Origin of the sequence: Brevundimonas sp. 1080 (genome assembly GCF_040545985.1) — a bacterium.
Taxonomy (GTDB): Bacteria; Pseudomonadota; Alphaproteobacteria; order Caulobacterales; family Caulobacteraceae; genus Brevundimonas.
Map to the genome: position 1 here is coordinate 285064 of NZ_JBEPMW010000002.1, position 452380 is coordinate 737443.

Below are 452380 nucleotides of genomic sequence, written 5' to 3' on the forward strand. Positions count from 1 at the left end.
GGCGGCGCCCTCGGCCGGGGTGACGACGATGCCGCTGGCCGTGCGTTCGAACGCGGCCTGCTGGATGGCCCCGGCGGAGGCGCCGTTCATCAGCCCCTGCCCTGCGCAGGCGGCCAAAGGGGCGGTCATCAGGGCGGCCAGGAACAGGCGGCGGGCGAGGGTCGGGATCATGGCGGGCGCTCGCGTTACTCTTGCAGGGTTCAGTAGGTGGCCGTGACGACGCGCAGCAGCTGCGGTCGATCGGTGGAGAAGTTCAGGCCGTAATCGACCTGGTCGCCGTTCCAGATGCGTTCGAACACCCATTTGCCAGCGTCGTCGAAATGGCCTTCCTCGACGCGCAGGACCATGCGGCGCTTGCCGTCGGTCGAAGGCTTGGCGGCGAAGTCGATGCGGATGCGGTGACCGGCCAGGATGAATTGACCCGGCTCGATCTCGGCGATCGCGATGGCCCCGTTCGGCTGGGCCGAGGCGGCGGGCACGTCATTGGGATCGATAGGCTGGCTGCTCGGTCCGAACTGCCAGCGCTGATAGCCAGTTGTGGCGGTCCAATCGCCCAGGTCGATGACCTCGGGCTTGCGGTCGTCGGGTTCGGCTGCGCCCCAGACCTTGCCCTCGAAGGCCAGACGCGCCCAGGTGCGCTGCCACGGTCCGATCAGACGATAAAGGTCGCGGAACGGCTCCAGCGTCTTCTCGGTGATCTCCTTGGCGCCCAACGGATAATTGGAATAGCCGGTGTAATCGATGCCGAAGGGCGAAAAGCCGATGCCGCCCCGACCCAGCGTCTCCATCAGATAGCGGGCGTACTGGGTGTCGCTGCCGGTCTCGGCGACGAACAGGGCGTTGTCGGGCCGGGCATAGCGATCCAGATGGGCTTCGTATTCGCCCGACTTGCGCGTGTAGATGTCGGGCGACAGGAAATCGATGAACGGGGCCGCCGCCTTCCAGATCTCGATCACGTTCCATGTCGGACCGCCGGACGCATAGGTGGCGGGATCCTGATCGTTCGTCGGGTCGCGCAGGGCGGCGTTGACGTACATCGGCAGCGGGTATTCCGCCTTGCCAGCGGCGGCGACCTGTCCGACGTAACGACCGATGGACCAGGCGTGGAAGAACTCGTCCGCATCCTTGCCGAAGACGGCGGACCATGTGCCCGGCGCCTTGCCGGTGCGGTTCAGCAGGGCTTGGGGAACCAGGCCGTCGAAGGCGGCGCGGGCGGCGGGGGAATAGTCGCGCACGGGGCCGTAGGTGCCGACCTCGTTCTCGGGCTGGACCATGATGACGGTGCGTTCGCGCTCATCGACTTGACGAATGTGGCGCATCAGGGCGGCGAAGGCGCGAGAGTCGGCAGCCAAGGTCTCGGCGCCATAGGGCGACAGGGCGTAGCTTTCCTTGCCGCTCTTCTCGATCAAATGGGGGAAACGCTCGGGGTTCAACTTGACCCAGGCGGGGGCATAGGCCGGGGCAGTGTTCTTCCAGGTGGCGAACCACAGGAAGACGACGCGCATATCATTGGCGCGGGCCTGCTCGATGGCGTGATCGACGAAGGAAAAGTCGAAACGCCCCTCCTCCGGCTCGATCTGCTCCCAGCCGAGCGGGATCTGGACCGTATTGGCGCCGATGTAACGGAGCGCGGGCCAGGCCTGGGCCAGGGGCGCCGGATAGTTGGACGAGTTGTTGACCTGTCCGCCCAAGATGATGAAGGGCGCGCCGTCGACCATCAGGGCGTGACGGCCGTTCTGTTCCACAAGCTGCGGAATGGGCGACTGGGCGAGAACCGACGAAGCTGTGGCGGCGACCAGGGTCGCGGCCGAAAAGGCTACGGCGAGTCTGCGTGTGAAATAGCCCATCGCCGCCTCCCAACGTCGACAAGAAAAAGATCGAGGCGCCGACGACCGCCGGCGCCCCGTTGGCCAAGCCCGATCAGAAGGCGGCGCGCAGCACCACCGCGATCCGGCGATCAGTATCGACCCAGTTGTAAGGCGGTTTGCGGGTCTCGCTGCCCACCTTCAGGACCGTCCGCTCGTTCAGGATATTGGTCGACTGGACGCCGATCTTGATGTCCTTGGTCAGGTTATAGAAGATCGAACCATCCAGCTGGCCGTAATCGCTGGCCCATACCGGCGCATTCACGTTCGCAGCCGAGGTCGTCAGCAGATATTCCTCGCGCCAGTTGTAAGCCAAGCGCGCCGAGATGCCGTATTTCTCATAGAGGATGGCGGCGTTGTAGCTGGTGCGGGACATGCCTTCGAGCGGCAGAGTGCTGTCCGAGGCGGCGCCGTTCTGGGTCGTGTCCAGGATGTTCTGGCTGGTGTTCTTGCCGCCGTCCGAGCTGATGTAGGTGAAGTTGCCCTGGAAGCCGAGGCCGCTGAAGGCGCCCGGCAGGAAGTCGAAGAACTGCGAATAGGCCAGCTCGAACCCGTCCACCGTGCCCTCGGCGCCGTTGGTGTAGCGCGTGATCAGGAAGTCGTAGGTGACGCCGCCGTTGGTGATCGACTGCGTTTCCGTGCCGGTGAAGATGTAGTCCTTGATGTCCTTGTGGAAGGCCGCGAACGTCAGGCTTCCAGTGGGCGCGAAATACCACTCCAGGCTGGCGTCGTAGTTGGTCGCCGTGATCGGACGCAGCGCCGGATTGCCGCCCACGCCGGTGAAGGGCGTGGTCGGGTTCAGGGTGTAGCCGTCGGGCTGGAAGTTGATCGACAGGTTGGTGAACGGCTGGAGCTGATACATCTCGGGCCGCACCATGGCGCGCGAGATCGCAAAACGGGCCTGCAGAGTGTCGCTGAGGAACCCACGCAGGTTCAGGCTGGGCAGCCAGTTGGTGTAGCTGCTTTCGACCGGCTGCCCGTCCAGGGATCCGCCGTTCACGAACTGAACCGCCTGATTGAAGGCCGCGCAGTTGGCGCCGGGCGCGTTGGCCGGCGGACAGGCGCCCTGGATGGACGGCAGGGTGGTCACCGTGTTGGAGGTGGTCTTGGTGTCCACCGCGCGCAGGCCGATGTTGCCGTCGAAGGCGCGGCCGAAGAAGCCGGTGTCATTGCCGAAGCGGGCGTAGACGTAGGCGGCCTGCGTCTTCTCGGTCAGCTCCGTGATGCCGCCGTTGCCGCCGCCAAGACGGTAGCTTTCGTAGTCGTCGCTGAGCGGAGTCCAGCCCCAGCCGGAACTTTCGGTGTTGCGCAAGATGTCGTAGGCGTAGGCGGTGCCCTGGTTCAGCAGGCCTTCGGAGGGGAACCACGCTACGCCGGGCACCGGCGCGTTGCCCCGGAAGAAGTTGTCGAAACGATAGAGGGTCGACGAGTTGGGCAGGCGCGGATCCTGCGTGCCGCCCGGATAGCCCGTGTCGTCCAGATAGACGACCGCGCCGCCGCCGTTGCCCCAGTACTGATTGGACAACAGGCCCCAATTATAGCCGGTCTGGCGGTTGGTGTAGTTCTTCTCGGTGCCGCGAACGCCGAAGGCGACGGACTTGAAGAAGGACGAGTTCTCGTCGAAGTCGTAACGGGCGTCCAGGCGACCCGCCAGTTCGTCGGCTTCGTTGTCTTCGATGTGATCCATGGCCGCCGCCCACCAGTAGGCGGACTTGTCTTCCGGCGTGCCGCCGGTGGAGGTCACGGTCGGCAGATCGCCGTCGATGGTGATCGACAGGTCCGGACGGTTCTGAAGCTGAGTGAAGGCCGTCATCGAATAGATTTCGGCCGAGGACTTCACATATTGCAGATCGCCCGAGAACGACCAGGCGCCGCCAGGCGTGTACTGGAAGTTCAGCGCGACATCGCTGGTCTTCTTGGTGTCGTCGCCGACGCGGGTGTCGGTGTTCCAGGTCGCGGCCGGAATATTGCCGCTCAGGAAGACGTTCTGGTCGTCATACCGATAGCTGGAGTTGGGCGAGACGATGCTGTCGGTGCCCAGCGCATATTCGACATTGTAGGCGTCGGCCTGCGAAGCCAGACCCTGCAGGGTGAACAGCCACTGATCGTTCGGGCGCCATTGGGCGGCCAGTGCGACGGCGGTGCGCTTCTGCTCCCAGTCGATCGTGCGCCAGCCCAGATATTTGGGCACGAACACAGTCTCGCCAGCCGTTCCCGAACCATCGGCGCTGGCGTTGCCGGCGTTGAGCGTCACGGGATCATAGCGGTCGACCGAGATCGAATCCGTGCGGTTGCCGACGTTGGACACGCTGACGTTGGCCAGCAGGCCGATCTCGCCGATGCCGGTTTGCCAACGATCGGTCGCCAGGATGCTGCCCGACCAGAAACCACGCTCGGACAGATCGCCATAGTTGTAGTCGGCGTTGATCGCCAACAGCGGGTCGCTGTTGTCAAAGGGCACGCGCGTCCGCAGATTGGTCGTGCCGGCGATGCCGCCCTCGATCATGTTCGCCGCGACGTTCTTGTAGACGTCCACGCCGGCGAGCAGGTCCGCCGACACGTCCTCGAAGCTGAGCCCGCGACCGTTCGAGGCCGAGAAGATGTCGCGGCCATTGGTCTCTGAACGCACCCAAGACAGGCCGCGGATGAAGACGCCGCCGCCCTCTGCCGCCAGACGGGCCGGGTCGCGTGCGGCGTTCGTGCGCTGAAGGGTGACGCCTGGAATACGCTGCAAAGCCTCCGACACTGAGCGGTCCGGTAGAGCGCCGATATCCACGGCGGTCACCGAATCGACGATGACCTCTGAGTTCTTCTTGATGGCCTGGGCCGAGCGGAGCTGGGCGCGGATGCCGGTGACCACGACCTCATCGACCGTCGTCGCATCATCCGACTGGGCCGGGGCCTGTTGGGCCAACACGGCGGTCGGCAGTGTCGCCGCGACCGTAAGCAAGGATGCTCCGCAAAGCAGAGCGACGCGACGAACGTGATTTTGACGAGACATCGGTCTCAGAACCTTCCTGCTGGTCGCGCCCGTCGCTTATTGACGACGTAGGGCGACATCCCTCCCGACGTGAACTCACCCACCCTTCGATGGCATGATCACCTTTCAAGGATGCACAAGTTTTCATGAGCTGAAAAGCATTTTCTGTTAGCGCTACCACAATAGCGCCGCGACGATCCTCGGCTATTAGATGCCGACACAGGATCCGCGCCAAGCGGGCGACGGGGAAGAAGCATGAGCGACCAGCCAGAACCGGTGCGCCACATCGCCATCGTGGGCGGCGGCACGGCTGGCTGGATGGCCGCCGCCGCGCTGGGGCGAGCCTTCACGCGCGCCCACGGCCTGGCTTTGACGGTCACCCTGATCGAATCGGAATCGATCGGCACCGTCGGCGTGGGCGAGGCCACGATTCCGCCCATCCGCCAGTTCGTCCAGATGATCGGTCTGTCGGAAGAGGACTTCATCCGATCGACCGCTGCGACGGCCAAACTGGGCATCGCCTTCAAGGACTGGACCGCGCCGGGTTCGGAATATTTCCACGGCTTCGGCGACTATGGCCCGACCGTCGCGGGACAGGCCTGGCGGCAATATCTGTTTCGCCTGAAGGCCGCCGGTCGGATCGACACCCTGGATCCCTGGTCCATGCCGACCGCCATGGCCCGCGCCGGCAAGTTCGCCCCGCCGGTCGAGGACAGCCGTTCGGTGCTGTCCCACTATTCATACGCCTATCAGTTCGACGCCGGCCTGTTTGCACGGCGGCTGAGAACGCTCGCGGAGGCGCAGGGCGTCGTTCGGCGCGAAGGGCGGATCACGGGTGTGGATCGTAACGGCGAGACCGGCCTGGTGCGGGCTGTGGCGCTGGAAGACGGCGGCGAGGTCGAGGCGGATCTGTTCATCGACTGCTCGGGTTTCCGAGGCCTGTTGATCGAACAGACGATGCGGGCGGGATACGAGGAGTGGACGCACTGGCTGCCGTGCGATCGCGCCGTCGCCGTGCCGTGCAGTTCCGCTCTGGCCCCCGAGCCCATCACCACGGCGCGTGCGCGAGAGGCCGGCTGGCAATGGCGCATTCCGCTGCAGCACCGGGTCGGCAACGGCTATGTCTATTCCAGCGATCATGTGGACGATCAGACGGCACTGGACGACCTGCTGGGTCAGATCGAATCGGAACCGTTGGCTGAGCCCAATCGGTTGAGGTTCGTCACCGGGCGGCGACGCGAGGCCTGGAAGGGCAATGTGGTGTCGCTGGGTCTGGCGTCCGGCTTCGTCGAACCGCTGGAGTCCACCAGCATCAACCTGATCCAGACCGGCATCGGGCGGTTGCTAGAGATGTTCCCCGACCGCCGTTTCGATCCGGCCCTGATCCGCGAATACAATCGACGCTCGGCCCAGGAGTTCGAGCGCATCCGCGACTTCATCATCCTGCACTATCATCTGGCCGGTCGCGCCGGCGCGATGTGGGACCGATGCCGCGAAACGGCGCCGCCCGATACGCTGATGGAAAAGATCGAACTGTTCCACGCGCGCGGGGAGGTCGGCCTGCTGGAGGACGAATCTTTCCGCGAAGACAGTTGGGCTGCGGTGTTCACCGGCCTGGGCACTTGGCCCAAACAGCCGTCTCCGCTGGTCTGTCTCGACGATCTGGAAACCGTGGATCGACAGGCGCAGCAGTTCGCGCAACTGATCGCACGGGCGGCGGCCGCCCTGCCCGACCATTCCACCACCTTCACCGGTTACGCACGATGATCCCTGCCCCACTGAAGCGTATTCTGATCGTCGGGGGCGGCACGGCCGGCTGGATGGCCGCCGCCGCACTAGCGCACGTCACGCGCGGCACGGTGAAGGTCGAGTTGGTCGAGTCCGAGGTTATCGGCACAGTCGGCGTCGGCGAGGCCACCATTCCGCCGATCCTGCTGTTCAACCAGTTGCTGGGCATCGACGAGAACGAATTCGTCCGCGCCACCCAAGCCACCTACAAGCTGGGTATTCAGTTCAACGACTGGTTCCAGAAGGGCCGGAGCTATTTCCATCCGTTCGGAACCTATGGCACGCGCATCGACGCCGCCTCCTTCCACCAATATTGGCTAAGGCTGAACAAGGCGGGGCTGGACGACGACCTGGACGCCTATTCCGTTACGACGATGGCGGCGCGCATGGGCCGGTTCACCCGGCCTGACACCGACCCGCGCGGCGCCGGCTCGCAGATGACCTACGCCTTCCATTTCGACGCCGGCCTGTACGCCAGGTTCCTCCGCCAACGCGCCGAGTCGCAAGGCGTCGTGCGTCATGAGGGCAAGATCGCCGACGTGCGCCTGCGCGACGGCGACGGCTTTATCCAGTCGGTGCGGTTGGACGACGGCCGCGAGCTGGAGGCGGACTTCTTCATCGACTGTTCTGGCTTCCGCGGCCTGCTGATCGAAGGGGCGCTGAAGACGGGCTACGAGGATTGGACCCACTGGCTGCCAGCGGATCGTGCTGTGGCCATGCCCTGCACCCGGGTCGGCGATCCGACGCCCTATACCCAATCGACGGCCCTTGAGGCGGGATGGCGCTGGCGCATTCCGCTGCAGCACCGCACCGGCAACGGCTATGTCTATTGCAGCCCCTTCATCTCGGACGACGAGGCTCAAGCCAAGCTGCGCGCCTCCCTGGACGGCGAGGCGATGGCGGAACCCAACTTCCTGCGGTTCACGACCGGTCGCCGAAAGAAGACCTGGAACAAGAACTGTCTGGCTTTGGGCCTGGCGTCGGGCTTCCTGGAACCGCTGGAATCGACCTCCATCCATCTGGTGCAGTCGGGCATATCCAAGTTGCTGCTGCACTTCCCCGACACCGGCTTCGCCCAGGCCGATATCGACAACTACAACCGCATGATGCGGCTGGAGACCGAGCGCATCCGCGACTTCATCATCTTGCACTATCACGCCACGGCGCGCGACGACTCGCCTCTGTGGCGCCACGTGCGGACCATGCCGATTCCCGAGACGCTGAAGCAGAAGATGGATCAGTTCCGCAGCCGGGGCCGCATCTTCCGCTATGAGGACGAGCTGTTTCAGGAGACGAGCTGGATCGCCGTGCTGCTCGGCCAGGGCGTCATCCCCGAGCGACACGATCCGATCACGGAGACCATTCCTCTGGAGCAGGTCCAGCAATGGTTGCAGAAGATGAAGGCGATGATCCAGCAGGGCGTCGCGCGGATGCCGACCCACGAGGCCTTCATCGCCGCCAACTGCAAGGCGACGCCGCCGAAATAAGGCGGCGACGCCTAGAGCGAAATCCTGAAGCCTGATTACGGCATCAGCGGAATCGCGAAGCGATCCCACCTCAGCCGATCATGCTCTAGGGCCGTCAATGATTGTCGCGCGGCAGGCCGATCGTATCGACGATGCGGTGGTATTTGACGGCGGGTTCCAGCACGGCGCCGGTTTCAAGCTCGCCGACCACGTCGCGCTGCATCTCCTGCCACGGCGTTTGCGACGCGGGGTATTTGTAGCCGCCCGCCGCCTCGAACGCCTGACGACGCTGGGCCAGTTCCTCGTCCGAAATCAGGATGTCGGCGCGGCCGGTGTTCAGGTCGATGCGGACCCGGTCGCCGGTCTTCAGCAGGGCGATGTTTCCGCCCGCCGCCGCTTCCGGAGAGGCATTCAGGATCGAGGGCGAGCCGGAGGTGCCGGACTGACGCCCGTCGCCGATACAGGCCAGGGCGCTGACGCCCTTCTTGATCAGGTAGGCAGGGGGCCGCATGTTCACGACCTCGGCCGCGCCCGGATAGCCGATGGGGCCGGCGCCGCGCATGAACAGCAGGGTCTGTTCGGTGATGCCCAGGCTCTCGTCGTCAATGCGGTGGTGATAATCCTCGGGCCCGTCGAACACGACGGCCGGGCCTTCAAAGGCGTTCAGATCATCGGGGTTGGACAGGTAGCGCTCGCGGAACTCAGGCGAGATCACGCTCAGCTTCATGATGGCCGAGTTGAACAGGTTGCCGGTGAAGACGACGAAGCCAGCGTCGGTCTTCATCGGGGCGTCGAAGGTCTTGATGACGTCGGGCAGCACGATCTCGGCGCCCTTGCAGTTCTCGCCGATGGACTTGCCGGTGACGGTCAGGGCGTCCTCGTTGATCAGCCCTTGTTTCATCAGTTCGGAGACGACGGCGGGCACGCCGCCGGCATGGAAATAGTCCTCGCCCAGATAGTCGCCAGCGGGCTGGAGGTTGACCAGCAGCGGCACATGGAGGCCTTCGGTCTGCCAGTCCTGCAGCGGCACGTCGACGTGGGCGTGGCGAGCCAAAGCCGTCAGGTGGATCGGGGCGTTGGTCGAGCCGCCGATGGCCGAGTTGACGACGATGGCGTTGTGGAAGGCTTCCTTGGTCAGGATGTCCGACGGCTTCAGATCCTCGCGCACCATCTCGACGATGCGCAGGCCCGTCTCGTAGGCGACCTGGGCGCGCTCGCGGTACGGCGCCGGGATGGCGGCCGAGCCGGGCAGCGACATGCCCAGCGCCTCGGCCAGGGAGTTCATGGTCGTGGCCGTGCCCATGGTGTTGCAATAGCCGACCGACGGCGCCGAGGAGGCCACCAGTTCGATGAAGCCGTCGTAGTCGATCTCGCCGGCCGCCATCATCTGACGCGCCTTCCAGATGATGGTGCCCGATCCGGTGCGCTCGCCCTTGTGCCAGCCGTTCAGCATGGGGCCGACCGACAGGGCGATGGCGGGAATGTCCACGGTGGCGGCGGCCATTAGACAGGCGGGCGTGGTCTTGTCGCAGCCGATGGTCAAGACGACGCCGTCCAGCGGATAGCCGTACAGGCTCTCGACCAGACCCAGATAGGCCAGGTTGCGGTCCAGGCCCGCCGTCGGCCGCTTGCCGGTTTCCTGGATCGGATGGACGGGGAACTCCATGGCGATGCCGCCCGCCTCGCGGATGCCTTCGCGGACGCGCTCGGCCAGGACCAGGTGGTGGCGATTACAGGGCGACAGGTCCGAGCCGGTCTGGGCGATGCCGATGATCGGCTTGTTCGACTGAAGCTCTTTGCGCGTCAGGCCGTAGTTCAGATAGCGCTCCAGATAGAGGGCCGTCATGTCCGGGTTTTCCGGATTATCGAACCAGGCCCGGCTGCGGAGCGGCTTTGCGGTCTTGGAAGTGTCGGTCATTTCAGGTCCAGCCGCCATCGACGACATAGTGTTGATTGGTGATCGCCCCCGCCTCGTCCGAACACATGAAGACGACGACGCGGGCGATGTCGTCCGGCACGAGCCGGCGCTTGAGGCACTGGTTGGCGTAGATGTCTTTTTCGGTTTCCGGCGTGACCCAGAGCTCGAGTTGCCGCTCGGTCATGATCCAGCCGGGCGCGACGGCGTTCACCCGAACGCCGAACTGGCCGAAGTCGCGGGCCAGCGAACGGGTCAGGCCGATCACCGCCGACTTGCAGGCCGTATAGGCGGCCATGCCGCCTTGGCCGATCACCCAGGAGGTCGACCCCAGATTGACGATGGCGCCCTTGCCCGTCGCCTGCATGTCCGGCAGCACGGCCTGTGCGGCGAAGAACTGGTGCTTCAGGTTCACGGCCATGCGGCCGTCCCAATAGTCCTCTGTCACGTCCAGCGTGGCGTGACGCTCGTCGTGGGCGGCGTTGTTGACCAGGATGTCGATGGGGCCGAAGGCGTCACGCACCATGCCGATGGCGGCCTTTAGCGCAGGAATGTCGATCAGGTCGCAGGCGACTAACAACGCCTCCTGCCCCAGGTCGGCCTGTAGCTTGGCCCCGCGTTCGGCGTCGATATCCAGAAAGCCAACCCGTGCGCCCTGGGCGTGGAAGGCGCGAACGATGCTCTCGCCGATGCCGCCGGCGCCGCCGGTGACGACGACGGTCTTGCCCTTCAGGTCGGAGTAGATGGCGGCCATGAATGCAGCCCTCCCCAGGGCGGAGGACCTTCTGTGCGGCCCAAGACCTTTTCACAAATGAAACTTGTTGCCGTCAACAAAAAATAGATAGCGGTAGCATCAAGCTTGGGAAACGGCGCCCATCTGATCCGAAATCACCTCTGCGGCCCGCACCAGCAGCGCCGCGGCCTCGTCCTTGGTGCAGATCATCGGGGTCTGTTCTATGAAAGGCGTAATCAAGGTGGCGATCACGCCGTCCGCCCCCATGATGGGCGCCACCAGATCGGTGACGCCTTTCACGAAGTCGCTGGCCCGCTCCACATAGGCGCCTTGGGTCATCGCTTCCGAGCGGGCGGCGAACTCGTTCACCGCTTTTGCTCCGAACAGGCCGACCAATGTCTCGTTGAGGTGCGCCCGCGCCCGTTCATTGGCCCGCGAATAGAACATCAAGCCCGAGGTGGCGTGCAGGATGCTGCGCCGGTAGCCGATCCGCACCGAATAGCCGAGGTCGCCGGGGCTCTCGATCCGGGCGATGACCACGATCTGATCGCCGGACGGCACAACAAGGTGGCAGGACTGCATCGTCGCCGACGCCAGATCGCGCATGGCCGGCATGGCGACATCGACCAGCGACTTGATCGGCGCCTGGGTCATGCCCAGCGTGAACAGACGGTTGGTCAGACGATAGCCGCCCGAGGACTGTTCGATATAGCCGCGGAACTCCAGCACCTGAATCATACGGAACAGTTCGCTGACGGAACGTCCCAATGTGACGGACATCTGCGATGGCGTCATCGGCTCGCCTTGTGCCGACAGCAGTTCAAGAACGTCGAGGCCCTTCTCCAAGGCGGGCGCGCGATATTTGCGATCGTCGGCGGCGTCTTGGTCTGTCATGGCGTTCCTGTCGCTTGAGCCCGTCGTTGCCCCCGCAGCCACCACGGTGGGCGGGCGCCAAGGGCGATCGATGCATTATTGCAGGTAAAATAAGCAAGCGTATATAAAAATTCGTTGCGGCTGGCCGGGGGCTAACCTAGGCTTCGACCTAAGTCCGAACACGGGCGCATCGGGGGAATGTATTATGTCGCTCGCGGGTATCGATCTGGCGATTCTGGCGATCTACGCCATCTTCATCTTCGGCCTGGCCCAGTGGGTCTCGCGCAGCAAGGCGGGCGAGCAAAAGACCTCCACCGACTATTTCATGGCGTCCAGGAGCCTGCCCTGGTGGGCCATCGGCGCCTCCCTGATCGCGGCCAACATCTCGGCTGAACAGATCATCGGCATGAGCGGCTCGGGCTATGTGATCGGCCTGGGCATCGCCTCCTATGAATGGATGGCTGCGCTGACCCTGCTGATCGTGGGCAAGTTCTTCCTGCCGATCTTCCTGCGCAACGAGATCGTGACCATGCCGCAGTTCCTGCAGCAGCGGTACGGGCCGACGATCCGCAACGTGATGGCCGTCTTCTGGCTGCTGCTCTACGTCTTCGTGAACGTGACCTCGATCCTGTGGCTGGGCGCGATCGCCGTCCACACCGTCACCGGCTTCAACCAGGACTACGCCATCGTCGCCATCGGCGTCTTCGCCCTGGCCTATCAGCTGTGGGGCGGGCTGAAGGCCGTGGCCCTGACCGACATCGTGCAGGTGGCCCTGCTGGTCTGCGGCGGCCTGATCATCGGCTTCATCGCCCTTTCGACCATCGGCGGCGCGGGCGGCGCGGTCGCCGGCTTCCACACCCTGCTGACCGAGTTCCCGGACAAGTTCGACATGATCCTGTCCAAGGATAATCCGCACTATCAGGAGTTGCCGGGCATCGCCGTGCTGCTGGGCGGGCTGTGGGTCATGAACATCAGCTACTGGGGCTTCAACCAGTATATCATCCAGCGCGCCCTGGCCGCCAAATCGCTGCCGGAAGCGCAGAAGGGCATCGCCTTCGCGGCCTATCTGAAGCTGCTGATGCCGGTGATCGTGGTGCTGCCGGGCATGGCCGCCCTGATCCTGGCCCCGAACCTGTCGGCGCCGGACCAGGCCTATCCGACGATGATGAACCTGCTGCCGGTCGGCCTGAAGGGTCTGGTGTTCGCCGCCCTGATCGCCGCCATCATCGCCTCCCTGGCGTCCAAGGTGAACTCGATCTCGACCATCTTCACCCTGGATCTCTATGCCAAGATCCGGAAGGACACGCCCGAGCATCAGCTGGTCACGGTCGGCCGCATCGCCGCCGTCGTCGCCGTGATCATCGGCATCCTGACCGCCCGTCCGCTGCTGGGCGGCTTCGATCAGGCGTTCCAGTTCATCCAGGAGTTCACCGGCTTCTTCACCCCCGGCATCGTGGTCATCTTCATGCTGGGCCTGTTCTGGAAGCGCGCGTCCGAAGCGGGCGCCCTGACCGCCGCCATCGGCTCGGTCCTGCTGTCGGCCGTCTTCTGGTGGCTGCAGGAGACCGGTCAGTTCATCTTCCCCTTCATGAACCGGGTCGGCGTTGTCTTCGTCGTCTCGCTGATCGCGGCGGTGATCGTGTCTCTGCTGGTTCCGGCCAAGCCCGACGCCATGAAGATCAAGCTGGACAAGATCAGCTACAAGACCTCGCTGGGCTTCAACCTGGCCGGGGTCGGCGTGATCGCCTTCCTGATCCTGGTCTATACGATCTGGTGGTGAGGTGAGTTCAGCGGCCGAACTGATCGGGGTCGATTGGGGCACCAGCAATCTGCGCGTCATGCGGATCGCCGAGGGCGGCGCGGTGCTGGACAGCCGTTCCGACCCGCGCGGCGCCGGCGGCCTTGCGCCCGGCCAGTTTCGCGACGTGCTGAACGCGGTCGCGGGCGACTGGCTGAACGACGGCTTGCCGGTGCTGGTCAGCGGCATGGCCGGGGCGCGGGGGCGGTGGCGTGAAATGGCCTATCTGCCCTGCCCCGCCGGTGTCGCGGACCTGGCCAGCGCCGTCGCCAGCCCTGACGATGCGCCCCACGTCTCCATCGTGCCCGGCGTCGCCGTGTTCGAGGACAGCCGTCTTGAGGACGTGATCCGCGGCGAGGAGACTCAGGTCTTCGGCCTGGACGCGCCCGACGACGCCGTCATCGTCGGCCCCGGCACCCACAGCAAATGGATCCGCACCGCTGGCGGTCGCATCACGGATTTCCGAACCTTCATGACCGGCGAACTGTTCGCCGCCATCCGCAAGGGCACGATCCTGGGCGCCGTGATGGGCGATCCCGGCGTGGACAACGACGCCTTCGCGGCCGGGGTGGAGCGTTCCCTGCGCGATCCCGCCGTCACCGCCGCCCTGTTCTCTGTGCGGGTCGAGGGCTTGGCCGGACGTCTTTCAGCGGCGTCCTCGGCCGACTATCTGTCGGGTCTGCTGATCGGCGCCGAGGTCGCAGCACAGGCCGACGCCAACCATCGCCCTGTCGTCCTGATCGGCGCAGAGGCCCTGAGCCGCCGCTATGCCGCCGCCCTGGCGCAGGGCGGTTTCCGAGACGTCCAGATTGCGGACGGCGCCGCCGCCACGGCCAGAGGTCTGTGGCGCATTCACGAGGCCGCACACCAATGATGCCTGTTTCCATCGAAAGCCTGGACGCCCTGCCGCTGATCGCCATCCTGCGCGGGCTGAAACCGGACGAGGCGGTCGAGGTCGGCGAGGCCATCGTCGCCGCCGGTTTCCGCTGCCTGGAAGTGCCGCTGAACTCACCCGAGCCGCTGGAGAGCATCCGCCGTCTACGTCAGGCGCTGGACGGCCGCGCCCTGGTCGGCGCCGGCACGGTGCTGAACGTCGCAGCGGCGCGAGAGGTCGCACAGGCCGGCGGCCAACTGATCATCTCGCCCAACACCAATGTCGAAGTGATCGCCGAGACCAAGACCCTGGGCCTGTTGTCCTTGCCCGGCTTCTTCACCCCTTCCGAAGCGTTCGCCGCCCTGGACGCCGGCGCCGACGCGCTGAAGCTCTTCCCCGCCGAGATCGCCGGACCCAAGGGCCTGAAAGCCGTCCGCGCCGTCCTGCCCGCCGAAACCCGCATCTATCCCGTCGGCGGCGTCGATCCCGACAGCATGTCCGGCTGGCGGAACGCCGGCGCCTCCGGCTTCGGCATCGGCTCGGCCGTTTTTCAGCCAGGGCAGTCAGCTGAACAGGTCGCCCGTCAGGCGGCCGGATTTGTAGTGCAGTGGTGCGATTTGCAATCCACGTCGTGCTGACTAATCGGTCCAGCTATCGAGCATAACCTTCATAAATCAGTTTCAAGTTGAGAAATCAGTTATAGATTTCAGTGTCTTGAAGCGCCACATTCATTCTCCCCATCCCGAATGACGCACTTGCCGAAGCGCCAAGGACTTTACTGACCGATCGTGATAAGCTCCACCTTGTGTTCAAAGCGCTGTCGGAAATGGTCCGTCGATTTGCCTTCGTTTGCACCCTGTTGCTGACGGTCGCCTTCGCCATGCCAGCGTTTGAAAGCCATGCCTGCGCGGCGGAAGGCTCAGGCGGCGTCCAGGTGGTCGAGACGGTTGGCGGCGCTGATGGTCAATGTCCCGACTGCGGCCCGGCGTGCGCCAACGGCTGCTGTCATGCGCCCCATTCCGCCATGTCCAGTGACCTGGCGACGCCGCGTTTCATCGCGGTCTTCGGCCAGCCTCAGGCGTGGAGCGACAGCGTCGCTTGCCCGCTCGGGCGGCCTGACGGTCCCGAGCGCCCGCCAAGATCCTGATCCTCGGCTGGACCTGTCGTCCGGCCCTTCCTGAGCCCTGCGCGTGGCGGAGACGTCGCGCGTCCTGAACTCTGGGCCCGGCCGTGCGCCGGGCGAGGATCGATCATGATTTCGAAGACATACTGGCTGATGACCGGCACCGCCGTGGTCATCGCATTAGGCGCGGGCTTCGGCGCCGCGCGCATTCTGGACCGACCGCCAACTGAGGCCGAACACGCCGAGGCAGGCCACGCCGAAGACGAACCCAGCGAAGCGGCCTTCGTCGCCCTGACGCCGCAGGAGGCCGCGCAAGTCGGGGTGTCAGTCGTCGCCGTACAACGCGGCGGCGGCGCCGAACTGAAACTGCCGGGCCGCGTCGCCTTTGCGCCCGGCGCCGAGGCTGCGGTCGATGCGCCGTTGGGCGGCGCCGTGGTGCGCGTCCACGTCGGCCTGGGCGATCGCGTGGCGGCCGGTTCGCCGCTGATCACCGTGCGCAGTCCGGACGGCGCCGCCTCAAGGGCGGACGCCGACGCGGCGGGCGCGACGGTCCTGGTCGCGCGCGCCGCCGAACAGCGCGATCGCACCCTGTTCGAACAGGGCTGGGTGTCGCAGGCGCGTCTGGACGTCACCGCCGCAGAGACCCGTCGTGCGGAGGCGCAACACCGCGCCGCCCGCGCTCGTGTCGGCGCATTCGGCGCGCCCGGAGCGGACGGCCTGACGGTGGTGCGCAGCCCCATCGCGGGCGTCGTCACCCGTCTGAGCGCGTCGCCCGGTCAGGTGCTGCACGAGGAGGCCTTGCAGGTCGCCGCCGTCGCCGATCCCGGCCGTGTCGAACTGGTGTTCGAGGCGCCGCCCGCCGCCGCTGCGGTCCTGAAGGTCGGCGATAGGCTGGAAAGCACGGTCGCCGGATCGCGCGTCATGTCCGGCGTCGTCGTCGCCATCGTCCCGGCCAATGCGAACGGGGTTGTCGTGGTTCGCGCCCGTCCTGCTGGCGAGACGCCCCCGGCGGGATCGGTCGTCTCCGCCCGCGTCTCGGCCGGCGCGGGCTCAGAAACGCCTGTCGTGCCGATCGACGCGGTGCAGACCATAGAGGGCGCGCCGTCCGTCTTCGTTCAGGAGGACGGCGGGTTCCGTGCACGCCCGGTCGTAACCGGACGAACCTCGGACGGCCGGATCGAGATCGTGTCCGGCCTGACCGGGACCGAGCGTATCGCGGGCGTCGGCGCCTTCCTGCTCAAGGCCGAACTGGCCAAGGGCGAAGCCGAGCACGGACATTGATCATGCTGAACCGGATCATCGACGCCTCCGTGCGTTTCCGCTGGCTGGTCGTGGGACTGGCCGTCGTCTTGGCCATACTGGGCGGGCGCGAACTGCTGCATCTGCCCATCGACGCCGTGCCCGACATCACCAATCGCCAGGTGCAAATCACGACGGTGGCGCCGGCGCTAGGACCCGAAGAGGTCGAACGCCAGGTCACCTTCCCGCTGGAGACGGCGCTGGCGGGGCTGCCGGGCCTGACCGAGACCCGCTCCCTGTCGCGCCATGGCTTCTCGCAGATCACCGCCGTCTTCACTGACGCGACCGACATCTATTTCGCCCGCAATCTGGTCAACGAACGACTGCAGGCCGCGCGTGAGGATTTGCCAGAGGGGCTTTCTCCCTCGATGGGTCCGGTCGTGACCGGCCTGGGCGAAGTCTACATCTGGACGCTGAAACTGACCGGCCCTGCGGCGCGAACGGGCGCGGTCTATGTCACGCCCGAGGGCGAACGCCTCGTCACCGACCAGGAAAAGGCCACCTATCTGCGCACGGTTCAGGACTGGCTGGTCGCGCCCCAGCTGAAGACCGTGCCCGGCGTCGCCGGCGTCGATGTGCTGGGCGGCTATGTGAAGGAATATGCCGTCCATCCCGATCCCAGCCGACTGGCCGCCTATGGCGTCGGCCTGGTGCAACTGGTCGAGGCGCTGGAGCACGCCAACCGCATCGCCGGGGCCGGATACGTCAATCGTGCGGGCGAGGCCTATATCGTACGCGCCGACGCTCGGCTGAAGAGCCTGAACGACCTCGCCCAGACGCCGATCCTGAACCGGGGCGGCCAGGTGATCCGAGTGTCCGACGTGGCCACGGTCGAGATCGGCCGCGCGCCCCGTTTGGGATCCGCCAGCGCCGACGGCCGCGAGACGGTGGTCGGCACGGCCCTGATGCTTCAGGGGGAGAACTCGCGAGAGGTGGCGCACCGCGTCGGCGAACGGCTGAAGGCCATTGCGCCCAGCCTGCCGCCCGGCGTTGTCCTCAAGCCCGAACTGGACCGTACCGAACTGGTCGAGGCGACCATCCGCACGGTGGAGCACAATCTGTTGCTCGGCGCCCTGCTGGTCGTCGCCGTGCTGTTCTTCGCCCTGGGCAACGTTCGGGCGGCGATCATCACCGCCCTGGTGATTCCGCTGAGCTTCCTGTTCGCCGCCTCGGCGATGAACCGTTTCGGGATCAGCGCCAATCTGCTCAGCCTGGGCGCGCTGGATTTCGGCCTGATCGTCGACGGCGCCGTGGTGGTGATCGAGAACACCCTGCGCCGCCTGAGCCTGAAGCGGACGGAGACGGGTCGGCCTCTGAAGACCGCCGAACGGCTGTCGGTCGCCGCCGCCTCAGCGCGCGAAATGGCCCGGCCGGCGGCCTTCGGCCAGGCGATTATCCTGCTGGTCTATGCGCCCTTGCTGATGTTCGAAGGGGTGGAAGGCAAGATGTTCGGCCCGATGGCCGCCACCGTCATGCTGGCGCTCGCCGCCGCCTTCATCCTCAGCTTCACCTTCGTGCCCGCCATGGCCGCCCTGTTGGTGCGCGAGCCCAGGGCGGATCATGAGGAGACGCGGCTGACCCGCGCGGCCAAGGCGCATTACCAGCCGCTTCTTGCACACGCCATCGCCCGACCACGGCGCGTCCTGGCCGGCGCGGGTGTCGCCTTGCTGGCCGGCGTCCTCGCCTTCCTGACATTGGGGCGCGAGTTCGTGCCGCAACTGGATGAGGGCGATGTGCTGGTCCAGGCGCTGCGCGTGCCCTCGACCTCGCTGGAACAGAGCCAGGCGATGCAGTTTCAGGTCGAGCGCGCGCTGAAGGCTATGCCCCAGGTCGATCGGGTCTTCACCCGCACCGGCACAGCAGAAGTCGCATCTGACCCCATGCCGCCATCGATCTCGGACACCTTCGTTATCCTGAAAGATCGCAAAGACTGGCCCGATCCGCGACTGCCGAAAGTCGATCTGGTGGCGGATATGGAGACGCGGCTCTCCACCCTGCTGGGCAACAATTACGAGTTCACCCAGCCCATCGAGATGCGGTTCAACGAACTGATCGCGGGTGTGCGTTCGGACGTGGCGGTCATGGTCTATGGCGACGACTTCGCCGCGATGGAGCGCACGGCCCAGCAGGTCGCGGGCGTCCTGAACGGCATCCAGGGCGCGGCGGACGTGCGGGTCGAGCAGGTTTCGGGCCAACCGACCATCACCGCCAGCGTGGATCGCACGGTGGCGGCGGCGCAGGGGATCCATGCCTCTGACGCGGCGGACGCCCTGGCCATCGCTTTCGCCGGCCGTTCGGCCGGTCAGGTCAACGAGGGCGACCGGCGCTTCGATGTGGTCGTGCGGCTGGACGACGCCCTGCGCGCCGATCCGGCGGTCATGGAGCAGTTGCCGGTCATGCCCGAGAACGCCCAGTCCAGGGCGCCGACCGTGCCTCTGTCTTCTGTCGCACGTTTCGACGTCGGCGAAGGACCGAACCAGATCAGCCGCGCCGACGGCAAGCGCCGAATGATCGTCCAGGCCAATGTCCGCGGACGCGACCTGGGCGGCTTCGTCGCGGAGGCGCAAGGCAAGGTCGCCGAACAGGTCCAGCCGCCCCCATCCGGCTGGATCGACTGGGGCGGTCAGTTCGAGAACCTGCAACGCGCGTCGGCCCGTCTGGCGCTGATCGTGCCGATCGTCTTCCTGACCATCGGCCTGCTACTGGTGATGGCCTTGCGATCATGGAAGGACGCGGCCCTGGTGTTCGCAGGCGTGCCGCTGGCCCTGGTGGGCGGCGCCTTGGCGCTGGCGCTGCGCGGGATGCCGCTGTCGATCAGCGCGGCCGTCGGCTTCATCGCCGTCTCGGGCGTGGCGACGCTGAACGGCCTGGTGCTGATGCAGGCTATCCGCCAACGCCTGACCGAGGGCGACCCGCCGGCCACGGCGGCGCTCTACGGCGCCGTCAGCCGCCTGCGCGCCGTCCTGACCACGGCCCTCGTCGCTGTCCTCGGCTTCGTGCCCATGGCGTTCGCCTCAGGCGCCGGCGCCGAGGTGCAAAAACCCCTGGCCACAGTCGTCATCGGCGGCCTGACCACCGCGACAGTCCTCACCCTGATCGTCCTGCCGGTGCTCGCGGCATGTCGCAAAGCGGATGCGGTTCCCGACTGATCCGCCCCGATTGAGCAAGGCCTGCGTGACGCCGATAGCCACCAAAGCTCACGCAGGCTGCGCATTATCGCGTTTGAGGAAGGTCTCGCCTATATAGCGCCTCTCCCTGATCGAGCGCCCATGTCACCCGTCACTGTTTGATGCCTTCCACCAGATCGATAAATCAAGCGCGCACGCTCTCCATCGCCCCGATGATGGATCGGGCAGGTTCTTAATATCTTTCAAATATTTATATCACTTTGTGTGCAAATTTTGCACACGCAAATGCTGTTTTTTATCTTGGCCAAGTCTATCTTGTACCGTCGGCAACCTTGCGAACCGCATACTTGGCGCGGGACTATCGGATCCCGTCGCTCCAGCATCTCTCGTTCTGCGCAAATCGACCCATAATATGGGGCACTCGTGGGTCTTGAGGCGCCAACCGTTTGGACAGCGGAGGTCGGAAAGCATCGTCCTCACGCACCAAAGGCGGTCGGGGCTTCATAAGCCGCTGGATCTTGCCTCCCACCGTCCGCACTCCACGCCCGTGAAAGTGAGGACCAGGACGTCACCGGGAACCAAACGCATCAATCGTAGCTGAGCCTGTCCGCACGCCTGGTCATCATTGATGGCTCGCAGGATCTCCTGATTGATCGTACGGCCGTCGCGAACCGTAGAAAGGGTGTATCTAGGAATCAGGACCCGTGAAACTTGGCGCGTCGCCATCGGCCACAGCTAATCGGTGATCGTCAGCAATCTCCGCTATGAAACTTCGGATCAAGCCGTTGTAATAGTGTTCCCGCTCGAGAAAGCCCATGTGATTGACGCCGCCGACTCTGGCTAGGGATCCTGTTGACGATGGATCTACGAGGGTCTCGCTGGCCTCAATCTTGGTCACCAGGTCCAGCTCTCCACCTAGGACCAGAATGGGACACGTAATGGCCGCAGTGGAGCCGGAAGCATCCCAGTCAAACATTGCCAGATTGCCCTTGGCGAGAACCGCCTGCGAGTTTCGCGTCCCAAGCAGCGTCGTATGCTCAAGCTGACTACGTGTCACACTCCGGCCGAACTGTAGACGGTTGGCTAGATGCGCAGTTCCGTTGAGGTAGGACTGCCAAGCGCTGAGCCAAGCCAAGGGCGCGAACAGCACCGTTAACTTGAACACCGGCTCAATGAGGGGGCGGCGTAGCGCCATCATCAATGGGGCGAACACCATGGTGCGCAAGGGGTTCGTATAGGTCGTGTTCAGCAGCACGACACCGGCTACACGCGTTTGGACAAGCGCGGGATAATCGCGGACAAGGGTTTGGATCGTCATCCCGCCGATACTGTGCCCGATCAGGATAGCGGGGCGAGGCGCCTCCGCTTTGATCAGATGCGCCAAGTCGGCTGCGAAGTTCGCAACGGCGATGTCGCCGGCCGGCGGCTGCTTGGATTTGCCGAGGCCCGGCAAATCCCAAGTCACGAGGCGATGAGGAATCAGATCGCGTTCGGCGCGGAGCCGACGTATCAGATAATGCCAGATCGTGCTGTCGAGCCCCCAGCCGTGGGTAACGATGATAACCGGCCCGTCCGCGCCGCCCTCGCTTTCGACATAGAGCGACGCGCCTGTTGAACTGCTCGTCAACACGCCTTCGCCCCGGTGCGGTCGCGTGGGCTCGCTGTCGGCTCTCGCGAAGAAAAGTAGAACCAATGGGCGTCCGGCCAGACTCCAGGAACCCAAGCCTACGGCAAGCCACAAACGCCAGTTCTCGCGCACGTGCAAAGGGACGCCCGAGTGGTCGAATTGAACTTCACCTCGCCACCACGTCCAGATGAGGTAGGCGACAAGCGCAAGGACAAAGGCTCCAAGGAGCGAAAACAACGCTCGCATGAGTGGGATTAAAGGCATGAAACGTCCTGACAGCGCGGTCGTTGCGCCACAGGCCAAATGTCGCCCTGCCCCCCCCGTTCCCAATGTCGGATTAAGAACAGAAGGCGGCTTTAATCATTTACTCAACGACATGGCTCAAGTTGTCGCTCACGCTGCGCCAAAGGGTGGCCGTCTCGGCGGAGAAGAGCGCTGCCGGTATTTCTTACCGTGCCACGAATTGTCGAAGCATAGCTATTACGGCATCTCGCTCCGGCACCTTCAACTGCGACCACAGTCTCAACATGGCGCGTTCAGATGGTGAGTGGCCGGCTGGATCGGGATCGTCGTAAAGGTCGGATACGCTGCAATCTAGAGCAGTGGCGACCTGTAAGAGCTTGGAAGCAGCGACACGATTTGCTCCTCGCTCATATTTCTGAACCTGTTGAAACGTGACGCCGATGGCCGCTCCAAGCTCTGCCTGAGTGAGGCCAATAGCTAGGCGGCGGTCGCGCATTGTTTTGCCGATTTGGATATCGACTGGGGAGCTGCTGTTGCGAGACATGGGTCATGCATATGGCGATTCCGGCCTGGACGTCGCTCCATTCCCCCCAAAACTCCACCAAGTTTGGTCGCTGCGTTCCCCTTTCGGTGCGGTCGCACAATCGGCGGTGTAATCTAAGGCTGGACTTTTGGGCTCAACGGAGTTGAATACTTTCCCTATGGGAAGCTTATTGGATCGCCTTAAGGCGGGTTCAACCGCCTACACCGTAGAGCCGACCGGTGACGGCGGCTTCGTTCTTGTCCGTGACGAGAAGCATGCGGAGGAATTTACCGCACTCGTTCGCGATCTTCTCAACCGCCCAACCACCGAGTTTGTGCTTTTGCCGACGACTGACGGCCATGCAGGCTACGAACGGGCAGTGATCCTTCCGCTGTGACCTCGTCTTGAATTCTGGCCGGCGCAACATCGGCCGTCGCTGATCAGATTTCAGCATGATATTTTCATTCTGTCGCGGTATCGAGTAGCGCGCCTCGCATTTCAGGTTAATGACCTTTGGTTGCTGGCGGATTGTAAGCTTACTTAAGGCCGACAACGGTCAGGTCGACCAATCACCAGAGTAAACTAGCGAATGATCGACGTTGATGACCTGATAGCGAGCCGCGGGCTCGCGTAGGATATGAAACGCCTCGCATGAAAGTTTGGCGTTTCGACTTCTCGGGCTTTTGAGGAACTTGAACTCGACGTCATACCCGATAAACGACTTCACACGCCTTCTCCCTGACCTCAGATCTTGACGACCTCGGCTTCACTGTTGCGCCCGACTGGCAACCATGAGTATTCCTACTCAACACTGTTCGGCTGAGCTGAGCCTGGTCCTACCGTCCCCCGTTTCCCGTTGGCGACGCTATTTCCATATCCATCATGGAGAAAGGGCCCCGCCGATGTTCAAATTTGCAGTCAAAGAGTTCGAAACCGAGTCACCCACCACGGCCCCGGACCTGAGTGTCTGGCTAAGGCCCTCTTTTCCTTTGGCGCAGATCTGCACCCATTCCCCGTACGAGCGCGGAGGTTATCATCCGGCGATCAGCCAAACAGCTGCGCATTTGCATATCGAGTTTTCCCTGCCTTTGAGAAGCATAGCATTCACACGCAATGGCCGCCCTTGTCGGGACCGCTAAACAGTCTCCCGACGGTCTACAGTCAACACCAGCTTGCGGCGGCGAAGCTCGGCGGCTGTCGACGCTTTGCACCCATTGAGACAAAGCGCTTGCGGATTGTCGGTCGCGGCCTATGTCGGATCGAGGGTCTCGGGTTCGCCAAGCTGTTCCAAGACCGCTGTCGCGGTTAGATGGCAACGCCTTCGTGGACCAGTGTTGCGAACAGGGCGGTGAGACCAAGTCCATCATCGGCCTGGAGAAGCGTTTCAACCTTCGGTGTGGCACGCGCAAGATCTATGCTTGCCATGGACCATCGCGGCACCAAACGGCCCTCCGCGCTTGCCCTTAATAGAACCTTCAACTGGGAATGACGTGTGTCAGCCTGGATTGTCCGGAGCAGTCCATCAATAGCCGGCGGAGGCCCCTCCAAAAGCTGGATGTAGCTGGAGCCAGAGAAGCCAAGGGCGCCCGTGATCTTCAGGCGCGTATTTTTTCGAACCGACACATGGAAGATCTTCGCGAGCGCGATCTCGGGCGGCAAGCCCTCGGCGTGGCTGCGGTATATGAGGCGCTCGATCAAGCTTTTCCCCTGTCGCGGACAGTTCCTCGCCCATCGACCCCGAGCGCTTGTGTCGGCAGGTCGTCGATGAAGCTCGCAAGCTGAGCAAGTGTGAATGGCTTTGCCAAACGCGGTAACGCGGCTCGGCCTAATACTGGCGATGGACCGACATTAGAGTAGCCTGACGCCACCGCCACGCTGGTTGCGGGTCGCAATTCTTTGACCTGTTCAGCGAGTCGGCTGCCGGAAAGCCCGGGCATTACTTCGTCCGTCAGCACGAGGTCGATGTCGGGGTGGCGCTCGAAGATAACAAGCGCCTCATCGCCCGAGTTCGCCACTAGGACGTCGTGTCCAAGCTCATCCAACATCGCGACCGTATTGGTCAGAACGAGGGGGTCGTCATCGACAGCAAGGACAAGAAGGCGCTCACCGTTACCCTCAAAGGAGGCGTCTATATTTTCGATCCTGGCTACATCTCCACTGGCGACCGGCAGCCACAACTCGATGCTGGTGCCCTGCCCTACTTCAGTTTCGATCTCGAGCCACCCGCCGGACTGGCCGGCGAGCCCTTGAACCATCGAGAGGCCGAGCCCCGTTCCCTTGCCCACGCCCTTCGTGGTGAAGAAGGGCTCAATCGCCTTGGCGGCTGTTTCAGGGGGCATTCCCGTTCCATTGTCGCTTACGCGAAGTCTGACGAAACGACCCGCGCGGCGCTGACCTTCGTCCTTCTCCACCGTCACCTGGTCGGCAGCGATCGTGATCTTCCCGCCCGATGGAAGCGCGTCGCGGGCATTGACGACGAGGTTGAGCAAAGCCGTTTCGAGCTGGTGCGGATCAGTCTGCGCTTGGAGCGCCACGTCGGCAAAACGCATCCGCACGTCGATGTTTGGACCAATAGAGCGCCTAATGAATTCGCCCATGCCTTTCACCAGCAGGGGAACGTCCACCGGTTCAAGCTTCAGATCCTGCTTGCGAGCGAACGCAAGCATCCTTTGCGTCAAGATGGCGCCGCGCTCCGCGCCCTGAATGGCGTTCTCCAACAAAGGCGTTGTGCGAGGGTCATAGGGCAGTCGCTTGCGTAGGAGATCAAGGCTCCCAGTGATGGCCGCGAGAAGGTTGTTGAAGTCGTGCGCCACCCCACCCGTTAGTTGGCCGATGGCCTCAAGTTTTTGCGACTGATAAAGCGCTTCGCGCGTCGCCTCCAACTCACGCTGGGCCTCCGCTCGCTCAGTGATGTCCCGGGTGATTTTGGCGAAGCCTATTATATGTCCGTCGTCACCGGTAATGGGGTGAATAATGACGTGAGCCCAGAACCGCGTCCCATTCTTGCGAAGCCGCCAACCTTCCATTTCAAAGCGCCCCGTCTCGCGAGCCACACGAAGAGCCGTTGCGGGGGCGCCCGCCGCCGCCTCTTCATCCGTATAGAAGCGAGAGAAGTGGTTGCCGATAATCTCTTCAGGCGCGTAGCCCTTGATGCGTTGAGCGCCAGCATTCCAGCTGATCACCGTGCCGTCCGGATCGAGCATGTAGATGGCGTAGTCGGTCACGCCCTCTACGAGAATGCGGAACTGTTCCTCGCTTTGCCGCAATGCCCGTTCCGCCTCGCGGCGTTCCGTCAGATCTCGGGTAATCTTCGCAAAGCCGATTAGCTCTCCATCTCGCCTGATGGGGTCAATGATGACATGAGCCCAGAAGCGTTCTCCATCCTTGCGAAGTCGCCAACCTTCGGCTTCGAACCGACCCGCTTCGGCTGCCACGGCTAGTGCATGTTCGGGTCGGCCAAGTCTGCGATCATCAGGGGTGTAGAATTGAGAGAAATGTGTTCCAAGAACCTCATCGGTTGCATACCCTTTGAAGCGTTCTGCACCTGGATTCCAGCTTGTCACGTGGCCGCCCGGGTCGAGCATGTAGATCGCATAATCCGTGATTGACTCAATCAGCAAGCGGTATCGGCTGTCGGAGTTGCCCTTTACGGTAGTCAATGCATTTACCCCTATTCCCCGATAGGCCAACGGGATCACGGACGAGTTGGTTCCTCTTCGACGCCATGTCGCGAAATGCTGGACCCCCGTCTAGCGTGGCAAATGTCGAGTCCTCCCCCCGATATCTCAGGTTCGGATCCTCCGCATTTCTAAATCGAAAGCCGATGTCCGCTTTTCTGGCCGGAGCGCATGGCACAAAAGCGACCCGTTGCGGGCGCTCAGCGGAGCCGCCTTGCGAAGGAAGGCAAGGCGGCACACTGTTGCGACGACCAAGAGGCAGCCGCGAGCTCTAGGGTTCCGCAGCGCCAAGTCGCTCCGTGATTGGTTGGCCGAGGACCATGAGGGTTCCGAGAAAAGCGACCCGTGACCATGAGGGCAAACGTGCGGATGGTTTCGGAAGCGGCCGAGCCAGGGCCAAACGCCTAAGCGGAGCGTGTCGCAGAAACTTTGGAGACGAAGGGCGGGCACGGGCTCCGTTGAGATGTAGTGAGGGTGTCTGCTCAGTTTGCGAGGCCCGTGCGAATACGCAGGTCGATCACGCTGAGGCGTACGGCGTGGGCCTGCGACGAGAGCCGCCGTGGCTAAGTCTGGATATCGCCAGAACCGAAGCCGTCCACGTCCACAGCAATCCTTGCAGACCCGCCAAGCATAGCCGGACAGCAATACGCTGCTCTGACCTGATCGATCGCCTGCTCGTCGCGGTCGCCAACGACGTTCCTGCATCCCTGCTGAACCCGAGACAAACTGGCGTGTTGAACCCTTATGACTAAGCAAGATGCCATCGCCTGCCGGCGCGCCTTGAGAGAAGTCCGCGAGATCGCTGCTGTTGCACTTCTGGATGGTGCCCAAACCTCCATCCAGGAAGCGCTTCAAACGATCGCCGCCATCGCAGGTTGGGCGACCGAGGAGACCGACTTCACGCCCCCAGATTGCGGGGAGGTGCTCCGATGCGTGGACGCGATGATCGGGCGTGAGGACATTGAGACCATGGACGATCGTACGGCGATAACCCTGTTTCGGAACGTTATGACCCTCCTTCAGAAAAACCGCGTCTCAACAGATCCGGCGCCCCCGCCGTGACCTCTCCTTGGCCTTCCCATCTGTGGCTTGTCCGCCATGGACAAAGCGCCGGCAACGTCGCTCGCGATCGGGCCCACGCGGCCGGGCTTGGAGAGATCGATCTCGACATCAGAGACGTCGATGTGCCGCTGAGCGATCTGGGGCACGCGCAATCCAAGGCTTTGGGTCAATGGTTCACGACCCTGCCCGACGATGAGCGCCCTACGGTCGTTCTCACCTCGACCTATCTGCGGGCCCGGCAGACCGCGACCGCAATCGTCGAGGCCGGCGGTTTGGGCAAGACCGACCTTGGCTTCTGTGTCGATGAACGACTGCGCGAACGGGAGTTCGGAATCCTCGATCGGTTGACGACGCAGGGCATTGAAGCTCGGCATCCGGAACAGGCCGAAGCGCGCCGCCGTTTGGGGAAGTTCTACCACCGGCCGCCGGGGGGAGAAAGTTGGTGCGATGTCATTCTCCGCCTGCGGGCGGCCCTGGACACTCTCAGTCTGCATCATCGAGACCAACGCGTCCTAATCGTCGGTCATCAAGTCGTGGTCCTCTGCCTCCGTTATCTGCTGGAGGGTCTGACCGAAACCGAGATCCTCGCGATAGACGCTGAGGGCGATGTCGCCAACTGCGGGGTGACGACCTACGTCCGTAACGGGGAGGGCGGCCTCACGCTCGACCTCTACAACTTCGTCGCTCCGTTGGAAGTCCAAGGGGCGCCGGTGACCTCCGCCCCGGACGCTAAGGTCGCTGCACGATGACGACCCGCCTCGACGCCGCCGCCCTGTCCCGCCACCCCCTGCCCCGGCTTGCCACCGACGGCGACAAGGAGGACCGCGGCATCGTGCTCATCGTCGGCGGAGAGGCCGTGATGGCGGGCGCGGCGATCCTCGCGGGGGTCGCCGCGCTGAAAGTAGGCGCCGGCAAGCTGCAGATTCGGGCCGATCGGGCCTCGGCGGCGGCGGTCGCCGTGGCCGTGCCGGAGGCTCGCATCGTCATCGCGCCCGCGATGACCGCCTCTCCTCTCGTTGACCACGCCGCTGCCTCGTCAGCCCTCGTGCTCGGACCGGGCATGGAAACCGGGCGGGCGCAGCGGCGTCTGGCGTCCAGAGTGTTGCATGCCGCCACCGGTGTGACGGCGGTGATCGACGCGGGGGCCCTGCCGCTTTCGAACGAAGCCAGCGCCTTCGCCGGCGTAGCAGGGGGTCGAACCGTCCTGACGCCTCACGCCGGAGAGATGGCCGCGATCCTTAATCGAGACAAGAACGTCATTCGCGCCGACCCGCTTGGGGCGGCCCGGGAGGCTGCAACGATGTTCCAGTCCGTGGTCGTCATGAAAGGCGCGACAACTTTCGTGGTGTCCCCCGACGGCACGGCTTGGCGTCATGACGGAGGCGTCGTCGGCCTCGGCACCTCGGGCTCAGGCGATGTCCTGGCCGGCGCGATCGGAGGCTTCCTCGCGCGGGGCGCGCCTCCCGTAGACGCGGCCCTTTGGGGCGTCCTCGTTCACGCTTCGGCCGGGGCGGACCTCGCCGCCGCCGGCGCTCCGCTAGGGTTCCTGGCGCGAGAGTTGCCGGACCGGCTCCCATTCATCCTCGCTCGGCTGGGCGCGATTTCCGAAGCCTCCGTCTGACCATGAACTCCGCCCTCGCGACGTTGTGGGCGCGTCCGGCGCCAGAGGTCGCCGCCAGGCTTATCGGGGCGGGCTTGCTGGTCGACGGCGTCGGCGGGATCATTGTGGAGACCGAAGCCTACGCCGCGCACGATCCCGCCTCACACAGCTTTCGAGGCTTGACGCCGCGCAACGCTCCGATGTTCGGACCGATCGGCCGCGCCTACGTTTATCGAATCTACGGCCGACATTGGTGTCTCAACATCGTCTGTGACGCCGCCACACCGGGCAGCGCCGTTCTCATCCGAGCTCTTGAACCCGTTTGGAACGCGGAAGTCATGGGCGAACGTCGGGGGAAGGTCCGGACACGTGATCTTTGCGCTGGTCCTGGCCGCTTGTGTCAGGCGCTCGGCGTAACGGGAGACCTCAACCATCGGCCGATGCCCGCCGCGCCTTTTGCGATTGAGCTTAGGGAGCCTGAGCCGGTCGTTGCAGGCCCTCGCATCGGCATCCGACAGGGCGTTGAGACGCCGTGGCGGTTCGCCCGAGCCGGCTCGCCCTCTCTCAGTCGCCCGCTTGTCGGCGTCGTCGCTTGATCCGACACCGCGGCTGCACTCTACGTGTCACACGGTATCGGTTCATCAGCCCCCCCAAAATCGCGGGGGCGGCGCGAAAATCCCACGTCCTTCAACCGGAGCTGTAGGAACGAACGCGCTCGGCGGCGGCTTTTGGTGGGCGACCTGAAAGGAATGCACCATGATGAAAGCCGCTCTCGCCGTCTCAGCAACCGCTGTCTTGTTGACAGCCTGCGGAAACAACGACCGAAATGAAGCCCCCGTAGAAGGCCCGGCCGTCTCTACCGCCGAAGCGCCGATGAACCCCGCAGTCGATACGCAAGAAACCTCTGAAAGGGCTGCTCTGACGCCCGGCGCCAATTCCTTCACCGAAGGCCAGGCCAAGGCGGCCATCGAGAAACAGGGCTATGTCGTCTCTGGTCCTTTGACCCAGGATGATCAGGGGATCTGGAAGGGCCAGGCCGCTCGTAGCGGCGGCGAACCCACTACGGTCTCGGTCGACTATAAGGGCGTCGTGACGCCCAACTGATCGCCCGCTGAACTTCACCTTCTTTCCAACATTTCAAGGAGCCAACCATGGCGACCGTCACTCGTCTGTTCGACAGCCACACTGAAGCCCTTGACGCCGTTTCGAAACTTGAAGCATCGGGCGTCGATCACGACAAGATCAGCATTGTTTCCAACAACGCCGACAATTGGCACGCCGCATCCGGCGACCACAAAGCCGGCCCCCTCGGCGACCGTAACGGCGACGGCGAGAACGATGTCGCGGACGGCGCCGGCAAGGGCGCGGCGACGGGCGGATTGCTCGGTGCCGGCGCAGGCGTCCTCGCCGGTCTCGGTATGCTGGCCATCCCGGGCCTTGGCCCAGTGGTCGCCGCTGGATGGCTGGCCTCGACGGCGGTCGGCGCGGCGGTCGGCGCCGCAGCGGGGGGCGCAACGGGCGGCCTGCTCGGCGCATTGAAAGAGGCGGGACACAGCGACGAAGAGGCGAACGTCTATTCCGAAGGCGTCCGTCGCGGCGGAACGCTAGTCAGCGTCAAGGCCGACGGCGACGAACGCGAACGCCTGCAGTCTATCTTGGACGACAGCCGCGGTTACGACGCCGTCACCCGGGGCGAGGCTTACAGACAATCGGGGTGGTCCGGATTTGACGCGGAAGCCAAACCCTATACTCACGAGCAAATCGTGGAAGAACGCGCCCGCTATCGTTGATATGGGCGGATAGATCAGGGCCCGGCGTCATCGACGTCGGGCCTTCTTATTATTACGCTCTCCTGCATGAGTCCCGGTGGGTCGGCCTTTTGGCGCTGGGATTTCCTCGCGCGAGTCCGTTCTGGCAGACGACGCTCAGCATGCCTCCGCGCAGATAATAGCGACGCCCGCCGGTTCGTCACACTTTACCGAGCCGTTTTATCGCGGCGCCGAGCGCCCGCTCTCCCTCGCAATAGTCGTCCCAGGCGGTGAGATTTCGAACCACGCGGGGTACGGTACGCACCGTATATTTCATCGGATCCAGCCCTTTTTTCACTTGGGACCAACTAAGCGGCATGGAGACAGGTGCCCCTGGGCGGCCGCGGGGCGAAAGCGGGGCCACGGCGGTGGCCATGCGGTCATTCCGGAGATAGTCGAGGAAAATCCGGCCTGCGCGGTCCTTTTTGGCCATGGTGATCAGGAACCGGCGAGGATCATCGCGGGCCATGGCTTTGCAGACGTCTCGCGCGAAGGCTTTGGCTGTCGGCCAGTCGATTCCCTTGGCTTTTACCGGCGTAACGACATGTAGACCCTTGCCGCCGGTCGTCTTGCAGAAGCTGACGAGACCGAGATTTGTCAAGCGATCGCGGACCTCCTTGGCACTGCGAATGACTTCCTCAAAGGAAACGTCTGGCGCCGGGTCAAGGTCGAAGACGAGTCGTCCTGGCTGTTCGGGGGCGAAGGGCTCACTGTTCCACGGATGAAGCTCTAGCGCTCCGGTCTGGCCCGCGGCGACCAAAGCCTCCACCCGATCGAACTGAAGGTAGGGCTTACGATCGCCCCAGACCGTGACCTCCGAAATCACAGACGACTGGCCCTTGCCGGAATGGCGTTGAAAGAATCTCTGATCTCCATGGATCCCGTCGGGCATGCGGATCATCGAACAGGGGCGACCCTTCACATGACCCAGCATCCACTCGCCGATCGCCTCATAGTATTGGGCGAGATCCATCTTGGTCACCGGGCGATCGTCGGCAGCGTCTGGCCATAGCGGCTTGTCGGCATGGGATATGGTGATCCCCATGACCACGGATGACCCTTTGGGCCGCACGGTGCGGGTCTGGACCGCGCCGTTGGGTTCGGCCTCGGCGAGAAGGGTTTCGGGTCGCTCGGCTGCGGGGGGGATGGCCGGGACCTCGGCCTCGACTTCCGCCGCCGGCTTGTCTTCCCGCAGACCTTTGAACGCCGCCTGCCGGATCGCGCCCTCGCCGGTGAAGCCCGCGTATTCGATCTCCGCGACCAGTTCGGGTTTCACCCAATGGACGCCCGCGGCCCTTTTCGGAGCACCTTGCCCGGTGAACGGGCTCTTCCCAGTTTCAAGCGCCTGAAGCTTAGGCATGATGCGGGCGACTTTCTCCCGCCCAAACCCGGTCCCGATCCGACCGACGTGCATCAGGGTGCCGTCCCGGTACACGCCTGCGATGAGAGACCGGAAAGCGTCGCCTGTCGTGGTCCAGCCTGCGATGACCACCTCGTGGCCCTGACGGCATTTGGACTTGGTCCAGGTGTCGCTGCGCCCTGAGCGGTACGGGGCGTCCAAGCGTTTTGATACAATGCCTTCCAAGTCCATGCGGCAGGCTGACAGGAGCACCGCGTCGCCGGCCGTTACGAAATGATCGACGTAGCGAAGATTGGCGGGCGCATCGCTGAGAGCTTCCTCAAGCCGGGCCTTGCGCGCAGAAAGCGGCAGAGACCGCAGGTCCTGCCGTTTTTCGAACAGCAGGTCGAAGACGAAGAAGACTAAGTCCTTCGTCCTCGCCTCGGAAATGGCCGTCTGCAGCGCTGCGAAATCCGGAGCCCCGGTAGCATTCAGGGCGACGACTTCTCCGTCGTATATCCCGTCCTTGAGGGTCGTTCCGGCAGCGACGATCTCGGGGAATTTGGCCGACCAGTCGAGCCCTTTGCGGGTCAGTAGGGTCGCTTTGCCGCCGGCGGTGCGGAGCTGCATCCGATAGCCGTCGAACTTGATCTCGTGAGCCCAGGTCTCGCCCCTGGGCGGCTTCTCGGAGGACTTGGTCAGTTGCGGCTCAACAAAGGTCGGCAGGGCCGAAACGGATGGGGCCTTAGCGCTTGTTCGCAACGCTTTTTCCTTGGCGGAGGACGTCGTCCCTTTCGTTGATGTCCTCGGAGCGGCGCTGTCCCGCTCGCGGCTGCTCTGCCAGACGGCGGCGGCGTCGGGCCCGATCGTCGTCATGAAGGGGCTCACTTTCCGGCGCTTGCCCTCGGCGATCTCGGTCATCGTGCGCTTTGACGCGACTGACCGGTCGGCGTCGCTCGGGCCGCCGACATCGCCTTCCACCGCCCCTTCGTCCCGATGTTTGATCAGCATCCACCCCGGCTTGGACTTCGAGACCTTGTCCGCTTTGAACCGAACCAGAACCCACGATCCGTGCAGCCGGTCGCCCTCCATGACGAACTTGAGTTCGCCCTTGGCCAAGGCCGCGCCGATATTCTCGAACCCTTTTTCGGGCGCCCAGTAACCGCGGTCCCACACCATGACGGTGCCGCCCCCGTACTGGCCCTGAGGGATGGTCCCTTCGAAATCGCCGTACTCGAGCGGATGGTCTTCAACTTCCATGGCCAGACGACGGTTCTTCGGGTCGAGCGACGGTCCTTTAGGCACAGCCCAGGAGCGGAAGGTCCCGTCATACTCGAGACGCAGGTCAAAATGCAGATGACTGGCCGCGTGCTTTTGGACCACGAACCGCAGGGCCTTTGAGGGCAGAACCCGGGCGGCCTCGCCCAAGGGTTCGGTCGTCTGAGAAAAGTCGCGCATTCGCTGATAAGCCGCGAGTTTTGAAGGCGCCATGGCGGAGGTCCTATACGTCCTCTTGGCTGAACGAACACAATCCCCACATGATCCCTGGATGTTGGACCCGATGAATCCTTTTCTCGGCACAGGCGTTTGATCGGCAGGAGAGCGCCATGACCCCTCACGCCACCCGAAACTTTCGTGTCCATGCCCGCCATGTCGACGCCCATCACGCGCGGATGGTGAAAGAGGCGTCATTCGAGGCGGCGGCGGTCGCCTATGTCGAGGATTTCCATCCTCCTATCGACGACGGTTCGGACTTCAGCGTGATCGTGCGCGATATCGCCTCGGGCGACGAACACTGTTTTAGGATCGACCTGGAGACCGGAGACACCGCGCCCTGCGGCTAGGGAGCCATTCGCCGCGCAGAGTCGTTGTGGTTCTAAACGCTCTGCAATGTGTCAAAGGAACCGGTCATGGCGTCCCGTCCGAGCTGGCAAGGACATCTGAGATTGTCGCTCGTCACGTGCCCGGTGTCGCTCTACACAGCGACCAGTTCAGGCGGCGACGTCCACTTCAACCTCATCAATCCGAAGACGAACAACCGGATCAAGATGATCACCACGGATCCGGACACCGGGCCGATCGAGCGGTCGGAACTGGTCAAGGGCTATGAGGTCTCCAAGGGCGAATACGTTCTTCTGACGGACGAGGAGATCAAGTCCGTCAGGCTCGAGAGCACCAAGACGATCGACATCGAGCGGTTCGTACCCGGAGACGACATAGACCGTTTGTATTGGGACAATCCCTACTACCTCGCGCCCGACGGAAAGATGGCCCAGGAGGCTTTCGGGGTCATACGAACCGCCATGGAACGCTCCGGCCAGATCGCCCTCGCGCGGGTGGTGATTTCGACGCGCGAACGGATTCTGGCGCTCGAACCCCGGGGCAAGGGCATTCTAGCCTACACCATTCGTACGGACGCCGAGGTTCGAAAGGCGGATGCGATTTTCGCCGGCATCAGCGACGCCGAAGCCGATCCCGACATGATCTCCATCGCTCAGCGCATCATCGAGCAACGCGAAGGACCGTTTGACCCCAGCCTGTTTGTCGACCGATACGAAGAGGCGCTTAAAGCTCTGATCGAGGAGAAGCAGAATGGCCACAAGCCGGCCAAGGTCTCCGAGCCGGAAGACACTAATGTAATCGATCTCATGTCGGCGCTCCGCGCGAGCCTCGGGTCCAAGACCAAACCCGCAGCCAAAAACACAAAGGCCAGCACCAAGTCCGCCGGCAAGACAGCAGTAAGGCCGAAGACGAAGAAGAGCGCCTAGTCCTCCCGGCCATCTTCACTAGCCGGCATGCCGAACGGGCCCGCGCCCTATCCATTTCGATCGTGACGCATGGCCTGGAGATGCTTGCTCTGGCCACACTTACGTATCGCTAGGGACCATCCCTGCCTATTGACTGGGAAGGGATGGCCCTTGGAAGCGGTCAGAGCTTGGCTTGAAGGGCGGTCTATGCTGCCGAAGCGCCCTGAGCTTCGGCGTTGGCGGCGGCGTCGGCCAGCGCCGTCAGGCTCTCATCGGTCACGGACTCCTGCTGCAACGTCTCATCGAGCAGCGCCGCCGCTTCTTCATAGCCGAGCAGCGTCGCCCAGCGCTTGAGGGTGCCGTATCGGGTGATCTCATAGTGTTCGACCGCCTGGGCGGCCGCGATCAGACCGGCGTCTAGCGCCGCGGTCCCGGCGTATTCTTCAAGGATCTCGTCGCCTTCGGCGAGGATGCCTTCGATCGCGTCGCAGGTTTTGCCCATGGCGCGCTTGCCGATGATCTCGAAGACTTGCTCAAGGCGCTCGATCTGGCCTTCGGTCTCCTCACGGTGTTTTTCAAAGGCGGCCTTCAGATCTGCGGAGTTTGCGCCCCGCGCCATCTTGGGCAACGACTTCACGATCTTGCGCTCGGCGTAATAAATGTCCTTGAGCGTATCGTAGAACAGGTTGTCGAGGGTTTTCTCAGCCATCCGGGCTCTCCGCGTTAAAGGTGAACCTGTAGAAAACCTGCATCGCAACAGCGTTCCTATGTTCGCTATTGAACACCTTTATCCCGGCCCCTGACCATCGCCTCGCACAATCCGGCCGACCTGCGCCTGTCGGCGCGCCTCGCGCTCAGTCTTCAAATCAAGTTGGCGGGCCGCCTCCGGCGACAAAGGCGTCGACGGTGTCTCCTGCGGGGATACTTCGTTGGACGGGGTGCTGGACGGGGTTCGGGGGCGGGCCATGGCAATCTCCTCAGAGGACAAAAAGATTTTCGCTCTCGACCGTTCCCGTCAGCGCACCGGCGTCAATTCGGCGCGGTCCGCCCCGTGATGAGCGACGAGGCGCATCGGACGCCCCCTCACCCAGACCCGTCCGATCTCGATCGCGGTCCACCCCTCCGGTAAGACGATCGGACGGCGGGGCCAGGTCAGGGGATCATCGTCGTCTATGACGACCCCCGTCAGTCCAAGCATTAGGCCCAGCAGCATTCCTCCCAGATTGGCGAAGAAGGGCCCCGCCTTGACCCGGCTGTCGGGATGATCAGGGCGGTACTCCAGGCATTGACGGAAGCGAGCCTGGTCGTATTGGGCGTACCCTTCTTCAAACAGCTTCAGGGCCAGGCGGCGGTCGCCCGCCATCGCGGCCCAGGTCGTGTAGAAGGCCGGGAACATCGGCGCCCCGACGTACTCGGCCCAGTGCTGTAGATAGAATTCCAAGGTATTGCGCCGCCCCCGCTCCGGAGCGGGGTGATCGTACGGGAACAGCCCTGCGAGCGGCGACGGCGTCGCTCCCTTCGGCTCGGACACCCGAAAATCATCATGGGCGGCGATCACCCCGTCGGCTCGGACCGGAAGATAGAGGTTTTCAGCGGTCTTCGCCCATTCCGGCGGAGCCGCTCGTCCCGTCTGCTCAGCCGCCCGGACCGCGCGCCACAGGACCTGTTTGGCCGCCATGATCGTGAAGGCGTCATTGTCAGGCGGCTCTGGAACCTCGGCTGGCCCCGTGGCGCGCAGGATTTCCAGTCCGCGCTTCGTCCGCGTTGTGCGGCTGACAATCCAATCCGCGACACCCGACAGCACCGGCCAGGCCTCTTCTCTCAGAAAAGCCTCGTCGCCGGTGACGTCGGCGTAAAGTCCAAAAGCGCGCGCGGTATGCAAGGAGCCATGGTCCTCGTGGGCGGCGCCGTCGCCGCCTCCGGGCGAGGCCTCCTGCCCGGATAGCGGCGCCGCCTCCCATGGGAACTGCACCCCGTCGCGCCCCGATAGCCGAGCGATGGATCGCGCCGCGCGCAGTCCGCGGGTTCGAAAGTCCAGGATCGCGCGCGCCGCGTCCGGCTGAAAGAACAGCAGCGGGGGGACGCAGAAGGCGTCGATGTCCCACATGACATGGCCAAAGTAGTAGTTGTAGTCATGCCAGGTCGCCAGACCGAAGATCGAGGTCGCGGAGGGAGACGCCTTGTGCGTTGAGCAGTTCAGGTAAAAGACTGCGGCGTCGATCATGGCCTGGTGTTCCTGTGTCGCCCCATGCACGAGGATCCGGCCCTTCCAGATCTCATCCCAGGCCTCGCGATTGCGTTGGCGCAAGGTTTCGAATCCGCTGGCGTGGGCGCGGGCCACGCGACGGACGGCCTCCTCGTCAGGCCGGTCGTGAAGAACCGAGGGCAGGATGGCGGCCAGCTGGCGCAGCCGCACCCGGCGTCCGGAACGCGCTCGCAGCTTATATTCACTGCGCAACGGTCCAGAGATGTCCCAGGATTTCACGGTCCGTTTCGCCGACCCGCCTGCCAAGTCCGTGGCGAGCGCAAGACCGCAGGTGCTGAGACCCCCGTCCGATTCCCACAGGAAGGAACCGTCACAAACCGGCTCGGGCTCCCCAGGGGTGTCGGTTCTGCGACGGACCATCCGTCCTCTTAATCCGCCTGTCTCGACCACGGCACGCAAGGCGATCTCACAGGGCTTATCGACGCTGACGCTGACCTCTTGCATTACGACAGAGGGCGCCGATCGACTGGCGAAGGTCAGGATCTCGACGTCAGCGATAATGCCCCCCGCTTCGAACCGAAAAGCGCTCGTCAACTCCCCGCTGGCGAAGTCGTAGGCTTGGACTAGGTTTGATACCGCGGACGGTTGGTCGCTGAGCCAAATGCTATTGAGAGCGATATCGCCGGCTAAGGGGTACGGGGCAGGCGCAGCGGCCTCGATCCGGCGTTCCGGATGCTCGCCCGCAAAACCGCTGACAATCATCATGCCGGCTTGGAGCGGCTGCTCACGCACGCGCAGGCCGATGACTCCGTTGCCGACATAGGCCGGCAAATCGCCATTGCGTGGGCCTCGTGCTTCAGGCGGATTGATCGGGCCCGTTGGGCTGTAAGCGGTGACCTTAGACATGAATGGGGCGGTCCGCGCGGATGTGTGCTTGGCTTTCACAGCGATCGTCGGTCCCCTCTCTTGCGCAGATAAGACCTCCGTCCTTTTCCTTCCCGACGTGATGTGGCAATGCGCCCAGCTTGGCGTCAGTGCGGTCGTCATTCTCCGAGGCGGCGGCCGAAACGATGGAGCGGAAAAAGGCCAAGCTCAACGCGAGCCAGAGCTGCTGGGAAATTTTAGCCTGCTCGTTTTTGGACGTGTCTTCGCCCCTCGTTTTAGCGGCCCGAACTCGGCATGAGTTTGTCCCAGGCTCATCAAGGACGGCCAAACCGACAAATGGCGACCGTCCGCCCAATGGGCGAGAGAAGATGCCCATTGTAGCGCAGGTGTAGGCGTTTCGCTTCACAACAAACCCTCTACGTCTCTGCCACTAACGCGAAAGGACGCGCCGAGTTTTCTTGATTCGTTTCCGAGCATTGAAACTCGGTCCTGTTCGTTGGGCTGCGAGCAAAGCGGGATGACCGACACCAATAAGCCTGGCCCATCCGAGAACACTTCCAACGACAAGCGTCACGGCGGCGCCCGAGACCCTGATCAGGAAGCAACCGACCAGCTCGGTAAAGCGCGCGGCAGCCCAGCCAGAGGTGGCGAAGACGCAGCCGGCGCCGGGAGCTCAAGCGGTTTCGGGAGGCGCTTGAACCCGCGGCTTTACAGGATCTCGCTCGGCCAGTTGGGCGACGGCGAGCGACAAGTTCATGTGCTTCTGAAACCGACGTTAGGCCGGAGACGCAGCAGTATCCTGAATGACGGCCTAAAAGACCATCTTGTCGCTCAAGGAGATTGGGGACAATGGCCCCATTGTCGTCGACACGCCCCCTGCGAAGTCTCAGGCGGCCGAGTTCGCGCCGGTGAAAGCTAGGGACGGCGGCGGCCCGGCACCGCTGAGGCTGCCGGGCGTTCGGCCGCAACAGCACAGTCATCTAGCTTCGCCCACGGTATCGGCCATCACCGCACCCCTCAGTCCGAGACGCCGAGGCGTACCCGTCGTGGTGTCCTTTGCAGTCTGATGCTCGATCTCGGCGTTCAGTTCGGCGCCCATCAAGAACACGATGCTCGACAACCAAGTCCAAGTCATAAAGCCAATCGTTGCGCCTAGAGTCCCGTATGTCTCGTCGTAGTTTCCAAACCGCGACACGTAAAAGGTGAAGGTCCCTGACATGGCTAGCCAGGCAACGGCGGCTAATATGCTGCCCCACGTCACCCATCGCCACCGGACACGGCTACGGCTTGAACCGAACCGATACAGAAGCGTCATGCCGACCACAACGCCGCTAAAGAGTACACTCCAGTATAAGATCGTCCAGAGGATTTGCATGATCGGGTTCGCCGCGCCGGTCCATCTGGCGCCGACGGCTGCAAGGCCGATCGCCGCCATCGCGAAAAGGATAAGCCCGACGGTGAAGGCGAGAGGGGTCAGGTCTTGGCAATGAAACCCCGCCTTTCCTCCTCTTCATAGGCGATATTCAAGCCGGTGACGATCGCCTTCATTGCTTTGTTGGCGCTCCACAGTGCGGTCAAGAGGCCGACTACGAAGGCGAGGGAAAGGCCTTCCTCGCCTGCAGCCGCGACCTTGACCATCTGACTTCCGATGAGATCAATGGCCGCAGCCGGCAGCACTGCGCTTAAAGCTTCGATATGGATTAAGGCGTCACCGACGTCGGCGACGAGGCCGTAAAGCGCAGCCAAGGCTGTGACGCCTGGAAACAGCGCGAGCAGGGCGTAGAAAGTGCATCCGGCGGCGATCAGCGGAACTTGGTCTTCGTTGAACTCCTGGTAGGTCCGGCTCAAGATATCTTTCCAGCCCCGGACAGGGATAAGGCTCGGCCGTTCGGCTTGACGTCCCCTACCGGTTTCGCCAGCCCTGGCCTCATTCGTCTCGGCGACCTTAGGCTTTTGGGATACCTCCCCCGGCAGTCGCTTAGGCTGCTCTGCCGCACGAGCGATAACAGGCATCCGCCTAATAATCTCGGCCGCTACAGCGCCCGCCATGAAGCTTAGGCTTAACGATTGAATACCGCGTCGCCGCCTGCGCCGATTGTCCATTGCTAGTTAATGGGACCATCGTCTGGACGTTCCGCTGATCTTAACCCCGCACTCCTCTTTCCTACAGACCGGCAGACCGGCAGACCGGCAGACCAACAACGCCTCCTAACCCTCGCTTTAGTCTACCCTTCCGCGGCCAGATCTGAGGTCAGGAAGACAGCTGAAGCTTCAGCGTTTCGAACGCGGGGAGATCCGACCGATGTCGTCGCTTCCCCTAGGCAGTCCGCTACTAGTCGCCAACCGTTGACGTGAACTGCTGCCTTCAACCGGTCGGAACGCCCATCTGGGGAGCTTCGACGTTCGCGCGTTCCAGTCGACGCACGGTCTCGGCCATTTTTCGGCGCATCAGCGCTGGCCGGCGCCACGGCCTCAAACTGTCGGCCGCTGATATCGGGTCGCCGAGATGGTGGGATGCGATGAAGGCCGCTACAGCGCCCAAAGGTTTGGCCCGGAGCGGCCTGAGACGGTCAAAACCCCTTTCCGCCAGGGCATCAATCCCGGATATCAAACTCCTTGATGTGGCGTCTTGGACCTCCGTCACAGTGCAACCAAGCCAATGGGCGATCAGCCGGCTTCGAAACACAGCGACGCAAGTGCTCGAACTCGTGTCGGTTGAGGGGCGCGTATCAAAGGACACGTCACATTCGGTGTCGAAACCTTCGGACCGATTGTTCATATTGCTCGACCCGAGCCGGACGAACCGATCATCAACTATGGCGAGCTTGGCGTGGACGATGATCGTTTGTCCGTCTTTCGTCACCGGACTGTAGGCCCGAAATCGTCCGTACCGATCAGCGTCTTCCAGTCGTTTCAGAAACACGGACCGGGTCTTATCCATCGTCATTTGATCGAACCAGCTCGGGGAATGCTGCGTCGATACGAGGATGACTTCGGGCCCATCATGCTCATCAAGGCGCTGAGCCAAGGCCGCGGCCACAATAGGCGAAGTGAAATACTGGTTCTCGAAATAAAGCCGCTTCCGCGCCGCCGCTATGGCGGCGAGCATCGCGGCTTCTCCTTCGCGGCGTTCAGGCAAATCCTTCCACGGCGCCTGCGTACGGGAAATCCCCACAGCGATGTTTTGGAAATCCGGCTCCACATCATCGGGCCAGACATCGTCTAGCGGGGCCTCGCCCATAGGGAGTTCGTCACCCGTGGCGCGTAACCATCGCTCCCGAAAAAGCGCCCCAAGCGCCGCGGCTGCCGGACCATCCATCATCGCCATCACTTCATGACGGCAGTCATAGCAAGGCGAGCCCTTAGGCGATTTTGCCCGACGCGGATCGGGATGCAGATGTTCCGGACTGTCCCATCGATCAGGCCCAATATCGCAACTGCCGCAGAAGGCCACGGCGTCATCGATGACGATGAGCTTCTGATGATGGGACGCACCTAAGGGAAGAGAACCATCCAACAGGAAGCTGACACGGGTTTTTGCGAAGAATCGACGGCTGCGCAAAGGAAAAAAACGCTGAGTGGCGGCGACTGGAAGAGCGGCCTGCCAGCAGAGGATGCGGATGTCGAGTTCAGGGCGCGCCTCCGCCAGCGCATTGAGAAAGGGACCGATCCGCAACGGTCCATGCTCCCCGATCGCATCATGGTCGATGACGGTGTCAGGATCGAACGCCCAGTTCAGAAAGTAAATCGAACGCGTCGCGTTCTCCATGGCAGCTTTCGCCGCCGCGAGATAGGGCTCCATATCGACGAGCAATGCGACGCGTGGCACAGCATCCACACGCCAACACGTCGTTCCAGCCTCGAGCATCGGTCACCTCATGTCGTTCTGGAAATCGCCGGGACGGCCGTTGAGGCCACCGCCGTGTCCGGCGAAATTACCGCAGGCCTTTTCCCGACGCCAGCGTCTCTCTGTATCGATCAGTCCGGCCTAGCGATCTGCTGACGACGCGTTGATCGCACTCACGAAACATCGCTATCGCCAACACACCGCAATCATCCCTACGTGTACGATTCGTCGCGACGGTCTTGGCACAACTAACCCAGGCACGAGCGTCTTGAGCCGCCCTCATTTGTTGTACGGCAGCGCTTGGGACGCCCGCCGCCCCACCCCCATCTTCATCTGTCTAACGATCGGAGACCGGTATTTAAAATGGGTGGTGATTGGACTCGGGACGGAGCCGTGCTGGATCAGATTAAAGACACCATTTTGGACGGTGTCCTAGCCGCGAGATCACGCATGCCCATCGGTGAAGGTACGGAAGATTGTGTGGAATGTGGCGACCCAATCCGGTCGTGACGGTTGCGTGGCGACCCCCGGCATCAACCGGCGCGGGAGACCGCTAGAATGATTGCACGAAATGTTCCTAGGCGAATTCCCTCGGTGCTGAAGGCGAACGCGGGCGCGTGCACTAATGGCGATCTCCTATGTCGCCAGCGCTCAAACCTCGCAGATCGGAACATGACAAGACTTTGCGGGTTGTAAAGTTGGGTCGTTCCCAGCTGACCTGTCGGTGATACTGGGCCGTCATCCTCGAGGATGGCGGCCATCACTTGTTCCGAAGCCCTGCGATAGTGTGATCGCCGATAAACGGATTAGCTCGAGACTTGAGCCTGGGATGGCATGTCCACATCCACATTGGAGCAAGACTCTGGCTCGGTGGACCGCCTTTGGGAGCCGCACGAACTGGCGGATTCGGCGGAACAAGAAGGAGCGCATTGGGAACTCTTCTTCGAGACCGTTTGGGACGGCAGGTTTCTATGCTGCACGACTTAAGTCGCCGCCCCTTCAGGGTGACGGATTTGGCCTCCTTATCTCTTTGTGCTGAGTACCGATCGATTGGGTCCCCTTCAACAGACTAGATCAGCTTGTCTGTTGGCCGGCCGCAGTGTGATTGGCTTATCTGTGACAAACTTAAGATCCGGGGCGGCGTTCATTGTTTGCGGTTCCGTCCCTTCGATATATCGTTCAGGTTCGCAGAGTTGTCTCTGTGTTGAGCAGCGACGCAACGGCGTTGATGATCTGGGCCGCAACAAACGGCTTCTCAATGAGAATGCTATCGGGGACGCCCTGAGCGCGCCAGTCATGGCTGCTATCGCCGGTCACATAAACCACCGGCAAACTCGGGTTCATTTCGCGAGCAGACCGGGCGACATCCCAGCCCGTAGCTTCTTCGCCTAGATTCACGTCAGTCACGAGAGCGCGGCACCCTCCGCCGAACTCGGCAAAAAGGTCATTGGCTTCTGCGGCTGAAGATGCCGATTTGTGGGCGAACCCACCATCCTCGAGCGCTTGTTCAATCGTAAGCATGACAAGCGGGTCGTCATCGACGACGAACACACACACAGCGTCTGGCAACTAAATCTCCCGGGCAGGACGGACCGCATAATCCGATTTTACGTGCTGTGTTCCCCGCCAGATCATCAGCCACATCCTGTGCGCCAAACACGACACTAACGTGCAGTCGGCAGGGGGGTAAGCTCGTCACAGCGGGAGGACATGGGCCCGCTCATAATGTCCATTATGAACGCTCCTGATCGGCGTCGCGAAAACTACAAAGGGCGGGTCGGGACACTCGAGAGCCTCACGCACCATCAAAGAAAAATCATCAATCCGGCCAGGCTTTGCCATGATACTGAACCCCACATCCGCCTCTTTCACTTCGTGAATTTCAGACGCTGAGCTCAAGCGGGCCAATAAGTCAGTCATTCAATCTTTCCTCGCTGGAACTGCTGATCACTCTCCGGCAAATCTGGCCTATAGCTCCAAATTAGCAAACCCGACCTAGCATAGTCGCCTTAGCGACCGCCGTCCGTGAGAACGGCGGCCGTTTCGCTCGGTCGTGGTGCTAGTTCATCGCGTCAAGCAAGGTTTGGGCGCGGTCACGGTGCATCGTGACGGGTGCAATCAGCTCGCGAGCCAGACTGGCTAGGCCGGGCGCTTCAGCATTGTCGGAAAAACCATTCAGTAGTGTCAGGGTTTCGTTGTGAGCAGCGACTTGCTGATTGAGATAGATCTTGTCGAAATCATCAGGCGTCGCCGCATTCAGATTATCGACCAAGCCTTTCCGACGCTCGTCAAGCGCAGTCGGGATCGCAAGATCCGGCTCAGCAGCCACGGCTGCGGTCTGTAGCTTCTGGCCGGCGTCCGTATGGTCCTTGCTAATCATTGCGGCAAGCGCCTTGACGTCAGGATTCTTGGCTTTGGCCGCCGCTACTTTAGCTGCTTCCAACTCATACATGTTGCCGATGGCCAAGTTGGTGACGAAGCCGTCGACCGTATTGGCACCCATGGTCATCGCTGAGGTCTGGCCAACGATGCCCGATGTGGCGTCCTGAGTGGCGTTAACGGCTTCGCTTGTGTTCTGATCCGCGCTGTCGCCGCCCTGATTACAGGCTGCGAGAACAGCCATCGAAGCGACGCTGGCTATGGCGAGATATTTCATAGAATGAGTGTCCCTATAAACTCCGGGGAAACCCATTGAAGGCACGTCAGTTCCAACAAGAACCCGTCACGCTCGCCCACCTGCTTTGGAATCCGCCGCCAACGAAAGCGCCCTATTTCTGCAAGGCTGGGTTCAGCATCATCGCATATTGGGAACTATCGGCCACACCGGTTGATTTTTGGTGTCGGAGCCGGTCTTGAAGTGGGGCGGCCCGGCAAATGAGCCACCTTGTGGGAGGGACGGTCTATCCCTCTCCTGGGTTCGGCTGTCCGTCGCTAAAAACGATATCGGCGAAAACCTTCATTCTACACTGGGGTCGAGCGGGGGGGGGGCCGATCGGGCAAGTGCTGGCGTCCTGATCGGTCGTGAGATAGGTCGACAGGTTTCAAGATCTGATGGAGACGTCTGTAATGGCGCGCGGCACCGTTAAATTCTTCAATTCCGCGAAGGGGTTCGGTTTCATCTCGCCGGAGAATGGGGGACAGGACGTCTTTGTCCATGTTTCGGCCGTGCAACAGAGTGGCCTTGTCGGTATCGATGAAGGCGACCAGATAGCATACGAGCTCGAACAGGATCGCCGATCTGGCAAATCATTCGCGGTCGATCTCGTCATGATCAGCAAAGGCGCCGGCTCGGTCCGCGCGCCTATTCCGCGTCGTTTCGACAACGCCCCGCGTGACCGACGCGACGGCGGCGATCACATGGGCTCCGGAGACGGCGTGGTGAAGTGGTTCAACCCAATCAAAGGTTTTGGCTTTATCGCTCCAAGCAACGGCGGTCCCGATGTCTTCGTCCACGCCTCGACGGTTGAGCGCGCCGGTTTGTCCGGTCTGAACGACGGACAGGCGGTCATCTACGATCTGGAAAAGTCGCGCGCTGGCAAGGCGTCCGCCATTAACCTGCGAGTCCTCTGACCAGTAGGAAGCGCGGATCCGGATCGCACTGTTCAGCCGGATCCAACCCTCCTGCTAGGTCTTTGTCGGGAGACCGCGAGTTCAATTTCGAGTTTCGTCAGGCTTCCCGCCTCGTAGGTTGTCTGGAAATCGCAGCGGCCAACAGCGTGTCTTCCTGCGCTATCGACGACAGACGATTTGCGAATATCCGCCCCGTAGTTCTACCGCGACATGCGCACCAAACGAGTTAGATTTTGGTGGGCGAGCGGGGCGAGCGTCAAAGAACGAAGCTTGGCATTTTGGTCCTCCTTCACATTGTTGGAGAACTGAGAGCGAACGTCAGACTGGAAAAACGACTTCACACGTCAACCCGCTCTGATTCCAGCTCTTAGTGACCTCGGCTTTCAGTTGTTCAGCAAGGCTGGCGATCAAAAGCGTGCCGAAGCCTTCGCGTTGCGGCTGAGCCAAGCCTGCTCCTCCCGTCTCCCGCCAGATCAAATGGACCTGACCACCCCCGAGCGTCCAAGTCACCGAGACCCTTCCGGCGGGGTGGCTGCATGCGCCGTATTTGTTAGCGTTTGTGGCAAGCTCGTGGACCAGCATGCTTAGAGGCTGCACCTGGGTTGGAGCCAAATAAACGGGCGGCCCTTCATAGCTGATCTGCTCCCTCGGGCACATCGCCGTAAGTTCGTCCTGAACGACGTCCCGCAGACAGCCGTCTTCCCAATGCCGGTTGGCGAGCGAGGTATGGGCGCGAGCAATCGCACTGATGCGGCCGGAGAGGACAGTTTTGTAGACTTGAAGGTCGTCGGCCTTGGTGAGCCGCACCAACGATTGCACCACTGCCATGACGTTGCGTGCGCGGTGATCAACCTCGCGCATGAGGAGTTCACGTGCTTCCTCCACCTTCTTTTCATCGGTGATGTCGCGCACCTCGATGATCGTGCCGACCACCTTAGCTTCTTCATCATGGACAGGACTGGCGGTGAAGGCGACGGGGTAGAAACGACCAGATTTGTGAACGAAGACCTCCTCGCCCTGAGTATTGGCGTTCTCAGGAAAGGCCCGGTCGATGGCGCATTCGTGCAGCGGGAACGGTGATCCGTCTGGGCGCGTGTGATGAATAACGTCATGCAGAGGACGACCCAGCACTTCGGCTAGCGTAAATCCAGTCAGCCGTTCGGCGGCTAAATTCATGTAGATGCAGTGCTGCATCTCGTTCATCAGAAAAATCGACACGCTGGCATTGTCCAGCACCGCGCTCAGGCGCCGTTGCGTGTCCCGCAGTCGAACTTCGGTCGACTCCCGCCGGACAATCTCGGCCTTGGCGCGCTCGTAAAGCTGAGCGTTATCTATTCCTACCGCCGCATGTTGCGATATGCCCGCAGCGACCCGCTCGTGCCAATCGCTAAAGCGGCCAGGCTCGCCGTGCCCAAAGAACAATCCTCCGATCACGTCCCCGGACCGAGACTTCACCGGAACCGCAAGATAGCTCCGCACCGACAGGTGGCCCGAAGGCATTCCATAGTGGGGCGCCCATTGGCCGTATCGCGGATCAGCTGTGATGTCGTCTGATCGAACAACACTAGTGCCCTTGAACGTCGGCTCGAAGACTGGTGTGGCGCGTGGGTGGGGGTAACTGGAAAACGCGCTGCGCTCGGCACCCGAAAGAGAGTACAGGTTCAACGCCTCACCATCCTCGCCGATGACGTTGTAAAAGAACGCACCAAACTGTGCGCCTGTCAGTTCCACCGCGATATCGACTACGGTCTGCACGAGGGCGTCGAGTTCAAGGTTGGCCGCGATCAGCCCAGCGGTTTGGTTGATTGCACGAACGGCGCGAAGCTCATCGGAACTTGAGTCGGCATCTAAGAGAGAGATAACGCTAGACATCTAAAGTCGACCGCCCGTGATGGCACAGCGCACATGCCGAAGGTGGAGATCTTAGTCACCCGACATCACAAGAGAAGCTTAATTCTCGGAGCTTGGGCACCGATCGGTTGCCGCCTCAATTCAACACGCACTCAAGCGAGCGTGTCCATGCACCACACTACGCCCGCTCGCCGTAGGCTCGTGGGGGGTGGTAAGGACGATCACTCCAACGTGACATTCCCGAATGAGGCGGCGTTGCTTGCAGTCACAACCTGATTGCGCCGGGTTGAGCAACGTTTAGCATTCCCTAAACCAGACGATGCTCCATCCGGTGCAAGGAATGTACCGCCCTAGACATGTAGCGCATTCGCTAAACGCGTTGATGCATGGCCATGGGGCAAGTTAGCGTTGCGGCCACACCAGTGTTCGATGTGCCCCATGCTGGAGTAAGCCGAAGGTCCGCTTTCGTCGCGTCAAGCACCGCGAAGCGGACGAGATCGACATATCTGGCGTAGTCTCTGCAAGGTCGAGCAAAGGAAACCGCCAGCGTCCCATATCAGGCCGATTGCATCATGAGTCTTCAGTCAAGCGCCCATCCCCTTTTGCCGCCAAATCACTCTGGATCATGCGAGGCCACGCCCCATGAAGTCAAAACCTTTGAGGATCGGGAGCTGGAGGATTTGATCTTCAGTTGGCGGCGGGTGGCGGATCCGAAGCTGCGCCGGATCGCCCTTGATCTCGTGCGTTCGATGGCGTCATAGCCGTGCCGGTTCTACGAGAGGCAGGACCCAGCAACTGGAACTCTCTTAATGACGTGCACCACTGGGCGTGCTTCAGACATCGCTTCGGCCAAGGTTATCTTGCCCTCTTCGTTGAGGATGAACCAAGTTGCGGCTACCTCGGCGACATCGCTCGCTGACAACATGCGATTGTCTGTCGACTGAGATGTTCGACATTGACGACACCGCTGATCCGTACTTTGACCCATGGATCGGTGCCGACCTTACTTCTATGTTGAGAGCGCGCGCCGAGAAACTAACTGTCTTGTAGGCACTGAAGGGCCGACCCTCACCCAGGTCGTTCGGCTTGAGATGCGGTTCCGTTAAGCAAGTCTTCGCCAATGGCTTTAAGCCCCCTAGCCCTTCATGCAAAAACTCCGCGGCCCCAATACCAACTGATAAAAGCGCATAGGCAAGGAGGCGGTTAGTTCGAAAGGTTGTGTCTGCGCTGTAGGACGCCCGTTTAGCATTCCGTCCGCATCGTCGTCTGGGCGATAAAATTACCCGTACTCTGCGGCGTAGATTGTGCTTTTACGACAAGTTAATCGGAACGCCTTTGTCACGCGATATGCACTAATTGGCTGGACCGTAACTCATACCAAGCAGAACGAAAGGCCGCCGGCCTCGCAGGGACGGCGGTAGGGTTCAGGTAACAGATGAAGCGATTTCGCGATCGGCCCACCTCCACAACCGCGTAACGTCGTGCAGGTTTCGGAAGAACTGAAACCATGGCGCCACGGAAGGCCCCCATCAATTCTCAGGCCGGCATCTGCCTGAAGTGCCGCGCGCGTTTGACCAGACGGCAGGTCGTTCAGTCATCGTGGTGACTATCGACGATGCGTTAGGACCAACCGCACCTTCGTTGACGACACTGAATCTGAAGACGCCTTTGACATGGAGGCGATCGCGTCGCTGCCCGATTGAACTATCATAGACCTGTCGCGGCGCGGTCTGCTCGAGTGACCAGTTCTAGACACGGGAACAGGGCGACGGGCGCGTGTGTTTTTCTTCGATCAATAGGAGAGAAAGCATGACGGACGACAAATCCAAACGGGGCGGCGCGGATCGCCAGCGCATCAGCCTGACCGAAGATTATGAGGTCCGAGACTGGGCGGCCAAGTTCAACGTGAGCGAAGAACGTCTTCGCAAAGCGGTCGAGAAGGTCGGCAGTCAGGCGGATGCAGTCGAACAGGAGCTGCGGGGCTGATGAAAACCGATCAGGAAGCCGAGGCCGCTCTGCCGCCGGGGGTGGCGAAGGGTCTTCGTCTGGACACGACCCCAGCAGACCAGCAGCTGCAGGCGGGAGGTATCGGTCCCGGCGGGCAGGTCGGCCCGGACCCGGCGACTCGGCGACTTCAGGAAGGTCGAACTTACGCTACGGAGGAGACGGCCGGTCACGAGGGGCCAATATCAGACTTGCCGGGCGCAGCAAGTCCGACCCGCCCGTATGAGGACGGCAGCGCTGCTGCGGCTGCGACAACGGCATCCCCGAAGAAGGAGAGCACGTGATGGAAACCTTCCCTTGGGGGTTTGTCATCATTGGCGGACCAATTATTCTTCTCTGTGTCATGGCTTATGGCTACTTACGTGGCGCGAAGCGCGAACGAGAGATTGATCCCCACACCCCAGGCGATGACCCTTCGAAAGGGATGGAGTAGGCTCGACGACGACGGCGCGGATGTCTCCACACCGGGCCCGGCCTGCCAAGATCCGGCCGAACGCTACCTCTCCGCCAGCGCTTCACCACACCATGGATATGGCGAAGGCCGATGCTCGACAGTCGGCAATCTGGTGCGGGAGACGTTTTTTGGACCGTGCGCTATAATCGGATGCACGAGCCCGTCCTGGCATCGGATCGATAGAGTATGCCGTCTTCCAATAAGCTGGTCTTCGACGAAGAAGGCCATAGGCTGCGCCTAAGGGCGTGGGCGGCGCGGCTGTAGACGGCGTCCAGAGCGGTGCGCTCACACCTAAAAGACCAAGGGGACGGAACGGCCGAAAACCGACCCGGCGCCCAATCCCTAGTCGGCCTTTTTGCGACGGGTCTCCCAGCCTTTTTTGGCTGCTGCGGAGCGGTCCGCCGGGGACCTAGACGCGGAGGCCGCGCCGCCCTTTTTTCCACCCTTATGCGCAGCGGGATGTCCGGTCTTCTTGCCCCGGCCCGATCCGGACTTCTTGCCCCCGCCATCATCCTTGTTGACCGTCGCCCAAGCTCTGCGTTCGGCTTCTTTCTCGGATACGCCGCGTTCCTCGTAACCTTCGGCGATGTGGTCGGCTTTTCGTTCTTGCTTATCCGTATAGGCGGACTTGTCTCCACGAGGCATGGCGTTTCTCCTTTCAGAGTAGAAAGAGCAGATCATGCGTAGAGTTCCTCGCGCCGAAAAGGTTTGTGTACCTTGTCTCCACGTCAGGGCCGCCTTACGGTCTGATCAGGGATGGCCTTTCGTGCCGCCGTTGCTGGATGAGATGGTATGGCGACCGAGTAGCCAAGGCGTCAGCGATCGAAACCCGCGCAAGCATGCGCGAGGATGAGGGGCTGACATAATGACGCTTTGCCGCTAGAGCGCCGCCGTCGCAGTTCGTGCTGGAACAGCGTCACGCGGTCTCGTCGGTGAGACAACCGAGAAGGTATCTGGGGCGAAACGCGATCCCGTCGAAACCCTCCGCATCGGCTTGGCTCGGCAACCGCGATCTTCTGCGGCGCGGTATGTGGGGCGCCAATGCGTCAGAATCGGCCAGGCGCAGCCGACCGCGCTGACGGATAGACCGACCGGCGACAGATCGGAGTCTCCCGATCGAACCGTGGCCAGACCATCGCCCTCTCGCTGCGGACTATGGCGCAGTTGATCTCGACGACTTGCGGCGCAGCAGATGGCGGATCCGGTCGTAGCTGCGGCCGGTTGACGCGCAGGAGAGGGTCTGACCTTCGGCCAGCCGTTGCAGCTCGCGCGTGGCGGCAGCGGCCCTCGCATCCGGACACGGATGGCCAGGCGAGTAGGTTTCGTCGTTCTCGCGGGCGGCGACGGCGTGTAGATGAATGCGGGCGCCATCTTTGCAGCGCAGGGTGTCGCCGCCTATGATGCGAGCGACGATACAGGAAAACCGCAGCGCTTCGAGCTCCGCCGACTGATCGAGTATCGACCGCCCCCTCCCCCGGCAACTGCGCCGCCGGTGGCGCCAGACGCTCGACGCGCGGCCAGTTCAGCACCACCAGGAGGGTGAACAGCGCCACGACGACGATCAAGAGCCAGAACGGGATACGGCGTCAGAAACGGCGCAACGGCGAGGTCTGTAGCGCGGAAGGCGGCAAGACGCACGGACCGACGCTAGTCGGCGGCCGGTTTACATAGCTTCTCCTAACCGGCGTGTAGCTCCTAACCATAGATAGATGTCTGGCGTTCAACTCTCCCTATTCGCGGCCATAGACCGGTCCTACGCAGGCGAGGGTCGTGCAGGGTTCAGCGACTGCGGCGAAGCGACGAGATCAGGCCAGCGATGGCGCTGATCAAGGTTGCGAGGGCGAGGACTAGGTCGGGCGTTATGGACATGGGCGATCTCCTTTGCCGTGAGTATCGGCCTGCCGCGGACCACCGCCGGGAGATCGCTTTATCTAGACGTCAAAGCCGGTCGTAAGCTCAACTCCCGCCTGAACTTGCAAATCGGATAATATGCGCGAGGAAGAGAACGAACACTTTTCTTCAGTAACCCTTCCATCGAATGGCGCTTAGGCGCAAAGCACCCTTTCCTCGCCTGGGATGGCGGGTCCGCAAAGCGCCGACAGCGACATTCTCAATGTGCCGATGACGTGACATTCGGAAGCCCTGAAAAACGTCTGAAGGCCGGTGCTAGGCGCAAGTCTGTTCTCGAGACTGTGGGAATGCTAGTTCCACGTCGAATAAGGTCTAACAGCAGACATCAGTAGGGGCGGCAGCCGTGGTGGAAGCGAGCGCCAACGAGAGTTTGGCCGCCAAATCGTTCTGATCAAAGGGTTTTCGGACTATTCGAACTTCAGTCGTAGCAGCCAAGGCTTCAAGATCAGCATAGCCCGTCGCAAAAAGGATCGGGAAGCCTGGTCTTCGGGTTGTCATCTCTCTAGCGACCTCTCCGCCATTCATACCCGGCATGGCGAAATCCAGCACGACGGCTTGGATGCCCGGGTGCTGATCAAAAAGATCCAATGCCGCGCCGCCGCTACCGGCCTCGATGACACGATAGCCCAGATCAACAAGGAAACCGGACGTCACGGCCCTGACTGCGTCGTCGTCATCGACGACCAGAATGGTCGTGTCAGGGCGCGGCGTGAGGTTGATGGGAGCGACAGGGAGGGTCTCAGTCTGCGGATTGGCGGCTGCGCGGGGCAGAAAGATCCTGATTGTCGTGCCGTTCCCGATCGTTGTCTCGATGGTGACGCCGCCACCGGATTGCTTCGCCAAACCGTACACTTGGCTCAGCCCCAGGCCGGACCCCTTACCCACCGCCTTCGTTGTGAAGAACGGCTCGAACACCCTCGCGAGCACCTCGTCGGACATGCCTGAACCATCGTCCGCCACCGACACCATCACGTAGTCTCCGGCAGGAGGCTCTTCGGGGGTCAAGGGCGTGCGCGCGACAACGTTCGCGGTCTGGATTTTAAGCGTTCCGCCGACATTCATTGCGTCGCGCGCGTTTATAGCAAGATTGAGGATGACCATTTCGATCTGGGTAGGATCAATCATGGCCGGCCACAGGTCGTCTGCGAGCTCTGGCTCTAAGATACGGACGGTCCCGCCGATGGTGCTTTGGAGAAGGTCCTTCATGCTGCAAACGGTCTCATTGAGGTCGATCGGTCGCGGCTCAAGTTTCTGCCGGCGCGAGAAAGCCAGCATCTGGGCGGTCAACTGCGCGCCTCTGCGAGAGGCTTCAGCGATCATGGACAACCGCCTCGTAAGGGTTGGATCTTCAGTCCGTTTCTGGATCTGCTCGACGTTGCCGATGATTACCGTCAGCAGATTGTTGAAGTCGTGGGCCACCCCAGAGGTTAGCTGCCCCACAGCCTCAAGGCGTTGAGCCTGGCGCAGGGCATGTTCGGCTTTTTCACGTTCGGTGATTTGATCGGCGAGTTGTCGGTTGGCGGCTTCGAGTTCGCTGGTTCGCTCCAGGACGCGACGTTCCAACAGCGCTTCGCCACGCCTGATCTCATCAATACGCTCACGCGCCTCATACTGGCGGCTTCGGCCGCGCAGGGCGGTGCGGACCGCGCTGACAAGGGTGGTGGGATGGAAGGGTCGCTCCAAAAAACCCACATTGCCGAGCATCTGCGAAAGCCGTTGGGCCAGCGGGTTGCGCTCGACGCTGCCGCCGCGCTGGGTCAGAATCAGGAAGGGAAAGTCCGACCATGACGGTTGCCTTTCGATCCATTTCGAAAGCCCGCTGAGGTCGGCCGAGCGCAGGACGTCCTCAACGACGATCGCCAAGCCGGCGCCTTCATCCATGCGAGCTAAGAGATCGTCGATATCGCGGCAGAGAAGCGCCGGACACCCCGCCTCTGAGAGGATCGCGAGAGCGATCGCTCCGTCGCGCCCCGATGGGGTCAGCACCAAAGAGCGGCGTGAAATGCTGCCTCCGTCACTCACGCGGAGGGATCGCCCATCAGGCCGGCGCCAGGCCCCACGAAGTTGGGCACACCGCGTAATACACCCTGGAACTCGTTCAGCGGCGCCCCGAGCGTGAGCCCGTTGGAGCCGATATTGAACTCGCGGATCGTCGTCTCGTGCTGACCAGCTCGCTTCTTGATGACCGAGACGGCTCGTCGAACTTCTCCCCTTGCCTCGAAGTACCGAAGCAGGATGACCGTGTCCGCCAGATAGGTGACATCGATCGGAGCCTTCATCTCGCCCACCAGGCCGTGTTGGGCGACCGTCAAATAGGTCGAGGCGCCCTGTCGGTTGAGGTACTGGAGCAGTTCGTGGATGTGGAGCACCAAGAACTGCTCCTGCGGCATGGCGGCTTGGTATCCATTCAAGCTGTCGATCACGACAGTCTGGATGTTTCGGGACGATACACACTCTCGAACGCGCGACGCGAACTCCCCAGGTGAAAGTTCGGCAGCGTCGACCTGTTCGATGATGAGGTCGCCGTTCGTCTCCATCGACTTCAGATCGATGCCCAGCTTGGCCATGCGGTCGTAGAGGAGACCAAGCTCTTCATCGAAAACGAATAGCGCGGCCTTCTCGCCGCGCTTCACCGCCGCCACGGCGAAGTTGATTGTGAAAAGCGATTTGCCCGTGCCGGCGGGTCCCAGGATTAGGGCGCTGGAGCCGCGCTCGACGCCCCCGCCTAACAGGGCGTCGAGTTCTGTCACGCCGCTCGACATCAGGTCGCGGGGGAAGGCGGAGTGGTGTTCGGATGCGACGATCCGAGGATAGACCTCCAGGCCGCCGGTCTTGATCGTGAAATCATGGTAGCCGCCCCGGAAGCGACGGCCTCGGTATTTGATCACCCGGACCCGGCGTCGTTCCGCGCCGTATTCTGGCGCCAGCTCTTGCAGCTGAATCACGCCGTGGGCCACGCTGTGCACCGTCTTGTCGTTGATATCGGTCGTCAAATCGTCGAGCAGTAGGACGGTCGCCCCATGCTTGGCGAAATAATGCTTCAACGCCAGAACCTGGCGTCGATACCGGAGCGAGCTCTGAGCTAAGAGGCGGATCTCCGATAAGCTGTCGATCACCACGCGGCGGGGATGATTCCGCTCGACAGACTCGAAGATCATCCGCGTCGTCTCGCCCAGTTCCAGGTCCGACGAGTAGAGCAGGCTCTGCTGTTGCTGTTCGTCCAAAAGACTCTCAGGCGGAACGAGCTCGAAGATATCGACGCCTTGAAGCGACCAGTTGTGATTTCGAGCTGTGCCACGCAGCTCTTCCTCGGTCTCGGAGAGGGTGATGTAGAGACCCCGTTCGCCGAGCCGCGCGCCTTCGAGCAGGAACCGCATCGCGGAGGTGGTCTTGCCAGTCCCTGGTGCGCCCTCCAGAAGATACACACGCTGGCGCTCCAGCCCGCCCGCCAAGATATCGTCTAACCCTGGAATGCCGAACGCGGCGTCACGGTGCTGCGTATCTCTTGTCGCCACGTTATGTCCCCAACTGCTAGTCCAGACTACAACGCCGTTCCGCGCAGGTGGTTACATCAGACTGCCCATGAGCGCTACGGTCAGCAAATACCCGCTGTCGCCGTGCTCACGTAACGCAAAGAATGCGCCCCGGAGGGCGTCCCCCTCACAAAAATATCGCCGGGCTAAAAGGTCGCTAGGTCCGATTTGCGCGCGCTTCAGACATTCATCACGTGTACTTCGAGAAAGGCAGGCTCGTGACCCAACAGCCGGATAGCCAACATTTCAAACGTCTCACATGGGTCGGAAGCGGACATAGACAATGGCTGTCGCGGCCATGGCCAACTCTGACTCTTAGCTGACCTCCCCCTTGCCTGAAGGGACTACACCAACCGAAACCTGGTCAGCGTCCTTCTGATTCTACGCGGTGGCTAAGAAAACTCGCGCCAAGTCATAAGATAAGGGTGATAAATCGTTTTAGGCTCCTGTTAGAGCCGCCTTCAACGCATCCTCGGTGATAGGCTTCTTGAGAGTGGCGCGAGCGCCCAGACCCGAAGCCATCTCCAAAATAGGGCCCGGTCCAAGCCGGCCGCCGCCCGTGATAGCCACCACCCGCATTCGGTCCCGGAGATGGCGGGTTTCTAGGATGAAGTCCAGGCCGTCGCGATCGGGCATCAAGATATCAATGACGACCGCGTCGGGCTCCCATGTCCGCACGATTTCCAGACCTTTATCGACCGAACCGGCGGTCATGACCTGGTAATCCATGCGCTTCAGAATGTCCTCCAGATGGCCCAGCATCAGAGGATCATCCTCGATGACGCATACTTTCATGGTCAACCTTCAGATTTATCTTCCTTTGCAGTTTAACCGATGACCCCAGTCGCACGTCAACCTGAGAAACGGCGATATCAACTGGTGGTCTCCCTCGTAGCCGCCATTTTCGGCGTCTTGCTGGTCTTAACCGGGGTTGAGCTGAGGCGGGAATTCGCCAGCGCCGGTGCGCTGCGGGCCGCGGTGGAGCGGTCCTACAACACCCGCCTCCAGATCCAGTCGGTGTTCTCGCTGATGCAGGACGCGGAAACCGGTCAGCGAGGATATATCATCACCGGGAACCCTCGCTTTCTTGAGCCGTACGACCACGCACTAGATCGACTCGACAGCCAAATGACCGCGCTGGGCAACCTCTATCTGGGTAATGCTGAGCAGACCGGGAACGCCCGGAACCTGTCGCGCCAGATCGCCCGCAAGCGGGAAATCATGCAGCGGACGATCAGCTTGCGGCAGGTCGGTGACGCCGCGGCCGCTTCGGCGTTGGTGTCTAGCGGCGAAGGTAAGGCCGCCATGGACGAGATCCGCCGGTTGGTGGACCTCATGACCCAGCAAGAGGCTAACCACCTGGCCCAGCTGTCCGACAAGGCGCGGTTTCGCACGGCGCGAACCGAAATCCTGGTTGTCGCTCTGTTTTTGGCGCTGGTTCTGACGGCGGCGGGCACAGCCTTTCTTGTCTGGCGCTATCTGGCCACGCGTGGCGTACTGCTGGAACGGCTGCAGGCGGCCGCGGCGCGGCATGCCGCCACATTAGACAGCGCCTTCGACGCCATCATCACCCTGAACCCCAGTGGCAGCATCGAGACACTTAATCCGGCGGCCGAACGGATGTTCGGCTGGCGCGCGGAGGAACTGATCCGGCGCGATGTGAGCCTCCTGATCGATCTGGCGAACAACGGCGAGGGCTCTTTTTTGGACCGTTTGGGCGCCAGTCAGGGGGCTCTGGCTGCCGGGCTGTTGCGGGAGCTGAACGGCAAACGGCGGGACGGCGAGACTTTCGCAGCCGACGTAGCGCTCGGGGCCATGGACCTGCCCACCGGACGCCATGTGGTGGCGGTGGTCCGAGACATCACCGAGCGGCGGCGGGTGGCCGAGATGAAGGACGCCTTCGTCTCGACGGTCAGTCACGAGCTTCGGACGCCGCTAACCTCGATCGCGGGGTCGCTCGGCCTGCTGGTCGCCGGGGCCGGCGGCGAGTTGCCGGACAAAGCTGCGCGTTTGATCGGCATCGCCCATTCTAACAGCCAGCGATTGGTTCGCCTGATCAACGATATCCTCGATGTCGAGAAGCTGGCGTCGGGCAAGCTCGTCATGGCTATGTCGTCTCTGGACCTGCGGGAGATCGCCGCGCGGTCGATCGAGGGCGTTCGGGGCTATGCGGACCAGCTTGGCGTCATATTGACTTTGGCACAGGGTGATGCGGCCCCTGTGCGAGGTGACGCGGACCGATTGATCCAAGTTGTCACCAATCTGCTGTCCAACGCCGCGAAATTCTCGCCGGCCGGCGGGGAGGTCGCGGTGACCGTCAATCCCGAGGCCCGGATCGCGCGCCTCAGCGTCATCGACCACGGTCCAGGCATTCCAGATGCGTTTCGCGCCCGCATCTTCAGCAAGTTCGCGCAGGCGGACTCGACCGACACCCGTGCCAAGGGTGGGACGGGGTTAGGCCTGGCCATCGCCCGCGAGATCGCTGAACTCCACGGCGGACGTCTGTGGTTCGAATCCGCGGAGGGAGATGGGGCCACCTTCCATCTCGACCTGCCACTCGATCTGCCTGACTTGGCTGTTGGCCGGGGTGTGGGGCGAATCCTGATCTGCGAGGACGATCCGGACGCCGCCCGCGTGCTCGCTGAGATGGTCGCGCAGGAGGGTTACGATGCCGACGTCGCCGCGACCGCCCGTGAGGCTCTCACCATGGCCAGAGCCGGACGCTATGCTCTGGGGCTCGTCGATCTTCATCTGCCGGATGCGGACGGCGTAAGCCTGATCCGGGCGCTGAAGGCTGACGAGGACACACGGGCTATGCCGGTGATCGTGGTGTCCGGCGATGTCGCCCGCGGCAGGGTCAGAGGGCGCTCGCTTGAGGTTGCGGACTGGATGGAGAAGCCGGTCGATCTGTCGCGTCTACGTCTGGCGGTGCAAGCGCTTGCTCGGGCCGACACCAAGCCGTTCGTCCTGCATGTGGACGATGATCGCGACATTCTGGAGGTGACCCGACAGGCGCTAAGCTCCGTGGAGCTGCGGGGGGTTGAGAGCCTCGCCGAAGCCCGCGACGCCCTGCGGGACCGCCGTCCGGATCTGGTCATTCTTGATCTGGGGCTGCCCGACGGGCATGGTTTGGATCTGTTGCCGGAACTAACGGATGAGGATGGACGGACGATTCCGGTAGTCATCTATTCGGCGCAGGATGCAGACCACCAGGCGGCGCCGGCGGTTCAGGCGGTGTTGACCAAGTCGCGCATGTCCCTAACCCAGCTAGCCAGAACTGTTCGTCGGATGACCCGTAGTTCAAGAGGCCGCCCATGAGTAATGCTCTGACCGTTCTTCATGTCGATGACGAAGACGACATCCGTGAGGTGGCGGCGTTCTCGCTGGAGTTGGACCCAGGCATCAGCCTGACCTCCGCAGCCTCGGGAGAGGCGGCGCTCTCAATCCTGGATAGCGGTCTACGTCCCGACGTCATCTTGCTCGACGTGATGATGCCGCACCTCGACGGACCCGGCACGTTGGCGCGTCTTCGGGAGCGGCCCCAACATGAGCGGACTCCCGTTATTTTTATGACCGCGCGGGCGCAGTCGGGCGAGGTCAATCATTACCGAGCACTCGGCGCGCTCGATGTCATCATCAAGCCGTTTGATCCGATGACCCTGGCCGGAGATGTGCGCGCGATTCTCGCGACTCCGCGATGACTGACGTTCTCGCGACCCTACGGGCGCGTTTTTTGGAGCGTTGCGAAGACGACGTAGCACGGCTTCAAGATCTGCTGGCGCAGGATGATCTGGGCGCTGAGCTGATGCGCGGTCTAGTTCACAGCCTGTCGGGCGCGGCGGGAACATTCGGCTTCCCAGAGATCAGTCTGGCGGCCGGAGCGGTGGACGACGTTTTCGCCGTCGGCGGGACCCCGTCACACGACGAGGTCGATCGCCTGATCCGAACTATGGAGGCGGCGCTCGTCAGACCGGAGAACTGAAGCCCCGTCGCGTCATCGTTCCCCAAGACTGGCTGCGGCGCAAATACTGCCAAACGCCGCGCAGGCGCCACAAGTTGTTCAGCTGTCGGTAGCCGAAGTTCTCAAGGACCGCGATCCCGGTTAGCAACAGAAGATCCCGGGCGCGTGGAAACCGACGCAACTCGGACTCCTCAAGCGCCAGCGCACCGACTGAAATCACTACGCCAAAGGTGAAACTGACCGAAAGGAAGGCGAGCAGGTACTCAACCGACAGAAGGCCCAACATCCAGAAAGCCGGGATCAGAATGTAGCCTAGCATCTCGACGATCGGGCCCAGAACATCCACGAGAAAAATGTAGCCGAAGCCGACTGGCCCTAAACGTCCATACCGGGGCCGGAACATTACGTCCCAATGGCGTTCGAATGTTTCCAGCGCGCCCCGGTGCCAGCGGGCGCGTTGACGGCCCAGAACCCTCAGGTCCTCCGGCGCCTCGGTCCAGCAGACCGGTTCGGGAACAAAGGCTATTCGGTACGGGCGTCCCTGATTACGCATCAGCCGATGCAGCTTGACCACCAGTTCCATGTCTTCGCCGACCGTCCCGTGAGTGTAGCCCCCCGCCTCGATCACGCGCGCGCGCCGGAACAGGCCGAAGGCCCCGGAGATAATGGTCAAGGTGTTGATCCGGCTCCAAGCAAGCCGGGCCATCAGAAACGCGCGCAGGTATTCCACCGTCTGTAATAGGGCCAGCAGATTGCGGGGCGGGCGCACCTCCAAAACCCGTCCGTCACGAATGACGCAGCCGTTCGCGATTCGGACCGTGCCGCCCACGGCGACCGTACGCTCTGGATCCTCAACAAACGGTTGGACCGCACGAAGCAGAGCGTCAGGCTCAAGCAAGGAATCGGCATCCATCGAGCAGAAGATGGGTGCCCGAGATACGTTGATCCCTGCGTTCAGGGCGTCCGCCTTGCCGCCGTTCTCCTTGTCTACCACGATTAGACGAGGCTGATGGGTCGCCGCATAGACGCCCCGGATTGGCTGATGGTCCAGCGCGTAGTCATGGTGCCGCTCAACGCGCTTCAGCTCGTAAGCCTCGATCAGCACCTGTAGGGTGGCGTCCTTCGACCCGTCGTTGATGACGATCACCTCAAAAGTGGGATAGCGAAGCGACAGAAGGGAGCGCACGCTTTGCACGATCGTCATGGCTTCGTTGTAAGCCGGCGCCAGCAGGGCGATCGGGGGCGAGGCTTCCGCGTAGCGGCGCCACAGCACTGCCGGTTGGGGGATCGGGGGGCGAGCCGCCAGAGCGCGAGCCGCCAGCAACAACTGGAGCAGGTAGATCAGGTTTTGGGCGACCCCTGTCCCTATGACGAACAAGGCGATGGAGCGGGCGAAACCGACCATGAAGACGGCCAGGTCGTGGGTCATGCCACCCCCTCCAAAAGACCACGCTCCGCCAGAACCAGAGAAGCGGCGCGGCGCATCAAATCTTGATCGGCGCCCGCCGCTATCCGCAGGCTGGCGATCCCCTTATCACCGAGCATGGCTAGGGCTTCGCCGGCGCGAAACCGCACCCACCAGGCGGGATCGGTGAGGGCTTGCACCAGCAGGGGCACGGCCTCGATTAGGCCGATGCGTCCCAGGGCCTCGCAGGCGGCGGACCGCACTTCCCAGATTTCGTCCCTCATCGCGGTCATAATCGCCGCCGCGGCCGCCGGATGGCCGAGGACGCCGAGCGCGCGAAGAGAGGCGACCCGAACTTCGAGCTCCGGCATCGCCGCGCTCTGCATTAAGGGTTCGACAGCACGGTAGTCGCCAGCGGCGCCTAGAGCGTCCGCCAGAACGGCGCGGGTCACCGCCGGTGCGGTCGATAGCATGAAGGCGTCCACCGCCTCGGCCGGCGAGGCTTCGGCGGCGCGTCGGATGACCGGTTCGTACAGCAGCGAATCCTGCAGCCCCCGTGTGGCGACGTCGCCCAGCAGAGCATTGAGAGGCGGCGCCGCGTCGAGATCAAGTAGTGAGATCAGGATGGCGACCCTCAGATCGTCGTCGCGCGAGCGAAGAAGGACATTATGCAGAACGTCCACCGTCGCCGGATCTGGAAAAGCGGAGAGCGCCTCAGCTGACGCGATTCGGCCGGCCTTGCTGCCACGATCCAGACGCGCCCGCAGCCGGTCGGGGACGCCCATTCCGGCCAGGACCTTGATCAGTCTCTCTCGCTCTGCGCCCCGGATAAGGCCCACCACGTCCAACACGGCCTCGGCCATCAATCGGGCGCGACGCCGATAGGGCTTCAGGCGCATCAGGGCCTCAAGGTCGCCGGCGAGGATGTCTAGGAACGCGGCGCGTACGCGGGTCTGATCCGCGGCGCGACGGGCGTCGCTACGTTCCCGTAACAACCGCGCGATAATCAGGCCGAACATCCACGCGACCGCCGCCAACCCCATGATGAGCGAGCTTTCCCACAGGAGACCCAGCAGGCTCACCAGAAACGCCAGCCCAGCCCGAGACTGATCGCCTCGCGGTCGTACGCCCCTCGGTCCTCTTTTAAGGCGCCGAAACGCAGACTGGTCTGATCCGTCAGATCGACTTCGGCGCCTAAGCTGACGGCGCTAACGTCGACGGTAACGCCTTCGCTGGTCTCGGGTGCGTCGGCGGTATCCAGACGCAGCCGAACCCGATCGGTGGCCGCCCACTGGATGCTGACGGCATAGCCGTCCCGCCGCTGATCCGTCTCATCCCAGACATTGATCCAGCGCGCAGCGAGCCGCAGGCGACCGCGAACCAGCTCCGCCGCCAACCCCGGTTGCAGGCTTTGCACCGTTCCACTTGCATAACGCGCAGTAGAGACATCTAGCGTCGCACTGACCCCGCCGGGCAGGGGGACGTCAGCGCCGGCTCGCATTGAGGCCTCGGGGCGGTAGTCCGCATTTACCGCCGCGCCCATGGCCACGTAGACGCCGCTGGCGCCAATCTGATGGTCTAATCGACCCTCCAGGAAGACGTCGTCCTGCCCGAAGCGTTCGGTCCATTCGGCGACAGCGCCGAAACTCCAGCGGTCGTTTATTCTGCGCACCGCGCCAAGGCGGGCTTCGCTCCAGTCCGGAAGGCCCGCGCCGAGGCGGCTACGAGAGACGTCGAAATCGACCCGCCACTCGGCCGGCAGCCCGAGCGCCTGCCTCAGCGCTTGAACATCAGGACGGTCCGGCGCGGCGGCCAGCGCCCATCCCGCCTCAAACCGTGCCTGCTCGCGATTCCCCCGGCGCTGCGCAGCTCTGGCCAACCCGATGCGGGCATCGACATAATCGGGCGAGGCGTCCAGCACCGTGCGGAAATCCGATTCAGCCTCGATAGGCCGGTTCAACGCAAGCAGCGCGAGACCGCGGTTTAGGCGGGCGTCGACATCCCCCGGACGGGCCTGCAGGACGCGGTCCAGCTTCTCGATCGCCTCTTCGTTCCGTCCTGCAAGACGGTCCGCGACCGCCGCTTCATACAGCGCGGTCGGGTCAATGCGGACTTCAACCGGGACGTCTTGAACGATCATGTCCCTGCTCCGTCTGCGGCGTCGCCAAAAGCCGTCGGATACGCTGAACCAGCTCTTCCGGAATGAAGGGTTTGGCCAGATAGTCGGCAGCGCCTAGTTGCAGGCCCCCAACCACATCCTGTTCACGCTTTAGCGCGGTCAGCATGATCACGGGAATATTGCGCGTACCCGCGCCGGCCTTGAGCCTCCGCAGCACCTCGAACCCGTCCATCACCGGCATCATGGCGTCCAGAACAACCAGGTCAGGCGCATGATCCTTGACCATGCCCAGAACCTCGCCTCCATGCTCGGACGCAAAAATCTGGTGATCCTCCGCCGCCAGCTTGTGCTGCAACAAGGACCGCAACAACGGATCGTCGTCGGCAATCAGGATGCGCGCCATCACTCACTCCACAAACTGGCCCGCCCAAACCCGGCGGCATGATGCGTCGAGTATATGAATCAAGTCCTAGGGAAAGAGGCGAGAATGCCGCTTATCCCCACGCAAGGCTTTCCTAAATTGTGCGCGCCATCTTATCTTTAAGTCGAGACACGGATTCTCACCGTCTCCGTGCCTGGCCGGCACGAGAGTTGGATCACTTTCACTGCACGCCTGAGCCGAGTTTTGTTTGATGGCCCTGCGCAACCTTGGCGCGCCGTCGGCGCGGTTCCAACGCGTGAGGCGTGCATAGCGGAGGTCGGTGGCTTAAACTTTTGACCAGAAAGGTCGCGGATCGGGCGCGGAGACGAAGACCGTCGAGCTTGACAGAAGGGTTCTCGCGTTTCCGAGTGATGGCCCCTCCTCAGTGCTGTTGAAGCCTACAGTCCCGACAAGGTGCGCTGCCGGGCGGTCCTGTGGTCGCCCTCCCCGATCTCATCCCCGCTCGGCGGCGCAGGCGTTCAGAGCCAAGGTACGATCTCTGTGCCACTGCATAGACATCGCCCAGCTGGGCGTGTTGACCAGTGCGCTCAGCAGCGGTCGGAAAGCTGGAGCGGACGCTCGGCGTCAGGCTGTTCAACCGGACGACGCGGAGTGTCTCCCTGACCGAGGCGGGCCAGCAGTTCGTCGCCCAAGTCGCGCCTGCCCTGCACGAGATCCATGAGGCCATGACCGTCGCGCGATCCCTCCAGGCCACCCCGTCCGGCAGACTGCGCATCAACGCGTTTCCTACAGCGGCGCGGGAGATTTTCTCCGCCCTCGTCCTGCAATTCGTGCGCGAGCCCCCCAAGGCCAAATCGATGTCGTTACCGAGGGCCGGATGGTGGACGTCGTCGCGGGCGGATTCGATTTCGACGTCCGCAGCGCCGACCGCGTCCCAGTCGACATGATCGACGTGCCGCTCGGGCGTGCGCGACGCAACGTGGTCGTGGGTTCACCGACCTATCTGGAAGCGCACGAAACGCCGATGGTCCCGGAGGAGTTGTTGAACCACGCCTGTCTTCGCGTCCGCCTACCCAATGGCGCCATCTATCGCTGGCCGTTCGAGAAGGATGGGCAATCGGTCATATCGACGTCGAAGGCAGCCTTATCTTCGACGAAGCCGGCCTCGCAAGTACCGCCGCCCTCGCGAGGGAAACCGACGTGCGCGAAGACATCAAGGCGGGCCGGCTGGTCCGCGTGTTGGAAGACTGGACCCCCGACCTGTCGCCCCTGAGCCTCTGCTACCCAGTCGCCGGAACCCGACGACGGCGTTCAAGGCTTTCATCGACTTTGCGCGACGACATGGAGAGGCCGGCGCAGGCTCGGGGCGAGCTAGAGGCTGAGGTGCGCCAGGAGCACACATCCGTCCGTGCCAGCAATGCTACATTCAGGCGAGGCATCTCCCTCATGCTATGTTCCGGTAAGCTGCCGGACGTCCAACGCTTCACACCGCTGCGCGACATGCGCGCGAAGATGGTCTGCAAGCGATGCGGCAACCGCCGACCGCAGATCGTGATCCGGAGACACCATGGAAGCGGGGGCCAGCTGACGGAGTTGTGGCAATGACCGCCGGCGAACCAGACCTGACGCTGGAAGAGATCGACGCCCTGATCGACGCGTCGCCCGCGTCTAGAATCCTGATCGTCGTTCACTGGACCTAGTTCATAGTCCAGGCGGCTGGCCAGCACTCGAAGACGCGTAACATCGGCGGGCGGAACTCTCGCGGCCTCGACGTGTGGATCAGCGATCGGACGCGGATCGGATCGCAGAGCGAGGCCGAGTTCCCTGCCGACTGCTGACGCGGCCGAAGCTCTATGAGGCCGAGACAGTCCCGATCGTGGGCAGAAGCGCCGTCGCAAGAGCCGTAATGGCGTAATAGAACATGTAGATGCCGAGACTGACTGCGAAGACGCCTTGGCGCTTGGTGTGGGCCGCGAGGCCAACGAGCAGCAGGTACAGCGCCACGCCGATGCCCTGATCGATGATGTGGAAATGCTTGCCCGCGTCGCGAAGATTCCCAGCCGTGGTAAGGACGTAAGACATCAACGTTGCTGCGATCATCAGGACCAAGACGATGCGCCTATTGGACCAGAAGTGGTCGTCGAGGTTCGCCCCGTCCACAATCTGGTGCGGGAAAATCAGCGAGCACGCGACGAAATAGGTCAGCGCAACGGCCAGGCTGGCGACCAGTAAGCCATAGGTAACTGGCAGGGTCTGCATTGAGTCCCAGGCGTTTGACCAGAAGCTGACGATGTCGAGGCAAACGAAGAGCGCCAGCATGGGGGTTAGCCAGCCCATGCGCACTTGTGCGCGATGCTGGATTGAGGTCGCCAAGCCGGTTGCGATGACTGCCACCGACAGTCCTAAGACCAGCCCGTAAAAGCTGAAGAAAAACTCGAACGTTCCCACGCCGCCCCCCGTGATGCATTTGGGGCTCGTGTAGCTGAGGCGGATCCGGAGGCACAATCCGCGATCCGATACCGAGCCTAGAGAATGCAGACCGGCAAAGCGGCGGACAGCCTCAACCCGGGAGAGGAAAGAGGCCGTCCGCCGCACGGGGTGGCGCATGTCACCGGGCCACCACCCTCGCAGGCCAGCTCCGTTCACCCAACCTAAAACTCTTCACGGCGTTCCAGTGTCCGGGATATGACATATCACGTCTGGAAGCTTAATAAGCTTGCAGGCCAAACTGATTGAGAAAGGCGTCTGTAGACACGAAGAGCTTGGGAGGCCCTGGTGCACGATCTTCTGGCTATCATGCTTGACCGCTTAGAGGGTGCGTCCGCCGACGACCGAGGCGCCTTCGCCACGTTCATCGGGGAAACGCGCGTGGTCTCTGCTGGGCGAGTGCTCGTCGAGGAGGGCAGTAGGCCCCAAATCAGCATGATTTTGCTGGAGGGATTTGTGGGTCGTGTCTCGATCCTCAGTGAGGGCAGTCGGCAGATCAGCGGCCTTCACGTCCCGGCGGACTTCGTTGATCTTCACAGCCTGCTTCTCAAGAAGATGGACCATAGCCTGGTCGCTCTAACCGACGTCGCTGTCGCTGCGGTGTCTCACGCGGATCTGCGACGGGTTTGCGAGAGGTGTCCCCCTCTTATGCGCGCGCTGTGGCGGGAGACGGTCGTCGATGGCGCTATTCACCGTGAATGGCTCTCGGCGCTGGGAAGAAGACTAGCTGCGGAACGCTTGGCTCTCTTGTTCTGCGAACTCTATGTGCGCCTCAATGCGGTTGGCCTGGCTGCCAATTATCGATTTGATCTGCCGCTGACACAATCCGATGTTGCAGACATGGTCGGCATCACCCCGGTTCACGTGAACAGGTCCTTGAAGGCGCTTCGTCAGCAAGGGTTGGTGGAGTGGAGGGGGGGCGCGTCCATTATTCATGACTGGCGCAATCTCGCGCGCTTCGCGCAGTTCGACCCGACCTACCTTGAAGCGAGACTGACGACGGAGTGGGTCTAGCCGTCTAGGATCGGCGGCGGTTTTCAAGAACCGACCGTGCCATCTTCGTCGGCAAGAGAACAGTCGGTTGCAACTAGCTTCAGACGAAACAGCTTCAAGCCTGTCCCATCGCATACCGTCATTTCAACGGCGTGACTTTTCCAAAACTGAGGGCCATCGTCGCTCAACAGTTCGCCAAGGGTCCGTACGGCTTCAATTTTTGCGTCTCGTACCGACGCTAGGTCTGACGACCAAGTCATCGATGAGATGCCGGCGTCGCTGGTGAACACGAACTTCATCCCTGCTCTACGGCGTGTTGAGCACGTTGTTCCGCTATATGCGCCGATTACGCCGCTGTGACGCAAACCAAGCAACGAAAGGCCGCCGCCCCCGAAAGGACGGCGGCGAAGTCGCGCAACACATGAAACCGGTATCGCAAACGGTCTCAGAGCGGAAATCACCGAACAGCGGTTCTGGTTCCGCTCAAATCTCTCGGTTGCATGGCTTGGGTGGTGGCCCGGTGCCCTTCCTAAGGGGTGGGGATTTACCGAGCCACAGTGTTCCTACGGAGGGGAACGCGGTCCTCTAAGCGGAAGATGACGCGATGGCCCGTTAATTGGAGTTCACGCTGCGAGCGACCGCGCAGACGACAAAAGCCCCCCTTCCGAGGAGAGCGGGCCTCCCATTAGGCGGCGATCGGCATCGCGGGAGCTGGAACGAGGGCGAGGGCCGACGAGATGTTGAGAATGGTTCCTCGGTTCGCGATGATGAGATCCATGAGCGCGGCAGTCGTCCTCACGACGCCGGAGAGGTTTTTGTCGATTTCTCGTGTCAGATCAACAAGGTCATGCGTTGGGTCGGAGAGGTTCCGCCCAAGCATGACCCCCGCACTGTTCACCAGTACATTCAGCCTTGGAAACTCGGCCTTCATCTGCGCGGCCAGGGCGGCGACCTGGATAGGGTCGCTTACATAGCTCTGGACTGTATGGAGCTTCGGAAGCCGCTTTCGCGCCTCATCCAGCCTCCTGCCTGCGCCCAGTGACGATCACAACGGCGCCAAGATCGAGAAAGCGCCTCGCAAACGCGAGACCGATCCCGTTGGACCCGCCGGTGATCAGCACAGTTCGGCCGTTGAATTTCATGAGATTTTCCTTGTCTGAAAGATCTAAGCGCAGGCTCGGTCGCTGCCGTGAATTCTCACGCGCCTGAAGACTTCGGTGAAACGGGCGACCCTCGTCCCGGCCGTGCTTGCGCAGCGCCCTCCAAGTCGTCAATCCGCGCCTCAAGCGCCTTAACGCTGTCCCGGAGGTCATCCATTTCGGTGCGGTGCAAAGCCTCATCGGCTTGCGCCACCCCCCTCCAAAGGCGCAGCCAGAAGGCCGAACCCCGGCCCTGGGTCTTGGATCGAGACCGCAAAGGTCAGCCCTCCGCCAGTAAGGGCTTGCGCCCTGCGGACGGAGTCTTCGTGCGTCGCACGAAGAACAGGACGTAACCCCCGGCCTGAGCGCCAACCTCTTGACGGTCCGGTTGCGGTCGTTGGAGCAGGTAGGACTGACGCAACGCATCTACCTGCCCCCGCCAGCCGCCCGGACGGCGTACAGACTTGGACCAGCCGGGAACCGCTTGCGCGCAGTCCTTTCCGCCTTGGAAGACTGGTGTTCAGTCGAAGCCCAAGGTGAGAAACGGCGGGAGCCGTTTGGTCGATCTTCATGAGAAAAGGCAGCAAACCATGAGATATTTCGAGGACGTGGTCGTCGGCGAAACCGCCAGTTTCGGCCGCTATGAGGTCGCGCGAGACGAAGTCATCGCCTTCGCCAAACTCTATGACCCTCAACCCTTCCATCTCTCCGATGAGGTTGCCGCCAAGACGCCGTTCAAGCGTTTGGCGGCTAGCGGATGGCATACGTGCGCAATGACCATGGCCATGATTGTCAAACACAAGACCGACCGGCAGGAAGCGCTGCTTGGCTCACCGGGTATAGACACCCTTCGCTGGGTCGCACCGGTTTACCCTGGCGACGTCCTGCGTTGCGAGTCCATCGTCACCGAAGCGCGTCGCTCGGAAAGTCGCCCGACAATGGGCCTGACGAAGACTGCACTGACCGTGCTGAACCAGGATAACGCAGCGGTCATGACCTTCATCGCCAATATGATGATCAGGACACAACCTGACGCACCGCTTCGGTCGCAGGATGTCGGGGCCGAGTTTCTCGCTGCTGGCGATAAAACTGGCTAGACGCGCGCGTTGCTGGTTTCGTCGGTCACCTTCAGGGCCGAATCCGGCTGATGCTGAATACGGTCGCGTTCGATGAGTTGGCTGCAGACGTTATCGCGTCTCGACCGATGGGCGTCGGATTTTGAAACCGGAGTTTGTGCGACTGAGACGGTGCGGCGCTCCCTATTCCACGACAATTGACGCAGAAGAAGCTAAGCCTTTCGGGTTGCGGCTCATGCCCGAACCGTGACAGGCGGCCCGGTCGGGCGAGGACATCTTGGCCGGGCCGCTAGGCCACTGAGGGGAAAGCTATGACGGATTGGACGCTTGAGCGCCGCGCCATGGGCGCTGAGCAGTTGATGACAGCGAAAATCACGGAGTTTGCTGCGCATTTGACCGCCGGCGATCGGTCGGCTGCCGAGAAAGCGCGCACCGAAGCGCTCGCATCGCTCGAAGCGCATCTCGATTTGACAGACCAGTTGATCAGTCAAACCTTCGCTTGATTAGCGTTCTGGTCTTACTGCTTCGGATCGCAGCGTGTCCGCCGCAACGATTTTTCAAATAGAGCTGGACGGTGAGAATTGCGCCTGTTCGGGGCCGAAGACGCCTTTGCCGTGCAGGCCTCCCACGGCTCGAACCACACTGCCGGGCTCGGTCGAGCGCCAATCCCGCGATCCTTTACGGCAAAAAGGACGCCGCCCCATGGCTGAGGCGGCGTCAAGTGCGGGTGGGAGGAAGCGCCCGCTTAGAAGGTGTAGCGGAGTCCAACGACGAACTGCCGCCCCGTGTGGGTGTAGGCGTTCAAGCGGTTGTCGGTATCCACGTACAGATCGGCATATTCGTCAGTCAGGTTCAGACCCTCAAGGCTGACCCTGACCTGATCGGTGATGTTGTAGGACACCTGCGCATCGACATTGGTCGTAGCGTTGGTGCCGAGCACATCGTTGAAGTCGCTGCCGGGTACGCCGGTCAGATACTGATCGCGATAGGCGACCGACACACGCGCGCTGAACTTCTCGTTTTCATAGTAGACGGTCGCATTATAGGCGTTCTTGGACAGTCCGGTCAGGGTCGCATCAAGCGTGCCGGCGCCCGGCGTCGTCGCCGTCAGATATTCGATCTGCGAGTCGACATAGGTGTAGTTCGCCAGGAAGCCGAAGTCCGACCAGAAGCCCGGCAGGAAGCTCAACGATTGCTGCCAGTTGATCTCGAAGCCCTTCAGTTCACCGCCAGGCGAATTCACGGGCTGAGTAACGGCGAACACCATATCGGGGGTCGCGACCGTGCCGTCGAGCAGCGAGTTCGGCAGACCGAGCGTGCTGTACACGGCCTCACGACGCAGCGTTTGAACGAAGGTGTCGATATCCTTGTAGAAGACGCCCATGGCCAGAATCGACCCGGCTTGCGGATACCACTCCAACGACAGGTCCAGATTCTTGGACTTTGTCGGATCGAGGAAGGGGTTGCCCGAGGAATAGGACCGGTTGGCGCCTTGCACCGATACCGAGCCGCCCGGCGACAGGCTGCCGATGCCCGGACGGGCAATTGTCTCGGCGGCGCTGACGCGCGCAATGAGATTGTCGCGCAACTCGACCGACAGGTTCGCTGAGGGCAGCCACATGTCATAGCTGTTGTCGACGGTGACATAGGACACGCCCCCGCTGACGATGGCGTTGCCGCTCGACTGCAGATCAGTCTGGAACCAACGGTAGCCAACATCGCCGCGCCAGGGCAGGCCGAACGCATTGAAGTTGAAGTCGAGTTGGGCGTAGGCGCCCGTGGTTTCTTCCTTGATTGCAGCGGTGGTGCCGGTGTTCTCACGAAGCGCCCAGATGCCGGTGTTGCTGTAGATGTCGTACTGCGCGATGAACTTGTCGAGGTCAGGCGCCAACCAGCTCCTGACCGCCGTGTCGGGCAGCCCCAAACCTTGGTCGAAGTTGAAGGTGCGCGACAGCGCAGCGATCGCAGCGCCAGACGCGATGGCCGGTACATTGGACGTGCTGGTCCGCTGACGAGCGCCCGTCGAATAATCGAACCGCTTGTAGTCCGCGCCCATCTTCAGGGTCAGGTTGTCGTTGATGTCGTATTCGCCCGTCAGCTTGTAGGTGGTGAAGGCGTTGTCGACCCACTCCGGCGTCAGCCGCACTTCCGACGTCCCGTTGACCATCGACCATGCGTTGGGATCGGTAGCGTCGAATCCAAGTCCCATGACCATCATCCGCGGACGGAAATCGTACGAGAAGTTGTTGGAGTTCAAGCGCTCGAACGTCACCGTCGTCGCGATGGGATCCTCATAGGTCGATTCCGATCGGCCGACCGTTCCCTTGACGCGGAAACGATCGCTGAACTCGTGGTCGATGACGGCCGTGACCTGTTTGAACTCGGTGTTCAACTGGTTCAGGCTGGATTGGGTGCGCAGATCAACCCGGTCGATGTTGGCCTGGATCAGATTGTTGCCGTCAAGAATGCCTGTCCGAATGATCGATTCGGGCTTCCCCGTGCCGGGCCGGCTCAGCCCCAGAGCCTGGATTTGCGACTCGGCGCGTTCGCCCTCGAACTTGGAATACAGCGCCTCAACGGTGATCAGCGTCGACTCGATCGGGCGGAACTGCACGGCTGCTGACAGACCCAGGCGTTTCGACGAGGTGTCATAGCTGGCGTAGGCCGGAATGCGCGGCGCGTAGATGCCGCGTTCGGCATCAGGGCCATAGCTGGTGACGACATAGTTGAGTTGGCCGGGCAGGTTTCCGGTCACCAGACCTGGGACGGTCGAGGCCGAGTTCCAGCCTCCGTTGGAACCCCCAAAGGTCCAGCGTGTGATGTTGGCGCCTTCTTCGATCAGATGCCGTTCGTCGTAGGACGCCGAAAGCAGCACGCCCAGTTTCCCGTCCAGAAACCGGTCGCTGGCCAGGAAGGAAAGACCCGGCGTGACGTCGCCGGCCAGTTCGTTATAGCTGCCTTGCGCCGACAGCACGACGCGTCGTCCCGGGCTATCGAACGGCTTGGAGGCGTTCAGATCGACCGTGGCGCCCAGCGACCCTTCGTCGACTTCGGCCGAGGCCGTCTTGCGCACGATCAGATTAGAAAACAGGTCAGACGAGAAGATATTGAAGTCGAAGCCACGACCGCGATTCGTCCCCCCCGAGTTGGACGTGCCCGATGAGGTGGCGATGGCTTCCATGCCGTTGACTCGGACACGCGTGTAGTCCGACCCCAGGCCGCGAACCGATATCTGACGGCCTTCGCCCGAACGACGGGTGATCGCTACGCCGGGGATGCGCTGAAGCGATTCCGCCAGGTTCAAGTCGGGAAAGTCGGCGATGTCTTCGGCCGAGATGGCGTCGACGATGCCGTTCTCGTTCTTCTTGATGTTGAGCGCATTCGCCAGCGAGGCCCGGAAGCCGGTGACGACGATTTCGTCGACATCGGTCGCGCCGTCGGTCTGACCGGCGGACGTCGAGGCGTCCTGCGCAGCGGCCGCGCCGGCGCCGAGCATCATCGATACGGCCAGGGCGGACACGCCGACCTTAAGCGCAAATTGGAATCCATGCGTCGAGCGCATCATCTTGGTCTCCTCCCCTTGCCCACGTTTCGCGGGTCTCTCGTTGGGTGGCGTCCGGGTGGCCCGTTCCGCCGGCGGCCGACCTTCGCCGGTTCGCTTCAAGCCGACATTGGATCGGTCGATCGATACAGGCCAATCCGAAGAAGGCATGAACCGATGCAAAAACTGAACCGATGTCCGAAAACGGATCAATACCGCTTATGGATCGATCCATAGGGTTTTTGGCTTAGACGCCCGGTGTCATCCTACCTATCGTCACATCCAATGCGCTCAAAAGAAGTGCGCCCATAGGGATGAGGCGGCCCGCGGCGAGTGCGACCCCGGTCTGGTCTCCACAGATCGAGGAAAGGCGTCCGCAGTGACCGTCCAGGAAGTTCCCTCCACCCCGCCGACAGGCCGCCGGACGCGCGTCCGGTTTATGATCCTGCTGCTGATCTTTCTGCTGACGACGATCAACTATGCGGACCGTTCCACCTTCTCCATCGCCGGCGATGCGGCGTCCGAGGACTTGGGACTCAATCCGGTGCAAATGGGCTACATCCTGTCCGCCTTCGCCTGGGCCTATGTGCTGGGTCAAATCCCCGGCGGCGCGCTGCTCGACCGGTTCGGCACAAAACTGATCTACACCCTGGCCATCGCCCTGTGGTCGTTGTTCACCCTGTTCCAGGGCTTCTCCGGCTTCCTGGCCGGAAGCCTGATCTTCATCGGCCTGTTCGCCATGCGCTTCATGGTCGGTCTGGCCGAGAGCCCCTCCTTCCCCGGCAACGCCCGACTGGTCGCCGCCTGGTTCCCCGGCAACGAGCGCGGCACCGCCTCGGCCATCTTCAACTCGGCCCAGTATTTCTCGCTGGTCGTCTTCGCCCCCTTCATGGGCTGGCTGGTTCACAGCTTCGACTGGCACTCGGTCTTCTTCGTCATGGGCGGGCTGGGGATCGTCGCAGCCGTCGTCTTCTGGAATCTGGTCCACAGCCCGGATCGCCATCCCAACGTCAATCAGGCCGAACTCGACTACATCGCGGCCGGCGGGGGTTTGGTGAACATGGAGAATAAGGCCGTGACCAAGTCGGCGGGCTTCACCTGGAACAATGTCAAACAGGTGTTGGGCAGCCGGATGTTGTTGGGTGTCTTCATCGGCCAGTACGGCATCAACGTCCTGACCTATTTCTTCGTCACCTGGTTCCCGATCTATCTGGTCAAGGAGCGCGGCCTGAACATCCTTGAGGCCGGATTCGCCGCCGCCGCTCCGGCCCTGTTCGGCTTCGTCGGCGGGGTTCTGGGCGGGGTCATCTCCGACGCTCTGCTGAAGAAGACCGGCTCGCTGACCATCGCGCGCAAGACCCCGCTGCTGATCGGCATGGTGCTGTCGGCCCTGATCATCGCCTGCGCCTATATCGACAACTCGGGCCTGATCGTGGTCGTGATGGCGGTGGCCTTCTTCGGCAAGGGGATCGCTTCTCTGGGCTGGGCCGTGGTGTCCGACACCTCGCCACGTGAGTTCGTCGGCGTCACCGGCGGCATCTTCAACACCTTCGGCAATACGGCCGGCATCGTGACGCCCATCGTCATCGGCTACATCGTCGCCGCGACCGGATCGTTCGACGGGGCCCTGTGGTTTGTCGGCCTGCACTGCTTGCTGGTCATCGCCGCCTATTTCCTGATCACCGGCAAGATCGAACGCCTGACCTTGAAGGCGAAAGAGGCCAAGGCCTGATGCGCGCGACCCGCAGAAGCATTTTAGCCGGGGCTTCGCTGGCGGCGCTGGGCCTCGGGCTGGAACCCGCCTCGGCCTTCTCTGCGCCCGTCGAGATCGCCTCGCCGATGCCCCCGCCGACCTGGGCACTGATGCAGCGCGAACTGATCCAGGCCCAGGCCGAGGCTTGCGCGGTCTTCTACGCCCGATATTTCGACGAGCGGGGATACTTCCTGCATTTCGAACGCTGGGGCGCCAACGATGGTCCCGACGACACGATCGAAAACGTCAACGATTGGCCGCTGCTGCACGCCATCGGTGGGCCGGACATCGTAAAGACGATGTATACCCAGGCCTGGGAAGGTCACCTGCGCCAATTCACGGCGGCCAAGACCACCGACGTCGCTATCGCCCGCGGCGGGATGTTCTACAAGGAGTTCAACGTCCAACTCGATTGGCAGCATCATGCCGAAGAGATGACGCTGTTCAACGTCCAAGGCCTGTCAGATCCAAACGATCCGCGCCTGAACGCCCGCGCCCGCCGTTTCGCTGGCCTCTATATGGGCGACGATCCGACCGCTCCGAACTATGACCCCGAACACAAGGTGATCCGCAGCCTGATGAACGGCTCGCGCGGGCCGATGCTGCGCAAGGCGACCGCCCTGGACTGGGCTGGCGACCCGTTCGACACCACGGGTTTCGTCATGGAGCACGGTGAGGACACCTACGAAGAGACGCTGCAGCACTATGAGGAATACACCGACGTCGTCGGCGACCATCCGCTGAACCTGTTCTCGACCACTCTGGCCCTGAACGCCTTCATGCTGGGGCACGAGTCCAAATATCGTGACTGGCTGCTGACCTATGTCGATGCTTGGGCGGAGCGGGCGAAGGCCAACGACGACCTCCTGCCGTCCAACGTCGGACTAGACGGGGTGATCGGCTCGGCCGCCGACGGCATGTGGTGGGGCGGGACCTACGGCTGGGGCTTCAGTCCGATCAATCCCGTCAATGGCGAGCGCGAAAACCGCAACCGGGTGCCGCGCACCGCGATCGGCTTCTTCAACGCCTATCTACTGACCGGCGACGACAAATACCTCCAGACCTGGCGCGCCCAGGCGGACCGGATCAACGCCCAAAAACGCACGGTCGACGGCAAGGTCCATACGCCGACCATGTACGGCGCCGACGGTTGGTACGGCTGGCAGGACGGCCTGCACCAGGCTAACACCCACGACATCTGGTGGTTCTCGATGACCGAGGCCGACCGTCGTCGCGCGCCGGACCATCCCTGGATCGCGTACTTAGAAGGCCGCGACGCCGCCTGGCCTGAAAAGGCGCTGGCCGCCGACCGGGCCAAGGTCGCCGAACGCGCCAAGGCCCAGCGTGAAGATGCGACCACACCCGATACGCGTCTGGCCGACGCCGTGATGGACCAGAACCCAGCCGCCGTCACCGCCCTGATGCAACAGACGATGGGCGCGCTACACATCGCCCGCCCTACTTGGTCGCCGACCAGCGCCAACGCCGGCGGCTCGCCGCTTTACGCCCGTCTGCGCTATTTCGACGCCGACGCCCGCCGCGCCGGCCTGCCCGAGGACACTGCGGCCCTGATCGACAAGATGACCGCAACTGAGACCGCCGTCACCCTGGTCAACCTCAGCCCGACCCAGGCGCGCACCGTCGTCGTCCAGGGCGGCGGATATGGCGAGCACCAGATCCGCTCAGTCGCGGTCGGCGATGCGCGGCGCGAGGTGAACGACGCGACCTTCACCCTCCGCTTGGCGCCGGGGTCCGGTGCGAGGCTGGTTCTGGCGATGGATCGATACGTCAATACGCCGACGCTGAAATTCCCTTGGGATCGGTGAGCGCTGGGCCCATGTCCATGAAGTTCGCGGCCGCCCTCGCCCTGTCCTTGATGGCGACGCCCGGCCTGGCGCAGGCCGACGCCCTGCGCTGGGTCGCCGCCTATGCCTATGCGCCGTCGAACGATGCGGGACCGCGCGGCCCGGCGTCTGCGCCCAACCCCAATGATCCGCGTGGGCCGCTGGGACCGACGCAGGTCGAGACCGTCACCCTGACCCAGACGGCGCTCCTTACCGTCTCGGGCGACCGCATCCGGTTGCGCCTGTCCAACACCTATGGAGACCAGCCCATCGTGGTCGGCGCCGTCACGGTCAGCCATGACGGCCAGACAATCGCCGCGAGCTTCGACGGCGCGACCGGCGTCACCCTGGCGCCCGGCGCCGCCTGGCTGTCCGATCCCGTCGCACTGCCAGTCTCGGCCCTCGACAGGGTTGCCGTCGCCATCGCCTATCCGCAGCCGACGACCCTGCCGACCCACCGTATTCGCCAGACGATGCGCGGCGCCGACGAGGTCGAGAGCGCGCCCCTTCGCCTCGGCGCCCTTCTGTCCGGCATCGAGGTCGAGACCAGCCACCCACCCGGCGTCATCGTCGCCTTTGGGGATTCGATTACCGAGGGCACGGGCAGCCTGCCCTCAGGCCCCGGCGGCTGGCCCGAGCGGTTGGCGGCGCGCCTGGTCGAGGCCAAACGACCCTGGGCCGTCGTCAACGCGGGCATAGGCGGCAATCGCCTGCTAAACCAAGGCTCAGGTCCGTCCGGGCTGGAACGCCTGGACGCGGACGCCCTGGTCGCCTCGGGCGGGCGATGCCTGATCCTGCTCGAAGGCATCAACGACATCGGCCGTCCCGCGCGCCCGGCCTACGCCCATCAGGCGATCACAGCCGAAGACCTGATCGTCGGCTATCGCCAAGTCATCGCCCGCGCCCATGCCGCCGGGTTCAAGGTCGTGCTGGCCACCATCCTGCCGTTCGAAGGCGCGAACTATTTCACGGCCGACGGCGAAGCGATCCGGCAGTCGGTCAACGCCTGGCTGCGCGCCCAGATCGAGACGGACCGCATCGTCGATTTCGACGCCGTCCTGCGTGATCCGTCCACGCCGTCGAAACTGCTGCCCGCCTATCACAGCGGCGACTGGCTGCACCCGTCAGACGCCGGTTACCAGGTCATGGCCGACGCCGTGCCCTTGGACGCTTGCGACTGACGGTCGTGCGACATCCGAGCCGCGTCTAGCCTCATCCCACGCAACCGGTTGCCCTCTATGTCCCCTGTTTCAGGAACGGCGCAGTCTGGAACAGGCGGCGTTCGTCGGCGCGGGGGTCGTTCTCGATCCGGCTGTCGACGTCAAAGATCATCGTCGCCCGCTCCGGCAAGGTGTACCGCCCCCAGGCTGGGATGGCGGCGTTGTTCGGATCGCCCGTCCGCGCGAAGGCGATGAAGGTCTCGCTCATCGCCGCCGCCACCTTGCGGGACTCGACGCCCATGCCCGTCTTCGATCCCGGCTTGTCGCAGTTGTCGAACGCCAGGGCGATGTCGAAGCTGTGGAAGGCGCCCAGGCGCGGCTCGATCGGCGAGCCGAAATTCAGCTGATACATCCACGTCGGGCCGTTCAGTTTCGCCCGTTCCTCGGCCTGGATCAGATGCCCCGGCCGCGACCGACCGCACGTCGCCGCCGCAAAGAAAAGGTCGCTGGGCGACATCTGCGGGAAACGCTGTCGATACCAGTCGACCACATATTGCGCATTCATATCGACCACGAACTCGGGCGCCAGCTTGGCCGCCACCGTGTCCCAGGTCAGGTGGAAGTTCCGCTCGTCTCCCGCCGTAAAGGCCCGCGCCTCGTCATGGGTGTTGCCGATGATCACCGGGATATGGCCGCTCTCGCGCGGGGCGTCGGGGACGAATGGATGACGCGGCAGGGTGTGGTGATCCATCACCGAATGGAAATAGATGCCGCCCTTCTCGATCGGATCGGCCATCTGCAGCGCCTCAACCAGCCGCCCGACCGGCAAGGTCGCCAGTTCGCCCGCCCGATCCGCCGTCAGACCCAGATGATCCAGCACCGCCCGCATCCGCAGCTCCGCGTGCTGCGGTCCCATCGCCGTCACGTGCTGGCCGCTCATGGTGATCAGCCGGTGATACAGGCCCGCCGCACGCGGCATGGCCATCAGCGTCACCAGCTTGCCGCCGCCGCCCGACTGGCCGAACACCGTCACATTGGCAGGATCGCCGCCGAAGGTCGCGATATTGTCCCGCACCCATTCCAGCGCCAGGATCAGGTCCAGATTGCCGATGCTGCCCGAGGCGGCAAAGGCCCCGCCCAAGATCTGGCCCAGACCGTTGTAGCCGAAGATGTTGAGCCGGTGGTTCAGCGTCACCACCACCACATCGCCGCGTCGACATAGTGCGACGCCGTCGTACAGCGGACTGGAGCCCGAGCCGTTGGCGTGCGCCCCGCCGTGGACATAGACCATCACCGGCCGCGCCCCCCTATCCGCCAGAGCCGGCGTCCAGACGTTCAGGAACAGACAGTCCTCGTTCTGATCCGCCTCGTCGCTCTTCTGCGGGGATGCATGACCATAGGCGGTCGCCTCGGCGACGCCCTCCCAGGGGTGTGGAGCCAAAGCAGGCTGGAACCGTCGCGCAGACGTGTCCGCCCCGTATCGCACGCCCTTAAAGACCTTGATCCCTTGATCGACGTAGCCCCTCACCCGCCCATGCCGTGTCGTCGCGACCGGGGCCGAGCTGTCGGCCCGCACCCCGCCCGCCAGGGCCGTCAGCGCCAACCCGCCCGCCAGGGCGCAGACCGTCCGTCGCGAGGCCTCATTCATGGCGTAGTCTCCGTCAGGCAGCGGCCTCGACCTGGGCCTCGATCAGGGCCAGGAAGGGTTTCAGGCTGGGATTGTCGTTGTCGCGTCGCCAAGCGACGAAAAGCTCGACAGGCTGAGCTGGGGTGATGTTCAGCGGCCGGAACTCCACCCCTTCGAAATGCAGCCGGGTCGCCGCCTCGGGCACCACCGCCGCCCCGATCCGCGCATGGACCAGAGCCAGGATCGAATGAATCTGGCTCATATGCTGCACAAACTGCGGGGCCACGCCCGACTCGTCGAGGAGGCCGCTCAACATGCCGTAGAAATAGCCGGCGCCTTCGGGCGCATACATGACCATCGGCAAGCCGTCGAAGTCCGATAGCTCGATCACAGACTTGGCCAGACGCGGGTCGCCGGTCGGTAGGGCCGCCAGCAGCGGTTCGGTCATGACCCTCAGCTTGTCGAACTCCGGTCGGTTCAGCGGCGGCCGGATCAGGCCGAGGTCGATCCTCCCGGTCAGCAGAGCCTCGATCTGTTCGCCCGTCACCATCTCGCGCAGCGCAAGGTCGACGTTGGGCAGTTTGGTGCGCCCCAACTCCACCATTCTGGGCAGGAAGCTGTATCCCGACGCAGCCGTGAAGCCGATCGCCACCCGCCCGGCGTCGCCGCTAGCGATCCGCCGCGTCGCCAGAGCCGCCGTCTCGGCCAGCCGCAGAATACGTCGCGCCTCGATTAGGAAGGTCCGCCCCGCCGGCGTCAGCCGCACCGAACGGCTGGTGCGGTCCAGCAGGACCACGCCTAATATCCGCTCTAGCAACTGCACCTGCCGGCTCAGCGGCGGCTGGGTCATATTCAAGCGCGTCGCCGCGCGGCCGAAGTGCAGTTCCTCGGCCACGGCGACGAAACACCGGAGCTGGCTCAGTTCGAACATGATCAGGCCTCCCTCGAACCGACGACCCTAGTCGCTTCGATCCGAGGGCGACAGGCCACGGCTTAGCCGTTCGCCGCCAGCTTTATTGGTGCGGGCTGGACGCGAGCGATCAACGCCTTCAGCTCCTCGAACTCGGCGGGGTTCAGGTCGGTCAGCGGCGTGCGGACCGGACCGGCGCTGCGGCCAATGGCGGTCATGCCCGCCTTGACGATGGAGACGGCGTAGCCCTTTCCCTTGTTGCGCAGGGCTACATAGGGCAGCACGAAGTCGCGCAGACCCGCCATGATAGTGGCGTGGTCGCGTTCGCGCACCGCCTTGTAGAAGCTGAGCGCGAAGTCCGGGACGAAGTTGAATACGGCGGACGAATAGGTGGTGACGCCCATCTCAAGATAGGCGGGCGCGAAGGTTTCGGCCGTCGGAAGGCCGCCGACGTAGGTCAGACGGTCGCCCATCCGGGCATAGACCTGCATCATCAGCTCGATGTCGCCCACGCCGTCCTTGAACCCAACCAGGTTGGGATTGCGGTCGCACAGCCGGGCCAGCGTGTCGGCGTTCAGCACTGCGTTGTCGCGGTTATAGACGATGACGCCCAGGCTGGTGGCCTTGCACACCGCCTCGACATGCGCCGCCAGGCCTTCCTGGCCGGGGAACATCAGATAGGGCGGCAGCAGCAGGATGCCGTCTGCGCCGGCCGCCTCTGCCGATTTCGCCATCTCGACCGCGATGGCCGTTCCATAGCCCGCGCCGGCGACGACCGGAGTCTTGCCGGCGGTTTCCGCCACCGCCGCCTTGACCACGCTCTCGACCTCGCCCGGCGTCAGCGAGAAGAACTCGCCCGTGCCGCCGGCGGCGAACAGGCCCGCCAGATCGTGCTGCAGCATCCAACCGCAATGCTCGCGATATCCGGCTTCGTCGAAACGCCCCTGGGCGTCGAAATGCGTCACCGGGAAGGACAGCAGGCCGCCGCCGATCGTGCCAGCCATTTCGGCCGGAGTCATTCTGGACATCGATATTCCTGTCGTCTCACGGCGCTGGCCGCCCCTGCGGCGTTTTGTCTGCTCGCCTTGATCTAACGGTAGCCAGCCCCCTGCTCGGGGTCTAAGCCAAAGCCGCTATCGACCGATGCGGCATTTGTCTGGATCGGCTGTATCGTCCCGCCAAATGGGATCGATGCAATCAGCGCACCGATCCATGCCCGATCAGCAATTCTTGTCGTGAGCCGAACTTCCTAACTCCGTCGTATCATCGCAGGACACACCCCATGACCGACACGCTTGAACTTTCGCACTGGATTGGCGGCGAGAAGGTCGCGGGCGCGTTTGCGGGCGAGAGCCTGAACCCGTCGGACACGCGCGATGTCGTGGCCCGCACGCCCAAGGGCGGCGCCGCCGAGGTGGATCAGGCCGTCGCCGCCGCCCGCGCCGCCTTCCCCGGCTGGTCCGACGCCTCGCCGGAAGTCCGTTTCGACGTGCTGGACAAGGCCGGATCGCTGATCATGGAACGGGCCGCCGTGATCGGTCGCCTGCTGTCTCGCGAAGAGGGCAAGACCCTGCCCGAGGGCATCGGCGAGACGATGCGCGCCGCCCGCATCCTGAAATATTTCGCCGGCGAGGCCCTGCGTGTCCACGGCCAGAACCTGGCCTCGACCCGTCCGGGTGTCGAGATTCAGACCTATCGCCAGGCCGTCGGCGTCTTCGGCCTGATCACGCCGTGGAACTTCCCCATCGCCATTCCGGCCTGGAAGATCGCCCCGGCCATCGCCTTCGGCAACACGGTCGTCATCAAGCCCGCCGGCCCGACCCCGGCGACGGCCGAGGCCCTGATCGCCATCCTGCATGAGGCCGGCCTGCCCAAGGGCGTGGTCAATATGGTCATCGGCGACGGCGACGTCGGCCGCGCCATCGTCGCCCACCCGGGCATCGACGGCATTTCCTTCACCGGCTCCCAGGCCGTGGGCGTGGGCGTCGCCGAAGGCGCGGTGAAGCGTCAGGCGCGCGTTCAGCTGGAGATGGGCGGCAAGAACCCGCTGATCGTTCTGGACGACGCCGATCTGGACCGGGCGGTGAACATCGCCCTGGACGGCAGCTTCTTCGCCACCGGCCAGCGCTGCACCGCCTCCAGCCGCCTGATCGTTCAGGACGGCATCCACGACCGCTTCGTCGCCGCCCTGGCCGAGAAGGTCGCCGCACTGCGCGTCGGCCACGCCCTGGATTCCAATACCCAGATGGGCCCGGCCGTGACCGAGGCTCAGCGCGAGGTCTCCTACAAATACATCGACATCGCCCGCGAGGCCGGCGGCCGCATCGTCACCGGCGGCGAGCGTCTGACCTTCGACGCCCCGGGCTGGTACGTCCAGCCGACCCTGATCGCCGAAACCGCCGCCGACGCCCGCATCAACAACGAAGAGGTCTTCGGCCCCGTCGCCTCGACCATCCGCGTCGCCAGCTATGAAGAGGCGCTCGCCGTCGCCAACGGCGTCGAGTTCGGCCTGTCGGCCGGCATCGTCACCCAGTCGTTGAAACACGCCCGCGACTTCCAGAGGAACGCCAGGGCCGGCATGACCATGGTCAATCTCGCCACCGCCGGCGTCGACTATCATGTGCCCTTCGGCGGCTCCAAGAAGTCCTCCTACGGTTCGCGCGAACAGGGCTTCGCAGCCGTGGAGTTCTACACCCAGATCAAGACCTCCTACTCGGCGGGCTAAGGCGCTGGCACCCGACTACAAGAGCCATGCTCAACGCAAGACTTAATGATCGGCGAGCACGGATCCCACGGATGGCTCTCCCACCCCGATAATGGGTCATGGTTTCGCTCTCCCGCAGTGGCGACTTTAGCCTCGCCACTCGCAACCGAGCCGCCGCAGCACGGCGGGGTTTAGGGTTTGCGCTTACCCGTCGCCTTCACGGCGCCGGTGTTTGGTTTCGCCCCCAGACCATTCGCCTTTGCGTGGGCCGATCTCACCGCCGAATAGGCCGGAGCCACGATCGGATAGTCGTCGGGCAAGCCAAACGCCTCTCGATAGCTGGCGGGCGTGTACCCTCTGGTGCTCAGGTGCCGCTTCAGCGCCCTGTAGGTCTTGCCGTCCAAGAAGGAGATGATGCCGTCCGGCGTCACTGACTTGCGGATCGCGACGCGGTTCGGTTTCTCGCGAGCAACATCCGGCTTCTCCTCGTGCCTTCGAACCGTGAGCTGAACGAGCGCGGCGTGAGGGGCGCCAATAAGCTGCGGGACCTCAGCCGGGTCAATCTTGGTGTTGGCGAGATAGGCGACGACGATGTCGACCATCAAACGACACCAAGCCGGCCGCATCGGCATTGCTGGACAGGGTGTCAGTCACCGAAGGCTCCTTGGTCGAACAAGGCGTGGCATTTACGACGGAGCAGAGCAACCGTCATCACGGCCAACGTCGCGTCATCGAACAGGTTTGCAGCGCCGTGGCGGTGCAGCAGTTGTTCGAACGCCATAGCGAGACCTCGACTGCTCAGTCTTCGGGAGCATCGTCTCAAACCATGTCGCGTCATCGACGCATGCGGACCTTCCCAAGAGCCGCTTCAGAAAGAGCCGAAGAGGCTGTCTGTGTCGTTCACGCAAGCAGGCCACGCACCACCGTAACGATCCGTCGTCATCGACCGCTTCAGGGGGGCGACCTGCTTCCCTTCCCTGTCCTTGCGGCCAACCAGCCTTTCAGTGCGAGGCTCTATGTTCGCGCCACCGGCGAACTCCAGACGACCAGCGTCAGGTTCCATAGCCGGGTCAAGAATACCTCCCCTAACGCGTGACGCACGATCTGCGACCGGCTTTGGCTTGATCTGTCCCGACGCCGCCGGGCCTGGGCAACCGTGCGGGGCATCGCCTCTTCCCCGGCCTTCGGCCTCCTCGCGGGGACAAGACGCTCGTCCCTGCCGGTCCTGCGCTGCGCTTCGGGGCCTCCTTAAGCTCGGCCTGCTGGCTCTTCGGGCGTCGGTTCGACGATCGCCACGCGGTCGCGATCAGCGCGACCCGCAGCAAGGAGAGACTATCATGGCCACGATTGGAACCTTCACTCAGGCGAATGGCGCTTATGCGGGCACGATTAAGACGCTGTCCCTGAATGTGCGCTCCGCCGCCTTCCGTCCGAATACGGACAAGTCGGATGACAAGACCCCCGACTACCGCATCTTCTCTGGCGCCATCGAGTTCGGCGCCGCCTGGAAGCGAACGAGCCAGCAGAACCGCGAATATCTGTCGGTGAAGCTCGACGATCCCAGTTTCCCCGCCCCGATCTACGCCTCGCTCGTCGAAGTCGAGGACGGCAGCCACAGCCTGGTCTGGTCGCGCAGCTGATCCGAACGGGCGGCGCCCGGCGCCGCCCGCCTCTCTTCAACCCCAACAAGACGGAGCCCGCCCATGTCGCGCCCGAACCCTTCCGCTAATCCCGATCTCCACGCTGAGATCACCGCACAGATCATTCAATGCCTTGAAACCGGCGCCCGCCCTTGGATGCGGCCCTGGAATTCCGGTCCCGCCGTCCGGCCTATTCGCTTCGACAGCACGCCCTATCACGGCGTCAATGTCCTGTTGCTTTGGCTGCAGGCTCAGCACAGAGGGTACAGCCACCCGGTCTGGATGACCTTTCGTCAAGCGCTGGTTCTGGGCGGCGCCGTCAGGCGTGGAGAGACCGGAACCCGGATTGTGTTCGCCAAGCCGCGCGATCGGAAAACAGAACCGACCAACAGCATCGACCCCGAATCCTCAGAACCCGACACGGGTCCCAGGCGCATCCTGCGGTGCTACAGCGTCTTCAACCTGGACCAGATCGACGGTCTTGACGACCGCTACACGGGTCTTGGTGACACCGCCCAGCGGAGCTGGGCGTCAGTTTCCGGATCACGCATCGCGGTCTTTGCGACTGCAGCCGGCGCACGGATTCAGCACGGCGGCGACGCCGCCTGTTTTGAACCCGGGCGCGATCTGATCCGAATGCCGCCTCTGAACGCTTTCGATGATCCTCAGGATCATGACGCGGTCCTAGCGCACGAGTTGGTCCACTGGACCGGCCACGCCACGCGATTAGGTCGCGATCTGGACGGCCGTTTCGGGTCACCCGAATACGCTCGTGAAGAACTGATCGCCGAACTGGGCGCAGCCTTCCTTTGCGCAGACCTCGCCATCACCGACCGGCCCAGAGACGATCACGCCGCCTATATCGCGGCTTGGCTAGGAGCGCTCAAGGACGACAAGCGGCTAATTTTCAAGGCCGCCAGCCAAGCTGAAAAGGCCGTCGCCTTCTTGCACGGCCGCCGGTCCCCCTGAAATCAATACTCTCGCGCCGCGATGACCGGCGGGCATCGAATGATGCCCGCCGTCCCACTGCCCGAGGCGCCGTTGACCAGCGATCCTGCGATCCTTCGATCGGCGCAGCGCGTCGATCTCCGATCTGACGAGGGACCGCGCCATGACCGATACCGAAACCCCGTTGCCGCCGCGCTTTCTGCGGACCCCGGAGGCGGCCCGCCACCTGGGCTTGTCGGGCCGCACTCTGGAAAAGCATCGCTGCTACGGAACAGGTCCCGTCTATCGCAAGATCGGCGGGCGCGTGGTTTACGCCCTCAGCGACCTCAACGCCTGGGCCGACCGAGCCGCCCGCACCTCTACCGACCCCGCCGTCTCGCGCGCCGTATGGCCTGCGCGACGGCTAGGCGATGGGAGCCGGGGCGTATGACGACGCCCGTTCCGCCGCTTAAAACCGCTCCCCGGGCGGTCCACGATCCAGAGCGCCTGACATGGGTCGAGGTTCGCGACCATCATACGACCATCGGCCGGCTCGTCTCCCAAGAGTGGAGCGTGCCGTTCGGGGCGCCGATCGACCAGCGCATCCTGACCCGGCGCCACCGTCTCCTCGGCTTCGGTCCCGGCGCTGTCTTCGCCTATCTGCGGCGGGTCGAGACGACGTCCGTTAGTGTCGCGGGCCGCCTCGATATTCTTCAGGTCGCCCCGGCGCGCGACCGAATCGCCGTGCCCGGCGTCATCCCGGGCGCTGCGCCCCTGCTGCGCGCGGCGACCTGGAATCTTGCCCGCTCCGTGCTGGCACGCTTCTCCGCGCTTGAAGCCCTTGGCTTTCCGCTGCACGACATCGAGCCCGATTATTGGCGGCGACTGAGTGCGGCGCTCGTCGAAGGCCGATCGCCGCCCCCCTACGACCGAATGCGCCACATTGCCTGGCTGGCGCAACGTGCGGCCCAGTCATGAACCGGCGACGACTGATTGCAGCGACGGTTGGCGGGCTCATTCTGATCGCCGCCTCGACGGCGGACCACCGACCGCACTTTGTATGGAACGCCAGCGCGAGCGCGCCGATCGGCCTCTACGCGGCGGTCGCAGCAGGGGCGCCGTCCGTCGGTCAGCAACTTCTCTATGCGCCGCCCCGATCCCACGCCGAGCTCTTCGCCGCCCGGCGCTATGTGCCGATCGGGGTTCCGCTGCTGAAGACGGTCGCGGCAGTCGCGCCTTCGGAAGTCTGCCGACGTGGACCGACCGTAAGCGTGGACGGCGTCATCGTCGCCGACGCCCAAACGAAAGACCGGCGCGGGCGAGCGCTGCCGATGTGGTCCGGGTGTCGTCGCCTGGGTTCAGACGAGGTCTTCCTCCTCTCGCCCGAGCACGCCGACGCCCTGGACGGCCGTTATTTCGGGCCCGTATCGCGCCGCCGGATCCTCGCCGAGGTTAGGCCGCTCTGGATACCGGAGCAGTCCAGATGAGGACTGTGGCGCTTACATTTGCGCTGGGGTTAGCGGTGACGTCGCTTTCCATTGGCGCCTCGCCGGCGTCGTCAGCGGCCAGCCCAGGCGGGCGAGGCATCGCAGCGGAGCGCCGATTTGCAGACGAAATCGAGCGCGCCGCGCACCGTTTCAAAGTGGATCCTGCGTGGATCCGCGCCGTGATCGAACGTGAAAGCGCCTATGATCCACGTGCCCTATCTCACGCCGGCGCCCAAGGTTTGATGCAGGTGATGCCCGAAACCTATGCGGCCCTGGCGCGCCGTCATGGGCTCGGCTCCGATCCGTTCCAGCCGGCCGACAACATCATGGCCGGCGCCGCCTATCTGCGCGACATGTACGATCTGTTCGGCGAACCTGGCTTATTCGCCGCCTATAACGCCGGCCCGGGGCGCTACCGGGACCATCTCGAAACCGGCCGTCCTCTGCCTCGGGAGACCGTCGACTATGTCGTCCGCGTCCTCGCTTCACTCGCGCGAGACGGGGCGGCGACGCCGAGCCTCGGACTTGATGATCGACTTTCGGCGCGCCGTGAGATCGTCTTGGCCGTCGATCGCCCGGCGCGAGATCAGCTCTTCGTCGATCGCGCCCAGGCCAGGATCGTCCTGGGTCCCCGCGCCTCCATCTCTTCATCGGTGGATCGCCGATGAACGGTTCAACGGCCGTTTTCAACCGCCGCATCGCCTTCCGAGGGCCGACTAGCGACGAACCGATCTGGGGCGTGGTCGCGAACAGACGGCGGGCGAGACGCAGGGTCCCTTGGGAGATCAGAAAGAATGGGAAGCAAGATAAAAGCCGCAAGGTGCCGGCGGGTGCGGGAGAGGATTTATCGCCCGACTTCAAACACTTGAGAAAAGGCGTCGCTCGATCGCCCACCTTGCGGACTGACCTAACCCGCGGGTTTATCTCGAGAAAACGCACCTTATTGGGTGCGCCATGACACGCGACGACGAGGTCGTACCGAAGCCCGGGCGCATCCGGGATCAGGCCGTCGCTCACGTGCCGACCGCGCTTTCGCAGATTAAGGCGGCCACCCTGCGCGCCGGCGGCAAGCCGGGTGGATCGCGGGGATCGTCCGGGTCCCGTCTCAGCACCTTCGGGCGAGGCCGCCTTGCCGCCGTCCAGGCTGGGCGCCAAGCCGCGCGTCGGACCGTTCTGGTCAAGGCCAGAGTAGTGCGTATGGTCTCGGGTCGCGCCAGCCTAGCCGATCACCTCAAATACCTCGCGCGCGACGGCACCGATCGAGACGGTTCGCCCGGTCAACTGTTCGATGCGGACGACGAGGCGGTGAACCGAAAGGCCTTCGCCGATCGCGCCGCAGACGATCGCCACCATTTCCGGTTCATTGTCTCGCCCGAAGACGCCGACCAGATGCAAGATCTGCGCGGCTTCACCCGCACCCTCGCCGAAACTATGGAGGAAGATCTCGGCACGCGGCTCGACTGGGTTGCGGTCGGGCACTGGAACACCGCCCATCCCCATGTGCATCTGATCGTCCGCGGCGTGGACGAAACCGGCGCCGATCTCGTCATCGCGAAAGACTATATCGCCCAAGGCCTGCGCAGCCGCGCCGAGGGCCTCGTCGCGCGTGAACTTGGTCCACGCACAGAGCGCGAGATCGCCCAGGGCCTGATCCGCGACGCGGGCGCCGACCGCTGGACCCGGCTCGACCGGCTCCTCGGCGCCGAAGCGCGTCGCAACGACGGACTGATTGATCTCCGCCCGAGCGCGCGCGCTCGGGCGCCCTCGCCCGTTCGACTGGCCCGCCTGCGCAAACTTGAGGCCATGGGCCTGGCCGAACCTGAGGGCGTCGGCCGTTGGCGGCTGTCGCCCCAGGCCGAGCCGACCCTCAAAGCTCTGGCTCGCCAGGGTGACATCATCGCGCGCATGCATGACGCCATGCGCGCTTCAGGAAAGCCCTTCGCGCCGGACGGCTGGGCCGATGACGACACGGCCGGGCCCGTCATCGGTCGGGTCGCGGCGCGCGGCCTGGACGACGAGCTGACTGGCACGGGCTATGTGCTGATCGAAGGCACAGACGGCCGGCTGCACCACCGGACCCTCGCCGAGGTCGCCCAGGCCGATCCGAGGATCGGCGCGATCGTCGAGGCCGCCCCCTCGGACAATCCGCGCTTGCGCCATCCCCATCTGCGCATTCGCAGCGATCTGACGCTGGTGGATCAGATCACCGCCGAGGGCGCGACCTGGCTCGACCGTCTTCGAGTCGATCCAAACCGCCCCGCCCTCAGCCCCGGATTTGGAGCCGAGGTCGCGGCCGCCTTCGCCGAACGAGGCGACCAACTCGTCGCCCAAGGCCTCGCCGAACGGACACCCGAGGGGATCAAGCCCAAACCCCGGCTCCTGGCGACCCTGACCGCTCGGGAGCTCGACGCAGCAGCCGCTCGGGTGGCGTCGGAGACTGGCCTCGTTCGCCGGCCGGACGCGGGCCTCAATGCGGGAGACGTCTATCGACGACGTCTGAACCTGGCCTCGGGCCGGTTCGCCCTCATCGACGACGGCAGGGGGTTCAGCCTCGTGCCCTGGCGGCCGGCGATGGAGCGGTATCTCGGTCAGGTCCTGCCGTCAGGCCTCGGTCAATCCGGCCCCGGCGGCCCACCCGCACCGGGTCGCCGGCGCGGCCCCTCCCTCTGAACGAACACAGGAGCCGACATGTCCGCCGGTCGTATCCTCTGGGGCCAGATTGGCCTCGTCCTCGCTCTGGTTCTGGCCGGTGTTATCGCGGCCGGTCAGTGGACCGCTTGGCGGCTCGGCTATCAGGCGGCGCTCGGCCAGCCTTTGCTCATCCTGGGCGATCACCCGCTCTATCCACCATTCGCCTTCTTCCGGTGGTGGTTCGTCTATGACGCCTATGCCCCGGCCGTCTTTCTCGAAGGCGCCGTCCTCATCGTCACGTCAGTCGCCATGGCCATCGGCTGTGCCTTCGCCCTGGCGGTTTGGCGATCACGCGAAGCGCAACACGCAACCACCTATGGTACGGCGCGATGGGCGAACGAAACGGACGCCCAGGCCGCCGGTCTGTTGGGCGAAGACGGCGTGGTGCTTGGACGCTTCGCCGACCGCTATCTGCGCCACGACGGACCCGAACACATCCTGTGTTTTGCGCCGACCCGTTCGGGCAAGGGCGTGGGGCTGGTGGTCCCCAGTCTGCTCACCTGGCCGGGCTCGGTCCTAGTCCACGACATCAAGGGCGAGAACTGGACCTTGACCGCCGGTTGGCGCGCCCGGTTCGGGCGGGTAGTCAAGTTCGACCCAACCGACCCCTCGAGCCCCGCCTATAACCCCCTGATGGAAGTGCGGCTCGGCGATCAAGAGGTCCGAGACGTCCAAAACATCGCCGACATACTGGTCGATCCCGAGGGCGCGCTCGAGCGACGCAATCATTGGGAGAAGACTAGTCACGCCCTTCTGGTCGGCGCCATCCTCCACGTCCTCTACAGCGAGCCCGACAAGACGCTTGCCGGTGTCGCGAGATTCCTGTCGGATCCGCGCCGGCCCATCGAGACGACGCTCAAGCTGATGATGACCGGCGCTCACAAGGACGGCGCGCCCCATCCCGTCGTCGCCGCCGCCGCTCGGGAGCTCCTCAACAAAAGCGAGAATGAACGCTCCGGCGTCCTGTCCACCGCCATGAGTTTCCTCGGCCTCTACCGGGATCCCATCGTGGACCGCGCGACGCGCCGGTGCGACTGGCGCATTGCAGATCTGGTCGACGCGACCCAACCTTTAAGCCTGTATCTGGTCGTTCCTCCCTCGGACATCAGCCGCACCAAGCCTCTGATCCGTCTCCTGCTCAATCAGGTCGGACGCCGGCTCACCGAGGACCTTCAGGCACGGCAAGGACGACGCCGCCTTTTGATGATGCTGGACGAGTTCCCAGCGCTCGGTCGGCTCGACTTCTTCGAAAGCGCCCTAGCCTTCATGGCGGGTTACGGCATCAAGGCCTTCCTGATCGCCCAGTCGCTGAACCAGATCGAAAAGGCTTATGGCGTCTCCAACGCCCTGCTCGACAACTGCCATGTGCGCGTCGCCTTCGCCGCCAACGACGAGCGGACCGCCAAACGGATCTCCGACACCCTCGGAACGGCGACGGAACTGAGGGCCATGCGCAACTATGCAGGCCATCGCCTCTCGCCCTGGCTCGGCCATCTGATGGTCTCGCGCCAGGAAACCGCCCGCCCCCTTCTGACTCCAGGCGAGGTCATGCAGTTGCTCGCCGACCAAGCCCTCGTCCTGGTCTCGGGGTGCGCGCCCATTCGCGCGACCAAGGTGCGCTATTATCTCGATCGTGCACTCAAAAGCAGGATCCTGCCCCCGCCTGAGCGCCCCGAGACAAACTCCACGGACCAGGCGCGCGATGGAGCCCTTGGAAACGTCGCGTCCGCCGCTGACGGCGGCTCCGCGACCCCGAACGAAACCGACGCCTGTGCCGACGCGGCGGCGGAGGGGGGGCCTCGTCAGGAGCCCGCGCTGGATCTGGCCGAGCCTGCCGCGCCGCAGCCCGCGCCGCCTGCGATGGGCGACGGCGACGAGGATCCGGCGCAGGCGCCGGATCTGCTCGATCCGCGTCGCATCGCTCGCCATGCGGCGCTCGACCCCGACGACGGCATTCCCCTCTAGGACAAGCCATGCGCAAACCCTTCCTTACCGTCTATCTCAACCCGGCCCTGCTCAAGGCGCTGGAGGCCTATGCCAAGGCGCGCGCGGTGCCGAAGTCCACCGTGGCCGAGGCTGCGATCGCCAGCTTCCTAACGCCGGACGCCGCGGAACAGCAGCAAGCCGCTTTGAGCCGACGGCTTGATCGGCTGGATCGTCGCGCGGATCGGCTAGACCGTGATCTCGGTATCGCCGTCGAGATGCTCGCCCTGTTCATCCGGTTCTGGCTGACCGCCACCCCATCCTTGCCTGAGGCGGTGCAGGCTGCGGCGCGCGCCAAGGGCCGAGAACGCTACGCGGGTTTTATCGAAGCCCTGGGCCGCCGATTGGCGGACGGACGGACCTTCGCCAAGGAGGTGTTTGGCGAGACGATGGCCCCCGACCGGACGGCCGCCCCTTCGCCTCGGCCTGGGCCGGACTGAATGCAAGGCCTTTCCGCTTCGCGCGATGATCTGGTGAAAGGCGCCGCGCTCCTGAACCTTCGGGATCTAAGCGCAACGACAGCGCTGGGGGCTCCGCGGGCGATCGAGTTCGCCGCAGCGCTGCGGGCGCGCCAACGGCGGACACTCGATCGTTCCGCGCGTTGATTCAGACCAGGACCAGACCTGGCGCTAGATCGGGTTGGTTCGGCGCGCCCAGCATTATGGCGCCCGGTCGGTCGTCGAGTTCGGCGTCAATCAAGGGCGCACGGGCCGAGGCGGAAATGTCCTCAACCCAGAGAGAAATGCATCAAATGCAGATTAGGACGGCTTTTGACGATACCCCAAGGGTTGGAGTCGGACGTCAGTCTACCCGCCGCGCCAGAGGATAGGCGATGATCAAGACCAAGTCGTCCTCCCCGACCTGCGCGATGCCGACGTTGCCGCCATCATAGAGATAGGCCGTGTCGCCAGCTTTCATACGCGTCGTAACGCCATCCGTGGTCACATCCCCCTCCCCGCTGACGACATGATAAACCTCGTCATGTGCGATGAGGTGCAGGCCGATTGAAGATCCTGGATGCATGACGCGCTTTCTGAACTCCATTGATCGGTTCGGAACCCCGCCTGAAATTCGGTAGGCCGTGCTCATGCCTGTGCCGTTATGCGGCGGCGTCTGGCGCACCATCGTATCGGCCTCGTGGATAACCCTACCGACCCCAGCTGGAGGCGAGGCAGGCGCGGGATGCGACTCCTCCAGCGATGCGGACAGAATCATCACGGCGACTGTGAAGCTAAGCATGGCATGTCTCCCGGTGTCAGAGTCCGGATCAACTCACGAACAGCGGTCTGTTTCAACCAAGTTGCATCGCGACCGACCGACGCGGTCTGCGCCAGATTTTCGGCGCTTCCGCTCATCGTCGGAGGCTCCCAGGCTGGCGTGATCTCGGCGAAGGCTTCTTTGCGAACCGTGGCCCGGCCGCGCGAGGACCGGGCTGCAGCGGCGATTTCCGTCAACGTTAGATCAGGTCCAACGCCGATCGTCGCGGGCGGCGACCGAAATCCGCAAGTCTTTCTACCCCGTGGCCCTACACCCGCAACGCGACTGTTGCAGCGACGGGAATTTCGCTCCTCTTAGTCGCCCGTCCGAGATCGCATCCGTGATCTTTCCACGACGGAGCCCGCGCCATGATCGCCGACCGAAGCCTGCGAATGCTGCAGACCGCGCTCGGCGTCGCCATTGGCGCCTTGCTGAATGAGGACGACGTGGTTGAGGTGATGCTCAACCCCGACGGCCGGATCTGGACTGATCGCCTCGGTGTCGGTTTGGTCGATAGCGGCCATCGGCTTTCCGCGGCGGACGGCGAACGGCTGATCCGACTGGTCGCTCACCACGTCGGCGAGCGCGTCGACGCCGAGCGCCCTCGGATTTCAGCCGAGCTTCCCGGCGGCCAGAGGTTTGAGGGCCTGATCGCTCCGATCGTGACGGCGCCGACCTTCGCCATCCGCAAACCCGCGGTCGCCGTCTTCCGTCTAGACGCCTATGTCGCCACCGACGTCATGACCCAGGCTCAGGCCGACCATCTTCGTCTCGCGGTCGCCAACCGCAAGAACATCCTGGTCGTGGGCGGCACCTCGACCGGCAAAACCACTCTGGTCAACGCCCTGCTCGCCGAAATCGCCGAAACCGGCGACCGGGTGGTGTTGATCGAGGATACGCGCGAGCTTCAGTGCGCCGCCCCTAATCTCGTCGCCCTGCGCGCAAGGGATGGGGCCGCCAGTCTATCGGAACTCGTGCGCTCTGCTCTGCGCCTGCGCCCCGACCGGATCCCGATCGGCGAAGTGCGCGGCGGCGAGGCGCTTGATCTGATCAAGGCTTGGGGCACTGGCCATCCCGGCGGCGTCGGCACGCTTCACGCCGGCTCCGCCGCCGGCGCCCTCGCCCGCCTTGAACAGCTGATCCAGGAGGCGGTTGTCTCCGCGCCCCGCGCGCTGATTGCCGAGACGATCGACCTGATCGCCGTCCTCGCCGGACGCGGCGGCGCCCGTCGGCTGGTGGAACTCGCCGTCGTCGACGGCCTGTCATCCGCTGGCGGCTATCGCCTGTCCCACCTCGAATCCTGACTCCAAGACAAGGAACCCCCCATGGACCGCCAGTCCCGCTGCATCGCCCTTGCCATCCCCCTGGCCCTGATCCTGACCGCCGCTTCGCCGGCGCTTGCGGGCGGGTCCTCCATGCCCTGGGAAGCGCCGCTGCAGTCCATCTTGGAGTCGATCGAAGGCCCAGTCGCCAAAATCATCGCCGTGATGATCATCATCGTCACCGGTCTGACCCTGGCCTTCGGCGACACCTCGGGCGGCGCGCGCCGCATGATCCAGATCGTCTTCGGCCTGTCGATCGCCTTCGCCGCAAGCTCCTTCTTCCTGAGCTTCTTCTCGTTCGGCGGCGGAGCTCTGGTCTGATGGCCGAGACCCTGCCCGACGACTACACGGCGCCGCTGCACCGCGCCCTCACCGAACCGATCCTGCTCGCAGGGGCGCCGCGCGCCATCGCGATCGTCAATGGCACCTTGGCCGCCGCCTTGGGTCTGGGCTTACGGCTTTGGCTCGCCGGCCTAGCCGTCTGGCTCGTGGGGCATGGCCTAGCGGTCTGGGCCGCCCGACGCGATCCAGACTTCGTCGAAGTGGGCCGACGCCACCTTCGCCTCCCCACCTATCTGGACGCCTAGGATGCTGGCGCTACGCGAATACGCCAGACGCCCGAAGCGGCTCGCGGACTTCCTGCCGTGGGCCGCGCTCGTCGCGCCGGGGGTCGTTCTGAACAAGGACGGCTCTCTCCAGCGCTCCGCACGGTTTCGGGGTCCGGACCTGGATTCGGCTATGCCAAGCGAACTGGTTGCAGCCTCCGCCCGGCTCAACACCGCGCTTCGCCGCCTCGGCTCGGGCTGGGCGCTTTTTGTCGAAGCTCGGCGCGTCCCCACCAACGAATATCCTGATAGTGTCTTTCCCGATCCCGTTTCGGCCTTGGTCGACGCCGAGCGTCGCGCCGACTTCCTTGCCGAAGGCGCCCATTATGAGTGCCTTTATGTCCTGACCTTCGCCTGGATGCCGCCGGCGGAGGAAGCCCGTCAGTTTGAACAATGGCTCTATGCCGATCGGCCTGGAGGAGCCGCGGCCGGGAGCGAACATCTGGCCCTGTTCATCGACCGCACCGATCGTCTGCTGGCCCAGATCGAAGCGGCCTTCCCCGACATCGGCTGGCTGGACGATACGCAAACTCTGACCTTCCTCCACGGTGCCGTATCCCCGAAGCGTCAGACGGTGAAGCCGCCCGAGACGCCAATGCATCTGGACGGGCTGCTGGCCGACAGCGCCTTCGCCGGCGGCCTAGCTCCTCGTCTGAGTGAGGCGCATCTGAGGGTTCTGACCGTCACCGGCTTCCCCACCGCGACCTGGCCGGGGCTCCTCGACGAACTCAACCGTCTGGCCTTTCCCTACCGCTGGACCACGCGCGCGCTCTGCCTCGACAAGACCGACGCCGCAAAGATGCTCGGCCGTATCCGCCGACAGTGGTTCGCCAAGCGCAAGTCGATGGCGGCCCTGATCAAGGAGGTGATGACCAACGAGGCCTCCGCCCTGATGGACAGCGACGCCGGCAACAAGGCGATGGATGCGGACGATGCCCTTCAGGACCTCGGCGCAGACGGGGTCGGCTACGCCATCGTCACCGCCACCGTCGTGGTCTGGCATGCAGATCCGACTATTGCTGACGCCCGGCTTCGCGAAGCAGAAAAACTGATCCAAGCGCGGGATTTCACCTGCACGGTGGAGACCCTCAACGCTGTTGATGCGTGGCTCGGCGGCCTGCCCGGCCATCTCTACGCCAATGTCCGCTCCGCACCGATCTCGACGCTGAACCTGGCCCATATGATGCCGATGTCGGCGGTCTGGGCCGGACCGGACCGCGCCGCTCACCTCGACGGGCCGCCCCTCTTCTACGCCCGCACCGAAGGCTCGACGCCGTTCCGCTTCACCACCCATGTCGGCGATGTCGGCCATGCCCTGGTGGTGGGACCGACCGGGGCAGGCAAGAGCGTGCTCCTCGCCCTCATGGCCCTGTCGTTCCGGCGGTATTCCGCCGCCCAGGTCTTCGCCTTCGATTTCGGCGGATCCATCCGTGCCGCCGCCCTGGCGATGGGCGGCGACGTCCACGATCTCGGCGCGGCCCTGACCCAAGACCAGGATGGACTGTGCCTGCAGCCGCTTGAAGGGATCGACGAGCCGGGCGAGCGGAATTGGGCGGTCGCCTGGCTTGCAGATCTGGTCCGCCGCGAGGGGCTAGCGGTCACCCCCGATCTCAAGGACCGGATATGGAGCGCGCTCGAAAGCCTCGCCGGTGCGCCCGCCAGTCAACGCACCCTGACGGGCTTCACCGCACTCGTTCAGTCCCAGGAGGTCAAACAGGCTCTAGCCCCCTATACCCTGGCCGGACCGTTCGGACGGCTGCTCGACGGCGAGTTCGAACACCTCGGCGTCGGCGCTGTGCAGGTCTTTGAGACCGAAGGCCTGGCCGGATCGGCTGCAGCGCCGGCGGTTCTCGCCCATCTCTTCCACCGCATCGAGGCGCGGCTCGACGGAAGACCGACCCTGATCATCGTCGACGAGGGCTGGCTCGCCCTAGAGGACGCCAGCTTCGGAGCCCAGTTGCGCGAATGGCTCAAGACCCTTCGCAAGAAGAATGCTTCCGTCGTCTTCGCCACTCAGTCCCTGGCCGACATCGCCTCGAGCGCCTTGGCGCCCGTCCTAATCGAAAGCTGCCCGACCCGGGTCTTTCTTCCAAACGCCCGGGCGCGCGAACCCCAAATCCAGACGATCTACCGCCAGTTCGGTCTGAGCGATCGCCAGATCGACATCCTGGCCCAGGCGACGCCCAAGCGCGACTATTACGCCCAATCACGCATCGGCGACCGTCTGTTCGAACTGGGCCTAGGTCCCGTCGCCCTCGCCTTCTGCGCCGCCTCATCAAGTGAGGACCAGGCGACCATCGCCCGCCTTCTGGCCGAACACGGACAAACCGGTTTCGCGGCCGCCTGGCTGCGCGAGCGCGGCCTGCCCTGGGCGGCGGATCTCCTGCCCGGCCTCACCCCGTCCCCCTTCACCTCGTCCATGGAGCCTTATTCATGAGCCTGCACCTGTCCCCTGCCTTCGCCGCCGCCGCCGTTGTCTCGGCCTCTGTTCTGATGGCCGCCCCACAGGCCGCCATCGCCCAGGTCGCGGTCCATGATCCCGCCAACTATGCGCAAAACCTGCTCCAGGCCGCGCGGGCCTTGCAGTCCGTCAACAATCAGATCCAGTCGCTGCAGAACGAGGCCCTCGCCCTGGCCAACCAAGCCCGCGACCTCACCAGTCTCCCCGTCTCCTCGCTCGCGACCCTTCAGGCTCAGATGGAGCGAACCCGTCAGTTGATGCGCGAGGCGGAGGGCCTGGCCTATGATGTCGCCGACATCGAGAACGCCTTCGAAGCCCGCTATCGTACCGCTGATCTGTCGATCAGCGACCAGGCCCTGATCAATCGCGCCGAGACGCGTTGGCAGGCATCGGTTTCCGGCCTGGAAGACGCCTTGAAGGTGCAGGCTGTCGTGGTCGAGGGGTTCGATCAGACCCAGATCGAGCGGGATCGTCTGGTCGCCGCAAGCCAGGGCGCGGTCGGCGCCCTGCAGGTCACCCAAGCCGGCAACCAGTTGCTGGCGCTTCAGGCCGGACAGCTTGCCGACCTCTCCGCCCTGATCGCGGCGCAGGGGCGCGCTCAGGCTCTGGAGGCGGCGGACAGGGCCGCCGTCCGCGCCGACGCCCGCGCCCGTTTCAATCGCTTCATGGGAAGCGCCGCACCCGCTCCTGAGAACCGGCAGTGATCCGGGCCAACCCCATGGGCGCGGCAACAATCGTGATTGCCGCTGCAGCCGTCGGCGCCGCCCTGCTGGCGGCGATGAATGGCGCCAAACTGACCCAGACGCCCGACTCTCGTCCTCCCCCCTCGGCGGCGCGCGCGGACCTTGCGCGCTGCCGGGCGCTGGGTCCGGATGGCTCAGCCGATCCGTATTGCCAGGCGACATGGGCCGCTCAACGCGAGCGTTTCTTCGGCACGACTGCCGTTCATGCGCCAGCGAAGAGGCCCGGGGAGACAGGGCGATGAGCGGTATGGGCGTGATCGATCGCTTCTTCGAGGTCTTTGATCGCTACATTGATTCCGGCTTCGGCCTGCTAAGCGGTGAAGTCGCCTTTCTCGCCTCGACCCTGGTGGTGATCGACGTCACCTTGGCCGCCCTGTTCTGGGCCTGGGGTCAGGGCGACGATGTCCTGGCGCGTCTTGCCAAGAAGACCCTGTTTGTCGGCTTCTTCGCCTTCCTGATCGGCAATTTCCAACGGCTCGCGGACATTGTTTTCGCCAGTTTCTCAGGTTTGGGGCTGAAGGCCTCCGGGTCGGGGCTGTCGAACTCGGACTTCATGCGCCCTGGTCGCCTGGCCCAGATCGGCGTCGACGCCGGCAAACCCCTCCTGGAAGCGGCGGCGGAACTGTCCGGCTTTCCGGGTCTGTTCGAAAATTTCGTCCAGGTCATCGTCTTGATGGTCGCCTTCCTGGTCGTGGTGATCGCCTTTTTCGTCCTGGCGGTCCAAGTCTTCGTCACCTTGATCGAGTTCAAGTTGACCACCCTGGCCGGCTTCGTCCTCGTGCCCTTCGGCCTTTTCGGCAAGACTGCTTTCCTGGCGGAACGGGTCCTGGGAAACGTCATCGCCTCAGGGGTCAAAGTTCTGGTTCTGGCGGTGATCGTCGGCATCGGCTCAACCCTGTTCGACAGTTTCACCCGCGCGTTCGTCGACGTCGCTCCCACCTTGGAGGATGTGCTCGCCACCGCCTTGGCGGCCTTGACCCTCATGGGTCTGAGCATCTTCGGCCCCGGCATCGCCACCGGTCTCGTTTCCGGCGCGCCGCAGCTTGGAGCAGGATCGGCAGTTGGCGCCGGACTCGCCGTGGGTGGTCTCGCCATGGCCGGCGCCGCGGGCGTGCGTATGGCGGCGGCAGGCGGATCCACCCTAGCCGGTCGCGCTGGGGCGGGCGCGGGCGCATCGCGCGCAGGCGCTGGCGCCGGCGGCGCCTCGCGACATATGTCCGGCGGGCCTGGCGGGGGGTCCGCAAACGGAGGCCCTTCCGGCGGGCCAGCCTCGGCCAGACCAAGCGGCTCCGCAGGTGGGGCGTTAAGCGCCGCACGCTCGCCTGGCCGCAAAACGCCCCCCTTCCGTTCGGCTGCGGGATCCGATTCGACCCAGACGGCCAACCATGGCGGCGACACCGATTCCAGTCTGCGAACGGGGTCGCCGTCAGCGACTTCAGCGTCTCAGCCCGGGCCGTCAGGTCCGCAGGCGCCGCCCGACATTGCCTCAATCTCAAGTCCATCGTCGTCGGGTTCGCCAAGCCGAGCCGCATCAAGCCTGGCTACGGCTGATAAGGCGGATGCGGCCGTCCTATCTCCGCCCCCTCGAGCCGCCATGACTGAGCCCGCTTGGGCCAAGGCCATGGCCCAGCGTCAGGCCGTCAGCCGCGGCCTCTCCACCGCAATCCACGCCGTTCGCGCAGGCGACCGCAGCGGCGGCGGCGCGTCCGTCTCCCTCTCGGAGGATCGTTGATGATCCCGTTCAAACGGGCCTCGGCCCACTATGGCGAAACCCCCAGTCCGGTCACGCCCTATCAGCGCGCCGCTCAAGCCTGGGACGATCGCATCGGCTCGGCCAGGGTCCAGGCCCGAAACTGGCGCCTCATCGCTCTCTTGTCGGTGGCGACCACAGCCGGCTTGGCCGGCGCGCTTGTCGTCCAGTCTGCGCGAGGCACGATCACACCCTGGATCGTCGAGGTCAATGAACGGGGCGACGCTGTCGCCGTCGGCCCTGCGATCACGGGCGCCCGGCCTGACGATGCGCAGATCGCCTGGCACCTGGGTCGGTTTATAGAACAGGTTCGCGGCGTATCCGCAGATCCCGTGATCGTGCGCGAGAACTGGTTGCGGGCCTATGACTACGCGACCGACGCCGGAGCCCAGGCCCTGTCGGACCATGCGCGTCGCAATGATCCCTTCGCCGAGATCGGCCGCATTCAGGTCAGCGTCGAAATCTCCAGCGTAATCCGCGCCTCGCCCTCATCCTTCAGGGTCGCTTGGGTCGAGCGGCGTTTCGTCGACGGCCAACTCTCAGACACGAGCCGCTGGAGCGCCATTCTCACCGTGGCCGTCCAGACGCCCCGGACGGCTGACGCGCTGAGACGCAACCCGCTGGGCGTCTACGTCCAGGCTCTCAACTGGTCCAAGGAGCTTTCCTGATGTCTTGCGTTCATTCGACGGCCTTGGTCGCCGTTCTCATCGTCGGCGGCTGCACCACAGCGCCCAACGCTCCCCTGTCACCAGCGGTGCTTGTCGCCCACCCGGAGATTGGAGCGGCGCTTCAAGTGGAGGCTTCGCCACTGTCGGCGCCGGAGGTCGCCGTCGCCACCGGTCCCGCTATCACACCAATCATTTCGGGACCTCAAGACGATCGCCCGCCCGAAACGCGCATCCGCGAGGCGAATCAGGCCGCTCGGATACAGCCCGATAGCGCTGACTATGACGCCGCAGCCCAGGTCTACGTCTATTCGCCGAACAGACTCTACCAAGTCTACGCCGCGCCGGAACGGATCACCGACATCGCCCTCGAGCCTGGCGAGACCTTGTCGGGCGAGGGCGCGATCGCCGCAGGCGACACCGCGCGCTGGATCATTGGAGAAGCGGTCAGCGGATCCGGAGACCAGGCGCGCACCCACGTGCTTATCAAACCGACACGCGCCGATCTCGCCACCAATCTGGTGCTTCATACGGACCAACGGACCTATCTGATCGAACTGCAGGCCCGACCGGACGTCTATATGGCCTCGGTTACCTGGCGCTATCCTCAAGACGAGGCCTTGGGGCTGCAACGCGTCGCCCAGGCTGCGGCAAACCGTCAGACAGAACCGCGGATCGACGTCGACAGGCTCAACTTCACCTATGTGTTGTCCGGAGATCGCGTTCCCTGGCGTCCGACGCGTGTGTTCGACGACGGAACGCGCGTCTTCATCGAGTTCGATCCGGAACTCGATCGCGCGACCCTCCCACCGCTTTTTCTGAAGCGCGCCGAAACGTCGGATCCCGTCCTGGCGAACTATCGCGTCCTGGGCCGGCGCATTGTCGTTGATCGGTTGTTTGACACAGCGGAGTTGCGGCTCGTCGAAGGCCGTCAACAGCGTGTCGTCCGTATTGAGCGGCGAGGCGCGGCACGATGACCGACGCTCACCGGAAGATGCAGACTGCGGACGAGGTCGCTCACGCCATGCGGCTACGGCCCTCGCCCCCCAAGGTCATGCGCCTGTCGCGCAAGGCGCTGATGATCGGCGGGGGCATGTTGTCCGTTCTCGGCGGAGGCCTGCTGATCCTGGCGCTGCGACAGAGTGAATCCGGTCATTCGGTCGCGCCTGAGCTCTACCGACCGGCCGAAACGGCGCCCGAACAGGTACGCATGCTTCCCGACACCTATAGCGGTCCGCGGCTTGGCCCTCCCCTGCCCGGCGATCTCGGCCGTGCGATGCTGCAGAACCAGCGCCAAGATGAGGCCAACATCGCAACCGACCCGCAGGCCAGCCTAGCCGCCGCAACCCCGTCTTCGCCGAATCCGGCCGAAACGGCGCGTCTCCAAGCTTTGGCGCGTGATCTTCAAATGCAGGAGGCGGCCGTCACGAGCGCGCTTTTTGTCGGCGTGAGCAACTCGGCAGCCGCCCCGGCGACAGCTGGACCGGCGATGGCTGATACGCCCCCCTTATCGCCACCGATGCCGGTGCAGGCCGGCGCGGCCGCAACGCTTTGGCCAGGGACGGTGATCTCCGCAGGCCTGATCACCGGCCTCAGATCCGATCTTCCCGGCGCCGCCTTGGGCCAGGTGTTGGAAGACGTTCTGGATAGTCGCACCGGTGAGACCGTCGTCATTCCCCGCGGCGCTCGGCTCATCGGCGCCTATGACGCACAGGTGGGCCAAGGGCAGTCGCGCCTCAAGGTCGTCTGGAACAGCCTAATCCTTCCGGACGGGCGCCGCGTGCGCCTTGGCGACGTAGCCGCCAGCGATGCTCACGGCTACGCCGGCCTGCAGGATGGCGTCGACGACCGATGGAGAGAACGCTGGCGCGCCGCAGGCCTGACGACCCTTCTCTCCGTAAGCGCGGCTGCGACCGACGGTGGGGACGACGACCGCCTGGTGCGTTCGCTGAGGGAGGGCGTCGGATCGGGGGTGGATCAGATCGGGCGCAACATCCTGGCCCAAAGCCTGTCCCTGCCACCCCGGCTGACGGTTCGCCCCGGCCACCTCTTCTCGATAATCTTGACCGAACCGCTCTCGATAGAGGCGGCAGGAGACTGAAATGAGCACGTTGAAGCTGGCGGGCCTCCAGGACGATACGCCCGTGAAACTGACTTTAGAGCTACCGGCTGAGATCCACCGCGACCTTGTTCTCTACGCTGAACTTCTCGCGTCCGCCGACGGTGCAAACCTGGCTCCTCAGCAATTGGTCGGCCCGATGCTGAGCCGTTTCATGGCGACGGATCGTTCGTTCGCCGCCCAAAAGGCGCGTTTCCAGACGCGGCGCACGACATGAAACTCCCAAAAGCCGCTCTGTGACGTTCTCCATCTGCGGCCTGGCCGCCCTCAAACCGGCGAGGTCACGGCTGGAGGACGCCGGGAAGCGCTGACGAAGCGGCGCAGCGCGGGATTGTCGTTCCGAGCGCACCAGGCGGCGGCGACCGCCAACGGGCTATCCGGAGCCAGAGCCAAGGGTCGAATGACCAGATCCGGATCGGGCCGTAGGCTTTTTAGCGAGCCTGCCGCCAGCACGGTCACGCCGAGACCCATCCGCGCCTGGTCAAGCAAGACGGCCGCCCCGGCCTCCTGCATCACGATCCGAAAGTCCGGATAGGCGTCGGACAGGCTGAAGGTCGTGCGTCCGATATCACCTGCGCTTATGAGCAACCGTTCGCCGCGGAGATGCTCGGGCGCGATGATGTCGAGCGACGCCAAGCGATGGTGCTGCGGAACGGCGATGAACAGGCGTTCCCGCCATAGGATCGAGATGTCCAGGCCTGTGACCGTCATGCCGCCGGGAAGCACGGCGATGTCCAGACGTTGGTCCGCGACCGCCTGGAGGTGATCTTCCGCCCGTCCCTCCACCATCTCGATCTGGACGCGCGGATGCGCCGCATGAAACCGCGCGATCAAATGGTAGAGCGTTTCACCAAGAAGCGAGAAGGTCAGGCCGATCCGCAGACGGCCGAGCCTGCCGGCGCCGGCCAATTGGGCATCGGCCACCGCCACTCCAAGGCTGTCCAGCAGAGCTTCGACGCGTCGGAGGAAGCGTCTTCCCGCATTTGTGGGGGAAACCCCTCTCGTGCTCCGATGAAACAGCGACACGCCCAGATCCTCCTCAAGTCGACGAATACGACGGCTGATCGCCGACTGCTCCACGCCCAGCGCAGCCGCCGCGGGACGGAAGCCGCCAGACCGCGCGACCGCCATCGACCAACGCAGCGAGATGAGATCGATGTGCACAGGATCCGGAGACATCGCTTTTAGCTTGGATCAAGCGGCGGCTGGTCCGCTTCGAAGGCGATAGCGATCGACGCTGCGATGCGATCATGATGGTAGCCCCGGATGAGATCGCCCAACAGGTCGATCCGATCTTCCGCCAGGCTTTGTGTCATCGCCGAAAAGGCGCGCGCCGGCTCGCCAACAACCTGACGCTCGGCCATCCGCAGTCGCATCAGATGGAAAGCGACACGGTGGTAGGCCTCTGCAAGAGCAAGATCGCCGCCTCGACCGACAATCCAATCAAAGAGCTCTTCGGGACAAGACAAGGCCGCCTGTGGAGTCCATTGGCCCACGAAACGTTGCAGGCTCAGTTGCAGGCAGTCGTTTCGGAAACGGTAGCGATCCCGAACAACACCGGCCTCGATCCTTGACGCGCGATACCCGCCGGCAGGCACATGTTCGACAAGACCCGCGCCGCTCAACCAGGCGAGCGCTTCCCGTATTGGGGTCGTCGACAACTTCAGACGCCGGGCTTCATCCAAGATCACGACGGGTGCGCCGCCCGCGTAAACGCCAGACGTCAGCCGCCCCCGCAAATCTTCAAGCGCTGTCGAGAAGGGATCGCGATCACGCACCATCGGAGCCTCGAATCACCGTCGTTCGGCGACTATCCGTGTGCTGAGGGATCAGGACAGCCCTTGGCGTTTCAGAGGAGCTTTTAAGCCCGGTCTTGTGCGCGCTGACGCGCAGGTTTTGTTCGCCAGACCGACTTTCAGCGCCAGCGCCTGTTGCGAATAGTTCCTAAAAATCGCAACTGGACGTTGATCACCCATCCTCACGCTTGGACGACACGACCGCTAAGGAGACAGAGGGATGCCGAGGACCGCGCCTGACCCGTTGCGTGACGGACGCCTTCTGTCTCAGGCGATCAAAGCCATCCGCCGTCTCAAGCGGTTGAGCGCTCGCGAGACCGCGGAGCGCATGCATATGGGATTGCGGACCTATCAGCATTTCGAAGCGGGACGGAACAAGCCCAACCTCGAATATATCCATCGCTTCTGCGAGGTGACCGGCAGCGACGCCTTCGCTCTCCTCGGCGCCCTGATGATCGGCTCGCCTCATTTCGCTCGTCGCACAGCCGACAATAAGTTGATGACCATCTTGATGATCGGCCTGCAGAACTATGACGCCGTCATGGGCGACCGGATCCTGGATCAGGATCCGCGCACCCTGATCACCGCCGTCGAAGCGATGTTCGAACGTCTGATCCAAGATGCAGACGCCCGCGACGCTGAGGCCAAGCTCTGGCTCGCGGACGGGGTCAGTTCCCTCAAATCACGCCGCCCGAAACCGGGCCGGTGAATATAGTTCGGATATAGCTTCATTTGCGTGTCGTGGGCGGTCTCACTGACGTCGCCACATCCCGTGGCGTGAAAGGAGACCACAATGACCACCTTCTTCAAACTCGTCGTCCTGGGCAGCGCCAAGACCCTGACCCACGGCGGCCCCTTCGGCCCGGATATCGAGCCGAACCTGCAACCGACCCGCGCTGTCGGTTGAGCGTCAGGGGCGGCCCTATGGCCGCCCCTGCGTCTCAATATATTCCGGATATAGCTTCACTCCAGATCGCGTTCGCCGTCTCCTCCGATCGCCGCTTCCGGCAATCCCAGCAAGGAGATCCCATTATGAAACCCTTCAGCATCCTGGTTCTCGGCGCCGCCCGTCGCCTGACGGAAGGCTTCCCGGGCGAGCAGATCGAACTGAACATGCAGCCGGCCCATTCGGTCGGCTGACACCCAGGCGACCGTCCCAAAGGCGGTCGCCTGACGGGTTTCTCTCATGCACGCCTTTCTGCCGTCTAACGTCCATTTCGCCTGGATCGGCGACGATATCGTCGCCCTGGATGTGCAGCGCGACGCCTATCTGTGTCTGGTCGGGGCGGCCTCAGCCATCACCGACGAAGGCGGGGGGCGGATCGGTCTCGCAGGGCCCGACGTCCTGACGCTCTTGGCGACGGCCGGATTGGCGCAGGCGGAACCGGACCCATGTTTGCGACCGACGGCGATGGCGCCGCGAGCCGCCATCTCCCCCTTTGATGTTCCCTCAAGCCCGGTCGGCCTTGGCTTTCTCATCAGCGCGCTCATATCCAGCCGGCACTATCATGGGCGTGGGTTTTCGGAACTGATCGCTCGCGCGCGCCGGATCAAAAGGCAGTCGCCGAGGCCAACGACGCTCGATCTGCAAGCCTGCGTCTCAGCCTACCGATCAGGACTGCCTTTGACGCCGCGACAAGGCGTCTGCCTGCACCGAAGCTTCATGCTGCTGCACTATCTGAAAGAGCAAGCTATCTCTGCGGACTGGGTTTTCGGCGTCCGCACCTGGCCTTTCGCCGCCCATTGTTGGCTGCAGATCGGGGATGTTGTCGTCGGCGACGACCTGCACCGCGTGTCGCGATACACGCCCATCCTCATCGTCTGATGATACCCTATACCCTTATCGCCTCTCGATCCGGTCGCGGCCCAAGCGATGTCGTCGGTCGCTTTGAGGCCGCCGTCGACGCGCAAGGGTGGCGGCGGGAAGCGCTCAGTCCGAGGGTCACCTTGGCGGTCGGACCTGGGCCATCGCTCGACGTTCAATCCCTTGGGTCTTGGCGACTGATGGGCGACGTGTTCCGGCGTGGACCCGCTTGGTCGCGAGAGATCGATACGCCGGAGACTCTGATCGACCAGGTCTGGGGTCGCTATGTGGCGATCCGCCTTGATGAGGACGGCGGTCTCGCCGCAGTTCTGCGAGATCCGTCCGGCGCTCTGGACGCTCTAATTCTTCGAAACGAGGAGTATTGGGTCGTGACGTCAGACCTGCCCGATTGGTTGTTGACGGCGCTGCGGCCTCAACTCCACATCCTCGAAGCTCCGGTCGCGTGCGTCCTGCAGGACCCGACCCGCGCCTGGGATGCCAGCCTGCTCAGCGGCGTCGACAGCCTAACGGCTGGGGCCATAGTGACCTTTGAGGATTCGCCGATCGAGAGACAGGTTTGGCGACCCTCGGCCTTCGTCGACAAAGCTTCCGATCTGTCGGTCGAGGCGGCGGTCGGTCGACTGCGGGACGTGGTCGATGACGTCGTTAAGGCGCTTGCGAGCCGACCGGGTGTGGTCGCCGCCGAATTGTCGGGGGGATTGGACTCCAGCATCGTCGCGACGAGCTTGAAACGCTCAGATTGCGCGGTGAAGCATTGGCTCCACAGTTACGGGGCAGCCCCTGAATCCGATGAACGGTCCTTCGCCATCCCCCTGGCGAGGCAGCTTGGTGTCGATCTTGAGTTTCTGGAACGGCCAGATAGCCGCTTCTCGCTACAGGATTTGGAAGGCCTTTCCCGCAGCGTTCGCCCCGGCTTCAACGCCATGGATCCGACCAACGACGGCATCGCCGCCACTAGGCTGAAGGCGCTCAACATCGACGCCGTGCTCACGGGGAAGGGTGGAGACGCCGTCTTCTTTCAAGCGTTCGGCCAGGAGGTCTATGCCGACCTTCGGCGAAACCGCGGCGTTCGGGCCTGGTGGTCATCCACACTGCCGTCCGTGGCGCGCTGGGAGGGACGCTCGATCTGGTCGGTCATGGCGGGAGACGCCGCGCGGTCCGAAGACCCCGCCGTGGGCTTCCTGACCAAAGACCGCGCGAGCCTCCCGCCCCATCCCTGGCTGGAGGCGAGTGAGGGGATGGGTCCCGCGAAGCGCTTGCAAATCGTCGGCCTGCTCGACGGCATCGGCTTCAGCGCGCGGTCCCTCCAGACCGACGTCGCCGATATCCGCCATCCGCTGCTAAGCCAGCCGGTCATGGAGACCTGTCTCGCCATTCCCGCGGACCGGCTGACGTTGGGCCGCGATCGCGGGCTGGCTCGGCTCGCCTTCGCCGATCGCCTGACGCCGCAAATCGCAGCGCGCCGATCCAAAGGAGACCTGACCGCCTACTACGGTCGCTTGATCGCCCGCAGCCTCGATACGCTCCGGCCTTGGTTGCTAGACGGCGAGTTGGCCTCGCGTGGCCTGATTGATCGCGAACGGACCGAGCCGGTTTTGTCGGCCGACCATTTGATCTGGCGGGGCGGCTATCGTGACATCATGGTCGCGGCGGCGATGGAGAGTTGGCTCCGCAACTGGCGGGCGCGTCTGGAGGCTGCGGCGCGGACGTCCCATTGACCAGATAACAGTCAAGCCAAAGCTCGATCTCACGATAGACATCGATCATGTTCGCCGGACTGTAGTTCCAGTGACCTTCGCCCCAATATGTGACGAGGCGCGCGGGCTTGCCTTGCCGATGCAGGGACGAGAATATCAACTCCCCAGACGACATGGGCACGACATCGCGGTCCGAGGCGATGATCAGCAGAGGGTCAGCGATCCGATCTGCACGGTTGAGCACATTGGCTGCCGCATAGGTCTGCACCTTCGCCCACGGCGGTCCGCCCAGACCCCCTTGGCTCGTTTCAGCCCAGCCGGCCCGGTAAAGAAGATAGAGATTGTCCGACAGAGCCGATCGCTCGGTGGCTTGAAACTCGCCCCAGGCGACCGCCAGATCCGACGGCCCGGCCCAGGACATATAGGCCCTGTGCCGCCGTGTCGCGGATGCGATCATCATGGCCGAATAGCCGCCGAAGCTATGGCCAATGACGGCTGAACGGCCGATCGGCAGCCCCGGCACGGCCGCCCCAGCGGCATCCAGCGCGAGATCGACATTGCGCGCAAACGCTTCGGCGCGGCCCGCAGCAGGGGCGTCCGGCATGGCCGCCCAAAGGACGGCATAGCCGGTCGATGCCAGAACCTGTGGATTGAGCCCCGCCAGGAAAACGCCAGGATCATAGATCCAGCTCGTCGCGCGCGAGTCTGGATAGACCGCCACCACCACGCCCTTGATGGCCGAGATCGGGCGGTTCGGCGGCAGAAAGAGACGGCTCGAAGCGGGCTGGCCTCTTCGATCCTGATGCGGCACGTCCACGACCTGAGCGAAGGCGAGATCGGCGAAGTCGGCGTTGGCGACCGCGAGATCGACCACGCCGTCTCCGGTCTCGCGCACCAGATGGGTGACTCCTTGAGCGCGCCGCTCAACGATCGCAGCGGCGGCCGTGCCGTCCACCCACCAGACCGCGCCGGATTGGGGCTCGGAAACGCGACGGGCGCCTGCCTTACCGACGATCCAGGCGGCGCCGCCTTCATCAAAGACGGGCGCCCAGTCGCGTCGCGGATAGCGGTTCAGTTGCTGCCGCTGCGGCGCATAGACGTCCGGCGCGATGCGCGATTGCAGCCTCATATCCAGCGGCGTCAGGCGATGAGGATCCTGGCCCGCACGAACTCTCCAGACGGCGCCGTCGGCCACGGTCAGCAGATGATCGGATGCGACTGCGGAGAGGTTGGGACTGGGCTGGATTAGACCGGCGGTGAGAACAACCGCACAGCTCCCGACAGCGTACCAGTCGCGTCTGGCTTCACCCGGCAAGCTCGCGAAGATGACCGGCGTGTCGCCCATCCAAGTCGCGCGGATTGCTGTCGTGAGATCGAAGGGACGAATGCCGATCGGATCCAGCTTGCCCTGCAGCAGAGGCGTTTTCCTGCCGCCCTCGACGTCCCAGCGCCAAAGATCGCCACCCTTCCAATCGTCTCCATCGCGGCGAGCCCAGACCAGAAGCCGATCATGGTCCGGCGCCCAGTCCAGCAGATTGGCGGCCACATCCCGATCCTGGCCGAACGTCCGCACCTTGCCGGTGTCTGTTGAGATCACCTTCAATCGACTGCGCCAGGTCGCCGCCAACTGGACGAGCGGCTCCGCAGACGCGATCCCCTCCCCGCGTTCGAGCACGGCGACATATCGACCGGACGCGGAGGGGGCCGCGTCCAAAATTGGGCCCCGCGTCAGGGTTTGACTGTCTCCGGTCGCTGCGTCGAAAAGGATGAGATCAACGATCGGCCGTGGATCATCGGGCGTGGCCACGCCGTCGGCGGTTTCCAAAGCAGTGGCTGACAGCCGTCCGGCGTCGCGCGCCGCCCACCGCTGCCGCGTGTCGTCGCGCGCATAGCCGTCATGTCGCATCGACCAGGCCGAAGGTCGGCCTGGCCGCACAGGCAGGAGAAGCCGATCGCCCGTCATCCAGGTCGTTCTCACGCCCTCAAACGACAGTTCTGGGCTAAGGCCTGTCCAGCGCAAACGATCAGCTGCGATGTCGTAGACGCCCGCTTCCCACCTTCCGGCGTTGAAGCCGAAGACCGACAGATATCGACCGCTGGGCGACCAGTCGCCCAGCACTTGGCCAGGCGGCTGGTCTCCCTGCAAGACGCGGGGCGGTCCCTCGCTCATGAGGGAGAGATGCACCCGGCCCGTTGTCCAGTTTGCTCGAGGTCCAAGATCAAACCGGGAGGACTGATCCCAAGGCCCGAATGTCTCATAGGCGACGGTTAGACCGTCGGGCGACACGGCGGCGCGCCCCACGTCTTCCATGTGAGCGAGATCTTCGACAGTGAAGGCGCGGTGCTGCGCGAGCGCGGGGAAGGCGCAGAACACCAGCGCCGCCATGAGGCAGCGACCGATCTGACTGATCATAAGAGGTTACCAGCGTTTGATCAGCTGGAGCGCCACGACCCGGCCCAGGACGTCGGCCTGAGCGGGATCGAAACCGAAGCCCGACGAGAAGTCGTAGAAGGGCGGATCAGCGTCAAACAGATTACGGACCGACACGGTCGCCGTCAGTCCTTCACCCCAGCCTGTCGCGGGCGTCCAGGCCAGACGGGCGTCCACCGTGTTCCAACTCTCGATGCGCCGACCGTTACGATCGCGGTAGTCGGAGACATGGTTTAAATAGGCGCCGGCCGACCAGCTCTCCTTGGACCAATCCACGCCCATCTTGGCGCGCAGATCGGTTGGGTAACCGACAAGACCCACCAGGTCTTCGCGGGGCGCCGCCGGTGTCGTCTGGTTCAGATAGTCGAGAAGGTAGGCGGCGGATGCCGACAATCGGAAGGCCTGGTCGCGCCAAGCCAGCGGATAAGAGGCTTCGAGGTCGAACCCACGCACCTGGACCGAGGCCGCATTGACCCACCGCGCGTCGAGCACCAGCCGATAGGATTCGGGCGGGAACAGCGTGCCGAGCGAAAAACCGGGCGCGGAGATATAGGCTTGGATGAGGGCCCGATCGGCGGCGTTATTCGCCGGGTCAACCATACTGACAAAGGGAGCCAGCGCCGGATCGGTCAGCACATTGGCTAGACCCTCACGCGCAGGCTGGGCGATCCGGTCCGAGAACTCGGTGTCGAAATAGTTGGCGCTCAAACGCAAACCGCTCGCCGGGCGATAGTCGAAGCCGATCGTATAGGTGTCGGCGGTTTCCGGCTCGAGGTCAGGGTTGCCGCCAGAGAGATAGATGGACAGAAGGCGTGTTCCGGTTGGGGTCGGCACCAATGTCGCCCCTACCGAGGTGCGGCTGTAGATCTGCGGCAGGGCCGGCGCACGGAACGAGGTCCCGTAGCTGGCGCGCAGCGTCAGGGCGTCGCTCGGCGCATAGACGAGGCCGATCTTGGGATTGGTGGTCGATCCGAAGTCGTCATACTCTTCATACCGACCGGCGACCGACAGTTCGAGCCGCTGGACGCCCGGCCGGGCGTTGGCCTCTCCGACGAGCGGGATACGCGCCTCTCCGAAGACAGCGCTCACATCACGGGATTGCTCGCCGGGCGCACTTTCACGCGGTGCGGCGCCAGAGGTGAAACTGCTTGAGCGGGTGTTGAACGCTTCGCGCCGGACCTGGGCGCCGAGGGCCAGTCGGATTTCGCCGCCAGGCAGCGTCGCGACCGGCCCTTCCAGCAGAAGGTTGGCCGAGGTCGCGCGGCTGCGATCGAGGCTGTTGATGAAGCCGGAGGTGACGAAAGCCAGGACCTCCGGCGTATTGATCCCGCCTGCGGCGAACGGATTAAAATAGCCGTCGCGGCTGGCGACATAAGTCGTTGTTGGATTGTCAGCGACATTGCCCAAGGCCTCGTCCAACCGCCCGGAATGGATCTGACCTGGCAGGCGGTTCTCTCCCCGCTCCTCCGAATAGGACACATAGGCGTCGGCTGACCAACCGTTCCCAAGGTCATAGTCGCCGCCAAGGTTGACGCCGAGACTGCGCGATGTGCCGGCGTAGCGGCTGGCGCCCAGATCATCAAAGAAGGAATAGGCAAGCGTATGCGCCGTTCGACCATTCGGCGAGACGAAGAAGGGATTGGCCGACGTCACCTGGAAAACGGTCGAGGCCGGGGTCGTGGCGAAGGCGTAGTCCCGCGTGCTGAACCGCAGGTCCGCCGATAGCGACAGACGGTCGCCGACGGTTTGCGCAGCCCGTACGTAGACGCTGTGTCGCTCTTGACTTGGCGAGAGATCGACGCCCCGGGAGACGCTGTCCAGATTGGGGCGTCCGACCGCGAAATCCGCCGGCGTCTGCACACGGCCGCTCGCGTTGGGGCGCAGACCATAGGAGGCGACATAGGCGCCGAGCGCGGCGTTATAGTCGACGACATTGCCCGGCGCCGCGAAGATGGAGCGCCAGTCCGAACCGCCGAAAGGCCGCAGATCGCCATCGCGCGTATAGGCTCGGTCAAGAGAACTCAGCGGTTGGAGATGCTGATACTCATAGGCCGCCAGGATCGATCCGCTCGACCAGGTCTTGCCGATCAGATGCGAAGCCATCAGGTCCTCCGCCCCGCCCTTCGCCCCAGAGGCGCGCACCCGGCTTTCCTGGCCGTCGAACCAACGGCGTATGATGATATTGACCACTCCCGCGACAGCGTCCGAGCCGTATAGGGCAGACGCCCCGTCCAATAGGACATCGACCCGTTCGACCGCTGCGGATGGCAGGGCCGACAGATCCGCGAACTCGCCGCGATAGCCGGTGCCAGCCATGCGCCGGCCATTGATGAGGACGAGCGTCGAATCTGGACCGAGGCCGCGCAGATTGACGCCGGTCGCGACGCTGGAGTTGGACCCGGCGTTGTCCGCGCCTGCAAGCGAAGCCGTTGGCGTGCCAGAGCCGGCGTAGTTCTGCGGCAGGTCGGTCAGCACCTCGGCCACCGTCGCCCGCCCGCTGCGATCCAGCTCGTCGCGCCCCAGCACCCGCACAGGCGACGCCAGTTCTCCAGACACCTTCAACAGGCTGCCGGTGACGATGATGTCGTCGAGGGCGGCTGGGGCGGTCAGGACTTCAGCGGTCTGGCTCCCTGCCCCCTCGGCGCGGCGAAGGGTGATGACGCCAGGCCGCGTCTGCCGCCACGTCAAGCCGCTGCTCACAAGCAGCCGATCTAGCGCCTGGGTCACGGTCATCCGACCAGCGACACCGCCCGTTCGGCGCGCAGTGACGAGGTCGGTGGTGAACAGGATCTGGTGATCGGATTGAGCCGCCAACTGCCCAAGCGCCGCTTCGAGCGAACCGGCGGGAATGCTGAACACACGCTCGGTCTCAGCAGACGCCGGCGCGGCCATGGCGGCCATACAGGCGGCGATGGCGACGGCGCCGAACCCGTGGCGGATGGTGTAACTCATGAAGTCCTCCCCGACGACGCAGCATTGCGTCGGAGTAAGGACGGGTCAGACCCCCCGAGACCCTGGCAGCCGTCAGAGATTTTTTGTCCGGCGCGGGACAAGTTTGATCGCGCCTCCCGGCTGAGCCACGGCCTCCAGATCAAAAACATCCGATGCTGCAGAGACAAACGCGGCGCGATCCCCCGCCTGAAAAACGCCGCTGATCGGCGTCTCTGCGGCGTGCGGGGCGTCGATTTCGATCTTGGCCGTCAGATAACGATTCACTTCGGTCACCGCGACCTGGAGCGGGGTGTTTGAGAAGGTCAGCCGACCTTCCGCCCAGCTTGTTGCGACAGCGGCGTCGATCGGCTGAGTCCTTGCCCCCTGCCCGCTCGTCCGCGCCGACTGGTCCGGCAGCAGAATCTGATCCGACCCGCCCAGCGCCTCGACCCTTACCTTGCCCTCGACCAACACGACCCGCGCGTTTGCGCCGTCTAGGCGCACATCGAACACGGTCCCAAGCGCCGTCACCGTCATGGCGTCCGCGTGAACGCGGAACGGCCGGGTCGCATCGTGAGCGACTTCGAATAAAGCCTGGCCTTCAAGCAGCTCGATCTGGCGTTCAGAGCCAGACAGTCTGACGCGGATGCGGCTATTCGTATCGAGCTTGACGCTGGAGCCGTCGGCCAGAGCGATCGATCGTTGCTCTCCCACCTCAGTGGCGTAGATCGTAGCGGCGTTGAGCCTCCAATATAGGCCGGCGCCCAACCCGGCGATCAAGACGGCGACCACGCCGGTGAGAATCAGTCGGCCAGAGCCGGCCGTGCGCGACTTGGGCTGGCCTGCGGCCGATAGCATAGCGTCGATCTCGGGGTCGCCCTTAAGGCGAGCGAACCGATCCCAGTTTCGCTCCTGGCGGCGGTAAGCCGCGGCATTCTCCGGCGCCTTGCGCCATTCGAAGAAGTCATGCAGCGCCTCGGTCGATACAGAGGTGGCGCTGAGACGCACGAACCACTCCGCAGCCTCGCGGTCAGCGGGGGTCGCTGGTGTTTCACTCGCGCTCATCGCGGGCCCCTCCGATCAGCGGCGCAGTTGATCGTCGCAGTGTTTGAGGGCGCGCGCCATCCTCCACTCGACGGTTTTGACCGCAACTCCCAGTCGCGCAGCGATCTGGGCGTGAGTCAAACCCCCGAAGCGAGAAAGCAAGAAAACCTCGCGGTCTTTTTCGGGGATGGAGCGGATAATCTCCTTCAGAAGAAGGGTTTCATGAGGGCTGTCGAAGGCGTCGGCCGAGGGTGGCGCGTAGTGTTGATGCTTCTGGCGGACAGCGTCGCGCGCGATGCCGTCCAGTGCCAAGTTGGAGGCGATGCGCAGCAGGAGGGATTTGGGCGATCTGATACCGCGAACTTGGTAGGGCGCGATGCGGAGATAGGCTTCTTGGACTAGGTCCTCTGCCTTCTCGGCACCGAAGCGAAGCCGCAGACGGCCGCGGAGCCATTCGCTATACCGTCGATAGAGAGCAGCTAATGCTGCTTCTTCTGCTACCGATTTGTCAAAACTGGGCACCATTCGAAACACCCCACGACACGCTCAGGGGTCATTTTGACACGTTTGGGGGACAGCTAAAAGAGTCCTCTCGCGATCATTAGGCTGAATGAGCCTCACCGATCTAATGGGCAGAAATATTTGCCGGATCAGAAACGACCTCAATCTATCGCAAGAGGAAGTTGCGTTCGCGGCAGGCATGAAGCGCAGCTATCTCAGCGGAATTGAGCTCGGGCGAAGAAAGCCCAGCGTCAATGCGCTCGAAAGGTTAGCTATCGCACTTAAGGTCGATCCTCGCGATCTTCTAGCGCCCGATATTAGGTCAAAATGACACGGCTGGTGGACAGCATTGGGAGTGGCCTGGCGGTCTGTTGTCGCCATGGATTTGGTGGTGCGACTAGGCAGGAATGTTCGCGCCCTGCGAACTGCTTCCGGCATTTCGCAGGAAGAACTCGCATTCCGAGCCAACATGAAGAGAAGCTATTTGAGTGATCTCGAGAGAGGGACGCGGAACCCCTCGGTCCGCGCGCTAGGTCGGCTGGCAGACGCCTTAGCTGTCTCTCCCGGAAGCCTTCTTGATTAGCTGAAACCCGATGACAAAGCGGGCGAGGCGTGAGGTGCCGTCATTCCCTGATGTTGCAGAAGCGCCAGTTGCGGACTCTGGCTCGCCTCCAACAACCGGACCTTCGATGAACGGGAGCGGCATAGGGGCGAACCGCCCAGCATGTTCACCAACATGGCTTTGACTGCGGCGCAGGCCAGCTCTCCTGCCCGCCCGACGGAGCGGCTTTGCAGATCGAGGCATCCTATCAAACGCGGCACCGCGCTTTGCGTATCGCCGCCCAAGCCGAGTGGGCGCAGGTCATTGCGCCAGCGGGTTCTGTTCTGATGCAATTCAGCCCGCGCTCTCGTCAACACCATCGTTGACGAGAGCGCGGGGCCGTGGCAACTCTTCGTCAGGGAGAGCCTCATGGTTGAAGACGTTTGCATCGACATCCTCGTGATCGGAGCCGGCCTGGCCGGGCTGCGGGCGTTGCACACCTTCCGGGCTCAAGGGTTTTCGGTGCAAGTGCTGGAAGCCTCGGACGAAGTCGGCGGCGTCTGGAACTTCAACCGCTATCCCGGAGCGCGCTGCGACGTCGAGAGCTTCGACTATTCCTACCGCTTCTCCGAAGCGCTGGAGCAGGAATGGCGCTGGAGCGAGCGATACGCGAAGCAGCCGGAAATCCTGCGCTACATCCACCATGTCGCCGACCGTTTTGATCTGCGCCGCGACATCAGCCTGAACACACGCGTGCGGCGCGCTGTGTTTGACCCGGCGAGCAGCCGCTGGCGAATCGAGGCGGAAGACGGCCGCGGCTGGTCGGCCCAACGCCTTGTCGTGGCCGTCGGCCAGCTGTCGGCGCCGAAGGCCACGACCTATCCGGGACAGGACGCCTTCGCCGGCCAAGTCCTGTACAGCGCGCGCTGGCCGCGCGAGCCCGTGGCCTTGGATGGCAAGCGCGTGGGGATCATCGGCACGGGGTCGTCAGGCGTGCAGATGACGCCGATCATCGCGGCCCAGGCCAAGCATCTGACAGTGTTCCAGCGGACGGCGAACTATTCGATCCCCGCCGCCAACGCTCCTGTTTCGGACGAGGAGGATGCGGCGGTGAAGGCGAATTACCGGGCCCGCCGCGAGGCGGCGCGAAACTCGCCCAGCGGTCTGGGGTTCGCCCCCGATCCGCGATCTGCCGCCGAGGTCGACCCCGAAGAGCGGGAGCGCGCGTTCGAGGCCGCCTGGAACCGGCTGGGATTCGGCTTCGCCCTGACCTTCAAGGACATTTTGCTGAACCAGGCCGCCAACGACATCGCCTCGGCCTTCGTTCAGCGCAAGATCGGCGAACAGATCGAGGATCCGGCGCTGCGCGACAAGTTGGTGCCCAAGGGCTTTCCCTTCGGAACGCGCCGTCCCTCGGTCGACGGAGGGTACTTCGCCACCTTCAATCGATCCAATGTGTCTTTGGTTGATATCAGCGAGACGCCGATCGAGCGCTTTACCCCGACCGGTCTTCGCACCACGGCCGAGGAGGTGCCGCTCGACGTGGTCATCTACGCCACCGGTTTCGATGTGTTCACCGGATCGATCCTGAAAATGGAGATCGAGGGCCGCGACGGTCAGACGCTGAAGGACGCCTGGGTCGGCGGTCCGGTCAGCTACCTGGGCATCGGCGTCCACGGCTTCCCCAACCTGTTTTTCATCGGTGGTCCCGGCAGCCCGTCGCTGCTTAGCAATGTCATCCTGTCCAGCGAGGAACAGATCGACTGGCTCGCGGCCCTGTTCGATACCGCGCGACAACACGGTGTCGCAGAGATCGAAGCGACCAACGCCGCCCAGTCCGACTGGGTGGATCACGTCAACGCCCGCGCTCGAGAAACGCTCTACATGAAGACGCCCTCCTACTACGTCGGGGCCGAGATGCCGGGCAAACCGAGGGTGTTCATGCCCTATTCCGGAGGCGTCCGGGGCTATCGTCGCATCCTCGAAAAGGCGGCGGCCAACGGCTATGACGGATTTGACCTCCGGGTCGGAGAGGCGCTGCGTGCAGCCTTCTGACGGCTCGCTGGATCCCGATCTCGCGCGGTGGCTCGAGGACCCGCGGGTGGCGCTGCGAGTCCCCGCAGATCTTGCGATCTTCCGGAACGGCGCGAACGGATACCTGTCCCGAGCGCCAAAACCGGAGATCCGGACGGTTGAAGACCATCAGATCGCCGGCCCCGGCGGGCGTCTCTCCCTGCGGCTCTACCGGCCGACGGGAGACGCGGACACCGCCATCGTGGTCTTCCTGCACGGAGGCGCCTTCGTCTTCGGCGACCTGGACACCCACGACGCCCTCTGTCGGCGCGTGGCCCGGCGCAGCGGCCTGACCGTCGTCGCGGTCGACTACCGCCTGGCCCCCGAGTCCCCCTGCCCCGCCGCCATTGACGACGCGTTCGCGGCCGTCGTTTGGGTCCGGTCCCGCTTCCCCGACCGCCCCGTGGCGCTGGCCGGCGACAGCGCTGGAGGCTGGCTGGCCATCACAGTCGCCGCTCGTCTCGCGGGTCTCGAACAGCCCGTGAAGGCCTTGGGTCTTCTCTATCCGGCGGTCGACCCGCGTTGCTCCAGCGGCTCCCAGAAAGCGTTCGGGCGCGGCCATATGCTGACGCGCGACTTCATGGCCTGGGCCTGGCGCGCATTTGCGACCGAGGGCATGCCCGATCTTACGAAAGCCGATCTGTCCGGTCTGCCGCCAAGCGTGGTGATCACTGCCGGGTTTGACCCTCTGCGGGACGAAGGCTACGCCTTGATCGATCGGGCGCGCGCGGCGGGCGTTCACGTCGTCGCCCACCATTATCCGGACATGATCCATGGGTTCGCGGGTCTGCCCCAAGGCAGCCGACGCAGCGACGAGGCGCTTGATCGTCTGTCGGAGGGGCTAGTCTCAGCCCTGATCGAAGGGGTGCTCAGAGGCGGCTGAAATCCGCCCCGCGTCGGGCGACGAAGGCCGCAATCCCCTCCTGCCCCTCCGGTCCGGCGATGGCTTTGGCGATGTCTCGGGCCTCGCGTTCCAGCTGCGTTTCTAGCCCGTTGGACAAGGACTGGTGCAGCAGCGCCCGCGTGTGCGCAAAGGCCTGTCGCGGTCCCTCTGCGAGCGACCTGGCCAGGGCCAGGGCTTCGTCCTTCAAGGTCGCGTCATCGACCACGGCGGAGATGAGGCCGATCCGCTCGGCTTCGTCCGCGTCGATGCGCTCGCCTGTCAGCGCCAATCGCTGCGCCTGGCGAAGTCCGACCAGGCGCGGCAGAAGCCAGGTCGCGCCGCCGTCCGGCGTCAAGCCGATCGCGCCATAGGCCATGGCGAACTTCGCCGACCTGGCCGCCAGGGCGACATCGCCAAGGATGGCCAATCCGAAACCGGCTCCGGCCGCTGCCCCGTTGATCGCGGTCACCAGGGGCTTGTCCATGCGGCCCAGCCGCGCGATCGCCGTATGCAAGGACGCCGTGAGGGTCTCCACGAGCGCAGACGCTGCGGCGCCCGCTGCGGCGAAGGCTTTGACGTCGCCCCCGACGCAGAACGCGCGTCCCTGTCCCGTCAGCAATAGCGCCCGCACCGCATCATCCGCCGCGCAGGCTAGAACGGCGCGGCGGAGGCTGTCCGCCATATCCAGATCGATGGCGTTGCCGCTTTCGGGACGCGAGAGGGTCAGGACCGCAACGCGACCCAGAACCTCCACGTGAACGGCTTCGGTCATCGCTTCAGGACGATGGACGCGCCATTGGCCCCCAAGCCCAGGACGGCCGACATCGCGATGCGGGCACCTTCGACCTGGCGCTCGCCGGCCCGGCCCTGCAGCTGCCACGCCAGCTCGCAAACCTGCATCAAGGCCTGGGCCGTCGTCGCCTCGCCGAACGACAGGAAGCCCCCGCTGGGATTGACCGGCAGGCTCCCTCCCAGGCTCATATCGCCAGACAGCAATCGCGCATCGGCCTCCCCCGGTTCGAAGAAGCCGAACAGTTCGGGCCAGGCCAAAATGTGCCAGGCGGTGTTGTCGGCGATCTCGACCAGGTCGATGTCGCCGGCGCCGATCCCCGACCGTTCCCACGCCTTGTGGACGGCCGAGACGACCTCGCTGGTGTGCGCCACGCCAGGGCGCGGGGTCGAACCGACAGTGGGGATGCGCGCGGCGGGGTCGCCGAACCGGCCGGTGGCGATGGCGCTGGCGGCGACCTGGATCATCGGTCCTCCTGTGCGGCGTGCCTGATCCTCCGACCCCAGGATGACTGCGGCTGCGCCGTCACTGACCGCGCAGATTTCAAGCAGGTGCAAGGGGTCGCTGACCATGGGCGAACTCAGGACGTCATCGACGGTCGACGGCGTCCGGAACCGGGCGTAGGGGTTCAGGGCCCCATGGCGGCGCATGACGACCGCGGCGGCGGCATAGGTTTCAGGGGTTGTGCCGTGATCGTGCATACGGCGACGGGCTTCCATCGCCCAATAGGCGGGATTCGTGCCCCCCATGGTTTTCCAGCGCAGGAAGTCATGATCCGCTGGATCGTCCGCAGAGCCGGGCGGACGCGGGATGAACCCCTTTGGCATCCGTTCCGCCCCCATGGCCGCTACGGCGTCGTATTGGCCGCTGGCGATCAGCATATGGGCGGTGTGGAATGCGACGCCCCCTGCGGCGCAGGCGCCGCCGACATTGATGCAAGCCAGACCGTGCTCGGAGACGGCCTGCGTCAATTCATTGGCGTGCAGTCCCCACCCCATTCCGCCCTCGAACCGCGAACTGGCGGCGACCAACCCCTGCAGATCTCGCCACGCCAGCGACGCCTCGCCGAGCGCCGCTTTCAGGGCATGAATGGCCAGTTCGACCTGGCTCGTCTCCGGCCATTTGCCCCAGGGGTGAGCGCCGACGCCCAACACATAGACCGGCCTCACGCGACGGCTCCGTCGTCGACGACGAAACCATGGGTGACAACTGCGCTCCCGGCGCCGTCGTTCATCACCAGGGTCGAAAGACGAAGCGGCATGCCGATCTGAATATTCTCCTGCGGCGCAGCGACCACGCCCATGATCCGCAGGCCGTCCTCGACATCCACCAGCCCCAGCGCATAGGGCCGCCAGGGCTCCATCGGAAACAGCGCGGGCGGCCTGTAGCGTTGGATCGTAAAGCTGTAGAGGCGTCCGCGTCCGGCAATTCGCGTCGGGACGACATGTTTGCCGTCGCACGCGGGGTTCCGGCAGCTTGCCACGCGCGGATAGTACAGCGTCGCGCAATCAGTGCAGCGGGAGCCCAGCAAAGCCGGCAGGGCCTGGTCCAGCGCCAAGGCCTCGGCGACGACAGCGGTGATGGCGGGGTCCGTCATGAGCAGCCGGTCACAGCGAGAGGATGTCACGGGTTTCACGGAAGTAGAGGAGACCGCTGCTGACGTCGGTGACCTCGACCGCGTGGCGCACATAACGCCGCCCCCGTTTCTCGAACTTCTCAATCGCCCGGGTCGTAATCCGGACGGTGGCGCCGACCGGGATGGGCTCCAGGATCTCGGAGTCATGATAGGTGTGGATCGAGCCGATCGAGAACGGCCGCGTGGCGTCGAATTGAACCGACAGCACGAAGTGCGAGACCAGCAAGGGCGGAACGATGGCGCCGCCGAAAGGCGATTGACCCTCGATGTGCCAGCTGTTCATTCGCCAGCCCTCGTACCAGGGATTGAAGTCTTCGACGCCGTCCAGATAGAGGATCACCAGCTCGGCCGAGAGGTGAAGATCGCGCGACAGTTCATCTCCGATCTCGACCATATCCCAATAGGGTCGCGCTTCCGACGCCAGGCCGTCGATGAACGCGCGGGTCTGTCGCGCCTGAAGGGGGCTCATAGGCTTGAGCGCATCGGTGGCCGGGCGGTGAGATGGGTTTTGGGGCGTCATGGCTTCATTCCCTTGCACGAGGCGCGATCAGACGCCGACATCGACTTCGACCCAGCCGGCCGTCTTCTTCTCGCCCGCTTCGTTCTCGGCCCAGACATCGACGATGAAGCGGAAGCCGCCGCCCTTGGGCTGCTTCTCGCGCACGATGCCGTGGGTTGAGATGATCTCGTCGGCGAAGGTTGAGGCGACATATTTGAGGACGACGCGCGAGCCCCGGAAGAAGGCCGCTCCGAAATGATTGACGCACATTTCGGCGATGTAGGCCGATGACATCTCACCCGTCTGGATCGGGGCCTTGAGACCCGTTTCTGCGGCGTAGACCGGGTCCCAATGGTTCGGGTTGAAACGACCCCAAAGACGCGAACCCATCAACTGGATCGCGGCCTTCTTGCGCAGGCTCTGCAGTTGATAGCCGACCGGCGTGGTCGGCGAAATCTCCAGATCCTGCGGTAGCGATGCCCCAGCGCCATCCATGGCTTACTCCTAGTCCCATCTCCACGACAGGCACGGCCGTCGCGGGGGCGACGGTCGCAATACGCGACCGTCTGCAGCCCCTTGACCTCACTATCAACGCGGTCGTTGATTTCTGTCAACACTGGTATTGACAGATCGTCGGCCAGCGGTCTTCCTGAGTGGGTCGCAAGGTCTCGCATAAGACGAGCGGATGGCGGCAGGGATTGGAAAGTCAGGGGAGAGCCATGGCTGTATCTACGAAATCGCTGCTGATGGCGGGTAGCGCCGCAGCCTTGCTGCTGGTCGCGTCGAGACCGGCGTTTGCGCAATCAGCCGAAACAGAAGGCGCCGCGGCGCAGACCGAGGCGACGGCAGTCGACGACATCGTCGTTACCGCCCGACGCCGCTCAGAAACGCTGATCAGCGTTCCCGTTGTCGTAAACGTGGTGACGGCCGAAACGCTGGAGCGGAACCGCGCGGACGACCTGTCTCGCATCGGCGAGCTGACGCCCACTGTCGTGGTCGGCGCCTATAAGTCCAACGGCGGCGGATCAATCGCCATTCGCGGCATCAGCTCCCCGGCCAATCAGACCGGCTTTGAACAGGCCGTGTCGGTCGCGATCGACGGCGTCCAGACCAGTGACGGCCGGATCACTCAGATGGGATTCTTCGACCTCCAGCAGGTCGAGGTCTTGAAAGGACCCCAAGCGCTGTTCTTCGGAAAGAACAGTCCGGCAGGCGTCATCTCCATCAAATCCGCCGACCCGACCGACCAGTTCGAGGCGGGCTTGCGCGCCGGTTACGAATTCGACGGCGACGAGACCACGATCGACGGCTACGTCTCCGGCCCTCTGGCGGCGGGCCTCAACGCCCGTCTAGCGCTCCGCTATCGCAACCTTGACGGCTGGCTGACCAACACTGCCCAGCCGATTGCAAATCCGTTCTACACCGCCGCGTCAGGAGCTCCGGCCGGCGCCGCGACGCTGCCGGGCGTCTCGGACAGCCGTCCCGGCGACGAGGAGTTTCTCGGCCGCTTGACCCTCACGGCTGAGATCGCTCCGACCATCACCGGCCGACTAAAACTGTTCATGGGCCACAATGAGGATGCGGGGCCCGGCGTCGCCACCCAGAACATCGGATCCTGCACCGGCGGCTCTAATCCGAGGGTGTATGGCATCGCCGACCCCTTTGCGGACTGCGTTGCGGACAATCGCACGACCAGCGGCGACCTTCCCGATTCGATCGCGCGCACCATGCGGGGGTATCGCGGCGACAACAAAGCCTACGGCGAGCTGGACGTCTTTACCGGCGTTGTGGACTTCGACTGGGCCTTGACCGACGCGCTGAACCTGTCGTCGACGACCGGCTATAACTCGACGCAATACGAGTTCCTGTCGGGCCTGGACCAGACGACCTATTCGCAGCTCGCCTTCTACAATCGACAGACCAACCAAGAGATCAGCCAGGAGTTCCGGCTGACCAGCGACTATGCCGGACCTCTGAACTTCATGCTGGGGGCGTTCTTCCAGGTCACCGATCTGTTCACGACGAACGACACCAAGCTGCGCGACAGCAACTATCAGGCCGCGTCCGGCCGGTTCTCGACCTATGAGGACTATGCCAAGCAGAGTGGCGAGACCCAGTCGGTCTTCGGCCAGCTGGTCTATGATCTGACGGACAAGATCGAGATCGCGGGCGGGGTGCGGTGGACCCGAGAGCAGAAGGACTTCGCCAAGCGCAACCTCTACGGCATCGGCACCTTCGCCACCCAGAACACGACCTATGCGGGCTCCTCGACCATCGGTGAAATCCAAGGCCGTTTCGAGGACGAGAACATCTCGCCGGAGGCGACGATTACCTGGCGTCCGGACAGCAACCACACCTTCTTCCTCGCCTACAAGACGGGCTACAAATCCGGAGGGTTCGGGCTGACCAGCCCGTTCCAAACGACGACCGTGATCGGCGACATCGACTTCAGTCCGGAGTCGGCCAGCGGCTTCGAGGCCGGAGCCAAGGGACTCTTCGCCGATGGGCGCATCCGGGCCAATGTCGCGGCCTTCGCCTACAGGTTCGAAGACCTTCAGGTGAACACCTACGATCCGTCGCGCATCGCCTACACGATCAACAACGCCGGGGAGGTTCAACAGCGCGGGGTCGAGGCCGACGGAACATGGCAGGCGACGGACGGCCTGCAACTGCGGGGCGCGATCGCCTATGTCGATGCGCAGTTCAAGGACTTCGTGGGCCAGTGCTATTCCTACGCCTTCCCGACCGGGACGGTTCGGGCGACAGCCGTGGCGCCGGCGAACTGTTCGTTCGTCAATGCGACGGCCCTTACGCTGCAGCAGGACTTCGAAGGCCGAGCGCCTGCGCGCGCACCGCAGTGGTCGGGCAGCGCCGGCTTCACCTATGAGACCCAGATTGCGGGCTTCGGCGTGGCGGTGACCGGCGACGGCTTCTACAGCGACAGCTACTACGCCTCGGAGACCATGGCCCCGGCGACGCTCCAGGAGGCCTTCTGGCGCTACAATGCCGGTATCACCGTGACCTCGCCGGACGGCCGCTATTCGGCCCAACTGATCGGCCGCAACCTGTCCGACGAGAACTATATTCTTTACGCGGCGGACCGAACGGGCGGGAACAGCGTGCCCGGCGCAATCGGGGAGCAGCGCGGCGTTGTCGCGCGGGGCCGCGAGGTGGCCTTGCAGTTCTCGGCCAAGTTCTGATGGCGGACACCGCCCAGGCCGCCGGATCGAAGGATCCGGCGGCGTCCTCTTCGAGGATTCCGCCTGCGTCCGGCTACGCCTGGTATACGGTCGCCGTTCTGACCGTTTGCTACACCCTGTCCTTCATCGACCGACAAATCCTCAGCCTGCTCGTCGGCCCGATCAAGGCCGAGTTCGCAGTGTCGGACACCCAGATCGGCCTACTGGGCGGATTGGCCTTCTCCTTATTCTATACGATCGTCAGCTTGCCGGCGGGACGCCTGGTCGACCGGCTGAACCGCCGCAACATCATCGCCGCTGGGGTATTCTTCTGGAGCCTGATGACCGCAGCCTGTTCCGTGGCCATGGGCTATCCGGGGCTGTTCCTCGCCCGCATGGGCGTGGGTGTCGGCGAAGCGACCCTGGCGCCTGCCGCCGTCTCCATGATCTCCGACACCTTCCCAAACGAAAAACTGGGCGCCGCGATGAGTCTGTATGGCGTCGGCATCTATCTGGGGTCCGGGTTGGCTCTTCTGGTCGGCGGGCTTGTGGTCCAACTGGTCACCCAGACCGCGACCCTGACGCTGCCGGTCTTCGGCGAGGTCGCCTCCTGGCGCGCCACCTTTTTGGTCACCGGCATCCCCGGCCTATTGGTCGCCCTTTGGGTCCTAACCCTGCGCGAGCCGGCCCGTCGCAAGACCCTTGTGGCCGCCGACGGCGCGGTCGCGCGTCTCACGGTTCGCGAGACCGTCGCGGAAATCGCAAAGCGCCGCGTTGCGGTGGCCTCGATCGCCCTGGGCCTGATGTTCCAGGCCGTCGCCCTCTACGCCTTCATGCTGTGGTCGCCAGGCGTGCTGCAACGGTCCTTCGACTGGACGCCGCAGCAGACCGGCCTGGTCATGGGCTTGGTCGTACTCCTGGGCGGAAGCTTCGGTATGCTCATGGGCGGACGCCTCAGCGACAGCGGCCTGGTGGCCGGTCGTCGCGACGCCGCGCTCCGCATCGCAACCTTCAGCTCCATCCTTGGCGCCCTCGCCTTCGCTGTCTTGATCTGGGCCCAGGGCGCTTCGGACGCCGCCACGGTCGGGGTCTTCGCGGTCGGGGTCGTCCTTCTCGCTATGCCGGCAGGCAGCTGCTACGCAGCCTCGCAGATGGTCTTGCCTAACCAGGTTCGCGGTCAGGCCCTGGCGCTGATCCTGTTCGTCGCCAACCTGGGCGGGTTGACCATGGGTCCCCTCTTGCCCGGACTGCTCAATGACTACGTCTTTCAGTCCGAGACGGCCCTAGGGCTCTCACTGGGCATAACCCTGTCGGCTTCGACGCTGCTGGCCGCCCTCGCCTTTGCCTGGGGCCGGCGCGACTATCGCAAACACCATGAGCTGCTGAACCCCTGACCCTGGCTTTAGAGCGTCCAAGAACCCGATCATGGCTGCCAGCTTGCCCCCTCTCTCCGTCGCCGAACGTCAGGCCGCCACGGCGCAGGCCTTCGATCCGTGGCGACCGCGCACCCTGTACGACATGCTCGTCCATGCGGCGGAGCGGCATCCCGATCGTCCCTATCTGATCACCGACGCTCAGACCTGGTCCTACCGTCAGATGGCCGACTGGGCCGCGTCGGTCGCCGGCGGTCTGGTCGCCGCCGGGGTTCGGCCGGGCGACCATGTCGCCCTGGTCATGGCCAACTATCCCGCCTTCGCCGCCCTCAAGTTCGCAATCGCAGCCGTCGGCGCCGTCGCCGTCCCGGTGAATATCCTGAATCGCCGGGACGAACTGGCCTATGTGTTGCGTCAGTCTCGCGCCATCATGGTGGTTGCCATGGATCGCTTCCGCGACCTCGACTACCTCGGCATGCTGGATGAGATCGCGCCCGGGTGGGAGACCCGTGGGGGCGGCGCGGCCCTGCCCGATCTGCGCACGGTCGTCGTCTTCAAAGCCGAGGGCGACGGGCGCGCCGGAGCGACCACGTTCGGCGCCCTCGAGGGCGACGCCGGCGCGTTGCCCCGGGTCGACCCGACCGCCCCTGCAGACATCATCTACACCTCGGGAACGACCGGCGCGCCCAAGGGCGTTGTCCTGACCCACGACATGCTGCTGCGCGCCGCCTTCGGCAGCGCTTATGCCCGGGCCTTCGAGGACGGGCGCCGCATCCACTTCAGCCTGCCGATGAACCACGTCTACGGCTATGTGGAAGGGCTTCTGGCGGTGCTGTTCGCAGGCGGCGCGATCGTTCCTGATTTGAAATTCGATCCGCGCGCGACGCTGCGGGCGGTCGAGCGTCACAACGTCACCGATCTTCTGCTGATCCCAACGATGACCCTGGCCGTGCTCGACGCCCTCGTTGACACGCCGGTCGATACAACATCTCTGAGGGGCATGCTCTCGTCCGGGGGCCGCACGCCGCCGGGATTGTGGGATCGTATTCTTGCGACCTTCCACGGCATCGAGATCACGACCGGCTACGGCATGAGCGAATGTACGGCCTCCACGACCGTGACACGGCCGGACGACCCGACCGACCGGCTCCGTACGACCAATGGCCGCCTGCGCGACGTCGGGCCGGCGGGCGATCCGGCCATCGGACATCGCCTTGTCGATTACCGTGTCGTCGATCCGCAGACAGGTGCGGTTCTGGCGCCCGGCGACGTCGGGGAGCTGATGGCCAAGGGTCCCGGCGTAACCGCCGGCTATTATGATAAGCCCGAAGCCACGGACGAGGCGTTCGATGCCGACGGCTGGCTGCACACCGGCGATCTGGGCCGCATCGATGCTGAGGGCTATCTGAGCCTGGTTGGACGCGTGAAGGAAAGCTATCGCTGCGGCGGTGAGCAGGTCACGCCCTCTGAAATCGAAGACGTGCTCATGATCCATCCGTCGGTGCTTCAGGCCCATGTCGCGCCGGTGCCGGATGACCGGATGGGCGAGATCGGCGTAGCCTTCGTCGTCGTCCGCCCCGGGCATGCGCTGGACCCTCAGGCGCTGATCGACTGGTGCGCGGCGCGTCTGGCGCGCTTCAAGGTTCCCCGCCACATCCTGCCCATCGACGCGGCGGACGTCCCGCTTACGGCTTCGGGGCGACCTCGCAAATTTCTCCTTTCGCGCATGGCGATCGAACGTCTGGACCTGTCATGACCCAACCGGCACGCGTCGCCCTAGTCACCGGAGCCGCGCGCGGGATCGGCGCCGCGATCGCCGAACGGCTGGCCGCGGACGGTTGTGATATCGCGGTGATGGATCTGGACCCGGTGGCGTGCGCGGACACTGTTGCGCGTATCGAGGCGCTGGGGCGTCGGGCCGTCGCCGTGGCCGTCGACGTCGCCGACGAGGCTTCTGTCCAGACCGCCGTCATCGCGGCCGAAGCCGCGCTGGGGCCGCCCTCCGTGCTCGTCAACAATGCGGGGGTCCTGCGTGAGAAAACCCTGCCCAAGATGACGCTCAACGATTGGCAGGTGGTCCAGGACGTGAACCTGAGAGGGGCCTTTCTGATGTGCCGCGCGGTTCAACCGGCGATGCGTCGCCTTGGACATGGCCGCATCGTCAACCTAGCCAGCATCGCTGCGCTGGGCGCCTATGGGCAGGCCAACTACGCCGCGGCCAAGGCGGGGCTGATCGGCCTGACCAAGACCCTGGCCCTGGAGATGGGCAAGTCGGGCATCACCGCCAATGTCGTCGCGCCAGGCTTCGTCGTGACCCCGATGACCGCCGCCGTCGCCGAGCGGCTCGGCGTGACCTTCGAGGCGATGATCGCAGATGTCGTACGCGATATCCCAGCGGGCCGTCCGGGTCAGCCCGAGGACATCGCCAACGCCGTCGCCTTCTTCGCCGACGCCCGATCGGGCTTCATATCGGGTCAGGTTCTGTTCGTGGCCGGCGGACCGCGCGGCTGATTGAGTCTCTTGGTCTTTGGCCGCTCGCTCGCTAATCAGGTGCCAGAATGAGCCCCACCAGCGACAAGACCAGCGGCATCGGCAAACGGCGCAAGGCGGCGAAGGAAGAGAGTTCCGGCGCCTACAGACGACGTCGGCGCGAAATCGCGGAGGCGGCCGTCCGTGTGTTCGACCGTTTGGGCCTACAAGGCGCCAGCATCAGCGCAGTCGCGACCGAACTCGGCATCGACCGAGCCTCGGTCTATTACTATATCTCATCCAAGGAGGAGCTGTTCGACGAGGTCCTGCGCGCCGTGGCCGAACGCAACTCCCAGATCGCCACCGACATCGCCGCCAGCGCCCTGCCCGCTCCCGAGAAGCTGGGGAACCTGATCGTGTCGATCATGGAATCCTACGGGGAGCACTATCCGCTCCTCTTCATCTACATCCGCGAGAACCTCGGTCGTGTGTCCGACGCCCGTTCGAAATGGTCTTCGGACATGCGGCAGGTCAACCGGGTCATCGAGAACGCCTTCATTTCGATCATTGAGGAAGGTTATGCCGACGGCACGCTGCGCGACGTCGGGCCATCGCGCGTCGTGGCCTATGGCATGCTGGGGGTCGTGGGCTGGACCCATCGTTGGTTCCGTCCTGACACTTCGCCTCAGAGCGCGCGCGAGATCGGCGAAACTTACGCCAATATGATGATTTCCGGCATGCGATCCTGATCCCCTGCAGGCCTTCGGAAAGTCGTGACGCAAGTATCGAAAGCGTTCACCCCATCTGGCGGTCATTTCATAGTCTCGTGGTTCGCCAGGCTTCATCGCTATGACGCTAAAAGTGACCTTCAACGCGTTTGGAATGTACCGAAAGCGAGCAGTGACCCTGCATTGGTGGTTTCAGCAGCGTCCCCGGAGATGTCGGCATTGCGCCAGAGGCGGTCATCCACTGAGGCCAGAAACACGACACTCAGCCATTTGGTCGAAGCGTGGAAAAGTCCCGCTGTTTCACGGCCTGCATGAACTGCTCGTGCGTCAGAACGCACAAAGCGAACTCGCCCTTTTTGAATGGGCCGCCCAGCCGCAGCGAAACAGATTCGCTCGCGAGATAAAAAACGTGGCCTTGGTAGTCGAAGAAGACGTGCGCTTTGGCGCGTTTCCATTTTTCAATGAACTGCTTACTCCTGCCCATCCATCGCATGACCCCATAGGTGTGGCCCTCCAGCACGACGGGCCTCGAGCCGAAATCTAGCGAGAACCCGAAGCTGTAGCCGTTGAAGTTGGCCTCGCTGTGAATGTGCACGAGCCAAAACATTCGATGTGCTTGCTGGTAAAAGTTCTCCCTCGATCTCTGTTCGTCTGCCGAAATCGACGAGTGCTGAAGTTCTAATACCGTCGCTTGAGGCGTGCCCGCCCCACAAAGAACATCAGCGCGATGGCGCTCACCTGTTAGGGCGTCCACGAGCCCGATCTCACGACACTCTAGATCGAACTGCTCCTTCCATCCGAGGTGCCAAGGGCCTTCCGGCTCACTCCAAGAGTCGCAATCGCCCGCCTTGTGTCGCCAGTGACGGACATTTTCGACTGGCACGACGGATGTCAGCAGGCCGCCGCAGTCTCGGCAGGTCGTTCGCTCACCCTTCGACAAGGGCGGCCGGCTCACACCATCAACCCAAGCGTAGAGCATCACGCCTCGCACCCGGGCTCGGGTCATATAGCCGCTGTCGATGAGAGCACTTCATCACGCAGCCAATTTCTCCAGGCCTTGGAAGTGCGCGGGCGCCACCGCAGCGATCATGTCGAGGAGATGCTTCACGTTCTTCTGGCTCTCCGCGACAATTGCCGGGTCGATCCCCTTTCCTGTGCGATGGGATTGATCGTTGGTAAATTTGTAGATTGCCGTCTTCTTGTTTTCGTCGAAGTCTATTTCTTCGAGTTGCTCATACGGCGAGCCGTTTGATGGAGCATGGAATTCCAAGAAAGTTTCTAGCACTTTCCGGGCCACGTTGGGGATGTGGTAGCAAGCCGCGACCGTTCCATCGGATTTGAACGTGTAGAGCGTCTTGAAAAGGAAATGGTACTCCGTCGGGTGATCGACGAGAGTTTGATCCATTGCTCTTATCACAGCAGCTCGCTCGTCCTGCGTTTCGGAACAAACGATCATGTAGAAGCTGGATAGCTTCTTCATTTTGTTTTTGTTCATCCAGTTCAAAAGCAGTTTCAGGAACTCGAAATTGTGAGTCAGGAGAAAGACCTGCTTAGCGTCCTTGACTGCATTCTTGAGGTTGGCGAACGCCTGATAGATTGCGGATGAGTCCAGGCTGGAAATCGGATCGTCGATGACGACGATGCCCTCGTTGAGATCGAACTCGTGATCGCCGAGCTGGACGATAAAGTAGAGGAACGCGATCGCGGTCTTCTCACCCTCACTCAATCGCTTCGCTGGCTTTGTGCGACGCAACACGCGGTAGCCTTCGTCAACGGACTCAAAGGCGAGATCGGTTCTACCAAGGAAGCTCGTGAGCCGTTCAGTCATCTCTTGGCCGCCCGCGTGTGCGTTCGTGACCTTTGCCCGCTTCTCTTTGATCGAAGCTGCCAGCGCTTCCATGCCGCGCTGGTCTTCCAAATCTGCCGCGCCGTCTGTGAGCTTCGCTATTTCCTGCTTTTGGGCTTCGATCTGACGATCGAACTCCTCGACCTGTTCAACAATCTCAGCGAGGTAGTGCCTCGCGAGGACAGTGCGCGCCGCCTCCTTGGCCTTGTCGAACTGCGCCGTCTTTTCGTTGTGCCGTGTGATTATCCCCGCGATGGCAGTGACGGTTTCACTCAAGGCTGCGCCGTACGTTTCGACGGGCTTGCTGTAGGAAACTGATCGCTGCGTCTGCTTTTCATCCAACTCGCTGTTCAACTGGTTGATGGCGGCCAAGCTCTGAGCCTTTGCCTCATCGAAGTCTGCGCAAGCGTGCTCGAAATCAGGCCACAACTCGGAATAGAGACCATGCTTGCCGGGCTGTGTGGCGCTCTCAAGCGCGGACTTGAGCGCTTCACCTCGACGTCTGGCTGCGTCGATTTCTGATTTGAGTTCTTGATCGGCAGCCCCGAAATGCTCTGCAAGATCGGTGAGGCGCTGAGGCGGAATAGTCTGCTCGCAAAACTCGCAAGTTCCAGATTCATGCGCTTGGTGAAGCTGAAAGCCCTCCTCAACCCATCGCGAAATGTCTGGATTTTCGGTCAGGCGAGACAGCGCTCCCGCCTGCGCTGTCTTTAATGTGAGGCGTGACACTTCATCGGCGTACGCTTCAAGGGCCTGCCGGAAATCTGTCGGCTCACTGCCAGGTTGGGCATTAGAAACACAAACTTCAAACCCAGCGAGCTGCTCTGCCTGCTCCTGCTGAAGCGTGACACGGTGAACTTTGAGTTCTTCCTCTGAATAGGTCTGGAGAGGCCGTAGATTGACGAAGTCCTTTTCCGCATCCGGCTTTCGATAGCCTCGCAGGGTTGCGCCACTGGTCGCTTCACCGATTGTCTTGGCCACTGCTGAGAAGGTTTTGCCCCTATCACTCGCCAGCTTTTCGCTGGCTTTGGCAGCCTTCTCGATGGCGACCTCGCGCGCTGTGAAAGTGGCTTGTTCGACCAGAACCTCGGCGGCCAAGGCTTTGTTGTCTGCACCCACAATCAGAATGTGCCGGATCGGTCCCTCAAAACGCCCGATGTTGGCTTCCACATAATCGGCGTTGAAAACCCTAAGCTTCCTCTGGCACTTCTGGCCTTGGGTAAGATTGCCGGTCTCGGTCACAGCGTTGAATTGCAACGCCGGATAATCGGCGTGAGCTCCATCGTTCATCGCTGAGAACAAGCGTGAGAGCGTGGTCTTCCCCGACCCGTTCTCGCCGTAGATCAGATTAAAGCGGTTGAAATCCTTAAGGTCGCTGGCTGCTGTGAAGTCGCCGAACACGCCAAGGTTTTTGATTTTCTTGATCGAGGTGAGCATCAGTCGGCGCGCCTTTTCGTCTTCCATCCCTCCAGAAGCCAGGGCTGGCCGTTATCGACATCGATCTCCATCGAAACCTCGCCGTACTCACCCGGCGGGCCGAAGGCCAAAGCGAGCCGATATTTCAGCTCGTAGGGCTCATCCTTAGGTGCCTCGGTGAAGCGCTCCGGCAACCGGCGAAGCTGGTGGATGTAATACAGCCAGACGTCGTTGCCTTTGAGCATGACCAGAAGCTGTCGCAGTTTTCGGCGCGTCGCTATTTCATCTGCTGGATCAGCTACGGCAAGCCAGTCTCTCTTTGTCCAAGTCAGAGGAGAAAGCAGTCGAGTGAGCTCTTCGACATAGGAGCTTGTCTCGTCCGTGAGAGCGGTGCCGATAAATACGGTGAGGTCGTCAGAACGTTTTGCGTCCTCGAATAGCTGGCCTTCATCCATCGTGGCATATGCGAAGTCGCGTTCGAACCTCGGGATAAGACGGTCCTTCCCAAGGTCCAGGAGAACATCGGAGACTTCTATGGATGCAGGCGGAACCAACCTCGGCGCGTCGATTGCGTACGCAATGTCCTCACGACTGACGCCAAGGTACTCCGCGATCCGCTCTAACAATTGAATCGAAATAGCGGCGTTGTCGTTTTCGATCGACCTCAACGAACGTTCGGCTATGCCGATGGCGTGCGACATTCCTTTTTGGAGCGAGCCTTTCTCAAGCTGCTCCCTTAGCTCTTTTACCAACTTGCCGTTTGGCGTGATCTTCTTCATGCTGAACCCTCGTCCTTCATGCGCAAAATGGCACGTGCAAGGGCGATACGGTCGGCACGCGACCGGCAAATAAACGGCAAGCAAATGCTCACTGGTTGCAGGTGGCTTCTCACCAGACCACAACGCTTAGTCGCATCTGCTCTCAATCGGCCACGCATTGGCTCCCCTACCGCGGGGCGCTATCCCGGCGCTATCTCTCTCCGCTCAAGCTTCAGCTTAAACCAGTGCGTGTATGATTGGTAGCGCCAACCATCGCCCGTGACACCACTGCTTTTCAGCCGGGTCTGTGGATAGGAATACGGTCCCCCAGCCTTTTCCGCCCAGTTACCCAGTGCGGGTCGTGGGCCACGAACTGCGAGCGCGAGGCATCTATGCCGGTATATCCTTTGCGAACGCGGCGGCCGAAACTGTATTCGTGCTCAAGGCGGAGCTTGCGAGCCTGCAAGGGCCAAATCCGCGCTTTCAGCTCGAGACCTGCGCAGTGCCGAAAGGCGGACATTCCGAACCGCCGCAATGAGTCAGAAGCGGACGTTGACGCTGACGTCCACTGCAATTTCCGCTTCTGACTCTCAGCGGACCTTTGGCAGGTCCGCTCTCCGGCGCGCAAGTCCGAGTCCTACCCGCGAAGCGCGACCTGACTCTTAGCTTCAGATCGTAATGTCCGCTTTGGGCGCGGAGAGTCCGCTACGGCCGCGGCTCAAGCGCTAACCGATCTACATATTGTGACACTAAGAACGTGACCCACAGCATCTTGAAAATCTGGTAGGCTTTACCAGATTTCGAGCGGTGCCATATTTAGGCGGGGTCAGAGTGCCGAACCACGATCCGTCCTTGTTTGCCAGGAACTCAGGCCTCGGGAGCTTGAGCGGTAACCGCCTGCTCGGCGTCGGTGGCTTCAGCGCGGTGAACGGGCTGCTAGGCGGCCTCGAGTCCAGTGCCTTCCCGCCGCCTGCGCCTGAGCCGTCCTTGGCTGCGATCCTCGCCGCTCTTGCGCCGGCGCCGCCGCCTATCAACCACGCCGACCGTTATCTGCGCGCCATCCTGCAGCGCGAGGCGGTAGACACCTCACCGTCGTCGCCGCTGCGCTTGGTCCAGAAGACCCTGTGGCCCATCATCTGGGCATGGGCCAATGGCCATCTCCTCAGCGTGACGCCCAGCGGCTCCTTCGCCAAGGGCACCGCCAACCGGAGCGGGACGGACATCGACCTCTTCATCTCCGTCTCACCGGACATCGGCGAGACCTTGCGCCAAGTATACGACAAGCTCGAGCGCGCCCTGCAGAACGCCGGCTATGTCACGCGTCGCCAGAACGTCTCGATCAACATCACCGTCGGCGGCCAGTCGGTGGACCTCGTACCAGCCAAACGCCAGAACCTCTTCATGGAGGATCACAGCCTCTACCGCCGCAAGGCCGACAGCTGGACCAAGACCAACGTCGCCACCCACGCGCAGCTCGTCTCGACTTCAGGGCGGACGGAAGAAATCCGCATCCTGAAGCTATGGCGCGACCAGCTTGGGCTGGACTGGTCCTCCTTCTATCTGGAGCTGACCGTACTGCGCGCGCTGAGCTATGGCTCGGCCTATGGCGACCTCGCCGCGAACGTCTCCAGGGTGTTCGACTTCTTGCGCGACAATTTCGTCGACGCGCGCATCGTCGATCCCGCCAACACCAACAACCTAGTTTCCGACGACCTGACCCAGGCGGGGAAGCAGCGCGTCAGCACCGCTGGCGGCCGTGCGCGGGCGATCCAGTATTGGCGCGATATAGTCAGATGACGGACTGGTCGCTGCCGACCCTCTTCGAAGGAGTGCATGAAAAGGTGCACGCCGAACTCGATCTGGCGCGCCGTGCACTTGCGCATCCCACGACCAAGGGCGACGCCAGCGAGGACGTCTGGCTCCACCTTCTAAATACCTACCTGCCGCGCCGATACCGGGCTGCGAAGGCCCATGTCGTCGACAGCAACAACGCCTTCAGCCTGCAGCTCGACGTCGTGATCTATGACGAACTCTACACCCCGCCGGTCTTCGCTATGGGCGCGGTCAAGGTGATCCCGGCTGAGAGCGTCTATGCCGTATTCGAAGCCAAGCAGACGGCCAATGCGGCTAACCTCCGTCAGGCTCACGAGAAGGCCGCCAGCGTCCGCAAGCTGCACCGCACGAGCGCGCCGATCGTCAACGGCGGCGTGGTGACGCCCGGCCGAAAGCCCCAACCGATCCTGGCCGGCGTTCTAACCCTAGAAAGCAACTGGACCCCGGCGTTCGGCAGTCCTTTGCGGAAAGCGCTGCTTGCGGTCGACGCCGACAGCCAGCTTGATATGGGCTGCTTCGCCGCCGCCGTCTTTTTCGTGCGTGACGGCGACACAATCAGCGCCAATGAACAGAGAAAGGCGGCCACGGCGTTTCTCTTTGAACTCATCGCTCGCCTGCAAGCGCTCGGCACGGTGCCGGCGCTCGATGCCCGCGCCTATGCGCGCTGGCTGGCCTGATCGCACCTGGCTGAGCCGAGTTTGCCGATCGGAGATGTCTTCGCACCCTGGCCCTACGAGGAGCGGTCGGCTGGCATGTCCGGTCCCGCCGCGTGCCTGCCGCGCCGGATTCGGCGGCGGCGTGGAACTTCGGTTTGTTGGCGGCGAGCCAATGGCTGCATCTGGCGCTAAGCAGCCATGCTCGCAGCGACCCTATGCAAACTTTCCGGACGCAAGTGCGTATAGCGTCGGAGCATTTTCCAGTCCCTGTGGCCCGTAATGAGCGCGACTTGCGGGATCTGAAAGCCCGCCTCGAAAAGACGGCTGGTCCCCTCATGACGCAAGTCGTGGAAGTGCAGATCGACTATGCCTAAATTTCTGCACGCACGGCTGAACGCTGTTCCAGCCGATCGGTGGTTGAACGGGAAGATGCGCATGTCGGAGTTAACCCGCGCCGGGCGCTGTTCCTCAATAATCGCGACTGGATCGAACCCCGAGATCGAAAGCAGAGGAATGCGCTGATCATTCCCCGACTTCTCACGCGGGTCCTTGCGGTCGCGTATGGTGAGCATCTTTGTCCGGACTGCAAAGTCGTCCCAAACCACTCGGAAGATTTCCTCCTGGCGCATGGCTGTGGCGATCGCGAACCGGATTACCGCCGCCATTGGAATGATTTGGCGCGGGTTCGCCTCAAAGTGCGCGATCAGACGCTCAATCTCTTCGTCTGTCGGGCGGCGGTCGCGTTCGACGCCTTTTCCGACCAGTCCAAGCCGCTTAAGAGCTATCCGCGCTAGATTAACCGCCTCTACTGGGACGGAGAGCCCATGCACCGCGGCGGCGTGAGTGAGCACAAGCTTTATAGCGCCGATGTCGATGCTGAGCGTCATGGGGCCGGCTCCCCCGGCTGCGCGCTTGCGGCCGAAGTCGATGAACAGCTGTCGGTCGAGTTCGCCTATCTTTTTCTTACCCAAGCTGGATTTGAGTGATCTCAACGTCGCCGCCTTAGACCGGCGAGGTGCTTTGCCGACGGATTTCATGTCGTCGATGTGCAGATCGACAAGCTCTCCGAACGTTCGGAGACCGGCGGCGCGCGATGGCGACGGGGTCTCACCCCGGTCGATTTTAGCCTCCGCCGCAGTTGCCCAACGCCGCGCGTCATCGCGCTTAAGGAAGGTCTCGCTGACGTAGCGGCCCTTCCTCCTGACCTGGACCCGCCATGAGCCTGACGAGAGTTTCGAGTACGTCGCCATTTCGTGTGCGCTCTGTGTGCACTGAGCTGTCGAAAAATCAGAAAAAACGTCGCGCGACGTCGTGCTAAAGAGTGCACACGCTGCGTCCGTGTGCACTGATATTGCTAGAATAATGTTGAAAAATCAAGAGCGTAGGCTATCCGTAGCCCCCATGATGGACTGGACCGATCGGCATTGCCGGGCGTTTCACAGGGCGTTGACGAGCCGGGCCTTGCTCTACACCGAGATGGTGACGGCGCCGGCGGTGTTGCATGGGGATCGCGAGCGGTTGCTGGGGTTCGATGCGCTGGAGCATCCGGTGGCCTTGCAGCTGGGCGGGTCGGATCCGGCGCAGTTGGCCGAGGCCGCCAAGGTCGGCGAGGCGTTCGGCTATGACGAGATCAATCTGAACGTCGGCTGCCCGTCGGACCGGGTGCAGTCGGGTCGGTTCGGCGCCTGCCTGATGCGCGAGCCGGAGTTGGTGGCCGACTGTATGGCGGCGATCAAGGAGGCCGTCAGCGTGCCCGCCACCGTCAAATGCCGCATCGGCGTGGACGATCAGGATCCGGTCGTCAGCCTGTTCGCCACGGTGGACGCCTGCGCCGCCGTCGGGATCGAGGTCTTCGTCGTCCATGCGCGCAAGGCCTGGCTGAAGGGTCTGTCGCCCAAGGAGAACCGCGACGTGCCGCCGCTGGACTATGATCTGGTGCGCCGGCTGAAGCGCGAGCGGCCGCATCTGAGCATCTCGATCAATGGCGGCATCGCCTCGATGGATGCGGCCGAGGCGCATCTGGCCGAGATCGACGGGGTCAAGCTGGACGGGGTCATGCTGGGCCGCGCCGCCTATCACGAGCCGGCCATTCTGGGTCAGGCGGATCGTCGCCTGTATGGCGAGCCGGTCGAGGACACCGACGCCTTCGCCGCGCTGGCGCGCTATCGCCCCTATATGGCGGCGCGTCTGGCCGAAGGCGTGGCCCTGCCTGCCATGGCGCGGCATATGCTGGGCCTGATGCACGGCCGGCCGGGCGCGCGGGCGTTCCGTCGCATTTTGACGGTGGAGGCGATCAAGCCCGGCGCGGGCCTTGAGGTGCTGGACCGCGCGGCGGAGGCCGTGCGCGAGGCTGAGGCGAGGCGCGACACGGCGCCCGGCGACTGGGCGGCGTAACCCAATCTTCAGAGCCGGCCGGCAAGGTTAAGAGAACCCTGCCGTTTCGGACCTGCACGCCATGAAGACCCTGCTGATCGCCGCCGTCATCGCGACCGCCCTGCCCGCCACCTCGGCCCTGGCGCAGGCTGACGGCCGGTTCGCCCTCGGCGCCCAGGTCGGCACGCCGGGCGCGGGCCTTCAGGCCCAGTTCGCGCTGAGCCCGGTGGTGGTGCTGCGCGGCGGCTATGACATGCTGAAATGGGATCGGGACCAGACCTACAAGGGCATCGATTACGACGCCAAGATCGACTTCAAGTCGCCGGGCGCCTTTGTCGATCTGCATCCGTTCCGCAACGGCTTTCTGATCTCGGGCGGGGCCTATTTCGGTGATCGCAGGGTCGATCTGGACGCCACGCCCACCGGCAACGTCAACGTCGGCGGCGCGACCTTCACCCCGGCCCAGGTCGGGACGTTGACCGGCCGCATCGACCTGGAGAGCACCGCGCCGTTCGTCGGCCTGGGTTATGACAACACCTTCACGCGCGGCGGCAGGCTGGGCTTCCGCCTTCTTGCCGGCGCGGCCTTTGGCGATGCGCCGCAAGTGAATCTGGACGCCCGCGGCGGGACCTTGTCGAACGATCCCACCTTCCGTGCGCGTCTGGATCAAGAAGAGCGTGAAATCCAGGCCGAGGCCGATGATTACAAGGTCCTGCCGGTGATTCAGGCAGGCTTAAACTTCAAGTTCTGACGCCCGAGGGCGTCGTTGCCGAGCGCGAAGGCTGGGGATAAATAGGTTATGGAAAACAAGGCATTAACCTAGAAACAAATCGTAACAGACAGCGCCAAGGCGGGTTTCGCCACTTTCTCGCCACAGGTTAACGCGACAAGGCCAGCGCCGGCGGCGTTGGGAGCCGGTGTCTCCTGAGCGAAACTCATGATCGGCGCCTCCGCTGCTATCGCCATGCTTTGGGCTGCCGTATCGTCTGTGACGAGCGGGCCTGTCCCCTACAATGACGTCGTAGCGGCGGATCAAGTCAGGACTGAAACCCCTGCCGCCATCGTCGGTTCCGATGAAGTCGAGACCGCCCTGAACGCCGAACAGGCCGAGCTGATGGCCTCCGATCCCGACTGGCGCGCGTCGGCGCGCCTCTATCACGCAGGCGGCGGCGGCGCGACGGGCAACGATTCGCTGGGTTGCCGTCCAATCGCCATGCGCACCGTCGCGGTCGATCCCCGCGTGATCCCGCGCCGCACCAAGCTGTTCATCCGCGAAACGGTCGGCATGCGCCTGGCCGACGGTTCGATTCACGACGGCTACTGGTACGCCTCCGACACCGGCGGCGCGATCAAGGGCCAAAAGATCGACCTCTATACCGGCACAGGTCGCGGCTCGATGAACCAGGCGCAGCGCCTGAACATGCGCACCCTGACCATCGTGGACGCCGGCGATTTCGACGGCTGCCCCCCGGCTTGGACCACCGCTTCCAACTGATCCGGCCGATCATGAAAAACGCCGGCTGACCGCGACGGTCAGCCGGCGTTTTCGTGTTTGAAGCCTTGCGCCGATCAGTCCAGCTCGGACACTTCCAGCGTCGACTGCACCATCGAGCCGTTATAGGTGCCAACCCAGATGTCGTAGCGGCCGCTCTGCGGATTGGTGATCGTCACCTTCGGATCGACGCCGCCCGCGCCGTCGTCGTCGCAGTAGAAGCGGCCGTTTGGCGTATTGATCAGCAGGGTCGTGTCTTCCGATGCGCGAACGCGGAAGGTCAGATCGGCGTCGCCCGGCTCGAAGAAGATCTGGATGTCGGGGGCCGAGCTGACCGAACCCTCGCAGCCCGCCTTGGCGGCCGAGGCGGGCGAGGAGCCGCCGGCCAGGATCGACTTGGTCCAGGGGTCGGGCGTGAAGCCGCCGCGCAGATTGGCCGTGCCGTAGTTGGGCTCAAGATCGATGTTGGGCGCCGCGCCCGCCGTCGTGTCGGCGCCGCCCAGTTCGCTGATCTGCAGCGTCGACTGGACCATGTTGTCGTTATAGGTGCCCAGCCAGATGTCGTAGCGACCGCTCTCGGGATTGGAGATGGTCACCATCGGGTCCAGGTCGCCGCCGCTGTCGTCGTCGCAGTACCAGCGGCCGCCGGGGCTGTTGACCAGCAGCGTCGTGTCCTCGCTGGCGACCGCCTTGATGGTCAGGTCCAGATCGCCGGCTTCGAAGTTCAGTTGCAGATCGGGCGCGGCGCTGACCTTGCCCTCGCAGCCCGACTGCGCCGCCGAGGCGGCGATCGAACCGCCCGCCAGGATGGACTTGGTCCAGGGATCGGGCGTGAAGCCGGTCTCCAGCCGCACCGAGCCGTAGTTGGGGTCCAGGGTGAAGTCGGGCTTGGCCCCGCTCTTCTGCGCCAGGCTGACGCCAGGGGCGAGCAGCACGGACGCAGCGGCGATGACGGCGATGGATTTCATGATGCTCCCTCCAGCAGCGGCGCAACGCCGCAGGGGGAGACTATTCCGTTTCGCCGAACCGTGCAGCTTGAAATGCGGTCTTTCAGAAGCGGCGCTTGCCCGTCACTGTCTCGAAGAACAGGCGAAAGTCGCCCATCAGGCTCCACAGCGGATATTTGAACGTCGCGGGCCGGTTTTTTTCGAAGAAGAAATGCCCGACCCAGGCGAAGCCGTAGCCCAGCAGCGGCATGGCCAGCAGCCACCAGGCGTTCCGCGTCGCCACGAAGGCGACGAAGGCCGAGATCACCAGAAAGGTGCCGACGACGTGGATGCGCCGACACGTCCGGTTGGAATGCTCATGGATGTAATAGGGATAGAAGGCCTCGAACGAGGCGTAACGGCCCTCGGGTGCGGACGGCGTGCTCATGGGCGGAGGGTGCGCCTCCGCCCATGATCAGGCAAGTGGTCGCAGATCAGCCCTTGGGCTTGCCCTTGAACCCGTCCTTCTTGAAGCCGGGCTTGGCCTTAAAGGGCTTCTTTGCATAGGGCTTGTCGCCCGAGGCGTTCGAGCGCGGGTTGGCGCCGCCGTCAGCCCCCGACTTGCCGGAATGGGGCGCCCAGGGCTTCTTCTTGAACGGCGGGCGGGCGTCGCCCTCTCCGCCATCGGCGCGCTTGTAGGGGGTCTTCTTGAAGGGGCGGTCGCCATCCTCGCGCGGCTTGCCGGCGAAGCGGCTGGCCTTCATCGAGCCGGGCGTCGGGGCTTCCGACGGCGTGATCTTCACCTCGTCCTTGGAGGCGGCGACGGCTTCGCGGAAAGCCTTCTCGTGGGTTTTGGCGACCTCGAACCGCGTCTCTTCGGGGAAGGTGCGGATGGCGCCGATCTGAGGCTTGGAAATGCCGCCGATGCGGCAGATCAGCGGGATCAGCCATTTGGGGTCGGCGTTCTTGTTGCGGCCCACGTCCAGACGGAACCAGACCACATCATCAGCGCCCAGGCGGTCGCCCGGCCAGGGTTGAGCCGCCGTACCGTCGTCGTTGCGAACGGTGCGTTCGCGCTTGGCCGGACCGCGGTCCGAACCCGGATCGGACAGTTCTTCCGGCGCCGGTTGTTCCTTGCGCAGCAGACGCACCAGGGCGGCGGCGATCTCGTCGGGCGTGCGCTCGGCGATCATCCGCTTTGCGACGACCATGTCCTCGTCGGAGACGTCAGCCTCGAAGAACTCGGGCGACAGCAGACGGCCTTCGTCGGCCTTGCGGATTTCATCGAAGGTCGGGGCGCCGGTCCAGACGGCGTCGACGCCGGCCTCGTCCATCAGCCGCTCAGCCTTGCGACGGCGCGAGTGCGGGACCAGCATGACCGAGATGCCCTTCTTGCCCGCCCGGCCCGTCCGGCCCGAACGGTGCAGCAGGCCGGCGCGGTTCATCGGCAGTTCGGCGTGGATGACCAGACCCAGGTCCGGCAGGTCCAGACCGCGCGCGGCGACGTCGGTGGCGACGCAGACGCGGGCGCGGCCGTCACGCAGCGACTGAAGCGCATCGGTGCGCTCGCGCTGACCCATTTCACCCGACAGGCTGACGGTCGAGAAGCCGCGTTCCAGCAGGGACGATTGCAGGTGACGCACGCTGTCGCGCGTCGAGCAGAAGACCATGGCGCGCGGCGCCTCGAACCAGCGCAGGGTGTTGACCACCGCGTGCTCGATCTCGTTTGGCGCAATGCGATAGGCGCGGTATTCGATGTCGGCGTGCTGGCGCGTCTTGTCGGTCGCGTCGATGCGGACCGCGTCCTTCTGATAGCGTTTGGCCAAAGTGGCGATCTCGCGCGCGATGGTCGCCGAGAACAGCAGGGTCCGGCGTTCGGCCGGCGCCTGGTCCAGGATGTGCTCCAGGTCTTCGCGGAAGCCCATGTCCAGCATCTCGTCGGCCTCATCGAGGACGGCGACCTTCAGCTCGGACAGATCCAGGTTGCCCCGGTCGATATGGTCCTTCAGGCGGCCGGGCGTGCCGACGACGATGTGGACGCCGAAGCTGAGCGCGCGGGCTTCACGGCGCGCATCCATGCCGCCGACGCAGGTGGCGATCTTGGCGCCGGCGTCAGCGTACAGCCATTGCAGCTCGGCCGCGACCTGCATGGCCAGTTCCCGCGTGGGCGCGATGGCCAGACACAGGGGCGCGCCGCCGGGGCCGAAGATCGGCTTGTCGCCGAGCAGGGTCGGCGCAGCGGCCAGACCAAAGGCCACGGTCTTGCCCGAACCCGTCTGGGCCGAGACCAGCAGGTCGCGATCCGCATGCTCCGCCTCCAGCACGGCGGCCTGAACCGGAGTGGGTTCGGCATAGCCCTTGTTGATCAGGGCGCGGTCGAGCGCGGGATGGACGGCGGGAAAGGGCATAGGAAACCTGGGACAACGGACAAGGGCGGTCGCCGAAACGACCGCGCCCGGCCGAGGTCAGACCTCAGGCCGGGCGAGTGATGGCGCTCTATACATCAATAAGGGCGCAAGCGGGGCGGAAAACGCCGTTCACCCTGTTCCTTCAGGCGACGTTGACCTGAAAGACGCAGTCTGGCGATCGAACCCACCGCGTCCGGAGCTTCGCCATGCAAGCGCATTCTATCGCCGCCGCCGGAATGACGACCGCGCAGAACCGGTTCGACAACAGCGCGCGCCGCACCGCCACCGCGCCGTTGGACAATCTCGCCGACGAAACTGTGGAGCGGATCCAGGCCAAGACCGCCTTCAGCGCCAACGCCGCCGTTCTGCGCACCGCCGACGACATGACCGGCACGCTGCTGGACATTCTGTCCTGAAGCCTCAGACCGGCGCCTTCTCCGGCAGGTTGAAGAAGCCCGCAAAGCGGTCGAACACGGCACGGTCGCCGGTCAGGGTCATCAGGCCGTCGGCCTCGAAGGCGCCGGGCGGGACCTTGCCGTAAACGCAGGCCGCGACCAGCGGGGGTTGGGTCGTCAGGACGACATCGGCGGCGTCCGTGGCGCCGCGGCGGGTCGTGATCGCCCCTTTTTCGATCTGGACGACAAAAGGTTCGTCGCCGAAGACGAAGCCGACGGACATCGCCGCGTCCCCGGCCAGGGCCGGGTCGAACATCGTCTCGAACGACTGCATGATCGACACCGCGCTGATCGGCAGGGTCGGGTCGTGGCGAGGCGAGCGCGCCGCCCAGCCGCCCAACACCATGAAGACCGGCTTGATCTCGTATCCCCAGGGCGTCAGCTCATAGACCTGAACCGAGGCGGGCGGCGGCAGTTTGCGGCGGGTCACGATGCCGGAAGCCTCCAGCCCCTCCAGCCGCTGGGTCAGCACGTTCGCGGAAATGCCGTGCAGATCCTTTCGCAGATCACCGAACCGACGCGGGCCCATCATCAGTTCGCGGATCACCAGCAAGGCCCAGCGCTCGCCGATCAGGTCCAGCCCGTGCGCGGCGCCGCAGGCGTCGTGATATCGACGACCAGCCCTATCGGTTATCTTTTCTAACTTCATGGTTGACTATCGTAATCATCGGAGTCAGGTTTCGCAAATAACAAGGAGAGGAAACGCCGTGGCTCAGCTGATTTTCATCAACCTGCCGGTCGCCGACCTGCCCCGATCGATCGCCTTCTATGAGGCCGTCGGCGCGACCAGGAACCCCATGTTCAGCGACGACACGGCCGCCTGTATGGTGGTGTCGGACGTGATCCACGTCATGCTGCTGACCCACGACAAATGGCGCACCTTCACCGACCGGGCGATCCCCGACGCCCACGCCTCGGCCCAGGTTCTGCTGTGCCTGTCACGCGACAGCCGCGAGGCGGTCGACGCCGTTGTGGCCCAGGCAGGCGCCGCCGGCGGCAAGAGCGATCCCAATGCGACCCAGGACTACGGCTTCATGTACGGGCGCAGCTATGCCGATCCGGACGGCCATATCTGGGAAGTCATGTGGATGGACCCGGCCGCCGTCGCCGCCGGTCCCGAATCCTTCGCCTCCAACGCCATGGTGTCGTGATGGCTGACATTCGCGAACTGAGCATCAGCCGTCTGATCAAGGCCTCGCCGGAAACGGTGTGGAAGATCTACACCGAGCGCACCGGCGAGTGGTTCTGCCCCCGCCCCTGGACCACGCCGGTCGTGGATTGGGACCTGCGCGTCGGCGGGCGGGCCAATGTCGAAATGGCCTCGCCCGAAGGCGAGCGGCATGCCTATTCCGGCGTGTTTCTGGAGGTGGTTCCGGGCCGCAAACTGGTCTCGACCGGCGCCTTCACCGAGGGCTGGGTTCCGCAGGCCGGCGACATGAACTTCGTGCGCATCGACACCTTCGAGCCCGAGGCCGGCGGAACCCGCTACACCGCCACGGCCCGGCACTGGGACGAAAAGGCCGCCGAGACCCACAAGGCCATGGGCTTCGAACAGGGCTGGGGCGCGGTCGCCGATCAACTGGCGGCGTTGGCGGAAGGAGATGCGGCATGACCGACAAGATCATTCCCTGCCTGTGGTTCGACGGCGACGCGGAGGCTGCGACCGCCTTCTATGTCAGCCTGCTGCCCGACAGCCGCATCACCGCCGTCAACCGCTCGCCGGTCGATACGCCCTCCGGCCCTGAAGGATCGGTGCTGACCGTGCAGTTCGTGCTGGCGGGTCGTCAGTATCTGGCGCTGAACGGCGGACCGAACTTTCGCTTCACCGAGGCCGTCTCCTTCATGGTGATGACCGAGGATCAGACCGAGACGGACCGGCTGTGGGACGCCCTGCTCGCCGACGGCGGCAGCGAGAACGCCTGCGGCTGGCTGAAGGACCGCTGGGGCCTGTCATGGCAGATCACGCCTCGCCGCCTGATGGAACTGACCACAGATCCGAACCCCGCGCGGGCCAAGGCCGCCATGCAGGCCATGATGGGCATGATCAAGATCGACATCGCGGCGCTGGACCGCGCTGTCGCCGACGTTTGAACCCTGAAAGAGGAGACGACCGATGACCTATGTGACCGGCTTTTTGACCCCCGTGAAAACCGAGGACAAGGCGCGCTACGTCAAGTCCGCCGAGGCCTCCTGGCCCCTGTTTCAGAAATACGGCGCCCTGTCCCAGGTCGAGACCTGGGGCGAGGACGTGCCGGACGGCAAACTAACCAGCTTTCCCATGGCGGTGAAGCTGCAAGAGGGCGAGGTCGTCGTCTTCTCCTGGGTGACCTGGCCCGACCGCGCCACCGCCGACGCCTGTTTCGGCAAGATGCAGGACGACCCCGACTTTGCGAATATGGACATGCCCTTCGACGGCAAGCGCATGATGTGGGGCGGTTTCAGCGTCGCCTTCGAAGGTAAGGCCTGATGCCCAGGCGGCGGCCCTGTTCGAACGCAAATCGCCCTGACGCATTGTCAGGGATCGAGGAGAACCGACATGGCCGCCCGCCCTACCTGGCAAGGACATCTGAAGCTGTCGCTGGTCACCTGTCCGGTGGCCCTCTACACGGCGACGACCAGCACGAACGACGTGCGGTTTCACCTGATCAATCCCGACACCAACAATCGCATCCGCATGGTGCCGACCGACCCGGACGCCGGGCCGGTCGAGCGCAGCGATCTGGTGCGCGGCTATGAGGTGTCCAAGGACGAATACGTCCTGTTCGACGACGCCGACTTCGACAAGGTGAAGCTGGAGAGCACCAAGACCATCTCGATCGACAAGTTCGTCGACGAGGATGACATCGACCGGCTGTACTGGGACGATCCATTCTTCGTGGTGCCCGAGAAAGGCGCGGGCGTCGAGGCCTTCGCCGTCATCCGCGACGCCATGAAGAAGCAGGGCAAGGTGGCGCTGGGTCGGCTGGTCTTGCGGGGCAAGGAGCGCCAGCTGGCGCTGGAGGTCCGGGGCAAGGGTCTGATCGCCTACACCCTGCGCGCCCATGACGAGGTGCGCGATTCCGACGAATACTTCGACGACATTCCGACAGTGAAGGCCGATCCCGACATGGTCGAGATCGCCGCGCGCATCATCGGCCAGAAGGAGGCGGACTTCGATCCGTCAGACTTTAAGGACGGCTACGACGACGCCCTGCGCGCCATGATCAAGGCCAAGTCCAAGGGCGGCAAGGGCGTGGTCGATGTCGCCGAACCCGACGACACCAATGTCATCGACCTGATGGCCGCGTTGCGGAACAGCCTGAAAGGCTCGGCGACCGGGACGAAGAAGCCAGCCGCCAAGAAGGCCCCGGCAAAGAAGGCGGCGCCCAAGAAAGCTGCGGCAAAGAAGAAGACAGCGGCCTAGACGCCCATCTTTTTCAGCGCCGATTTCAAACTGACCGCTGAGGCGCGGAATTCGGCCCAGGGATCGGGCTTCTTCAGCAAGGCCGCATAGGTCCAAAGATTGAATGCGGCGGGGTCCAGCCCGGCCTTCACCTGCCGCCACGACAGCGGGAAGGCGATCCCCGCGCCCGGCCGTGCACGCGGCGACCAGGGCGCGACCGCCGTCGCCATTCGCCCGTTGCGCAGATAGTCGATGAATATCTTTCCGCCCCGCGCCTTCTTGGCCAGGGTGGTTGTGAACCGGTCCGGTGCCTCGGCGCGGATGGCCTCGGCCACCGCCTTGGCGAAGGCCTTGTTCTGGTCCCAGGTCACGCGCGAGCGGGCGTCGGTCTTGATCGGCACCACGACGTGCAGCCCCTTGCCCCCGGTCGTCTTGACGAAGGCGGCCAGACCCAGCGCCTCGATCTTCGCCTTCACGACCTTGGACGCGGCGATGACGTCGCCGAAACCCAGCCCCTCGTCCGGATCCAGATCGAAGGTGATCTGATCGGGGATTTCCGGCTGGCCGGGCGCGCAGCCCCAGGGGTGCAGTTCCAGCCCGCCCGATTGGGCGATGGCGACCAGGCCGCCGACATCGACGGCGGCGACGTAAGGGGTGCGGGCCTTGACGTCGATCAGCTTCAGCCGCGGGTTCGCCCCCCCCATGGCGTGACGCTGGAAGAAGGTCTCGCCGCCAATCCCCTCGGGCGCCCGGATGATCGAGGTCGGCCGGTCCGCCACATGGGGCAGGATCCGCTCGGCGGCCGCCTCGTAGTAGCGCGCCAGGTCGGCCTTGGTGATCGCCGGTCGGTCGCCCACGGCGGGCCACAGCACCTTGTCGGGGCTGGAGAGGGTCACGCCCGCCACGACCACCTTGCCGGGCTTTCGGGCTGGTCGCACCGTCGTCGTGGTCTTCTTCGCGTCGCCCATGTCCGTGGGCGGCTGCGGCGGCTCGGTGACCTCTGCGGCCGTCTTGTCTTCGCGCAACCCCTTGAACGCCGCCTGCCGCAGCGATCCGGATTCGGTATAGCCGCCATGCTCGACCTCGGCGACCAGCACCGGCTTGACCCAATGGATGTCCTTGGCCGCCTTTGGCGCGCCCGCCCCGGTGAAGGGAGACTTCTGCGCCGCCACGCCCTTCAGCGCCGGAACAAGGGCCTTCGTCACCGCCTCGCCATAACCAGTTCCGACCCGGCCCAGATAGCGAAGACCGCCCTTTTCCCTAACCCCGACCAGCAGAGAGCGGAACCGCGTGCCGCCCTCGGACGACCAGCCGCCGATCACCACTTCGTCGCGCCCCCGGCATTTGGACTTCAGCCAGGTCGATGACCGCCCGGCGTGATAGGGCGCGTCCAGCTTCTTGGAGATCACGCCTTCCAGATCCATGCGACAGGCGCTCTCCAGCACCGCCTGGCCGGTCGAGGCGAAATGCTCGACGTAGCGCAGCCGCCCTGCGGCCGCCTTTCCGATCCTGTCCACATAGGCCTGCAGCCGCGCCTTGCGATGCGACAGCGGCAGTTTACGCAGATCCTCCGCCCCCTCGAACAACAGATCGAAGGCGAAATAGACCAGGTCTTCCGTCTTCTCGTCCGAGATGGCCGCCTGCAACGCTCCGAAGTCCGGCATGTGTTCGTCGTCCAGCGCGCACAACTCGCCGTCGATCACGGCGTCGGGCCAGGTCGCCGCGTCCGTCGCCAGATCCGAGAACTTGTCGCTCCAGTCCAGACCCTTGCGCGTCCGCAAGACCGCCCGACCGCCGCCCACGCCGATCTGGATGCGATAGCCGTCGAACTTGATCTCGTGCGCCCAGCCCGTCCCGCCCGGCGGATGGTCAGTCACCTTGCACAGCTGGATCGGCACGAAGGCCGGCGGCTTCTTGGCCTTTAGCGCCGCCTTAGACGGCTTTGGCTTGGCCGGGCCTTTACGCCCCGTCGGCTTGGACGCCGTCCACTCCTTCGTCCCATCCGCGATCTCGGCCAGCGACCGGCCGGTCGTCACCGAGGCGTCGATTTCGGCGAGCGCATCGCCCTCTCCCGCCACGGCGAAGTCGTCCTTCTCTTTCAGCAGCAGCCAGTTGTTGCGTTTAGAGGGTTTGCCCCGATCGCTCTTCAACCGGATCAGCGCCCATTTGCCCTTCAGCCGCTCGCCGTGCAGGATCATCTTGATCTGACCCTTGGCCCAGGCCGCCTCCAGGTCCGGCTCCTGCGGCTCCCAGGTCCCGACATCCCACATCTGCACCGTTCCGGCGCCGTAGTTGCCGTCGGGGATCGCGCCCTCGAACGACCCGTAATTCAGCGGATGATCCTCGACCTCGACCGCCAGCCGCTTGACCGCCGTGTCGCGCGACGGCGCCTTGGTCACGGCCCAGGACTTCAGCACCCCGTCCGCCTCGATGCGGAAATCGTAATGTAGCCGCGTCGCCGCATGGCGCTGGATCAGATAGCGGAAGCCGCCCTTCGCACGCTTGCCCTTCGCGCCCTTCGGCTCAGGCGTTTCGCCGAACCGGCGCTTGGCCTGATAGGTCTTCAGTTCACCGCGCATAGGGGCGTAATCCGCCCCGCGCCAAAGCGTTGCCTCAGCGACAGAAGCGCGTGTCGGTCGCCTCGAGGTGCAGGTGGTCGTAGTGAACGGCGTTGTAGTCGGGGCTCAGGGTCGTGCCGAAGATGCGGCAGGCGTCGTCGCGGATGCGGCGCAGGAAGCGCGCTTCGGGCGTGTCGCCGCTCCAGTCCCTGGTCACGGTGATGCGCCGCCCGTCCCTCAGCCGCACACCGGCGAAGTCAAGCGCCGCCGCCTGGGAATGGGCGCTGATGCGGTTCGAGCCCACGCCGTTGTTCACGTTGCGACAGGCGTAGGCCCCCATGTGGTCGATCTGCACGACGTCCGAGCCCAGGATCTCTCGCGCCGCCGGCTCCAGCGACTGACGACGCCAGATGCTCAGCGCCAGCGCCGTCTGGCAGGTCATCTCCACATCGCCCGGCGACATGCGCGCCACGGTGCCCAGGTCGGCGCCCAGCACCCCGCCTTGATGCAGGCCGCAGGTCGCGGTGTTCTGACGATCCGGCACGGGACTGAAGCGCACGCGCGCGGCGTTCAACTCGGCCAGACAACGGCCCAGATCGCTACCTTCGCGCACGACCAGGGCCTGGGTCCCGCCGTCGATCATCCGATCCACCAGCCCCCCGACCAGCGGCGCCTCGGTGCGTGACGGATAGGGCGATGGCGGCCGCAATGGCTCGGGCGGCCGCCGCACGCAGCCGCTGAGGATCAGCAGGACGCCGAGGCCGATGAGAATAGGAGAGACGCGCGACACGGAGAGCATGGTCGCGACGCTTAGCTGATTCCCGCGGCCGCCGTGGTCACGAGGCGGAGAGCCGCCTATCGACGCTCTTCGGACGCGCCCTTGGCCCGGCACCGATCCGAACAGAACCGCACCTGATCCCAATCCCGCGCCCACTTCTTGCGCCAGGCGAACGGCAGGCCGCAGGCGGCGCAGAGCTTTTGCGGCAGATCGGACTTGGCGGGCGCCGTGCCGAGATTGACGTGCTTTCGGGCCATATCGCCTGCCAGGAAAAAGGGCGGCCCGTCGGGGCCGCCCTTGATCGTATCAGCTGTCCAGGAAGGACCGCAATTTGCGCGACCGCGACGGGTGCTTCAGCTTGCGCAGCGCCTTCGCCTCGATCTGACGGATGCGTTCGCGGGTCACAGAGAACTGCTGGCCGACTTCTTCCAGCGTGTGGTCGGTGTTCATGCCGATGCCGAAGCGCATCCGGAGCACCCGCTCTTCACGTGGCGTCAGCGACGCCAGAACGCGGGTGGTGGTCTCACGCAGGTTCGACTGGATGGCGGCGTCGATCGGCAGGACGGCGTTCTTGTCCTCGATGAAGTCGCCCAGGTGGCTGTCTTCCTCGTCACCGATCGGGGTTTCCAGCGAGATCGGCTCCTTGGCGATCTTCAGGACCTTGCGCACCTTCTCCAGCGGCATGGCCAGCTTTTCGGCCAGCTCTTCCGGCGTCGGTTCGCGGCCGATCTCGTGCAGCATCTGGCGGCTGGTGCGGACGATCTTGTTGATCGTCTCGATCATGTGCACCGGGATGCGGATGGTGCGCGCCTGGTCGGCGATCGAGCGGGTGATCGCCTGACGGATCCACCAGGTGGCGTAGGTCGAGAACTTGTAGCCGCGGCGGTACTCGAACTTATCGACCGCCTTCATCAGGCCGATGTTGCCCTCCTGGATCAGATCCAGGAACTGCAGGCCGCGGTTGGTGTATTTCTTGGCGATGGAAATCACGAGGCGCAGGTTGGCCTCAACCATTTCCTTCTTGGCCTGACGCGCTTCGCGTTCGCCCTTCTGCACCGTCTGGACGATGCGGCGATAGTCGTCGATCGGCAGACCGGCTTCCAGCGCCACGGCGGCGACGTCGGAACGGATGGTCGCGATCTGGCTGGCTTCGTTCTCGCTGAACTTTGTCCAGCGCACGCCCTGATCCTTGATCCGGTCGGTCCAGGTGGGGTCGAGTTCCGAGCCGAAATAGGCCTTGAGGAACTCGGGCCGCGAAATGCCGTAGCTGTCGGCGAGACGCAGCAGACGGCCCTCCAGACCGATCAGGCGCTTGTTGATCGCATAGAGCTGCTCGACCAGCGCCTCGATGCGATTGTTGTTCAGCTTCATGGTCTTCAGACGGTCCGAGATGGACGTCGTCAGCGCCTGATAGGCTTTTTCATCCTTGGCGCTCAGCACCTCACCCTTCAGGCGGGTCTGAACCAGCTTGTCCTGCAGGGCGCGGAAGGCGCCGAAGTCGGCGGCGATCGCGTTCAGGACGTCCATCACCCCGTCGCGCAGCTCGGCTTCCAGCGCCGAGATCGACATGCCGCCGCCGTCGTCGAAGTCGTCGTCGTCGTCGTCGTCGGACTCAGGCTTGTCTTCGGCGGCTGGCTTGTCCTCGGCCTCTTCTTCCTCTTCGCCTTCAGGCTGGGCGGCGCCCGGCAGGGACGAGGGGTTCAGAACGCCATAGGTGGCGTCCAGGTCGATGACCTCGCGCAGCAGGATGCGGTTGTTTTCCAGCTCGTCGCGCCAGACCATGATGGCCTCGAAGGTCAGGGCGCTTTCGCACAGACCCGAGATCATGGCGTCGCGGCCGGCCTCGATCCGCTTGGCGATGGCGATTTCGCCCTCGCGGCTCAGCAGTTCGACCGAACCCATCTCGCGCAGGTACATGCGCACGGGGTCGTCGGTGCGGTCATAGGCCGACTTGGCGGGCGTTTCGGCCACGGCGGTGCCGGCGGCGGCAGCGACGTCGGTGGACTGCTGCTCCTGCGCGTCCTCCTCGGCCTCCACGACGTTGACGCCCATTTCGGACAGCATCGCCAGGGTGTCTTCAATGGCGTCGGGCGTGACTTCTTCGGACGGCAGGACCTTGTTCAGCTCCTCCATCGTCACATAGCCGCGCGCCTTGGCTTGCTTGATGAACTTCTTGACGCCGGCGTCCGTCAGATCGAGCAGGGGCCCATCGGTCGAAACCTCGGTGTCCTGCGTCTCGGTCTGTGCGTTCATAGTCAGTCTGTCTCCAGCCGAGAGGGTGATCAGTCCGCCCCGGCGAAAAATACAATGCTTGGCGTGCCGTAAGGTTACGTGCCCGCGCTGTCTTCCCAAATCGTCCCGGCTTTGATCGCACGGCGAAGCGCATCCCGCTCGGCCTTCAGCCGGCGGAAAGCCTCATCCTGCCCAGGCACATCACGTGCATGGGCCAAGGCGTCCTCCAACGCGGCGACCCGCGTCGAAGCGTCGAACGCCTGCGACCATCGGACCCTTGCCTCGGCGAGGGGCGCATTTGCGGCCAGGAATGGCGCGCCGGACTTTGCCGCCGCCTTCTCGACCTCGCGCACTAAGGCATCATGACCCGATTGCGCCAGATGGCGTCGCAGGGCGGCGGAGTCAAGGCTATGTCCCGACAGACGCAGGCGAACCAGCTCCTGCGCCAGTCCATCCAGCCCCTTGTCGCCGAATCCGTGGGCGGCGATCTCTTCCAGATGGTCGTCCATCCGTTCGGGGTCGTCGATGGCGCCATGGGCCAGGGCGGCCGGCACCGGCTCGATGGCGCGAAACAGCGACTGCATCGCCTGGGCGCCCTCGGCCGTCTGGCCCAGTTTGGGCGGCAGGCCGAAACCGCGTTTGCCCTGCCCCGGCGTCCAGGGCGCGCGTTGAGGGCTGCGCGGGAACAGGGCGTCGAAACGGTCGAACAGGTCGCGGCGGTATTGTTCGGCCAGATCCTTGTCCTGGATGGCTGAGGCGGTGTTCCTCAGCCGCGCCTTGAAGCCGGCCTTGCGTTCCGGCGTGTCCAGCGGCTCCAGATCCTGTTCGCGGCGGAACAGCACCTCGGCGAACCCATGGGTTTCGGCCAGGGCCTGGCGCAGCGCGGGCGCGCCTTTGTCGCGCAGGATGTCGTCGGGATCCTGACCGGCCCCCAGCAGCGCGAACCGGAATGAGCGCCCTGGCTTCAGCAGCGGCAGCGAGCGTTCGATGGCGCGATAGGCGGCGCGCAGTCCCGCCGCATCGCCGTCGAAGCACAGGATCGGCTCGTGCGACACGCGCCACAGCCGTTCCATCTGCTCCTCGGTCAGGGCCGTGCCCATCGGCGCCACGGCCGGCAGGCCCGCGCGCTGGCAGGCGATGACGTCCATATAGCCTTCAACCACGATGATGGCCTGGTCGTTCTTGGATTCCGCCCCCAGGATGCGCCGCGCTTCGGGCAGGCCGTAGAGAGTCGCGCCCTTATGAAAAAGCGGGCTTTCCGGACCGTTCAGATATTTGGCGCGGTCGTCGGGGTTCATGGCCCGGCCGCCGAAGCTGACGATCCGGCCGCGCGCATCCAGGATCGGGAACATCAGCCGGTCGCGGAAGCGATCATAGGGCTGGCCGCCGCTTTCGGGCGAGATCAGGAGCCCAGCCTCGACCAGTTCGGCGGGCTTGGCGCCGCGCTGGACCAACGCCTGCTTCAGCCCCTCGCGATCGTTGGGCGCATAGCCCAGCCCGAACCGCTCCCACTGATCCTCGGGCAGGCCGCGCTTGTCCAGATATTCCCGCGCCGCCTTGCCCGGCGTGCGGCGCAGATTGGCGGCGAACCATTTCTGGGCCAGGTCCATCCAGTCCGACAGGCCCGCCCGCTTCTGCTCGCGCTCGGCCTCCTTGGGGTCTTCGGCGGGAAGCTGCATCCCCGCCTCGCCCGCCAGACGCTGCACCGCCTCGACGAAACTCAGCCGCTCGGTTTCCTGCAGGAAGGAGATGATGTCGCCATGCTTGCCGGACGAAAAGTCGTGGAAGAAGCCCTTGTCGTCGTTGACGAAGAAGGACGGCGACTTCTCCTTCGAGAACGGTGACAGCCCAACATATTCGCGGCCCTGACGTTTCAGCTTCACCGTCCGCCCGATCACGTCGGACGGCCGAAGGCGGGCCTTCAGTTCATCGATGAATCTCTCGTCGAAACGCACCCGCGATCCTTAAGCCCTGCGGCCCTCACAAGCGAATCGAATGAACGCAAACCCTTCTTGACTCGACAAGTTTGTATTTTAAAGTAGTCACGTTGCAGGAGAGCCAAGAATGACCCATTCTACTTCATCAAGGGACGAGGCCGACCTGGCCTATCTCAAACGATTGGCGGTCGCGGGAAGCGGACAGCCCGCACCCTTCCTGCTTTTGATCGCCGTGTTCGGAGGTGCGTACGGCTTTGCATTGCTGGCCATTCTGACGGCCTTCACGATCGAAGGACTGCCGCAACCCGGAGTACCCGTGACAGGACCGATCTCAACTTTCGTGGGATTTTGGGGGATTATCGGTTCGCACCTGGTCTTTTTCGGCGCCGTCGCCTGGACGATCTGGAGAACCCTGGGTCCAAACCGCGTTCGCCTCAGCCGATCCGCCACAGCGACATGGTCCGCCAGCTTCATCGCGTTGGTCGCCACCGTCGTCGTTTTCCATCTGGTCACGCGAAACGAAGCCGCGCCGCGTGCGACGAAGATCGCCCAGGTCATCTGGCCAGTCGTGTTGATCCTGTGGGGCGCAGCGTGGTGGACCACCGCCATCGCCAGCGACCGGAGATGGCTCATCGCCATTGCGATCGGAAGCTTTGGTTCTGCCGCTGCCTTGGCGTGGGTCGGCCCGGCGTCTTTGGCCGCCCTGGTTGTCATGTGCGCCAGTCTGATACTTCTGGCCTTCGCTCCGGCAGTGATCCTGATGCGCGAGACGCGCAGGTGACGGGCGAGCCCACGGTCGATCCCGCCTTTTCCCATCGCTTGCGAACAGGAGTGATGGCCTATCTCTCGACCGCCGAAGCCGCCGACTTCACAGAGATCGCCCTCGCCTTGGCCGTCCCGAACAACAGCCTGTCTAGTCATCTGAGCCGACTGGAAGCTGCCGGTTACATTGAAATGCGCCGTGGCTTTCTGGGTCGCAAGCCGCGCACTCGCGTCGTCCTGACCGTCACTGGACGGGCGGCATGGGAAAGATATCTGGGCGCGCTTGGGTGAAGGACGATCAGGCGGCTCGTCCGGGCATCCCCCGATATCCGAACGAACCGCCGCATCGCAGAAGGCGCAAACCGCAGCGTCCCCCAACGCCTTGGCTAACGAAGTCCTAACGCCTCGCGGACCGGCATCTGAAGTCAGGACCGGCGTTCTGTCGAGAGGCGGGCGAGCTTGCCCTAGCGAATAGAGGCGAGACTGTGTCCTTTTCGTCGCGCGTCGTTCGCCTTACGGGCGACCAAAGGGGACGACCTTGTTGGCGGCGTCATGCCCGATATCGGCGCTTCCCAGGAAGGGTATGCCCGAACGCAGGCACCAGTATCGAACGATTTCCTCCGGAGTCTGACCGAAATCGGGATCGTTTGGCGTGACGTCCGAGACCCGTCCCAGGCGAATCCCGGCCACGCGACGGATGCTGGCCTGGCTGGTCAAGTGAAACATCATTCGGTCGATCCGGTAGGCGGCCTCGGACACCTCCTCCAGCATCAGGACGTGGTCGGACAGATCGGGCTCCAGCGGCGTGCCGGTCAGTTCGTTCAGGATGGTCAGGTTGAAGGCGACAGCCGGGCGAGGATCGATCGCCAGCGACGGCTCGATCCAGACGGTGCGTCCGGTGGTCAGCCAGGACAGGGCGCCGCGCGCGGTCGCGTCGTCGCGCACCGAATCCGAAGCCATCGGTCCGTGCGCCAGATGCTGGAACCCGGCCTTGTACATTCCGGCCAACAGGCTGCCGGCGTCGGAATAGCCCATGTAGCGCTTCTTGCGGGCGACGGCGTCCAGGCGCGGGATCACCGCATCGGCGATGCGACAGGAGCCGTAGCCGCCGCGCGCGAACCAGATGGCGTCGATGCGGGGATCGTTGGCGAACTCCACGAAGGCGTCCGAGCGCGCCCGGTCATCGCCGGCGAAATGACCGTGTTTCAGGAAACAGGCGGGGTGGAAGACGACGGCGACATCGCGGTCGGGATGGTTCTGCGCCATCCAGGCCTCGACCGCCTCGGCGCGCTCTTTGGAGAAGCGCGAACTGGCGCAGACGACGCCGATCTTGAAGCTATTAGTGGTCACGTCCGTCTTCTTCGTCGTTTTTGCGATCCCCCACTGGCGGACCGGCCCGATCCCCTGTTCTAAGGGGGCATGAACCAAGACGCCTCCTATTTCTTCTGCGGCATCGGCGGGTCGGGCATGCTGCCCCTGGCCATGATCGTCCAGGCGCGCGGCGCCGTGATCGAAGGATCGGACCGGGCGCTGGACCAAGGCCGCACGCCCGAGAAGTTCGACTGGCTGCGCGCCCACGGCGTGACCCTGCACCCCCAGGACGGATCGGGCGTGACCCGCGCGGCGCAGACCGTCATCGCCACCGGCGCCATCGAGGAGACGGTGCCCGACATCGGCGCGGCCAGGCGCGCGGGCGCGACCATCAAGACTCGGCCCGAACTGCTCAGCGAACTCTTTAACGTCGCCCCGACCTCGGTCGGGGTCGCGGGCACCAGCGGCAAGTCCACCATCACCGGCATGATCGCCTGGATCCTGCATCAGACGGGCCGCGAGCCGACCGTCATGAACGGGGCGGTGATGAAGAACTTCGCCGACGCCGACCATCCGTTCGCCAGCGCCCTGATCGGCGGGCCGGACCTGTTCGTGTCGGAGGTGGACGAAAGCGACGGCTCCATCGCCCGCTACGACGCGACGGTGGCGGTGGTGTCCAACATCTCGCTGGACCACAAGTCGATGGAGGAACTGCGCGACCTGTTTGGGGGCTTCACCGCGCGGGCGACGACGGCCGTGCTGAACCTGGACAACCCCGAGACGGCGGCCCTGGCCCAGACGCTCCCGGCCGGCAAGGCGATCACCTTCGGCCTGGGCGAAGAGAAGGCCGACCTGTCCGCCCATGATCTTCAGCCGCTGCCGACGGGCATGCGGTTCCGGCTGATCGAGGGCTGGAGCGAACACGACGTGGTCCTGAACGTGCCCGGCGCCCACAATGTCGCCAACGCCCTGGCCGCGCTGGGCGCAACTCGGGCGCTCGGCGTGCCGACGGCCGAGGCGGTCAAGGCGCTGGAGACCTTCGCCGGCATCCGTCGCCGGATGGAAGTCGTCGGGACGGCCGGCGACATCACCGTAATCGACGACTTCGCTCATAACCCGGACAAGATCGCGGCTACGCTGAAGACCCTGCACGCCTTCGACGGCCGGTTGCTGATCCTGTTTCAGCCGCATGGGTTCGGCCCGCTGAAGCTGATGAAGTCGGAGTTCATCGACGGCTTCGCCGGCCTGATGCGCGAGGACGACGTGCTTCTGATGCCAGAGCCGGTCTATTACGGCGGCACCACCGACCGCAGCGTGGGATCCGAAGACATCGCCTCCGGCGTCCGCGCCGCCGGCCGTCAGGCCGAGGCGCTGGCGACGCGCGCCGACTGCGGCGACCGGATCGTCGAGATCGCCAAGCCGGGCGACCGGATCATCGTCATGGGCGCGCGCGACGACACGCTTTCGAGCTTCGCGGCGGAACTGTTGGGGCGACTGGAAAAAAATCGTTGAGAAATTTCGTAGTGTTGCAATCCGAATGCGTCTTTATCTTCAAACACAATGAATGACTTCGTCGCCTATACGTCTCGCAGTAGGATAGTCAGCCTGGTTGCCAGGGGACTGATTTTTGTCACTCTCAGTCTCTGGTTGATTGGCGTTTTCGGTACTCCGCCCGACTCTAGGCGATACTCCCCTGTACTTACGCCATTCATAGGATGGGGCGGGCTGCTATTTTCGGTAACGGCGACGGCGCTTTGGCTCCGGAATTTTTTTGAGCGCCGCGAGATGGTTCGTATCGGTCCTGCGGGAATAATGGTCCGCTGGTGGTCAGCGGACACAATACCTTGGAACGAGATCACGGAGATCGCGCCGCTTGAGATCAACGGCGTCAAATCAATCAGCTTGAAGCTGAGAGATAGAGAACAATATCCGCCGCGCGGGCTGGGGGCCCTCCTGGCAAGAGGAGATCGATTGGTAACGGGCGGGGATGTGACGATTTCTTTATCCGCCACCGACCGTCGACAGTTCGAGGCGCTTGTCGCTATCGATCAGTTCAAACCAACTGTGGACCAGTCATCCTGCGCGGGTATTCACGACGAGCAAAGGCCTCAATAGACATCCCGCCTATATCGCCCGTTTTCCAGCATCGTCAGCATCACGTCCGCGCCTAGCGTATTTTCCAACGCGGCATGCACGCCTTGCGACATCCCTTCCAGGCTGCCGCAGACATAGATCGCCGCCCCGCGTTCGACCCAATCGCGCAGGTCGTCAGCCGCTGCCGCGACCAGATCCTGCACATACCGCCCGTCGCCCGCGTCGCGCGAAAACGACCGGTCCAGTCGCCGCAGAACGCCCGACGCCAGCCAGCCCTGTAGCTCGGCGTCGAAGAAGGCGTCGTGCGCCTGGGTGCGTTCACCGAACAGCAGCCAGGCCCCGCCCGTGTCGGTGCGCGCCTTCAGGTGCGCGCGCAGCCCGGCGATGCCCGTGCCGTTGCCGATCAGGATCATCGGCGTCTCGTCCGCCGGGCCGTGGAAGCTGCGGTTCGTGCGCAGCCGCATCCCGATCTCGCCGCCGAGCGACAGGTCTTGCGTCAGCCAGCCCGAGGCCAGGCCCGGCGCGCCGTCAGGATGGCGCATCAGTCGGATCAGGAACTCGACCCGGCCGTCCGACGGCAGGGAGGCGATGGAATATTCGCGCGAACCCGGCGTGACGCCATCACGCTCAGGCAGGCCGACCTCGGCGATGTCGCCGGCCGACCAGTCGGGCGACGCGCCCACAGCCTCGAACGCCAGATGATAGGCCTCGCCGCCGGGACTGCCCGGATTGACCAGGGTGCGTTCGACCAGCCGCCAGGGGTCATAGGCGGGCGGAGTCCAATCGGGGGCCGTCACGCTGCCAGTGATCTGGTTCAATTGATGCTGCCAGTGGCGGAGGGCGCCGGCCTCGCCGTTGTCGACCTGGACCATGTCGAACAGGGGCTCGGCGCTGGCGCGTCGCAGCCAGCCATCCACCGCATGGCCGAAGCCGCAAAACTGATCGTAGCTGCGGTCGCCCAACGCCAGCAGACCGAAGCGCAGTTCCGACAGGTCCGTCGCCTCGCCCATGACTTGGCGCACGAACCGAGCCGCGCTGTCGGGCGGATCCCCCTCGCCCGTCGTGGAGACGATCAGCAGCGCCCGGTCCGCCGCCTTCAGGGTCTGAACGTCCAAATCGGCGAAAGACAGCACCCGCGCGCCCACGCCCCCGTCGCTCAGGGCGCGGGCCGTCATCCAGGCCAGTTCTTCGGCAAAGCCGGTCTGGCTGGCAAAGGCGATCAGCACCGGCTGGCCCTCGCCTGCGCCCGCCAGAGCATCAGACCGCGCGCGCGCCGCCGCCTTGGCCTTGCGTTCGCGCCAGACAATGACGGCGATCAGGGCCAGCCAAAGCGCCAAGGCCCCGACCGCCCACAGCCAGCGCTGCGGATCGGCTGTCACCCCGGACGATCTCCGTCGTCGTCGAGCAGAGCGGCGAAGGCCGGCGACATCCGCTCGACCGGCCCGCGCTCGGTGCGTTCGACGAAATGGGCCATCAGGCCCACGGCCTCGGCGTAGTCCGGTCCGTCGAATGGTCCCATAACGGTCAGGGCCGTGGCGTAGGCGTCGGCCATCATGGCTGAGGGGTGCAGGACGGTGACCGAACTCAGGTTATTGCTGACCGGCCGACCGGTCGATCCGTCGATGGTGTGGGGATAAAGGCGCCCCTCATGGCGGAACGCGCGGCGGTAGTCGCCGCTGGTCGCGACGGCGAGGTCGAACAGGGCCGCCACGGTGTGGGGCGCTGGCGAACCCTCGACCCGCTCGATCTCGACCCACCACGGCTGGGCGTCCGGCTTGACGCCGCGCCCTTTCAACTCGCCCCCGATCTCGATCAGGTGCGATGTCGCGCCCATGGCCATCAGCCGGTCGGACACGCGATCCACCGCATGACCCTTGGCGATGCCGGAGAAGTCCAGCCTCATCCCGCCCATCTGCATCACCGCGCGCGCATCGCCGTTCAGCCGCAGCTTCTGCCAACCCGACACGGCCGCAGCCGCCGCGATCTCGTCTTCCGACGGGACGGGCAGCAAGGCCGAACGTGGTCCGGGCGGGCCGAAGCCCCACAGATCGACCAAGGCGCCCAGGGTCGGATCGACCGCGCCGTTGGTCTCGTCGCCCAGGGTCATCGCCGCATCCAGCAGATCCCAGAACGGCTGGGACACCGCCCAGACGCCGGCGGGCGCGGTATTGAAGCGGCTGATTTCGCTGGACGGCTCCCACGGGCTGAACAGACCGACGACGGTCGCCAGTTCCTCTTCGATCGCAGACCGGATCTCCGCCTCGCCCACGCCTGGCAGGGCGATGACGCGCGCGCTCCAGGTCGTGCCCATGGTCTGACCGCCCAGCGAACGGATCAGGTCGCTGGGCGGACGGGGCGGCGCGCCTTCGATCGCGGGCACGAGGACGCGGTTGTCGGCGCGGTCGCCCAGAGGGGCGGCGTCGCCAATCTTGACCGTGGGCGGGGCGGCGCGGGAACCGCGCGAGGGGGGGATGTCGGACATGGCCCTTCGCTTAGGGCAGGACTTCCATCGCCGCCACATAGCTGGCGTTGGAACCCAGCGTTTCGCCCTGGCCCTCGGTGCGGACCGAGGCGTTCAGCCAATACATGCCCGCTTCCGGCCAGGTGATGGTGAAGGCGCCCTCGGCGTTGGTCTTGAGCGTCGATTCTTCGGGGTTGTCGCGATAGCGCAGACCGCCGCGCGCCACAGTGACGTCGATGTCCGCCGCCGGCTGACCGTTGTTCAGCAGTTTGAAGGTGGCGGGTTCGCCCACCACCAGGTCGTTCGGGTGGGTGACGGGAACCAGCTCAAGCCCCTCGCCGGTCGTCTTGAAGACGGTGTCGGTCGGATTGTTCAGGGTGACGAAGGTCTCGATGCGGCTGGCGGTACGGGTCGCCTGAACATTGGTCGCGCCCTCGGGCAGGCCCGCCGGGTAGTCCGAAGCCGCGCCGCGCCAGCGCTTCTGTTCACCGTTCAGGGTGTAGCTGGCCATGACGCCGTTCATGACGTTGGCGATCTTATAGGTGCCGTTCTGGGTCAGATGGGCGTCGAAGGTCGAGCGATAACGGCCCTGCATGGCGTTCTCGGGCTGGACCGCCGAGCCGTCCGGCGCGGTGATGGTCAGGCCGGTCAGGCGCATGGCGGCGTGATCGGGGTTGAACACCTGGTTCGACATGCCCGCGTCGAACCCGACCCAGGCGTCCGTGCCCGACAGGGTCGTGGCGGTGGGCGCCAGCCAGGCGCGGTGGGCCTGGGCGGCCATGGGGGCGGCCAGCGCTGCGGCCAGCGTCAGCAGGGCGATCGTCTTCTTCATTGTCATGATCCTCAGCGAGAGACGGCGACGCGCACGGCGCCCAGTTCGGTGGAGCCGGTTCCGGCGCCGGTGTTGGCCGCGCCCCAGCGGAAGGGCACGCGAACGACTTCGCGTCCGCCCAGTTCGCGGGCCGCCTCGACGACGATGTTGTACTGGCCGGGCTGAAGGTTGCGCAGACGGGCGGCGGGTACGGTGACGGTCTGGCGGCCCGGCGCGCGCGTGGCGCCGGATACGCCGTCGGCTGGCAGGCTCATGGCGCGGCCGCCCTTGCGCCACCAGGTGCGCAGATCCTTCAGCCAGTCCTTGCCGTCGCCCTCGTTATTCCGGGTCTGCTGATACCAGATGGCCAGGGTGCGTTCGGCCGACTGGTCCGGCTTTTCGATCCACACCGCGACATAGGGGCGATGATACGAGGCGGTGTTCAGACGCGGAATCTCGACCGACACCGTCAGGTCGGCGGCCATGGCGGGCGCAGCGGCGGCCGCGAGGCCGACGGTGGTGATGACGACGGGAAGAAGGCGCATCGAAAAACTCGTCAGTGAATGAAGATCAGGGCGATGACGACAGGGATCAGCAGGCCCAGCGCCGCCAGCGGCCAGGTCGAGGGCCGACCCTTGGCGTGCAGGAACATCAGGCCCAGGCCCGTGACGGCGAAGATGACGCAGGCCGCCGCGAAGACGTCGATGAACCAGAACCAGACCACCCCGGCGTTGCGGCCCTTGTGCAGGTCGTTGAGGTAGGCGATCCAGCCGCGCGTCGTCTTCTCGTGCAGGGTCTCGCCGGTCGAACGGTCGATGGTGACCCAGCCGTCGCCGCCAGGCATGGCCAGGGCGACATAGACTTCTTCCGCCGTCGTCTCGCTCGGCTTGCCGGCGATCTCGACCTTGAGCGCCTGGGACGCCCAGCGCGCGACAGCGTCGGGGACAGGATCGGTCGTCTCCTGCGGGAAGCTCGCCAGCCGCTGCAACAGGGGCGTCGGCAAGGTCGCGGTCTGTTCTACCGTCACCGGATCGCCGGGGATCGAGGCCGCATGGTTCAGGGTGATGCCGGTGACCGCGAACAGGATCATGCCGACCAGGCTGACCGCCGCCGAAATCCAGTGCCAGCTGTGAAGCTGCTTCAGCCAGAACGACCGTGCGCCGTTCAGCGCCGCCTTGGGTTTGGAGCCCTTGGCTGCGGTTTCGGCCTGACGCTGTGTGGCGAGTTCGGTCACGGGCTCGCTGTGCCATTGTTGCGAACGGGTTGCAATAGCATTTAGCGGCGCTGTGGTGAGGCGGGCGTCAGACCTCGGTCCAGCGCCGCAGCAGATTGTGATAGACGCCGGTCAGTTCGATCACCGCCTGATCCTTCGGTCCCCTCTCGGTCGCCACGCGCTGGGTGGCGATGTCCAGACGGAACAGGGTCTCGCGATCGGCGTCATCGCGGATCAGGCTCTGCATCCACATGAAGGACGACACCCGCGCGCCGCGCGTCACGGGCGTGACCCGGTGCAGGCTCTTGGAGGGATAGAGGACCAGATCGCCAGCCGGCAGCTTGATCGCCTGCGACCCGTACATCTCCTCGATGATCAGTTCGCCGCCGTCGTAGTCCTCGGGCTCGGACAGAAAAAGGGTCGCCGACAGGTCGCTGCGAATGCGCATCGCCCCGCCGGTGCGGGACTGGCGGATGGCGTTGTCGACGTGCAGGCCGAACTCACCCCCGCCTTCGTAGCGGTTGAACAAGGGCGGAAAGATCGTGTGCGGCAGGGCCGCCGCCACAAACATCGGATTGGCGTTCAGCGCCTGGACGACAAGGGCGGAGACCTCCTTCGCCACGTCCGACTCTTCGGGCAGTTGCAGGTTTTTCTTCGCCGTCGCCGATTGATGGCCCGAGGTGGCGTTGCCGTCCGCCCACGGCCCGGCGTCCAGCCGCGCCCGCAGAGCCTTGACCTCGGCCTTGGAGAAGACTTCCGGAATCTGCAGCAGCACGGGCGTTCTCGCTGAAAGACAAAACGGCCCCGCGGGGATCGCGGGACCGTCAGACTAGGCCGGGGAAACGGCCGTTAGAAGCGCAGGTTCAAGGCCAGGATGGCCTGGCGACCTGCGGCCACATCGGCGTGGTGAACGCCGTTGGTGCGCATGATGTATTCCTCGTCCGTCGCATTCTTGACGTTCAGCTGAAGTGTCGCGCGATCCGTCAGATCATAGGCGGCGAAGGCGTCCACGCGAGTCCATTCGGGCGCATAGATGCGGTTGTTCCCGCCGCCCGCGCCGCCCTGATTCCCGCCCAGAGATTTGGACGTGTAGTAGACGCCGCCGCCGACCGTCAGCCGTGGCAGGACGCGATAGGTGGTGAAGAGGCTGGCGCTGTGCTTGGGCGTATTGGCCAGCGGCAGGCCTTGCAGCGGATTGACGGTTGCGACTGGCGGCGTGCCCGACACGATCACGGCCGCCTTGGTCAGTTCGGAGTCCATGTAGGTGTAGCCGCCGAACACGGTCCACTTCGGCGTGATGCTGCCTGACACGCCCAGCTCGAAGCCGTTGACCTCCACCTCGCCTTCCTGACGGAAGATGTTGGGCTCGACCAGGATCAGGGCGTTCTTGCGGGTCAGGTGGAAGGCGGCCGCCGACAGGGCGAGACGGTCGTTCAAGACATTGGCCTTGGCGCCGATCTCGAAGCTTTCGGTGTCTTCCGGATCCAGAACGGTGTTGGCGACGCCATCAACCGTGCCCGTGCCGCCAGAGGCGTTCTGGTCGCCCGCCGAAATGGTCGGCGGCGTCGAGGAGGTGGACCAGGACGCATAGACGCTGCTGTTCTGGGTCGGCTTGAACACCAGACCGACCTGATAGTTGGTGAACTCCCAGGTCTGTTCCGGAACGGCCGTATAGCCCGTCGTCGTCCAGACCCCGGCTGACTGGGTCGCCGCCGCGTTCACGCCCTTGACCGAATACTGGTCCCAGCGAACGCCCAGGTTCAGGATCAGTCGCTCGGTCAGGGTGATGCTGTCGTTGGCATAGACGCCGATGGCCTCGGTCGTGTTCGAACTGGTCGGGCCGCGATTGATCACGCCGGTCCAGGCGTCGTCGGGATTGGGGTTGTAGACCGAGGTGCAGTCTCCCGCGCCCAGCGACCCGGCGGCGGTCGGATACGACCCGCTGACGGTCGTCAGACCGGTCGGACAGGCCGAGCCCGAGGTGGTGTAGGTGGAATAGGAGGCGTTCCTGTTGTGCTCGCGCGACAGCTCCACGCCGACGTCATAGCTGTGCTTGATCGAACCGGTGGCGAACTGGCCGAAGACGTCCGTCACATTGGCCAGTGTGGTGACCGGGTTCCAGCGGGTCTTGGTGCCCCGCTTCATCCAGTAGGTCCCGTCCGCCGCGCGTCCGACATAGCCGCCGTCGCCGGGGTTGGTGACGATGTAGTCGTTCAGCGTCTGCGAATAGCGGCTGACGTTGCGGATCGTGGCGAAATCGTTGAGGCGATGCTCGGCCTTGAAGGTGAAGGTATCCACCTCATTGGTCAGGTAGTCGCGCGCCTTCAGCCCATAAAAGCTGTCATAGGGCACATCCAGAACGCCGCTGTCGGTCGTGCGTGACTGAATCTTGGTGAACAACGGAATGCCGTAGTCGGGCATCTGGTCGCTCGTCAGGTGGTAGTAGCTGAAGACCATTGACGACGGCGTGCCCAGACCGGCGCCCAGGCTGATGGCCGCACCCCATTTGTCGTAGTCCACGGCGTCGCGGCCAGGCACGTCGCCCTGGGCGCCCATCAGGTTGATGCGCAGGGCGGCGGTCTCGCCCAGCGGCAGGTTCGCATCGACCGTGCCGCGCAGATAGCCGTCGGTGCCCGCGCCCGCGCTGACATTGGTGAAGGCGTTCAGCTTGGGCGATTTGGAGGCCAGATTGATGCTGCCGCCGCCCGAGCCGCGTCCCGAATAGACGGCGTCCGGCCCCTTGATGACCTCGACCTGTTCGAGGTTGAAGACCTCGCGCTGCTGGCCGCCCGTGTCACGGATGCCGTCTACGAAGATGTTGTTGCCCGACGACTGACCCCGGATGAAGGGACGATCGGCCAGCGGCTGACCGCCCTCGCCTGCCCCGAAAGTAATGCCGGGGGAGTTGGACAGCAGGTCCTGCAAGGACGAGGCCGAGGTCTGTTCGATGATGGCCTGGGGTATGACCGTCACGGCGCGCGGTGTATCCAACAGGGGCGCGACGAACTCGGGGCTGACGGGGGCCGGCTTCTTGAACTGACCGTTGACGTCAATCGTGCCCAGATTGGCGGGCTGGGACTGGTCGGCCGTGACGACCACGCCGTCCTCGGTGGTCACGTCAGCGGCGATGGCGGGGGCGGCGACCAGCATGCCGGCGGCGCTGGAGGCGAACAGAAGCGAGCGGAGCGCGGCGGCGCGGGATTCGGACATAGTCTTGCGACCTTTTGGTCTGATTTTGCGATGCGCTCGCAATAACCAGCTCCACAGGAAGGCACAAGACAATTGCGAACAAATCGCAATCTTAATTAGCCAACGGCGCTGATGCTCCTCTGAGGTGCCGACGTGTCGATATCCAACCAGGTCGGATCGGGCATGGCGCGGTGGGCGGCGGCCAGGGCTTCGGACCAGCGCCGACCCAGGTCGCGGAAATAGGGATCATCCGCCTCGATGCGACGCGCCGTGCCCGTCAGCTGGTCGCGCGGCATGACAATGAGGTCCAGCGGCGGGCCGACAGCGATGTTCGAGCGGATGGTCGAATCGAACGAGATCAGCCCCAGCTTCACCGCCTCGGACAGGGAGGTGGAGCTGTGCAGGGCGCGATCCAGAATGGGTTTGCCGTATTTCAGCTCGCCGATCTGCAGATAGGGCGTATCGGGCCCGCACTCGATGAAGTTGCCCTGCCCGTAGATCAGATACAGCCCCATCTTGCCGCCGGCGATCTGACCGCCCAGCAGCATGGAGGCGGTGACGTTCAGCCCGTCGGCGGTCGGCGTCGGCGGCGTATTGATGCTGGCGCGCACGCTGGCCATCGCATGACCGAGAAGCTGGGCGGCGCGGAAAAGGGTCGGGGCGGTCTGGAGCGTTTCAAGCTCGGTGGAGTCCGGCAGTTTGACCCCGGCTGCGACCATGGCCAGCGCCGTCTGAGTGACCGACAGATTGCCCGCCGTCGCGACCGCCAGTATGCGCTCGCCCGGCGACTTGTAGATGTGCAGTTTGCGATAGGACGAGATGTTGTCCACGCCCGCATTGGTGCGCGTGTCGGCGATCATCGCCAACCCGTCGTCCACCAGCATGCCTACGCAATAGGTCACTTCGCTCTATTCGCTCCCCGCGTTGCGAATCCCCAGACGCTAACAGATTCGCGCGTCATGCCTATCGGGGCCATCCACTGGATTGCAGTTGTTGCTGGCTCTGTTGCACCGGCCGCACATTCAGGGCGACGGTCAGCTGCTCCTGGCCGCCGCCATAGCTCGTGCCCCGGATCGGGGTGGCGCCGCGCGCGTCCAGGCCGACCGCGACCCGAACATAGTGTTCAGTGGGGCAGATGCCGTTGGCCGGATCGAACCCGACCCAGCCCAGATTCTCGACCCAGGCCTCGGCCCAGGCGTGGGCGGCGTCCTGATCGTGGCGTCCGTCCTGACGGCTGAGGTGGCCCGAAACATAGCGAGCCGGCACGCCCAGCAGGCGCGCGGCCGAGATGAAGATCTGCGAATGGTCCTGACAGACGCCGCGCTTCTGGGCAAAGGCCTCGGCGGCGGTGTGGGAGGCGGAGGTCGAGCCGACCTCGAACGCCACCGTGTCCTTCAGCGCGCCCATCAACTGATGCATCCGGCCCAGCGTCGCGCCCTCAGGAATGGAGCGGGCGAAATCGACGATACCGGCGTCGGCCTTGGTCATCGGGGTGTCGCGCAGATAGACGATGGGCGACAGGCGTTCGGCCTGCCCTTTCACGACGCCGCCCGTCTCGACGGTCGAGACCTCGCCGGTGACGCGGATGGTCAGGGCGTCGGTCGGCCGCTCGGTGTAGAGGCTGTGAACGATGTTGCCGAACGCGTCCTCGCTGCGCCGCAGCCGGGCGTCCACATCGGTTTCGATCCGCCAGTCGCGGACCTGCTGGCTCTCACACGACTTGGGCGTCAGGCGCAGCATCTGGACGATGAACCGCGCGGGCCGGGCGTAGGCGTAGCGGGTGGAATGATCGATCCGGATCCGCATGGTCAGACCAGATACTGTTCGTGGACGGCCGCGGCCAGGGCGTTGTTCTCGTTCAGGAAGCCCTGAATGTATTCGTGCAGGCCGGACTGGAAGATGTCCTCGATCTTGGCCTCGTTAAACTGGCTGAGGCGATTGGAGGCCAGCCGTTGCGCGGGGCCGCGCCGACCGTAGTCGGTCGCCAGCTTCTCCAGATAGCTCACGATCATGCCCTGGCAGGATGCGAGCGAGCGCGGCATCTGGCGGTTCAGCACCAGCAGGTCCGCCACCAACCACGGCCGCACGCTCTCGCGGTAGACCCAGCGATAGGCGGTCAATGCCGAAACCTCGCGCAGCAGGGTCGTCCACTGGAAATAGTCCAGTTGCCCGCCCACCCGTTCGCCGGGCGGCAGCAGCAGGTGATATTTCACGTCAAGCAGACGCGCGGTGTTGTCGGCCCGCTCGATCGCCATGCCCAGTCGCAGGAACCAGTAGGCGTCGTTCCTCAACATCGTCCGCGACGACGCGCCCTCCACCGCCAGGGACGTCGATTTCACGAAGTCGAGGAAGTTGGTGAAGTCGTCGCGCTTGGTCGGTTCGCCCAACTCGTTCAGACCGTTCCAAGCGCCGTTGATCGCCTCCCATAGTTCGATGGTCAGGGCGGTGCGCACCGAACGCGCATTGGTCCGCGCCTTGGTGATGCAGGCCTTGATCGAGGTCGGATTGTCGAAGCCGAAGGCCAGATATTCCCGCACGGACTTTTCCGACACGGTCCGGCCGGTCGCGTCGAAGCCGGCCTTGACCCCCGACGAGGCGATGGCCCCGGCCCAGGCGGTGACGGCGGCCTGATCTTTCGCCGGCAGGGCGGCGAGACGGATCGCCGCCTCCAGAATTCGGGCGAGAAAGTCCGCCCGCTCCATATAGCGGCCGGTCCAGTAGAGGCTGTCTGCAGTGCGTGAAAGCATCAGTTGTCCAGCACCCAGGTGTCCTTGGTTCCGCCGCCCTGGCTGGAGTTCACCACCAGCGACCCTTCCTTCAAAGCCACCCGCGTCAGGCCGCCGGGCGCGACGCGCACCCCGGCCGGACTGGAAAGGACGAACGGCCTGAGATCGACGTGGCGGGGCGACAGGGCGCCGCCGTTCAGCGTCGGGGCCGTCGACAGGCTCAGCGTCGGCTGGGCGATGAAGTCGTCGGGATCGGCGATCAGCTTGGCGCGAAAATCCTCGATCTCGGCCTTGGTCGAGGTCGGCCCGACCAGCATGCCGTAGCCACCCGATCCGCCGACTTCCTTGACCACCAGTTCCGGCAGCTTATCCAGCACTTCCTTCAGGGCGTCCGGCTCGCGACAGCGCCAAGTCGGCACGTTTTGCAGGATCGCATCCTCGCCCGTGAAGAAGCGGATGATCTCGGGCATGTAGGTATAGACGGCCTTGTCGTCGGCCACGCCCGTCCCGACCGCATTGGCCAGGGTCACGCGCCCGGCGAAATAGGCCGACATCAGCCCCGGCACCCCGATGGTGGAGTTGGGCATGAAGGTCAGGGGATCGAGGAAGTCGTCATCGATGCGGCGATAGATGACATCGACGCGCTTGGGGCCCTCGGTCGTGCGCATGAAGACCGTGTCGTCATTGACGAACAGGTCCGTGCCCTGGACCAGCTCCACCCCCAGCTTGTCGGCCAGGAAGCTGTGCTCATAGTAGGCCGAGTTGAAGGGGCCGGGCGTCAGCACGACGATGGTCGGGTCCGCCCCCGCCCCTGCCGGCGCGGACGCCTGCAACGAGCGCAACAGCATGTCGGTGTAGATCTCGACGGGCCGCACGGCGTGTTCCGCGAACAGGTCGGGGAACAGCCGCATCATCATCTCGCGGTTCTCCAGCATATAGGAGACGCCCGACGGCGTGCGGCAGTTGTCTTCCAGAACGTAGAAGCCGTCCTCGCCCGTGCGCACCAGATCGACGCCCGAGATATGGCACCAGACGTCGCCCGGCGGACGACGCCCCTGCATCTCCGGCCGATAGTGCGGATTGGTCAGGATCAGATCGGCCGGGACGATGCCTGCCTTGATGCAGTCCTGCGGGCCATAAATGTCTTTCAGAAAGGCGTTGATGGCGGTGACCCGCTGCTTCAGCCCCTTTTCCAGGCCGCCCCACTCGTCCGCGCCGATGATGCGCGGCACGACATCGAAGGGGATCAGCCGCTCGTTGGACTCCTCGTCGCCATAGACGGCGAAGGTCACGCCCATGCGGCGGAAGAACAGCTCCGCCTGGCGCGAGCGCGCTTGCAGCAGATCGGCTGGCGCGTTTTCCAGCCACGCCGCCAGCGTCTTGTAGCTGTCGCGGATCGCACCCGATCCGCCGCCGTTCATTTCGTCGAAAGCTCTCGTCATCCGCCCCCGCCGCGTTGAAGTCGCAGCTTGAACGGTCACGAACGTAAAGCGCAACAGTTTTGTTGCACTGCGGCGACGCCTTATCCGACGGCCACCGCCTTCATCGACACCGCCGGATCGGCCAGCTTGTCCACGTCCACAGGCGTCGCCTTGGCGATCAACTGTTTGCCGGCCATGAACTCGGGCGGAGCGTTGACGGCCTCGACGCAGACGATGCGATCGCCGTTCAGATGAAAGACCGCAAAGCCCGACGCCGTCGGGTCGCCGCGCACGACCTGTCGGTCGGCGTCGAACGGCAGTCCGGCGATCTGAAGCTTGACGTCATATTGATCGGACCAGAACCACGGCACTTCGGGCGTCGGCCCGGCCCGTCCGACGATGGCGGCCGCCGCCTGTTTGGCCTGCTCCAGCGCATTTGGCACGCTTTCCAGCCGGTGATGCACGCCCCCGTGGACCGGGATCGGCCGCCGCGTCATGTCGCCCACGGCGAAGATGGCCAGATCGCTGGTCCGCGCCTCGCCGTTCACCACCACGCCGTCGTCGCAGTTCAGGCCGGCCGACCGCGCCAGGGCGTCGCAAGCCAATGCGCCGACCCCCACCAACACCGCATCCGCCGACACCACCGATCCGTCGGCCAGGCTCACGCCGTCGCGGGCCACAGCGACCACCTCCGCGTCGGTCAGGATTTCGACGCCGTGCGCCCGGTGCTGCGCCGTGAAGAAGGCCGACAGGGTTTCGGACGCCACCCGCGCCAGCACGCGCGGCGCCCGCTCGATCACCACCGCCTCGGCGCCCAGGGCCCGCGCCGACGCCGCCGCCTCCAGCCCTACATAGCCGCCGCCGACGACCGCCAGACGCTTGCCGGGCCCGAGGACCGCCTTCAGTCGCTCGGCGTCCTTCATCGTGCGGAGTTCCAGCAGATCGGGATGGTCCCCGCCCGGAACCGGCAGCTTGCGCGCCGTCGATCCGGTCGCCAGCACAAGAATGTCGTAGGTCTCGGACGACCCGTCGTGGAAGGCTACCGTCTTCGCTGCGGGGTCCACCGCCACGGCGACCATCGAGGGTCGGAAGTCGATGTTCTGCTCGGCGTAGAAACTCAGAGGCCGCAGCAGCAGCGCCTCCAGATCCGCCTCTCCCTTCAGCCAAGCCTTGGACAAGGGCGGCCGCTGATACGGAGGCGCATCCTCCTCGCCCGCCAGCATGATGGGGCCTTCATGCCCATACTGCCGCAGGAACGCCGCGACGGAGCCGCCAGCGTGTCCCGCGCCGATGATGAGAACCTTGGTCATGGGCGGACAGATAGAGCGGTGCGCGGCCGGGTGTAAGTCGTGATTGGTGAATCGTGAGCCGTGACTGAACCTCGACCCAATCACGAGTCACCAGTCACGACTCACGCCGCACCTCTTGACCGTTCCACCGTTACAGCATAGTGGAACGCGCATGACGACCCCGCCCGCCTGTGACGACCTGCATGACGCCCTGCTGTCGATGAAGACGCGCGCCGAGATCGACGCCTTTCTGGCCGATCTTTGCACGCCTGCGGAACTGCGCGCCTTCTCCGAGCGCTGGCAGGTCGCACGCCTGCTCGACGCCGGCGGCAAATCCTATCGCGAGATCGCCGCAGAGGCCCATGCCAGCCCCACCACCGTCGTCCGCGTCGCCCGCTATCTGAAAGACATGCCGCATCAGGGCTATCGCCTCGCTCTGGACCGCCTGAAGAACAAGAACTGAGTATCCGAACATGAGCACCGTGCAGGGCCGGCTTCGCATCGCCGTCCAGAAATCCGGCCGTCTGGCCGATCGCAGCCTCGACCTGATCCGCGACGCGGGCCTAAAATGGGTCAAGGGTCACAACGACCTGCTATACCGGGTCGAGAACTATCCGATCGACCTGCTGCGCGTCCGCGACGACGACATTCCCACCTTCGTGGCGGACGGTGTCTGCGACCTCGGCATCGTCGGCGAGAACGTGCTGGAGGAAGGCCGCAACGGCGGGCCGAACGCCTCGATCGTCATGCCGCTGGGATTCGGTCGCTGCACGCTCAAGATCGCCACGCCTCCGACGCTTGCCTATGACGGTCCGGCCTCGCTGGACGGGCTGCGCATCGCCACCTCCTATCCTAAAATCCTGCGCCGCTTCCTCGACGAACGCGGGGTCAAGGCCGACATCGTCGTGATGCGCGGGGCCGTCGAGGTCGCCCCCCGGCTGAAACTGGCCGCCGCCATCTGCGACCTGGTCTCGACCGGCGCGACGCTGGAGGCCAACGGCCTGGGCGCCAAGGATACGGTTCTGGAAAGCCAGGCGGTGCTGATTCAGTCGCCCGTCGCGCCCGAGCCCGCCTTGCAGCAGCTGTTGGACAGCGTCATCGAGCGGATGGCGGGCGTGGTGTCCTCGCAAGGCGCCAAATACGTCATGCTGAACGCCCCGCGCTCGGCGCTGGACGAGATCACCGCCATCCTGCCCGGCGCCGGCTCGCCGACCGTCATGCCCCTGATGGGTCGGGACGACGCTGTCGCCGTCCACGCCGTCTGCCAAGAAGCCGTCTTCTGGGAGACCTTGGAGAAGCTGAAGGCCGCCGGCGCCTCGGCCATCCTGGTCCTGCCGATCGAGAAGATGATGTGATGAAACGCATCGACTGGTCTTCCCTCGACGCGGCCGACAAGACGGCCGCCCTCGCCCGCCCGGCCCAACGCACCGCCGGCGACGTGACCGAGGTCGTGCGCACCATCTTGGACGACGTGCGCCAGCGAAGCGGCGAGGCCGTGACCGACTGGTGCCTGAAGCTGGACAAGGCCCCGCCCCGTCGCATCGCCATCACGCCCGAGACCATCGCCGAAGCACGCAACGCCCTGCCGCCCGGCGACGTGCGCGCCCTGCGCATGGCGGCCGACAATGTGCGCGTCTTCCATCAGGCGACCCGGCCCGAGGACACTCCCTTTATCGAGACGACGCCCGGCGTACGGTCCAAACTGGCCTGGCGTCCCATCGCCTCGGCCGGCCTCTATATTCCCGGCGGCACCGCGCCGCTGTTTTCTTCGCTGCTGATGCTGGCCATTCCAGCCGGCGTCGCGGGCGTGGGCCAGCGCGTCGCCGTCACGCCGCCGAACAAGGAGGGCGGCATCCACCCCGCCATGATCCTGGCCGCCGCAGAGGCGGAGTTGGACGCCATCTGGTTGATGGGCGGGGCCCAGGCCATCGCCGCCCTGACCTTCGGCGTCGAACTGGAGGACGGTGTCATCCCCGCCTGCGACAAGCTGTTCGGACCCGGCAACGCCTATGTAGCCGAGGCCAAGAAGCAGGCCTCCGCCCTGCCAGGCGGTCCCGCCGTCGACATGCCGGCCGGCCCGTCGGAGTTGATGGTCATCGTCGATCGCGACGCCGCGCCCGAGATCGCCGCCGCCGACCTGCTCAGCCAGGCCGAACACGATGCGGATGCGCAGGTTCTGCTGGTCTCCACCAGCCGCGCCACCATCGACTACATCCTGAGCGAGGTCGAGGTGCAGGTCGCAACTCTGCCTCGCGAAGCCATCGCTCGCGCCTCTCTGAACGAGGCCCGCGCCATCCTGGTCCGCGACCTCGACGCGGCCGCAGAAGTCGCCAACCTCTATGGTCCCGAACACCTGGCGATCCAGATCGACGATCCCGAGCCGCTGGTCGATTCGATCAACGCCGCCGGGGCCGTCTTCGTCGGCCGCTTCGCGGCCGAGACGCTGGGGGACTACGCCGCCGGTCCCAGCCACGTCCTGCCGACCGACGGCGGCGCCCGCACCCTGGGCGGCGTCACCACCGCCAGCTTCATGACCACCATGTCGGTCCAGCTGGTGTCCGAGGCCGGCGCCCGTCAGCTGGCGCCCATCGCCGCCCGTCTGGCCCGGATGGAGGGCCTAGAAGCCCACGCCCGCGCCGCCGATCTGAGGGCAGAAGGATGACCCTGCCCGCTCCCTATCCGCCACTGGTCTCCGGCGGCGAAGGTCTGGATCGCTATCCCGACGACGCCTCCGCCCTCGCTGCTCGCATGGCCGCCGTCTATGGCGTCCCTGCCGAACAGGTGCTGCCGGTGCGCGGCCTGACTCACGGGCTGGAGTTGGCCTATCGCCTCGCCGCTCGCGACGGGGGATCGGTCCAGGCCCCGAAGGCCGAACCCTATGACAGTCTCGCCACCATCTATCCGGCCAAGGGCGAAACGGCCCCAGAGAAAAGTATCGCCGTCATCCGCGCCCTGGGCTCGCCCGAAGCCGTCGGCGAAATGGCCGCCCGCGTCGCCCCCGCCCTGCTGGTGGTGGACGAGGGACTGATCGAGTTCTCCGACAGCGCCTCGGCCGTGATGGTCGTCGCCGATCAGCCGAACCTGGTCGTGCTGCGCAGCCTGTCCCTGGCCTATGGATTGGCCGGAGCCCGCGTCGGCGCGGCGATCGCCCAAGCCCAGACCCTGGTGCGTCTGGCGTCGGTGCTGGAACCCTATGCCCTGCCCGAACCGCTGGTGCGGCTGGCGATGCAGGCGCTCGATCCGTCGCGGATGATCGAGACCGCCGAACGGATCGCCTCGGTCCGGCGCGAGCGCGAACGGGTCGTGCGCGAACTGGGTCGCCAGATGCCGGTCGAACCGGGCGTCGGTCCCATCATCATGGCCCGCCCCGAAGAGCCTGCCGCCGCCCTGGCTGGTCTGAAGGCCTACGGCGTCGAGGCCGATCTGTCCGGCGAGCGTCTGCGCCTGCCGATCTCGATCAAGTCCGAGGTCAACGACCGGCTACTCGCCGCCTTCGGCCTCACGCCTGCCAAGCGCCGCCCCGCCCGCGTTGGTCAGGCCGTGCGCGACACCAAGGAAACCCGCATCGTCTGTGCCGTCGATCTGGATGCGCCCGGTCCGGTGAAGATCGAGACCGGCGTCGGCTTCTTCGATCACATGTTGGAGCAGATCGCGGCCCACGGCGGCTTCTCCCTGCGTCTGCAATGCGAAGGCGACCTGCACACCGATCCGCACCACACGATCGAGGACAGCGCCATCGCTCTTGGCCAGGCGTTGAAACAGGCGTTGGGCGAGCGCAAGGGCATCGCCCGCTACGGCTTCGTCCTGCCGATGGACGAGGCCAATGCGACGGTCTCCATCGACCTGTCCGGCCGCCCCTATCCGCTGTTCGAGGGAGCATTCGAGACGCCCTTCATCGGCGACTACCGCACCGACCTGACCGCCCACGTCTTCCGGTCGCTGGCCGAGGCCATGGGCGCGGCCGTCCACATCAAGGTCACGGGCCAGGACGACCACCACAAGACCGAAGCCGTCTATAAGGCGTTCGGCCGCGCCTTGCGCCAGGCCATACGCGTCGAGGGCGACGCCGTGCCGTCCACCAAAGGTGTTCTGTGACCGAGGTCGCCGTCATCGCCTACGGCGCCGGCAATGTCGCCTCGGTCCAGTTCGCGCTGGAGCGGCTGGGCGCGATCGTGCGCCTCACCGATGATCCCGCCGTCATCGCCGAGGCTGAACGGGTGATCCTGCCTGGCGTAGGCGCGGCCGGGTACGCCATGAAGCGCCTGTCGGACCTGGGTCTGATCGCGCCGATCCGCGCCTTCCCGCGCCCCCTGCTGGGTGTCTGTCTGGGTCAGCAACTGCTGTTCGGATCGAGCGACGAGGGCGACGGCGTCGATCTGCTGGGTCTCATTCCCGGCGCGGTGACCCGGCTGAAGCCTGCGGGCGATCTGCCGGTGCCGCACATGGGCTGGAGCCGGTTGACGCGCGACCGCAACGACCCCTTGCTGGAGGGCGTCGCCGACGGCGCCTATGCCTATTTCGTCCACGGCTTCGTCTGTCCCGACGGACCGGCGACCCTGGCGCGCGCCGACTATGGCGGCGTCGTTCCGGCTGTGGTTCGATCCGCCAACCGCTGGGGCTGCCAGTTCCACCCCGAACGCTCGGCCGAGGCCGGGGCGACCATCCTCAAGAACTTCCTGGGCCTGTCATGCTGATCTACCCCGCCATCGACCTGAAGGACGGCGTCTGCGTGCGCCTGATGCACGGCGACTTCGCCCAGGTGACGCATTACGACCAGCAGCCGGCCGCCCGCCTGACGACCTTTGCGGCCGAGGGCGCGGAGTGGATCCACATCGTCGACCTGGACGGCGCCGAGGCGGGCGAGGCGCGTCAGCACGCCCTGATCGGCGAACTGACCCAGGCCATCGACGTCAAGGTTCAGTCGGGCGGCGGCGTGCGCAGCGCCGACGATTTGAAAAAGCTGCTGGACGCCGGCGTGTCGCGCGTCGTCGTAGGCTCCTTGGCGGTGACCCAACCTGAGACGGTGGCCAACTGGCTGGAAACCTTCGGCGTCGAGCGCATCACCCTGGCCCTGGACGTCAAGATCGAGGACGGCGTGCCGGTCCCGGCGCTCAAGGGCTGGACCCAGTCCTCGGGCATGACGCTTTGGGAGGCGCTGGATCGGTATCCCAAGGGGACGGCCAAACACCTGCTGGTGACCGATGTCGGTCGCGACGGCGCCCTGACCGGGCCGAACCTGGATCTGCTGGCCGAAATCCGCAGCCGTCGGCCGGATTTGGTGTTGCAGGCCTCAGGCGGCGTTTCCTCGCTGGACGACATCGCTGCGGTCAAGGCGCTGGGCTGTCACGGGGCCATCGTCGGACGCGCGCTCTACGAGAACTGCTTCACCCTGCCCGAGGCGATCGCGGCGGCCAAACGCTCGTGACGGCGCGGCGGATCATTCCCTGCCTGGACGTGAAGGACGGCCGGGTGGTCAAGGGCGTAAAGTTTGTCGGTCACACCGACATGGGCGATGCGGCCGAGCTGGCCGCCCGCTATCGCGATGCGGGCGCCGACGAACTCGTTTTCTACGACATCACCGCCAGTCCCGAGGGGCGGACGCTGGACTACGGTTGGATCAAGGACATCGCCCGACTGCTGGACATTCCGTTCTGCGTCGCCGGCGGCATTCGCAGCGTGGATCAGGCGGCGCGCTGTCTGGACCACGGAGCGGACAAGGTCTCGATCAACTCCCCGGCCTTGGAACGGCCCGAACTGGTCGCGGACATGGCGGCGCGGCTGGGCAGCCAATGCGTCGTCGTCGGCGTCGATAGCCGGTTCGAAGACGGCGATTGGGTGGTCCACAAATATACCGGCGACCCCGATGCACGCCGTCATGCCGGCAAACGCACCTTGGACTGGTTGGACGAGGCGCAGAGCCTGGGCGCCGGAGAGATCGTGCTGAACTGCATCGATCAGGACGGCGTTCGGCGCGGCTATGACATCGAGCAACTGTCCGCCGCGCGGGCACGTCTGACCATTCCCCTGATCGCCTCGGGCGGCGCCGGCGCGGCCGAGCATTTCAAGGCTGTGTTCGAGCAGGCCGACGTCTCCGGCGCCCTGGCCGCCAGCGTCTTCCACACCGGCGCCATCGCCATTCCGGACCTGAAACAATACCTGGCCGACGAAGGCCTGGAGATGAGACTGTGATCGACCCGAACACCATCGACTTTGCCAAGGGCGCCGGATTGGTCCCCGTCGTGGTGCAGGACGCCGCCACGCTGCAGGTCCTGACCCTGGCCTATATGGATCGCGCTGCGCTGGACGAGACGATCGCATCCGGCGAGGCCACCTTCTTCTCGCGCTCGCGCGGGGGGCGTTGGAGGAAGGGCGAGACCTCGGGCGACCGGCTTTACGTCGTCTCCATCACGGCCGACTGCGACGCCGACGCCATCGTGCTGGGCGTCAGGCCGGTCGGAAACGCCTGCCACCTGAACCGGACGAGCTGTTTCGGCGAGGCCGACGCGCCGGGCTTGGGTCGGATCGCCCGGCTGGAGCGAACCATCGCCGAACGGGCCGCGGCCGACCCGTCCGAAAGCTGGACCGCCCGACTGATTGCACAGGGGCCCAAACGCATCGCCCAGAAGGTTGGTGAGGAGGGCGTGGAGACCGCTCTGGCCGGCGTCGCCGGCCCGGACGAGGAACTCGCCAGCGAGGCTGCGGATTTGATCTACCACCTGCTCGTTCTTCTCCATGCCCGTAACATGGTGTTTCAGGACGTGCTGGACGTGTTGGCCTCGCGAGCGGAAGCGGCCAAAGACAGCGGCTAGACCGTAAAGGCGTGCGTCCCGACAAATGGGATCATCGAGGGACAAGACATGGCGGCTCTCATTCTGTTTGGCGGCGGCGGCGATCTGGCGATGCGCATGCTTCTGCCGTCGCTCTATTTCCTCGAACACGACGGCCTGCTGCCTGAAGGGCTGAAGATCATCGGCGCCGCGCGTTCCGAAGAGAGCGCCGACGACTATATCGCCAAGGTGCACGAGGCGGTGAAGGCGCGCGCCGAGGCGGACAAGGTCTGGGACGAAGCCAGCTGGTCGCGGATGAAGGCGCGCCTGGACTATCTGGCGGTCGACGCCACCTCGCCCGAAAGCCTCAAGCCGCTGAAGGACAAGGTCGGCGACGGCGAGGTCACCTCCTTCCTGGCCGTATCCCCCTCGCTCTATGCCCGCATTGTCACGGCGATGAAGGCGGCGGGTCTGGCCGAAAAGAACTGCCGCATCGTACTGGAAAAGCCGGTTGGGCGCGACCTGAAGTCCTTCCTCGAAATCGACGACGCCGTGGCCCACGCTTTCAGCGAGAACCAGGTCTTCCGCATCGACCACTATCTGGGCAAGGAGACAGTCCAGAACCTGATCGCTCTGCGGTTCGGCAACACGATCTTCGAACCGTTGTGGAACAACCTGTCCATCGACCACGTGCAGATCACGATCGGCGAGACGGTGGGGGTCGGCGATCGCTGGCCCTACTATGATGAATACGGCGCCCTGCGCGACATGCTGCAGAACCACATGTTGCAGCTGCTGTGTCTGGTGGCGATGGAGCCGCCGAGCGACCTGGACCCCGACTCGGTGCGCAACGAGAAGGTCAAGGTGCTGCGGTCACTGCGGCCCGTCACGGTGGACGAGGTCGAGCGCGTGACCGTGCGGGGTCAGTATGTGGCGGGCGTCTCGGAGGGCAAGCCGGCCAAGGGCTATGACGAGGAGCGCGGCCAGCCGTCGGACACCGAAACCTTCGTCGCCGTTCGCGCCGACATCGACAACTGGCGCTGGGCCGGCGTGCCCTTCTTCATGCGGACCGGAAAGCGCCTGCCCGAGAAGCGCACCGAGATCGTCATCCAGTTCAAGCCAGTACCGCACTCGATCTTCGACCGCGACGACCGGGGCGAGGTTCAGGCCAACCGGATGATCATCGAGTTGCAGCCCGAGGAAGACATCTCTCTGACGGTGATGAACAAGCGACCCGGCCTGGATCAGCGCATGCAGTTGCAGCCGATCAAGATGAGCCTGTCGTGGGGTGTAGACGGCAAGTCCGCCGCCCCGCCGCGCCGCCGCATCGCCTATGAGCGCCTGCTGCTAGACGCGATGGCCGGAGATTCGACCCTGTTCGTGCGCCGCGACGAGGCCGAGCAGGCCTGGAAATGGGTGGACGAAGTGTCCGAGGCCTGGGCCGAATCCGGCTTGAAGCCCGACGACTACGTCGCCGGAACCTGGGGCCCCGACAGCGCCGACATGCTGATGATGCGGACCGGCCGCGACTGGAATACGACCGATGTCTGAGACCCCCGCCATCGAAACCTTTGCCTCCGTCGAGACCTGGGCCGAAGCCATCGCGGCGCGTCTGGCCGAAACGCTTGGCGCAGCCGTCCGCGATCACGGCCAGGCCCTGTTCGCCGGTCCCGGCGGTTCGACGCCCGCGCCCGTCTATCGCCGCCTGGCGGCGACCGATCTGAACTGGTCCAAAATCGCCGTGACCCTGGTGGACGAGCGTTATGTGCCCGAGACTTCGCCGGAATCGAACGCCCGGCTGATCCGCGACGTGCTGCTTCAGGACAAGGCGGCGACGGCCCGCTTCATCCCGCTCTATACGCCCGAGGTCACCGTGGACCGCGCGGCCATCGTGGCGGCCAAGGCCTTGGCCGATGTGGGCGGGCGGTTCGATGCGGTGCTGCTGGGCATGGGCGAGGATGGCCATATCTGCTCCATGTTCCCCGAAAGCCCGACGCTGAAGACCCTGCTGACGCCGACGCTGAAGCCGACCGTCCTGGGGGTGCCGCATGGGCGTGATGGCATGGCACCGACGCTCGAACGGCTGTCGATCAACCTGCCCTATCTGATGTCTGCGGGCCGGGTGATCCTGGGTCTGAAAGGCGCCGCCAAGCGTCGCGTCTTCGAAGAACAGGCTCAGGGCGATCCCAAGACCCAGCCTATCGCCGCCCTGATCGCCGCCGGCGTTCCCCTTGAAGTTCTGTGGACGGAGGAAGGCTGAAATGGCGCTTCATCCCACCGTGGCGGCCGTCACCGCCCGCATCGTCAAGAAAAGCCGCGAGACCCGCGCCGACTACATCCGTCGCATGGACGCCGCGCGCGACAGCGGCGCCGGACGCGCCAAGCTGAGCTGCGCCAACTGGGCCCACGCCTTCGCGGGCCAGACGATCGCCGACAAGCTGACCGCAATGGATGGGTCCAAGCCCAACCTGGGCATCGTCACCGCCTATAATGATATGCTGTCGGCTCACCAGCCGTTCGAACGCTTTCCCGACGTGGTGCGCAAGGCCGTGCGCGAGGTCGGCGCCACGGCCCAGGTCGCCGGCGGCACCCCCGCCATGTGCGATGGCGTCACCCAGGGTCGTCCCGGCATGGAGCTGTCGCTGTTCAGCCGCGACCTGATCGCCATGTCGGCGGGCATCGCCCTGACGCATGACGCCTTCGACGCCGGTCTGATGCTGGGCGTGTGCGACAAGATCGTACCGGGCCTGTTCATGGGCGCCTTGGCCTTCGGCCATCTGCCGGTCGTCTTCGCCCCAGCCGGTCCGATGCCGTCGGGCATTCCGAACGCGGAAAAGGCTCGCGTCCGGGCCGAATATGCGCAGAACAAGGTCGATCGTCAGACCCTGCTGGAAAGCGAGATCGGCAGCTATCACTCGCCCGGCACCTGCACCTTCTACGGCACCGCCAACTCCAACCAGATGATGATGGAGCTGGGCGGACTGCACATGCCCTCCACCGCCTTCGTCCATCCCGACACCGGCCTGCGCGACGCCCTGACGGCGGCGGCGGCGAAACGGGCGGTGGAACTGGCGCGCAGCGGCGAGTGCCGCATGGCCGACGTCATCGACGAGAAGTCCATCGTCAACATGATCGTGGCCTTGCTGGCCACCGGCGGCTCGACCAATCACGCCATCCACCTGGTCGCGATGGCGCGGGCGGCGGGCGTGCTGATCGACTGGACCGACATGGACGAGCTGTCGTCTGTCACGCCGCTGTTGGCGCGGGTCTATCCGAACGGCTCGGCCGACGTGAACGCCTTCCAGGCCGCCGGCGGCGTCGCCTTCATCGCGCGTGAACTGGCGATGGCGGGCAATATCCATACCGACGTGACGACCATCATGGGTCAAGGCATCCAGGCCTATTTCCAGGAACCGTCGATGGTGGACGGCGAACTCGTCTGGCGCGACGGCGTCCAGGAAAGTCTTGATCTCGATATCCTGCGCCCGGCGTCCAATCCCTTCGACAAGGAGGGGGGGTTGCGTCTGGTTCAGGGTGACCTGGGTCGTGCGGTCATCAAGATCTCCGCCGTCAAACCCGAGAACCGCATCGTCGAGGCGCCTGCCGCCGTGTTCGAAACCCAGGAAGATGCGCTCCAGGCCTTCCGGGACGGCAAGCTGTTCCGCGACGTCGTCGTGGTCCTACGCTTCCAGGGACCCAAGGCGAACGGCATGCCCGAACTGCACAGCCTGTCGCCGGCCCTGTCCGTCATTCAGGACAAGGGGTTCAAGGTCGCCTTCGTCACCGACGGCCGTATGTCGGGCGCCAGCGGCAAGACGCCGGCCGCCATCCACGTCTCGCCTGAAGCACTGGCCGGCGGTCCGCTGGCCCATGTTCAGGATGGCGACGTCATCCGCCTGGACGCCGAGGCCGGGGTTCTGACCACCGTCGGCGTTTCCGACCTGACCGCCCGTCCGCTGGCCGCCCGGTCCGCCGCCAACGCCGAGGGTTCGTCCTGGGGCTATGGCCGTGAATTGTTCGGCGCCTTCCGCCATGTGGTCACGACGGCCGAACAGGGGGCGACGGTCTGTTTCGCGCTGCCGACCGGTTCGCGCGGCAACGACGACACCCCGCCCAATCCCAACTTCGTCGATCGGACTGTGGACGCCTGATCCACCGAACCGAGCGCAGGAAACGCCCCAATGAATGACAAGACCCTTCTCGTCGGCGATGTCGGCGGCACGAACGCCCGCTTCGCCGTGGCCCGAATGGTGGACGGCAAGCCCGTGCTGGACCACCACGAGAGCTTCCCGGCCGAGACCTATCCGACCTTCCTCGAAGGCGTCGCCGCCTTCATCGAGGGCTGCGAGGTCAAGCCGACGGGCGGCGTGATCGCGGTGGCCGGTCCGGTCACGGACGGCGCCATCGACCTGACCAACTCGCCCTGGCAGGTGTCGGAGGCGGAGCTTCAGACCCTGGGCCTGAAGCCCGTCAAGCTGATCAACGACTTCGAGGCCCTGGCCTGGGGCGCGCCCATCGTGCCGGAAGACCAGTTGGAAAGTCTGGGCGGCCCGGTCGACGGCGATCCGCACTGCACCGTCGCGGTGCTCGGCCCCGGCACCGGTTTTGGGGTTTCGGCCCTGGTGCGCGATGCAGCCGGCAAGGAAATGGCCATGCCGTCCGAGGGCGGGCACGCCTGCTTCCCCCCCGGCGATCCGGTCGAGGACGAAATCCTGCGCATCCTGCGTCGCCGCTATGACCGGGTGTCGATCGAGCGTCTGATCTGCGGGCCGGGGCTGCTGAACATGCACCGTGCCTTGGCCGAGATCGACGGGCGCGAGACCCATATCGACGATCCGGCTCAGATCACCGCAACGGCGCTTGCCGATCCGAACAGCCCATGCGGCGCGACCCTGGCCCGCTTCTGCGCCATCCTGGGCGCGGTCGCCGGCGACATCGCCCTGACCACCGGCGCGCGCGGCGGCGTCTATATCGCCGGCGGCATTGTTCCGCGCATCCTGCCCTTCATCAAGGCCAGTCCCTTCCGCCAGCGGTTCGAGCGCAAGGGCCGGTTCAAGGAGTATATGCAGGACATTCCGACCAAGGTGATCATGCACAAACACGCCGCCCTGCTCGGCGCCGCGCGGGTCGCCTTCGCCCAATCGGAGGGCTGACGCGGCGAGCGATCACGAAAATCTCACGGCGGCGTGAACCGAACCGTCACCGTAGCGTTTGAGAATTTCCACCTAGGAGAGGAACCTCAAATGAAAAAGTTCGCCATCGCCGCCGCTTCGGTCTTCATGCTGGCCGGCGTCGCCGCCTGCGGTGAAAGCGCCGCCGACAAGGCCGCTGAAAAGCAAGCCGACGCCATCGAAGCGACGGGTGAAGCCCGCGCTGACCAACTGGAATCGCAAGCCGCGACCGCTCCGACCGCTGCTCAGGCCGACGCCCTGAACGCCCAGGCTGACCAGGTCGAGAAGAACGCCGACCGCAAGGCCGACATGGTCGAGCAGCAAGCCGGCAACGCTGATGGCGGCGCTACGACGGCCAACACGCCTTCGACCCACTAAGGCCTGGCGACCCGCTAAATCCGTTTACGGATGGATCAGCCCCCGTCGTTCGCGACGGGGGCTTTTTCACGCCTACGACCTCAGTCGATGCACAGGGTCGGGCCGGCCTTGCCGTCCTCGACCGTCGTATTGCAGCCGAAACGGTCGCTGGTCGCCTGGCAGACGCCGGTCGCCGCCGTCCCCGGAGCCACGCCGCTGTTGCCCTCGATGCGGCAGTCGCCCTGGCACTGATCGCCGTCGGTGCAGCGCTTGCCGGCGTCGGCATAGCTGATGACGCACTGCCAGGATTGCATCCGCCCGACCTGTTTCATCGTGCCGCCGCGCGTGGCGCAGGACACGGCGTCGGCGCTCTGCATCGGTGCATCCGACGCCGCTCCCGTGGTCTGGGGCGAGCAGGCGGCGGCCAGAAGCGCGACGGCGGCGATGAGGGAAATGCGGATCATGAGATCTGTCCTTTGGTGAAGCCTGACCAGACATCGTCGTAGTCGAGCTGCATGTGCGGTGATTCCGACGCCCATTTCGTGACGCGGATCGGCATGCGCGTCTCGAACATGAAGGCCAGGGTGTTTTCGATCTTGTGGGGCTTGAGTTCGGCCTTGATCGCGCCGTCATAGCTGGCCTGATCGGGGCCGTGGCCGCTCATGCGGTTGTGCAGCGATGCGCCGCCTGGCGCGAATCCGCCCGCCTTGGCGTCATAGGCGCCTGTCACCAAACCCATGAACTCGCTCATCACGTTGCGATGGAACCACGGCGGGCGGAAGGTGTCCTCGGCCACCATCCAGCGCGGCGGGAAGATGACGAAGTCGATATTGGCCGTGCCCGGCGTCTCGGACGGGCTGGTCAGGACCGTGAAGATCGACGGATCAGGGTGGTCGTAGCTGACGGTGTTGATCGTGTTGAACCGCGCCGTGTCGTAGCGGCAGGGCGCCAGGTTGCCGTGCCAGGCGACGACGTCCAGCGGGCTGTGATCGAAGGTCGTGGCCCACAGGCGGCCGCCGTATTTCTGAACGCATTCGGTCGGGCGATCCACGTCCTCATAGGCCGCAACCGGCGTCTCGAAGTCGCGCGGATTGGCCAGGCCGTTCGAGCCGATGGGTCCGAGATCCGGCAGGCGGAACGGGCTGCCGTAGTTCTCGCAGACATAGCCGCGCACCGGCCCGTCCACCTCGACACGGAACCGCACGCCACGCGGGATCAGGACGATGTGACCGGGCCGGGCCTCGATCACGCCGAACTCGGTGACGAAGCGATGGTCGCCTTCCTGTGGCATGATCAGCAGTTCGCCGTCGGCGTCATAGAAGACTCGGTCGGCCATCGATCGGTTGGCGACATACAGGTGAATGCCCGCCCCGGCCCCGCCGTCCGGTTCGCCGTTGCCGCCATAGGTCGTCAGCCCCTCGACCCAGTCGGTCGCGGCCTGCGGCATCGGCAGCGGGTCCCAGCGCATCCGGTTGGGGTTGGGCGGCGTCTCGTCGAACGGACCGGAGCGAACCCGCCCCTGATCGAAGGGCGCGTAAGGCCCATGCTGGGCCGACGGACGCAGGCGATACAGCCAGCTGCGCCGGTTCTCGGCGCGCGGCGCCGTGAAGGCGGTGCCGGACAGCTGTTCGGCATATAGGCCCATCGGCGTATTCTGCGGCGAGTTGCGGCCCACCGGCAGGGCGCCGGGCGCGGCCTCGGTCGCGAAATGATTGCCGAAACCGGTCATGTAGGCGGGCGCGTTGGATCGCGTCATGTCGTGTCTCCCTATGTCCCTCGTTTAGCCGTCCCCGGCGCCAGCGTCACCCTTTGCCCGTCAGGCAACAGCTTGGCGGTTGGCGCGTTGCTGTGGCCTCGCGGAGGGATTTCCATGACCTATCTGACCCGGGCGGTGTTCGCCTTCGCCAGCCTGCTGCTGTTGCTGGCGGCCATGGCCCTGATCGGGTTCGGGGTGAAGGATGCGCTGCACGGCATCGGCTCGCCCGACAAGTCCGGCGCCGACGCGGTTCTGGACGTGCTGGGCTATGTCATCGTCGCCATCGCCGTCTTCGACGTGGCCAAATACATCTTCGAGGACGAGGTTCGGCGCGGCAACGAAAAGCGCAGCGCCGCCGAGGCCCGGCGCAGCCTGACCAAGTTCCTGTCGACCATTGTCATCGCCCTGTTCCTTGAGGCGCTGGTTGTGGTGTTCAAGACGGCGCGCGAGGACGTGGCGCAGCTGCTCTATCCCACCGCCCTTCTGATCGCCTCGGTGCTGGTGCTGGTGGGCCTGGGCGTCTTCCAGCGCCTGTCGGCCACGGTCGAGGAAAAGGTCGGCGACGACGACGAGGCCGAGGACCGCAAGGACAAGGTCAGGCGAAAGGCCGCGCCCTAGCCTTTGCTCGGCAGGAAGGGCGAGAAGGTGATGACGGTGAAGGTGTCGCGCACGTGCGGCCGCGTCTGGACCTGTTTCGTCACGAAGGTGCCGATGTCGGCGTCGCGCGGCAGGTTGAACTTGGCCAGCAGGTCGTGCTGACCCGAGGTGGAATAGACCTCCGAGACGTTCTCGACATTGTCGACGATGTCGGCCGCCACGTCGTTGGCGTAGCCCAGCTCGCATTTGATGAAGACGAAGATGGCGGTCATCATGGCGGATCAGTCCTCTGGTTCGAGGGCGCTTCTAGCGGACGAAGACGTGACGAGTAAGCCGCAAGACACAGACGCCGTGCTGGAGGCGCAATACAACAACCGCGCCCTGGTGCCCGACCATCCCGCCGTGATGGCGCGCTGGAAGGCGGGATCGGAGACCGCACGCGCCGCCCATCCGCCCCAGGTCCTGGAATACGGCCCAGGCGAGCGCGAGCGGATCGACTGGTTCGACGCCGGGGACGGCGCGCCGGTCGTGGTCTTCCTGCACGGCGGATACTGGCAGGCGCTGGACGCGGGCTGGTTCAGCTTCGTGGCTCCGCCCCTGCTGGCCCACGGCGTCAGCGTCGCCATCCCCACCTATGATCTGGCGCCGAGCGTGCGGCTGGGCCGGATCGTCGATCAGGCGCGGGCGGCGGTCGACCTGATCCGCGACCGCACCGGCGCCGCGCCCGTCGTCAGCGGCCATTCGGCGGGCGGGCATATGGCGGCCTGCCTGCTGGCGGACGGGCGGGCTTCGGCGGCGGTCGCCATCTCGGGCGTGTTCGATCTGGAGCCGCTGATCCCCACGTCGCTCAACGTCGCTTTGGACCTGAACACGACCGAAGCCCGGTCACTGTCGCCGATTCGCTGGCCGGCGGCCGCCGGCGCGGTTCTGGACTGCATCGTCGGCGGGGCAGAGAGCGAGGCCTTCGTGGATCAAAGCCGCGCCATGGCCGCGCGCTGGGGCGACGCCGGAGCCGAGACGCGGTTCGAGGCCCTGCCCGGCCTGAACCATTTCACGGTTCTGGATCCGCTGTTCGATACCGACAGCACCCTGGTCCGGCGGCTGGCCGACCTGGCCCATCGACGCTGAGCGACAATCAGACCCTCCGGCGAAAAATGGAGTCTAATTCGTCTAATTCGTATGAAATCCCCCGCTCCCCTCCCTAACAGATGGGCTTGAGCGGCGAGGCTTCAAGAGGGGCGGTCGGCGCGCCAGATGAAGACGAAGTTGCGGTGTTCGGCCCAGGTCTGACCCTCCACATGGTCGCCCGCAAGGCAGGCCGCCGTGTGATAGGGGCCTGCGCCGTCGGTCGTTCGGAACGAGACGCACAGCCGGCCGTGCTGGCGCTTCCATCGGCCCGCCTCGATCCGGCTGTTGTAGAAGTCGCCCGTCACGACGCCATCGGGCTGGAGCGTCAGGTTCATGGGCTGGTGGTAGGGCTGGGCCGGATCGGTCGCCAGATCGACGGACCAGGCACCGTCCATGTCGGCGGCGGGCGGCGGATCCTGAACGGTCAGAAGGGCGACGACGGCGAGGGCGGCGAACATCCTGCTTCTCCAACAGGCGATTGACCGAACAACGGTCCGCCTTTCGCCACATGCCGTCAAGAGAACGTCCGCGCTAACGCGGTTTGACTTGACCTCGCGTTCGCGACAGCGGAGGTCGGACGCGAACCTATCGCAGAGGAACCCGTCCATGGCCCATGATCGCGTCAGCGTGCTTCAGGCGCTTCAGACCCAGGGCGTGTGCCCGGTCTTCTATCACCCCGATGCCGAGGTCAGCCTGAACGTCATTCGCGCCTGCGCGCGTGGTGGGGCGCCGGTGGTCGAGTTCACCAATCGCGGCGACTTCGCCTGCGACCTGTTCGGCGAGATCAATCGCGAACTGATCAAGACCGACCCCAACGTCGTCCTGGGCATCGGTTCGGTCGTCGATGCGGGGACGGCCTCGCTTTATCTGAACCGGGGCGCCCGGTTCGTGGTCAGCCCCTGCCTGATCCCCGACGTGGCCAAGGTCTGCAATCGGCGCATGGTCGCCTATTTCCCCGGCTGCGGGTCGGTGACCGATATCGGCGAGGCGCACGAGCTGGGCTGCGACATCGTCAAACTGTTCCCCGGCTCGTCGGTCGGCGGACCGGACTTCGTCAAGGCGGTCAAGGGTCCGATGCCCTGGGTCAAGATCATGCCTACGGGCGGCGTCGATCCGGACGAGGCGTCGATCGCCAAATGGTTCGGCGCGGGCATCGTCGCGGCGGGTATGGGCTCCAAACTGGTGACCGATGACGCCGTGAAGTCGGGCGACTGGGCCGCCATCGAGGCGTCGGTGCGCTCGGCGGTGAACGCCGTCGCCGCGTTCCGCGCGTCCAAGAAGGGCTGAGCGCTCAAGCGCCGTCAGCGTGGCGCGCGGTCGTCCGGCTGACGGTGATCCGGCCCGTGGGCTGCGGCGCGACGGGCGGCGCCCTTACGCTGAAGGATCGGGGCCAGGGCCTTGCGCTCCTCGGGCGTCAGCGTCGCCAGCACCGCGACCGCACCGTTTTCCAGGCGCGTGCGGCCCCGCATCTCGGTGGCTCTGGACTGTTCCAGCAGGCTTTCGACCCGGGTCGCGTCCAGGGTCGGCTGACCGGCGATGTCGATGGCTTCTCGTCGGGCGGCGCGGGCCGCCTCGAAATCAGGACGCGCCGCCAGGGCCGATTCTCGCAGCGCGGTGCGCACGCGCTGGCGTACGGCCGGATCCAGATCGGCCAGCACCTCGGCCAGCGGTCCCTCGCGCCCCGGGCGGCGTTGGTCCTCTATCCGGCGTTCGATCCGGTCGCGATTGACGACATAGGTGACCCCGCCCGCCACGGCGAACAAGTTCAGGGCCACCGAGACGGCCAGGGCGATCTTCAGGCTCTTGGACGTCATCCCAACAGTTCCGTGTCATCCACGCCCGTCAGCGAGGATTGGTAAAGCACCGCATCGGCGCGCGCGTCGGCGGTCAGATGGGTGGTCAGGCCCACGCCGGCGACCACGCCCGCACAGGCCGCGGCGGCCCAACCGGCGCCGAGGTACCAGATCGCCTTACCCAGACGGCTTTTCGCCCGGGGCGCAGCCGCAAGGATGCGCGCGGTCAGGGCGGCGGACGGGACAGGTCTGGGCGCGACGTCGAGCAGAGCGTCCAGCGCGGCCGCCTGATCCAGCACCGCCTTCAGCGACGGATCGGCGGCGATCAGGCTTTCGGCGAAGGCGCGCTCGGACGCGGGCCACCGACGCAGGTCGGCGCCATAGGCGTCCGCCAGTTCGTGCAACCGTTCCGCCTTCATCGTCCGTCTCCTCTAATCGACCCCGGACCGATGTCCGAAAGGGCCAGACGCAATGCGCGACGACCGCGCGACAACAAACTCTCCAGCGCCTCGACGCTGATCTCCATCAGGGCCGCTGCATCGATATTCGACAGCTCCTGATAATGGCACAGGACGATGGCCTCGCGCTGTCGGTCCGGCAGACGTTTCAGGGCCGCCGTGACCCGCACGCCCGTCTCGGCCGCCAGCAGACCGCGATCCGGCGCCGGGCCTTCGTCGGGACGCTCCGGCGGCGTGTCGGTCGGAATTTCGCGCCGACGCCTCAGCCGATCGTAACAGAGGTTCAGCGCGACCCGGTGCAGCCAGGTGTCGAACCGGGCCTTGCCGGGCGTCCATTTGGGCGCCTGACGCCAAGCCTTGAGCATCGTCTCCTGGGCCACGTCCTCGGCCTCGACCGCATCGCCCAGCATACGCTGGGCCAGCGACAGGATGCGCGGCAGCTTGCGCGAGACGAGCGTCTGCGCCGCCGCCGGGTCGCCCTGCCCCACGCGCCGCACCAGATCCTCGTCGGGGTCGACGATCGCGACCAAACCTGCCTCTTCCGCTGCTGACGAAAGGGACCGGTGCGTTCACGACGGCCGACCCCGACACCGTCTTACTCCGAAGCCGGGACGGGGGAAGCGGGTTGTTGCGCCGGACGCTGAGCCTGGCGGGCCGCGCGGCGTTCCTGCCGTTGCTCACGCTGCGCGGACATGGCCGCCCGGCGCTCGTCGGCGGAGATCACGCCGTCGCGGTTGGCGTCCATCTTGTCGAACCGCTCGCCCAGCTTGGCCGAGGCTTCGGCGATCACCACTGGCCCGCGTTCGCGGCCTTGTCCGCGCATGGCGTGATGTGCGCCGCCGCGACGGCCCTCACGATGACCGGCGCGTTCGGCGCGCGGACCGCGATCCGGGCGTGCGGCATGGCCGGCGTCGAACTCGGCCCGGCTGATGGAGCCGTCGCCGTTCGCATCCAGCTTGGCGAAGCGGTCGCCCGCGCGTTCGGCGCGACGGGCCTGCATGGCGGCGGCGCGCTCTTCGGGGCTGACCACGCCGTCGCCGTTCGTATCGAGCGCGGTCAGACGCGCGATGCGCGCATCGACGAACTCGGCGCGGGTGATCTGGCGGTTCGGATCCGCGCGCGCATGATGCGGCGCAGGGGCGCCGGCGGCGGGGGCAGGCGGAACCTGAGCGGTCGCGGCGCCGGCGGCGGCGGCCAGAGCGATGACGCCCAAGCCGGTCAGAAAGGTGTTTCTCATCTCGATCATCTCCACGGGCGCGTCTGGCGCCCCTTGACATTGCCCTGTCAGGAGATTGAACGCGGCGTTGCGGATTCTCCGTCGCGGCCCTCTTTTTCCAGTCTGGCTGGCACCGCCCGCTCGAAGGCCTTTCGCGCCCGCGCGCGCAAGTCGGTCAACTCGGTCTTCAGCGTGTCGAAGTCCGGCGCGCCGGCGGCCTCGGCCAGGCGCAGCTGGAAGACGCCGGGCTCGCCCTCCGGATCGACCCGCCCCTCGAAGGCGGCGGCCAGAAGATGAGCCAGACGCTGCTGCACGCGCCAGGCCTCGGCCAGGACCGGGTCGTCGTGCAGGGCCTCAAGCGTCGACAGGGTCAACGGCTCGCCGATGGCGGCGGCCTGAAGCTGGCGGAACTGGGCGGCGAACTCGGCGTCTACCTGCCCGCCCGGCGACAGCTTCAGATCCCAGAAGCCGTGCGGGCGACGCTCGCGATCCATCAGGGCGCGCATCTTTCGGATGTCGGCGGCGACATCGACGCCGGGACGCGGGCGACGCAGGGCGGACTCGATGGCGGCAGAAACCTGGGCGCCGAACTTGGGATCGCTGGCCCAGACCACGCGGGCGCGGGTCAGAACCATGAACTCCCAGGTCTCCGCCTCCTTGGCGTAATAGGCGTCAAACGCCTTCAGCCGCACCGACACCGGCCCCTTGGAGCCGGTGGGGCGCAGGCGCATGTCCACCTCATACAGGCCGCCTTCCGCCGTATGCGCCGACAGGGCCGCGATCAGCCGCTGGGTGAAGCGGGCGTAGAAGACGTCGGCGGTCCAGCCCTTGATCTCGGAGGTCGCCTCGGGCGGCGCCTCGTACAGGGTCATCAGATCGAGATCAGATCCGGCCGTCATCTCGCGCGATCCGGCCTTGCCCAAGGCGACCACCGCCACCGCACCGGGGAAGGCGCCGCCCAGCCGTTCGGTCTCGGCCAGGGCGGCGGGCGACAGGGTGCGCATGGCGGCGTCGGCCAGGGCGGCGTAGGCGCGGCCCGCCGCCTCTGCCCCCGCCCGACCGGTCAGGGCGTGGATGCCGATGCGGAACATCTGCTCGCGATGCAGGCGGCGCACGGCGTTCATGGCCCCCTCGAAATCCTCGGTCTCGCCAGCCTCGCGCAGCATCTGTTCGGTTAGGCCGGTCTCTTCGGACAGATCGACCAGGAAGCGGGCGTCCAGCACACCGTCCAGCGCCGCCGGTTGCCGGCCGAGGGTCCGGGCGAGACGCGGTGCGAAGGCCATGACGCCCAGCACCATCTCGAACAGTTTGGGCTGGTTCAGGAACAGGGCCTGAACCTGCACACCCGCCGCCAGCCCAGAGAAGAAGACCGCGAAACGGCGGAACGCCTCGTCGGGCGCACCCGATCGGGCCAGGGCCTCCAGCAGGCGCGGCGCCAGGCGGGTGAACAGTTCACGGCCCCGCGCCGTGCGCGTCGCCGGGATCCGGCCGTGGTGCCAGCTGCGGATTGTGTCGGCGACCGACGGCGCCTCGGAAAAGCCCATGCGACGTAGGGTTTCCAAAGTCTCGGGATCGTTCTCGACCCCGGTGAAGACCAGGCTGCCGTAGCTGGAGTCCAGATCTTCGCCGCCCTCGAACAGTTCACCATAGCGGGCGTTGACCCGCGCCAGCAGGGCCTCGACCCGGGCGTCGAAGGCGGTCAGATCGTTCGAACCGGCCAGGGCGGCGACGGCGGCGCGGCGCTCGTCATCCTCGGGCAGGCGATGGGTCTGCTCGTCGTCTAGCATCTGCACGCGGTGCTCCAGCCCGCGCAGCTCGACATAGGCGGCGGACAGTTCCTCGCAGACCGCCTGGGGCACATGGCGCGCGTCGGCCAGAGCCTTCAACGCCTCCAGCGTGCGCTGTTTGCGCAAAGCCGGATCGCGGCCGCCCAAGATCAGCTGCTGGGTCTGGGCGTAGAATTCGATCTCGCGGATGCCGCCGCGACCCAGTTTCAGATTGGCCCCGGCGGCTTGCAGTCCCTCGCCCGTCTTGTGGACGTGGATCTGTTTCTTGATCGACTGGATGTCGAGCACGGCCGCGTAATCCAGGCTGCGGCGCCAGATGAAGGGGATCATGGCCTTCAGGAACCGGCCCGCCGCGCGCATGTCGCCCAGGACCGGCCGCGCCTTAATGAAGGCCGCCCGCTCCCAGTTCTGGCCGACGCTCTCATAGTAGGCCAGGGCCATCGGCCCGGCGACGACCGGCGGAGTCGAGGACGGGTCCGGCCGCAGCCGCAGATCGACGCGGAAAACATAGCCGTCGCCCGTCCGCTCGGTCAGCAGGGTGGCGATCCCCTTGCCGACGCGATTGGCGAAGTCCTGCATCTCCTCGCCCTCGCGCAGCGCAAGGCCCATCAGGCGCGGCTCGAAGAAGAGGGAGATGTCGATGTCGGACGAATAGTTCAGTTCGTTGGCGCCATGTTTGCCCATGGCCAGGCCGAACAGGCCCGGAATGGGGCCGCGCGGATCGCCGGGCGGCGAGATCAACCGGCCGCGCGCCCTCTGTTCGGCGGCGACCGCGCGCAGGGCGGCGCGGCATGAGGCATCGGCGAACCGGGACAGGGCGTCGGTGACCTGCTCCAGATCCCACACCCCGCCCAGATCGGCCAAGGCGGTCAGCAGGTGCAGGTCGGCCTTCAGCACCCGCAGCGGGGCGCGCACCGCGTCCGGTTCGGCGTCCAGCGCGTCCGTGTCGCGAATGATCCGCTCCAGCGCTTCGACTGGGTCGGCTTCCAGCAGGCTTCGCAGATGGGCGGGGCGACGCCGCATCAGACCGGCGAGATAGGGCGAGGCGCCGGCGACGGGGGCCAGGGCGGGCCAGGCGGCGTCCAGAGCATCGCGCCAGCCGTCGGCGTCGGCGGCTTCGGTCAGGGTTTCGTGCAGGCGGTCGGCGGCGGCGATGTTTGTGACCGGACCGGCGGGCGTGAGGCTGTAGGCCAGCGGGATCGAGGTTTTTGAATGGGCCATCACATCATCCGCTCATCCCGGTCGAGGCCGGCGGCAGCACCAGCGCCACCCGCAACCCCGGTCCGAAGTCGCCATAGGCGCCGGGGCCTTCGTCCAGCACGACCCGTCCGCCGTGGGCCTCGGCGACGGCGGTGACCAACGAAAGCCCCAGGCCCGAGCCGGGTTCGGTGCGGCTGTTGTCCAGGCGCACGAACCGCTGGACCACCCGCTCTCGGTCCTCTTCCGGCACGCCCGGTCCGGTGTCGGTGACCGAATATTCGATCTCGCCAGACGAGCGCCGTCGCGCGCGCAGCTTCACCGCCCCGCCGGCCGGGGTGTATTTGATGGCGTTGTCGATGAGGTTGGCCAGGGCCTGGGCCAAAAAGGGCTGGTTGCCCTCGATCATCAGCCCGTTCTCGACCTCGGACGAGAAGTCGATGTCCTTGTCCTCGGCCGCCGGTTCGTAAAGCTCGGCCATGTCGGCGGCGAGGTCGGCTGCGTCCATGACCTTGGGATCCGGCGCCCCGCCCGCCTGCAGCCGCGCGATGGCCAGGACGGTGTTGAACGTCTTCAGCAGATGGTCCGCCTCGTCCAGGGCGATGCCCAGGGCGTCCACCCCGTCGATCTTGCCGGCTTCGGCGTCGATCAGGGCCACCTCCAGCTTGGCCCGCATCCGCGTCAGGGGCGAGCGCAGGTCGTGGGCGATGGCGTCGCCGGCGTGGCGGATCGAGGACATGGACGCCTCCAGCCGATCCAGCATGGTGTTCAGCCCCTGGCCCAGTTCGTCCAGTTCGTCGCCGGTGTGGCGCACGGGCGCACGGACCTTGAGGTCGCCGTCCTGCACCGACTGCACCACGCGGTTCAGCCCGGCCATGGCGTTTTCGACCCGCCGGCTGATGTAGAGACCGCCCGCCAGGCCCAGCAGCATGACCAGGGCCATGGCGCCCCACAGGGCCTGGGTCAGGCGCGCCAGATAGGCCTCGATGTCGCCGATGTCCTGACCGACGAACAAATGTTCGCCGCCGGCCAGGGTGGTGATCACCCCGATGGAGCGACGCCGCTCGACCTTACCCTGGGCGTCCGTGTCGGTCAGGCGGAAGGTCTCCCAGTCGCTGGCGCCGGCCGGCAGGCTGAGGTCGATGTCGATCGGGGATTCGGTGATGTTGCCGGTGATCGTCTTTCCGGCCTTGTCAGTCAGCAGATACAGATACGGGCCGCCCCGGATGGAGCGTTCGACCAAGGCCTGGTTCAGGGCGTCGATGCCGCGCGTGCGGTGGATCGCCGTCAGGGCGCCCAGCTCGATCTCCACATCCGCCTTGGCCCGACCTTGGGCCTCCGAAGCCGAGGCGAAATAGACATAGGCCAGGATCGCCCCCGCCGCCGCCACGAACAGCGCCAGGAACAGCAGCGTCAGCCGGAACGGCGTGCGGCGAAGGAGGGAGGGAAGACGCATGGGGTTTTAGTGACGAGAGGCGAGTGACGAGTGGCGAGCAAGCCGACGCAAAACGTTGCGTAGCGCCGTATGCAGCCAAGTTCGCCCCGCTTGTCTCACCCTCTCGCCACTCGCCGCTCACTACTCGCCACTAGACTCACGCCTCCAACCGATACCCCGCCCCGCGCACGGTCTGCAGCATGGCGCGGTCGAAGCCCTTGTCGATCTTGGAGCGCAGGCGGCTGATGTGGACGTCGATGACGTTGGTCTGGGGGTCGAAATGGTATTCCCAGACCTTTTCCAGCAGCATGGTGCGGGTCACCGACTGGCCGGCGTGGCGCATCAGGAACTCGAGCAACTGGAACTCGCGCGGCTGAAGATCGATCTCTGTCGTGCCGCGATGCACCGTGCGGCCGATCAGGTTCATTTCCAGGTCGCCGACTTTGAGCACGGTCTGGACGCCGCCGGTCTCGCGACGACGCGCCAACGCCTCGACCCGCGCGATCAGTTCGGCGAAGGCGTAGGGCTTGACCAGATAGTCATCGGCGCCGGCCTTCAGGCCCGTGACGCGGTCCTCAACCTCGCCCAGGGCCGATAAGAACAGGACCGGCGTCTGATCGCCGCCCTTGCGCACCGTCTCGACCATGCCGACGCCGTCCAGACGCGGCATCATCCGGTCCACCACATAGACGTCGTAGCCGCCCTTTTGCGACTCCAGCAGGCCAAAGGCGCCGTCCACGGCGTGGGTGACCTCATGTCCGGCTTCGGACAGGCCCCGCACCATGGCGGTCGCCGCCTCGGCATCGTCCTCGACCACCAAAATCCGCATTGAAACCCCTCCCGGAATCAAAATCGCCGCCGATGGTAGCGCATCGGCGGCGATTGACGAGTTAAGGCTTGGTCAGAATGCCGATCATTCGCCGGCGGCGAACTTTAACGGCACCGGGCTGGTGCCCTGAGGCGTGCGCACGAACAGCAGGATGCTGGGGCGACCCGCCTGTTTGGCCGCCGCCACCGCCGCGCGCAGATCGGCGGCGGACGTGATGTTGCGATCATTGGCGCGAGTGATGACGAAGCCCGGCTGGAAGCCGAGGCGCGCCGCAGCCGAACCCTGTTCGACGTTGGTGATCACGGCGCCGTTGACGCTGGCCGGCAGGCTGAACCGCGAACGCGCGGCCGGCGTGATCGCGGTGACGGCGAGTCCTTCGATCGTGTCGCCCTGACCAGGCTGGCTCTGCCCCGGATTGGCGCTTCCGCCCTCTTCCGACGCAGCGAGCTCCTCTTCCGAAGGACGGGTGCCTGAGCGCACGTTCAAGGTCTGGCGACGACCGTCGCGGATCACTTCCAGGCGAATGGTGTCGCCCGGCTTGGCCGCGCCGACCCGACGGGTAGCTTCCTGGCTGTTCGCCACCGCCTGGCCGTTCACGCCGACCAGCAGGTCGCCGACCTGAACGCCGGCGCGCGAGGCCGGGCCGTCCTCGGTCACGCTTTCGATCAGAGCGCCCTTGAAATCCTTGGGCTGGCCCAAGGCTTCCCAACCGTCGGGGCTGAGGGTGCGAAGACCCAGGCCCACATAGCCGCGCTCGATCGACTGACCGCGCATCAGGCGTTCGGTGATGGTCTTGGCGGTGTCCGCCGGAATGGCGAAGCCGATGCCGACCGAGCCGCCCGTGGGCGAATAGATGGCCGAGTTCACGCCGATGACGCGGCCGTGGATGTCGAACGTCGGGCCGCCCGAGTTGCCCCGGTTGATGGCGGCGTCGATCTGGATGTAGTCGTTGTAGCCCGACGGATCGATGTCGCGGGCCTTGGCCGAGACGATGCCCGCCGTGGCGGTGCCGCCCAGGCCGAAGGGATTGCCGATGGCGATGACCCAGTCGCCCACGCGCGGCTCGGCCGTCTCTTCAAAGCTGACATATTTGAAGTCGTTGCCCTCGACCTTGATCACCGCCAGGTCGGTGCCGGGATCGCGGCCGATCAGGCGGGCCGGCAGCTCGCGACCGTCCGACATCTTGACCTTGATCTCGGTCGCGTCGGCGACGACGTGGTTGTTGGTGACGATGAAGCCGTCCTGCGAGATGAAGAAGCCTGAACCGGCGCCCTGGGTCGTCTGCGGCTCGTCATTGCCCTGACCGCCACGGCCTTGCGGCGGCACGAACTGGAAAGGCAGGCCGGGGATCTGGAAGGCGCCGCCCTGGGGCTGGTCCACCTTGACCGTCACGTCGATCTGAACGACGGCGGGCGAGACCTGGTCGAAGATGGTCGCGAAGCTGCTCGGCGCGCCCGGCGGAGGCGTGAAGGCGTCGCCGTTGGCCGGGACAGGGGTGATCCGGTTCACCGCCTGCGGTTCCGCGTGCGCGCCGGGCCAGTTGATGACGCCGCCGGCGGTCGCCGCCGCCGCCAGGGTCAGGCCGGCCGCGGCCCCGAGAATGAACTCCTTGCGCTTCAGCATCGTGGTCCTTGCGATCCTCTTGTCCAGCGCCAGACGGGCGCCGGTTTCGCGATTGATATAGGCCGAACCGGCTTTGCGCCAATCCCGACCGCCGATCGTTGATCTCGACTAGCGCCCGTCGTGAGGCGAGGTTGCGTCAGGATCGCGGCGAAGCTTCTCATTTCGTAGAACTTCGTCCAGCCGGCGTTCCTCTTCGGGCGTCAGGGGAACGGCCTCAACCGGACGACGACGTGCGCGCAGGGCCAGAACGGCGGCGGCCAGCAGCAACAGACCGAACGGGCCGAACCACAGCAGCCAGGTCCCTGCCCGAACCGGCGGGGTGAACAGCACATAGTCGCCGAAGCGCCGCACCAGATCGTCGCGCACGGCCTGGTCCGAGGCCCCGGCCACGATCTCCTCGCGGATCAGGCGGCGCATGTCGCCGGCGACGCCCGCCGGGCTGTCGGCGATGGCCTCGTGCTGGCAGACGACGCAGCGCACATCCTTGAACAGGGCCTGGGCCCGGGCCTCCTGGGTCGCATCGGCCAAGGGGCGGTCGGGTGCGGCGGGCGGTTCAGCCGCCGTCAGCATCAGCGCCACGAGCGGCGCGGCCAGCAGGATCGCCAAGCGCCTCATGCGGTTTTGCGTCGGCGCGCGCCGATCCCGAGCCTGAGCCGACGATCCATCAGTGACAGCACCCCGCCCAGCGCCATGATCATCGGCCCCAGGAAGATCAGTCGCGCCCAGGGGTTCCAGTACAGACGCACGACCCAGGCCGGCTGTTCGGGACTGCCCGCGCGTTCGCCGATCACGACATAGACGTCGTCCAGGCCTCGGAAATCGAGCCCGACCTCGGTGGTGGTCTGGCCGCCGGCGGGGAAGAAGCGGCGCTCGGCCGTGACGGTACTGGCGCGGCCCTGATCGTTCGTCGCGCGCACGGTCAGTCGGCCCTGCTCGGCCAGATAGTTCGGCCCCTCGACGACGCGCACGTCGTCAAGCGTGACGGTCCAGGGGCCGGCGGACACGCTCTGGCCCAGCGAGACGGCGCGGGCGGCCTCGGCCTTGAAACCGGTCTCGACCACCGCCCCCAGGATGAAGACGCCCAGCCCCAAATGCGCCAGGGTCATGCCCCAGGCGCCCAGCGGCAGCCCTTTCAGTCGGCGCAGCGTCTCGGCCATCGAGGCGCGGAACAGGCGGGCGCGTTCGGCGACTTCCGACAGCGATCCCAGGATCAGCCACAGACCCAGGCCGATTCCGGCGGCGGCGAAGGCCTTCCTCGGCTCCCACAAGGCATAGGCCGCCAGGGCGCCGACGATCGCCACACCCGCCGCGACGGCCAGGCGCTGCATCGCGCCGGGCAGGTCGCCCCGCTTCCAGGCCAGCAGCGGCCCGGCCGGCAGGATCAGGAAGGCGACCATCATCAGCGGGGTGAAGGTGGCGGCGAAATAGGGCGGGCCCACCGAAATGGTCGCGCCGGACGCCGCTTCCAGGATCAGCGGATAGAGGGTGCCCAGCAGGACGGTCGCGGCCGCCGCCGTCAGAAACAGGTTGTTCAGCACCAGCGCGCCCTCGCGGCTGACCGGGGCGAACAGGCCCCCGCCCTTCAGCTGCGGCGCCCGCCAGGCGAACAGGGCGAAGGCGGCGCCGGCTGTGACGCCGAGAATGGCCAGCAGCATCAGCCCGCGCTGGGGATCGACGGCGAAGGCGTGGACAGATGTCAGCACGCCCGAGCGCACCAGGAAGGCGCCCAGCATGGAGAAGGTGAAAGCCAGCAGGGCCAGAAACACCGTCCAGCCCGCTAGCGCCCCGCGTCGCTCGGTCACGACCGCGCTATGCAACAGGGCCGCGCCCGCAAGCCAGGGCATGAAGGAGGCGTTCTCGACCGGGTCCCAGAACCACCAGCCGCCCCAGCCCAGCTCATAGTAGGCCCAGAACGAGCCCAGAGTGATGCCGACGGTTAGGAAGGCCCAGCTGGCCAGCGCCCAGGGTCGGACCCAGCGCCCCCAGGCGGGCCAGAAGGCGGTCTGCGCCCGTCCCTCGATCAGCGCCGCGACGGCCAGGGAAAAGCAGACCGAAAACCCGACGTAGCCGGCGTAGAGCAGCGGCGGATGCACGGCCAGGGCCGGGTCCTGCAACAGCGGGTTCAGCGACGCGCCCTGGAACGGCGCGGGGTCCAGACGGGTGAAGGGGCTGGAGGTGAAGACGGCGAAGGCCAGGAACAGCGAGCCCAGCGCGCCCTGTACCGCCACGGCCGAGGCCTTCAGCCCGAACGGCAGGCCGCGCGCCCGCGCCAGCGCCCCGCCGAAGACGGTCAGCACCAGACACCACAACAGAAGCGACCCCTCGTGGCTGCCCCAGGCGCCGGCGACCTTGTAGAGCATCGGCTTGTCGGTGTGGCTGTTGGCCGCGACGTTGGAGACCGAAAAGTCCGACACGACGAAGGCGTAGATCAGGGCTGCGAAACTGAGCGCGACCGCCGCCGCCGCCGCCAAAGCCGCGCCCTGGGCGGCCCCGGCCAAGACCGGGCTGCGCCGCGCGCGTCCGGCCGCCGAAAGCCCGGTTTGCAGGATCGACAGCGCCAGCGCCAGCGCCAGGGCGAAGGCCCCAAGCTCGGCGATCATAAGCGCGTCGGCGCGCTATCGGCCTGCGGCCTACTTGAGCGCGTTTCGGAGCCGTCCGGCCGCCACTCGCCTTTTTCCTTCAGACGGTCGGCGACCTCGCGCGGCATATAGTTCTCGTCATGCTTGGCCAGGACCTGGCTGGCGTGGAAGGTGCGGTCGGCGCCGAAGGCCCCTTGCGCCACGATCCCCTGCCCTTCGCGGAACAGGTCGGGCAGGTCGCCGTGATAGACGACGCGGGTCGTGGCGGCATTGTCGGTGACGACGAAGGCGACCACGCCGTCGCCGGTCTTTTGCACGCTGCCGGCCTCGACCAGACCGCCCAGGCGGATGTTGCGGCCCTCCGGCGCCTTGTCGGCGGTAGCCTCGGACGGCGAATAGAAGAAGGTCACGCTGTCCTGCATCGCCCACAGCGACAGGCCGACCGCCAGCGCCAGGATCGGCGCCACGGCGGCGACGACCCACAGGCGGCGACGCGCCTTCGGCGATTTGGGCAGCCAGCTCATGCGACGGACATTCCGGATTCCAAGGACGGACCGGCGGCATATACCGCCGTCGTCGCGCAGGACCAACGCGTCATTGCGCGCCGCCCTTCGGCAGTCGGCGTTCCAGATCCAGACGGCGCGGATCGGCCGGGTCGAGCGCGGCGATCAGGGGCGTCCACAGGGTGCGGGCCTCGGCGGCGTCACCGCGCCGCAACGCCGCTTCCCCCAGGAAGAAGCGCGCGCCGAGCTGATCAGGGTCGAGTTTCATGGCCTCGCGGAAGGCGGCCTCGGCGTCGCCGCCGATCTGGTTGTCGTTGGCGACGACAAGGCTTTCGCCCAGTCGCGCCCAGGCCTGGGCGTCGCGAGGGTCCAGGGCGATCAGGCGGCGAAAGGCGGAGGCGGCGCCCAGCGGATCGCCGGCGGCAAACCGGGCCGCGCCCAGCATGGCCAGCGCCTGCCGATCCTGGGGCCGTTCCTGAACGACCCGCGCGGTCACCGCTGCCAGTTGCGCTGGCTCCAGCCGATCCAGATTGGCGGCCCAATCGTCGACGCGCCGCTCATAGGCCTGATCCGGCAGGCCGGGCGAGCCGGTGAAGACATAGAGGCCCAGCGCGCCCGCGACCGTCACGCCGATCCCGCCCAGCACCCAGAACCGATCTCGGGCGCCGGCCACCGGGGTCGTGGTCGCCGAAACGGCGAGAAGCCGCCGCCCCGCCTCGGCGCGCGCCCCCGCATAGGCCGCCTCGTCCAGCAGGCCGCGTGCCTTCAACCGATCCAGTTCCTCGATCTCGCGCGAGCCGGCCTGGGTTTCGGCTCCAGCCGCCGGATCGGCGCCGCGCCGCGCGCCGGTCAGCACCAGCAGGGCGGCCAGGGCCGCCGCCAGTCCCGTCATTATCCAGAACACGATCATCTTCGCCGTCTAACCCATCCGCGAACGTCCGGCGAGGCGTCGTTTCAGCCCAGCCGCGCCATTTCCGCTGAGGCTGCGCGTCGCCTGACCGCGCGCGCCGCCTCCAGCGCCTCGATCACGGTCAGGAACCGCGCCGCGACCCCGATCAGGCGCAGCACATGGTCCGGATCTTCGGCCTCGCCGTCCGACAGACTGTTCAGCGCCTCGTCGGACCAGGTGGAGAGATAGTCGGTCAGGTCGGCCTTCAATCCCGAGCGATCGGCTTCGCAGCCGAAGGTGACGGCCGCGCCACGCAGGGCCGCCACCGCCGCCAGCAGGGCTGCCGCCGCCTCGATCGGTTCGCCCTCGGCCGGCGCCTCCAGCCAGGGCGACATACGCGTCATGCGGCCGGTGATGACTTGACGCTTCATCGGCAGGGCCGCGTGGACGGCGCTGGTGGCGGACTTCATCAGGCCGGAAAGCTGGCCCGACACCTGCACCCGCGCCATCCGCGCCGCCTTGCCCCAGCTGGAATCGGGCCGCACCTGCAGGCTGAGGTCCATCTCGGCCAGCACGCCGGCGCACCAGTTGACGTCGTCCACCACGCCCAGCATCGCGGTCTCGCCCAGCGACGATCGGACCACGCCAGCGATCTTCTGCACCCGCGCCTGAACGGAGGTGAGCAGCCGCTCGACGAAGACGCCCATCTCGGAATGGCTGAGGGTGATTTCACGGTCGGCGAGGCGGCTGGTCCGGGTCACGACCCGCAGCATCCGCTCGGCGTCCGCCACATGGGCGAACAGGATGTCGATCATGCGCCGCCCGCCGTCCGGCGACATCGCCAGACAGTCCTGGATCAGCAGCCTCAGCCCCGCCAACTGGTTGTCGTCTGGGCGTTCCAGCCAGACGGGCAGGCGCGGCAGGGCGCTGCGGGCCAGAGGCGTCAGGTCGAAACAGCCGGCCAGTTCGACCGGAGTGGATGGCGGCTGGTCGTCGGCGGGGCGCTGAAACTCCGGCCAGACGTCGCGCGGCCGGTCGCGCAGTACGGCGGCCGCCTTTGCGCACAGCCGATCGGCGGCCAGGGTCCATTCGCCGTCCACGGCCACGGCGCCGTCAAGCAGGGGCAGGAAATTCTCCTCGCCCTGCACCGCCTCGCGCCAGACCCGTTTCAGAACCGGAGGCGGAAAGGTCAAGGCCGGCACGCCGTCGGCGCGCGGCTGAAACAGCGGCAGCAGTGGGGCGAAGGCCGTGCCGCGACGGGCGCGATCGCGCGCCTCTGCGGCGACGATGTTCGCCAATTCGGCCGCCTTGTCGCCCTTCAGCGCCGCCACAGCCGCGCCCAGCATCCCCAGCGAAGCGTCGGGACAGGCCTCGACGATCGCCGTCAGAGCGGCGTGGTGGGCGGCGGACAGGGACGGCACGAAAGCTCCTGCCAAAACTCAACTCAGGCCGGCACCGTGCGACAATCGGGTTAACAACGACTTGGCGTCCATTGAGCGGCGCCGCCACTTGAGTCAGGCGTCAGGCACGCCATATTGCCGCCACACCCGGCCCGCGCCGCCGCGCGCGCCGGAAAGGAAAGCCCATGCCCGTAATCGAGATCGACGGCCTGACCAAGACCTACAAGTCGGAGCATCAGGCGCTGAAGCGCATCGACCTGACGATCGACAAGGGCGAGATTTTCGCCCTGCTGGGACCGAACGGCGCGGGCAAGACCACGCTGATCTCCATCGTCTGCGGCATCGTCACGCCCACGACCGGGACCGTGGTCGCCGACGGCCACGACATCCAATCCGATTTCCGCGCCGCCCGCACCAAGATCGGTCTGGTGCCGCAGGAGCTGACCACCGACGCCTTCGAGACAGTGCTGGCCACCGTCACCTTCAGTCGGGGCCTGTTCGGCAAGGCGCCGAACCCCGCCTTCATCGAGGGCGTGCTGAAGGACCTTTCGCTGTGGGACAAGCGTGACGCCAAGATCATGACCCTGTCGGGCGGGATGAAGCGGCGGGTGATGATCGCCAAGGCCCTGAGCCACGAACCCGACATCCTTTTCCTGGACGAGCCGACCGCCGGGGTCGATGTCGAGCTGCGCCGCGACATGTGGGCCATGGTCAGAAAGCTGCGCGAGCGCGGCGTCACCATCATCCTGACGACCCACTACATCGAGGAGGCCGAGGAAATGGCCGACCGGGTGGGCGTGATCCTGAAGGGCGAACTGATCCTAGTCGAGGAAAAGTCGGCCCTGATGAAGAAGCTGGGCAAGAAGACCCTGACGCTGAACCTGATCGAGCCGTTGGCGGCCCTGCCCGCCGACCTGTCCGACTGGGACCTGACGCTGAAGAACGAGGGCGGCGAGCTGGAGTACAGTTTCGACGCCAACGCCGACGACACCGGCGTGCCCTCGCTGATCCGCCGGCTTGAGGCGCTGAACATCGGCTTCAAGGACTTGAACACCCGCCAGAGCTCGCTGGAAGACATCTTCGTCAGCCTGGTCCACCAGAACGGAGCCGCGGCATGACCTTCAACGGATACGGCGTCTGGGCCATCTATCGCTTCGAGATGGCGCGGGCGCTGCGCACCCTATGGCAGAGCGTGGTCACGCCCGTCATCACCACGGCCCTGTATTTCGTTGTCTTCGGCGGCGCGATCGGCAGCCGGATGCAGCAGGTGGACGGCGTGCCCTACGGCGCCTTCATCGTGCCGGGGCTGATCATGCTCAGCCTGTTCACCCAATCGATCTTCAACGCCTCGTTCGGCATCTACTTCCCCAAGTTCACGGGGACGATCTACGAAATCCTGTCGGCGCCGGTGTCGTCGCTGGAGATCGTGCTGGCCTATGTCGGCGCGGCGGCGACCAAGTCGGCGGTGCTGGGCCTGATCATTCTGGCGACGGCGGCCTTCTTCGTGCCGCTGCAGATCCTGCATCCGGTCTGGATGATGGCCTTCTTGATCCTGATTTCAGTGACCTTCAGCCTGTTCGGCTTCATCATCGGGGTCTGGGCCAATGGGTTCGAGCAGCTTCAGATGATCCCGATGCTGGTCGTGACGCCCCTGACCTTCCTGGGCGGCGCCTTCTATTCCATCGACATGCTGCCGGACGGCTGGCGCACCGTGACCCTGTTCAACCCTGTGGTCTATCTGATCTCGGGCTTCCGCTGGGCCTTCTATGGTCAGGGGGATGTGGCCATCGGCGTCAGCGTCGCCGCCACCCTGGGCTTTTTCGCCGTCTGCCTGGGCATTGTCATGTGGATGTTCAAGACCGGCTACCGGCTCAAGAACTGATCCGTCACGAAACGGGCCAGATCGCCAGCGATTGAGAAGACCATGTCCGACGACCAGAAGACCCCGCCCCAGCCTTTCGCCCGTAAGCCGGTGACCTGGGGGCGTATGCCCGCGACGACCTTCCACGTCGGACCGGTGCCGGTCGCGCCCAATCCGCTGGACCGCATTCCCAATCCGCCGCCGCGCAAGCCCACGCCGCAACAACAGCAGGCCTCGATCCACACCCAGAGCCTGGCCTCCGGCGTCGCGCCGGCCAAGGGTCAGACGACGCCCGCCAATCCCGCGCCGCGTCCCGCGCCTCGTCCGCAGGGGGCAAGCATCCTGGGCGGTTCGCTGATCCCGACGGCGCGCCCGGCCCAGGCCCAGCCTCAACTCCAAACTCCAACGCCGCCGCAGCCCAGGTCGCAGGCGGCGCCGGCCGCGCAACCCGATCTGACCGTGCGCCCTCTGCCCGCGCCCGAGACGACGCCGGCCCCTTCGCCGAAGCCGGTCGCGGCCGAACCTCTCGCCGCCGCCCCAGCGGTCGCGGCCAGACCCGCCGTAGCGCCCGCGGCTGCGCCGATCACGCCCAGCTTCGCCCGAGCGCCCGCCAATACCTCGCGCCTGCCGCTCTATGTCGGGGTCGGGGTGGTCGCCCTGCTGGTCGCCGGAGGGGGCCTGTGGTTCGCGACGCGTCCCGCCTCGACCCCGGCGACGTCCACGCCCGCCGTCGCCGCCGATGCGCCTCTGACCGCCCCGCCGGCCGATACGATTCCTGCCGACGCCGCCCCTGTCGCAGCCACCGAACAGCCCGCGCCTGCTGCGACGCCCGTCGCGACGCCCGCCCCCGCCTCTTCCGCGCCGGCAACGACGACGCCGCGCTCGACGACGGCCGCGCCCCGCACGCAGAACCAGACCCAGGCGCCGGCCGCTACGACGCAACCGACGACGCGTGCGCCGACGACGGCCACCCCGGCGCCGTCCACGCCGGCTCCGACCGTCACGACCGAGCCGCTGGTGATCGTGCCGACGGCCCCGACGCCCGCCCCGACCGCTGCACGTCCGTCGAGCAGCGATCCCGACGGTCCGGTGGTGACGCGGCCCCAGCCGCTGGACTGATCGGCGGTTTCGCGCGCCGGGCAGGTGACGAAACGGCCTTCAGCCCCTACCTACAGGCCATGACCGTTCACGCCTCCCCGCCGCCCATCCTCGACGCCGCCGGCGTCGATACTGACGAAGCCCTGTCGATCCTGAAGACGGCCCTGGCCGGCGCCGACGACGGCGAACTGTTCCTGGAGCGGTCCGAGAGCGAGAGCCTGGTGTTCGACGACGGTCGGCTGAAGTCCGCCGCCTATGACGCGACCGAGGGCTTCGGCCTGCGGGTCGTAGCAGGCGAGACGGCCGGTTACGCCCACGCCAACGAGATCTCGGCCGCCGCCCTGCGTCGCGCCGCCGACAGCGCGGCTCTGGCCAAACAAGGGCATGAGGCCCGGGTCGCCGAAGGGCCCCGCGCCACCAATCAGAAACTGTATGGCGAGGTCGATCCCCTCGCCTCGCCCGCCTTCTCCGACAAGATCGCCTTGCTGGCCGAGATCGACGCCTGGGCGCGCGCCCGCGATCCGCGTGTGGTCCAGGTGTCCGCCTCCCTGATCGGCGAACGTCGCGCCATCGAAATCCTGCGCGCCGACGAACGGGCAGTGCGCGATGTTCGCCCCCTCGTCCGGCTGAACGTCTCCGTCACCGTCGAACAGAACGGCAAGCGCGAGAGCGCCTCGTCCGGCGCCGGCGGCCGGGCCGGATTCGAGGCCTGGGTCGCGCCCGAACGCTGGCAGGCCCAGGTGGACGAGGCCCTGCGTCAGGCCCTGGTCAATCTGGACGCCGTCGATTGTCCGGCGGGCGAGATGGACGTGGTCCTGGGCGCCGGCTGGCCCGGCGTGCTGCTGCACGAGGCCATTGGCCACGGCTTCGAGGGCGACTTCCACCGCAAGGGGTCGTCGGTCTTCAACGACATGATGGGCCAGCGCGTCGCCGCCCCCGGCGTCACCGTGGTCGATGACGGCTCGATCGCCGGACGGCGCGGTTCGCTGTCGGTCGATGACGAGGGCACGCCCACCTCGCGCACTGTGCTGATCGAGGACGGGATCATGGTCGGGTTGATGCATGACCGGCTGTCGGCGCGGCAGTTGGGCGTCGCCGCCACCGGCAACGGCCGGCGCCAGTCCTTCGCCCATATGCCGATGCCGCGCATGACCAACACCTTCATGGAGGGCGGCCGAGACTCCAAGGCCGACATGATCGCCAATACGAAGCGCGGCCTCTACGCCGCCAACTTCTCGGGCGGTCAGGTGGACATCACCAACGGCAAGTTCGTGTTCCAGTGCAATGAGGCCTATCTGATCGAGGACGGGGTGATCACCGCACCCGTCCGCGGCGCGACCCTGATCGGCGATGGGGCCACGGCCCTGACCAAGATTCAGATGGTTGGCGACGACTTCGCCTTCGATCCGGGCGTCGGCGTCTGCGGCAAGGCCGGACAAGGCGTGCCCGTCGGCATCGGCCAACCCAGCCTCAAGATCGGCGGCCTGACGGTCGGCGGCACCGCCGTCTAAGCGAGCGGAACCGTATCGTCACGAAGCGTGTTTCCCCGCCACACTGGAGAGGAAACACCATGCCTACCGAACGCGAAGTCCAACATCCCGATGGCCGGGTCGAACGCATCACCGAGACCAGCGCGGCGCCCACCACCGTCGTCGAGCGTCGCGGTAGCGGCATGGGCGCCATCGTCGCTCTGATCGTCGGCCTGCTGGCCGTTCTGGTGATCGGCTACTTCCTGATGAACATGAACCGCAGCGACGCGGTGAAGGACAACGCCATCGCCGGCGCCGCCGAGAGCGTCGGCAACGCCGCCGACAACATCGGCGAAGCCGCGCGCGACGCCGTTCCGGAACGCAAGTAACCTCTAGCGCGCCGATTGAGTGGGGGCGGAGGGGCGCCATTCGGGACCGATCGGTTCCAGCCCCTCCGCCTCCAGCCGATCCAATACGCCGTTCGGCTCGGCCAATAGCCGCAAGGGCGCGATGGCGACGGTGACCCCGGCCTCGGCCAGCGCCTTGTCCACCGCCGTATTCCATATCCGACGCAGATCGTCCGCCTGGGCCATCACCGACCAGTAGGAACAGGCGGTCGCCGCCTTTTCCAGGGGCGAGTCCAGCACCGCCGGGATGCGGCGCAGACGCCAGTTCTCCGCACGCTGCGCGCCCGCCTCGACCCCAGCCTCCGCCGCCGTCGCCGCAGCGTCGATGCAGTCGAGATAGCGTTCGGGCGGCGTCGTCAGAACCTTTTCGATTAATTCGTCCCCCCTGAAGATGCCGACGGGTTCAGCCGGCGTGCGGTTGGCGCGCGTCGCCTGACGGACCAGGCCGGACACCGGACGCCCTCCGCTGCTGTAGCCGCCCAGTTCCATCAGATCGCCCGACAGGATCAGCATGCTGTCGCGGGTCGGGCCTTCGCCTGTCAGGCTTTCGACCCGGGCTTCAAGGTCAGGTGACAGATAGTCGGCGCTGGTGCGCCCGTTCGGCAAACGGGTCAGCGTCCGGAAACGCCAGATCAGCCGGCCCACATCGGCCAGCGAGGCCCGCCCCTCGACGGGAAACAGAACGCGGTCCGCACGATCAACCGCCGAAATGAGCGCGTCGGTGCGCCACTCCATCTTTCTGGGCAAACCGTCGATCGATCCGACCAGGATCAGAACGCTGTCGCCGCGCCGCACCTCCCACATCGGCGCCTCGATCCGGCGGGCGGTGACGACGATATCCTCGACGGCGTCCGAGGGCGCGTCCTGCGCGACGGCAGGCGCGGTCGTCAGCGCCATCGCGGCAAGTAAAAGCAATAGAGAAGAAGAGCGTCTGATCATTACATCGCTGTAAACTTCATTACTGGCACTGGTGTAATGAAATCGCTGTAATGATGTCGTCGATTTAATCCACCTTGCGGCCTTGTAACTGGAGATGAACGCTGCGGATCGGCACACCTCTCGCCAACACCCGAGGGGAAGACCAATGAAAAAGACCCTGCTGCTGGCCAGCACCGCCCTGATTTTCACCGCCGGCGCCGCATTCGCCGCCGACGCCTCCGACGCAGACAAGACCCAAGTCGCCGAGGCCCCCGTGCCGACCGGCCCGACCAACCAGGCGCCCCTGGCCGACGCCAGCCAGCGCGGCGTGCTGGTCTTCACGCCGGACTTCTTCGCCGCCCAGCGCCCCAATACGGCGCTCGACATGGTCAACCGGGTCCCCGGCTTCTCCATCGACAATGGATCGGGCGCGCGCGGTTTCGAAGGGGCGGTCGGCAATGTGCTGATCAACAACAACCGTCCCGCCTCAAAGAACGACTCGGGTTCGAACGTCCTGGGCCGGACCCTGGCCAATCAGGTCGAGCGTATCGAACTGATCCGGGGCGGTGCGCCGGGCATCGATATGCAGGGCTATTCCGTCGTCGTGAACGTCATCCTGAAGACGACCGACAGCCGCCAGTCGATCCTGACCTGGAACGCCATGCTGTTCGAAGGCGGCCATGACATCTATGGCGGCTCCTATCAGTTCACGCAGAACAAGGGCGACCGCAGCTGGGGCGTGACCCTGTCGGACGGCATGGGATCCAGCGATTCTAACGGCGTCGGTCGGTCGGTCCGTCGCAACGCCGCCGGCGATGTCATCCGCGACGAGCGTTTTGAAAACGACGGCTGGGGCGGCGGTCAGGGCATTCGCGGCAACTACACCGGCCCGCTGTTCGGCGGAAAGCTGGAAGGCACCGCCCGCTATGGTCTGAATGACTATCAGAACTGGACCGAACTCTCGTCGCCCACCTCCCTGCGCCGCAGCGACTATGCCGAAGACGGCGACTCCGGTGAGCTGGGCCTGACCTGGACCCGCACCCTGAACCCGCGCTGGACCCTGGAGACGCGTCTGATCCACGAGTTCTCTAGCTTTGACAGCGTCTCGGGCAGCAATGAGACGCTGAACGGGACGGCGGCGCCGGAGCAGCAGTTCAAGTCCAACGGCGACTCGTCGGAATCCATCCTGCGCGCTCTGGTGCGTCACGAACGCTCGCCCGCCCTAACGATCGAGGCCGGCGCCGAGATCGCCTACAATATGCTGGACGTGAACCAGGCCTTCACCATCGGCGGCGTCGGCGTTCCCCTGCCCAGCGCCTCGGTCAAGGTCGAGGAGACGCGCGGCGAGGCCTTCAGCAAGGCGACCTGGCGGATCAATCCGAAGCTGACGCTGGAGGGCGGCGTGCGCCTCGAGGCCTCCACCATCAGCCAATCGGGCGATGCGGACCAGGAAAAGAGCTTCTTCTTCGCCAAGCCGCGGCTGCTGGCGACCTGGACGCCGATGGCGGACAACCAGCTGCGTTTCCGCTTCGAGCGCGAACTGGGTCAACTGGACTTCGGCGACTTCGCCGCCTCGGCCGAACTGGACGACGGGACGGTGTTCGGCGGCAACGTCGATCTGGAGCCGGAACAGCGCTGGATTTCCGAGCTGTCCTATGAGCGCCGCTTCTGGGGCGAGGGCGTGGTCTCGATCGGCTATCGCCACGACCGCATCATCGACGTGATCGACCGCCTGCCCCTGCCCGGCGGCCTGTCGGCGACCGGCAACATCGGCGACGGAACGCTGGATCAGCTGTCGCTGAACGTGGTCGTGCCGCTGGACAAGGTCGGGATTTCCGGCGCCCGCTTCACCTTCAGGAACGACTGGAACAAGACCAGCGTCAACGACCCGACCACGGGCGAGGACCGCCGAATCTCGGGCGTGCGCCCCAGCCAGGCCAATGTCGGCTTCCAGCAAGACATCACCTCGTGGAAGACCCAGTGGGGGATCAACTGGCTGCCGCGTCTGGGCCAGGCGACCTACGATCCGGACCAGACCTTCGCCTGGCGCGGCGCGGACTATCTGGAGGCCTTCGTCGAATACAAGCCCAGCCCGACCCTGTCGCTGCGCGCCCAGCTGAACCTGTGGGACGACTTCACCCAGCAGCGCACAGTCTACGCCACGCGCAATCCGCGCACGGTCGCCTTCGTCGAGGAGCGCTCCATCGACCCGCGCACCTTCGTCTCGTTGCGGGTCCGCAAGACCTTCTAAGGTCGCGCTTCACGCAGCAAAAAGCCCCGGCGGATCGCTCCGCCGGGGCTTTTCCTTGATCAGGCGTCGATCAGTGGATGCCGGCCATACCCTTTTTAAGCAAGGGCGAGATCAGCAAGAGGAAGACGCCGACGCCGACGCCCGTCCAGCCGATGGTTCCAAAGATCGAGCCATAGGTTTGAAGCGCCAGTTCGGGGCTGGTGACGACCCCGGCGACAGTGTCGGTCGCCGTCGCCTTGGCGATGATGCCGGCGACGATGTGGGCAACCGAGCTGGATAGGAACCAAACGCCCATCATCATGCCGACCACGCGCGCCACCGACAGTTTGGTGATCATCGAAAGGCCGACGGGCGATAGGCACAGCTCGCCGATCGTGTGGAAGAAGTAGGTCAGGAACAGGAAGATCAACGGCACACGGAAGGCATCGTTGGCCTGACCCGCCGCGGCCCACGTCAAGACGAGGAAACCGAAGCCGACGAAGACCAGACCAAACGAGAATTTGACCGGCGTGGACGGCTCAAGCTTGCGCTTGGCCAGCCAGACCCAAAGCGCAGCCATGATCGGGCCGCCGATAACGATGATACCCGGGTTGAACATCTGGGTGTAGCCAGCGTTGAACCAGCTTGGCATCTGGGTCGATTGGTCCGCGAACAGAGTCAGCGAGGAGCCGGCCTGTTCGAATAGAGCCCAGAACAGCACCGAGAAGAAGATCAGCACCTGGGCGACCAGCATCCGGGTCCGCTCGGAACCCTTCAAACGGAACACGGTAAAGCCGACAACGGCGGCGAAGATGACGCCGGCGATCCACGGCAGCGCTGTCTCGATGATCTCGTGACGCTGCATCAGCATCCATGTCGGAATGACGGCGACTAGGCCGGCGATCCAGAAGAAGGGCACCAGCGGCACGCCCAGAATGGAGCGCCCTTGAATCGGAACCGGCGGTCCGCCGCGGCCTTCAAGCCAAGACTGCCCCAGAACAAAGGTCAGCAGACCCAGCAGCATGCCGATGCCGGCAAGCCCGAAACCGTAGGCCCAGCCATAGTTGAAGCCCAGATAGGAGCAGGCGGCCGTGGCCAGGAACGATCCGAGGTTGATGCCGACGTAGAAGATCGTGAATCCGCCGTCGCGACGTGGATCATTCTCGTCGTAAAGAGCGCCGACGACGGTCGAGATGTTGGCCTTCAGGAAGCCGACGCCCACGATGATGAGGGCCAAAGCGAGGAAGAGGACGGGTTCGCCGACTTTCAGATCGCGCTCGGTTTCCAGCGTGTAGCCGCCGGTCGCGGTGAAGGCAGGGAAGCCGGCGGCGGCGGCGGCTTGCGGCGCAGCCTGTGTCGCGGGATCCAAGGCGCCGGTCGGAGGCGTGCCCATACCTGTGCCCACGGCTGCAGCGGCGGCGTCGGCGGCGTTCGCGGCGGATGGTTCGGCCCCAACCGTGGAGACCCCCTCGGGAGAGATCGCGATCTGGACGCGCTCATCGCCATTGACGGCGAACATCTTGCGGTTCTGATCGCGTCCTTCGACCTGGATTTGATAGGTCGTGTCGCCGATGGTCAGGCTTTCGCGTCCACCCGTGCCTTCGAAGGCCATGGTGAAGTGGCCGAGCACCAAAAGAACTGCGCCAATGATGACAGCCTTTCGCGATCCGAGATAGCGGTCAGCAATCAGGCCGCCGAGAACCGGCATCAGATAAACAAGGGCGGCGTAGGCGGCGTAGATGCCTTGAGCCTCGGCCGGTCCGAACAGGAAGTGCTGCGTCAGATACAGCACCAGCAGGGCGCGCATGCCGTAGTAGGAAAACCGCTCCCACATCTCGGTGAAGAACAGGATCACCAGCCCCCGAGGGTGCCCCAAGAAAGTCTTGCGAGGCGCGAGCGCCCCCCCATCCGTCGCTGTCAACGGCTCACTCCCAACTGCCGCGCCGCTTATCGGGCGCGCGAAAGGCGCATACCCAGCACAGCGGGGGAATTCGAACAAGTGTTAAGGCTGTCGCGGGGGTGGCCAGGCGACGCGCGAGGAAAGCGAAAAACAACCCTGGGTGACGCCCAATGGCGCACATCCTGCTAGGTCGGTCGTCAGAAACGCTCGCGGTTTCATAATGGGAAGGCGCGCCAGATGTCTGTCAGACCGATCGCCGCTCCAGACCATGAGGCGCTGAACCGGCTGCATCGTCAGGTCGGCTGGCCCGAGCGGTCGCCGGCCGGATGGCGCTGGCTCGAGGCCAATCCGGCGCGGTTGGCGCTGGGCGCGCCCGCGGGATGGGTGGTCGCCGACGCGGACGACAACGCCGTCGCCATGCTGGGGAACTTCATCCAGCGGTTTCGCCACGGCGCCCAGGACCACTTCGGCGCCACCGGCTTTTCGATCATCGTGCCGCCCAGCCAGAAGGGCGCCAGCCGGCCGCTGATCCGCACCTTTTTGAAACAGCCAAGGCTGTTCGCCCGCTACACCTTCAACGCCAATGCGCGCTCGGCGCCGCTGTACGGCCTGTTCGACATGAAGCCCTGGCCGGCGCAGACCCACGGCCTGAAGCTTTCGTGGATCACCGACCGTCTGGCCTGCGCCCAAGGTCGTGTTTTGCGCCTGCTGCTGGGCCGCACCTCCGCCGAGACCGCCGCTTATCTGGGCGAGCGGCTGATGAACGGGCGCGTGTTTCGCCAGACGCCGCTGCTGCTGCCGGCTGGGGTGACGATGCTGCGCGACTTGTCGGACGCCTCGCCCTATGCGGACTTCTGGTGCCGGCTGTCGCAAGAAGATCGTCTGCTGGCGGATCGCAGTCCGGACATCCTGCGCTGGCGGTTGGCGGACCCTGACCTGACCCTGCCGCCGGTCATGCTGGCCTGCGTCAGGGACGGCCGCATCGTCGGGATGGCGATGGCGCAGATGACCAAGACCAGCCTGATCGAGCCGCCCTATCTGGACATCCTCGATCTGATCGCGCTGGAGACGGCGCCCGAGGCGATCCCGCTTCTGACCCAGGCTCTGATCGACAACGCGCGTGCGCTGGGCGCCGCCAAGGTGCGCCTGCAAATGGTGACGCCGCGCCTGTTGGCGCAGTTGGGCGATCTGGCGAAGACGGCGCGGCGCGAAGGCGGCTGGGGACACTGCCACGCCATCATCGACGATCCTGCGCTGGCGGCCGCCTGGGCGCCGACACCGTTCGACGGCGACTACGGCATCTGTTCGCGCACGCCGCCGATGCCCAAACCCTTGGCTGACGCCGCAATCACGCGCCCGACCTTGGGCGGGCGCGTGTCCAAGGCCTGATCAGGCGTTGGGGCGGGCCTTCAGCTCGTCGCGGATCTCGGCAAGCAGCGCTTCGGTCGCCGTCGGCGCGGCGGGCGCCGGATCGGGCTTGGCGGCTTCCTGACGACGCAAGGCGTTGATGCCCTTGACCACAAGGAAGACGACCCAGGCGACGATCAGGAACTGGATCACAGTGTTCAGGAAGGCGCCGTATTGGATCGCCACCTTCTCGACGGCTTCGGTCGCAGGGTTCTCAGCCCTCAGCACCCATTCCAGTTCCGAGAAATCGATGCCGCCGGTGATCAGGCCGATGGGCGGCATCACGACCTGATCGACCAGGCTTTTGACGATGCCGTTGAAGGCGGCGCCGATGATCACGCCGACCGCCAGGTCCACGACATTGCCCTTGACCGCGAACTCGCGAAACTCCGACAACAGGCTCATGAGATTTCCTTGAGAAAGTTAGATCAGGCGTCGCCCGAGGCGTTCAGCCGCTCGCGCAGCTCCTTGCCGCTCTTGAAGAAGGGGACGGCCTTGGCGGGCACCTCGACGGTTTCGCCAGTACGCGGATTGCGACCCGCGCGCGCCGGGCGCGACCGCACAGACAGGGCGCCGAAACCGCGCAACTCGACCCGGCCGCCTTCGGACAAGGCCGAGGTCATGGTGTTGAGGATCACATTGACCAGCCGCTCGACCTCGGCGTGGGTCAGGTGGGTATTTTCCGCTGCAAGCTTCTCGATCAGTTCGGACTTGATCATCTGCGCCCCCGCGAGCTCGGAATGACGGGCTGTTTCGCCCGCCGTCGATCCAGAGCCCACACCCTAACCCTCGACAGGCTCTGGAAAAAGCCCTTATCCGACAATGATGCGCGCCATTCGCAAGAAAAATGTCCGGAAGTGGACACAGGGGTGTGCCAGACAGAGAAAAGGGCGACGGGATTGCTCCCGCCGCCCTCATTCGTTGTCGCTATCGCAGAGCGCGCGGCGCTCTGCTGCTTGAGCGAGATTGCCGCTATCGCAGAGCGCGCGGCGCTCTGCTGATTGAGCGAGGCGACCGAAGGACGCGATGCGTCCTTCGGCCTGAGCCTTACTCCTTGGTGCCGGCGTTCTTCAGCGCGGCGCCCAGGATGTCGCCCAGCGAAGCGCCCGAATCGGACGATCCGAACTGTTCGATGGCTTCCTGCTCGTCCTTCATTTCCAGCGCCTTGATCGACACGGAGACGCGGCGCGAGGCCTTGTCCACGGCGGTGATCATGGCGTCGACGCGGTCGCCGACGGCGAAGCGTTCCGGACGTTGCTCGTTGCGATCGCGCGACAGGTCCGACTTGCGAACGAAGGCCGTGACCGGCGCGTCGTCTTCACCGAACTTGACCTCGATGCCGCCCGACTCGATCGCCGTCACGGTGACGGTGATCTGCTGGCCGCGGCGATAGGTGTCGCCCTCGCCGATCGGATCGCCGCCCAGCTGCTTGATGCCAAGCGAGACGCGTTCCTTCTCGACGTCGACGTCCAGGACCTTGGCCTTGACCATCTCGCCCTTGCGGTAGCGCTGGATGGCTTCTTCACCCGACACCGACCAGTCGAGGTCGGACAGGTGCACCATGCCGTCGATGTCGTTGTCCAGGCCGATGAACAGGCCGAACTCGGTGGCGTTCTTGACTTCGCCCTCGACGGTCGAACCGATCGGGTTGTTGGCGACGAAAGCGTCCCACGGATTGTCCTGAGCCTGCTTCAGGCCCAGCGAGATGCGGCGCTTGGAGGCGTCGACATCCAGAACCACGACGTCGACTTCCTGCGAGGTCGAGACGATCTTGCCAGGGTGGACGTTCTTCTTGGTCCAGGACATTTCCGAGACGTGCACCAGGCCCTCGACACCGGCTTCCAGCTCCACGAAGGCGCCGTAGTCGGTGATGTTGGTGATGCGGCCCGTGTACTTGGCGCCGACCGGATACTTGGCTTCCACGCCGTCCCAGGGGTCCGACTGCAGTTGCTTCATGCCCAGCGAGATACGCTGGGTGTCCGGGTTGATCTTGACGATCTGGACCTTGACGGTGTCGCCGACGGCCAGAACCTGGCTCGGGTGCGAAACGCGCTTCCACGACATGTCGGTGACGTGCAGCAGGCCGTCGATGCCGCCCAGGTCAACGAACGCGCCGTAGTCGGTGATGTTCTTGACGACGCCTTCGCGGACTTCACCCTCGGCCAGCTGACCGACCAGTTCCGTGCGCTGTTCGGCGCGGGCTTCTTCCAGGATGGCGCGACGCGACACGACGATATTGCCGCGCGGACGGTCCATCTTCAGGATGGCGAAGGGCTGTTCCTTGCCCATCAGCGGGCCGACGTCGCGGACCGGACGGATGTCGACTTGCGAACCGGGCAGGAAGGCCGAGGCGCCGCCCAGGTCGACGGTGAAGCCGCCCTTGACGCGACCGACGATGGCGCCGTTGACCGGCTGGCCTTCGGCGAACACGACTTCCAGACGGGTCCAGGCTTCTTCGCGACGGGCCTTGTCGCGGCTGATGACGGCTTCGCCCAGGGCGTTCTCGACGCGCTCCAGGTAAACCTCGACGTTGTCGCCGACCTTGGGCAGGGCGCCATCGTCGCCTTGGCCGAATTCGCGCATGGCGATGCGGCCTTCGGTCTTCAGACCAACGTCGATGATGACGATGTCTTTTTCGATGCCGACGACGCGGCCGTGCACGACCTGGCCTTCGCCGAAGTCGCGACCCGACAGTTGTTCGTCGAGCAGCGCCGAGAAGTCGTCGCGCGTGGGGTTGAGAGTATCAGACATGAAGCTCTGGTGTTTCCAGTGGGGCTGTGGCGTGTGACCGAAGAACGATCCCGCGCGAGGTGGACCCCTGACGCAGCGAAAGGCGGCGCGCGGGGCGATGGGAAAAGATGGAATCAGGTCGTCGGGATGCGAGGCCGTTCAGAACGATCAAAACGCCCGCGGAGGCCGAGGGTGGGAGCGTTGGATTTGCGAAATAGGTCAGAGACCGTGTTTCGCGCGCGCCGCCTCGACGATACGGCGGGCCGCATCGAAGGCGGCCTCTATACCCAGATCGGTCGTATCCAGCAAGACCGCGTCATCGGCCTGAACCATCGGGGCCGCCCCGCGCCCGGCGTCGCGCTCGTCGCGGCGCTGGATGTCGGCCAGCATGGCGTCAAAGGCGATGTCCGAACCGCGCGCCGTCAGCTGTTTCCAGCGGCGTGTGGCCCGCACCTCGGGCGTTGCGGTGACGAACAATTTGGCCTGAGCGTTCGGCGCGATGACCGTGCCGATGTCGCGTCCGTCGAGAACCGCTCCGCCCGCCTGGGCCGCGAACGCCTGCTGCAGCTCCAGCAGAGCCGCCCGCACGCCTGCGAAGCTGGCGACACGGCTGGCGGCCTCGCCCGCCTCGCCTGTCGTCAGGCGCGGATCGTCCGACAGACCAGCCGCGTCGAGGCCCCGCGCCGCCTGCGTCGCTGCGGCTTCGTCATCCAGCGATCCGCCGTCCGCCAGCACCTTTGCGCCCACGGCTCGGTACAGCAGCCCCGTATCCAGATGCGGCAGACCATAGGTCTGGGCCAGACGCGCGGCGATGGTCCCCTTGCCAGAGGCGGCCGGTCCGTCGACGGCGATGATCAGGGTCAAGCAGGTCTCCGCAGCGCGTGGCGCATTTCAATCTCGATCCCAAACGCACGGGAGGCCGAACCTGATAGCGAGGATCGCCCGACCAATCCAGCCGCAGGCCTCAGTCTCGGCGTCCGACCAAATCACGAATTGCAAGGCCGGCCAGCAGGACCGCCAGGCCCGCCCCGGCCGCAACCGACGCCACATAGAAGCAGACCACACTCCAAAACAGCAGGGGTCGGTCCTCCAACAGAACGTCCGGCCCCTTTCGGTTGTTCAGCACCCCGGCATCCAGGCTTTGGACGATTTCTCGGGCTCCGATCACGCAGAACCAGCCGATCAGGATCGCTATCGCCAGCGTCAGGATCGGCTTGATCCAGCCCGACGGCCCCGGCCGGTTCACGACCATGCCTTCCAACGCGCCAGAACCACGACCGCGAAGGCCGCCAAACCCAGCCAAACCAAACAGGCGACGCCGCTCAGCGCCACGGTCGAATAGAAGAAGGCGTCGCCCTCGGCCCTGAGATGCACGGCGCCATGCTTGCCCGAGACCCGGCCTGTCGTCACCCCTTGCCAGACGATCCAAGCCGTCCAGCCGGCTCCGCCCAGACAGGTCAGAAGACCAAGGACCGCGATGCCTCGACCGACGACGTCGCGCACGGGCTTCACGCGATCCGCCCGCCCAGGCCGTTCATCATCTCGACGAAGCCGGGGAAGCTGGTGGCGATCATCCCAGGCTCGTCGACCGAGACCGGCTGTTCGGCGGCCAGGCCCAGGACCAGATGGCTCATGGCGATGCGGTGGTCGTGGGCGGTGTGGACCAGGCCGCCGCCACGCACCGACCTGCCTTGGCCGGCGCCGGTGACGATGAAGCCTTCCGGCTCCTCCTCGACCTGAACGCCGCAGGCGCGCAGGCCCTCGACCATCAGCGAAATCCGGTCGCTTTCCTTGACCCGCATTTCACCCACACCGCGCATGACGGTGACGCCGTCCGCAAAGGCCGCCGTCGCCGCCAGGATCGGATATTCGTCGATCATCGAGGCGGCGCGATCCTCGGGCACGACCACGCCCTTCAGGGACGAGTGACGGGCGGTGATGTCGCCGACCTCTTCGCCCCCGGCCTCACGCTGGTTGGTGATGGTCAGGTCGGCGCCCATCTCGATCCAGGTGTCGAACAGGCCGGTGCGAAGCGGGTTCAGCATCACGCCCTCGACCGTGACCTCCGACCCCGGCACGATCAGCCCCGCTGCCAGGGGAAACGCCGCCGAGGACGGATCGCCCGGCACGGCGACGAAGGTCCCGGTCAGGGCCTGACCGCCCTTCAGCGTCACCTTCCAGCCCCCGCCCCTCTCCTCGACGCCCACCTCGGCGCCGAAGGCCCGCAGCATCCGCTCGGTGTGGTCGCGGCTCTTTTCGGGCTCGACCACCGAGGTGACGCCCTCGGCGTTCAGACCCGCCAGCAGGATGGCCGACTTCACCTGGGCCGAGGCCACCGTCTGCACATAGTCGACGGCCTTCAGCGCGCCGCCGGTCAGGGCCACAGGAAGCCGATCCTCGGCCGCCTGCCAGTCGAACGCCGCGCCCATCTCGGCCAGCGGTCCCGTGACCCGCTTCATCGGACGCTTCCTCAGCGAACCGTCGCCATCGAAGGTCGCCGTCAGCGGATAGCCGGCCGCCGCCCCCATCAGCAGGCGCACCCCGGTTCCCGCGTTGCCGCAGTCGATCACCGAAGCCGGCGTCTTAAAGCCCCCCGCCCCCTCGATCCGCCATCTGCCGTCGCCGGTCCGCGCGACCTTGGCGCCGAAGGCTTCGACCGCGCGGGCGGTGGCCAGGACGTCGTCGCCTTCCAGAAGGCCCTCGACCTCGGTCACGCCCGACGCCATTCCGCCCAGGATCATCGATCGGTGCGACATCGACTTGTCGCCCGGCGCGCGGACCTTTCCGGTCAGGGCGGATGCGCGGCGTGAAGTCAGTTGGGACGGCATGATCACCCGCTTCAGGCTGTATTGTGCGAAGGGCCGCGCGGGCGGCGCGAAAGACAGCTTTTGACAGCGGGTCAAAGGGGTGGCAAGGGACCGCCCCGAATTCAACCCGTTGAAAGCATCCAAACGTGGCCAATCCCGAACTGGGCGCCAAACAGGTCTGCCCCAACTGCCAGGCGAAGTTTTACGACCTGAACCGTCGCCCTGCACACTGCCCCAAATGCGGAACCGACTTCGATCCCGAAGAGGCGATGAAGCTGCGCAGCCGCCGCGCCCGTCCCGGCTATCCGTCCGACGATGAGGACACGGAAGATCAGGTCAAGGACAAGAAGGTCGACGGCGACGAGGACGAGGAAGACGACGTCAAGACGCCGGAAATCGACGAGGAAGGCCACGAGCCGATCCTGACCCCGGACGACGAGGACGAAGACTCCCCGGCTGACGCCTCGGAAGAAGCCGGCATGGGCTCGACCGACGGCGACGACGATCTGCTGGCCGACGACGATGACGACTCCGTGCCGTTCATCGAGGACGAAGACGACGACTCGATCGACGACGAGATCGCCAAGCCGTCGCGCGACGACGACTAAATTCTTGGGCCTATCGCGCTTCGCGCGACTTGAAGCCCGACTTGCTGTGGGCTTCTCGCGATCTGGCTCAGATTCTTGTTGCACCCGCCGCATTTCCCGTTAGGGAGACGCGGCGGGACAGCAGGCCTTTCACACCTTTCGGTTTGAAAAACCTGCGTATTTTCACCCTTGGGAACGCGGTGAAAATAAATCTCGAAACGGGCTTGATCGCAGAAAAAGCCTGACCTAGTTTCCGCCGCCTCGCCGGGGGCCATCGCAAGATGAACCGGGCGATCCAGACCGACAGGTCCGGGGCTTTAGCTCAGTTGGTAGAGCGCTTGCATGGCATGCAAGAGGTCAGCGGTTCGACTCCGCTAAGCTCCACCATCGTCACCTCCGAGCACCGCAAGGTGTTCGGAGGGACGGCCATCCTCCCCCACATTTTCGATCCGCAGAAGTCGCCAGTCGGCGCGCGGCTAGGCGCCCATCTCTCGTCCGATGACGAATGCGGCAGGCGGCTCGATCCGAACCTCCCGCCGCGATAGCCGCCGATCAGTTCTCGACTTCGGTCGATCCCTGGCGGAACTCTTCGGCCGGCACGAAGGCCGAGCCTTCTTCATCCAGCACCCAGACGCCGATCAGCGCGGAGTGATCCGGGGTGACGTCTTCGTCCAGCAGATCGCCCTCATAGACGCCGACATTGCTGTAATCGAAATCCAGCAGCAGTTGATCGGCCATGTCGATCATTTCGTCGGCCATGCGGCGTGCATAACCCACCGCCTCGCTGGCGTCGGAAAAGTCGTCCGTCAACGTGTTGACCTCTGCGGCCTCGCTGCCCTGGACGGCGCTGGTGGTGACGATGGTGAATGCGGACATGGTGATCTTTCTTGAGTCTAAGGACTTCACCTAGCCCGTTTGGCCCCGCAACACGTCGAAATTCGGTTGCGCCATCGACGCTATCGATCGGCCCCGCCCCGGTCGTTGCGCTTCGTCGCGCGATAGACCTTCTGCAGGCCGCCCAGCCGCCGACGTTCCGCAGCCTTGGCGATCCGTTCCGCCTTATCCCCCGCCGCCGCCAGTTCCGACTTCAGCTTCTGGAAATGCGCCCAGCGCGATCCCTCCAGCGCGCCGTCCGCCAGGGCCGCTTGGACAGCGCATCCCGGCTCGCTCACATGGCCGCAGTTGGTGAAGCGGCACTCCTGCATCAGGTGTTCGATATCGTCGAAGACCGCTTCCACACCTTCTTCGGCGTCGATCAGGCCCACTTCGCGGATGCCGGGCGTGTCGATGATGAGACCGCCGCCGGGCAGCGGGAGCAGCTGGCGGTGGCTGGTGGTATGTCGTCCCTGGTCGTCGGATGCGCGGATTGCCTGGGTCGCCATCCGATCCTCGTTCAGGAAAGCGTTGACCAAGGTGGACTTGCCGACACCCGACGAGCCGATCAGGACACAGGTCTCGCCCGGCTTCACCTGAAGACGCAGCGCCTCCAGGCCGACGCCTTCGCGCGCCGAGACGGTCAGGACCAGGGTCTGCGTTTCCAGCGCCGCCACCTGAGCGGCCTCGGCTTGGGGGTCCGCGCTGAGATCCGACTTCGTCAGAACGAGAACAGGCCGCGCTCCGCTGTCCATCGCCGCAGCCAGGAAACGCTGTATCCGGCGCGGATTCAGATCCGCATTCAGCGAGGTGACGACGAAGGCCACGTCGATATTGGCCGCCAGGATTTGGGTTCGACGCGCGCTGTCCGCCGCCCGCCGCACGAAGGCCGTATGGCGAGGCAGGACGGCATGGATGGTGGCGGCGCCGTCCTGAGGGTTCGGCGACAGCGCCACCCAGTCGCCCACTGCAGGGGGCCCAGTCTCCTGGGCTTCGTGCCTCAGTCGGCCGGACGCCTTGGCCTGAAGCTCGCCCGCATCCGTGACGACCAGATAGCCGTTGCGATGCTGGAGGATCACGCGGCCCGGCGTGTGCCCGGCATGGGCATGCGGCGCAAACGCCATCGCCCAGACTTCGGACCATCCATACTGTTCGATCAAGTCAACGGCATCCCTGTCGCTCGCGCTCCTCAGCCGGCTTGTGCTGAACACTGTCCCAAAGCCTTGCCAGTCGGCGGGGCCGCGAACAAGCATGCTCGCCGTCCCAGCGCCTCGGGAACGAAATGTCGGTCGGCGGCGCTCCGCTATCGAGACGATGTTCAGCGAGGAAAAACAGCGATGAGCGAGATCAAGGAAGGCATGGAAGTCATCGGAGCCGACGGCGTGCACGTCGGCGTCGTGGATCGGGTCGAGAGCGACCGAATCAAGCTGACGCGGCGCGAGAACACCGGCGCCCACGCCGATCACCACGACTATATCGAGAACGGCTTCGTCGCCGGCGTCGAGGGCGACAAGGTGCGCCTGTCGGCCAACGCCGATGTCGCCGTCACCCTTGAGGAAGAAGAGTCCGGCCGCCCGGTCGATCTCTGACCGAACGGCTGCGCGTGCCTAAAGCAGCGTGGCGGCCAGGTTGACCGTCAGCGCCAGGATAACGGCGTTGAAGAACCAGGCGATCAGGCTGTGAAACGTCGCCAAGCCGCGCAGCTTGCGGCTGGAAATTTGCACATCGGCCGTCTGGTTCGCCACGCCGATGATCAGGGCGAAGTGTAGAAAGTCCCAGTAGTCCGCGTCCTCCTCACCCGGAAAGACCAGCCCGCCCTGATCGCCCTTGCCGTCGTCACGCGGGGCGTAGAAGCCGTGGGCGTAATGCAGAGCGAAGATGATGTGCACGTACAGCCACGACAGGCCGACGGTGCACACTGAAAAGACCGCCTGCCCAACGGTCGGCTTGCCGTCGCTGGCCACCATGGCGAGGACGAGGACCACGACGCTGGCCACGGCGGCCGCCATGCTGAGCGGCAGGACCATAACGCCGGCCTGATCCAGTTCCGCCGCGCGGCGTCGCATCGCCTCCTGCGAACGCGCGCGGAAAATCCGCGCGAAGGTCGCGACGAGAAACGTCGCCACGCCCGCGTCCCAGCCAGCCGCCAATCGCATTGGCCAGCCGACGCTGGCCGGCGCCAGCGCCGCGACGGCCGCCAGGACCAGAAGTCCGAGCCATAGCGACAAATGCAGACGGAACAGGCGCGCGACAGATCCCATGCCGCGAGATTGCGCATTCCTGGTCGCACGTCTAGCGACCGCGCGGCCTGCGGGGCGGCTACGACAAAATGGATTTCGTCCCATTGAGGGACATGTCTGTCGGCGACGTCATAGAAGTGTCGCTTATCGTTTCGGGGGAAACGCAAATGCTGGTGTCGATCGTGATCGGCGAGGCTCTCTATCTGGCGCATCGCTGTCGGCGGGCGCTGATCGCCTCGCCCGTGGTGCTGGTCGGTCTGTGGGCCGTGATGACCGTCATGCCGCACGGGTCGGTGCACTTGCCGAACTGACGACGCGCCGTCGGCGGTCTTTCCAGGCGCCGGACCGAATCCGGCGCCCCAGGCGTTATCAGGTGTGAAAGCCACGCCGAGGACGCCCTGACCGACTTCACGCCATCGCCCCAACGCATCCGCATCATCGACCTGGAGACGGCCGGATCCGGCCCTCAGGACGTCTGCGAGATCGGCTGGCAGGACGTGGTGCGCGACGGGGCCGGCCCATGGCGTCTGGATGCGACGCGCGGCGCCCATTTCGTAAATCCCGGACGGCCGATCTCGCCCGACACCATGGCGATCCACCACATTCTGGACGAGTGGGTTCAAGACGCCGGCTATTGGAAGGCCGTCGCCCCGCTCATCCTTCGTCCCGAGGCGGGCGTGATCGCCCTGGCGGCTCACCGCGCCAGCTTCGAGCAGCGGTATTGCACCCCTGCCCTGTCAGGCGGCGCAAAGTGGATCTGCACCTGGAAATGCGCCCTGCGGCTGTGGCCCGACCTGCCGCGCTTCTCCAACCAGATGCTGCGCTATCTGCGCCGGCCCGAGGGCTTGGTGCATGCACTGGGCCTGCCGGCGCATCGCGCCCTGCCAGACGCCTATGTCACCGCCCATCATCTTCGCGACATGCTAAACCAGACGACCGTCGAGCAGCTACTGGCCTGGAGCCGCGAACCGGGATTGCTGCCCCGCGTGCCCGCGGGCCCTGAACGCGGCAAGGCGTGGAGTGCGGTGGATGCCGACCGGCTTCAGGTCCTAGCGTCGGGACGCGACATCGACATCGCCTTCACCGCCGCGACCGAGCTTCGCCGTCGCGGCCTGATGACGGAAACGACCGTCAGGACGTCGGATCAGGGACGGCTGCTCTAGCGCGCAAACGCCACCCAGAGCTGATGGCGATTGATCTGAAAAGAAAGGGAAGTGGTGGACGCGACAGGGATTGAACCTGTGACCCCCTCGATGTCAACGAGGTGCTCTCCCGCTGAGCTACGCATCCGCCGTAGGGCTCCGAAAAACGTCTTCGGAGCGGGAAGAGCGGTCGTATAGCGGCGAGGCCGGTCGGCATCAAGCCGATTTAACGGCAAGAATGCGATTTCTCGCCAAACGCCGCTCGGCCCAGTCGCAGCGAAGGTTCAGGCGGCGACCATCCGCTCGACCTCATTGACCAGATCGCGCAGGTGGACGGGCTTGGACAACACCTTGGCGTCCGGCGTGGCCTGGGCGGCGGTCAGGGCCACGGCGGCGAAGCCGGTGATGAACATGATGCGCAGGCCGGGTTGGCGAGCGGCGGCGACGCGGGCGACCTCGATCCCGTCGGCGCCCGGCATGACGATGTCGGTCAGCAGCAGGTCGTAGGGACCGTGTTCCAGGGCGTCGATCGCGTCGTCGCCGTTCTCGCAGTCGATGACCTGGTGGCCTGCCCGCTCCAGCGCGCGCGTCAGAAATCCGCGCAACGAACCGTCGTCTTCGGCCAGGAGGATACGCGCCATTCGAGAAACACCCTTGAAACAGACCGCAAACCTAGAGCCCGAACGGTAAACCGCCGATGAAATTCGCCGATCAGCCGACTTCCTTCCACAGCGAAACGCGCTAAGCGGAAGCATGACCGACGGCGGCGACAGCTTTTCGATCACCGCCCCGGCGGCGGACGCGCCCGCGACGGCGTTGATCTTCGCCTCGCCCCACTCGGGCGACCTCTATCCCGACGACATGGGCGCGACGCCGGGTCTGTCGCGCGCCAGCCTGAAAAGCGCTGAGGACGCGCTGGTCGGGCGCTTGATCGCAGAGGGACCGCGCAGAGGCGCCGCGCTGATCGAAGGGCGGATCGGCCGGGCCTATGTCGATCTGAACCGTGATCCCTCTGAGCTTGACCCGGCCCTGATTGAGGATCTGGAGGGGGCGGTCGGGGCCAAGACGGCCGCCGGTTATGGCGTGATCCCCCGATTGGCCGGCGACGGGACGCCGCTCTATGCGCGCCGGCTGACGATGGCGGAGGCCAGACACCGCATCGCCAGGATCCACGCGCCCTATCACCAAGCCTTGGGCGACCTGATGCAGGCGACGCGCGCGACGCACGGACGAGCCGTGCTGATCGACTGGCATTCGATGCCGGCGCGCGCCGTCGGGGCGGAGGTCGTGCTGGGCGATCGTTACGGCTCGGCGTGCAGCGCGCGGCTCAGCCGACGTCTGCGCGACTTGTTCGAGGGCTTGGGCTGGCGCGTGGCGCAGAACCATCCCTACGCCGGCGGTTGGTCCACCCAGCGATGGGGACGGCCGGACGAAGGCTATGAGGCCATCCAGATCGAGCTGAGCCGCAAACTCTATCTGGACGAGACGACGCTGGCCCCCAACGCGACCTACGCCAAGACGCAAAACGCGCTGTCCCGCGTGATCGCCGCCCTGTGCGCAGACGATTGGTCGGCCTGACTGATCGCTGATCAGATCAAAAAAAAAGCCGCACCCGAAGGTGCGGCATTAAAAGTCTATAGGGAGGAAACGCCCAGGAAGGGCAAGACGCCCGGAGGCGTCAGAGGTCAACTTAGGTTGCGATGCACAATAGGTCAAGAGCAGTGCGCGCCTGCACGGTCACGCCTTGTTACTCAAATATGGCGGGTCGCCTAACAAGACGGCGCTCTTTCGACGAAAGTCGGACGGGTGCTCAATCTCGCAACTGCGAAAGGATCGGTTTAGTTGTCCAACAGCCGCCGCGCATTGCGAATGGCGCGAGCGGCGGGCGACGCTTCCTGACGATAGATCAACAGGCCGAACGAGGACGCCACACCCAAGGCCAGCCACAGCGGTCCAAACAGCCAGGCCGCCGCCGCCAGGGCGAAGTAATAGCCGCGCACACCCTGACTGAAGGAACTGAGCGCCGGGTTCAAAAGCTGGCCCGCCGCCTCGCTGAAGGCCTTGCGGTCGGTCTTGGTGTGGATCTCCGGCGCCGCGCCGATCAGCGCCAGGGCGTAGTTCATCTGACGCAGCGCCCAGATAAAATCCAGAAAACCGCGCGCCAGGCAGATCAGCACCAGCGCAAGCTTGGCCTCCAGAATCTTCATCGGCACGTTTTCGGCGCCGACGGCGGCGAACCCCTGAAGCGCGCTCTCGCCGCCGAACAGGATGCCCGCGACCGCCGCGATCAGCAGCAGGTTGGTGGAGGCGAAGAAGGAGGCGGAGTTGATCGAATGACCCATCAGCTGGCTGTCGATCAGCTTCATCTCGCGATGGGTCATGGACTGCATCCAGGCCGCCCGGACATGCTCCATATCCTGGTTCAGCGAGCCGCCCCGTCGGCTGATGAAAGCCAGGATGGGGCTGTATCCCAGCCAGCAGATGAAGAAGAGGGCCAGCGCCGCCCAATCGGTCCAGGTCATGATCCAGATGTCCGCGATGATGCGCCGCGACGCAAGTCCGCCGGGCCCGTGTTCGCCACATGTCGCCCTTGCCGTGACGGGCCGGGGAGCCTATCACCCTTCGCCTTTCAAAGTTTCGCAGTCGCAGCAAAGACCCGCCATGAACCTCGACGCCATTCCCGTCGGCCCGAACGCTCCCTGGGACATCAACGTCATCATCGAAATTCCGCAGGGCGGCCTGCCGGTGAAATACGAGATGGATAAGGCCTCGGGCGCCCTGTTCGTCGACCGCTTCCTGCACACCGCCATGTACTATCCGGGCAACTACGGTTTCGTGCCGCACACCCTGTCGGACGACGGCGACCCCTGCGACGTGATCGTGTTGAACCCGACCCCTGTCGTTCCGGGCTGCGTCATCCGTTCGCGTCCTATCGGCGTGCTGAAGATGACAGACGAGGCCGGCGGCGACGAAAAGATCCTGGCCGTGCCGGTCGACAAGCTGAACCCCTATTACACCGAGATCGCCAGCTATCGTCAGCTGCCGGCCATCCTGATCGAGCAGATCGAGCACTTCTTCACCCGCTACAAGGACCTGGAGAAGGGCAAGTCGGTCAAGGTCGAGGGCTGGGGCGACGCCGGCGAGGCCGCCGACCTGATCGCCAAGGGCATGCAGGTCCACCAGGACAAGCTGGCCAAGAACAAGGCCGCAAACGCCGCTTGATCCGGGCGACAAGCGTTCCAAGCATTGAAGGCGTCCTCCCATCGGGGGACGCCTTTTTGCTGGGCGATCTGCTATCGCCGCAGCGCTGATCCCGGAGGAGACATAGTCGGCAGCCTTGGGTTGAAATTCGGCTGCGACGCCCCGCCCCTCTCCCGCAACGGTTCGGCCTCTCCTATCTGCGTCGCATGACCGAACTGACCCCCCGCGAGATCGTCTCCGAACTGGATCGCTATATCGTCGGCCAGAACGACGCCAAGCGCGCCGTCGCCGTCGCCCTGAGGAACCGCTGGCGCCGGAAGCGCGTGCCGGCCGACCTGCGCGACGAGGTGACGCCCAAGAACATCCTGATGATCGGCCCCACCGGCGTCGGCAAGACAGAGATCGCGCGTCGGCTGGCGCGGCTGGCCGGCTCGCCCTTCCTGAAGGTCGAGGCGACCAAGTTCACCGAGGTCGGCTATGTCGGTCGCGACGTGGATCAGATCGTGCGCGACCTGGTCGAAAGCGCGCTGATCATGGTGCGCGAGCGCCGGCGCGGCGACGTGCAGGCCAAGGCCGAGGCCGCCGCCGAGGACCGGATCCTGGACGCCCTGGTCGGACCGGGCGCGGGGCCCGCGACGCGCGACAGTTTTCGAAAGAAGCTGCGGGCCGGAGAGCTGGACGACAAGGAGATCGAGATCGCGCTGGCCGACACCGCCTCTCCGATCCAGGGCCTGGACATTCCGGGCGGCGGCAACGTCGGCCTGCTGAACCTGTCGGAGATGCTGGGGAAGATGGGCGGCGGGCGTACCAAGACCGTCAAGCTGGCGGTGCGCGATGCGACGACGCCCCTGATCGCTGAAGAGGGCGACAAGCTGCTGGATCAGGACAGCCTGACGCAGGAGGCGCTGAAACTGGCCGAGAACGAGGGCATCGTCTTCCTGGACGAGATCGACAAGGTTGCGGCCCGGCAAGGCGCATCCGGCGCCGACGTGTCGCGTGAGGGGGTGCAGCGCGACTTGCTGCCCCTGATCGAGGGCACCACGGTCTCGACGAAATACGGGCCGGTGAAGACCGACCATGTGCTCTTCATCGCCTCGGGCGCCTTCCACGTCGCCAAGCCCAGCGACCTGCTGCCCGAGCTTCAGGGACGGCTGCCGATCCGGGTCGAGCTGAAGGCCCTGACGCGCGACGACTTCAAGCGCATCCTGACCGAGCCGGAAGCCAATCTGATCCGTCAGAACCAGGCCCTGCTGGCGACCGAGGACGTGACCCTGACCTTCACCGACGATGCGGTCGAGGCGATGGCCGATGCGGCGGTGGCGGCCAACAGCGCGGTCGAGAACATCGGCGCGCGCCGGCTTCAGACCGTGATGGAGCGGGTGCTGGAAGAAACCAGCTTCAAGGCCTCGGACCTGTCGGGCAAGACCGTGACCTTCGACGGCGATGCGGTGCGCGAGAAGATGGACGCCCTGACCAAGGACGTCGATCTGAGCCGTTTCATTCTATAGCGACGCGCTCGGCGGCCTTGCGGTTCTGGCGGCCGCGCAGGCGGTCCGCCACCCGCTCGGCCTGGCGCTGGGTGAAGGCGAGAGCTGCTGGGTTGCCGCGTCGGGCGCCGATGCTGTCGGCGACCTTGGCGCCGCGCTCGCCGATCGGCAGGGGCTTACCGGTCGTGGTGTCCACGGCGGTCTGGTGCTCGATCTCGGCGTTCAGCTCGGCGCCCATCAGGATCACCTGCACCGACAGCCAGGTCCACAGCAGGAAACCCATCATGGCCGCCAGCGGGCCGTAGCTGTCGGTCCGCACGAAGTTGGACAGATACCAGCTGAACAGGAAGGACACCGTCAGGCTGAGCACCGCCGCGAAGATCGCGCCCGGTGTGACCCAGCGCCAACGCGCGCGCTGACGGCAGGGGCCATAGCGGTAGATGACGGTCAGGGCCGCGATATAGCCCGCGAGCAGCAGCGGCCAGCGCAGCGGGGCGATCAGGCCCCACTCCTCCTCCAGCCCGAACAGCCGCACCACCACCGGCACGCCGACGACAAGGACCGAGGTCAGCAGCACGGCGATGATGGCCCCGACGGTGAAGGCCATGCAGATCAGGTTGTAGCGCACGATGTTGCGGCGTTCGACCTCGTGGTAGGCGACGTTCAGGCCGTAGAACAGCACCTTGACCGCCCCGTTGGCGGTCCACAGCGACAGGGCCAGGGTCCAGGCCAGGGTGAAGGTCAGCTGGCTGTTGGAGTTCTCGGCCAGACGCTGCATCTCCCCGCCCAGGAACTCGGCGATGCTGTCGGGCAGCAGGGCGTAGAGGAACTGCAGCCGCCCCCATGCGTCGGTCGGATCGGCGAACAGGCCGTAGAGGGTGACGAACGTCCCCAACAGCGGGAACAGCGACAGCAGGGTGAAGAAGGTCACGCCGCCGGCGACGAAGCCGACCCGGTCGCCGAAATAGGACCCGCCGGTGCGCCAGACGATGTCGGACCAGCCTCTGTGCGGAATGTGCTCGGGCCGTTTGGCCATGCGGCCGCGACCGGGCTCCTGGGCCTCATAGTCCTCGGGCGTCGGGACCTTGGGCGGCAGGGGCTCGGGGCGGGGGGCGCGCAGTTCGACCCCGACCTTGTGGCCCTGGCTGTAGAGCAGGTGGGCGGCGCCGGCGCCGGCGGCCAGACCCCCGGCGGCGGCGGCCAGGAACTTCCACACCCGGCCGCGCTCGGCCGGCGCCGGCGTCCGGGCGAACAGGTTGCGAAGCGGGGCGAGGCGGGAGGGGCGGCGCGCTGTCATCCCGACGCGAACGGTCAAGCTGGCCTGACGTTCCCTGCCGTCGCGCTTGAAATCGGCGCCGGGCCGGGCCAATCAACGCCCATGACCGACCCCATCACGCCCAAGTCCGACACCGACGCCCCGACCCTGCTGACCGCCTGGAAGGCGGCGCAGGCCCGGCTGAAGACCGGCCGCATCGACAGCCCCGCCATCGACGCCCGCCTGCTGCTGGAGGCCGCCGCCGGCGCCAGCCGCATGGACATCCTGACCGACCCCTATCGGCCCATCACCGCCGACCAGCTGAGCGCCTATGAGGCCATGGTCGAGCGTCGGCTGAAGCGCGAGCCCGTCTCGCGCATCGTCGGCAAGAAGGGCTTCTGGAAGATCATGCTGAACGTCACCCCCGACGTCCTCAGCCCCCGCCCCGATACCGAGACCCTGATGGACGTCTCCATGCTGGCCTTCGCCAGGAACGAGGCCTTCGACGCCATCGACCTGGGCACCGGCTCGGGCGCGATCCTGCTGGCGCTTCTGGCCGAGCGGCCGGCCGCGCGCGGGGTCGGCACCGACATCTCGTCCGAAGCCCTGGCGGTGGCCAAGGAGAACGCCGCCAACCTGGACCTGAACGAGCGCGCGACCTTCCTGCGCACCGAATGGGCCGCGGGCTTCGGCGACGCCAGCTTCGACCTGGTGCTGTCCAACCCGCCCTATATCCCGACCGACCACATCGCGACCCTGGATCCGGAGGTTCGCGACCACGACCCGCACCTGGCCCTGGACGGCGGGCCGGACGGCTTGCAGGCCTATCGCGACCTGGCGCCCGAGGTGAAGCGCATCCTGAAGCCGCTGGGCGTCTTCGCCGTCGAGATCGGCTTCGATCAAGGCCCGCAGGTCAAGGCGCTGTTCGAGGCCGCCGGCTTCACCGACGTCAAGATCATCAAGGACTTGGGCGAACGCGACCGCGTCGTCACAAACGGCCCGGACCCGCGCACCAATCCGATCCCGCAGGACTGACCGAGATCAGACGGTCGGCGGACAAAAACACCGTCTAATTCGTCTAATTCGTCTGAATTGTCCCTCCCCGGCCGTGCGATGCGTCCCCTGCGGACGAACCGACACAGGATCGCACGGTTTGGAGGCATGGGCAGGAGGATGACGCTGGCGGGCGGCAGGGCGTTGAAATCGTTCGCGATATGCGTCGCAGATGCGCGGGCTGGCGGCTTTCTTTAGGACTGCTGCGAGCGTTTACGCGTTCACGTCCGAGATTGACGCAGAGTGTCGTCATGCTCAACATTGACGTGATTAATGGCACCTTAGGATTGTCACGTCACTTTGCTGCCAGAAGACGGAAAGCGCTGTATGGCCTACATATTCAGCATCAAGCCAGAATACTGCGCTCAGATTTTCGATGGACTGAAAACGGTCGAACTTCGCCGCCGAGTTTCGCCCCGGATTTCTGTGGGTTCGTTGATGCTGGTTTACGAAACCATGCCTACGAAAGCCATAACTGGCGTGGCAGTCATCACCTCGGTTAACGCCATGCCATTGCATTCCCTCTGGAGCGTGGCGGAACGCGAAGGCGGCATCTTACGGGATGCGTTCTTCTCATATTTCGACGGGCTAGAGGACGGCTTCGCGATCAGCATAAGGTCTGCAACAAAGTTTCCAGTCCCAGTGCCTCTAAGCGCCATGATGGAAAAATATGAGTTGCAAGCGCCACAATCTTACAGAGAGATACCCGATCACGTAACGGCGGCGCTTCTTCGGCATGGCCAAATTTCTGCTGGACACCAACATTCTGATCCCAGTGGAGGATGCAAGAGCCACACCGGATTCCTACGCCTCGCTGCTGCGTGATCTACAAGCAAAAGGTCACACCTCACACATTCATGAGGCTACCTTAGCTGACATCAAGCGCGATCCGGACGTTTCGCGCAGATCAATTTCACTATCCAAGGCCGCAAAGTATCCGCATGTGAAGAATAGCTGGCGAGACGCAGCTGCCTTAACGAAAGACTTCGGAGAAATACGTAACGACAACGATCTGTCTGACGCCCACATTCTCAGTGCGCTCTATGATGGTATCGTGGACGCCCTGATAACTGAGGACCAAGGGCTTCACACGAGGGCCCACCGCCGAGGTCTCGGACAAAAGGTTCTGACAGTTCGTCAGGCGCTAGATTTTATCAACGGCACATACGCGCGCATCGACTATGTGCTCAAATCGGTATCTAGAAAATTCTGCTACGAACTTAAGCCTAGCGACCCAATTTTTGGATCTTTGATTGAAGACTATCCGCCTTTCGCCGCTTGGATGGAAAAGTGCCGAAAGAATGATCGTGAGTGTTGGGTTGTTGAGGACGATAGCTCGATAGCTGCTTTAGTCATATTCAAGGATGAAGCCAGCGACGAAACACCGGAGGGCGTGGTTGGAGAGCGCGTTCTCAAACTCTGCACATTCAAAGTTTCGGAGCGCTATCGCGGCGGTCGGCTAGGAGAGCAGTTACTCAGACAGGCGATGTGCTTCGCTTATGATGGCGGATATCACACGACATATTTGACCGTGTTTCCAAAGCAGATTGCTCTGCGCGAATTGATCCAATCGTTCGGTTTTCGAAATGTCTCTGAGCAAAGTAACGGCGAGCTTGTTTATGCCAAGCACTGGGATCGGACGCAAAAATTAGATGCTTCCGACGCTGTCCGAGTACGTCGAAACTATCCCGCTTGGCCGTCAATCTTCCACAACGGGCTGATCGTCCCTGTGCGACCCGGCTACCATGATCGCCTTTTCCCAGAGGCAGCATCACGTTTGGCCGATATGCCGGGAGATCTTTTCGCATCTGCTTGGTCACAGGGAACGCCGGAACGCTCCAGCCCGTCCAACAGCATTAGAAAAGTCTATCTAGGCTATACGCCAACCAGCGAAGTCGCACCGGGGACCCTCATCGCGTTTTACAGATCCAGCGACAACGAAACGGGCGTCAAAAGCGCGATCGCTGCCGTGGGAATAGCCGAGCGATACGACCACATAGCAGACTACGAGCAGGCAGTTACTATCGTTGCTAAAAGATCAGTCTACACAAACGAGGAGCTAGAAAGCCTCGTACGAAAGCCGGGACTAAAGGCACTCACTTTTTTATTTTACGGATACCTGAAAGAACCTCTCCAGCGGAAGGACGTCGAGGGCCGAGGATTGCTCGACGGCCCTCCGCAGTCTTTCGTTGGAGTCTCGGGAAATCGCCTCAAGCTGCTCGAGCAAATCGTCCGAGGCAATCTAGAGGCGGCTTAGTCAATGCACCCGCATCTTCCCGATCTCCAGCCCGCCCTCGCCGGCGGTGACGGCGATCACGCCGCCGTCCTCGATCTCGCCGGCCAGGAGTTTGCGGGCGATCGGGTCGACAAGATCCTTCTGGATGACGCGTTTCAGCGGCCGCGCGCCATAGGCGGGGTCGTAGCCGCGGTCGGCGAGCCAGGCCAGGGCGCTGTCGTCCAGGTCCAGGGTCAGGCGGCGGTCGGCGAGCAGCTTCTCGAAGCGTGACAGCTGGATGCGGACGATGCCGCCCATCTGGTCGCGTCCCAGGCGGTGGAACAGGATGATCTCGTCGATCCGGTTCAGGAACTCGGGCCGGAAGTGGGCGCGCACGGCGTCCATGACGAACGGGCGCACGGCCTCGACATCGTCGCCCTCGCCCTGATCGGCCAGATACTGGCTGCCCAGGTTGGAGGTCATGATGATCAGGGTGTTGCGGAAGTCGATGGTGCGGCCCTGGCCGTCCGTCAGGCGGCCGTCGTCCAGCACTTGCAACAGCACGTTGAAGACGTCGGGGTGGGCCTTTTCGACCTCGTCGAACAGGACCACCTGATAGGGGCGACGACGCACGGCCTCGGTCAGGGCGCCGCCCTCGTCATAGCCGACATAGCCGGGAGGGGCGCCGATCAGACGGGAGACGCTGTGTTTCTCCATATATTCCGACATGTCCAGGCGGGTGATGGCCGCCTCGTCGTCGAACAGGAAGTCGGCCAGCGCCTTGGTCAGTTCGGTCTTGCCTACGCCGGTCGGGCCCAGGAACAGGAAGCTGCCCAGCGGACGGTTCGGGTCGTTCAGCCCGGCGCGAGCGCGGCGCACGGCGTCGGAGACGGCGGCCAGCGCCTCGTCCTGACCGACGACGCGACCGCCGAGCGCGGTCTCCATCTGGAGCAGTTTCTCGCGTTCGCCCTCCAGCATCTTGTCGACGGGCACGCCGGTCCAGCGGCTGACGACGGCGGCGATCTGTTCGGCGTCGACGACCTCGGGCGTCAGGGGGCCCTTTCCGGAGGTCTCATTGGCCTCGGCTTCTTCGAGCTGCTTTTCGATCTGGGGGATCTGGCCGTAGGCGATCTCGGACGCCCGGCCCAAGTCGCCGGCGCGCTGGGCGTTGGCGAGTTCCAGGCGCAGGCGGTCCAGGGTTTCACGCAGCTGGGCGCCCTGGCCCACCTTGTCCTTTTCGGCCTTCCACTGTGTGGTCAGGTCGTCGGACTGGCCTTCCAGATCGGCGATCTCGTCCTCCAGCTTTTCCAGACGGTGTTGGGAGGCCTGGTCGGTTTCCTTCTTCAGGGCCTCGCGTTCGATCTTGAGCTGGACCAGGCGGCGGTCGATCTCGTCCAGGGCCTCGGGCTTGGAGTCCACGGCCATGCGCACGCGGCTGGCGGCCTCGTCGATCAGGTCGATGGCCTTGTCCGGCAGGAAGCGGTCGGTGATGTAGCGGTTCGACAAAGTGGCTGCGGCCACAATCGCGCTGTCGGAAATGCGCACGCCGTGGTGGACCTCGTACTTCTCCTTCAGGCCGCGCAGGATGGAGACGGTGTCCTCCACCGTCGGTTCGGCGACGAAGACCGGCTGGAAGCGGCGGGCCAGGGCGGCGTCCTTTTCGACGTGTTTGCGGTATTCATCCAGGGTCGTGGCGCCGACGCAGTGCAGCTCGCCGCGCGCCAGAGCCGGCTTCAGCAGGTTGGACGCGTCCATGGCGCCGTCGCCCTTTCCGGCGCCGACCAGGGTGTGCATCTCGTCGATGAACAGGATGATGCCCCCCTCGGCCGCAGAGACCTCGGACAGGACGGCTTTCAGACGCTCCTCGAACTCGCCGCGATACTTCGCGCCGGCGATCAGGCTGCCCATGTCCAAGGCCATGACGGTCTTGTCGCGCAGGGATTCGGGCACGTCGCCGTTGACGATGCGCAGGGCCAGGCCCTCGACTATGGCGGTCTTGCCGACGCCGGGTTCGCCGATCAGGACGGGATTGTTCTTGGTGCGGCGGGCCAGGACCTGGATGGTGCGGCGGATCTCTTCGTCGCGACCGATGACCGGGTCGATCTTGCCGTCGCGGGCGGCCAGGGTCAGGTCGCGGGCGTAGCGTTTCAGCGCGTCATAGCCGTCTTCGGCGCCGGCGCTGTCGGCGGTCTTGCCCTTGCGCACCTCGGCGATGGCGGTCTCCAGCTTGTCGGCCGTGACGCCCGAAGCCTTCAGCACCTCGGCGGCGACTCCGCCTTCCCTGGCCAGCGCGGCCAGCAGCCTTTCGGTGGTGACGAAGGCGTCGCCGGCGGTCTTGGACGCCTCCTCGGCGGCGGCGAAGACGCGCGCGGTGTCGCCATCCAGATAGAGCTGGCCCGAGCCGCCGGTGACCTGGGCGCGCTTCTTCAGCGCGGTTTCGACATCGGCCTCGGCGCGGCGGGCGTCGCCGCCGGCGGCTGTGATCAGATTGCGGGCCAGGCCGTCGCGTTCCTCCAGCAGCACCTTGAGCAGATGCTCGGGCGCGAACTGCTGGTGACGGCGGGCCAGGGCGAGCGACTGGGCCGACTGGACGGCCTGTTTGGCGCGGTCGGAATAGAGTTCGAGATTCATGGTTTCAGTCCCCTCGGGAGGCGGATGGATTTCAGCGCGCCCTCTGCGGAGCAGCGCGCCGTTGAGATCGAGGTGGGTGTGACGATCGGGTCACACAAGGGGTCAGCTAGGCGGCTTTCGGGGCTGTCCGTTTCGCCGCCGCGCGCCTAGGCTCTGGCGAACAGGAGCGCCTCGTGATCGCCCATTCCGCCTGGCCCGTCGATCCGGCCGTCGTCGGCCCCTTCCTGATCGCCGTGGCGCTGATCGAGCTGACGCCGGGGCCGAACATGGGCTGGCTGGCGCTGGTCGCCTTGGCGCGGGGACGGCTGGCCGGTTTCGCGGCTGTGGCGGGCGTGACCCTGGGGCTGGCGGTGTGGATGCTGGCGGCCGCCTATGGGCTGACGGAGGTCTTTTCCGTCTGGCCGCCGCTGTATCAGGGCCTGCGTTGGGCGGGCGTGTTGTTTCTGCTGTGGCTGGCGTGGGAGGCCTGGCGCGCGCCAACGATCGAGGCGGCGACCACACCGGACGCGCGCTCGCTGCGCGGCCTGTTCGTGCGCGGCCTGATGGGCAATCTGCTGAATCCCAAGGCCGCGGTCTTCTATGTGGCGCTGCTGCCGACCTTCATGCGGCCCGACCACGGCGCGCCGCTGAAGCAGGCCCTGACGCTGGGGAGCCTGCATCTGGCGGTCGCCGTCCTGGTGCACAGTTTGATCGTGATCGGCGGCGCGGGCGCGGCGCGGCTGGCGCCCCGGATGCAGGGTCGCGCCCTGCGCGCGGTGATGGCCGGCGGCCTGGTCGTGGTCGCCGCCTGGCTGGCCTGGGAGACGCGGACCTGAGCCCGCGTCCCCCGTCAGGTCGTCAGCCCCCGGTCGGGCCGGTCGAGAAGTCGAACTGTTCCGGCTGGCGGCGCGGACCGCCGAAGTTCCAGGTCAGGCCGATGTAGAAGGCCCGCAGCTTGATGTCCTGCTCCGAGCGTTCGCGGAACTGCGGCGTCTCGTAGATGGTCGTGGTGTTGAAGGTGTTGAACAGATCGCGTGCAGTGAAGTTGAACGACAGCTGCTCGCTGAGCTTCCTGCGATAGCCCAGATTGACCATGCCGCCGGCCTCGCGCCGGCCCTGCGCCAACAGGCTGTCGCCCTGCCAGAAGCTGGAGACCTGGACGAAGTCCTTGGCCGTCGGCTGCCAGTTCAGGCTGAGACGGCCGCTGGCCAATGTGGCCTCGCGGTCGCCGCCGCCGACGACGGCGCCCGAGTCGATCTCCTGACGGAAGACGTTGACGCTGGCGCTGTAGCGCAGGGTCGGATGCAGGCGCCCGTTCGCCGTCGCCTCCACGCCCAGGTCGCGACGCGAGCCCAGGTTTTCCGGACGGGTCAGGAAGACGCCGCCGCCGATGTCGGACGCCACGTCGGTGAAGGCCTTGTCGGTGTTCCGCAGATAGGCGGTGGCCTGATAGAAGCTCTGGCCCTTTCGCATCTGCCACATGGCCTCGAAGCTGTCGGTCTCCTGCGGCTCCAGATCCGGATTGCCCGAGCGGACGTTCAGCGGGTCCTGATAGACGACGAAGGGGTTCAGCTGGCTGGGCTGGGGCCGCTGGATGCGGCGCGAATAGCTGGCGCGCAGGGTCTGTTCGGGCGTCAGCTGATACTGGACGTGGGCGGTCGGATAGGCGCGGAAATAATCCTGGGACGCCGAGGCGCCGCCGGTCAGATCCTTGATCTCGATGTCCGCCTGCTCAAGCCGTAGACCCAGTTGGGCCGACAGCTTCTCGCCCAGCGGCCGCTCATAGGTGGTGTAGAGGGCATGCACCGTCTGGGTGGCTTCGAAGCGGTTGTTCAGGGCCGGTACCGGCGCCAAGGCCGCCTGCGAGGGACCGCGCAGGAACTCGGCGTCCTGCTCGGGCCGCTGGGCGTTCAGCTCATAGCCCAGGCGCAGCTTGCCGCCGTCGGCCATCGGGCGGGTGTAGGCGCTGGTGAAGCCCCAGGTGACCTGATCGACCTCCGTGTTGGTCCGCTCATATAGAGCCCCGCCCGCCGGGGTCAGGAAGGTGGTCAGGGTCTGACTGGTGGTGTCGTTGGCGTTGGAATCGTAGCGCAGCTCGTTGGACCATTCATGACCGTCGCCGTCGAAGCGACGCAGCACGCGCGCCGTGGCGCCCCAGTTGTTGAAGTTGAAGTCGGAATCGCCGACCCGGCGATAGGCGCTGGTCACCGCGCCGGCGGCGTTGCGGGTTTCATACAAGCCGTCGCCCGAACCCGTGCCGTCGAAGGCCACGCCGCGCAGTTCGCCAGTCAGCTGGGTCTTGTCGTCCAGCTTGTATTCGGCGGTGAAGCGGGCGAAGGCGCCGTTCTGCTCGGACTCGACCGGCTGTTCGACGGTCGTGGTCGAAACCACCGCGCCGGTGACCGGATCCAGCTGTTCGCGGACGCGGTTGAAGGTGAGTTCGGTCGGATCGGAGCGATAGCTGGCGTCGCCCGACAGGGTCAGGCGATCCTTCTGGTACGAACCGCTGAGGCCCGCGTTCCAGCGGCCGTTGTCGCCGACGTTGACGCGCAGCGAGCCGGTCGTCTGGGTCCCCGGCTTGGGCGCCGTGGGCTTGGTGATCAGGTTGATGACCCCGCCCGAACCCTCGGGACTGTAGGCGGCGGACGGATTGGTCATGACCTCGATGCGGGCGTACTGGCTGGCCGGCAACTGGATCAGGGCCTGGCCGCGACCGGGGCCGGTCAGGATGCCGGACGGGCGGCCGTCGACCAGGATGGTGACATTGGCGTCGCCGCGAAGCGACACATTGCCCTCCGGGTCCACGTCCACCGACGGCACGTTGCGGAGCGCGTCGGCCAGACTGCCGGTCGTCGCCTGAAGGTCGTTGGCCAGGCTGTAGCTGACCGAGTCGATCGAGGTGCGCACGTCATTGGCGCGGGCGTTGACGACCACGTCGCCGACGCTGGCGGGCTGCTGTTGCTGGGCCGGTTCGGCCGTCTGAGTGCGCGGTGCGGGCGTCTGGGCCGTCGTCGCCGGGGTCTGGGCGGCCGGCGGGCTCGTCGTCGCCGGCGGCGGGGTCTGAGATGGGGTTTGGGACGCATTCTGGGATTGAGCCAGAGCGGCGCCGGGCAGGGCGACGGCGGCCGCACCCAGCATGAGAACGAGTTTGGAAGAGGTCATGCCCCGGCGATCCTGAAAGAGTGCGCGGGCGTCTGTTTGCGCCCGTCGATAAACCTGACTATCGACGTTACTTTGAATCGCAAAGTTACATCTTCTTCATCGAGACGGCGCGCTTGTGGCCAAGCTGGGAACCCTCAGCTTCGCCATACGCTTTGACCCGATGCTGACCACGAAGATGAACCCCCGCGTGTTTTGGGGCGCGAGCGCCATCATCGCGCTGTTGCTGCTTGTCGCCATCGTCGCGCCGGGCGAGTCCGACCGCCTGTTCCAGAATGTTCAGGCGTGGGTGATCGACACCTTTGGCTGGCTCTATATCGCCTCGGTCGCCGCCTTCGTGGGACTGGTGCTGGTGCTGGCGATCGGCCCCACGGGCGCGCTGAAGCTGGGGCCGGACGACGCCGAGCCGGACTTTCCGTATCTGTCCTGGCTGGCCATGCTGTTCGCCGCCGGCATGGGGATCGGCCTGATGTATTTCGGCGTCGCCGAGCCGATCCAGCACTATATCAACCCGCCCGAAGGCGCCGGCCGCACCTTCGACGCCGCGCGTCAGGCCATGGGCATCACCTTCTTCCACTATGGGGCGCACGCCTGGGCGATCTATGCGTTGGTGGGCCTCAGCCTGGCCTTCTTCGCCCACCGCAAGGGTCTGCCGCTGACGCTGAGGTCGGGCCTGTCGCCCCTGCTGGGCAAGCGCGTCAACGGGCCCATCGGCGATGCGGTCGACATCTTCGCCATCTGGGGCACCGCCTTCGGCATCGCCACCTCTCTGGGTTTCGGCGTGTCGCAGATGAACAGCGGCCTGACCTATCTGCTGGGCATTCCCAACACCGCCTGGGTTCAGGTCGGGCTAATCGTCGTGGTCATGGCGGCGGCGACCGCCTCGGTCATGAGCGGGGTCGGCAAGGGGGTGCGCCGTCTGTCGGAGCTGAATCTGGTGCTGGCGGTGCTGCTGATGCTGTTCGTGTTGGTGGTCGGGCCGACCGGCTTCCTGTTCAAGGCCCTGGTCCAGAACTTCGGCTTCTATCTCAGCCATTTCGTCGAGCGGACCTTCACCCTCTACGCCTATGAGCCGCGCGCCTGGATGGCGGACTGGACCCTGTTCTACTGGGCCTGGTGGATCGCCTGGTCGCCGTTCGTGGGGATGTTCATCGCCCGGATCTCGCGCGGGCGAACGGTGCGGGAGTTCCTGCTGAACGTGCTGCTGGTGCCGGCCGGCTTCACCTTCCTGTGGATGACCGTCTTCGGCAATACGGCGATCAGCCTGGACATGGGCCAGGCGGCGGGCGCGATTTCCAACGCCGTCTCGGCCGACCTGTCGACCGCCCTGTTCTACTTCCTGGAGCAACTGCCGGGCGCGGCCTTCACCTCGGGTCTGGCCATCCTCCTGGTGGCGGTCTTCTTCGTCACCTCGGCCGATTCGGGGGCCCTGGTGATCGACACCATCGCCTCTGGCGGCGCTGACGACACGCCGCGCTGGCAGCGGGTCTATTGGTGCCTGCTGCTGGGCCTGATCGCCGCGACCCTGCTGCTGGCGGGCGGGCTGGGCGCGCTGCAGGCTGCGACCTTAGCCGCCGCCCTGCCCTTCGTGCTGATCATGATCCTGCTATCGATCGGCCTGGTGCGCCAAATGAACGCCGACGTCGCCGGCCGCAGCCTCGAGACCGAAGGCGCGCCCCTGGCGCAGCAGCTGAAACGCATCCTGGCCCCGGCCAGCCGCAGCGATATCAACGATGAGATCGAGCGCCACGGCCTGCCTGCGCTGGAAACGGTTCACACGGCCATGGAAGCCGAGGCGGCGGACTCCGAGATCGGGCGCGACGACGGCGTCGCCTGGCTGACGGTCAAACAGGGCGAACGCACCTTCATCTATCGCCTGGGCGCCCGCTCGCGTCCCCGTCCCGCCGTGACCCAGCGCGAGACGCGCGAAGGCCGACGTCTGCTGGAATGGCGACTGACCGCTCAGACCGGCCAAGGCGAACGTCCCCACGACATCACCGGCTTCACCCGCGACCAAATCGTCGCCGACGTGCTGGAAAAGCTTCAACGCTGGCGACTGGCCTAGACGACGAAGGGGCGCTAGCGTCCGGCGGTCTTCGCTGGAGTTCGCCATGTCCCTTCGTCTGTCGCGCCGCACCCTGTTCGCTTCCGGAGGCGCGGCGGCGCTGGCGGCGGGGCCCGTGTTCGCCCAGAGCGCGCCGGCGAACGACGATGCGTCGCTGGCGACGGCGGTGGACGCCTATGTGGCCAAGTGCATGGCGGCCTGGCCGGATCAGCCGGCGCTGGGCGTCGCAGTGGTCAAGGACGGGGCGACCGTTCTGGCGCGCGGTTATGGGGTCAAGGTTCAGGGCAAGCCGGCGCGGGCCGATGAGCACACCCTGTTCGCCATCGCCTCCAACACCAAGAACGTCACCGCCGCCGCCCTGGCCATCCTGGTCGACGAGGGCAAGGTGAAGTGGGACGCGCCGGTTCGGACCTATCTGCCTGGCTTCACCCTGTCCGATCCCTATATCGGCGAGCACATCACGGTGCGCGATACGCTGAGTCACCGGGCCGGGTTCGGCCTGGGCGCCGGCGACCTTCTGTTCTGGCCCAACAGCGACCGCAACCGCGCCGAGGTGCTGGCCCAAGCCGCCTTTGTGCCGATCGAGGACGGATTCCGGGCGCGCTATCACTATTGCAACCTGATGTTCGTGGTCGCGGGCGCAGTGCTGGAGGCCGTGTCTGGGATGAGCTGGGAGGCCTTCATCCAGACGCGCATCCTGGACAAGGTTGGGATGACCGAGACCGTGCCGCTGGCGCGTCTGGCGGATGCGTCCAAGTCCGCCCTGCCCCACGGCCGGGTCGGGCCGCCGCTGCGCTATCAAGGCGCGATGACGCCGATCGCCAAGTCCATCGTCGAGGTGTGGAACTGGGACTCCGCTGCAGCGGCGGGGGGCATCTGCACCACCCCGACCGACTGGGCCAAATGGATCGCCGTGCGGCTGAACGACGGCAAGCTGCCCGACGGGACGCGGCTCTATTCCGAAGATGCGGCGCGCGAGATGTATCGCCCCAACATCATCGTCGGCTCGTCGGCCGGACCGACGGCGGAACTGCCCAACCGATCCATCGCCTCGACCTATGCGATGGGGCTGCAAGTTCAGGACTATCGCGGCGAGCGGATCGCCAGCCACGGCGGCGGCTCGCCCGGCGGCATTTCCGCCACGGTGCTGATCCCCGGCCGCAAGACCGGCTTCAGCGTCTTCTCCAACGCCGAGGAGAGCTTCCTGCTGCGCGCCTTGCGGTCCGGCATCACGGACATCTGCATGGGCAAGGTCGATGTGGACTGGATCTCAGACTCCAAGAAGCTGGAAGCCGAGGGCAATGCGAAATCCATCGCCGCCGCCGCCGAAATCGACGCCAAACAGGCGGCCGGCGCGCCCCCGTCCATGCCGCTGGAATCCTACGCCGGGACCTGGCGCGATCCGTGGTACGGCGACATCGTCATTGCGCCCAAGACCGAGGGACGCGGCCGCAACCGCAAGAGCGGCCTGTGGCTGAGCTTCACCCACACGCCCGCCCTGCAAGGCTGGTTGGAGCCGTACGACGGCGAGACCTTCCGCACCCGTTTCCCGGACAAGCGCGAGGAGGACGCCTTCGTCACCTTCTCGATCCTGACGGCCAAACCGGCGACGGCGACGGTGAAGGGGGTCAGCCCCGACATCGACTTCAGCTATGATTATCAGGACCTGAGACTGACGCGCGTGTGACCTCGGACGACCCTGTGACCCAGGGTCGCAAACCGGAACGGCCCTGGCGTCCTGACGCTGTCTTCCCATCAATGGAAAGGGAGACCGTCATGACCAAGACCCCAAACCCGCGCGCGCTGGATCGCGACGAGGCGGATATGGTCGAACAGACGAAGGCGTTGGCCGAGCGTTCCCCGGCGGAGCTGCGCGACCTGATCGGGCGGCTCCGCGCGCGGCGCGACCGGGTGCAGCGTCAGATCCGAGGACGCGTTCGTGCGGGAGAGAGCGGCCCAGATGCGGGCGCGCGCGAGAAAAAAGCGCTGCTGACGGACGCCATCGCTCGCGTCGCCGATGAGATGGACGGTCGCAAATCGGGTCGGAAGGCTACGACGGCGACCGATAATCTGCGCGATGCCGTTCGTCGCAAGGCCGAAAGCCCGAGCTGGACCGGGCCGGAGGATCGCACCGCCGATCTGGGGCCCACCGAAACGCCGAACACCAAGATCGCTCCGTCAGGCGCGCTTCACGCCGAAGGCATGCGCGCCGCGATCGCCCGCTCGACCGGCGCGCGCTAGCCGGTGATCTCCAGCAGCTCCAGCTTGGCTTCCTGCTTGGGCCACGGCAGGACCAGGCGCCAGCGGTTCTGGCCTATGCGTTCGATGACGCCGACCTGATCCCGTTCGGCCTTGTCGCCATAGGCGGGAAAGGTCTTTTCGTCGGCGCCCCAGGCCTGGGCGCCGACATAGACGGCGCGGCGGTCAGTGTCGGGATAGATCAGGCCGCGCGTGCGCTGCGATCCCGTCGTCTTAGTCAGGACCAGATCGCCGCCCGGCGTCAGCTCGACCGAACAGGCGAACCAGGGATATTCGACATAGGCCAGTCCCTGACCCTCGACACGGCGGCCCATCTTTATGGTGCGGCAGCGATAGGTTCCGGATCCCGGCTGGATGCGGCCCGTCTGGGCGGCGTTCGGGTCGGCGAGCGGCCCCAGAGCCTCCACCTGACGCGAGAAGCCGCCGTCCTCCGCCTCGGCGCGGGCCATGCGCCAGGCCTGATCCAGCCGGCCAAGCAGGCTGGCGTCGGCGGCCTTGGCGACCTGACGCCAGGAGTCGGTTCCGCCCTGCATGCCCTCGGCAGGCGCGGCTTGGGTGTCCGGCGTCGCCGCCGCTTCCGGCGCGGCCTGGGCCGGCACGCCGGGTGCGGGCGTGGTCACGGCGGGCGATGTCTCGGCCGGGCTGGCTGGACTGTTGTCGCCACAGGCCGCCAGGGCCGTGGTGGTCATCAGGGCCAGAACGGCCAGAGGGGTGCGGCGCATCAGCGTCTCCATCGGTTGCCCTGACCGAACGTGACAGGGCGCCCGAGGTTCAGCCGAACCTTAGCTGCGCGGCGCCGGGACCAGCTCGATCAGGTCCAGATTGGATTCGGTGTTGGGCCACGGCAGGACCAGCCGCCAGCGCGCCTCGCCGATGCGTTGCAGGATGGCGACCAGATCGCGGTCGGGGTTGCGGCCATAGGTGTTGGCGGCCGGCTCCTGCGCCAGGGCCAGCGAGCCGAGCATCACCATATGGCGGTCGTCTTCGGGAAAGAGCAGGCCTGAGGGGCGCTGCGAGCCGGTTAGCTTGGAGAACTTCAGGCCTTTCGGCGTCTGTTCGATGCGGCAGGCGAACCAGCCGTAGACGACATAGCCCAGCCCGTCATCACCGCCTTGGGTGCCCAGTTTGACGGTGCGGCAGCGATAGTCGCCGGGCAGGGGCGCGACGCCGGGCCGGTCGGCCTTGGGGTCTATCAGATCGCCCAGGCTGTTCAAGTCGCCGGAGCCGCGCTGACGCTTGGCCTGTTGCAGAGCCAGGGTCCAGGCGGCGTCGACGCGGCGATAGCGATCTCGGTCGCCGGTGGTGATGACGCCGCGCCAGTCCATCAGCGCGCCCGATGCGCCGGACGGCGGCGGGGGCGGCGGCGGCGGGGTCGAAGCGCAGGCGGCGACGGCGCACAGGACGGCCAGCGGCGCCAGACGACGCGTCAGCGAGCGGAACGGGACGAAACGGGACATTGACGCTTCCCTTGAGGCGACCAGGCGAACTTAAGCCTCTTAGGCCCTCTCGCGACCGTCGGCGTCAACCTCCGGGCCGCCCAGGGCCGTATTCAGCGCCGCAGCCAGGGCCGCCAGATCCAGCGGCTTGGCCAGCCAGGCGTCGAAGCCGGCGGCGCGGCCGCGCGCCCGGTCCGGCGCCGAGACGGCCGCCGTCAGCGCCAGGACCGGCACGTGGCGCGTCAGGGGGTCGACGTCCAGTCGCGCCTTGACCTCATAGCCGTCCATGTCCGGCAGGCCGATGTCGAGCAGGATGATATCGGGTCTGAGCGCACGCGCCAGATCCAGCCCCTCCGGTCCCGTCGTCGCGGCGTGCAGCGTCAGGCCCAGTCCGCTCGCCGCCTGGCGCATCAGGGCGATGTTGGCGGGATTGTCCTCGATATAGAGCACCACCGCCTGACGCGATGACGCCAGACCCGGCGCGTGGGCTGCCGGCAAACTCAGCGAAAAGATCGTGCCCGCACCGGGGTCGCGCGCCATGGTCAGGGCGCCGCCCATCCGCTCGGTCAGCCGCTGGACCGAGGCGACGCCGAGGGCGGTGCCGCCTCTCGCGTCGTGACCATCCAACGGGCGGAACGGTCGGTCGTCGCCCGCACCGACGGGGATCATGCCGGCGTCATGGATGGCGATGACGATCCGGTCCTCGGCGCGCGACATCTCCATGCGCACCGTGCCTCCGCCGGGTGAATGGCGCAGGGCGTTCTCGACCAATCGGCGCAGGATTCGGCGGATCTGGCCCGGATCGGCCATGACGCACAGGCCGTGGGCGGGCGGCGGACAGGCCAGCGTCACCCCCGCCTCTCGCGCCTGCGCCTCCAGCCCATCGCAGACCTGGCGCAGCGCCAGACGCAGATCGACGCGGTGCAGCGAAGGCGAACCGCCGCCGTCACCGCCGGTCATGAAGGCTTCGGTTTCCTCGATCAGGGCCAGCAGGACGCCGGCCGCGGCCTCGATCTGACGTAAGGACTGTGCTTGGCGCGCGGTCAGGGGATTGGCCGGGTCGTCGGCGCGCAGCAACTGGGCGAAGCCCATGATCGTGGTCAGGGGACTACGCAGTTCGCGCCCGAGGGCCTGCATGATCTCGCCCCGCGTCCGAAGCTCGGCGGTCAGGCGGTCGACCTCGCCCTCGGCCGTCGTCAGGGCGCGGCGCAGGCCTTGGGTCTGCTGGGCGATGCGGGCTTCGAGCCGGGCGTTCTCTCGACGCAAGCCCTCGGTGACCCCGAGCGCTTGAAGCCAGAGCCAGATCCCGGCGCAGGTTCCCGCCAGCGCCAGGGACAAGACAAGCAAGACAAAATCCATGACGCCCCTCCGACGCGCCATATTGACGCGTCGGAGTTGCATTCAGGTAAACGTACCCGCTTGGGTTGTTATCAATCTTCGCTGGCTGCGGCGGCTTCGGGTTTGCGACGCGGCGCACGGCGACGCGGGGCCGCCTCGCCTTCGGCTTGCTCCGCCGGGGCCGACGACACCGGCGCACGGGTCAAGAAGCCCGGCAGGGCGGTCGGGGCGTCGCCCTCGTCAGCCGCAACAGCGGCGGCGGTGCGGCGCGGACGGCGTGCGGGACGTTCGTCTGCGGCCGGCGCCTCGACGCTCGGCGTTTCAGGGACAGGGGCATTGACCGGCGTCTCGACGACGGACGCTTCGCTGACGGCTTCGGCGCGGTCGGCCTCGGCGTAGGAAGGGGCGGCGCCCTCAGCGCCGTCTTGGGCGCCGTCCTGATTGTCGAAGCGGCGATTGCGTTCCTCGCGGCGACGCTCCCAGCGTTCGCGGCGGCTTTCGCGACGACCGCCGCCCTCGCCCTCGGCGCGGACCTCGTCGCCTTCGCGCGGCTCGCGGGGTTCGCGCGGCTGCTGGCTGTCGCGGTTCTGGTCACGGTCACGATCACGATTCTGATCGCGATCGCGGTCGCGGTCGCGGTTGTCACGGTCCCGGTCGCGATTGTAGTCGCGGTCGCGGTTCTGATCGCGGTTCTGGTTCTGCTCGGCGCGCTCGGCGGCCTCAGCGGCCTGGCGGTCGGCGGCCTGCTGGGCGGCGACGAAGGCGGCAGCCTGGGCACCGGATTCGTCCTCGAAGTCGATGTCGAAGCCCTGGTTGGACTGTTCGCGCGCGGCGATGTCCGAGAAGGACCGCTGCGGCTGGAGCGCGCGCAGGACGCGGTAATAGTGTTCAGCGTGTTGCTGATAGTTTTCGGCCAGCACCCGGTCGCCGCTGGAGGCCGCATCGCGGGCCAGCTGCTGATAGCGCTCGTACACCGTCTGGGCGTTGCCCCGGACCTTGATGTTCTCGGGGCCTTGTGAATCCCACGAACGATTCGGATTGGCGTTGTTGGCGTTATTGGCGCCCGCCTTGTTCCGATTGCGTCCGCGCTGACGCTTCATGCCCTTGAAATCTCTCATTCGCGCTACCGTGTGCAGGGGCGGACCAAAGCCTGAAGGCCGGTTCCGTCCGTTTCGTGGTTCCGTCTCGCTCGGGGCCGATCCCCGATTGTCGAACTGTCGGAATGCCTTGTCGCCCGCATGGTGCGCCGGTCCTTTCGGGACCGACCGTCATGGCCGGCTCAAGCCGCGAACAGCCGGGTATGCGCCCGTAAAGCTGCGATTGAGTGGGAGACGGCAGAGACTTAACCCGAGTGCGCGGCCTTTCCAAGCGATATTCGTCAATGCGTCGCACCGAACCCTGCACAGCGCCGCTTTGCCAAGCGCGACGGCTGGGCTAGGCATGACCTTTGAGACGACGACGAGGCTATCCCATGCGCGTGCTGGTTCTGGGCGGCGACGGTTTTTGCGGCTGGCCCACGGCCCTGCATCTGTCGGCCGAAGGGTGGGACGTGACCATCATCGACAACCTGAGCCGCCGGAATATCGACAACGAGCTGGAGGTCCAGTCCCTGACGCCGATCCGCACCATGGGCGAGCGGATCAAGGCGTGGAAAGAAGTCTCCGGCCGCGACGTCGGCTTCGTCAACATGACGGTGGGCAAGGAATTCGACCGACTGGTCGCCCTGATCCGCGACTTCGCCCCCGACAGCGTGGTGCATTTCGCCGAGCAGCGGGCGGCCCCCTATTCGATGAAGTCGGCGCGGCACAAGCTGTACACCGTCGACAACAACATCAACGCCACCAACCACCTGCTGGCCGCCATCGTCGAAAGCGGCCTGGACGTCCATCTGGCGCACCTGGGGACGATGGGGGTCTATGGTTACGGCACGGCGGGCCTGCGCATCCCCGAGGGCTATCTGAAGGTGACGGTGGATACCGACAACGGCCCCGCCGAGCAGGAAATCCTGTTCCCGCCCAATCCGGGCAGCATCTATCACATGACCAAGACGCAGGACGCCCTGCTGTTCCAGTTCTATGCCCGTAACGACAACCTGCGCATCACCGACCTGCACCAGGGCATCGTCTGGGGCACCCAGACCGAACAGACCAAACAGGACGAACGACTGATCAACCGCTTCGACTATGATGGCGATTACGGCACGGTGCTGAACCGCTTTCTGATGCAGGCGGCGGTCGGCTATCCGCTGACCGTGCATGGATCGGGCGGCCAGACGCGGGCCTTCATCCATATTCAGGACACGGTGCGCTGCGTCGAACTGGCGCTGAAGAACCCGCCCAAACGCGGCGAGCGGGTCAAGATCCTGAACCAGATGACCGAGAGCCGCCGCGTGCGCGATCTGGCGGCCATGATCGCCGACAAGACCGGCGCCGAAATCCACAATGTCGCCAATCCGCGTCAGGAAGCCGACGAGAACGATCTGGTCGTCGCCAACGACCAGTTCCGGGATCTAGGGTTGAAGCCGATCACCCTGGCGCAAGGCCTGATGGACGAGGTCACGGACATCGCCCGCCGCTATGCCGACCGCGCCGATCTGGGTCGGGTGCCGTGCGTCTCCGCCTGGAACCAACGCAGGGCGGAGGCGCTGGAAAATGAGGCGCGACCGGCAGTTGACGCGCCACCTTCCCAAGTTCTGACGGCCTGAGTTTCGTAATGCCTATCGCCTCCCCTCCCCTCGATCTGCTGGTCTTCGGCGGCGGCTATCTGGGACGGGCGGTGGCGCTGGAGGCCCTACGGCGCGGCGGACAGGCGACCGCGACCTCGCGCGATCCCGAGCGGCGTCGCGCCTTGGCGGCCGACGGGATCATGGCCGTCGATCCGGGCGATACAGCCGCCCTGAAGACGGCGCTGGAGGCGGCGACGGCCGTGCTGATCACCGCCGCGCCGGATGCGCAGGGTTGTCCCGGTCTGCGGGCCCTGGGGCCTCTGGCGGGCGACGCGTGGCCCGACTGGATCGGTTATGTCTCCTCCACCTCCGTCTATGGCGACCGGGCCGGCGGATGGGTGTTCGAGGACGGGCCGCTGAACGCCGCCAATCTGGAGGGCGCACGCCGCGTCCGGGCCGAACGCGATTGGCTGGATGGGGCGCAGGGGATGGGGCTGACGGTCCAGATCTTCCGCCTGCCCGGTTTCTACGGGCCGGGGCGCAGCGTGGTCGAGCGGCTGAAGGAAGGCACGGCGAAGCTGGTCAGAAAGCCCGGCCAGGTCTTCAACCGCATCCATGTAGATGACATCGTCTCGGGCCTGTTCGCGTCGATGGCGCAGCCGCGACCGGGCGCCGCCTATAATCTGACTGACGACGAACCGTCGCCCGCCGATGTGGTGATGGAATGGGCGGCGGATCGGATGGGCCTGCCCCGCCCGCCAGAGGTGGACTGGACCGACGACAGCGTCAGCGAGGCGATGCGTCGCTTCTATCTGGATTCCAAGCGCGTCTCGAACGCCCTGGCCAAGGCCGAGCTGGGCTGGCGGCCCGCCTATCCCAGCTGGCGCGAAGGGCTGGCGACGCTGATGGACGCGCCGCCGCCGCTGCGATTGGTGAGCTAACCCGCGAAACGGCCACGCGCTCAAGGCGCGAGCGACCGAGTCGCGAGCTTAGCGCGCTTAGAAGGGCAGCAGATTGCGTTGGCGGCTGTAGCTCATGGTGCCGACGTTGGCGCCCAGGCGCAGGCCGACGCCAGTGCGGATGGGGGCCAGGACGATGCCGTCGGCGCGCTGATAGTTCACGCCCAGGCCCGCGACCAGATAGGCCGAGCCCTCGATGCCGGGATAGCGGCGATAGATCATGTCGGGGTGGTACAGGCCATAGACCAGGGTGAAGACGCGGCTTGCGTTGCCGCCCCAGTCCCACCCCACCGACGCGCCCTGCCAGAATACTTCCTGGGAGGCCGACAGGTCCTTCATGTGCAGGGCGCCGCGGCCGTAGCGGGCGCCGACAACAACGGCGCCGGAGCCTTCCTCGCCCGCGATATAGGCGGTCGGGCGGTCGCCCTGGTCGGCGAAGACGCGCTCGATCGCGCCGCCCACGACCTCGGCCGCGATGCCCAGCTCGCGCGAGCCGGCCGAAACCAGTTCATCGAAGCTGTAGGCCTGGGCCGTCTGGTCCGAGCGGATCGGATAGTTGGGATCGCGCGGCGGCGCCGAGGCGCAGGCGCCCAGCGACGAGGCGCCGGCGGCGGTGGCGAGGCCCGAAAGGATCAGTTGGCGGCGATGCATGGAGGGCGCTCCGAAAGGCGACGAGAGGACGGCCGGCTGGCGCGCCGGTCTTGGCCTCACCGTCCCCGACCTTTGCGGCAGCCTTGCGGCTTCAAGGTTAACGGGGTCTTACCGGGCGCGCCGATCAGGCCGCAGCGCGCTTTCGCCGGACCAGCAGCCAGGCAAGGCCGATCAGGACCGCCAGCATTCCGAAGGCCTTTCCAGCCGTCAAAGGATCCTCGACCACGAAGATCACGAACAGGGTCGTATTGATCGTCAGGGCGATGATCGCCGGCAGGGGATAGAGCGGCATTTTCCAAGGCCGTTCCAGATTTGGCTCGCGCACCCTCAGGACGATGACGGCCGCATTCACCAGGACGCTCATCAGCGCCAGCAGCGACGTCGAAAAGGTCAGCAAGGTCTCATAGACCCCGATGGTGGCCAGTAGCCCGCCGGCCAGCACGGTCGCGATCAGGGCCAGACGCGGCGTGCCGTTGGCGGCGACCCGGGTCAGGGCCGAGATCTGATACTCGCGCGCCATGGCGAACAGGACGCGCGGGAACACCATGACCATCGCATTGATGATCGTCACCAGCGACACAAGCGAAATGGCCGTGACGATGGGGCCCGCGACATCGCCGAACACCCGACCGGCCGCATCCGCCGCGACGAGGTTCGACCCGGCCATCTCGGCCGGCGTCAGGACGTTCAGATAGGCCAGGTTGGCCAGCACATAGATCACCGTCACCACGGCGATGCCCGAGAAGGTCGCCCGCGCGATGGTCCGGCCCGGATCGACGACCTCTTCGCAGAAGTAGGAGGCGCTGTTCCAGCCGTAATAGGTGCCAGAGATCGCCCGCAGGGCCATGACGATGCCGCCGAAGGTCAGGGCCGCCGCCGTCGCCGGCGCGATCTCGGTCGCGACGGGCGCGCCACGCGGCGCCAGAAACAGGCCGATGATCAGCACGGTGAACAGGGCCGCCTTGACCGCGCTGCCGATCTCCTGCGACCGACCACCGACCTTGGTGCCCAGCCATTGCACGCTGCCCACCACGACCACGATCAACAGGGCGAGGACGCCGATGGGCATGCTGGTCGCGACGCCCAACCGATGCAGATATTCGCCGAAGACCACGGCGATGAAGGCGATGCCGCCCATATTGCCCAGCCAGTCGCAGACGCCGACGGCGAGGCCGGTCAACGACCCGAAGGCGCGCCGGGCGAAGATATAGGGGCCGCCCGTCTTGCGGATCGAGGCGGCCAGTTCGACGGTCGACATGGCGTCGATCCAGGCGACCAGACCGGCGACGCACCACAGCGCGATGATGATCGTGGGGTTCTGAACCCCCTCGGCGACCACGCCGGGGGTACGCAGTATGCCCTGACCGATGACGCCGCCGACCACGACGGCGACGCCGAACGTCACGCCCAGGACGCGCAGCAGATGGCCGCGATCCGGTTGGGCCGCCTGAGGTTCCGTCGTCATCGCCTATGTCCCCCGCGCCGCCCGAAAGACGGCGCTGCGCTCCCTCAAGCCCGCAGCTTGCCGCCCTGCTTCTCGACCGCTCCAACGACCTTGGCGGTCAAGGCCTCGATCTCGGCTTCGGTCAGGGTGGCCTCGCGCGGTTGGATCACGACTTCCAGGGCGACGGACTTGAAGCCCTCGTCCACGCCCTTGCCGCGATAGACGTCGAACACCCGCACGTCGGCGATCAGGGCCTTGTCGGCGCCCGTCGCGGCCCGGACCAGATCGCCGACCGGCTTGGCGTCTTCCACCACGAAGGCGAAGTCGCGCGTCAGCGGCATGAGGGCCGACAGGTCCGCCGAGCCGCGCGCCTTGCCGCTCTTGCCGCGCGGTTCCGGCACATTGTCCAGCACGATTTCGAAAGCCAGGATCGGACCATCGGCGTCCAGCGCCTTCAGGACGCGCGGATGCAGTTCGCCGAACTCGACCATCACATTCTTGGGGCCCAGTTGCAGCCGGGCCGAACGGCCGGGGTGCCACCAGTCGCGGTTCTGGCCCTGGACCAGCTGCAGCGAGGCGACCGGGGCGCCGATCTCTTCCAGCAGGGTGGTCAGGTCGCCCTTGAGCGCGAACAGGGCGTCCTCACCGGCGCCGGCCCAGTGACGGGCGGCGTGCGGGGCGACCAGGCCGGCGATGACCATGCGCTGATCCGCCGGACCGTCGCCCAGATAGATGGGGCCGATCTCGAACAGGGCGGCGTCGGCGAACCCGCGCGCGGCGTTCCTCGCCGCCGCCTGGACCAGGTTCGGCAGGGGCGAGGGCCGCATGCAGTCCAGGTCGGCCGCGATGGGGTTCTCCAGCACCAGCCGATCATCCCCGCCGCCGAACAGGGCTGCGGTCGATTGTTTGGTGAAGGACCAGGTGACGGCCTCGGCGTAACCGAGGGCCGCCAGGGCACGACGCGCGGTGCGGACGCGGGCCTGACGGGGGCTCAGCACGCCGCCGGCGGGGCGGGCGACCTCGGGCAGGGGCGTATCGGGCAGGCTGTCGAAGCCCTCGATCCGCGCAACCTCTTCCACCAGATCGGCCGGACCTTCGACGTCGCGACGCCACGACGGCGGGGTGACGAGCCAGGGCTCGGACTGACCGGCCGGCGCGGCCTGAACCAGGAAACCGAGCTGGCCCAGGATGGTCCCGATCCGGTCATCGGCCAAATCCATGCCGCTGAGCCGCTGCACATAGGCCGGATCGAAGGCGAAGGGCGCGGGGCTGGCCGGCGGTTCGCCGACGAAGACGATGTCCGACGGCTCGCCGCCGCACAGGTCCAGGATCAGGCGGGTGGCCAGTTCCAGCCCCGGCGTGACCGACACCGGATCGACGCCGCGCGCGAACCGGTACTGGGCGTCGGAATGGATACCCAGCGCACGGCCGGTCTGGGCGATGACCAGCGGGTCGAACCAGGCGCTTTCCAGGAAGACGTCGGTGGTGGTCTCGTCGCAGCCGGTGCTCTCGCCGCCCATCACACCGCCCAGGCCGATAGGCCGCTCGCCCCCGGCGTCGGCGATGACGCAGTCGGCCGCGGATGCGGCGTAGGTCTTGCCGTCCAGGGCGATCAGATGCTCGTGCTCGCCGGTCGCGGCCGAAACCTGCCCTGCCCGCACCACGATCTCGGTCCCCGACAGCTTGGCGACGTCATAGACGTGCAGCGGGCGGGCGCGGTCGTAGGCGATCAGATTGGTCACATCGACGAGACGGTTGATCGAGCGCAGGCCGATGGCCGTCAGACGCTTCTGGAGCCAGGCCGGCGACGGGCCGTTCTTGACGCCGCGAATGACGCGACCGGCGAAGACCGGGCACATCTCGGGCGCGTCCAGCCGCACGCTGATCGGCGAGGGGAAGGCCCCGCGCACCACGGCGATGTCGAAATGCTTCAGCTTGCCGACGCTGGCGGCGGCCAGATCGCGGGCGATACCGGCGACGCCCAGCCAATCGGGGCGGTTCGGCGTGACCTCGAAATCGATCACCGGCTCGGCGCCGAACAGGCCGGCGACCGGCGTGCCCACGGGGATTTCGGGCGGCAGCTCCTGAATGCCGTCGCTCTCGTCCGACAGCTCAAGCTCGGAGGCCGAGCACAGCATGCCGTTCGACACCACGCCGCGCACCGGCTTCTCAACCAGGGTCACGCCCAGGCCCGGCACATAGGCGCCGATGGGGGCGTAGATGGTGGTCAGGCCCGCCCGCGCGTTCGGCGCGCCGCAGACGATCTCCTTCATCCCGTCGACCGTCTCGACCTGGCAGACCTGCAGCCGGTCGGCGTTGGGGTGACGCTCGGCCGAAACGATCTTGGCCACAGTGAAGGGCGCCAGTTTGGCGGCGGGGTCGAGCACTTCCTCGACCTCCAGCCCGGCCATGGTCATGGCCTCGGCGATCTGCTGAACATCCGCCTCGGTCTCGAGGTGGTCCTTCAACCAGGACAGGGTGAACTTCATGGTCGTCTCAGGCCTTGGGCTTGTCGGTCAGAGCGCTGACCTGGGCGATGAATTCAGGGGCGCCGGTGAAGCCGACGCCGTAGAATTCGCAGCCGATGAACTGGCAATCCCGCATCGGTATCGTGCCGATGGCCTTGTCGCCGACAGGGCTGAGCAACAGGTTTCTGATACCGCCCCGGCTGTCGCCGAAGTTGGTGTCGCTGAAAGTCACGTCGTCCGAAACCAGAACGATGGCCGGCCCCTGAAAACGGCAGCCGGTGAAGGTGCGTCCCTCAATCAATCCAACGCCGTTGGCGGACGCGGCCGCGTAGAGCTCATAGAGGATGATATCAACGTTCTCGAACGTCGCGGCATTCAGGTCGGGCGCGTCCGCGAGGGGCCGGTTGATGGGCAGGATCGATTTCATGACGCCTGTTTGCCTTGGCTGAGCACAGCTTCGAAGTTCGTCAGGAAGGCGGGCGCGCCTGTAAAGCCCACCGCATAGAATTTACAGCGCACGAAGGCGCAGTTCTGAAACGCGACCGCTCCGATCACCTTCTCGGGGCCGACCGGCGCCAACAGAAGATTGCGGATGTCCCCCCCTGAATAACCCATGTCGCAATCTTCGAACGTACAGCCGCCAGCGGCGAGCAACACTGCGGGCCCCTCGATGCGACAGTCCGTAAAGGTCTTGTTCTCGATCAGGCTCTTGCCCGCCGACATCGCCTCGGCGACCAGCTGCGGCAGCCAGATACTAGCCTTGTCGTAGGCCGGGCCTTCGCCGATCCGCTTGAAAGTGATGGTGGCGTTTGCGTCGGTCATGGGATCAGCTCAGGCCCGAGGCCGGGTTGGGGGCGGCGAAGGCTGAGAAGCCGTAGTGGGACAGCCAGCGGGTGTCGGCGTCGAACATGGGGCGCAGGTCGGGCACGCCGTATTTCAGCATGGCCAGCCGATCCACCCCCATGCCGAAGGCGAAGCCCTGATACTCGTCCGGGTCGATGCCGCAGTTTCTGAGCACATTGGGATGCACCATCCCGCAGCCCAGGATTTCCAGCCAGTCGTCGCCGGTGTTGAACACCAGTTTCCCGCCCGAACGGTCGCAGCGGATGTCCATCTCGGCCGAGGGTTCGGTGAAGGGGAAGTGGTGCGGACGGAACCGCGCCTGGATCGCGTCCAGTTCGAAGAAGCGGGCGATGAAGGTCTGAAGCGTCGTCTTCAGATGGCCCATGTGGATGTCACGATCGATCACCAAGCCTTCGATCTGATGGAACATCGGCGTGTGGGTGGCGTCCCAATCCTTGCGGAAGGTGCGGCCCGGCGCGACGATGCGGATCGGCGGCTTTTGCGATATCATGGTGCGGACCTGCACCGGCGACGTGTGGGTCCTCAGCACCTTGCGCTCGCCCGTCTCGGGGTCCGGCTTTAGGAAGAAGGTGTCGTGCATTTCCCGCGCCGGGTGTTTGGGCGGGAAGTTCAGGGCGGTGAAGTTGTGGAAGTCGTCCTCGATGTCCGGACCTTCGGCCACGGCGAAGCCCATTTCGGCGAACAGGGCGATCATCTCGTCCATCACCTGCATCGTCGGATGGACCCCGCCCTTCCTGCGCGGACGCGCCGGCAGGGTCAGATCGATGCGTTCCGACAGCAGGCGGGCGTCCAGTTCGGCGGCTTCCAGCGCGGTCTTCTTCGCGGCGATGGCGGCGGCGACGCGGTCACGCAGACCGTTGATCATCGGTCCCTGTTCGCGGCGTTCGTCGGGGCTCATAGCGCCCATGCCCTTCAGCAGGCCGGAGACGGAGCCGGACTTGCCCAGGGCGGCGACGCGCACCTCCTCCAATGCGGCGACGGTTTCCGCGCCGCCGATGGCGTTAATCAAGTCGAGTTCGAGTGTGGCGAGATCGGTCATTTGCCCCGTGCCTTAACGGGTGGAAGCCGTTTCGTCACCCTTCAAGGGGCCGATGCGATCGCCTGAAGTTCCGACGCCGGCGCCTTGTTGGCCGCAACGATCCAGGCGGGCGGTTCGGGCTCCCAGCGTATGGGCCGGCCGTCGGTCTGCATCCAGCGATGCAGCCACGATATTCCGTTGGCGCGGACGTAGGTGTCAAGGTGCTGATAGATCGGATCGGCCAGCGCCTCTGCCAACGGCACGAAGCGATAGCCGCGCGCCAGATACAGGGCCTGGATCTGCGGATACCAGGCCTGGTTCAGGGTGTTTGCGTGCAGCAGCAGCACCTGCGCCGGTTCACGCCCGCCCGCCACATCGGCGCTGTAGGGTTCGAAGAAGTCCAGTACCGTCGCCATATGCGCCACATAGGCCTGACCGATGCGCTGCATCAGCGCCTGGTCGCCGATCTGCTCGGCCTTGCGATAGACGTCGGCGAACATCCAGTCGTTGTTGTCGAGGGTCACAGGCGCGACCGTATAGCCGCGCTGGGCCAGGCCGGCGGCAATGGCGTCGTGCTTTTCCTGCGTCTCGCCGGTGAACAGATAGGGGTGGCGGAACCAACGCAGGGTCTTGCCGCGCGCCTCAAGCGCCTGCCGAACGATCGGCGCCCCGGCGTCCACGTCGGCCAGATAGGCCTCAACCGTCGTCGAGTGGATGTTCAGATGGGTGTTGGTGTGGTTGCCCAGGTCCAGACCAGCGTCCAGCCAGACGTTCAGCACGCGCGGCAGGATCGTGGCGCGCTCGGCCTCGCACACCTTGCCCGCGTTGACGAAGGCTGTGCCGTGCGTATCCAGCGGCTTCAGCATGGCGACGAAATCCTGGGTGATCGTCATCAGGCGCGCAGGATCGCACAGGGTCGCCGCATCGGTCTGGAACGGCAGGTCGTCGAAGGTCACGGCGACGCGTCGGTCCTGCGCGGCGGCGGGAGTGACAAGAACGAGGGCGGCAACCAGGCCGCAGATCAGGGTGCGCATCATGCGGCGAGGCTATCGAAGTCGCGTGCGCGAGGGAATATCGCGCGCAGTCCGGACTTTCCATCCGCCTACGGATCGACTGTCGAAAACCCGCCGCGAAAGGTTCATGAACGGCAAAGCTGGCGTTAAATATCAGCGTCTAATCAGGCCTCCGAACTTGCGAGGACCTTGATGCCGCTGATCGGTGATTTCGTCGACTTGATCGCGCCTGTGGCCCCGTCCACGCCGGGCGCCGATGTGTTCGAACGGTTCCAGACCGAGCCGAACACCCTGGCCCTGGCTGTCGTCGATGACGATGGCCGCCCCCTCGGCATCATCGAACGCAACGCCTTCACCCTGAGGATGGCGGCCGAGTTCGGACGCGCCCTGTACGCCCGAAAGCCCGCCGAAAGCCTGATGGACCGCAATGCGCCGGTGGCGGAGGCGGCGACCAGCGCCGAGGCCTTCTTCCACGCCTACGATGCGGCGGAACTGGGCGCCCTGCTGACGGGCTTCATCGTCGTGGCGGACGGCCGCTACGTCGGCGTCGGCACGGCGCTGCAGGTGGTGCAGGCCGGCGCGGCCCTGCACCGCCAGCGGGCCGAGGAAATGAGCGCCCTGGCCCGCGACCTGGCGCTGGCCGAGGCCGAGGCTGTTGCCTCCAGCCGGGCCAAGTCCGAGTTCCTGGCGGTGATGAGCCACGAGATCCGCACGCCCCTGAACGGGGTGCTGGGCGTCGCGGCCCTGATGGACAAGAAGCTGGAGCAGGAAGAGCTGCGCCCCTACGTCCGCACCGTGATCGATTCGGGCCAGAGCCTGCTGCGGCTGCTGACCGACGCGCTGGACATGTCACGCGCCTCCGCCGGCATGCTGACGCTGGAGGAGGAGCCGCTGGACCTGTCGGCCGTCGCCTTCGACATCGACGCCCTGTGGCGCGCGCGGGCCGAGGAAAAGGCCCTGGCCCTGACCATCCGCACAGACCTGGCCGTTCCCTGCGTTCAGGCCGACGGGATGCGGCTGAAGCAGCTGTTGAACAACCTGATCGGCAATGCGCTGAAGTTCACCCTGAAAGGCGAGGTCGTCGCCCTGATCGAAAGCCACGCCGACGGCGAGGTGATCTTCACCGTGGACGACAGCGGCCCTGGCGTGCCCGAGGCGGCGGCCGCGACCATCTTTGATCCCTTCAACACCGGAAAAGCCGGGCGCGAAGGGGCTGGCGCGGGCCTGGGCCTGGCCATCTGCCGACAGATCGCCGAACGGATGGGCGGCGCGATCTCGCTGGGCGCCTCGCCCCAGGGCGGCGCGCGCTTTCAGGTGCGCCTGCCGCTGCGCGTCGCGACCGAGAGCGCGGCGCCCGCCCCCGCCATGGCCGAGCCGACCCCGCACGACACCCTGCATGTGCTGGTGGTGGACGACAACGCCACCAACCGCTTCGTCGCCAGCAAGCTGCTGGAGATGTTCGGCTGCACCTGCGAGATGGCCGAGAATGGTCGCGAGGCGGTGGACGCCGTCAGCGCGCGTCCGTTCGACCTGGCCCTGATGGACATCAAGATGCCGGTGATGGACGGGGTCGCCGCAACGCGGGCCATCCGCGCCCTGCCCGGCCCGGCCGGCGCCCTGCCGATCCTGGCCCTGACGGCGAACGCCGACGAGCGCGACGAGCTGGACTATATCGCCGCAGGCATGAACGGGGTGGCGCAAAAGCCCATCCAGCCCGACGCCCTTCTGAACGCCATCCGCATGGTGCTGGCGCAGAGCCAAGCATCGCACGTCCCCAAGGCGGCCTGAAACGAAGAACGCCCGCCCCGGAAACCGGAGCGGGCGTCATTCTTGTTGCGCTACGCTCGCGACGCGGTCGCTCGCGGCTTGAGCGCGGCCCTTAAGCCAGGGCGGCGCGGACCTTGTCGGCGACGGCCTTGAAGCCGGTCGCGTCGGCGGCGATCGCGGCCAGAACCTTGCGGTCCAGTTCGATGCCGGCCTTGTTCAGGCCGTTGATGAACTGGCTGTAGGTGAAGCCTTCCAGACGGGCAGCGGCGTTGATGCGCTGGATCCACAGGGCGCGGAAGTTGCGCTTCTTGGCGCGACGGTCGCGATAGGCGTATTGCCCGGCGCGGTCGACGGCGGCCTTGGCCGTACGGATGGTATTCTTGCGGCGGCCGGAGAAGCCCTTGGCCTGCTCCAGAACCTTCTTGTGCTTGGCGTGCGAGGTTACGCCACGTTTAACGCGAGCCATGTCGCTATTCCTTCAAATTCTTTGGGATGGAGATCAGTCGTACAGCGCGCGCCGATCAGGCGTACGGCATGTAGGATTTGATCTTCTTGGCGTCGGCGTCGGCCATGACCGAGGTGCCGCGGTTCTGGCGGATGTATTTCGAGTTGTGGCTGATCAAGCGGTGACGCTTGCCCGCAACGCCGGCCTTTACCTTGCCAGTGGCCGTGAATTTGAAGCGCTTCTTGGCGCCCGACTTCGTCTTCAGTTTCGGCATTTCAGTCTCCTTTTTGGAGGGCTACCGTCCTTTGGACTGCTTGAGCCCATGGGAGGTATCTCTCCAGAGTTTAAGAACCGCCCAGGCATGCCTGTTCGCCTGGCGGTTCGGTACGCGAAGGCGCGGCTTCTACGTGAAGAGCGCCGCCATTGCAAGACGAGTCAGGCCGGGGCTTTGACGCCGCCCTCGCCGCTGCGAATGACGCGTCCGGCGTTGATCGCCATCAGGGCCGCCGGGATGGTCAGCAGCGCCCCGATTACGAAGGGCCAGTCATGCCCCAGCCCCGAGAACAGCGCGCCCGCGATCATCGGCCCGAAGATGCGCGCCACCGAGCTGGAGGCCATGTTCAGACCCAGCATGGCCCCCTGCCGATCCGGCGGCGAGGCGCGGCTGATCATGGCCGAGATATTGGGCATGGCCAGCGACATGCCGCACGCGCCGATCGCCATCACGATCGGAATGATCCAGCCCTGGACGACCGGGATCGTGAGGGCGCCCAGCTCGAGCCGCGTAGCGGGAAACCACGCGACCGGCGCCAGCACCTGCAACACCAGCGAGGTTCCAAACAGCAGCATGCCGGTGGCCAGCACGCGCGATTCGCCGAAGCGTCGCGCCAGCCGGCCGGCGAAGAACCCCTGGTTCAACGTCGAGACGATGCCCACGATCATGAAGCTGAGCCCCACCTCGCGCGCGCCCCATTGATAGCGGCTCTCGGACCACAGGCCAAACACGCTCTCCATCGCCGAAAACCCGGCCATATAGATCAGGGTCACGACCAGCACGCGCGAAACCACCGCGTTGTCGCGCGCATCCTTCAGCCCCGCCAGGAAGGCCGGACGCGGCGCGGCGGGATCGGCCTTGGCCCGGCTTTCGCGTAGGAAGACGACGACGCCGACCGCCGCAACCGCCGCCAACGCCGCCGCCAGGAAGATCGGCAGCTGATAGCCCAGCCGTCCCAGCTGCGGCTGCGTCAGCAATCCACCTAAGCCCGGACCGACGATGAAGCCCAGGCCGAACGCGGCCCCGATCAGACCCATCCGCCCGGCCCTCTGCTCGGGCGGGGTCACATCGGCCACATACCCCTGAACCGTCGAGATATTGCCCGCGCCCAGGCCGGTGAACAGCCTGACCGCGATCGCCAGCCAGATGTTGGGCACGAACGCCAGCATCAGATAGCCCAGCGCATTGGCGATCAGGGTCATCAACAGCACGGGCTTTCGTCCGATCCGATCCGACAACCGCCCCCAGAACGGCTCGGCGAAGAACTGACCCAGCGAATAGGCCGAGAACATCAGCGTGATCTGCCACGCCTCGGCCTTCAGGCTCTGGGCGAAGAACGGCAGCAACGGCACCACCAGCCCAAACCCGACCAGATTGATGAACACCGTCGCAAACAGCACGGCTAGCGCCGGCGTCTTGAGCTTGGGCGGGGTCGGGTTCACGGTCATGTCGCAGCCTTAGCGCGACCCCCTGCCTCAATCGACTGGATTGTTGGCCGCAAGAAACCGCACCGTCTCACGCAGCATCTGCTGGCGCGTGTCGGCGCGCGACAGCCAATGGTCCTCGCCAGCCAGTTCAATCAGTTCGACCGGCTTGCCTGCCCGCTTCATCGCCTCGGCCATGACGCGGCTCTGCTCGATCGCCACCACCGTATCGTCGCGGCCATGGATAAGCAGCAACGGTTTATCGACCGTGTCGGCCAGATAGGCCGGCGATAGAGCGTCCAGCGCCCGGTCGTTCAGACGCGCCGCGCCCATGAACCGGTTCCAGTAGCGAACGGTCTGACTTTCGCGCCGTCCTTCCTGGCGCGCCTCCCAGTTGACCATGCGGCGCAGGTCGGACACGCCGGCGACGGCGACTCCACAGCGATAGACTCCCTTGTCCAGGGTCAAACCAGCCATGGCGGCATAGCCGCCGTAGCTTGCGCCGACGATGCACACGCGTTCGGGATCGACGATGCCCTGCTCTGTCAGGAAACGCACGCCGTCCGACAGATCCGTCTGCATCTTGCGGCCCCATTCGCCATAGCCCGCCTCCATGAAGGCCCGCGTATAGCCGTCCGACCCACGGAAGTTGGCCTGCAGCACCGCATAACCGCGCGATGCCAGGGCCTGGGCCCACCAGTCAAATCCCATCACGTCGCGCGACGCGGGGCCGCCATGAGCCAGCACGATCAACGGCAGCTTCTCCGGCGTTGCGACGCCAGGCGGCAGGGTCAGATAGCCCGGAATGTCCAGCCCATCTGCGGCGGTATAGCGAATGTGTCGCACAGCGCCGACCTTCTCGGGCGGAATGTCTGGATAGGCGAAGGCCAGGGCGTCAGCCGTTCGTCTGTCGAAATCAACGAGTTGATAGAGGCCGGATTCGCCTGAGTCGGTGAAGACCAAAATCCGCTTTTGATCTGCGTTCCAGGACACCAACTGCGGCACCTTCTCGCCAAAGGCCCGCGTGATGGAACGCCATCGGCTGGCGGAGGCGGGCTCGATGAACTCGTAACGCACGCCATCGTCTTCGGTGCGTGACCCGCCGATCAGGAGGCGGGTCTGCGGATGACGCAAAAGGTTGTCGGGATGGTGCTCGAATGGCAGTTCGGTCCAGACACCCGTGTCCACATCGACCTCGAACAGATTGTTGGCCGTTTCGCTCTCGGGATCGGCGGCGGCGAGATCAGGCCGATCCGCGGCGACAAGAACCGTGCGCGGCGTTCGCCCCATGCCGAGCAACGCCGGAGAATCGAGTGGAGCGTTCACCGACCAGGCATCGCGCAAGCGACGGCCGTTCGGCAGCATCAAGGTCCAGCGACCGCTACGCTCGACATAGGTCGACATGGCGATAACGGCGCCCTCGGCATCCAACACATAGTCTTCGGTGTCCCAGTCCATAGGCGCGACAGACCGCCCTCGGCCCGAGTTCAGGTCGATTCGGAAGAGATCGACCTGGCCGCTGTAAAGATTGACTGCACGCGCGAACAGCGCAGGCCCTTGGGCGGTGTCGCGGATCTGGGCGCCGCCATAAAGAATCGGAAGAACATCGTCCGTGCGGTCTAAAACACGCGCCAGCTTCTGGGTCTTGAGGTCCAGTATTACGCCGAAATAAAGCTCGGACCGCGGGATGCCTAACAGGTGCAGTGCACGCGTCTGGGAGCTGATGATCAACACCTTGTCTTCGCCGATCCAGCGCAGATCGCGGACCTTCGCCTCACCGATGGTCGAGGCGAAGAGATGCTCGCCCGTGTCGATATTCGTCACCGCGATGGCGCGCTCTTCACCGGTCACGACAATGCGGGCAATGAGCGTTCCACTCGGCGAAAGCTCCATCAATTCCACGGCCGGAGAAGCGGCGTACACGTCGGTGGATGGAGGTGCGTTCTGCGCGAGGGCCGCCGGAACCAAGCTGCCCATCAGGGCGGCGACACTCACCACGGCCAGGATCAACCCCGACAGACCAGATTTCAACATGAAAGCCCCCACTCAAGGCTAAGCTCAACCAGAAGAAGCGGATTTGCGCAAGCGTCAGATGTGGAAACGAAAAACGCCCCGGTCGCGGGACCGGGGCGTTTGGTATTCAGCGATGGATCGCGATCAGCGCGGGGCCAGGATCATGATCATCTGGCGGCCTTCCATCTTGGGCGAGAACTCGACCTTGGCGACCTCGTCGAAGTCGGCCTGGACCTTGTTCAGCAGCTTCATGCCCAGTTCGGGGTGGGCCATTTCACGACCGCGGAAGCGCAGGGTGACCTTGACCTTGTCGCCTTCCTCGAAGAAGCGGTGCATGGCCTTGGCCTTCACCTCATAGTCGTGGGTGTCGATGTTCGGACGGAGTTTGATCTCCTTCAGCTCGACGACCTTCTGGCGCTTGCGCTGCTCGGCCTTCTTCTTCTGTTCCTGGAAACGGTGCTTGCCGTAATCGAGGATCTTGGCCACCGGCGGCTCGGAGGTGGAGACGATCTCGACCAGGTCCATCCCGGCTTCCTCGGCGGCTTCCAGAGCAGCGGAGGTGGGCATGACGCCCTGTTTTTCGCCGTTCTGGTCGATGAGCAGAACGCGAGGGGCGCGGATATCCTGGTTCATACGCGGCCCGTCTTTCACGGGTGGCGCTTGCATGGGACGGCGAATGGGCGTCGTTTCCTTATGTGGTCAGAGAAGGCGTGTGTCGTGATGAGCGAATGCACGCGGCGATCGCCACGTTCCCCTCAAGGCCGGCAATATGCGCCGCGAGCCCCGATTTTTCAAGGGTTCGCAGGCGTTTCGAAGATGTACGCGTCATGCAGCGCCAGCACCGCGTCGAAGACGTGATCCACCGTTAGGTCCTCGATCGGCGCGAACTGGCCGCGCGTCTCGTTGGACGCCGCCGTGCGCGTCTTGGGTCCCCAGGGACCGTACAGCCACCACTCGGTCGGACCGAACAGACCCAGGGTCGGCCGGCCCAGCGCCGCCGACACGTGCATCAGACCCGAATCGTTGCCGACGAACAGATCGGCCCGATCGATGGCGGCGGCCGAGGCCAGGATGTCGCCCTTGCCGACGAAATCGATGCCGCGCCCTCCTTGCTCAGAATGGCCCGCCGCCTCCAAAGCCGGGGTCGCCGGCGGCCGGTCGCCCGGCCCGCCCACCGGCATGAAGCGCCAGCCGTCGAAGCGCGGCTCGGCTTTCAGCTTCTCGACCAGCGCGCCCCAGCGATCGGCGGGCCAGCTCTTGCCCGGCTGATGCGCGATGGGGGCCAGGGCGATTATCGGGCCGGGACCCGCGCCGCCCGCCAGCTGCGGATCGATCACGGCGGCGGCCTCGGCCCGCGCCTGATCGTCCAGAAAGATTTCGGGATCCAGCGGCGTCGGCGAACCCATCAGCCGCGACACCATCTCGACCTTGCGCAGGCCCGTCTCCCACGAGCGGTTATAGACGATGCGCCGCTTCGCGGGGATCAGATAGCTGAGCGCCGAACCCCGGATGTCGATGACCAGGTCCCAGCGCGTGCCGACGACCTGTTTCCACAGATCGAGCCAGTGGCCGGAGAGCTTCTTCTTGTCGAGCACGATGGTGCGCACCACGCCGGGCGCATTGCGGAAGAAGGGCGCGGGCGGCCTGCCGCAGGCGACGGTGATTTCGGCCCCCGGGACCTGACGCGCGATCTCGCGGATCACGCCCGACGAGATGACGCAGTCGCCGATGCGGTTTGAGGTGACGAACAGAACCTGGGGTGCGGACATGGGTCTGTGTTCCGCCATCGCGCGTCGCGGTCAAGGGTGACGACGGCGGAAAGTCCGGGCAGAACATCCGCATGAGCGACATCCAGCACCAGTCCCGCCCCGACGGCGAAACCCTGGCCTTCAAACGCGTCGACGGCGACGGCCCGACCGTGATCTGGGTCGGCGGCTTCCGTTCGGACATGGAGGGGACAAAGGCCCTGGCCCTGGACGTCGCCGCGCGCGAACGCGGCTGGAACTTCGTCCGCTACGACCATTTCGCCCATGGCCAGTCCTCCGGCGACTGGAGACAGGCCACCATCGGCCGCTGGCGCGAGGACGCCGTCGGCCTGATCGACAGCCTGTCCGGCCCGGTCATCCCGGTCGGCTCCTCGATGGGCGGCTGGGTCTCGCTGCTGGCGACCCTGGCGCGGCCGGACCGGATCAAGGGGCTGGTCCTAGTCAATCCGGCCCAGGACTTCACCGATCGGCTGATGTGGCCCGGTCTGGCCGACCACGAGCGCCAGGCCATCCTGCGCGAGGGCGAAACCCTGATCGTCGAGGAGGGTCTGGGCGAATATGTCCTGACGCGGCGCATGTTCGAGGAAGCGCGCAACTGGCTGCTGCTGGACGGCGTGATCGACGTCGCCGCGCCGGTTCACATCCTGCAAGGCCGCGCCGACGACGTCGTGCCCTGGCGACATCAGGTCGAGCTGGTCGAACGTCTGACGGGCGGCGACGTGCGCCTGGACCTGATCGAGGGCGCCGATCACCGGCTTTCGACGCAGGCGGACCTCGACCGACTGGTCGCGGCGGTCGAGGCGATGCGGGGCTAGATCAGCCCTTACCCGTCAGCGCCCCATACAGGTCCGTCCGCCGATCGCGGAAGAAGCCCCAGGCCGCGCGGTATTTGTCCAGCTCGTCCAGATCGAAGCGGTGCACCAGCACCCCCTCCTCCTCGGCGCCCAGTTGCTCGACCAGTTCGCCCTGCTGATCGGCGATGAAGGAATGGCCGTAGAAGGTCTGGCCGACCTCGGTCACGCGCTCATGGCCGATCCGGTTGGCGCCGACGACCGGTACGGCGTTCGACACCGCGTGTCCCTGCATGGCCCGCCGCCACGGCTCGGCCGTGTGCAGGGTCGCATCATGCGGCTCGGTGCCAATGGCGGTCGGATACATCAGGACATCGGCGCCCATCAGCATCATCGCCCGCGCCGCTTCCGGGAACCACTGGTCCCAGCAGATGCCGACCCCGACCTTACCGAAGCGCGTCCTCCAGACCTTGAAGCCCGTGTCGCCCGGCCGGAAATAGTATTTCTCCTGATAGCCGGGGCCGTCGGGGATATGGCTCTTGCGATAGACCCCCAGCGCCTCGCCGTCCGCGTCCAGCATGACCAGCGAATTGTAATACTGCGGCCCGTCCTTTTCGAAGATCGAGACCGGAATCGCCACGCCCAGCTCCTTGGCCACCGGCGCCATGGCCACAACACACGGATGCTCGCGCCACTCATAGGCCTGGCTGAACCAGTGCTCTTCCTGCGAGACACAGAAATACGGCCCCTGGAACAGCTCCGACGGTAGGATCACCTGCGCGCCCTGCCCCGCCGCCTCGCGCACGAAGGCGATGGTCTTGTTGATGTTCGCCTGCATGTCCTCGCCATACGAGGTCTGGATGCCGGCGACGGTGATGTTGCGGTTCATGCGGGCTCCTGCTGGGAGATGCAGTGGAACGAGCCGCCGCCGGTCAGGACGGCGTTGGACGGCAGCGGAATGATCTCGCGATCGGGGAAGGCGTCCTTCAACGCCTGACAGGCCATGTCGGCCGCACGCGCATCGCCATAGGTGGGGACGATCACCGCGCCATTGGCGATCAGGAAGTTCATGTGGCTGGCCGGGATCGGGCGTTCGTCTTCGTCCAGCACCAGGCCCGGCGACGGGATGCGCACGACCTTCAGCCGACGGCCCGCCGCATCGGTCACGGCGGCCAGATCGCGCGCCGTCGCGTCATAGACGTCGGCGTTGACGTCGTTCGTCCCCCAGGCGACCGGGCAGGCGACCACGCCCGGCGCGACGAACCGCGCCAGGTTATCGACGTGCCCGTCGGTGTGATCGTTCAGCAAACCGTCGCCCAGCCACACCACCACCTTGGCGCCGACCGCCTTCTCCAGCGCCGCCGCCGCGACGGCCTCATCCTGGTTCCAGGCGGGATTGCGGTTAGGGTTCAGCAAGCATTGGCGCGTGGTCAGGACGGTCCCCTCCCCGTCATGATCCAGCGACCCGCCCTCCATGACAAAGTCGTTCCAGGTCAGGTCCACGCCCGCATGTCGGCCGATCTGGCCGGCGACCAGATCGTCGCCCGGCATGTCATATTTCCCGCCCCAGCCGTTGAACTTGAACGCGGCGGCCGTTTTGGATCCCGCGCCGAAGATCGGCCCGGTGTCGCGCAGCCAGACGTCGCCGAATTCGCCAGGAACGACCTCGACATTCGCCACACCCGCAAAGCGCGCCTGGGCGTCGGCCAGAACCTCCGCCTTGCCGACCATCAGCTTGACCTGCTCGCGACCCGGTCCGGCCAGAGCCCGCACCAGACCCTCGACCTCGTCCTGCGCCTGCTCCAGCGCCTCGAACCAATATTCCGCATGGCTGGGCCAACCCACCCACATGGCGCGGTGCAGCGCCCATTCGGCGGGGATGGCGGCAGCAGTCGGATCGGTCATGCGGGCGTCCTCAAGAAGGGCCGAACTGGGAGCCGCGCCATATGGCCCCAAGCGCCCCCGACTTCAACGTCAGCCACGAAAAAGGGCGGCCCGCGAACAGACCGCCCTTCGTCGTTTCAGTTTGGCTAAAGCCTTAGAAGGCGTAACGCAGGGTCGCCATCATGGTGCGAGGCGCGCCGACGCCGGCGAACGAGCGACTGTAACCCAGTTGGCCAGGGGTGCCCGACGCGCGAGTGCCCAAGGTGCTGTAGTACTGCTCATCGAACAGGTTGGTGACGTTGAACTGCAGATAGGTGCCTTCGAAGCCCAGCGAGGCAAAGTCGAAACGGGCGTCCAGATCGACCACGGTGTAGGCGTCGACCTTGAGATCATTGACGTCCGTGACCCAACGCTCTCCGGTGTATTTACCTTGGATGCCGGCCGAGAAGATGTCGTTGAACTGGTAAGACGCACGCAGCGAGTACATCTGGTCGGGGGTTTCAACCTGCTTCTTGCCCTTGGTCTGAAGGCGGTTGCCTGCGCGATCATAGACATAGTCGTCTTGCAGTTCGCTATCCAGGAACGAGGCCGAACCGTAGAGGCTCAGCGCCTGGATCGGCGACCAACCCACCGAGATTTCAACACCCTTGGATTCAACCGAACCCACGTTGCGATCGACGAACTGATCCAGATCCGGCTCGAAGGTGCTGACGATACGGTTGTCGAACTGGTTGAAGAAGCCCGAAGCCTGAGCAATCAGCGTGCCCGCCGTGTAGCGGTAGCCGAAATCAATGTTCTTGGACGTCTCCGGCTGCACAGTCGGATTGCCGATCGAGCCGTCCGCCAGGCGGGTCGCCGCATAGAGGCTGTCCGTGCGCGGCGCCGAAAGCGACTCCGAATAGCTGGCGTAGATCGACTGAGCGCCGCCGAACTTATAGGTGGCGCCGACGTTCGGCAGGACGTCGTCGTACTTCACGGTGCGCGAGTACGGAGCCACGTATTGGGTGGTTCCACGACCCGCGAAGGTCACGTTGCCGTTGGCCAAGGTCGTCGCCGGCACTTCCGAGGTGCAGATCACGTTGGAAGAGGCGTTCTGCGTGTAGCAGAACTGGTTGAGTTCGCGCGAGAAGAATGGCGCACGGACGCCGATATTCACGGTCAGAGCTTCATCCAGGAAGCGACCGATGTACTCGACCGAGAACTGGTTCAGTTCGGCATAGGACAGGCGGTCACGCGAGCGCAGGGCGAAGCCGTCCAGATTCACGACCCGGTTGCCCTCTTCCTTCAGGCCGCCGAACTCGTCCACGAAGCTCGGGTTCGTCGGGTTCGAGAAGTCGATGCGGCCGTAAAGACCGGTCTGGCGGTGACGACCCCAATCCAGCGCATAGGCGGCGCGCAGACGGTGATGGTCGTTCAGGTCCCAGATCAGCGAGCTGTTCAGGGTATAGCGCTGGGTGTGGGTGTTGGACGGCGTCATGACGCGAACGCGGTCCAGGATGTCGCCGTCGCCATTCAGGTCGACGCCGCCCGTCGTACGGGTGCCACGCAGCAACAGGTCGTTCTCGGCCAGCACCGTTTGTTGCGAGCCGCCATTGGCCAGGGTGTACGAGAACGACGGGTCGATCGTCAGGATCAGGCCGTCAGCCAAGGTGAAGCGCGACTGACCGCGGATGTTGCCGGTGTCGGACGGGTTGATGCGCAGACCCCAGTAGTTGGCGCCGTTGGTATCTACATCCGCTACGCCAGCACGAACCGTCGGTGCGGTGTAGGTGCGATCGAAATCGACACCCCAGCCGAACGGGCTGGTTTCAACGTCGCTGACGCAGACCTGGGTGCGTGCAACGTCGCAGAAGCCGGTTGCGGTGGCCAGGTTCGGGCCATTGTAGTTGTTGTTGCGGTTCTCGTTCCAGTGAGCCGCCAGCGAGATGAAGTCGCCGTTGTCGCGCAGCGGCTGATAAATACGGGCGTTGTATTGGGTCTTTTCGAGCTCGCCGATACCTTTGAACTTGTCATACTTCTGGTGCGAAGCGGCGAACCAGGCCGAGGTGCCCCAAGGACCAACGGCGCCGGTATCGATCAAGCCCATGATGCGATTGTAGCTGAAGTCGCCCAGCGAACCTTGCAGCCAGCCGCCAAAATCGGCGGCCGGGCGGCGCGTGACGTAGTTGATGGTGCCGCCGGTCGCCGAGGCGGTGGGGCTATCGACGTCGGTCGAGCCCGTGTTGATCGAGGCGCGTTCGATCAGCTCCGGGTCCAATTGTTGGTTGGTGTAGGTGGCATAGTTGCCGGTGTCGTTCAGCGGGATGCCGTCAAACGTCAGCGACACGCGGTTGCCGTCGAAGCCGCGCAGGCGGATGTTGCCGCCCGACGAACCATAGGGGTCGGCGTTGGTGAAGCTGAGGCCCGGGGTCAGGTTGAGAGTCTGAAGAATGGTTTGGCCGGCCGACTGGGTCGCGATGAACTCCTGGCCGATGGTGTTGCGCGTTTTGGCGACGGTCTCGGCGGTAGCAAGCCCCTCAATCGTGCGCTGTCCGCGAACCCCGGTGACGACGACTTCACCGACTTCGGTCGCTTCGGTGCCGGTCGATTGGGCGGAGGCGGCGCCGGCGAAGACCAGCGAGCCGGCAAGGGCGGTGGTCGCCCAGATCAGGCTTTTACGAGTAGTCATTACATCTATCCCCAGATGGACGGCGCCGATGGCCTTTGGGCGGCAGACGTCCATCGCCTGTCGCAATCCAGCCCCCTCTAGGGCCGATGTTGAAATCTTGGGCGACAGTTATGTAACAGCAATATGACAGAGACAGAGGGTGGTCTGGGCGCCACACCTTGCGGGGCTGAGCTAGGCTGACGCCCGCTCAAAAATGTCCGCGATGCCGTTCGCCGTCGGCACGATGGCGTGCGGCTCATGATAATTGCCGTTCACCTGGCTTTGGGCGATCACATGCGCGCGGAAACGTGTGAATAGGTCGCTATCCGGCGCCTCCGGCGCGCGCCAGAAATGACCCAGCGGCTTCTGGTCGGTCAGACCCTCGAAGTCGAAGAAGGCGTCGCCCAGAACCTTGACCGGCGTGTGGAAGCCCAGCGCCGACAAGGCGGCGCTGGAGTTGTTGACCACCATGCCCTGCGAGGCGCGGCACAGGGCCGCGAGGTTGCCGCCATCGATGAAATCGACACGGCCGGCGACGCCATGCTGCTCAGCAAGACGCAGCGTAATGGCGCGCAGATTGACCAGGCCGGGATCAAGCGGATGGTTTTTCACGACCAGACGCGTCTTCGGCGGCGCCTCGGCGGCGAAACTGGCGATCACCGCCGTGAGGAAGGCGCGGTTGTCGCAGTAGCGCGAATAGCGCAGCAGCTGCGCATCGCCCTCGCGCTGCAGACACGCGATGAAGAAGTCGCCCTTCGCCTTTATGACGTCGGCGTCGCAGTTTTCAGCCCGTCTGAACGCCAGACTCAAATAGCGCCGGATATGACCGAGGCATTGGTCCAGCGGCGAGAAGACGTAAGGCGCGCTGTAGTTCGGGAACAGGGCTTTTCCCGCCACCTGCACCGTGTGGTAAGCGCTGATATTGGCGACGTGATGCGGCAGGATTTTTCCGACCGTAAAGGGTTCAGGCAGCAATGGAGCAGGCTCGGGATAGCCGCCCTTGAACCGCGGCAGGGCGCTCGAGCCATTGACGCCGTTTCGCTCGACCGTGATCCAGTCGGGACGAAAATAGCCGTTCTCCAAGACCCAGACGCGCGCCTTCAGACGGTCGGACGCCGCCAAAACCGCTCGGTTGTACTCTCCGGCCTCGCCAAACAGGATGATGTCGGTGAACGCCGAGGCGAAATCGATCAACCCTTCGGTCCATGCCTTCGCCGTGTCCTTGAACACAATGCCCCCGGACCGACGCCAATTCATCGCGTCGCCGGCATTGAAGATCATGCGGTTCACATTCGCGCCCCGTGCCTCAAGAACCGAGGCCATCACCGGACCGAATCGCCCAAACGGCGCCGAAACGATCAGGAAGCGACGACCCGACAAGGCGGTCGGACCGAACTTTCTTTTGGCCGGAAAGTCGGAAATCTCCGCCGACTGCGAAGGGCGCGACGTCTGCAGTCTCGGGCGGACCTCGAGACGCACCGCATCGCCGCGAAGCCGATATCTGCGCCGACGTCTTGCCGACAGAAGTCTGGAGGATGATCGCAAATCCACCATCACGCCCATCCTCTATCCGCCACCGAGGCGTGCATTTCTGCGCTCCGGCTGCGACCGAGATGTCTGTGATTACGGGTCATCGCCATGCTTGTGTCCCGCAGTTTGGACGCGATCAATTGAAATCGCTCAAGTCGCGGGGATTTTGGAATGCAGGACGGTTGGCGTTGCTTTATGGCACCAAAACCGCCGCCGCCCAAAGGACGACGGCGGCATGATGTTGTCGAATCGACGAACTTCATGACCTCGGGAGCGCCGGGCCGGATGAACCGCACCGGCGCACCCTTGGGGTCTTAGAAGTTGATGTCGATGGTCGCGCGGCGGTTGAGCGGTTCGCGCACACCGTCGGCGGTCGGCTTCGCCAGGTTGGTTTCGCCCTTGCCGTCCAGGGCGATCACGCCGCCGTTGACGCCTTGAGCAACCAGGGCGTCCGCGACGGTGCGCGAACGACGGTTGGACAGACCCAGGTTATAGGCGGCCGAACCCGAGGTGTCGGTGTAGCCGACGATCAGGACGCGCGTCGGACGACCCGACTTGGCGTAATTGGCGGCTTGCGTCACCACCGAACGGGCTTCCGCGGTCAGGTCCGAACGATCCCAGTCGAAGTAGACCACGAACTGGCGAGCGACCGGGGTCTGAGCGACCGGCGGCGGGGGCGGCGGGGGCGGAGGAGGCGGCGGGGGCGGGGGCGGCGGAGGCGGCGGGGGAGGCGGCGCGTCTTCCGCACCGAAGCTGTAGCGCAGACCCAGGGTCACGGTGTGCGACTGATCGTAGTCGCCGTCCCATTCGCCGAACGACGTGGCGCCCACACCCGTTCCGACCGTCGTCGAGGCGAAGTTGGCGTCGCCCGTCAGATAGCGGTAGGTCAGGTCGATGTTGGCGCGGTCGCCCACGGCCCAAGCCAGACCTGCGATCGCCTGAGCAGCGAACTTGGTAGAGGTGTCGTCCGCGGTGAAGACGGCGCCGCGGTTGGCGCGCAAGTTGCCGGCGATGTCCGTCTTGACGTGGTTCACACCAGCGCCAAGGCCGACGAAGGGACGGATACCCCAAGCTTCGTAACCGAAGTCGTAGATGATGTTCGCCATCAGGGTCATCGATTCGATGTCGCCTTCAGGAGAGAAGCAACCGCCCGTCGCCGGCGTGAAGTTGCAGACGCCTTGCGTACCCGAAACGGCCCGAACGGTGCCGACGTCGCCCGAGCGATAGCCGCCTTCGAGTTCCGCACGCCAGTTGGGATTGAAACGATAACCGAGGCGAGCGAACGCCGCCCAGCCATCGTTCACTTCGTAGTTCCAGTTAGCATTGGTCGTCGACGATTCGGCGTTGATCTCGTCGATCCATTGATAACCGGCGTCGATCGCCCCGTACCAACCATTGGGTTCTGCCGATGCGGCTCCGGCTGCGAACAGCCCGGCTGCGGCGACAGAGGCGAGAAGTTTGAGCTTCATAGCTTCCTCACTGTGTGAATGCGCGAAGCTGCACAATAGCACAGCATTCACCCGACCGAACGGCGTGGCTGGCGCACGGTTCCGCGCTTGAGCTACGATTGTGTCGACTGTGGCGCCGTTTCAACACATTGGGCGCCTGCGAAAGGAAACGATTATGGCGATGCGGTTTGACGGACAGGTGGCGATCGTAACGGGTGCCGGCGGCGGCCTGGGGCGCGAACACGCGCTCGCTCTGGCGGCGCGCGGGGCCAAGGTGGTGGTCAACGACCTGGGCGGAGCGCGCGACGGTTCCGGCGGGTCGGCGACGGCGGCGGAATCGGTCGTCGCCGAAATCGAGGCGGCCGGCGGCGAGGCCATCGCCAATGCGGCCTCGGTGACGGACTATGCGGCGGTCCAGGTCATGGTCGATCAAGCTATGGCGAAATGGGGCCGGATCGACATCCTGGTGAACAACGCCGGCGTGCTACGCGACAAGACCTTCGCCAAGATGGAGATCGAGGACTTCCGCTTCGTCGTCGACGTCCACCTAATGGGGGCGGTCAACTGCACCAAGGCGGTGTGGGAGATCATGCGCGGGCAGAACTACGGCCGGATCGTGATGACGACCTCGTCGTCCGGCCTGTACGGCAACTTTGGACAGTCGAACTATGGCGCGGCCAAGATGGCGCTGGTCGGCCTGATGCAGACCCTGTCGATCGAGGGCGCCAAGAACGACATCCGCGTCAACTGCCTGGCGCCCACCGCCCACACCCGCATGACCGAGGATCTGGGCGCCGCCCTGCCGCTGGAGGCGTTGGCCCCGGCCTTGGTCACGCCCGGCCTGCTTTACCTTGTCAGCCAGGAGGCGCCGAGCCGCGCCATTCTGGCCGCCGGCGCCGGCGGGTTCGAGCGCGCCTATGTCACCCTGACGCAAGGCGACTTCGTCACCGGGGACAACGCCCCCGAACAGGTCGCCGCCCGCTTCGACGCCATTTCGGACCGCGCCGGCGAGATCGTCCCAGAGATGGGCGCCGCCCAAGGCATGATCGAACTGACCAAGGCCCAGAAGGCCCACGGCGGTTGAACAACAAGGCGCCTTGCGTTGACGCGACGTGAGGCGGCTAACTTCGCTTCAGAGGAAACCGGCCCCAAGCAGCGCGAAGCGCGGTAGGCCAAACAAGAATGGGCTCAAGTAGCCCAAAGGGCGATAGCCCAGGAGGAAAGCCCATGCGCGAAGCCGTCATCGTCTCCACCGCCCGCACCCCCATCGGGCGCGCCTATCGCGGCGCCTTCAACGACACCCAGGCGCAGCAGCTCGGCGCCCATGCGGTGAAACATGCGGTCCAGCGCGCGGGCGTCGATCCGGCAGAGATCGAGGACGTCATCATGGGCGCGGCCCTGCAGCAGGGTTCGACCGGCACCAACGTCGCGCGCCAGATCGCGCTCGCCGCCGGCCTGCCCTCTTCCGTTCCGGGCATGAGCCTGGATCGTCAGTGCGCGTCGGGCCTGATGGGCATCGCCACGGCGGCGAAACAGGTCGTCTTCGATCAGCAGAAGATGGCGGTCGGCGGCGGGCTGGAAAGCATCTCCCTGGTGCAGAACCAGAATATGAACCTGTACCGGATGAAGGATGAGGCGCTGCTGAAGCTGTCGCCCCACATCTATATGTCGATGCTGGAGACGGCCGAGGTGGTGTCGCGCCGCTACGGCATCAGCCGCGACCGCCAGGACGAATATGCGCTGAAATCACAGCAGCGCACGGCCGCCGCCCAGGACGCAGGCCGCTTCGACGCCGAGATTGTGCCCATGACCACCACCATGCTGGTCATGGACAAGGCCACCGGCCAGACCTCATCGAAAGAGTTCACCCTGTCCAAGGACGAGGGCAACCGTCCCGACACGACGCTGGAAGGGCTGAAGGCTTTGAAGCCCGTCTTCGGCGGCGGCGAGGAGATCCAGACGGGTGAGTTCATCACCGCCGGAAACGCCTCGCAACTGTCGGACGGCGCCTCGGCCTGCGTCGTCATGGAGGCCGGCGAGGCGGTGAAGCGCAATCTGCAACCGCTCGGCGCCTATCGCGGCATGGCTGTCGCCGGCTGCGAGCCGGACGAAATGGGCATCGGGCCGGTTTATGCCGTGCCCAAACTGCTGAAGCGCCACGGCTTGACGATAGACGACATCGGCATCTGGGAGCTGAACGAGGCCTTCGCCGCCCAGGTCCTGTATTGCCAGGACACGCTGGGCATTCCCGACGACCGTCTGAACGTCTCGGGCGGCGCCATCTCCATCGGCCACCCCTACGGCATGTCCGGCGCCCGCATGACCGGCCACGTCCTGATCGAGGGCAAGCGTCGCGGGGCCAAATACGGCGTCGTCACCATGTGCATCGGCGGCGGCATGGGGGCTGCGGGATTGTTCGAGATCTATTGAGAGAAACCAATTGTCTCCTCCCCATTTCATGGGGAGGTGGCTCGTAGCGAAGCGGAGAGACCGAGGGGCTCTTCGCCGCATCGCAAACGTCTATGGGACTTCAATAGCCCCTCCACCGCTTCGCGGTCCCCCTCCCCGCTCCGCAGGGAGGAGATGATTTAGATCCGCTCGCTGATCTTGATCGCGGTCTTGCAGCCGACCTTGATCACGCCGGAAAGCAGCCGATAGGCCGGCGCTTCGCGGCTGCCGTGTTCGATGGCGTGGTCGTGGTGGGCCAGTTCCTCGTCGCGGAACTGCTTCAACTCAGCGGCAAGAGCCGGGTCGCGATCGCCGATCTCGGCGATCTGGTCGGCATAGTGTTTCTCGATGACGCTCTCGACCGCCTCGGTGCAGGCGTGCGCGGCCTTTTCACCCATCAGGGCCGTGCCGGCGCCGAGGGCCGAGGCGGCGATGCGCCACAGGGGCGTCATGACCGTGGGTCGCACCTGCCGCTCGTTCAGCAGCCGTTCGAAGCGCGCCAGATGCACCGCCTCCTGGTCCTGCATCTCCGACAGGTCGTGGGCGACGCCGTCACGCCCCTTGCGCCCTTCGAACACCGCCTTCTGGGCGCGATAAATCAGGACGGCCGCATATTCCCCGGCGTGGTCGACGCGCAGGATTTCGTCCATCCGCGCCTTGTCTGCGCCTTGGCCAGGACGAGGGAGAGGAATGGAATGGCTCATCGCATCAGGCCTTTTCGATCCGGGGCGCACGGGCGTCCTTGGGACGTTTCGCCGCCAACAGGCTGAACACCGCAAGCGCCGAGGCGATGATCGCGTTCCATCCTGCCATCGACAGACCCAGCCAACTCCAGGCCACATCGCCGCAGCCGATCACCTTGGTCACCGGCCCCGTGCCCATGGCGAGCGCCGTCAGGCTGTCCATATCGACCGAGCCGCCGACGGACGAACAGGTCGCAGGCAGCGCCCACCATTTATATTCGCCACCCATGTGGAAGATGGCCGTGATGGCGCCTGTGGCGAACACGGCCGCCAGCAGGAAGGCGGCGATGCGCGGCGTGCCCCGGCGTCCGCCGCTGAAAAGGGTCCAGCCCGTAGCCAGCACCGCGACGACCACCGCCCCCCAATAGACCTCGCGCTGCTTCAGACACAGGTTACAGGGCGCAAGGCCGCCGAACCGTTCGAACGCGTGGGCCGCGCCCAGCATGGCCAGCGACGCGGCCAGGGCGAAGGCGGTCCACCAACGGGTCAGAAGGCGATAGACATCGATCATCTTGAAACGGTCTTACCCCGCCCCTGCGGCCGCGTCGACTTACAGAAGCTTCAGGACGACGATCAACGCGACCAGCGCGACCAGGCCGATCACGCTCCACATCGCCAGCCGCTTTTCCACCTGCGCCAGCATGGCCGGCCCCCAGCGTTTCAGGATCCACGCCTCCAGGAAGAACCGCCCGCCCCGCGTCACGACCGACGCGGCCATGAAGACCGGAAAGCTGAACGCCGCCAGGCCCGAAGCGATGGTCACCAGCTTGTAGGGGATGGGTGTCAGCCCCTTGATCAGTATGACCCACAGGCCCCACTGATCGAACCAGGCGCGGAACTGCTCCAGCCCGTCCGAATGGCCCAGCACCCGCATGATCGCCATACCCAGATCGGTCAGGAAATAGCCGATCGCATAGCCGAGAATTCCGCCCAGCACCGACGCTGCAGTGCAGACGGCGGCGTAGAAATACGCCTTCTGCGGCCGCGCCAGGATCATGGGCGCCAGCATCACATCGGGCGGGATCGGAAAGAACGAACTCTCGGCGAAGGAGACGACCGCCAGTGCCTTAGTCGCATGGCGGCTGCGCGCCAGGTCGAAGACGCGGTCATAGAGTTTGCGCAGCATGGCGATCCTTAAGGCGGTACGGCGCGTTAGCACCCCTGCGGCGTTGCGTCATCCTCGGCCGTCACGTCCACCTGCTAGAGCGCCTGAATGACGACCCCCGCCTCTTCCCCGTCCACGGTCCAGCAGGACGACGTCAGCCACAACGTCACCCGGCTGCTGCGGCGGCTGGCCGACGACGGCGGCGACGCAGGCCTGACCCTGCACGAAATCCGCGACCGGCTGGACGAGCGCGCCTACGGCCTGTTGATCCTGCTGCTCTCCATCCCTTGTCTGGTGCCGGGCCTTTACGGCGTGCCGCAGGTGGTCGGGCTGATTGTCATCCTGCTGGCCGGCCAGATGCTGGTCGGGCGTGAGGAGCCGTGGCTGCCGCGCTGGTTCCTGAACCTGCGGTGCAAAGGATCGTGGCTGAAGGCCATGGCCGATTTCGCCGAGACCAAACTGGGCTGGATCGACCGGCTGTCGCGCCCCCGCCTGCGCCGCTTCGCCGATGGGCCGGGCGAGAAGCTGGCCGCCGTCTTCATGATCCTGGCGACCGTCACCATCGTCATGCCGCTGACCAACACCATTCCGTCCATCGCCCTGGCCTTGCTGTCGGTCGGCCTGATCCAGCGCGACGGCCTGTTCGTCCTCGCGGGCTGCGCCGTAACCACCGTGTGGCTGACCCTCCTGGGCGCGCTCGGGACCGGCCTTCTGATGGGCGCCGAATGGGCCACGCGCTGGCTGCCGGGCTGACACAACCGTAAGGTATCGGTCGTCAAATCGTCTCAGTTGTTTTAGTCAGTATGCTCACGCTTGGTGGTGGGAGCCCGAAGACTTGACCTCGAATCTGATCGGCCTCGTCGCCGCACTCGGCCTCGCTTTCGCGGCCGCCGCCCCCGCCTCGGCTCAACAGGCCGCCACGATCGAGGCGCGCACCGCGCCGGGCGGCGTTCTGGTGATCTGGAAGCTGGCCCGGCCGACCACCGAGGTCGCCTTCCTGGATCAGAACATCGTCCGCACGCTCTGGACGGTAAAGACCCCCGGCCTGTCCCTTTCGGACGGCGTCGTGAAGTCCGACCAGCCGTTCGACGCCTTCGAAATTCTGATCGCGCCTGACGCGGCCGAGGTGGACCGCGTCTATATAGGCCTGGTGCGGGTGGGGTCGGGCCAGAGCCTTTACGGACCCGCGCTGGCGTTGAAGGACATGGACGCCGAACTGACCGTCAAGGCGCCCCAAGGTGAAACCGTCACGCCTCAATCCAACGCGATCAAGAGCTACGTCTATGTCGGGCCGACGTCGGCCGTGACGCAGGATGACGGCGGCGTCGTCGTCGTCGGGGAAACCGTTCCCGCATCGCTGCGCACCGCGATGATCGACGGCTTTCTGGCGGCCCAAGGATTCTATGGCGCTCGTCTCGGCCGCGACCTGCCCTATACGCCGACCCTGATCGTCACCACCGACAGCCCAGGCCCGACGACATATCGGGGCGATGTGACCGACAATGGCGTCATCTCCCTGCGCTTTCATGGCTGGGACTGGTCCGCGCCCCCGCCCGATGTGACCGAACAGCTGTCCACCTTCGTCTGGCACGAGACGTTGCACATGTGGAACAGCCATGCGGTGACGACCAAGGACGGCGTCAGAGCGCCTTGGCTGCATGAGGGCGGCGCCGAATACGGCGCATTGATCGCCGCCCTGTCCACGGGAACGATCGACGAGGCCCAGTTGAAGACCTCGTTGGCGCGAAGGCTGAACGGTTGTCGCGCCGCCCTTGGCGACCGCCCTAACGCCGAACAGCGCCTGCGCACCGGAAACGCCATCTACAACTGCGGCGTCGTCGTGCAGTGGATCGCGGACCTGGAGAGCCGCCGCGCCTCCAACGGCCGCGCGGACATTTTCGACATCTGGATGGCCATGCTCCAGTCCGGTCGCGCGGGAGACGGCTATGGCGTGGCGGACTTCCGCAGCCGCCTGACGCCAGACACCGCCGTCGCCGTCCTACTGGACGGTTCGGGCCCGGACCGCTGGGCCGGCGTTCAGGCACGCCTTGCCGCGCTGAGCGTCACCTTGGTCAATCGGCCCAGTCCGCGTGACCTTCGCCAGGCCGCTCTGTTCCACATTGTGGATCAGAACTGCGGCGGCGAGGGCGGCTTTTCCATAGACAACGGCCGGATCAAGCTGGACTCCGGCGACCGATGCGGCGCCCTGTCCGGCGATCCCGTCGTCATCGCGATCGAAGATCTGGACCCGATGTTGAACGGTCAGGGCGTCTTCCAGGCCGTCCAGGCCCGTTGCGCCGAAAACCTGCCTATCCGTTACACACTGGCGGACGGCAAGACGGTCGAGGCCCTCTGCAAGGCCCCGCTTCGGGCCCCCGATCTTTGGGCCGTGGATGCGATGCCGGACCTCAGGGCGCGACGCACCTAACGGGCAAGCGCCGCCCTAGATGTCCAAGATTTAACGGGCGCCAAGCCGGTATCCAGTGAAAGGTGCAATGGTCGACCGGCGGTCGATCATTCCCGACCTTTTTTCATTGAGTGTCATGGCCCTGCCTCTTCGTGTCCTCCATACCCTGACCGCTGCGGTTGGCTTTGGCGCCCTGCTGGTCGCGGCCCTGCCCGCAGCCGCGCAGGACTACCGCCAGCCTTTCCATCCCGATCAGCTGAAGGGACCGCCGGCCGGCGCGTTAAGCGAGGTGCTGGTCCTGGGCACGCCGCACCTGTCGAACATGGGCGACGGCTTCAAGGTCGAAAGCCTGTCGCCGCTGCTGGATCGGTTGGCGGCGTGGAAGCCGACCGCCATCGCGACGGAGGACCTGTCCGGCCTGCAATGCGACAGTCTGCGTCGCTATCCGTCGCGGTATGCCGAGACGGTCGAAACCTATTGCTGGGATCCCGCTCCCGCCGCCCTGGCGACCGGCCTGGACGTGCCGGCCGCCAACGCCGAGGCCGAGCGGCTGCTGGCCGAGTGGCCCGATCAGCCCACGGCGGCCCAGCGGCGTCATCTGGCGGCGGTCTTCCTGGCGGCCGGCGAGCGGGGATCAGCCCTGGTTCAATGGCTTCGCCTGCCCGCCCAGGACCGCATCGCCGGGGACGGCCTGAACGACGCCTTGGTCGGCGTGCTGAACCAGATCGAGGAACAGGCCAACGAGACCTTCCTGATCTCCGCCCCCCTGGCCGCGCGCCTGGGACTGGAACGGCTGTGGAGCGTCGACGACCACTCCGCCGATTCGCCGGACCCGACGGACCCCGTGGAGAAAAAGGCGTCACAGGACGCCGTCATGGCCGCTTGGGACAATCCCGCCAGCACGGCCCGTCGGGCGCAAGACGAACGGCTGAGCGCCGCCCTGGATCAGCCGGGCGGCCTTCTTCAGATGTACCGCGCCTACAATGCGCCGACCGTCCCGGCCATGGCCTATCAGTCCGATTTCGGCGCAAATCTGGTCGAGCCGTCGCCGCAGGCCTTCGGCCGGCGCTACCTTGGCTATTGGGAGACGCGCAATCTGCGAATGGTCGCCAATATGCGCGATGTCCTGGGCCGCTATCCGGGCACTCGGATGCTGACCATCGTCGGCGCCTCGCACAAGGGCTACTACGAGGCCTATCTGGACCAGATGCACGACGTCCGGCTGGTCGATCCCGAAGCCGTCCTGCGCTGATCGCATGAGACTTGCGGGGTCGTCCGTCATCACGACCCCGTGGCTTCGTCTTGGCTCCGTCGTCTTCTGTGACTAGGTTCCGCGCCAATCGGCGGCCCCTTTCGGTTAAGCCCGCCTCAAAAGCTACGCGGGAGACGCGCCATGAACGACATGACCCAGGCCCAAGATCAGGCCACGGCGGAACAGATCGACCAAGAAAACCCCCTCGGCGTCGATGGTTTCGAGTTCGTCGAATTCACCGGCCCTGAGCCCGAGGCGATGATTTCGCGCCTGGAGCTGATGGGCTTCACCCAGACGCACGTGAACCCCAAGACCGACGTGGTGCGCCTGAAGCAGGGCGATATCAGCTTCCTGGTGCAACGCTCGCCCAAGGGTCAGGCCGCCGACTTCGCCAAGGATCACGGCCCGTCCGCCAACGGCATGGCCTTCCGCACCACCGACGCCAAGGCCGCCTTTGAGGGCGCCCTGGCCCGCGGCGCCGTCGCCGCATCGGACGCCGCCGGCGGCGCGCTGGGCGACGACTACCCCTACATCCTGCAAGGCATCGGCGGCTCGCTGCTCTATGTCATCGACCAGTACGGCGACGCCGGCTCGCTCTATGACGCCTGGGACGAGATCGAGGGCTGGGAAGAAGCCGAGCGCAAGAACTCGATGGGCCTGGAGATCCTGGACCACCTGACCCACAACGTCCGGCGCGGCCAGATGCGCACCTGGTCGGGCTTCTACAACTCGATCTTCAACTTCGAGGAGCAGAAGTATTTCGACATCAAGGGCAAGGCGACGGGCCTGTTCTCCCAGGCCATGATCGCGCCCGACCGCGCCATCCGCATCCCGCTGAACGAAAGCCAGGACGAGAACTCCCAGATCGAGGAGTTCATCCGTCGCTACAACGGCGAAGGCATCCAGCACATCGCCCTGACGACCGAGAACATCTTTGAGACGGTCGAGGCGATGAAGGAACGCGGCGTCGCCTTCCAGGACACCATCGAGACCTATTTCGAACTGATCGACAAACGCCTGCCCAACCATGGCGAGGACGTGGAGCGGATGCGCAAGAACCGCATCCTGATCGACGGTTCGGACGAGGAAGGCCTGCTGCTGCAAATCTTCACCCAGGACACCTTCGGCCCGATCTTCTTCGAGATCATCCAGCGCAAGGGCAACGAAGGCTTTGGCAACGGCAACTTCCAGGCCCTGTTCGACTCCATCGAGCTGGACCAGATCCGTCGCGGCGTCATCAAGGTCGACGCCTGAATGAAGATGCGGCCGCCGACCTGGCTGCCCTGGCTCGGCCCGGTCCTGGCGGCCGGCGCCGGTGCCTTGGCCGGCGAATACTGGCTGGGCGGCGGCTTCTGGATGGTCCTGATCGCCGCCCTCCTCTGCGGCTTCGCCCCCATCGTCGGCTATCAGGTGTGGAAGCGGCTGCATCACCGAGGGTGAGGCGAGCCAGACATTTGTCTTTCGCGGGCGCAGAGTCTACTCCGCGCGGATAGCGGTCCTTGGGTGGACAACTTCAGGAAAGTTTGGTCAGACTTCAGGCGCAACCTTGGATAGCCTAAGATGACCCGCGATCCAGTCCTACTTATCGCCTACGTCACGCTCTCGCTCTGGACGCTGGCGACAGTCATCGTCGCCTTGCTTGTCCATTTTGGGAGCAGCGGCGAACAGTATCAGCCTTGGATTGTGCCAATGTGCTTGTTGACGTCTAGTGGAGCGATGCTGGTGGACCGCTTGAAAAAGTCGCGCAGCCGCCGCTGAGTCCCTTGGCTGGTGAGGCCCGAGCTTGGTTGATTAGCGCCCCATCCGCTTGGCTGAAAGCGGCCCTGCGGCACAGCAAGGGCTTCGGCGATCATCTGCAACCATCCTATTGCCGCGAACCATCCCTCGGATCTTCCGACGTTTCCGATTTTCTTCGGCCAATCGACCTGACATGCCCGAAGGCGGCGTTACACTGCGATCGACCGGCGTCAATGGGGTAAGTGCACACATTCCACCCTGTTTTCGGCGCGGAGGAGGTTTACGATGCGCTTCGTTTGTTCGGGACTGATTGCACTCTTTGCACTGTGTTTTTCGTCGGCCCACGCCCAGGTCGAGGCTGAAAATGCCGCGCCGCATTGGTCGCTGGCCATTCACGGCGGGGCGGGCGTGATCGAGCGATCCAGCCTGACGCCCGAGCAGGACGCGGCCTATCGCGGGGCGCTGCAAGGCGCGCTGGACGCCGGTTCGGCCGTGCTGAAAAGCGGAGGCTCGGCGCTGGATGCGGTCCAGGCCGCCGTTCAGGTCATGGAGGACGATCCGCTGTTCAACGCCGGGCGCGGGGCGGTCTTCACCGCGGCCGGCCGTAACGAGCTCGACGCCGCCGTCATGAACGGATCGGACCTGACCGCCGGGTCCGTCGCCGGCCTGACCACCACCCGTCATCCCGTCGCCGCCGCCCGCGCGGTGATGGAGCGGTCGCCCCACGTCATGCTGATCGGCCCCGGCGCCGACGCCTTCGCCGCCTCGGTCGGGCTGGAGCAGGTCGATCCGTCCTTCTTCTTCACCGAGCGGCGCTGGCAAGGGCTGGTCAAGGCCCTGACCGAGGCCGGACAGCCGATCCCCGAACGCCCCGTCGGCGCGCCTCTACCGGGCGCACAGGCCGAAGTCGCCCCGCCCCTGAACGAGAAGAAGTTCGGCACGGTCGGCGCCGTGGCGCTGGACGGCCAGGGTCGTCTCGCCGCCGCCACCTCGACCGGCGGCATGACCGCCAAACGCTGGGGCCGGGTCGGGGACGTGCCGATCATCGGCGCCGGAACCTACGCCTCAAACACCGACGGCTGCGCGGTGTCCGCCACCGGCGACGGCGAATATTTCATCCGCGCCACCGTCGCCCGCGACATCTGCGCGCGGATTGCAGGAGGGGCGGCGACGCAGGCCGCCGGTCAGGCGGAGATCGCTGACGCCGAAAGGCTGGGCGGCAAGGGCGGCGTCATCGTCATGGGCCTGGATGGCCGCCCCGCCTTCGCCATGTCCACCTCGGGCATGTATCGCGGCGCGGCCTCCTCGACCGACCCCGCCCGCGTCGCCATCTACGCCGACGAACCCTGAGCGCCCGTTCAGACCAATTAGACGAATTAGACTTTTTTTCCCAGACCGAGACCCATGCCTGCATCCGATGACGAACTGACCGTGATGGCCAACGAGGAGTTGGACGCCGCCTGCGCCATGCCCTTCGTTGAGGTCAGGAAGATCACCCCTTGGGGCGACAGTTACGAAGGCTTCGCCCCGTCCGGCCGCACGGTCGAGGTCGAGCGTCGCTACCTGTGGGCCGTCGAGCCTGAGGGCGGCGTCATCGTCGAGGTCGAGGTCCGCGACCGCGCCGCCCGCACCGGCGCCGAGGCCCGCGCCCTGCTGACCGCCACCGACTGATTCCGTCGTTCCCAATATCGCAAATCCGGTCTAGGCCTTGGTCATGAAACTCGCCTCGCTCAAGCACGGCCGCGACGGCCGCCTCGTTGTCGTCTCTCAGGACCTGAACTGGTTCACCGACGCCTTCCTGATCGCCCCGACGCTGCAGGCGGCGCTGGATGACTGGGACCGCTGCGGCCCCCGTCTCGAGGCCTTGGCCGAAAGCCTGGAACATGAGGCCGTGCCGCGTGGCCGCTTCCATGAGCGCGACGCCGCCTCGCCCCTGCCCCGCGCCTATCAGTGGGCGGACGGATCGGCCTATGTGAACCACGTCGAACTGGTGCGGAAGGCGCGCGGCGCCGAAATGCCCGAGAGCTTCTGGACCGACCCGCTGATGTACCAGGGCGGCTCCGACAGCTTCCTGTCGCCGCGCGATCCGATCCCGCTGGCCGACGAGGCCTGGGGCTGCGACCTGGAGGCCGAGATCGTCGTGGTCGTCGGCGACGTGCCGCAGGGCGCGACGCGCGAACAGGCGCTCGACGCCATTCGCCTGGTCGGCCTGGTCAACGACGTGAGCCTGCGCAACCTGATCCCCGCCGAACTGGCCAAGGGTTTCGGCTTCGTCCAGTCCAAGCCCGCCAGCGCCCTGTCGCCCGTTCTGGTCACGCCCAAGGCGCTGGGGGACCGATGGAAGGACGGCAAGCTGCACGGTGCCCTGTCGGTGCAGCTGAATGGCGAGGACTTCGGCAAGGCCGACGCCGGCGTCGACATGACCTTCGACTTCGGAACCCTGATCGCCCACCTGGCCAAGACCCGGTCGCTGGGCGCCGGGACCATCATCGGTTCGGGCACGGTGTCAAACAAGGACGCCGACGGCGGCCCCGGCAAGCCGGTCTCGGAAGGCGGCCTGGGCTATTCCTGCATCGCCGAGGTCCGCACGGTCGAGACGATCCTGCGCGGCGCGGCCGAGACGCCCTTCCTGAAACACGGCGACACGGTGCGGATCGAAATGCTGGACGAGCGTCATCATTCGATCTTCGGCGCCATCGAACAGACGGTCGCGCCGCTATCCAGCGCGGATTGACGCCGCTAGGGTGCTGACAGCGGTCTCGGGGGAGGCCGCATCCTGTCTTTGGGGGAGACGACGTGCCGCCTGAAAAACTGATCCCGCTGCTCATGATCCCGATCATGCTGGTGGTGGTGCTGCTGAAGAACCGCAGAAAGCGCGTGCTGAAGCCTCAACTGCTTTGGGTCATGCCGGCCATCGTCCTGCCGTTGATCGGCCTGGGCATCTGGGGCACGGCGCAAAACCCGAACATGGCCCATGCGCCGTTCGGTCCCGACGCCTGGGCGGTGCTGGCCATCGGCGGGATCCTGGGCGGCGTCGCCGGCTGGTATCGCGGCAAGACCGTCACCATCGAAAAAGAGCCGGACGGTTCCCTGATGGCCCAGGCCTCGCCGCTGGGTCTGATCCTGCTGGTCGTGCTGTTCGCCGGCCGGTCGCTGCTGCGCGACCTGATCGAAAGCCATGCCGCCGCCTGGCACCTGAACGCCCTGGCCGTCACCGACGCCTTCCTGGTCTTCGCCATGGGCCTGATCGTCATGCAGCGCGTCGAAATGTACATCCGCGCCCGCCGCATCCAGTCCGGCGGCATGGATAGCCATGTGGAGGTCGTCGCATGAAGAACGCCGTAGTCGCTCTCGCTGTCGCCTTGTCGGCCGGCTCAGCCGTCTCGCAGGATGCGCCGAACACCGGCGAAGACTGGGATCTGGTCAAGGACGCCCGAAAGAAATCGACAATCGCTTACGTCACGACCACGCCGGGCCTGTCGATCGCGACTCGCTGCATGGACGGCGCCTATTCGGCGCTGCTGTTCGGGTTGCCGGAGGTGGCGCGCCGGACGAAAACGCGCCCGATCACAATCATCTTTCGAGGCGAAGAAGCCAAGGAATGGCGCTGGAACGTCACGATTGATCGTGCGGGCGCCGTCGCCGATTTTCCAGCCCCCTTTGCCCGCGAACTTCGCCAAGGCGGACGCATTCAGATCATCGTGCCCGATGGCGGCGGCGCGGGTCGAAACCTCCGCTATGATCTGGAACTCCCTGCGTCCGGTTCGGCGATCGACGAAACCCTGACGGCCTGCGGCCGCCCGCTTGTTGACCCTCGCGACCAGGAACTCGACGCCATCTCCGAGGAAGGTCTGCAGGTTGGAATGCGATGGGCGCGTCAGATTCGTCCGCGCTATCCCGCCACCAACTATTCGGAGGGTTTCGCCGTCGCCACATGCGTCGCCCAGCCTGACGGTCGCTTGCGCGACTGCGTCATCGAAACCGAACATCCCGCCGATGGTCGCTTCGGCGAAGCGGTGCTTAAGGCGGCCCGCGACGCCACCGTCGCCTATGACGGCGACCAACCGACCGCGCCGCGCATGATGGCCTTCCGCGTCAACTTCATCATGCAGTGACACAAAGGCTGGACCCGCCTCATCCCTCTGTGGCATGAGGCGGTCCTTCCGCTGCGGGCGTGGTGGAATTGGTAGACGCGCTGGACTCAAAATCCAGTTCCGAAAGGAGTGCCGGTTCGACCCCGGCCGCCCGCACCACTCTTCGTCGGTTCAGCCCAGCTGCCGGTGGAAGAACCCCGTCACATCGGCCAGCACCGTCGCCTTCTTGCGGAACAGGGGCGAGAAGGTCGCGATCAGGTCGGCGTGGTCCAGACCCGGATAGAGCTTGGCTTCCGAGCGCCCGCCCACCGCGCGCATCCGATCATCCAGAATGACCGTGTCTTCGTCGTGGACCACCGTGTCGGCCGTCCCGTGGCCCAGCCAGATCGGCGGGGCGTCACGACGCACGAAGGTCACGGGCTGGGTCAGGGTCGGGTCGGGCGCACGACCGAAGGCGTTCTGCGACGCCGCCACGTCCAACGGCAGGAAGTCGTAAGGGCCCGCGAGACCTGCGGCCGCCTTGATCAGGTCGGGCCGACCGACGGCGGCCATATAGCGTCGGTCCAGGGCGATCATCATCGCCAGATGCGCGCCCGCCGAATGGCCCAGCACGCCCAGCCGCGCCGGATCGCCGCCATATTGACCGACCACCTCCGCCGCCTTGGCCGTGGCGGCGGCCGCGTCCTCGATGAAGGCCGGGAAGACGACCTGGGGAACGATGCGGTAGTCCGGCAATGCGACCACGAACCCGCGCGCCGCCAAGGCTTGCGCCGCCCAGCCATACTGGCTGCGCGAGCCCGAATCCCAGCCGCCGCCATAGAAGAAGACCAGCGTCGGATAAGGGCCAGGCGCGGTCGGCGCATAGAGATCCATCTGCTGGCGCGGATCGTCGCCATAGGGAATGTCGCGCGCGACGCGTCGCACGCCGCCGTCTCTCGGTCCCAAGGTGTTCAGCAGGCTCAGCGGCGAGCAGGCGGCGGCGAGAAGCCCAAGGGCAGGTGCGAACAGTCCACGGCGTGTCATGCAAAAGGCTCCATCACCCACAATACGCTTGGATCGCCGGATCGGTCGTCGTCATCAACGATCAGCGGGCTTTGGCGATCAGCCGGCCGCAGTCGGCGCCCTCGGCCAGGCCCGGATCGACGAAGGCGAACAGAGCCGTCACCGGCGCCACCACCGCGCCCAGCAGGCCCGCCAGACCGCCCTGCGACACCACCGAACCGACATCGACCCCGACCTTGGGCGCGGTCAGGGGGCCCGAGACTGTGATCGGCGCCCACAGGCGCAACAGTCGCGGCTTCTTAGATTCGCCCTCGATCCGCAGGTTCATCGTCTCGGCGCCCAGGTTGATGCTGCCCTTGCCCTGGGCCAGCACCACATCGGTGTCGATGACGAAGGTGCGGGCGGTCGCCGTGCCGCCGCTGACGTTGAAGTCGGCGACAGCGCAACGAATCTGGCTTTCCGACTGGTCGCCGCTCAACAGCTTCAGCAGCCCGGCGCTGGCGTTAATGCCCAGCAGTTCGGCGAAGGCCGCCCGCATCTTGCCGTTCGGCACGACCAGGCTGAGCGAGCCTTTCGACGCGCCAGCAAAATCATGGATCGAGGCGCCCGGCCCCTCCAGCTTCGCCCGGCCCAGCGCCCTGCCGGTGACGGGCGCCGAGCCGTTGCGCGCCGGGATGATGGACTCCAGCGGATAGCCGGCCAAACGCAGATCGACGGTGCTGTAGGGGGTGACCTTGGTCGCATCAATCCGCGCCGTGCCGTTCAGCGCGCCGCGATTGAAGTCGAAGCTGATCGGATCCAGCTTCAGGATGCCGTCCTTCAGGTCGGCGCCCAGGTTCACCTGACGCACGTCGAAGGCGTTCGCCTTCACCGATCCGGCCCGATAGGACAGGGTCCCATCCATGGTCTGCAGACGTTCTGTCTGGAGCTTGGCGTCCGGCAGCAGCTTGCCGCCGACCACAACCGGCGCCTGGGTATCCGTGCCGGCCGCATTCGTCCGGGTCCGCGCGCCCAAGACGGCGGCGAGATCGTCGATGTCCAGACGGCGCGAGGTCAGGTCGGCGTCGACGCGCAGCCGCTGGCCCGACTGGACCTTGACCTCGCCCGACAGATCGGACGCGCCGACACGTCCGTCGAAATCCTTGAAGGTCCAGATCCGCCGATCGCGGTTCAGCGCGCCCGATAGCCGGTAGGGCGGCGTATTGGGCAGGGCGACGCCGGTCAGCAGATAGAGGTCCGACATGTTGCGTCCTTGGATCGTCATGGTCGCATCGAACCGCCCCAGATCGAACGGTCGAGTGATCGCCCCCTTGGCGACCAGGGACGATTCCGCGCCGGTCACATCCGCCTCGAACCGATAGGGACGGTCGCGCCGGATGTTGATGAAGGGACCGCCCTCGATCCTGACGGTCATAGGTTCGCCGCGCACATCGCCGCGCCCGTCCAGCACGAAACCGGCCTGGCCGCTGGACGCCTCACGCGCATTGACCGCCGCCTCCAGCGTCAGTCCGCGCCGCTGTTCCTCAAAGGTCAGTTGCCCGTCCTTGATCACCAGTTGTTGGATGACCGGCAGGTTCAGCCCTTCGCCGTCATCGGGCTTGTTGGGATTCAGCTGCCAGCTCTTGCGGCCGTCCTTGGTGGAAATCAGCACGACCCTGGGCCGGGTGAAGCTCAGCAGGGGCATCTCCACCTGACCGGCCAGCAGCTTTCTCAGCCGAACCGAGGCCTGGACCTCATCGACGTCGGCCGTGTCGCGATCGCGCGCCCAGTCGGGGCCACCGATTTTCAGCCCCCGCACCACGGCGGACGGCGTCCAGCTGAACAGATTGACGTCCAGATCGCCGGTCAGGGCGATTTCGCGATCGTATTTGACCGAGGCCCAGCGGCCGATGGGCCCGCGCAGCATGTTCCAGTCGAACAGGGCCAGGAAGAGAACCACGGCCGCCACGACGACCAGGACCACGCCCGCCGCCCATTTTTCCGCCGTCCCCGGTCGTCGAGCCGCCGCATAGACGGGATCGTTGTCGCGCACCCAGTCGCGCCAGGTACGCAAACGCGCCCCGGCCGGGGCCCACGCCCGCTGGTTCAGGTCTGCCCGAAAAGTGCGCCAATTCCGTGGGTTCGACAATCGCTCGTCTCCGTCAGCCAGAGGAAACGCACCAGCTTCGGTTTGGCGCCGCCGGGTCAGCTTGTCGTCGATTTGACGCGAAGTTGTCGCATAATCTTTACAAACTTCAGGATTGGCGCATAATTCGTCAGAGTCCTGATCTTAATTCAGGCCGTGGAGGATTGCCGATGACCCGTTTCCTGACCCCCGCCCTAATCGCTGCGGCCCTTGCGGCCGCAACGACGCCGGCGCTGGCGCAAAGTCCGCGACCGGCCGAGCGCGCGGCCGTGCTGCAAACCGTCAGGGTATGCGGAACCGACGTGGCCTCACGCACGGCCTATCAACGCGACCACGGCGCGACGCCGAGCTTCGTCACCGCGCAACAGGCGGTCGCCGCCTATCAGTCCGGCCAGCGCTGGGCCGCGCCGCGCTGCATGACGGCGCATCAATATGACCGTCTGGCCGGCGCGCCGATGCAGCGCGCGGCGCTCTGATCCCGATCAAACGGGCATGAAGAAGGGGCGCGGTCGTCGAACCGCGCCCCTTTTTTGTCGTCCGGACGGACGCCTGTTACTGCGCCGGCGTCAGATATTTGTTCAGCCAGCCGAACACCTCATTGTGCCATTGCAGGCTGTTGGCCGGCTTCAGCACCCAGTGGTTTTCGTTAGGGAAGACGATCAGGCGGCTGTCGATGCCGCGCCGTTGCAGGGCGGTGAAGGTCGAAAGGCCCTGGGCGGTCGGGATGCGGAAGTCGCGGTCGCCCTGCACCACCAGCATCGGCGTCTTCCAGTTATCGACGTGGTTGGCCGGGTTGAACTTCTGATAGCCCTCCGGCTTGTCCCAAGGCGTGCCGCCGTATTCCCATTCGGTGAACCACAGCTCTTCGGTCGAATAGCCCATGCCGAAGGTGTCGAAGACGCCGTCGTGGTTGACCAGGCATTTGAATTCATTGGACCAGTTGCCGGCGATCCAGTTGATCATATAGCCGCCGTAGGAGGCGCCCAGCGCACAGGCGTTGTCGCCGTCCAGGAAGCTGTATTTCGCTTGAGCCGCCGCCCAGCCCTTCTGCAGGTCTTCCAGCGGGCGGTCGCCCCAATGCTGGCTGATCGCGTCGGTGAAGGCCTGACCGTAGCCGGTCGAGCCGTGGAAATCGATCATCACCACCGCATAGCCTGCGCCCGCATAGGTCTCGGGGTTCCAGCGATAGGACCAACCGTCTCCGAACGAACCCTGCGGCCCGCCGTGGATCAGGAAGGCGACCGGATATTTGCGGCCCTCGACGTATCCGGCCGGCTTGATGACATAGCCATGGACCGTCTCGTTGTTCCAGCCGGCGAAGCTGAACTGCTCATACTCGCCGAACTGCTTGGCGGCGAAGGCGGGGTTCGACTGCGTCAGACGGCGCGGCATTTCGCGACCCAGATAGGTCTTGAAATACAGGTCGCCCGGCTCGCGCAGGCTATCCTGGGCGAAGACGAAGCCCGACGGCGTCTGCTGGAAGGCCGAGACGTGGCCCGCGCCCGTGATCGGCGTCACCACGCCGTTGCGCGTATCCACCGAAAACAGCTTGGTCGAGCCGACGTCGCCCGCCGTCGTGTACAGCGTCTGGCCGTCGCGCGACCATTGCAGCGTGTCGGCCGAGCGATCCCAGTTCGAGGCGATCTCGCGCTTCTGGCCCGTTTCGACGTCCATCAGCACGATCTGATAGCGGTCGGCCTCGAAGCCCGGCCGCGCCATGGCGCGGTAGGCCAGGGTCCGTCCGTCTGGCGAGAAGACCGGGCCGGTGTCCCAGGCGTCGTTTCCGTCGGTCAGATTGGTGAAGGTGCCGTCGCCCGACAGGCCGTTGGTCTTCCACAGGTCGAAGTTGGTGCTCCACGGCTCGGTCTGACCGGCGAGACGCGCCGAGAAGACCACGGCGTCGCCCGCCGGGGTGAAGACGAACTCGCTTTCGTCGCCGAAGGGTTTGGAGGGCGTGTCGCCGTCGAAGCCCTTGGTGATCCAGACCGGCGTGCCCGTGGCCTTGCCGTCACGGCCGATCGACTGGACGAACAGATGGTTCTGGGTGTGGTCGTTCCAGGTGTCCCAGTGACGCACGAACATGCGGTCATAGACCTGGCCCGTCGTCTTCTGCTCGGCGATGGTCTTGCCCTGCTGGACCGAGGCGTTCAGGTCGGCCGCATTGGGATAGACGGCCAGCGACACCGCCACCTTGTCGCCCGACGGACTGATCCGATACGCGTTCACGTCGGTGGGCAGGTTCGTCACCTGAACCGGCGCCGACGTGGGCGAGGCCACGCGCCAGACCTGGCTCGCGCCCGACTTGCCCGACAGGAAGTACAGATTGCCGTCCCCGCCCCAGCGCGCGGTGTTGGCGCCCTGATCCGAGATGGCCAGGCGGCGCGGCGCCGTGTCCGGTGCGTTCAGGTCCAGGATCCACAGGCTGCCGGCGCGGCTGTTGGCCTGCACATCGGTGGTCGTTACCGAATAGACGACATAGCGGCCGTCCGGCGACACCTGCGGATCGCCCAGCCGGTTGGCCGAGATCATGTCCTGATAGGTGAAGGCGTCCGGCGTCGCGGGCGCGGCCGGAACCGGCGCGGGCGGCACCTGGGCCAGGGCAGGCGCGGCGCTCATCAGCGCAACAGCCGCGCAGGCGGCGGACAGAAGGGAACGGTGACGCATCAAGATCTTCCTCGCGAAGCTTTCTGGCCGCGAGGCGTAGCACCCTGCCAAGGCGCGTCAATGGGTCGCTCAGCCCGCCGGCGCCGTATAGCGACCCACCCAATCCAGGATTTCCTGCTGCCAATCGACCCAGGTGCGGGGTTTCAGCACCCAGTGGTTCTCGTCCGGCACATGGACGAACCGGCTGGGCACGCCCTTACGCTGAAGCGCCGAGAAGGTCGCCAGCCCCTGCTCCATCGGCACGCGGAAGTCCTTGGAGCCATGCAGCACCAGCATCGGCTTGTTCCAGTCGCCAGCATAGGTCTCAGGGTTGAAGGCGTCATAGACGGCCTTGCGCTCCCAGCTCGGTCCGCCGAACTCCCAGATGAAGTTGCCGATATCCATGGCGTTCATCAGCTGCGGCACATCGAACACCCCGGCGTGGTTAACCAGGCAGCGCCACGGCCCGTTCCACTTTCCGGCGATCATATTGACCATATAGCCGCCGTAGGAGGCGCCCAGCGCACAGGCCCGGTCGCCGTCGATCCACGGATTGTTCGACAGCGCGGCCGCCCAGCCCTTCTGCAAATCCTCCAGCGGCCGGTCACCCCAGTGATCGTTGATGGCGTCGGTGAAGGCCTGACCATAACCGGGCGAGCCGTGGAAGTTGATCATCACCACAGCATAGCCCGCCGCCGTATAGACCTGCGGATTCCAGCGGTAGGACCAGTTTTCGGTCCAGGGCGATTTCGGCCCGCCGTGGATCAGATAGACCGCCGGATAGCGCCGACCCTCGACCGCGCCCGCCGGCTTGAACACCCAACCCTGCACCGGCTCATTGTTCCAGCCGGCGAAGGTGAAGGCCTCGCCCTTGGGCAGGTCCAGCTGCGCCAGCACCTCGGCGTTCTGGCGGCTGATCTGGCGGGGTTCGCCGCGCGTCTGCACCAAGATCTGGGTCGGGGCGACGAAGCTTTCGTGAGCATAGGCCAGGACCCCGGCCTTCTCCTCATAGGCGCCGACCGTGCCGTTTCCGGTCAGGGGCGTGATCCGGCCGGTGCGGGCGTCGACCGAAAACAGCCGGTTCTGGCCCTCGTCCGCCGCCGAGACCAGCAGCGACCGGCCATCGGTGCGCCATTGCAGGCCGCCCGCGCCGCGATCCCAGTCGGTCAGCTTCCTCGCGCCGGAGCCATCGGCGGCCGCTACCCAGACCGCCGCCTGATCCCCGCCGACGTTCTCTCGCGGCGCCGACAGCCAGGCCAGTTGGCGACCGTTCGGAGAGAAGACCGGATTGCCGTCCGATCCCTTGTTGCCTTCCGTCAGATTGACCGGCGTCCCGCCGTCGAGCGCCACGCGGAAGACGTCGCTGTTGCTGGTGAAGGCTTCGCGCACGCCTTGCGTCTGCGTGCCGTAGACCAGGGTCCGGCCGTCCGGCGAAATGTCGAAACTGGAATCGCCGGCCGAGACATCGGCATCGAGGCCCGCCATCAGATCGCGTGGTTCGCCGCCACTCAAACCCGACCCGTTCAGCGGCTGGACGAACAGATGGGTGCGGCGTGTATCGACCCAGTGGTCGAAGTCGCGCAGCGGCAGACGGTCATAGGTCTGGAGCGTCGACTTGCCCCGGGCATCCAGCCGCGTCTTGGTGCAGGCCAGGGTGTCGCAATCGACGAAGACCGAGACGGCCAGGACCAGCGACTTGCCGTCCGGCGCGATGCGGAAGCCCGAGACGTCGAAAGGCAGGGTCGTCACCTGGGCCGCCGCCATGCCGGCCGCATCCGTGCGCCAGACCTGGTTCGATCCGCCCCGCGACGACAGGAAATAGATGGCCCCGCCGTCCGGCGCCCAGCGCGCGCCCGAGGCGCCGCCTTCGGAAATCGCCAACTTGCGCGGCTCGCCACCCGACACGTCCGCCAGCCACAGGCCGTTGACGCCTTTATTGCCGTCCCAGTCGGTGGTGCGCACGGCGTAGAGGATCTGGCGGCCGTCCGGCGAGACGCGCGGCTCGCTGACCCGCTCCATCATCGCCAGATCTTTCAGCGACAGGCCGCGCGGCTGAGCTTGGGGCTGGGCTGCCGGCGGCTCTGCAGCGGCAGGCACCGTCTGCTGGGCGAAGCTCGGCGCAGCGGCCAGGATCAGGCTTCCAAAGGCGACCGCCGCCATCCAGCGTGTACGCGTCATGTCTTCATCCCCCACAGCTTTTCGACAGTGATAGGGGCCGCCCGTCCGATCGCCAAGCGTCCAGGACGCCGCGCATCTTGCCCCCTCCGACCGAACCGGCGACAAGCGATCTTTCATGACCGCCGCCACCCTTCCCGCCCGCCGTCAGCCCCACATCGTCGATGTGCTGATCGCCGAACGCGCGCCGCGCCTGACCAGTTCGCCGCTGTGGCCGGTCGTGCGGCCGGCGCTCTACGGCGTGCTGGGCTATGGGGCGGCGGTGCGAATGGCCGACGCCATCCGCGACCTGTCGGGGACCGAGACCTTCGACTACGTCTCGGACCTGCTGAGGCTGAAGGTGACGACGACGAATCTGGAGCGCCTGCCCGCGACTGGCCGTTGCGTCGTCGTCTGCAACCACCCCACCGGCATCGCCGACGGGGTCGCCGTGTTCGACGCGATCAAGCAGCGGCGCAGCGACATGATCTTCTTCGCCAACGCCGACGCCATCCGCGTCTCGCCGCGATTGGACGAGACCATCATCCCCGTCGAATGGGTCCACGACAAACGCACCCGCGAAAAGACCCGCGCGACCCTGAATGCCGCCAGGGAGGCGTTCGAGGCCGAACGCTGCGTCGTCATGTTCCCCGCCGGTCGTCTGGCGCGCGAGAAGAACGGCGTCCTGACCGATCCCGAATGGGCCCCGACCGCCGCCTCCATGGCGCGCAAATACGGTGCGCCGGTCGTGCCCATGCATGTCACCGGCCCCTACAGCCGGCTGTTTCATCTGTTCGACAAGGTCTCGCGGGAGCTGCGCGACGTGACCCTGTTCCATGAGTTGCTGAACAAGGAAGGCAAGCTGTTCGGCGTCGATGTCGGCCTGCCCATTCCCGCCGACCGGCTGGACGTGGACGCCGCCAAGGCCACCGAGGCGTTGAAGACCTTCACCGAGCGCACCCTGGCCGCCGATCCTGATGCGGTGTTTCCATGAAGATAGCCCTGCCCGACCCCGAGGCCACCACCGCCCTGGGCCAGGCCATCGCCCCCCTGCTGGCGGCGGGCGACAGTCTGCTGCTCTATGGTCCGCTGGGCATGGGCAAGTCGACCCTGGCGCGCGGCTTGATCCGCGCCCTGACCACGCCGGACGAGGACGTGCCCAGCCCGACCTTCACCCTGGTCCAGTTCTACGAAAGCGACCCGCCGGTCGCCCATTTCGACCTCTACCGCTTGACCCGGCCGGAAGAGGCGTTCGAGATCGGGCTGGACGAGGCGCTGGACGAGGGGTGCGTCGTCATTGAATGGCCCGAGCGCCTGGGCGACGATCCCGGCCGGTTCCTAGGAGCGGACCAGCTGATCATCGAAATCTCCGAACAGGGCGACGGCCGCCTTGCGACCGTTTCCGGCGTAGGCCGATGGGAAACGGGGCTGAAGGAACTGCATGTCTGACCGCGAAACCCTCCGTCTCGACTTCCTGAAGGCCGCCGGCCTGGCCGACGCCGTGCGCGCGCCCCTGCCCGGCGACGCCTCGACGCGGCGGTATGAGCGGCTGACGCCGACGTCCGGTGCGACTCTGATGCTGATGGATCAGGCGCCCGCCGCCGAAAGCCGGCCGTGCGATCCGCGCTGGACGCCCGAGCAGCGTCGCGCCGCCGGCTGGAACGCCGTCGCCCGCCTGTCCGCCGGCCGGATTGAGGCCTTCGCCGCCGTCGCCGCCCATCTGAAGTCTCTGGGCCTGTCGGCCCCCGAAATCCCGGCCTTAGATGCCGTCAACGGCCTGGCCGTGCTGGAGGATTTCGGCGACGACCTGTTCGCCCGCGTGATCGCAAATGGCGCCGACGAGACGCCGCTGTATCTGGCCGCCATCGAGGCCCTGGCTGTCCTGCATGACGCCGGAACCCCGCTGCAGAACCTGAACGGCCCCGGCGGCGACTGGCCGTTGTTGACCTACGACGAAACGGCGCTTCAGGGCGGCGCCGATCTGTTCGTCGAATGGCTGCCGAAGCTCGACGACCGCGTCCGCTTCGACGCCACCGCCATCGCCGACTGGCGCGCCGCCTGGGCGCCGATCGTCGCCTCGGGTGCGGCCGGGGCGTCGGTCATGGCCCACCGCGACTATCATGCGGAAAACCTGATCTGGCTGCCCGAGCGCGACGGCCCGGCCCGCGTCGGCATGATCGACTTCCAGGACGCGGTGCGCGCCCACCCGTCGTGGGACCTGCACTCCCTGCTTCAGGACGCCCGCCGCGACGTCTCGCCGGCGCTGGAGGCCGAGGCGCTGGACCGCTATTTCGCCCTGCGGCCCCAGGTCGACCGCGCCGCCTTCATAGCCGACTACGCCGGCCTCGCCGCCCTGAACGAGGCGCGGATCATCGGCATCTTCGCCCGCCTGATCGCGCGCGACGGCAAACCGCGATACCGCCAGTTCCTGCCGCGCATGTGGCGACACCTGAACGCCAATCTGGAACAGCCGGCCCTGGCGCCCGTCGCCCGCTGGTTTGACAGCCACGTTCCCGCCGAGGTCCGCGCATGACCACTCCGAAGACGGCCCCCAAGACCGCAATGGTGCTGGCCGCCGGCCTGGGCACGCGCATGCGCCCCCTGACCGACGACCGGCCCAAGGCCTTGGTTGAGGTCCAGGGGCGCGCCCTGATCGACCATGTGCTGGACCGGTTGGCGGACGCCGGCGTCGAAAAGGCCGTGGTCAATGTCCACTGGTTCGCCGACCGACTGGAAGCGCATCTGGCGGCGCGCGGCCAAAATTCTAAAAATCGGGGCCCCGCAATCCTGATTTCCGACGAACGCGCCGAACTGCTGGAGACCGGCGGCGGGCTGAAGAAGGCTCACGCCCTGCTGGGCGAGGAGCCCGTCTTCGTCGCCAATATCGACAGTGTGTGGATCGACCGAGGCGACGCCCTCGCCGACCTCGTCCGCCTGTGGAACCCTGAGACGATGGACGCCGCCCTGCTGCTGGCCCGCCGCGAAGGCTCCATCGGCTTTGAGGGCGACGGCGATTTCTTCATGGCCGACGACGGAAAGCTGACCTTCCGTGGCGACGCCCCGTCCGCGCCGTTCGCCTATATGGGCGTCCACATCACCCGGCCGGGCTATGCAGATCGCGGCCCCGACGGCCCCTTCTCCCTCAGCCCCCTTTGGCGCAACTCCGCCGCTGAGGGACGTCTGTTCGGCTGTGTCCTAGACGGAGACTGGATGCACGTCGGCGACCCGCAGGCGCGGGATGAAGCCGAGGCGAAACTGGCGGGAGAGGCGTGAGCGTCTTCGATCCCTTCCTCGGCGACACGCCGCGCTGGTACGCCATCCCCGCGCACCGGCCGTTCCTTGAAGACCTGGCCGCCGGCGTCCTGGCCTGGCTGGGCGATCTGCCGCCCGAAACCCTGTCGGACGCCACCATCCTGTTGCCCAACCGCCGGGCGGCGCGCGCCTTCACCGGCGCCCTCTCCAAGCTGTCGCAGGGTCGCCCCGTTCTGCTGCCTCAGGTGCGGCCGCTAGGCGATCTGGAGGAGGACGAGCCGCCGTTTACGCCCGGCGCCCTGGGTCTGGACCTGCCGCCCGCCATCCCCGCCCTGACCCGCCGGTTCGAGATGGCGCGGATGATCGTCGAACAGTTCGATGCGTCCCTGAGCCCGATGCGCGCGCTGGACCTCGCCGATGCGCTCGGCGGCTTCCTCGATTCCTGCCAACTGGAAGAGGTTCAGAACCCGGAGCGGATCGCGACCCTGGTCGACGGCGAAATGGCCGAACACTGGGAACGGTCGGCCGAGTTCCTGGGCTTGGCGGTCGAGGCCTGGCCGAAGCGTCTGGCCGAACTGGGTCTGGTCGATCCGGCCTGGCGTCGCGCGACCCTGCTGCGCCGCCTCGCCGACCTGTGGGACCGCGAGCCGCCGCGCCAGCCCGTCATCGCCGCCGGTTCGACCGGCACCGTCCCCGCCGCCGGCGACGTCCTGAAGGCCGTGGCGAGGGCGCCGCTGGGCTGCGTCGTCTTGCCCGGCCTCGACCTCGATCTAGACGCCGGCGTCTGGGACCGGCTGGACGAACAGCATCCGCAAAGTGCGATGAAGCGGCTGCTGGACCGCTGCGAGATCGCGCGCGAAACCGTCCGCCCCTGGTTCCGTCCCGCCATTCCCACCGCCGTCGAGGCGCGCGGACTGGCGCGCCAGCGGTTGGTCAACGAGGCCCTGCGTCCCGCCGAGGCTACCGACGACTGGCGCCGCGCCATCCGCGACATCCGCTCAGCCGCCGCCGCGCGCAGCGAGGCGCGCGACCCCATCGCCGAAGGGCTTCAGGGCCTGTCCCTATTGACCGTCCGCGCCGAGGAAGAGGCCGCCGCCGCCATCGCCCTGATGATGCGCGAGACGTTGGAAACGCCGGGCAAGACCTGCGCCTTGGTCACGCCAGATCAGGCCCTGGGCCGTCGCGTTACCGCCCGGCTGGAGCGCTGGGGCGTCATCCCCGATTCGTCCGCCGGCGCCCCTCTGTCGCGCCTGCCCGCCGGCGCCCTGGTCGATCTGTGCGCCCGCTGGATCGCCGATCCGGTCCAGCCGCATCTGCTGCTGGCCGTCGTCAAACATCCGCTGGTCCGGTTCGACCTGGGCGACGCCTCTCAAGCGGCAGCCGTCGCCGCGTTGGAGGAACACGCCCTGCGCGGCCCCCGTCCACGCGACTTCGCCGCCATCCATCGCCGTCTGCTGGAAGCGGTGCAGCCCGACCGGCGCGGCAAGGCGCCGCCGGAATGGAAACAGGTCCGGCTGTCGGCCGCGACCCGCCTGGTCGATCAGCTTCAGGCCGCCGTCGAGGCCGCGACCGCCGTGTTCACCCCCGATGCGGGTCTGAACGTCGCCGCCTCGGCCCTGACCCGGCTGATCGAAACCCTGGCCGGCCAGAACGCCTGGGCCGGCCCCGACGGTGAGGCGGCCGCCGCCTTGTTGTCTGGCTTGATCGAGGGCGGGGCGTCGCTCGGCCTCATCCGCCGCGGGGAACTGGCCGAACTGGTCACGTCCCTGGTCAAGGAAAACGTCGTGCGCACCGGCGGCGCCACCCATCCGTCGCTGCGTATTCTCGGGGCCATCGAGGCGCGTCTGGTCAGGGCGGACCGGATGATCCTTGCCGGGCTGGAGGAAGGCGCCTGGCCCCAGGCAGCCCCGACCGATCCCTTCCTGTCGCGCCCGATGCGCAAGGCTCTGGGCCTGCCCCCGCCCGAACGCCGCCTGGGCCAGACGGCGCAGGACTTTGTCCAGGCCGCCTGCGCCGATGAAGTCATCCTGATCCACAGCGAGCGGCGCGGCGGCCAGCCCGCCGTCCGCTCGCGCTGGTTGTGGCGACTGGAGATGCTGACGCGCGGCGCGAACGCTGTCGAAACGCCCGTCGCCATCGCCCGCCCGGCCGCCGTCATCGACTGGGCCCGCGCCCTGGATGCGCCGCCGCCCGGCCCGCCGCAGTTCGCCAAACGCCCAGAGCCGCGCCCGCCCGTGCATCGCCGTCCGCGCAGCCTGTACGTCACCCGTATCGAACGCTGGGTGCGCGATCCCTACGCCATCTACACCCTGTGGGTGCTGGGGCTGGAGGCGATGGAGCGGCCCGGCGCGTCTGCCGAAGCGCTCGCTCGGGGCAACGCCGTCCACGCCGCCATCGAGCGGCTGACGCTGGACTGGCCGAACGACCTGCCCGACGACTGCGAGGCCATCCTGCACGACCATCTGCTGCGCGAACTGGGCGCGCGCGGGTTCGAGGATGCGGCCATGGCGCGTGAGGCGCCGCTGGCCCGCAACTGCGCCCGCTGGCTGACCGAGTTCGAGCGCCGGCGTCGGGCGCGCGGCGTCGATATCCTGGTGGAACAGCAGGGGACGATGACCTTCGACGCCCCCGCTGGCCCCTTCACGGTCAAGGCCTTCGCCGACCGGATCGAGCTGGCGTCCGACGGGGCGGCGGTCATGGACTTCAAGACCGGGGCGGCGCCGTCCGCCAAACAGGTCAAGTCCGGCTTCGCCCCCCAGCTGACCCTGACCGCCGCCATCCTGGCCGACGGCGGGTTCAAGCACACCAACGGCCCGGTCACACCCGACGAACTGACCTATGTCCGCGTGGTCGGGCGCAAGACGGCGGGCGAAGTCGTCACCCGCGCCTCGGGCTCTGAGGCCGCCGACCTGGCCCAGGCGGCGCTGGACGGGCTGAAGCGCCGGGTCGCTCGTTTCGACGACGAGAACACGCCTTACGTCTCTTGGGCCGCGCCTCAGTTCATGGGCAACCAGGGCGGCAACTACGATCATCTGGCCCGCGTCTGGGAGTGGTCGGTGATCGGCGATGGGGACGAAGAATGAGCATCGCCCCTCAGATCGTCGCCGCCGACCCGCGCCTGACCGTCTTCGTCACCGCCAACGCCGGTTCGGGCAAGACAACCACCCTGGTCAACCGGGTGGCGCGGCTGCTGCTGGATCAGGTCGATCCCGGCGCCATCCTGTGCGTCACCTACACCAAGGCCGCCGCCGCCGAGATGCAGGCCCGGCTGTTCGACCAGTTGGGCGGCTGGGCCGTGCTGGACGACGCCGCCCTGTCGCGTGAACTGGCCCGGCTGGACGACGGCGACCCGCAGGCGATGGATCACGCCGCCCTGTCCCGCGCCCGCAAGCTGTTCGCCCGCGCGCTGGAGACGCCGGGCGGCCTGAAGATCCAGACCATCCACGCCTTCTGCGAAAAGCTGCTGCGCCGGTTCCCGCTGGAGGCCGGGGTCTCGCCCCGCTTCACCGTGCTGGAAGATCAGGCCGCGACCGCCCTCAGCCACGCCGCGCGCGAAGACCTGGCCCGCGCCGCCGTCGCCGATCCTGACGGCCCCATCGGCCAGGCCTACAGCCATTTCGCCGTCGAACTGGACTGGCAGCGGTTCCAGGCCCTGCTGTCGATGATCGAGGCCAAGCGCGCCGATCTGCTGGACTATATCGACCGCGCCGAGGCCGGGACCGCGCCCGATCCCTGGTCCTTGACCGGCGCCGAGCGCGACCGCAGCCCGGAGGAGCTGGAGCGCGACTTCGTCGCCTTCATCGATCCCGGCGAATGGAACCGCATGGCCGAGGCCATGGAAACCGGCTCGGCCAATGACAAGAAGATCGCCGACGCCATGAGCGTCGCCGCCCCCCCCTACGCCGGGTTCGCTGCCCTTGCCGGGGTCTTCTGCACCCAAGCGGGCGAACCGCGAAAGAGCATGGGCACCAAGTCGGCGCCGCAGGGCGCGGTCGGCTGGCTGCTGGACCTCCAGACCCAATTCCTCGCCACGCGCGAAGCCCTGCGCAAGGCCAAGGTCGCCGACGATACGGTCAAGGTCCTGACCCTGGCCCGCGCCCACGCCGCCTTTTACGAAGCGGCCAAGGCCCAGCGCGGGGCGCTGGACTTCCCCGACCTAGTCGCGCGCGCCGCCGCCCTGCTGACCCAAAGCGGCGCCGCCGCCTGGGTGCTGTACAAGCTGGACGGCGGGGTCGATCACGTCCTGATCGACGAGGCCCAGGACACCGCCCCCGAGCAATGGGCCATCGTGCGCGCCCTGACCGGCGAGTTCTACTCCGGCGAAAAGTCCGGCCGCACCGTCTTCGCCGTCGGCGACGAGAAACAGTCGATCTACTCGTTCCAGGGTGCCCGACCCGAACGGCTGCGCCAGGAACGCGGCGCCTTCCTCGCTCTGGCCGAGGGCGCCGGCGAACCGTTCGCCGGGCCGGAACTGAACACCTCCTACCGCTCCACCGAAGAGGTGCTGGCCTTCGTCGACGCCGTCTTCGCCGATCCCGACCGCACCCGCGCCCTGACCGGCCCGCAGGGCGACATCGCCCGACACGTGCCCGCCCGCATTGGCCAGCACGGCGCCGTCGACCTGTGGCCCCTGTTCCTTGACGAGCCCGCGCCCGAAACCGACGCCTGGGACGATCCCGTCGATCAGGAAAGCGCCGGCAGCGCCAGGAAGCGCCTGGCCCGCGACCTGGCCCGCGAGATCCGCCGCCAGGTCGAAAGCGGCGTCGCCGTCTTTGATCGCAGCACCCGCGACCTGCGCCCCGCCGGCTATGGCGACTACATCGTCCTGGTCCGACGTCGCGACGCGACGTTCGAAGAAATCATCCGCGCGCTGAAGACGGAAGGTCTGCCCGTCGCCGGCGCGGACCGGCTGAAACTGTCCAGCCATATCGTCTTCGACGACCTGATCTCGCTGGCGCGTTTCGCCCTCTTCACCGACGACGACCTGTCCCTGGCCGAGGTGCTGCGCAGCCCGCTGTGCGATGTGGACGAGGACGGCCTGTATGCGCTGGCCGGGCGCGAAAACCGCAAGGCCGGCCAGCTGTGGCGCGACCTACGCGACCGGGCGCACGAACGCCCCGAATGGGCCCGCGCCCGCGATGCATTGCAGGCCGCCATCGGCGCGCGCGGCGGCGATCCCTTCGCCTTCTTCTCCCAGGCCCTGAACCGGGTGGACGATACGGGGCGGTCCGGCCGCGCCCGCATCCTGGCCCGGCTGGGGCGCGAGGCGGAAGAAGCGATCGACGAAACCCTGAACCAGGTGCTGGCCGCCGAGAACCGGGGCGCGATCGATCTGGAAACCTGTCTGGCTCAGCTGGAGGCCGCCGACGTCGAGGTGAAGCGCGAACTGGAAGGCGCGCGCGGCGAGGTCCGCGTCATGACCGTCCACGGCGCCAAGGGTCTGGAGGCGCCCATCGTCATCCTGCCCGACACCACCATGAAGGCGAAGGCGCAAGGTCCGTCGCTGATGCCTGCGGTCACGCCGGAGGGCGAGGGCGAGGCCTGGCTGATGGCGCCCGGCTCGGCGAAGGACGACTGTCCGGCCTCGGCCGACGCCCGCGCCGCGCGCCAGGCCCGCACCGACGACGAGACCCTGCGCCTGCTCTATGTCGCCCTGACCCGCGCGCGCGACCGCGTCATCGTCATGGGCCGCGCCTCAAGCCGGGGTGCCGAGGCCGGCAGCTGGTGGTCGATCCTTGAGGAAACCTTCGACCGCCTGGGCGATCAGGTGCGCGAAGTCGAGAACGGCGTGCGTCGCTATGGCGTCGACCCCGAGCGTCGCCCGGTCGCCGCCGATGAAGTCCGGCCCGCCGCCGTCCTGCCCGCCTGGGCCGCCTCGCCGCCGCCGGCCGACGCCGCCGCCCGCTTCGCCTCGCCGTCGCGGATGGAGGGCGGCGCGATCCGGATCCCCGCCCCTTCGCCCCTGGCCCGCAGCGCGGCAGGCGGGGCATCGCTGGGCCGATTCCGGCGCGGCGACCTGATCCACCGTTTGCTGGAACGCCTGCCCGAGATCGCGACCACCGACCGCCCCGACGCCGCCCGGCGCCTGCTGGCCCGCGAGACCGATCTGGACGAGGTCCAGCGCGCCGAGATGATCGCCGCCGCCTTCTCTGTGCTGAACGACGCCCGCTTCGCCCCGGTCTTCGGTCCCGGCTCCCGCGCCGAGGTCGCCCTGACGGGATCTGCGCCCGACCTGCCGCCCGGCGTCGCCATCAACGGCCGCATCGACCGGCTGGTGGTCACGCCTGAGAAGGTTCTGGTCGTCGATTACAAGACAAACCGCCCTGCGCCAGACGCCGTCGAGGCGGTCGATCCCGCCTATGTGCTGCAGGCCGCCGTCTATGTCGCCGTGCTGAAGCGCCTCTATCCCGACCGCCCCGTCGAGGCCGCCCTGGTCTGGACCGACGGGCCCAAGTTGATGCCCATTCCCGAAACCCTGCTGGCGGCGGCGCTTGCGGGCAGTTGAATTGCCCGCGATTCGCTCCCACATCTGTGACCGAACCCGGACGCTCCGGCCAACACCAACCTGCGCTCACGTAGCGAGGCGCCGCGCGCCGAGCGATAGCGCCCAAGGAGCCATTTATGGCGACAGTTAAAGTCACCGACGAAAGCTTTGACGCCGACGTCCTGAAATCCTCGACCCCGGTCCTGGTCGATTTCTGGGCCGAATGGTGCGGCCCCTGCAAACAGATCGGCCCGGCGCTGGAACAGATCGCCGACGAACTGGGCGGTCAGGTCACCGTGGCCAAGATCAACATCGACGACAGCCCCATGACCCCGTCCAAGCTGGGCGTGAAGGGCATTCCGACCCTGATGCTGTTCAAGGACGGCCAGATGGCTTCGATGAAGGTCGGCGCCATGCCCAAGGGCAAGATCGTCGAATGGCTGGCCGAGGCCGGCGTCAAGGCCTGAGCCTTTTTGACCCCGTCAGATCAAGCGCCCGCCGGTCCGACCGGCGGGCGTTTTTCATGTTAGGATGGCGCCATGAGCGACGAAGACACCCCGAACCCGGCTGACGACATCCCCGGCGAGACCCCGGTCCAGAAGGCCCTGCGGCTGAAGACCGCCAAGCTGGATGCGCGCGCCAAGCCGCCGCGCGGCGGTCGCTTCCAGCGCGAACAGGCCGCCCGCATCGCCGCCGGCAAGTCCAAGCCCTGGATGACGCGCTAGACGGGCCAGGTCTCCTCGCTGGCGCCTAGGACCTCGCCTGCCAGGTACAGCGATCCGCAGATGGCGACCCGGCCTGCGCCCAGGCGCAGCGCCAGGTCCAGCGCCTCGGAAACCGAACCCGCCGGGGTCGCCGCTAGCCCATGCCCGCGCGCCACGGCCGCCAGGGCCGTCGGCTCGGCCGCCGCACCATCAAAGCCGACGGTGAAGACGGTGGCCTGGCTGTCCTTCAGCGCAGCGAAGAAACCGCCCGCATCCTTGTTGTTCAACATGCCGCAGATCAGGGCCAGGGGACGCGGGGCCCGCGCCTGACGCTCGGCCAGAAACGCCGCCAGCGCCCGCGCCGCATGCGGATTATGCCCCCCGTCCAGCCACAGCTCCGCCTCCGCCGCCTTGGCCGCAGCACCGTATGGCCCCGCCGAAATCCGTTGCAGACGCGCGGGCCAGCGCACGCGCTTCAGCCCTTCGGCGATCGCAGCCTCCGGCAGGTCCAGTTCGACCGCCGCCGCCACGGCCAGGGCCGCATTGTCAATCTGGTGCGCGCCTGCCAGGGCCGGCGCCGGCAGGTCCATGAACAGTTCGGCCGTCTGGAACGCCAGACCGCCCCGCTCGGCCCAGGCGTCGAAATCGACCCCCAGCACGTTCAGCCGCGCATGGACGTCGGCGGCGCGACGTTCAATGGCGGCCATCGCCTCTTCCTTCTGACGCGCGATCACGGCCGGCGCTCCAGCCTTCAGCACACCCGCCTTTTCCGAGGCGATGGCGGCCAGATCCGTGCCAAGGAACTCCGCATGATCGTAATCGACCGGCGCGATCACGCTGAGCAGCGGCCGCTCGATCACGTTTGTCGCGTCCAGAACCCCGCCCAGACCCACTTCGATGATGGTCAGGTCGGCGGGCGTCTCGGACATGGCCAGGAAGGCGGCGGCGGTGGTGCTTTCGAACACCGTGGCCTCGCTGTCCGTTTCGGCCATGACCGCCTCGATCCGGTCCAGGATCGCGTTCAGATGGCCGTCCTCGATCAGCGTTCCAGCCAGCCGGATCCGTTCATTGAACCGCACCAGGTGAGGCGAGGTATAGGCGTGCACCTTCAGCCCCGCCGCCTCGGCGATGGCGCGGATCAAGGCGACGGTCGACCCCTTGCCATTGGTACCCGCCACATGGATCACCGGCGGAAGCTTGTGCTGCGGATCGCCAAGGGCCGCGCACAGCACGCGCATTCTTTCCAGCGAAAGGTCGATCCGCTGGGGGTGGCGCGCGCGTAGTCGTTCGGAGACGGGATCCATCCGCCTCCTTTACCCCCTGATTTCGAGAACCGCGACATGACTTCCAGGCCGCAGATCAGAACCGCGGCGCGAATTGTCCTCGCGGCCGTCTTCCTGGGAGCAGGGGTGCTGCATCTGATGGTCCCCGGCCCCTTCGTGCGGATCACGCCGGCGTGGATTCCGCAGCCGGCCCTGGTCGTGGCCCTGACGGGGATCGCCGAACTGCTGGGCGCGGCGGGCTTGCTGATCCCGCGCCTGCGGGTCGCCGCCGGCTGGGCGCTGGCCGCCTACGCCGTCTGCGTCTACCCGGCCAACATCCAGCATGTCGTGAACTTCATGACCTCGGGCGCAGGATTAGGCTGGGCCTATCACGGCCCGCGCCTGCTGTTTCAGCCGGTCATCGTTTGGTGGTGCCTGTGGGCCTCGACCGCGATCGACTGGCCCTTCAGACGGTCTCAGGCGGCGGCGCGGGTTCCGCCCATCAGCATGGACAGGATCTGACCCAGGGTGCGCGGCAGGTCGGCGCGGGTCACGACCCGGTCCACCATGCCCTTTTCCTGCAGATATTCGGCGCGCTGGAAGCCGGGCGGCAGCTTCTCGCGGATGGTCGCCTCGATCACGCGCGGTCCGGCGAAACCGATCAGGGCGCCCGGTTCGGCCAGATGCACATCGCCCAGCATGGCGTAGGAGGCCGTCACCCCGCCCGTCGTCGGGTCCGTCAGGACCACGGCGTAGGGCAGTCTGGCGTCTTTCAGCTCTTCGATTGCCAGGGTGGTGCGCGCCATCTGCATCAGCGACAGGGCGCCCTCCTGCATCCGCGCGCCGCCGGCGGCGGTGAAACAGACCAGCGGAACCTTGCGGCTCACCGCCTCGCGCGCCGCCTTGATGAAGGCTTCGCCCGCCGCCATGCCCAGCGACCCGCCCATGAAGGTGAAATCCTGAATAATCACGACCGCGTTCTGACCGCCGACCGAACCATAGCCGATGGCCATGGTGTCCTTGCGGCCCGCGGCCTTGCGCGCGGCGTTCAGGCGATCCTTGTAGGATTTGCCGTCCGAGAATTTCAGCGGATCTTCCGGCACGTCCGGCGTGTCGATGGCCTGGAAGACGCCGCCGTCGAAGGTGGCCTTCAGGCGGGTCGGCGCATCGATGCGCATATGCCGGCCCGACGGCGTCACCCAAAGGGCGGCCTCCAGGTCCGAGCGATACAGCATCTCGCCGCTGTCGGGATCCTTGACCCAGAGATTGTCCGGGGTGTCGCGGCGCGACACGATCTTGCGGACGCCGGGCGCAAAGCGGCTCAGCCAGCCGCCGCGCTTTTCCTGAGGCTTGGTCTTGTCGTTCATCCGCGCGCTCTTAGACGGTTTCCGCCACGGAAGCACTAGCGGCGACGGATCGAACCGCATCGCCCAGCGCCTTCACCCGGGCCAGAACGCGCGCCGCGACGGGTTCGTTCGTCTCCAGCGCCGCCGCCACCTCGTCCACCAGGGCCGAGCCGACGACCACCGCATCGGCGACGCGGGCGATCTCGGCGGCCCGTTCAGGCGTCTTGACCCCGAAGCCGACCGCGACCGGCAGGCCCGAGGCCTTGCGCACCCGCTCCACGGCCGGCGCCACGACATCCGCGTTCGCTTCCTTGACGCCCGTCACGCCCGCGACGGCGACATAATAGACAAAGCCCGAGGTGCCCTGGACAACGATCTTCAGCCGGTCGTCATCCGAGGTCGGCGTCGCCAGTCGGATCAGCGAAATCGACACCTTATCCAGCGCCTCGATCAGCGGGCCGGCCTCTTCCGGGGGGCAGTCCACGACGATCAGCCCGTCGATGCCGCAGTCGGCCGCATAAGCGGCGAAGGCGTCATAGCCCAGGCTCTCGATCGGGTTCAGATAGCCCATCAGCACGATGGGCGTCGCGTCGTCGCCCTTACGGAATTCCTTGGCCAGATCCATGGTCGAGCGCAGGCCAAAACCCGCCGCCATGCCGCGGATCGCCGCCCGCTGGATCGGCGGCCCCTCGGCCATCGGATCGCTGAACGGAAAGCCCAGTTCGATGATGTCGGCGCCCGCAGCCGGCAGGCCGTTCAGGATCGCCAACGCCTCTTCGCGCGACGGATCGCCGCCCATCACATAGGGAATGAAGGCCGCACGGCCCTCGGCCTTCAGCGCCTTGAAGCGCGCGTCGATACGGGCGGTGGTCATTGCTGCGCCGATCCGGATGGAGTTGGCTCAGTGACGGTCGGCGTGGAAGTCTCCGTGCAGACAGGGATCGTCGCGAAAGCGAGAAAGGCGGGCAGTTCCGCCGCCGCCGTCTTGGTCGTATCGTAAAAGGCCATCATCTGCATGCCGTCGCAGCCACCGCCCTCGTGGCGCTTTATGAAGACGATGCGATTGTCGTCGCCACCAGCGTCAAGCCAACCTTTCGTCTTGAGATCCGCGATATAGGCGTCGGCCAGGGCGCCGATCTGGCCCAGTTGCGCGGTCACGCACCAAGCGCGCCCCGTCAGATTGTTCAGTCCCCCGCAATCGGGCGACAACTCGGCGCCGGGCAGCAGCCCGACAACGGCCGGCCCCCGCTGCGCCGACTGCGGCGCAGCGGGGGCCGGCGTCGGGGTAGGCGTCTGGGCCTGCGCAGCGGCGGCGGACAGGCTCAGGACGGCTGTCGCCGCAAGAAGGGTACGGATCACAGGTTCACTCCCAGATGTTTGGCGACCTGGAAGATGTCCTTGTCGCCGCGCCCCGACATCAGCAGGACGACGTCGCCGCCCTTGCCGACTTCGCGCGCCACTTCGCCCGTCCGCGCCAGGGCGTGGGCCGGCTCCAGCGCCGGAATGATGCCTTCCAGCTTCGAGCACAGCTGGAAAGCTTCCAGCGCCTCATTGTCGGTCGCTGAGCGGTATTCGGCCCGGCCGATGTCGTGCAGCCAGGCGTGTTCCGGCCCGATGCCGGGATAGTCCAGCCCGGCCGAGATCGAGTGGCCCTCGACGATGTTGCCGTCCTCGTCCTGCAACAGGTACGTCCGGTTGCCGTGCAGCACGCCCGACCGCCCGCCCTTCAGCGAGGCCGCGTGATCCGGGGTATCCAGACCATGGCCGGCCGCTTCGACACCGATCAGGCGCACGCCCTCGTCCTCGATGAAGGGGTGGAAGGCGCCGATGGCGTTTGACCCGCCGCCGATGCAGGCGACAACCGCTTCGGGCAGCTTGCTCATCCGGGCCATCGACTGGCTCTTGATCTCCTTGCCGATCACCGACTGGAAATCGCGCACCATGGCCGGATAAGGGTGCGGACCCGCCGCCGTGCCGATGATGTAATAGGTGTCCGAGACGTTGGTGACCCAGTCGCGCATCGCCTCGTTCATCGCGTCCTTCAGGGTCGCAGCGCCGGCCGTGACCGAGAAGACTTCCGAACCCAGCAGCCGCATGCGGAAGACGTTCGGCTGCTGCCGCTCCACGTCCACCGCGCCCATATAGACGGTGCAGGGCAGGCCAAAGCGCGCCGACACGGTCGCCGAGGCGACGCCGTGCTGACCCGCGCCGGTCTCGGCGATGATGCGGGTCTTGCCCATGCGACGGGCCAGCAGGATCTGGCCCATGCAGTTATTGATCTTGTGCGCGCCCGTGTGGTTCAGGTCCTCGCGCTTCAGCCAGATGTTGGCGCCGCCGAAATGTTCGGTCAGGCGCTCGGCGAAATACAGCGGGCTTTCGCGACCGACATAGTGGGTCAGAAAGCTGTCCAACTCGGCCTGGAAGCTGGGGTCTGCCTTGGCCGCCTTATAGGCCGCATCCAGCTCGTGGATCAGCGGCATCAGGGTCTCGGCGACGAACTGCCCGCCATAGGGACCGAACCGCCCCTGCGCGTCCGGCCAGGCATAGGCGTTCGACAGCGGCTGGGTGGAATCGGCGGCTTGGATGGAGGTTTGGGCGTTCACGGTTTCGACTTTCACGCGGAGAGGCGTCGCAATTACGACCGGCGCGCGTTTTGGATGAAGGCCGCGATCCGGTCGGCGTCCTTAACACCCGGCGCGCTTTCCACGCCAGAGGACACATCGACCATGGGCGCGCCCGTCATCTTCAGCGCCTCGGCGACATTGTCCGGATTCAACCCGCCCGCCAGGAACCACGGACGGCGGAAGGCGCGACCGGCCAGCAGGGTCCAGTCGAAGGCCACCCCATGCCCTCCGCTGTAGAATGCCCCCTTGGGCGCTTTGGCGTCCAGCAGCAGGTGGTCTGCCGACGCTTCCATCGCTTCCAGTCCGATTAGGTCTTCTGCGCCGGACACCCCCACCGCCTTAATCACTGGAATTTCCCAGTCGGTCCGTGCGTTGCGAACCTGAAGCGGCGTTTCGCGACCATGTAGCTGGATCATGTCGGGCCGAAGGTCGTGAACAAGATCGTCCATCTCAGCACCGACCATGTCGGCAAACAACAACACGGTTTTCGCTCGGCCGCGCGCCCGATCCACCAGCCGCTTAGCTAAGGCCGGCCCGGCGTACCGGGGACTGGCCTTGACCATCACGAAGCCGACGAAATCCGCCCCAGCATCCAGCGCGGCATCCAGCGTGTTCGGCGTGGTCAGCCCACAAATCTTGATCTTCGTCGTCATGGCACGATCACCGAAAGGCCGATGTCGCGCGCGACTGCGGCCATATCTTCATCAAGCGTCGCCAGACTGCACCCATGTTTGACGGACAGCGCCAGATGAAGGGCATCAGGAGCCCGCAGTCTCACATCGTTTTTGACCAGACGGCGCGCTTCAGCCATGTCGCAATCTGCGACAGGCAGAACGACCCGGCTCTCCAGCCATTGGTCCAGCTGCAGTTCGAACTCGCGACGACTTCTGTCTGGCAGAGTGCGCATCCGCGTCTTCACAGCCAAGGCGGACGAAAACTCCGTGAGGGTCCAACTGCTCATCACGAAAGCGTCGACGCCCGCGATCCAGAGCGAGGCCCGCTCGGTGTGCTTGTCGTTGTGAAACAGAGACACCAGGACACTGGTGTCCAGATAGACGGTCAAACCTCTTCATCCCGCATCTTGCGGACCAAGGTCACCGAATCCATCGCCGCCTCCGATTTGATCCTCACGCGCTTGAGCCAATCCATGTCGATCGGTCCCGACGTCGGAACGGCCTCCTGCGCCGGCTCCAGCCGCGCGATCGGCACGCCACGTCGCGTGATGGTCACGGCCTCTCCCGCCAACATGCGATCCAGCAGCTTGGGTAGGTTGTTCTTGGCTTCGGCGACGGAATAGCTGGACATGGCCATCAAGATAGCCATCGGACCGCCCGATGTCCATCAGGCGAAGATCGAGGCGACCTCGTTCGTCGTCGCCAGCCGCCACTGACCGGGCGCCAGATCGGCGGGCAGGCCAAGTCCGCCCAGCCGTTCGCGATGCAGGGTCTCGACGTGGTTGCCGGCGGCGGCGAACATCCGGCGCACCTGGTGATAGCGGCCCTCCGTCACCGTCAGCAGGGCCTCGGTCGGCGACACCACCTCCAGCACCGCCGGCGCCAACGGCTTGTCCTCGCCCTCCAGCACCAGCTCGCCCGAGGCGAACAGCGCGCCTTCCGTGCCCGTCAGCGGTCGCGCCAGACCCGCCCGGTAAACCTTGGCCACATGGCGTTTGGGCGAAATCACCCGGTGCAGCAGATCGCCGTCGTCGGTCAGCAGCAGCAGGCCCGTCGTCTGCTTGTCCAGCCGTCCGATGGTCGAGATGGCGGGATCGCGCGCCCGCCAACGTCCCGGCAGGATGTCATAGACCAGCGCCCCCTCTTCCTTGTGTGAGCAGGTCATGCCCAGCGGCTTGTTCAGCAGGATCACCAGCCCTTGCACGGGGTCCAGCGGCTCGCCGTCGATCTCCATTCGCGTGGGCAGGTCCGGCGTCACCGCAATGCGTTTGGACACGTCCGTCAGGTCCGCCCCGTCCAGCACGATGCCGCCCGCCTTGGCCATCCGCGCCATTTCGGCGCGTGAACCATAGCCCATCGAGCCCAGCAGACGATCGACCCTCGACGTCGGGACTTTCTTCATGCGCTACCGCCCTTCGGACTGCTTGAGCGCGGTCACTTTACCGCCTCGAACAGCTTGTAGCCGCCCGCCTCGGCGACCAGCCGCACCCGCTTGAACGCCGCGTTCAGCTCGGCCTCATAGGGCAGGTGCCGGTTGGCCACGACCCAGGCGACGCCGCCCTTTTTCAGAAGCTCGGCCGCCTTGCGGATGAAGGCCTGACCCAGCCGCCGGTCCTCGGCCCCGCCGTCGTGGAAGGGGGGATTGCTGACCACGAAATCCTTGTCGCCCTTGGCGTCCAAGGTGCGGGCGTCAGACCACCAAACCTTGGCGCGGTCGTCCTCGATATTGCGTCGAGCGGCCTGGATGGCGCGCCGGTCCAGATCGACCATCTTCAGCTTGGTCACGGCGGGCGAGCGCAGCACCACGATCGACAGCGCGCCATAGCCGCAGCCCAGATCGACCCCCTCGCCCTTCATCGCCGGCAGATGTTGGGCCAGCAGCGCCGAACCCGGATCGATACGGTCCCAGGCGAACACGCCGGGCTGGGACCAGGCTTCCAGTCCCGGCACGATCTGCGGCCCGCCGGCGGCGATGGCCTCGTCCAGCCCCTCGACCGTTTCGGGCCTGATGACGACGCAGCGGCGGTGATGCGCCTTGGCGGTCTCGGCGACCTCGAGCCCGAACGCCTTCAGCTCCTTGCCCAGGCGCGATCCGCCCTTGTCCTTGGGCGCCATGACATCCAGCCGTCCGCCGACCTTCAGCGCCCTCAGCGCCAGGGCCAGCACATAGCGCCGCTCCAGCACGCCGGGCGGGGCGTAGATCATGACGCTGTCGGCCGAGCCGGGGTCCTGCGCCTCCAGCGCCGCCGAGTCGGGGATCAGGGGCGAGGTCTGGATTGCATCGCCGGGCGGATCGAAGACGACCGGCGGGCGGCCATACAGCAGCGTGGTCATGGTCTCAGAACCCCGCCTGCAACAGCGCCAGACCCACGACCCCCACCACGATCCGCCACCAGGCGAAGACGCCGAACCCGCGCCTGGACACGAAATCCAGCAGGAACCGCACAACGGCCAGGGCCGAGATGAAGGCCACGACGAAACCCACGACGATCAGGCCGATGTCGCTGAAATCCAGCGTCTTGTGGTTCTTCAGCAGGTCATAGGCCACCGCCGCCCCCATGGTGGGCAGGGCCAGAAAGAAGCTGAACTCGGCCGCCGACCGCTTGTCGGTCTTCAGCAGCAGGCCGCCGGCGATGGTGGCGCCGGACCGCGACACGCCGGGGATCATGGCCAGGCACTGGAATAGGCCGATCAGGAAATAGATCCGCATCGGATAGGTCTCGGCGTCCAGCCACCTGGGCGTCTTGTCCATCCGGTCCAGCAGCAGCAGGATCACGCCGCCGACGATCAGGGCGATGCACACCACCTGCGGTGTCTCGAACAGCACGGTCTTGATGAAGTCATAGGCCAGGAAACCGATCACGACGGCCGGCGCGAAGGCGACCAGCAGCCCGATCAGGAACCGCCGCGCCTCGGCGTCGAAGGGCCAGCGTGTCGCCAGGGTCCACAGCTTTTTGAAATAGACGCTGACGATGGCCAGCAGGGCGCCCAGCTGGATCACGATCTCGAACGTCTTGCCCGCGCTCTCGAAGCCCATGAAATGGCCCAGCAGCAGCATATGGCCGGTGGACGAGACGGGAATGAACTCGGTCAGCCCCTCGACCAGACCCAGAATGATGGCGGCAAGCCAGTCCGACATGAGACCCTCGAAAACCAATGCGCCCGGAACGCGCCGCGCCCGGATGTCTTCCCCCTAGAGCATGATCGTTTCTGACGGAACGACCCGTTTGGGCCAGCGGTTGGCTTTCAGCCACGATTGCGCGAGAAGAAGCCGACAATGACGACGCCCGCCCCCGCCCCCGCCTCGCTCGACGACGCCCATCTGGCCACCCGCCGCATCACCCGCCTGTCGGTCGGGGTCGCGGTGGCGCTGATCGCGATGAAGGCTTTTGCGCTGGGCGCCTCAGGATCGGTCTCCATCCTGGCGACCCTGGCGGATTCGGTGCTGGATCTGGCGGCGTCCCTGACCACCTTCTTCGCCGTGCGCTGGGCCGCCGCCCCGGCCGACGAAAACCATCGCTATGGCCACGGCAAGGGCGAGGCCCTGTCCGCATTGGTCCAGGCCGGGCTGGTCTTCGCCTCGGCCCTCTTCATCGCCTGGGAGGGGGTGCAGCGCATCTTCGATCCCCGTCCCGTGACCTCCGGCGTCTGGGCCACGGGCGTCATGGTCGCGGCCATCGCCATCACCGCCTGGCTGGTGTGGATGCAGACCCAGACACTGAAGAGGACCGGCTCCCTCGCCGTCGCCGGCGACCGCGCCCACTATGCCGCCGACCTCGCCGCCAACGTCGTGGTGCTGATCGGCGTCATCTCGGGCGCCTTCCTCGGCGCGCCGGGACTGGATGCGGCCGCGGGCATCGTCGTCGCCGTCTGGCTGTTCTGGGGCGCGACGGGCATGTTGAAGGCCGCCGCCGATCACCTGCTGGACCGCGCCGTGCCCGAGGCCGACCGCGCCGCCATCACCAAGGCCGTCCTCGCCGACCCCCAGGTCTTCGGCGTGCACCAGCTGCGCACTCGCATGTCCGGTCAGGTGATGATGGTCCAGATGCACGTCGACCTGGACGCGCACCAGACGCTGGACGCCGCACACGCCATCGTCGTCGCCGCAGAGAACCGGGTGCTGGCCCAGTATCCCGCCGCCGACATCCTGATCCACGCCGACCCGCGCGGCCACGCCCGTCCGCAGCCCGCGCTCCCGGCCGCCGCTCCAGCCGAGCCGCAAGCCGCCCCCGCCTCGACCGGCCCCGCGCCCAAGGGGCCGTGGTCCTGACCTTGCGTCCAATTTCAATGCAGTAAACGCGCATTAACGGGTCCGGGCGCATCAACCCCTGATGGCCGACCCTTGCGTTCTCTTCCACTTCGCCTTCCAGCCCGCCTCGCGCGCCGCGCGACTGGCGCTGGGCGAGGCGCGGATCGAATGGACCGACACCCCGGTCCGTCCGTGGGAAGACGATTGCCCGGTCAATGACTTCAATCCGTCCGGCCTGCCGCCGGTGATCCAGACGATGGATCGCGGCCGTCCGCTGGTGCTGTGCGAACTGCCCGCCATCCTGGGCTGGATCGAGGACCAGCAAAAGGGGCCGCTGCTTCTGCCCGCCGATCTCGCCGAACGGGCCGAGGCGCGCCGACTGACCGGCTGGTTCGAGCGCCGCTTCATGGACGAGGTCGACGCCGTCCTGCTGCACGAGCGGATGGAAAAACCGCTGCTGAAGCTTGGCCCGCCCGAAGCCCGCGCCCTGCGCGACGGCCGCGACGCCCTGAAATCCCACCTCGCCATGCTGGAAGACCTGGTCGCCGCCCGCGACTGGCTGGCCGGCCGCCGCCTGTCCCAGGCCGACCTGATCGCCGCCGCCCACCTGTCGGTGCTCGACTATTTCGGCGAGATCCAGTGGAAGACCTGGCCCGGTCTGAAAATCTGGTACTCCAAGCTCAAATCCCGCCCCTGCTTCCGCTCCCTGCTCGCCGACCGCTTCGTCGGCGTGCCGCCTTCGGCATGGTATGCGGATCTGGATTTCTAAAGCGCCTCCGCGCTCAACCGGGCGATCCACAGCTTGGCGCGACTGACCAGTTCGTCCTTGCGCCTCAGATCCGAGATGTCTTCCGGCAGACGGTCAAGCTGTTCGAAGCGGAAATCTTCGGGCGTGTGCGCCGTCCACGCCGCCTGAAGCGACCGATACGGACTGCCGCCGTGGCGCAGCGCGAACCACAGGCCGTTCTGCTCGGTGTCGATGTGGCGGCTCTTGCCGACCCAGGCCTGGCCCGTCGCGCTGCAGATCACGGCATAGACCCCGGCGATGGTCGCGCGCTCCTTATATTCGGCGATCAGGCTCTTGCGATTTGTCGGGGTCATGGCGTTCTCTTATTTATCTGGGTAGAAACATGACAGATAATTTCATCCGGGTAAATACATGAGCGACGAAGATCGTGATCTGGTCCTGTTCGACGGCCCCCGACGCATCGCAAGAGGCTCGGACGCCGCCGTGGCGGCCGCCTTTCGCAAAACCCTGGCGGCCTCGCCTCAAGCTGCGCTGCGCGTGTTCGATCTGGCGACCGGTCGCCCGGTCGATCTGGATCTTCGGGAACAAGAACCGGCTTTGGCCCAAACTCCCAGGCGCGGCCGTCCGCGCCTGGGAGTCGCCGCGCGCGAGGTCACGCTTTTGCCTCGCCACTGGGACTGGCTGGCGACCCAGCCGGGCGGCGCCTCGGCCGCCCTGCGCCGTCTGGTGGAACAGGCCCGCAAGACCGGCGCCGGAAACGATGCACGCCGCCGTCGCACTGACGCCGCCTACGGGTTCATGGTCGAGATGGCCGGCGACGCCCCCGACTTCGAAGAGGCCAGCCGCGCCCTGTTCGCGGGCGATCGCGATCGTCTGACGGCCCTGATCGCCCCCTGGCCCACTGACGCTCGGGCCCAAATTCTCGAACTGTTCGACGGCGAGCCTGCATCGCGCGAATGACGACGTCGTCCCCTCCCCACTTGTGGGGAGGGGGACCGCGTAGCGGTGGAAGGGCTCTTGAAGTCCCACAGACGCCAGTGATGCGCTGAAGAACCCCTCCGTCACGACGCGAAGACGCGCCGCGCCACCTCCCCGCTCCGCAGGGAGGCGACTTCATGCTATCCCCCGCCCCGTGTCCGACCGCCTGAAAACCTTCATCCGCCAGCGCGCGGCCGAGCTGGGCTTCGATGTCTGCCGTTTCGCCTCGGCGGCCGACGCTTGGCCGGCGGGCGAGCGGCTGCGGCGTTTCGTGGACGAGGGCCGGCATGGCGACATGGAATGGATGGAAACGACGCTGGATCGCCGCCAGCACCCCACCGCCATGTGGGACGAGGCCAGGACCGCCATCGTCCTGGGCATGAACTACGGCCCCGAGGAGAACCCGCTGGACCAGTTGGCCGACCGTTCGGCCGGATACATCTCGGTCTATGCGCGCGGCGACGACTATCACGAGGTCATCAAGGGCCGGCTGAAACAGCTGGCCGGCCAGATCGCCGCCCGCAATGGCGCGGACATCAAGGTATTCGTCGACACCGCCCCCCTGATGGAAAAGCCGTTGGCCCAGCGCGCCGGCCTGGGTTGGCAGGGCAAGCACACCAATCTGCTCAGCCGCACCCACGGCAACTGGCTGTTCCTCGGGACCATCCTGACCGCCGCCGAGATCGCGCCGGACGCGGCCGAGAGCGAACACTGCGGCCGCTGCACCGCCTGTCTAGACGCCTGCCCGACGAACGCCTTCCCCGCCCCGTTCCAGCTCGACGCCCGGCGCTGCCTGTCCTACCTGACCATCGAGTTCGCCGGTCCCTGGCCGGTCGAGTTCCGCACCCTGACCGGATCGCGCATCTATGGCTGCGACGACTGTCTGGCCGTCTGCCCCTGGAACAAGTTCGCGCAAGAGGCGCGGGAGATGCGGCTTCTATCGCGCCCGGCGCTAAAAAGGCCGCGGCTGGCGGAACTGGCGGCGTTGGACGACCCCGGCTTTCGCGCCCTGTTCGCCAAGAGCCCGGTCAAGCGCATCGGCCGCGACCGCTTCGTCCGCAACGTCTTGTACGCCATCGGCAACAGCGGCGATCCGACTTTGAAGATTTGCGCCGAACGCCTGGTCAACGACCCGGCGCCGGTGGTGCGCGACGCGGCGATCTGGGCGGTCGGACGGCTGTCCGAGCAGGCCGGGGCTCAGCCCTCGACGGCTTTGGACCGCTGAAGCGCGCGATAGGCCCGAGGCGTGGTTCCCGTCTCCTCGCGAAAGGCCCGGTTGAACGGCCCCAGCGAGGCGAAGCCGCAATCCAGTGCGATCTGCAGGATGGACCGGGCTTGATCGGGCGACGCCAACAGACGTTTCGCCGCCTCGACCCGATGATGATTGATCAGGCGGTTGAAGTTGGGAAAGCCGGTCGCCGCGCCGATGCAACGTGAAACCCGATGTTCCGGCACGTCCAGGCGAGCCGCGACGTCGCCGATCCTGAGTTCGGGATCGAGATGGACGGCCGTGTCGCGCAACAACGCTTCCAGCCGGCGGGCCAAGAGAAGATCGTCCGACGTGGCGGTCTTCTTCATCGCTGACGCGCGCTCGACCAGGACCAGAGGTCGCTTTAGCCGATACCATGTGGCCAAAATCGCGCCCAACAGACCCACACCGGCGCAAGCAGTCTCGATCGGTTCCGGCGCCTTCCAGGCCGCCAGGACCGCGACCCCGACCAGCAGGGCGAACACGCCGACGAAAATCGCCCGAAACAGTATCTCCGCCCGCGCCAGGGCGCAGCCGCGTCTGTGGAACGGCTCCACGAAGGTCATCAGCAAGGCCCCCGATCCGCTCAGGACATAGAGGTTGTTCGCCACGGTCGAGACGGGCTGATGGGGCGGCGCCAACACCGCCGTCGCCCCCGCCGTCGCCACAATCATTACGACCAGACGCGGCCACAGGGCGTCGTGTTTCGCCGGGTCGAACAGGGCGCGGGCCAAAAGCCATGACCAGCCGCAGGCCGAAACCCCGAAGGCGGCGAAGCCCGTGGAAACTCCTCCGTGCGTCTCGCGCGCCAGGATGTAGGCGCCGAACGCAACGACGGCGACACAGGCATGAACAGTCAGCCGGCTCGGCGCCTGATGCGGCCCAGACGGACCTTGTCGATCCTGGCCGAACAGGGTCGCGGATCTGAATGCGGTCGCGGTCATCCGCCCTCCTGAAGCGATCCTCTGTCATCGCCCGGCGCCGCTGCGCCTGTCCAGCAGGGCCTTGCAGCGAAAGAGATGGAAAAAGACCGGCCGAATTCCAAATCGGCGAGACCGCGCCCCGGCGGCGGCGCATGCGACGCCGTCTCTTGCTCGTATCGTCGGATATCCAATGCCCGTCCCCTCACCCTCTCTCCCCTTCGCTTCCCGCCTGTTGCGCTGGGCCGGCGCCGCGTGGTTCGTCGCGGCCATCATTGGCCAGGTCGCCTTCATCGTCTTCATCCTGGCCTTCTACGGGACGAGGACAGCGACAGGGAATTTCGCCGGGTGGAACGACAAGCCGCTGATCGACGGCTATGTGGCCGGCGACGATCTGGGAAACCTCATGTTCATCGCCCATGTCCTGATGGCGGCGGTCGTCACTCTGGGCGGATTGATGCAACTGTGGCCCGCTCTGCGCCGTCGCCTTCCACGCCTGCACCGCTGGACCGGCCGCGTCTTTCTGATCGTCGCCCTCTTCATGGCGCTCAGCGGGGCGTGGCTGACGATCGTGCGGGGAACCTGGTTGTCCGAAATCTCGGCCGTCGCCATCCTGGGTGACGCGGTCCTTATCCTCGTCTTCGCAGTCTTCGCCTGGCGTCGCGCGCTTCAACGCAGGTTCGAGGCGCACCGCGTCTGGGCCATGCGCGCCTTCATGGCGGTCAGCGGCGTCTGGTTCCTGCGCAGCGGTCTGATGGCCTGGATCATCCTTTGCCAAGGACCGGTCGGCATGACCAAGATCCTGTCCGGTCCCACCGACATCGTCCTGACCTTCGGCAGCTATCTGATCCCGCTGGCGGTTCTGGAACTCTATCTGGCGGCGGGCCGCAGTCCGCGAACGGCGCCCAAGATCGCGGTCGCCGCCCTCGTCTGCCTGGCCGCCCTCTATACGGCCGTCGGCGTGTTCGGGACCGCCGCCTTCATGTGGGGCCCGTATCTGTGATCCGCCCTGGCTTTCGACCGCTCTGAGAAGCAGCTCACCCCATCGCCGTGCCGACGCCCGATCCGCCGCCGGGCACCTTGGCCACGTCCAGCAGTTTCAGGCGGAAGATCAGTACGGAGTTGGCGGGGATCTTGGGATTGCCCTGCTCGCCATAGCCGAGCTCGGGCGGGACATAGAGCAGCCATTCGTCGCCGACGCGCATCTTCTGCAGCGCCTCCGTCCAGCCCTTGACCACTTCCTCGGGCGTGAAGACCGCCGGCGCGCCGCGCGCGAAGGAGCTGTCGAACACGCTGTTGTCGACCAGCTTGCCCTCGTAATCGACCTTGACCAGGTCGTTGCGGTCGGGGCTGACGCCGCCGGCCGGTCCCGCCTGCACCACCTTGTATTGCAGACCGCTGGGCAGGGTCTGAACGCCCTCTTCCTTGCCGTTCTTGGCCATGAAGGCGGCCGCCTCGGCCTTGCCGGCGTTCGGATCGACCGGCGCGGCCTGGCCGCAGCCCGCCAGCAAGAAGGTCGCGACGATTGCCGCCTTACCCCATCCGAAGTTCATAGCCGCGTTCCTTCAAAGCCTCGCCGATCTCGTCGGCGTGGGCGCTATCGCGCGTTTCGACCATGATGTCGAACTCGGCGCCCTTGGCCGGCACGTCCAGCGCCAGACGGTTGTGGACCACGTCGATGATGTTGCCGCCCAGGCCGCCGATCACCGCCGCCATGGCCGACAACATGCCGGGTCGGTCGTCGCCCAGAATGCGATAGACGATCAATCGCCGCTCACGGACCATCTCGCGGTTCAGCACGACCGCCAGCATCCGTGCATCGATGTTTCCGCCGCACAGCTCCAGCCCGACCTTCATCCCCTTGAACCGGTCGGGATAGGCCAGAAGCGCGGCCAGCCCCCCCGCGCCCGCGCCCTCGGACACGGTCTTCTCATAGGTGACATAGGTGGCGACGGCCCGTTCGAAGTCGGCTTCCTGGCAGACGAAGACCTCGTCCACCAGCGGATCGGCCAGGGCGAAGGGGATGTCGCCCACGGCCTTGATGGCGATGCCCTCGGCGATGGTCTGGCCGGTGCAGACCGGCGGCTGGCCCGCGCGTTTGGCGGTGAAGGACGGATAGCGCGCGGCCTCGACGCCGAAGACCTTGATGTCCGGCTTCATCGCCTTGGCCGCGATGGCGCAGCCGGCGATCAGCCCGCCGCCGCCGATGGGGATGATCAAGGCCTCGACCTCGGGCGCATCCTCCAGAAGCTCGATCGCGCAGACGCCCTGGCCCGCCACGATGCCTTCGTCGTCGAAGGCCGAGACGAAGACATAGCCTTTCTCCGCTTCCAGCCGCTTGGCCGCCTCGGTCGAGCCGGTGAAGTCCAGCCCCTCGATCACCACGGTCGCCCCGTGCGAGCGGGTGCCGTTGATCTTGGCGAAGGGCGTGCCCTCGGGCATCACGATGGTCACCGGCACGCCCAGCCGTCCGCCGTGATAGGCCAGGGCCTGGGCGTGGTTGCCGGCGCTGGCGGCCACCACGCCGCGCTTCCTCTCCTCGGGACTCAGCATCAGCAGCCGGTTCAGGGCGCCGCGTTCCTTGAAGCTGCCGGTGAATTGCAGATTGTCGAATTTCACCCAGACCTCGGCGCCCGTCAGCTGCGACAGCTTTCTGGAGTAGCGGGTCGGGGTGCGGTCGACCGCGCCGGCGATCCGGGTGCGCGCGGCTTGGATATCGGCGAAGTTGACGGTCATGCGGGGCGTTTCCGAGCTGTCGCGCCTCGACGACTGGGCGCGTTGTCGGGCCTGTTTCGCGCGTTGTCGGGTCCGGGTCCAGAGGGGGAATCTTGAGCGTGGAAGTCGCCCGGCCTGTCGTGCGATAGTAAGGGAAGTCGTCCCCCACGACCCCGAAATCCCGGAGGAAGCCCCATGTCGATCCGTTCGTTCGCCGCCCCTGGCCTGGCTCTCGCCCTGACCGCCGCCGCCCTCTCCGCCTGTGCGCCGACCGCCGGCGGCGGCCTGCCGAACGGGGGTCCGGCCGCCTTCAACGAGGCGGATTTCGGCTGGTCGCAGATGCCCGGCCGCAACAGCATTCAGGGCCAGATCGCCTTCGCCCGGGACGGCAAGGCCTTCGACTGCGTCGCCAGCGTCGGCCTGACGCCGGACACCCCCTATACGCGCGCGCGCATTCGCACCCTGTACGGCTCGACCCAGCGCGCGGCCGTGCCCGCCGCCGTCGTTCGCGCCCGCACCGTCGCCGACGCCAACGCCGATTATCGCACCTATGTCCGAGACACGCGGTGCGAGAACGGCCGTTTCCGCTTCGACGGCCTGCCCGACGGCGGCTGGTTCCTGATCGTGCCGGTCACCTCGGGCGATGCGCCTCTGGTGCTGATGCAGGCGGTGCAGACGCGCGGAGGCCGGGTCGTCTCCATCACCCTGTGACCCGCACGCCCCGTCTCACGAAGATGCGACCCCGGTAACGCGGATCGCCATCTTCTGACCACGAGCGCCCCGGACTGATCGCTGCTTCTGTGCGAGAGTTCGGGGAGCTTTTTTCTTGTCCCAACACAACATCATAGGATCCGAGGCCTTTACGCGAGGGCCGTCGGTCATCATCCGCAAGTACAAGGCGGGCGGCATGCGGCGTCGCCGGTCCAAAACCATCGCGACCTTCATCGCCGGCGCGGGCGCCATGCTGGTGGTGGGCGCCGTCGCCGTCGCGGCCGTCTATGGCCCCGCCTTGGCGGGCGGCTGACCCTGCGGGCTGGCCGTCAGGCCAGCCACACCATCATGCGCGTATCGGCCTCGGCCCGACGCGCCCGGCTCCACGCCCGGCGCGTCTCGCCGGTGTAGAGGAAGCCCGCCTTTTCCAGCACGCGGCCAGAGGCCGGATTGTCGGCGAAATGCCCGGCGACCAGGGCCCGGCGCTTCCACTTGCGGCTGGCCCAGACCAGGGCGGCGTCCAGCGCCTCGGTGGCGAAGCCCCGACCCCAGTATTCACGCCCGATCCAATAGCCGGTTTCCGGCACCCGGTCATCGCCCTCGAACAGGCCGATGACGCCGATGGGCCCCACGTCCTCATGGTCGATGACAAAGGTATTGGCTCGCTTGGGATCCTGTGAAGCCACCTGCAGCACGAAGTCGTCGGCGTCGCGCATCTGAAACGGATGCGGCATCCGCTTGGTCATGCGCGCGATGTCCAGGTCATTGGCCAGGGCGGCGATGCGCGGCGCATCCTGGGGCGCGGGCGCGCGCAGGATCAGGCGCCGGGTCTCGACGACAGGAGAGGTTTCGATGACGCACATGGGCGTTGCCTCGGATTGTCGACCATCTCCTTGAAGGGCTCGGACGGTCTTCGAGGCGGGGAAACGCAAACGGGGAGCCTGGTGATCCAGACTCCCCGCGGATTATCATCCCTGGTCCGGATCGGCTGCTGGCAGGAGCAACGCGATCCGGGAAGGTCCAGACTGCGTTACTCGGCGGCCATCGCCTGAGCGGCGTCGTCATTGGCCGCAAGGATCGACACGTAACAACGGCCGCCACGTTTGGTGGTGAATTTCACAGCGCCGTTCGTCAGGGCGAACAGGGTGTGGTCGCGGCCCATGCCCATGTTCTCACCGGCGTGGAAGGTGGTGCCGCGTTGGCGCACGATGATGTTGCCGGCCAGCACGCGCTCGCCGCCATACTTCTTCACGCCAAGGCGCTTCGACTCGGAGTCGCGACCGTTACGCGACGAACCACCGGATTTCTTGTGAGCCATCTTGCCGCTCCGTACTTTCTTGGTGCGCTACCGGCCTTTCGGCCTACTTGAGCGCGTCCGTAACTTAGGTCTGGCGCCGAGGCGCCGGTGAATGTCTTAGGCTTCGTCGCCGGCGGCTTCAGCCTTGGGCGCAGCCTTCTTCTTGGCCGGGGCCTTCTTGGCGGGAGCCGAGCTCTCGACCACGACGCCCTTGACCTCGGCGCCGTCCACGTCGGTCACAACCGTCTCGGTCGAACCCAGCGAGGAGGTGGCGTTGCGAGCGGCTAGGTTGCGAGCGCGCAGGTTGATCTCGGCCTTGGTGGTCAGATCGACCTTGCCGTCCCACTTGGCGGTCTCGCCGGCGCCTTCGATGCCGGTGATGCGCAGGACCGATTCCATCTGGCGATGGCCGTTCGTGCGGCGATAGCCCTGACGACGGGTCTTCTTGAAGATCTTGATCTTCTCACCCTTGCGGGTCTCGACCAGGGTCGCGCCGACGAAGGCGCCGTCGATCAGGGGAGCGCCCAGGGTCACGCCCTTGTCGCCGCCCAGCATCAGGACGCTGTCGAACTTCAGCTCAGCGCCGGCGTCGCCGTCGAGCTTTTCGACGACGATGGTGTCGCCCGGTTGGACCCGGTACTGCTTGCCGCCGGTCTTGATCACCGCGTACATGTTGAAGCCTCAGCGCAAACGCAAAAAAAGATACGCCCCCGGAGAGGGCCCCGGCGGCGAAGAGCGGCGACATATACGGAAGGGTGTCGGAGAGTCAACGCCGAACCGGGCGGAAATTCAGCCCTGGACGGATTATCCCCGCTGTCGCGGCGCCTTGAACTCAGTCCAGGGCGCAGATGTCCGGCAGGCCCCTTAGCGTCCCGGCGTGGTCCAGGCCATAGCCAACCAGAAAGCGGTTCGGCGCCTCCCAACCGACGAAGTCCGGCTCGGGCGCGCGGGGCTTGGGCCAAGGCTTCCTCGCGAAGACGCAGGTCAGGACTTCGGACGCGCCGGCGTCCTTGGCGATGCGCACGGCCTCGGCCAGCGACAGGCCGGTGTCGAACACGTCGTCCAGTATAAGGACGCGGCGGCCCGCGATCGGGCGCTGGAACGGCGCGTAGACGTCGATCCGGCCCCGGCTGGTCTGCTCGTCGCCGTAGGAGGCCAGCCACAGGGCGTCGAAACGGACGTTGCGGCCGACGCGCGACAGGGCGCGGGTCAGGTCGGCGGCGAACCACAGGCCGCCGGTCAGCAGCACGGCGGCGACCGTATCGTCGTCGATGACGGGCGCGATGCGCTGGGCCAGATCGGCGACGATGCGCGCCACCTCGGCCTCGGACAGAAGAACGGTCGGCGTCGGGGAGGGATCAGCCATGATGCGAGGCCGATACCGCCTCACCATGCCCCTTGTCCACAGCCCCGACCGGTCGCGCGTCGACCGGCGCGGCCGTGTTCGGCGCCTCGGCGCCGGGCGCCGTCGCCGAGCGCAGTCCCTGCGAGGTTTCGGCGGCGGGCTGCGCTGCGTGCGCGGGCGCGGCCTTCGCATCATGTCCGCCGTGTTCAGCTGGGGGTTTGGCAGGCGCCGGGCTGACCGGCGCGAAGTCGACGCCGATCCCGGCCCCGTGGCCGCCCGGATCGGGGATCAGGGCGGCGAAGCCCTGGACCTTGCCCGGCAGGACCGGCGCCGCGTCGATCTTTACGATCTTGAACCCGACCTCGGCGCCGGCGGCGTCCAGCAGGGCCACGCGAATCGGCGGCGAGACGATCTCGACGTCGCGCACATTGCGGATGGCGCCGGACACCACGACCATGCCGGGATGGTTCGGCGCAGCCTTGGCCGTCAGGGCTTCGAAGTCCAACCCGACCGGATTGACCGGCGCGCCGAAGAATTTGTAGGCCGAAGCCGCCCGGGGGAAGGCTTGGACGATCTCGACGCGGAACAGGAAGGCCGAAACGATCAGGCCGATGAAGACGCTGGCCAGACCCGCCCAGATCACGCCCTGGGTGGCGGCGCGGCGCAGCTTCTTCTGGCGATCGGCGCGGGCGCGGAAGGCGCGAGGTAGCTCCGGCGCCGGCGTTTCGGCCAGGCTGGCCGCCGTCGGCGCGGGCTCGGGTTCGGGCGGCGCTGCGGGCGCGACGGCGGCGACCGCCGGCTCGGGCGTCAAGGTCAGTTCCAGCGGCTCGTCCGGCGTCGCGCGCCAGACTTCGCCGCACGATTGGCAGCGCACCTTGCGGCCTTCGGGGCCTATGGCTTCGTCACGAATGAAATAGCTGGTGGCGCAGGCGGGGCAGGTCAGTATCATGTGGCTGACTGCGAGGCTGTCGCCCCCTCCCGTAAGGCGCGACGCCGCGCCCTGTTCCTGAAACACATACCATGCCGTCCTCGCCCGCCGAACCCGCCGCTATGACCGACACCGTTCGCCTGTCCGGCGTCGGCTTCGGCTATGTCGGCGCGCCCGACGTGCTGCGGGACGTTAACCTCATTTTGCCGCGCGGCTCTTTCCACTTTCTTACCGGGCCGTCCGGGGCCGGAAAGTCTTCGCTGCTGCGTCTGCTGACGCTGGCGGACCAACCCCGAACGGGAACCCTCCGCCTGTTCGGATCGGATGTCACGCGCATCGATCGTCGCGACATCCCGGCCTTTCGGCGGCGGATGGGCGTGGTGTTCCAGGATTTCCGCCTGCTGGACCACCTGTCGGCCTTCGACAATGTCGCCCTGCCCTTGCGGCTCGCGGGCGGATCCGAGGCCGAGTACGCCGACGACGTGCGCGAGATGCTGAAATGGGTGGGCCTGGGTCGCCGGATGGACGCTCGCCCCCCCGCCCTGTCCGGCGGCGAGAAGCAGCGCCTGGCCATCGCCCGCGCCGTCATCACCCGCCCCGGCCTGATCGTGGCGGACGAACCGACCGGCAGCGTGGACGCCGTGATGGCTGACAAGCTGCTGCGGCTGTTCCAGTCGCTGAACAAACTGGGCACCACCGTCCTGATCGCCAGCCATGACGAGGCCCTGGCCCAGCGGTCGGGCGCGCGCGTCTTGAGGCTGGAGGCCGGACGGCTCAGCGAACGCTCGCGGGTCGCCGCATGATCCGTCTGTCCGATTTTAGTCTCTCCAGCCGCCGGCCCGGCCTGTTGCCGCCCGCCGCAGCCGGCGAGCCGTGGCTGATGACCGTCATCGCCGTCCTGTGCTTTTTGGCCTGCCTCGCCGCCGTCGCCGCCTCCGCCGCCGACCGCGCCGCGCACGGCTGGGCCCGACAGCTGGACGCGGAGGCCACCGTGCAGGTCCGCCCCCGCGTCGGCGAAACCGGCGACACCGCCGCCGCCCGCGCGGCCGAGACCCTGTCGGGCGTCGATGGGGTGGAGGAGGCCGCCGCCCTGAGCCGCAAGGCGGCCGAGGACCTGCTGCGCCCCTGGCTGGGCGACGCGGTCCTGCCCGACCTTCCCCTGCCTCATCTGGTGACCGTGCGGCTGAACCGCGACGCCCCCGCCAGCGCCGTCACCCTGAGCCGCGCCCTGGCCGAGGCCGGGCTGGACGCTACGGTGGACGATCACAGCCTGTGGCGCGGCGAGGTCGAGCGGTCCGCCGGCATGATTACGGTTCTGGCCGGCGCCGCCTTCCTGGCCGTCGCCTTCGCTGCGGCCGCCGCCATCGCCTATGCGACATGGGCGGGCCTGGCGGCCGGTCAGGGCGTGATCGAGACCCTGAGCCTGAACGGCGCGACCGATGGCGCCATCGCCTGGCTGTTCCAGCGGCGGTTCGGCCTTATGGCGGCCGGCGCGGGCGCGATCGGCGCCGGACTGGCGGCGGTTCTTCTGATCCTCCTGCGGTTCATCGGCGGATCGGGCGGCCTGACGGCGGCCCTGCCGATCAGCTGGAGCGACCTGGCGTTGCTCTCGCCTTGCCCGCTGCTCGCGGCTACGGTTGCGGTTCTCGCGGCGAGATTCGCCGCCATGCGAATGCTGGCTTCAGGACGGCCGACAGAGGGAGGGGGCGCATGAGACTGTTGAGCGTCATCTTCATCGCCGGTCTGATCTGGCTGGTCGGCCTGTTCGCCTTCGCCCACCGGGTGCGCGAACTGACGCCGGCCGACGACCCCGCTCGCGCCGACGCCATCGTGGCCCTGACCGGTCCGTCGTCCGAACGGGTCAACACCGCCATCCGCCTGCTTGAACAGGGCAAGGGCGAACGGGTGCTGATCTCCGGCGTCAATCGCGAAGTGCGCCGCCAAGAGCTGCGTGAGCTGACGCCCGGCTCCAGCCGCCTGTTCAACTGCTGCGTCGACCTGGGCTTCGAGGCCGAGGACACGGTCGGCAACGCCCAGGAGATCGCCGCCTGGAGCCGCGCCAAGGGTTATCGCAGCCTGATCGTCGTGACCTCCGACTATCATATGCCGCGTTCGCTGGTCGAAATCCGGGGCCAGCTGCCGGGCGTGAAACTGACGCCCTACGCCATCTCCACCCCCTCGCTGGACAATGCGCGCTGGTGGCGGGCGGCGGTGACCGCGCGTCGGATGACGCTGGAATACATGAAATATCTCGCCGTTCTGGGTCGTGAGGGCGTGCGCCGCATCACCCGCGACCGGCCCGCCGCAGTCGCGGCCGAGAGCGAAACCGCCCCTGACGAAAAGGCCGCGTCCTAAGTGAACACCCTGCGTTCCCTGATCTTCACCGCCTGGCTCTATTTGTCGATGCCGATCATCGCCATCGGCCTGTCGCCGGTCCTGCTGCTGCCGCACCGCTATGTGCAGGGCGTGTGCAAGCTGTGGGCGAAGATCGTCCTGTTCGGCCTGCGCTGGATCGCGGGGGTGAAGGTCGAGGTGCGCGGGTTGGAGCACGCCCCGTCCGGCGCCGCCCTAATCGCGTCCAAACACCAGGGGATGCTGGACATCGTGGCCCTGCTGGCCGTCCTGCCCGACGCCTGTTTCGTGATGAAGAAGGAGCTGATGCCCCTGCCCTTCTTCGGCTGGTTCGCCTGGAAGGCAAAGATGATCGCCGTGGATCGCGCGGGCCACGCCAAGGCGCTGAAGGACATGACACGACAGGCGCGCGACCGCCTGTCCGAAGGCCGCCAGATCGTCATCTTCCCCGAGGGCACTCGCAACGATCCAGGCGTGCCTGGCGACTACAAGCCCGGCGTCGCCGCCATCTATCGCGATCTGGAAGGCCCCTGCTGGCCCGTCGCCACCAACTCCGGTGTCCACTGGCCGGCACACGGCTTCCGCCGGTATCCTGGCACGGTCGTGTTCGAATTTCTTGAGCCGATCCCGGCCCAACTGAAGCGCGGGGCCATGATGGCGTTGCTGGAAAGTCGCATAGAGACGGCGTCGTTGGCGCTGCTGGAGCCAAAGGCCCAGCTTGCGCATTCTGAACCGGCCTGACCTCCCCGCTCGGGCGCCATTCATGGAAACGCCCGATGCTTCGCCCCCTTCTGCTCTCCGTCGCCTTCGCCGCCGTTGCCGGCTCCGCCCTGGCCCAGTCACAACCGTACGAGCAGATCAGGCCCGCCCCCCACAACTGGACCGTCGATCTCGGCGCGGGCGTCCTCTATCGCAATGACTCCAACGGCGACACGGGCTCCAAGACGACGGTCGCTCCGTGGGTTTCGGCCAATTATCGCGACTTGGTCTATCTGAACCCGATCGACGGCCTGGGCTGGAACGCGATCAAGACCGACGACTTCCGCGCCGGCCTGCAACTGCGCCCGCGCTTCTCGGCCGATGATATCGAAGGCCTGACGCTGGATCGTCCGGGCTTCGGCGCGGACCTGGCCGCCTACGCCTACAAGCGTCTGCCCGGCAATGTGGTAGTCGGCGGTCGGATCAGCCGCGACGTGTCCGACGTCAGCGAGGGCACGGAATACTATGCCTCCGTCGGTCATCAGCGCGTGACGTCGGTCGGCCTGCTGAACGCCTCGGTCTATGTGCGCGGCGGCGATTCCAAACTGGCCGATGCCTACTATGGCGTCAGCACCGCCGAGGCGGCCGCCAACGGCATCAGCGCTTATTCCCCCGGCGGCGGCCTGCAGGGCGCGGGCGCCAGCCTGGTCCTGCTGGTCCCGATCGGCGACAAATGGGGTGCGGGCGGCCTGATCAACTACGAACGCCGCCTGGGCGACGTGGCCGACAGCCCCCTGTCGCAGAGCGACGACGCCGTCCGCACCGGCGTCTTCATCGCCCGTCGCTTCGGCGGCTGATAGCAAGGCGGCGGCTGCGGATGCGGCCGCCGCTTCTTGCCCTTTGATCAGGTGGCCGCGAACTCACTCAGCGCGTCGATGACGGCGCGGTTCTGGTCTTCGGTGCCGATGGTGATGCGCAGGGCTTGCGGCAGGCCATAGCCGCCGACGGGGCGGACGATGATGCCCTTGGTGTTCAGATAGTCGTTGGCGGCGGCGGCGCGCTTGGCGCTGTCGAACAGCACCAGCACGAAATTGCCGGCGCTGGGCAGGACGTTCAGCCCAAAGCCGCGCAGGGCCTGGGTCAGGCGCGGCTTCCAGTTCGAGATCAGATCGCGCGACGCCGTCTGGTGCGCCTCGTCCGACAGCGCGGCCGTTGCGGCCTCAAGCCCCGGCACCGAGACGTTGAACGGCAGTCGAATCCGGTCGATGGCTTCGGCGACCTTCAGCGGCGCATAGCCGAAACCGATACGCAAACCGCCCAGGCCGTGGATCTTGGAGAAGGTGCGGGTGACGACGATGTTCTCGGCGTCCTTGGCCAGCGGGAGGGCGGTCTCCCAGTCGGCCTCGGTCACATACTCAGCATAGGCCTCGTCCACGACAAGGATGATGTGGGCCGGCAGGGCGGCGTGCAGGCGGCGGATCTCCTCGCCCGTATTGTAGCTGCCGGTCGGGTTCGACGGATTGGAGACATAGACGATTTTGGTGCGGTCATCGACCTGGGCCAGGAGCGCATCGACCTCGGCCTTGAAGTTCGGCTCGGGCGCCAGCTTGACCTGGGCTTCGCAACCCAAAGCGCTGATGCGGTAGGCGAGAAAGCCGTACTGGCCGCAGACGATGTTGTCGCCCGCTGTCAGATAGGTCTGGTTCAACAGGGCGAAGACCTCGTCCGAGCCGTTGCCGAAGATCAGCCGCTCGGGCTCCAACCCGTGCAGTTCCGACACAGCGTTCCGCAGCTTGGTCGCCCGGCCGTCGGGATAGATGTGGATGTTCTTGACCGCCGCCTCATAGGCCGCGCGCGCCTTTTCGCCCGCGCCCAGCATGTTCTCGTTGGAGGACAGCTTCATCGGCTCCGCGACGCCGGCGATGGACGACTTGCCGCCGACATAGGGTGCGATGTCGAGGATGCCGGGCTTGGGGGCAGGGCCGTGTGGCGCGGTCGCGTCGGTCATGGAAAGCCTTGATCTCAGAAGATGGGGGCGGCGCCGATCACGCCGCTCATTCGGCCGGGCGCGCTCTTCAGCCGCCCGTCGTCGATCTGCACATAGCCCGTCAGCATGAACAGCTTCAACCCGCCCGCCGCCGCCAGCGGATCGGCGACCAGTCCCGCGTCGCCAAGGGCGTCCACGATCTTGGTCTCGGACCAGCCGCTGTCGGTGACCCAGAAGCTGCGGTCGTCGCCCGTGGGCCCGGACATCTCTTTGGACACGACGAAGGCCTGAGGTCGGCCGCGCCGGTCGTCCGGCAGGGCGGCGACGATCTTCAGTTCGGGCCGCGCCAGGAGGCGGCCCCACCACGGCCGGTCGGGCGACAGGTCGATCACGGCGCGCGAGCCCGCCTCGGCCGCCTTCAGCGCCTCCTCGGCGGACATAGGCCGCGACCGAAGGCCATAGCGATCCGTGGCCAGGGCCTGGGCCACGCCGCCGCAGACGACCAGCGCGGGTCCGGTCGCCACCTCGATCCGGCCCCACACCGCCTTGACCGCCGCAGCCTCATCGGCCGAGGCGCCGTCCAACAGTTGACGCAGGGCGATGGCCGAGGCGTCGGCCCGGTCGCGCGGACCGGCGGCGACCCGCGCCCGCACCGCCTCGACCAAGGCGCGATCCAGCGCCAGCAGGGCGTCGTCGGCTTCGGGTTCGTCCAGCAGCGCCATCAGAACAGTTTGGGCGCCGGGGCCAGCGGGAAGGGGCCGAGCCAGGTGCGGCCGTCGCGGAAAACCAGCGTCAGCGGCAACTGCTCCTGTCCGGTCGCCTCGGCCGCGCCCGCGGCTGCGGCGGCCCCGGCCGCGCCGATCCGGTTGACCGGCCCCTGACGCGTCGCCATCAGGCCGGCCAGAGCGGGCAGAGGCTTTTGCGCCTGAAGCTGGACCTGGCCGGTCAGCCGGCCGTTCGCATCGGCTCGCAACACGTCACTGGAGAGGGTTGCGCGGCTGTCGCCGGCCTGCAGATCGCCGCGCACATTGCGGAAGGTTCCGCCCGCCTTTGTCCAGGCGGAGAAGACGCCCGCCGCATCGCCACCGGTCTTCAGCAGGCTGGCCTGGCCGATCTCGGCCTCCAGCTGGGTCGTCAAGCGGCCATCCTGGGCGAAGCCTTCGACGGGGCCGTCCGCCCGCCCCTGCCCGTCCACCAGACGGAACATGACATCGACGTCGTCGGTCGGCGCGGTCGAGCCCTCCAGATGCGGCCGGGCGTAGAATTCGATCCGCGCCGCCCGAGCGATGGGGAAGGGTTCGGCGCCGGTCTGGGCCGTGAAGACCGGATTGACCATCTCCAGCGCCAGATTGGGCCAGCGCTGATCGATGCCGCTGGCGCTCATGCGGATGGCGTCGCCCTTGACCGCGACCTCGCCCTTGCCGGCGCGGGTCAGCATCAGGCCCTGCGGGGCCACAACGACCCATTTGGTCGGCTGATAGGCGTTGGCCTCCGCGGTCAGTTCGGTCGCCTTGATCGCATGGCCCGACGGCGCCTGAACGATCAGGTTCGTCAACGCTACATGGGTGCGAAACGGCCAGCCCTTGATGGATTTGTCGGCGAAGCGGATGTCCCAGCCGTCCTGACGCAGGGTCTGGACCTGGGCCTCAAGCCGCGTATCGATCTGGCGCGTCAGGAAGATCCACCATCCGGTCCAGGCCGCCAGCGCGATCAGCACCAGGATGAAGGGCGCATACAAGCCCTTGCGGCTGTGTCGCTTGGTCGTCGAGGCTTCGGTCATGCCGGACCTATAGCGCGCCGCACCTCGCCCTTCTAGGCGGTCAGGTCAGCCAGCACCGCCTTCGCCGCCCGCCGCGCATCCTCCGGCGCCAGCCTCAGCAGAAGCCCCCGCTGACCGCCGTTGATCAGGATCTGATCGAACAGGATGGCGGTTTCGTCCATCGCGGTGGGGACGGCCTTTCGCTGGCCGAACGGGCTGACCCCGCCGACCTTGTAGCCTGTCAGCCGTTCGGCGTCGGCAGGCTTCATCATCTGGGCCGACTTGGCCCCCAGCACCGCCGCCAGCTTCTTCATGCTGACCTCGCAGTCGGACGGCACGATGACGCAAGCCGGAGCGCCGTCGATCAGGACCATCAGGGTCTTGAACACCTGTTCAGGCGCCACGCCCAGCGCCTCGGCGGCCTGCAATCCCACGCGCGGCGCGTCGGGATCATAGTCGTAGGGAAACAGAGCGAAGGCGACGCCGGCCTTGGTCAGGGCGACGGTCGCGGGCGTGGTCTTGGACATCCTAAGTCGTCTCGGGGTTCAGGAAACTGCGGGTCAATTCGACCGCATCGGCCAAGCCCATCCGCTGCACCTCGGTGCCGGGCGGCAGGCTGGCGAACAGGCGGGTCGGGGTGGCGGCGTCCAGCATCAGGAACACCCCCTTGTCGTCGCCGCGCCGGATCAGCCGGCCGAACGCCTGGGCGATGCGGGCGCGGGCCAGGGCATCGTCATAGCCCTTGCCTCCCAGCCGTTCGCGCCGCGCCTTGTGCAGCAAATCCGGGCGCGGCCACGGCACACGGTCGAAGGCGAGCACCCGCAGCGACCGTCCCGGCACGTCCACCCCGTCGCGCACGGCGTCGGTGCCCAAGAGGCAGGAATTCTCCTCGACCCGGAACATGTCCACCAGCGCCCCGACCTCCAGCGGATCGACGTGCTGAGCGTAGAGCGGCACGCCCGACTTCGCCAGATCGGGCCCGAGCCGCTCATAGACCGCCTTCAATCGGCGAATGGCGGTGAACAGGCCTAGCCCCCCGCCGCCCGCCGCCAGGAACAGTTCGCGCATCGCCGCCGCCGTCTGGCGCGGATCGTCCTTGACCAGGTCGTTGACGACGATGACCCGGCTGTTGGCGGCATAGTCGAATGGGCTCTCGACCTTCAGGGTGCGGGGCGGCTCAATCAGCCGGGCCGAGCCGGTCCGCATCCGCGCCAGGTCGAACGGGTCTTCCTGAAAGGGGTCGGACAGGGTGGCGGAGGTCACCAGCACCCCGTGCGACGGCACGATCACGGCGGCCTCCAGCGGAACCGTCGGGTCGATCCAGTGGCGACGCAGCGCCACGTCGTGGATGCGGCCGAACGCGGTCTCGGCCGACAGCCAATCGACGAAATCGGGATCGGGCTGATCGCTCCCATCCTCCAGCGCCGCCAGCATCGACCGCCACCCCGGCAGAGTCATGCGCGCGCGCCGGTCCAGCCCGCGCAGCGCCCCTTCGATCCGCGACCGCTGCGACCCGTCCAACTCGGCCGCCTCGTCGTCGAGGATGTCTTCCAGATGCCGCGACAGGGCCAGCAACGGCGCCTCGATGGCGGCCAGGGCCTGGGCCGCCGCACGCGCCGTCTCGGCGACCGGATCAGTCACCGGCTTCAGCGCGCACTCCATGCCGAACTCGGGCCCGCCATAGGTGTTGGTCTCGGCGGTGCGCGCCCGAAGCTGGTCCAGGGCGGCGGCCAGGAAGGCTTCGATCGGGCCGATCGGATTGACCTCGCCCGAGGCCGGCGCGACGCGGCCCGACACGCCTTCCCCCGGCAGGGCGGCGGAGGCGCGGATGGCGTCCTGCAGCGCCTTCATCGCCGCCTCATTGTCGTTGACCATGTCGCCCAGTCGCTGCTCCAACCCGCGACCGCGACGCCCCCGCCCCTCCGGCCCCCGGATCCAGCGGCGCAGCTCGGCCGCCTCCTGGCCCGACAAGCAGGCGGAAAAGGCGCTGTCGGCGGCGTCGAACAGGTGGTGCCCCTCGTCGAAGACGATCCGCTTCAGCGCCGCCGTCTCACCGTCAGACTTCTGGCCCCGCGCCGACCGCGCGCCGTCGAACGCCGCCTGGGTCAAAACGAGGGCGTGGTTGGCGATGACCAGGTCCGCGCGGCGGCTGGCGCGGATGGTCTTTTCGACGAAACAGGCGCGGTAGTGGGGACAGGCGGCATGGACGCACTCGCCGCGCCGATCCACCAGATTGGCCGCTCCCGCCGCATGGGCCGCCGGCATGGCGAACAGGCCGGGCAGCCAGCCAGGAAAGTCCCCGCCCGTCATGTCGCCGTCGCGCGTATGCAGCGCCCAACGCCCGGCCAGCGCCAGGCCGATCAGGTCGCCATTCCCCAGCTGGGCCGCCTGCACCATGTCCTGCAGATTAAGGACGCACAGATAGTTCTCGCGCCCCTTGCGGATCACCGCCTTCTTCTTGCGCTCGGCCGGATCGGGCCACAGCGAATGGCTTTCACGGTCGATCTGGCGTTGCAGCGCGCGGGTATAGGTCGAGATCCAGGCCGCTCCCTGGTTCCGCTCGGCCCATAGGGAGGCGGGCGCCAGATAGCCCAGGGTTTTGCCCGTGCCGGTCCCCGCCTCGGCCAGCAGCATGCGGGGCCGACCCTCCTCGTTCCTCGGCGAAAAGGCGAAGGCGGCTTCGGCGGCGTAATCGGACTGCGTCGGCCGCGTCTCGTCCAGACCCGAGGCCCGAAGCAGCTTCTCCAGCCGGATGCGGGCGCTCTCGCTGTCGACCGGCGCCGATCCCGCCTCGCCGCGCGGCGCCTCGTCCTCCCATTCGGTCAGGCGCGACCAGACATCCATCCCCGACCCGCGATGCTGGCGCGCCCGCACGCCGCCGGCCTCCAGCGCCTGAACCACCCGCTCGCCCCAGGCCCAGCCGGCGCGCTGCATCGTCAGCGCCAGGACATAGGCCGCCTCGCGCTCCGGATAGGCCGGATCGGCCAGTTCGCGCAGCAGCAGCCCCGCCGCCTCGCGCAGGGCCGCCGCCTGTTCCTCCGCCGACTTCGGCTCGGCCAGACCCAGCGACAGCGCCAAGCCCGTCGGCGACGGCGCACAGAAGCGCGCAGGTCGCACGAAGGCGTAAAGCTCCAGCACATCCATCAGATCAGTCGATCGCGGCGGCGGCGTCAGCCCCAGCCGGCGCGCCGTCAGCGACGCATGGGCTGCCATCACCGGCCCGGTGCTGAAGAACCCCTCGGCCGCCCCGCGCCCGATCTTCCTGGCCCCCGCCTCGTCGCACACCGCCCCTGCGCCCGGCGGCGTGGCGAGCGCCGGCGGCAAGTCCGCCCACGGCTGGGCGCCGGTCGAGCGGGTTTCGGAAAGGACGGATTCATTGGACACGTCCGATAGATAGCGAGACTGGGGCTGAAACGGAACGGGAACATGCTATATCCCGTCCGTGACGACCGCCGCCGCTCCCGCAACGCTTCCGCCCCTTTTCGCCGACTGGTTCGCGGCGCGCGGCTGGGCGCCCCGGCGGCATCAGCTGGAGATGGTCGCGGCGGGGGAGGCCGGCCGCCACGCCCTGCTGGTCGCGCCGACCGGCGGAGGCAAGACGCTGGCGGGGTTTCTGCCCAGCCTGATCGAGTTGGCCGAGCGCGGACCGAAGCCCGCGACCGGGGCGGGGTCGGGGGTACATACGCTTTATCTGTCGCCGCTGAAGGCCCTAACCACGGACGTCGAGCGCAATCTGATGACCCCGATCCGCGAGATCGGGCTGAACATCCACGTCGAGACGCGCACCGGCGACACCAAACAGTCCAAACGCCAGCGACAGCGCGACTTTCCGCCCGACATCCTGCTGACCACGCCCGAGCAGTTGGCCCTGTTCTGCGCCTGGGAAGGCGCCCGGTCCTATTTCGCCGATCTGAAATGCGTCGTGCTGGACGAGGTCCATGCGATCTGGAGCGGCAAGCGCGGGGACCTGCTGTCTCTGGGTCTGGGGCGATTGCAAAGTTTCGCACCCGATATGCGCCGGGTGGGGCTGAGCGCGACCATCGAGGATCCCGCTCTGATCCGGGGGTGGTTGGCGCCGGGAAATGCGGAGACGAAGAACCCCTCCCCCGCTTCGCGGTCCCCCTCCCCGCAGAGCGTGGAGGAGACGCTGGCCGACCTGTCTCCTCCCCATGCCATGGGGAGGGGGACCGCCGAAGGCGGTGGAGGGGCTCTTGACGCGGTGGCCTTGGTCCGCGGCGACCCCGGCGCGCCGGCGGTCATCGACGTGCTGATCTCAGAGGGCAAGGTCCCTTGGGCGGGCCACACAGGCCAGCACGCCATCCCGGAGGTCTATGCCGCCATCCAGCGTTCGACCCTGGCGCTGATCTTCGTCAACACCCGCTGGCAGTCGGAGTTCGTGTTCCAGCAGCTGTGGGCCATCAACGACGAGAACCTGCCCATCGGCCTGCACCACGGCTCGCTGGCGGCCGAGCAGCGGCGCAAGATCGAGGCGGCCATGGCGCGCGGCGACCTCAGGGCCGTGGTCTGCACCTCGACGCTCGATCTGGGCATCGACTGGGGCGACGTGGATCTGGTGATCCAGATGGCGGCGCCTAAGGGGTCCAGCCGCCTGGTCCAGCGCATCGGCCGCGCCAACCACCGGCTGGACGAGCCGTCGCGCGCGCTTCTGGTGCCCGCCAGCCGGTTCGAGATGCTGGAATGTCAGGCGGCGCGCGAGGCCGTCGCCGACAACGCCTTCGACTGGGAGCCGGTCCATATCGGCACGCTCGACACCCTGGCTCAGCACGTCATGGGGGTCGCCTGTTCCGAACCGTTCGACATGCAGGTCTTGTATGACGAGATCACCGGCTGCGGCCCCTATCGCGCCCTGACGTGGGAGCAGTTCGAGGAGGTGGTCGACTTCGTCGCCACCGGCGGCTATGCGCTGCGCACCTACGACCGGTTCGCCCGGATCGTGCGCACGCCGGATGGACGCTGGAAGGTCAGAAACCAGCATATCGCCCAGCGCCACCGCATGAACGTCGGCGCCATCGTCTCAGCCGGCACGCTGAACGTCCGCGTCGCCAGCCGTCGCGGCGGCGCCTCGCGCCAGCTGATCGGCGGCCGCAAAGTCGGCGAGGCCGAGGAGTGGTATTTCGAACAACTGACGCCCGGCGACACCTTCCAATTCGCCGGCCAGACCTGGGCGTTCCAGGGCATCACCGGCACCGACGCCCTGGTCACCCACGCCAATGACAGCGACCCCAAGATTCCGTCGTGGGGCGGATCGAAGTTCCCGCTGTCGACCTCGCTGGCCGACCGGGTGCGCACCATGATCCATGATCGCGATCACTGGCGCGTCCTGCCGCCCGACGTGCAGGAATGGCTGGAGTTGCAGGAAACCCGCTCGGTCATTCCCGACGCCGAATCCATGCTGGTCGAAACCTTTCCGCGCGGCAGCCGGCATTTCCTTGTGGCCTATCCGTTCGAGGGCAATCTGGCCCACACCACCCTGTGCATGCTGCTGACCCGGCGGCTGGACCGGATGGGCGTCGGGCCGCTGGGGTTTGTCGTGACCGACTATTCGCTGGCGATCTGGTCGATCAAGCCGATGGACACGATCGATCTGGACGCCCTGTTCCAGCCGGACATGCTGGGCGACGATCTGGAAGCCTGGCTGGAGGAAAGCTTCATGATGAAGCGATCCTTCCGCAATTGCGCCCTGATCTCGGGCTTGATCGAACGTCGCCAGCCCGGCGCCGAAAAGACCGGCCGGCAGGTGACCTTCTCCACCGACCTGATCTACGACGTGCTGCGCCGCCACCAACCCGACCATCTGCTGCTCAAGACCGCCCGCGCCGACGCCGCATCCGGCCTGCTGGACGTGGCGCGCCTGGGCCAGATGCTGACCCGCATCGAGGGACGCATCCGCCACCAACCCCTGAACCGCGCCTCGCCCTTCTGCGTGCCCGTGCTGGTCCAGATCGGACGCGAGCGGGTCAGCGGGGACGCCGCCGAAATGATCTTGGACGAAAGCGCCGACCTGCTGATCGCAGAGGTCATGGACGACGCCGAGCCGCCAAGCCAGTCAGGTGCCGCCGCATGAACGCCGCCCTGCGCCAGACCCTGTCCCCGGCCCGCAAGATCTGCGGTTCGCTGAGCGTGCGGATCGCGGGCGAGGCCTGCGTGCTGCGCTGTTCCGGAGCGATGTGGGTTCCGGCCCACGGCGCCCTGATCGTCGCGGACCTGCATCTGGAAAAGGGCTCTGCCTTCGCGGTGCGCGGCCAACTTCTGCCGCCCTATGACAGCCGCGCCACGCTGGACAGGCTGGAAGCCGAGATCGTCGAACTGAACCCGGCCGTGGTCGTGCTGCTGGGCGACAGCTTCCATGACACCAAGGCCATTCCCCGCATGGCGGCCGACGACCGGGCGCGGCTGGACCGGCTGGCGGCCGGGCGCGACTGGCTGTGGCTGGAAGGCAATCACGACCGCGAGGCCCTGAATCGCAGCATGGCTCGCGATGCGGACACGGCGTCCCGCCTGCCCGGCCGGATCGTCGGCGATATGATCCTCGGCGCGTTGCGCCTGACCCACGAACCGGAGGCGCTGAGCGTCGACGACGACCGGCGCGGCGAGGTCGCGGGCCACCTGCATCCCGCCGCCAAGATCGCCGCCTATGGGCGCGGCGTGCGCCGTCCTTGCTTCGTCACGGACGGATCGCGGATCGTCCTGCCGGCCTTCGGGGCCTTCACCGGCGGGCTGAACGTGCTCGATCCCGCCATCGCCGACCTGTTCGCCGCCCCTCCTATGGCCGCCGCCCTGGGACGAGACCGTGTCCACGCTCTGGATTGGGCGATCCTGCGATAAGTTGTTCGTAAAGCGTTCAGCACGTCGCTTCACCGCATCTTGGCGGACGGCGATGCAGGATGACGGCGGATCAAGGTTACGGACACCCGCCTCATGCTCACGCCCCGCCGCATCGTCATGGCCGCCCGCCTCGGCTTCGCCCTGGCGGCGCTGGGCATGGCCATCCTGATGCTGGGACCGTTCCAGGGTCTGGAACAGGTCTTCGGCCTGAACGACAAGGCCGCGCACGTGATCGCCTTCTATGGCGTGGCCAGCGGCCTGTTCCTGATCGCGCCGAACCAGCGCCGCGACGACCTGGCCCTCTATGTCATCGTCGCCGCCTTCGGCGCCGAACTGCTTCAGGCCCTGACCGGCCGCAGCGTCTCGGTCATCGATTTCCTGGCGGGCGCGGCCGGCGTCGCCGCCGCCTGGGCGCCCGGACGGATCGAACAGTTGCGCCAGGCCTTCCGCCGCCATCCGGACATGACCCTGGCCGAGATCGATCGTCTGGATCGCCGACTGCGCCGTCGCCGCGTCGAAACCAGCCGTCCGGGCGTCGCCGTCCTGCGCCCCTAAGGTTCGAGCTCGATGTCCCAATAGAGATAGTCCAGCCAGCTCTGGTGCAGATAGTGCGGCGGGAAGCGTCGGCCGGCGTCCTGAAGCTGCCAGGCGTTGGGGCGATAGGGTTCGCGGCGGATCGGCATCATCGCCTGGCGCGGCGTTCGCCCGCCCTTGACCAGATTGCAGGGGCTGCAGGCCGCGACGATATTGTCCCACGTGGTGCGTCCGCCCTGTGAGCGCGGGATGACGTGGTCGAAGGTCAGTTCAGCCGACTGACCGCAGTACTGACAGGCGAAACCGTCGCGCAGAAAGACGTTGAAGCGGGTGAAGGCGGGGCTGCGGTCCTGATCCACATAGCTGCGCAGCGCGATCACGCTGGGCAGCTGCATCTCCATCGATGGCGAGCGGACGACCTTGTCATACAGGGACACGACGTCCACGCGGTCTTGATAGACCGCCTTGACCGCCTCCTCCCACGGCCACAACGACAGCGGATAGTAGGACAGCGGCCGGAAGTCGGCGTTCAACACCAAGGCGGGAAAACCGGAGGGCGGTCGATGGAGAACCTGCATCAGGCCCTCCCGCTCAGACGGGGGGATTTTGAGGCGACAGAGGTGAGGACACGTCTCCTTCCCTAGTCTTGTGAGATCAGCCTACCCCTGATTCCCGCTCATCGCCATGACCAGTGTGCAGCGTTTTCGTGACGTCCTGCCTCAGACCCGGCGCGCGTGGGTTGGGAACCCCGGCAGGGTCCAGCCCCAGCGCAAGGCGGCTGCGCGCAGCAGGAAGCCCGACAGCGCCGCGACGATGGCGGCGGGCCAGACGCCGACGCCTGGCCCCCGCAGCACCATATAGACCGTCGCCGCCAGGATCGCGGCCGTGACGTTGATCTCTCGCCGCAGCAGGATCGACGGCTGACCCGCCAGGGTGTCGCGCACCACCCCGCCGAAACAGGCCGTCAACGTGCCCATGACGATGCAGATCAGGGCCGGCGCCCCAGCCGCCTCGGCTTTTGCCGCCCCCATCACGCCATAGGCCGCAAGACCCACGGCATCCAGCCACAGCAGGGCGCGGAAACGCCAGTCGCGCTGTCCAACCAGCCACAGGGCCGTCGAGGCGAAAAGGCAGACCGCCAGATAGCGCCAGTCCTGCACCCAGAAGACTGGCAGGCCGAGCAACAGGTCACGCAGCGTCCCGCCGCCCACGCCGGTGATGGCGCCGAAGAAGGCGAAGGTGACGACATCGTGCTTCTCGCGCGCGGCGGCTAGGGCGCCGGTGGCGGCGAAGACCGCCACGCCGGCGAAATCCAGCGCGGTCAGCACGGTCTGCGGATTGCGCAGCGGTTCGGTCAGAGCCGGATCGAGCGGGGTCACGCCGGCGCATCCAGCGCGATCTCGCCGCGCTTCACGCCCGTGTACCAGGCCCACAGCAAGTGCGTGGCGACCGCACGGTAGGGCCGCCAAACCTCGGCGCGGGCATAGGCGCCCTTCTGATCGGGCCGCTCCTCTGCGCCGTCCGCCCAGCGGATCGCCTCCTGCAAGGCCACGTCGCCGCCGGGAAAGACATCCAGCCGCCCCTCGCACATCATCAGATAGGCCTCGGCCGTCCATAGGCCCACGCCCTTCAGCGCCGTCAGGGACGCAATCGCCGCCTCGTCATCGAGGTTGGCCAAATGCTCCAGATCGATCTCGCCCGCGATCTGCGCCCGCGCGATCCCCTGACCATAGGTCGCCTTCTGTCGCGACAGACCCATGCCGCGCAGCTGATCCAGATCGTGCGCTAGCAACAGCTCAGGCGTGATACCGCCCATGCCTTCGCGCAGCCGCGCCCAGACCGAAGCGGCCGAGGCGACCGACACCTGCTGCTCCACGATCATGCGGAACAAGCCTTCGAATCCGCCCACTCTCAACCGCCATTCCAGCGGCGGCGTCTGCGCATCCACGCGCACGAGCGCCGGATCGGCGGCGACCAGCGCGCGACGCGCGGTGGCGATGTCATCAGGCGTGGGTGCGAACGGCATGCGCCATGCTTACGGCCCGTCGCGCTTGTCGGAAAGAGCGGGGGCGCCGTTGAGGGCCGCAAACCGCTAAAGAGCGTCTTGATGTTCACAACCCGCTTCGCCCCCTCGCCTACCGGCCGTCTGCACAAGGGCCACGCTTTTTCGGCCCTGACCGCCTGGACGGCGGCGAAGGCGGCGGGCGGGCGGTTCGTGCTGCGCATCGAGGATATCGATCCGACGCGATGCCGGCCGGAACACGAGGCGGGCATTCTGGAGGACCTGGCCTGGCTAGGCCTGGACTGGGAGACGCCGGTCCGGCGCCAGTCCGATCATCTGGGCGACTACGCCGCCGTGATCGAAATTCTGCGGGCGCGCGGCCTGCTCTATCGGTGTTTCCGCACGCGCAAGGAGATCCTGAGCGCCATCGGCGAGGCGCCGCACGGGACGATGGAGGCAGCGAGGCCCGGTCCGCATTCAGCGGAGGAGGAGGCGCATCTGCTGGCCTCGGGCGCGCCATTCGCCTGGCGGCTGTCGCTGGATCGGGCGCGGGAGGCCTTGGGCGAGGCGACCTGGAACAACCTGAGTTTCGTCGAGGAGGGCGAGGGTCCGAACGGCGAAACCGGCGTCATCGCCGTCGATCCCGAGGCGGCGGGCGATGTCGTTCTGGCGCGCAAGGATACGGGCGTCGCCTATCATCTGGCGGTGACGTATGACGACGCCTTGCAGGGGATCACCTATGTGATCCGGGGTCAGGACCTGTTCGAGGCGACCCATGTGCAGCGGCTGATCCAGACCCTGCTGGGCTGGCCGGCGCCGACCTATCGTCATCACGCCTTGCTGACAGGGCCGGACGGGCGGCGCTACGCCAAGCGCGATCGATCGATCACCCTGGCCGAGCTGAGGGCCGGCGGATTGACGGCCGAGGCCTTGCGCGGCGATCTGGGCTTCAGCTCCGGCGGCTGAAGATGCGCGAGGCGCCGTAGCCGGTCAGGGCGGCCAGCACGACGCACAGCACGCCGTACAGCCACGGCCGACGGTGGGCGAACTCATAGATGTCGCGCTCCAGCCCGACCTTCTCGACCGTCAGGGTCAGGTTCGACACCGACTGCGGCTCGCCGTCCTGAAACAGCCAGACCTCGGCGTAGTATTTGCCGATGGGCGCCACGGTCGGCAGCTTGACCTCGGCGCGGAACAGGCCCCGGTCGACGAACTCGACCCCTTCGGAATCGGTATCGTAAAGAGCGGCGGCCTCCTTCAGCCGGATCACGGCGCGCCGCCAGTCCAGATAGTCGTCGCCCAGACGGCTGACGACCACGTCGCGCACGCCGTAGCGGGTGACGATGCGGCTCTCTTCCGGCGCGTCGATGCGCAGGTGATCGACGCCGACGCCCAGGCGGCGCAGCTGGCCGAAGTCGGCGATATCGCTGAGCGGGCGGGTCGAGGCGGTCATGTAGAAGCCGGGCGCGCCCTCGAACAGCACGGGCCGGCTGTTCAGCCAGACACCCGAGGTGCGCGTCTTCTTGACCAGGCGGATCGGCGCGTCCGGCCCCCGCACCACCACCACCACATCCGCCGGTTCCGGCGTCGGATTGAATACGGCGCCATAGAGGACAATGGACGCGCCCCGGAAACTGCTGTCGACCCGGACCTGGGCGTCGGTCAGGGCGGCGGCGACGCGCAGGTCGCCGGTCGTCGCTTCGGACCGATCGAGCGGCGGGGCCGCGACGGGGGGCGGAGGGGGAGGAAGCGCCTGCATCAGTCGGCGATCCCCGGCGCGATCATGAAGATGTCGTTGGGCCGCACGAACAGATCCAGCCCCATCTGGATCCCGACCAGCAGCACGATCAGGCCCAGCGCCGCCCGCAGCTCCTCGGCGCGGAACCGCCCGGCGAACCGCGCGCCGATCTGGGCGCCGACGACGCCGCCCAGCAGCAGGATGGTGGACAGGACGATGTCGACCGTCTGGTTGCGCCCGGCCTGAAGAATGGTGGTGATGGCGGTGGTGATGATGATCTGGAACAGGCTGGTGCCCACCACCGCGCCCGCCCGCATGCGCAGGATATAGAGCATGGCCGGCACCAGAATGAAGCCGCCGCCCACCCCCATGATGGCCGACAGGACGCCCGCAAAGACGCCCAGGCCGAACGGCGGCAGGGCGCTGATATAGAGGCCCGACTTCGGAAACTTCATCTTCAGCGGCAGGCCGTACAGCCACATCGGCCGCCGACGCTGCTTGTGCGGCGCGGGCAGCCCCCGGCGGCGGCGCAGGATTTCGGTCAGGCTCTCGTTCAACATCAGAATGCCGATGGCGCCCAGGAAGACGAGATAGGACAGGGCCACGACCAGATCGGCCTGACCCAGCAGGCGCAGGTAGCGAAACAGCTCGACCCCCGCCAGGGCGCCGGCCGCGCCCCCTGCCGCCATCACCGATCCCATTTTGAAATCGACCGAACCCGCCCCGGCATAGCGGATGACGCCCGACGTCGAGGAGGCCACGACATGGCTGGCCTGGCTGGCGACGGCGACGGTCGGCGGGATGCCCAGGAAGACCAGGATCGGCGCCATCAGAAAGCCGCCGCCGATGCCGAACAGGCCGGACACGAATCCGACCACCGCCCCCAGGATCACCAGGGTCGGCCAGTTCACCGAAACCTCGGCGATCGGCAGATAGATGTCCAAAGGACGCGCCTTCGGCTGGAGCGGACACAAGAATCGCCGTCAGGCGGGCGAGGTCGGGGACGACCGGGCGACCGATAGCCGCCCGGCGCCTGGGAATCTAGCCTGTCGCCTGGGCTTGGGCCTGCGACTGACCCTGCGACTGGGCCACGAAGGCGTCGGCGGCGGTGCGGGCGGCGCGCTGGGCCGTGGCGCTGGCCGTCGGACGCAGGCGCGTCACGGCGGCCTGGGCCTCCGCATCCCCGCCGCGCGCGGCGATCATGTACCATTTCAGCGCTTCGGTCGGATTCTTGGCCACGCCGTCGGCGCCGGTCTCATAGATGCGCGCGACATTGTACTGGCTGTCCGGCAGGCCGCGCTCGGCCGCGTTCAGCAGCCAGGTCAGGGCCTCAGCCTGATTGGTCGCGCCGCCGTCGCCTTCATAGAGCTGCATTCCATACAGATGCATCCCGCGCGGGTCGCCGCCCTCTGCCGCACGACGGCCCCACTGACGGCTTTGGACCGGATCGGCGGGCACGCCGTTGGCGCCGTCCAGATACAGCTGACCCAGATAGGTCTGGGCGGGGGCGTAACCCAGGTTGGCGGCGCGCTTCATGCCGTCCAGGCCCGAGTTGTCGCCGGCCTCCAGCTTGCCGATCGCCGCCTCATAGTCCGCCGCGCCAGGGCCGCCGATGTCGAAGGTCGCCTTCGGGCCGGTCGGCGTCACCGCCGACGCCGCCAGAGGCACGGCGCCGTTTGTCGTCGAGCCGCCGAAGCTGGGCATCTCGAAGTCCGGGGCGCCGCCGTCGGTCAGGGACAGATAGCCATAGACGCCCCCGGTCAGGGCGACCGCAGTGACCGAAGCCAGAAAGGTCTTCTTGACCGTCGAGCCGTCTTTTGACGCCTGCCGGTCCAGCCGTTCCTGCAGCTTGGACTTGCCGCCGCGCTTCAGGCCGAAGCCCGACCGAGGCGCAGGTTCCGGCTCGGCCGGCGCGGTGATCGCGGCGCGGGCGGCGTCGATGGTGCTGCGGGTCGAGGCGGCGCGGCCGGCGGCGGCGGCGGCTTCCATGCTGGAACGCAGCCGGCGCGGATCCACGAACTCGGTCTCGCCGCCGAAATCGTCATCGTCCGCGTCCAGGGCAGCGGCGCTGCGCTTTTCGGTCGGTGCGGTCGAGAAGCCCGGCGACGTCGCCTCCAGCGCGTCCTCGACGTCGGCGCCGCCGAAACCGCTGAAGGGCTGGATGATAGGTTCGACGCCGTCGGGATCGACCTGGCGCATCGGCATGTCGTCAGCCAGCGCCTCGGCAGGCTCGGCCTCGGTCTGGACGACGGGCGACGAGGGGAAGGGCGCCGCGGTCGCGACTTCGGGCGTCACCGGATCGCTGGACCAGGCGTCCTGGTCGGTGAAGGTCTCATCGGGGAAGGCGGCGGCGCGCCAGTCGCCTTCGATGGATGCGGACTGGATCGGCGCCTGTATCGTCGCCGAGGCGGCGCGTTCCAGCACTTGTCGCGCCGGGGTCCACGCGGGCTCATTGTCCAGCGGCTTGTCGCGGATCGGCGTGGGCGCGCGGGCGTCGATGCTTTCGCGGGCCTCGGCCAGCAGACGGGCGGTGCGCTCCTCGCTGAGACGCATCCGCTCGGCCAGTTCGCCGGACGCGCGGTCGTAGCGCTGCTCGATCTTGTCCGAGCTTTCCGACAGGCGTCGGCCGATGTCTTCCAGCGCCTGCTGCGAGCGGCGCTCGGACTGGGCGATGCGATCGCTCAGCTGGTCCGAGATGCGGGTGATCTCGCCGCCAAGCTTCTCCAGGGCGATGGCGTGGCGATCGTCGCTGGCGGTCAGGCGTTGATCGACGCGGTCAACGTGGCGGGCGAACTCCTGGTCCAGACGCGCGGCGCGGCGGGCGACTTCGGTTTCGATGGTCTGGCTGACGACGTCGGCGGCGGCGCGGGCGACGGCGTCGGTGCGACCGTCGTTGTCCGTCTCGACCTTCTTGACCCGCGCATTTAGGTTGCGGGCGATGCGCAGGACCTCGCGGCCCATGGCCTCAAGGCCGATGGCGCCCTTCTCTTCGGACGCCTTCAACTGATCGCCGACGGCCTGGACGGCGCGTTCGATACGGTCGATGCGCGCGCCGGTTTCGGCGGCGTCCAGGCGCTGCATCATCTCGGCGCGATTGTTGTCGATCTGACGCGACAGGCCTTCGGCCAGCTTCTCGAAACGGGCCAGGTCGCGCGCGCCTTCCGGCTCGACGCGGCTTTCGGCCGTCCGCATCCGCTGGTCCAGGGCGGCGAACGAGCGTTCCAGCGTCTTCAGGGCTTCGGTCGTGCGGTTCTGGGCCTCGTCCAGACGCGCGCTGACCTGAGCCAGCATGTCCGTGCCGACGCCGGGGCCGGCGGCCTTCTCGACCGCCTCCATCCGCTCGCGCAGATCGCTGACGCCCAGACGCTGGCGTTCCTCGATGTCGTACAGGCGCCCAGTCAGCGCACCCAGCGAGGTCTCGATCTTGCCGAAGGCTTCCTGGGTCGACGGGCCGGTGTCGCGTTCGAAGGCGCGCAGGCGGCGATGCCCTTCGCGCAACTCCTCGGCGATGTCGTCGATGCGGCGTGCGGCGCCCTGGGCCTCAGCCTCCTGACCGTCCAGCCGGCGCATCAGGCCCGCAACGGCCTGATCCACGCCCTGAATGGCGACGGTCGAGCGGCGTTCGGCGGCTTCCAGTCGCGCGGCGATCACATCGATGGAGGCGCTGATCCGCTGCTGGCTGTCTTCGACCTCATAGGCGTCGTCCAGACGGCGGCTGCGGTTGCGGCGTTCGTATTCGGCGGCCTGGGAGCGACGCGGCAGGGTGGCGTAGCCCTCCTCCTCGTCTTCCATGATCATGGAGTTGAGCCATTCGCCCAGCGTCATGCCGGACCGGCGCGCCAGATCCTTGGCGACCTCGCGTGCTTTGGGATCGATTCCCTTAACGCTCCACGGCGCTGCAGCGCTCACTGATTCGTCTCCCAGCCCATGCGACGAAGGCTATACCGTCAATATCGAGGGTGTAAACTGATGGTTAACCGCAACATCTAGCAGCGATATCCCAATCCTGTGGACATCGCGCCAGACAGCCGGATTTGTGAATCATCTCGGTTAACGCGGCATGAAGATTAACCTCCCGGCAAGGGTTCGCTTGCCAAGCGGCGCGGCTTTCGCCACCTGCGGCGCATGAACCTGACCACCACCCTCGTCCTGCTGGGCGTCGCCCTCGCCGTCATGGTCTTTTGCGGATGGCGCGGCGCCCGGCCGCCGGATCCGTTCAAGGGACCGCGTCTGATGCCATGGCGGTTCCTGATGGTCGGCGCCGCAGCGATCGCAATGCTGCTGCTGATCCACCTGGCGACGCTGTTCGGCGCCGAGCGTGCGCCCTGGATACCCGGCGCCTAGAGACGGGAACCCGATCAAGGCCGGTCGGTTGAACCTTGCGAACCACTCAAGGAGAGACCGCGTGTCCGACAAACTGACCCCCGCCGAGGCCGAGAAGGAATTCTGGAAAAGCCTGAAAGAGTCCAACACCGGCATGCTGGGCATTGACCGCCCCGGCTATCACCACCAGCCCATGACCGGTTTCGGCGAGGACGAGACGGGGACCATCTGGTTCTTCACCCGCGACGACACCGATTTCGCCCGGGATGTCGCCGGCGGCGGCCAGAGCGGCATGTTCTGCTACCAGGCCAAGGACGGCAAGGTTCAGGCCTGCATCCACGGCCGCCTGGCCATCGATCAGGACCGCAGCCGCATCGAGAAATACTGGAACCCCGTCGTTGCCGCCTGGTACCCGGACGGCAAGGACGATCCCCACCTGACCCTGATCCGCTTCGACGCCGACGACGGCCGCGTCTGGGTCTCCGACAAGGGCGCCCTGGGCTTCGGCTACGAAGTTCTCAAGGCCAACCTGACCAAAAGCGTCCCGGATGTCGGCGGCGTGTCGGACGTGAAGCTGTAAGAAGACAGACGCCAATAAGCAGTCCCAGCGCACCACAATTCCGCCCTCAAGGTTGCGTCTTTCGCAACTCGATAGCTTCAGGGGGATGTGAGAATGCTGGGACTGCTGAGCGCCGCCATCATGGCCTGTTCGCCGCCGGACGGGACGACCGCGCTCTTGGAAAGGCCCGAACGGGTCATCATGATAGGCGAGTTGCACGGTACGGAAGAGGCGCCGCGCGCCGTCGGCGAAATCGCTTGCGCTGCTGCGGAGCAAGGGACCGTGGTCGTCGCACTGGAACTTGAAGACACGCTCCAACCCATTCTTGATGCGTTCATTTCACAGCCGGATGAGGCGAGCGCATTGGCCACGTTGAGCGGCAGCTCGCTTATGGACCGCGCTCGTCAGGATGGACGCACCAGCAAGGCTCTTCTGGCTTCGTTGCAAAAGGTGCGAATGCTCAAGACGTCGGGACGCGACATTTCGCTCCACCTTTTCCAGCCCAGCATGACCCAAGGGCAGGAACTGGATCAGGCGTGGTATGAGCTGAATATGGGTCAGCTTCTCAGCCAGGCACGTCAGAACAGACCCGATGCGCGCGTGATCGGACTCGTGGGCAATATCCACGCCCGCAAGACGCCTCTCACCAGATATCCGGACATCGGCCTTCCCGCGACAGGCCATTTGCCTGCGAGAGAAACGTTAAGCCTGAGGGTCGCCCAGCAAGGCGGCTTTGCTTGGAATTGCGTGCGGGACGCCTGCGGCGTCAATCCTTCGATCGCCAGCGATGACGACCAAGTGAGAGGCGTCATCCTGACGCCAGTAGAGGACGGCGCCTACGACGGCCTGCTGGCCCTGGGACCGTCGACAGCCTCGCCGCCGATCAGCGGCGAGGACTGAGCGTAGATCAGCCGCCGAAGCACCAAGCCAGAACGGCTTTCTGGGCGTGGATGCGGTTTTCGGCCTCGTCCCAGACCAGCGAGCGCGGCCCGTCGATGACGGCGTCGGTGACTTCCTCGCCACGGTGGGCGGGAAGGCAATGCAGGAACACCGCTTCGGGATCGGCGAGATCCATCAAGGCTTCGTCGACGCCGTAATGTTCGAACGCCGCCAGCCGCGCCTCATAATCCTGATCCCCCATGGAGACCCAGGTGTCGGTGACGACGACGTCGGCGCCCTTGACCGCCTCGCGCGGATCGCTGGTCAGGGTGACGGCGTCGCCGCCCTTGGCCAGGTCGCGCAGGTCCGGATGGTATTCCGCCGGGCAGGCGACGTTCAGATGGAAGCCGAACTTGGGCGCCGCGTGCATGAAGCTGTGGCAGACGTTATTGCCGTCGCCAATCCAGGCGATCGTCTTGCCGGCGATCGGTCCGCGATGCTCCTCGATCGTCTGCAGGTCGGCCAGGATCTGGCACGGGTGCGACCGGTCGGTCAGGCCGTTGACCACGGGCACGGTCGAGACGCGGGCGAACCGCTCGACATCCTCGTGATCGTTGGCGCGGATCATCACCGCATCGACCATGCGCGACAGCACGCGGGCGGTGTCCTCCACCGGCTCGCCGCGCCCCAGCTGCATGTCGGAGGCCGTGGCGATGATGGACGAGCCGCCCAGCTGGCGGATGGCCGCGTCGAAACTGAATCGCGTGCGGGTCGAGTTCTTCTCGAAGATCATCGCCAGGACGCGGTCCTTGCCGGGCGCATCGGCGTCGGCGCGCCCCTGGGGCCAGCCCTTGCGGGCGGCCTTGCGGGCATGGGCGTCGTCCAAGATGGCGCGCAGATCCGCCGCGTCCAGCCGGTGGATGTCGAGGAAGTGCCGGACCATATGTCTAGCTCCGCTCATCCCCGCGAAGCGGGGACCTAGTGCTGTGGGCGACAGCCGCCCGTCGGGTGTTTCATCCGTCGATCCCGCGTTCTCGAAAGAAGTGGGTCCCCGCTTTCGCGGGGATGAGCGGATGTCGGGCTCAGGCCGCCAGCTTTTCGCGGGCGACCTCGCAGGCCGCTTCGAAACGGGCCACGGCTTCGCGGGCCTCGTCCAGCGTCAGGTTCAACGGCGGCAGCAGTCGCACGCAGTTGTCGCCGCCGCCGGCGATCAGCAACTGCTGCGTGTCGCGCGCCAGGGCCATGAACTCGCGATTGTTCGGCACCATCTTGATGCCGATCAGAAGGCCCTTGCCGCGGACGTCGGCGATCACATCGGGGAAGCGTTCCTGAAGGCCGGCGAACTGCTGCTTCAGATAGCCGGCGACCTCGTTGACGTTGTTCAGCGTCTCGGGGCTGTTGATCAGGCTCAGCGCCTTCTGACCCACGGCCATGGCCAGAGGATTGCCGCCGAAGGTCGAGCCGTGAACGCCGACTGTCATCCCCTTGGCCGCCTTGGCCGAGGCCAGGCAGGCGCCGATGGGGAAGCCCCCGCCCAGGGCCTTGGCCACCGCCATGATGTCCGGCGCCATGCCCGCCCATTCGTGGGCCCACAGCTTGCCGGTCCGGCCCATGCCGCACTGGACCTCATCGAAGATGATCAGGACGCCGTGTTCGTCGCACAGTTCGCGCAGGCCCCGCAGGCACTGTTCGGGCATGGCGCGGCAGCCGCCCTCGCCCTGCACGGGCTCGACGATGATGGCGGCGGTCGTGGGGTTGGCGATGGCGGCCTTGATCGCCTCGTGGTCGCCCCACTTCAGCTGGTGGAAGCCCTGCATCGGCGGGCCGAAGCCCTCGGTATAGCTGGGGTTGGCGGCGGCGTTGATCGCGCCATAGGTCCGACCGTGGAACGAGCCGTCGAAGCCGTAGATGTCGATCCGCTCAGGCGCGCCGTTGGCCGAGTGGTATTTGCGCGCCGTCTTCAGCGCGCATTCGACGGCTTCGGTGCCCGAGTTGGTGAAGAACACCACGTCGGCGAAGCTGGATTCGCACAGGGCGTCCGCCAGCGCTTCCTGACCCGGAATGCGGAAGATGTTGGAGACGTGCCACAGCTTCTCGGCCTGATCCTTGACCGCCTGGACCAGTTCGGGGTGGGCGTGGCCCAGGCCGTTGGTCGAGATGCCGGCGACGCAGTCGAGATATTCGGTCCCGTCGGTCGCCCACAGACGCGCGCCTCGGCCGCGTTCCACTTCCAGCGGCGCGCGATTGTAGACACCCATCAAATGCTCAGTGGACACGGGACCAAGACCTCCAAAAGCGAGACGGCCCCGGCGCGAGCGCGACGGAGCCGGATCAATACGGTCAGGCGTTGTCGGACGCGGGAGGGTCTTAGTCAACACCGGCGCCGAGGACGCCCCGCGCTCGCACATCGGCGATCAAGACGCGGAGCATCTGCCGTTGATCCGTCTCCAGCACGCGCAAGGGCAGGATGAAGTTGGTGTTGGGCGAGGCCGCGAAGATTAGCCGATCCTTGTCCTCCATCACCGCGACAAGATTGCGCCAGCCGATGCAGGTTTCGAAATCCGCTCCCGACAGCGCCAGACCGCTGTCATCGATGCGCCAGTCGGTTGGCTTTTGCGCGATCGGCGACCGGCGCGCCGCCGCCATGGCCCTGTAATGCGCCAGGACCGACAGCCCGATAAAGCCATACAGCCCGACCAACTGCAGGCCGACGATCCAGCCGATCCGCTCCAGGGGCAGGCCGAGGCAGACGGCGATGGTCGCCAGCATGGCGCCGCCGAGAAACAGCACGGGCAGGTTCGCCCAGCGCCGGACAACGGGCCACGCCTTGACGGCCGCCCGGCCCTCCTTCGGCGTCGGCTGGACGCCGCGAACCTCGATGACCGTCGTCACTCGTCGCCGGGCGTCGTCGCCGGGGCCGCCGGCGCGGTTTCGGCGGCGACCGCTGCGTCCTTGGCCTGGATTTCGACCAGCTTCTTGTCCAGCGCCAAGCCCAGGTCGGCGATGAACAGGCCGAAGCGGGCGACGTCGACGCCCTTCAGATACGACAGCTTGTCCTCGGTCGAGTGGATGCGCTGGAAGACGGGCGGGACAAAGCCCTCCTTCAGGCCGTTGTCCTTGCCGCCGTTGAAGGCCAGCCACATCTGGTGGGCGCCGACCGCATCTTGAGTACCCATCGACACCACGGGCACGCCCGCGGCCGAGAAGGCGCGGTCGTCGCTGGGCGGATAGGTCGGATAGGGCATGCAGTCGAAGCCGCGTTCGGCGCACAGGCCGCGCAGCGTCTCCAGCACGAAGGCCGACTGCGGCCCATTGTTTTCGCCGTACATGACCGTCTGACCATAGGCGGCGACATCGGCGTTGATGACGGCGGCGATCCGGTCCTTGCCGTGTTTCGCCAGGAAGGCCTTGGCGCCCAGAAGGCCCAGCTCTTCCTGGTCGGTGAAGACGAAGACGAAGCGGTGGGCGACCGGCTGGCCTTCCAGCGCCATGTCCAGCGTCTTGGCCGCCTCCATCATCGCCATGACCGAGCCGACGTTGTCGACGATGCCCTGCGACAGCGTCCCGTCGCGCAGCTTCACCGCGTCATAGTGGGCGGTCAGGACGATATCCTTGGCGCCCTCGCCCACCGTGACGACGACATTGGCGCCTTCCATCGGGCCGGTGGCCTGGTTGCCGCCTTGGAAGGTCTGGATTTCGGGCGTGAAGCCCAGCGTCGTGAGGAAACCGACCAGGACCTGGGTCCGCTCGGCGTTGGTGGGCTTGATGAACTGGGCGGCGCCGGCGGCGATGTCGGGGCGGTCGCCGGCCTGGGGCGTCGCTTCCTGAGCGAAGGCGGGACCAAAAGCGGATGTGGCGGCGAACAGGGCCGTGGCGGCGACGAGCGAACGAAACAGCATGAAGCGGACCTCTCGGGGGAGCGATCCGCAACAGGTAGCGATCTAGCTCTTAAGACGCCAGCCCGAGCGGAACACCAGCCAGCAGACAACGCCCATGACGGCCATCAGCACGGCCGACCCTATGACGCCGACCGTCAGATTGCTCTCGGCATGGCCGATGAAGCCGTAACGGAAGCCGTCGATCAGATAGAAGAAGGGGTTATAGCGGCTCAGCGCGCGGAACGGCTCGGGCAGGTTCTCGACCAGATAGAAGGTCCCCGACAGGAAGGTCATCGGCATGACGATGAAGTTCTGAACCGCCGACAGGTGGTCGAACTTCTCGCTCCACAGCCCCGCCAACACCCCGGTCATGCCCATGATGAAACAGGCGGCCAGGGCGAACCAGACGATGGCGAAGATATTGGCGATGCCCAGAGGCGCGAACGGCAGCACGCAGATCGCCGTCACCAGACCGACCGCCAGGCCGCGCGTCGCGGCGCCCAGCGTAAAGCCCAGCGTCAGCTCAAGCGGGCTGAGCGGCGGGGTCAGGAAGTCGGTCGCGGTACCCATGATCTTGGCCTGGATCAGGCTGGACGAGGCGTTGGCGAAGGCATTGTTCAACATGGCCATCATGATCAGGCCGGGCGCGACGAACAGGGCGAACGGCGTGCCGTGCAGCGGAGGCCGCGCGTTCTGAAGCGCCACCACGAACACCAGCATATAAAGCAGCGTCGTGACCACCGGCGCCGCCACTGTCTGGGCGCCCACCTTCCAGAACCGCCGCACCTCGCGCAGATACAAGGTCTGCACCCCGATCCAGTTGATCCCCGGATAGCGACGCGGCTGCGGCAGGCCGGCAGGCCGGGTGGAGATCAGATCGGGCGTATCGGTCATGGCCCGCCAGATGCGCTCGACCGCCGCGCTTCGCAAGAGATCAGGCGAGATCGTCCCGAAAACGACGGCGCCGCCTTAACCTTAACGATGATTCAATATCTGGTTTCTGTGGACAGGATGATTCGCACATCTTGCGTCTCTTAACGGCTGGTTTACGATTAGTTGTAGGTCAAGACCCCGGAGGGGGAGCCTGGACCTAGATATTGAATCCAAACTCGCTGGAGGGTGGCATGACCGCAGGCTGGACCGACGACCGCGTAGGCGCGCTAAAGAAGCTCTGGCTTGAGGGCCAGTCCGCGAGCCAGATCGCCAAACAACTGGGCGGCGGGGTCACCCGCAACGCCGTGATCGGCAAGGTGCACCGTCTGGGCCTGTCGGGCCGGGCCGCCCCGTCGCAACCGGCGCGCACCGTCGCCGCGACCTTCCGCACCGCGCGTCCGCGTCCGGCGCCGGCCGCTCCGGCGCAGCAACCTTCGGCCCCGCGCCGTCTGGAAGCCGTCCAGCCCAAGCCGGTCGAACCCGCAGCCCCCGTCCCCGCCCCGATCCCGGACCTGCCGGGCACGGCGACCGTGATGACGCTGGGCGCCCACATGTGCAAATGGCCGATCGGCGACCCGTCGTCGCGCGAGTTCAGCTTTTGCGGCCGCCGCTCGTCGGAAGGCGTCTACTGCGTCGAACACGCCCGTGTCGCCTACCAGCCGCAAGTCCGTCGCGGCTCCAAGGAAAGCGGTTCCGACCTGGCCCGCAGCCTGCGGCGTTACATCTAAGGGCGCTACCGCGCTTCGCGCGACATGAGCGCGGCGTTTCGCGAAGGGCGCACGACTGCGCTCAAGTCGCGACGTAGCGCCAAAAGATGCTCCTTAGGGAGCCGACCTCCCCCTCGCCGGTTCGCGCAAGCGGCCGGCGAGACTTCAGGGGCGGGGCTGCGGTTCATCCGGGTTGACGCAGCCCCATCCGCCCTTCGATCAGTTCAGCACCCGCCGCGCATCGGGCGTATCCAGCGAAAACGCCGGAATCTGCGCCTCGAAACTGCGCCCATCCGCATCCGTCATATAATAGGCGCCCACCATCGAGCCGCTGTCGGTGCCCAGCGGACAGCCCGAGGCGTAAGCGTAGCTGCCGCCCGGCTCGATCACGGGCTGTTCGCCGACGACGCCGGGACCGCGCACCTCTTCGACATGGCCTTGGCCGTCGGTGATGGTCCAGCGACGCGCCATCAACTGGACCGTTGAACCCGTCAGGTTCACGATCTCGATCTGGTAGGCCCAGACCCAGCGGCCTTCGTCTGGATCGGACTGGCCCGCCAGATAGCTGGGGCGCACCCGGATCAGGATGCCGTTCGTCTCGGCGGTATAGGCAGGACCATCGTGCATGGGCTATATGCTCGCCCCGCCGCGCGCGGGCTGCAAGCGCGACTTGGAGACAAGTCGTGAAAACCGTGTGAGACAGACGCCATGAGCTCCTTCCAAGCGCCCCGTCCCGGCATCCTGCCCGCCCAGTCCATCGAGACATTGATCGCCACAGGCGCCGTCACGTCCGACACCCCCTTCGACCACGACCAGGTCCAGCCGGCCAGCCTGGACCTGCGGCTGTCGGATCAGGCCTGGCGCGTCCGCGCCTCCTTCCTGCCCGGCCGGCGCAAGGTCGAGGACCGCATCGCCGACGTGGCCATGCACGCCATCGAGATCACCGAGGCGGGCGTCGTGCTGGAAAAGGGCTGCGTCTATATCGTGCGCCTTCAGGAGCGGCTGAAACTGCCCCAGGGCCTTATCGCCCGCGCCAATCCGAAAAGCTCGACCGGCCGCGTCGATGTCTTCGTGCGTCTGCTGACCGATCAGGGCGCCAGCTTCGATGACGTCGCCGAAGGTTATGACGGCCCGCTCTATATGGAGGTCGCGCCCCAGACCTTCTCCATCCTGGTCCGTCCCGGCACGCGCCTGAACCAGTTGCGGCTCAAGGCCGGCGATCCGCCCAAACTGGAGACCCGCTCGGTCGGCGTCGATCTGCAGGGCGGCGACATCGTCGGCTTCCGCGGGCGTCGCCATGCGGGCGTGGTCGATCTGGACCACATCGACGGCCACGACCCGCGCGACTTCTGGGAGCCGTTGAGCCTGCGCCGTGGCGAACTGCTGCTCGATCCGGGCGAGTTCTACATCCTGGCCTCGTCCGACGACGTCGAAATCCCGGTTGACCAGGCCGCCGAAATGACCCCCATCGATCCGTCGGTCGGCGAGTTCCGCGTCCACTACGCCGGCTTCTTCGACCCCGGCTTCGGCACCGACGAGGCGCATGGCGCGGGCTCGAAAGGCGTCTTGGAAGTCCGCACCCACGACACGCCGTTCCTGCTGGAACACGGCCAGATCGTCGCCCGCCTGGTCTATGAACCCCTGACCGAACGCCCCAGCCGTCTGTATGGCGAAAGCGGCAGCCACTATCAGAACCAGGGCCTGAAGCTGTCGAAGCATTTCAAGGCGTGGTGAGGCAGTCCTGACCGTCTCCTCCCCATTTGATGGGGAGGTGGCTCGTAGCGCAGCGGAGAGACGGAGGGGCTTTTCACCGTATCGCTAGAGCCTGCGGGACTTCAAGAGCCCCTCCACCGCTGCGCGGTCCCCCTCCCCACTTTGTGGGGAGGAGACGCGATCGTCATGTCAGCCGATCTGCCTTCCTCAGCCCCGGGAACATCGTCGCCCAGGCCCCGGTCGCGGCCAGGGCACCGAACCCGCCGAACACCGCCGCCCCGACCGCGCCCAGCAGCCGGACCATGACGCCGGAATAGGCCTCGCCCAGTTCGTTTGAGGCGCCGATGAACAGCATCGACACCGACGACACCCGCCCGCGCATATGATCGGGCGTGGCCAGTTGGATCAGGGTCTGGCGCACATTGACGCTGATCATGTCCGCCGCCCCGCCAATGAACAGGGCCAGACCCGACAGCCAGACGATGCGCGACAGGCCGAAGGTGATGGTGCACAGGCCGAACACCGCCACCGCCGCGAACATCCAGCGCCCGCCGTTCTGGCGGATCGGATAGCGGCTCAGATAGATGGCCATGACCATGGCCCCCACGCCGAACGAGGCCCGCAACAGGCCGAACCCTTGCGGTCCGACATGCAGGATGTCGCGCGCGAAGATGGGCGTCAGCAGGGCCACGCCCGCCAGCAGCACCACCACCAGATCCAGCGAAATGGCGCCCAGCACGATCTTGGTCTTCCAGACATAGGCCAGCCCCTCTTTCACCGAGTCGACCGGCGACAGCGGATTGGCCTGGGGCGCAGGTCTCCCGCTGGTGCGGATCAGGATGAAGGCCGCGACAGCCAGCAGGAACATGCCCAGCGACACCGCATAGGCCAGGGGCACGTTCACCCCCACGATCACCCCGCCCAGGGCCGGGCCGGCGATGGCGCCGGTCTGAAACGCGATGGACTGGGCCGCGATGGCGGGCGGCAGGGCCTTGCGCCCCACCACCATCGGCAGGAAGGCCTGGCTGGCCGGCGCCAGAAACGCTCGCGCCGCGCCGAACAGGGCCGCGACCGCCAACAGACCCCACAACGGCGGATTTCCATGCAGGGCCATGGCCAGAAACGACCCCGCGCAGGCCGCCTCCACCAGGATCGAGATCCACACCGTACGCTTTCTGTCGCGCCGATCCGCCATCGCCCCGGCGGGCAGGGTGAAGGCCAGCAGCGGCAGGAACTGACACAGGCCGACCAGGCCCAGATACAGGCTGGCCTCCTCGATCGGATGATCGCGCCGGGCGATCTCATAGACCTGCCACAACAGGGCCGACGACTGAATCTGGATCGCCAGCACCGCCACCACGCGGCCGAACCACAACAGGCGGAAGTCGCGAATGCCCCACGGGCTGGACGGGCCTTCTGGCCCCCCAGATGACGGAGACGGCGGAACGGGCGGTGCGGCGGGGCCGGTGTCGATGGATTCTGTGGTCACGATCTTCTTGGGTATTTCGGATAGGGCGAGCCGTCGCGGTGGAAATAGCCGTCGACGCCGGCGTGCAGCACCATGTCGATGTCGGGATAGTCGGCGGGGGTGATCGTCGGGCTGCGCGTGCCGACTTCCAGCAGAACCGCCTCGCGGCCGGATCGGTTCTCCAGCTTATGGCCGTTCGGCACGCCGGACTTGAACCCGGCGCAGTCGCCGGCGCACAGGATCGTTTCGCCATCGTCCTCGATCAGCACCACCTCGCCCTCGAGCACCATGACGAACTCGTCCTCTTCGGCGTGCCAGTGGCGCTGGCTGGACCAGGCGCCGTCGGGCAGGCGCAGCAGGTTGACGCCGAACTGGCTCAGCCCCGCCGCATCGCCCAGCCGCCAGCGGCGACGCGGCTTGCACGGTCCGGCGTATTCCTCGGGATAGGTGGTGCCGTTCGTCGTCGGCGCGCTGTCGATGTTGATCTTGGGCATGGCTCTTCTCGCCTCCGCACGATGGTCCTAAAGCATAGCCGCATGAGCCGCGCATCAACTCCCGTTATCGATCCTGTCGAACTGACCCGCGACCTGATCCGCATCCCCTCCGTCACGCCCGCCGACGAAGGGGCGATGGATGTGCTGGAGCGGCACCTGATGGCGCTGGGCTTCACCTGCCGCCGCCTGGCCTTCGAGGGACCGGGCGGACAAGGCGTCCATGCGCGGATCGAGAACCTGTATGCGCGGCGCGGGACCGCCTCGCCCAACCTCTGTTTCGCCGGCCATACGGATGTGGTTCCGACCGGCCCCTCGGATCAGTGGTCGTCGCAACCCTTCAACGCCGAGGTCAAGGACGGCGTCCTGTACGGTCGCGGCGCGGTGGACATGAAGGGCGGGATCGCCGCCTGGGTCGCCGCCGTGTCCCAGGTCATCGCAGACGGTGAACCCGCCGGCTCCCTCTCCTTCCTGATCACCGGCGACGAGGAAGGTCCGGCGCTGCACGGCACAAAACGGGTGGTCGAGGCCCTGGCCGCCGAGGGCGAGGTCATCGACGCCTGCGTCGTCGGCGAACCCTCGTCGTCGCAACAGCTGGGCGACATGATCAAGGTCGGGCGGCGCGGCTCGCTGAACACCTGGATCACCGTCCACGGCAAACAAGGCCACGTCGCCTATCCCGAGCGCGCCGCCAACCCGGCCCCGGTGATCGCACGCCTGATGGCCCGTCTGAACGACCACGTTCTGGATGAAGGCTACGAGAACTTTCCCCCGTCGAACCTCGAAATCACCACCATCGACATCGGCAATCCGGCGACTAACATCATCCCGGCCCAGGCGACGGCGCGGCTAAACATCCGCTTCAACCCCAGCCACACCGGCGACGCCCTGATCGACTGGCTGAACCGCGAGGCCGGGGCCATGCAGGCCGAGACCGGACTTCAAATCACCCTGGAGCACCTGTGCTCGGGCGAGGCCTTCCTGACCGAGCCGGGCGCCTTCGTGGAAGCGGTTCAGGATGCGGTCGAGGCCGTGGCGGGCCGCCGCCCCGAGGCCTCTACCACCGGCGGCACCTCCGACGCCCGCTTCATCCGCGCCCTGTGCCCGGTGCTGGAACTGGGCCTTGTCGGCCAGACCATGCACCAGATCGACGAACGCGTGCCGACGGCGGAGCTGGAGACGTTGACGGCGGTCTATCGACGGGTGATCGAGTCGGTGTTTGAGCGTCTGTAGGTGCGGCCGTTGATACTCAATCTAGCCCATTCCGCTCATCTCCAAGCGGACCTGCCGATAAGTCTAACAAGGGTGGTTCACGGACATCAGCTCTCGGTCGCTTAGTCGCAGGCCGACTTGGGAGCGTTACCGGGAGCAGTCCCGCAGATGTATCCCGCTAGTCTGGATGGGTCGATTTCATAGCCGTGGTCGCTCCGGCGCAAATCCTCCTTGCGCGGAAGCGCCCCTGTCTGGGCGACCGGTACGCTTAGGGTACCGGGCCAGCGCTCAATGATCCGTGACATTAGCCGCTGGCGGAAGCGCCGAGCCAGCGATGGGTCTTCACCTCGTTTGAACGATATCCACGCTTGGCCGAGGTGATTCTGGTCCGAGACGCGAGCTTCGCTTTGGCGAATGTCATTGCCGCGATAAGCCGTTGCTTCGATCGACTTGCTAAGATCGAGCGCCATCTCGTTCCAACGGTCCATCTCCTCTGCCGTCTCGATACTGACGTCTAGCCCCTCAATAGCCGCCTCAGCGTTGAGGATGGTCAGGAAGTTGGCCCGTTCCACCGCCGTGGTCAGCGGCACCTCGAAAGCCGCCACGATCTTGGCGCTTTCGGGTTGCGGAACAGGCTGGCAAGCTCGGACGCAACCGACCGGCAAAGATATGGCGAGCAGCACCGCAGCTGTCGCGCCGACCGGGAAGCGTGGAGGCGCCGCTCGCGACGAGCGAGGCCCCCAACGGCGAGCTGCGATCCACACAAGCCAGAGCAAGAGAGTGCCGCCGATCGTCGCCATAGCGGCGAAGCCGATCACGACTGGAACTATGAAGATGATCTCACCGCCTATTCGGGACGTCACCTCGTCAAGCGCGCGAACTAGGCCTGCTGGCTAGGTCATGTCAGCTACATCGCATCGTTATCATCGTCACCAGCAGAGTCGCTTGATGACCGTTAGGGGTCGGTTTGCGACATTGCCTGACGCTGCACTCGCCGTTGCCTAACTCCGCTCTAGGAACCGCAGCGCCGTCAGGACGTGCGTCTTCACCCCCAGCGGCAGGACCTTCTCGTTGGGTGAGAACTCTGGCGAATGGTTGGGCGCGGAGGTCGCGGGGTCGACGCCGTCGGGACTGGCCCCGAGATGGTAGAAGACGCCGGGGATGACCTGCTGGAAATAGCTGAAGTCCTCGGCCACCGTGGTCGGGGGTGTGGCGGGGTTGACGTTCCCCTCGCCCGCCGCCTCGGTCAGGACCGGGGCCAGCCAGGCGGACAGGTCGGGGTCGTTGAACACCAGGGCGGCGTTCTGTCTGACGCCGAACTCGGCGGTGGCGCCGTAGGCTTCTGCGACATGGTCGATGGCAGTCTCTGCGCGGGCGACCAGGGCGTCGCGCTGGTCCGTATCGAAGGTGCGCAGGGTGCCCGACAGCGTCGCGCTGTCGGGGATGATGTTGTAGCGGACACCGGCGTTGATCGTGGCGATGGTGAAGACGGTCGGGGTCGTGGTCGGATCGACCGTGCGGGCGGTCAGGGTGTTGACCGTCTCGACCACCTGGCCAGCCACCGCGATCACATCGACCCCGCGCCAGGGCCAGGCGCCGTGCGTCTGCTTGCCCGTTAGGCGTATATCCACGCGGTCCGAGGCCGCCATGAACCCTTCCGGCCGATAGAAGACGCTGCCCAGACGGCCCGGCACGACGTGCAGGCCGAAGATGGCCTCGGGCTTGGGATCGTTCAGCGCCCCTTCGGCGATCATCAGGGCCGCCCCGCCCTTGGGCTCTCCCGGAGGCGCGCCCTCCTCGGCCGGCTGGAAGACGAAGACCACCGTGCCGGCGATCTGGTCCTTCATCCCGGCCAGCACCTCGGCCGCGCCCATCAGCATGGCCATATGCATGTCGTGGCCGCAGGCGTGGGCCACCGGCACCGTATTGCCCATATAGGTCCCGGTCGCGCTCGAGGCGAAGGCCAGGCCCGTCGCCTCCTGCACCGGCAGGGCGTCCATGTCGGCGCGCAGGGCCACCGTCCGGCCCGGCCGTGCGCCGCGCAGCACGCCGATCACCCCGGTTTTGCCGACCCCGGTGCGGACCTCCAGCCCCAGCGATCGCAGATGGTCGGCGATCACCCCGGCCGAGCGGGCCTCGGCGAAGCCCAGTTCGGGATGCTGATGGAAGTCGCGCCGCCACGCGACGACCTCTGGCAGGACGCGCTGCACGGCGGCGTCCACGCTGGCCGTATCGACCTGAGCCTGAGCGGCGCCGGCGGCAAGCAGCAGCGCCATTGTGGAGGCGGCGAACAGTCGGTGCATGTGAAGGTCCCGTGAAATTTTCAGCCCGACGACAGGTGACGGCGCCGCACCCGCTTGTGCAAGCCGTCGCGAACGCCGATTTCTGTCCGCATGGGTGAGAAGGCCTTCAAGAGCGCAAAGACCGAATGGCGCGACGTCGTTCTGGTCTGCCGCAAATGTTCGAAAAAGCTGGACGGCGGCTTCGGCCCCAGCGGCGACCTGACGCTGAAGAAGGCGTTGCGAAAATATCTGCATCTGAAGAAGGGCAAACAGGGTCGCAAGGGCGAGCTGACGGTCGTCGGCGCCGACTGTTTCGACATCTGCCCCAAGGGCGCCGTCGTCGCCGTCAACACGGCCCAGCCCAAAAAGCTGCTGATCATCCCGGCCGGCGCCGACCTGTTCGAGGTTAAGACGCGGCTGGGGCTGGACGACGGACGGCGGTTGAAGCGGATCGACGGGGCCGACTGAGGCTCGGCGCCTTTCTTCCGGCGACCAGCCGTGTCAGAGCGAAACCATGGATGACACTCGCATCGAAAAACGCGTCGGCGTTCAGGCGACCTCGGACCGCATCTGGGATCTGGTCGCGGACCTGTCCGACTGGGGCGCCTGGAACCCGATCGACAAGGACGTCGAGGGCGCCATCGCCTATGGCGGCCGCCTGACCATGACCGAGGCGTGGCCCGACATGGCCGAACGCCAGGCGGCGGCCCAGGTGGTGGAATGGCAACCGCGCGCGCGGCTGGTCTGGGCCGAACGGCGCGGCTTCCTGTTCCAGAGCCTGCGCTACATCCAGATCGAGGAGCTGGCCCCCGGCAACTGCATCGTCGCCATCGGCATCCGCTTTTCGGGCATTCGCGGCGAGCTGTTCCACGATAAGCACCGCCCAGCGATCAAGGCGGCGTTCGAAAGCGCCGCCCATGGGCTCAAGGCGGCGGCGGAGCGCGCCTAACGCCCGTCCTTCATCATGTCGATGACGTTCAGGATCGCCGGACCCAGGATGACGATGAACAGGACCGGCAGGAAGAACAGGATCATCGGCACGGTCAGTTTGGCCGGCAGGGCCGAGGCCTTCTTCTCTGCGGCGGACATCCGCAAATCGCGATTTTCCTTCGCCATCACACGCAAAGCGGTGGCCAGCGGCGTGCCGTAGGTCTCGGCCTGGGTCATGGCGGTCGCGACCGACTTCACGCCCGGGTGGTTGGTGCGCTTGCCCAGATTTTCGTAGGCCATGCGACGGTCGGGCAGATAGCTCAACTCTGCCGACAGCAGCGACAGTTCCTCGGCCAGATCGATCGAAGACGGCCCCATCTCCTGGCTGACCTTGGCGATCGCCGCCTCGATTGACATGCCCGCCTCGACACAGATCAGCAGAAGGTCCAGCGCGTCAGGGAACGCCTGCATGATCGAGGCGCGGCGCTTGTCGATCCGATTTTTTAAATAAATGTTCGGCGCATAGAAGCCGGCGACCGCCGCCGCCATCGTCGCGGTAACCTTGTTCATCGTGGGCCAGTCCACGACCTTGATCACGAACAGATAAAACGCCGCCACGATCATGAAGATGAAGGGCGAGGTGAAGCGGAAGAAGTAGAAGGTCGTCAGCGGACGCGGCCCGCGATAGCCCGCCTGCACCATCTGACCCGCGACCTTGGGATCTTCCAGCAACTTGCTGAGGTTCAGCCGATCCACGATCCGCTTCTTGAACCCGTCGTCGGTGTGACGCAGCGCCCCCTGACCGCCGGCCATGTTCGCGCGAGACCGTCGTTTCAGGTCGTCGCGGCGTTCGGCGACAGCCTTCATTCGCTTGTCCAGCGCAACGCCGCCCGTCATCGACGACAAAAGGGTGACGACCGTGGCGAAGACCAGCACACCCACGCCGATGCTGAGCAGGTTCTGCGGGTCAGTGATGAAGCGGATGAAGCTTTCCATGATCCCGGCCTCAAAACTTGAACGAGATCATGCGTTTCATCACAAAGATGCCGGTCGCCATCAGCAGCGCCGCCATCAGCAGCATGAAGTTGCCGCGGAAATCGGTGAACAGCGGCATCATGTAAGAGGGGGTGGTGAACATGACCATCGTCATGACCGCAGGCGGCAGAGAGGCGATGATCCCGGCCGAAGCCAGAGCTTCGGACGACAACGCCTTGATCTTTTCGCCCATCATCCGACGAGCGCGGAGCACGGCCGACAGATTACCCAGCGCCTCGGCCAGGTTGCCGCCGGTCTTCTGCTGGATGGCGATGACGATGGTGAAGAAGCGCAGTTCGGAGGTCGGCATCCGGCCGTACATCTTCTCCAACGCCTGCTCCAGGGTCAGGCCGACGCCCAGGCCCTCGACCAATGTCTGGAATTCGGGCCCAAGCGGAGCCGGGCTCTCGCGGGCGATGATCTTGAAACATTCGTGGACCGGCAGGCCCGACTTGATGCCGCGCACGATCACGTCGACGGCGTTGGGGAACTCCAGCGAGAACTTCTTCATCCGCGACTTGCCGAGGAAGCCCACGATCCAGCGCGGCAGTCCCAGACCGAAGATCAACGCGATGCCGATGACTACCAGGATCGGCAATCCGAAGATCAGCGCGCCTAGGCCGGTCACCAGCCCGACCACGGCCGAGATGATGTAGAAGGTCGTCACGCTCAGGCTCAGGCCTGCCTGTTTCAGGCGCGACGCCAGGGTCGTGCGCGCCTTGCGCTCGCGCCGGTCGGCGTCCTGCAACTGAACCAGAATCTGCTTGCGACGCGCCTCAGGCGTATTGGCGGCGGCGGCCTTGCGGGCGAGCGCAGGGTTCTTCTTGCCCTCGCCCATGCTTTGGGCGCGCTTGACGGCCTGGGCCGAGGAATCGTCTCCACCGACGAAGACCCAGCCCAGACCGCCGATGGTGATGAAGGCCAGAACGGCGGCGAGAATTGGAAGCATCGTCCTACTCCGCCGCGTCCAGGGCGTCGGCCAGTTCACGCTCCAGCCCGTAGTATCGGGCGCGGTCCCAGAAGCGGGGACGGGCGATGCCGGTCGAGCGGTGCCGGCCGATGATCTTGCCGTTCTCGTCCTCGCCGGTGATGTCGTAGACGAACAGGTCCTGCGTCACGATCACATCGCCTTCCAAGCCCACGACCTCGGTGATGTGGGTGATGCGGCGAGAACCGTCGCGCAGGCGGGCGGCCTGGATGATGACGTCGACCGAGCCGACGATCATCTCGCGGATCGTCTTGGACGGCAGACCGTAGCCGCCCATGGTGATCATGGACTCCATCCGGCTGATGGCTTCGCGCGGACTGTTGGCGTGCAGCGTACCCATCGAGCCGTCGTGGCCGGTGTTCATGGCTTGCAACAGGTCGAACGCCTCGGGTCCGCGCACCTCGCCGACGATGATCCGCTCGGGACGCATCCGCAGGCAGTTTTTGACCAGGTCCCGCATCGTGATCGTGCCCTGGCCTTCCAGGTTCGGCGGGCGGGTTTCCAGACGCACCACGTGCGGCTGCTGCAGTTGCAGTTCGGCGGCGTCCTCGCAGGTGATGACGCGCTCGGTCGGGTCGATGAAGGCCGTCAGGGTGTTCAGCAGCGTCGTCTTGCCCGAACCGGTGCCGCCCGAGATGACCAGATTGCATCGTGACGCGCCGATGACGCCCAGCACACGCGCGCCCTCGGGACTGATGGAGGCGTACTCCACCAGATTCTTCATCGTCAGCTTGTCCTTCTTGAACTTCCGGATCGTCAGCGTCGGGCCGTCGATGGCCAGCGGCGGAGCGATGACGTTGACGCGCGAACCGTCCGGCAGACGGGCGTCGCAGATGGGGCTGCTTTCGTCCACGCGCCGGCCGACCTGGCTCACGATCCGCTGGCAGATATTCATCAGCTGAGTGTTGTCGCGGAACCGGACATTGGTCAGCTGGACCTTGCCCGCGACCTCGATGAAGACGCGGCCTGCGCCATTGACCATGATGTCGGCGATGTCGTCGCGGCTCAGCAGCGGCTCCAGCGGACCATAGCCCAGAACGTCGTTGACGATGTCCTGAACCAGATGCTCCTGCTCGGCGACCGACATGGAGACGTTCTTGATCGCCACCAGTTCGGCGACGATGTCGCGGATCTCTTCCGACGCCGCCTTCTGGTCCAAGTGCGCCAGTTGGGCCAGGTCGATGGTGTTCATCAACGCGTTGAAGATCGTCGTCTTCGTGGCGTGATAGTAGTCGCTCTGTTCCCGGACGATCTCGGCGACCGCCTGGGCCTTCTTCAGCTGTTCAAGACCCGCCGTGGCCTTCGGACCCGTGCCGGCGACATTGCCGGTGGGACGCGGTGCCTCAGGCGCCGGCTTGGGCTTGGGACGCGAAGCCAGGGCGTCCAGACGATCGGCCGGCGCGGGCTGCGTCGGCGCGGACGCGCGGTCGAAGGCGTCGGCCGCCGGCTCCAGATCCTCGTCGGCATAGGCAAAGGCCGATGCGTTGGTCGTCGCCGCCATCGGCGCGGCGGCCGCCTGCATGCTGAACACGGACACAGGTTCGCCGCCGGGCGCGGATGCCGCAGCGGGGGCCGCGGCCGGCCGCAGGGGCGCAGGGGCGGCGCCAGGCTGACCTGTGCGTTTGCCAAACATCCGTCAGCGCTTCTTGAACATATTGGCGAACAGGGATTTCGACGCCCCGTCCGCCGGCTTGGTCTTCTCCGCCTTGCCGGCCTTCGTCGGCTTGGCCTTGGGTCCCGCCACCATCGGCAGTTCGCGGCGCGACACGATCTGGGCCAGGGTCTGGAAAGCTTCGGCCGACTTGGTCTTCGCGCCGGCGTCCAGGATCATCTGCCCGTTGTTGGCGGCGGCGCCAAAGGTCTTGGCGTCGAACGGAATGATCAGGCTGGGATGCACGCCGAGCGCCGCGCCGAAGTCCTTGGCCGGAATTTCGGGGCGTCCCGGCACGCCGACCTGGTTCAGCACCAGGCGCGGCGGCGCGTCATTGGGGCGGCCCTGACGGATCAGGTCGATCATGTTCTTGGCGTTGCGCAGGGACGCCAGGTCCGGCGTCGCCACGACCACCACCTCGTCAGCGCTGATCAGGGTGCGGCGCATCCACGGCGACCACAGGTGCGGAAGGTCCAGCACGACGAAGGGCGCCGTGGCGCGGATCTGGTTGGTGACCTCCTCGAACGCCTCGGTCGAGATGTCCCAGTCCGTGTCCAGACTGGCGGGCGCCGCAAACAGGCTCAGCTTGTCGGTGCAGCGGACCATCATCCGGTCCAGCAGCGTTGAATCCAGCCGATCGGGCTGGCCCAGGGCGTCAGCGACGCCGTTCAGCGGGTCCTGGTTGAAATCCAGGCCGGCGGTGCCGAACGGCAGGTCATAGTCAACGATCACCGTATTGGCGCCGATCCGCTCGGAAATCGCATAGGCGGTGTTGTGCGCCACGGCCGAGGCCCCCGCCCCGCCCCGCGCGCCGACGAAGGCGATGGTGCGACCGACGAAGGGCTGGGCCGGGTCGTTGAACAGGCCGCCGATGGCCGCGATCAGCTGCAGCGGCTGCAAGGGCGCGACCAGATATTCACTGACCCCGCGCCGCATCAGTTCGCGGAACAGGATGATGTCGTTCGTCGCGCCGATCACCACAACCTTGGTGCCGGCGTCGCAGACCTCGGCCAGCTGATCGACTTCCCACAGCAGGGTCTGGGGGTCTTTCAGGCACTCGACGATGATCAGCGGCGGTGTCGGCTCATGCTGATAGGTCTCGACGGCCGCAGCGACGCCGCCGACACGGATCTGGGTCGTGGCGCGCGACAGGCGACGGTCCTGGGCCGCACGCTCGGCCGAGGCGAGGGTGTCCTGACGCTCGGCGAAGACATGGATGGCGATGCGCGGCACCGACACTTCGCCGATGTTGCTGGCGGGGGCCAGACCGGTGAAGGCCAGACCCGTATCCATCAGGCTGGCTTGCGCCTGGGCGACCACGTCACCGACCGGATTGAAGCCAGCGGCGTCGGGCGCATAGGCCGGGGCGGCCGGGACCGGCGCCAAGGGCGCGGCCTGAAGCGGCGATTGGGGCTGAGGCGCCGCCCCGGCCGGCAGCGCCGACGCCGCAGGCGTGAACTGAAGCGGGCTGCGCGGCGCGGCGACGTCGTCAACCGGGGGCGCAAATTCCATATCGACGTCGAACGCGTCGTCGAAGCTGTCGAACTCGCGAGGGGCGGGGGCTGTGCTCATGGGTCAGTTCACCGCGCGGGACACGGCGGTATCCCGGATCAGGTCTTCGCGCTCGGCCGATGTCGGCTTGCCGCCGCGATAGGCATCGAACACTACGGTGCGGCGCCCGGCGTCCGCCGGCGTCATGGCGCGGGGCCGCTGGATGTCGCGAGGATCCTCGATCTGGGCCGCCAGATTGGCCGTCACGGCGCATCCGAAGTTCGATGCCGACTGATTGTCGCCCGTCCGGCTCAGATTGCCCCAGTTCGCGCCGCACCGCGGCACCGCCGCACGGATCGTTTGATAGCCCACGACCACAGGCGCGCGCGGATCCGGCGCGGCGTAGCTGACGAGCGTGATCCGGTCCGGCGATACGCCGTAGGCTGCCAGGGCCGATTGAACGTCATAGGCGGTCTTCAGCGCCACCGCATCGTTTCCGGCCGGGGCTTCGATGACCATCGGCACGGCGTCGACGTAGCGATAGCGTCTGACCAACTCCTGCAGCGCGCCATTCTGCGCCGGCGACAGACCGGTTTCGTGAACCGCGAGCGCGATCCGGTCTAGATCCGGCTCGACTTGAAGCTGGTAGCGCGATGTCGGCGTCAGCGGCGGCTCGCCGCCCAGGCTGGCGGGGCCGCCGACGCAGGCGCCGAGCCCCAGGGTCGTGGTCGTCAGAAGCGTGGCAATCAGGGTGCGAGTCATGGATTTGCTCACTCGATCACGTAGCCGACCGAACCGGCCGGGGGCGCATTCGGCAGCCCATAGACCTGGTTCAACTGGCCGAAGAAAATGGTCTGACTATCGCTGGCCATGCGCAGGCCGTCGGCCGGCGTCTGCATCCGATCGGGCGAGGTCGGACTGACGATATAGGGCTCGACGATGACCACCAGTTCGGTTTCGCCCATCAGATAATCGCGCGATCGGAACAGCGATCCCAGGACCGGCAGGTTGGTCACCCCCGGCAGAGAGTCCACCGTCTGGCGCGTGGTTTCCTGAAGCAGGCCCGCGATCATCATCGATCCGCCCGATGGCAGTTCCACGGTGTTTTCACTGCGCCGAACCGTCAGACCCGGCAGAGTGATGGACGAGGGCGTGCCGGCGCCGATGGTGAAACCGCCTTGAGCCGTTAGTTCTGAAACCTCGACCTTCACCTGCAAGGAAATGCGACCGCCGGACATCACCACCGGCCGGAAGGCCAGACCCACGCCATAGGGCTTGTAGATCACGGTGATGTTGCCATCCCGGTCACGTCCTGTCGGCAGCGGAAACTCGCCGCCGGCCAGGAAGTTCGCCGCTTCGCCATTCACAGACGTCAGGTTGGGTTCGGCCAGCGTCCGGGCCAATCCCACGCGTTCGAAGGCCTCAAGACAGCCGCTCGCATTCGTGCCCGTCAGTGTCTGGAAGGCGGTCGACGCAATATTGGAGATGGCGCTGGTGATCGTGTTGCTAGAGCCAGATGACACAGTGGACTGACCGATAGCCGTCGCAGGAATCTGGACCACGTTGCCATTGACATCTGTCACGGTGACGGTTGAGGGGAAGGAACCGCTCGTCGCCTGTTGACCGCTTGCCGACGCCCCGCCGGAACTGGTCTGGCTGGTGGTGGTGTTCGAGTTCGACACGTTAGTCGTCCGGCCGCCATTTTGACCGTAGCACAGACCCGTTCCGCCGGCCGCCGATCCGTTGACGCCGTAGGTATTGGGTCGGCTGAAGCCATACGAATGGATGCCCGCGCCCTTCAAGATGTCGGAGCTGAAGCCAAGCTGTTTCAGCGCGTTGCGTTGCACCTCCACCACGCGCACCCGCAGCGTCACCTGGTCGGAACCGGCGACGCTGATCATGTTGATCACCTTTTCAGGCACAGACACGAAGGCGGCGGCGACCCGCGCGGCCTGGGCCGCCTGAGCGGGACTATCCGCGACGCCCGTCAGGATGACGCTGTCGTTGACGGCTTCCGCGTGGATTTGCCCTCCCGGAGCGATGCGGCTTAGCGTGTCCTGAAGCGCGCTGGTGCCGGCGTCCACCCGAACCCGCAGGCTCAGTATGGTGCGGCCGGCTGCGTCCAAGAAGACGGCGTCGGTTTCTCCCGGCGCGATGCCGATAACTGTGATGCGCCGCGGCGAGTGCAGCATGGCCTCGGCCACCTGCGGATTGGAGACGATGACGTCGCGGGCGTCGGCGGGCAGATCCACCGCGAACGAGGTGCCGCGCGGCAGGTTAATCAGGCGCTGCGCCGCACCCGTCGAGACGGCGGCGCGGGTCTGGGCGACGCCGGCCGGCGCGGCGGCCAGAGTGGCCAGAAGGGCGCAGGCTGCGGCAGCAGCGGCCTTGCGCATCTTGGGTCGGCGCATCGGTTGAGTTCTCATGGCACGGCCACCACTTCGGGCGCGCCGCCGCGATAGATGCGCACGGCCTGGGGTTGGGAAACGGCCGCTACGGGGCGGCGCGTGGCGCCGGATGGCCCGGCGGTGTCGGCATAGGATCGCAGCGAGAGCGACAGTTCGCCCTCGGACTTAGCCTGGGCCAGCAGAACCGAGTCCTGCGGCCGGACTTCCAGGGTCGCGGTGGCGCCCACCACGGCCTGGGCGTCGTCGCCGACGCGGGTCGCCTGGTCGATGGCCAGGACCTTGATGTTCTGAAGCACGACGCCCGAGGCGAACTTGGACTTGGTCGCGCCCTCGACGGCGCCGTCGCGATTGGTTTCGGCGGTCAGCACCACATCGACGCGGTCACCCGGCAGGATGAACCCGCCAGCGGCGGATTCGACCGTCACGGCGATGGCCATGGCCCGCATGCCCGGCTCCAGATAGGCGGCGAGATAGCCGCTATCGCCGGCGCGCACGATCTTGCGCGACACGATCGGCTCTCCGGCCAGAATGGGTTCGCGGACCACCGAGCCGATATAGTCGGATTTGGCGCCGGTCGTGGCCAGCTCCGTCGCCGCCTTGGTCACGCGGTTCACGGCGTCCGTCGCCTTCTCTGCCGCGCTTTCCGCAGCGGGCTTGGCCGGAACCGGGGTGGAGCCGTCGGTGATGAAGACGGGATTGACCTCATCGACGGGCCAATCTTTCCATTCGAGGTCGGCCTCCACCAGACGCTTGCCGGGTTCCAGATCCTTGGCGGCGACCAACACCTTGGCCATCGGGCGGACTTCGACGGGAGCGGCGGCCGCCGGTGTCGTGGGTTCGTTCGAAGACGACCCCATGGCCCGGACCACGAGGGCCAAGCCAATGGCTGAGACGGCGGCGATGCAGATGACGACGATGCGGGCGGGCTTCATCCAGGATGTCTCCAGCAGGCGCTGTGTTTCGGATTCATCCCCCGACGCCTACCGTTAACGATCATGGCCCTTGCGGGTTAACGCTTCCTAAGCGCCGCGAACGCCGGTCAACGGGGTGTCAGCGACCGGAGGCGAAGGTCAGCAGCAGCCCGCTCTCAGGCAGAGCCAGCAGGGCGCCGATGGCGATGGCGACGCCGTAAGGAATATCGCCCTTGGGCTGCATCAGATTGATGACCCAGCCTTGCGACACCGACGGGGCGACCATCTGAAAATACTGACGCGCGGTCATCAGCAGCAGACAGAAGGCGCCGCCCGCGATGCCAGTGTAGATCAAGAACGGCGCGACGCCGCTCATCCCCATCCACAGACAACTGGCGGCCAGCAGCTTGGCGTCGCCGCCACCGATCCAGCCGGCGGCGAACATGCCCATGCCGACCAGTAAGGCCGCGAACCCGATGCCGACATGAAGGGCGACATCCATCGGCGCGGCGCCGATCAGAAAGGCGATGGGGAAGAAGGCTCCGATCAGGGCCAACGAAATCCAGTTCGGGATCTTCATGGTGATCAGGTCGTGCAGACCCCCGACGACGACCAGGGCCGGGAAGACGCCGAGCAGAGTGAGCAGCAGAATATCCATGACCGGCATCTTGTGCGACAGGACTTAATGTTGGGTTTCGACCAAAGAAAAGGGCCGGAGCTTTTCAGCCCCGGCCCCATTCTCAGGACTTTGAACGTCTGGCGATTAGCCGGCGTTCGCGGTGTCGAGCTCAGTGCTGACCTTCGTGAAGGTGTCTTTCAGGCTGCCGCTCATGGTGCCGAGCACGGTGATCAGGGCGACAGCGATCAGAGCAGCGATCAGGCCGTATTCGATGGCGGTTGCGCCCGATTCGTCTTTGGCGAAGCGCGAGATGAACTTGGTCATGGGTAGTTCCTTTTTCAAATGATCTAGCGAGCAACTTGGCGGGGGGAGCCGGTAGCCCGCTTGACCCCCAAACGCAGGATCAAAATGCACGAGGCCCGTTAAATCTGAGTCACGAGGTTTGGTTACGCGCAGATTTACCAAAGAAAATTCTCATATCACTGCTTCAGCCTTTGTTGAGGATCACGGCTGCATCATGCGCGCGTCCGCGTTCACACGCGCCACTATCAAGAGCCGCCGATGTCTCGCATCTCGTCCCTCCTGCTCGCCGCCGCCCTCTTCGCCGTCCCCGTCGTCGCCAGCGCCCAGGACGGCGCGCTGAACGTCGAGATCGATCGTTCGGCGCGCGTTCAGCTTCGCGGCGCCGCCGCTTCCATCATCGTCGGCAACCCCCAGATCGCCGATGTGTCGCTGGTCGACGCAAACACCATGTTTATTGTCGGCAGGGGCTATGGCGTCACTGAAGTCGTTGCCGTCGACGGTGTAGGCCGCACCCTTTTCCAGCGTGAGATCGTCGTGACAGGCGGCTCTACCGGTTCGGTTCGGGTCTGGCGCGGCGCCCAGGCGACGGAGATGGCCTGCGGCGCCTCGTGCACACCCAGCGTCCGGTCCCCCTCGGCATCTGCTGCGCCCACAGCGCCCTGACTTCAACCATGCGCGCTCGGAGATCATTGAAGTCGCGTTGGAGCCCCGACAAGCGGAGACGAAATGGGTCGGCCGCGGTCGAGTTCGCCATGGTCGCCATCCCCTTCTTCCTGATGATCTTTTCGATCCTGGAGTTAGGCGTCGTATTCGTTCTGGATTCAGTGCTTGAAACGGCGGTCATGGATAGCGGCCGTCTCATTCGCACCGGCCAGGCTCACGCGCAGGGTTTCGACAAGACCAAGTTCAAAGCCCAGGTCTGCTCGAAGATGGTCGTGTTCAAATCCGACTGCGACAGTCGAATGACCGTGGATGTGAGAGTTATTCCCAAGTTCAGCGCGCCGGCTGTCGAGGATCCAATTACCAATAACGCCATGGATGACAAAAAGACCATCTACAACGGCGGCAAGGCTGGTGATCTGATTTTGGTCCGTATTTGGTATGCACATCCTCTCGCTACGCCTCTTTTAAGCCAGGCGGTATCTCGGATCGGAACAGGCAAGGTCTTGCTTAGCGCGACGACCGCCTTTCGCAATGAACCGTGGCAATGACGCGCTTCCGCATCGCCTCATTCGTTCGATCGTATGGACGCGACACCCGCGGCATCGCCGCAGTCGAATTCGCATTTCTCGCACCAATCCTGATCTTGTTCTACTTCAGCATGGTGGAGTTCTGTCAGGGCTATATGGCGCTGAAACGAACTGGCCACGTCGCCGCAATGGTGGCGGACCTGGTGTCCCAGAGCGACAGCACAAGCAAAACCGACCTGACAGATGTGTTTGCGATCGGCGACTTGATCATGGCGCCGTTTGCTTCGTCCTCACTGACCCAACGCGTCAGCAGCGTCACGCGTGTAAACGCGACGACGTACAAGGTGGACTGGAGCGTTGGAAAGGGCATCTCGTCGAAACTGACGGTCGCACAGGCCAAGGTCCCTTCAGACATGCTCGCCAACGGCGAGTCAGTGATCGTTGCCGAAGCCTTTTATGATTACAAATCACCATTCGACCGGGTCGCGCCCTATGTGACCAAGTTCAGCCGTACGGCCTATCTGCGACCGCGCACCGTTGAAATGATCCCCTGCAGCGGTTGCTGACCCTTACATCCCCACCAGCGCCTGTCGCATCGCTGAAATTTTCACGTCGGTCTCGGCCTCCTCGGCGGCCGGATCGCTGTCCGCGACGATGCCGGCGCCGGCGAGGGTGCGATAGTTCCAGACACCGTCTTTCCGTTCGAAACCGGCGGTCCGGATCAAGACCGATGCGGTCAGAGCGCCGCCGTCCGCGATCAGGAACAACGACCCGCACCAGGGTCCGCGCGGCGGCTCGTGCGCGGCGATCACCTTCATCGCCTGATGTTTAGGCGCGCCGGTGATCGAGCCGGGCGGAAAGGTCGCTTCCAGCAGGTCGGCTGGACCCACTGCGGGCTGGGCCTCACCCGTCACGGTCGAGACCAGATGATGCACCGTCGGGTGCTGCTCGACTTCGAACAGCGTCTCCACTTGAACCGATCCGGGCCGTGACACGCGCGCCAGATCGTTGCGCATCAGGTCCACGATCATCAGATTTTCCGCCCGATCCTTCAGGCTGGCCCGAAGCTCGCTCGCCAGGGCCTGGTCCTGATCGAAATCGTCCGCGCGTGGGCGTGTGCCCTTGATCGGACGCGCCTCGATGCGGCGGCTGGCGGGATCGAAGGCGAGGAACAGTTCGGGGGAGTTCGACACCAGCGCCCGATCCCCGACCCGCCAATAGGCCCCGAACGGCGACGCCCGCTCCTTTTGCAGCCGCAGGAAGACCTCGAACGGATCGCGGCCGGGGCTCAGCTCCCCGGACCAGGCCCGGGCGATATTGGCCTGGAACAGCTCCCCCGCCCCGATGCGCTGCACCACATCCGCGACCGCGTCGCGGTAGGCGCTCGCCGGCGCCTCGGCCTCGAACCGCTCGGCCGGCGCGGAGGGCGTCACGACCGGCGCGGCCGTCGCCAGCCAAGTCAGAGCGCGGTCGGCCGCCGCGCTCGCCTTCTCCGCCGTCGCGCCTCTTCCCGTAGCGCACACTGCGCGCTCAAGATGATCGAAACTCAGCATGGCGGGATAGCGAGCCAGCATCAGATCGGGCCAAACCGTCTCGCGCGGTCCGGTGGCCGGCCGGGCGCCTGCGTCATAGGCGGCCAGACCCACCACCCCGGCGGCAAATACCGGATCACGCAGCGCCTCGAACGGCGCGGCGTCATCCACCGGGCCGACCTGCACAACGTCCGGCGCCTGGGCGACGTGAGACCAGCGACCGCCCGGCCCGCCGTCCGACAGCAGGGCCAGCGCGCCGTCGCAACCGCCGAGACCCGCCGCCACCTCGACCGGATCGACCCAAGGCGCGTGGCGCGTGACGGTGTGGCTGAAAAATTCGCTCACGCGGTCAGCCGCTCCAGGATCCGATCACGGCGCGCCGCATCGACGCCCAGCGCCTCCTTCAGATAGGCATCCACCGATCCATGCCGCGCCTCGACCTCGGCAAGGGCGGCCTCCAGATAGGCGGCCTCGACCCCCAGAAAGGCCACGATCGCGTCGTCCGAGGCCACCCGACCCGTCATCTTGTGCAGTTGTTTGGCGATGCCGGGCGCCCGGCCCGCCAGATCGACGGCGGTGTTGGTCAGCAGATAGTCCTCGACCATGTCGTCGCGCGACACGCCCAGCAGATGGTGGGTCAGGGCGGCGAGAAAACCCGTCCGGTCCTTGCCCGCCGCGCAATGGATCACCACCGTCCGGTCCTGATCCGCCAGCGCCTGGAAATATCGGCCGAACACGTCCTGATGCGAGGCGTCGAACGGCAGGCTGCGATAGGTCTGGGTCATGAAGCGACGCCCGGAGTCCGGCGTCAGGTCGGCGGTCTTCAGAAAGGTGAGGTGCGGCGCCTCGGCCCCGTCGTCCACGCCGCCCTCAATGACCTCCCCGCTGAAGCCTTCAGGCCGACGCGACGGCTGATCGCGGCGCTCGCCCGGTCGCCGCAGATCAACCACGGCTCCGATGTCCAGCGCCTTCAGCCGCTCCAGATCGGCCTCGCTGGCCCGGGCGTGGTGGGCAGAACGTAGCAGACGGCCGGGCTTCACGCGCCGCCCGGCCGCCGTGGCGTAGTCGCCATAGTCCCGAAAGTTGTCGATGGCCTCGAAGGCGTGAAGGCGGTCGGTCATGACCGCGCTTCTAGCCTATGTTCACCGCTCTGGCAGCAGGCCCGCCATTGCATCCAGATAGGCGACGAAGGCGTCGCGTCCCTGATCGGTCAAACTGGCCTCAGTCAGCGGCTTGCGACCGTTGAAACTCTTGGAGACGGCGACGAACCCCGCCTCTTCCAGCTTTCGCAGATGGACCGACAGATTGCCGTCCGTGGTCTGCAACCGGGTCTTCAGGGTGGTGAAGTCGGCCGATCCGGCCCCGGACAGAAAAGCCATGATCCCCAGCCGGATGCGCCCGTGAATGACGTCGTCGATCCGGCTGATGTCGAAGTCGTCGGCCATGCTCAGACGACCTCCGACGGTTCCTGACGCATCAGGACGATGCCCGGGACCAGCGCCACGGCCAACAGGATCACGGCGAAGACCGGATAGATCGTAGCGCTGCCCATGAACCAGGCGACGGCGACCGCACCAACGTAGGCGGCCAAGGCCGTGTAGGACATCCAACGTGTGCGCGTCATCGCCGCCCCGATCATCCAGGCGGAGCCATAGGCGACCAGGACCACTGTCGGCATCACCGCCATCCAGGACCACTGTCCGGTCTTCAGGGACAAGGCCACCAGCGCCAACCAGGTGACGAAGATGCCGTAACCCACGCCTTCCCAGGCCGCGCTGACCGCCTTGTTGCCGGCGGAGTTGACGCCGGGCTTGGTCTTGATGCGGCCGATCAGGACGGTCAGGGCGACGGCGAACACGACGGCTGCGACGATCCACACCCACAGCTGGGACCAAGGGTTCAGCCGAACGAGGCCCGACTGGATGGCCCATTGGATCAGACTGGTGGTTCCGAACACGATGCCGGCTGTCACCAGAATCGGGCCGGCCAGAAGCGGCGCATGCCGCCCCTCGTGGGCCAGGCTGCGCATATAGGCGATGTCGTCCTGAATGGCTTGGGTCTCGCGGGTCATGATGCTCTCCTCCTCGAACCGTTGAGACAACATCACCCATTTGCTTTGTGTTGTAAAGTTCTTTCTTATTGGGCCGCGTTGCGCATGAAAAAGGGGCGAAGCCTTCGGCTCCGCCCCTCGTTCGACTTTATGTATTTAGCCTAAAGTCGTGGCGCGCCGCGTCCACGCAGTCCGCCGGCCACCAGGGCGATGACGAACAGGATAATGGCCACGACGGCGACGAACTTCGCGATCTCGAACGAGAAGTTCGCAATGCCGCCGAAGCCGAGAACGGCCGCGACGAGGGCCACGACGAGGAAGATAATTGCCCAGCGCATCATGGGTTTAGCTCTCCTGAGTTGATGTTGCCGTCGGCGACCCGGGAGCCGTTCGTCGGTCTGCATCATCAACGCCAGGGTCGCCTCGCCGTTCCATCGCCTATCGACGGCGACGACGCGAATAGCCGCCCTGATCCATCTTGCGATCCGCGACCATGCTGGCGACGATCGCCGCCAGAGCCGGGTTGCGCAGCAGCAGGAAGGCCGCGCCCAAACCGCCCACGGCGCCCACGACCGGACGCTCGCGCACGATGTGGATGATCTTGCCCAGCAAGCCTTCCGGCTCGTCCTCTTCGTCCGCCTCGTCGTGCTTGTCGCCCTTCAGGAAGACCAGCGCCACGATTAGGGCGACCAGGGCGAACAGACCAAAGGTCACGGCCGCCGCGCCGAGCGGCGTCAGCGTCAGGCTGAGCGCATAGAATATGGCCACGCCAAGGAAGACGACGGCCAGGAAAGCACTGGCGGCGACGACAGCCGTCGCCACCAGTTTTTTGACGATGCCCTTGAACATCAGCGACGGCGGCCGGCCAGCAGCATGCCGAGGATGACGCCGACGCCGAGCGCCACGGCGGTCGATTGCAGCGGACGCTCCTGCACGCGCTCGACGACATAGCGTTGCGCCTCATCGAAGCGTTCGGCCGCGTCGTCGTAATATTCGCGACCCTTCACGCGGGCCTCGTCGTAATAGCTGCGGGCCTGCTCGCGAACTTCGTCGCTCTTGGCGCGCAGCTTGGCCTCGGCCTCGGCGGCCTTGTCGCGCAGGCGTTGGGTCTCTTCGCGGGCGCCGGTCTTCAGATCCTCCTTGAGGGTCTTCAGGTCGGCCTTGATATCTTCTCGAGCCTTGGTGGTGGCCATGGTGCGCGCTCCGTTGAAAGCTTGGCGGTAGAATAGAGAACCCCGTGTTGCAACGCCACATGCGCAACGAGGTTCCTTTAGTTGGGAAGGGCGCGCGCCTCTCGCCACGGGCTATTCGCCGCACTAGAACGGTCGCCATGACTCAATGGCTGTTCGCGCCCCGCCCCGTCCCGTCCTTGCCGATCGTCGGATCGGACCAGCGGTTCCCCGTTCGCCGCATCCTGTGCGTGGGCCAGAACTACGCCGCCCATGCGCGCGAAATGGGGTCGGACCCCGACAAACAGACGCCCTTCTTCTTCACCAAGCCAGGCGACGCCATCGTCTCGGACGGCGCAAACCCATCCTACCCGTCGGCGACCGCAAACCTGCACTACGAGGCAGAACTGGTCGCCGCGATCGGGCCGGGCAAGGATGGCGGCGTCGCCATCGTCGGCTGGGCCGTCGGCTGCGACCTGACCCGCCGCGACCTTCAGGCCGAGGCCAAGAAGGCCGGCCGTCCCTGGGACGCCGCAAAGGGGTTCGATCAGTCCGCGCCGTGCGGCCGCCTCACCCTGGGCGATTTGCCATCGCCCGACGGCGCCATCCGCCTGAGCGTCAACGGCGAAACGAAACAGGACAGCGTCCTCAACGACATGATCCTGAACCCCGACCGCATCGTCGAGGCCGCCGCCGCCCTGTGGTCGCTGCAACCCGGCGACCTGATCTTCACCGGCACGCCGTCCGGCGTCGGCCCGGTCAAGCCCGGCGACCGCGTGGTCGTGACCATCGACGGGCTTGAGAAGCTGTCGTTCGAGATCCAGCCATGATCCTGCACGGCTATTGGCGTTCGGGCGCCAGCTACCGCGTCCGCATCGCCCTGAACCTGAAAGGGCTCAGCTACGAAAACGCCGCTCACGACCTGCGCAAGGGCGAACAGAAGACGCCCGACTATGTGGCGCTGAACCCGCAGGGCATGGTCCCCGCGCTTCAGGACGGCGATCTGGTCCTGACCCAGAGCCCGGCCATTCTGGAATGGCTGGAGGAAACCCACCCCGAACCGGCCCTGCTGCCGAAGGGGGCGAACGAGCGGGCGACCGTGCGCGCCATGGCCGCGCTGATCGGCTGCGACATTCACCCGCTCAACAATCTGCGCGTGTTGAAGGCCATCCGGTCTGAGTTCAACGCCGATCAGGCCGCCGTGGATGCCTGGGCGGCCCGGTGGATCGCACCGGGCTTCGACGCGCTGGAGGCTTTGGTCGCCCGCCACGGCGCCGGCTGGAGCTTCGGCGACGCCCCGACCCTGGTCGATTTTTATTTGATTCCGCAGATGTATTCGGCGCGGCGCTTCAACATGGACCTATCGCCCTGGCCGCGTCTGCTGGCGGTCGAACAGACCGCCTTGGCTCACCCCGCCTTCGCCTCGGCCCACCCGGACTTGCAGCCTGACGCCGACGCCTGATTTTCGCCTCAGTGCGCATATCAGCGGTGGATAAGTAGGGTTCGCTTAAGGTCTCGCTCAGCGTCCCTTAAGCATTGGCGATCATAGTGTCGGGCGTGTCGTATTCCCCCGCCACACCTTCGGCGTCGTCGCCCATCCATCGCCTGGCCCTCGCCGTGGTGACCGAGCCCGAGCGCGCGCCCGGCGCCTTCATGAGCGCGCCGTCCGGCGCCCGCGAAGAAGCCATGCGTTTTCTGCTGCAAACCGGAGCCGACGCCGGGGTCAAGCTGATCGCCACCCGGCCCGAGGGCGACGGCGAACGCCTGCTGGGTCAGGCCTGGCCCTTCCCCTCGCCTTTCCAGGTTACGGTCCGCACCGTGCCGCTCAGCGAAGGTCTGGACCGGGTCGAGGCCCGCGCTCGTCGCTCGCTGGAACGGATGGGCCTGCCGCGCGGCGATGTTCTGCTGATTTCCAACGCCGCCGATCTGGCCGGCGCCGAGGGCCGCGCTCTGTGGGATCGCGCCCGCAGCCTCAAGGATCGCGGCTTGTTCCGCCGCATCGGTTTCTGCGCCACGATCGAGGATGGTCCCGCGCTTCTGGCCCGCCGTCTGGAAGCCGACGTGGTCCAGGTGCCGTGCAGCCTCTTGGACCAGCGCGCGGCGCAGGACGGCGTGCTGGAAGCCATCGCCGACACAGGCGCCTCGGTTCATCTGTCTTCGGTCTTCGCCGGCGGCCTGCTGTTTGCAGGCGGCGACGATCTTCCGGCCGAACTGGCCAGTCATGCCCAGGCCCTGTCGCGCACGCGCCGGCGTCTGGCCGAGCAGCGCTGCGATCCGATGCAGGCGGCGTTGGGTTACGCCCTCGCCCTGCCCGGCGTCGACAAGGTCGTGGCCAGCGTCGCCTCCGCCGCCGAACTGCGCGCCATCCTGGCCGCCGCCCACGCCCCCTGTCCCAATCTGGACTGGTCGGCCCTGGCGCTCGAGGCGCCGGCGGCCTTCACCGCCGACGCCCGCGCCCGGATCAGTAGCGCAGCCTGATCCCGACATAGCCGGACCGTCCCGGCTCGCCGTATCCGAACACCTGCTGATAGTGTTCGTCGCCCAGGTTCTCGATCCGCGCCGTCAGGGTGACCTTGTCGGTCAGTTCATAGGCCGCGTTCAGATTGGCGGTGACGAAGCCGTCGCGCGCCACCGTCGAGAAGCCGCCCGAATCGTCCTGATCGCCTTCCGCCCGCACCGTCAACGCGCCAGACAGACGGTCGCCCGTCCAGCCCAGGGTCGCTGAACCCGCATGTTCCGGCACGCGCAGCAGGCGCGCGCCCGTCGTGCGGTCCGTCGCGTCGGTCCAGGCATAGGCCAGGGTCAGGTCGAAGCCGCCACCCAGCAGGGCGCGGCCTTCCAGCTCGAACCCGTCCGAACGCGTCTTGGCGACGTTGATGTAGCGACCGGCCGAATAGGTGATCTGGTCCTCGACGTTCAGGCGATAAAGGGTCGCCCGCCCATCGAACCGACCATCGGCCGACGCCCAGCCCAGGGCGATCTCGACGCTGTCGGCCGTTTCCGGCTTCAGCTCGGGATAGGGCCGAGGCGCAAAGCAGAAATCGCAGACCGCCTGGCTGACCGTCGGCGACTTGAAGCCCGTGCCATAGGCCCCCGACAGGATGAAGCCTCCGGCCAGGTCATAGGCCGCTGACACCCGCCCCGTCGTCTTGGAGCCGAAATCGTCAGTGTCGTCATACCGCAGTCCGCCGGTCAGGTTCAGCGCGCCGACATCGTATTGCGCCACGCCGAACACCGATGTGATCGACAGGTCGCGCGACAGGCCCGACGACAGAGCCGCCGAGGCCTCGTTCCGCTCCACGCCGAACGCATAGTCGATGTCCTGCGTCTGACCGTTCGCCTGCCAGCGATAGGCCTGACGGTCGCCGGTGAAGGTCGAGCCGAAGCCGCCGCTGACCGAGTTGCGATCCAGATCCGATGCCGAGACGCTGAACTGGTGGTTCAAGCCGAACGCCTTGGCCGTCACCCGGCCAAAGCCCGACCACTGCTCGCTTTCCTGCATGTCGTCGGTGTCGGACAGCGCATAGTTCGGCGCCGGGAACCCGTCGATATCGGCCTTGGACTTGTTCCAGCGCACCGATCCATCGACCCTGACCGCATCGGACAGGACATATCGCCCTTTGGCGCCGAGCGTCGTGCTGCGGAAGCCGTCGGCCTCGGTGTTGCCGTCCGCCTCGTCCGCCGCCGAAATCCCGTCAGTGTCGAACCGCGAGGCATAGGCGCTGAAGGCGTAGGTTTCGTTGGCGACGCCCGCCGACACCCGACCGCGCACGGTGTCGAAGCTGCCGGCCTCGGCCTCGGCGCGCAGGCCGTCGATCTCTTGCGTGGTGAAGGAAATCACCCCGCCAATGGCGTCGGATCCCCACAGCGATGACTGCGGGCCGCTCAGCACTTCGATCCGCGCAATATCGGCCAGTTCGAAGCTGGAGAAGTCATAGGCGCCGTTCGGCTCGGCCGCATCATTGACCGGCGCGCCATCGACCAGGACCAGGGTCTTGCCGGGCGTCGCGCCGCGCATCCGCACCTGGGCGACGCCGCCGAAAGCGCCCGTGCGCGTCACCGACAGACCCGGCACATCGGCCAGGATGTCGGCGGCGAAGATCGCGCCGCGCTGTTCGATGGTTTGGCCGTCGATGACGCGGGCGCCCGGCGTGTCGGCGACGATGGCCGGGATGCGGGTGGCGGTGACGATCACCTCGTCCAGCTGGGTCGCGTCCTCGGCAAAGGCAGGCGCGGCGAAGGCGGCCGCAATCGCAGCCGTCGAAAGAAGAATGGAACGCTTCATTGAGCGATACCCCCGTGTTCGGTCCCGCGAATGCGCGCGAGAGACCGTCATGAGCGAACCGACCCGCCAGACCGCTTTAGGTCTGGACGGCGCAAGGTCGGGTCGCTTCCACGGAGAAACCGCGCTGCTGTCTGGTCCCGGACAGGAGCGAGCGACGTCGGCGGCCAGGTCTCCTGGCTTGCGGGTCGTAAACCGCCGTCCTCGCCTTCCCAGTTTCCCAGTGGCGCCGGGATCGAACCCCCGGACGGACGACGCTCTCGCCGCCTACAGTTGCGGGCACAGCCACGGCGTCACACCGTGTTCCCTTAACCGCCTGATGCGGCCTATCGCAGGGCCGACAAGCCTGTGCAAGAGCCGGTCAACGGCCTTGAGCCGCAGGGCGCGATCCGTCACCCTGCAGCCACATGAACGCGCCCATCTCTCATCCCCCGGAAATCGCCGCCTCGCTGGAAGGCGCGACGCCGTTCATGGCGCAATATCTGACGGCCAAGGCAGGCCAGCCCGACGCCATCCTGTTCTTCCGCATGGGCGACTTCTACGAGCTGTTCTTCAAGGACGCCGAGGTCGCGGCGGCGGCGCTCGGCATCACCCTGACCAAGCGCGGCAAGCATCAGGGCGAGGACATCCCTATGGCCGGCGTGCCGGTCCATGCGATGGAGGGCTATCTCGCCCGCCTGATCCGCATCGGCCACAAGGTCGCCATCTGCGAACAGCTGGAAGACCCCGCCGACGCCAAGAAGCGTGGCGGCAAGGCCGTGGTGCATCGCGGCGTGGTCCGGGTCGTCACCCCCGGCACCCTGACCGAAGACAGCCTGCTGGACGCGCGCGGCGCCAACCGTCTGGCGGCGGTCGCGGTGCGTAAGGGTCGAGCGGCCGTCGCCGTGGTCGAACTGTCGTCCGGCGCGGTCGACAGTGTCGCCTGCGCCATCGCGGATCTGGGCGCGGCGCTCGCCGCCTTCCGCCCGTCCGAAGTCCTGGTCACCGACCGGATGTATTCGGACGAGACGACGCGCGACGCCCTGGACGGCTCGGGCGGCGTGGTCCAGGCGTTGGCCTCGGCCATCGCCGAACCCCAGGCCGCGCGCGCCCGCGTCGAACGCCTGTACGGCGTCTCGGCCCTCGACGGCTTCGGCGCCTTCGAGGAGGCCGAGGTCTCGGCGCTGGGTCTGATCGCCGCCTATCTGGAGACGACCCAGGCCGGCAAGGTCCCCGCCCTGGCCCCGCCGCGCCGTCTGGGCGAAAGCGGCTTTCTGGCCATCGACCCGGCGACCCGCGCCAGCCTTGAGATCGACCGCACCCAGCGCGGCGAGCGCGAGGGCAGCCTGCTGGCCTGCATCGACCGCACCGTCACCTCGGGCGGCGCCCGGGCCCTGGCCGAACGCATCGCCCGGCCGCTTCGGGATCCCCTGGCCATCAACGAACAGCTCGACGCCGTCGAATGGCTCTTGGAGCGTCGCGACCTGCGTCGCGACCTGCGTGAGGCGCTGAAAGCCTCCTCCGACATCGCCCGCGCCGTCGGACGATTGGCGCTGGGTCGAGGCGGTCCGCGCGACCTGGCCGCCGTGCGCACCGGCCTGTCGATCGCCGAGGGCGTCGCCGGCCTGTTCGTGGGCCAGGTCGATCCCCTGACCGGCCAGCCGCGCCGCATCGCCTCGGCGCTGGACCGCCTGACCCTGTCGCCCGACGTCTCGCGGCTGAAGGCCGACCTGATCGCCGGCCTGGTGGACGAGCCGTCGCATCTGGCGCGCGACGGTGGCTATGTGCGCCCCGACTATCGCCCCGAACTGGACGCCGCCCGCACCCTTCGCGACGACAGCCGCCGCGTCGTCGCCGATCTGGAGGCCCGCGCCGTCGCCGAGTCCGGCGTGCCGTTCAAGATCAAGCACAACGCCGTCCTGGGCTATTTCCTCGAAACCAGCGCCAAGGCCGCCGAAGCCTTGCTCCGTGCCGGGCCTGACAGTCCTTTCATCCATCGCCAGACCCTGGCTGCCCAGGTCCGCTTCACCACCGTCGAACTGTCGGAGTTGGACGCCAAGATCAGCCAGGCCGGCCACCGGGCGCTCGCCATCGAAGCCGAGACCTTCGAGGGCTGGCGACGCGAGGCCGCCCGCCTGGCCCAGCCGCTGCAGGCCGTCGCCGAGGCGCTCGCCGAACTGGACGCCCACGCCGCCCTCGCCGAATGGGCCCAGGAAGTCGGTGCGACCCGCCCGATCGTGGACGACACCCTGACCTTCTGCGTCGAGGCCGGCCGCCACCCCGTCGTGGAGGCTGCGGTCAAGGCGGGCGGGGATCCCTACACCCCCAACAACGCCCGGCTGGACGGGTCGGGCCAGGACGGATCGCGCCTGGCCATCGTCACCGGCCCGAACATGGCCGGTAAATCGACCTTCCTGCGCCAGAACGCGCTTCTGGTCATCCTGGCCCAGGCCGGCGCCTTCGTGCCCGCGCGGTCGATGCGGCTGGGCGTGGTGGACCGGCTGTTCAGCCGTGTCGGCGCCGGCGACGACTTGGCCCGCGGCCGCTCCACCTTCATGATGGAGATGGTCGAGACCGCCGCCATCCTGACCCAGGCCACGCCGCACAGCTTCGTCGTTCTGGACGAGATCGGGCGCGGCACCGCCACCTACGACGGTCTGGCCATCGCCTGGGCAACGGCCGAAGCCCTGCACGAGACCAACCGGGCCCGCACCCTGTTCGCCACCCACTATCACGAGCTGGCCCAGCTGGAGACGCGGCTGGACCACGTCTGCAACCTGTCCATGGTCGCGCGCGAGTGGAACGGCGAACTGGTCTTCCTGCACGAAGCGGCGCCCGGCGCCGCCGATCGTTCCTACGGCGTTCAGGTCGCGAAACTGGCCGGCGTCCCAGCCTCCGTCGTCGCCCGCGCTCGCTCGGTGCTGAACCGGCTGGAAGGCGAAAAGGCCGCCGCCGCCCGACTGGACGACCTGCCCCTGTTCGCCGTCGCCGAGCCGGAACCGATGCGCGGCCCCTCCCCCGTGGAACTGGCGCTTCGCGACGTCGACCCCGACGACCTGACCCCGCGCGAGGCGCTGGAGGCGCTTTATCGGCTGAAGGGTCTGGCCTGATGTGACAAAGGCCCGGACGTCGCCGTCCGGGCCTTAGCTTGGAGTCTCGATCCGTTTCGGATCAGGCCTGCATCATCCAGCCTTCGACGTCCATGGCCGCCTGACGGACGGCTTCCGAACGGGTCGGGTGGGCGTGGCAGGTGCGAGCGATGTCTTCCGACGCGCCGCCGAAGCTCATGGTGATGGCCGCCTCGTGGATCATCTCGCCGGCCTGCGGGCCCATGATGTGGACGCCCAGCACCTTGTCAGTCGCCGCGTCGGCCAGAACCTTCACGAAGCCGTCGGTCTCGTGATTGATCTTGGCGCGGCTGTTGGCGGTGAAGGGGAATTTGCCCTTCTTGTACTGAACGCCGGCCGCCTTGAGCTGGTCCTCAGTCTGACCAACCCAGGCCACTTCGGGGAAGGTGTAGACGACGCTGGGGACCAGGGCATAGTCGACGTGGCCGTATTTGCCGGCGATGGTGTCGATCACGGCGACCGCGTCTTCTTCCGCCTTGTGGGCCAGCATCGGACCGTGGGTCACGTCGCCGATCACCCAGACGCCATCCGCCACCTTGAAGTGGTCATGGTCGATGAAGCCGCGCTTGTCAGGCGTCACGCCGACGCTCTCCAGGCCCAAACCGTCCGTGTACGGACGACGGCCGATGGCGACCAACACCACATCGCCCTTGATCGTCTCGGCGGCGCCGCCGGCCGACGGTTCGACAGCAAGTTCCACCCCGTCCTTGCCCGACTTGGCGGCCGTGACCTTGGCGCCCAGTTTGAAGCTCATGCCCTGTTTCGTCAGGGTGCGCTGGAAGGCGGTGGCGACCTCGGTGTCCATGCCGGGCGTGATCCGGTCCAGGAACTCGACCACCGTGACCTCGGCGCCCAGACGGCGCCAGACCGAACCCAGCTCCAGGCCGATAATCCCGGCGCCGACCACGATCAGCTTCTTGGGCACGGCCGGCAGCGACAGGGCGCCGGTGGAATCGATGACCTTGCCGTCTTCAAAGGCGACGCCCGGCAGCGGGGTCGGCTCCGAGCCGGTGGCGATGACGATGTTCTTGGCGTCCAGCGTCTGGACGGAGCCGTCGGCGGCGGTCACCTCGACCTTGCCCTTGCCGACGATCTTGCCCTTGCCCTTGATCCAGTCGGCCTTGTTCTTCTTGAACAGGAACTCGATCCCCTTGGTCAGGGCGGTGACGCTGTCGTCCTTGGCCTTATGCATCTGGTCCAGGTGCAGCTTGGGCTGGACCTCGATGCCGATTTTGGCGAACTCGGTGTTTGCGGCGTTCCACAGTTCCGAGGCATGCAGCAGAGCCTTGGATGGCATGCAGCCGACGTTCAGGCAGGTGCCGCCCAGCGTCGAACGCATCTCCACGCAGGCGACCTTCAGGCCCAGCTGGCCCGCCCGGATCGCGGCGTTATAGCCGCCAGGGCCTCCGCCGATGATGACGACGTCGTAGGCGGCGGTGGCTTCAGCCATGGTATCCTCTGGTCTTCTGGCGCGCGGGGAAAGGCGCGCGGACACTAGCGTTGGCCCCGCGTGGGTCAACCGCTGGAGCCCATATGGGGCCGGGTTTCGACCAATTGCAGAGGCGGAAACCATGAAAAAGGGCCGGACGTCGCCGCCCGGCCCCTTCGATCATATCTGATCGGCGCGCTCAGAGCTTGAAGCGCACGCCCAGGAAGACGTTGTAGCCGAACTTCTCGTACTCGTAGGTCCGCTCCTTGACGCCGTAGTAGCGCACGCCCGCGCTGTCGGTCAGGTTCTTGGCCTCGCCGAACACTTCCACGCCGTTGCCGAAGTCGTAGCTGGCGGTGAAGTCCAGCTGGCCGCGCCCCTCGACATAGAGATCCTTGCCGGGGTTGGTCGCGTCGATCGCCTCCAGGAAGTCGCTACGATGCGTGTAGGAGACGCGCGCGCTGAAGCCGTACCGTTCGTAGAACAGGGCGGCGTTATAGGTCTCGTCCGACTGACCCGGCAGCACGAAGGTGTCGCGACCGGCGAAGGCGCGGCTGGTTTTGATCTCCGCATCCGTCAGCGTGTAGTTGGCGAAGACGCCGAAGCCCGAAGCCCAGCCCGGCAGGAAGTCGAACGTCTGCTGCCAGTTGAACTCGATGCCGGCGATATGGCCGTCAGGGGCGTTGCGGGCCTCGGTGACCTGGGCGACCGTGGTGGTCGGGGTGACATAGGGCACGCCGTCCGTCACCAGAGTGAAGCGGTAGTTCGACAGGTCCTTGTAGAAGGCGTTGGCCGAAATCACGCCCAGCGGACGCAGATAGTATTCCAGTCCCGCATCGATGTTGTTCGACAGGGTCGGCTTCAGATCGGGATTGCCGCGCGTGACCGTCGTGCGGCCGCTGTCGGTGGTTTCCAGAACGCGCGGAACGATGTCGGTATAGTCCGGGCGCGAAATGGCGCGGGTCAGGGCGAAACGACCAACCAGCTGATCGCTGAAGCTGTGGCGCAGCGTCAGGTTCGGGAAGAAATCGGTCTGGTCGCGATCAACCTTGACCAGACTCTGGGCGCCCGACAGGGCCACGCTGGTCGCCGAGCCTTCGAAGTCGGTCTTCTCGACACGCAGGCCGACCAGCACATTGGTCGCGCCTATATCGAACCGAGCCTGGCCGTAACCCGCCAGAATATCTTCCTGCGCCGTATAGTCGGCGGTGATCGACTGCGGAATGCGGCGAACGCCGGCGGCCGGGTCGGGATTGGTCGAGCCGGCCCGGACGCGATCGAAATAGTCGGTTACCAAGCCCGCATCGAACTTGAAGCCCAGATTGTAGTCGTAGTTCTGCGACGGACGATCGCTCAGCAGCGGCGCCAGGGCGCCGGAGCTGGCGGCCGCGCTGCGGTCGCGGAACCGCTCTTCGTCGGCCGTCACGTCGCGGGCGCTGTATTTGGCGCCGAACTTCAGTTCGACCTCGCGACCACCGATGACGGTGGGCAGCGACAGATTGGTCTTGAACGCCACATCGTCCTGCTCGGTCGTGTTCGAGCGGAAGGTGTTTTCGCGGAAGCTGTAGTTGTTGGCGTTCAGATAGAACCCGGTCGGCTCGCTGAAGGTCGAATAGGTCGGCTGATAGTGGTCGGCCGTGTTGTAGGACAGGGTCGTCGCGCTGGAGCGATAGACCAGCTCGTCGCGGTGCGGATAGGTCTGTTTGCTGTTGGCGAACGACAGGGCGCCGTCCCAGACCGCCCCATTGCCGAACGTCTGCTCGCCGCCCAGCACCAGGGTGGAGATGTCGTTCTCCTGGGTGCGGTGACGCAGCTGCTTGTAGATGCGGGCGTTGGTGAAGGTCGCGCTGGTGTCGGTCGAACCCGGCTGCAGCGTGCCGTCGCTATAGGTGAAGTTCAGCGTGTTGCGGAACTCGTCGTCGCGGAACTGGGCGTAGGAGCCCTTGACCCACAGACGGGTGGCGTCGCTGGGCCGCCATTCAAGCGCGCCGGTCACGGCCTTGCGGGTCCGTTCGGTCTCGTAGTCCTTGAACAGGGTGTTCTCCAGACCCCAGACCTGGCCGCCGCCCTGCGCGGCGTTGCGGTTGATCAGGACCCAGCCGTTCTCAACGTTGTCCGGCCGGCGGTTGGTTTCGGAGAAGCTGACCGACAGCAGGGCGCCGAAGGTCTGATCCGGGCCGAAGACGTTGGAGACGTTCGCGCCCGCACGATAGTCCTGGCCGCCGTAGTCGTTGTAGCTGCCGCCGGCGTAACCGCTCAGCGCCAGACGGCGCTTGTCGAAGGGCGAGCGGGTCTTGATGTCCACGGCGCCGGCGATGGAATCGGCGTCCTGGGCCGGCGTTAGCGTCTTGGACACCTCGACGCTGGAGACGATGTCCGACGGCAGGGTGTCCAGATCGACCGCGCGGGTCGTTGGCGACACGGCTGGAATGGCGACCCCGTCCACCGACACGGCGGTGAAGGCGGCTGGCGCGCCGCGCACATTGATGTAGCGGCCTTCGCCCTGGTCGCGCTGGATGGCGATGCCCTGAACCCGTTGCAGCGATTCCGCCACATTGGGGTCGGGATAGCGACCGATGGCGTCGGCCGACAGGACGTTGACCGTGCCGTCGGCATTCTTCTGCTGGTTCAGCGAACGGGCGACGCCGTCGGTGATCACGCCGGTCACGATCACATCGGCCACGTCCGTCGCAGACTGGGCGCCCAGGACGATGGCGACATTGGCGTCTTCGCCCGGCGTCGTCACGACCGTCTGGCTGGTCGAGGGCAGGCCCAGATAGTTGACCTCCAGCACCATCGAGCCGCTGGCGGTCGGCAGGGTGAACTCGCCCTGGGTGTTGGTCACGGCCCGCTGGCTGGTCCCGCGCACCAGAACCTCGGCGCCCGGCAGGGGCGCGCCAGCGGCGTTGGTCACCCGGCCGTAGATCACGTCGCCGGCGACCGCAGCTGATGCCGAGGCCATGGCGTCGACATCGGCATGGGCGGGCATGGCCAGCGGCGCCAGGATCATCGGCGCGATCGCGGCGCCCATCAGCAGGTTCAGTTTCATGTCAGGTCCCCTTCGGCGAGCGACGTTTCGCTTCAGCCGATGGAGGGGCCGCTTAACCTTGGGCGGCGACGCGACCGCGACGATTCCACGACGCCCAGTTCGCGGTTTTCCGACGGAACGGCGACGCTTGATCCCTTGACGGAACATCAGTCATCGAACCGACGCCGAACCGTCACGCCCGCGCCGTTGACCCACACGCGGCTTGGCCACAGGGACGCGTCCAGATCGTCCGGAGACCGACATGCGCCCTTCCCTCGCCCGCTCGCTGACCGCCTGCGCCGCCCTGGCCCTGCTCGCCGCCTGCGCCATGCACGAGGTCGATTATCAGGGCGAGGGCGCGGGCCTCGTCGGCCCCGGCGCCCCGGTCCAGGCTGTGCTGGAAACCCCGTCGGTCGGCACGGCAGGTCAGGACGCCGCCGACGACCCCGCCGTCTGGGCCTCAGCGAACCCGGTCACGATCATGGGGCGCCAGACGCCCGGCTTCGTCGCCGGCACGGACAAGAAGTCCGGCCTCTACATCTACGGCTTCGACGGCCAGATCCTGCAGTTCCTGCCCGAGGGCCTGCTGAACAACGTCGATGTGGTCGAGGGCCTGTCGGTCGGCGGCCGTCCGCAGGTAGTGCTGGGCGCCAGCGACCGCACGCCGGGCAAGACCGGTATCTCCCTCTACACCTTCGACCCGGCCGGGACCGGCCCGAACGGCGTGCGCTACTGGGGCGCGGTCGCCACCGACGTGGTCGAACCCTACGGCTTCTGCTTTGCGCGGCGCGGCGCCGAGGTTCACGCCATCCTGGTCGGGCACGAGGGCGAGCTTCGCCAGTTCGTCCTGGGCGTGGACGCCGCTGGCCAGCCCACGGCGCGCCTGGTCCGCCGCGCCGAGATCGGAACCATCTCCGAAGGCTGCGCCGCCGACGAGGCCACCGACGCGCTCTATATCAACGAGGAGAACGTCGGCCTGTGGCGCTATGGCCTGAACCCGGCCTCGGGCGCGGCCCGCACCCTGATCCAGCCCATCGCCAGGGACATCCTGGTCGCCGACGCGGAAGGCCTGACGACGATCGCCGACGCGTCGGGCCGCTATCTGATCGCCTCCAGCCAGGGCGACTCCACCTTCCCGGTCTGGCGCATCAACGGCGCGGCGCCCGAGTACAAGGGCCGCTTCAAGATCGTGGACGGCGCGGTCGACGGCGTCACCGGCACCGACGGCCTGGCGGCCGCCAGCGGTCAGGTCGGCCCCTTCCCCGACGGCCTCGTCGTCATCCAGGACGACGTCAACGACGTCGGCACCCAGAACTTCAAATACGTCGACTGGCGCGACATTCGACGGGCGCTGGGGCTGTAGCGGCCTCTCGGCGGCGGTCGCCCTCGATCACATCTCTTTCATCAAGATCCTACGGCATTCAGCGCCGTGCGCGTGCAGTCGGCCATGTCCCTGACGACGTGTCGGCCGATGCAGAACATGTCTTCATAGCTGGGCTTGGCGGCGGCCAGACACTGGAACAGGTTCAGCTTGGACATCTGCAGACAGAAGGTGGCGTTCGGATCCTGCAGGACACCGTCATTTCCATCGTCCTTGACGCTTTCGCCCAGAAGCGCCCGCGCGGCGACGGACAAGGATCGGGCCACCGCCGGTTTATAGGGAGCCGCCAGAGGCGACGTCGGGATCCGAGAGGGTTCGGCGTGGGCAACCTTCAGCAGCGTCTCGCTCTCGACGTCCGACGCCAGCTGCATTGCAGCCGAGGCGGCCTTCGCACGCTCCAGCCGCCCCTGTCGGTCCGCGATGGGCTGGCCCGCCCATCGACGGCGCGGATCGCTACGCGCCTGGATCGTATAGGCATCCGCCTCCACCCGATCCGCAGCGGCTTCGATGGTTGCGGCGCCCTCCTCCATGACCTCGGCGATCAGCCCGGCCGCCACGTCTGCGCCAGGCAGGCTCACCGCATAGGCGGGGTCGGCTGTCAGACGGTCCAGGATTTCGCGTCGCTGCGCTGGATCGGCGGCATAGGCCCGCACCCCCGCAACGAAGTCCGGCGACTGCATCGCCAGCACCGCTCCATAGGCTACCAGCCCCCGCGCCAACTGCTCGGCGTTGGAAGTCGCTCCGCGCTGCAACGCCGCCTGCACCGCCTCCGCATCGACGAAGCCGCCCTCGAATGTGGCGACATCCCGCATGAAGACCAGATAGACCGACGCCGTCTGCGCCACGCTGTCGTCCAGCTGAATCGAAGGCGGCGGAGGCGGGGGCGGCGCAGGCGGTTCGACCGGCTTGGCGCACCCCGCGATGAGCGCGATCAGGCTCGCGGCCGCCGCAACCCGCGCCCAATGCCGATCCCTGCGCTTCACAGCATTGCCAGGATGAACACGCCACAGGCGGCCAACACGGCGACGTTCACGGCGGTCATGGCGGCGACGAAGATCTGGTGGGCGCTGAACTTCATTGGATCTCGGAGGCGGTTTCGGTTTGGGGCCGCTTCGCACGGGGCCGTGGGGCCTGGGTGTGGACTTGGTGGAGAAATCGTGGAGGCACCCCATCTGGTCTGGATCGCCGTCCATCGCTGGGCGATGTCGTGGAGACACCATGAGCGCCTTGGTCATCATCGCCGAAGACGAACCCGAGATCGCCGCCGTGCTTGACGCCTATCTCGTGCGCGAGGGGTTTCGCACCGTCCGCGCCATGGATGGTCAGATCGCGCTGGACCTGCACGCCGCCCTTCGGCCCGATCTGGTCCTACTGGACGTGCGCATGCCGCGTGTCGATGGCTGGAGCGTGCTGGGCGAACTCAGGCGTAGGGGCGAGACGCCCGTCATCATGCTCACTGCGCTGGATCAGGACATCGACAAGCTTCAGGCGTTGCGCATCGGCGCGGACGACTATGTCGTCAAACCGTTCAATCCGGTCGAGGTCGTGGCGCGCGCCCACGCCATACTGCGACGCAGCGGCGGCTCGGGCCAAGGCGGCGTAATCCGCCTGGGTCCGCTCGAGATCGATCTGGAGGCGCACATCGTCCAGTGGTGCGGACTGGACAAACCGCAGCGCCTGCCCCTGACCCTGACCGAGTTCCGCATGCTGGCCCACATGGCGCGCTATCCGATGCGGGTCTTCTCTCGCGCCGAGCTGGCCGACGCCTGCTTGAAAGGCGATGAGGTGCTTGATCGCACGGTGGACAGCCATCTCAGCAAGCTGCGGCTCAAGTTACGAAACGCAGGCGCCGACGGCGTTCTCGTCGGCGTTCGTGGCGTGGGTTATCGCCTCGAGGTCCTGACGTGAGGGCCGCCCGCGTCCTCGGCCGTCGCATCGCCGTGCGTACGGCTCTGGTCATCCTGGGGGTGCTTGGACTTAGCGCCGCCGGCGCATTCGCCCTGTACGGGTGGGTCTTCGAAAATTATCCCGATGCGGTGGCCTCGCCCCAGGCCTGGCGACCGCAGTCCGTGGATTATGTCGCTCTGGCGTCAGCCGCCGTCGTGGCCCTGATCGGCGCGACCGTGGCCGGGCTGCAGTTGGCCCGCCGCCTTGTCATGCCTCTCACCTCCTTGTCCGGCGCCGCGCGTGCGATCGCCGACGGCGACCTGTCCGCGCGCGCCATGGCTGGCGATCGGTCTTTTTCGGAGACCGCCGACCTGGTGGACGACTTCAACCTGATGGCTGCGCGGCTTGAGACGCTCGCCGCCGACATGACGACGTGGAACGCCTCGATCGCGCACGAACTGCGAACGCCCGTCACGATCGTGAAAGGCCGTCTGCAAGCGGCCGCCGATGGCGTTCTACCGCTGGACCGCGAGATGATCCTGACCCTGCTCAAGCCGGTCGACGCCCTGGGCCGCCTGATCGAGGATTTGCGCGTCGTCAGTCTGGCCGATAGCGGTCGTTTGCAACTGCGCCTGACGCCCCAGGACCTGGCTCAGCGATTGGACGATGTCCGCGCCCTCGTCGGCGCGGAAGCCGAGGCGGAGGGCTATCCGATCACCTGGACGACGCCGGCCACTGTGGTCGTTTGCGACGGCGATCGCATTCAGCAGGCTGTTCTGGCTTTGATCGACAATGTGCGCCGCCACGCCGATCCTGGCCCTGTCTTGGTCAGCTTGACGGCCGATGAACGCTTCGCCGTCATCGCCGTGGAGGACAGCGGTCCAGGCCTGCCCGACGCCATGACCCAATCCGTTTTCACCGCCTTCAAACACGGTTCAGGCGAGAATGGCGGGACCGGCCTGGGCTTGGCCGCGGTCCGCGCAATCGCCGAGGCCCACGGCGGATCGGCGCGTTATTTGACCGGCGCTCGCTTGGGATCCCGGATCGAGATCTGTCTTCCCGCCGTCTTGTAGGTGCGTTTTCAGATCACCCACGCGGCGATGGACCTCTCAAAAATCGAAGCGGTTCCGAATCCGGGGATGACGACGCCCTATTGATCCTCGTCGAACTTGCGCGCGACCAGATCGGTCAAGGCCTCCATCGCCTCTTCGGCGTCTGGGCCTTCGGCGGAGACGTCGATGCTACAGCCGATGCCGGCGCCCAGCATCAGCAGGCCCATGATCGAGCGGGCGTCCACCGTCACGCCGTCGCGGGTGACGTGGATCTCGCTTTCGAAGCTCGAGGCCAGTTTGACGAACTTGGCCGAGGCGCGGGCGTGCAGGCCGCGCGTATTGCAGATGTTCAGGGTCGCGGTGACGGTCATTTTTCGCCTGCGAGCACCCAGGACGCGACGGAGATGTATTTGCGCCCCGCGTCCTGCGCATGGGCCACGCAGGATTCCAGCGTCTCGCGCCCGCGCACGCTGGCCAGTTTGATCAGCATGGGCAGGTTCAGCCCGGCGATGACCTCGGCGCGGGTCTGTTCCATCACCGAGATGGCCAGGTTCGACGGCGTGCCGCCGAACATGTCGGTCAGCAGGATGACCCCTTCGCCGTCGTCCACGGCCGCGGCCGCGTCCACGATGTCGCGACGCCGACGCTCCATGTCGTCGTCAGGTCCGATGCAGATGGCCGCGACCCCGCGCTGCGGGCCGACCACATGCTCCATGGCGGAGAGAAACTCGGACGCCAACCCGCCGTGGGTGACGATCACCAGACCGATCATGAGGACTTCACTCGCATCCCGCCCCGAACCGTCCCAGGCATTCCCCCGCCCGGCAAGGGAGGCCGGACGCCGCCCTCTATGGACCGCAAGGGGCGTGTCATAGACCCGTCTTTCGGGGTTTCAAAGCGTCTCCAACGCCGCTGCGACCACATCGACGGCCGAGGCGGGTCGGGGATCGAACGCCAGCAGGGGCAGATCGACCCCCGCGAAAGCCCGTGTCTGCGGCTCCGGAAGCCGTTCGACGCCTTCCGCCACACAGGCGACGGCCAGCGCCACGCGACAGACCGGGCGTGTTCTGGCGGCCACGATTCCAAGGCCGCGCACCTCGATCCGACCGGCGATGGAGGCTGGCGCCGACGCATGAACGGCCCCGTCCGAGGCCCAGACCTGGGTGTAGTCGTCGCTGACCAGCCGCCAGCCGCGCGCGATCAGCCGCAGCGCCAGATCGCTCTTGCCCGCGCCCGACGGTCCCAGGATCATCACCCCCTGCCAGGCCCCGCGCCGGCGCACGGCGACGGTGGTGGCGTGGACTGGCTGGCCCGGGGTCACGACCAGCGGCCGACCGCCGGGAAGACGATCTCGAACCGCGCCCCGCCTTCGGTCTTGTTTTCGGCGTGGACGCGACCGCCATGCGCCTCGACGATCTGACGCACGATGGACAGGCCCAGGCCCGAGTTGGAGCCGAACACCGCCCCCTTGGGCCGCGAGGTGTAGAACCGCTCGAACACCGTCTCCAGGTTCTCGGCCGGGATGCCTGGCCCCTGGTCCTCGACCCGCACGCGGATCGGCAGATCGTCCCCGATGTCCTCCAGCGTCACCCGCACCACGCCGCCTGCGGGGCTGAACGAGCGGGCGTTGTCGATCAGGTTGCGGAACACCTGCCCCAGCGGCCCGTCGCGCCCCATGACCCGCAGGGCCTGTTCGGGCGCCGTGAGCACGACCGGAATGTCGCCCGGCTTGGCCGTCGTCTCATAGACGCCGACGATATCGACCAGCAGACGGTTCAGATCGACCGGCCGCGGTCGATCCCGCGACAACTCCGCATCCAGCCGCGAGGCGTTGGAGATGTCGGTGATCAGCCGGTCCAGCCGACGCACGTCCTGCTGCAACAGCGCCGTCAGCTTCTCGCGGTGCGCATCGGTCTTGACCAGCGGCAGGGTCTCCAGCGCGGACCGGATCGAGGTCAGGGGGTTCTTGATCTCGTGCGACACATCGGCCGCGAACCGCTCGATGGCGTCCATCCGCGTCGACAGGGTGTCGGTCATCGATTCCAGAGACCGCGCCAGATCGCCGATCTCGTCCTTGCGATCCTCGAGGTCCGGCAGGGAGATGGCCCGCGCGCGCTGAAGTTTCACCTGATCCGCCGCCGCAGACAGCCGCATGATCGGCCGCGCCACGAACAGATGCAGCAGCAGCGATCCCAAGAGATTGACCCCCAAAGCCACCAGGGCGAACGGGAACAGCGCCTGCCTCTGTGCGCCCAGGATTTCGTCCACGTCCCCGGATTCGACGGTCAGCACGCCCAGCACCTGACGCACATGGCGCACCGGAATGGAGACGGAGACGACGCGGTCGCCGGATTCGTTGCGACGCAGGGTCGATTGGGGCGAGCCGTCCAGCGCCGCCGCCACCTCGGCCGCCAGTTCGCTGTCGGCGCGCGCGACACGGCGCTCGGACAGCAGATTGGCCCTGGCGGCGTCCTCGGTCGCCGTTCCAGCCGGCTGCGCGTCGGGCAGTGGCCGCCCGCCGATGGCTTCCGTCACTTGATAGCTGTCGACCAGCAACAGACCGTTCACATCATACAGCCGCACCCGCTGGCCCGCCGGGATGAATCGGTCGGTCAGCCAGATCGACGCGCGGATGGGGTCCAGTTCGGGCGTCGGCTCTCCCCGCGTCACGCCTTCTTCGCGCAATACATTGGCCAGCAGCTCGGCCTGGACCGTCAGCGATTCCTGACGCGCCTCGATCAGGCCGGGACGCCATTCATTGATCGCCAGCGCCCCGCCGAACAGGATCAGCAGGCTGAGCAGATTGAGCACCAGGATGAAGCCGCCCAGCCGCGATCCGCCGAAGCGGAACAACGGCCGGCGCTGGGGCTCCTCGTCGGGCTCGCGCCCGCCCGGTTCAGCTCTCGCGGTAGCGGTAGCCGACGCCATACAGGGTCTCGATCGCGTCGAACTCATTGTCCACGGCGCGGAACTTCTTGCGCATCCGCTTCACGTGGCTGTCGATGGTGCGGTCGTCGACATAGACCTGGTCGTCGTAGGCGGCGTCCATCAGATTGTCGCGGCTCTTCACGAAGCCGGGACGCTGGGCCAGGGCCTGCAGCAGCAGGAACTCGGTCACCGTCAGCTTGACGGGCTTGCCGTCCCAGGTCGACTCGTGGCGCGCCGGGTCCATCGACAGCTTGCCGCGCTTGATCGCCCGGCCCGAGACTTCGGCGGCCGATTCCGGTTCGCCGCCGTCGGCGCCCGTGCGGCGCAGCAGCGCCTTGACCCGCTCGATCAGCAGACGCTGGCTGAAGGGCTTGTGGATATAGTCGTCGGCGCCCAGGTTGAAGCCCAGGATCTCGTCGATCTCCTCGTCCTTGGACGTCAGCATGATCACCGGGATCTGCGAGGTCTGGCGCAGGCGACGCAGCACCTCCATCCCGTCCATGCGCGGCATCTTCACGTCCAGGATCGCCAGATCGGGCGGCGAGGATTCCAGCGCGGCCAGACCCGAGGCCCCGTCGTGATAGGCGGTGATCTTGTGGCCATGGCTTTCCAGCGCCAGCGAAACGGACGCCACGATGTTCTCGTCGTCATCGACCAGAGTGATGTTGGCCAAGGGTGTCTTCTCCTGAACTTTACGTTCCCGCGAGCAAGAACGCACAGCAAGCGTAACCGTTCGATCTCGGTCACATTAGGGCTAGAGCGTTTCGGGCCGAATGAAAATCGCCTGCAACCCGAAAGCGGTTTGGTGACAGTCAGATGGTCACGGCGCCGCCTCGATTCAACGCGCTCGCACCGTCGCTCCGGCGTGCGCAGAAACATTCCGGCTTCGAAAACCTCGCCTTAAAGGCTTGGGATGCAGGATCGGCCCATGGCGGGTCCGATCCATTACGAAGTCTATGTCCGCAAGAGCGCCCCGTCGTCGTGGACGCTGCTGATCGCGACCGAAGACCGCAAACACGCCATCGAGACCGCCGAGGAACAGCTTCGGGATCGTCTCGCCATCGCCTCGCGCGTGACCAAGGAGACGCTGGACCCCGAGACGATGGAGTTCAGCTCCCTGACCATCCTGACGCTGGGCGCGCCGGAGGAGCGAAAGAAGAAGGTCGCCGAAAAGGCGGTCCCGCCGGCCTGCAGCAGTCCGGCCGAACTCTACTCGCCCCATGCCCGCGCCCTGATCGGCCGGGTGCTGGAGGACTGGCTGAAACGCGAGGGCGTGACCGCCTTCGAACTGCTGCATAGGCCCGATGTGGCCGAACGGCTGGAGGCGGCCGGGGTCGAGCTCCAGCACGCCATCCAGAAGGTCGCAGTCCCCGAAAGCCAGGCCACGGGCCAGGAGGTGCACGGGGTCGTGCGCCACTATCAAAAGCTGACCGAACAGGCGATGGCCCGCCTGCGCAAGGCCGGACGCGACGGCCTGTTCCCCGCTCTGGACGACCGCTCCATCGCCGATCTGGCGCATCGGCTGACCGGCGCGCCGGATCGGGCGCTGCGCATGGGCGGCGTCGTCGCCGGCGCGCTGAAGGATCGGCGCGGCGCCCGTGATCGCCTGACCGTGCTGATGGATTTGATGGACGCCGCGCCCGCCGACGGCCCACCGCGCGCCCTGGTCGTGGTGGTGGTCGAGCAGATCGTCGCCGAAATGCTGGCCGTGCGCACCAACCTGACCGAGATTCTGGGTCCGTCGCTGGACCAAGGCGCCAACTTGGCGGCTATCGTGCGCATGGTCGCGCCTGACGAGATGGACGCCCTGTTGCGGATGGACCCGCGCCTCGCCCTGATGATGCCCCAGGTCGAGGGACCGGCCGCGCGCCTGGGCCTGCATCTGGCCTCGGGTGAGTTTCCGCTTCTGGCCGCGTCCTTGGCTCGCCTTGTCACCCGCGAACTGACCAGCCAGCGCCGCCTCCGCCCCCACGATCCGGTCGGAGAGATCGACATCCTGCGTCTGCTGGCCATGGCCCTGACCGCCTCGGCCGGTCGTCTGCTGACGCTGGAAGAGGTCCAGATCGCCTTCGTCGAACGCTCCAAGAGCCTGGTCACGGCCGATTTCGTCGGCGCCTACGTCAATCCTTGCCCGACGGTTCTGGCCGAGGCCGAGCAGCTGACCCGCCTGTGCGAGAACGTGACCGGCGGGGCCAACAAGCGCGCCGCCGCGCGGTGGCTCAGCGCCTGTATCGGCTCGCTGCGTTTCGAAACCGAGATCCGCCAGTCCGTCCCGGGCGGCCCCAGCGCCTCGCACAAGCTGGCCACGCTGGCCCGGCTTCAACGCTCGGTTCAGGCCGCGCATCTGGCCGATCACGACCAGACCCAGATCATGGACGCCATCGGCGCGGTCGGCGCCAATCTGGAGGCCGACGCCCATCTGGTCGCCCAGATCGTCCGCGCCCAGGCGGCTGCGCCTCAAAAGCTGACGGCCCTGCTGAAACTGGCCACCGGTGAAGCCGGCCCGCTGGGCCCCGTGGCCGACCGCGCCCGCGCCGAGGCCATCAAGCTGCTGCGTTCGCCCGACGTCCGCACCGCCCTGACCGCCGCGCCGCAAAACGTGGCGGCGTTGAGAGGCCTGATGCAGCAGGCGGGCCTGGCGGCCTAGCCGACCTCAGTCGAAGATATCGAAGATGCTGTCGCGCTTCTTTTTCTTGTAGCGATAGTCGTCGTCGCGATGCCGGTCGTCGCGATATTTGTCGCCCCGGTAGCCTCGATCGTCGCCGCGATACGGCTGTGACGCCCCGCCGCCCCACGGTTGGGCCTGAGGTTGGGACTGGGGCTGGGCATAGGGCTGAGGCGACGGCGCATAGGCCTGCGGCGCGGGCGCGACCGGGACTGTGGCGCGACCCTCCTCGACGGCGGCGGCCATCAGCTTTTCCAGCTCGCCGCGATCCAGCCAGACGCCCCGGCAGTCGGGGCACATGTCGAACTGGACGCCGTTGCGCTCCAGCGTCTGCATGGCGGCGTTGTCGTTGGGGCACATCAGAAGGGGCATGTCGGGCTCCGATCGAAAAAGAATGGGCGGTCGATGCGACAGGCCAGGAGGGGAAAGCTTCGCCGCATCGACACGCCCTTGCGGTCCGACATCGCGTCGCACGATCCGGCGCAAGGAAGGGGGACGCCAGACCGCGAGAACGCCAGAGGGGCCCGTTCCGCCTCTTCAAGCTAGGCGCCGTCGCAGCCCGCCGCCATGCGTCGCGGGGCCGCAGGGGGCTTCGGCCGTCCCTGCCATCGTATAGGCGACGACGATTGCGAGCTTTTACCACGGCTTACGACCGACCAGCGACCCTTCGCCTCTCATGGTCGTGGACCGGGTTAGAATGGCGCCCGGTCTTTGACATCTTCGCGCGCCGCCAGAACCCGCGCCGAATTAGACAGATTAGACGAATTAGACGGTGTTTTTGTCGGCAGACCCGCCGGCCGAAGTGCACGGATTGCACTCGAAAATTCTAGCAGACCTGCCCGGCGGCCCAGCCCGACGACCAGGCCCACTGGAAATTATAGCCGCCCAGCCAGCCGGTCACGTCCACCGCCTCGCCGATGAAATACAGCCCCGGAACCGCCTTGGTCTGCATCGTCTGCTGGTCCAGCGCGGCCGTATCGACCCCGCCCAGCGTCACCTCGGCGGTCCTGTAACCTTCGGACCCCACCGGCTTGACCGCCCAGGCGTTGACCGCCTGATCCAGCCGCCGCAGCACCTTGTCCGACAGGTCCGCCAGATTGCCCGACGCCCCTTCGCGCTGGCACAGGCTCTCGGCCAGACGACGCGGCACGATATGGCCCAGCGCGGTGTGCACCGCCTGTTTTCCATTCGACGCCTTGGCCGCCTTCAGTTCTTCGAACACGTCGCGGCCCGGCGCCATAGAGGCCACCACCGCCTCGCCCTCGCGCCAGTAGGAGCTGATCTGAAGAATGGCCGGCCCCGACAGGCCGCGATGCGTGAACAGCATCGCCTCGTTGAAGCTGGCCTTGCGCGCCTTGGCGCCATCGGGCGCCGAGGCGACCGAAGCGTCGACCGCCACGCCCGCCAGCGGCGCCAGCGTCTCCAGCAGTCCCGCCTCGAACGTCAGGGGAACCAGCGCCGGTCGGGTCTCGGTGACGCGAATGTCGAACTGGCGCGCCACCTCATAGGCCCAGCCGGTCGCTCCCATCTTGGGAATCGACTTGCCGCCGGTCGCCACGATCAGCGACGCCGCCGTGACCTGCGATCCGTCCGACAGGATCGCCGTGAAGCCCTCGCCGGATCGTTCGATCCGCGTCACGCCGGTCTTCAGGCTCAAGACGACGCCCGCCGCCGCCATGTCGTCGGTCAGCATACGGACGATCTGCTTGGCGCTGTCGTTGCAGAACAGCTGGCCCAGCGTCTTCTCGTGCCAGGCGATCCCGGCCCTATCGATGCGCTTGACGAAATCGTGCTGGGTGTAGCGGCGCAGGGCCGAGGTCGCGAACCGGGGGTTCTCGCCCAGGAAGTTCGCCGGTCCGCAGCCCAGATTGGTGAAATTGCAGCGCCCGCCGCCCGAGATGCGGATCTTTTCGCCGGGCCGGTCGGCATGGTCCACAACCCTGACCCGCCGCCCGCGTCGCCCGGCCTCGATGGCGGCCATCATCCCGGCCGCGCCGGCCCCGACCACCAGGACGTCGACGAGGGCGTCCGAAGACGCCCTCGTCACTTGGAACCTCGCGGTTCCAGCCTCGGGGAGAGCTTAGTAACGGTAGTGATCCGCCTTGAACGGGCCTTCGACCGGCACGTTGATGTAGTCAGCCTGGTCCTTGGTCAGGACGGTCAGCTTGGCGCCCAGCTTGGCCAGGTGCAGCATGGCGACCTTCTCGTCCAGGTGCTTGGGCAGGGTGTAGACCTTGTTCTCGTACTTGTCGGCGTTGGTCCACAGTTCGATCTGGGCCAGCGTCTGGTTGGTGAAGGACGCCGACATTACGAAGGACGGGTGGCCCGTGGCGTTGCCCAGGTTCACCAGGCGGCCTTCCGACAGCAGGATGATCTTCTTGCCGTCCGGGAACTCCACGTGGTGGACCTGCGGCTTGATCTCGTCCCACTTGAAGTTCTTCAGGCCGGCGACCTGAATCTCGGAGTCGAAGTGGCCGATGTTGCAGACGATGGCGTTGTTCTTCATCTGCCGCATGTGATCGACGGTGATGACGTCCTTGTTGCCGGTCGTCGTCACATAGATGTCGGCGCGGCCGGCGGTGTCGTCCAGCGTCTGAACCTCATAGCCTTCCATCGCGGCCTGCAGGGCGCAGATCGGGTCGATCTCGGTCACGATCACGCGGGCGCCGCCCTGGCGCAGCGAAGCGGCTGAGCCCTTGCCCACGTCGCCGTAGCCGCAGACCACCGCGACCTTGCCCGACAGCATGACGTCGGTGCCGCGACGGATCGCGTCGACCAGCGATTCACGGCAGCCGTACAGGTTGTCGAACTTGGACTTGGTGACGCTGTCGTTGACGTTGATGGCGGGGAAGGGCAGCTCGCCCTTTTCGGCCATCTGATACAGGCGGTGCACGCCCGTGGTCGTCTCTTCCGACACGCCGCCGATGGCGTCGCGGATGGCCGAATAGAAGCCCGGCTTCTCCGCAAGATAGCGCTTCATGACCTTGAAGAGAGCCTCTTCCTCTTCGTTCTGCGGGTTGGCCAGGACCGAGATGTCCTTCTCGGCCTTAGGGCCCAGCACGCACAGCAGGGTCGCGTCGCCGCCGTCGTCCAGGATCAGGTTCGGATAGCCGCCGTCGGCCCATTCGAAGATCTTGTGGGCGTAGTCCCAGTACTCTTCCAGCGTCTCGCCCTTGGTGGCGAAGACCGGCGTGCCGTTGGCGGCGATGGCGGCGGCGGCGTGGTCCTGGGTCGAGAAGATGTTGCACGAGGCCCAGCGCACTTCGGCGCCCAGGGCTTCCAGCGTCTGGATCAGGACCGCCGTCTGGATGGTCATGTGCAGGCTGCCGGCGATCCGGGCGCCCTTCAGCGGCTGGCTGGCGCCGAACTCGTCACGCAGGGACATCAGGCCCGGCATTTCGGTTTCCGCGATCTCGATTTCCTTGTTGCCCCAATCGGCCAGGGTGATGTCGCGAACGATGTAGTCGGTCATGTCGGGGCTCCGAGCCTCAGGAAGGTTTGGGGCCTCATAGCCCGCCCGGCCTTTATGAGCAAGAAACCCATAAAGATATCCTTATGTGATGCGACGCCACGACGATTGATTTTGTGAAGGTGCAGGTTTGCAAAATTTCACTTTTGCATATGACCCTGCTTGCTTTGGGGAAAACGGATGCTAGTCGTGGCGCATGGCCGACGACCTTTCCCGCACCCTCACCGCCTGTCTCCCCGACGATCTCGATGCGGCCCAACCGCGCCACGACTGGACGCTTGAGGAGGTCGAGGCCCTTTTCGCGCGACCCTTCATGGAGCTGGTGTTCGACGCCGCCTCGGTCCACCGCTGCTGGTTCGACCCCAGCCAGGTCCAGAAGTCGCAACTGCTGTCGATCAAGACCGGCGGCTGCGCCGAGAACTGCGGCTACTGTTCGCAATCGGCCAGCTTCAAGACCGGGCTGAAGGCTGAGAAGCTGATGGAGCCTTCGGCCGTCATCGCCGAGGCCATGGCCGCCAAGGCGGGCGGCGCCAGCCGTTTCTGCATGGGCGCGGCCTGGCGCGAGTTGAAGGATCGCGACACGCCCAAGCTGGCGGCGATGATCTCGGGCGTGAAGGCGCTGGGGCTCGAGACCTGCGCCACACTGGGCATACTGACCGCCGATCAGGCGCGCCAACTGAAGGACGCCGGGCTCGACTACTACAACCACAACCTCGACACCGGCCCCGACTACTATGCCCAGGTCGTCACCACCCGCAGCTATCAGGACCGGCTGGACACGCTTGAGCATGTCCGCGACGCGGGCATGAGCACCTGCTGCGGCGGCATCGTCGGCATGGGCGAGGCGCGGCGTGATCGCGCCGGCCTGCTGCACGCCCTGGCGACCCTGCCCGTCCATCCCGACAGCCTGCCGGTCAACGCCCTGGTCCCCGTCACCGGCACCCCGCTGGGGGAGCGCGTCCTGAAGACTGGCGAGATCGATCCCATCGAGTTCGTCCGCACCGTCGCGGTCGCCCGACTGGTCTGCCCCAGGGCGATGGTGCGCTTGTCGGCGGGACGCGAGACCATGAGCGTCGAGATGCAGGCCCTGTGCTTCCTCGCCGGGGCCAACTCCATCTTCGTCGGCGGCAAGCTGCTGACCACCCCCAATCCCGAACAGGACGAGGACGCCCGTCTGTTCGCCCTGCTGGATCTGAAGCCCATGCCCGCAGGCGCCCTGGATCAGGCAACGGCGGATTAAGGGATTTCGGCTAGGGCTGTCGGCATGGAACGCCGCGCTCTTCTCGGTCTCGCCGTCGTCGCGACGGCCGCCGCCTCGACCACCGCCCGCGCTTCGAGCGGCGGCGCGGCGGCGTCGGCCGACACCTATGTCCGCCTGCCGGTCATCACCGCCTCTATCCTTCAGGCGAACGGTCGTCGGGGCGTGCTGACCATCGAAACCGGGGTCGACGTGCCCGATGCGGCCCTGCGCACCCGCGCCCAGCAGTCTGCGCCGCGTCTTCGCGCCGCCTACAACACCGCCGCCCAGCGCTTCGCCAACGGCCTGCGTCCCGGCGTCGTGCCCGACATCGACCAGTTGTCGGCCGCGCTTCAGGCGGCGACCAACGCCACACTGGGCCGCGCCGGCGCCCGCCTGCTGCTCGGCACCGTCATGGCGGTCTGACTTCCGCCTAGAGGAACGAATAGGGATCCACGTCCACCGTCAGGCGGACGGAGCCCGGCACCTTCACCCGCTGAAGCCAGGCGCGCAGGAAGGCCTGGAGGTTCACGTCACGGTCGGCCCGCACCAGCAGCCGCTTGCGCCGCCTGCCCCGCACCAGAGCCAGCGGCGCATCGGCGGGGCCATAGACCTCCAGCCGCTCGGCGTTGGGAATGGCCTGGGCCAGGTCGTTCGCCGTCTTATCGACGGCGGCCGCATTCTCGCTGGACAGGATGATCGCCGCCAGCCGGCCATAGGGCGGCAGGGACGCGGCCTCGCGCTCGGCCATCTCGGCCTCGACGAAGGCGTTGCGATCGCCGGCCGCCAGCGCCATCAGCACCGGATGCTCGGGCGTCCAGGTCTGAAGCAGCGCCCGCCCCGGCCGATCCGCCCGACCCGCCCGACCTGTCGCCTGGGCCAGAAGCTGATAGGTCCGCTCGGCCGCCCGCAGATCGCCGCCCCGCAGGCCGAGGTCCGCATCCACCACGCCCACCAGCGTCAGGCGCGGGAAGTTGTGGCCCTTGGCCGCGGCCTGCGTCGCCACCAGAATGTCGATCTCGCCGTCCGTCATCTTCTGGATCAGGGCGCGGGCCGATCGGGCGTCCGGCGCGGTGTCGGAGCTGAAGACCGCCGTGCGCGCCTCGGGGAACAGTTGGCGCACCTCTTCCTCGACCCGCTCGACCCCTGGCCCCACCGAGACCAGCGAGTCCTCGGCCCCGCACGACGGACAGAGCTTGGGCCGCGCCATGGAGAAGCCGGTCAGGTGACAGACCAGCCGCCCGGTGTAGCGATGCTCGACCAGCCAGCTGTCGGTGTCCGGCGCCGTCAGCCGATGCCCGCAGGCGCGGCACAGGACGACGGGGGCATAGCCGCGCCGATTCAGGAACAGCAGGGTCTGCTCGCCGCGCGCCAGGGTCTCGCCGATGGCCAGGCGCAGCGGCTGCGACAGCCAGGTCTGCGGATCGGGCGTGTTCTGCCGCAAATCCAGCAGGGCGATGTCCGGCAGCGCCGCCGTCCCGTGCCGCGCGCCCAGCTTCAGCCAGTCGTAGCGCCCGCTCTGCGCGTTCCACAGGGTCTCAAGCGACGGCGTCGCCGAGGCCAGGACCACCGCCGCCCCCTCGATCCGCGCCCGCGCCACGGCCAGGTCGCGGCCGTGATAGACCAGACCCTCCTCCTGCTTGAACGAGCCGTCGTGCTCCTCGTCCACCACGATCAAACGCAGGTTCGTAAATGGCAGGAACAGGGCCGAGCGCGCCCCGACCACGATGTTGCAGCGCCCGGCGACGACCGCCTCCCACACCTGACGACGGCGCGGCGGGGCGACGCCGGAATGCCATTCGGCCGGGGCGGCGCCGAACCGCGCCGTGATCCGCTCGATCAGGGCCTGGGTCAGGGCGATCTCGGGCAGCAGGATGAGGATTTGCGCGGCCGGATCGGCCCGCAGCACCCGCGCGATGGCCTCCAGATAGGCCTCGGTCTTGCCCGACCCCGTCACACCGTCCAGCAGGAAGGGGCGAAAGCCGCCGCCGGCCACGCCCTCCGCCATCGCCGTCGCCGACGCCGCCTGGTCGCCGTTCAGCGCGGCGGGCGCGTGGTCGGGATCGGGCCGGTCGAACGCCGCCTCGGCCGTGATCTCGATGATCTCCAACACCCCGTCGTCGATCAGGCCCTTGACCACGCCCGATGACACGCCCGCCGCCCGCGCGAGATCGGCCGGCGGCATGGCGCGATCGCCCAGGGCCTCCAGCACGCCCGTCCGCGCCGGGGTGGCGCGCGAGGGCGACCGTTCGCCCACCCGACGCACCCGGCGTTCCGGCCGGGGCCGGGGCGCGCGCAAGCCCTTCAACGCCGTCGCCGCCATCTCGCCGGGCGCCGACAAGGTCCATCGTCCGGCCCATTCCACGAAATCCATCACGCCCGCCGGCAGGGGCGGATCGTCCAGGCGGCTGTCGATCGCCTTCAGGCGCCGGTTCGACCCGGTCGTCTCGAACACCTCGGACACCACGCCCCGGATCAGGCGCGGCCCCAGCGGCACGGCGACCTGATCGCCCCGCGCCAAATCTCCGTGGGCCAGGCTCAGCGCCTCAGGAACCTCGTAGTCGAAGGCCTCCGGCACCGGCAGGGGAATGAGGACCGAGGCGACTTTCATAAATCCTCCGCCGCCCAGCGGGGGAGGGGAACCGCCCGAAGGGTGGTGCAGGGGGCGAACGCCCCATCAACGGCAGCCAGCGCGAACCGCGCAGACGCGGCAAAGGCCGGCACACGGTTCCGCCCCCTCCACCGCTTCGCGGTCCCCCTCCCCCGCGTCGCGGGGGAGGATCGACGCGGCGCTTCTGCAACGCTAAAAGCCGTGCCCATGAAACTCTTTCTCGATACCGCCGACGTCGTCGTCATCAAGGACATGGTCCCCACCGGAATGGTGGATGGCGTCACCACCAATCCGTCGCTGATCGCCAAGTCGGGTCGGAACATCGCCGAGGTCATCGCCGAAATCTGCGCCCTGGTCGAGGGGCCGATTTCCGCCGAGGCCGTCTCGCTCGATTTCGAGACCATGGTCAAGGAAGGCGACAAGCTGGCCGCCATCGCTCCGAACGTGGTGGTGAAGTTGCCTCTGACCTGGGACGGTCTGCGCGCCTGCCGCGTCTTCTCCGACAAGGGGATCAAGACCAACGTCACCCTGTGCTTCTCGGCCGCCCAGGCCTTGCTGGCCGCCAAGGCCGGCGCCACCTTCGTCTCGCCGTTCGTCGGACGTCTGGAAGACAACGGCGCGGACGGCATCGGCCTGCTTGAAGAAATCCGCGTCCTGTATGACGTGCATGGTTTCGAGACCCAGATCCTGGCCGCGTCCCTGCGCAATGTCGGCCATGTCGCCGCCGCCGCCGTCGCCGGATCGGACGCCGCCACCTTCGGCGCCGACACATTCAAGGCCTTGGTGAACCACCCGTTAACCGACAAGGGTCTTGATGCCTTCGTGTCGGACTGGGCCAAGACAGGCCAGTCTATTCTGTAGCATCGCGGTTCCCGGAGAGGTCTGTTTGAGCGGCTCATTGGACCTTTTCGAAACGTCGGAATCGGACGCAACGCCCTATATCGGCGACGGCTTGCATTGGCCCGACGTGCGCGGCTGGCTGCAGACCCATCCCCAGACCCTGCTGGACGATCGCTCCCTGCTGGAAGAGATCGGTCTGCGGCCGCATGGCCGCAACGTCGTCGAGTTCGGGGCCGCCGCCCTGACGCGGCTGGAGGCCGTGGTCGAGCGCGAGACCGGCGCCCGGCGCGAGATCGAACTGGTCGCCCGCGCCAACTTCGCCGCCCAGACCCAGACGCACGTCGCGACCCTGGATTTGATGGAGGCCAAGAACCATTCCGACCTGGCCCGACGACTGGATGCGGCGGCGCAGGGACGGTTCGGCTTGGCCGGCGCCGCCATCGCCCTGGAAAAGCCCGGCGGCGTACCCTTCGGCTGGCGCGCCCTGGAAGAGGGCGATGTCGACAATCTGCTGGGCGAGCACGGCCTGACCTGGCTGGGCCCGATGATCTCGGGACTGAATTTCTTCGGCGCGGCCGAGGATCAGGTGCGGTCCATCGCCCTGGTCCGCATGGCCCCGCACCTGACGCCGGGCGGGCCGCCGCGCCCCTGCATCTGCGCCTTCGGCTCGCCCGAGCCTGAAGGCTTCACGCCTAATATGGGCTGCGAACTGGCCGCCTTCCTGGCGCGGGTGACGGAGCGGATGGCCGAGCGATGGCCGGTTCTCAACTGACCGCCTCCGACGCATTGCGCGCCTGGCTGGACCATCTGGCGAACGAGCGTCGGCTGTCGCCGCGCACGCTGGAGGCCTATGGCCGCATCGGGCGGCTCTATGTCGCCTTCCTCGAACGCCATCGCGGCGAGACCCTGTCGCTGAAAGACATGGGCACGATCACCGCCGCCGAGGCCCGCGCCCACATGGCCGAGCGCCGCTCAGGCGAGCACCCGCTGGCGGCCCGGTCGCTGAGCCAGAGCCTGTCGGCCATTCGCGGATTTCATGCCTTCCTCGATCGGCGGTTGGACACCCCCGCTCCACAGCTGGCCCTGGTGCGCGGCCCCAAGGTCAAGCCGTCCCTGCCCCGGCCGGTGACCGAGGATCAGGCGCGCGGGCTATTGGCCGAGCCGGACGCCGATCCCGACGCCGAACCGTGGGAGGCCGCGCGCGACCGGGCGGTGCTGACCCTGCTCTACGGCTGCGGCCTGCGCATTTCCGAAGCCATGTCCCTGACCCGCGCCGATGCGCCGCTGGGCGAGACGTTGCGCATCGTGGGCAAGGGGTCCAAGACGCGGATCGCGCCGATCCTGCCCGCCGTGCGCACCGCAGTGGACGCCTATCTGGCTCTACTGCCCTTCCCGCTCCAGCCCGCCGACGCCCTGTTCCGCGCCCGCCGCGGCGGCCCCTTAAGCCCCCGTCATGTCCAGGCCTCGGTCCAGCGGCTGCGCGGCCGGCTAGGTCTGCCGGAGCGCACGACGCCTCACGCCCTACGCCACAGTTTCGCGACCCACCTGCTGGGCGCCGGCGCCGACCTGCGGTCGATCCAGGAACTGCTGGGCCACGCCAGCCTGTCGACGACCCAGAAATACACCGGCGTCGACGCGGATCGCCTCTTGAACGCCTATGCGGCCGCCCATCCCCGCGCCTAGCGACGCGGCGCGGGCGGAGCCGGCGGCACGCCGACATCGGGCTGCGCCGGCATCAGGTTTCGACCCAGCGCCCATTGATCCGGCACGGCGTAGCTGATCGGCAGGGGGCAGTTGTTCTGATCGCGCCGGTCCAGCAGCAGATAGCGCCGGACCTGTCCATCATCGAGCGATCGATCCAGCGTCATGGCGCCGGCGCCGCCTTGCCGAGCCTGCATCAGCGGATCGCCGCAACGCTGCGTGTCCGCCCTTGGTGCGGAAACAACAAGATCACGGCTGGTGATCGCGCTGGAAGACGCCGCCGCGGGGTCGGCCAGGGCCAGCATAAGCAAGGTCAGCATCGCATCCTCCTGTTTCGGCTGGGACGATACGTCGACAACCCCCGATTGGCCAAACGGCGCCGAACGCTGGGCGAGAAGGCGCAGCCGCGCTGAGACACGACGGACAAGAATATGTCTCAGGCTCTTCGCCAAAAGCGCGTAGCCTGCCCTGCCCTGACGAAGGCCCGAGGAGGACAGGCAATTGCGGCCAGGGTTTGGCGAAGAATCGAGCGTGAAAACGTCGCGGCGCAAGACGCTGGGCCTGCTGGCGGCTGTTCCGTTTGTGTCCGTCCAGACCGCCATCCCAGCAGACCCGCCCGATCAGGTGCGGCTCTTGCAAAATCTGTTGACGCGGATGGGCGTCGGCGTGCGTCTGAACGGAAGCGTCCATCAGGTCTTCGTCATCGACACCGGCGCCGAGCGCAGCGCGGTTTCGGCCGAGTTGGCCCAGGCCTTGGCCCTGCCGCCCGGCCGCCCGGTCGTGGTGCACGGGATCACGGCGGCTGAGGTCACGCCGACCGTTGAACTGGCGCAGATCGAGATCGGGCGGCGGCGCTTCAGCGACCTGACCCTGCCGGTCTTCCCGCGCGACGCCCTGGGCGCCGACGGCCTGCTCGGTCTGGACCTGCTGTCCCGCTTTCGCCTGACGCTGGACGTCAACGCCCGCCAGGTCGCCCTGTCGCCATCGGGGTCGACCAGCATCGCTTTGACGACCAGCGCTGACGCCACGCGGCTTCGTCAGCAGGACGTGCTGGTCGCCGGTCGTCGCGGCCGATTTGGTCAGTTACTCCTGACCCGGATCAATGTCGCCGGCGTGGAGGTCGCCGCCTTCATCGACAGCGGCGCGCAATATTCGATCGGCAATCTAACCCTGATGCAGGCGATCGACATCGGTCAGGCCCCCGCCTCATCCGAGCCGGTGCGCATGGTTGGCATCGTCGGCGGGGCGGTGACGGCCCGCACCGGCACGACGCCCACCCTGCACATCGCGGGACGATCGCTGGGCCCGACCCCGCTGCTGTTCGCCGACCTGCATGTATTTCAGGTCATGGACCTGATCGACAAGCCGGCCCTGCTGCTGGGTGCCGATATCCTGAGCCGGTTCAGCCGCATCACTCTGGATTACGGGCGCAGCCGCGTGGCCTTCGGCGGCGTGCTGCGCCGTCGGACGCCCGGCTGATCAGATCGCCTTGATCGCCCCGCCGTCCAGCCGGATCAAAGAGCCGGTGACGTAGGCCGCCAGCGGGCTGGCCAGGAAGGCGGCGGTCGCGCCGAACTCCTCGGTCGTGCCGATGCGGCCGACGGGGATGGATTTGACCGATTCGGCCCGCGCCTCTTGCGGCGTCGTGCCGTTGCGATCGGCGGTCGCCTGGTCCAGCCTTTCGATCCGCGGCGTATCGATCCGCCCCGGCAGCAGGGTGTTGACCGTCACCCCGTCCGGTCCGACCTCGTTCGCCAGCGTCTTGGCCCAGGCCGCGACCGAGGCCCGCAGGGTGTTGGACACGCCAAGCGCCGCCGACGGCTCGACCACTGTGATCGAGGCGACGTTCAGGATCCGCCCCCAGCCGGCCGCCCGCATGGCCGGCAGCACCCGATCGGTCAGGCGGAAGATCGACAGCACCATCGACTCGAAATGATCGCGCCACACCGCCGGCTCCAACCCCGACACGCCCGACGGCGGCGGCCCCCCGGTGTTGTTCAGCAGGATTTCGATAGTTCCGCCCAGCAGATCCTCGGCCCGGTCCGTCGCCTTCAACAGCGCCTCATGGTCCGCCAGGTCCGCTGTGACCACGACCGCTTTGCCCGGCCCGGATGCGTTCAGCGCATCCGCCACGGCCTGAAGCTTGCCTTCATCGCGCGACAGCAGGGCGATGTGCGCGCCCTCCGCAACCAAGGCCGTCGCCACGGCGCGGCCAAGGCCGGATGAGCCGCCGCAGATCAGGGCGCGCTTGCCGTTCAGTTTCAGGTCCATGGTTTTCTCCGATCCTGTGTGCCCCCGATATCGGATGCGCGGGTCCCCAGCGCAACGCGGCGTTAACCGAGACGGCGCACCTTCTTTGTCGAGCGGCCGCCGAGACCGCCAGGACAGGCCGGGGAGGGCTCGCCCATGTCGACCAAGATGACGTCCAGCACCCGCCGCCACAGCGACCATTTCGAGCCGCAGGACACCGATCCGCACGAACAGCGTCGCCTGCGCGGGCAGCTGGAGCAGATCGACTACGCCGCCTACGTCGCCAACAAGGAGGTGATCGGGCACGCCCTGAGCGGCGTGGACGCCGGCTCGCTGCAAAAGCTGGCGGTCATGACAGCCACGGCCCGCGCCAAATGGGTCGCGGAATCGCTGCGCCTGGCCCACTCCGGCTCGGCTGTCACGCCGGACCAAGTCGCCCGCCTGACCGCCGCCCGCACCGCCTACGACGAACTGGCCGAAGCCTACGAGGCTCTGCGCCGGGTCATCGAACGGGGCTACGTCGCGCTGCGGTGATCTGCCGAGACCGAGTGTCCGGAACCGGGCGCCCTCATCGTCGTTCTGCGGCCATGAAAATCGCTCGCACCGCTTCCATCGCCCTGATCGTCGGCGCCGCCCTCGCGCTGGGCGCCTGCGCCACCCTGCAACGCGGCCCCGTAGGCAACGCCGCCGTGCCCCAACCCGCCAAGCCGGTCGATCTGAACCGCTACGCCGGCTTGTGGTATGAAATCGGGCGCTACGAGAACGGGTTCGAGCGCGGCTGCGAAGGGGTGACCGCTCACTACACGGTGCGCGATGACGGTCTGGTCGGGGTGCTGAACACCTGCCGACAGGGTACGGTCGATGGTCCGGAAAAAACCTCAGAGGGCAAGGCGAAGATCGTCGAGGGCAGCGACAACGCCAAGCTGAAGGTATCCTTCTTCGGCCCCTTCTACGTCGGCGACTATTGGGTTCTGGACCACGCCGACGACTATTCCTGGTCCATCGTCGGCGAGCCGTCGGGTCGCTACCTTTGGCTGCTCAGCCGCACCGCGCAACCGTCGGCCCAGAGCCGCGAAGCCATCCTGAACCGCACCCGCGCCCTGGGCTATGATCTGACTTTGGTCCGGCCGACCCAGCACTGATCGTCCGCCTCGCGCCGCCCCAAGCCAACCCGTTCCCAAGGACTATACCTTTCGAGGCAGCGTCTGGCAGCGCGTCGCGGAGCCCTAAGAGCACAAGAGGCGGCTCCGAGCCCTTCAGGGGGGACTGCTTCACTGGCGTGCCCTAAGCAGCAGCCATCTGCCCGACTGGGGGCATCATTCCCAGGACTGTAACGGCAAATGCTTGCTCCTCGGCCTCCAGGTCCTGGCGTCCGAGGTCGAAAGCGTATGCGTCGACGGTAATCCCGTTAACAACGCCTAGGCGCCGAAGGCCGCGAGGCCCGTTAGCTTTACACTGATGGGCAAGGACCACGCGATCGCACCTGTAGGCCACGGCGTAGGTGATCGCCTGATTTATGTCGCTGCGGTCCGGCTTGTCCTTGTATTTCACCTCTACGACAACGCTTTCGTTGGTCGTCGGCCTAGACAAGATGATGTCTGGCTGCGCCGGAGGATCGTTCCGGTCGTCGAAGAGTGGTTTTTTTCCCTCAACGTTACCGTCTAGGACGAGTAGGTCCGGACCTGAAGCCAGATGGAGCACTTTTCTTATATATTTCTCGAATATGTCCTCGAAATCGACAATAAATGTCTCCATTATTAGGTCGTCCCCGACTCGGTCGAGGCCAATGGATCGCCCTTGTAGGACTAGCGTGGCGATGTCCAGCGCCTTGCTATAGTATAACCTGTTTTTTGGGAGCGCCTGATTGCGCATAGTATTGACGACTATGTCGATGTCGCCAGGTTGAATGCTTCCTATCTCCTCTGGAAGGAGATTAAGCGCTCGATTTGCATTGCTGAGGGTTGTGAGGCTCGCTTCGTCTCGCTGCGAAACCGACAATAGATAGGTAAGCGCGGCGCGTATGACCCGATTGGCTGGTGTGTCGGATGTGAGAAGAAAGCGCTCGGCGACTGCGTGGTGGCGCATCCCTCGGGAGAGGCAGGTCTTAAGCGTGGACGATACGTTTATCCTGCCTGATGGAGTGGAGGTCCTCCGGGCCACTCTTACATAGGACTTCCAGATGCCGTGCTCGGACAGCGGCTGAATTGCGCGAGTTAGGTTTGCAAGCAGGAACAACGTGATGCTTCTGCTCGGCAGTTTCTCGCGGCTGTAGGACCTGTCTGCCCCCGCCAATGCCCCTATCGGGGTTCCGGCCAGATCTAAAACCCTAGCGAGGTTGCTGACCGGCAGCTTCGGGCGCACGTCCACAGCGATGCGCGGGGACAAGGGAATGAACCCCACGTATCGGCCCGCAGTGAGGGTAACCAGGCCCTTGCGAAATTGTAGGGAGAGAAGGGCCTTTTCCTCGACGTGAGGATAAACAGTGAGCTCGCCGCCATGCACGAACATGGAGAGCGGTAGCTCTACCGCTCGCCGAGATTCTAGCGTCAGGACCGTTCGTTCTGTTGCGGCCACACTAGGCCCCCGCAGCCGCTTCAGGCTGTTCGGGTGCCCCCTCCGGCGCTTCGTCCTGGGTGCCGGATCCATTCCTTTCGAGTGGCCCAGCCGCCGGGGTGGCTATGGCTTCGGCGCAGGTCGCCCAAAGTGCCTCGATCTCCTGAAGTGCGCCTGGGTCGAAACGGAAACGCTTCTTAACCAGAAACTTGAGTTGGGTCGTCCAAAGTCTTTCGAGCGAGTCCGCATCACGAACGTTCCGGAAGAACGCGTGTCCGACGTCAAGGTGATCCTGGAGGCGGGCAAATAGCTCCATGGCAGGAGCACGGACCTTATCTGGCGTCGCGTTCGCCACCAGGAAGTCATTCACTTTAGTCGAAGATGGCTGGAGCATGATTTTCGCCCATCTTCGATCCATGGCCGCGTCAATCTCATCGACTGAGCGATCATCTGGATTCATGGTCGCTAGAAAGATGAGATTCTTAGGAATGGTTGCTTGGCGACCGGAGGGCAGGAAAAACGGAGCATCGCGGAGAGACCCCTCCATGTAGGTCATCGTCTCTCCGAGCACACGGGCGGGATCTGTTCGACTGAACTCGTCGATAATTAGCACGACCGGCCCGTCCGACTGCCTGGCGACCTCCGCCATCTCCAGCAGATGTTTATCGGCAAGCCGGAAGCCTTCCTTCGCGTCTGGCACGTAGCCTTCAACAAAGTCTTCATACTGGTAAGAGGGGTGAAACTGGACCTCGCGAACACGCTCTTTTTTACCGCTGGTGAGCTTGAGCGCGATTTGTCGAGCATACCAGGATTTTCCAGTCCCTGGTGCGCCCAGTAGCAGTGCTCCGCCCATGTTATCTTTTATGACGAGGTCAACGACTGCTTGGTAGATTGGGTCATCATCGGCAATGACCGGCAATTCCGGGACAGATGTCTTAGCCAATGTTTTCACGCCCTCGTCTAGGTATGAGAACCAACCTTCTTGATCGGTTCCGAAATCGATCCACGGGCGTGGTGTCGCGACTTCGGATGCAATGAGGTCGACAAACTCCGGGTTGAGCCTGCGGCGACCGTGCGTGGCTTCTCGGTCAATTAACATTCCGCCGAACCCGGCTACAGAGAACCATGGAGTCATCCGGCGTGTTGCCTGCGACCCATCTGAATAGATCGCCGGACCGAGGTGAGCGCTCGCGCTGGCGCGGTCGTTCGGATTGTAGCCGCTCGAAGCGCGCGCTTGTTCAATTTTGATAAGCGCGCTCTCCAAATCCGCCTGCTTCATGACTTTCAGGAGAACCCGATGGAGTTCCTCCCAGTGGAGGTCTCCCAGCCTCAGCATGGCTGCCCAAATCACTCGATACGGAAGGACGTCGCAGTCAGGAGGGTAGCCCCGGTTCAGGGTGGTGGGGTTCAGCAGCTGATACCGTCCGAGCACTCCGACGGCAGACTCGGCGACCACTCTCCTTGCGCCGGCGGCCTCGCGGGCAAGGCGCTCCCATTCCCCTCCGAACAGTCGGCCAAATCTGGAGATGCGGACCCGGCCTTCGTCGACATACAGAAGGCCAACCGTGTCGAAGAGCTTCTTCCAGGTCTCGACCCGGTTCGGACTTAGAGTGTCGGGCAGATGCGCGTTTATCTCGTCATAGGGCGCGCTGTAACGATGCCCGTCAGCTCGGAAGAACGCTTGGAACTTTTCGTTGATCTCGGCTGGCGCGAACACAATGTCGGCGTCAACGAGCACGTCACGTAATGGGGTGCCCCAGTTGTCTATCGGCAATGTCGCCCCCTGAGCGCATTCGGGCCAAATCGCACTTCCACCCGATTCACTGACCCGCTAGGCTGACCCACACAGACCGTGTTCGCAATGCCGATTCTCGGACTAAGTGTAGGGGCTTTCCAGGGGTGACAAAGAAGATCGACGTCATTGATCTCTTTTGCGGATGCGGGGGCTTGTCGGCAGGCTTCTCACGCTATCCTCACGGCGACCACTTCAGGGTCCTTGGTGGACTGGATATCGACCCACACGCCTGCGCGACATTCACTAGTCAGATCGGGGCTCCCAGTCTCAACGTCGACGTAGCCTCGCTCTTGAACGAAAGCGCGCGGGAAGCCGTGGTTCGGCGGCTTCTACCTAGGGGTGATGGACCTCTCGTCGTTGTGGGTGGCCCTCCCTGCCAAGGCTTCTCCGCGCATCGAAAGAAGGACGCTCGGCAGGACTCGCGCAATGACCTCGTTCGCACATTCGTAGAGGTCGCAGCGGCGATGAACCCTGAGTTCATCGTCATGGAAAACGTGCCTGAGATCTTCGACGACAAGCACTGGGCGGCGACGCGAGCGTCAATGGCCTACCTTGAGGATCTCGGGTTTAGGGTGCGTGCCCAGGTGCACAACCTCGCGGACTTCGGCGTGCCGCAGGCAAGGTTCAGAGCACTCCTGATCGCACGACGAGCGGGTCAGGCTTTCAACATGCCAGCTACCATTGTTGGTGCGCAAAAGACCGTTCGAGATGCGATCTATGATCTCCCTGCCCTGAAGGCGGGTGAAGCCTCTGCTTCAGACGCGATGCACGTCGCGCCAAACCACATCAGTCGCGTGCTCGAACTAATCCGATCCGTGCCGAAGGATGGGGGAAGCCGCAAATCTGCAAACTTGGCCCTACTGCCGAACTGTCATTCGCAGGTCGATGGCTTCCGCGACGTCTACGGGCGCTTGGCTTGGGATCGCCCAGCAATCAGCATCACGGCGAAGTGCTCCACTCCTTCGTGTGGGAGGTTCCTGCATCCGGAGCAGGATCGAAATATCTCGGTTCGGGAAGCTGCTCTTCTGCAAGGGTTCCCTGCTGACTACCAGTTCTCCGGCCCGTTGGTTCAGCGGTATCGACAGATCGGCAACGCCGTCAGCCCGACTTTCGCAGCAGCGGTTGCGGCCTGTATCAAGTCGGAAATTCGAGAGCCCAGCCTGGCTGTCCATGGCCTGATGCATGACGTCCGCGCTGCTCAGGGGCGTTCTTTCACGAGCTCAATTGCCGGTCGCAAGCGGGGCGGAGCTAAGGGCCGCTCCGACAGGCTGGTCGCCATAGACTTGTTCGCAGGCGCGGGGGGCCTTTCGCTCGGCCTGCAGGAGGCAGGATTCGAGATCGTCAAAGCATTCGACCACGATCCAGATGCGGTCCAAACATATCGCTACAATCTCGGTGATCATGTCCATAAGCTCGACGCGCTGGCCGTGAAACCAGATCAGTTGCTTGAACGCCTTGGCGTGGGGCCTGGCAGGATTGACCTCCTTGCCGGGGGGCCGCCTTGTCAGGGGTTCTCGCAACAACGACGGGGCAGCGATCAGGACGAGCGAAATGATCTCGTTCTTTGGTATGCGAATGCCATCGCCGCCATCAAACCGCGCGCCTTCCTACTCGAGAATGTCCCCTACATCGCGGCAAAGAGGGGGCGTGCAATCCTGGAACGCTTCCTGCGGACCACGGAGGAGGCGGGTTATTCCGTCGCGACCGCAGTGCTCAATGCTAAGGATTTTGGCGTTCCACAGCATCGGCCTCGTTTTGTCGCCATTGGTTACCTCGGGTCGGACTCCATAGACCTCGAGGCAATAAGAAAGGTTCCGGCGAGGACGGTTCGCGATGCAATCGGAGGACTACCTACGCCCTCTGACAGTGACAGAGACCATCCAACCTTCGCGAACCATCTTGCGACGAAAATATCGGAGCTAAACCGACAGCGGATCTCGTTCGTGCCCGAGGGCGGTGGCTGGAAGGATATCCCAGAGCACCTTCAGTTAGACTGTCACAAGAATCACAAGGGGCACGGTCATTTGGACGTTTTCGGACGTCTAAGCTGGTCCGGAGTCGCTCAAACGATCACGGCCCACTCGGATAGCTTTTCGAGGGGCCGCTATGCACATCCAACGGAGAACCGACCGCTCACTGGGCGAGAGCTTGCGGCACTTCAATCGTTCCCAAACTGGTTCCGTTTCCTTGCGGACAAGAAGAGCGTCGCCCGGTTGGTCGGCAATGCAGTGCCTCCCCTCATGGCCCGGTGTCTTGGGGAATTGATCGCGGCCCGGCTCGCAACTCAGGGCAGCTCTGATCGCTCCTCGTCCGAGGCGCCACTACGGCGCGCAGCCTAAGTTTGCGTCAACCGAGATTGAGTCGAACGGGCGCTAGGTCGAGCCCCTTCCATTCGACGGCCTGAATGCCAGCGTTAAGCCTGGTCATCGGCTCCGTTCCGTAGCCCTCGTGGGTGCTGTCGTCCTCGTGACCGACAAGTGCTGTTCGGACCTCCCGGGCGACGCCCGCTTCGCGCATCTTGGTGATAAAGGTGTGCCGGAAGGAATGGAAAACGACCGACGAGTCTTCCCCAACCATTCTGTCAATCAACCGCCCGAAGAACTTCGACGGCTGGTGGGATAAATGACCCCTTGGCCCAGGCTGGAGTGACGGAAAAAGCCGCTTCTCACCAGCGGCCCGGAGTCGGTCGACATAGATCAAGAGACCCAGCTCCAGCAGTGCCTTGTGGATCGGCACGATGCGTTCTGAGGCTGCCGTCTTCAGCGACTGATCCGCTGCCAGCGCTCGGATGTGGAAGAAGGGAACGCCCTCAATCTGATCGAAATCGGCGAGCCGCAGCCCGCACAGTTCGTTCAATCGCGCACCGGAAAAAAGCGCGATCAAAGGAAGCCAATAGCGCCAGTCGTCTACGCGAGTTTCCCCAGCCTGGTAGAGCTTTTCGCCTCGCTCGCCCGCAGAACCAGTGAACAGGGGCGCGCTGAACAGGGCCTGCAACTGCGGGACGTCGAAGTTGTCGCGCCGTCGCCTTTTGGAACCGCCCTTCGACAGCGAGACGGTGATACCCACGAACGGGTTTGCTGCAACTCGCCCTGTCTTCTTGGCCCAGTCAAACACCTGCCTGAGAGGGTCGAGATATTTGCCGTTCGACGTTTGCGGGCTGAGTGTTTGTGTATCCTGGTCCGCTCGGGATTTTGCGAGTCGCTCGGGCACGGACAACTCACGATAAGCTGCTCTCTTAGACGCGTTGAGGGGATAGGACCTTAGGGCTTCGCGGAAGCCTCCGGCCAACGCGGGCGTTACCTCCGCAACGTCTGGATCCCTACCCAGCCACCCGACAAAGAGGCGACCTGCCTTCTCGTATTCGCCAGCGCGCCCCGACGTGAACAGTCGGGTCTGGCGAGCCTCCGCCAACAACAGTCCGATGGCCTGCGTGAGGGTGGTGCCGCTCACAGGGGGCTTATCAGGCGCGCCGGGGATGGAAGGTTCAGCGGGCGGAAGCCCGAGGCTTTAAATCAGGGGGGCCGCAGGGTCGTCATCCAGGTTTGGTCGCCACATAGTGACGTCTCGCCTGCCGATTGCTCTTGTTAGGTCCCGATGAGCCTTGGTCATCAGGCGGATGGCTGCGTCGAACTCTTCGCCTTTCTCGTCGAGGGCAAGACCCTCCGCCTGGAAGAGGTCACGCACATGCCTGATCGCCACGCTGACGTCGCCTTTCCGGTGGCGCTCCACACCGTCTTCGTAGAGCTGGTGCCGCAGGCCACGTTGCAAGTGCGCTTCGGTGAGGTTTGTCAGCAAAGTCCGTGGCCGTCGCATTCGGGCCTCGCGTTCCTCTTCCGAGGCAGCAAGAAGCGCTTCCAGGTCCGCTTCATTCAGTCGTTCGATAACGCGGTCGGGCGGTCCAAGAGGATCCGGCTCGAGGATCACCCCGGCATGCCAATCGCCTTCCCGGTCCCGTTCAAAGCGTCGACGCAGTCCTGCGTCCTGATCAAGCTCAGCCTTAAGCCATTGATCGATCAATGCCCGGATAAGGGCGGGGGAAGGGACGCTACTGGAAGCCGACATGGTGCGCTCAAGATCGCGCCAAAGCGCCTCCGTCAAGAGGACCGCTATAGACGCGCGCTGACGTGCTTCGCGAGTTTCAGCAGTCCTCAGTGACCTCCAGAGCTCCTTGCGCTCCAGGAGCGCTCTGAACCGTGCTGGAACGCGTGTCCGGAAGTAGTAGGAAGCACCTCGTCGGAAGACATTGGTGACTAGCGACATGGGGCCTCGCGTAGCAAGCGTGCGTAGCAACGCTGCTCTGCGCGACCTAAGTCGTTGTCAGATCAAGCCTGGTGGAGCCGAGGGGAGTCGAACCCCTGACCTCGTCATTGCGAACGACGCGCTCTACCAACTGAGCTACGGCCCCGTTTCCAGCGTGGGATTGGGTTTCACAGGCGTGGCGGACATAGAAGGCGGGCGGGCGTGGTGTCAACGGGCTTGTGCGCGCAAAGCGCGCAGGTCGGATACGGCCGTTGTCGGAGCCGGGGCGAACAGGCTAGAAGCGCCGATCCAAGCAGGAGTTACCGTTCATGGGCTATGCGCTCGTCTGGTTGATCAACACCATCATCAGTCTGATGATCTGGTTCATCATCGCCCAGGCCATTCTGAGCTGGTTGGTGGCGTTCGACGTCGTCAACTATCGCAACCGCTTCGTCTATTCGGTCGGGACCTTCCTGGACCGCGTCACCGCGCCCCTGCTGGAGCCGTTCCGCCGCATCATCCCGAACCTGGGCGGCATCGACATCTCGCCCATCGTGGTGATCCTGCTGCTGCAGTTCATCAGCGTGCTGTTCAACCGCACGGCGGCGCCGGCCCTGATCCAGTTGCTCGGCTGAGGCGACACGGCGGGCGGAAATCTGATGCGAGAGGGTTGATCCGCTCTTGCGCCGCGCGCCTTCCTTTCTAAAGGTGCCCGCCCGACCACTTTCGACCACGGTTCATGACCTCGATCACCACAGTCGCCATTCTGGGCGCCGGACAGATGGGCGCAGGCATCGCGCAGGCGGTCGCGCTCGGGGGCTATTCGGTTCGCCTTTATGACGTCGTCGCCGACCGGTTGCCGCTGGCGCAGGGCGAGATCGCGGCCAGCCTGGCGCGTCACGTCGGGCGCGGTCTAGTCGATCAGGCCGCCGCCGATGTGGCCCTGAGCCGCATCACGACAAGCGACGGAATGGCAGAAGCCGTCGCCGGCGCCGATCTGGTCATCGAGGCGGCGCTGGAAGACGAGGCGGTCAAGAAGGCCATCTATGCGCAGGTGGTGCCGCACCTGGGGCCGCAGACCCTATTGGCGTCCAACACCTCTTCGATCTCGATCACCCGCCTGGCGTCTTCGACGGACCGGCCGGACCGGTTCGTCGGCCTGCACTTCATGAAGCCGGCGCCGGTGATGAAGCTGGTGGAGATCATCCGCGGCATCGCCACCTCGGCCGAGACCCATTCCGCCGCCGTCGCCTTCGCCGAGAGCCTGGGCAAGACGACCACGGACGCCGAGGATTTCCCCGCCTTCATCGTCAACCGCATCCTGGTGCCGATGATGAACGAGGCCATCTTCGCCCTGTACGAAGGCGTCGGCAACGTCGCCTCGATCGACAAGGCGCTGCGCCTGGGCGCCAATCATCCGATGGGCCCGCTGGAGTTGGCCGACTTCATGGGGCTGGACGTCGTCCTGGCCATCATGAACGTGCTGTATGACGGCCTGGCCGACAGCAAATACCGCCCCTGCCCCCTGCTGGTGAAATACGTCGAGGCTGGCTGGCTGGGCAGGAAGAGCGGCCGCGGCTTCTATGACTATTCCGGCGCTGCGCCGGCGCCGACGCGATGAGCCGGTTCGAGAGCTATTCCGACCTGCCCGGTCAGGCGACCATCGCTGTGCGGCCTGGGCGGACGCCTCGGATTCTGGCCTGCCTGGCCGGCGCGGCCTGGCCGCCCCTGTGGTTGACCCTGCCCTTCTGGCGGCCGCACGCCTATCTGCCGGGTCGCGACATGGACTGGCGGCTGGTGGTGATGCTGATCGGCCTGATCACCGTGCCGCTGGCGCTGTATCGCGTGCTGAACGAGCGCAAGCGCGACGGGCGACCCGGCACGCGGCTGGGCGTCGTCTGGCGCTTCATGATGTACGGCGGCCTGGCGGCGGCCCTGGTCCAGATCGTCGTCGCCCTGGCCATGAGCGTGATGGGCTGGTTCGAGGCCGGCGATGTGATGCAGGCCCTGGGTGCGACCGAGACCACCCTGCTGATCTTCGGCGTCGGCGGCCTGCCCATCGCCATGATCGTGGGCGTCAGCTACGCCTTGTGGGCCGGGTTGTGCGCCGCCTTCATCGCCTTCGAGGCGCGGCCGGCGGTCAAGGATCGACTGGGCTTGATGCCGAAGGGCTGAGACGCAGGGTTGGCATTCGCGCCTGACGCCTGAGTTCGAGGATTGGGGGATCCGAGAATGACCATGGACGACACGGACAAGGATGCGGCGGAGATCCTGTCGCCCGTCGCGGCGACCTCGCGCATCGCCAGCCTTGACGTCATGCGGGGGCTGGCGGTGCTGGGCATTCTGGCGGTCAATGTCGTCTCGTTCGGCCTGCCGGTCATGGTCTATCAGGACGCCAGCCTGAGCCCGTTTCCGGTCACCGGCGCCAACGCCGTGGCGCGCTGGACGATGGACGTCTTCTTCCATCAGAAGTTCATCACCCTGTTTTCGATGCTGTTCGGGGCCTCGATCTATCTGGTCGGGGGCGAGCGGGGCGATGCGGCGCGTGGCAAACTGCTGCGACGCCGCCTGTTCTGGCTGGCGGTGATCGCCCTGATCCACGGCCTGGCCTTCTGGTATGGCGACGTGCTGCTGCTCTACGCCTGGTCGGGCCTGTTCGTAATGCTGATGCGGTCGATGCGGGCCGGGACGTTGATCGGGATCGGCCTGGGCGTAACCCTGTTGCTGGGCGCGATGCAGGCGGGCGCGACCTGGCTGATGATCGCCGGGCCGCCGGCGATCACCGAGGCGATGAACCAGAGCGGGCCGCATGACACCGCCGCCATGGTGACGGAGTCGATCGCCGCCTATCGCAGCGGCTGGGCCGGGGCGATGGGCCAGAACATTCAGAACTGGCTGCTGCTGCAGGGCGCCAGCCTGACGATGTTCGTCTTCTCGACCGTGGCCCTGATGATGCTGGGTCTGGGCCTGTTCAAGGCCGGCGTGTTCAGCGGCCGGACGCCCAACGGGGTCTATGTCGCCTTGATCGGCGTCGGCGGCGCCGTACTGGCCCTGCTGGGCGTGCTGGAATGGCGCGAGGCGATGGCGCCGGCCGGAACCCACCCGACGCGCGGCCTGGCGGAAGTCGTCGCGTCCTTCCCCGTCTTTGTCACCCTGGCCTACGTCAGCCTGATCGTACTGGCCACGACGCGAGGGGCGGCCTGGATCACGGCGGCGCTGCGGCCGGTAGGTCAGATGGCCTTCACCAACTATCTGACCCAGACCTTGATCATGACCTCGATATTCTACATGCCGTGGGGACCGCGGCTGTTCGGACGGGTCGACTATGTCCAGATGTGGGGCCTGGTCCTGGCGGTCTGGGCGCTTCAGCTGATCTGGTCGCCGCTGTGGTTGTCGCGGTTCAGCATGGGGCCGCTGGAGTGGGTTTGGCGCTGTCTGACCTACGGCCGTCGCGTGCCGATTTCAAAAGGCGGCTGACGGCGCTTTTATCGCAGGCGCGAAGCGATTAACTGAGGGCCATGGCCGCCCCGGATACTCCCGCCGAAACCTTCAAGCGCGCGCTGGGTCATGCCGCGCGGGCGCTGGCCGAACAGCCCGAGCTGGAGGTGGTGTTCGGGTCGGACGGGCCCAAACTGTCGAACGGCGTCCTGACCCTGCCCCATCCGCCCCGCGATCCGTCCGGGCCCGAGAGCGCGTCCTTGCGCGGCCAGGCCGACCGGCTGGCGCTGCGTCTGGCCAATCACGATGCGGCGGTGAACAGCCGGATGCGGCCAGCGGACGCCAAGGCGGCCGAGGTGTTCGATGCCGTCGAACAGGCGCGGGTCGAGGCCTTCGGTTCGGAACATCTGGCCGGGGTGCGCGACAATCTGGGCGCCGCCCTGATCACGCGATTGGAAAAGACCGGCGCCCTGCGGATCAGCGACGCCGACCGCGTGCCCGTGTCCGAGGCCGTGGCCCTGCTTGTCCGCGAGCGGCTGACCGGGCGCCCCGCCCCCGACGGCGCCCGGGCCATGCTGGATCTGGTGCGCGCCAACATCGAGACCAAGGCCGGCGCGAAGCTGGACGCCCTGGCCGGCACGGCGGGCGATCAGGAAGGCTTTGCACTGAAGATGCGCGAAGTGCTGCGCGCGTTGGACCTCGACCCCGGCGACGGACGCGGCGAGGATACGTCCGAAGATCCCGGCGACGAAGAACCCGATCCCCAAGACCCCGCGGCTGACGACGATCAGGACGAGGAGGAAGAGCAGGACGGCGGCGAAGGCTCCCAGTCGATGGAAGGCGACGCCGACGATCAGTCTTCCGAGCAGGAGCGCGAAAGTCGCCCCGAAGGCGCGCCCGCCGATCCCGACGGCGAAGGCGCCGACGATGGCCCGGAACTTCAGGAAGGCCAGCAGCCGAACCGTCAGCAGACGGCCGACGACGGCCGCGCGGTTGATTTCTACCGCGTCTTCACCACCGCCTTCGACGAGGTGGTGGACGCCGCCGACCTGTGCGACCCCGTCGAACTGGACCGGCTACGCGCCCTGCTGGACGGCCAACTGGCCATCCTGTCCAGCGTCGTGTCGCGCCTGGCCAACAAGCTGCAACGGCGCCTGCTGGCCCAGCAGAACCGTTCCTGGGTCTTCGATCTGGAAGAGGGGATGCTGGACACGGCGCGGCTGACCAGGATCGTCACCGACCCGACCGCCCCACTGTCGTTCAAGGCCGAGAGCGAAAGCCCGTTCCGCGACACGGTCGTGACCCTGCTGCTGGACAACTCCGGCTCGATGCGCGGACGGCCGATCATGGTGGCGGCGGTCTGCGCCGACATCCTGGCGCGGACGCTGGAACGCTGCGGCGTCAAGGTCGAGATCCTTGGCTTCACCACCCGCGCGTGGAAAGGCGGGCAGAGCCGCGAGGCTTGGATCACCGCCGGCAAGCCGCAAAATCCCGGCCGCCTGAACGACCTGCGCCACATCATCTACAAGGCCGCCGACGCGCCCTGGCGCCGGGCCAAGAAGAACCTGGGCCTGATGATGCGCGAGGGCCTGCTGAAGGAGAATATCGACGGCGAGGCCCTGCAATGGGCGCACGGCCGCCTGCTGGCCCGCACCGAACAGCGCCGCATCCTGATGGTCATTTCCGACGGTTCCCCGGTCGACGATTCGACCCAGTCAGCGAATGCGGCCCTCTATCTGGACAAGCACCTGCGCCAGGTGATCGCAGAGATCGAGGACCGCTCGCCGGTCGAACTGCTGGCCATCGGCATCGGCCATGACGTGACCCGCTGGTATCGCAAGGCCCTGACCATCGTGGATGTGGAGCAGCTGGCGGGGGCCATGACCGAGAAGCTGGCCGAACTGTTCGAGAACGAAGGCGCGGCCGGTCTCACCCGTCGCGCCAAGCGAAAGCTGGCGGCATGAGCCGTTTCGGCCGCCTGGCCAGTGTCTGGATCGCCCTGTCGCTGTCGGCCTGCGCAGCCTCGCTGGGCGCGCCGCGTCCCTATCCGTTGTCATCGGACGGCTGGACGCCCCAAGTCGCAGAGCTGCGAAGCGTCAGCCTGGGCCTGCCCGGCGGCACGCAGTTGGCTGACGGCGTGACGTTCGCCGGCGGCCTGCAGGTTAGCGCCGCGCCGACCTCCCCGCTGCACAGCCTGTCGGACCTGAAGCTGACCGGCGACGGCGGTTTCGTCACGGTATCGGACACCGGTGATCTGGTGCGCGGCGACATTCGCCTGGACGCCCCGGGACGGCTGGTCGGGCTGGATCATTTCCGCTCGCGTCGGCTGACCCTTCAGGACGGCGCCGCGATTTCCGACAAGTCGGACGGCGACGCCGAGGGCCTGGCCATCACCCCCTCCGGCGATCTGCTGGTCAGTTTCGAGCGGCGTCACCGGATCTGGAACTACGGTCCCCTGTCGGCGCTGAAGACCCATCCGACGCCGGTGCGGTCGCCCGACTTCGCCTTCACGGAGAACGACGGGATGGAGGGGTTGGCCGTTGCACCCGGCGGCTGGCGCGTCTCTGGCGAGGCGGGCGGCATCTGGGACTGCACGGCGGCAAGATGCACGGTCGTCAGCGCGCCGCCTGCAACCCCCATTCCCGACAGCGAATACCGCATCACCGGTCTGGATCGCGATCCGTCCGGCGTTGGATGGTTCGTGGTCCAGCGCCTGTACCGGGCGCCCATCGACATGCGCGCGCGCGTGCGCCGCATGGCCCCCGACGGAACGCTGGGGCCGGTGTTGATCGAGCTGAAACTGCCCGGCACGACCGACAATTTCGAGGGTATCGCCGCAGAGACGCGCAACGGAAGGACCCGCCTCTACATCCTGTCCGACGACAACTTCAATCCGGCCCAGCGCACCCTGATGCTGGCCTTCGACCTCCGCTAGGCGTCAGGCCGCGCCGGCCCACTGCGTGGGTTGCGAGGTCGATTCATCGGCTTGCAGGGCGCGCACGAAATCATCGCGCCAGATGCCGACATCGGTGGCGCGAACCACATCCATCAGAGCTTCCCATTTTCGGATCCGCTCGGCCAGCGGCATGGTCAGCGCCTTCTGGATGGCGTCGGACAGCTCTTCGCGACTGTAGGGATTGACCAGCAGCGCCTCACCCATCTGTTCGGCCGCGCCGGCGAAGCGCGACAGGATCAGCACGCCCGGATCGTCCGGGTTCTGGGCGCAGACATATTCCTTGGCCACCAGGTTCATGCCGTCGCGCAGCGGCGTCACCAGACCGACCCGCGCCGCGCGGTAAATGCCCGCTAGCTGATCCCGGCGATAGGTGCGGTTCAGATAACGGATCGGCTGCCAGTCCATGTCGGCGAAGGCGCCGTTGATCCGTCCTGCCAAGGCGTCCAGCCGCGAACGAATGTCCTGATAGCTGTCCACGTCGTCGCGCGAGATGGGCGTGACCTGCAACAGGAAGACCTCGCCCCGCATCGAGGCGTTGTCGTGCAGGAACTGTTCGTAACCCAGCAGCCGCTCTTCCAGCCCCTTGGAATAGTCCAGCCGATCCACGCCCACGATCATCGAGCGGAAAGCCGAAGACGCCGCCATTCGGTCATAGGTCCGCGCCCCAAGCGCCGAGTTTCGCGCCGCCAGGAACCCGTCCACATCGATGCCGATGGGGAAGACGCCGGTCTGGACCTTGCGCCCGAAACACTCCAGCCCGCCGACGCCATCCAGCTCGCCCTGGGCCTCGGACACCACATAGTCGGTGAACAGATCGCTCCATTCCTGCGTGTGGAAACCGATCAGGTCGAAGTCGAACATCGACTCCACCAGCCGCCGGTGATGCGGCAGGGTCACCAGCAACTGCCGCGCCGGCCAGGGCGTGTGCAGAAAGAAGCCGATCCGGTTGCGAACGCCCAGGCGGCGCAGATCCCGCGCCATCGGGATCATGTGGTAGTCGTGGATCCAGATCATGTCGTCCGGCTGGATCAGCGGCGCCAGGGCTTCGGCGAAACGCCGGTTCACCCGCTCATAGCCCTCGCCGTAGGAGCGCTCATATTGGGCCAGGTCGATGCGGTGGTGGAACAGCGGCCACAGCGTCTTGTTGGCGTAGCCGTTGTAGTATTCGTCGACGTCCTGCCCCTCCAGATCGACGAGCCCTACGGTGACGCCGGCCCGGTCCTCGATCTTCACCTCGCCGGTGTAGTGATCGACCCGCTCGCCCGACCAACCGAACCACAGGCCGTCGTATTTTCTGAGGGCGGCGGACAGGGCCATGGCCAGGCCCCCGGCGGACCCGGCGGCGGGGTCGGTCGGGGCCGAAACCCGGTTCGAAACGACGATCAGGCGGCTCATGACTTCACTTCACTCGGCGACCCCAGCCCCGGGGTCCAGACATTAACGCACATCGGTCCAGGAACGGCTCAACAGCACGGCGCAATTGATGATGCCGACCAGGGAATAGGTCTGCGGATAGTTGCCCCACAGCTCGCCATCGTCGATCGAGATGTCCTCGCTTAGAAGACCGGCGGCCGTCCGCCGGCTCAGCATCTCCTGGAAGATGGTGCGGGCTTCCTCGATGCGGCCGTTCTGGTGCAGGGCCTCGATGAACCAGAAGGTGCAGAAGTTGAAGGCCGTTTCCGGCTCGCCGAAGTCGTCCGGTTCGACATAGCGGAACAGGTGGCTGCCCTTCTTCAGGTCGCGCTCGATGGCGTCGAAGGTGGCGACCTGACGCGGATCATGGGCGTCGAGGAAGCCCAGATCGGTCATCTGCAGCAGGGAGGCGTCCAGCTCACGTCCGCCGAAGCTGGCGGCGAACCGGCCTTCGTCGGGCAGATAGGCCTCCGCCTCGATCCGCTGACGGATGATCTGGGCCCGCTCACGCCAGAAGGCGGCCCGGTCCGGCAGATTCAGATGGTCGGCCGCCTTGGCCAGACGATCGCAGGCGGCCCAGCACATGACGGACGAATAGGTGTGGACCCGCGCAATGGTGCGGAACTCCCACAGGCCCGCATCGGTCTGATCGTGCATGGCGAAGGCCCGCTCGCCGATCGCTTCCAGCGCGTGAAAATCCTCCAGCGTGCCCGGACGCAGCAGCCGTGCGTCATAGAAGGCCTGGACCAGAGGCAGCACGATCTGTCCGTAGACGTCGTGTTGCAGATGTTCGTGCGCCTGATTGCCGATCCGCACCGGCTTCATGCCGCGATAGCCCTCGACGCTGTCGATGATGCTCTCGCCGATCCCGGGCTCCAGGCCCACCCCATAGACCGGCTGGACATGGCCGCCGGCGGAGTCGTCGACTAGGTTTCTCAGATAGACGAGGTAGTTTTCGAGGATGTCGACCGCGCCCAGCCGGTTCAGCGCCCGCACCGTGTAATAGGCGTCGCGGATCCAGCAGTAGCGATAGTCCCAGTTGCGCCCGCTCTCCTTGAACTCGGGCACCGAGGTCGTCATGGCGGCGACGATGGCGCCGGTCTCTTCATAGGCGCACAGCTTCAGCGTGATCGCCGCGCGGATCACAGCCTCCTGATAGTCGAGCGGCAAATAGAGTTTGCGCACCCAGTCCTGCCAATAGGCGATCGTGCGATCCAGCGCGCCCTGAACGCCGTGGCCGACATCCTGGTCGTAACCCTCGTCCGGACCCAGGAAGAAGGCGTGCGACCGCTCCAGCCGGAACACGCGCTCCTCCAGCACATGCGACACGGGACAATCGGTCGTCAGCCGGAAGGTGACGTCGGCGCACATATAGCGGATGTGGTTGGATCCGGAGGTGTGCGGCGCCGGCCGCGCGCCCCAGTCTGTCGAGGGCCGCAATCGCACACGGATGCGCGGCGTGCCCGACAGCGGCCGCACGATGCGCGCAAAGGCCAGCGGCCGATAGGTGCGCGAGTGCTTCGGATGACGCGGGGCGAAATCGATAATCTCGGCTGACGATCCGTCATCGGCCGTCATGACCGTGCGCAAAACCGGCGTGTTGCGGACATAGGCCTGATCGATCGACTTCACGTCCTCCATCTCGATGGCCCAGAAGCCGTGCTCGGGCTCCATGCCATCCATCAGGGCGGAAAAGACCGGGTCGCCGTCCACGCGCGGCGCGCAGGCCCAGACGAAACGCCCCTGGCGGTCGATCAGGGCGCTGACGCCGCAGTTGCCGATGGGAAACAGATCCAGATTGGGCTTCATCGGTTCAGGCCTTCGCTACGGCTTCAAGCCAGGTGAGCACGGCGTCCACATCGTCCAGGCGGTATCGGGCCGCCGTTTCGCGCTCGGGACCGACCAGCACGCCGTATCCGCCCAGCGCCGCCGCAGCCTCGAACCCATATTCGTCGGTCAGATCGTCGCCCAGCATGACCGGGACCGCACCCTTGAACGGCGCCTCCTGCATAAAGGCCGTGACGGCCGTGCCCTTGTCGGCGCCAGGCGTCTTCAGCTCCAGCACCATATGACCGGGTTGGAGCGTCAGTCCCGTTTCGGCCTGAAGCTCGGCCGCCAGCCCCTTGGCGGCGCCGGCTTCATCCGGCGCCTGACGATAGTGCAGACCGACGGAGACGCCTTTGTCCTCGACGATCACGCCGGGGCGATCGGCGGCGAATTCCTCGAACGCATCCAGCGCCTGGGCGACGCCGGCGTCGGGCGTCTTGCGTTCAATGGAGCCGTCCTTCAGACGCCGCTCCAGGCCATGCACGCCCGAGCCCGAGACCAGGGCGTGATCGGAAATGCGGTCGATCTCGGCGATAGTGCGGCCGCTGACGATGGCGACGCGGCCCGCAAGTCGCGCCTCTACCGCCTTCAGCGCCGCCGTACGACGCGCAGTCGGCACGACGGCGTCGGGCGTCGGGGCCATTGGCGCCAGCACGCCGTCCATGTCCAGGAACAGGGCGATCCCGTCGGCGACCACGGGCGGTGTCGGGAGCAATAGCGAAGCGGCTCCGGCATGAGACGGCATTGACGATCAAACTCTTTGTTTTAGTTCCCCGGTCGGCGTAACGCGCCAGAGCGGCAAAGGTTGACCAGAAACCGACAAAGTCGTCTGAAAGGGAGGCGGCGCGCGAAACGCACTCATGGCGGATCGCGCTCGTCAACGAAGGAGAGCCCGGCTGCGGGCCAGAACACTATGACCGAGATCGCTCACTCGACCCCCGACGACATCGCCGTAATGACCGACCGCGCCCGTGAAGTCGTGCGGCTGAACATTGAAGCGCTGGAGGCGCTGGAACGCTCGATCGACGTGTCGATGGCGCGCGCGGTCGATGTCATCATGAGCCGGCCGGGCTATGTCGTCGTCACCGGCATGGGCAAGTCGGGCCATATCGGTGGCAAGATCGCCGCCACCCTGGCCTCGACCGGCACCAACGCCTTCTTCGTTCACCCCGCCGAAATGAGCCACGGCGACCTGGGGATGCTGCGTCCCGACGTGACGGTGCTAGCCATCTCCAACTCGGGCGAGAGCCGCGAACTGCGCGACCCCCTGATCTATTGCCAACGCAACGGCATTCCCGTCATCGCCATCACCCAGCGACCGGCCAGCTTCCTGGGCCGCAACGCAGCGGTCTGCCTGACCATGCCCAAGGTCGCAGAGGCCTGCCCCAACGGCTTGGCGCCCACCACCTCGACCCTGATGACCCTGGCCCTTGGCGATGCCTTGGCCATGGTGCTGATGGATCGTCGCGAGTTCACGGCCATGGACTTCGGCCTGCACCACCCCGGCGGCGCCTTGGGCATGAGCCTGCAAAGCGTGCGCGAATGGATGGGCGACAATGCCGCCGTCCCCGCTAGCGTGCCGTTGAACGCCAGCTTCGGCGATGTAGTCTCGGCCATCACCGAAGGTCGAAAGGGCGCGGTGGCCGTCCTGGACGCCGATGGCGCGCTGGCTGGCATCGTGACCGACGGCGACCTGCGCCGGGCCTTCCAGCGCGACACCACCCATCTGACAGCGGCCGATATCATGGGCGCCAACCCCATCACCGTGGATCCGGATGCGCGCATGAGCGACGTCGTCGATCTGTTGACCGCCAACAAGATCGCCAATCTGTTCGTGGTCGAGGACGGCAAACCCACGGCCATCGTCCATATCGCCGAACTGATGCAGGCCGGCTACGTCGCCTAGTATGCGCATTCTCTACGACGCCAGCCGGCTGATGAGCCGGGCCGAACGGTCGGCGCCGACGGGCGTAGACCGAGTCTGTCTGGCCTATGCCGAATGGCTGCTGGCCTCGCCCGATGTCACGACCATCCCGGTGCGTGGCCGCAAGAACCGCCTGATCGCCGTCGAGATCGGCTGGTTCCGGCGGTTCGTGGCCGATCTGCGCGCCAAATGGAACGGCGCCGCCAGCACAGCGGCCGATTTGGCGCACGAACAGCGGCTGCTCGCTGCCCTGACGGCGGAACGACGGCCGGCCGCCTCGGTGCTTTGCCCAGCGCCCGCTCCGGAGAAGGAGAAGCCCGCCGACAGGACGCGGGTGATCAAACAGTTCTTTCGTTCGCGCCACGTTGCCCCGCTGCCGCAGGCCGACCTGTATCTGACCGTCGGCCACACCACCCTGCACGAGCCGACGGCGCTCGAAGATCTGAAGGCCGCGGGGATCGAACGCGTCGTGCTGCTGCACGATCTGATCCCCGTCACCCATCCTGAGTTCTGCCGGCCCGGCGACGGCGACAAACATCATGCGCGGGTCTCAAACACCCTGCGTCTGGCCAGCAGGATCATCGTCAACTCCGCCTACACGGGCGACGAACTTCGCGCCTTCGCCGAGCGCGAGGGCCTGCCGCTGCCGCCGGTCCACGTCGCCCACCTCGGGTTAGAGCCGGCCTTCGTCGCAGGGGACGCCTTTGCGGCGCCACGCCCCTATTTCGTCCACGTCGGCACGATCGAGGCGCGCAAGAATTTGGCCTTGCTTTTGACCCTCTGGCGGCGCCTCGAAGAACGGATGGGCGATCAGACGCCGTCCCTGGTGCTGGTCGGTCGCTACGGCTGGGAGAACGAGGCGGTGCTGGATCATCTGCAGCGCTCGCCCAATCTGCAAGGGGTCGTTCACCAGGCGGCGAATCTCTCCGATGCTGTCTTGGCCAGGCTGATGCGCGGGGCCCGCGCCATACTCGCCCCCTCGTCCGTCGAAGGCTTCGACCTTCCCGCCGTAGAGGCCTGCGCCATGGGTCTGTCGCTGATCGCCTCCGACATTCCGCCCCACCGCGAGTTGACGCCGAACGCCGAACTGATCGATCCGCTTGACGGCCTAGGTTGGCTGGCCGCCATCGAGCGCGCGACCAAGGCGGCGCCGATACCCTCGCCCTCCTACAGGGCGCCGTCCTGGACCGAGCATTTCCGCAGCATCGCTGACGCCATCGGGCTTCAAACCGTTTCGCCACTGGCGAGCGCGCCCAAAGGCTTGTAATCAATCCGCGAACGAGGGCTTTCCAGCTTCATGACGCGCACCATCCTGCCGCTTGCTATTGTCGCCATTCTCGGCGGCTGCTCCACCCTACCTAGAGACGGACCCTCGGGCGCTTCGGTCAACGCCGGGGCCACCACCGCTTCGGCGCTGGGCAGCTACGCGCTGGTGCCGCTGACGTTCGAAGCCACCGAACGTATGAAGCAGATCCCGCCGCAGTTCTTCGGCAGCCTCGCGGCAGGATCGAGCGATCAGCCCGCAGACGTGATCGGCGAGGGCGACACCCTGGCGATCTCGATCTTCGATCCGTCTGGTTCGCTATTCGGTGGAACCCTGGGCGCCGGCTCGGCGTCGGGCCGTAACGCCGCCACCATGTCCGGCGGCAATCAGGCGCTGCCGGGTGCGACAGTCGATCGGTCAGGCTCAGTGACCATTCCGTTCGGCGGGCAGGTTCGGGTTCAGGGCCTGACCTCCACCCAGGCGGCGGCGGCGATCCGGCGCGCCCTGGTCGGCAAGGTCGCCAATCCGCAGGTGCTGGTGTCCATCGCCGGCAATGCCTCCAACACGGTCAATGTGCTGGGAGACGTGCGCCAGCCGGGTCGTGCGCCGCTGGGCGTCAACAGCGACCGCATCCTGGACGTGATCGCTGCGGCCGGCGGCTCAGCCCGCACCACCGACGACCTGACCATCTCGATCCAGCGCGAGGGCCGCACCTACACCGCGCCCCTGTCGGCGGTGACAACCGAGTTCGGCGAGAACGTGCGTCTGCAGCGTGGCGACGTGGTCAATGTTCAGTACAAGCCCCGTCGTTTCTCGACCTTCGGCGGTCTGAACGCCGTGGCGCAGGTCGATATGCCGGCCGGTCCCATGACCCTGACCGGAGCCCTGTCCAAGGTCGGCGGCCTGAACACCAACACCGCTAACGCCCGTCGCGTGCTGATCTTCCGCTTCGAGCGCCCTGAAGTGGCTCAGGCCCTGGGCATCAACCAACCTGCGCAGCCGCGCGGTGTGCCGGTCGTATACGAACTGGACTTCAGCGACGCCGCCAATGTCTTCGCCGCCACCAACATGGAAGTCATGCCCGAGGACGTGATCTATGTGCCCCTGGCCGGCGCCGCGGAGATGCGCAAGTTCTTCGAGGTCGTTCAGAGCCTGACCCGCGTCGTCTATGACGTGTCGGTGACCAGCACGCTCAACAACAACTGACGTCATGGCCAGACGGCGGGCGCTGCTTTCGGGACTGTTTTCACGCAAGTCACCGGCTGCACCCGCCGAGGGCACGATCGACCCGTTCGAGCGGCCGACCGATCTGGAGCCGGAAGAACTTGACGCCTTCAGCCTGGCCTTAGCCGAAATCGAGGCCGGGGCGCTGGAGATTTATGCTCAGGCCGGCCTTCCCACCCAGCCGGGCCATTATCGTCGCGATCCCGACACGGCGGACTGGATTTTCATGGCCCGTCAGATCGAGCCGTCCGAACGCTTCGCCCTGGCCCTGCGCTATCCGCCCGAACAGGGATGGCGTTTCGCCCGCCTCGAGGATTTGGGCGCGCGGTCGGACCGCGAGGATGTGCAGGCCGCTGCGCGTCTGATGGCCGATGTCGCGACCTTGCGGGCGTCTCGGCGCACCGTCCTCACCCAAGAACATCTGCTGACCGCCATGGAACTGGGCGCCGCCTGGCGCGCCTTGCGCGATGCGCAGGCTTTTCGCACATCGCGTCTGACCCTGTCGGCGCCAGAGCCCGCACGTCCCAAGGCGCTCAAGGGCGACAAGCCGCTAAAGCCGCGCTAGAGAGCCCGCCTCCCCAAACCGCAGGCCCCTCCATGTCCGACGTCCCCGAACATCCGCCCGAAGGTCAGCCCGTTGGTCGCATCATCGCCATGCCCGCCGACACCAACCCCGAGGGCGACATCTTCGGCGGCTGGCTGCTGGCGCAGATGGACCTTGCGGGCGCGACCCCGGCGTTCGAACTGGCCTGCGGGCGCTGCGCCACCGTGGCGCTGGACGGCATGGTCTTTCACCAGCCTGTCTCGGTCGGCGACGAAGTCAGCATCTACGCCCATGTCATCGGCTCGGGCCGCACCTCCGTCCGCGTCCAGGTCGAGGCTTGGAAGCGAGCGCGGGGCCAGCCCCAGGCCGCGTCGGTGCGCGTGACCCAAGGCGTCTTCACCTATGTGGCCATCGACGAGAACCGCAAACCCCGCGCTCTGCCCGGCAAGGCGTAGAGCGCGGCAAGGGGCGCAAATCTTGACCTATCGCCGGGGCGGGCCTACGTCCCGGCCATGGCCATTCGACGCATCCTCACCATCGACAACGCCGCCGACCTGGCGATCCTGAAGCAGGTATCCAAGCCCGTGGCGGCCGTGGACGACGCCGTCCGCGCCCTGATGGATGACATGCTGGAGACGATGTATGACGCGCCGGGCATCGGCCTGGCCGCCGTGCAGATCGGCGCGCTGGACCGCGTGATCGTCATGGACCTGGGCGACAAGGACGGCGTGGTCTGCGAAACCGAGGAAGAGGCGGCCGAGAACGCCGAGGCGCGCAAGAACCCGCGTTTCTTCGCCAACCCGGAAATCCTGTGGACGTCGGACGAGCTCTACACCTACGAGGAAGGCTGCCTGTCGATCCCCGAGTATTTCGACAAGGTGGAACGCCCGGCCCGTGTCCGCATTCGCTATCTGAACCGTGACGGTCAGTCGGTGGAGGAAGAGGCCGAGGGCCTCTACGCCGTCTGCATCCAGCACGAGATGGACCACCTTAACGGCGTACTCTTCATCGACCATCTGTCGCGTCTCAAGCGGGATCGCGCCGTGACTAAGGTCAAGAAGGCCGCCCGCGACAGGATCGCCGCCTGATGACCAAGATCGTCCGCCCCGAACGTATCGAACGCGCTGCGCGCCGGATCGCGCCGTCCATCCCGCGCGGCCTCTCGCTGATCATCGACGCCTCGGGCCGTCGTCGCCTGACGCGCAGCCAGAAGGTCGGCGTCGCCGGTGTCGCGACCTTGGCCGGCGTGGCCTTGCTGGGCGTGGTGGCGGGCCTGCTGCTGGACCGGCTGCTCGATTTCGACGACGCCCTGGACGCGGGCGGCGAATGGGACGAGGGCGGCGGCGTCTTCACCCGCTGGCAGTAAGCCGCCTAAAGTTCTAAAGGCGTGCCCATGCGCCTTGCCTTCATGGGAACTCCCGACTTCGCCGTGCCGTCCCTGGCCGAGCTCATCGCCTCGGGTCACGAGATCGTCGCCGTCTATTCGCAGCCACCACGCCCCAAGGGCCGGGGCCAGAAGCTGACGCCGTCGCCCATCCACGCCTTCGCCGAGACCATGGGTCTGCCCGTCTTCACGCCAGAAAGCCTGAAGGACGCCGAGGCGATCGACACTTTCAGAAGTCTGGATCTCGATGCGGCCTGCGTCGTGGCCTACGGCCAGATCCTGAAGACCGAGGTGCTCGAGGCGCCACGTCTGGGCTGTCTGAACCTGCATGGCTCCCTGCTGCCGCGCTGGCGCGGGGCCGCCCCGATCCAGCGGGCCATCATGGCCGGGGACAAGCAGACCGGCGTCCAGATCATGCAGATGAGCCTGGGTCTGGACGAAGGCCCCATCCTGCTCAGCGAACGGATGGACATTCTGCCCGACGACACGGCCGCCAGCCTGTCCGAACGGATGGCCCATGTCGGCGCGGGCCTGTGGCCCCGGGCGCTGGCCGCCATCGACCGGGGCGGCGTCACGCCGTCCGAGCAGGTCGGAGAGCCGACCTACGCCAAGAAGATCACCACGGCCGAGGCCCGGATCGACTGGACCCGCCCGGCCGCCGAGGTGGACGCCCATATCCGGGGTTTGTCGCCCTTCCCGGGCGCCTGGTTCGAGGCCCCGTCAGAGTCTGGCCCCGTGCGGATCAAGGCGCTGCTGTCGGGTCTGGCGGACGGATCGGGCGCGCCCGGAACCGTGCTGGATGACGCCCTGACGGTGGCCTGCGGCGCCGGCGCGGTGCGTCTGATCCGCGTTCAGCGCGAGGGCAAGGCGGCGCAATCGGCCGAGGAGATGCTGCGCGGCTTCCCCCTGCCGGCCGGGACCGTGCTCGGCTGATGCCGCGCTACAAGCTGACGATCGAATACGACGGCACGGCCTACAACGGCTTCCAGGCGCAGGAAGGCCAGCCGACGGTGCAGGGCGCGCTGGAGGCGGCGATCCACGCCTTTTCCGGCGAGCGGATTCGCATCGCGGCCGCCGGCCGCACCGACACCGGGGTCCATGCGACGGCCCAGGTCATTCATGCTGATCTGGACCGCGACTGGCCCGTCGATACGGTGCTGAACGCCATGAACGCGCATCTGGTGCGCCAGGACGTCTGCGTCCTGTTGGCTGAATACGCGCCCGATCCCGACTGGCACGCCCGTTTCTCCGCCACCGGCCGCGGCTATCTGTACCGCATCCTGAACCGCCGCCCCCAGCCCGTGCTGGAACGCGACCGGGTCTGGCACGTCAAGAAGACGCTGGACGCCGGGGCCATGCACCACGCGGCCCAGGTGCTGGTCGGCCATCACGACTTCACCACCTTCCGCGATGTAGGTTGCCAGTCCAAGTCGCCGGTCAAGTCGCTGGACGTGGCGCGCGTCACTCGGTTCGGCGAGGAGGTGCATCTGGTGTTTCAGGCGCGCAGCTTCCTGCACCGCCAGGTCCGGTCCATGGCCGGCACCCTGGTCGAGGTGGGCCTGGGTCGCTGGAGCGCCCACGACGTCAAGGCCGCGCTGGAGGCGAAGGACCGCGCGCGGTGCGGCCCCGTCGCCCCCTCGGCAGGGCTCTATCTCAGCGGCGTGCGCTACGACTGAACCCGCCGGTCAGCCGCGCTGCTGGACCAGCACCTCGGCGATCTGGACCGCGTTGAGGGCCGCGCCCTTCCTCAGGTTGTCGTTCGAGACGAATAGGGCGAGACCATGCTCGACCGTCGGATCGGGGCGCACGCGCCCGACGAAGACCGGGTCCTGACCCGACGCCTCCAGCGGGTTCGGCACGGCCGTCACCACCACGCCGGGCGCCTGTGCCAGCAGGTCCAGTGCCTGAGCCGCCGACAGCGGGCGCTCGAACTCGACGTTGATCGATAGCGAATGGCCGGTGAAGACCGGCACCCGCACGCAGGTGCCCGAGACCGGCAGGCCGGGGATTTCCAGGATCTTGCGGCTCTCGTCGCGCAGCTTCAGCTCCTCGTCGGTATAGCCGTCTTCGCCCAGCGCATAGTTCAGGGCCACCACGTTGGCGGCGATCGACACGACCCACTTCTCGGGGGCGCCGAAGTCCACGGCCCCGCCGTCGCGGGCCAGGGCCGCGCCCTGCCCCACGGTCGCGCGCGACTGGTCCTCCAGCACGCGGATGCCCTCGATCCCGCCGCCCGAGACGGCCTGATAGGTCGAGACGGTCAGACGCTTCAGGCCCGCCGCGTCGTGTAAGGGCTTCAGCACCGGCATGGCTGCCATGGTGGTGCAGTTGGGGTTGGCGATGATCCCCTTGGGTAGATCAGCCAGGGCGTGGGGGTTCACCTCGGCGACCACCAGCGGCACCTGCGGGTCGGAACGCCAGGCCGAGGAGTTGTCGATCACCACGGCGCCGGCGGCCGCCACCTTGGGCGCCAGGGCCTTGGACGTCTCGCCGCCGGCCGAGAAGAAGACGATGTCCAGACCAGCGTAGTCGGCGCTCGCCGAATCCTCGACCACGATGTCGTTGTCACCGAAGCGGATCGTCGTGCCCGCCGACCGGGCCGAGGCGAACAGGCGCAGCGAGGCCAGCGGGAAGTTCCGCTCAGCCAACAGGCCGCGCATCATCTCGCCGACCAGGCCGGTGGCGCCGACGATGCCCACATGGGACGGATTGGACGGGGAAAAGGACATTCAGGCGTCTCCTGGGAAGGGTGGAGGCGCGGGGTTCAGCCGGATCGACCGCCCCGCGCATCGGCGGGGCTTGGATCGGGTCTGGCGCTAGACCGTGCGCGCACCCGAAACCGCCCCGCCGAAGCCGGTGGTTTTCGAGGTCATCGCTTTAATCGGGCGCTTGGTCACGGCGACGCTCTCTAAGGGTGAGAAACGGTCGTGTAAACGGGCAGTGACGAAAGAATTCACGCAAAGAGAAGGACAACGGCCCTGCACACGCAATAAAGCCGCTGCCCCTAAGCCCTCCCACCCGTCATCCTCGGGCTTGACCCGAGGATGACGGGTGAAAGTTTCAGACCTTGGACAGGATCAACGTGCCGTTGGTGCCGCCGAAGCCGAAGCTGTTGGACATGACGTGGGTCAGTTCGCCGTCGTGGCGCTGGCGCAGGATCGGCATGCCTTCGAAGGCCGGATCGAGATTTTCGATATGGGCGCTTTCGGCGGCGAAGCCGTTCTGCATCATCAACAGGCAGTAGATGGCTTCCTGGGCGCCGGCTGCGCCGAGCGAGTGGCCGGTCAGCGACTTGGTCGACGAGATCATCGGCATATGGTCGCCAAAGACGGCGCGCACGGCCTCCATCTCCTTGGCGTCGCCCACGGGCGTCGAGGTGCCGTGCGGGTTCAGATAGTCGATCTTCGGATTGCCGGCCTGTTCCAGCGCGATCTTCATGCAGCGCTGGGCGCCCTCGCCCGAGGGGGCGACCATGTCGTAGCCGTCGGCGTTGGCGCCATAGCCGGTGACTTCGGCGTAGATGGTCGCGCCGCGCGCCTTGGCCCGCTCGTACTCTTCCAGCACCACGATGCCGGCGCCGCCGGCGATGACGAAGCCGTCGCGGTTGGCGTCATAGGCTCTGGAGGCGACCGAGGGATTGTCGTTGAAGTCCGACGACATGGCGCCCATGGCGTCGAACATGTTGGACATGGACCAGTCGATGTCTTCGCAGCCGCCGGCGAAGACCACGTCCTGCTTGCCCCACTGGATCTGTTCGACCCCGGCGCCGATGCAGTGGGCCGACGTCGCGCAGGCCGAGCTGATCGAATAGTTGATGCCGCGCATCTGGAACCAGGTCGACAGCACCGCCGACGGGCCCGACGCCATCGCCTTGGGCACAGCGAACGGGCCGATGCGCTTGGGCGCGCCCTTCTCGACCGTGGTCGCTGCCGCCTGCAGGATCACTTGGGTCGAGGGGCCGCCCTCGCCGACGATCAGGCCGATCCGATCATCCTTGATCTCGTCCGCCGTCATGCCCGACGACTTCAGCGCCTCTTCGAAGGCGATGTGGCCCCAGGCGGTGCCGTTGGCCAGGAAGCGCGCGGCGCGACGGTCGACCAGCTCTTCCCACGGACCGATCTTGGGCGGCGCCCAGACCTGGCTGCGGAAGCCGTATTTGGCGTGGTCGGGGGCATGAACGACGCCCGACCGGGCTTCGCGCAGGGACTGGGTCACCTCCTCGGCGCCGTGGCCGATGGAAGAGACGATGCCCAGGCCGGTGACGACGACACGACGCATGGTGTTTCCTTCTTGATGCTTCCTGGTCCGAGGACCGTCCGCCTTGTTCGCGGTTATATAGGGGCGTTAACCGCCCGCCGCCTCATCCTTGGCGCCGAACAGGCCGACCCGCATGTCGTTGCAGGTGTAGATGACCTGGCCGTCGGCCTCCAGCACGCCGTCGGCGATGCCCATGACCAGCTTGCGGTTGATGACGCGCTTCAGGTTGATCTTATAGACCACCTTCTTGATGTCCGGGGTGACCTGGCCGGTGAACTTGACCTCGCCGACGCCCAGGGCGCGGCCGCGACCGGGACCGCCGATCCAGCCCAGATAGAAGCCGACCAGCTGCCACATGGCGTCCAGGCCCAGGCAGCCCGGCATGACGGGGTCGCCGATGAAGTGGCACTGGAAGAACCAGAGGTCGGGATGGATGTCGAGTTCGGCCTCGACATAGCCCTTGCCGTGCTCTCCGCCGTCCGCATTGATCGTGGTGATGCGGTCGAACATCAGCATCGGCGGGGCGGGCAGCTGGGCGTTGCCGGGACCGAACAGCTCGCCGCGGCCCGAGGCCAGCAGGGCCTCATGATCGAAGGACGAAGGATATTGGGACTGGGTCAAGGCGCTTCCGTTTCTTGATACGTTGCGCGCGGGTTACACGACCGCGCTGCTTCGCTCAACAGCGTGCGGTCAGTTGCGACCCGTGCCCGCGGGGCGATTTGCGTTGCACAGCGCCCGCTCCTGGGTGCCGAAGACCGCCCGCTGGGCCACGAAACCCTCCAGCCGTCGCGCCCGGACCTTGCACCAGCCCTCTTCGCATTCGTCCAGCATCACCAGGGCGCGCGGCGACAGGCGCGCGCGCACCGACGCCGTCTCGGATCGGCCCGACCGGATCGGCACTTCCTCTGCGGTCGTGTTGAAGACATAGCGCCGGCCCGACGAAACCGTGCGGTGGATCCAGGCCACCGCTCCGTCGGGATCGCAGATCTTGCGCCATTCCGTCGTCTCGGCGATCACCTGAACCGGCAGGCCGGCGGCCCGGTATTCCCACAGGATCGGATAATCCAGACCCGGCCCCTGGCGCGCGCGGACGTGCGAGGACTTCAGCGAAATCCAGCGCGGCACCTCAAGCCCGGTCGGGGTCGGGCGTCCGTCGGGCATGGTCGCGCCGGCGCTGGCCATCACGCCGAGGCCGAGAATGGCTCCAACGATGGCGATGCGGCGTCGCAGGCTTTGGAAGATGGCGGCGGCTTTGCTAGACACTGATTGGAACGACCCGTCGCGCGGGCTTTGATCCGTCTGAATCGCCGCCCGCTAACCAAGGCCGAGAATGTCCCCCCGCAAGCTTAAGGTCGTATTAACCAGACGCCTGCCCGACGCGGTCGAAACGCGCATGCGGGAGCTGTTCGACGCCGAGCTGAACCTGAAGGATCAGCCGATGGACCGCGCCGCGTTGCAGGCCGCCGTCCAGCGGGCCGAGGTTCTGGTGCCCACAATCACCGACGTCATCGACGCCGACCTGATCAATGGCGCAGGCGAGCAGTTCAAGATGATCGCCAACTTCGGCGCCGGTGTGGACCATATAGACGTCGATGCGGCCGTGGCGCGCGGCATCATCGTCACCAACACCCCCGGCGTCCTGACCGAGGACACCGCCGACCTGGCCATGAGCCTGATCCTGGCCGTCAGCCGCCGCATCGTCGAGGGCGCACAGGTCGTGGCCGAAGGCCGGTTCGAGGGCTGGACCCCGACCTGGATGTGCGGACGCAAACTGTGGGGCAAGCGGCTGGGCATCGTCGGCATGGGCCGGATCGGCCAGGCCCTGGCCCGTCGCGCCAAGGCCTTCGGGCTTCAAGTCCACTATCACAATCGCAAGCCCGTCCCGGCCCTGATCGAGGAAGAGCTTGGCGCGACCTACTGGGACGACCTGGACCAGATGCTGGCGCGGATGGACATCGTCTCGCTGAACTGTCCGGCGACGAAGGACACCCACCATCTGCTGTCAGCCGAACGCCTGGCCCGGCTCCAGCCCCACGCCATCCTAATCAACACCGCGCGCGGCGAACTGATTGACGAGGCGGCTCTGGCCCAGGCGGTGGCCATGCGCGCTCTGTCCGGCGTCGGCCTGGACGTTTTCGAGAACGAGCCCGCCATCCATCATGGCCTGCTGGGTCAATCCAATGTCGTGCTCCTGCCCCACCTGGGTTCCGCCACGTTGGAAGCGCGCCAGGACATGGGCGACCGCGTCATCGCCAACGTCATGACCTACCAGAACGGCCACCGCCCGCCGGATCGGGTCATCCCCGCAATGCTTTAGGGCGCAGCCAGCAAACGCTCGGCCGCATCGGGATATTTTTGCGCCAGCCGCGCCGCCCAGTCGGCCTTGAGCGGCAGCGGCGCGCGCACCTCGGGGATGCGGCGTTCGACCAGGGCGGCGGCCTCGCGATGGGCGGGCCAGTCCATCAGAAAACCCAGCGCCGTCTCGACGTCGGCATAGGTCGCGGCATGGGCCAGCGCGCGGTCCAGCGCCTCCACATCGTCGAAGTCGGGTAGGCGCGCCAGATAGGCCCGCAGCACCGGCGCGGACAGGTCGCGCTCGAACATCGCCCAGCGCAGATCCTGCGCCTCGTCCTTGCGCCCCTCGGCTTCCAAGAGATCGATCGAGGTCGCCTCCCATGCCGGGGTCAGGACCAGCGGTCCGGCTTGCGGCGATCGCCCGAAGGTCCAGCGCCGGTTGCCCGACGACGGTTTCAGCGCCGCCTCCAGCGCCTGACGCGCTTCTGGAATGCGATCAGCGACCAGCAGCCGCTTGGCCATCACCGCCGCAAAATCCGGTGAGCCCTGCTCCTCCGGCGTCGTCATCGACAGCCACAGGTCCAGATCGCCCGCCCGGTCGGCCAGCCGTCGCACGACCGTCCGCATGCCGCGCGCGCTCGAGGTGGTATCGAGACGAACCAGTAGCCTCTTGGCCAGGTCCGCCGTCAGATCATCGCCGCCCGCCCCTATCCAGCGGGCGTATTCGAGCGGTTGCCGCGCCACCGCATCCGCCAGCAGACCCACTGTGCTTTCGTCCGTCCGAACCGCGTCCTCCGCGATCCGCCACAAATCTGCAGCCGCCGTTTCGAACGCATCGGCCAGTTCGCCCTTCTGATCCTTGACCCGCGACGCCAGACCGCGAAACAGGTCGAACCAGCCGATCAATCGCTCCAAACCCATCGCCGGCGCGGCCTCGGCCAGATCCTCGACGATCGCAGCCCACAGAATCTCCAGATCACGCAGCAGGTCCGGCCGTTTCCTCCATGACACCCGCGCGCGGCTGGCGGCGATGGTCGTCAATCGTTTGTCGATTTCCAGGGCCAGCAGATCCGGCCCCGCCTCGGCCGCCATCACCAGCCTGAGCCGCCGCTTCAGGATCGCATCCGCATCCGCCGCCTGCATCAGCAGTTCGCCCAGACGCTCAGCCCCCAAGCCGCTGAGATTCGCAGCGTTCAGCCGTTTGGGCGAGGCGGGACGTCGGGCCATCAGGCCTCCTTTTCACAAGTCTGTCGGACCGAACTCACACGGCTGTCGAAAACCGCTGGCAGGGGAGGAACCGTCGTAAACGCGCTTCGTTTCCGGCGTCCTGATCGAGGAAGTGTGCGTTGGACTCCTACTACTGCATCGTCAACCTGCCCGGCGTTCCGGTGCGGGACATCTGCGTCCTGGACGCGGCGAACGACACGGCGGCCAATCAGGCGCTGGAGGCGATCGCCCGCAACTGGGTTGGGTTCGAAACCCTCTATCTCTATTGCGGCGAGCGTCTGGTGACGGTGCTCAGCAACCCGGCGCTGGGCTTTGCGCCGCCCCTGCCCGATCTGGATTTGGCTGACTTGGACCTGGCCGACATCCGTTTCGCGACGGCCGCCTGAGCGTCAGCCGCCGCAGATCGGGCACTCCGGATCAGCGGCGACCCGCACGGTCCGCGCCGAGCCCGCCAGACCGTCATACAGCATCAACCGCCCCGTCAGGGCCTCGCCCGCGCCGGTGATCAGCTTGATGACCTCCAGCGCCGCCATCGACCCGATCACGCCGGTCAGGGCGCCCACCACGCCGACGCGCGCACAGGTTTCGGCATCCGGCGGAATCTCGGGCACCAGGCATTGATAGCAGGGCTTGCCTGCGAACACCCCGATCTGCCCGTTCCAGCGGCCCAGCGCGCCCGACACCAGCGGCTTGCCCGCCGCGACGCAGGCCGCGTTGACCCACAGCCGGGTCTGGAAATCGTCGGTCCCGTCCAGAACGATGTCGAAGGCGGCGATCCGAGCCGCCGCATTCTCGGCCGTGATCCGCTCGGCGAAGGTTTCGACCGCGACATGCGGATTGAGGCCGATCAGCCGTTCCGACGCCGCCTCGACCTTCGACCGGCCGACCTGCGCCGTCGAAAAGGCGATCTGCCGTTGCAGGTTGGACAGGCCGACCACATCGTCGTCGATCAGGCCCAGCGTCTCGACACCTGCCGCCGCCAGATAGAGCGCCGCCGGCGATCCCACGCCGCCCGCGCCGACGATCAGCACCCGTGCGCGCTTCAGCGCCTGCTGCCCCGGCCCGCCCACTTCGGACAGCACCAGATGGCGCGCATAGCGTTCGACTTCGTCTTCGGAAAAGATCACCGCCCTATCTAGCGCCGCAGAGGTTCCGGCGCGAGGGGGCTGTCGCCCGGCGCCTTAAGCGGCCATCCGGACGTGTTCGCACGACAGCAGCTTTTCCAGACCCGCGCTGGACAGATCGCTCAGACGCCGTCCGCGCAGAATGTCGGCGGCCTGCTGGGTGCTGAGGGCGCACAGCCGTGCGGGTTCGCGCATCCGCCGCTGCATGACGGGTCGATCATCCAGGACACGAATGTTGTGATGACGCGGATCTTTCCAGAGGCGAGACATCAAGCGATCCAGGTCCGCACGGGTGCCCTCGATGATTTGGGCCGCCTCGCCCTCATGGAACAGCATGGCGCTGCCGATCTCGTCGCGGCGATTGTTTCGCTCTGACGCGCCGAGGATTTCGGCAAGCGATTGGGTCGTGTGGTTCGCGCCACCGATCATTTCACTCACGAAAACGACGCGATAAAGCAAAACCTGCCCCTCGATTTCAAAGAACCGCGAAAGCGGATTGCGCCTTCTAGCCAATATTGGGGTCAAAATAAGACAGCGTTACACCAAGGCGCGACAGACTTGATGCCGGCGCCCGGCCGCGCCATCTGATCGTCATGACCCAGACCGCATCCAACTTCCCCGACTGGCACGGCACCACCATTCTGGCGGTGCGCAAGAACGGACGCACCGTGATCGCCGGCGACGGCCAGGTCTCGATGGGCCCGACGATCGTCAAGGGCGCCGCCCGCAAGGTGCGCACCTTGGCCGGCGGCAAGGTGCTGGCCGGCTTTGCCGGCGCCACGGCCGACGCCTTCACCCTGATCGAACGGCTTGAGGCCAAGCTGGAGCAGTATCCCGATCAGCTGGCGCGCGCTTGCGTCGACTTGGCCAAGGACTGGCGCACCGACCGCTATCTGCGCCGGCTGGAGGCCATGCTGCTGGTGGCGGACAAGTCGTCCATCTTCACCGTGACGGGCGTCGGCGATGTGCTGGAGCCGGAGTATGGCGTCGCCGCCGTGGGCTCGGGCGGCAACTACGCCCTGTCGGCCGCCCGCGCCCTGATCGAGGAAACCGATCTGGACGCCGAACAGGTCGCGCGCAAGGCCATGAAGATCGCCGCCGAAATCTGCGTCTACACCAATGGCAATCTGACCGTGGAAACGCTTCAGGCGTGATCTGGCCGACGGGTCAGATCACTTCGGCGATCAGGCCCAGCGCCTTGGCCTCCTGGGCCTCGACGTACCAGTTAGCGGGCGCGCGTTTCAGCACCTCCTCCATCGTGACCGACGATCCGCGCACCAGGTTTTCGAAACCCTCGTTCTGGATGGCGATGGAGTGTTCCAGCTCGTTCAGCATGGCGCGAACCGAGGCGATGCAGGTCGTCAGCGGCCCCGAGACATGCAGTTGCTTATCCATCTTGCGCTCATGGATCATCACCCGGGCGCCGCGCGTCAGATAGCGGTTCTCCACCGCAAAAAAGCTCATGAAGGTGGCGCCGGCGGAATAGATCGCCGCCTTGCCCAGAAACACTAATCGGCGGGACGGATTGATGTCGCTTTGAAAGCGCACGTCCTCGCCCATCATGCGCGCCACCTCCGGATCACCGCCCAGGGTGGACAGTTCGATGACGGTCAGCCCGGTGTCGGGCGCCTCCGCCATCTGCTGGCGAAAGCGGTCGTACATAGCGTAATCGACCGCGCCGGCGAGCAGAATGCGTGGCGTATCGAATGCTTCGGCGGTCAGAATGCCGCTCGGGGCCGCCTCGGACATCACAGCTCGGCCGCGGCGGCGGCGTCGTCGCTGATGGGATAGCCCTGGGCCGACGCCCAGGACCGGGCTTCGCGGATCGAGAAGAAGGCCTGGTTCTGCATACGCCGCGACCCCGCGTCGTCGATCAGCTCGCACTCCCACCACCGGATCGTGCGCCGATCGGAGGTGTTGCAGGTGCGCGGAACGAGAAGGGCGTGGGGCGTCATGCGCCACTAACGAAACATTGTCCCGGCGGTTCCTTCGAAGCCGAGATTTCGCCTTTAGGAACAAATCATTGTGCGACGCCGGAGGACACGACGCCGGCACCGAGGTGATAGGACAATTTGCGATCAAAGGCCCCTTGGCTTAAGCGCGCGCCATGACCGATGCCGCGCCTCCCCGCCCCCTCGCCCGCAACCCGCGCGGCTTCGCCGACAAGCGCGGCCGCGACCTGACCGCCGAACGGCGCATCGTCGCGCGCGTGTCCGAGGTGTACGAGCGCTGGGGCTTCGAATCGCTCGAGACGCCGGCCTTCGAATATGCCGATGCGCTGGGCAAGTTCCTGCCCGACGCCGATAGGCCGAACGAGGGCGTCTTCGCACTGCAGGACGACGCCGGATCGGACGAGCCGGGCGACTGGATGGCGCTACGCTACGATCACACCGCGCCCCTAGCCCGATTCGCCGCCCAGACCTGGGAGACCCTGCCCAAACCGTTCCGGCGCTATGCCTATGGTCCCGTCTGGCGCAACGAGAAGCCCGGCCCCGGTCGCTTCCGCGAGTTTTGGCAATGCGACGCCGACACCGTCGGCTCGGACCGGCCCGAGGCCGACGCCGAAATCATCGCCATGGGTTGCGAAGGCCTGCGCGCGGCCGGTCTGGACGCCGGCCAGGCCCAGATCCGCGTTTCGAACCGCAAGCTGTTCGACGGCCTGTTCGACGCCGGCGGCGTGACCGAGGCCGGTCAGCGGCTGACGGCGCTTCGCGCCATCGACAAGTTCGATCGCCTGGGCTGGGAGGGCGTGGTCCAACTGCTGGGCGAAGGTCGTCTGGACGACTCGGGCGACTACACCAAGGGGGCCCAGCTGCCCGCCAAGGTCACGGCCGCCATCGAGGCGTTCCTGGCCTCCGCGAACACGCCTGGCCTGACGCGGGCGCAGACCCTGGACGCCGTCGCGCGCTCCGGCGACCTCGGCGCGGCGGGCGAGGCGGCGCTGAACGAGCTGGCCGCCATCGACCACGCGCTGGCGGCCATGTCGGTCGGTCAGGACGCCGTGAAATTCGATCCGACCATCGTGCGCGGCCTGGAATATTACACCGGCGCCGTGTTCGAAGCCGAGCTGCTGCTCGACACGGTTGACGACAAGGGCCGCCCGGTCCGCTTCGGCTCCATCGGCGGCGGCGGCCGTTATGACGATCTGGTCGCCCGCTTCACCGGCCAGAGCACGCCGGCGACCGGCTTCTCCTTCGGCGTCTCGCGTCTGGCCTCGGCCTTGCGCGCGGCGGGACGGGACGGCGAGGACGCCGTGCGCGGCCCCGTTGTCGTCATCGTCTTCTCCGAGGACGACATGGCCCATTATCTGACCGCCGTCGCCGAACTACGCGCCGCCGGGATCGCCGCCGAGCTCTATCTGGGTCGCGCCGGCATGAAGGCGCAGATGAAATACGCAGACCGGCGCGGCGCCCCGGCTGTCGTCATCCTGGGCGGCGATGAAATCGCCGCCGGCGAGGTCACGATCAAGGATCTGGACGCCGGCCGCGCCGCCGCCGCCGCCATCACGGACAACGACGCCTGGAAGGCGGAACGCCCCGGCCAGATGAAAGTCCCCCGTGAGGGCCTGATCGCCGCCATAAGGTCCATTATCGAATAAGCTTCGATAATGACAGACCCCTGAGATGGGTTATCAGTGATAAGTCGAAGAAAGTTCGACTCTCGCCAAACCGGCCGTTGACGACCGACCGGCCCTTGCGTCAAATGACCTCACTCGAGGGCAAGCGTTGCTCAAGCGCGCAGCACTCGAAGGCGTTTCGGGGAGGAAACGTCCGCTCTTTAAAGAGCGCGAAAGCCCGCTGCGATGTATCCCCCGCAGCGGGCTTTTTCGCGTCTGAAGCCCAGACAAACTCCTCTGAAATCTCGACAAATTCTTGGTACGGCGTCGAGATCGAGCAGCCCGGTCTCGATATGGAAAAAGGCCGGGGCTAACCCCGGCCTTTCGATTCTCGAACAAGCGTCGCCTTACCAGAGACGGACGCGCTCCTCGGGCGTCAGATAGTATTTCGTGCCCGGTTGGACGTCGAAGGCGTCGTACCAGGCGTCGACGTTGCGCAGCGGGCCGATGACGCGGAACTGTGCGGCCGAGTGCGGGTCGGTGGCGACCTGCTGCTTCAGCGCCTCGTCGCGATACTTCGACTGCCAGACCTGGGCCCAGCCGTAGAAGAAGCGCTGGTCACCGGTCGCGCCGTCCAGAACCGGCGCCGGCTGACCGTTCAGCGACAGGTGATAGGCCTCAAGACCGACGGCCACGCCAGACGCGTCACCGATGTTCTCGCCCATCGTCAGGCCAGGGTTGATGTGATAGCCGGCGATCGGCTCGTAGGTCGCATATTGCGCGCCCAGACGCGCCGTCAGGGCCTCGAAGTTGGCCTTGTCTTCCGGCGTCCACCAGTTGCGCAGCACGCCGTCGCCGTCGGACTTGGAGCCCTGATCGTCGAAGCCGTGGCCGATCTCGTGCCCGATCACGCCGCCGATGCCGCCATAGTTGACCGCCGCATCGCCATTCGGATCGAAGAAGGGCGGTTGCAGGATCGCGGCCGGGAAGACGATCTCGTTGTTGGCCGAGTTGTAGTAGGCGTTGACGGTCTGCGGGGTCATGCCCCATTCCGACTTGTCGACCGGCTCGTTCAGACGGGCCAGATCATAGTTCCATTCGAACAGGCCGCGGCGCTCGGCGTTGCCGACCAGGTCGTTCGCGCGGATGTCCAGACCGGAGTAGTCGCGCCACTTGTCGGGATAGCCGATCTTGACGGTGAACTTGCGCAGCTTCTCCTGCGCCGCCGCCTTGGTCTCGGTCCCCATCCAGGTCAGGTTGTCGATCCGGTGCGACAGGGCGGTGCGCAGATTGGCGACCAGCTCTTCCATCTTGGCCTTGGATTCGGCCGGGAAATACTGGGCGACGTAGAGCCGGCCCGTAGCCTCGCCCAGCGACCCTTCGGCGAAGGAGATGGCGCGCTTTTCGCGGGTGCGCTGCTCAGGCTGACCCGACAGATCGCGCGAACGGAACTCCCACTGAGCGTCGGCGAAGCGCTTGGACATCAGCGGCGCCATGTCGTCGGCGGTGTGGAAGGCTTGCCAGGCCTGCAGCAGTTCGACCGGCGTCTCGGCGTAGATGGCCGCGATCTTGGGCATGGCCGTATCCTGACGCACGATCAGGCGCGGCACGCCGCCCAGCTTGGCCGCATCGTAATAGGCCTGCCAGGCGAAGCCCGGCGCGTCCTCGGCCAGTTTGGCGATGGTGAACTCGTTGTAGGTCCGGTCGCGGTTGCGGTTCTCCACCGGGGTCCAGTGGGCCTCGGCGATCTTGGTTTCCAGCGCGACGATCTGAGCGGCGGTCTCGGTCGGGTTGGTCCAGCCGATCATCTCCAGCATCCGGCCGACATAGGCCTGATACTTCTCTTTCTTGTCGGCGAAACGGGCGTCCAGATAATAGTCGCGGTTCGGCAGGCCGATGCCCGACTGGCCCGTCGAAACGACGTAGCGGGTCGGTTGCTTGGAATCGATCGTGATGCCGGTGCCGAAGAAGGACGAGCCGAAGCGGCCGGCCGTCTGGCCCATATAGACGGCCATCTTGTCGTGGCTGTCGGCGGCGCGGATCGCGGCCAGATAGGGCTGCAGCGGCTGGGCGTCCAACTGCTCGATGCGCGCCTCGTCGATGTAGGACCGATAGGCGTCAGCGACCTTGGCCTCATCCGATCCGGGCGCCAGGTCGGTGCGGTTGGCCAGGCCCAGCACCAGTTCCTTCATGCGGTTGTCCGACAGTTCGCGCAGCAAGGCGAACGAGCCATAGCTGGTGCGGTCCGACGGAATGACCAGCTTTTCCAGCGCCTTGCCGTTGGCGTACTGGAAGAAGTCATCGCCCGGCTTCACCGAGGTGTCACGGCCGGCCATGTCGAAGCCCCAGGTCCCGTAGCGAGGCGCCTCGGTGCCCTGCCAGCCGGCTGCCGTCTCTTCGCCCGAGAACAGCGAAACGATGGTGCAGGCGTCGTCGATGCAGGCGTGGTCGTGACCGATATCCTGAGCCAGAACCGTGCTGGCGGGCAGAAGAAGGGCGCCGACGGCGGCCCCGATAAGCAGACGTTTCATCACTATGTCCCTGTTCCCACCCGGCATTTGGATGGTTCGGCGCAGACCCTAGTCCGGCGAGGGGGGGTGTCGCCTTAAAAAAAGTTCATGATTCCGATGCGGCCTCTCGCCACAGCGCCGGGATCAGGGTCAGATACGCCGACGCGAGGAGGGCGGATGCACAGTCAGGGCGGCGACTATAAGGATCTGGTGGTCTTTCTGGCGGCCGCCGGCGTCATCGTGCCCCTGGTCAATCGGCTCAAGGTCAGCCCCGTCCTGGGCTTCCTCGCTGCGGGCGTTTTGCTGGGGCCGGACGGCCTGGGTCGGTTCGCGCAAAGCCTGCCCTGGCTGTCTTGGCTGACCATCGGCGATCCGGGCCAGTTGGCGCAGCTGTCGGAACTGGGCGTCGCCTTCCTGTTGTTCATGATCGGTCTGGAGCTGTCGTGGGAGCGGCTGCGCGCCATGCGTCGGCTCGTGTTCGGCCTGGGGCTGATGCAGGTCGTCGTCTGCACCGCCGTGCTGGCGGGCGGCTTCATGCTGATGGGACAGACCTTGGCCAGCGCCGTCGTGTTGGGCATGGGCCTCGCCTTATCCTCGACGGCCGTGGTCATGCCCGTGCTGGCCGAGCGCGGGCGGCTGAAG

433 protein-coding genes, 4 tRNA genes, 3 pseudogenes and 1 riboswitch (2 of these 441 running past the window's edge) are annotated in these 452380 nt (G+C 66.0%); of the genes and pseudogenes, 209 read left to right on the top strand and 231 right to left on the bottom strand.

Features of this window, described 5'->3' with window-relative positions; translation table 11 throughout:
* The 3 genes from ABIC32_RS06815 to ABIC32_RS06825 form a co-directional block, all read right to left on the bottom strand.
* On the bottom strand, positions 1–171 hold the 5' end (the start) of the coding sequence (locus tag ABIC32_RS06815; RefSeq protein WP_354073342.1) for a TIM-barrel domain-containing protein. The gene continues 2766 nt to the left of window position 1, outside the view; the window shows 171 of its 2937 coding nt (coding positions 1–171); it begins with the start codon at positions 169–171; its stop codon lies off the left edge, out of view.
* Positions 172–200: 29 nt separating this feature from the next.
* Positions 201–1847, bottom strand: coding sequence for a DUF5597 domain-containing protein (locus ABIC32_RS06820; protein WP_354073344.1), 1647 nt, complete (start codon positions 1845–1847; stop codon positions 201–203).
* 73 nt (positions 1848–1920) lie between these two features.
* Positions 1921–4815, bottom strand: coding sequence for a TonB-dependent receptor (locus tag ABIC32_RS06825; protein ID WP_354073346.1), 2895 nt, complete (start codon positions 4813–4815; stop codon positions 1921–1923).
* A 285-nt stretch (positions 4816–5100) separates the two neighbouring features.
* Between ABIC32_RS06825 and ABIC32_RS06830 the strand changes: the two genes are divergently transcribed.
* Together ABIC32_RS06830 and ABIC32_RS06835 are read left to right on the top strand one after the other, a co-directional pair.
* On the top strand, positions 5101–6612 hold the full coding sequence (locus tag ABIC32_RS06830; RefSeq protein ID WP_354073348.1) for a tryptophan halogenase family protein: 1512 nt from the start codon (positions 5101–5103) through the stop codon (positions 6610–6612).
* Positions 6609–8120, top strand: coding sequence for a tryptophan halogenase family protein (locus ABIC32_RS06835; RefSeq protein ID WP_354073350.1), 1512 nt, complete (start codon positions 6609–6611; stop codon positions 8118–8120). The genes ABIC32_RS06830 and ABIC32_RS06835 overlap by 4 nt, the downstream gene beginning before the upstream one ends.
* A 94-nt stretch (positions 8121–8214) precedes the next feature.
* Here ABIC32_RS06835 and ABIC32_RS06840 read toward each other — a convergent pair whose 3' ends face one another.
* From ABIC32_RS06840 to ABIC32_RS06850, 3 genes are all read right to left on the bottom strand, one after another.
* A complete protein-coding gene (locus ABIC32_RS06840; protein WP_354073352.1) occupies positions 8215–10017 on the bottom strand; it encodes an IlvD/Edd family dehydratase in 1803 nt (600 codons plus the stop codon).
* Between the two features lies 1 nt (position 10018).
* The gene (locus tag ABIC32_RS06845; protein WP_354073354.1) at positions 10019–10768 is read right to left on the bottom strand and encodes an SDR family NAD(P)-dependent oxidoreductase; all 750 of its coding nucleotides are present in this window, start codon (positions 10766–10768) and stop codon (positions 10019–10021) included.
* A gap of 99 nt (positions 10769–10867) precedes the next feature.
* Positions 10868–11641 carry an IclR family transcriptional regulator gene (locus ABIC32_RS06850; RefSeq protein WP_354073356.1) on the bottom strand — a complete coding sequence of 258 codons (774 nt, stop codon included), beginning with the start codon at positions 11639–11641 and terminating at the stop codon, positions 10868–10870.
* A 184-nt stretch (positions 11642–11825) separates the two neighbouring features.
* Between ABIC32_RS06850 and ABIC32_RS06855 the strand changes: the two genes are divergently transcribed.
* The 6 genes from ABIC32_RS06855 (at position 11826) to ABIC32_RS06880 (ending at position 19863) form a co-directional block, all read left to right on the top strand.
* Positions 11826–13400 carry a sodium/sugar symporter gene (locus ABIC32_RS06855; protein WP_354073358.1) on the top strand — a complete coding sequence of 525 codons (1575 nt, stop codon included), beginning with the start codon at positions 11826–11828 and terminating at the stop codon, positions 13398–13400.
* A 1-nt stretch (position 13401) separates the two neighbouring features.
* A complete protein-coding gene (locus ABIC32_RS06860) occupies positions 13402–14292 on the top strand; it encodes a 2-dehydro-3-deoxygalactonokinase (RefSeq protein ID WP_354073360.1) in 891 nt (296 codons plus the stop codon).
* Positions 14289–14930: a 2-dehydro-3-deoxy-6-phosphogalactonate aldolase gene (locus ABIC32_RS06865; protein ID WP_502909313.1), complete on the top strand. Its 642-nt coding sequence runs from the start codon at positions 14289–14291 to the stop codon at positions 14928–14930. Before ABIC32_RS06860 ends, ABIC32_RS06865 begins: the two co-directional genes overlap by 4 nt.
* 188 nt (positions 14931–15118) lie before the next feature.
* Positions 15119–15439: a hypothetical protein gene (locus ABIC32_RS06870; RefSeq protein WP_354073362.1), complete on the top strand. Its 321-nt coding sequence runs from the start codon at positions 15119–15121 to the stop codon at positions 15437–15439.
* Positions 15440–15544: 105 nt separating this feature from the next.
* Entirely contained in the window at positions 15545–16696 is a 1152-nt protein-coding gene (locus tag ABIC32_RS06875) for an efflux RND transporter periplasmic adaptor subunit (RefSeq protein WP_354073364.1), read from the top strand.
* Positions 16697–16698: 2 nt separating this feature from the next.
* Positions 16699–19863 carry an efflux RND transporter permease subunit gene (locus tag ABIC32_RS06880; protein ID WP_354073366.1) on the top strand — a complete coding sequence of 1055 codons (3165 nt, stop codon included), beginning with the start codon at positions 16699–16701 and terminating at the stop codon, positions 19861–19863.
* Between the two features lie 667 nt (positions 19864–20530).
* On the opposite strand, the gene ABIC32_RS06885 is transcribed toward ABIC32_RS06880, so the two are convergent.
* A complete protein-coding gene (locus ABIC32_RS06885) occupies positions 20531–21733 on the bottom strand; it encodes an alpha/beta fold hydrolase (RefSeq protein ID WP_354073368.1) in 1203 nt (400 codons plus the stop codon).
* A 184-nt stretch (positions 21734–21917) separates the two neighbouring features.
* Complete coding sequence (locus tag ABIC32_RS06890) at positions 21918–22256, bottom strand: helix-turn-helix domain-containing protein (RefSeq protein ID WP_354073370.1); 339 nt, start codon at positions 22254–22256, stop codon at positions 21918–21920.
* Positions 22257–22398: 142 nt separating this feature from the next.
* Here ABIC32_RS06890 and ABIC32_RS06895 point away from each other — a divergent pair, with 142 nt between their 5' ends.
* Positions 22399–22632: a hypothetical protein gene (locus tag ABIC32_RS06895; protein ID WP_354073372.1), complete on the top strand. Its 234-nt coding sequence runs from the start codon at positions 22399–22401 to the stop codon at positions 22630–22632.
* A 908-nt stretch (positions 22633–23540) separates the two neighbouring features.
* On the opposite strand, the gene ABIC32_RS06900 is transcribed toward ABIC32_RS06895, so the two are convergent.
* Both ABIC32_RS06900 and ABIC32_RS06905 read right to left on the bottom strand, forming a co-directional pair.
* Positions 23541–23933, bottom strand: a complete 393-nt coding sequence (locus ABIC32_RS06900) for a BLUF domain-containing protein (protein WP_354073374.1) — start codon at positions 23931–23933, stop codon at positions 23541–23543.
* Complete coding sequence (locus ABIC32_RS06905) at positions 23930–25933, bottom strand: hybrid sensor histidine kinase/response regulator (RefSeq protein ID WP_354073376.1); 2004 nt, start codon at positions 25931–25933, stop codon at positions 23930–23932. The genes ABIC32_RS06900 and ABIC32_RS06905 overlap by 4 nt, the downstream gene beginning before the upstream one ends.
* Positions 25934–26656: 723 nt before the next feature.
* Here ABIC32_RS06905 and ABIC32_RS06910 point away from each other — a divergent pair.
* The 6 genes from ABIC32_RS06910 to ABIC32_RS06935 all read left to right on the top strand — a co-directional run bounded on the left by ABIC32_RS06910 (position 26657) and on the right by ABIC32_RS06935 (position 30364).
* The gene (locus ABIC32_RS06910; protein ID WP_354073378.1) at positions 26657–26974 is read left to right on the top strand and encodes a hypothetical protein; all 318 of its coding nucleotides are present in this window, start codon (positions 26657–26659) and stop codon (positions 26972–26974) included.
* Positions 26971–27723, top strand: a complete 753-nt coding sequence (locus ABIC32_RS06915; RefSeq protein ID WP_354073380.1) for a histidine phosphatase family protein — start codon at positions 26971–26973, stop codon at positions 27721–27723. The genes ABIC32_RS06910 and ABIC32_RS06915 overlap by 4 nt, the downstream gene beginning before the upstream one ends.
* Positions 27720–28595: an NAD(P)H-hydrate dehydratase gene (locus tag ABIC32_RS06920; RefSeq protein WP_354073382.1), complete on the top strand. Its 876-nt coding sequence runs from the start codon at positions 27720–27722 to the stop codon at positions 28593–28595. Before ABIC32_RS06915 ends, ABIC32_RS06920 begins: the two co-directional genes overlap by 4 nt.
* 2 nt (positions 28596–28597) lie before the next feature.
* A complete protein-coding gene (locus ABIC32_RS06925; protein ID WP_354073384.1) occupies positions 28598–29170 on the top strand; it encodes a DNA-3-methyladenine glycosylase in 573 nt (190 codons plus the stop codon).
* Between the two features lie 277 nt (positions 29171–29447).
* On the top strand, positions 29448–29678 hold the full coding sequence (locus tag ABIC32_RS06930) for a hypothetical protein (protein WP_354073386.1): 231 nt from the start codon (positions 29448–29450) through the stop codon (positions 29676–29678).
* Between the two features lie 47 nt (positions 29679–29725).
* On the top strand, positions 29726–30364 hold the full coding sequence (locus ABIC32_RS06935; RefSeq protein ID WP_354073388.1) for a hypothetical protein: 639 nt from the start codon (positions 29726–29728) through the stop codon (positions 30362–30364).
* 178 nt (positions 30365–30542) lie between these two features.
* On the opposite strand, the gene ligD (ABIC32_RS06940) is transcribed toward ABIC32_RS06935, so the two are convergent.
* A complete protein-coding gene (ligD, locus tag ABIC32_RS06940) occupies positions 30543–33212 on the bottom strand; it encodes a DNA ligase D (protein WP_354073390.1) in 2670 nt (889 codons plus the stop codon).
* A gap of 116 nt (positions 33213–33328) precedes the next feature.
* Between ligD (ABIC32_RS06940) and ABIC32_RS06945 the strand changes: the two genes are divergently transcribed.
* Both ABIC32_RS06945 and ku (ABIC32_RS06950) read left to right on the top strand, forming a co-directional pair.
* Positions 33329–33565: a DUF5961 family protein gene (locus ABIC32_RS06945; RefSeq protein ID WP_354073392.1), complete on the top strand. Its 237-nt coding sequence runs from the start codon at positions 33329–33331 to the stop codon at positions 33563–33565.
* A 66-nt stretch (positions 33566–33631) separates the two neighbouring features.
* On the top strand, positions 33632–34489 hold the full coding sequence (ku, locus tag ABIC32_RS06950; RefSeq protein ID WP_354073394.1) for a non-homologous end joining protein Ku: 858 nt from the start codon (positions 33632–33634) through the stop codon (positions 34487–34489).
* Between the two features lie 184 nt (positions 34490–34673).
* On the opposite strand, the gene ABIC32_RS06955 is transcribed toward ku (ABIC32_RS06950), so the two are convergent.
* The 7 genes from ABIC32_RS06955 to ABIC32_RS06985 all read right to left on the bottom strand — a co-directional run bounded on the left by ABIC32_RS06955 (position 34674) and on the right by ABIC32_RS06985 (position 44062).
* Positions 34674–35177 (bottom strand): YciE/YciF ferroxidase family protein, encoded by a 504-nt coding sequence (locus ABIC32_RS06955; RefSeq protein WP_354073396.1) that lies wholly within the window; start codon positions 35175–35177, stop codon positions 34674–34676.
* A gap of 306 nt (positions 35178–35483) precedes the next feature.
* Positions 35484–37721, bottom strand: coding sequence for a glycoside hydrolase family 65 protein (locus ABIC32_RS06960; protein WP_354073398.1), 2238 nt, complete (start codon positions 37719–37721; stop codon positions 35484–35486).
* A gap of 814 nt (positions 37722–38535) precedes the next feature.
* Positions 38536–38994 (bottom strand): YihY/virulence factor BrkB family protein, encoded by a 459-nt coding sequence (locus tag ABIC32_RS06965; protein WP_502909314.1) that lies wholly within the window; start codon positions 38992–38994, stop codon positions 38536–38538.
* 38 nt (positions 38995–39032) lie between these two features.
* The gene (locus tag ABIC32_RS06970; RefSeq protein ID WP_354073400.1) at positions 39033–39407 is read right to left on the bottom strand and encodes a YihY/virulence factor BrkB family protein; all 375 of its coding nucleotides are present in this window, start codon (positions 39405–39407) and stop codon (positions 39033–39035) included.
* Positions 39408–39924: 517 nt separating this feature from the next.
* Complete coding sequence (locus ABIC32_RS06975; RefSeq protein WP_354073402.1) at positions 39925–41427, bottom strand: phospholipase D-like domain-containing protein; 1503 nt, start codon at positions 41425–41427, stop codon at positions 39925–39927.
* A gap of 1158 nt (positions 41428–42585) precedes the next feature.
* Positions 42586–42957 carry a response regulator gene (locus ABIC32_RS06980; RefSeq protein ID WP_354073404.1) on the bottom strand — a complete coding sequence of 124 codons (372 nt, stop codon included), beginning with the start codon at positions 42955–42957 and terminating at the stop codon, positions 42586–42588.
* 508 nt (positions 42958–43465) lie between these two features.
* The gene (locus tag ABIC32_RS06985) at positions 43466–44062 is read right to left on the bottom strand and encodes a DUF4142 domain-containing protein (protein ID WP_354073406.1); all 597 of its coding nucleotides are present in this window, start codon (positions 44060–44062) and stop codon (positions 43466–43468) included.
* A gap of 410 nt (positions 44063–44472) precedes the next feature.
* Between ABIC32_RS06985 and ABIC32_RS06990 the strand changes: the two are divergent.
* Positions 44473–44670: pseudogene (locus tag ABIC32_RS06990) on the top strand (cold-shock protein); the annotation flags it as partial.
* Between the two features lie 93 nt (positions 44671–44763).
* Complete coding sequence (locus ABIC32_RS06995) at positions 44764–44976, top strand: cold-shock protein (RefSeq protein WP_354074114.1); 213 nt, start codon at positions 44764–44766, stop codon at positions 44974–44976.
* 318 nt (positions 44977–45294) lie between these two features.
* Here ABIC32_RS06995 and ABIC32_RS07000 read toward each other — a convergent pair whose 3' ends face one another.
* Entirely contained in the window at positions 45295–46848 is a 1554-nt protein-coding gene (locus tag ABIC32_RS07000) for an HWE histidine kinase domain-containing protein (protein WP_354073408.1), read from the bottom strand.
* A gap of 1788 nt (positions 46849–48636) precedes the next feature.
* Between ABIC32_RS07000 and ABIC32_RS07005 the strand changes: the two genes are divergently transcribed.
* Complete coding sequence (locus ABIC32_RS07005) at positions 48637–48813, top strand: DUF3606 domain-containing protein (RefSeq protein WP_354073410.1); 177 nt, start codon at positions 48637–48639, stop codon at positions 48811–48813.
* Between the two features lie 814 nt (positions 48814–49627).
* Here ABIC32_RS07005 and ABIC32_RS07010 read toward each other — a convergent pair.
* From ABIC32_RS07010 to ABIC32_RS07025, 4 genes are all read right to left on the bottom strand, one after another.
* Positions 49628–49930 carry a plasmid stabilization protein gene (locus tag ABIC32_RS07010; protein WP_354073412.1) on the bottom strand — a complete coding sequence of 101 codons (303 nt, stop codon included), beginning with the start codon at positions 49928–49930 and terminating at the stop codon, positions 49628–49630.
* A 1578-nt stretch (positions 49931–51508) separates the two neighbouring features.
* On the bottom strand, positions 51509–53077 hold the full coding sequence (locus ABIC32_RS07015) for a response regulator (RefSeq protein ID WP_354073414.1): 1569 nt from the start codon (positions 53075–53077) through the stop codon (positions 51509–51511).
* Between the two features lie 137 nt (positions 53078–53214).
* Complete coding sequence (locus tag ABIC32_RS07020; protein WP_354073416.1) at positions 53215–54711, bottom strand: ATPase domain-containing protein; 1497 nt, start codon at positions 54709–54711, stop codon at positions 53215–53217.
* A gap of 456 nt (positions 54712–55167) precedes the next feature.
* Positions 55168–55524, bottom strand: a complete 357-nt coding sequence (locus tag ABIC32_RS07025; RefSeq protein ID WP_354073418.1) for a response regulator — start codon at positions 55522–55524, stop codon at positions 55168–55170.
* A 39-nt stretch (positions 55525–55563) separates the two neighbouring features.
* On the opposite strand from ABIC32_RS07025, the gene ABIC32_RS07030 reads away from it, so the two are divergent.
* From ABIC32_RS07030 to ABIC32_RS07040, 3 genes are read left to right on the top strand one after another with little or no spacing between them, the layout of a single operon-like run.
* Positions 55564–58047, top strand: a complete 2484-nt coding sequence (locus ABIC32_RS07030; RefSeq protein WP_354073420.1) for a CHASE3 domain-containing protein — start codon at positions 55564–55566, stop codon at positions 58045–58047.
* The gene (locus tag ABIC32_RS07035) at positions 58044–58430 is read left to right on the top strand and encodes a response regulator (RefSeq protein ID WP_354073422.1); all 387 of its coding nucleotides are present in this window, start codon (positions 58044–58046) and stop codon (positions 58428–58430) included. Before ABIC32_RS07030 ends, ABIC32_RS07035 begins: the two co-directional genes overlap by 4 nt.
* The gene (locus tag ABIC32_RS07040; protein WP_354073424.1) at positions 58427–58711 is read left to right on the top strand and encodes an Hpt domain-containing protein; all 285 of its coding nucleotides are present in this window, start codon (positions 58427–58429) and stop codon (positions 58709–58711) included. The genes ABIC32_RS07035 and ABIC32_RS07040 overlap by 4 nt, the downstream gene beginning before the upstream one ends.
* On the opposite strand, the gene ABIC32_RS07045 is transcribed toward ABIC32_RS07040, so the two are convergent.
* Genes ABIC32_RS07045 through ABIC32_RS07060 form a run of 4 tightly spaced genes read right to left on the bottom strand, consistent with a single transcriptional unit; the run spans position 58695 to position 62617 of the window.
* Complete coding sequence (locus tag ABIC32_RS07045; RefSeq protein WP_354073426.1) at positions 58695–60119, bottom strand: glycosyltransferase family 2 protein; 1425 nt, start codon at positions 60117–60119, stop codon at positions 58695–58697. The genes ABIC32_RS07040 and ABIC32_RS07045 overlap by 17 nt on opposite strands.
* Positions 60116–61177, bottom strand: coding sequence for a HEAT repeat domain-containing protein (locus ABIC32_RS07050; RefSeq protein WP_354073428.1), 1062 nt, complete (start codon positions 61175–61177; stop codon positions 60116–60118). Before ABIC32_RS07050 ends, ABIC32_RS07045 begins: the two co-directional genes overlap by 4 nt.
* Positions 61174–62235 carry a YaiO family outer membrane beta-barrel protein gene (locus ABIC32_RS07055; protein WP_354073430.1) on the bottom strand — a complete coding sequence of 354 codons (1062 nt, stop codon included), beginning with the start codon at positions 62233–62235 and terminating at the stop codon, positions 61174–61176. Before ABIC32_RS07055 ends, ABIC32_RS07050 begins: the two co-directional genes overlap by 4 nt.
* Entirely contained in the window at positions 62210–62617 is a 408-nt protein-coding gene (locus ABIC32_RS07060; protein WP_354073432.1) for a response regulator transcription factor, read from the bottom strand. The genes ABIC32_RS07055 and ABIC32_RS07060 overlap by 26 nt, the downstream gene beginning before the upstream one ends.
* A 560-nt stretch (positions 62618–63177) precedes the next feature.
* Here ABIC32_RS07060 and ABIC32_RS07065 point away from each other — a divergent pair.
* The gene (locus tag ABIC32_RS07065) at positions 63178–63543 is read left to right on the top strand and encodes a LysR family transcriptional regulator (RefSeq protein WP_354073434.1); all 366 of its coding nucleotides are present in this window, start codon (positions 63178–63180) and stop codon (positions 63541–63543) included.
* Positions 63474–63869, top strand: a complete 396-nt coding sequence (locus ABIC32_RS07070; protein WP_354073436.1) for a type 2 periplasmic-binding domain-containing protein — start codon at positions 63474–63476, stop codon at positions 63867–63869. The genes ABIC32_RS07065 and ABIC32_RS07070 overlap by 70 nt, the downstream gene beginning before the upstream one ends.
* Positions 63870–64447: 578 nt before the next feature.
* Here the strand turns inward: ABIC32_RS07070 and ABIC32_RS07075 are convergent.
* Complete coding sequence (locus ABIC32_RS07075) at positions 64448–65044, bottom strand: hypothetical protein (protein WP_354073438.1); 597 nt, start codon at positions 65042–65044, stop codon at positions 64448–64450.
* Positions 65045–65371: 327 nt separating this feature from the next.
* Here ABIC32_RS07075 and ABIC32_RS07080 point away from each other — a divergent pair, with 327 nt between their 5' ends.
* A complete protein-coding gene (locus tag ABIC32_RS07080) occupies positions 65372–66097 on the top strand; it encodes a Crp/Fnr family transcriptional regulator (protein ID WP_354073440.1) in 726 nt (241 codons plus the stop codon).
* Between the two features lie 23 nt (positions 66098–66120).
* Here the strand turns inward: ABIC32_RS07080 and ABIC32_RS07085 are convergent, their stop codons facing one another.
* From ABIC32_RS07085 to ABIC32_RS07095, 3 genes are all read right to left on the bottom strand, one after another.
* The gene (locus tag ABIC32_RS07085) at positions 66121–66375 is read right to left on the bottom strand and encodes a DUF6894 family protein (RefSeq protein WP_354073442.1); all 255 of its coding nucleotides are present in this window, start codon (positions 66373–66375) and stop codon (positions 66121–66123) included.
* A 386-nt stretch (positions 66376–66761) separates the two neighbouring features.
* The gene (locus ABIC32_RS07090; protein WP_354074115.1) at positions 66762–67115 is read right to left on the bottom strand and encodes an SDR family NAD(P)-dependent oxidoreductase; all 354 of its coding nucleotides are present in this window, start codon (positions 67113–67115) and stop codon (positions 66762–66764) included.
* Positions 67090–67641 carry an SDR family NAD(P)-dependent oxidoreductase gene (locus tag ABIC32_RS07095; RefSeq protein ID WP_354073444.1) on the bottom strand — a complete coding sequence of 184 codons (552 nt, stop codon included), beginning with the start codon at positions 67639–67641 and terminating at the stop codon, positions 67090–67092. The genes ABIC32_RS07090 and ABIC32_RS07095 overlap by 26 nt, the downstream gene beginning before the upstream one ends.
* Between ABIC32_RS07095 and ABIC32_RS07100 the strand changes: the two are divergent.
* From ABIC32_RS07100 to ABIC32_RS07110, 3 genes and pseudogenes are all read left to right on the top strand, one after another.
* Positions 67571–67789 (top strand): annotated as a pseudogene (locus ABIC32_RS07100) (winged helix-turn-helix transcriptional regulator); the annotation flags it as partial. The gene ABIC32_RS07095 and the pseudogene ABIC32_RS07100 overlap by 71 nt on opposite strands.
* Positions 67773–68312, top strand: a complete 540-nt coding sequence (locus ABIC32_RS07105; RefSeq protein WP_354073446.1) for a MaoC family dehydratase — start codon at positions 67773–67775, stop codon at positions 68310–68312. The pseudogene ABIC32_RS07100 and the gene ABIC32_RS07105, both read left to right, overlap by 17 nt.
* A gap of 290 nt (positions 68313–68602) precedes the next feature.
* Complete coding sequence (locus ABIC32_RS07110) at positions 68603–68794, top strand: hypothetical protein (RefSeq protein WP_354073448.1); 192 nt, start codon at positions 68603–68605, stop codon at positions 68792–68794.
* Positions 68795–69036: 242 nt separating this feature from the next.
* On the opposite strand, the gene ABIC32_RS07115 is transcribed toward ABIC32_RS07110, so the two are convergent.
* Positions 69037–71856 carry a TonB-dependent receptor gene (locus tag ABIC32_RS07115; protein WP_354073450.1) on the bottom strand — a complete coding sequence of 940 codons (2820 nt, stop codon included), beginning with the start codon at positions 71854–71856 and terminating at the stop codon, positions 69037–69039.
* Between the two features lie 415 nt (positions 71857–72271).
* Here ABIC32_RS07115 and ABIC32_RS07120 point away from each other — a divergent pair, with 415 nt between their 5' ends.
* The 3 genes from ABIC32_RS07120 to ABIC32_RS07130 are packed head-to-tail and all read left to right on the top strand — an operon-like array spanning position 72272 to position 76610.
* Positions 72272–73564, top strand: a complete 1293-nt coding sequence (locus tag ABIC32_RS07120) for an MFS transporter (protein WP_354073452.1) — start codon at positions 72272–72274, stop codon at positions 73562–73564.
* Positions 73564–75411 carry a DUF8034 domain-containing protein gene (locus ABIC32_RS07125; protein ID WP_354073454.1) on the top strand — a complete coding sequence of 616 codons (1848 nt, stop codon included), beginning with the start codon at positions 73564–73566 and terminating at the stop codon, positions 75409–75411. The genes ABIC32_RS07120 and ABIC32_RS07125 overlap by 1 nt, the downstream gene beginning before the upstream one ends.
* A gap of 11 nt (positions 75412–75422) precedes the next feature.
* Positions 75423–76610 (top strand): SGNH/GDSL hydrolase family protein, encoded by a 1188-nt coding sequence (locus ABIC32_RS07130; protein WP_354073456.1) that lies wholly within the window; start codon positions 75423–75425, stop codon positions 76608–76610.
* Between the two features lie 55 nt (positions 76611–76665).
* Here the strand turns inward: ABIC32_RS07130 and ABIC32_RS07135 are convergent, their stop codons facing one another.
* The 3 genes from ABIC32_RS07135 to kdgD form a co-directional block, all read right to left on the bottom strand.
* The gene (locus tag ABIC32_RS07135) at positions 76666–78237 is read right to left on the bottom strand and encodes a carboxylesterase/lipase family protein (protein WP_354073458.1); all 1572 of its coding nucleotides are present in this window, start codon (positions 78235–78237) and stop codon (positions 76666–76668) included.
* A gap of 13 nt (positions 78238–78250) precedes the next feature.
* Positions 78251–79147, bottom strand: a complete 897-nt coding sequence (locus ABIC32_RS07140) for a LysR substrate-binding domain-containing protein (RefSeq protein ID WP_354073460.1) — start codon at positions 79145–79147, stop codon at positions 78251–78253.
* Between the two features lie 62 nt (positions 79148–79209).
* On the bottom strand, positions 79210–80154 hold the full coding sequence (gene kdgD, locus ABIC32_RS07145; protein ID WP_354073462.1) for a 5-dehydro-4-deoxyglucarate dehydratase: 945 nt from the start codon (positions 80152–80154) through the stop codon (positions 79210–79212).
* A gap of 254 nt (positions 80155–80408) precedes the next feature.
* On the opposite strand from kdgD, the gene ABIC32_RS07150 reads away from it, so the two are divergent.
* Positions 80409–81851: an aldehyde dehydrogenase family protein gene (locus ABIC32_RS07150; RefSeq protein WP_354073464.1), complete on the top strand. Its 1443-nt coding sequence runs from the start codon at positions 80409–80411 to the stop codon at positions 81849–81851.
* A gap of 170 nt (positions 81852–82021) precedes the next feature.
* On the opposite strand, the gene ABIC32_RS07155 is transcribed toward ABIC32_RS07150, so the two are convergent.
* Positions 82022–82432: a Ros/MucR family transcriptional regulator gene (locus ABIC32_RS07155; protein WP_354073466.1), complete on the bottom strand. Its 411-nt coding sequence runs from the start codon at positions 82430–82432 to the stop codon at positions 82022–82024.
* Positions 82433–82476: 44 nt separating this feature from the next.
* Positions 82477–82611, bottom strand: a complete 135-nt coding sequence (locus ABIC32_RS07160) for a hypothetical protein (RefSeq protein ID WP_354073468.1) — start codon at positions 82609–82611, stop codon at positions 82477–82479.
* 556 nt (positions 82612–83167) lie between these two features.
* Here ABIC32_RS07160 and ABIC32_RS07165 point away from each other — a divergent pair.
* From ABIC32_RS07165 to ABIC32_RS07205, 9 genes are all read left to right on the top strand, one after another.
* Positions 83168–83470, top strand: coding sequence for a DUF736 domain-containing protein (locus ABIC32_RS07165; protein ID WP_354073470.1), 303 nt, complete (start codon positions 83168–83170; stop codon positions 83468–83470).
* A 63-nt stretch (positions 83471–83533) separates the two neighbouring features.
* Positions 83534–84439 (top strand): ArdC family protein, encoded by a 906-nt coding sequence (locus tag ABIC32_RS07170; protein ID WP_354073472.1) that lies wholly within the window; start codon positions 83534–83536, stop codon positions 84437–84439.
* 142 nt (positions 84440–84581) lie between these two features.
* Complete coding sequence (locus tag ABIC32_RS07175) at positions 84582–84848, top strand: helix-turn-helix transcriptional regulator (protein ID WP_354073474.1); 267 nt, start codon at positions 84582–84584, stop codon at positions 84846–84848.
* Complete coding sequence (locus ABIC32_RS07180; RefSeq protein WP_354073476.1) at positions 84845–85375, top strand: DUF2840 domain-containing protein; 531 nt, start codon at positions 84845–84847, stop codon at positions 85373–85375. The genes ABIC32_RS07175 and ABIC32_RS07180 overlap by 4 nt, the downstream gene beginning before the upstream one ends.
* Positions 85372–85884: a S26 family signal peptidase gene (locus ABIC32_RS07185; RefSeq protein WP_354073478.1), complete on the top strand. Its 513-nt coding sequence runs from the start codon at positions 85372–85374 to the stop codon at positions 85882–85884. The genes ABIC32_RS07180 and ABIC32_RS07185 overlap by 4 nt, the downstream gene beginning before the upstream one ends.
* A complete protein-coding gene (locus ABIC32_RS07190) occupies positions 85881–86552 on the top strand; it encodes a lytic transglycosylase domain-containing protein (RefSeq protein ID WP_354073480.1) in 672 nt (223 codons plus the stop codon). Before ABIC32_RS07185 ends, ABIC32_RS07190 begins: the two co-directional genes overlap by 4 nt.
* 286 nt (positions 86553–86838) lie before the next feature.
* Entirely contained in the window at positions 86839–88554 is a 1716-nt protein-coding gene (locus ABIC32_RS07195) for a relaxase/mobilization nuclease domain-containing protein (RefSeq protein ID WP_354073482.1), read from the top strand.
* An 18-nt stretch (positions 88555–88572) separates the two neighbouring features.
* Positions 88573–90540 (top strand): conjugal transfer protein TraG, encoded by a 1968-nt coding sequence (locus ABIC32_RS07200; protein ID WP_354073484.1) that lies wholly within the window; start codon positions 88573–88575, stop codon positions 90538–90540.
* 8 nt (positions 90541–90548) lie between these two features.
* Entirely contained in the window at positions 90549–90998 is a 450-nt protein-coding gene (locus ABIC32_RS07205; protein WP_354073486.1) for a CopG family transcriptional regulator, read from the top strand.
* A 361-nt stretch (positions 90999–91359) separates the two neighbouring features.
* Here the strand turns inward: ABIC32_RS07205 and ABIC32_RS07210 are convergent, their stop codons facing one another.
* Complete coding sequence (locus ABIC32_RS07210; protein WP_354073488.1) at positions 91360–91797, bottom strand: cupin domain-containing protein; 438 nt, start codon at positions 91795–91797, stop codon at positions 91360–91362.
* Between the two features lie 386 nt (positions 91798–92183).
* On the opposite strand from ABIC32_RS07210, the gene trbB reads away from it, so the two are divergent.
* The 11 genes from trbB to ABIC32_RS07265 are packed head-to-tail and all read left to right on the top strand — an operon-like array spanning position 92184 to position 101697.
* Positions 92184–93119, top strand: coding sequence for a P-type conjugative transfer ATPase TrbB (trbB, locus tag ABIC32_RS07215; protein ID WP_354073490.1), 936 nt, complete (start codon positions 92184–92186; stop codon positions 93117–93119).
* Between the two features lie 21 nt (positions 93120–93140).
* A complete protein-coding gene (locus ABIC32_RS07220; protein WP_354073492.1) occupies positions 93141–93458 on the top strand; it encodes a TrbC/VirB2 family type IV secretion system protein in 318 nt (105 codons plus the stop codon).
* Positions 93458–93724, top strand: coding sequence for a VirB3 family type IV secretion system protein (locus ABIC32_RS07225; RefSeq protein WP_354073494.1), 267 nt, complete (start codon positions 93458–93460; stop codon positions 93722–93724). The genes ABIC32_RS07220 and ABIC32_RS07225 overlap by 1 nt, the downstream gene beginning before the upstream one ends.
* Position 93725: 1 nt before the next feature.
* A complete protein-coding gene (trbE, locus tag ABIC32_RS07230) occupies positions 93726–96179 on the top strand; it encodes a conjugal transfer protein TrbE (RefSeq protein ID WP_354073496.1) in 2454 nt (817 codons plus the stop codon).
* Positions 96176–96907: a P-type conjugative transfer protein TrbJ gene (trbJ, locus tag ABIC32_RS07235; protein ID WP_354073498.1), complete on the top strand. Its 732-nt coding sequence runs from the start codon at positions 96176–96178 to the stop codon at positions 96905–96907. Before trbE ends, trbJ begins: the two co-directional genes overlap by 4 nt.
* Positions 96908–96921: 14 nt before the next feature.
* Positions 96922–97188, top strand: a complete 267-nt coding sequence (gene trbK-alt / locus ABIC32_RS07240; RefSeq protein ID WP_354074116.1) for a putative entry exclusion protein TrbK-alt — start codon at positions 96922–96924, stop codon at positions 97186–97188.
* The gene (gene trbL / locus ABIC32_RS07245; protein WP_354073500.1) at positions 97185–98678 is read left to right on the top strand and encodes a P-type conjugative transfer protein TrbL; all 1494 of its coding nucleotides are present in this window, start codon (positions 97185–97187) and stop codon (positions 98676–98678) included. The genes trbK-alt and trbL overlap by 4 nt, the downstream gene beginning before the upstream one ends.
* Positions 98678–99364 carry a conjugal transfer protein TrbF gene (gene trbF, locus ABIC32_RS07250; RefSeq protein WP_354073501.1) on the top strand — a complete coding sequence of 229 codons (687 nt, stop codon included), beginning with the start codon at positions 98678–98680 and terminating at the stop codon, positions 99362–99364. The genes trbL and trbF overlap by 1 nt, the downstream gene beginning before the upstream one ends.
* Before the next feature lie 23 nt (positions 99365–99387).
* Positions 99388–100338: a P-type conjugative transfer protein TrbG gene (gene trbG / locus ABIC32_RS07255; protein ID WP_354073503.1), complete on the top strand. Its 951-nt coding sequence runs from the start codon at positions 99388–99390 to the stop codon at positions 100336–100338.
* The gene (locus tag ABIC32_RS07260; RefSeq protein ID WP_354073505.1) at positions 100335–101462 is read left to right on the top strand and encodes a TraB/TrbI/VirB10 family type IV secretion system protein; all 1128 of its coding nucleotides are present in this window, start codon (positions 100335–100337) and stop codon (positions 101460–101462) included. Before trbG ends, ABIC32_RS07260 begins: the two co-directional genes overlap by 4 nt.
* A 1-nt stretch (position 101463) precedes the next feature.
* Positions 101464–101697, top strand: a complete 234-nt coding sequence (locus ABIC32_RS07265; RefSeq protein WP_354073507.1) for a DUF2274 domain-containing protein — start codon at positions 101464–101466, stop codon at positions 101695–101697.
* A 50-nt stretch (positions 101698–101747) separates the two neighbouring features.
* Here ABIC32_RS07265 and ABIC32_RS07270 read toward each other — a convergent pair whose 3' ends face one another.
* Positions 101748–102644 carry a LysR family transcriptional regulator gene (locus ABIC32_RS07270; RefSeq protein ID WP_354073509.1) on the bottom strand — a complete coding sequence of 299 codons (897 nt, stop codon included), beginning with the start codon at positions 102642–102644 and terminating at the stop codon, positions 101748–101750.
* A gap of 20 nt (positions 102645–102664) precedes the next feature.
* Positions 102665–103261 (bottom strand): GntR family transcriptional regulator, encoded by a 597-nt coding sequence (locus tag ABIC32_RS07275; RefSeq protein ID WP_354073511.1) that lies wholly within the window; start codon positions 103259–103261, stop codon positions 102665–102667.
* Positions 103262–103496: 235 nt separating this feature from the next.
* Between ABIC32_RS07275 and ABIC32_RS07280 the strand changes: the two genes are divergently transcribed.
* From ABIC32_RS07280 to ABIC32_RS07290, 3 genes are all read left to right on the top strand, one after another.
* Positions 103497–103985 carry a helix-turn-helix domain-containing protein gene (locus tag ABIC32_RS07280; RefSeq protein ID WP_354073513.1) on the top strand — a complete coding sequence of 163 codons (489 nt, stop codon included), beginning with the start codon at positions 103497–103499 and terminating at the stop codon, positions 103983–103985.
* Between the two features lie 543 nt (positions 103986–104528).
* Positions 104529–105101, top strand: coding sequence for a lasso peptide biosynthesis B2 protein (locus ABIC32_RS07285; RefSeq protein ID WP_354073515.1), 573 nt, complete (start codon positions 104529–104531; stop codon positions 105099–105101).
* 179 nt (positions 105102–105280) lie between these two features.
* On the top strand, positions 105281–106819 hold the full coding sequence (locus ABIC32_RS07290) for an asparagine synthase-related protein (protein WP_354073517.1): 1539 nt from the start codon (positions 105281–105283) through the stop codon (positions 106817–106819).
* On the opposite strand, the gene ABIC32_RS07295 is transcribed toward ABIC32_RS07290, so the two are convergent.
* The 4 genes from ABIC32_RS07295 to ABIC32_RS07310 all read right to left on the bottom strand — a co-directional run bounded on the left by ABIC32_RS07295 (position 106740) and on the right by ABIC32_RS07310 (position 113729).
* Positions 106740–108968, bottom strand: a complete 2229-nt coding sequence (locus ABIC32_RS07295; protein WP_354073519.1) for a S9 family peptidase — start codon at positions 108966–108968, stop codon at positions 106740–106742. The two genes, ABIC32_RS07290 and ABIC32_RS07295, sit on opposite strands and share 80 nt — an antisense overlap.
* A gap of 249 nt (positions 108969–109217) precedes the next feature.
* Entirely contained in the window at positions 109218–112181 is a 2964-nt protein-coding gene (locus tag ABIC32_RS07300) for a TonB-dependent receptor (protein WP_354073521.1), read from the bottom strand.
* A gap of 72 nt (positions 112182–112253) precedes the next feature.
* A complete protein-coding gene (locus ABIC32_RS07305; protein ID WP_354073523.1) occupies positions 112254–113225 on the bottom strand; it encodes a FecR family protein in 972 nt (323 codons plus the stop codon).
* A 15-nt stretch (positions 113226–113240) separates the two neighbouring features.
* Positions 113241–113729: an RNA polymerase sigma factor gene (locus ABIC32_RS07310; protein ID WP_354073525.1), complete on the bottom strand. Its 489-nt coding sequence runs from the start codon at positions 113727–113729 to the stop codon at positions 113241–113243.
* A 103-nt stretch (positions 113730–113832) separates the two neighbouring features.
* On the opposite strand from ABIC32_RS07310, the gene ABIC32_RS07315 reads away from it, so the two are divergent.
* From ABIC32_RS07315 to ABIC32_RS07330, 4 genes are all read left to right on the top strand, one after another.
* The gene (locus ABIC32_RS07315) at positions 113833–114036 is read left to right on the top strand and encodes a helix-turn-helix domain-containing protein (RefSeq protein ID WP_354074117.1); all 204 of its coding nucleotides are present in this window, start codon (positions 113833–113835) and stop codon (positions 114034–114036) included.
* Positions 114037–114084: 48 nt separating this feature from the next.
* Positions 114085–114288, top strand: coding sequence for a helix-turn-helix domain-containing protein (locus ABIC32_RS07320; protein ID WP_354073527.1), 204 nt, complete (start codon positions 114085–114087; stop codon positions 114286–114288).
* 387 nt (positions 114289–114675) lie between these two features.
* On the top strand, positions 114676–116301 hold the full coding sequence (locus tag ABIC32_RS07325; RefSeq protein WP_354073529.1) for a flavin-containing monooxygenase: 1626 nt from the start codon (positions 114676–114678) through the stop codon (positions 116299–116301).
* Entirely contained in the window at positions 116288–117202 is a 915-nt protein-coding gene (locus tag ABIC32_RS07330; protein WP_354073531.1) for an alpha/beta hydrolase, read from the top strand. The genes ABIC32_RS07325 and ABIC32_RS07330 overlap by 14 nt, the downstream gene beginning before the upstream one ends.
* On the opposite strand, the gene ABIC32_RS07335 is transcribed toward ABIC32_RS07330, so the two are convergent.
* From ABIC32_RS07335 to ABIC32_RS07355, 5 genes are read right to left on the bottom strand one after another with little or no spacing between them, the layout of a single operon-like run.
* A complete protein-coding gene (locus ABIC32_RS07335; RefSeq protein ID WP_354073533.1) occupies positions 117189–117974 on the bottom strand; it encodes an enoyl-CoA hydratase/isomerase family protein in 786 nt (261 codons plus the stop codon). The genes ABIC32_RS07330 and ABIC32_RS07335 overlap by 14 nt on opposite strands.
* On the bottom strand, positions 117971–119161 hold the full coding sequence (locus tag ABIC32_RS07340; RefSeq protein WP_354073535.1) for a lipid-transfer protein: 1191 nt from the start codon (positions 119159–119161) through the stop codon (positions 117971–117973). The genes ABIC32_RS07335 and ABIC32_RS07340 overlap by 4 nt, the downstream gene beginning before the upstream one ends.
* Positions 119158–119589 (bottom strand): Zn-ribbon domain-containing OB-fold protein, encoded by a 432-nt coding sequence (locus ABIC32_RS07345; RefSeq protein ID WP_354073537.1) that lies wholly within the window; start codon positions 119587–119589, stop codon positions 119158–119160. Before ABIC32_RS07345 ends, ABIC32_RS07340 begins: the two co-directional genes overlap by 4 nt.
* Positions 119590–119599: 10 nt before the next feature.
* Positions 119600–120148 (bottom strand): MaoC family dehydratase, encoded by a 549-nt coding sequence (locus ABIC32_RS07350; RefSeq protein ID WP_199061034.1) that lies wholly within the window; start codon positions 120146–120148, stop codon positions 119600–119602.
* A gap of 27 nt (positions 120149–120175) precedes the next feature.
* On the bottom strand, positions 120176–120622 hold the full coding sequence (locus ABIC32_RS07355; protein ID WP_199061035.1) for a MaoC family dehydratase: 447 nt from the start codon (positions 120620–120622) through the stop codon (positions 120176–120178).
* Positions 120623–120846: 224 nt separating this feature from the next.
* On the opposite strand from ABIC32_RS07355, the gene ABIC32_RS07360 reads away from it, so the two are divergent.
* Genes ABIC32_RS07360 through ABIC32_RS07380 form a run of 5 tightly spaced genes read left to right on the top strand, consistent with a single transcriptional unit; the run spans position 120847 to position 127897 of the window.
* Positions 120847–123327: a TonB-dependent receptor gene (locus ABIC32_RS07360; RefSeq protein ID WP_354073540.1), complete on the top strand. Its 2481-nt coding sequence runs from the start codon at positions 120847–120849 to the stop codon at positions 123325–123327.
* Positions 123327–124700, top strand: a complete 1374-nt coding sequence (locus tag ABIC32_RS07365; RefSeq protein WP_354073542.1) for a spinster family MFS transporter — start codon at positions 123327–123329, stop codon at positions 124698–124700. Before ABIC32_RS07360 ends, ABIC32_RS07365 begins: the two co-directional genes overlap by 1 nt.
* Before the next feature lie 43 nt (positions 124701–124743).
* Entirely contained in the window at positions 124744–126435 is a 1692-nt protein-coding gene (locus ABIC32_RS07370) for a class I adenylate-forming enzyme family protein (RefSeq protein WP_354073544.1), read from the top strand.
* The gene (fabG, locus tag ABIC32_RS07375) at positions 126432–127190 is read left to right on the top strand and encodes a 3-oxoacyl-ACP reductase FabG (protein ID WP_354073546.1); all 759 of its coding nucleotides are present in this window, start codon (positions 126432–126434) and stop codon (positions 127188–127190) included. The genes ABIC32_RS07370 and fabG overlap by 4 nt, the downstream gene beginning before the upstream one ends.
* A 47-nt stretch (positions 127191–127237) precedes the next feature.
* Positions 127238–127897: a TetR/AcrR family transcriptional regulator gene (locus tag ABIC32_RS07380; protein ID WP_354073548.1), complete on the top strand. Its 660-nt coding sequence runs from the start codon at positions 127238–127240 to the stop codon at positions 127895–127897.
* Positions 127898–128138: 241 nt separating this feature from the next.
* Here ABIC32_RS07380 and ABIC32_RS07385 read toward each other — a convergent pair whose 3' ends face one another.
* The 3 genes from ABIC32_RS07385 to ABIC32_RS07395 are packed head-to-tail and all read right to left on the bottom strand — an operon-like array spanning position 128139 to position 131917.
* Entirely contained in the window at positions 128139–128858 is a 720-nt protein-coding gene (locus ABIC32_RS07385) for a competence protein CoiA family protein (RefSeq protein ID WP_354073550.1), read from the bottom strand.
* A gap of 51 nt (positions 128859–128909) precedes the next feature.
* A complete protein-coding gene (locus ABIC32_RS07390; protein ID WP_354073552.1) occupies positions 128910–131186 on the bottom strand; it encodes an AAA family ATPase in 2277 nt (758 codons plus the stop codon).
* A complete protein-coding gene (locus tag ABIC32_RS07395) occupies positions 131159–131917 on the bottom strand; it encodes a helix-turn-helix domain-containing protein (RefSeq protein WP_354073554.1) in 759 nt (252 codons plus the stop codon). The genes ABIC32_RS07390 and ABIC32_RS07395 overlap by 28 nt, the downstream gene beginning before the upstream one ends.
* An 810-nt stretch (positions 131918–132727) precedes the next feature.
* On the opposite strand from ABIC32_RS07395, the gene ABIC32_RS07400 reads away from it, so the two are divergent.
* The gene (locus ABIC32_RS07400; RefSeq protein ID WP_354073556.1) at positions 132728–133693 is read left to right on the top strand and encodes a hypothetical protein; all 966 of its coding nucleotides are present in this window, start codon (positions 132728–132730) and stop codon (positions 133691–133693) included.
* On the top strand, positions 133690–134406 hold the full coding sequence (locus ABIC32_RS07405; protein WP_354073558.1) for a DUF6602 domain-containing protein: 717 nt from the start codon (positions 133690–133692) through the stop codon (positions 134404–134406). Before ABIC32_RS07400 ends, ABIC32_RS07405 begins: the two co-directional genes overlap by 4 nt.
* 167 nt (positions 134407–134573) lie before the next feature.
* Here ABIC32_RS07405 and ABIC32_RS07410 read toward each other — a convergent pair whose 3' ends face one another.
* Complete coding sequence (locus ABIC32_RS07410) at positions 134574–135635, bottom strand: site-specific integrase (protein ID WP_354073560.1); 1062 nt, start codon at positions 135633–135635, stop codon at positions 134574–134576.
* A 112-nt stretch (positions 135636–135747) separates the two neighbouring features.
* On the opposite strand from ABIC32_RS07410, the gene dusA reads away from it, so the two are divergent.
* The 3 genes from dusA (at position 135748) to ABIC32_RS07425 (ending at position 138253) form a co-directional block, all read left to right on the top strand.
* On the top strand, positions 135748–136779 hold the full coding sequence (dusA, locus tag ABIC32_RS07415) for a tRNA dihydrouridine(20/20a) synthase DusA (RefSeq protein ID WP_354073562.1): 1032 nt from the start codon (positions 135748–135750) through the stop codon (positions 136777–136779).
* A 61-nt stretch (positions 136780–136840) separates the two neighbouring features.
* Positions 136841–137509 carry a hypothetical protein gene (locus tag ABIC32_RS07420; protein ID WP_354073564.1) on the top strand — a complete coding sequence of 223 codons (669 nt, stop codon included), beginning with the start codon at positions 136841–136843 and terminating at the stop codon, positions 137507–137509.
* 186 nt (positions 137510–137695) lie between these two features.
* The gene (locus tag ABIC32_RS07425) at positions 137696–138253 is read left to right on the top strand and encodes a 3D domain-containing protein (protein WP_039244236.1); all 558 of its coding nucleotides are present in this window, start codon (positions 137696–137698) and stop codon (positions 138251–138253) included.
* Positions 138254–138327: 74 nt separating this feature from the next.
* Here the strand turns inward: ABIC32_RS07425 and ABIC32_RS07430 are convergent, their stop codons facing one another.
* From ABIC32_RS07430 to ABIC32_RS07440, 3 genes are all read right to left on the bottom strand, one after another.
* Positions 138328–139218: a hypothetical protein gene (locus tag ABIC32_RS07430; protein WP_354073566.1), complete on the bottom strand. Its 891-nt coding sequence runs from the start codon at positions 139216–139218 to the stop codon at positions 138328–138330.
* Between the two features lie 82 nt (positions 139219–139300).
* Positions 139301–139624, bottom strand: coding sequence for an Mpo1-like protein (locus ABIC32_RS07435; protein ID WP_026108600.1), 324 nt, complete (start codon positions 139622–139624; stop codon positions 139301–139303).
* 46 nt (positions 139625–139670) lie between these two features.
* Positions 139671–141584 carry a DEAD/DEAH box helicase gene (locus ABIC32_RS07440; RefSeq protein WP_354073568.1) on the bottom strand — a complete coding sequence of 638 codons (1914 nt, stop codon included), beginning with the start codon at positions 141582–141584 and terminating at the stop codon, positions 139671–139673.
* A gap of 206 nt (positions 141585–141790) precedes the next feature.
* On the opposite strand from ABIC32_RS07440, the gene ABIC32_RS07445 reads away from it, so the two are divergent.
* Positions 141791–142000: a flagellar basal body rod C-terminal domain-containing protein gene (locus ABIC32_RS07445; RefSeq protein ID WP_307509540.1), complete on the top strand. Its 210-nt coding sequence runs from the start codon at positions 141791–141793 to the stop codon at positions 141998–142000.
* A gap of 4 nt (positions 142001–142004) precedes the next feature.
* On the opposite strand, the gene ABIC32_RS07450 is transcribed toward ABIC32_RS07445, so the two are convergent.
* On the bottom strand, positions 142005–142688 hold the full coding sequence (locus ABIC32_RS07450; RefSeq protein WP_284877174.1) for a winged helix-turn-helix transcriptional regulator: 684 nt from the start codon (positions 142686–142688) through the stop codon (positions 142005–142007).
* A gap of 58 nt (positions 142689–142746) precedes the next feature.
* Between ABIC32_RS07450 and ABIC32_RS07455 the strand changes: the two genes are divergently transcribed.
* The 5 genes from ABIC32_RS07455 to ku (ABIC32_RS07475) all read left to right on the top strand — a co-directional run bounded on the left by ABIC32_RS07455 (position 142747) and on the right by ku (ABIC32_RS07475) (position 145442).
* Positions 142747–143190 carry a VOC family protein gene (locus tag ABIC32_RS07455; RefSeq protein WP_354073571.1) on the top strand — a complete coding sequence of 148 codons (444 nt, stop codon included), beginning with the start codon at positions 142747–142749 and terminating at the stop codon, positions 143188–143190.
* A complete protein-coding gene (locus ABIC32_RS07460) occupies positions 143190–143651 on the top strand; it encodes an SRPBCC family protein (protein WP_354073573.1) in 462 nt (153 codons plus the stop codon). The genes ABIC32_RS07455 and ABIC32_RS07460 overlap by 1 nt, the downstream gene beginning before the upstream one ends.
* Positions 143648–144130 (top strand): VOC family protein, encoded by a 483-nt coding sequence (locus ABIC32_RS07465; RefSeq protein WP_354073575.1) that lies wholly within the window; start codon positions 143648–143650, stop codon positions 144128–144130. The genes ABIC32_RS07460 and ABIC32_RS07465 overlap by 4 nt, the downstream gene beginning before the upstream one ends.
* Positions 144131–144152: 22 nt before the next feature.
* The gene (locus ABIC32_RS07470; protein WP_017506381.1) at positions 144153–144506 is read left to right on the top strand and encodes a DUF1428 domain-containing protein; all 354 of its coding nucleotides are present in this window, start codon (positions 144153–144155) and stop codon (positions 144504–144506) included.
* A gap of 69 nt (positions 144507–144575) precedes the next feature.
* Entirely contained in the window at positions 144576–145442 is an 867-nt protein-coding gene (gene ku, locus ABIC32_RS07475) for a non-homologous end joining protein Ku (protein ID WP_354073578.1), read from the top strand.
* Here ku (ABIC32_RS07475) and ligD (ABIC32_RS07480) read toward each other — a convergent pair.
* The 5 genes from ligD (ABIC32_RS07480) to dnaG form a co-directional block, all read right to left on the bottom strand.
* Positions 145439–148000, bottom strand: coding sequence for a DNA ligase D (gene ligD, locus ABIC32_RS07480; protein ID WP_354073580.1), 2562 nt, complete (start codon positions 147998–148000; stop codon positions 145439–145441). The two genes, ku (ABIC32_RS07475) and ligD (ABIC32_RS07480), sit on opposite strands and share 4 nt — an antisense overlap.
* A gap of 34 nt (positions 148001–148034) precedes the next feature.
* Positions 148035–148778, bottom strand: a complete 744-nt coding sequence (locus tag ABIC32_RS07485; RefSeq protein ID WP_354073582.1) for an extensin-like domain-containing protein — start codon at positions 148776–148778, stop codon at positions 148035–148037.
* A gap of 56 nt (positions 148779–148834) precedes the next feature.
* A complete protein-coding gene (locus ABIC32_RS07490) occupies positions 148835–149014 on the bottom strand; it encodes a DUF2256 domain-containing protein (RefSeq protein ID WP_017504429.1) in 180 nt (59 codons plus the stop codon).
* 49 nt (positions 149015–149063) lie between these two features.
* On the bottom strand, positions 149064–151010 hold the full coding sequence (gene rpoD / locus ABIC32_RS07495) for an RNA polymerase sigma factor RpoD (RefSeq protein ID WP_091748719.1): 1947 nt from the start codon (positions 151008–151010) through the stop codon (positions 149064–149066).
* Between the two features lie 74 nt (positions 151011–151084).
* Complete coding sequence (gene dnaG / locus ABIC32_RS07500; protein WP_354073585.1) at positions 151085–152944, bottom strand: DNA primase; 1860 nt, start codon at positions 152942–152944, stop codon at positions 151085–151087.
* A 109-nt stretch (positions 152945–153053) separates the two neighbouring features.
* On the opposite strand from dnaG, the gene ABIC32_RS07505 reads away from it, so the two are divergent.
* Positions 153054–153707 carry a hypothetical protein gene (locus ABIC32_RS07505; protein ID WP_354073587.1) on the top strand — a complete coding sequence of 218 codons (654 nt, stop codon included), beginning with the start codon at positions 153054–153056 and terminating at the stop codon, positions 153705–153707.
* A 50-nt stretch (positions 153708–153757) separates the two neighbouring features.
* Positions 153758–153979: a transcriptional regulator gene (locus ABIC32_RS07510; RefSeq protein WP_354073589.1), complete on the top strand. Its 222-nt coding sequence runs from the start codon at positions 153758–153760 to the stop codon at positions 153977–153979.
* A gap of 222 nt (positions 153980–154201) precedes the next feature.
* On the opposite strand, the gene ABIC32_RS07515 is transcribed toward ABIC32_RS07510, so the two are convergent.
* Complete coding sequence (locus ABIC32_RS07515; RefSeq protein ID WP_354073591.1) at positions 154202–155038, bottom strand: LD-carboxypeptidase; 837 nt, start codon at positions 155036–155038, stop codon at positions 154202–154204.
* Between the two features lie 69 nt (positions 155039–155107).
* Here ABIC32_RS07515 and ABIC32_RS07520 point away from each other — a divergent pair, with 69 nt between their 5' ends.
* Positions 155108–156511 carry a UDP-N-acetylmuramate--L-alanine ligase gene (locus ABIC32_RS07520; RefSeq protein ID WP_354073593.1) on the top strand — a complete coding sequence of 468 codons (1404 nt, stop codon included), beginning with the start codon at positions 155108–155110 and terminating at the stop codon, positions 156509–156511.
* A 48-nt stretch (positions 156512–156559) separates the two neighbouring features.
* Complete coding sequence (locus tag ABIC32_RS07525) at positions 156560–157114, top strand: STM3941 family protein (RefSeq protein ID WP_354073595.1); 555 nt, start codon at positions 156560–156562, stop codon at positions 157112–157114.
* Here the strand turns inward: ABIC32_RS07525 and ABIC32_RS07530 are convergent.
* The 12 genes from ABIC32_RS07530 to ABIC32_RS07585 all read right to left on the bottom strand — a co-directional run bounded on the left by ABIC32_RS07530 (position 157108) and on the right by ABIC32_RS07585 (position 170224).
* The gene (locus ABIC32_RS07530) at positions 157108–158472 is read right to left on the bottom strand and encodes a sulfite reductase subunit alpha (protein WP_354073597.1); all 1365 of its coding nucleotides are present in this window, start codon (positions 158470–158472) and stop codon (positions 157108–157110) included. The genes ABIC32_RS07525 and ABIC32_RS07530 overlap by 7 nt on opposite strands.
* A complete protein-coding gene (locus tag ABIC32_RS07535) occupies positions 158469–159575 on the bottom strand; it encodes an FAD:protein FMN transferase (protein ID WP_354073599.1) in 1107 nt (368 codons plus the stop codon). The genes ABIC32_RS07530 and ABIC32_RS07535 overlap by 4 nt, the downstream gene beginning before the upstream one ends.
* A gap of 10 nt (positions 159576–159585) precedes the next feature.
* On the bottom strand, positions 159586–160386 hold the full coding sequence (locus ABIC32_RS07540; RefSeq protein ID WP_295241683.1) for a DUF4198 domain-containing protein: 801 nt from the start codon (positions 160384–160386) through the stop codon (positions 159586–159588).
* 11 nt (positions 160387–160397) lie between these two features.
* Positions 160398–160910, bottom strand: coding sequence for a DUF2271 domain-containing protein (locus ABIC32_RS07545; protein ID WP_354073601.1), 513 nt, complete (start codon positions 160908–160910; stop codon positions 160398–160400).
* Between the two features lie 11 nt (positions 160911–160921).
* Positions 160922–161599 (bottom strand): PepSY-associated TM helix domain-containing protein, encoded by a 678-nt coding sequence (locus tag ABIC32_RS07550; RefSeq protein ID WP_502909317.1) that lies wholly within the window; start codon positions 161597–161599, stop codon positions 160922–160924.
* A gap of 67 nt (positions 161600–161666) precedes the next feature.
* On the bottom strand, positions 161667–162353 hold the full coding sequence (locus ABIC32_RS07555; RefSeq protein ID WP_354073603.1) for a Fe2+-dependent dioxygenase: 687 nt from the start codon (positions 162351–162353) through the stop codon (positions 161667–161669).
* A gap of 74 nt (positions 162354–162427) precedes the next feature.
* A complete protein-coding gene (locus ABIC32_RS07560; RefSeq protein ID WP_354073605.1) occupies positions 162428–164788 on the bottom strand; it encodes a TonB-dependent receptor in 2361 nt (786 codons plus the stop codon).
* Between the two features lie 95 nt (positions 164789–164883).
* The gene (locus ABIC32_RS07565; protein WP_055752837.1) at positions 164884–165669 is read right to left on the bottom strand and encodes a proteasome-type protease; all 786 of its coding nucleotides are present in this window, start codon (positions 165667–165669) and stop codon (positions 164884–164886) included.
* A gap of 61 nt (positions 165670–165730) precedes the next feature.
* Positions 165731–166573 (bottom strand): transglutaminase family protein, encoded by an 843-nt coding sequence (locus ABIC32_RS07570; protein ID WP_205682638.1) that lies wholly within the window; start codon positions 166571–166573, stop codon positions 165731–165733.
* Positions 166574–166575: 2 nt separating this feature from the next.
* On the bottom strand, positions 166576–167514 hold the full coding sequence (locus tag ABIC32_RS07575; protein WP_039244207.1) for an alpha-E domain-containing protein: 939 nt from the start codon (positions 167512–167514) through the stop codon (positions 166576–166578).
* Positions 167514–168935, bottom strand: coding sequence for a circularly permuted type 2 ATP-grasp protein (locus ABIC32_RS07580; protein ID WP_017504409.1), 1422 nt, complete (start codon positions 168933–168935; stop codon positions 167514–167516). Before ABIC32_RS07580 ends, ABIC32_RS07575 begins: the two co-directional genes overlap by 1 nt.
* An 80-nt stretch (positions 168936–169015) precedes the next feature.
* Positions 169016–170224 carry an NAD(P)/FAD-dependent oxidoreductase gene (locus tag ABIC32_RS07585; RefSeq protein WP_354073608.1) on the bottom strand — a complete coding sequence of 403 codons (1209 nt, stop codon included), beginning with the start codon at positions 170222–170224 and terminating at the stop codon, positions 169016–169018.
* 151 nt (positions 170225–170375) lie between these two features.
* Between ABIC32_RS07585 and ABIC32_RS07590 the strand changes: the two genes are divergently transcribed.
* The 13 genes from ABIC32_RS07590 to ABIC32_RS07650 all read left to right on the top strand — a co-directional run bounded on the left by ABIC32_RS07590 (position 170376) and on the right by ABIC32_RS07650 (position 182519).
* Positions 170376–170666 (top strand): YerC/YecD family TrpR-related protein, encoded by a 291-nt coding sequence (locus ABIC32_RS07590; RefSeq protein WP_066552527.1) that lies wholly within the window; start codon positions 170376–170378, stop codon positions 170664–170666.
* Positions 170667–170676: 10 nt separating this feature from the next.
* Positions 170677–171558, top strand: coding sequence for an ATP phosphoribosyltransferase (gene hisG / locus ABIC32_RS07595; RefSeq protein WP_055752833.1), 882 nt, complete (start codon positions 170677–170679; stop codon positions 171556–171558).
* Positions 171558–172865: a histidinol dehydrogenase gene (gene hisD / locus ABIC32_RS07600; RefSeq protein ID WP_354073611.1), complete on the top strand. Its 1308-nt coding sequence runs from the start codon at positions 171558–171560 to the stop codon at positions 172863–172865. The genes hisG and hisD overlap by 1 nt, the downstream gene beginning before the upstream one ends.
* Positions 172862–174298, top strand: coding sequence for an imidazoleglycerol-phosphate dehydratase HisB (gene hisB, locus ABIC32_RS07605; protein ID WP_354073613.1), 1437 nt, complete (start codon positions 172862–172864; stop codon positions 174296–174298). The genes hisD and hisB overlap by 4 nt, the downstream gene beginning before the upstream one ends.
* Positions 174295–174897, top strand: coding sequence for an imidazole glycerol phosphate synthase subunit HisH (gene hisH / locus ABIC32_RS07610; protein ID WP_055803388.1), 603 nt, complete (start codon positions 174295–174297; stop codon positions 174895–174897). Before hisB ends, hisH begins: the two co-directional genes overlap by 4 nt.
* On the top strand, positions 174891–175628 hold the full coding sequence (gene hisA, locus ABIC32_RS07615; protein WP_354073615.1) for a 1-(5-phosphoribosyl)-5-[(5-phosphoribosylamino)methylideneamino]imidazole-4-carboxamide isomerase: 738 nt from the start codon (positions 174891–174893) through the stop codon (positions 175626–175628). Before hisH ends, hisA begins: the two co-directional genes overlap by 7 nt.
* Positions 175625–176392 (top strand): imidazole glycerol phosphate synthase subunit HisF, encoded by a 768-nt coding sequence (gene hisF / locus ABIC32_RS07620; protein ID WP_354073617.1) that lies wholly within the window; start codon positions 175625–175627, stop codon positions 176390–176392. Before hisA ends, hisF begins: the two co-directional genes overlap by 4 nt.
* Complete coding sequence (gene hisIE, locus ABIC32_RS07625) at positions 176389–177012, top strand: bifunctional phosphoribosyl-AMP cyclohydrolase/phosphoribosyl-ATP diphosphatase HisIE (RefSeq protein ID WP_066623899.1); 624 nt, start codon at positions 176389–176391, stop codon at positions 177010–177012. The genes hisF and hisIE overlap by 4 nt, the downstream gene beginning before the upstream one ends.
* Positions 177013–177060: 48 nt before the next feature.
* Positions 177061–178521, top strand: coding sequence for a glucose-6-phosphate dehydrogenase (gene zwf, locus ABIC32_RS07630; protein ID WP_184278989.1), 1461 nt, complete (start codon positions 177061–177063; stop codon positions 178519–178521).
* The gene (gene pgl, locus ABIC32_RS07635; RefSeq protein ID WP_354073620.1) at positions 178514–179230 is read left to right on the top strand and encodes a 6-phosphogluconolactonase; all 717 of its coding nucleotides are present in this window, start codon (positions 178514–178516) and stop codon (positions 179228–179230) included. Before zwf ends, pgl begins: the two co-directional genes overlap by 8 nt.
* A gap of 1 nt (position 179231) precedes the next feature.
* Complete coding sequence (edd, locus tag ABIC32_RS07640) at positions 179232–181121, top strand: phosphogluconate dehydratase (protein WP_354073622.1); 1890 nt, start codon at positions 179232–179234, stop codon at positions 181119–181121.
* Between the two features lie 30 nt (positions 181122–181151).
* Entirely contained in the window at positions 181152–182123 is a 972-nt protein-coding gene (gene glk, locus ABIC32_RS07645) for a glucokinase (RefSeq protein WP_354073624.1), read from the top strand.
* A 90-nt stretch (positions 182124–182213) separates the two neighbouring features.
* On the top strand, positions 182214–182519 hold the full coding sequence (locus ABIC32_RS07650; RefSeq protein WP_055752822.1) for a hypothetical protein: 306 nt from the start codon (positions 182214–182216) through the stop codon (positions 182517–182519).
* An 80-nt stretch (positions 182520–182599) separates the two neighbouring features.
* Here the strand turns inward: ABIC32_RS07650 and ABIC32_RS07655 are convergent, their stop codons facing one another.
* Positions 182600–182962, bottom strand: coding sequence for a hypothetical protein (locus tag ABIC32_RS07655; protein WP_354073626.1), 363 nt, complete (start codon positions 182960–182962; stop codon positions 182600–182602).
* The gene (gene hmgA, locus ABIC32_RS07660; protein WP_354073628.1) at positions 182959–184254 is read right to left on the bottom strand and encodes a homogentisate 1,2-dioxygenase; all 1296 of its coding nucleotides are present in this window, start codon (positions 184252–184254) and stop codon (positions 182959–182961) included. The genes ABIC32_RS07655 and hmgA overlap by 4 nt, the downstream gene beginning before the upstream one ends.
* Positions 184255–184368: 114 nt before the next feature.
* On the opposite strand from hmgA, the gene ABIC32_RS07665 reads away from it, so the two are divergent.
* Positions 184369–184872: a hypothetical protein gene (locus ABIC32_RS07665; RefSeq protein WP_045811869.1), complete on the top strand. Its 504-nt coding sequence runs from the start codon at positions 184369–184371 to the stop codon at positions 184870–184872.
* Here ABIC32_RS07665 and ABIC32_RS07670 read toward each other — a convergent pair.
* Positions 184869–185126: an Lrp/AsnC ligand binding domain-containing protein gene (locus ABIC32_RS07670; protein ID WP_039244189.1), complete on the bottom strand. Its 258-nt coding sequence runs from the start codon at positions 185124–185126 to the stop codon at positions 184869–184871. The genes ABIC32_RS07665 and ABIC32_RS07670 overlap by 4 nt on opposite strands.
* Between ABIC32_RS07670 and ABIC32_RS07675 the strand changes: the two genes are divergently transcribed.
* The gene (locus ABIC32_RS07675) at positions 185113–185979 is read left to right on the top strand and encodes an alpha/beta hydrolase (RefSeq protein WP_354073630.1); all 867 of its coding nucleotides are present in this window, start codon (positions 185113–185115) and stop codon (positions 185977–185979) included. The genes ABIC32_RS07670 and ABIC32_RS07675 overlap by 14 nt on opposite strands.
* Positions 185980–186080: 101 nt before the next feature.
* Here ABIC32_RS07675 and ABIC32_RS07680 read toward each other — a convergent pair whose 3' ends face one another.
* Complete coding sequence (locus tag ABIC32_RS07680) at positions 186081–186437, bottom strand: hypothetical protein (protein ID WP_354073632.1); 357 nt, start codon at positions 186435–186437, stop codon at positions 186081–186083.
* Between the two features lie 148 nt (positions 186438–186585).
* Between ABIC32_RS07680 and ABIC32_RS07685 the strand changes: the two genes are divergently transcribed.
* Positions 186586–187266: a bifunctional 4-hydroxy-2-oxoglutarate aldolase/2-dehydro-3-deoxy-phosphogluconate aldolase gene (locus tag ABIC32_RS07685; protein ID WP_055752818.1), complete on the top strand. Its 681-nt coding sequence runs from the start codon at positions 186586–186588 to the stop codon at positions 187264–187266.
* A gap of 14 nt (positions 187267–187280) precedes the next feature.
* On the opposite strand, the gene ABIC32_RS07690 is transcribed toward ABIC32_RS07685, so the two are convergent.
* The 13 genes from ABIC32_RS07690 to ABIC32_RS07750 form a co-directional block, all read right to left on the bottom strand.
* Positions 187281–187793 (bottom strand): periplasmic heavy metal sensor, encoded by a 513-nt coding sequence (locus tag ABIC32_RS07690; RefSeq protein WP_354073635.1) that lies wholly within the window; start codon positions 187791–187793, stop codon positions 187281–187283.
* Positions 187790–188191 (bottom strand): hypothetical protein, encoded by a 402-nt coding sequence (locus tag ABIC32_RS07695; protein WP_112863530.1) that lies wholly within the window; start codon positions 188189–188191, stop codon positions 187790–187792. The genes ABIC32_RS07690 and ABIC32_RS07695 overlap by 4 nt, the downstream gene beginning before the upstream one ends.
* Complete coding sequence (locus ABIC32_RS07700; protein WP_307509436.1) at positions 188188–188760, bottom strand: RNA polymerase sigma factor; 573 nt, start codon at positions 188758–188760, stop codon at positions 188188–188190. The genes ABIC32_RS07695 and ABIC32_RS07700 overlap by 4 nt, the downstream gene beginning before the upstream one ends.
* Positions 188761–188825: 65 nt before the next feature.
* Positions 188826–189467 carry an EF-hand domain-containing protein gene (locus tag ABIC32_RS07705; protein WP_354073638.1) on the bottom strand — a complete coding sequence of 214 codons (642 nt, stop codon included), beginning with the start codon at positions 189465–189467 and terminating at the stop codon, positions 188826–188828.
* A gap of 47 nt (positions 189468–189514) precedes the next feature.
* Entirely contained in the window at positions 189515–192454 is a 2940-nt protein-coding gene (locus ABIC32_RS07710) for a bifunctional [glutamine synthetase] adenylyltransferase/[glutamine synthetase]-adenylyl-L-tyrosine phosphorylase (protein WP_354073640.1), read from the bottom strand.
* Between the two features lie 4 nt (positions 192455–192458).
* Positions 192459–193886: a sensor histidine kinase gene (locus ABIC32_RS07715; protein ID WP_354073642.1), complete on the bottom strand. Its 1428-nt coding sequence runs from the start codon at positions 193884–193886 to the stop codon at positions 192459–192461.
* A gap of 136 nt (positions 193887–194022) precedes the next feature.
* Positions 194023–194694 carry a response regulator transcription factor gene (locus tag ABIC32_RS07720; protein ID WP_017504381.1) on the bottom strand — a complete coding sequence of 224 codons (672 nt, stop codon included), beginning with the start codon at positions 194692–194694 and terminating at the stop codon, positions 194023–194025.
* A gap of 84 nt (positions 194695–194778) precedes the next feature.
* Positions 194779–196317: a Do family serine endopeptidase gene (locus ABIC32_RS07725; protein WP_354073644.1), complete on the bottom strand. Its 1539-nt coding sequence runs from the start codon at positions 196315–196317 to the stop codon at positions 194779–194781.
* Positions 196318–196425: 108 nt separating this feature from the next.
* A complete protein-coding gene (locus tag ABIC32_RS07730) occupies positions 196426–196932 on the bottom strand; it encodes a cytochrome c-type biogenesis protein (RefSeq protein WP_354073646.1) in 507 nt (168 codons plus the stop codon).
* Positions 196929–198917 (bottom strand): heme lyase CcmF/NrfE family subunit, encoded by a 1989-nt coding sequence (locus ABIC32_RS07735; protein ID WP_354073648.1) that lies wholly within the window; start codon positions 198915–198917, stop codon positions 196929–196931. Before ABIC32_RS07735 ends, ABIC32_RS07730 begins: the two co-directional genes overlap by 4 nt.
* A complete protein-coding gene (gene ccmE / locus ABIC32_RS07740; RefSeq protein WP_354073650.1) occupies positions 198914–199420 on the bottom strand; it encodes a cytochrome c maturation protein CcmE in 507 nt (168 codons plus the stop codon). Before ccmE ends, ABIC32_RS07735 begins: the two co-directional genes overlap by 4 nt.
* A gap of 70 nt (positions 199421–199490) precedes the next feature.
* Positions 199491–200309, bottom strand: a complete 819-nt coding sequence (ccmI, locus tag ABIC32_RS07745; RefSeq protein ID WP_354073652.1) for a c-type cytochrome biogenesis protein CcmI — start codon at positions 200307–200309, stop codon at positions 199491–199493.
* Positions 200310–200353: 44 nt separating this feature from the next.
* Positions 200354–201709 (bottom strand): hypothetical protein, encoded by a 1356-nt coding sequence (locus ABIC32_RS07750; RefSeq protein ID WP_354073654.1) that lies wholly within the window; start codon positions 201707–201709, stop codon positions 200354–200356.
* A gap of 164 nt (positions 201710–201873) precedes the next feature.
* Here ABIC32_RS07750 and ABIC32_RS07755 point away from each other — a divergent pair, with 164 nt between their 5' ends.
* From ABIC32_RS07755 to ABIC32_RS07775, 5 genes are read left to right on the top strand one after another with little or no spacing between them, the layout of a single operon-like run.
* On the top strand, positions 201874–202806 hold the full coding sequence (locus tag ABIC32_RS07755; RefSeq protein WP_354073656.1) for an ABC transporter ATP-binding protein: 933 nt from the start codon (positions 201874–201876) through the stop codon (positions 202804–202806).
* On the top strand, positions 202803–203570 hold the full coding sequence (locus ABIC32_RS07760; protein ID WP_039244173.1) for an ABC transporter permease: 768 nt from the start codon (positions 202803–202805) through the stop codon (positions 203568–203570). The genes ABIC32_RS07755 and ABIC32_RS07760 overlap by 4 nt, the downstream gene beginning before the upstream one ends.
* Positions 203571–203612: 42 nt before the next feature.
* Complete coding sequence (locus ABIC32_RS07765; RefSeq protein WP_354073659.1) at positions 203613–204668, top strand: hypothetical protein; 1056 nt, start codon at positions 203613–203615, stop codon at positions 204666–204668.
* A gap of 59 nt (positions 204669–204727) precedes the next feature.
* Positions 204728–206158: a metalloprotease TldD gene (gene tldD / locus ABIC32_RS07770; protein ID WP_354073661.1), complete on the top strand. Its 1431-nt coding sequence runs from the start codon at positions 204728–204730 to the stop codon at positions 206156–206158.
* Between the two features lie 59 nt (positions 206159–206217).
* A complete protein-coding gene (locus tag ABIC32_RS07775; protein ID WP_045809440.1) occupies positions 206218–206505 on the top strand; it encodes a hypothetical protein in 288 nt (95 codons plus the stop codon).
* 3 nt (positions 206506–206508) lie between these two features.
* Here the strand turns inward: ABIC32_RS07775 and ABIC32_RS07780 are convergent, their stop codons facing one another.
* Positions 206509–207420, bottom strand: coding sequence for a TraB/GumN family protein (locus ABIC32_RS07780; RefSeq protein WP_354073663.1), 912 nt, complete (start codon positions 207418–207420; stop codon positions 206509–206511).
* Positions 207421–207607: 187 nt separating this feature from the next.
* Here ABIC32_RS07780 and ABIC32_RS07785 point away from each other — a divergent pair, with 187 nt between their 5' ends.
* Entirely contained in the window at positions 207608–209692 is a 2085-nt protein-coding gene (locus ABIC32_RS07785) for a TonB-dependent receptor plug domain-containing protein (protein WP_354073665.1), read from the top strand.
* A 70-nt stretch (positions 209693–209762) separates the two neighbouring features.
* Here the strand turns inward: ABIC32_RS07785 and ABIC32_RS07790 are convergent, their stop codons facing one another.
* Positions 209763–211547, bottom strand: a complete 1785-nt coding sequence (locus ABIC32_RS07790; protein WP_502909318.1) for a peptide MFS transporter — start codon at positions 211545–211547, stop codon at positions 209763–209765.
* A gap of 261 nt (positions 211548–211808) precedes the next feature.
* Here ABIC32_RS07790 and ABIC32_RS07795 point away from each other — a divergent pair, with 261 nt between their 5' ends.
* Entirely contained in the window at positions 211809–212960 is a 1152-nt protein-coding gene (locus tag ABIC32_RS07795; RefSeq protein WP_354073667.1) for an N-acetyltransferase, read from the top strand.
* On the opposite strand, the gene mscL is transcribed toward ABIC32_RS07795, so the two are convergent.
* The 7 genes from mscL to aroA all read right to left on the bottom strand — a co-directional run bounded on the left by mscL (position 212961) and on the right by aroA (position 218539).
* A complete protein-coding gene (gene mscL, locus ABIC32_RS07800) occupies positions 212961–213383 on the bottom strand; it encodes a large-conductance mechanosensitive channel protein MscL (protein ID WP_066624021.1) in 423 nt (140 codons plus the stop codon). It lies immediately after the preceding gene.
* Between the two features lie 23 nt (positions 213384–213406).
* On the bottom strand, positions 213407–213697 hold the full coding sequence (locus ABIC32_RS07805; protein ID WP_039244165.1) for an integration host factor subunit beta: 291 nt from the start codon (positions 213695–213697) through the stop codon (positions 213407–213409).
* 328 nt (positions 213698–214025) lie between these two features.
* Entirely contained in the window at positions 214026–215729 is a 1704-nt protein-coding gene (rpsA, locus tag ABIC32_RS07810; RefSeq protein ID WP_066552585.1) for a 30S ribosomal protein S1, read from the bottom strand.
* Positions 215730–215927: 198 nt separating this feature from the next.
* Positions 215928–216572 carry a (d)CMP kinase gene (cmk, locus tag ABIC32_RS07815; RefSeq protein ID WP_165115386.1) on the bottom strand — a complete coding sequence of 215 codons (645 nt, stop codon included), beginning with the start codon at positions 216570–216572 and terminating at the stop codon, positions 215928–215930.
* Between the two features lie 100 nt (positions 216573–216672).
* Positions 216673–216954 (bottom strand): hypothetical protein, encoded by a 282-nt coding sequence (locus ABIC32_RS07820; RefSeq protein ID WP_354073670.1) that lies wholly within the window; start codon positions 216952–216954, stop codon positions 216673–216675.
* Positions 216951–217211, bottom strand: coding sequence for a hypothetical protein (locus ABIC32_RS07825; protein WP_146756771.1), 261 nt, complete (start codon positions 217209–217211; stop codon positions 216951–216953). Before ABIC32_RS07825 ends, ABIC32_RS07820 begins: the two co-directional genes overlap by 4 nt.
* 5 nt (positions 217212–217216) lie before the next feature.
* Positions 217217–218539 carry a 3-phosphoshikimate 1-carboxyvinyltransferase gene (gene aroA, locus ABIC32_RS07830; RefSeq protein ID WP_502909329.1) on the bottom strand — a complete coding sequence of 441 codons (1323 nt, stop codon included), beginning with the start codon at positions 218537–218539 and terminating at the stop codon, positions 217217–217219.
* Positions 218540–218661: 122 nt separating this feature from the next.
* On the opposite strand from aroA, the gene ABIC32_RS07835 reads away from it, so the two are divergent.
* A complete protein-coding gene (locus ABIC32_RS07835) occupies positions 218662–219123 on the top strand; it encodes a TIGR02300 family protein (protein WP_055752793.1) in 462 nt (153 codons plus the stop codon).
* Positions 219124–219413: 290 nt separating this feature from the next.
* Positions 219414–219489 (top strand) — tRNA-Ala (locus ABIC32_RS07840).
* Positions 219490–219654: 165 nt separating this feature from the next.
* Here ABIC32_RS07840 and ABIC32_RS07845 read toward each other — a convergent pair.
* Entirely contained in the window at positions 219655–219978 is a 324-nt protein-coding gene (locus tag ABIC32_RS07845) for a hypothetical protein (RefSeq protein ID WP_354073675.1), read from the bottom strand.
* A gap of 80 nt (positions 219979–220058) precedes the next feature.
* Positions 220059–221135, bottom strand: a complete 1077-nt coding sequence (gene rsgA, locus ABIC32_RS07850) for a ribosome small subunit-dependent GTPase A (RefSeq protein WP_354073677.1) — start codon at positions 221133–221135, stop codon at positions 220059–220061.
* Positions 221136–221312: 177 nt separating this feature from the next.
* Here rsgA and ABIC32_RS07855 point away from each other — a divergent pair, with 177 nt between their 5' ends.
* Positions 221313–221564: a DUF2171 domain-containing protein gene (locus ABIC32_RS07855; protein WP_354073679.1), complete on the top strand. Its 252-nt coding sequence runs from the start codon at positions 221313–221315 to the stop codon at positions 221562–221564.
* A gap of 18 nt (positions 221565–221582) precedes the next feature.
* Here ABIC32_RS07855 and ABIC32_RS07860 read toward each other — a convergent pair whose 3' ends face one another.
* Positions 221583–222236 (bottom strand): DUF1345 domain-containing protein, encoded by a 654-nt coding sequence (locus tag ABIC32_RS07860; protein WP_199059707.1) that lies wholly within the window; start codon positions 222234–222236, stop codon positions 221583–221585.
* A gap of 146 nt (positions 222237–222382) precedes the next feature.
* Between ABIC32_RS07860 and ABIC32_RS07865 the strand changes: the two genes are divergently transcribed.
* Together ABIC32_RS07865 and ABIC32_RS07870 are read left to right on the top strand one after the other, a co-directional pair.
* The gene (locus ABIC32_RS07865; RefSeq protein WP_153925618.1) at positions 222383–222526 is read left to right on the top strand and encodes a hypothetical protein; all 144 of its coding nucleotides are present in this window, start codon (positions 222383–222385) and stop codon (positions 222524–222526) included.
* A 189-nt stretch (positions 222527–222715) separates the two neighbouring features.
* Positions 222716–223378, top strand: coding sequence for a DNA polymerase III subunit epsilon (locus tag ABIC32_RS07870; protein WP_354073682.1), 663 nt, complete (start codon positions 222716–222718; stop codon positions 223376–223378).
* A 52-nt stretch (positions 223379–223430) separates the two neighbouring features.
* Here ABIC32_RS07870 and ABIC32_RS07875 read toward each other — a convergent pair.
* Positions 223431–223505 (bottom strand) — tRNA-Val (locus ABIC32_RS07875).
* A gap of 136 nt (positions 223506–223641) precedes the next feature.
* The gene (gene cpdR, locus ABIC32_RS07880; protein ID WP_017506825.1) at positions 223642–223998 is read right to left on the bottom strand and encodes a cell cycle two-component system response regulator CpdR; all 357 of its coding nucleotides are present in this window, start codon (positions 223996–223998) and stop codon (positions 223642–223644) included.
* A 112-nt stretch (positions 223999–224110) separates the two neighbouring features.
* Between cpdR and ABIC32_RS07885 the strand changes: the two genes are divergently transcribed.
* Positions 224111–224935, top strand: coding sequence for an N-formylglutamate amidohydrolase (locus ABIC32_RS07885; RefSeq protein WP_354073684.1), 825 nt, complete (start codon positions 224111–224113; stop codon positions 224933–224935).
* Positions 224936–225195: 260 nt separating this feature from the next.
* On the opposite strand, the gene ABIC32_RS07890 is transcribed toward ABIC32_RS07885, so the two are convergent.
* Positions 225196–225879: a DUF599 domain-containing protein gene (locus ABIC32_RS07890; protein ID WP_055803258.1), complete on the bottom strand. Its 684-nt coding sequence runs from the start codon at positions 225877–225879 to the stop codon at positions 225196–225198.
* Between the two features lie 139 nt (positions 225880–226018).
* On the opposite strand from ABIC32_RS07890, the gene ppa reads away from it, so the two are divergent.
* Together ppa and hslU are read left to right on the top strand one after the other, a co-directional pair.
* Positions 226019–226579: an inorganic diphosphatase gene (gene ppa, locus ABIC32_RS07895; RefSeq protein ID WP_354073687.1), complete on the top strand. Its 561-nt coding sequence runs from the start codon at positions 226019–226021 to the stop codon at positions 226577–226579.
* Between the two features lie 185 nt (positions 226580–226764).
* Positions 226765–228066 carry an ATP-dependent protease ATPase subunit HslU gene (gene hslU, locus ABIC32_RS07900; protein ID WP_354073689.1) on the top strand — a complete coding sequence of 434 codons (1302 nt, stop codon included), beginning with the start codon at positions 226765–226767 and terminating at the stop codon, positions 228064–228066.
* Here hslU and ABIC32_RS07905 read toward each other — a convergent pair.
* Positions 228056–229360, bottom strand: coding sequence for a YihY/virulence factor BrkB family protein (locus tag ABIC32_RS07905; RefSeq protein ID WP_354073691.1), 1305 nt, complete (start codon positions 229358–229360; stop codon positions 228056–228058). The two genes, hslU and ABIC32_RS07905, sit on opposite strands and share 11 nt — an antisense overlap.
* A 63-nt stretch (positions 229361–229423) precedes the next feature.
* On the opposite strand from ABIC32_RS07905, the gene prmC reads away from it, so the two are divergent.
* The 3 genes from prmC to ABIC32_RS07920 all read left to right on the top strand — a co-directional run bounded on the left by prmC (position 229424) and on the right by ABIC32_RS07920 (position 232610).
* Positions 229424–230335: a peptide chain release factor N(5)-glutamine methyltransferase gene (gene prmC, locus ABIC32_RS07910; RefSeq protein WP_354073693.1), complete on the top strand. Its 912-nt coding sequence runs from the start codon at positions 229424–229426 to the stop codon at positions 230333–230335.
* A gap of 345 nt (positions 230336–230680) precedes the next feature.
* Entirely contained in the window at positions 230681–231178 is a 498-nt protein-coding gene (locus ABIC32_RS07915) for an ASCH domain-containing protein (protein ID WP_354073695.1), read from the top strand.
* A complete protein-coding gene (locus tag ABIC32_RS07920) occupies positions 231090–232610 on the top strand; it encodes a GNAT family N-acetyltransferase (RefSeq protein WP_354073697.1) in 1521 nt (506 codons plus the stop codon). The genes ABIC32_RS07915 and ABIC32_RS07920 overlap by 89 nt, the downstream gene beginning before the upstream one ends.
* On the opposite strand, the gene clpB is transcribed toward ABIC32_RS07920, so the two are convergent.
* Positions 232611–235199: an ATP-dependent chaperone ClpB gene (gene clpB / locus ABIC32_RS07925; RefSeq protein WP_354073699.1), complete on the bottom strand. Its 2589-nt coding sequence runs from the start codon at positions 235197–235199 to the stop codon at positions 232611–232613.
* A gap of 173 nt (positions 235200–235372) precedes the next feature.
* Between clpB and ABIC32_RS07930 the strand changes: the two genes are divergently transcribed.
* A complete protein-coding gene (locus tag ABIC32_RS07930; RefSeq protein ID WP_354073701.1) occupies positions 235373–236014 on the top strand; it encodes a LysE family translocator in 642 nt (213 codons plus the stop codon).
* Positions 236015–236036: 22 nt separating this feature from the next.
* Here the strand turns inward: ABIC32_RS07930 and ABIC32_RS07935 are convergent, their stop codons facing one another.
* Entirely contained in the window at positions 236037–238340 is a 2304-nt protein-coding gene (locus tag ABIC32_RS07935) for a TonB-dependent receptor domain-containing protein (protein WP_354073703.1), read from the bottom strand.
* Between the two features lie 115 nt (positions 238341–238455).
* Between ABIC32_RS07935 and ABIC32_RS07940 the strand changes: the two genes are divergently transcribed.
* The 3 genes from ABIC32_RS07940 (at position 238456) to ABIC32_RS07950 (ending at position 242643) form a co-directional block, all read left to right on the top strand.
* Entirely contained in the window at positions 238456–240402 is a 1947-nt protein-coding gene (locus ABIC32_RS07940) for a BCCT family transporter (RefSeq protein WP_354073705.1), read from the top strand.
* A 46-nt stretch (positions 240403–240448) separates the two neighbouring features.
* Positions 240449–242089, top strand: a complete 1641-nt coding sequence (locus tag ABIC32_RS07945) for a serine hydrolase (protein WP_354073707.1) — start codon at positions 240449–240451, stop codon at positions 242087–242089.
* 89 nt (positions 242090–242178) lie between these two features.
* Positions 242179–242643 carry a hypothetical protein gene (locus tag ABIC32_RS07950; RefSeq protein ID WP_354073709.1) on the top strand — a complete coding sequence of 155 codons (465 nt, stop codon included), beginning with the start codon at positions 242179–242181 and terminating at the stop codon, positions 242641–242643.
* Here the strand turns inward: ABIC32_RS07950 and ABIC32_RS07955 are convergent.
* From ABIC32_RS07955 to ABIC32_RS07970, 4 genes are all read right to left on the bottom strand, one after another.
* Complete coding sequence (locus ABIC32_RS07955) at positions 242640–243383, bottom strand: DUF4893 domain-containing protein (protein ID WP_354073711.1); 744 nt, start codon at positions 243381–243383, stop codon at positions 242640–242642. The two genes, ABIC32_RS07950 and ABIC32_RS07955, sit on opposite strands and share 4 nt — an antisense overlap.
* A gap of 60 nt (positions 243384–243443) precedes the next feature.
* On the bottom strand, positions 243444–244118 hold the full coding sequence (locus tag ABIC32_RS07960) for a DUF4893 domain-containing protein (RefSeq protein ID WP_354073713.1): 675 nt from the start codon (positions 244116–244118) through the stop codon (positions 243444–243446).
* A gap of 39 nt (positions 244119–244157) precedes the next feature.
* The gene (locus ABIC32_RS07965; protein ID WP_354073715.1) at positions 244158–245444 is read right to left on the bottom strand and encodes a hybrid sensor histidine kinase/response regulator; all 1287 of its coding nucleotides are present in this window, start codon (positions 245442–245444) and stop codon (positions 244158–244160) included.
* An 83-nt stretch (positions 245445–245527) separates the two neighbouring features.
* Positions 245528–246553 (bottom strand): DUF4167 domain-containing protein, encoded by a 1026-nt coding sequence (locus tag ABIC32_RS07970; protein ID WP_354073717.1) that lies wholly within the window; start codon positions 246551–246553, stop codon positions 245528–245530.
* A 353-nt stretch (positions 246554–246906) separates the two neighbouring features.
* On the opposite strand from ABIC32_RS07970, the gene ABIC32_RS07975 reads away from it, so the two are divergent.
* A complete protein-coding gene (locus ABIC32_RS07975) occupies positions 246907–248139 on the top strand; it encodes an NAD-dependent epimerase/dehydratase family protein (RefSeq protein ID WP_354073719.1) in 1233 nt (410 codons plus the stop codon).
* Positions 248140–248147: 8 nt separating this feature from the next.
* The gene (locus tag ABIC32_RS07980; protein ID WP_199059689.1) at positions 248148–249041 is read left to right on the top strand and encodes an SDR family oxidoreductase; all 894 of its coding nucleotides are present in this window, start codon (positions 248148–248150) and stop codon (positions 249039–249041) included.
* Positions 249042–249098: 57 nt separating this feature from the next.
* Here ABIC32_RS07980 and ABIC32_RS07985 read toward each other — a convergent pair whose 3' ends face one another.
* The 7 genes from ABIC32_RS07985 to ABIC32_RS08015 form a co-directional block, all read right to left on the bottom strand.
* Positions 249099–249710: a DUF1134 domain-containing protein gene (locus tag ABIC32_RS07985; protein ID WP_017506335.1), complete on the bottom strand. Its 612-nt coding sequence runs from the start codon at positions 249708–249710 to the stop codon at positions 249099–249101.
* 124 nt (positions 249711–249834) lie between these two features.
* Positions 249835–251175: an APC family permease gene (locus ABIC32_RS07990; protein ID WP_354073721.1), complete on the bottom strand. Its 1341-nt coding sequence runs from the start codon at positions 251173–251175 to the stop codon at positions 249835–249837.
* A 44-nt stretch (positions 251176–251219) separates the two neighbouring features.
* Entirely contained in the window at positions 251220–253643 is a 2424-nt protein-coding gene (pheT, locus tag ABIC32_RS07995; protein WP_354073723.1) for a phenylalanine--tRNA ligase subunit beta, read from the bottom strand.
* A gap of 7 nt (positions 253644–253650) precedes the next feature.
* Entirely contained in the window at positions 253651–254049 is a 399-nt protein-coding gene (locus ABIC32_RS08000) for a hypothetical protein (RefSeq protein ID WP_354073725.1), read from the bottom strand.
* Positions 254046–254444: a hypothetical protein gene (locus ABIC32_RS08005; protein WP_307509304.1), complete on the bottom strand. Its 399-nt coding sequence runs from the start codon at positions 254442–254444 to the stop codon at positions 254046–254048. Before ABIC32_RS08005 ends, ABIC32_RS08000 begins: the two co-directional genes overlap by 4 nt.
* Positions 254445–254448: 4 nt before the next feature.
* Complete coding sequence (gene pheS, locus ABIC32_RS08010; protein WP_066628817.1) at positions 254449–255525, bottom strand: phenylalanine--tRNA ligase subunit alpha; 1077 nt, start codon at positions 255523–255525, stop codon at positions 254449–254451.
* Between the two features lie 41 nt (positions 255526–255566).
* A complete protein-coding gene (locus tag ABIC32_RS08015; protein WP_354073728.1) occupies positions 255567–256541 on the bottom strand; it encodes a polysaccharide deacetylase family protein in 975 nt (324 codons plus the stop codon).
* Between the two features lie 168 nt (positions 256542–256709).
* Here ABIC32_RS08015 and ABIC32_RS08020 point away from each other — a divergent pair, with 168 nt between their 5' ends.
* Entirely contained in the window at positions 256710–258305 is a 1596-nt protein-coding gene (locus ABIC32_RS08020) for an ATP-binding protein (RefSeq protein ID WP_354073730.1), read from the top strand.
* Positions 258306–258396: 91 nt separating this feature from the next.
* Here the strand turns inward: ABIC32_RS08020 and rplT are convergent, their stop codons facing one another.
* From rplT to ABIC32_RS08050, 6 genes are all read right to left on the bottom strand, one after another.
* Complete coding sequence (rplT, locus tag ABIC32_RS08025) at positions 258397–258750, bottom strand: 50S ribosomal protein L20 (protein WP_017506327.1); 354 nt, start codon at positions 258748–258750, stop codon at positions 258397–258399.
* A 55-nt stretch (positions 258751–258805) separates the two neighbouring features.
* Positions 258806–259003: a 50S ribosomal protein L35 gene (rpmI, locus tag ABIC32_RS08030; protein ID WP_003166435.1), complete on the bottom strand. Its 198-nt coding sequence runs from the start codon at positions 259001–259003 to the stop codon at positions 258806–258808.
* A gap of 161 nt (positions 259004–259164) precedes the next feature.
* Complete coding sequence (locus tag ABIC32_RS08035; RefSeq protein WP_091748941.1) at positions 259165–260451, bottom strand: MFS transporter; 1287 nt, start codon at positions 260449–260451, stop codon at positions 259165–259167.
* 27 nt (positions 260452–260478) lie between these two features.
* Positions 260479–262461, bottom strand: a complete 1983-nt coding sequence (locus ABIC32_RS08040; RefSeq protein WP_354073732.1) for an alpha/beta hydrolase family protein — start codon at positions 262459–262461, stop codon at positions 260479–260481.
* Between the two features lie 123 nt (positions 262462–262584).
* Positions 262585–263106 carry a translation initiation factor IF-3 gene (infC, locus tag ABIC32_RS08045; RefSeq protein WP_055752751.1) on the bottom strand — a complete coding sequence of 174 codons (522 nt, stop codon included), beginning with the start codon at positions 263104–263106 and terminating at the stop codon, positions 262585–262587.
* A 125-nt stretch (positions 263107–263231) separates the two neighbouring features.
* The gene (locus ABIC32_RS08050) at positions 263232–264209 is read right to left on the bottom strand and encodes a glycosyltransferase family 9 protein (protein WP_354073735.1); all 978 of its coding nucleotides are present in this window, start codon (positions 264207–264209) and stop codon (positions 263232–263234) included.
* A 71-nt stretch (positions 264210–264280) separates the two neighbouring features.
* Here ABIC32_RS08050 and ABIC32_RS08055 point away from each other — a divergent pair, with 71 nt between their 5' ends.
* A complete protein-coding gene (locus tag ABIC32_RS08055; protein WP_354073737.1) occupies positions 264281–265021 on the top strand; it encodes an alpha/beta fold hydrolase in 741 nt (246 codons plus the stop codon).
* 1 nt (position 265022) lies between these two features.
* Here ABIC32_RS08055 and aguB read toward each other — a convergent pair whose 3' ends face one another.
* The 5 genes from aguB to ABIC32_RS08080 form a co-directional block, all read right to left on the bottom strand.
* Entirely contained in the window at positions 265023–265886 is an 864-nt protein-coding gene (gene aguB, locus ABIC32_RS08060) for an N-carbamoylputrescine amidase (RefSeq protein WP_354073739.1), read from the bottom strand.
* Positions 265883–266902 (bottom strand): agmatine deiminase family protein, encoded by a 1020-nt coding sequence (locus ABIC32_RS08065; RefSeq protein WP_307509276.1) that lies wholly within the window; start codon positions 266900–266902, stop codon positions 265883–265885. The genes aguB and ABIC32_RS08065 overlap by 4 nt, the downstream gene beginning before the upstream one ends.
* A 133-nt stretch (positions 266903–267035) precedes the next feature.
* Entirely contained in the window at positions 267036–269549 is a 2514-nt protein-coding gene (locus ABIC32_RS08070) for a TonB-dependent receptor (RefSeq protein ID WP_199059676.1), read from the bottom strand.
* A 171-nt stretch (positions 269550–269720) separates the two neighbouring features.
* The gene (locus ABIC32_RS08075) at positions 269721–270809 is read right to left on the bottom strand and encodes a capsular biosynthesis protein (RefSeq protein WP_307509272.1); all 1089 of its coding nucleotides are present in this window, start codon (positions 270807–270809) and stop codon (positions 269721–269723) included.
* Between the two features lie 563 nt (positions 270810–271372).
* Positions 271373–272527: an OmpA family protein gene (locus tag ABIC32_RS08080; protein ID WP_354073742.1), complete on the bottom strand. Its 1155-nt coding sequence runs from the start codon at positions 272525–272527 to the stop codon at positions 271373–271375.
* 154 nt (positions 272528–272681) lie between these two features.
* On the opposite strand from ABIC32_RS08080, the gene ABIC32_RS08085 reads away from it, so the two are divergent.
* Positions 272682–273590 (top strand): SDR family NAD(P)-dependent oxidoreductase, encoded by a 909-nt coding sequence (locus tag ABIC32_RS08085; RefSeq protein ID WP_316409140.1) that lies wholly within the window; start codon positions 272682–272684, stop codon positions 273588–273590.
* Positions 273591–273733: 143 nt separating this feature from the next.
* Complete coding sequence (locus ABIC32_RS08090; RefSeq protein ID WP_354073745.1) at positions 273734–274936, top strand: acetyl-CoA C-acyltransferase; 1203 nt, start codon at positions 273734–273736, stop codon at positions 274934–274936.
* 158 nt (positions 274937–275094) lie between these two features.
* On the opposite strand, the gene ABIC32_RS08095 is transcribed toward ABIC32_RS08090, so the two are convergent.
* Genes ABIC32_RS08095 through ABIC32_RS08105 form a run of 3 tightly spaced genes read right to left on the bottom strand, consistent with a single transcriptional unit; the run spans position 275095 to position 276823 of the window.
* The gene (locus ABIC32_RS08095) at positions 275095–275658 is read right to left on the bottom strand and encodes a demethoxyubiquinone hydroxylase family protein (RefSeq protein WP_199059499.1); all 564 of its coding nucleotides are present in this window, start codon (positions 275656–275658) and stop codon (positions 275095–275097) included.
* A 4-nt stretch (positions 275659–275662) separates the two neighbouring features.
* Positions 275663–276208: a disulfide bond formation protein B gene (locus tag ABIC32_RS08100; RefSeq protein WP_039246047.1), complete on the bottom strand. Its 546-nt coding sequence runs from the start codon at positions 276206–276208 to the stop codon at positions 275663–275665.
* Positions 276209–276247: 39 nt separating this feature from the next.
* Positions 276248–276823: a YqaA family protein gene (locus tag ABIC32_RS08105; RefSeq protein WP_199059498.1), complete on the bottom strand. Its 576-nt coding sequence runs from the start codon at positions 276821–276823 to the stop codon at positions 276248–276250.
* Between the two features lie 87 nt (positions 276824–276910).
* Between ABIC32_RS08105 and ABIC32_RS08110 the strand changes: the two genes are divergently transcribed.
* The 5 genes from ABIC32_RS08110 to ABIC32_RS08130 all read left to right on the top strand — a co-directional run bounded on the left by ABIC32_RS08110 (position 276911) and on the right by ABIC32_RS08130 (position 281901).
* Positions 276911–277555, top strand: coding sequence for an exopolysaccharide biosynthesis protein (locus ABIC32_RS08110; RefSeq protein WP_039246044.1), 645 nt, complete (start codon positions 276911–276913; stop codon positions 277553–277555).
* Between the two features lie 82 nt (positions 277556–277637).
* Positions 277638–279230: a hypothetical protein gene (locus ABIC32_RS08115; protein ID WP_354073748.1), complete on the top strand. Its 1593-nt coding sequence runs from the start codon at positions 277638–277640 to the stop codon at positions 279228–279230.
* Positions 279231–279345: 115 nt separating this feature from the next.
* On the top strand, positions 279346–280461 hold the full coding sequence (locus ABIC32_RS08120; RefSeq protein WP_354073750.1) for a DUF5694 domain-containing protein: 1116 nt from the start codon (positions 279346–279348) through the stop codon (positions 280459–280461).
* Positions 280462–280602: 141 nt separating this feature from the next.
* Positions 280603–281715, top strand: a complete 1113-nt coding sequence (hppD, locus tag ABIC32_RS08125; protein WP_354073752.1) for a 4-hydroxyphenylpyruvate dioxygenase — start codon at positions 280603–280605, stop codon at positions 281713–281715.
* The gene (locus ABIC32_RS08130; protein WP_159848900.1) at positions 281716–281901 is read left to right on the top strand and encodes a hypothetical protein; all 186 of its coding nucleotides are present in this window, start codon (positions 281716–281718) and stop codon (positions 281899–281901) included.
* Positions 281902–282131: 230 nt separating this feature from the next.
* On the opposite strand, the gene ABIC32_RS08135 is transcribed toward ABIC32_RS08130, so the two are convergent.
* Positions 282132–282314, bottom strand: coding sequence for a hypothetical protein (locus tag ABIC32_RS08135; RefSeq protein WP_199059494.1), 183 nt, complete (start codon positions 282312–282314; stop codon positions 282132–282134).
* A gap of 169 nt (positions 282315–282483) precedes the next feature.
* Here ABIC32_RS08135 and ABIC32_RS08140 point away from each other — a divergent pair, with 169 nt between their 5' ends.
* The 6 genes from ABIC32_RS08140 (at position 282484) to ABIC32_RS08165 (ending at position 286451) form a co-directional block, all read left to right on the top strand.
* Positions 282484–283548, top strand: a complete 1065-nt coding sequence (locus tag ABIC32_RS08140; RefSeq protein ID WP_199059493.1) for an isoaspartyl peptidase/L-asparaginase family protein — start codon at positions 282484–282486, stop codon at positions 283546–283548.
* Between the two features lie 54 nt (positions 283549–283602).
* Positions 283603–283869: a hypothetical protein gene (locus ABIC32_RS08145; RefSeq protein ID WP_066627839.1), complete on the top strand. Its 267-nt coding sequence runs from the start codon at positions 283603–283605 to the stop codon at positions 283867–283869.
* Between the two features lie 43 nt (positions 283870–283912).
* Complete coding sequence (locus ABIC32_RS08150) at positions 283913–284932, top strand: fumarylacetoacetate hydrolase family protein (protein ID WP_354073756.1); 1020 nt, start codon at positions 283913–283915, stop codon at positions 284930–284932.
* Positions 284933–284994: 62 nt separating this feature from the next.
* Entirely contained in the window at positions 284995–285531 is a 537-nt protein-coding gene (locus tag ABIC32_RS08155; protein WP_307509236.1) for a CcdC protein domain-containing protein, read from the top strand.
* Positions 285528–286313, top strand: a complete 786-nt coding sequence (locus ABIC32_RS08160; protein WP_354073759.1) for a hypothetical protein — start codon at positions 285528–285530, stop codon at positions 286311–286313. The genes ABIC32_RS08155 and ABIC32_RS08160 overlap by 4 nt, the downstream gene beginning before the upstream one ends.
* A gap of 53 nt (positions 286314–286366) precedes the next feature.
* Positions 286367–286451, top strand: a tRNA-Leu gene (locus ABIC32_RS08165).
* Positions 286452–286463: 12 nt separating this feature from the next.
* On the opposite strand, the gene ABIC32_RS08170 is transcribed toward ABIC32_RS08165, so the two are convergent.
* Positions 286464–287315: an alpha/beta hydrolase gene (locus ABIC32_RS08170; protein WP_354073761.1), complete on the bottom strand. Its 852-nt coding sequence runs from the start codon at positions 287313–287315 to the stop codon at positions 286464–286466.
* Between the two features lie 61 nt (positions 287316–287376).
* Entirely contained in the window at positions 287377–289347 is a 1971-nt protein-coding gene (locus tag ABIC32_RS08175; protein ID WP_354073763.1) for an AsmA family protein, read from the bottom strand.
* Positions 289348–289589: 242 nt separating this feature from the next.
* Here ABIC32_RS08175 and ABIC32_RS08180 point away from each other — a divergent pair, with 242 nt between their 5' ends.
* Positions 289590–289895, top strand: a complete 306-nt coding sequence (locus tag ABIC32_RS08180; protein ID WP_336976486.1) for a hypothetical protein — start codon at positions 289590–289592, stop codon at positions 289893–289895.
* A gap of 76 nt (positions 289896–289971) precedes the next feature.
* Here ABIC32_RS08180 and ABIC32_RS08185 read toward each other — a convergent pair whose 3' ends face one another.
* Together ABIC32_RS08185 and ABIC32_RS08190 are read right to left on the bottom strand one after the other, a co-directional pair.
* Positions 289972–292083 carry a S9 family peptidase gene (locus ABIC32_RS08185; protein WP_354073766.1) on the bottom strand — a complete coding sequence of 704 codons (2112 nt, stop codon included), beginning with the start codon at positions 292081–292083 and terminating at the stop codon, positions 289972–289974.
* Between the two features lie 69 nt (positions 292084–292152).
* Positions 292153–294240: a S9 family peptidase gene (locus tag ABIC32_RS08190; protein ID WP_354073768.1), complete on the bottom strand. Its 2088-nt coding sequence runs from the start codon at positions 294238–294240 to the stop codon at positions 292153–292155.
* A gap of 115 nt (positions 294241–294355) precedes the next feature.
* On the opposite strand from ABIC32_RS08190, the gene ABIC32_RS08195 reads away from it, so the two are divergent.
* The 8 genes from ABIC32_RS08195 to ABIC32_RS08230 all read left to right on the top strand — a co-directional run bounded on the left by ABIC32_RS08195 (position 294356) and on the right by ABIC32_RS08230 (position 304677).
* Positions 294356–295210 carry a GNAT family N-acetyltransferase gene (locus ABIC32_RS08195; protein ID WP_354073770.1) on the top strand — a complete coding sequence of 285 codons (855 nt, stop codon included), beginning with the start codon at positions 294356–294358 and terminating at the stop codon, positions 295208–295210.
* Positions 295207–295665 (top strand): tRNA (adenosine(37)-N6)-threonylcarbamoyltransferase complex ATPase subunit type 1 TsaE, encoded by a 459-nt coding sequence (gene tsaE, locus ABIC32_RS08200; RefSeq protein WP_354073772.1) that lies wholly within the window; start codon positions 295207–295209, stop codon positions 295663–295665. Before ABIC32_RS08195 ends, tsaE begins: the two co-directional genes overlap by 4 nt.
* Positions 295658–296749 (top strand): N-acetylmuramate/N-acetylglucosamine kinase AmgK, encoded by a 1092-nt coding sequence (amgK, locus tag ABIC32_RS08205; protein ID WP_354073774.1) that lies wholly within the window; start codon positions 295658–295660, stop codon positions 296747–296749. Before tsaE ends, amgK begins: the two co-directional genes overlap by 8 nt.
* A 29-nt stretch (positions 296750–296778) precedes the next feature.
* Positions 296779–297489: an N-acetylmuramate alpha-1-phosphate uridylyltransferase MurU gene (gene murU, locus ABIC32_RS08210; RefSeq protein WP_313447309.1), complete on the top strand. Its 711-nt coding sequence runs from the start codon at positions 296779–296781 to the stop codon at positions 297487–297489.
* Positions 297486–300551 (top strand): double-strand break repair protein AddB, encoded by a 3066-nt coding sequence (gene addB / locus ABIC32_RS08215; protein WP_354073776.1) that lies wholly within the window; start codon positions 297486–297488, stop codon positions 300549–300551. The genes murU and addB overlap by 4 nt, the downstream gene beginning before the upstream one ends.
* The gene (gene addA, locus ABIC32_RS08220) at positions 300548–303973 is read left to right on the top strand and encodes a double-strand break repair helicase AddA (RefSeq protein ID WP_354073778.1); all 3426 of its coding nucleotides are present in this window, start codon (positions 300548–300550) and stop codon (positions 303971–303973) included. Before addB ends, addA begins: the two co-directional genes overlap by 4 nt.
* Before the next feature lie 116 nt (positions 303974–304089).
* Entirely contained in the window at positions 304090–304419 is a 330-nt protein-coding gene (gene trxA, locus ABIC32_RS08225; protein WP_017506226.1) for a thioredoxin, read from the top strand.
* Between the two features lie 72 nt (positions 304420–304491).
* Complete coding sequence (locus ABIC32_RS08230) at positions 304492–304677, top strand: hypothetical protein (RefSeq protein ID WP_017506225.1); 186 nt, start codon at positions 304492–304494, stop codon at positions 304675–304677.
* Here the strand turns inward: ABIC32_RS08230 and ABIC32_RS08235 are convergent.
* Positions 304674–305960 (bottom strand): bifunctional folylpolyglutamate synthase/dihydrofolate synthase, encoded by a 1287-nt coding sequence (locus ABIC32_RS08235; RefSeq protein WP_295241746.1) that lies wholly within the window; start codon positions 305958–305960, stop codon positions 304674–304676. The genes ABIC32_RS08230 and ABIC32_RS08235 overlap by 4 nt on opposite strands.
* Before the next feature lie 36 nt (positions 305961–305996).
* Between ABIC32_RS08235 and ABIC32_RS08240 the strand changes: the two genes are divergently transcribed.
* On the top strand, positions 305997–306440 hold the full coding sequence (locus ABIC32_RS08240) for a DoxX family protein (RefSeq protein ID WP_199059480.1): 444 nt from the start codon (positions 305997–305999) through the stop codon (positions 306438–306440).
* Here the strand turns inward: ABIC32_RS08240 and accD are convergent.
* The 10 genes from accD to ABIC32_RS08290 form a co-directional block, all read right to left on the bottom strand.
* Entirely contained in the window at positions 306395–307285 is an 891-nt protein-coding gene (gene accD, locus ABIC32_RS08245; RefSeq protein WP_199059479.1) for an acetyl-CoA carboxylase, carboxyltransferase subunit beta, read from the bottom strand. The two genes, ABIC32_RS08240 and accD, sit on opposite strands and share 46 nt — an antisense overlap.
* Before the next feature lie 10 nt (positions 307286–307295).
* Entirely contained in the window at positions 307296–308138 is an 843-nt protein-coding gene (trpA, locus tag ABIC32_RS08250; protein WP_199059478.1) for a tryptophan synthase subunit alpha, read from the bottom strand.
* On the bottom strand, positions 308135–308623 hold the full coding sequence (locus ABIC32_RS08255) for a hypothetical protein (RefSeq protein WP_354073782.1): 489 nt from the start codon (positions 308621–308623) through the stop codon (positions 308135–308137). Before ABIC32_RS08255 ends, trpA begins: the two co-directional genes overlap by 4 nt.
* Complete coding sequence (trpB, locus tag ABIC32_RS08260; protein WP_199059504.1) at positions 308620–309822, bottom strand: tryptophan synthase subunit beta; 1203 nt, start codon at positions 309820–309822, stop codon at positions 308620–308622. The genes ABIC32_RS08255 and trpB overlap by 4 nt, the downstream gene beginning before the upstream one ends.
* A 77-nt stretch (positions 309823–309899) precedes the next feature.
* A complete protein-coding gene (locus tag ABIC32_RS08265; protein WP_354073784.1) occupies positions 309900–310541 on the bottom strand; it encodes a phosphoribosylanthranilate isomerase in 642 nt (213 codons plus the stop codon).
* On the bottom strand, positions 310538–310951 hold the full coding sequence (locus tag ABIC32_RS08270; RefSeq protein WP_354073786.1) for a type II toxin-antitoxin system VapC family toxin: 414 nt from the start codon (positions 310949–310951) through the stop codon (positions 310538–310540). The genes ABIC32_RS08265 and ABIC32_RS08270 overlap by 4 nt, the downstream gene beginning before the upstream one ends.
* Complete coding sequence (locus ABIC32_RS08275) at positions 310948–311211, bottom strand: type II toxin-antitoxin system Phd/YefM family antitoxin (protein ID WP_307509179.1); 264 nt, start codon at positions 311209–311211, stop codon at positions 310948–310950. Before ABIC32_RS08275 ends, ABIC32_RS08270 begins: the two co-directional genes overlap by 4 nt.
* 18 nt (positions 311212–311229) lie before the next feature.
* Complete coding sequence (locus tag ABIC32_RS08280) at positions 311230–311964, bottom strand: pseudouridine synthase (RefSeq protein ID WP_354073789.1); 735 nt, start codon at positions 311962–311964, stop codon at positions 311230–311232.
* 32 nt (positions 311965–311996) lie between these two features.
* Positions 311997–312896: a class I SAM-dependent methyltransferase gene (locus ABIC32_RS08285; RefSeq protein ID WP_354073791.1), complete on the bottom strand. Its 900-nt coding sequence runs from the start codon at positions 312894–312896 to the stop codon at positions 311997–311999.
* Positions 312897–312900: 4 nt separating this feature from the next.
* Positions 312901–313701 (bottom strand): undecaprenyl-diphosphate phosphatase, encoded by an 801-nt coding sequence (locus tag ABIC32_RS08290; protein ID WP_354073793.1) that lies wholly within the window; start codon positions 313699–313701, stop codon positions 312901–312903.
* Positions 313702–313839: 138 nt separating this feature from the next.
* Between ABIC32_RS08290 and ABIC32_RS08295 the strand changes: the two genes are divergently transcribed.
* Positions 313840–314832, top strand: coding sequence for a cation diffusion facilitator family transporter (locus ABIC32_RS08295; RefSeq protein WP_354073796.1), 993 nt, complete (start codon positions 313840–313842; stop codon positions 314830–314832).
* Positions 314833–314893: 61 nt separating this feature from the next.
* A complete protein-coding gene (gene fzlA, locus ABIC32_RS08300; protein ID WP_354073798.1) occupies positions 314894–315580 on the top strand; it encodes an FtsZ-binding protein FzlA in 687 nt (228 codons plus the stop codon).
* Here fzlA and ABIC32_RS08305 read toward each other — a convergent pair.
* The gene (locus ABIC32_RS08305) at positions 315577–315912 is read right to left on the bottom strand and encodes a GIY-YIG nuclease family protein (RefSeq protein WP_055807758.1); all 336 of its coding nucleotides are present in this window, start codon (positions 315910–315912) and stop codon (positions 315577–315579) included. The genes fzlA and ABIC32_RS08305 overlap by 4 nt on opposite strands.
* 58 nt (positions 315913–315970) lie before the next feature.
* Between ABIC32_RS08305 and ABIC32_RS08310 the strand changes: the two genes are divergently transcribed.
* Both ABIC32_RS08310 and queG read left to right on the top strand, forming a co-directional pair.
* Positions 315971–316519, top strand: a complete 549-nt coding sequence (locus ABIC32_RS08310; protein WP_354073800.1) for a DUF2239 family protein — start codon at positions 315971–315973, stop codon at positions 316517–316519.
* A gap of 172 nt (positions 316520–316691) precedes the next feature.
* Positions 316692–317762: a tRNA epoxyqueuosine(34) reductase QueG gene (gene queG / locus ABIC32_RS08315; RefSeq protein ID WP_354073802.1), complete on the top strand. Its 1071-nt coding sequence runs from the start codon at positions 316692–316694 to the stop codon at positions 317760–317762.
* Here queG and ABIC32_RS08320 read toward each other — a convergent pair.
* On the bottom strand, positions 317735–318730 hold the full coding sequence (locus tag ABIC32_RS08320) for a helix-turn-helix domain-containing protein (protein WP_354073804.1): 996 nt from the start codon (positions 318728–318730) through the stop codon (positions 317735–317737). The two genes, queG and ABIC32_RS08320, sit on opposite strands and share 28 nt — an antisense overlap.
* Positions 318731–318899: 169 nt before the next feature.
* On the opposite strand from ABIC32_RS08320, the gene ABIC32_RS08325 reads away from it, so the two are divergent.
* Entirely contained in the window at positions 318900–319709 is an 810-nt protein-coding gene (locus ABIC32_RS08325; protein WP_307509157.1) for a DUF2306 domain-containing protein, read from the top strand.
* A gap of 34 nt (positions 319710–319743) precedes the next feature.
* Here the strand turns inward: ABIC32_RS08325 and bamJ are convergent, their stop codons facing one another.
* Positions 319744–320259 (bottom strand): BamJ family beta-barrel-assembly machinery protein, encoded by a 516-nt coding sequence (gene bamJ, locus ABIC32_RS08330; protein ID WP_307509154.1) that lies wholly within the window; start codon positions 320257–320259, stop codon positions 319744–319746.
* Positions 320240–321442 carry a threonine ammonia-lyase gene (locus ABIC32_RS08335; RefSeq protein ID WP_307509151.1) on the bottom strand — a complete coding sequence of 401 codons (1203 nt, stop codon included), beginning with the start codon at positions 321440–321442 and terminating at the stop codon, positions 320240–320242. Before ABIC32_RS08335 ends, bamJ begins: the two co-directional genes overlap by 20 nt.
* A gap of 174 nt (positions 321443–321616) precedes the next feature.
* On the opposite strand from ABIC32_RS08335, the gene ABIC32_RS08340 reads away from it, so the two are divergent.
* Positions 321617–322132 (top strand): hypothetical protein, encoded by a 516-nt coding sequence (locus ABIC32_RS08340; protein WP_354073807.1) that lies wholly within the window; start codon positions 321617–321619, stop codon positions 322130–322132.
* Between the two features lie 115 nt (positions 322133–322247).
* On the top strand, positions 322248–322445 hold the full coding sequence (locus ABIC32_RS08345) for a hypothetical protein (protein WP_039244035.1): 198 nt from the start codon (positions 322248–322250) through the stop codon (positions 322443–322445).
* 16 nt (positions 322446–322461) lie between these two features.
* On the opposite strand, the gene ABIC32_RS08350 is transcribed toward ABIC32_RS08345, so the two are convergent.
* The 5 genes from ABIC32_RS08350 to ABIC32_RS08370 form a co-directional block, all read right to left on the bottom strand.
* Positions 322462–322995 carry a GNAT family N-acetyltransferase gene (locus ABIC32_RS08350; RefSeq protein WP_354073809.1) on the bottom strand — a complete coding sequence of 178 codons (534 nt, stop codon included), beginning with the start codon at positions 322993–322995 and terminating at the stop codon, positions 322462–322464.
* A 167-nt stretch (positions 322996–323162) separates the two neighbouring features.
* Positions 323163–323450 (bottom strand): 50S ribosomal protein L27, encoded by a 288-nt coding sequence (rpmA, locus tag ABIC32_RS08355; RefSeq protein ID WP_039244031.1) that lies wholly within the window; start codon positions 323448–323450, stop codon positions 323163–323165.
* A gap of 96 nt (positions 323451–323546) precedes the next feature.
* Positions 323547–324101: a 50S ribosomal protein L21 gene (rplU, locus tag ABIC32_RS08360; protein ID WP_354073811.1), complete on the bottom strand. Its 555-nt coding sequence runs from the start codon at positions 324099–324101 to the stop codon at positions 323547–323549.
* 160 nt (positions 324102–324261) lie between these two features.
* Positions 324262–324795, bottom strand: coding sequence for a phosphoribosyltransferase (locus ABIC32_RS08365; protein ID WP_055754434.1), 534 nt, complete (start codon positions 324793–324795; stop codon positions 324262–324264).
* Positions 324788–325723 carry an MJ0042-type zinc finger domain-containing protein gene (locus tag ABIC32_RS08370; protein ID WP_354073814.1) on the bottom strand — a complete coding sequence of 312 codons (936 nt, stop codon included), beginning with the start codon at positions 325721–325723 and terminating at the stop codon, positions 324788–324790. The genes ABIC32_RS08365 and ABIC32_RS08370 overlap by 8 nt, the downstream gene beginning before the upstream one ends.
* Positions 325724–325824: 101 nt before the next feature.
* On the opposite strand from ABIC32_RS08370, the gene ABIC32_RS08375 reads away from it, so the two are divergent.
* Genes ABIC32_RS08375 through ABIC32_RS08395 form a run of 5 tightly spaced genes read left to right on the top strand, consistent with a single transcriptional unit; the run spans position 325825 to position 329610 of the window.
* Positions 325825–326505, top strand: a complete 681-nt coding sequence (locus ABIC32_RS08375; RefSeq protein ID WP_354073816.1) for a cell division ATP-binding protein FtsE — start codon at positions 325825–325827, stop codon at positions 326503–326505.
* Positions 326502–327416 carry a cell division protein FtsX gene (locus ABIC32_RS08380; RefSeq protein WP_354073818.1) on the top strand — a complete coding sequence of 305 codons (915 nt, stop codon included), beginning with the start codon at positions 326502–326504 and terminating at the stop codon, positions 327414–327416. Before ABIC32_RS08375 ends, ABIC32_RS08380 begins: the two co-directional genes overlap by 4 nt.
* Positions 327413–328057 carry a YdcF family protein gene (locus ABIC32_RS08385; RefSeq protein WP_199059464.1) on the top strand — a complete coding sequence of 215 codons (645 nt, stop codon included), beginning with the start codon at positions 327413–327415 and terminating at the stop codon, positions 328055–328057. Before ABIC32_RS08380 ends, ABIC32_RS08385 begins: the two co-directional genes overlap by 4 nt.
* Positions 328058–328795 (top strand): lysophospholipid acyltransferase family protein, encoded by a 738-nt coding sequence (locus ABIC32_RS08390; RefSeq protein ID WP_066552743.1) that lies wholly within the window; start codon positions 328058–328060, stop codon positions 328793–328795.
* A 35-nt stretch (positions 328796–328830) separates the two neighbouring features.
* Positions 328831–329610 (top strand): MipA/OmpV family protein, encoded by a 780-nt coding sequence (locus ABIC32_RS08395; protein ID WP_354073820.1) that lies wholly within the window; start codon positions 328831–328833, stop codon positions 329608–329610.
* Positions 329611–329657: 47 nt separating this feature from the next.
* On the opposite strand, the gene hisC is transcribed toward ABIC32_RS08395, so the two are convergent.
* The 5 genes from hisC to ABIC32_RS08420 are packed head-to-tail and all read right to left on the bottom strand — an operon-like array spanning position 329658 to position 335883.
* Positions 329658–330761: a histidinol-phosphate transaminase gene (hisC, locus tag ABIC32_RS08400; protein ID WP_354073822.1), complete on the bottom strand. Its 1104-nt coding sequence runs from the start codon at positions 330759–330761 to the stop codon at positions 329658–329660.
* A 14-nt stretch (positions 330762–330775) separates the two neighbouring features.
* Complete coding sequence (locus ABIC32_RS08405) at positions 330776–331462, bottom strand: hypothetical protein (protein WP_354073824.1); 687 nt, start codon at positions 331460–331462, stop codon at positions 330776–330778.
* The gene (locus tag ABIC32_RS08410) at positions 331462–332520 is read right to left on the bottom strand and encodes a DUF2125 domain-containing protein (protein ID WP_354073826.1); all 1059 of its coding nucleotides are present in this window, start codon (positions 332518–332520) and stop codon (positions 331462–331464) included. The genes ABIC32_RS08405 and ABIC32_RS08410 overlap by 1 nt, the downstream gene beginning before the upstream one ends.
* A gap of 32 nt (positions 332521–332552) precedes the next feature.
* Positions 332553–333026, bottom strand: a complete 474-nt coding sequence (ybaK, locus tag ABIC32_RS08415; protein ID WP_354073828.1) for a Cys-tRNA(Pro) deacylase — start codon at positions 333024–333026, stop codon at positions 332553–332555.
* Between the two features lies 1 nt (position 333027).
* Positions 333028–335883 carry an ATP-dependent DNA helicase gene (locus tag ABIC32_RS08420; protein ID WP_354073830.1) on the bottom strand — a complete coding sequence of 952 codons (2856 nt, stop codon included), beginning with the start codon at positions 335881–335883 and terminating at the stop codon, positions 333028–333030.
* 151 nt (positions 335884–336034) lie between these two features.
* Here ABIC32_RS08420 and ABIC32_RS08425 point away from each other — a divergent pair, with 151 nt between their 5' ends.
* From ABIC32_RS08425 to ABIC32_RS08435, 3 genes are all read left to right on the top strand, one after another.
* Entirely contained in the window at positions 336035–338584 is a 2550-nt protein-coding gene (locus tag ABIC32_RS08425; protein ID WP_502909330.1) for a ligase-associated DNA damage response DEXH box helicase, read from the top strand.
* Positions 338581–339345, top strand: a complete 765-nt coding sequence (gene pdeM, locus ABIC32_RS08430) for a ligase-associated DNA damage response endonuclease PdeM (protein ID WP_354073834.1) — start codon at positions 338581–338583, stop codon at positions 339343–339345. Before ABIC32_RS08425 ends, pdeM begins: the two co-directional genes overlap by 4 nt.
* Before the next feature lie 93 nt (positions 339346–339438).
* Positions 339439–339900, top strand: coding sequence for a hypothetical protein (locus tag ABIC32_RS08435; protein ID WP_354073836.1), 462 nt, complete (start codon positions 339439–339441; stop codon positions 339898–339900).
* On the opposite strand, the gene ABIC32_RS08440 is transcribed toward ABIC32_RS08435, so the two are convergent.
* From ABIC32_RS08440 to ABIC32_RS08450, 3 genes are all read right to left on the bottom strand, one after another.
* A complete protein-coding gene (locus ABIC32_RS08440; RefSeq protein ID WP_354073838.1) occupies positions 339897–340457 on the bottom strand; it encodes an HNH endonuclease in 561 nt (186 codons plus the stop codon). The two genes, ABIC32_RS08435 and ABIC32_RS08440, sit on opposite strands and share 4 nt — an antisense overlap.
* A 141-nt stretch (positions 340458–340598) precedes the next feature.
* Positions 340599–341258, bottom strand: coding sequence for a trimeric intracellular cation channel family protein (locus tag ABIC32_RS08445; protein WP_055807715.1), 660 nt, complete (start codon positions 341256–341258; stop codon positions 340599–340601).
* On the bottom strand, positions 341255–341905 hold the full coding sequence (locus tag ABIC32_RS08450; RefSeq protein WP_354073840.1) for a DNA-3-methyladenine glycosylase family protein: 651 nt from the start codon (positions 341903–341905) through the stop codon (positions 341255–341257). Before ABIC32_RS08450 ends, ABIC32_RS08445 begins: the two co-directional genes overlap by 4 nt.
* Before the next feature lie 78 nt (positions 341906–341983).
* Between ABIC32_RS08450 and gluQRS the strand changes: the two genes are divergently transcribed.
* The gene (gluQRS, locus tag ABIC32_RS08455) at positions 341984–342847 is read left to right on the top strand and encodes a tRNA glutamyl-Q(34) synthetase GluQRS (protein ID WP_354073842.1); all 864 of its coding nucleotides are present in this window, start codon (positions 341984–341986) and stop codon (positions 342845–342847) included.
* On the opposite strand, the gene ABIC32_RS08460 is transcribed toward gluQRS, so the two are convergent.
* The 3 genes from ABIC32_RS08460 to ABIC32_RS08470 form a co-directional block, all read right to left on the bottom strand.
* Positions 342831–343640, bottom strand: coding sequence for a TIGR02186 family protein (locus ABIC32_RS08460; protein WP_354073844.1), 810 nt, complete (start codon positions 343638–343640; stop codon positions 342831–342833). The genes gluQRS and ABIC32_RS08460 overlap by 17 nt on opposite strands.
* Positions 343640–344563 carry a sulfite exporter TauE/SafE family protein gene (locus tag ABIC32_RS08465; protein WP_017506607.1) on the bottom strand — a complete coding sequence of 308 codons (924 nt, stop codon included), beginning with the start codon at positions 344561–344563 and terminating at the stop codon, positions 343640–343642. Before ABIC32_RS08465 ends, ABIC32_RS08460 begins: the two co-directional genes overlap by 1 nt.
* Positions 344564–344660: 97 nt before the next feature.
* Entirely contained in the window at positions 344661–347528 is a 2868-nt protein-coding gene (locus ABIC32_RS08470; RefSeq protein ID WP_354073846.1) for an SEL1-like repeat protein, read from the bottom strand.
* A gap of 216 nt (positions 347529–347744) precedes the next feature.
* Between ABIC32_RS08470 and ABIC32_RS08475 the strand changes: the two genes are divergently transcribed.
* The 3 genes from ABIC32_RS08475 (at position 347745) to ABIC32_RS08485 (ending at position 349401) form a co-directional block, all read left to right on the top strand.
* Positions 347745–347963, top strand: a complete 219-nt coding sequence (locus ABIC32_RS08475) for a hypothetical protein (protein WP_199060339.1) — start codon at positions 347745–347747, stop codon at positions 347961–347963.
* 61 nt (positions 347964–348024) lie between these two features.
* Positions 348025–348522 carry a pyridoxamine 5'-phosphate oxidase family protein gene (locus ABIC32_RS08480; protein ID WP_354073848.1) on the top strand — a complete coding sequence of 166 codons (498 nt, stop codon included), beginning with the start codon at positions 348025–348027 and terminating at the stop codon, positions 348520–348522.
* 93 nt (positions 348523–348615) lie between these two features.
* Positions 348616–349401, top strand: coding sequence for a hypothetical protein (locus ABIC32_RS08485; RefSeq protein WP_354073850.1), 786 nt, complete (start codon positions 348616–348618; stop codon positions 349399–349401).
* 7 nt (positions 349402–349408) lie between these two features.
* On the opposite strand, the gene argF is transcribed toward ABIC32_RS08485, so the two are convergent.
* The 5 genes from argF to ABIC32_RS08510 form a co-directional block, all read right to left on the bottom strand.
* Positions 349409–350323 (bottom strand): ornithine carbamoyltransferase, encoded by a 915-nt coding sequence (gene argF / locus ABIC32_RS08490; RefSeq protein WP_017506612.1) that lies wholly within the window; start codon positions 350321–350323, stop codon positions 349409–349411.
* 139 nt (positions 350324–350462) lie between these two features.
* Positions 350463–351656: an aspartate aminotransferase family protein gene (locus tag ABIC32_RS08495; protein ID WP_307512901.1), complete on the bottom strand. Its 1194-nt coding sequence runs from the start codon at positions 351654–351656 to the stop codon at positions 350463–350465.
* 91 nt (positions 351657–351747) lie between these two features.
* Positions 351748–352272, bottom strand: a complete 525-nt coding sequence (locus ABIC32_RS08500) for a YcxB family protein (protein ID WP_354073853.1) — start codon at positions 352270–352272, stop codon at positions 351748–351750.
* On the bottom strand, positions 352269–353279 hold the full coding sequence (locus ABIC32_RS08505; protein WP_354073855.1) for a M28 family metallopeptidase: 1011 nt from the start codon (positions 353277–353279) through the stop codon (positions 352269–352271). Before ABIC32_RS08505 ends, ABIC32_RS08500 begins: the two co-directional genes overlap by 4 nt.
* A 42-nt stretch (positions 353280–353321) precedes the next feature.
* Positions 353322–354152, bottom strand: a complete 831-nt coding sequence (locus tag ABIC32_RS08510; RefSeq protein WP_045810698.1) for an ABC transporter permease — start codon at positions 354150–354152, stop codon at positions 353322–353324.
* 230 nt (positions 354153–354382) lie between these two features.
* On the opposite strand from ABIC32_RS08510, the gene gcrA reads away from it, so the two are divergent.
* Positions 354383–354919, top strand: coding sequence for a cell cycle sigma 70 cofactor GcrA (gcrA, locus tag ABIC32_RS08515; protein ID WP_017506617.1), 537 nt, complete (start codon positions 354383–354385; stop codon positions 354917–354919).
* A 198-nt stretch (positions 354920–355117) separates the two neighbouring features.
* Here gcrA and apaG read toward each other — a convergent pair whose 3' ends face one another.
* On the bottom strand, positions 355118–355525 hold the full coding sequence (gene apaG / locus ABIC32_RS08520; RefSeq protein ID WP_271042496.1) for a Co2+/Mg2+ efflux facilitator ApaG/CorD: 408 nt from the start codon (positions 355523–355525) through the stop codon (positions 355118–355120).
* Between the two features lie 81 nt (positions 355526–355606).
* Here apaG and ABIC32_RS08525 point away from each other — a divergent pair, with 81 nt between their 5' ends.
* Complete coding sequence (locus tag ABIC32_RS08525) at positions 355607–356632, top strand: 2'-deoxycytidine 5'-triphosphate deaminase (RefSeq protein WP_091750682.1); 1026 nt, start codon at positions 355607–355609, stop codon at positions 356630–356632.
* A 163-nt stretch (positions 356633–356795) separates the two neighbouring features.
* Here ABIC32_RS08525 and ABIC32_RS08530 read toward each other — a convergent pair whose 3' ends face one another.
* Both ABIC32_RS08530 and ABIC32_RS08535 read right to left on the bottom strand, forming a co-directional pair.
* Positions 356796–358100 (bottom strand): MFS transporter, encoded by a 1305-nt coding sequence (locus ABIC32_RS08530; protein WP_354073857.1) that lies wholly within the window; start codon positions 358098–358100, stop codon positions 356796–356798.
* Complete coding sequence (locus tag ABIC32_RS08535; protein WP_354073859.1) at positions 358097–358573, bottom strand: cupin domain-containing protein; 477 nt, start codon at positions 358571–358573, stop codon at positions 358097–358099. The genes ABIC32_RS08530 and ABIC32_RS08535 overlap by 4 nt, the downstream gene beginning before the upstream one ends.
* Before the next feature lie 42 nt (positions 358574–358615).
* On the opposite strand from ABIC32_RS08535, the gene dapE reads away from it, so the two are divergent.
* Entirely contained in the window at positions 358616–359803 is a 1188-nt protein-coding gene (dapE, locus tag ABIC32_RS08540; RefSeq protein WP_354073861.1) for a succinyl-diaminopimelate desuccinylase, read from the top strand.
* A gap of 101 nt (positions 359804–359904) precedes the next feature.
* Here the strand turns inward: dapE and ABIC32_RS08545 are convergent, their stop codons facing one another.
* Positions 359905–360600 carry a hypothetical protein gene (locus ABIC32_RS08545; RefSeq protein WP_354073863.1) on the bottom strand — a complete coding sequence of 232 codons (696 nt, stop codon included), beginning with the start codon at positions 360598–360600 and terminating at the stop codon, positions 359905–359907.
* Positions 360601–360783: 183 nt separating this feature from the next.
* Positions 360784–362085 (bottom strand): amidohydrolase, encoded by a 1302-nt coding sequence (locus tag ABIC32_RS08550; protein WP_354073865.1) that lies wholly within the window; start codon positions 362083–362085, stop codon positions 360784–360786.
* Positions 362086–362175: 90 nt separating this feature from the next.
* Between ABIC32_RS08550 and ABIC32_RS08555 the strand changes: the two genes are divergently transcribed.
* Both ABIC32_RS08555 and ABIC32_RS08560 read left to right on the top strand, forming a co-directional pair.
* Positions 362176–362532, top strand: a complete 357-nt coding sequence (locus tag ABIC32_RS08555; RefSeq protein ID WP_295206141.1) for a hypothetical protein — start codon at positions 362176–362178, stop codon at positions 362530–362532.
* 46 nt (positions 362533–362578) lie between these two features.
* A complete protein-coding gene (locus ABIC32_RS08560) occupies positions 362579–363013 on the top strand; it encodes an SRPBCC domain-containing protein (protein WP_265151358.1) in 435 nt (144 codons plus the stop codon).
* Here ABIC32_RS08560 and ABIC32_RS08565 read toward each other — a convergent pair.
* From ABIC32_RS08565 to ABIC32_RS08605, 9 genes are all read right to left on the bottom strand, one after another.
* Positions 363010–363990 (bottom strand): type II secretion system F family protein, encoded by a 981-nt coding sequence (locus ABIC32_RS08565; RefSeq protein WP_055807653.1) that lies wholly within the window; start codon positions 363988–363990, stop codon positions 363010–363012. The genes ABIC32_RS08560 and ABIC32_RS08565 overlap by 4 nt on opposite strands.
* Before the next feature lie 10 nt (positions 363991–364000).
* Positions 364001–364978 (bottom strand): type II secretion system F family protein, encoded by a 978-nt coding sequence (locus ABIC32_RS08570; RefSeq protein WP_045810659.1) that lies wholly within the window; start codon positions 364976–364978, stop codon positions 364001–364003.
* Between the two features lie 4 nt (positions 364979–364982).
* The gene (locus ABIC32_RS08575) at positions 364983–366650 is read right to left on the bottom strand and encodes a TadA family conjugal transfer-associated ATPase (protein ID WP_295197431.1); all 1668 of its coding nucleotides are present in this window, start codon (positions 366648–366650) and stop codon (positions 364983–364985) included.
* Positions 366651–366653: 3 nt separating this feature from the next.
* Positions 366654–368240, bottom strand: a complete 1587-nt coding sequence (locus ABIC32_RS08580; protein WP_354073869.1) for a CpaE/TadZ family protein — start codon at positions 368238–368240, stop codon at positions 366654–366656.
* A gap of 3 nt (positions 368241–368243) precedes the next feature.
* The gene (locus ABIC32_RS08585; protein WP_354073871.1) at positions 368244–368921 is read right to left on the bottom strand and encodes a CpaD family pilus assembly protein; all 678 of its coding nucleotides are present in this window, start codon (positions 368919–368921) and stop codon (positions 368244–368246) included.
* An 8-nt stretch (positions 368922–368929) separates the two neighbouring features.
* Positions 368930–370585: a type II and III secretion system protein family protein gene (locus tag ABIC32_RS08590; RefSeq protein ID WP_354073873.1), complete on the bottom strand. Its 1656-nt coding sequence runs from the start codon at positions 370583–370585 to the stop codon at positions 368930–368932.
* Positions 370582–371499 carry a Flp pilus assembly protein CpaB gene (gene cpaB / locus ABIC32_RS08595; RefSeq protein WP_066627464.1) on the bottom strand — a complete coding sequence of 306 codons (918 nt, stop codon included), beginning with the start codon at positions 371497–371499 and terminating at the stop codon, positions 370582–370584. Before cpaB ends, ABIC32_RS08590 begins: the two co-directional genes overlap by 4 nt.
* A gap of 118 nt (positions 371500–371617) precedes the next feature.
* A complete protein-coding gene (locus tag ABIC32_RS08600; RefSeq protein ID WP_354073876.1) occupies positions 371618–372136 on the bottom strand; it encodes an A24 family peptidase in 519 nt (172 codons plus the stop codon).
* A gap of 105 nt (positions 372137–372241) precedes the next feature.
* Positions 372242–372421 (bottom strand): Flp family type IVb pilin, encoded by a 180-nt coding sequence (locus tag ABIC32_RS08605; RefSeq protein ID WP_091750715.1) that lies wholly within the window; start codon positions 372419–372421, stop codon positions 372242–372244.
* 237 nt (positions 372422–372658) lie between these two features.
* Here ABIC32_RS08605 and ABIC32_RS08610 point away from each other — a divergent pair, with 237 nt between their 5' ends.
* Genes ABIC32_RS08610 through ABIC32_RS08620 form a run of 3 tightly spaced genes read left to right on the top strand, consistent with a single transcriptional unit; the run spans position 372659 to position 374156 of the window.
* On the top strand, positions 372659–373063 hold the full coding sequence (locus ABIC32_RS08610) for a pilus assembly protein N-terminal domain-containing protein (protein ID WP_354073878.1): 405 nt from the start codon (positions 372659–372661) through the stop codon (positions 373061–373063).
* A gap of 8 nt (positions 373064–373071) precedes the next feature.
* Positions 373072–373611 (top strand): TadE/TadG family type IV pilus assembly protein, encoded by a 540-nt coding sequence (locus ABIC32_RS08615; protein ID WP_354073880.1) that lies wholly within the window; start codon positions 373072–373074, stop codon positions 373609–373611.
* Positions 373608–374156, top strand: coding sequence for a TadE/TadG family type IV pilus assembly protein (locus ABIC32_RS08620; RefSeq protein WP_354073882.1), 549 nt, complete (start codon positions 373608–373610; stop codon positions 374154–374156). Before ABIC32_RS08615 ends, ABIC32_RS08620 begins: the two co-directional genes overlap by 4 nt.
* 3 nt (positions 374157–374159) lie before the next feature.
* Here ABIC32_RS08620 and ABIC32_RS08625 read toward each other — a convergent pair whose 3' ends face one another.
* From ABIC32_RS08625 to ABIC32_RS08655, 7 genes are all read right to left on the bottom strand, one after another.
* Positions 374160–375467, bottom strand: coding sequence for an anthranilate synthase component I family protein (locus ABIC32_RS08625; protein WP_354073884.1), 1308 nt, complete (start codon positions 375465–375467; stop codon positions 374160–374162).
* Positions 375464–376243, bottom strand: a complete 780-nt coding sequence (locus ABIC32_RS08630; RefSeq protein WP_066552875.1) for a tyrosine-protein phosphatase — start codon at positions 376241–376243, stop codon at positions 375464–375466. Before ABIC32_RS08630 ends, ABIC32_RS08625 begins: the two co-directional genes overlap by 4 nt.
* Positions 376244–376264: 21 nt before the next feature.
* Positions 376265–376567, bottom strand: a complete 303-nt coding sequence (locus ABIC32_RS08635; protein ID WP_066552877.1) for a winged helix-turn-helix domain-containing protein — start codon at positions 376565–376567, stop codon at positions 376265–376267.
* Positions 376568–376569: 2 nt separating this feature from the next.
* Positions 376570–377193 (bottom strand): hypothetical protein, encoded by a 624-nt coding sequence (locus tag ABIC32_RS08640; RefSeq protein ID WP_231868704.1) that lies wholly within the window; start codon positions 377191–377193, stop codon positions 376570–376572.
* Between the two features lie 140 nt (positions 377194–377333).
* Entirely contained in the window at positions 377334–377513 is a 180-nt protein-coding gene (locus ABIC32_RS08645; protein WP_039243970.1) for a DUF1328 domain-containing protein, read from the bottom strand.
* A 97-nt stretch (positions 377514–377610) separates the two neighbouring features.
* Positions 377611–378021, bottom strand: coding sequence for a hypothetical protein (locus ABIC32_RS08650; protein WP_066552882.1), 411 nt, complete (start codon positions 378019–378021; stop codon positions 377611–377613).
* Positions 378021–378365 carry an ElaB/YgaM/YqjD family protein gene (locus ABIC32_RS08655; RefSeq protein WP_017506144.1) on the bottom strand — a complete coding sequence of 115 codons (345 nt, stop codon included), beginning with the start codon at positions 378363–378365 and terminating at the stop codon, positions 378021–378023. Before ABIC32_RS08655 ends, ABIC32_RS08650 begins: the two co-directional genes overlap by 1 nt.
* Positions 378366–378502: 137 nt before the next feature.
* Here ABIC32_RS08655 and ABIC32_RS08660 point away from each other — a divergent pair, with 137 nt between their 5' ends.
* The 3 genes from ABIC32_RS08660 (at position 378503) to ABIC32_RS08670 (ending at position 380819) form a co-directional block, all read left to right on the top strand.
* Positions 378503–379171 carry a fumarylacetoacetate hydrolase family protein gene (locus ABIC32_RS08660; protein WP_066552884.1) on the top strand — a complete coding sequence of 223 codons (669 nt, stop codon included), beginning with the start codon at positions 378503–378505 and terminating at the stop codon, positions 379169–379171.
* Positions 379168–379803, top strand: a complete 636-nt coding sequence (gene maiA / locus ABIC32_RS08665) for a maleylacetoacetate isomerase (RefSeq protein WP_066552886.1) — start codon at positions 379168–379170, stop codon at positions 379801–379803. The genes ABIC32_RS08660 and maiA overlap by 4 nt, the downstream gene beginning before the upstream one ends.
* A gap of 95 nt (positions 379804–379898) precedes the next feature.
* Entirely contained in the window at positions 379899–380819 is a 921-nt protein-coding gene (locus tag ABIC32_RS08670; RefSeq protein WP_197458384.1) for an aldo/keto reductase, read from the top strand.
* Here ABIC32_RS08670 and ABIC32_RS08675 read toward each other — a convergent pair.
* Positions 380803–382626: a TonB-dependent receptor plug domain-containing protein gene (locus ABIC32_RS08675; protein ID WP_354073888.1), complete on the bottom strand. Its 1824-nt coding sequence runs from the start codon at positions 382624–382626 to the stop codon at positions 380803–380805. The genes ABIC32_RS08670 and ABIC32_RS08675 overlap by 17 nt on opposite strands.
* Before the next feature lie 145 nt (positions 382627–382771).
* Positions 382772–382980: riboswitch (cobalamin riboswitch) on the bottom strand.
* Positions 382981–383030: 50 nt separating this feature from the next.
* Here ABIC32_RS08675 and mutS point away from each other — a divergent pair.
* Entirely contained in the window at positions 383031–385712 is a 2682-nt protein-coding gene (gene mutS / locus ABIC32_RS08680; RefSeq protein ID WP_354073889.1) for a DNA mismatch repair protein MutS, read from the top strand.
* Positions 385713–385773: 61 nt separating this feature from the next.
* On the opposite strand, the gene lpdA is transcribed toward mutS, so the two are convergent.
* Together lpdA and ABIC32_RS08690 are read right to left on the bottom strand one after the other, a co-directional pair.
* Entirely contained in the window at positions 385774–387180 is a 1407-nt protein-coding gene (gene lpdA, locus ABIC32_RS08685; protein ID WP_354073891.1) for a dihydrolipoyl dehydrogenase, read from the bottom strand.
* A gap of 178 nt (positions 387181–387358) precedes the next feature.
* Complete coding sequence (locus ABIC32_RS08690; RefSeq protein WP_354073892.1) at positions 387359–390208, bottom strand: TonB-dependent receptor; 2850 nt, start codon at positions 390206–390208, stop codon at positions 387359–387361.
* A 241-nt stretch (positions 390209–390449) separates the two neighbouring features.
* Here ABIC32_RS08690 and ABIC32_RS08695 point away from each other — a divergent pair, with 241 nt between their 5' ends.
* Positions 390450–391550, top strand: coding sequence for a phytase (locus ABIC32_RS08695; protein WP_354073893.1), 1101 nt, complete (start codon positions 390450–390452; stop codon positions 391548–391550).
* 41 nt (positions 391551–391591) lie between these two features.
* On the opposite strand, the gene ABIC32_RS08700 is transcribed toward ABIC32_RS08695, so the two are convergent.
* The gene (locus ABIC32_RS08700) at positions 391592–392413 is read right to left on the bottom strand and encodes a hypothetical protein (protein WP_354073894.1); all 822 of its coding nucleotides are present in this window, start codon (positions 392411–392413) and stop codon (positions 391592–391594) included.
* Between the two features lie 373 nt (positions 392414–392786).
* Here ABIC32_RS08700 and ABIC32_RS08705 point away from each other — a divergent pair, with 373 nt between their 5' ends.
* Complete coding sequence (locus ABIC32_RS08705) at positions 392787–393476, top strand: response regulator (protein WP_165115134.1); 690 nt, start codon at positions 392787–392789, stop codon at positions 393474–393476.
* Positions 393473–394528 carry an ATP-binding protein gene (locus tag ABIC32_RS08710; RefSeq protein WP_354073895.1) on the top strand — a complete coding sequence of 352 codons (1056 nt, stop codon included), beginning with the start codon at positions 393473–393475 and terminating at the stop codon, positions 394526–394528. The genes ABIC32_RS08705 and ABIC32_RS08710 overlap by 4 nt, the downstream gene beginning before the upstream one ends.
* A 77-nt stretch (positions 394529–394605) precedes the next feature.
* Here ABIC32_RS08710 and ABIC32_RS08715 read toward each other — a convergent pair whose 3' ends face one another.
* From ABIC32_RS08715 to chvI, 5 genes are all read right to left on the bottom strand, one after another.
* Positions 394606–394878: an HPr family phosphocarrier protein gene (locus tag ABIC32_RS08715; RefSeq protein ID WP_017506134.1), complete on the bottom strand. Its 273-nt coding sequence runs from the start codon at positions 394876–394878 to the stop codon at positions 394606–394608.
* Positions 394875–395279 (bottom strand): PTS sugar transporter subunit IIA, encoded by a 405-nt coding sequence (locus tag ABIC32_RS08720; RefSeq protein WP_017506133.1) that lies wholly within the window; start codon positions 395277–395279, stop codon positions 394875–394877. The genes ABIC32_RS08715 and ABIC32_RS08720 overlap by 4 nt, the downstream gene beginning before the upstream one ends.
* A 120-nt stretch (positions 395280–395399) precedes the next feature.
* The gene (locus ABIC32_RS08725) at positions 395400–395828 is read right to left on the bottom strand and encodes an HPr kinase/phosphorylase (RefSeq protein ID WP_174086695.1); all 429 of its coding nucleotides are present in this window, start codon (positions 395826–395828) and stop codon (positions 395400–395402) included.
* Complete coding sequence (gene chvG, locus ABIC32_RS08730) at positions 395825–397435, bottom strand: two-component sensor histidine kinase ChvG (RefSeq protein WP_354073896.1); 1611 nt, start codon at positions 397433–397435, stop codon at positions 395825–395827. Before chvG ends, ABIC32_RS08725 begins: the two co-directional genes overlap by 4 nt.
* A complete protein-coding gene (chvI, locus tag ABIC32_RS08735) occupies positions 397404–398108 on the bottom strand; it encodes a two-component response regulator ChvI (protein WP_039243953.1) in 705 nt (234 codons plus the stop codon). Before chvI ends, chvG begins: the two co-directional genes overlap by 32 nt.
* Positions 398109–398363: 255 nt before the next feature.
* On the opposite strand from chvI, the gene ABIC32_RS08740 reads away from it, so the two are divergent.
* Complete coding sequence (locus ABIC32_RS08740) at positions 398364–400082, top strand: hypothetical protein (RefSeq protein WP_354073897.1); 1719 nt, start codon at positions 398364–398366, stop codon at positions 400080–400082.
* Positions 400083–400088: 6 nt separating this feature from the next.
* Here ABIC32_RS08740 and ABIC32_RS08745 read toward each other — a convergent pair whose 3' ends face one another.
* The 3 genes from ABIC32_RS08745 to ahcY all read right to left on the bottom strand — a co-directional run bounded on the left by ABIC32_RS08745 (position 400089) and on the right by ahcY (position 403572).
* The gene (locus tag ABIC32_RS08745; RefSeq protein WP_354073898.1) at positions 400089–400472 is read right to left on the bottom strand and encodes a TFIIB-type zinc ribbon-containing protein; all 384 of its coding nucleotides are present in this window, start codon (positions 400470–400472) and stop codon (positions 400089–400091) included.
* A 454-nt stretch (positions 400473–400926) separates the two neighbouring features.
* Positions 400927–402147: a BaiN/RdsA family NAD(P)/FAD-dependent oxidoreductase gene (locus ABIC32_RS08750; protein ID WP_354073899.1), complete on the bottom strand. Its 1221-nt coding sequence runs from the start codon at positions 402145–402147 to the stop codon at positions 400927–400929.
* A 33-nt stretch (positions 402148–402180) separates the two neighbouring features.
* Positions 402181–403572 carry an adenosylhomocysteinase gene (gene ahcY / locus ABIC32_RS08755; RefSeq protein ID WP_017506126.1) on the bottom strand — a complete coding sequence of 464 codons (1392 nt, stop codon included), beginning with the start codon at positions 403570–403572 and terminating at the stop codon, positions 402181–402183.
* 193 nt (positions 403573–403765) lie between these two features.
* Between ahcY and bioB the strand changes: the two genes are divergently transcribed.
* Together bioB and ABIC32_RS08765 are read left to right on the top strand one after the other, a co-directional pair.
* Positions 403766–404809, top strand: coding sequence for a biotin synthase BioB (gene bioB, locus ABIC32_RS08760; RefSeq protein ID WP_354073900.1), 1044 nt, complete (start codon positions 403766–403768; stop codon positions 404807–404809).
* Positions 404810–404833: 24 nt separating this feature from the next.
* Positions 404834–405232, top strand: a complete 399-nt coding sequence (locus tag ABIC32_RS08765; RefSeq protein WP_354073901.1) for a Tat pathway signal protein — start codon at positions 404834–404836, stop codon at positions 405230–405232.
* 7 nt (positions 405233–405239) lie between these two features.
* On the opposite strand, the gene ABIC32_RS08770 is transcribed toward ABIC32_RS08765, so the two are convergent.
* Positions 405240–407417, bottom strand: coding sequence for a primosomal protein N' (locus ABIC32_RS08770; RefSeq protein ID WP_354073902.1), 2178 nt, complete (start codon positions 407415–407417; stop codon positions 405240–405242).
* A 207-nt stretch (positions 407418–407624) separates the two neighbouring features.
* On the opposite strand from ABIC32_RS08770, the gene fsa reads away from it, so the two are divergent.
* Genes fsa through ABIC32_RS08785 form a run of 3 tightly spaced genes read left to right on the top strand, consistent with a single transcriptional unit; the run spans position 407625 to position 409940 of the window.
* On the top strand, positions 407625–408278 hold the full coding sequence (fsa, locus tag ABIC32_RS08775) for a fructose-6-phosphate aldolase (protein WP_055807867.1): 654 nt from the start codon (positions 407625–407627) through the stop codon (positions 408276–408278).
* A gap of 37 nt (positions 408279–408315) precedes the next feature.
* A complete protein-coding gene (locus ABIC32_RS08780) occupies positions 408316–409029 on the top strand; it encodes a DUF484 family protein (RefSeq protein ID WP_354073903.1) in 714 nt (237 codons plus the stop codon).
* A complete protein-coding gene (locus ABIC32_RS08785) occupies positions 409011–409940 on the top strand; it encodes a tyrosine recombinase XerC (protein ID WP_354073904.1) in 930 nt (309 codons plus the stop codon). The genes ABIC32_RS08780 and ABIC32_RS08785 overlap by 19 nt, the downstream gene beginning before the upstream one ends.
* On the opposite strand, the gene ABIC32_RS08790 is transcribed toward ABIC32_RS08785, so the two are convergent.
* Positions 409937–410278, bottom strand: coding sequence for a hypothetical protein (locus tag ABIC32_RS08790; protein ID WP_354073905.1), 342 nt, complete (start codon positions 410276–410278; stop codon positions 409937–409939). The genes ABIC32_RS08785 and ABIC32_RS08790 overlap by 4 nt on opposite strands.
* Positions 410279–410489: 211 nt before the next feature.
* Here ABIC32_RS08790 and ABIC32_RS08795 point away from each other — a divergent pair, with 211 nt between their 5' ends.
* Entirely contained in the window at positions 410490–411437 is a 948-nt protein-coding gene (locus tag ABIC32_RS08795; protein WP_354073906.1) for a retroviral-like aspartic protease family protein, read from the top strand.
* Here the strand turns inward: ABIC32_RS08795 and ABIC32_RS08800 are convergent, their stop codons facing one another.
* Positions 411438–412229: an SDR family oxidoreductase gene (locus tag ABIC32_RS08800; protein WP_354073907.1), complete on the bottom strand. Its 792-nt coding sequence runs from the start codon at positions 412227–412229 to the stop codon at positions 411438–411440.
* Positions 412230–412364: 135 nt separating this feature from the next.
* Between ABIC32_RS08800 and ABIC32_RS08805 the strand changes: the two genes are divergently transcribed.
* Entirely contained in the window at positions 412365–412742 is a 378-nt protein-coding gene (locus ABIC32_RS08805; protein WP_055807550.1) for a hypothetical protein, read from the top strand.
* 53 nt (positions 412743–412795) lie between these two features.
* A complete protein-coding gene (locus ABIC32_RS08810) occupies positions 412796–413350 on the top strand; it encodes a lipocalin family protein (RefSeq protein ID WP_354073908.1) in 555 nt (184 codons plus the stop codon).
* Between the two features lie 142 nt (positions 413351–413492).
* On the opposite strand, the gene ABIC32_RS08815 is transcribed toward ABIC32_RS08810, so the two are convergent.
* Both ABIC32_RS08815 and ABIC32_RS08820 read right to left on the bottom strand, forming a co-directional pair.
* On the bottom strand, positions 413493–414716 hold the full coding sequence (locus tag ABIC32_RS08815) for a 5-methylcytosine restriction system specificity protein McrC (RefSeq protein ID WP_354073909.1): 1224 nt from the start codon (positions 414714–414716) through the stop codon (positions 413493–413495).
* Positions 414717–414783: 67 nt separating this feature from the next.
* The gene (locus ABIC32_RS08820) at positions 414784–416535 is read right to left on the bottom strand and encodes an McrB family protein (RefSeq protein ID WP_354073910.1); all 1752 of its coding nucleotides are present in this window, start codon (positions 416533–416535) and stop codon (positions 414784–414786) included.
* A 125-nt stretch (positions 416536–416660) separates the two neighbouring features.
* Between ABIC32_RS08820 and ABIC32_RS08825 the strand changes: the two genes are divergently transcribed.
* A complete protein-coding gene (locus ABIC32_RS08825; RefSeq protein WP_354073911.1) occupies positions 416661–418895 on the top strand; it encodes a DNA cytosine methyltransferase in 2235 nt (744 codons plus the stop codon).
* A gap of 7 nt (positions 418896–418902) precedes the next feature.
* On the opposite strand, the gene ABIC32_RS08830 is transcribed toward ABIC32_RS08825, so the two are convergent.
* The 4 genes and pseudogenes from ABIC32_RS08830 to ABIC32_RS08845 all read right to left on the bottom strand — a co-directional run bounded on the left by ABIC32_RS08830 (position 418903) and on the right by ABIC32_RS08845 (position 420961).
* A complete protein-coding gene (locus ABIC32_RS08830; RefSeq protein WP_354073912.1) occupies positions 418903–420006 on the bottom strand; it encodes a site-specific integrase in 1104 nt (367 codons plus the stop codon).
* 57 nt (positions 420007–420063) lie between these two features.
* Entirely contained in the window at positions 420064–420618 is a 555-nt protein-coding gene (locus tag ABIC32_RS08835) for a hypothetical protein (RefSeq protein ID WP_354074133.1), read from the bottom strand.
* An 18-nt stretch (positions 420619–420636) separates the two neighbouring features.
* Positions 420637–420816 (bottom strand): annotated as a pseudogene (locus tag ABIC32_RS08840) (DUF6538 domain-containing protein); the annotation flags it as partial.
* 69 nt (positions 420817–420885) lie between these two features.
* Positions 420886–420961: transfer RNA gene (locus ABIC32_RS08845), tRNA-Ala, on the bottom strand.
* 163 nt (positions 420962–421124) lie between these two features.
* Here ABIC32_RS08845 and ABIC32_RS08850 point away from each other — a divergent pair.
* From ABIC32_RS08850 to ABIC32_RS08875, 6 genes are all read left to right on the top strand, one after another.
* A complete protein-coding gene (locus ABIC32_RS08850; protein WP_017504977.1) occupies positions 421125–421430 on the top strand; it encodes a YggT family protein in 306 nt (101 codons plus the stop codon).
* Positions 421431–421534: 104 nt separating this feature from the next.
* Positions 421535–422416, top strand: a complete 882-nt coding sequence (locus ABIC32_RS08855) for a 3-hydroxybutyryl-CoA dehydrogenase (RefSeq protein WP_354073913.1) — start codon at positions 421535–421537, stop codon at positions 422414–422416.
* Positions 422413–422970: a phthalate transporter gene (locus tag ABIC32_RS08860; RefSeq protein WP_354073914.1), complete on the top strand. Its 558-nt coding sequence runs from the start codon at positions 422413–422415 to the stop codon at positions 422968–422970. Before ABIC32_RS08855 ends, ABIC32_RS08860 begins: the two co-directional genes overlap by 4 nt.
* Positions 422971–423027: 57 nt before the next feature.
* Positions 423028–424272: a DUF418 domain-containing protein gene (locus ABIC32_RS08865; RefSeq protein WP_354073915.1), complete on the top strand. Its 1245-nt coding sequence runs from the start codon at positions 423028–423030 to the stop codon at positions 424270–424272.
* 41 nt (positions 424273–424313) lie between these two features.
* Positions 424314–426197: a cobaltochelatase subunit CobT gene (cobT, locus tag ABIC32_RS08870; RefSeq protein ID WP_354073916.1), complete on the top strand. Its 1884-nt coding sequence runs from the start codon at positions 424314–424316 to the stop codon at positions 426195–426197.
* Entirely contained in the window at positions 426194–427168 is a 975-nt protein-coding gene (locus ABIC32_RS08875) for an esterase-like activity of phytase family protein (RefSeq protein ID WP_354073917.1), read from the top strand. Before cobT ends, ABIC32_RS08875 begins: the two co-directional genes overlap by 4 nt.
* Positions 427169–427171: 3 nt before the next feature.
* On the opposite strand, the gene ABIC32_RS08880 is transcribed toward ABIC32_RS08875, so the two are convergent.
* Genes ABIC32_RS08880 through otsB form a run of 3 tightly spaced genes read right to left on the bottom strand, consistent with a single transcriptional unit; the run spans position 427172 to position 431144 of the window.
* Positions 427172–428584: an alpha,alpha-trehalose-phosphate synthase (UDP-forming) gene (locus ABIC32_RS08880; protein WP_354073918.1), complete on the bottom strand. Its 1413-nt coding sequence runs from the start codon at positions 428582–428584 to the stop codon at positions 427172–427174.
* A 42-nt stretch (positions 428585–428626) separates the two neighbouring features.
* Positions 428627–430411, bottom strand: a complete 1785-nt coding sequence (locus ABIC32_RS08885) for a glycoside hydrolase family 15 protein (protein ID WP_354073919.1) — start codon at positions 430409–430411, stop codon at positions 428627–428629.
* Between the two features lie 4 nt (positions 430412–430415).
* Complete coding sequence (gene otsB, locus ABIC32_RS08890) at positions 430416–431144, bottom strand: trehalose-phosphatase (RefSeq protein ID WP_017504969.1); 729 nt, start codon at positions 431142–431144, stop codon at positions 430416–430418.
* Positions 431145–431342: 198 nt separating this feature from the next.
* On the opposite strand from otsB, the gene ABIC32_RS08895 reads away from it, so the two are divergent.
* The 9 genes from ABIC32_RS08895 to truA are packed head-to-tail and all read left to right on the top strand — an operon-like array spanning position 431343 to position 438445.
* Entirely contained in the window at positions 431343–432335 is a 993-nt protein-coding gene (locus tag ABIC32_RS08895; RefSeq protein ID WP_039243922.1) for a KpsF/GutQ family sugar-phosphate isomerase, read from the top strand.
* A 1-nt stretch (position 432336) separates the two neighbouring features.
* Positions 432337–433620 (top strand): glycosyltransferase family 4 protein, encoded by a 1284-nt coding sequence (locus tag ABIC32_RS08900; protein WP_354073920.1) that lies wholly within the window; start codon positions 432337–432339, stop codon positions 433618–433620.
* Between the two features lie 30 nt (positions 433621–433650).
* On the top strand, positions 433651–434823 hold the full coding sequence (locus tag ABIC32_RS08905) for a polysaccharide biosynthesis/export family protein (protein ID WP_307512945.1): 1173 nt from the start codon (positions 433651–433653) through the stop codon (positions 434821–434823).
* A gap of 4 nt (positions 434824–434827) precedes the next feature.
* Positions 434828–435406 (top strand): hypothetical protein, encoded by a 579-nt coding sequence (locus tag ABIC32_RS08910; RefSeq protein WP_354073921.1) that lies wholly within the window; start codon positions 434828–434830, stop codon positions 435404–435406.
* Positions 435407–435438: 32 nt separating this feature from the next.
* Positions 435439–435840: an acyl-CoA thioesterase gene (locus tag ABIC32_RS08915; RefSeq protein WP_354073922.1), complete on the top strand. Its 402-nt coding sequence runs from the start codon at positions 435439–435441 to the stop codon at positions 435838–435840.
* A gap of 57 nt (positions 435841–435897) precedes the next feature.
* Positions 435898–436473 (top strand): peptide deformylase, encoded by a 576-nt coding sequence (gene def, locus ABIC32_RS08920; RefSeq protein ID WP_039243916.1) that lies wholly within the window; start codon positions 435898–435900, stop codon positions 436471–436473.
* The gene (locus ABIC32_RS08925; RefSeq protein ID WP_354073923.1) at positions 436473–436751 is read left to right on the top strand and encodes a hypothetical protein; all 279 of its coding nucleotides are present in this window, start codon (positions 436473–436475) and stop codon (positions 436749–436751) included. The genes def and ABIC32_RS08925 overlap by 1 nt, the downstream gene beginning before the upstream one ends.
* Positions 436752–436778: 27 nt before the next feature.
* Positions 436779–437702, top strand: coding sequence for a methionyl-tRNA formyltransferase (fmt, locus tag ABIC32_RS08930; protein WP_354073924.1), 924 nt, complete (start codon positions 436779–436781; stop codon positions 437700–437702).
* Positions 437702–438445, top strand: coding sequence for a tRNA pseudouridine(38-40) synthase TruA (gene truA / locus ABIC32_RS08935; RefSeq protein ID WP_354073925.1), 744 nt, complete (start codon positions 437702–437704; stop codon positions 438443–438445). The genes fmt and truA overlap by 1 nt, the downstream gene beginning before the upstream one ends.
* A gap of 9 nt (positions 438446–438454) precedes the next feature.
* Here truA and ABIC32_RS08940 read toward each other — a convergent pair whose 3' ends face one another.
* The 4 genes from ABIC32_RS08940 to ABIC32_RS08955 all read right to left on the bottom strand — a co-directional run bounded on the left by ABIC32_RS08940 (position 438455) and on the right by ABIC32_RS08955 (position 442289).
* Positions 438455–439498, bottom strand: a complete 1044-nt coding sequence (locus ABIC32_RS08940) for an aspartate-semialdehyde dehydrogenase (RefSeq protein WP_354073926.1) — start codon at positions 439496–439498, stop codon at positions 438455–438457.
* Positions 439499–439829: 331 nt separating this feature from the next.
* Positions 439830–441047 (bottom strand): beta-ketoacyl-ACP synthase I, encoded by a 1218-nt coding sequence (fabB, locus tag ABIC32_RS08945; RefSeq protein WP_354073927.1) that lies wholly within the window; start codon positions 441045–441047, stop codon positions 439830–439832.
* Positions 441048–441113: 66 nt separating this feature from the next.
* Positions 441114–441647, bottom strand: coding sequence for a 3-hydroxyacyl-[acyl-carrier-protein] dehydratase FabA (gene fabA, locus ABIC32_RS08950; RefSeq protein ID WP_055754351.1), 534 nt, complete (start codon positions 441645–441647; stop codon positions 441114–441116).
* A 69-nt stretch (positions 441648–441716) separates the two neighbouring features.
* Positions 441717–442289 carry an SH3 domain-containing protein gene (locus tag ABIC32_RS08955; RefSeq protein ID WP_235551295.1) on the bottom strand — a complete coding sequence of 191 codons (573 nt, stop codon included), beginning with the start codon at positions 442287–442289 and terminating at the stop codon, positions 441717–441719.
* Between the two features lie 67 nt (positions 442290–442356).
* Between ABIC32_RS08955 and ABIC32_RS08960 the strand changes: the two genes are divergently transcribed.
* On the top strand, positions 442357–443343 hold the full coding sequence (locus ABIC32_RS08960; RefSeq protein WP_354073928.1) for a 2-hydroxyacid dehydrogenase: 987 nt from the start codon (positions 442357–442359) through the stop codon (positions 443341–443343).
* On the opposite strand, the gene ABIC32_RS08965 is transcribed toward ABIC32_RS08960, so the two are convergent.
* Entirely contained in the window at positions 443340–444548 is a 1209-nt protein-coding gene (locus ABIC32_RS08965) for a DUF6880 family protein (RefSeq protein WP_354073929.1), read from the bottom strand. The two genes, ABIC32_RS08960 and ABIC32_RS08965, sit on opposite strands and share 4 nt — an antisense overlap.
* A gap of 119 nt (positions 444549–444667) precedes the next feature.
* Between ABIC32_RS08965 and ABIC32_RS08970 the strand changes: the two genes are divergently transcribed.
* Positions 444668–444934 (top strand): hypothetical protein, encoded by a 267-nt coding sequence (locus ABIC32_RS08970; protein WP_354073930.1) that lies wholly within the window; start codon positions 444668–444670, stop codon positions 444932–444934.
* A 3-nt stretch (positions 444935–444937) separates the two neighbouring features.
* On the opposite strand, the gene ABIC32_RS08975 is transcribed toward ABIC32_RS08970, so the two are convergent.
* Complete coding sequence (locus tag ABIC32_RS08975; protein ID WP_354073931.1) at positions 444938–445675, bottom strand: HesA/MoeB/ThiF family protein; 738 nt, start codon at positions 445673–445675, stop codon at positions 444938–444940.
* Positions 445676–445729: 54 nt separating this feature from the next.
* A complete protein-coding gene (locus ABIC32_RS08980; RefSeq protein ID WP_354073932.1) occupies positions 445730–446197 on the bottom strand; it encodes a BLUF domain-containing protein in 468 nt (155 codons plus the stop codon).
* A gap of 68 nt (positions 446198–446265) precedes the next feature.
* On the opposite strand from ABIC32_RS08980, the gene hslV reads away from it, so the two are divergent.
* A complete protein-coding gene (gene hslV, locus ABIC32_RS08985; protein ID WP_017504950.1) occupies positions 446266–446826 on the top strand; it encodes an ATP-dependent protease subunit HslV in 561 nt (186 codons plus the stop codon).
* Between the two features lie 13 nt (positions 446827–446839).
* Here the strand turns inward: hslV and ABIC32_RS08990 are convergent, their stop codons facing one another.
* Together ABIC32_RS08990 and ABIC32_RS08995 are read right to left on the bottom strand one after the other, a co-directional pair.
* Positions 446840–447421 (bottom strand): ClpP family protease, encoded by a 582-nt coding sequence (locus tag ABIC32_RS08990; protein WP_354073933.1) that lies wholly within the window; start codon positions 447419–447421, stop codon positions 446840–446842.
* Positions 447421–447627, bottom strand: a complete 207-nt coding sequence (locus ABIC32_RS08995) for a hypothetical protein (RefSeq protein ID WP_295184806.1) — start codon at positions 447625–447627, stop codon at positions 447421–447423. The genes ABIC32_RS08990 and ABIC32_RS08995 overlap by 1 nt, the downstream gene beginning before the upstream one ends.
* Positions 447628–447779: 152 nt before the next feature.
* On the opposite strand from ABIC32_RS08995, the gene hisS reads away from it, so the two are divergent.
* Positions 447780–449270 carry a histidine--tRNA ligase gene (gene hisS, locus ABIC32_RS09000; protein ID WP_354073934.1) on the top strand — a complete coding sequence of 497 codons (1491 nt, stop codon included), beginning with the start codon at positions 447780–447782 and terminating at the stop codon, positions 449268–449270.
* A 365-nt stretch (positions 449271–449635) separates the two neighbouring features.
* On the opposite strand, the gene ABIC32_RS09005 is transcribed toward hisS, so the two are convergent.
* A complete protein-coding gene (locus tag ABIC32_RS09005) occupies positions 449636–451759 on the bottom strand; it encodes a M13 family metallopeptidase (RefSeq protein WP_153922824.1) in 2124 nt (707 codons plus the stop codon).
* Between the two features lie 156 nt (positions 451760–451915).
* Between ABIC32_RS09005 and ABIC32_RS09010 the strand changes: the two genes are divergently transcribed.
* Positions 451916–452380 carry the 5' portion of a cation:proton antiporter domain-containing protein gene (locus ABIC32_RS09010; RefSeq protein WP_354073935.1) on the top strand. The gene runs 1371 nt beyond the window's last position, so only the first 465 of its 1836 coding nucleotides appear in the window; its start codon is at positions 451916–451918; the stop codon falls past the right edge of the window.

Coding starts and splice junctions, on each gene's coding strand:
- ABIC32_RS07000 (WP_354073408.1), bottom strand. CDS start 46,848: ATGTCTAGCGTTATCTCTCTCTTAGATGCCGACTCAAGTTCCGATGAG.
- ABIC32_RS08135 (WP_199059494.1), bottom strand. CDS start 282,314: ATGATCGCCGAAGCCCTTGCTGTGCCGCAGGGCCGCTTTCAGCCAAGC.
- ABIC32_RS07175 (WP_354073474.1), top strand. CDS start 84,582: ATGACCGATACCGAAACCCCGTTGCCGCCGCGCTTTCTGCGGACCCCG.
- ABIC32_RS07135 (WP_354073458.1), bottom strand. CDS start 78,237: ATGAATGAGGCCTCGCGACGGACGGTCTGCGCCCTGGCGGGCGGGTTG.
- gcrA (WP_017506617.1), top strand. CDS start 354,383: ATGACCGCAGGCTGGACCGACGACCGCGTAGGCGCGCTAAAGAAGCTC.
- ABIC32_RS08150 (WP_354073756.1), top strand. CDS start 283,913: ATGAAACTCGCCTCGCTCAAGCACGGCCGCGACGGCCGCCTCGTTGTC.
- ABIC32_RS08875 (WP_354073917.1), top strand. CDS start 426,194: ATGAGCCGTTTCGGCCGCCTGGCCAGTGTCTGGATCGCCCTGTCGCTG.
- ABIC32_RS07970 (WP_354073717.1), bottom strand. CDS start 246,553: ATGAGAGATTTCAAGGGCATGAAGCGTCAGCGCGGACGCAATCGGAAC.
- ABIC32_RS07005 (WP_354073410.1), top strand. CDS start 48,637: ATGACGGACGACAAATCCAAACGGGGCGGCGCGGATCGCCAGCGCATC.
- ABIC32_RS08855 (WP_354073913.1), top strand. CDS start 421,535: ATGACCTCGATCACCACAGTCGCCATTCTGGGCGCCGGACAGATGGGC.
- fsa (WP_055807867.1), top strand. CDS start 407,625: ATGAAACTCTTTCTCGATACCGCCGACGTCGTCGTCATCAAGGACATG.
- ABIC32_RS08895 (WP_039243922.1), top strand. CDS start 431,343: ATGACCGAGATCGCTCACTCGACCCCCGACGACATCGCCGTAATGACC.
- ABIC32_RS07200 (WP_354073484.1), top strand. CDS start 88,573: ATGTCCGCCGGTCGTATCCTCTGGGGCCAGATTGGCCTCGTCCTCGCT.
- ABIC32_RS07120 (WP_354073452.1), top strand. CDS start 72,272: ATGATCCTGCTGCTGATCTTTCTGCTGACGACGATCAACTATGCGGAC.
- ABIC32_RS08860 (WP_354073914.1), top strand. CDS start 422,413: ATGAGCCGGTTCGAGAGCTATTCCGACCTGCCCGGTCAGGCGACCATC.
- hisS (WP_354073934.1), top strand. CDS start 447,780: ATGACCGATGCCGCGCCTCCCCGCCCCCTCGCCCGCAACCCGCGCGGC.
- mutS (WP_354073889.1), top strand. CDS start 383,031: ATGAACGCGCCCATCTCTCATCCCCCGGAAATCGCCGCCTCGCTGGAA.
- hisB (WP_354073613.1), top strand. CDS start 172,862: ATGACCCTGCCCGCTCCCTATCCGCCACTGGTCTCCGGCGGCGAAGGT.
- trbK-alt (WP_354074116.1), top strand. CDS start 96,922: ATGGGCGCGGCAACAATCGTGATTGCCGCTGCAGCCGTCGGCGCCGCC.
- ABIC32_RS08940 (WP_354073926.1), bottom strand. CDS start 439,498: ATGTCCTTTTCCCCGTCCAATCCGTCCCATGTGGGCATCGTCGGCGCC.
- ABIC32_RS08605 (WP_091750715.1), bottom strand. CDS start 372,421: ATGACCAAGTTCATCTCGCGCTTCGCCAAAGACGAATCGGGCGCAACC.
- ABIC32_RS07395 (WP_354073554.1), bottom strand. CDS start 131,917: ATGAAGAAGATCACGCCAAACGGCAAGTTGGTAAAAGAGCTAAGGGAG.
- ABIC32_RS07755 (WP_354073656.1), top strand. CDS start 201,874: ATGCCCGTAATCGAGATCGACGGCCTGACCAAGACCTACAAGTCGGAG.
- ABIC32_RS08880 (WP_354073918.1), bottom strand. CDS start 428,584: ATGAGCCGCCTGATCGTCGTTTCGAACCGGGTTTCGGCCCCGACCGAC.
- ABIC32_RS08800 (WP_354073907.1), bottom strand. CDS start 412,229: ATGGACCTGAAACTGAACGGCAAGCGCGCCCTGATCTGCGGCGGCTCA.
- ABIC32_RS07915 (WP_354073695.1), top strand. CDS start 230,681: ATGGCCTACATATTCAGCATCAAGCCAGAATACTGCGCTCAGATTTTC.
- infC (WP_055752751.1), bottom strand. CDS start 263,106: ATGCAAGCGCCACCCGTGAAAGACGGGCCGCGTATGAACCAGGATATC.
- hmgA (WP_354073628.1), bottom strand. CDS start 184,254: ATGACGCGATCCAACGCGCCCGCCTACATGACCGGTTTCGGCAATCAT.
- ABIC32_RS08040 (WP_354073732.1), bottom strand. CDS start 262,461: ATGTTGAAATCTGGTCTGTCGGGGTTGATCCTGGCCGTGGTGAGTGTC.
- ABIC32_RS08770 (WP_354073902.1), bottom strand. CDS start 407,417: ATGAAAGTCGCCTCGGTCCTCATTCCCCTGCCGGTGCCGGAGGCCTTC.
- ABIC32_RS08925 (WP_354073923.1), top strand. CDS start 436,473: ATGACCAAGATCGTCCGCCCCGAACGTATCGAACGCGCTGCGCGCCGG.
- ABIC32_RS08645 (WP_039243970.1), bottom strand. CDS start 377,513: ATGATGCGCTGGGCAATTATCTTCCTCGTCGTGGCCCTCGTCGCGGCC.
- ABIC32_RS08240 (WP_199059480.1), top strand. CDS start 305,997: ATGACTTCCAGGCCGCAGATCAGAACCGCGGCGCGAATTGTCCTCGCG.
- ABIC32_RS08965 (WP_354073929.1), bottom strand. CDS start 444,548: ATGGCCCGACGTCCCGCCTCGCCCAAACGGCTGAACGCTGCGAATCTC.
- aguB (WP_354073739.1), bottom strand. CDS start 265,886: ATGAACCGCAACATCACCGTCGCCGGCATCCAGACCTCGTATGGCGAG.
- ABIC32_RS06855 (WP_354073358.1), top strand. CDS start 11,826: ATGTCGCTCGCGGGTATCGATCTGGCGATTCTGGCGATCTACGCCATC.
- ABIC32_RS07190 (WP_354073480.1), top strand. CDS start 85,881: ATGAGGACTGTGGCGCTTACATTTGCGCTGGGGTTAGCGGTGACGTCG.
- ABIC32_RS07040 (WP_354073424.1), top strand. CDS start 58,427: ATGACTGACGTTCTCGCGACCCTACGGGCGCGTTTTTTGGAGCGTTGC.
- ABIC32_RS08070 (WP_199059676.1), bottom strand. CDS start 269,549: ATGACTACTCGTAAAAGCCTGATCTGGGCGACCACCGCCCTTGCCGGC.
- ABIC32_RS08660 (WP_066552884.1), top strand. CDS start 378,503: ATGACTCAATGGCTGTTCGCGCCCCGCCCCGTCCCGTCCTTGCCGATC.
- ABIC32_RS08120 (WP_354073750.1), top strand. CDS start 279,346: ATGGCCCTGCCTCTTCGTGTCCTCCATACCCTGACCGCTGCGGTTGGC.
- ABIC32_RS07335 (WP_354073533.1), bottom strand. CDS start 117,974: ATGACCGAAGCCGTTCACGTGGAGGTTCTGGGTCGCGTTGCGGTCCTG.
- ABIC32_RS08585 (WP_354073871.1), bottom strand. CDS start 368,921: ATGACTCGCACCCTGATTGCCACGCTTCTGACGACCACGACCCTGGGG.
- ccmE (WP_354073650.1), bottom strand. CDS start 199,420: ATGAGCTGGCTGCCCAAATCGCCGAAGGCGCGTCGCCGCCTGTGGGTC.
- trxA (WP_017506226.1), top strand. CDS start 304,090: ATGGCGACAGTTAAAGTCACCGACGAAAGCTTTGACGCCGACGTCCTG.
- ABIC32_RS08740 (WP_354073897.1), top strand. CDS start 398,364: ATGGCGGGTCCGATCCATTACGAAGTCTATGTCCGCAAGAGCGCCCCG.
- ABIC32_RS08275 (WP_307509179.1), bottom strand. CDS start 311,211: ATGGCTATCTTGATGGCCATGTCCAGCTATTCCGTCGCCGAAGCCAAG.
- ABIC32_RS07010 (WP_354073412.1), bottom strand. CDS start 49,930: ATGCCTCGTGGAGACAAGTCCGCCTATACGGATAAGCAAGAACGAAAA.
- ABIC32_RS07720 (WP_017504381.1), bottom strand. CDS start 194,694: ATGCGGATTTTGGTGGTCGAGGACGATGCCGAGGCGGCGACCGCCATG.
- ccmI (WP_354073652.1), bottom strand. CDS start 200,309: ATGATCGTGTTCTGGATAATGACGGGACTGGCGGCGGCCCTGGCCGCC.
- ABIC32_RS07185 (WP_354073478.1), top strand. CDS start 85,372: ATGAACCGGCGACGACTGATTGCAGCGACGGTTGGCGGGCTCATTCTG.
- ABIC32_RS08380 (WP_354073818.1), top strand. CDS start 326,502: ATGATCCGTCTGTCCGATTTTAGTCTCTCCAGCCGCCGGCCCGGCCTG.
- trbF (WP_354073501.1), top strand. CDS start 98,678: ATGATCCCGTTCAAACGGGCCTCGGCCCACTATGGCGAAACCCCCAGT.
- ABIC32_RS08340 (WP_354073807.1), top strand. CDS start 321,617: ATGTCGATCCGTTCGTTCGCCGCCCCTGGCCTGGCTCTCGCCCTGACC.
- ABIC32_RS08550 (WP_354073865.1), bottom strand. CDS start 362,085: ATGCACCGACTGTTCGCCGCCTCCACAATGGCGCTGCTGCTTGCCGCC.
- ABIC32_RS07205 (WP_354073486.1), top strand. CDS start 90,549: ATGCGCAAACCCTTCCTTACCGTCTATCTCAACCCGGCCCTGCTCAAG.
- ABIC32_RS07795 (WP_354073667.1), top strand. CDS start 211,809: ATGTCTGTCAGACCGATCGCCGCTCCAGACCATGAGGCGCTGAACCGG.
- ABIC32_RS07260 (WP_354073505.1), top strand. CDS start 100,335: ATGACCGACGCTCACCGGAAGATGCAGACTGCGGACGAGGTCGCTCAC.
- ABIC32_RS08195 (WP_354073770.1), top strand. CDS start 294,356: ATGACCGCCGCCACCCTTCCCGCCCGCCGTCAGCCCCACATCGTCGAT.
- ku (WP_354073394.1), top strand. CDS start 33,632: ATGGCGTCCCGTCCGAGCTGGCAAGGACATCTGAGATTGTCGCTCGTC.
- ABIC32_RS06830 (WP_354073348.1), top strand. CDS start 5,101: ATGAGCGACCAGCCAGAACCGGTGCGCCACATCGCCATCGTGGGCGGC.
- ABIC32_RS06945 (WP_354073392.1), top strand. CDS start 33,329: ATGACCCCTCACGCCACCCGAAACTTTCGTGTCCATGCCCGCCATGTC.
- ABIC32_RS07505 (WP_354073587.1), top strand. CDS start 153,054: ATGACCCATTCTACTTCATCAAGGGACGAGGCCGACCTGGCCTATCTC.
- ABIC32_RS08295 (WP_354073796.1), top strand. CDS start 313,840: ATGACGACGCCCGCCCCCGCCCCCGCCTCGCTCGACGACGCCCATCTG.
- ABIC32_RS08385 (WP_199059464.1), top strand. CDS start 327,413: ATGAGACTGTTGAGCGTCATCTTCATCGCCGGTCTGATCTGGCTGGTC.
- ABIC32_RS07460 (WP_354073573.1), top strand. CDS start 143,190: ATGGCTGACATTCGCGAACTGAGCATCAGCCGTCTGATCAAGGCCTCG.
- ABIC32_RS08185 (WP_354073766.1), bottom strand. CDS start 292,083: ATGCGTCACCGTTCCCTTCTGTCCGCCGCCTGCGCGGCTGTTGCGCTG.
- ABIC32_RS08370 (WP_354073814.1), bottom strand. CDS start 325,723: ATGATACTGACCTGCCCCGCCTGCGCCACCAGCTATTTCATTCGTGAC.
- trbE (WP_354073496.1), top strand. CDS start 93,726: ATGCTGGCGCTACGCGAATACGCCAGACGCCCGAAGCGGCTCGCGGAC.
- ABIC32_RS08815 (WP_354073909.1), bottom strand. CDS start 414,716: ATGTTCGTGCATGGCGGCGAGCTCACTGTTTATCCTCACGTCGAGGAA.
- ABIC32_RS08580 (WP_354073869.1), bottom strand. CDS start 368,240: ATGAGCACAGCCCCCGCCCCTCGCGAGTTCGACAGCTTCGACGACGCG.
- ABIC32_RS08405 (WP_354073824.1), bottom strand. CDS start 331,462: ATGGCGCTGCTGGACGAACCCGAAGCCGACGACGCCCTGCTGGCGCTG.
- trbB (WP_354073490.1), top strand. CDS start 92,184: ATGATCGCCGACCGAAGCCTGCGAATGCTGCAGACCGCGCTCGGCGTC.
- ABIC32_RS08410 (WP_354073826.1), bottom strand. CDS start 332,520: ATGACCGAAGCCTCGACGACCAAGCGACACAGCCGCAAGGGCTTGTAT.
- ABIC32_RS07035 (WP_354073422.1), top strand. CDS start 58,044: ATGAGTAATGCTCTGACCGTTCTTCATGTCGATGACGAAGACGACATC.
- ABIC32_RS07525 (WP_354073595.1), top strand. CDS start 156,560: ATGAATGACTTCGTCGCCTATACGTCTCGCAGTAGGATAGTCAGCCTG.
- ABIC32_RS07320 (WP_354073527.1), top strand. CDS start 114,085: ATGGATTTGGTGGTGCGACTAGGCAGGAATGTTCGCGCCCTGCGAACT.
- ABIC32_RS07310 (WP_354073525.1), bottom strand. CDS start 113,729: ATGGTGCCCAGTTTTGACAAATCGGTAGCAGAAGAAGCAGCATTAGCT.
- ABIC32_RS08325 (WP_307509157.1), top strand. CDS start 318,900: ATGCCCGTCCCCTCACCCTCTCTCCCCTTCGCTTCCCGCCTGTTGCGC.
- ABIC32_RS07710 (WP_354073640.1), bottom strand. CDS start 192,454: ATGGCCCATTCAAAAACCTCGATCCCGCTGGCCTACAGCCTCACGCCC.
- ABIC32_RS06910 (WP_354073378.1), top strand. CDS start 26,657: ATGACTAAGCAAGATGCCATCGCCTGCCGGCGCGCCTTGAGAGAAGTC.
- ABIC32_RS08485 (WP_354073850.1), top strand. CDS start 348,616: ATGCTGGGACTGCTGAGCGCCGCCATCATGGCCTGTTCGCCGCCGGAC.
- ABIC32_RS08365 (WP_055754434.1), bottom strand. CDS start 324,795: ATGGCTGATCCCTCCCCGACGCCGACCGTTCTTCTGTCCGAGGCCGAG.
- fabG (WP_354073546.1), top strand. CDS start 126,432: ATGACCCAACCGGCACGCGTCGCCCTAGTCACCGGAGCCGCGCGCGGG.
- ABIC32_RS08180 (WP_336976486.1), top strand. CDS start 289,590: ATGACCCGTTTCCTGACCCCCGCCCTAATCGCTGCGGCCCTTGCGGCC.
- ABIC32_RS07265 (WP_354073507.1), top strand. CDS start 101,464: ATGAGCACGTTGAAGCTGGCGGGCCTCCAGGACGATACGCCCGTGAAA.
- ABIC32_RS08705 (WP_165115134.1), top strand. CDS start 392,787: ATGAGCGCCTTGGTCATCATCGCCGAAGACGAACCCGAGATCGCCGCC.
- ABIC32_RS06985 (WP_354073406.1), bottom strand. CDS start 44,062: ATGAAATATCTCGCCATAGCCAGCGTCGCTTCGATGGCTGTTCTCGCA.
- ABIC32_RS07780 (WP_354073663.1), bottom strand. CDS start 207,420: ATGGCGCTGACGACCGCGCCTGCCGTCGCGCAGGACGCGCCCTCGGAC.
- hisG (WP_055752833.1), top strand. CDS start 170,677: ATGAGCACCGTGCAGGGCCGGCTTCGCATCGCCGTCCAGAAATCCGGC.
- ABIC32_RS06890 (WP_354073370.1), bottom strand. CDS start 22,256: ATGTCTCGCAACAGCAGCTCCCCAGTCGATATCCAAATCGGCAAAACA.
- ABIC32_RS06885 (WP_354073368.1), bottom strand. CDS start 21,733: ATGCCTTTAATCCCACTCATGCGAGCGTTGTTTTCGCTCCTTGGAGCC.
- ABIC32_RS07165 (WP_354073470.1), top strand. CDS start 83,168: ATGGCCACGATTGGAACCTTCACTCAGGCGAATGGCGCTTATGCGGGC.
- hslV (WP_017504950.1), top strand. CDS start 446,266: ATGACCCAGACCGCATCCAACTTCCCCGACTGGCACGGCACCACCATT.
- ABIC32_RS08655 (WP_017506144.1), bottom strand. CDS start 378,365: ATGGCCACCACCAAGGCTCGAGAAGATATCAAGGCCGACCTGAAGACC.
- ABIC32_RS07950 (WP_354073709.1), top strand. CDS start 242,179: ATGACCAAGACCCCAAACCCGCGCGCGCTGGATCGCGACGAGGCGGAT.
- ABIC32_RS07805 (WP_039244165.1), bottom strand. CDS start 213,697: ATGATCAAGTCCGAACTGATCGAGAAGCTTGCAGCGGAAAATACCCAC.
- ABIC32_RS08995 (WP_295184806.1), bottom strand. CDS start 447,627: ATGACGCCCCACGCCCTTCTCGTTCCGCGCACCTGCAACACCTCCGAT.
- ABIC32_RS08435 (WP_354073836.1), top strand. CDS start 339,439: ATGCTCACGCCCCGCCGCATCGTCATGGCCGCCCGCCTCGGCTTCGCC.
- dusA (WP_354073562.1), top strand. CDS start 135,748: ATGTTGAAAAATCAAGAGCGTAGGCTATCCGTAGCCCCCATGATGGAC.
- ABIC32_RS07765 (WP_354073659.1), top strand. CDS start 203,613: ATGTCCGACGACCAGAAGACCCCGCCCCAGCCTTTCGCCCGTAAGCCG.
- ABIC32_RS07890 (WP_055803258.1), bottom strand. CDS start 225,879: ATGACCTGGACCGATTGGGCGGCGCTGGCCCTCTTCTTCATCTGCTGG.
- truA (WP_354073925.1), top strand. CDS start 437,702: ATGCCGCGCTACAAGCTGACGATCGAATACGACGGCACGGCCTACAAC.
- ABIC32_RS08290 (WP_354073793.1), bottom strand. CDS start 313,701: ATGTCGGACTGGCTTGCCGCCATCATTCTGGGTCTGGTCGAGGGGCTG.
- ABIC32_RS06865 (WP_502909313.1), top strand. CDS start 14,289: ATGATGCCTGTTTCCATCGAAAGCCTGGACGCCCTGCCGCTGATCGCC.
- hisD (WP_354073611.1), top strand. CDS start 171,558: ATGAAACGCATCGACTGGTCTTCCCTCGACGCGGCCGACAAGACGGCC.
- ABIC32_RS08850 (WP_017504977.1), top strand. CDS start 421,125: ATGGGCTATGCGCTCGTCTGGTTGATCAACACCATCATCAGTCTGATG.
- tsaE (WP_354073772.1), top strand. CDS start 295,207: ATGAAGATAGCCCTGCCCGACCCCGAGGCCACCACCGCCCTGGGCCAG.
- ABIC32_RS08475 (WP_199060339.1), top strand. CDS start 347,745: ATGAACCTGACCACCACCCTCGTCCTGCTGGGCGTCGCCCTCGCCGTC.
- ABIC32_RS07560 (WP_354073605.1), bottom strand. CDS start 164,788: ATGTCCGAATCCCGCGCCGCCGCGCTCCGCTCGCTTCTGTTCGCCTCC.
- ABIC32_RS07300 (WP_354073521.1), bottom strand. CDS start 112,181: ATGAGTTACACCATCCGCCACGGGTTCGGCGCCGTCGCCATCGCCGCC.
- ABIC32_RS07670 (WP_039244189.1), bottom strand. CDS start 185,126: ATGATGACCGCCATCTTCGTCTTCATCAAATGCGAGCTGGGCTACGCC.
- ABIC32_RS08035 (WP_091748941.1), bottom strand. CDS start 260,451: ATGACCGTGAACCCGACCCCGCCCAAGCTCAAGACGCCGGCGCTAGCC.
- dapE (WP_354073861.1), top strand. CDS start 358,616: ATGAGCCGCGCATCAACTCCCGTTATCGATCCTGTCGAACTGACCCGC.
- ABIC32_RS07355 (WP_199061035.1), bottom strand. CDS start 120,622: ATGGATGGCGCTGGGGCATCGCTACCGCAGGATCTGGAGATTTCGCCG.
- ABIC32_RS06870 (WP_354073362.1), top strand. CDS start 15,119: ATGGTCCGTCGATTTGCCTTCGTTTGCACCCTGTTGCTGACGGTCGCC.
- hisA (WP_354073615.1), top strand. CDS start 174,891: ATGCTGATCTACCCCGCCATCGACCTGAAGGACGGCGTCTGCGTGCGC.
- ABIC32_RS07405 (WP_354073558.1), top strand. CDS start 133,690: ATGACGGACTGGTCGCTGCCGACCCTCTTCGAAGGAGTGCATGAAAAG.
- ABIC32_RS08590 (WP_354073873.1), bottom strand. CDS start 370,585: ATGAGAACTCAACCGATGCGCCGACCCAAGATGCGCAAGGCCGCTGCT.
- ABIC32_RS07055 (WP_354073430.1), bottom strand. CDS start 62,235: ATGATCGTTCAAGACGTCCCGGTTGAAGTCCGCATTGACCCGACCGCG.
- ABIC32_RS06960 (WP_354073398.1), bottom strand. CDS start 37,721: ATGACGACCGCACTGACGCCAAGCTGGGCGCATTGCCACATCACGTCG.
- ABIC32_RS08020 (WP_354073730.1), top strand. CDS start 256,710: ATGCCGCTGATCGGTGATTTCGTCGACTTGATCGCGCCTGTGGCCCCG.
- ABIC32_RS07885 (WP_354073684.1), top strand. CDS start 224,111: ATGACCGACGGCGGCGACAGCTTTTCGATCACCGCCCCGGCGGCGGAC.
- cobT (WP_354073916.1), top strand. CDS start 424,314: ATGGCCGCCCCGGATACTCCCGCCGAAACCTTCAAGCGCGCGCTGGGT.
- glk (WP_354073624.1), top strand. CDS start 181,152: ATGAATGACAAGACCCTTCTCGTCGGCGATGTCGGCGGCACGAACGCC.
- amgK (WP_354073774.1), top strand. CDS start 295,658: ATGTCTGACCGCGAAACCCTCCGTCTCGACTTCCTGAAGGCCGCCGGC.
- ABIC32_RS08265 (WP_354073784.1), bottom strand. CDS start 310,541: ATGACGACGAAGATCAAGATTTGTGGGCTGACCACGCCGAACACGCTG.
- ABIC32_RS07070 (WP_354073436.1), top strand. CDS start 63,474: ATGGTGGACGTCGTCGCGGGCGGATTCGATTTCGACGTCCGCAGCGCC.
- ABIC32_RS07855 (WP_354073679.1), top strand. CDS start 221,313: ATGAGCGAGATCAAGGAAGGCATGGAAGTCATCGGAGCCGACGGCGTG.
- ABIC32_RS06820 (WP_354073344.1), bottom strand. CDS start 1,847: ATGGGCTATTTCACACGCAGACTCGCCGTAGCCTTTTCGGCCGCGACC.
- ABIC32_RS07110 (WP_354073448.1), top strand. CDS start 68,603: ATGACGGATTGGACGCTTGAGCGCCGCGCCATGGGCGCTGAGCAGTTG.
- ABIC32_RS06920 (WP_354073382.1), top strand. CDS start 27,720: ATGACGACCCGCCTCGACGCCGCCGCCCTGTCCCGCCACCCCCTGCCC.
- ABIC32_RS08745 (WP_354073898.1), bottom strand. CDS start 400,472: ATGCCCCTTCTGATGTGCCCCAACGACAACGCCGCCATGCAGACGCTG.
- ABIC32_RS08675 (WP_354073888.1), bottom strand. CDS start 382,626: ATGAAGCGTTCCATTCTTCTTTCGACGGCTGCGATTGCGGCCGCCTTC.
- ABIC32_RS07060 (WP_354073432.1), bottom strand. CDS start 62,617: ATGGCGCGCATCCTGATTGCCGACGACGATCCGTTGTTGCGGTCCTTG.
- ABIC32_RS08835 (WP_354074133.1), bottom strand. CDS start 420,618: ATGTCGGCTTCCAGTAGCGTCCCTTCCCCCGCCCTTATCCGGGCATTG.
- ABIC32_RS07775 (WP_045809440.1), top strand. CDS start 206,218: ATGCCTACCGAACGCGAAGTCCAACATCCCGATGGCCGGGTCGAACGC.
- cpaB (WP_066627464.1), bottom strand. CDS start 371,499: ATGAAGCCCGCCCGCATCGTCGTCATCTGCATCGCCGCCGTCTCAGCC.
- ABIC32_RS08535 (WP_354073859.1), bottom strand. CDS start 358,573: ATGCCCAAGATCAACATCGACAGCGCGCCGACGACGAACGGCACCACC.
- ABIC32_RS07785 (WP_354073665.1), top strand. CDS start 207,608: ATGAAAAAGACCCTGCTGCTGGCCAGCACCGCCCTGATTTTCACCGCC.
- ABIC32_RS07685 (WP_055752818.1), top strand. CDS start 186,586: ATGGCCCATGATCGCGTCAGCGTGCTTCAGGCGCTTCAGACCCAGGGC.
- ABIC32_RS07360 (WP_354073540.1), top strand. CDS start 120,847: ATGGCTGTATCTACGAAATCGCTGCTGATGGCGGGTAGCGCCGCAGCC.
- ABIC32_RS07520 (WP_354073593.1), top strand. CDS start 155,108: ATGAACCAAGACGCCTCCTATTTCTTCTGCGGCATCGGCGGGTCGGGC.
- ABIC32_RS07690 (WP_354073635.1), bottom strand. CDS start 187,793: ATGACGTCCAAGAGCCTGAAGATCGCCCTGGCCGTCTCGGTGGCCCTG.
- ABIC32_RS08080 (WP_354073742.1), bottom strand. CDS start 272,527: ATGAAGCTCAAACTTCTCGCCTCTGTCGCCGCAGCCGGGCTGTTCGCA.
- ABIC32_RS07715 (WP_354073642.1), bottom strand. CDS start 193,886: ATGCGTCTTCCCTCCCTCCTTCGCCGCACGCCGTTCCGGCTGACGCTG.
- ABIC32_RS07210 (WP_354073488.1), bottom strand. CDS start 91,797: ATGCTTAGCTTCACAGTCGCCGTGATGATTCTGTCCGCATCGCTGGAG.
- ABIC32_RS07975 (WP_354073719.1), top strand. CDS start 246,907: ATGCGCGTGCTGGTTCTGGGCGGCGACGGTTTTTGCGGCTGGCCCACG.
- fmt (WP_354073924.1), top strand. CDS start 436,779: ATGCGCCTTGCCTTCATGGGAACTCCCGACTTCGCCGTGCCGTCCCTG.
- ABIC32_RS08450 (WP_354073840.1), bottom strand. CDS start 341,905: ATGCCGTTCGCACCCACGCCTGATGACATCGCCACCGCGCGTCGCGCG.
- ABIC32_RS08105 (WP_199059498.1), bottom strand. CDS start 276,823: ATGCTGCGCAAACTCTATGACCGCGTCTTCGACCTGGCGCGCAGCCGC.
- ABIC32_RS07275 (WP_354073511.1), bottom strand. CDS start 103,261: ATGGTGCGTGATCGCGATCCCTTCTCGACAGCGCTTGAAGATTTGCGG.
- ABIC32_RS07420 (WP_354073564.1), top strand. CDS start 136,841: ATGAAGACCCTGCTGATCGCCGCCGTCATCGCGACCGCCCTGCCCGCC.
- ABIC32_RS07730 (WP_354073646.1), bottom strand. CDS start 196,932: ATGAGGCGCTTGGCGATCCTGCTGGCCGCGCCGCTCGTGGCGCTGATG.
- fzlA (WP_354073798.1), top strand. CDS start 314,894: ATGGCCGACCCTTGCGTTCTCTTCCACTTCGCCTTCCAGCCCGCCTCG.
- cpdR (WP_017506825.1), bottom strand. CDS start 223,998: ATGGCGCGTATCCTCCTGGCCGAAGACGACGGTTCGTTGCGCGGATTT.
- ABIC32_RS08440 (WP_354073838.1), bottom strand. CDS start 340,457: ATGCAGGTTCTCCATCGACCGCCCTCCGGTTTTCCCGCCTTGGTGTTG.
- rplU (WP_354073811.1), bottom strand. CDS start 324,101: ATGTACGCGGTGATCAAGACCGGCGGCAAGCAGTACCGGGTCCAACCG.
- ABIC32_RS07955 (WP_354073711.1), bottom strand. CDS start 243,383: ATGCGCCGCACCCCTCTGGCCGTTCTGGCCCTGATGACCACCACGGCC.
- hslU (WP_354073689.1), top strand. CDS start 226,765: ATGACCGAACTGACCCCCCGCGAGATCGTCTCCGAACTGGATCGCTAT.
- ABIC32_RS07655 (WP_354073626.1), bottom strand. CDS start 182,962: ATGATCCGCATTTCCCTCATCGCCGCCGTCGCGCTTCTGGCCGCCGCC.
- ABIC32_RS07425 (WP_039244236.1), top strand. CDS start 137,696: ATGATCGGCGCCTCCGCTGCTATCGCCATGCTTTGGGCTGCCGTATCG.
- ABIC32_RS08375 (WP_354073816.1), top strand. CDS start 325,825: ATGACCGACACCGTTCGCCTGTCCGGCGTCGGCTTCGGCTATGTCGGC.
- ABIC32_RS08395 (WP_354073820.1), top strand. CDS start 328,831: ATGCTTCGCCCCCTTCTGCTCTCCGTCGCCTTCGCCGCCGTTGCCGGC.
- rpmA (WP_039244031.1), bottom strand. CDS start 323,450: ATGGCTCACAAGAAATCCGGTGGTTCGTCGCGTAACGGTCGCGACTCC.
- mscL (WP_066624021.1), bottom strand. CDS start 213,383: ATGAGCCTGTTGTCGGAGTTTCGCGAGTTCGCGGTCAAGGGCAATGTC.
- ahcY (WP_017506126.1), bottom strand. CDS start 403,572: ATGACCGACTACATCGTTCGCGACATCACCCTGGCCGATTGGGGCAAC.
- lpdA (WP_354073891.1), bottom strand. CDS start 387,180: ATGGCTGAAGCCACCGCCGCCTACGACGTCGTCATCATCGGCGGAGGC.
- rpsA (WP_066552585.1), bottom strand. CDS start 215,729: ATGTCTGATACTCTCAACCCCACGCGCGACGACTTCTCGGCGCTGCTC.
- ABIC32_RS06965 (WP_502909314.1), bottom strand. CDS start 38,994: ATGGCGGCGATCGGCCTTGCAGCCGTCGGCGCCAGATGGACCGGCGCG.
- ABIC32_RS08635 (WP_066552877.1), bottom strand. CDS start 376,567: ATGGCCGACGACTTCGACATCAGCCGGATCGACGACGTCATTCACGGG.
- pgl (WP_354073620.1), top strand. CDS start 178,514: ATGTCTGAGACCCCCGCCATCGAAACCTTTGCCTCCGTCGAGACCTGG.
- ABIC32_RS08990 (WP_354073933.1), bottom strand. CDS start 447,421: ATGTCCGAGGCGGCCCCGAGCGGCATTCTGACCGCCGAAGCATTCGAT.
- ppa (WP_354073687.1), top strand. CDS start 226,019: ATGAACCTCGACGCCATTCCCGTCGGCCCGAACGCTCCCTGGGACATC.
- ABIC32_RS08335 (WP_307509151.1), bottom strand. CDS start 321,442: ATGACCGTCAACTTCGCCGATATCCAAGCCGCGCGCACCCGGATCGCC.
- ABIC32_RS07865 (WP_153925618.1), top strand. CDS start 222,383: ATGCTGGTGTCGATCGTGATCGGCGAGGCTCTCTATCTGGCGCATCGC.
- ABIC32_RS07365 (WP_354073542.1), top strand. CDS start 123,327: ATGGCGGACACCGCCCAGGCCGCCGGATCGAAGGATCCGGCGGCGTCC.
- ABIC32_RS06875 (WP_354073364.1), top strand. CDS start 15,545: ATGATTTCGAAGACATACTGGCTGATGACCGGCACCGCCGTGGTCATC.
- ABIC32_RS07015 (WP_354073414.1), bottom strand. CDS start 53,077: ATGGATGAAGGCGCCGGCTTGGCGATCGTCGTTGAGGACGTCCTGCGC.
- ABIC32_RS08095 (WP_199059499.1), bottom strand. CDS start 275,658: ATGAGCCATTCCATTCCTCTCCCTCGTCCTGGCCAAGGCGCAGACAAG.
- ABIC32_RS08715 (WP_017506134.1), bottom strand. CDS start 394,878: ATGACCGTCACCGCGACCCTGAACATCTGCAATACGCGCGGCCTGCAC.
- ABIC32_RS07845 (WP_354073675.1), bottom strand. CDS start 219,978: ATGTCCGCATTCACCATCGTCACCACCAGCGCCGTCCAGGGCAGCGAG.
- ABIC32_RS08425 (WP_502909330.1), top strand. CDS start 336,035: ATGGTCGCGGCGGGGGAGGCCGGCCGCCACGCCCTGCTGGTCGCGCCG.
- ABIC32_RS07735 (WP_354073648.1), bottom strand. CDS start 198,917: ATGATCGCCGAGCTTGGGGCCTTCGCCCTGGCGCTGGCGCTGGCGCTG.
- hppD (WP_354073752.1), top strand. CDS start 280,603: ATGAACGACATGACCCAGGCCCAAGATCAGGCCACGGCGGAACAGATC.
- pheS (WP_066628817.1), bottom strand. CDS start 255,525: ATGACCGATCTCGCCACACTCGAACTCGACTTGATTAACGCCATCGGC.
- ABIC32_RS07225 (WP_354073494.1), top strand. CDS start 93,458: ATGGCCGAGACCCTGCCCGACGACTACACGGCGCCGCTGCACCGCGCC.
- ABIC32_RS08560 (WP_265151358.1), top strand. CDS start 362,579: ATGGATGACACTCGCATCGAAAAACGCGTCGGCGTTCAGGCGACCTCG.
- ABIC32_RS07535 (WP_354073599.1), bottom strand. CDS start 159,575: ATGTCCGACATCCCCCCCTCGCGCGGTTCCCGCGCCGCCCCGCCCACG.
- ABIC32_RS08600 (WP_354073876.1), bottom strand. CDS start 372,136: ATGGATATTCTGCTGCTCACTCTGCTCGGCGTCTTCCCGGCCCTGGTC.
- ABIC32_RS07045 (WP_354073426.1), bottom strand. CDS start 60,119: ATGACCCACGACCTGGCCGTCTTCATGGTCGGTTTCGCCCGCTCCATC.
- ABIC32_RS08610 (WP_354073878.1), top strand. CDS start 372,659: ATGTCTCGCATCTCGTCCCTCCTGCTCGCCGCCGCCCTCTTCGCCGTC.
- ABIC32_RS07430 (WP_354073566.1), bottom strand. CDS start 139,218: ATGAAATCCATCGCCGTCATCGCCGCTGCGTCCGTGCTGCTCGCCCCT.
- ABIC32_RS08720 (WP_017506133.1), bottom strand. CDS start 395,279: ATGATCGGTCTGGTGATCGTCACCCACGGCGGGTTGGCGTCCGAGTTT.
- ABIC32_RS07450 (WP_284877174.1), bottom strand. CDS start 142,688: ATGAAGTTAGAAAAGATAACCGATAGGGCTGGTCGTCGATATCACGAC.
- ABIC32_RS07485 (WP_354073582.1), bottom strand. CDS start 148,778: ATGCTCTCCGTGTCGCGCGTCTCTCCTATTCTCATCGGCCTCGGCGTC.
- ABIC32_RS07695 (WP_112863530.1), bottom strand. CDS start 188,191: ATGAAGGCGGAACGGTTGCACGAACTGGCGGACGCCTATGGCGCCGAC.
- ABIC32_RS07325 (WP_354073529.1), top strand. CDS start 114,676: ATGGTTGAAGACGTTTGCATCGACATCCTCGTGATCGGAGCCGGCCTG.
- ABIC32_RS08110 (WP_039246044.1), top strand. CDS start 276,911: ATGACGACCCCCGCCTCTTCCCCGTCCACGGTCCAGCAGGACGACGTC.
- ABIC32_RS07680 (WP_354073632.1), bottom strand. CDS start 186,437: ATGTTCGCCGCCCTCGCCGTCGTCGCCCTTCTGACCGTTCAGGATCCG.
- ligD (WP_354073580.1), bottom strand. CDS start 148,000: ATGCGCGGTGAACTGAAGACCTATCAGGCCAAGCGCCGGTTCGGCGAA.
- ABIC32_RS08460 (WP_354073844.1), bottom strand. CDS start 343,640: ATGCAGGCGCTTCCTCCCCCTCCGCCCCCCGTCGCGGCCCCGCCGCTC.
- ABIC32_RS07345 (WP_354073537.1), bottom strand. CDS start 119,589: ATGACGGACCCCGCCATCACCGCTGTCGTCGCCGAGGCCTTGGCGCTG.
- ABIC32_RS08575 (WP_295197431.1), bottom strand. CDS start 366,650: ATGTTTGGCAAACGCACAGGTCAGCCTGGCGCCGCCCCTGCGCCCCTG.
- ABIC32_RS08650 (WP_066552882.1), bottom strand. CDS start 378,021: ATGTTCAAGGGCATCGTCAAAAAACTGGTGGCGACGGCTGTCGTCGCC.
- apaG (WP_271042496.1), bottom strand. CDS start 355,525: ATGCACGATGGTCCTGCCTATACCGCCGAGACGAACGGCATCCTGATC.
- ABIC32_RS07985 (WP_017506335.1), bottom strand. CDS start 249,710: ATGCATCGCCGCCAACTGATCCTTTCGGGCCTCGCCACCGCCGCCGGC.
- ABIC32_RS07095 (WP_354073444.1), bottom strand. CDS start 67,641: ATGCGTTGCGTCAGTCCTACCTGCTCCAACGACCGCAACCGGACCGTC.
- ligD (WP_354073390.1), bottom strand. CDS start 33,212: ATGGCGCCTTCAAAACTCGCGGCTTATCAGCGAATGCGCGACTTTTCT.
- ABIC32_RS07295 (WP_354073519.1), bottom strand. CDS start 108,968: ATGAGCGAGGGACCGCCCCGCGTCTTGCAGGGAGACCAGCCGCCTGGC.
- ABIC32_RS06975 (WP_354073402.1), bottom strand. CDS start 41,427: ATGCTCGAGGCTGGAACGACGTGTTGGCGTGTGGATGCTGTGCCACGC.
- trbL (WP_354073500.1), top strand. CDS start 97,185: ATGAGCGGTATGGGCGTGATCGATCGCTTCTTCGAGGTCTTTGATCGC.
- trpA (WP_199059478.1), bottom strand. CDS start 308,138: ATGACCACCGCCCGTATCGACGCGCGCTTCAAGGCGCTGAAGGCCGAG.
- ABIC32_RS08785 (WP_354073904.1), top strand. CDS start 409,011: ATGGCCGGTTCTCAACTGACCGCCTCCGACGCATTGCGCGCCTGGCTG.
- ABIC32_RS07350 (WP_199061034.1), bottom strand. CDS start 120,148: ATGACGCCCCAAAACCCATCTCACCGCCCGGCCACCGATGCGCTCAAG.
- ABIC32_RS06850 (WP_354073356.1), bottom strand. CDS start 11,641: ATGACAGACCAAGACGCCGCCGACGATCGCAAATATCGCGCGCCCGCC.
- ABIC32_RS08230 (WP_017506225.1), top strand. CDS start 304,492: ATGAGCGACGAAGACACCCCGAACCCGGCTGACGACATCCCCGGCGAG.
- ABIC32_RS07725 (WP_354073644.1), bottom strand. CDS start 196,317: ATGCTGAAGCGCAAGGAGTTCATTCTCGGGGCCGCGGCCGGCCTGACC.
- ABIC32_RS07290 (WP_354073517.1), top strand. CDS start 105,281: ATGGGCGACGTGTTCCGGCGTGGACCCGCTTGGTCGCGAGAGATCGAT.
- ABIC32_RS08695 (WP_354073893.1), top strand. CDS start 390,450: ATGCGCCCTTCCCTCGCCCGCTCGCTGACCGCCTGCGCCGCCCTGGCC.
- ABIC32_RS07980 (WP_199059689.1), top strand. CDS start 248,148: ATGCCTATCGCCTCCCCTCCCCTCGATCTGCTGGTCTTCGGCGGCGGC.
- ABIC32_RS07195 (WP_354073482.1), top strand. CDS start 86,839: ATGACACGCGACGACGAGGTCGTACCGAAGCCCGGGCGCATCCGGGAT.
- ABIC32_RS07410 (WP_354073560.1), bottom strand. CDS start 135,635: ATGGCGACGTACTCGAAACTCTCGTCAGGCTCATGGCGGGTCCAGGTC.
- ABIC32_RS07675 (WP_354073630.1), top strand. CDS start 185,113: ATGGCGGTCATCATGGCGGATCAGTCCTCTGGTTCGAGGGCGCTTCTA.
- fabB (WP_354073927.1), bottom strand. CDS start 441,047: ATGCGTCGTGTCGTCGTCACCGGCCTGGGCATCGTCTCTTCCATCGGC.
- clpB (WP_354073699.1), bottom strand. CDS start 235,199: ATGAATCTCGAACTCTATTCCGACCGCGCCAAACAGGCCGTCCAGTCG.
- murU (WP_313447309.1), top strand. CDS start 296,779: ATGGTGCTGGCCGCCGGCCTGGGCACGCGCATGCGCCCCCTGACCGAC.
- ABIC32_RS08865 (WP_354073915.1), top strand. CDS start 423,028: ATGACCATGGACGACACGGACAAGGATGCGGCGGAGATCCTGTCGCCC.
- ABIC32_RS08350 (WP_354073809.1), bottom strand. CDS start 322,995: ATGTGCGTCATCGAAACCTCTCCTGTCGTCGAGACCCGGCGCCTGATC.
- ABIC32_RS07540 (WP_295241683.1), bottom strand. CDS start 160,386: ATGAAGAAGACGATCGCCCTGCTGACGCTGGCCGCAGCGCTGGCCGCC.
- ABIC32_RS08285 (WP_354073791.1), bottom strand. CDS start 312,896: ATGACCACGCTGCTGTATGGCCGCCCGCCGGTCGTCTTCGATCCGCCC.
- ABIC32_RS08810 (WP_354073908.1), top strand. CDS start 412,796: ATGAAAATCGCTCGCACCGCTTCCATCGCCCTGATCGTCGGCGCCGCC.
- ABIC32_RS08280 (WP_354073789.1), bottom strand. CDS start 311,964: ATGAAGAAAGTCCCGACGTCGAGGGTCGATCGTCTGCTGGGCTCGATG.
- ABIC32_RS09005 (WP_153922824.1), bottom strand. CDS start 451,759: ATGAAACGTCTGCTTATCGGGGCCGCCGTCGGCGCCCTTCTTCTGCCC.
- ABIC32_RS08190 (WP_354073768.1), bottom strand. CDS start 294,240: ATGACGCGTACACGCTGGATGGCGGCGGTCGCCTTTGGAAGCCTGATC.
- ABIC32_RS06930 (WP_354073386.1), top strand. CDS start 29,448: ATGAACCCCGCAGTCGATACGCAAGAAACCTCTGAAAGGGCTGCTCTG.
- ABIC32_RS07960 (WP_354073713.1), bottom strand. CDS start 244,118: ATGTCCCGTTTCGTCCCGTTCCGCTCGCTGACGCGTCGTCTGGCGCCG.
- zwf (WP_184278989.1), top strand. CDS start 177,061: ATGGCGGCTCTCATTCTGTTTGGCGGCGGCGGCGATCTGGCGATGCGC.
- ABIC32_RS08905 (WP_307512945.1), top strand. CDS start 433,651: ATGACGCGCACCATCCTGCCGCTTGCTATTGTCGCCATTCTCGGCGGC.
- ABIC32_RS08140 (WP_199059493.1), top strand. CDS start 282,484: ATGCGCTTCGTTTGTTCGGGACTGATTGCACTCTTTGCACTGTGTTTT.
- addA (WP_354073778.1), top strand. CDS start 300,548: ATGAGCATCGCCCCTCAGATCGTCGCCGCCGACCCGCGCCTGACCGTC.
- ABIC32_RS07445 (WP_307509540.1), top strand. CDS start 141,791: ATGCAAGCGCATTCTATCGCCGCCGCCGGAATGACGACCGCGCAGAAC.
- ABIC32_RS08615 (WP_354073880.1), top strand. CDS start 373,072: ATGCGCGCTCGGAGATCATTGAAGTCGCGTTGGAGCCCCGACAAGCGG.
- ABIC32_RS07280 (WP_354073513.1), top strand. CDS start 103,497: ATGCCGAGGACCGCGCCTGACCCGTTGCGTGACGGACGCCTTCTGTCT.
- trbJ (WP_354073498.1), top strand. CDS start 96,176: ATGAGCCTGCACCTGTCCCCTGCCTTCGCCGCCGCCGCCGTTGTCTCG.
- rpoD (WP_091748719.1), bottom strand. CDS start 151,010: ATGAACGCACAGACCGAGACGCAGGACACCGAGGTTTCGACCGATGGG.
- ABIC32_RS07155 (WP_354073466.1), bottom strand. CDS start 82,432: ATGGTCGACATCGTCGTCGCCTATCTCGCCAACACCAAGATTGACCCG.
- ABIC32_RS07140 (WP_354073460.1), bottom strand. CDS start 79,147: ATGTTCGAACTGAGCCAGCTCCGGTGTTTCGTCGCCGTGGCCGAGGAA.
- ABIC32_RS08805 (WP_055807550.1), top strand. CDS start 412,365: ATGTCGACCAAGATGACGTCCAGCACCCGCCGCCACAGCGACCATTTC.
- ABIC32_RS08145 (WP_066627839.1), top strand. CDS start 283,603: ATGCCTGCATCCGATGACGAACTGACCGTGATGGCCAACGAGGAGTTG.
- ABIC32_RS08790 (WP_354073905.1), bottom strand. CDS start 410,278: ATGCTGACCTTGCTTATGCTGGCCCTGGCCGACCCCGCGGCGGCGTCT.
- ABIC32_RS07650 (WP_055752822.1), top strand. CDS start 182,214: ATGAAAAAGTTCGCCATCGCCGCCGCTTCGGTCTTCATGCTGGCCGGC.
- ABIC32_RS07025 (WP_354073418.1), bottom strand. CDS start 55,524: ATGAAAGTATGCGTCATCGAGGATGATCCTCTGATGCTGGGCCATCTG.
- ABIC32_RS08505 (WP_354073855.1), bottom strand. CDS start 353,279: ATGCTGTTTCGTTCGCTCGTCGCCGCCACGGCCCTGTTCGCCGCCACA.
- edd (WP_354073622.1), top strand. CDS start 179,232: ATGGCGCTTCATCCCACCGTGGCGGCCGTCACCGCCCGCATCGTCAAG.
- ABIC32_RS08640 (WP_231868704.1), bottom strand. CDS start 377,193: ATGACCCGCGAGACCCAAGCCATTCAGGACGACATCGCCTATATGCGC.
- bioB (WP_354073900.1), top strand. CDS start 403,766: ATGGCCGACGACCTTTCCCGCACCCTCACCGCCTGTCTCCCCGACGAT.
- ABIC32_RS07990 (WP_354073721.1), bottom strand. CDS start 251,175: ATGACGACGGAACCTCAGGCGGCCCAACCGGATCGCGGCCATCTGCTG.
- ABIC32_RS07580 (WP_017504409.1), bottom strand. CDS start 168,935: ATGACGAGAGCTTTCGACGAAATGAACGGCGGCGGATCGGGTGCGATC.
- ABIC32_RS08960 (WP_354073928.1), top strand. CDS start 442,357: ATGTCCCCCCGCAAGCTTAAGGTCGTATTAACCAGACGCCTGCCCGAC.
- ABIC32_RS07705 (WP_354073638.1), bottom strand. CDS start 189,467: ATGAGAAACACCTTTCTGACCGGCTTGGGCGTCATCGCTCTGGCCGCC.
- ABIC32_RS07150 (WP_354073464.1), top strand. CDS start 80,409: ATGACCGACACGCTTGAACTTTCGCACTGGATTGGCGGCGAGAAGGTC.
- ABIC32_RS07380 (WP_354073548.1), top strand. CDS start 127,238: ATGAGCCCCACCAGCGACAAGACCAGCGGCATCGGCAAACGGCGCAAG.
- ABIC32_RS08310 (WP_354073800.1), top strand. CDS start 315,971: ATGAGCGACGAAGATCGTGATCTGGTCCTGTTCGACGGCCCCCGACGC.
- ABIC32_RS08090 (WP_354073745.1), top strand. CDS start 273,734: ATGCGCGAAGCCGTCATCGTCTCCACCGCCCGCACCCCCATCGGGCGC.
- accD (WP_199059479.1), bottom strand. CDS start 307,285: ATGAACGACAAGACCAAGCCTCAGGAAAAGCGCGGCGGCTGGCTGAGC.
- ABIC32_RS08055 (WP_354073737.1), top strand. CDS start 264,281: ATGAGCGACATCCAGCACCAGTCCCGCCCCGACGGCGAAACCCTGGCC.
- ABIC32_RS07435 (WP_026108600.1), bottom strand. CDS start 139,624: ATGAGCACGCCGTCCGCACCCGAGGGCCGTTACGCCTCGTTCGAGGCC.
- ABIC32_RS08620 (WP_354073882.1), top strand. CDS start 373,608: ATGACGCGCTTCCGCATCGCCTCATTCGTTCGATCGTATGGACGCGAC.
- ABIC32_RS08525 (WP_091750682.1), top strand. CDS start 355,607: ATGAGCTCCTTCCAAGCGCCCCGTCCCGGCATCCTGCCCGCCCAGTCC.
- ABIC32_RS07085 (WP_354073442.1), bottom strand. CDS start 66,375: ATGAAGTTCGTGTTCACCAGCGACGCCGGCATCTCATCGATGACTTGG.
- ABIC32_RS08690 (WP_354073892.1), bottom strand. CDS start 390,208: ATGAAACTGAACCTGCTGATGGGCGCCGCGATCGCGCCGATGATCCTG.
- ABIC32_RS06935 (WP_354073388.1), top strand. CDS start 29,726: ATGGCGACCGTCACTCGTCTGTTCGACAGCCACACTGAAGCCCTTGAC.
- ABIC32_RS08170 (WP_354073761.1), bottom strand. CDS start 287,315: ATGACACGCCGTGGACTGTTCGCACCTGCCCTTGGGCTTCTCGCCGCC.
- ku (WP_354073578.1), top strand. CDS start 144,576: ATGGCCGCCCGCCCTACCTGGCAAGGACATCTGAAGCTGTCGCTGGTC.
- ABIC32_RS06880 (WP_354073366.1), top strand. CDS start 16,699: ATGCTGAACCGGATCATCGACGCCTCCGTGCGTTTCCGCTGGCTGGTC.
- ABIC32_RS07160 (WP_354073468.1), bottom strand. CDS start 82,611: ATGGCGTTCGAACAACTGCTGCACCGCCACGGCGCTGCAAACCTGTTC.
- ABIC32_RS07305 (WP_354073523.1), bottom strand. CDS start 113,225: ATGAGCGCGAGTGAAACACCAGCGACCCCCGCTGACCGCGAGGCTGCG.
- ABIC32_RS08000 (WP_354073725.1), bottom strand. CDS start 254,049: ATGAAATCGATCCTGCCCATCAACCGGCCCCTCGCGGACGCGCCCGAC.
- pheT (WP_354073723.1), bottom strand. CDS start 253,643: ATGAAGTTCACCCTGTCCTGGTTGAAGGACCACCTCGAGACCGAGGCG.
- argF (WP_017506612.1), bottom strand. CDS start 350,323: ATGGTCCGGCACTTCCTCGACATCCACCGGCTGGACGCGGCGGATCTG.
- ABIC32_RS07590 (WP_066552527.1), top strand. CDS start 170,376: ATGACGACCCCGCCCGCCTGTGACGACCTGCATGACGCCCTGCTGTCG.
- ABIC32_RS07220 (WP_354073492.1), top strand. CDS start 93,141: ATGGACCGCCAGTCCCGCTGCATCGCCCTTGCCATCCCCCTGGCCCTG.
- ABIC32_RS07545 (WP_354073601.1), bottom strand. CDS start 160,910: ATGCGCCTTCTTCCCGTCGTCATCACCACCGTCGGCCTCGCGGCCGCC.
- chvG (WP_354073896.1), bottom strand. CDS start 397,435: ATGGCGTCGGCTACCGCTACCGCGAGAGCTGAACCGGGCGGGCGCGAG.
- ABIC32_RS08900 (WP_354073920.1), top strand. CDS start 432,337: ATGCGCATTCTCTACGACGCCAGCCGGCTGATGAGCCGGGCCGAACGG.
- ABIC32_RS06845 (WP_354073354.1), bottom strand. CDS start 10,768: ATGGCCGCCATCTACTCCGACCTGAAGGGCAAGACCGTCGTCGTCACC.
- ABIC32_RS07315 (WP_354074117.1), top strand. CDS start 113,833: ATGGGCAGAAATATTTGCCGGATCAGAAACGACCTCAATCTATCGCAA.
- ABIC32_RS08910 (WP_354073921.1), top strand. CDS start 434,828: ATGGCCAGACGGCGGGCGCTGCTTTCGGGACTGTTTTCACGCAAGTCA.
- ABIC32_RS07760 (WP_039244173.1), top strand. CDS start 202,803: ATGACCTTCAACGGATACGGCGTCTGGGCCATCTATCGCTTCGAGATG.
- ABIC32_RS07170 (WP_354073472.1), top strand. CDS start 83,534: ATGTCGCGCCCGAACCCTTCCGCTAATCCCGATCTCCACGCTGAGATC.
- ABIC32_RS08075 (WP_307509272.1), bottom strand. CDS start 270,809: ATGATCTTCAATGCCGGCGACGCGATGAATTGGCGTCGGTCCGGGGGC.
- ABIC32_RS07575 (WP_039244207.1), bottom strand. CDS start 167,514: ATGCTTTCACGCACTGCAGACAGCCTCTACTGGACCGGCCGCTATATG.
- ABIC32_RS07030 (WP_354073420.1), top strand. CDS start 55,564: ATGACCCCAGTCGCACGTCAACCTGAGAAACGGCGATATCAACTGGTG.
- ABIC32_RS08885 (WP_354073919.1), bottom strand. CDS start 430,411: ATGAAGCCCAATCTGGATCTGTTTCCCATCGGCAACTGCGGCGTCAGC.
- ABIC32_RS07920 (WP_354073697.1), top strand. CDS start 231,090: ATGGCCAAATTTCTGCTGGACACCAACATTCTGATCCCAGTGGAGGAT.
- ABIC32_RS08320 (WP_354073804.1), bottom strand. CDS start 318,730: ATGACCGCGACCGCATTCAGATCCGCGACCCTGTTCGGCCAGGATCGA.
- ABIC32_RS08235 (WP_295241746.1), bottom strand. CDS start 305,960: ATGGATCCCGTCTCCGAACGACTACGCGCGCGCCACCCCCAGCGGATC.
- prmC (WP_354073693.1), top strand. CDS start 229,424: ATGACCGACCCCATCACGCCCAAGTCCGACACCGACGCCCCGACCCTG.
- ABIC32_RS07115 (WP_354073450.1), bottom strand. CDS start 71,856: ATGATGCGCTCGACGCATGGATTCCAATTTGCGCTTAAGGTCGGCGTG.
- ABIC32_RS07570 (WP_205682638.1), bottom strand. CDS start 166,573: ATGCGGATCCGGATCGATCATTCCACCCGCTACGCCTACGCCCGGCCC.
- ABIC32_RS07180 (WP_354073476.1), top strand. CDS start 84,845: ATGACGACGCCCGTTCCGCCGCTTAAAACCGCTCCCCGGGCGGTCCAC.
- ABIC32_RS07860 (WP_199059707.1), bottom strand. CDS start 222,236: ATGGGATCTGTCGCGCGCCTGTTCCGTCTGCATTTGTCGCTATGGCTC.
- ABIC32_RS08130 (WP_159848900.1), top strand. CDS start 281,716: ATGAAGATGCGGCCGCCGACCTGGCTGCCCTGGCTCGGCCCGGTCCTG.
- ABIC32_RS08565 (WP_055807653.1), bottom strand. CDS start 363,990: ATGGAAAGCTTCATCCGCTTCATCACTGACCCGCAGAACCTGCTCAGC.
- ABIC32_RS06995 (WP_354074114.1), top strand. CDS start 44,764: ATGGGCTCCGGAGACGGCGTGGTGAAGTGGTTCAACCCAATCAAAGGT.
- ABIC32_RS08305 (WP_055807758.1), bottom strand. CDS start 315,912: ATGACCCCGACAAATCGCAAGAGCCTGATCGCCGAATATAAGGAGCGC.
- ABIC32_RS08570 (WP_045810659.1), bottom strand. CDS start 364,978: ATGCTTCCAATTCTCGCCGCCGTTCTGGCCTTCATCACCATCGGCGGT.
- ABIC32_RS08085 (WP_316409140.1), top strand. CDS start 272,682: ATGGCGATGCGGTTTGACGGACAGGTGGCGATCGTAACGGGTGCCGGC.
- ABIC32_RS07390 (WP_354073552.1), bottom strand. CDS start 131,186: ATGGAAGACGAAAAGGCGCGCCGACTGATGCTCACCTCGATCAAGAAA.
- rplT (WP_017506327.1), bottom strand. CDS start 258,750: ATGGCTCGCGTTAAACGTGGCGTAACCTCGCACGCCAAGCACAAGAAG.
- ABIC32_RS08100 (WP_039246047.1), bottom strand. CDS start 276,208: ATGATCGATGTCTATCGCCTTCTGACCCGTTGGTGGACCGCCTTCGCC.
- ABIC32_RS07125 (WP_354073454.1), top strand. CDS start 73,564: ATGCGCGCGACCCGCAGAAGCATTTTAGCCGGGGCTTCGCTGGCGGCG.
- ABIC32_RS06840 (WP_354073352.1), bottom strand. CDS start 10,017: ATGACCGACACTTCCAAGACCGCAAAGCCGCTCCGCAGCCGGGCCTGG.
- ABIC32_RS07665 (WP_045811869.1), top strand. CDS start 184,369: ATGACCTATCTGACCCGGGCGGTGTTCGCCTTCGCCAGCCTGCTGCTG.
- ABIC32_RS07490 (WP_017504429.1), bottom strand. CDS start 149,014: ATGGCCCGAAAGCACGTCAATCTCGGCACGGCGCCCGCCAAGTCCGAT.
- ABIC32_RS06925 (WP_354073384.1), top strand. CDS start 28,598: ATGAACTCCGCCCTCGCGACGTTGTGGGCGCGTCCGGCGCCAGAGGTC.
- ABIC32_RS08765 (WP_354073901.1), top strand. CDS start 404,834: ATGGAACGCCGCGCTCTTCTCGGTCTCGCCGTCGTCGCGACGGCCGCC.
- ABIC32_RS06835 (WP_354073350.1), top strand. CDS start 6,609: ATGATCCCTGCCCCACTGAAGCGTATTCTGATCGTCGGGGGCGGCACG.
- ABIC32_RS08555 (WP_295206141.1), top strand. CDS start 362,176: ATGGGTGAGAAGGCCTTCAAGAGCGCAAAGACCGAATGGCGCGACGTC.
- ABIC32_RS08630 (WP_066552875.1), bottom strand. CDS start 376,243: ATGACCGACCGCCTTCACGCCTTCGAGGCCATCGACAACTTTCGGGAC.
- ABIC32_RS06955 (WP_354073396.1), bottom strand. CDS start 35,177: ATGGCTGAGAAAACCCTCGACAACCTGTTCTACGATACGCTCAAGGAC.
- ABIC32_RS07935 (WP_354073703.1), bottom strand. CDS start 238,340: ATGACCTCTTCCAAACTCGTTCTCATGCTGGGTGCGGCCGCCGTCGCC.
- ABIC32_RS07585 (WP_354073608.1), bottom strand. CDS start 170,224: ATGACCAAGGTTCTCATCATCGGCGCGGGACACGCTGGCGGCTCCGTC.
- ABIC32_RS08005 (WP_307509304.1), bottom strand. CDS start 254,444: ATGACCGACGCAAACGCCACCATCACTTTCAAGCGGATCGGCGAAGGC.
- rpmI (WP_003166435.1), bottom strand. CDS start 259,003: ATGCCGAAACTGAAGACGAAGTCGGGCGCCAAGAAGCGCTTCAAATTC.
- kdgD (WP_354073462.1), bottom strand. CDS start 80,154: ATGTCCAGAATGACTCCGGCCGAAATGGCTGGCACGATCGGCGGCGGC.
- tldD (WP_354073661.1), top strand. CDS start 204,728: ATGACCGTTCACGCCTCCCCGCCGCCCATCCTCGACGCCGCCGGCGTC.
- ABIC32_RS08510 (WP_045810698.1), bottom strand. CDS start 354,152: ATGACCGATACGCCCGATCTGATCTCCACCCGGCCTGCCGGCCTGCCG.
- ABIC32_RS08065 (WP_307509276.1), bottom strand. CDS start 266,902: ATGACCGATCCGACTGCTGCCGCCATCCCCGCCGAATGGGCGCTGCAC.
- ABIC32_RS08015 (WP_354073728.1), bottom strand. CDS start 256,541: ATGATGCGCACCCTGATCTGCGGCCTGGTTGCCGCCCTCGTTCTTGTC.
- ABIC32_RS07945 (WP_354073707.1), top strand. CDS start 240,449: ATGTCCCTTCGTCTGTCGCGCCGCACCCTGTTCGCTTCCGGAGGCGCG.
- bamJ (WP_307509154.1), bottom strand. CDS start 320,259: ATGAACTTCGGATGGGGTAAGGCGGCAATCGTCGCGACCTTCTTGCTG.
- pdeM (WP_354073834.1), top strand. CDS start 338,581: ATGAACGCCGCCCTGCGCCAGACCCTGTCCCCGGCCCGCAAGATCTGC.
- ABIC32_RS07440 (WP_354073568.1), bottom strand. CDS start 141,584: ATGCCCTTTCCCGCCGTCCATCCCGCGCTCGACCGCGCCCTGATCAAC.
- ABIC32_RS08160 (WP_354073759.1), top strand. CDS start 285,528: ATGAAGAACGCCGTAGTCGCTCTCGCTGTCGCCTTGTCGGCCGGCTCA.
- ybaK (WP_354073828.1), bottom strand. CDS start 333,026: ATGTCCAAGACCACGCCCGCGACCGTCGCCCTGACCAAGGCCGGCGTC.
- hisC (WP_354073822.1), bottom strand. CDS start 330,761: ATGACCGACGCGACCGCGCCACACGGCCCTGCCCCCAAGCCCGGCATC.
- ABIC32_RS07130 (WP_354073456.1), top strand. CDS start 75,423: ATGTCCATGAAGTTCGCGGCCGCCCTCGCCCTGTCCTTGATGGCGACG.
- ABIC32_RS08050 (WP_354073735.1), bottom strand. CDS start 264,209: ATGTCCGCACCCCAGGTTCTGTTCGTCACCTCAAACCGCATCGGCGAC.
- maiA (WP_066552886.1), top strand. CDS start 379,168: ATGATCCTGCACGGCTATTGGCGTTCGGGCGCCAGCTACCGCGTCCGC.
- def (WP_039243916.1), top strand. CDS start 435,898: ATGGCCATTCGACGCATCCTCACCATCGACAACGCCGCCGACCTGGCG.
- ABIC32_RS07465 (WP_354073575.1), top strand. CDS start 143,648: ATGACCGACAAGATCATTCCCTGCCTGTGGTTCGACGGCGACGCGGAG.
- ABIC32_RS07470 (WP_017506381.1), top strand. CDS start 144,153: ATGACCTATGTGACCGGCTTTTTGACCCCCGTGAAAACCGAGGACAAG.
- ABIC32_RS08915 (WP_354073922.1), top strand. CDS start 435,439: ATGTCCGACGTCCCCGAACATCCGCCCGAAGGTCAGCCCGTTGGTCGC.